Source organism: Roseateles sp. (assembly GCF_047654805.1).
Lineage (GTDB): Bacteria > Pseudomonadota > Gammaproteobacteria > Burkholderiales > Burkholderiaceae_C > Pelomonas.
In genome coordinates this window covers 1708975-2170347 of the sequence record NZ_JASGIV010000001.1, presented here as the reverse complement: position 1 = coordinate 2170347, position 461373 = coordinate 1708975, and the positions used below count along the sequence as shown (strand labels likewise).

General features: G+C 66.2%; 377 protein-coding genes, 6 pseudogenes and 4 riboswitches (2 of these 387 cut by a window edge). Of the genes and pseudogenes, 220 read left to right on the top strand and 163 right to left on the bottom strand.

Going from position 1 to position 461373, the window contains the following annotated elements; translation table 11 throughout:
• The 3 genes in view from QM732_RS09580 to QM732_RS09570 are tightly spaced (at most 37 nt apart) and all read left to right on the top strand, a layout consistent with a single transcriptional unit that may run on beyond the window.
• On the top strand, positions 1-1568 hold the 3' portion of the coding sequence (locus QM732_RS09580) for a GspE/PulE family protein (RefSeq protein WP_415655939.1). The gene continues 67 nt to the left of window position 1, outside the view; the window shows 1568 of its 1635 coding nt (coding positions 68-1635); the start codon falls outside the window, past its left edge; it ends in the stop codon at positions 1566-1568.
• Positions 1569-1605: 37 nt separating this feature from the next.
• A complete protein-coding gene (locus QM732_RS09575) occupies positions 1606-2274 on the top strand; it encodes a hypothetical protein (RefSeq protein WP_415655938.1) in 669 nt (222 codons plus the stop codon).
• Positions 2271-2795 carry a hypothetical protein gene (locus tag QM732_RS09570; protein ID WP_415655937.1) on the top strand — a complete coding sequence of 175 codons (525 nt, stop codon included), beginning with the start codon at positions 2271-2273 and terminating at the stop codon, positions 2793-2795. The genes QM732_RS09575 and QM732_RS09570 overlap by 4 nt, the downstream gene beginning before the upstream one ends.
• A gap of 74 nt (positions 2796-2869) precedes the next feature.
• Here the strand turns inward: QM732_RS09570 and QM732_RS09565 are convergent, their stop codons facing one another.
• Positions 2870-3814 (bottom strand): LysR family transcriptional regulator, encoded by a 945-nt coding sequence (locus tag QM732_RS09565; RefSeq protein WP_415655936.1) that lies wholly within the window; start codon positions 3812-3814, stop codon positions 2870-2872.
• A gap of 107 nt (positions 3815-3921) precedes the next feature.
• Between QM732_RS09565 and QM732_RS09560 the strand changes: the two genes are divergently transcribed.
• The gene (locus QM732_RS09560) at positions 3922-4935 is read left to right on the top strand and encodes a zinc-binding alcohol dehydrogenase family protein (protein WP_415655935.1); all 1014 of its coding nucleotides are present in this window, start codon (positions 3922-3924) and stop codon (positions 4933-4935) included.
• Between the two features lie 3 nt (positions 4936-4938).
• On the opposite strand, the gene QM732_RS09555 is transcribed toward QM732_RS09560, so the two are convergent.
• The 11 genes from QM732_RS09555 to QM732_RS09505 form a co-directional block, all read right to left on the bottom strand.
• Entirely contained in the window at positions 4939-6468 is a 1530-nt protein-coding gene (locus QM732_RS09555) for a hypothetical protein (protein ID WP_415655934.1), read from the bottom strand.
• Positions 6469-6549: 81 nt separating this feature from the next.
• Entirely contained in the window at positions 6550-7356 is an 807-nt protein-coding gene (locus tag QM732_RS09550) for an NRDE family protein (protein WP_415655933.1), read from the bottom strand.
• A 7-nt stretch (positions 7357-7363) separates the two neighbouring features.
• Positions 7364-8752: an L-serine ammonia-lyase gene (locus QM732_RS09545; RefSeq protein ID WP_415655932.1), complete on the bottom strand. Its 1389-nt coding sequence runs from the start codon at positions 8750-8752 to the stop codon at positions 7364-7366.
• Positions 8753-8754: 2 nt separating this feature from the next.
• The gene (gcvP, locus tag QM732_RS09540; protein ID WP_415655931.1) at positions 8755-11643 is read right to left on the bottom strand and encodes an aminomethyl-transferring glycine dehydrogenase; all 2889 of its coding nucleotides are present in this window, start codon (positions 11641-11643) and stop codon (positions 8755-8757) included.
• 32 nt (positions 11644-11675) lie between these two features.
• Positions 11676-12050, bottom strand: a complete 375-nt coding sequence (gcvH, locus tag QM732_RS09535; protein ID WP_415655930.1) for a glycine cleavage system protein GcvH — start codon at positions 12048-12050, stop codon at positions 11676-11678.
• Between the two features lie 27 nt (positions 12051-12077).
• Positions 12078-12719, bottom strand: a complete 642-nt coding sequence (locus QM732_RS09530) for an FMN-binding negative transcriptional regulator (protein WP_415655929.1) — start codon at positions 12717-12719, stop codon at positions 12078-12080.
• 6 nt (positions 12720-12725) lie between these two features.
• Positions 12726-13838, bottom strand: coding sequence for a glycine cleavage system aminomethyltransferase GcvT (gene gcvT, locus QM732_RS09525; RefSeq protein ID WP_415655928.1), 1113 nt, complete (start codon positions 13836-13838; stop codon positions 12726-12728).
• Between the two features lie 27 nt (positions 13839-13865).
• Positions 13866-13975: riboswitch (glycine riboswitch) on the bottom strand.
• A 20-nt stretch (positions 13976-13995) separates the two neighbouring features.
• Positions 13996-14080, bottom strand: a riboswitch (glycine riboswitch).
• A 9-nt stretch (positions 14081-14089) separates the two neighbouring features.
• Entirely contained in the window at positions 14090-15352 is a 1263-nt protein-coding gene (locus QM732_RS09520) for an MFS transporter (protein ID WP_415655927.1), read from the bottom strand.
• A gap of 87 nt (positions 15353-15439) precedes the next feature.
• Positions 15440-18697 carry an amidohydrolase family protein gene (locus QM732_RS09515; RefSeq protein WP_415655926.1) on the bottom strand — a complete coding sequence of 1086 codons (3258 nt, stop codon included), beginning with the start codon at positions 18695-18697 and terminating at the stop codon, positions 15440-15442.
• Positions 18698-18806: 109 nt separating this feature from the next.
• Entirely contained in the window at positions 18807-19706 is a 900-nt protein-coding gene (locus tag QM732_RS09510) for an aspartyl/asparaginyl beta-hydroxylase domain-containing protein (protein WP_415659358.1), read from the bottom strand.
• 25 nt (positions 19707-19731) lie between these two features.
• Positions 19732-20667 carry a lysophospholipid acyltransferase family protein gene (locus QM732_RS09505; protein WP_415655925.1) on the bottom strand — a complete coding sequence of 312 codons (936 nt, stop codon included), beginning with the start codon at positions 20665-20667 and terminating at the stop codon, positions 19732-19734.
• 86 nt (positions 20668-20753) lie between these two features.
• On the opposite strand from QM732_RS09505, the gene QM732_RS09500 reads away from it, so the two are divergent.
• Complete coding sequence (locus QM732_RS09500; protein ID WP_415655924.1) at positions 20754-21335, top strand: NAD(P)H-dependent oxidoreductase; 582 nt, start codon at positions 20754-20756, stop codon at positions 21333-21335.
• Positions 21336-21340: 5 nt separating this feature from the next.
• On the opposite strand, the gene QM732_RS09495 is transcribed toward QM732_RS09500, so the two are convergent.
• Positions 21341-23728 (bottom strand): GNAT family N-acetyltransferase, encoded by a 2388-nt coding sequence (locus tag QM732_RS09495; RefSeq protein ID WP_415655923.1) that lies wholly within the window; start codon positions 23726-23728, stop codon positions 21341-21343.
• A 129-nt stretch (positions 23729-23857) separates the two neighbouring features.
• Between QM732_RS09495 and QM732_RS09490 the strand changes: the two genes are divergently transcribed.
• Positions 23858-24280, top strand: a complete 423-nt coding sequence (locus tag QM732_RS09490) for a universal stress protein (RefSeq protein ID WP_415655922.1) — start codon at positions 23858-23860, stop codon at positions 24278-24280.
• A 4-nt stretch (positions 24281-24284) separates the two neighbouring features.
• Here the strand turns inward: QM732_RS09490 and QM732_RS09485 are convergent, their stop codons facing one another.
• From QM732_RS09485 to QM732_RS09475, 3 genes are all read right to left on the bottom strand, one after another.
• On the bottom strand, positions 24285-25277 hold the full coding sequence (locus QM732_RS09485) for a S1C family serine protease (RefSeq protein WP_415655921.1): 993 nt from the start codon (positions 25275-25277) through the stop codon (positions 24285-24287).
• A 106-nt stretch (positions 25278-25383) separates the two neighbouring features.
• Entirely contained in the window at positions 25384-26406 is a 1023-nt protein-coding gene (gene adhP / locus QM732_RS09480; protein ID WP_415655920.1) for an alcohol dehydrogenase AdhP, read from the bottom strand.
• A 238-nt stretch (positions 26407-26644) separates the two neighbouring features.
• Positions 26645-27619, bottom strand: coding sequence for a DUF1028 domain-containing protein (locus QM732_RS09475; protein WP_415655919.1), 975 nt, complete (start codon positions 27617-27619; stop codon positions 26645-26647).
• 392 nt (positions 27620-28011) lie between these two features.
• Here QM732_RS09475 and QM732_RS09470 point away from each other — a divergent pair, with 392 nt between their 5' ends.
• From QM732_RS09470 to QM732_RS09455, 4 genes are all read left to right on the top strand, one after another.
• Positions 28012-29184 carry a polysaccharide deacetylase family protein gene (locus QM732_RS09470; protein WP_415655918.1) on the top strand — a complete coding sequence of 391 codons (1173 nt, stop codon included), beginning with the start codon at positions 28012-28014 and terminating at the stop codon, positions 29182-29184.
• Between the two features lie 143 nt (positions 29185-29327).
• Positions 29328-29615: an IS66 family insertion sequence element accessory protein TnpB gene (tnpB, locus tag QM732_RS09465; protein ID WP_415655917.1), complete on the top strand. Its 288-nt coding sequence runs from the start codon at positions 29328-29330 to the stop codon at positions 29613-29615.
• 144 nt (positions 29616-29759) lie between these two features.
• Positions 29760-30050, top strand: coding sequence for a hypothetical protein (locus QM732_RS09460; RefSeq protein WP_415655916.1), 291 nt, complete (start codon positions 29760-29762; stop codon positions 30048-30050).
• 63 nt (positions 30051-30113) lie between these two features.
• The gene (locus QM732_RS09455) at positions 30114-30278 is read left to right on the top strand and encodes a poly-gamma-glutamate hydrolase family protein (RefSeq protein WP_415659357.1); all 165 of its coding nucleotides are present in this window, start codon (positions 30114-30116) and stop codon (positions 30276-30278) included.
• Between the two features lie 295 nt (positions 30279-30573).
• On the opposite strand, the gene QM732_RS09450 is transcribed toward QM732_RS09455, so the two are convergent.
• Both QM732_RS09450 and QM732_RS09445 read right to left on the bottom strand, forming a co-directional pair.
• Positions 30574-32826 (bottom strand): ThiF family adenylyltransferase, encoded by a 2253-nt coding sequence (locus tag QM732_RS09450; RefSeq protein WP_415655915.1) that lies wholly within the window; start codon positions 32824-32826, stop codon positions 30574-30576.
• Complete coding sequence (locus QM732_RS09445) at positions 32823-34016, bottom strand: metallohydrolase (RefSeq protein WP_415655914.1); 1194 nt, start codon at positions 34014-34016, stop codon at positions 32823-32825. The genes QM732_RS09450 and QM732_RS09445 overlap by 4 nt, the downstream gene beginning before the upstream one ends.
• Positions 34017-34106: 90 nt before the next feature.
• Here QM732_RS09445 and QM732_RS09440 point away from each other — a divergent pair, with 90 nt between their 5' ends.
• The 6 genes from QM732_RS09440 (at position 34107) to QM732_RS09415 (ending at position 40501) form a co-directional block, all read left to right on the top strand.
• Positions 34107-35012: a helix-turn-helix transcriptional regulator gene (locus tag QM732_RS09440; RefSeq protein ID WP_415655913.1), complete on the top strand. Its 906-nt coding sequence runs from the start codon at positions 34107-34109 to the stop codon at positions 35010-35012.
• 96 nt (positions 35013-35108) lie between these two features.
• The gene (locus QM732_RS09435; RefSeq protein ID WP_415659356.1) at positions 35109-35804 is read left to right on the top strand and encodes a hypothetical protein; all 696 of its coding nucleotides are present in this window, start codon (positions 35109-35111) and stop codon (positions 35802-35804) included.
• A 179-nt stretch (positions 35805-35983) separates the two neighbouring features.
• Positions 35984-36628, top strand: a complete 645-nt coding sequence (locus QM732_RS09430; protein WP_415655912.1) for a hydrolase — start codon at positions 35984-35986, stop codon at positions 36626-36628.
• Between the two features lie 172 nt (positions 36629-36800).
• On the top strand, positions 36801-37379 hold the full coding sequence (locus QM732_RS09425; RefSeq protein ID WP_415655911.1) for a GAF domain-containing protein: 579 nt from the start codon (positions 36801-36803) through the stop codon (positions 37377-37379).
• A 203-nt stretch (positions 37380-37582) separates the two neighbouring features.
• Positions 37583-40195 carry an AAA family ATPase gene (locus QM732_RS09420; RefSeq protein ID WP_415655910.1) on the top strand — a complete coding sequence of 871 codons (2613 nt, stop codon included), beginning with the start codon at positions 37583-37585 and terminating at the stop codon, positions 40193-40195.
• A gap of 108 nt (positions 40196-40303) precedes the next feature.
• Positions 40304-40501 (top strand): hypothetical protein, encoded by a 198-nt coding sequence (locus tag QM732_RS09415; RefSeq protein WP_415655909.1) that lies wholly within the window; start codon positions 40304-40306, stop codon positions 40499-40501.
• Positions 40502-40570: 69 nt separating this feature from the next.
• Here QM732_RS09415 and QM732_RS09410 read toward each other — a convergent pair whose 3' ends face one another.
• Both QM732_RS09410 and QM732_RS09405 read right to left on the bottom strand, forming a co-directional pair.
• On the bottom strand, positions 40571-42118 hold the full coding sequence (locus QM732_RS09410; protein ID WP_415655908.1) for an LA2681 family HEPN domain-containing protein: 1548 nt from the start codon (positions 42116-42118) through the stop codon (positions 40571-40573).
• 274 nt (positions 42119-42392) lie between these two features.
• On the bottom strand, positions 42393-42770 hold the full coding sequence (locus tag QM732_RS09405) for a hypothetical protein (RefSeq protein WP_415655907.1): 378 nt from the start codon (positions 42768-42770) through the stop codon (positions 42393-42395).
• Positions 42771-42869: 99 nt separating this feature from the next.
• Between QM732_RS09405 and QM732_RS09400 the strand changes: the two genes are divergently transcribed.
• The 5 genes from QM732_RS09400 (at position 42870) to QM732_RS09380 (ending at position 54220) form a co-directional block, all read left to right on the top strand.
• Positions 42870-46784 carry a DEAD/DEAH box helicase gene (locus QM732_RS09400; protein WP_415655906.1) on the top strand — a complete coding sequence of 1305 codons (3915 nt, stop codon included), beginning with the start codon at positions 42870-42872 and terminating at the stop codon, positions 46782-46784.
• Between the two features lie 312 nt (positions 46785-47096).
• Complete coding sequence (locus tag QM732_RS09395) at positions 47097-48290, top strand: efflux RND transporter periplasmic adaptor subunit (RefSeq protein ID WP_415655905.1); 1194 nt, start codon at positions 47097-47099, stop codon at positions 48288-48290.
• Between the two features lie 10 nt (positions 48291-48300).
• Positions 48301-51480: an efflux RND transporter permease subunit gene (locus QM732_RS09390; protein ID WP_415655904.1), complete on the top strand. Its 3180-nt coding sequence runs from the start codon at positions 48301-48303 to the stop codon at positions 51478-51480.
• A 1-nt stretch (position 51481) separates the two neighbouring features.
• Positions 51482-52858, top strand: coding sequence for an efflux transporter outer membrane subunit (locus tag QM732_RS09385; protein ID WP_415655903.1), 1377 nt, complete (start codon positions 51482-51484; stop codon positions 52856-52858).
• 9 nt (positions 52859-52867) lie between these two features.
• The gene (locus tag QM732_RS09380) at positions 52868-54220 is read left to right on the top strand and encodes a patatin-like phospholipase family protein (RefSeq protein WP_415655902.1); all 1353 of its coding nucleotides are present in this window, start codon (positions 52868-52870) and stop codon (positions 54218-54220) included.
• Positions 54221-54236: 16 nt separating this feature from the next.
• Here the strand turns inward: QM732_RS09380 and QM732_RS09375 are convergent, their stop codons facing one another.
• Positions 54237-54539: a hypothetical protein gene (locus QM732_RS09375; protein ID WP_415655901.1), complete on the bottom strand. Its 303-nt coding sequence runs from the start codon at positions 54537-54539 to the stop codon at positions 54237-54239.
• Between the two features lie 260 nt (positions 54540-54799).
• On the opposite strand from QM732_RS09375, the gene QM732_RS09370 reads away from it, so the two are divergent.
• The 3 genes from QM732_RS09370 (at position 54800) to QM732_RS09360 (ending at position 56278) form a co-directional block, all read left to right on the top strand.
• Positions 54800-55255, top strand: coding sequence for a DoxX family protein (locus QM732_RS09370; protein ID WP_415655900.1), 456 nt, complete (start codon positions 54800-54802; stop codon positions 55253-55255).
• A gap of 176 nt (positions 55256-55431) precedes the next feature.
• On the top strand, positions 55432-55653 hold the full coding sequence (locus QM732_RS09365; RefSeq protein ID WP_415655899.1) for a hypothetical protein: 222 nt from the start codon (positions 55432-55434) through the stop codon (positions 55651-55653).
• 145 nt (positions 55654-55798) lie between these two features.
• Positions 55799-56278: a YybH family protein gene (locus tag QM732_RS09360; RefSeq protein WP_415655898.1), complete on the top strand. Its 480-nt coding sequence runs from the start codon at positions 55799-55801 to the stop codon at positions 56276-56278.
• 150 nt (positions 56279-56428) lie between these two features.
• Here the strand turns inward: QM732_RS09360 and QM732_RS09355 are convergent, their stop codons facing one another.
• From QM732_RS09355 to QM732_RS09335, 5 genes and pseudogenes are all read right to left on the bottom strand, one after another.
• Positions 56429-56629 (bottom strand): hypothetical protein, encoded by a 201-nt coding sequence (locus QM732_RS09355; RefSeq protein WP_415655897.1) that lies wholly within the window; start codon positions 56627-56629, stop codon positions 56429-56431.
• On the bottom strand, positions 56630-57406 hold the full coding sequence (locus tag QM732_RS09350) for a hypothetical protein (RefSeq protein ID WP_415655896.1): 777 nt from the start codon (positions 57404-57406) through the stop codon (positions 56630-56632).
• 240 nt (positions 57407-57646) lie between these two features.
• Positions 57647-58867 carry an MFS transporter gene (locus QM732_RS09345; protein WP_415655895.1) on the bottom strand — a complete coding sequence of 407 codons (1221 nt, stop codon included), beginning with the start codon at positions 58865-58867 and terminating at the stop codon, positions 57647-57649.
• Positions 58868-58924: 57 nt separating this feature from the next.
• A pseudogene (locus tag QM732_RS09340) lies at positions 58925-59545 on the bottom strand (NADPH-dependent F420 reductase); the annotation flags it as partial.
• Positions 59546-59556: 11 nt separating this feature from the next.
• Positions 59557-60318, bottom strand: a complete 762-nt coding sequence (locus tag QM732_RS09335; RefSeq protein ID WP_415655894.1) for an SDR family oxidoreductase — start codon at positions 60316-60318, stop codon at positions 59557-59559.
• 332 nt (positions 60319-60650) lie between these two features.
• Between QM732_RS09335 and QM732_RS09330 the strand changes: the two genes are divergently transcribed.
• Positions 60651-61553, top strand: coding sequence for a hypothetical protein (locus QM732_RS09330; protein ID WP_415655893.1), 903 nt, complete (start codon positions 60651-60653; stop codon positions 61551-61553).
• A gap of 97 nt (positions 61554-61650) precedes the next feature.
• On the opposite strand, the gene QM732_RS09325 is transcribed toward QM732_RS09330, so the two are convergent.
• The 4 genes from QM732_RS09325 to QM732_RS09310 form a co-directional block, all read right to left on the bottom strand.
• The gene (locus tag QM732_RS09325; RefSeq protein ID WP_415655892.1) at positions 61651-62436 is read right to left on the bottom strand and encodes an alpha/beta fold hydrolase; all 786 of its coding nucleotides are present in this window, start codon (positions 62434-62436) and stop codon (positions 61651-61653) included.
• A gap of 33 nt (positions 62437-62469) precedes the next feature.
• Complete coding sequence (locus QM732_RS09320) at positions 62470-63720, bottom strand: epoxide hydrolase family protein (RefSeq protein WP_415655891.1); 1251 nt, start codon at positions 63718-63720, stop codon at positions 62470-62472.
• A 117-nt stretch (positions 63721-63837) separates the two neighbouring features.
• Positions 63838-65148, bottom strand: coding sequence for an MFS transporter (locus QM732_RS09315; protein ID WP_415655890.1), 1311 nt, complete (start codon positions 65146-65148; stop codon positions 63838-63840).
• Between the two features lie 60 nt (positions 65149-65208).
• Positions 65209-65568, bottom strand: coding sequence for a hypothetical protein (locus QM732_RS09310; RefSeq protein WP_415655889.1), 360 nt, complete (start codon positions 65566-65568; stop codon positions 65209-65211).
• 256 nt (positions 65569-65824) lie between these two features.
• Between QM732_RS09310 and QM732_RS09305 the strand changes: the two genes are divergently transcribed.
• The 10 genes from QM732_RS09305 (at position 65825) to QM732_RS09260 (ending at position 77041) form a co-directional block, all read left to right on the top strand.
• Entirely contained in the window at positions 65825-66445 is a 621-nt protein-coding gene (locus QM732_RS09305) for a response regulator transcription factor (RefSeq protein WP_415655888.1), read from the top strand.
• Positions 66446-66474: 29 nt separating this feature from the next.
• On the top strand, positions 66475-67359 hold the full coding sequence (locus tag QM732_RS09300; protein WP_415655887.1) for a LysR substrate-binding domain-containing protein: 885 nt from the start codon (positions 66475-66477) through the stop codon (positions 67357-67359).
• Between the two features lie 96 nt (positions 67360-67455).
• Positions 67456-69825 carry an ATP-binding protein gene (locus tag QM732_RS09295; protein WP_415655886.1) on the top strand — a complete coding sequence of 790 codons (2370 nt, stop codon included), beginning with the start codon at positions 67456-67458 and terminating at the stop codon, positions 69823-69825.
• 205 nt (positions 69826-70030) lie between these two features.
• Positions 70031-70543 (top strand): hypothetical protein, encoded by a 513-nt coding sequence (locus QM732_RS09290; protein WP_415655885.1) that lies wholly within the window; start codon positions 70031-70033, stop codon positions 70541-70543.
• Between the two features lie 221 nt (positions 70544-70764).
• On the top strand, positions 70765-71928 hold the full coding sequence (locus QM732_RS09285; RefSeq protein ID WP_415655884.1) for an endonuclease/exonuclease/phosphatase family protein: 1164 nt from the start codon (positions 70765-70767) through the stop codon (positions 71926-71928).
• Between the two features lie 63 nt (positions 71929-71991).
• Positions 71992-73173, top strand: a complete 1182-nt coding sequence (locus QM732_RS09280) for an LOG family protein (RefSeq protein WP_415655883.1) — start codon at positions 71992-71994, stop codon at positions 73171-73173.
• A 73-nt stretch (positions 73174-73246) separates the two neighbouring features.
• Positions 73247-74389, top strand: a complete 1143-nt coding sequence (locus QM732_RS09275) for a hypothetical protein (protein ID WP_415655882.1) — start codon at positions 73247-73249, stop codon at positions 74387-74389.
• Positions 74390-74393: 4 nt separating this feature from the next.
• Positions 74394-75341 carry a patatin-like phospholipase family protein gene (locus tag QM732_RS09270; RefSeq protein ID WP_415655881.1) on the top strand — a complete coding sequence of 316 codons (948 nt, stop codon included), beginning with the start codon at positions 74394-74396 and terminating at the stop codon, positions 75339-75341.
• A gap of 14 nt (positions 75342-75355) precedes the next feature.
• Positions 75356-76249, top strand: coding sequence for a nucleotidyltransferase (locus QM732_RS09265; protein WP_415655880.1), 894 nt, complete (start codon positions 75356-75358; stop codon positions 76247-76249).
• 213 nt (positions 76250-76462) lie between these two features.
• Positions 76463-77041 (top strand): acyloxyacyl hydrolase, encoded by a 579-nt coding sequence (locus QM732_RS09260; protein WP_415655879.1) that lies wholly within the window; start codon positions 76463-76465, stop codon positions 77039-77041.
• A gap of 6 nt (positions 77042-77047) precedes the next feature.
• Here QM732_RS09260 and QM732_RS09255 read toward each other — a convergent pair whose 3' ends face one another.
• Positions 77048-79246: a PAS domain-containing protein gene (locus tag QM732_RS09255; protein ID WP_415655878.1), complete on the bottom strand. Its 2199-nt coding sequence runs from the start codon at positions 79244-79246 to the stop codon at positions 77048-77050.
• A gap of 229 nt (positions 79247-79475) precedes the next feature.
• Between QM732_RS09255 and QM732_RS09250 the strand changes: the two genes are divergently transcribed.
• The 11 genes from QM732_RS09250 (at position 79476) to QM732_RS09200 (ending at position 94158) form a co-directional block, all read left to right on the top strand.
• On the top strand, positions 79476-80240 hold the full coding sequence (locus tag QM732_RS09250; protein ID WP_415655877.1) for a response regulator: 765 nt from the start codon (positions 79476-79478) through the stop codon (positions 80238-80240).
• A complete protein-coding gene (locus QM732_RS09245) occupies positions 80240-80722 on the top strand; it encodes a TRAP transporter small permease (protein WP_415655876.1) in 483 nt (160 codons plus the stop codon). Before QM732_RS09250 ends, QM732_RS09245 begins: the two co-directional genes overlap by 1 nt.
• Positions 80719-82005 (top strand): TRAP transporter large permease, encoded by a 1287-nt coding sequence (locus QM732_RS09240; protein ID WP_415655875.1) that lies wholly within the window; start codon positions 80719-80721, stop codon positions 82003-82005. The genes QM732_RS09245 and QM732_RS09240 overlap by 4 nt, the downstream gene beginning before the upstream one ends.
• Positions 82006-82008: 3 nt before the next feature.
• Positions 82009-83019: a TRAP transporter substrate-binding protein gene (locus QM732_RS09235; RefSeq protein ID WP_415655874.1), complete on the top strand. Its 1011-nt coding sequence runs from the start codon at positions 82009-82011 to the stop codon at positions 83017-83019.
• Between the two features lie 29 nt (positions 83020-83048).
• Positions 83049-83474 carry a hypothetical protein gene (locus QM732_RS09230; RefSeq protein WP_415655873.1) on the top strand — a complete coding sequence of 142 codons (426 nt, stop codon included), beginning with the start codon at positions 83049-83051 and terminating at the stop codon, positions 83472-83474.
• Positions 83475-83477: 3 nt separating this feature from the next.
• Entirely contained in the window at positions 83478-86267 is a 2790-nt protein-coding gene (locus QM732_RS09225) for an ATP-binding protein (RefSeq protein WP_415655872.1), read from the top strand.
• 86 nt (positions 86268-86353) lie between these two features.
• Positions 86354-87202, top strand: a complete 849-nt coding sequence (locus QM732_RS09220) for a hypothetical protein (protein ID WP_415655871.1) — start codon at positions 86354-86356, stop codon at positions 87200-87202.
• A 148-nt stretch (positions 87203-87350) separates the two neighbouring features.
• Positions 87351-90164, top strand: coding sequence for an ATP-binding protein (locus QM732_RS09215; protein WP_415655870.1), 2814 nt, complete (start codon positions 87351-87353; stop codon positions 90162-90164).
• 168 nt (positions 90165-90332) lie between these two features.
• Positions 90333-92384: a TonB-dependent receptor gene (locus QM732_RS09210; RefSeq protein ID WP_415655869.1), complete on the top strand. Its 2052-nt coding sequence runs from the start codon at positions 90333-90335 to the stop codon at positions 92382-92384.
• Positions 92385-92491: 107 nt separating this feature from the next.
• A complete protein-coding gene (locus QM732_RS09205) occupies positions 92492-92995 on the top strand; it encodes an OsmC family protein (protein WP_415655868.1) in 504 nt (167 codons plus the stop codon).
• 146 nt (positions 92996-93141) lie between these two features.
• Complete coding sequence (locus QM732_RS09200; RefSeq protein WP_415655867.1) at positions 93142-94158, top strand: hypothetical protein; 1017 nt, start codon at positions 93142-93144, stop codon at positions 94156-94158.
• A 75-nt stretch (positions 94159-94233) separates the two neighbouring features.
• Here the strand turns inward: QM732_RS09200 and QM732_RS09195 are convergent, their stop codons facing one another.
• Positions 94234-94728: a hypothetical protein gene (locus QM732_RS09195; RefSeq protein WP_415655866.1), complete on the bottom strand. Its 495-nt coding sequence runs from the start codon at positions 94726-94728 to the stop codon at positions 94234-94236.
• A gap of 242 nt (positions 94729-94970) precedes the next feature.
• On the opposite strand from QM732_RS09195, the gene QM732_RS09190 reads away from it, so the two are divergent.
• Together QM732_RS09190 and QM732_RS09185 are read left to right on the top strand one after the other, a co-directional pair.
• Positions 94971-95894, top strand: a complete 924-nt coding sequence (locus QM732_RS09190; protein WP_415655865.1) for a LysR family transcriptional regulator — start codon at positions 94971-94973, stop codon at positions 95892-95894.
• A 112-nt stretch (positions 95895-96006) separates the two neighbouring features.
• On the top strand, positions 96007-96738 hold the full coding sequence (locus QM732_RS09185) for an MbcA/ParS/Xre antitoxin family protein (RefSeq protein ID WP_415655864.1): 732 nt from the start codon (positions 96007-96009) through the stop codon (positions 96736-96738).
• Between the two features lie 75 nt (positions 96739-96813).
• Here the strand turns inward: QM732_RS09185 and QM732_RS09180 are convergent, their stop codons facing one another.
• Positions 96814-97134 carry a helix-turn-helix domain-containing protein gene (locus tag QM732_RS09180; protein ID WP_415655863.1) on the bottom strand — a complete coding sequence of 107 codons (321 nt, stop codon included), beginning with the start codon at positions 97132-97134 and terminating at the stop codon, positions 96814-96816.
• Between the two features lie 92 nt (positions 97135-97226).
• Here QM732_RS09180 and QM732_RS09175 point away from each other — a divergent pair, with 92 nt between their 5' ends.
• A complete protein-coding gene (locus tag QM732_RS09175) occupies positions 97227-97490 on the top strand; it encodes a hypothetical protein (RefSeq protein WP_415655862.1) in 264 nt (87 codons plus the stop codon).
• A gap of 79 nt (positions 97491-97569) precedes the next feature.
• On the opposite strand, the gene QM732_RS09170 is transcribed toward QM732_RS09175, so the two are convergent.
• Positions 97570-98664, bottom strand: a complete 1095-nt coding sequence (locus QM732_RS09170; RefSeq protein ID WP_415655861.1) for a site-specific integrase — start codon at positions 98662-98664, stop codon at positions 97570-97572.
• Between the two features lie 108 nt (positions 98665-98772).
• Here QM732_RS09170 and QM732_RS09165 point away from each other — a divergent pair, with 108 nt between their 5' ends.
• The 5 genes from QM732_RS09165 (at position 98773) to QM732_RS09145 (ending at position 106456) form a co-directional block, all read left to right on the top strand.
• Entirely contained in the window at positions 98773-99753 is a 981-nt protein-coding gene (locus QM732_RS09165) for a DNA-binding protein (RefSeq protein ID WP_415655860.1), read from the top strand.
• Positions 99754-99948: 195 nt separating this feature from the next.
• Positions 99949-100983, top strand: coding sequence for a glycosaminoglycan attachment site (locus tag QM732_RS09160; protein ID WP_415655859.1), 1035 nt, complete (start codon positions 99949-99951; stop codon positions 100981-100983).
• A gap of 404 nt (positions 100984-101387) precedes the next feature.
• Positions 101388-102440, top strand: coding sequence for an alpha/beta fold hydrolase (locus QM732_RS09155; protein WP_415655858.1), 1053 nt, complete (start codon positions 101388-101390; stop codon positions 102438-102440).
• A gap of 128 nt (positions 102441-102568) precedes the next feature.
• On the top strand, positions 102569-103333 hold the full coding sequence (locus tag QM732_RS09150) for a 3-oxoacyl-ACP reductase family protein (RefSeq protein WP_415655857.1): 765 nt from the start codon (positions 102569-102571) through the stop codon (positions 103331-103333).
• Positions 103334-103741: 408 nt separating this feature from the next.
• A complete protein-coding gene (locus tag QM732_RS09145) occupies positions 103742-106456 on the top strand; it encodes an ATP-binding protein (RefSeq protein ID WP_415655856.1) in 2715 nt (904 codons plus the stop codon).
• A gap of 35 nt (positions 106457-106491) precedes the next feature.
• On the opposite strand, the gene QM732_RS09140 is transcribed toward QM732_RS09145, so the two are convergent.
• The 9 genes from QM732_RS09140 to QM732_RS09100 all read right to left on the bottom strand — a co-directional run bounded on the left by QM732_RS09140 (position 106492) and on the right by QM732_RS09100 (position 116577).
• Entirely contained in the window at positions 106492-107505 is a 1014-nt protein-coding gene (locus QM732_RS09140) for a hypothetical protein (RefSeq protein WP_415655855.1), read from the bottom strand.
• Positions 107506-107576: 71 nt separating this feature from the next.
• A complete protein-coding gene (locus QM732_RS09135) occupies positions 107577-108764 on the bottom strand; it encodes a Wadjet anti-phage system protein JetD domain-containing protein (protein WP_415655854.1) in 1188 nt (395 codons plus the stop codon).
• Positions 108761-112204 (bottom strand): SbcC/MukB-like Walker B domain-containing protein, encoded by a 3444-nt coding sequence (locus tag QM732_RS09130; protein WP_415655853.1) that lies wholly within the window; start codon positions 112202-112204, stop codon positions 108761-108763. The genes QM732_RS09135 and QM732_RS09130 overlap by 4 nt, the downstream gene beginning before the upstream one ends.
• Positions 112201-112863 carry a DUF4194 domain-containing protein gene (locus tag QM732_RS09125; protein ID WP_415655852.1) on the bottom strand — a complete coding sequence of 221 codons (663 nt, stop codon included), beginning with the start codon at positions 112861-112863 and terminating at the stop codon, positions 112201-112203. The genes QM732_RS09130 and QM732_RS09125 overlap by 4 nt, the downstream gene beginning before the upstream one ends.
• Positions 112860-114353: a Wadjet anti-phage system protein JetA family protein gene (locus QM732_RS09120; protein ID WP_415655851.1), complete on the bottom strand. Its 1494-nt coding sequence runs from the start codon at positions 114351-114353 to the stop codon at positions 112860-112862. Before QM732_RS09120 ends, QM732_RS09125 begins: the two co-directional genes overlap by 4 nt.
• The gene (locus QM732_RS09115; RefSeq protein WP_415655850.1) at positions 114335-115168 is read right to left on the bottom strand and encodes a helix-turn-helix transcriptional regulator; all 834 of its coding nucleotides are present in this window, start codon (positions 115166-115168) and stop codon (positions 114335-114337) included. The genes QM732_RS09120 and QM732_RS09115 overlap by 19 nt, the downstream gene beginning before the upstream one ends.
• A gap of 173 nt (positions 115169-115341) precedes the next feature.
• Positions 115342-115659: a type II toxin-antitoxin system RelE/ParE family toxin gene (locus QM732_RS09110; RefSeq protein WP_415655849.1), complete on the bottom strand. Its 318-nt coding sequence runs from the start codon at positions 115657-115659 to the stop codon at positions 115342-115344.
• Positions 115656-115937 (bottom strand): YlcI/YnfO family protein, encoded by a 282-nt coding sequence (locus QM732_RS09105; protein ID WP_415655848.1) that lies wholly within the window; start codon positions 115935-115937, stop codon positions 115656-115658. The genes QM732_RS09110 and QM732_RS09105 overlap by 4 nt, the downstream gene beginning before the upstream one ends.
• A gap of 415 nt (positions 115938-116352) precedes the next feature.
• On the bottom strand, positions 116353-116577 hold the full coding sequence (locus QM732_RS09100; RefSeq protein WP_415655847.1) for a hypothetical protein: 225 nt from the start codon (positions 116575-116577) through the stop codon (positions 116353-116355).
• 823 nt (positions 116578-117400) lie between these two features.
• Between QM732_RS09100 and QM732_RS09095 the strand changes: the two genes are divergently transcribed.
• Complete coding sequence (locus QM732_RS09095) at positions 117401-118084, top strand: hypothetical protein (RefSeq protein ID WP_415655846.1); 684 nt, start codon at positions 117401-117403, stop codon at positions 118082-118084.
• Positions 118081-120018, top strand: coding sequence for a hypothetical protein (locus tag QM732_RS09090; RefSeq protein ID WP_415655845.1), 1938 nt, complete (start codon positions 118081-118083; stop codon positions 120016-120018). Before QM732_RS09095 ends, QM732_RS09090 begins: the two co-directional genes overlap by 4 nt.
• Here QM732_RS09090 and istB (QM732_RS09085) read toward each other — a convergent pair.
• Both istB (QM732_RS09085) and istA (QM732_RS09080) read right to left on the bottom strand, forming a co-directional pair.
• On the bottom strand, positions 119916-120704 hold the full coding sequence (gene istB / locus QM732_RS09085; RefSeq protein WP_415654867.1) for an IS21-like element helper ATPase IstB: 789 nt from the start codon (positions 120702-120704) through the stop codon (positions 119916-119918). The two genes, QM732_RS09090 and istB (QM732_RS09085), sit on opposite strands and share 103 nt — an antisense overlap.
• Positions 120705-120722: 18 nt before the next feature.
• Positions 120723-122273, bottom strand: a complete 1551-nt coding sequence (istA, locus tag QM732_RS09080; protein WP_415654866.1) for an IS21 family transposase — start codon at positions 122271-122273, stop codon at positions 120723-120725.
• Positions 122274-122755: 482 nt separating this feature from the next.
• Here istA (QM732_RS09080) and QM732_RS09075 point away from each other — a divergent pair, with 482 nt between their 5' ends.
• The 4 genes from QM732_RS09075 to QM732_RS09060 all read left to right on the top strand — a co-directional run bounded on the left by QM732_RS09075 (position 122756) and on the right by QM732_RS09060 (position 127102).
• Positions 122756-123775, top strand: a complete 1020-nt coding sequence (locus QM732_RS09075) for a hypothetical protein (RefSeq protein WP_415655844.1) — start codon at positions 122756-122758, stop codon at positions 123773-123775.
• Positions 123775-125187, top strand: coding sequence for a hypothetical protein (locus QM732_RS09070; RefSeq protein ID WP_415655843.1), 1413 nt, complete (start codon positions 123775-123777; stop codon positions 125185-125187). The genes QM732_RS09075 and QM732_RS09070 overlap by 1 nt, the downstream gene beginning before the upstream one ends.
• Positions 125177-126409, top strand: coding sequence for a hypothetical protein (locus QM732_RS09065; protein WP_415655842.1), 1233 nt, complete (start codon positions 125177-125179; stop codon positions 126407-126409). Before QM732_RS09070 ends, QM732_RS09065 begins: the two co-directional genes overlap by 11 nt.
• 207 nt (positions 126410-126616) lie before the next feature.
• Positions 126617-127102, top strand: coding sequence for a glyoxalase superfamily protein (locus tag QM732_RS09060; RefSeq protein WP_415655841.1), 486 nt, complete (start codon positions 126617-126619; stop codon positions 127100-127102).
• Positions 127103-127451: 349 nt separating this feature from the next.
• Here QM732_RS09060 and QM732_RS09055 read toward each other — a convergent pair whose 3' ends face one another.
• Complete coding sequence (locus tag QM732_RS09055; RefSeq protein WP_415655840.1) at positions 127452-128603, bottom strand: Fic family protein; 1152 nt, start codon at positions 128601-128603, stop codon at positions 127452-127454.
• Positions 128604-129380: 777 nt separating this feature from the next.
• On the opposite strand from QM732_RS09055, the gene QM732_RS09050 reads away from it, so the two are divergent.
• Positions 129381-130484, top strand: a complete 1104-nt coding sequence (locus QM732_RS09050; RefSeq protein WP_415655839.1) for a lipase family protein — start codon at positions 129381-129383, stop codon at positions 130482-130484.
• A gap of 66 nt (positions 130485-130550) precedes the next feature.
• On the opposite strand, the gene QM732_RS09045 is transcribed toward QM732_RS09050, so the two are convergent.
• The 4 genes from QM732_RS09045 to QM732_RS09030 form a co-directional block, all read right to left on the bottom strand.
• Entirely contained in the window at positions 130551-130892 is a 342-nt protein-coding gene (locus tag QM732_RS09045) for a hypothetical protein (RefSeq protein WP_415655838.1), read from the bottom strand.
• Between the two features lie 191 nt (positions 130893-131083).
• Positions 131084-131599 carry a nucleotidyl transferase AbiEii/AbiGii toxin family protein gene (locus QM732_RS09040; protein ID WP_415655837.1) on the bottom strand — a complete coding sequence of 172 codons (516 nt, stop codon included), beginning with the start codon at positions 131597-131599 and terminating at the stop codon, positions 131084-131086.
• 23 nt (positions 131600-131622) lie between these two features.
• Positions 131623-131967, bottom strand: coding sequence for a nucleotidyl transferase AbiEii/AbiGii toxin family protein (locus QM732_RS09035; RefSeq protein WP_415655836.1), 345 nt, complete (start codon positions 131965-131967; stop codon positions 131623-131625).
• Positions 131960-132469: a helix-turn-helix domain-containing protein gene (locus tag QM732_RS09030; RefSeq protein ID WP_415655835.1), complete on the bottom strand. Its 510-nt coding sequence runs from the start codon at positions 132467-132469 to the stop codon at positions 131960-131962. The genes QM732_RS09035 and QM732_RS09030 overlap by 8 nt, the downstream gene beginning before the upstream one ends.
• Before the next feature lie 682 nt (positions 132470-133151).
• Here QM732_RS09030 and dgoD point away from each other — a divergent pair.
• The 15 genes from dgoD (at position 133152) to QM732_RS08955 (ending at position 148667) form a co-directional block, all read left to right on the top strand.
• Entirely contained in the window at positions 133152-134300 is a 1149-nt protein-coding gene (gene dgoD / locus QM732_RS09025; protein WP_415655834.1) for a galactonate dehydratase, read from the top strand.
• Entirely contained in the window at positions 134294-135211 is a 918-nt protein-coding gene (locus QM732_RS09020) for a 2-dehydro-3-deoxygalactonokinase (protein WP_415655833.1), read from the top strand. Before dgoD ends, QM732_RS09020 begins: the two co-directional genes overlap by 7 nt.
• A gap of 1 nt (position 135212) precedes the next feature.
• Complete coding sequence (locus QM732_RS09015; protein WP_415655832.1) at positions 135213-135830, top strand: 2-dehydro-3-deoxy-6-phosphogalactonate aldolase; 618 nt, start codon at positions 135213-135215, stop codon at positions 135828-135830.
• 40 nt (positions 135831-135870) lie between these two features.
• Entirely contained in the window at positions 135871-138267 is a 2397-nt protein-coding gene (locus QM732_RS09010; RefSeq protein WP_415655831.1) for a beta-galactosidase, read from the top strand.
• A gap of 8 nt (positions 138268-138275) precedes the next feature.
• Positions 138276-139172, top strand: a complete 897-nt coding sequence (locus QM732_RS09005) for an SMP-30/gluconolactonase/LRE family protein (RefSeq protein ID WP_415655830.1) — start codon at positions 138276-138278, stop codon at positions 139170-139172.
• Between the two features lie 15 nt (positions 139173-139187).
• A complete protein-coding gene (locus tag QM732_RS09000; protein ID WP_415659355.1) occupies positions 139188-140162 on the top strand; it encodes an arabinose ABC transporter substrate-binding protein in 975 nt (324 codons plus the stop codon).
• On the top strand, positions 140159-141682 hold the full coding sequence (araG, locus tag QM732_RS08995) for an L-arabinose ABC transporter ATP-binding protein AraG (protein WP_415655829.1): 1524 nt from the start codon (positions 140159-140161) through the stop codon (positions 141680-141682). Before QM732_RS09000 ends, araG begins: the two co-directional genes overlap by 4 nt.
• 44 nt (positions 141683-141726) lie before the next feature.
• A complete protein-coding gene (araH, locus tag QM732_RS08990) occupies positions 141727-142674 on the top strand; it encodes an L-arabinose ABC transporter permease AraH (RefSeq protein WP_415659354.1) in 948 nt (315 codons plus the stop codon).
• A complete protein-coding gene (locus QM732_RS08985) occupies positions 142667-143839 on the top strand; it encodes a glycosyl hydrolase 53 family protein (protein WP_415655828.1) in 1173 nt (390 codons plus the stop codon). Before araH ends, QM732_RS08985 begins: the two co-directional genes overlap by 8 nt.
• Positions 143836-144600, top strand: a complete 765-nt coding sequence (locus QM732_RS08980; RefSeq protein WP_415655827.1) for an SDR family oxidoreductase — start codon at positions 143836-143838, stop codon at positions 144598-144600. Before QM732_RS08985 ends, QM732_RS08980 begins: the two co-directional genes overlap by 4 nt.
• 15 nt (positions 144601-144615) lie before the next feature.
• Positions 144616-145563 (top strand): LysR substrate-binding domain-containing protein, encoded by a 948-nt coding sequence (locus tag QM732_RS08975; protein WP_415655826.1) that lies wholly within the window; start codon positions 144616-144618, stop codon positions 145561-145563.
• A gap of 17 nt (positions 145564-145580) precedes the next feature.
• Positions 145581-145979: a GFA family protein gene (locus QM732_RS08970; protein WP_415655825.1), complete on the top strand. Its 399-nt coding sequence runs from the start codon at positions 145581-145583 to the stop codon at positions 145977-145979.
• Positions 145980-146063: 84 nt separating this feature from the next.
• Positions 146064-147485, top strand: coding sequence for a dihydrolipoyl dehydrogenase (locus tag QM732_RS08965; RefSeq protein ID WP_415655824.1), 1422 nt, complete (start codon positions 146064-146066; stop codon positions 147483-147485).
• 598 nt (positions 147486-148083) lie between these two features.
• Positions 148084-148356 carry a YlcI/YnfO family protein gene (locus QM732_RS08960; protein WP_331174198.1) on the top strand — a complete coding sequence of 91 codons (273 nt, stop codon included), beginning with the start codon at positions 148084-148086 and terminating at the stop codon, positions 148354-148356.
• Positions 148353-148667 carry a type II toxin-antitoxin system RelE/ParE family toxin gene (locus tag QM732_RS08955; protein WP_415655823.1) on the top strand — a complete coding sequence of 105 codons (315 nt, stop codon included), beginning with the start codon at positions 148353-148355 and terminating at the stop codon, positions 148665-148667. The genes QM732_RS08960 and QM732_RS08955 overlap by 4 nt, the downstream gene beginning before the upstream one ends.
• Positions 148668-148765: 98 nt before the next feature.
• Here QM732_RS08955 and QM732_RS08950 read toward each other — a convergent pair whose 3' ends face one another.
• Positions 148766-149764 carry a LysR family transcriptional regulator gene (locus QM732_RS08950; RefSeq protein WP_415655822.1) on the bottom strand — a complete coding sequence of 333 codons (999 nt, stop codon included), beginning with the start codon at positions 149762-149764 and terminating at the stop codon, positions 148766-148768.
• A gap of 118 nt (positions 149765-149882) precedes the next feature.
• On the opposite strand from QM732_RS08950, the gene QM732_RS08945 reads away from it, so the two are divergent.
• The 5 genes and pseudogenes from QM732_RS08945 to QM732_RS08925 form a co-directional block, all read left to right on the top strand.
• Complete coding sequence (locus QM732_RS08945; RefSeq protein WP_415655821.1) at positions 149883-150233, top strand: hypothetical protein; 351 nt, start codon at positions 149883-149885, stop codon at positions 150231-150233.
• Positions 150234-150249: 16 nt separating this feature from the next.
• Positions 150250-151224, top strand: a complete 975-nt coding sequence (locus QM732_RS08940) for a Bug family tripartite tricarboxylate transporter substrate binding protein (RefSeq protein ID WP_415655820.1) — start codon at positions 150250-150252, stop codon at positions 151222-151224.
• Positions 151225-151246: 22 nt separating this feature from the next.
• Positions 151247-152446 carry a glycosyltransferase gene (locus tag QM732_RS08935; RefSeq protein ID WP_415655819.1) on the top strand — a complete coding sequence of 400 codons (1200 nt, stop codon included), beginning with the start codon at positions 151247-151249 and terminating at the stop codon, positions 152444-152446.
• A gap of 182 nt (positions 152447-152628) precedes the next feature.
• Positions 152629-153252, top strand: a complete 624-nt coding sequence (locus tag QM732_RS08930) for a GNAT family N-acetyltransferase (RefSeq protein ID WP_415655818.1) — start codon at positions 152629-152631, stop codon at positions 153250-153252.
• A 661-nt stretch (positions 153253-153913) separates the two neighbouring features.
• A pseudogene (locus QM732_RS08925) lies at positions 153914-154888 on the top strand (IS1182 family transposase); the annotation flags it as partial.
• A gap of 46 nt (positions 154889-154934) precedes the next feature.
• Here QM732_RS08925 and istB (QM732_RS08920) read toward each other — a convergent pair.
• Positions 154935-155723 (bottom strand): IS21-like element helper ATPase IstB, encoded by a 789-nt coding sequence (gene istB / locus QM732_RS08920; RefSeq protein WP_415654705.1) that lies wholly within the window; start codon positions 155721-155723, stop codon positions 154935-154937.
• A complete protein-coding gene (istA, locus tag QM732_RS08915; RefSeq protein ID WP_415655817.1) occupies positions 155720-157213 on the bottom strand; it encodes an IS21 family transposase in 1494 nt (497 codons plus the stop codon). Before istA (QM732_RS08915) ends, istB (QM732_RS08920) begins: the two co-directional genes overlap by 4 nt.
• A 128-nt stretch (positions 157214-157341) precedes the next feature.
• Here istA (QM732_RS08915) and QM732_RS08910 point away from each other — a divergent pair.
• Positions 157342-157836 (top strand): annotated as a pseudogene (locus QM732_RS08910) (transposase); the annotation flags it as partial.
• A 240-nt stretch (positions 157837-158076) separates the two neighbouring features.
• Here QM732_RS08910 and QM732_RS08905 read toward each other — a convergent pair.
• The 5 genes and pseudogenes from QM732_RS08905 to QM732_RS08885 all read right to left on the bottom strand — a co-directional run.
• A complete protein-coding gene (locus tag QM732_RS08905) occupies positions 158077-159003 on the bottom strand; it encodes a hypothetical protein (RefSeq protein ID WP_415655816.1) in 927 nt (308 codons plus the stop codon).
• Positions 159000-159257 (bottom strand): hypothetical protein, encoded by a 258-nt coding sequence (locus tag QM732_RS08900; RefSeq protein WP_415655815.1) that lies wholly within the window; start codon positions 159255-159257, stop codon positions 159000-159002. The genes QM732_RS08905 and QM732_RS08900 overlap by 4 nt, the downstream gene beginning before the upstream one ends.
• A gap of 26 nt (positions 159258-159283) precedes the next feature.
• The gene (locus QM732_RS08895) at positions 159284-160063 is read right to left on the bottom strand and encodes a hypothetical protein (RefSeq protein ID WP_415655814.1); all 780 of its coding nucleotides are present in this window, start codon (positions 160061-160063) and stop codon (positions 159284-159286) included.
• Between the two features lie 218 nt (positions 160064-160281).
• A complete protein-coding gene (locus QM732_RS08890; RefSeq protein WP_415655813.1) occupies positions 160282-160686 on the bottom strand; it encodes a PIN domain-containing protein in 405 nt (134 codons plus the stop codon).
• Positions 160687-161064: 378 nt separating this feature from the next.
• Positions 161065-161235 (bottom strand): annotated as a pseudogene (locus tag QM732_RS08885) (transposase domain-containing protein); the annotation flags it as partial.
• Between the two features lie 287 nt (positions 161236-161522).
• Between QM732_RS08885 and xth the strand changes: the two are divergent.
• Positions 161523-162293: an exodeoxyribonuclease III gene (xth, locus tag QM732_RS08880; RefSeq protein WP_415655812.1), complete on the top strand. Its 771-nt coding sequence runs from the start codon at positions 161523-161525 to the stop codon at positions 162291-162293.
• Here xth and QM732_RS08875 read toward each other — a convergent pair.
• The 4 genes from QM732_RS08875 to QM732_RS08860 form a co-directional block, all read right to left on the bottom strand.
• A complete protein-coding gene (locus QM732_RS08875) occupies positions 162260-163981 on the bottom strand; it encodes a T6SS phospholipase effector Tle1-like catalytic domain-containing protein (RefSeq protein WP_415655811.1) in 1722 nt (573 codons plus the stop codon). The genes xth and QM732_RS08875 overlap by 34 nt on opposite strands.
• Before the next feature lie 105 nt (positions 163982-164086).
• Entirely contained in the window at positions 164087-164734 is a 648-nt protein-coding gene (locus tag QM732_RS08870) for a CatA-like O-acetyltransferase (RefSeq protein WP_415655810.1), read from the bottom strand.
• Between the two features lie 93 nt (positions 164735-164827).
• A complete protein-coding gene (locus tag QM732_RS08865) occupies positions 164828-165208 on the bottom strand; it encodes a hypothetical protein (protein ID WP_415655809.1) in 381 nt (126 codons plus the stop codon).
• Positions 165209-165377: 169 nt separating this feature from the next.
• A complete protein-coding gene (locus QM732_RS08860) occupies positions 165378-166106 on the bottom strand; it encodes a helix-turn-helix transcriptional regulator (RefSeq protein ID WP_415655808.1) in 729 nt (242 codons plus the stop codon).
• 88 nt (positions 166107-166194) lie between these two features.
• Here QM732_RS08860 and QM732_RS08855 point away from each other — a divergent pair, with 88 nt between their 5' ends.
• Positions 166195-166611, top strand: a complete 417-nt coding sequence (locus QM732_RS08855; RefSeq protein WP_415655807.1) for a DUF4902 domain-containing protein — start codon at positions 166195-166197, stop codon at positions 166609-166611.
• Between the two features lie 67 nt (positions 166612-166678).
• Positions 166679-167224 carry a PaaI family thioesterase gene (locus QM732_RS08850; protein ID WP_415655806.1) on the top strand — a complete coding sequence of 182 codons (546 nt, stop codon included), beginning with the start codon at positions 166679-166681 and terminating at the stop codon, positions 167222-167224.
• Here QM732_RS08850 and QM732_RS08845 read toward each other — a convergent pair.
• Genes QM732_RS08845 through edd form a run of 3 tightly spaced genes read right to left on the bottom strand, consistent with a single transcriptional unit; the run spans position 167221 to position 170269 of the window.
• Positions 167221-167766 (bottom strand): MOSC domain-containing protein, encoded by a 546-nt coding sequence (locus tag QM732_RS08845; RefSeq protein WP_415655805.1) that lies wholly within the window; start codon positions 167764-167766, stop codon positions 167221-167223. The genes QM732_RS08850 and QM732_RS08845 overlap by 4 nt on opposite strands.
• A complete protein-coding gene (gene eda, locus QM732_RS08840) occupies positions 167763-168386 on the bottom strand; it encodes a bifunctional 4-hydroxy-2-oxoglutarate aldolase/2-dehydro-3-deoxy-phosphogluconate aldolase (protein ID WP_415655804.1) in 624 nt (207 codons plus the stop codon). Before eda ends, QM732_RS08845 begins: the two co-directional genes overlap by 4 nt.
• 53 nt (positions 168387-168439) lie before the next feature.
• Complete coding sequence (gene edd, locus QM732_RS08835; RefSeq protein WP_415655803.1) at positions 168440-170269, bottom strand: phosphogluconate dehydratase; 1830 nt, start codon at positions 170267-170269, stop codon at positions 168440-168442.
• Between the two features lie 215 nt (positions 170270-170484).
• Between edd and QM732_RS08830 the strand changes: the two genes are divergently transcribed.
• Positions 170485-171108 carry a gamma-glutamylcyclotransferase gene (locus QM732_RS08830; protein WP_415655802.1) on the top strand — a complete coding sequence of 208 codons (624 nt, stop codon included), beginning with the start codon at positions 170485-170487 and terminating at the stop codon, positions 171106-171108.
• 7 nt (positions 171109-171115) lie between these two features.
• Here the strand turns inward: QM732_RS08830 and QM732_RS08825 are convergent, their stop codons facing one another.
• A complete protein-coding gene (locus tag QM732_RS08825; protein ID WP_415655801.1) occupies positions 171116-171724 on the bottom strand; it encodes a nucleotidyltransferase family protein in 609 nt (202 codons plus the stop codon).
• Positions 171725-171858: 134 nt separating this feature from the next.
• Between QM732_RS08825 and pdxH the strand changes: the two genes are divergently transcribed.
• Complete coding sequence (gene pdxH / locus QM732_RS08820) at positions 171859-172494, top strand: pyridoxamine 5'-phosphate oxidase (RefSeq protein ID WP_415655800.1); 636 nt, start codon at positions 171859-171861, stop codon at positions 172492-172494.
• Between the two features lie 24 nt (positions 172495-172518).
• Here pdxH and QM732_RS08815 read toward each other — a convergent pair whose 3' ends face one another.
• Genes QM732_RS08815 through QM732_RS08795 form a run of 5 tightly spaced genes read right to left on the bottom strand, consistent with a single transcriptional unit; the run spans position 172519 to position 179014 of the window.
• On the bottom strand, positions 172519-173004 hold the full coding sequence (locus QM732_RS08815) for a DUF3299 domain-containing protein (RefSeq protein ID WP_415655799.1): 486 nt from the start codon (positions 173002-173004) through the stop codon (positions 172519-172521).
• A 20-nt stretch (positions 173005-173024) separates the two neighbouring features.
• Positions 173025-174218 (bottom strand): ABC transporter permease, encoded by a 1194-nt coding sequence (locus QM732_RS08810; RefSeq protein WP_415655798.1) that lies wholly within the window; start codon positions 174216-174218, stop codon positions 173025-173027.
• Entirely contained in the window at positions 174215-174949 is a 735-nt protein-coding gene (locus QM732_RS08805; protein ID WP_415655797.1) for an ABC transporter ATP-binding protein, read from the bottom strand. Before QM732_RS08805 ends, QM732_RS08810 begins: the two co-directional genes overlap by 4 nt.
• On the bottom strand, positions 174949-175485 hold the full coding sequence (gene msrA, locus QM732_RS08800; RefSeq protein WP_415655796.1) for a peptide-methionine (S)-S-oxide reductase MsrA: 537 nt from the start codon (positions 175483-175485) through the stop codon (positions 174949-174951). Before msrA ends, QM732_RS08805 begins: the two co-directional genes overlap by 1 nt.
• Positions 175486-175495: 10 nt before the next feature.
• Positions 175496-179014: a DUF748 domain-containing protein gene (locus QM732_RS08795; protein WP_415655795.1), complete on the bottom strand. Its 3519-nt coding sequence runs from the start codon at positions 179012-179014 to the stop codon at positions 175496-175498.
• 39 nt (positions 179015-179053) lie between these two features.
• Between QM732_RS08795 and QM732_RS08790 the strand changes: the two genes are divergently transcribed.
• Positions 179054-179845: a YdcF family protein gene (locus QM732_RS08790; RefSeq protein WP_415655794.1), complete on the top strand. Its 792-nt coding sequence runs from the start codon at positions 179054-179056 to the stop codon at positions 179843-179845.
• Between the two features lie 138 nt (positions 179846-179983).
• Here the strand turns inward: QM732_RS08790 and ubiD are convergent, their stop codons facing one another.
• On the bottom strand, positions 179984-181543 hold the full coding sequence (ubiD, locus tag QM732_RS08785; RefSeq protein WP_415655793.1) for a 4-hydroxy-3-polyprenylbenzoate decarboxylase: 1560 nt from the start codon (positions 181541-181543) through the stop codon (positions 179984-179986).
• Between the two features lie 217 nt (positions 181544-181760).
• Here ubiD and QM732_RS08780 point away from each other — a divergent pair, with 217 nt between their 5' ends.
• The 3 genes from QM732_RS08780 (at position 181761) to nrdR (ending at position 184530) form a co-directional block, all read left to right on the top strand.
• The gene (locus QM732_RS08780; RefSeq protein WP_415655792.1) at positions 181761-182606 is read left to right on the top strand and encodes a transglycosylase SLT domain-containing protein; all 846 of its coding nucleotides are present in this window, start codon (positions 181761-181763) and stop codon (positions 182604-182606) included.
• Positions 182607-182652: 46 nt separating this feature from the next.
• Positions 182653-182766, top strand: a riboswitch (ZMP/ZTP riboswitch).
• A gap of 57 nt (positions 182767-182823) precedes the next feature.
• Entirely contained in the window at positions 182824-184077 is a 1254-nt protein-coding gene (gene glyA / locus QM732_RS08775; protein ID WP_415655791.1) for a serine hydroxymethyltransferase, read from the top strand.
• Between the two features lie 9 nt (positions 184078-184086).
• Complete coding sequence (gene nrdR / locus QM732_RS08770; RefSeq protein ID WP_415655790.1) at positions 184087-184530, top strand: transcriptional regulator NrdR; 444 nt, start codon at positions 184087-184089, stop codon at positions 184528-184530.
• Positions 184531-184993: 463 nt separating this feature from the next.
• Here nrdR and QM732_RS08765 read toward each other — a convergent pair whose 3' ends face one another.
• Positions 184994-185248, bottom strand: coding sequence for a hypothetical protein (locus QM732_RS08765; RefSeq protein ID WP_415655789.1), 255 nt, complete (start codon positions 185246-185248; stop codon positions 184994-184996).
• Between the two features lie 522 nt (positions 185249-185770).
• Between QM732_RS08765 and QM732_RS08760 the strand changes: the two genes are divergently transcribed.
• Both QM732_RS08760 and QM732_RS08755 read left to right on the top strand, forming a co-directional pair.
• Complete coding sequence (locus QM732_RS08760) at positions 185771-186196, top strand: hypothetical protein (protein ID WP_415655788.1); 426 nt, start codon at positions 185771-185773, stop codon at positions 186194-186196.
• A gap of 95 nt (positions 186197-186291) precedes the next feature.
• Positions 186292-187551 carry a hypothetical protein gene (locus tag QM732_RS08755; RefSeq protein ID WP_415655787.1) on the top strand — a complete coding sequence of 420 codons (1260 nt, stop codon included), beginning with the start codon at positions 186292-186294 and terminating at the stop codon, positions 187549-187551.
• Between the two features lie 322 nt (positions 187552-187873).
• On the opposite strand, the gene QM732_RS08750 is transcribed toward QM732_RS08755, so the two are convergent.
• Together QM732_RS08750 and QM732_RS08745 are read right to left on the bottom strand one after the other, a co-directional pair.
• A complete protein-coding gene (locus QM732_RS08750) occupies positions 187874-188365 on the bottom strand; it encodes an HAD domain-containing protein (RefSeq protein ID WP_415655786.1) in 492 nt (163 codons plus the stop codon).
• Positions 188366-189453: 1088 nt separating this feature from the next.
• The gene (locus QM732_RS08745) at positions 189454-190734 is read right to left on the bottom strand and encodes a hypothetical protein (RefSeq protein ID WP_415655785.1); all 1281 of its coding nucleotides are present in this window, start codon (positions 190732-190734) and stop codon (positions 189454-189456) included.
• Positions 190735-190940: 206 nt separating this feature from the next.
• Here QM732_RS08745 and QM732_RS08740 point away from each other — a divergent pair, with 206 nt between their 5' ends.
• Together QM732_RS08740 and QM732_RS08735 are read left to right on the top strand one after the other, a co-directional pair.
• The gene (locus QM732_RS08740; RefSeq protein WP_415655784.1) at positions 190941-191231 is read left to right on the top strand and encodes a hypothetical protein; all 291 of its coding nucleotides are present in this window, start codon (positions 190941-190943) and stop codon (positions 191229-191231) included.
• A gap of 825 nt (positions 191232-192056) precedes the next feature.
• Positions 192057-194120: a hypothetical protein gene (locus tag QM732_RS08735; RefSeq protein ID WP_415655783.1), complete on the top strand. Its 2064-nt coding sequence runs from the start codon at positions 192057-192059 to the stop codon at positions 194118-194120.
• Positions 194121-194197: 77 nt separating this feature from the next.
• Here QM732_RS08735 and QM732_RS08730 read toward each other — a convergent pair whose 3' ends face one another.
• From QM732_RS08730 to QM732_RS08705, 6 genes are all read right to left on the bottom strand, one after another.
• Positions 194198-194713: an H-NS family nucleoid-associated regulatory protein gene (locus tag QM732_RS08730; protein WP_415655782.1), complete on the bottom strand. Its 516-nt coding sequence runs from the start codon at positions 194711-194713 to the stop codon at positions 194198-194200.
• Between the two features lie 370 nt (positions 194714-195083).
• Positions 195084-198953: an SNF2-related protein gene (locus QM732_RS08725; RefSeq protein ID WP_415655781.1), complete on the bottom strand. Its 3870-nt coding sequence runs from the start codon at positions 198951-198953 to the stop codon at positions 195084-195086.
• Positions 198953-200671: an EH signature domain-containing protein gene (locus QM732_RS08720; protein ID WP_415655780.1), complete on the bottom strand. Its 1719-nt coding sequence runs from the start codon at positions 200669-200671 to the stop codon at positions 198953-198955. The genes QM732_RS08725 and QM732_RS08720 overlap by 1 nt, the downstream gene beginning before the upstream one ends.
• Positions 200665-201369 carry an OmpA family protein gene (locus tag QM732_RS08715; protein ID WP_415655779.1) on the bottom strand — a complete coding sequence of 235 codons (705 nt, stop codon included), beginning with the start codon at positions 201367-201369 and terminating at the stop codon, positions 200665-200667. The genes QM732_RS08720 and QM732_RS08715 overlap by 7 nt, the downstream gene beginning before the upstream one ends.
• Position 201370: 1 nt before the next feature.
• Positions 201371-203380 (bottom strand): anti-phage ZorAB system protein ZorA, encoded by a 2010-nt coding sequence (zorA, locus tag QM732_RS08710; protein ID WP_415655778.1) that lies wholly within the window; start codon positions 203378-203380, stop codon positions 201371-201373.
• A 271-nt stretch (positions 203381-203651) separates the two neighbouring features.
• Positions 203652-204440 (bottom strand): WYL domain-containing protein, encoded by a 789-nt coding sequence (locus QM732_RS08705; protein WP_415655777.1) that lies wholly within the window; start codon positions 204438-204440, stop codon positions 203652-203654.
• Between the two features lie 124 nt (positions 204441-204564).
• Here QM732_RS08705 and QM732_RS08700 point away from each other — a divergent pair, with 124 nt between their 5' ends.
• Genes QM732_RS08700 through QM732_RS08680 form a run of 5 tightly spaced genes read left to right on the top strand, consistent with a single transcriptional unit; the run spans position 204565 to position 211597 of the window.
• Complete coding sequence (locus tag QM732_RS08700; protein WP_415655776.1) at positions 204565-205983, top strand: Wadjet anti-phage system protein JetA family protein; 1419 nt, start codon at positions 204565-204567, stop codon at positions 205981-205983.
• Between the two features lies 1 nt (position 205984).
• Complete coding sequence (locus tag QM732_RS08695; protein WP_415655775.1) at positions 205985-206635, top strand: DUF4194 domain-containing protein; 651 nt, start codon at positions 205985-205987, stop codon at positions 206633-206635.
• Positions 206632-210027: an SbcC/MukB-like Walker B domain-containing protein gene (locus QM732_RS08690; protein ID WP_415655774.1), complete on the top strand. Its 3396-nt coding sequence runs from the start codon at positions 206632-206634 to the stop codon at positions 210025-210027. Before QM732_RS08695 ends, QM732_RS08690 begins: the two co-directional genes overlap by 4 nt.
• Before the next feature lie 20 nt (positions 210028-210047).
• Positions 210048-211265: a Wadjet anti-phage system protein JetD domain-containing protein gene (locus QM732_RS08685; protein WP_415655773.1), complete on the top strand. Its 1218-nt coding sequence runs from the start codon at positions 210048-210050 to the stop codon at positions 211263-211265.
• Between the two features lie 26 nt (positions 211266-211291).
• Entirely contained in the window at positions 211292-211597 is a 306-nt protein-coding gene (locus QM732_RS08680) for a helix-turn-helix transcriptional regulator (protein WP_415655772.1), read from the top strand.
• 54 nt (positions 211598-211651) lie between these two features.
• Here QM732_RS08680 and QM732_RS08675 read toward each other — a convergent pair whose 3' ends face one another.
• From QM732_RS08675 to QM732_RS08665, 3 genes are all read right to left on the bottom strand, one after another.
• Positions 211652-213118 carry a hypothetical protein gene (locus tag QM732_RS08675; RefSeq protein ID WP_415655771.1) on the bottom strand — a complete coding sequence of 489 codons (1467 nt, stop codon included), beginning with the start codon at positions 213116-213118 and terminating at the stop codon, positions 211652-211654.
• A gap of 182 nt (positions 213119-213300) precedes the next feature.
• A complete protein-coding gene (locus QM732_RS08670; protein WP_415655770.1) occupies positions 213301-215775 on the bottom strand; it encodes a hypothetical protein in 2475 nt (824 codons plus the stop codon).
• Positions 215772-217373, bottom strand: coding sequence for a hypothetical protein (locus QM732_RS08665; protein ID WP_415655769.1), 1602 nt, complete (start codon positions 217371-217373; stop codon positions 215772-215774). The genes QM732_RS08670 and QM732_RS08665 overlap by 4 nt, the downstream gene beginning before the upstream one ends.
• A gap of 417 nt (positions 217374-217790) precedes the next feature.
• Between QM732_RS08665 and QM732_RS08660 the strand changes: the two genes are divergently transcribed.
• From QM732_RS08660 to QM732_RS08640, 5 genes are all read left to right on the top strand, one after another.
• A complete protein-coding gene (locus QM732_RS08660; protein ID WP_415655768.1) occupies positions 217791-218888 on the top strand; it encodes a hypothetical protein in 1098 nt (365 codons plus the stop codon).
• Positions 218889-219112: 224 nt separating this feature from the next.
• A complete protein-coding gene (locus tag QM732_RS08655) occupies positions 219113-219226 on the top strand; it encodes an SEC-C metal-binding domain-containing protein (protein WP_415655767.1) in 114 nt (37 codons plus the stop codon).
• 67 nt (positions 219227-219293) lie between these two features.
• Positions 219294-219635 carry a hypothetical protein gene (locus tag QM732_RS08650; RefSeq protein WP_415655766.1) on the top strand — a complete coding sequence of 114 codons (342 nt, stop codon included), beginning with the start codon at positions 219294-219296 and terminating at the stop codon, positions 219633-219635.
• Between the two features lie 11 nt (positions 219636-219646).
• Complete coding sequence (locus QM732_RS08645) at positions 219647-220627, top strand: hypothetical protein (protein WP_415655765.1); 981 nt, start codon at positions 219647-219649, stop codon at positions 220625-220627.
• Positions 220624-221025, top strand: coding sequence for a hypothetical protein (locus QM732_RS08640; RefSeq protein ID WP_415655764.1), 402 nt, complete (start codon positions 220624-220626; stop codon positions 221023-221025). The genes QM732_RS08645 and QM732_RS08640 overlap by 4 nt, the downstream gene beginning before the upstream one ends.
• Positions 221026-221082: 57 nt before the next feature.
• Here QM732_RS08640 and QM732_RS08635 read toward each other — a convergent pair whose 3' ends face one another.
• Positions 221083-222006: a hypothetical protein gene (locus tag QM732_RS08635; protein WP_415655763.1), complete on the bottom strand. Its 924-nt coding sequence runs from the start codon at positions 222004-222006 to the stop codon at positions 221083-221085.
• Positions 222007-222582: 576 nt separating this feature from the next.
• Between QM732_RS08635 and QM732_RS08630 the strand changes: the two genes are divergently transcribed.
• From QM732_RS08630 to QM732_RS08595, 8 genes are all read left to right on the top strand, one after another.
• Positions 222583-222888, top strand: a complete 306-nt coding sequence (locus QM732_RS08630; RefSeq protein WP_415655762.1) for a helix-turn-helix transcriptional regulator — start codon at positions 222583-222585, stop codon at positions 222886-222888.
• 93 nt (positions 222889-222981) lie between these two features.
• Positions 222982-223539 carry a hypothetical protein gene (locus tag QM732_RS08625; protein ID WP_415655761.1) on the top strand — a complete coding sequence of 186 codons (558 nt, stop codon included), beginning with the start codon at positions 222982-222984 and terminating at the stop codon, positions 223537-223539.
• A 384-nt stretch (positions 223540-223923) separates the two neighbouring features.
• The gene (locus QM732_RS08620; RefSeq protein ID WP_415655760.1) at positions 223924-224916 is read left to right on the top strand and encodes a helix-turn-helix transcriptional regulator; all 993 of its coding nucleotides are present in this window, start codon (positions 223924-223926) and stop codon (positions 224914-224916) included.
• A 72-nt stretch (positions 224917-224988) separates the two neighbouring features.
• Positions 224989-225267 (top strand): hypothetical protein, encoded by a 279-nt coding sequence (locus tag QM732_RS08615; RefSeq protein WP_415655759.1) that lies wholly within the window; start codon positions 224989-224991, stop codon positions 225265-225267.
• Positions 225268-225285: 18 nt separating this feature from the next.
• Positions 225286-225465: a hypothetical protein gene (locus tag QM732_RS08610; RefSeq protein WP_415655758.1), complete on the top strand. Its 180-nt coding sequence runs from the start codon at positions 225286-225288 to the stop codon at positions 225463-225465.
• Complete coding sequence (locus QM732_RS08605) at positions 225462-225824, top strand: metal-dependent hydrolase (protein WP_415655757.1); 363 nt, start codon at positions 225462-225464, stop codon at positions 225822-225824. Before QM732_RS08610 ends, QM732_RS08605 begins: the two co-directional genes overlap by 4 nt.
• Positions 225825-226004: 180 nt before the next feature.
• Positions 226005-228626 (top strand): PD-(D/E)XK nuclease family protein, encoded by a 2622-nt coding sequence (locus tag QM732_RS08600; RefSeq protein WP_415655756.1) that lies wholly within the window; start codon positions 226005-226007, stop codon positions 228624-228626.
• Positions 228623-231799, top strand: a complete 3177-nt coding sequence (locus QM732_RS08595; RefSeq protein ID WP_415655755.1) for a UvrD-helicase domain-containing protein — start codon at positions 228623-228625, stop codon at positions 231797-231799. Before QM732_RS08600 ends, QM732_RS08595 begins: the two co-directional genes overlap by 4 nt.
• Positions 231800-232132: 333 nt before the next feature.
• Here the strand turns inward: QM732_RS08595 and QM732_RS08590 are convergent, their stop codons facing one another.
• A complete protein-coding gene (locus QM732_RS08590) occupies positions 232133-232426 on the bottom strand; it encodes a DUF6471 domain-containing protein (RefSeq protein ID WP_415655754.1) in 294 nt (97 codons plus the stop codon).
• Between the two features lie 244 nt (positions 232427-232670).
• Here QM732_RS08590 and QM732_RS08585 point away from each other — a divergent pair, with 244 nt between their 5' ends.
• Genes QM732_RS08585 through QM732_RS08560 form a run of 6 tightly spaced genes read left to right on the top strand, consistent with a single transcriptional unit; the run spans position 232671 to position 240217 of the window.
• Positions 232671-233201 (top strand): TnsA endonuclease N-terminal domain-containing protein, encoded by a 531-nt coding sequence (locus tag QM732_RS08585; RefSeq protein ID WP_415655753.1) that lies wholly within the window; start codon positions 232671-232673, stop codon positions 233199-233201.
• Complete coding sequence (locus QM732_RS08580; protein WP_415655752.1) at positions 233201-234055, top strand: TnsA endonuclease N-terminal domain-containing protein; 855 nt, start codon at positions 233201-233203, stop codon at positions 234053-234055. The genes QM732_RS08585 and QM732_RS08580 overlap by 1 nt, the downstream gene beginning before the upstream one ends.
• Positions 234055-236268 (top strand): hypothetical protein, encoded by a 2214-nt coding sequence (locus tag QM732_RS08575; RefSeq protein WP_415655751.1) that lies wholly within the window; start codon positions 234055-234057, stop codon positions 236266-236268. The genes QM732_RS08580 and QM732_RS08575 overlap by 1 nt, the downstream gene beginning before the upstream one ends.
• A gap of 2 nt (positions 236269-236270) precedes the next feature.
• Positions 236271-237950 (top strand): AAA family ATPase, encoded by a 1680-nt coding sequence (locus tag QM732_RS08570; protein ID WP_415655750.1) that lies wholly within the window; start codon positions 236271-236273, stop codon positions 237948-237950.
• Positions 237947-239185 carry a TnsD family Tn7-like transposition protein gene (locus tag QM732_RS08565; RefSeq protein ID WP_415655749.1) on the top strand — a complete coding sequence of 413 codons (1239 nt, stop codon included), beginning with the start codon at positions 237947-237949 and terminating at the stop codon, positions 239183-239185. The genes QM732_RS08570 and QM732_RS08565 overlap by 4 nt, the downstream gene beginning before the upstream one ends.
• A 51-nt stretch (positions 239186-239236) precedes the next feature.
• Complete coding sequence (locus QM732_RS08560) at positions 239237-240217, top strand: hypothetical protein (RefSeq protein ID WP_415655748.1); 981 nt, start codon at positions 239237-239239, stop codon at positions 240215-240217.
• 143 nt (positions 240218-240360) lie between these two features.
• Here QM732_RS08560 and QM732_RS08555 read toward each other — a convergent pair whose 3' ends face one another.
• From QM732_RS08555 to QM732_RS08545, 3 genes are all read right to left on the bottom strand, one after another.
• Positions 240361-242130, bottom strand: coding sequence for a UvrD-helicase domain-containing protein (locus tag QM732_RS08555; RefSeq protein ID WP_415655747.1), 1770 nt, complete (start codon positions 242128-242130; stop codon positions 240361-240363).
• Complete coding sequence (locus QM732_RS08550; RefSeq protein WP_415655746.1) at positions 242123-243877, bottom strand: ATP-dependent nuclease; 1755 nt, start codon at positions 243875-243877, stop codon at positions 242123-242125. The genes QM732_RS08555 and QM732_RS08550 overlap by 8 nt, the downstream gene beginning before the upstream one ends.
• A gap of 69 nt (positions 243878-243946) precedes the next feature.
• Positions 243947-244729: a hypothetical protein gene (locus QM732_RS08545; protein WP_415655745.1), complete on the bottom strand. Its 783-nt coding sequence runs from the start codon at positions 244727-244729 to the stop codon at positions 243947-243949.
• Positions 244730-245208: 479 nt separating this feature from the next.
• Here QM732_RS08545 and QM732_RS08540 point away from each other — a divergent pair, with 479 nt between their 5' ends.
• Genes QM732_RS08540 through QM732_RS08530 form a run of 3 tightly spaced genes read left to right on the top strand, consistent with a single transcriptional unit; the run spans position 245209 to position 247335 of the window.
• On the top strand, positions 245209-245793 hold the full coding sequence (locus QM732_RS08540) for a hypothetical protein (RefSeq protein ID WP_415655744.1): 585 nt from the start codon (positions 245209-245211) through the stop codon (positions 245791-245793).
• A complete protein-coding gene (locus tag QM732_RS08535) occupies positions 245783-246130 on the top strand; it encodes a hypothetical protein (protein ID WP_415655743.1) in 348 nt (115 codons plus the stop codon). Before QM732_RS08540 ends, QM732_RS08535 begins: the two co-directional genes overlap by 11 nt.
• A 2-nt stretch (positions 246131-246132) precedes the next feature.
• Positions 246133-247335, top strand: coding sequence for a hypothetical protein (locus QM732_RS08530; protein ID WP_415655742.1), 1203 nt, complete (start codon positions 246133-246135; stop codon positions 247333-247335).
• 17 nt (positions 247336-247352) lie between these two features.
• Here the strand turns inward: QM732_RS08530 and QM732_RS08525 are convergent, their stop codons facing one another.
• Complete coding sequence (locus QM732_RS08525) at positions 247353-248150, bottom strand: ATP-binding protein (protein WP_415655741.1); 798 nt, start codon at positions 248148-248150, stop codon at positions 247353-247355.
• 565 nt (positions 248151-248715) lie between these two features.
• Between QM732_RS08525 and QM732_RS08520 the strand changes: the two genes are divergently transcribed.
• From QM732_RS08520 to tolA, 14 genes are read left to right on the top strand one after another with little or no spacing between them, the layout of a single operon-like run.
• Positions 248716-249198 (top strand): type IV pilin protein, encoded by a 483-nt coding sequence (locus QM732_RS08520; protein WP_415655740.1) that lies wholly within the window; start codon positions 248716-248718, stop codon positions 249196-249198.
• Positions 249183-249812, top strand: a complete 630-nt coding sequence (locus QM732_RS08515; RefSeq protein WP_415655739.1) for a Tfp pilus assembly protein FimT/FimU — start codon at positions 249183-249185, stop codon at positions 249810-249812. The genes QM732_RS08520 and QM732_RS08515 overlap by 16 nt, the downstream gene beginning before the upstream one ends.
• Positions 249803-250522 carry a PilW family protein gene (locus tag QM732_RS08510; protein WP_415655738.1) on the top strand — a complete coding sequence of 240 codons (720 nt, stop codon included), beginning with the start codon at positions 249803-249805 and terminating at the stop codon, positions 250520-250522. Before QM732_RS08515 ends, QM732_RS08510 begins: the two co-directional genes overlap by 10 nt.
• Before the next feature lie 11 nt (positions 250523-250533).
• Positions 250534-251841 carry a PilX N-terminal domain-containing pilus assembly protein gene (locus tag QM732_RS08505; protein WP_415655737.1) on the top strand — a complete coding sequence of 436 codons (1308 nt, stop codon included), beginning with the start codon at positions 250534-250536 and terminating at the stop codon, positions 251839-251841.
• 11 nt (positions 251842-251852) lie between these two features.
• Positions 251853-253208, top strand: coding sequence for a type IV pilus modification PilV family protein (locus QM732_RS08500; RefSeq protein ID WP_415655736.1), 1356 nt, complete (start codon positions 251853-251855; stop codon positions 253206-253208).
• A gap of 27 nt (positions 253209-253235) precedes the next feature.
• Positions 253236-254261, top strand: a complete 1026-nt coding sequence (gene ribD, locus QM732_RS08495) for a bifunctional diaminohydroxyphosphoribosylaminopyrimidine deaminase/5-amino-6-(5-phosphoribosylamino)uracil reductase RibD (protein WP_415655735.1) — start codon at positions 253236-253238, stop codon at positions 254259-254261.
• A gap of 24 nt (positions 254262-254285) precedes the next feature.
• On the top strand, positions 254286-255383 hold the full coding sequence (ribBA, locus tag QM732_RS08490; RefSeq protein WP_415655734.1) for a bifunctional 3,4-dihydroxy-2-butanone-4-phosphate synthase/GTP cyclohydrolase II: 1098 nt from the start codon (positions 254286-254288) through the stop codon (positions 255381-255383).
• An 18-nt stretch (positions 255384-255401) separates the two neighbouring features.
• A complete protein-coding gene (ribH, locus tag QM732_RS08485; protein ID WP_415655733.1) occupies positions 255402-255875 on the top strand; it encodes a 6,7-dimethyl-8-ribityllumazine synthase in 474 nt (157 codons plus the stop codon).
• Complete coding sequence (nusB, locus tag QM732_RS08480) at positions 255872-256354, top strand: transcription antitermination factor NusB (protein WP_415655732.1); 483 nt, start codon at positions 255872-255874, stop codon at positions 256352-256354. The genes ribH and nusB overlap by 4 nt, the downstream gene beginning before the upstream one ends.
• A complete protein-coding gene (locus QM732_RS08475; RefSeq protein ID WP_415655731.1) occupies positions 256351-257529 on the top strand; it encodes a pyridoxal phosphate-dependent aminotransferase in 1179 nt (392 codons plus the stop codon). Before nusB ends, QM732_RS08475 begins: the two co-directional genes overlap by 4 nt.
• On the top strand, positions 257526-257924 hold the full coding sequence (gene ybgC, locus QM732_RS08470) for a tol-pal system-associated acyl-CoA thioesterase (RefSeq protein WP_415655730.1): 399 nt from the start codon (positions 257526-257528) through the stop codon (positions 257922-257924). The genes QM732_RS08475 and ybgC overlap by 4 nt, the downstream gene beginning before the upstream one ends.
• The gene (gene tolQ / locus QM732_RS08465) at positions 257921-258595 is read left to right on the top strand and encodes a protein TolQ (protein ID WP_331174905.1); all 675 of its coding nucleotides are present in this window, start codon (positions 257921-257923) and stop codon (positions 258593-258595) included. Before ybgC ends, tolQ begins: the two co-directional genes overlap by 4 nt.
• The gene (gene tolR / locus QM732_RS08460; RefSeq protein ID WP_415655729.1) at positions 258595-259029 is read left to right on the top strand and encodes a protein TolR; all 435 of its coding nucleotides are present in this window, start codon (positions 258595-258597) and stop codon (positions 259027-259029) included. Before tolQ ends, tolR begins: the two co-directional genes overlap by 1 nt.
• Before the next feature lie 7 nt (positions 259030-259036).
• Positions 259037-259894, top strand: coding sequence for a cell envelope integrity protein TolA (tolA, locus tag QM732_RS08455; protein ID WP_415655728.1), 858 nt, complete (start codon positions 259037-259039; stop codon positions 259892-259894).
• Here tolA and QM732_RS08450 read toward each other — a convergent pair.
• Genes QM732_RS08450 through QM732_RS08435 form a run of 4 tightly spaced genes read right to left on the bottom strand, consistent with a single transcriptional unit; the run spans position 259872 to position 262174 of the window.
• Positions 259872-260360 (bottom strand): DoxX family protein, encoded by a 489-nt coding sequence (locus QM732_RS08450; RefSeq protein WP_415655727.1) that lies wholly within the window; start codon positions 260358-260360, stop codon positions 259872-259874. The two genes, tolA and QM732_RS08450, sit on opposite strands and share 23 nt — an antisense overlap.
• Positions 260357-261055 carry a putative DNA-binding domain-containing protein gene (locus QM732_RS08445; RefSeq protein ID WP_415655726.1) on the bottom strand — a complete coding sequence of 233 codons (699 nt, stop codon included), beginning with the start codon at positions 261053-261055 and terminating at the stop codon, positions 260357-260359. Before QM732_RS08445 ends, QM732_RS08450 begins: the two co-directional genes overlap by 4 nt.
• Complete coding sequence (locus tag QM732_RS08440; protein WP_415655725.1) at positions 261052-261912, bottom strand: DUF692 domain-containing protein; 861 nt, start codon at positions 261910-261912, stop codon at positions 261052-261054. Before QM732_RS08440 ends, QM732_RS08445 begins: the two co-directional genes overlap by 4 nt.
• Before the next feature lie 4 nt (positions 261913-261916).
• Positions 261917-262174 carry a DUF2282 domain-containing protein gene (locus QM732_RS08435; RefSeq protein WP_415655724.1) on the bottom strand — a complete coding sequence of 86 codons (258 nt, stop codon included), beginning with the start codon at positions 262172-262174 and terminating at the stop codon, positions 261917-261919.
• Between the two features lie 104 nt (positions 262175-262278).
• On the opposite strand from QM732_RS08435, the gene QM732_RS08430 reads away from it, so the two are divergent.
• Together QM732_RS08430 and QM732_RS08425 are read left to right on the top strand one after the other, a co-directional pair.
• Positions 262279-262860, top strand: coding sequence for a sigma-70 family RNA polymerase sigma factor (locus tag QM732_RS08430; RefSeq protein WP_415655723.1), 582 nt, complete (start codon positions 262279-262281; stop codon positions 262858-262860).
• The gene (locus QM732_RS08425; RefSeq protein ID WP_415655722.1) at positions 262857-263051 is read left to right on the top strand and encodes a zf-HC2 domain-containing protein; all 195 of its coding nucleotides are present in this window, start codon (positions 262857-262859) and stop codon (positions 263049-263051) included. The genes QM732_RS08430 and QM732_RS08425 overlap by 4 nt, the downstream gene beginning before the upstream one ends.
• On the opposite strand, the gene pcp is transcribed toward QM732_RS08425, so the two are convergent.
• Positions 263052-263714 carry a pyroglutamyl-peptidase I gene (pcp, locus tag QM732_RS08420; protein WP_415655721.1) on the bottom strand — a complete coding sequence of 221 codons (663 nt, stop codon included), beginning with the start codon at positions 263712-263714 and terminating at the stop codon, positions 263052-263054.
• 118 nt (positions 263715-263832) lie between these two features.
• Here pcp and QM732_RS08415 point away from each other — a divergent pair, with 118 nt between their 5' ends.
• The 14 genes from QM732_RS08415 (at position 263833) to QM732_RS08350 (ending at position 279803) form a co-directional block, all read left to right on the top strand.
• The gene (locus tag QM732_RS08415; RefSeq protein ID WP_415655720.1) at positions 263833-266367 is read left to right on the top strand and encodes an ATPase, T2SS/T4P/T4SS family; all 2535 of its coding nucleotides are present in this window, start codon (positions 263833-263835) and stop codon (positions 266365-266367) included.
• Positions 266368-266369: 2 nt separating this feature from the next.
• Positions 266370-268097: a GspE/PulE family protein gene (locus QM732_RS08410; protein WP_415655719.1), complete on the top strand. Its 1728-nt coding sequence runs from the start codon at positions 266370-266372 to the stop codon at positions 268095-268097.
• Positions 268094-269326: a type II secretion system F family protein gene (locus QM732_RS08405; RefSeq protein ID WP_415655718.1), complete on the top strand. Its 1233-nt coding sequence runs from the start codon at positions 268094-268096 to the stop codon at positions 269324-269326. Before QM732_RS08410 ends, QM732_RS08405 begins: the two co-directional genes overlap by 4 nt.
• Positions 269327-269470: 144 nt before the next feature.
• Positions 269471-269863 (top strand): type II secretion system protein, encoded by a 393-nt coding sequence (locus tag QM732_RS08400; RefSeq protein WP_415655717.1) that lies wholly within the window; start codon positions 269471-269473, stop codon positions 269861-269863.
• A 4-nt stretch (positions 269864-269867) separates the two neighbouring features.
• Complete coding sequence (locus tag QM732_RS08395; RefSeq protein WP_415655716.1) at positions 269868-270314, top strand: Tfp pilus assembly protein FimT/FimU; 447 nt, start codon at positions 269868-269870, stop codon at positions 270312-270314.
• A gap of 36 nt (positions 270315-270350) precedes the next feature.
• A complete protein-coding gene (locus QM732_RS08390) occupies positions 270351-270911 on the top strand; it encodes a type IV pilus modification PilV family protein (RefSeq protein ID WP_415655715.1) in 561 nt (186 codons plus the stop codon).
• On the top strand, positions 270889-271686 hold the full coding sequence (locus QM732_RS08385; RefSeq protein ID WP_415655714.1) for a type II secretion system protein J: 798 nt from the start codon (positions 270889-270891) through the stop codon (positions 271684-271686). The genes QM732_RS08390 and QM732_RS08385 overlap by 23 nt, the downstream gene beginning before the upstream one ends.
• 26 nt (positions 271687-271712) lie before the next feature.
• Positions 271713-272123, top strand: a complete 411-nt coding sequence (locus QM732_RS08380) for an agglutinin biogenesis protein MshP (RefSeq protein WP_415655713.1) — start codon at positions 271713-271715, stop codon at positions 272121-272123.
• Entirely contained in the window at positions 272120-275284 is a 3165-nt protein-coding gene (locus tag QM732_RS08375) for a DUF6701 domain-containing protein (RefSeq protein ID WP_415655712.1), read from the top strand. Before QM732_RS08380 ends, QM732_RS08375 begins: the two co-directional genes overlap by 4 nt.
• Positions 275284-276279, top strand: coding sequence for a hypothetical protein (locus QM732_RS08370; RefSeq protein WP_415655711.1), 996 nt, complete (start codon positions 275284-275286; stop codon positions 276277-276279). Before QM732_RS08375 ends, QM732_RS08370 begins: the two co-directional genes overlap by 1 nt.
• Entirely contained in the window at positions 276279-276971 is a 693-nt protein-coding gene (locus QM732_RS08365) for a hypothetical protein (RefSeq protein WP_415655710.1), read from the top strand. The genes QM732_RS08370 and QM732_RS08365 overlap by 1 nt, the downstream gene beginning before the upstream one ends.
• Positions 276968-277651 carry a hypothetical protein gene (locus QM732_RS08360; RefSeq protein ID WP_415655709.1) on the top strand — a complete coding sequence of 228 codons (684 nt, stop codon included), beginning with the start codon at positions 276968-276970 and terminating at the stop codon, positions 277649-277651. The genes QM732_RS08365 and QM732_RS08360 overlap by 4 nt, the downstream gene beginning before the upstream one ends.
• Positions 277648-278031, top strand: coding sequence for a hypothetical protein (locus QM732_RS08355; protein WP_415655708.1), 384 nt, complete (start codon positions 277648-277650; stop codon positions 278029-278031). The genes QM732_RS08360 and QM732_RS08355 overlap by 4 nt, the downstream gene beginning before the upstream one ends.
• Positions 278028-279803 carry a secretin N-terminal domain-containing protein gene (locus QM732_RS08350; RefSeq protein WP_415655707.1) on the top strand — a complete coding sequence of 592 codons (1776 nt, stop codon included), beginning with the start codon at positions 278028-278030 and terminating at the stop codon, positions 279801-279803. Before QM732_RS08355 ends, QM732_RS08350 begins: the two co-directional genes overlap by 4 nt.
• On the opposite strand, the gene selD is transcribed toward QM732_RS08350, so the two are convergent.
• Positions 279804-280877 carry a selenide, water dikinase SelD gene (gene selD / locus QM732_RS08345; protein ID WP_415655706.1) on the bottom strand — a complete coding sequence of 358 codons (1074 nt, stop codon included), beginning with the start codon at positions 280875-280877 and terminating at the stop codon, positions 279804-279806.
• Positions 280878-280906: 29 nt separating this feature from the next.
• Between selD and QM732_RS08340 the strand changes: the two genes are divergently transcribed.
• From QM732_RS08340 to phnE, 3 genes are read left to right on the top strand one after another with little or no spacing between them, the layout of a single operon-like run.
• Positions 280907-281734 (top strand): phosphonate ABC transporter ATP-binding protein, encoded by an 828-nt coding sequence (locus QM732_RS08340; RefSeq protein ID WP_415655705.1) that lies wholly within the window; start codon positions 280907-280909, stop codon positions 281732-281734.
• Complete coding sequence (locus QM732_RS08335; protein ID WP_415655704.1) at positions 281725-282549, top strand: PhnE/PtxC family ABC transporter permease; 825 nt, start codon at positions 281725-281727, stop codon at positions 282547-282549. Before QM732_RS08340 ends, QM732_RS08335 begins: the two co-directional genes overlap by 10 nt.
• Before the next feature lie 5 nt (positions 282550-282554).
• The gene (gene phnE / locus QM732_RS08330) at positions 282555-283367 is read left to right on the top strand and encodes a phosphonate ABC transporter, permease protein PhnE (protein ID WP_415655703.1); all 813 of its coding nucleotides are present in this window, start codon (positions 282555-282557) and stop codon (positions 283365-283367) included.
• Positions 283368-283383: 16 nt separating this feature from the next.
• On the opposite strand, the gene QM732_RS08325 is transcribed toward phnE, so the two are convergent.
• The 6 genes from QM732_RS08325 to QM732_RS08300 all read right to left on the bottom strand — a co-directional run bounded on the left by QM732_RS08325 (position 283384) and on the right by QM732_RS08300 (position 290153).
• Positions 283384-285222: a right-handed parallel beta-helix repeat-containing protein gene (locus tag QM732_RS08325; RefSeq protein ID WP_415655702.1), complete on the bottom strand. Its 1839-nt coding sequence runs from the start codon at positions 285220-285222 to the stop codon at positions 283384-283386.
• 116 nt (positions 285223-285338) lie between these two features.
• Positions 285339-286247 (bottom strand): DMT family transporter, encoded by a 909-nt coding sequence (locus QM732_RS08320; RefSeq protein WP_415655701.1) that lies wholly within the window; start codon positions 286245-286247, stop codon positions 285339-285341.
• Positions 286244-286738, bottom strand: a complete 495-nt coding sequence (locus QM732_RS08315) for a methylated-DNA--[protein]-cysteine S-methyltransferase (protein ID WP_415655700.1) — start codon at positions 286736-286738, stop codon at positions 286244-286246. Before QM732_RS08315 ends, QM732_RS08320 begins: the two co-directional genes overlap by 4 nt.
• Entirely contained in the window at positions 286735-288198 is a 1464-nt protein-coding gene (locus QM732_RS08310; RefSeq protein WP_415655699.1) for an Ada metal-binding domain-containing protein, read from the bottom strand. The genes QM732_RS08315 and QM732_RS08310 overlap by 4 nt, the downstream gene beginning before the upstream one ends.
• 75 nt (positions 288199-288273) lie before the next feature.
• On the bottom strand, positions 288274-289023 hold the full coding sequence (locus QM732_RS08305) for a LytR/AlgR family response regulator transcription factor (protein WP_415655698.1): 750 nt from the start codon (positions 289021-289023) through the stop codon (positions 288274-288276).
• The gene (locus tag QM732_RS08300; RefSeq protein WP_415655697.1) at positions 289020-290153 is read right to left on the bottom strand and encodes a sensor histidine kinase; all 1134 of its coding nucleotides are present in this window, start codon (positions 290151-290153) and stop codon (positions 289020-289022) included. Before QM732_RS08300 ends, QM732_RS08305 begins: the two co-directional genes overlap by 4 nt.
• A gap of 135 nt (positions 290154-290288) precedes the next feature.
• On the opposite strand from QM732_RS08300, the gene QM732_RS08295 reads away from it, so the two are divergent.
• Genes QM732_RS08295 through QM732_RS08285 form a run of 3 tightly spaced genes read left to right on the top strand, consistent with a single transcriptional unit; the run spans position 290289 to position 293772 of the window.
• On the top strand, positions 290289-291686 hold the full coding sequence (locus tag QM732_RS08295; RefSeq protein ID WP_415655696.1) for a phosphomannomutase/phosphoglucomutase: 1398 nt from the start codon (positions 290289-290291) through the stop codon (positions 291684-291686).
• A 47-nt stretch (positions 291687-291733) separates the two neighbouring features.
• On the top strand, positions 291734-292489 hold the full coding sequence (locus tag QM732_RS08290) for a tetratricopeptide repeat protein (RefSeq protein WP_415655695.1): 756 nt from the start codon (positions 291734-291736) through the stop codon (positions 292487-292489).
• Positions 292489-293772 carry a 3-deoxy-D-manno-octulosonic acid transferase gene (locus QM732_RS08285; protein ID WP_415655694.1) on the top strand — a complete coding sequence of 428 codons (1284 nt, stop codon included), beginning with the start codon at positions 292489-292491 and terminating at the stop codon, positions 293770-293772. The genes QM732_RS08290 and QM732_RS08285 overlap by 1 nt, the downstream gene beginning before the upstream one ends.
• On the opposite strand, the gene QM732_RS08280 is transcribed toward QM732_RS08285, so the two are convergent.
• From QM732_RS08280 to QM732_RS08260, 5 genes are read right to left on the bottom strand one after another with little or no spacing between them, the layout of a single operon-like run.
• Complete coding sequence (locus QM732_RS08280) at positions 293769-294098, bottom strand: cupin domain-containing protein (protein WP_415655693.1); 330 nt, start codon at positions 294096-294098, stop codon at positions 293769-293771. The two genes, QM732_RS08285 and QM732_RS08280, sit on opposite strands and share 4 nt — an antisense overlap.
• A gap of 23 nt (positions 294099-294121) precedes the next feature.
• Positions 294122-295558, bottom strand: coding sequence for an efflux transporter outer membrane subunit (locus QM732_RS08275; RefSeq protein WP_415655692.1), 1437 nt, complete (start codon positions 295556-295558; stop codon positions 294122-294124).
• 14 nt (positions 295559-295572) lie between these two features.
• On the bottom strand, positions 295573-297156 hold the full coding sequence (locus QM732_RS08270; RefSeq protein ID WP_415655691.1) for a DHA2 family efflux MFS transporter permease subunit: 1584 nt from the start codon (positions 297154-297156) through the stop codon (positions 295573-295575).
• A gap of 21 nt (positions 297157-297177) precedes the next feature.
• On the bottom strand, positions 297178-298278 hold the full coding sequence (locus QM732_RS08265) for an HlyD family secretion protein (protein WP_415655690.1): 1101 nt from the start codon (positions 298276-298278) through the stop codon (positions 297178-297180).
• Positions 298279-298294: 16 nt separating this feature from the next.
• Positions 298295-299128, bottom strand: coding sequence for a pirin family protein (locus tag QM732_RS08260; protein ID WP_415655689.1), 834 nt, complete (start codon positions 299126-299128; stop codon positions 298295-298297).
• Between the two features lie 101 nt (positions 299129-299229).
• Between QM732_RS08260 and QM732_RS08255 the strand changes: the two genes are divergently transcribed.
• Together QM732_RS08255 and QM732_RS08250 are read left to right on the top strand one after the other, a co-directional pair.
• Positions 299230-300171 carry a LysR family transcriptional regulator gene (locus QM732_RS08255; RefSeq protein WP_415655688.1) on the top strand — a complete coding sequence of 314 codons (942 nt, stop codon included), beginning with the start codon at positions 299230-299232 and terminating at the stop codon, positions 300169-300171.
• A gap of 112 nt (positions 300172-300283) precedes the next feature.
• Entirely contained in the window at positions 300284-301261 is a 978-nt protein-coding gene (locus tag QM732_RS08250; protein ID WP_415655687.1) for an SGNH/GDSL hydrolase family protein, read from the top strand.
• Positions 301262-301466: 205 nt separating this feature from the next.
• Here the strand turns inward: QM732_RS08250 and QM732_RS08245 are convergent.
• The 3 genes and pseudogenes from QM732_RS08245 to ligA form a co-directional block, all read right to left on the bottom strand.
• Positions 301467-306569 (bottom strand): annotated as a pseudogene (locus QM732_RS08245) (putative Ig domain-containing protein); the annotation flags it as partial.
• Positions 306570-307341: 772 nt separating this feature from the next.
• Complete coding sequence (locus tag QM732_RS08240) at positions 307342-308166, bottom strand: substrate-binding periplasmic protein (RefSeq protein ID WP_415655686.1); 825 nt, start codon at positions 308164-308166, stop codon at positions 307342-307344.
• 25 nt (positions 308167-308191) lie between these two features.
• Entirely contained in the window at positions 308192-310234 is a 2043-nt protein-coding gene (gene ligA, locus QM732_RS08235) for an NAD-dependent DNA ligase LigA (RefSeq protein WP_415655685.1), read from the bottom strand.
• A gap of 42 nt (positions 310235-310276) precedes the next feature.
• On the opposite strand from ligA, the gene QM732_RS08230 reads away from it, so the two are divergent.
• On the top strand, positions 310277-310792 hold the full coding sequence (locus tag QM732_RS08230) for a hemerythrin domain-containing protein (protein WP_415655684.1): 516 nt from the start codon (positions 310277-310279) through the stop codon (positions 310790-310792).
• A gap of 1 nt (position 310793) precedes the next feature.
• On the opposite strand, the gene QM732_RS08225 is transcribed toward QM732_RS08230, so the two are convergent.
• Positions 310794-312740, bottom strand: a complete 1947-nt coding sequence (locus QM732_RS08225) for a TonB-dependent receptor plug domain-containing protein (protein WP_415655683.1) — start codon at positions 312738-312740, stop codon at positions 310794-310796.
• A gap of 184 nt (positions 312741-312924) precedes the next feature.
• Here QM732_RS08225 and QM732_RS08220 point away from each other — a divergent pair, with 184 nt between their 5' ends.
• Both QM732_RS08220 and QM732_RS08215 read left to right on the top strand, forming a co-directional pair.
• Entirely contained in the window at positions 312925-314664 is a 1740-nt protein-coding gene (locus tag QM732_RS08220; RefSeq protein WP_415655682.1) for a cytochrome D1 domain-containing protein, read from the top strand.
• Positions 314665-314750: 86 nt separating this feature from the next.
• Complete coding sequence (locus tag QM732_RS08215; RefSeq protein WP_415655681.1) at positions 314751-315056, top strand: c-type cytochrome; 306 nt, start codon at positions 314751-314753, stop codon at positions 315054-315056.
• A gap of 31 nt (positions 315057-315087) precedes the next feature.
• On the opposite strand, the gene QM732_RS08210 is transcribed toward QM732_RS08215, so the two are convergent.
• The 4 genes from QM732_RS08210 to smc all read right to left on the bottom strand — a co-directional run bounded on the left by QM732_RS08210 (position 315088) and on the right by smc (position 321760).
• Positions 315088-315780, bottom strand: a complete 693-nt coding sequence (locus tag QM732_RS08210) for a Crp/Fnr family transcriptional regulator (RefSeq protein ID WP_415655680.1) — start codon at positions 315778-315780, stop codon at positions 315088-315090.
• A gap of 79 nt (positions 315781-315859) precedes the next feature.
• Complete coding sequence (locus QM732_RS08205) at positions 315860-317161, bottom strand: hemolysin family protein (protein WP_415655679.1); 1302 nt, start codon at positions 317159-317161, stop codon at positions 315860-315862.
• Positions 317161-318201, bottom strand: a complete 1041-nt coding sequence (locus tag QM732_RS08200; RefSeq protein ID WP_415655678.1) for a cell division protein FtsZ — start codon at positions 318199-318201, stop codon at positions 317161-317163. The genes QM732_RS08205 and QM732_RS08200 overlap by 1 nt, the downstream gene beginning before the upstream one ends.
• A gap of 46 nt (positions 318202-318247) precedes the next feature.
• A complete protein-coding gene (gene smc / locus QM732_RS08195; protein WP_415655677.1) occupies positions 318248-321760 on the bottom strand; it encodes a chromosome segregation protein SMC in 3513 nt (1170 codons plus the stop codon).
• A 164-nt stretch (positions 321761-321924) separates the two neighbouring features.
• Between smc and queF the strand changes: the two genes are divergently transcribed.
• Together queF and QM732_RS08185 are read left to right on the top strand one after the other, a co-directional pair.
• Entirely contained in the window at positions 321925-322365 is a 441-nt protein-coding gene (queF, locus tag QM732_RS08190) for a preQ(1) synthase (RefSeq protein ID WP_415659353.1), read from the top strand.
• Positions 322366-322689: a YkgJ family cysteine cluster protein gene (locus tag QM732_RS08185; RefSeq protein ID WP_415655676.1), complete on the top strand. Its 324-nt coding sequence runs from the start codon at positions 322366-322368 to the stop codon at positions 322687-322689.
• A 7-nt stretch (positions 322690-322696) separates the two neighbouring features.
• Here QM732_RS08185 and QM732_RS08180 read toward each other — a convergent pair whose 3' ends face one another.
• Positions 322697-323917 (bottom strand): tetratricopeptide repeat protein, encoded by a 1221-nt coding sequence (locus QM732_RS08180; protein WP_415655675.1) that lies wholly within the window; start codon positions 323915-323917, stop codon positions 322697-322699.
• A 75-nt stretch (positions 323918-323992) separates the two neighbouring features.
• Positions 323993-326683 carry an alpha-1,6-glucosidase domain-containing protein gene (locus tag QM732_RS08175; RefSeq protein ID WP_415655674.1) on the bottom strand — a complete coding sequence of 897 codons (2691 nt, stop codon included), beginning with the start codon at positions 326681-326683 and terminating at the stop codon, positions 323993-323995.
• Positions 326684-326840: 157 nt separating this feature from the next.
• On the opposite strand from QM732_RS08175, the gene QM732_RS08170 reads away from it, so the two are divergent.
• The 3 genes from QM732_RS08170 (at position 326841) to QM732_RS08160 (ending at position 331393) form a co-directional block, all read left to right on the top strand.
• Positions 326841-328475: an alpha-amylase family glycosyl hydrolase gene (locus tag QM732_RS08170; RefSeq protein WP_415655673.1), complete on the top strand. Its 1635-nt coding sequence runs from the start codon at positions 326841-326843 to the stop codon at positions 328473-328475.
• The gene (locus QM732_RS08165) at positions 328472-330313 is read left to right on the top strand and encodes a glycoside hydrolase family 13 protein (protein ID WP_415655672.1); all 1842 of its coding nucleotides are present in this window, start codon (positions 328472-328474) and stop codon (positions 330311-330313) included. The genes QM732_RS08170 and QM732_RS08165 overlap by 4 nt, the downstream gene beginning before the upstream one ends.
• A gap of 174 nt (positions 330314-330487) precedes the next feature.
• Positions 330488-331393 carry a GNAT family N-acetyltransferase gene (locus QM732_RS08160; protein ID WP_415655671.1) on the top strand — a complete coding sequence of 302 codons (906 nt, stop codon included), beginning with the start codon at positions 330488-330490 and terminating at the stop codon, positions 331391-331393.
• Positions 331394-331411: 18 nt separating this feature from the next.
• Here QM732_RS08160 and QM732_RS08155 read toward each other — a convergent pair whose 3' ends face one another.
• From QM732_RS08155 to QM732_RS08135, 5 genes are all read right to left on the bottom strand, one after another.
• On the bottom strand, positions 331412-333010 hold the full coding sequence (locus QM732_RS08155; protein ID WP_415655670.1) for a hypothetical protein: 1599 nt from the start codon (positions 333008-333010) through the stop codon (positions 331412-331414).
• Between the two features lie 97 nt (positions 333011-333107).
• Positions 333108-334619: a 4-alpha-glucanotransferase gene (malQ, locus tag QM732_RS08150; RefSeq protein ID WP_415655669.1), complete on the bottom strand. Its 1512-nt coding sequence runs from the start codon at positions 334617-334619 to the stop codon at positions 333108-333110.
• A complete protein-coding gene (gene glgX, locus QM732_RS08145; RefSeq protein WP_415655668.1) occupies positions 334616-336700 on the bottom strand; it encodes a glycogen debranching protein GlgX in 2085 nt (694 codons plus the stop codon). Before glgX ends, malQ begins: the two co-directional genes overlap by 4 nt.
• Positions 336701-338878, bottom strand: a complete 2178-nt coding sequence (gene glgB, locus QM732_RS08140) for a 1,4-alpha-glucan branching protein GlgB (RefSeq protein WP_415655667.1) — start codon at positions 338876-338878, stop codon at positions 336701-336703.
• Positions 338878-341409, bottom strand: a complete 2532-nt coding sequence (locus tag QM732_RS08135; protein WP_415655666.1) for a glycogen/starch/alpha-glucan phosphorylase — start codon at positions 341407-341409, stop codon at positions 338878-338880. The genes glgB and QM732_RS08135 overlap by 1 nt, the downstream gene beginning before the upstream one ends.
• Before the next feature lie 291 nt (positions 341410-341700).
• On the opposite strand from QM732_RS08135, the gene QM732_RS08130 reads away from it, so the two are divergent.
• The 5 genes from QM732_RS08130 to QM732_RS08110 are packed head-to-tail and all read left to right on the top strand — an operon-like array spanning position 341701 to position 348861.
• Entirely contained in the window at positions 341701-342822 is a 1122-nt protein-coding gene (locus QM732_RS08130) for an ABC transporter ATP-binding protein (protein ID WP_415655665.1), read from the top strand.
• Positions 342819-343994 carry a maltose/maltodextrin ABC transporter substrate-binding protein MalE gene (malE, locus tag QM732_RS08125; RefSeq protein WP_415655664.1) on the top strand — a complete coding sequence of 392 codons (1176 nt, stop codon included), beginning with the start codon at positions 342819-342821 and terminating at the stop codon, positions 343992-343994. Before QM732_RS08130 ends, malE begins: the two co-directional genes overlap by 4 nt.
• Positions 343991-345571 carry a maltose ABC transporter permease MalF gene (gene malF / locus QM732_RS08120; protein WP_415655663.1) on the top strand — a complete coding sequence of 527 codons (1581 nt, stop codon included), beginning with the start codon at positions 343991-343993 and terminating at the stop codon, positions 345569-345571. The genes malE and malF overlap by 4 nt, the downstream gene beginning before the upstream one ends.
• A gap of 5 nt (positions 345572-345576) precedes the next feature.
• The gene (gene malG, locus QM732_RS08115; protein WP_415655662.1) at positions 345577-346467 is read left to right on the top strand and encodes a maltose ABC transporter permease MalG; all 891 of its coding nucleotides are present in this window, start codon (positions 345577-345579) and stop codon (positions 346465-346467) included.
• Between the two features lie 3 nt (positions 346468-346470).
• Positions 346471-348861 (top strand): alpha-amylase family glycosyl hydrolase, encoded by a 2391-nt coding sequence (locus QM732_RS08110; protein ID WP_415655661.1) that lies wholly within the window; start codon positions 346471-346473, stop codon positions 348859-348861.
• A gap of 122 nt (positions 348862-348983) precedes the next feature.
• On the opposite strand, the gene QM732_RS08105 is transcribed toward QM732_RS08110, so the two are convergent.
• Positions 348984-350900 (bottom strand): response regulator, encoded by a 1917-nt coding sequence (locus QM732_RS08105; protein ID WP_415655660.1) that lies wholly within the window; start codon positions 350898-350900, stop codon positions 348984-348986.
• A gap of 272 nt (positions 350901-351172) precedes the next feature.
• Here QM732_RS08105 and QM732_RS08100 point away from each other — a divergent pair, with 272 nt between their 5' ends.
• Positions 351173-356710, top strand: coding sequence for a CHASE domain-containing protein (locus QM732_RS08100; protein ID WP_415655659.1), 5538 nt, complete (start codon positions 351173-351175; stop codon positions 356708-356710).
• A gap of 141 nt (positions 356711-356851) precedes the next feature.
• Here QM732_RS08100 and QM732_RS08095 read toward each other — a convergent pair whose 3' ends face one another.
• The 4 genes from QM732_RS08095 to glk form a co-directional block, all read right to left on the bottom strand.
• Positions 356852-358372: a tryptophan halogenase family protein gene (locus QM732_RS08095; RefSeq protein WP_415655658.1), complete on the bottom strand. Its 1521-nt coding sequence runs from the start codon at positions 358370-358372 to the stop codon at positions 356852-356854.
• Positions 358373-358446: 74 nt separating this feature from the next.
• A complete protein-coding gene (locus QM732_RS08090; protein ID WP_415655657.1) occupies positions 358447-360720 on the bottom strand; it encodes an alpha-amylase family glycosyl hydrolase in 2274 nt (757 codons plus the stop codon).
• Positions 360721-360849: 129 nt separating this feature from the next.
• Complete coding sequence (locus QM732_RS08085) at positions 360850-363657, bottom strand: TonB-dependent receptor (protein WP_415655656.1); 2808 nt, start codon at positions 363655-363657, stop codon at positions 360850-360852.
• A 385-nt stretch (positions 363658-364042) separates the two neighbouring features.
• Positions 364043-365035, bottom strand: coding sequence for a glucokinase (gene glk / locus QM732_RS08080; RefSeq protein ID WP_415655655.1), 993 nt, complete (start codon positions 365033-365035; stop codon positions 364043-364045).
• 335 nt (positions 365036-365370) lie between these two features.
• On the opposite strand from glk, the gene QM732_RS08075 reads away from it, so the two are divergent.
• The 5 genes from QM732_RS08075 to QM732_RS08055 all read left to right on the top strand — a co-directional run bounded on the left by QM732_RS08075 (position 365371) and on the right by QM732_RS08055 (position 372822).
• A complete protein-coding gene (locus tag QM732_RS08075; RefSeq protein WP_415655654.1) occupies positions 365371-367278 on the top strand; it encodes a glucokinase in 1908 nt (635 codons plus the stop codon).
• A gap of 165 nt (positions 367279-367443) precedes the next feature.
• Complete coding sequence (locus QM732_RS08070; protein ID WP_415655653.1) at positions 367444-368595, top strand: efflux RND transporter periplasmic adaptor subunit; 1152 nt, start codon at positions 367444-367446, stop codon at positions 368593-368595.
• Between the two features lie 2 nt (positions 368596-368597).
• A complete protein-coding gene (locus QM732_RS08065) occupies positions 368598-370607 on the top strand; it encodes an ABC transporter permease (RefSeq protein ID WP_415655652.1) in 2010 nt (669 codons plus the stop codon).
• A gap of 8 nt (positions 370608-370615) precedes the next feature.
• The gene (locus QM732_RS08060) at positions 370616-372004 is read left to right on the top strand and encodes a TolC family protein (RefSeq protein WP_415655651.1); all 1389 of its coding nucleotides are present in this window, start codon (positions 370616-370618) and stop codon (positions 372002-372004) included.
• A 35-nt stretch (positions 372005-372039) separates the two neighbouring features.
• The gene (locus QM732_RS08055) at positions 372040-372822 is read left to right on the top strand and encodes a glutaminyl-peptide cyclotransferase (protein WP_415655650.1); all 783 of its coding nucleotides are present in this window, start codon (positions 372040-372042) and stop codon (positions 372820-372822) included.
• A 17-nt stretch (positions 372823-372839) separates the two neighbouring features.
• Here QM732_RS08055 and QM732_RS08050 read toward each other — a convergent pair whose 3' ends face one another.
• Together QM732_RS08050 and QM732_RS08045 are read right to left on the bottom strand one after the other, a co-directional pair.
• Positions 372840-373301, bottom strand: coding sequence for a YybH family protein (locus QM732_RS08050; RefSeq protein WP_415655649.1), 462 nt, complete (start codon positions 373299-373301; stop codon positions 372840-372842).
• A gap of 89 nt (positions 373302-373390) precedes the next feature.
• Entirely contained in the window at positions 373391-374569 is a 1179-nt protein-coding gene (locus QM732_RS08045) for an acyl-CoA dehydrogenase (protein WP_415655648.1), read from the bottom strand.
• A gap of 148 nt (positions 374570-374717) precedes the next feature.
• Here QM732_RS08045 and QM732_RS08040 point away from each other — a divergent pair, with 148 nt between their 5' ends.
• The 11 genes from QM732_RS08040 to QM732_RS07990 all read left to right on the top strand — a co-directional run bounded on the left by QM732_RS08040 (position 374718) and on the right by QM732_RS07990 (position 387859).
• The gene (locus tag QM732_RS08040) at positions 374718-375593 is read left to right on the top strand and encodes a LysR family transcriptional regulator (RefSeq protein WP_415659352.1); all 876 of its coding nucleotides are present in this window, start codon (positions 374718-374720) and stop codon (positions 375591-375593) included.
• A gap of 242 nt (positions 375594-375835) precedes the next feature.
• A complete protein-coding gene (gene kynB / locus QM732_RS08035) occupies positions 375836-376477 on the top strand; it encodes an arylformamidase (RefSeq protein WP_415655647.1) in 642 nt (213 codons plus the stop codon).
• Positions 376474-377730: a kynureninase gene (kynU, locus tag QM732_RS08030; RefSeq protein WP_415655646.1), complete on the top strand. Its 1257-nt coding sequence runs from the start codon at positions 376474-376476 to the stop codon at positions 377728-377730. Before kynB ends, kynU begins: the two co-directional genes overlap by 4 nt.
• A complete protein-coding gene (gene kynA / locus QM732_RS08025) occupies positions 377727-378557 on the top strand; it encodes a tryptophan 2,3-dioxygenase (protein WP_415655645.1) in 831 nt (276 codons plus the stop codon). Before kynU ends, kynA begins: the two co-directional genes overlap by 4 nt.
• A 167-nt stretch (positions 378558-378724) precedes the next feature.
• Positions 378725-379042 carry an NTF2 fold immunity protein gene (locus QM732_RS08020; protein ID WP_415655644.1) on the top strand — a complete coding sequence of 106 codons (318 nt, stop codon included), beginning with the start codon at positions 378725-378727 and terminating at the stop codon, positions 379040-379042.
• 385 nt (positions 379043-379427) lie between these two features.
• Complete coding sequence (locus QM732_RS08015) at positions 379428-380738, top strand: hypothetical protein (RefSeq protein ID WP_415655643.1); 1311 nt, start codon at positions 379428-379430, stop codon at positions 380736-380738.
• 191 nt (positions 380739-380929) lie between these two features.
• The gene (locus QM732_RS08010; RefSeq protein WP_415655642.1) at positions 380930-381208 is read left to right on the top strand and encodes a YbbC/YhhH family protein; all 279 of its coding nucleotides are present in this window, start codon (positions 380930-380932) and stop codon (positions 381206-381208) included.
• Positions 381209-381499: 291 nt separating this feature from the next.
• Complete coding sequence (locus tag QM732_RS08005) at positions 381500-382063, top strand: hypothetical protein (RefSeq protein WP_415655641.1); 564 nt, start codon at positions 381500-381502, stop codon at positions 382061-382063.
• Positions 382064-383378: 1315 nt separating this feature from the next.
• A complete protein-coding gene (locus QM732_RS08000; protein ID WP_415655640.1) occupies positions 383379-383588 on the top strand; it encodes a hypothetical protein in 210 nt (69 codons plus the stop codon).
• A 1533-nt stretch (positions 383589-385121) separates the two neighbouring features.
• Positions 385122-386939, top strand: a complete 1818-nt coding sequence (locus tag QM732_RS07995) for an aminopeptidase P family protein (RefSeq protein ID WP_415655639.1) — start codon at positions 385122-385124, stop codon at positions 386937-386939.
• Positions 386936-387859 (top strand): DUF3616 domain-containing protein, encoded by a 924-nt coding sequence (locus QM732_RS07990; RefSeq protein WP_415655638.1) that lies wholly within the window; start codon positions 386936-386938, stop codon positions 387857-387859. Before QM732_RS07995 ends, QM732_RS07990 begins: the two co-directional genes overlap by 4 nt.
• Here QM732_RS07990 and QM732_RS07985 read toward each other — a convergent pair.
• A complete protein-coding gene (locus tag QM732_RS07985) occupies positions 387856-389040 on the bottom strand; it encodes an MFS transporter (RefSeq protein ID WP_415655637.1) in 1185 nt (394 codons plus the stop codon). The two genes, QM732_RS07990 and QM732_RS07985, sit on opposite strands and share 4 nt — an antisense overlap.
• A 13-nt stretch (positions 389041-389053) precedes the next feature.
• Positions 389054-389134: riboswitch (S-adenosyl-L-homocysteine riboswitch) on the bottom strand.
• 58 nt (positions 389135-389192) lie between these two features.
• On the opposite strand from QM732_RS07985, the gene QM732_RS07980 reads away from it, so the two are divergent.
• Positions 389193-390284 (top strand): NAD(P)/FAD-dependent oxidoreductase, encoded by a 1092-nt coding sequence (locus QM732_RS07980; protein WP_415655636.1) that lies wholly within the window; start codon positions 389193-389195, stop codon positions 390282-390284.
• Between the two features lies 1 nt (position 390285).
• Here QM732_RS07980 and xopAW read toward each other — a convergent pair whose 3' ends face one another.
• The 6 genes from xopAW to QM732_RS07950 all read right to left on the bottom strand — a co-directional run bounded on the left by xopAW (position 390286) and on the right by QM732_RS07950 (position 398227).
• Complete coding sequence (xopAW, locus tag QM732_RS07975; protein WP_415655635.1) at positions 390286-391002, bottom strand: XopAW family type III secretion system calcium-binding effector; 717 nt, start codon at positions 391000-391002, stop codon at positions 390286-390288.
• Between the two features lie 198 nt (positions 391003-391200).
• Positions 391201-392367, bottom strand: a complete 1167-nt coding sequence (locus QM732_RS07970) for an HlyD family efflux transporter periplasmic adaptor subunit (RefSeq protein WP_415655634.1) — start codon at positions 392365-392367, stop codon at positions 391201-391203.
• Positions 392368-392370: 3 nt separating this feature from the next.
• Positions 392371-393873 (bottom strand): efflux transporter outer membrane subunit, encoded by a 1503-nt coding sequence (locus QM732_RS07965; RefSeq protein ID WP_415655633.1) that lies wholly within the window; start codon positions 393871-393873, stop codon positions 392371-392373.
• Between the two features lie 2 nt (positions 393874-393875).
• Positions 393876-395423, bottom strand: a complete 1548-nt coding sequence (locus tag QM732_RS07960; RefSeq protein ID WP_415659351.1) for a DHA2 family efflux MFS transporter permease subunit — start codon at positions 395421-395423, stop codon at positions 393876-393878.
• 11 nt (positions 395424-395434) lie between these two features.
• Positions 395435-395869 carry a MarR family winged helix-turn-helix transcriptional regulator gene (locus QM732_RS07955; protein ID WP_415655632.1) on the bottom strand — a complete coding sequence of 145 codons (435 nt, stop codon included), beginning with the start codon at positions 395867-395869 and terminating at the stop codon, positions 395435-395437.
• 117 nt (positions 395870-395986) lie between these two features.
• Positions 395987-398227, bottom strand: a complete 2241-nt coding sequence (locus tag QM732_RS07950) for an aminotransferase class V-fold PLP-dependent enzyme (RefSeq protein WP_415655631.1) — start codon at positions 398225-398227, stop codon at positions 395987-395989.
• A gap of 127 nt (positions 398228-398354) precedes the next feature.
• Between QM732_RS07950 and QM732_RS07945 the strand changes: the two genes are divergently transcribed.
• The 3 genes from QM732_RS07945 to QM732_RS07935 all read left to right on the top strand — a co-directional run bounded on the left by QM732_RS07945 (position 398355) and on the right by QM732_RS07935 (position 400369).
• A complete protein-coding gene (locus tag QM732_RS07945) occupies positions 398355-398822 on the top strand; it encodes an Lrp/AsnC family transcriptional regulator (protein WP_415655630.1) in 468 nt (155 codons plus the stop codon).
• 163 nt (positions 398823-398985) lie between these two features.
• Positions 398986-399246: a hypothetical protein gene (locus QM732_RS07940; RefSeq protein WP_415655629.1), complete on the top strand. Its 261-nt coding sequence runs from the start codon at positions 398986-398988 to the stop codon at positions 399244-399246.
• Positions 399247-399268: 22 nt separating this feature from the next.
• Entirely contained in the window at positions 399269-400369 is a 1101-nt protein-coding gene (locus QM732_RS07935; RefSeq protein ID WP_415655628.1) for a DUF5694 domain-containing protein, read from the top strand.
• Between the two features lie 171 nt (positions 400370-400540).
• Here QM732_RS07935 and QM732_RS07930 read toward each other — a convergent pair whose 3' ends face one another.
• Positions 400541-401233 (bottom strand): UPF0149 family protein, encoded by a 693-nt coding sequence (locus tag QM732_RS07930; RefSeq protein WP_415655627.1) that lies wholly within the window; start codon positions 401231-401233, stop codon positions 400541-400543.
• A gap of 201 nt (positions 401234-401434) precedes the next feature.
• Positions 401435-402235, bottom strand: coding sequence for a S1/P1 nuclease (locus QM732_RS07925; RefSeq protein ID WP_415655626.1), 801 nt, complete (start codon positions 402233-402235; stop codon positions 401435-401437).
• Positions 402236-402333: 98 nt separating this feature from the next.
• Between QM732_RS07925 and QM732_RS07920 the strand changes: the two genes are divergently transcribed.
• The gene (locus tag QM732_RS07920; protein ID WP_415655625.1) at positions 402334-402873 is read left to right on the top strand and encodes an H-NS family nucleoid-associated regulatory protein; all 540 of its coding nucleotides are present in this window, start codon (positions 402334-402336) and stop codon (positions 402871-402873) included.
• A 148-nt stretch (positions 402874-403021) separates the two neighbouring features.
• Here the strand turns inward: QM732_RS07920 and QM732_RS07915 are convergent, their stop codons facing one another.
• On the bottom strand, positions 403022-403297 hold the full coding sequence (locus tag QM732_RS07915; protein ID WP_415655624.1) for a hypothetical protein: 276 nt from the start codon (positions 403295-403297) through the stop codon (positions 403022-403024).
• A 149-nt stretch (positions 403298-403446) separates the two neighbouring features.
• Entirely contained in the window at positions 403447-403701 is a 255-nt protein-coding gene (locus tag QM732_RS07910) for a hypothetical protein (protein ID WP_415655623.1), read from the bottom strand.
• 214 nt (positions 403702-403915) lie between these two features.
• On the opposite strand from QM732_RS07910, the pseudogene QM732_RS07905 reads away from it, so the two are divergent.
• Positions 403916-404343 (top strand): annotated as a pseudogene (locus QM732_RS07905) (IS30 family transposase); the annotation flags it as partial.
• A gap of 75 nt (positions 404344-404418) precedes the next feature.
• Here QM732_RS07905 and QM732_RS07900 read toward each other — a convergent pair.
• The gene (locus QM732_RS07900; protein WP_415655622.1) at positions 404419-404856 is read right to left on the bottom strand and encodes a hypothetical protein; all 438 of its coding nucleotides are present in this window, start codon (positions 404854-404856) and stop codon (positions 404419-404421) included.
• On the opposite strand from QM732_RS07900, the gene QM732_RS07895 reads away from it, so the two are divergent.
• Entirely contained in the window at positions 404855-405478 is a 624-nt protein-coding gene (locus tag QM732_RS07895; RefSeq protein ID WP_415655621.1) for a tyrosine-type recombinase/integrase, read from the top strand. The two genes, QM732_RS07900 and QM732_RS07895, sit on opposite strands and share 2 nt — an antisense overlap.
• 188 nt (positions 405479-405666) lie before the next feature.
• On the opposite strand, the gene QM732_RS07890 is transcribed toward QM732_RS07895, so the two are convergent.
• Positions 405667-407391, bottom strand: coding sequence for a phospholipase D-like domain-containing protein (locus QM732_RS07890; protein WP_415655620.1), 1725 nt, complete (start codon positions 407389-407391; stop codon positions 405667-405669).
• A gap of 488 nt (positions 407392-407879) precedes the next feature.
• Here QM732_RS07890 and QM732_RS07885 point away from each other — a divergent pair.
• Positions 407880-408643, top strand: a protein-coding gene (locus QM732_RS07885; protein WP_415654614.1) for an IS5 family transposase whose coding sequence is annotated in 2 segments (ribosomal slippage) — positions 407880-408195 and positions 408195-408643 — 765 coding nt in all. Because the reading frame shifts where the segments join, the coding sequence is not laid out codon by codon here.
• 144 nt (positions 408644-408787) lie between these two features.
• Here QM732_RS07885 and QM732_RS07880 read toward each other — a convergent pair.
• The 9 genes from QM732_RS07880 to QM732_RS07840 form a co-directional block, all read right to left on the bottom strand.
• Entirely contained in the window at positions 408788-409363 is a 576-nt protein-coding gene (locus tag QM732_RS07880) for a hypothetical protein (protein WP_415655619.1), read from the bottom strand.
• The gene (locus tag QM732_RS07875) at positions 409356-412187 is read right to left on the bottom strand and encodes a 2Fe-2S iron-sulfur cluster-binding protein (protein ID WP_415655618.1); all 2832 of its coding nucleotides are present in this window, start codon (positions 412185-412187) and stop codon (positions 409356-409358) included. Before QM732_RS07875 ends, QM732_RS07880 begins: the two co-directional genes overlap by 8 nt.
• Positions 412187-412462: a sarcosine oxidase subunit delta gene (locus QM732_RS07870; RefSeq protein WP_415655617.1), complete on the bottom strand. Its 276-nt coding sequence runs from the start codon at positions 412460-412462 to the stop codon at positions 412187-412189. The genes QM732_RS07875 and QM732_RS07870 overlap by 1 nt, the downstream gene beginning before the upstream one ends.
• 4 nt (positions 412463-412466) lie before the next feature.
• Complete coding sequence (locus QM732_RS07865; RefSeq protein WP_415655616.1) at positions 412467-413720, bottom strand: sarcosine oxidase subunit beta family protein; 1254 nt, start codon at positions 413718-413720, stop codon at positions 412467-412469.
• Positions 413721-413785: 65 nt separating this feature from the next.
• Entirely contained in the window at positions 413786-415840 is a 2055-nt protein-coding gene (locus QM732_RS07860; RefSeq protein WP_415655615.1) for a M3 family metallopeptidase, read from the bottom strand.
• Positions 415840-416973 (bottom strand): alpha/beta fold hydrolase, encoded by a 1134-nt coding sequence (locus tag QM732_RS07855; protein ID WP_415655614.1) that lies wholly within the window; start codon positions 416971-416973, stop codon positions 415840-415842. The genes QM732_RS07860 and QM732_RS07855 overlap by 1 nt, the downstream gene beginning before the upstream one ends.
• Positions 416970-418235, bottom strand: a complete 1266-nt coding sequence (locus QM732_RS07850) for an MFS transporter (protein ID WP_415655613.1) — start codon at positions 418233-418235, stop codon at positions 416970-416972. Before QM732_RS07850 ends, QM732_RS07855 begins: the two co-directional genes overlap by 4 nt.
• Positions 418236-418245: 10 nt before the next feature.
• On the bottom strand, positions 418246-420420 hold the full coding sequence (locus QM732_RS07845) for a TonB-dependent receptor (RefSeq protein ID WP_415655612.1): 2175 nt from the start codon (positions 420418-420420) through the stop codon (positions 418246-418248).
• Between the two features lie 178 nt (positions 420421-420598).
• On the bottom strand, positions 420599-421630 hold the full coding sequence (locus tag QM732_RS07840; RefSeq protein WP_415655611.1) for a helix-turn-helix transcriptional regulator: 1032 nt from the start codon (positions 421628-421630) through the stop codon (positions 420599-420601).
• A gap of 96 nt (positions 421631-421726) precedes the next feature.
• On the opposite strand from QM732_RS07840, the gene QM732_RS07835 reads away from it, so the two are divergent.
• From QM732_RS07835 to QM732_RS07825, 3 genes are read left to right on the top strand one after another with little or no spacing between them, the layout of a single operon-like run.
• Entirely contained in the window at positions 421727-422743 is a 1017-nt protein-coding gene (locus QM732_RS07835; RefSeq protein WP_415655610.1) for a dipeptidase, read from the top strand.
• A complete protein-coding gene (locus tag QM732_RS07830) occupies positions 422740-424416 on the top strand; it encodes a DUF885 domain-containing protein (RefSeq protein ID WP_415655609.1) in 1677 nt (558 codons plus the stop codon). The genes QM732_RS07835 and QM732_RS07830 overlap by 4 nt, the downstream gene beginning before the upstream one ends.
• Positions 424413-425201 (top strand): alpha/beta fold hydrolase, encoded by a 789-nt coding sequence (locus tag QM732_RS07825; protein ID WP_415655608.1) that lies wholly within the window; start codon positions 424413-424415, stop codon positions 425199-425201. Before QM732_RS07830 ends, QM732_RS07825 begins: the two co-directional genes overlap by 4 nt.
• Here the strand turns inward: QM732_RS07825 and QM732_RS07820 are convergent.
• The 4 genes from QM732_RS07820 to QM732_RS07805 all read right to left on the bottom strand — a co-directional run bounded on the left by QM732_RS07820 (position 425188) and on the right by QM732_RS07805 (position 431935).
• Positions 425188-426039, bottom strand: coding sequence for an alpha/beta fold hydrolase (locus tag QM732_RS07820; protein WP_415655607.1), 852 nt, complete (start codon positions 426037-426039; stop codon positions 425188-425190). The two genes, QM732_RS07825 and QM732_RS07820, sit on opposite strands and share 14 nt — an antisense overlap.
• 13 nt (positions 426040-426052) lie before the next feature.
• Positions 426053-427237, bottom strand: a complete 1185-nt coding sequence (locus QM732_RS07815) for an erythromycin esterase family protein (RefSeq protein ID WP_415655606.1) — start codon at positions 427235-427237, stop codon at positions 426053-426055.
• A 179-nt stretch (positions 427238-427416) separates the two neighbouring features.
• Positions 427417-427671 carry a thiamine pyrophosphate-dependent enzyme gene (locus tag QM732_RS07810; protein ID WP_415659350.1) on the bottom strand — a complete coding sequence of 85 codons (255 nt, stop codon included), beginning with the start codon at positions 427669-427671 and terminating at the stop codon, positions 427417-427419.
• A gap of 520 nt (positions 427672-428191) precedes the next feature.
• Positions 428192-431935 carry a hypothetical protein gene (locus tag QM732_RS07805; protein ID WP_415655605.1) on the bottom strand — a complete coding sequence of 1248 codons (3744 nt, stop codon included), beginning with the start codon at positions 431933-431935 and terminating at the stop codon, positions 428192-428194.
• A 584-nt stretch (positions 431936-432519) separates the two neighbouring features.
• Between QM732_RS07805 and QM732_RS07800 the strand changes: the two genes are divergently transcribed.
• Positions 432520-433068, top strand: a complete 549-nt coding sequence (locus tag QM732_RS07800) for a DUF6933 domain-containing protein (protein WP_415655604.1) — start codon at positions 432520-432522, stop codon at positions 433066-433068.
• Positions 433069-433219: 151 nt separating this feature from the next.
• On the opposite strand, the gene QM732_RS07795 is transcribed toward QM732_RS07800, so the two are convergent.
• Complete coding sequence (locus QM732_RS07795) at positions 433220-434329, bottom strand: PepSY-associated TM helix domain-containing protein (RefSeq protein WP_415655603.1); 1110 nt, start codon at positions 434327-434329, stop codon at positions 433220-433222.
• Positions 434329-436464, bottom strand: coding sequence for a TonB-dependent receptor (locus tag QM732_RS07790; RefSeq protein WP_415655602.1), 2136 nt, complete (start codon positions 436462-436464; stop codon positions 434329-434331). Before QM732_RS07790 ends, QM732_RS07795 begins: the two co-directional genes overlap by 1 nt.
• A 180-nt stretch (positions 436465-436644) precedes the next feature.
• On the opposite strand from QM732_RS07790, the gene QM732_RS07785 reads away from it, so the two are divergent.
• Both QM732_RS07785 and QM732_RS07780 read left to right on the top strand, forming a co-directional pair.
• A complete protein-coding gene (locus tag QM732_RS07785) occupies positions 436645-437139 on the top strand; it encodes a MarR family winged helix-turn-helix transcriptional regulator (RefSeq protein ID WP_415655601.1) in 495 nt (164 codons plus the stop codon).
• Entirely contained in the window at positions 437136-437921 is a 786-nt protein-coding gene (locus QM732_RS07780; RefSeq protein ID WP_415655600.1) for a DNA alkylation repair protein, read from the top strand. Before QM732_RS07785 ends, QM732_RS07780 begins: the two co-directional genes overlap by 4 nt.
• A gap of 471 nt (positions 437922-438392) precedes the next feature.
• Here the strand turns inward: QM732_RS07780 and QM732_RS07775 are convergent, their stop codons facing one another.
• The gene (locus QM732_RS07775; RefSeq protein ID WP_415655599.1) at positions 438393-439385 is read right to left on the bottom strand and encodes a hypothetical protein; all 993 of its coding nucleotides are present in this window, start codon (positions 439383-439385) and stop codon (positions 438393-438395) included.
• A gap of 410 nt (positions 439386-439795) precedes the next feature.
• Between QM732_RS07775 and QM732_RS07770 the strand changes: the two genes are divergently transcribed.
• The 4 genes from QM732_RS07770 (at position 439796) to QM732_RS07755 (ending at position 444332) form a co-directional block, all read left to right on the top strand.
• On the top strand, positions 439796-439915 hold the full coding sequence (locus QM732_RS07770) for a benenodin family lasso peptide (RefSeq protein ID WP_415655598.1): 120 nt from the start codon (positions 439796-439798) through the stop codon (positions 439913-439915).
• A 130-nt stretch (positions 439916-440045) separates the two neighbouring features.
• Positions 440046-440702, top strand: a complete 657-nt coding sequence (locus QM732_RS07765) for a lasso peptide biosynthesis B2 protein (RefSeq protein WP_415655597.1) — start codon at positions 440046-440048, stop codon at positions 440700-440702.
• Between the two features lie 5 nt (positions 440703-440707).
• Entirely contained in the window at positions 440708-442528 is a 1821-nt protein-coding gene (locus tag QM732_RS07760; RefSeq protein ID WP_415655596.1) for an asparagine synthase-related protein, read from the top strand.
• Positions 442529-442541: 13 nt separating this feature from the next.
• Positions 442542-444332: an ABC transporter ATP-binding protein gene (locus tag QM732_RS07755; protein WP_415655595.1), complete on the top strand. Its 1791-nt coding sequence runs from the start codon at positions 442542-442544 to the stop codon at positions 444330-444332.
• 7 nt (positions 444333-444339) lie between these two features.
• On the opposite strand, the gene QM732_RS07750 is transcribed toward QM732_RS07755, so the two are convergent.
• From QM732_RS07750 to QM732_RS07730, 5 genes are all read right to left on the bottom strand, one after another.
• Positions 444340-446661: a hypothetical protein gene (locus QM732_RS07750; protein WP_415655594.1), complete on the bottom strand. Its 2322-nt coding sequence runs from the start codon at positions 446659-446661 to the stop codon at positions 444340-444342.
• Between the two features lie 100 nt (positions 446662-446761).
• The gene (locus QM732_RS07745; protein WP_415655593.1) at positions 446762-449281 is read right to left on the bottom strand and encodes a TonB-dependent receptor plug domain-containing protein; all 2520 of its coding nucleotides are present in this window, start codon (positions 449279-449281) and stop codon (positions 446762-446764) included.
• Positions 449282-449844: 563 nt separating this feature from the next.
• Positions 449845-450906, bottom strand: a complete 1062-nt coding sequence (locus tag QM732_RS07740) for a FecR family protein (RefSeq protein WP_415655592.1) — start codon at positions 450904-450906, stop codon at positions 449845-449847.
• A 2-nt stretch (positions 450907-450908) separates the two neighbouring features.
• Complete coding sequence (locus QM732_RS07735) at positions 450909-451388, bottom strand: RNA polymerase sigma factor (RefSeq protein ID WP_415655591.1); 480 nt, start codon at positions 451386-451388, stop codon at positions 450909-450911.
• Positions 451389-451399: 11 nt separating this feature from the next.
• Positions 451400-452218 (bottom strand): transposase, encoded by an 819-nt coding sequence (locus QM732_RS07730; RefSeq protein WP_415655590.1) that lies wholly within the window; start codon positions 452216-452218, stop codon positions 451400-451402.
• A 185-nt stretch (positions 452219-452403) separates the two neighbouring features.
• Here QM732_RS07730 and QM732_RS07725 point away from each other — a divergent pair, with 185 nt between their 5' ends.
• The 12 genes from QM732_RS07725 to QM732_RS07670 all read left to right on the top strand — a co-directional run.
• Positions 452404-452658, top strand: a complete 255-nt coding sequence (locus tag QM732_RS07725) for a helix-turn-helix domain-containing protein (protein WP_415655589.1) — start codon at positions 452404-452406, stop codon at positions 452656-452658.
• A gap of 96 nt (positions 452659-452754) precedes the next feature.
• Positions 452755-452997 carry a helix-turn-helix domain-containing protein gene (locus QM732_RS07720; protein WP_415655588.1) on the top strand — a complete coding sequence of 81 codons (243 nt, stop codon included), beginning with the start codon at positions 452755-452757 and terminating at the stop codon, positions 452995-452997.
• Positions 452998-453409: 412 nt separating this feature from the next.
• Positions 453410-453640: a helix-turn-helix transcriptional regulator gene (locus QM732_RS07715; protein ID WP_415655587.1), complete on the top strand. Its 231-nt coding sequence runs from the start codon at positions 453410-453412 to the stop codon at positions 453638-453640.
• Positions 453641-454685: 1045 nt separating this feature from the next.
• Positions 454686-454811, top strand: a complete 126-nt coding sequence (locus tag QM732_RS07710; protein ID WP_415655586.1) for a hypothetical protein — start codon at positions 454686-454688, stop codon at positions 454809-454811.
• Positions 454786-455565 (top strand): autoinducer binding domain-containing protein, encoded by a 780-nt coding sequence (locus QM732_RS07705; protein ID WP_415655585.1) that lies wholly within the window; start codon positions 454786-454788, stop codon positions 455563-455565. The genes QM732_RS07710 and QM732_RS07705 overlap by 26 nt, the downstream gene beginning before the upstream one ends.
• Positions 455566-455960: 395 nt before the next feature.
• On the top strand, positions 455961-456461 hold the full coding sequence (locus QM732_RS07700; RefSeq protein ID WP_415655584.1) for a lytic transglycosylase domain-containing protein: 501 nt from the start codon (positions 455961-455963) through the stop codon (positions 456459-456461).
• Positions 456458-456748, top strand: a complete 291-nt coding sequence (locus tag QM732_RS07695; protein ID WP_415655583.1) for a TrbC/VirB2 family protein — start codon at positions 456458-456460, stop codon at positions 456746-456748. The genes QM732_RS07700 and QM732_RS07695 overlap by 4 nt, the downstream gene beginning before the upstream one ends.
• Before the next feature lie 13 nt (positions 456749-456761).
• Entirely contained in the window at positions 456762-457094 is a 333-nt protein-coding gene (locus QM732_RS07690) for a type IV secretion system protein VirB3 (RefSeq protein ID WP_415655582.1), read from the top strand.
• Positions 457078-459564, top strand: coding sequence for a VirB4 family type IV secretion/conjugal transfer ATPase (locus QM732_RS07685; protein WP_415655581.1), 2487 nt, complete (start codon positions 457078-457080; stop codon positions 459562-459564). Before QM732_RS07690 ends, QM732_RS07685 begins: the two co-directional genes overlap by 17 nt.
• On the top strand, positions 459561-459971 hold the full coding sequence (locus QM732_RS07680; protein WP_415655580.1) for a hypothetical protein: 411 nt from the start codon (positions 459561-459563) through the stop codon (positions 459969-459971). Before QM732_RS07685 ends, QM732_RS07680 begins: the two co-directional genes overlap by 4 nt.
• A 15-nt stretch (positions 459972-459986) precedes the next feature.
• On the top strand, positions 459987-461060 hold the full coding sequence (locus QM732_RS07675; protein ID WP_415655579.1) for a type IV secretion system protein: 1074 nt from the start codon (positions 459987-459989) through the stop codon (positions 461058-461060).
• Between the two features lie 25 nt (positions 461061-461085).
• A protein-coding gene (locus tag QM732_RS07670) for a type IV secretion system protein (protein WP_415655578.1) crosses the window boundary here: on the top strand, positions 461086-461373 show its 5' end (the start). 411 nt of this gene lie beyond the right edge of the window; the window shows 288 of its 699 coding nt (coding positions 1-288); it begins with the start codon at positions 461086-461088; its stop codon lies beyond the right edge, outside the window.

Genomic DNA, 461373 nt, shown 5'->3' with positions numbered 1-461373 from the left:
GCACCACGACGGTACTGGATGAGTTGAGCCGTGATCTTGGAATTGAGCGTGCTACGGAACTCCTGAGGTCCTGCGGGGTCGAGAGCGTCCTTGAGGGCCCGAACGAGCTCGAAAACCTGGAGGTGTCTATCTCCTTGACGGCGCAGTTGCCAGCGATCAAGGTGCGCCTGCGCGATGGCCGTCAAGGATGGCTGATGGCCGATCCCCTGGACGATGCGGCTTTCCGCAAGCTGAGCAGGAATGTGCGGGAGTTCCTGGAACCGTTTGCGGCGTTCTCGGCAGCGCTGCGCGAGTTTGCAGCCGCAGAACCGGTGGGCAGTGGTGTCAGGGAAGCGTTGCCGGAGCCGGCACCTGTTGCGCCGAACACGACTGCTGAGGCAGCCTTTGTCGGCAGTGCCGTCGAATTTGTCGGTCGCGCTGTCGCGACGGCGCTTGCGGAGGGCGCAAGTGATGTCCATTTCGAATGCGATCGTCAAGGCATCTCCGCCAAGCTGCGTTTGGATGGCGTAATGAGTCCGCTGTTTCGGCAAGAAGGCGTTCAGCGCGCCGAAGAAGTGATTTCCCGGATCAAGGTGCTGGCGCAACTGGACATTACCGAGCGGCGTTTGCCGCAAGACGGGCGCTTCAGGCATGAAGTGAGTGGGCGTGGTGTGGATCTTCGCGTCTCCATCATGCCCAGTGTGTTTGGTGAAGATGCGGTGCTTCGGCTGCTCGACAAGTCGCACCTCAAGTCCACTCAGAACGCCATCACGCTCGAAGGGCTGGGCTTTGTCGGGTCCAAGGCTGATGACTTGAGGTTGCTGGCGCATCAGCCTAACGGCATGGTGCTGGTAACAGGCCCTACCGGCAGCGGCAAGACCACCACGGTCTATGCGGCCCTTTCCGAGATCAACACTGGCCTCGAGAAGATCATCACGATCGAGGACCCAGTGGAGTACGAGTTGCCCGGGGTTCTGCAGATTCCCGTCAACGAGCGCAAAGGTCTGACTTTCGCCGTCGGCCTGCGCTCAATCTTGCGGCACGACCCGGATCGGATCCTGGTCGGCGAGATTCGCGACAGTGAAACTGCTGAGATCGCTGTGCAGTCGGCGCTGACGGGGCATCTGGTGTTCACGACGGTGCACGCGAATTCTCTGTTTGACGTTGTCGGGCGATTTCGGCATTTTGGGATCGACATGTTCGGTTTTGTCTCGGCACTCAACGGTGTGGTGGTGCAGCGCCTGCTGCGTCGCCTGTGCCCAGCGTGCAAGAGCAGCCGCAGCCTGAAGCCCAATGAGGAAGCATGGTTCGCGGCGCATGCTGGAGAGGCTCCCCGGTCTTTGCTGGCCGCTGTGGGTTGTTCGGAGTGCCATGGCTCGGGCTATAGGGGGCGTTTCGTGGTGGCAGAGGTCCATACACTGACCGACGGCTTCCGTGACCTGATCGTCGGGCAAGCCGACGTCACGGAACTCAAGCGGCATGCGTTTGACCACGGGCGTGTTCAGGTGCTGTTGCAAGCTGCGCTCGAGCATGTGCAAGCGGGTGAGACTAGTTTGGAGGAGGTCTTCCGTGTGGTCGGCCGGAACTAAGCGGCGCCCGGCGGCGTACTGGCTTTCCCAGCATCGCGTGGCGCGCCGGTTGGGTGATGGCCCGGTTGAACTGCTCGCTACAGAATCGGTCGATCAAGGGCTGGCGCAGCTCAAGGATTGGTTGGCTGAAGGCACTCACCGAAATGGGCGGCTTTGGCTGGGAGGCACGTTGTGCCAACTGGTGGCCGCGCCTGCGGTGAAGGGCGTCGGTACGCTCAAGGAAGCGGAAGCAGCAGTCAAGCTGGAGTACCAGAGTACGCTGGACTTTGATTTCAAACTGCATGAATGCGAGCCCGGCGCTGCGCAATGGCGGGCGACGCTGACAGACCGGAGATTGATTGGCGCCGAGGCTGAGCTCTGGCAGAGCAAGTTGGCGTCTATGAAACCCTGGTGGAGTTGGGCCTTGACGCAGGCGGCGGCGAGTCGCACCGCTGGTGCTGGACATCAAACCCTGTTGGCCTTCGATGGTGAGACCCTGGTTGAGCTGAGCAAGAACAGTGAAGGCCAAGTGACGCAAGCGCGGACACAGCCGGCCGCAGGTGGTCGGGAGGCTCTGCAGCGCCAGTTGCTAAGGCAGCGGACAATCACTGGCGATGCAGTGGTGGTTGGCGTTGCCCTCGGTTTCGAGGCCGAGAAGCATGCCGATAGCTTGACCGGATTCGCTGGAGACTTTGCATTTGAGCCATGGACGGAGGTGCTTTCGTGACAGCTCCGCGTGATCCGAGCTTCGAACTGTTGGCTAGGTCAGAGCGTCGGATGCACTGGCTTTGGTGGGTTCTGGGACTTCTGGTGATGGCCAATGTCGGTATGGGCGGGTGGCAATATCAGCTGCGTCAGGAGCTTGCCGCAGCGCGGTTGCGGCAGTCGCAGTTGCCTCAGCCTGCGACACAGCCACCTGCATCGATGTCGGAAGATCAAGTCCAGGCCTTGGAGCTGCTTCGCACGCCGGTTGGCGCTTGGTTTCGGGAGATTGAGCATTGCATCCCCGAGGAAGCCTTAGCTGAGCAGCTTCTGATGGATGCACTGAACCGGAAGGTGGTGTTGACCGCCGTCGCAAATCCAAAAGTCGATGTCGGCGCGTGGGTTGCTTGTCTGAATGAGCAGAGTGGCCAGTTGACCTGGGGGTTGAGGCAGGCCACAAGAGAGGCTGGAAGCGCCTCGAGCCTCAAAGACGGCGATTTACGGCTTGTTCTGGAGGGCAATGTGCGGGCGACACAGGCCCGCTAGTGCTGTGAAGGTGGCGGCTGAGCGCCGCCCAACGGTTCAGGCTGCAGTCCATTGCCTTGGCGGTGGCTGAGCCATTAGGCACCTTTGGCCGGCTCCTGCTCGCCTGCGATTGGCGTCAGGTGGTCGCAGCGGACCCTGAGGTTTTCGGCCAGCCTGCGCAGAGCTGGGGTCAGCTGGTGCCGGCCGACTGACATCCAATGCAGTGGTGCGGGCTCGCCGATCCAGCCGGGAAGCAGGGCCACCAGCCGTCCGGCGGCCAGGTCGGTGGCCACGTCCAGCCGGCTCTTGTAGGCGACGCCCAGGCCCGCCAGGGCCCATTCGCGCACCAGGCCACCGTCGTCGGCAACGCGGCTGCCGCTGACCTCGACCGCACTCGCGCCGCCCTGTACCGACTCGAAGCGCCAGCGGCCATGCACGCTCTCGCCAAGCACGAAGCGCAGGCAGTCGTGCTCGCGCAGATCGGCCGGCGTCCGCGGGCGACCGCGGCGGGCGAGATAGGCGGGGCTGGCACAAAGCACGCGGCGGTTGCCGGGTGCCAGGGGCAGGGCGATGAGGCTGGAGTCGGGTGGCTCGCCGTAGCGCACCGCATAGTCCACGGGCTCCTGGACCAGGTCGGCGAGGCGGTCGCTCAGGCGCAGCTCCAGCCGCAGCTCCCCCGGGCTCTCGGCGGTGGCGAACTCTTCTATCCAGCGCCAGAGGTGCTGGCGTCCGATGTCGCTGGGCAGGCTGACGCGCAAGTGGCCGCTCAGGGGGCGGTCGGCCCCCTCGCTCAACGCGGCCCGGCCGTCCGCCCACGCGGCCACGAGCTGGCGGGCGTGAGGCAGCCAGCGCTCGCCTGCCTCGGTCAGGCGCAGGCGCCGTGTGGAGCGTTCGAACAGGCGCACACCGAGTTCGCGCTCCAGCCGCGCAATGGTGGCGCTGGCCTGTACCGGGCCCAGGTTCAGGCGGCGGGCTGCGGCAGAAAAGCTGCCCGCCTCGGCAGCGGCCAGGAATAGCTGCAGCGGGGAAAGCCTGTCCATCTTCATCTTGTTGGTGAAACTGATTCGGCAATCCTAGGCTTTTTCTGTCAAATTTTGGACGGCAGCATGACGTCCATCGCGGTCTACCCCTTCCAGAAGGACACGTCATGAAAGCCATCGGCTACCTCCAATCCCTGCCCATCAGCCATCCCGAGTCCCTGATCGAGCTGCAACTCCCCGAACCCGAGCCCGGGCCTCGTGACCTGCTGGTCCGGGTGTCGGCGGTTTCCGTGAACCCGGTCGACACCAAGGTACGCCGCAGCCGTGCACCGCAACCCGGCCGCCCCGAAGTCCTGGGCTGGGACGCAGTGGGTGTCGTCGAGGCGCTAGGCCCCGCTGTCGAGGGCTTTGCCATCGGGGATCGTGTCTATTACGCCGGGGCGATCAACCGCCCGGGATCCAATGCCGAGCTGCAACTGGTCGACCACCGCATCGCCGCGCACGCGCCGCAAAGCCTGCCGGATGCCGAGGCAGCGGCGCTGCCGCTGACGGCCATCACGGCCTGGGAGCTGCTGTTCGACCGCCTGGGCGTGGCCGAGGGCGGCGGCGACGGCGACAGCCTGCTGGTCGTCGGCGCGGCAGGTGGCGTCGGGTCCATCCTGGTGCAACTGGCCCGCCAGTTGACGCGGCTGCGCATCATCGGCACGGCCAGCCGCCCCGAGACCCGGACCTGGGTACAGGCGCTCGGTGCACATGCCGTCGTCGATCACAGCCAGCCGTTGCGACCCCAGCTCGTGGCAGCCGGGGTGGCCGAGGTCGGGTATGTCGCGAGCCTGACGCACACCGACCAGCACTGGGCCGCCCTTGTCGACGCCGCCGCGCCGCAGGGGCGCATCGGCCTGATCGACGATCCGGCCGGCCCGCTGGACGTGACGATGCTCAAGCGCAAGGCCCTCTCCCTGCACTGGGAAATGATGTTCACCCGGCCGTTGTTCGGCACGGCCGATATCGCCGAGCAGGGCCGGCTGCTGGCGCGCGTGGCGAATCTGGTGGACGAGGGCCGGTTGCGCAGCACCGTCAGCGAACGGCTGAGTCCCATCAACGCAGCCAACCTGCGGCGCGCGCATGAGCTGGTCGAGTCGGGCCGCATGCGCGGCAAGCTGGTGCTCAGCGGCTTCTGAGCCTTACCACTTGCAGCCCTTGCCGCGCGCGGCATCCAGGGCCAGCGGCAGCGCGGCCAGGATGCCGGCGTTGGCGTAGGCCTTGCGGCAATCCTGGTTGGCGGCGTTCTCGATGGACTGCTCAAGCCTGGATTTGCGCTCGGGCGGCTGGGGGAGCAGTTCGACCAGGCCGGGGCCACGGCGAGCGGCGATGTCACCACTGCGCGGCAGCGACAGGTTGAGCGGGGCGCGCGGCGCACTGGCCGAGGCAGAAGGCGGCATGGCCAGGTCGGGCCCAAGGCGTGAACCGGCGTCGGGAGAGCCGGCCGAGGCCTTGGGGGCGGCGAAGGGATCGGCGCCAGGGTTTGCGCTGGGGTCGCCCCTGGCGACACCGGTTGGCCCAGCCGGTGCCCTCACCTGGCCGGGCAGGGCGCCTGACAGCTCCGACAGGACTGCTCCGTCAGGCGCCGCGGGCAGCGCACGCGCAGCGGTTGCCGGCTGCAGCGGCGCAACGCCGGCGGCACTGTCGGCTGTTTCAAGCCGTCGCACTGGGTTGGGCAGGTCCTGGCCGGTGGGCATCGAGGGCGCGGCCGTGCCGGCTGGCATGCGCAACTCGTCGGGCCGCCTCAGTGGCGTGACGCCCGCACTCTCGGCCGCGGGTGCTTCCAGGCGCTGCACCGCCGAGGGGAGCGATGCGCCGGTGGGCAGCGGCTGGGTGGTCCTGCCAGGGGCTGCACGCAACTCCGCCGGTCGGGGCAGAGCCGTGGGAGTGCGGGCCTCTCCCGTGGCCTCCAGGCGGCGCACCGGAGACGGCAGCTCGACGCTGGTGGCGGGCATGGCCGCTGGCGCGGGGGCAGCCCGCAGCTCGGCTGGACGAGGCAGCGTGGCGGTCCGGGCGGGCACGGGAGAGTCATCCAGGCGGCCCACCGCTGACGGCAGCTCGGCGGGCAACGCGGGCAGCTCTGCGGGACGGGGCTGCGCGCGCACGCGGGCAGGCGGGGACAGGGCGTGGACGGCAGCGTCCGGCCGCGCGTCAAGCCGCCCGACGGTGGCCGGCAGCTCTGCGGCGGGCGTGGGGATGCCGCGCGGCACGGGTGTCTCAAGGTTCTCGCGCGCGATGGGTTTGAAGGCCTCAGGCAGCTCCAGCGTTGCCGTGCTGGGCGGCGCGCTGGAGGTCTCGTCGGTCCGGGCGGCCTGCGGCGCCACCTCGCGCGGATTCCATCGACCAAGTTCGGCCGCGCCGGGGTCGGTGGCCGCTGGCGTGGCCGGGCGGACCTGGCCACCATGACGAGGCTGAGCACCGCTGCCGAGCGCACCGTTGTCGCGCTGTAGCGGGGCCGGGTCGCCGGGTGGTGCGTCGGGAGCACCGCCACTGCGGCCGATCAGCTTGACCGTGAGGCTGCCCCACACACCCTGCCCGGGTGTGGCCGTACCGGTGGCGTTGCCGAAGACCAGCACCAGCCATACATGCAGCAGCATTGCCAGCAGCAGGCAGCGCTGCAGCAGGCGCGGGTCGGGTGGTGAGCGGCGGGGGAGGGCAAGTGCGGCGGACACGACGGCCGGATTGTGTCGTGGCCACATGGCCGCCTGTCAGCACTTGAAACCCGTGCTCGGGCAGGTGGGGACGTTCAGGGTTCAGCGGCCGGGCCAGGCCGCCAGGGTGGTCATGACCGGCGCCAGCCATTGCCCTTGCGCTGTCACGCTGCGCTCGACGACGAGCGTGCGGCCGTCCGCTTCACGAACCAGCACGGTCGAGCAGCGCGTGCCGTAGCGCGCCAGCGCGGGTTGGTCGGGATCGGGCATGCGCACGAAGCGCGGCGACAGCAGGCGTTCGCGGACCAGGCCGACACCTGTGTCGGGCAGCGACGCATCCGCAGCCGGCGCGGCATCGGCCAGCGCCTCCATGAGCCGTGTGACGAGCTGCTGTGCATCGGCCGCATCGTCGAGCGCCCGGGCAAGGTCCGCCTTGAGGCCGATCGTCTTGGGCCAGGGCGTGTCGAGCGCTGCGTTGGACAGCCCGTGCAGGCCGGGCCCGAGGGCCACCGGTGCTGGCGCGCGGTTGCTGATCCAGTGCCAGGCGCCGCGGGCCAGGTCGGCGGTGACGAGGTTGAAGCCGTTGTAGCCGGGCTTCAGGCGCGCGGCGAAGTCGGCCCCGTCGTCCCGGCTGGCCAGCCAGTCGACGACGAGCTCGCCGCGCGATGGCGCGCCGTCCACCTGTCGGCCCGGCTCGCGGACATTGGTCAGCAGGGCCAGCCTGCCGGAGCGCGTCAGGCCCAGCCAGGTGCCGCCGGCCTCCAGGTCACGTCCGGCCAGCAACTCGACGCCGCTGGCCGGCCACCAGGCCATGGGCGCTGCAGGCCGGGCGAAGAACTCGTCGCGATTGGCGGCGATGACCAGGGGGAAGCGCGGATGGGCGTTCAGCGCGAACGCGGCGAGACACATGGGCGCGTCAACACTCGACGATGTTCACGGCCAGCCCGCCTCGGGCCGTTTCCTTGTACTTCGTCATCATGTCGGCGCCGGTGTCGCGCATGGTCTTGATGACCTTGTCCAGGCTGACGAAGTGCGTGCCGTCGCCGCGCAGCGCCATGCGCGCCGCGTTGATGGCCTTGACCGAGGCGATGGCATTGCGCTCGATGCACGGGATCTGCACCAGGCCGCCTACGGGGTCGCAGGTCAGGCCCAGGTGGTGCTCCATGCCGATCTCCGCCGCGTTCTCCACCTGCTCCGGCGTGCCACCCATGACGGCGCACAGCGCGCCTGCGGCCATCGAGCAGGCCACGCCGACCTCGCCCTGGCAGCCCACCTCGGCGCCGCTGATGGAGGCGTTCTCCTTGTAGAGGATGCCAATGGCTGCGGCGGTCAGCAAGAAGTCGATGACGCCGTCGTCGCTCGCGCCGTGCACGAAGCGGTGGTAGTAGTGCAGTACCGCCGGGATGATGCCGGCGGCGCCGTTGGTGGGTGCCGTGACGACGCGCCCGCCGGCCGCGTTCTCCTCGTTGACGGCCAGCGCATAGAGATTCACCCAGTCCATCACCTGCAGCGGGTCGCGCAGTGCCTGCTCGGGGTTGGACGTCAGGCTGGCATGCAGGCTGGGCGCGCGGCGCTTGACCTTGAAGCCGCCTGGCAGGATCCCCTCCGTGCGGCAGCCGCGCTGCACGCACGACTGCATGACGCCCCAGATCTTCAGCAGGCCGGCGCGTGTGTCGGCGTCTGGCCGCCAGTGGCCCTCGTTGCGGCGCATCACCTCGGCGATGGACAGGTCGTACTTCTTGGTCAGCGCCAGCAGCTCGTCACCGGTCTTGAACGGGTAGGGCAGCACGGTCACATCGGGTGCGATGACCTTTTGCTTGCTGCCGTCGGCGGCGACCTCGTCGCTGACGATGAACCCACCGCCGACCGAGTAGTACACGCGGTTGGCGACCTCGTTGCCGTCGGCGTCGAAGGCAATGCAGCGCATGCCGTTGGCATGAAATGGCAGCGTCTCGCGGCGCTTGAAGACCAGGTCCTTGGATTCGTCAAAGGCGATCTTGTGCTGGCCAACGAGGTTCAGGTCGCCGCTGCGGATGACGTCGAGCAGCGCCGGGATGGCTTCGACATCCACCGTGTCCGGCTCGTGCCCAGCAAGGCCCAGCAGCACGGCCTTGTCGCTGCCGTGGCCCTTGCCGGTGGCGCCCAAGGACCCGTACAGGATGACCTGCACGCGGGCCACCTTGTCGAGCAGGCCATCATGTTGCAGGCGCAGCCCGAACAGCCGCGCGGCCCGCATCGGGCCGACCGTGTGCGAGCTGCTCGGGCCGATGCCGATCTTGAAGAGGTCGAAGACCGACACCGCCATGGTCAGGCTTCCTCGTAGTCGGACAGCGGCACGCAGCTGCAGAACAGGTTGCGGTCCCCGTAGACGTTGTCCACGCGGCCTACCGGCGACCAGTACTTCTGCCGGCGCAAGGACGGTAGCGGGAACGCGGCGACCTCGCGGCTGTAGCCGTGGGTCCACTGCGTCGCGCTGACGACCATGGACGTGTGCGGCGCGTTGACCAGCGGGTTGTCCTCGCGGCTGAGCCTGCCGGCCTCGACGTCGGCAATCTCGTGGCGGATCTGGATCATGGCATCGATGAAGCGGTCCAGCTCGGCGCGCGATTCGCTCTCGGTCGGCTCGACCATCAGCGTGCCGGCGACCGGGAAGCTCAGCGTCGGTGCGTGGAAACCATAGTCGATCAGTCGCTTGGCGACATCCTCGGCGCTGACGCCTGAGGTCTCCTTCAGCGGGCGCAGGTCCAGGATGCACTCGTGGGCAACGCCGCCACCCTTGACGCCGTCAATGCCACCGGAGAAGTGGATGTCGTAGTGGTCCGACAGCCGCGCGGCGACGTAGTTGGCCGACAGGATGGCGACCTCGGTGGCCTTCTTCAGGCCCTCGGCGCCCATCATGCGGATGTACATCCACGAGATGGGCAGCACGGCCGCATTGCCCAGCGGGGCCGCGGACACGGCGCCGATGTTGGTGTCCTTGCCCAGGCCCGCCGTGCGGTGCGCCGGCAGGAAGGGAACGAGGTCGTCCACCACGCAGACCGGGCCGACGCCCGGGCCGCCGCCGCCGTGCGGGATGCAGAAGGTCTTGTGCAGGTTCAGGTGGGAAACATCGCCGCCGAACTCGCCGGGGGCTGCCACGCCGACCAGCGCGTTCATGTTGGCGCCGTCGACGTAGACGCGGCCGCCGTGGGCCTTCACCATCGCGCAGATCTCCTTCACGTGCGTGTCGAACACGCCATACGTGGAGGGGTAAGTGATCATGATGGCGGCCAGCTTGTCGGCATGTTGCTCGCATTTGGCCTTCAGGTCGGCCAGGTCGATATTGCCTTCCTTGTCGCACTTGGTGACGACGACCTGCATGCCCACCATCTGCGCGGACGCGGGGTTGGTCCCATGGGCCGACTCAGGAATCAGGCAGACCGTGCGCTGGGCGTCGCCGCGGGACTCGTGCCAGGCTTTGATGGCCAGCAGGCCGGCGTATTCGCCCTGCGAGCCGGCGTTGGGCTGCAGGCTGATGCCGGCATATCCGGTGCACTCGGTCAGCCAGTTCTGCAGCAGCTGGTCCAGCTCGGTGTAGCCGGCCAGCTGGTCCTGTGGCGCGAACGGGTGCACGCCCGCGAACTCCGGCCACGTGATCGGGATCATCTCGGCCGTCGCGTTCAGCTTCATCGTGCACGAGCCCAGCGGGATCATGCTTCGGTCCAGCGCCAGGTCCTTGTCCGACAGGCTGCGGATATAGCGCAGCATCTCCGTCTCGCTGTGGTGCGTGTTGAAGACCGGGTGGCTGAGGAAGGCGCTGGTGCGGCGCAGGTGAGTGGGGATCAGGCTGTCGACGCCGGCTGCGAACTCCGCAACCGTGGGCAACGCGGCGCCTGCCGGCGCGAACCAGCTCCACAGCGCTTCGATGTCGGCGCGCGAAGTCGTCTCGTCCAGGGCTATGCCGACATGCTTGTCGCCATGCTTGCGCAGGTTGGCCTGCGCGGCGACCGCCTTGGCCATCACCAGCGCGGCGTCGCACTCGACCAGCAGGGTGTCGAAGACGTGCGGCGTGACAACCTTCAATCCAAGGCGCGTCAGGCCGGCGTGCAGGATGGACGTGTAGCTGGCGACGCGCTCTGCGATGCGCTTCAGGCCTTGCGGGCCATGGTAGACGGCGTACATGCTGGCGACGACGGCCGGCAGAACCTGCGCCGTGCAGATGTTGGAGGTGGCCTTCTCGCGGCGGATGTGCTGCTCGCGGGTCTGCAGCGCCAGGCGCATCGCCGGGTGGCCTTGCGCGTCCTTGCTGACGCCGACCAGGCGGCCCGGCATGGAGCGCTTGAACTCGTCCTTGCAGGCCAGGAAGGCGGCGTGCGGGCCGCCGGCGCCCATGGGCATGCCAAGGCGCTGGCTGTTGCCGACGACGATGTCGGCACCGAACTCGCCGGGCGAGACCAGCAGCGTCAGCGCCAGCAGGTCGGTGCAGACGATGAAGGCGGCCTGCTTGGCGTGGGCCTGTTCGGTAAAGGCCTTCAGGTCGTGGATCAGGCCTGCCGTGCTTGGGTACTGGCAGACGACGGCGAAATAGTCGTTCTCGGCCATCAGCGTCGGCGCCATGCCGACCTTGACCTCGATGCCAAGCGGCGCGCAGCGCGTGCGGATGACCTCGATGGTCTGCGGGTGCACGTCGCCAGCGACGATCAGCGTGTTGCTCTTGCTCTTCACGCCGCGCTTGGCCAGGGTGACGGCCTCGGCGGCCGAGGTGGCCTCGTCCAGCATGGAGCCGTTGGCGATGTCCATGCCGGTGAGGTCCGTCACCAGGGTCTGGAAGTTCAGGATCGCTTCCATGCGGCCCTGCGAGATCTCCGCCTGGTAGGGCGTATAGGCCGTGTACCAGGCGGGGTTCTCGAGGATGTTGCGCAGGATGACGCCTGGCGTATGCGTGCCGTAGTAGCCCTGGCCGATGAAGCTCTTGTAGACCTTGTTCTTGCCGGCGATCGCCTTCAGCTCGGCCAGCGCGCCAGCCTCGGTGATGGGGTCAGGCAGCTTCATGCCCTGCGCACGGCGGATGGACTTGGGCACGACCGCGTCGATCAACGCGGTACGGCTGGCCACGCCGACGGCGGCGCACATCAGGGATTCATCGACGGCATCCGGCCCGATGTGGCGGGCGTGGAATTCGGAGGCGTCTTCGAGTTGGGAGAGCGGCGTCGGCATGGCGGTCTACTTCGGGTATTTCGGGGCGAGGATCAGAGCGTCTTCAGCAGCGCGTCGTAGGCAGTGGCGTCCATCAGGGCGTCGAGCTGGCCGGGGTTGCTCAGCTTGACCTTGAAGAACCAGCCGGCCTTCAGCGGGTCGGTGTTGGCCAGCGCCGGGTCGTCGCGCAGCGCCTCATTGACCTCCGTGACTTCGCCGTCGACGGGCATGTAGACGTCGGCCGCAGCCTTCACGGACTCGACGACGCCGGCAACGTCCTTCTCCGCGTAGGTCTTGCCGACTTCGGGCAGGTCCACGAAGACCACGTCGCCCAGCGCGTCCTGCGCGTGCACGGTGATGCCGACCGTGGCCGTGCCGTCGCCGTGGACTTCAAGCCATTCGTGGTCGGGGGTGTACTTGATGCTCATGGATTGCTCCTTGGGTGGAATTCCGGGTCAGGGGAGGGTGGATTGAATCAGGTCGCCCATGGCCTGGGCGCGCGGGTCGCCCAGGGTTCGCAGGCCGCTGACGGCGCCATGGCGGTCCTGCAGCGCTTCGTCCTGGGCGAGCTTCCAGCGGCCGTCAAGGCCGGTGATCTCGATCTCGAAGCCGACGATGGCCTTGAGCATGGGTTTGAGGTAGCCAGCCGGCGCGTCCGAGGCCTTCCAGTGGTCGCTGCCGTGCAGCGGGCCTTCGTTGGCGGCGATGAGGCGCTCCAGCATGGGCAGCAGCCGTTCGGCGTCCTGCACGACGCGCGTCGTACCGCGGGCATGCACGGCGAGGTAGTTCCAGGTGGGCACGACCTTCCCGGTGTCCAGCTTGGTCGGATACCAGGCCGGCGACAGGTAGTGGGCCGGCCCCTGGAACACGACGGTCACGGGCGCGCCGGCCTCGAGGTGCTGCCAGACGGGGTTGGCGCGTGCGACATGGGCCTGCAGCGTGCCCAGCGGGCCGCGGCTGCGATCCAGCACGAAGGGCAGGTGGTCGATGACAGCCGAGCCTTCCACGACGGTGACCATCATCGCCAGCCCGGGGGCAGCGACGAGGTCCAGCATGGCCTCGGGGCCAGGTGCCGCGTGATAGCTGGGCTGGTACATCGCGACTCAGCCGCGGTAGTAGCGGTTGGGGGTGAAGGGCGTTGCCGACACGATCATGGGCGTGCGCTTGTCGCGTACGACGGCGAAGACCTCGGTGCCGACTGCGGCATGTTCTTTGGCCACGTAGGCAAGGGCGACGGGTTGGTTGACCGTGGGGGCCAGCGTGCCGCTGGTGACGACGCCGATCTCGGTGCCGTCGGCGGCGACGATCCTTGCACCCTCTCGCACCGGCATGCGCTCCTTGCCGACCAGCCCCACGCGCTTGCGCGCGGTGCCGCTGGCGAGCTGAGCGTCGATGACGGCAGCACCCGGGTAGCCGCCGGCACGCGCGCCGCCGGCGCGGCGCACTTTCTGGATGGCCCAGGTGATGGAGGCCTCGACCGGCGTGGTCTTCTCGTCGATGTCGTGACCGTACAGGCACAGGCCGGCTTCCAGTCGCAGCGAATCGCGCGCGCCCAGGCCGATGGGCTTGACCTCGGCATAGCTCAGCAGCTTGCGGGCCAGCGCGACGGCATCGTCCTGGTGAACGGAGATCTCGTAGCCGTCCTCGCCGGTGTAGCCCGAGCGGGTCAGGAAGGTGTCAATGCCGTCGAGCGAGAAGAACCCGCCGGTCATGAAGGTCAGCTGGGCGACCCCGGGGTTCAGGCGGCTCAGCACGTCCACGGCCTGCGGGCCTTGCAGCGCCAGCAGCGCGCGCTCGGGCACGGGGATGACCTCGCAGCGGCCGCCGATGTGCTTCTCCATGTGGGCCAGGTCCTGGACCTTGCAGCCGGCGTTCACCACGACGAACAGGTCGTCCGGACGCTTGCAGACCATCAGGTCGTCCAGCAATCCGCCCTGGTCGTTCGTGAACAAGGCATAGCGCTGCTTGAAGACGCCCAGGTCGACGATGTCCACCGGCACCAGCGTTTCCAGCGCAGCGGCGGCATCGGCGCCGACCAGGCGCACCTGGCCCATGTGCGACACGTCGAACAGCCCAGCTGCCGCGCGTGTGTGCTTGTGCTCGGCCATCACGCCGGTGGGGTATTGCACCGGCATGTCGTAGCCGGCGAAGGGCACCATCTTGGCGCCGAGTTCGACGTGGAGGGCGTGAAGAGGCGTTTGCAGCAAAGAGGACATCGAGAGCTCCGACGGAATTCGGGTGTGGATGTCCTCGCCGTCCGGGGTACCTGAGAGATTGACCCTTGGCGGATGGCCACGGGCTTGCCCCTTCGGTGGGCCGGCTCAGGGGCCGGCCTCTCTCCAGTGAGGAACGCGTCGAGTGTCTGTCACCCGCCGCGTCTTGTCAGTCCTTCTGCCTGAGCGTTGTTGCGCCTTCGGCGGCCCCCAACTTCTCCGGGGCGCTCTCCTGACGGCCGGCATTCTAGCGATCAGTTTGGGCTCGCTTGCTCGAAGCGGTCGACTTGCCGTATGGGTTTGAACATCCAGCTCCACAGTCCCACCACACCCAGCGTGCACAGCGCGCCGCTGACGGCGGCTGGCACCGCGCCCATCCAGTGGGCGGCGCTGCCTGCGCGGAACTCGCCAAGTTCGTTGGACGAGCCGATGAACAGCATGTTCACTGCGTTGACGCGGCCGCGCATGTCGTCCGGTGTCGAGAACTGCACCAGCGCGCCGCGGATGTACATGCTGACCATGTCGGCCGCGCCCGCCACGGCCAGTGCCAGCAGCGACAGCCAGAACCAGTGCGACAGCGCGAACACCAGGTTGGCTGCGCCGAACACGGCCACGGCCCAGAACATGCGCCGACCGACATGCCGGTCGAAGGGGCGCGCGGCCAGGTAGAAGCCCGTAGCCACCTCGCCGATGGCCATCGCGCTGCGCAGCGCACCCAGGCCGGCGGGGCCGACCTGAAGCACCTCGTGCGCATAGACCGGCAGCAGCGCCACCACGCCGCCCAGCAGCACGGCGAACAGGTCCAGCGAGATGGTGCCCAGGATGATGGGGCGGGTGCGGATGAAGTGGATGCCGGCGCCGAAGCGCTGCCAGATCGTGCCGCCAGCGGCGACGGCCACCGCACGCGCCACCGGCACGCGCAGCAGCAGCGCCGTGCCCAGGCCCAGGCTGGCGAAGCACACGGCGTAAGTCAGCGCCCCGCCGCCAGCTGCGTAGAGCAGGCCGCCCAGGAAGGGGCCGCCGATGCTGGCCACTCGCAGCAGCATGCTGTTGGCGGCCAGCGCCTGGGCCAGCTGTTCGCGGGCCACGATCTGCGGGATCAGGCTCTGCAGCGCCGGCGCGGAGAAGGCCCGCGCGCAGCCGAACAGCACCAGCACCGCATAGATGCCCTGGACGCTCGCCGAACCGTGGCCCGACAGCCACCACAGGGCAGCCGCGCACACCGTGCTGACCGCCCAGCTCGCCGCCAGGATGGGTTTGCGGCTGAAGCGGTCGATCAGGTCGCCCGCCGGCAGCAGCAGCACCAGCATGGGGATGAACTGCGCCAGGCCAACATAGGCCAGCGCGATGGGCTCGCGCGTCAGGTCATAGACCTGCCAGGCCACGACGACCGCCTGGATCTGCGTGGCCAGCACGGCCAGCAGCCGCGCAACGAGGAAGTGGGTGAAGCCGGTGTTGCGATAGACGCTGGCGGCTGGAGCGGCGGGTGAGGTCGTGGACAAGGCGGGCAACGGCAAGGGGCGGCGCGGCGAGTGTAAGAAGGCAACGTTGCGGGCTTGTATCCCGTCGCCCCCCACCCGCCGCGCCCCAGGCGCGGCGCGGCGTCAATCGCCGTGGCCGTGCGCGGTCTCCAGCGCGTGGCTGTCGATGGGCATGGTCTGGCCGTCGGCACCCTCGAAGAACAGTGGCTTGCGGACCTTGGCCACCGGCGCGACCTGGTTCATCGTCATCGCATCGAACAGCCGGCCGTTTTGCATCACCTGGGCGATGCGGTCGCTCTGGCGGATGTCGGCCAGCGGATTGCCGGCGATGACGACGAGGTCGGCCAGCTTGCCGGGCTCGATGGAGCCGAGGTCCTTGTCAAAGCCGAAGTTGCGCGCCGGATTGATGGTCGCGGTGCGCAGCGCCTCCATCGGCGTCATGCCGCCCATGACGAACATCCACATCTCCCAGTGCGTGCCGAGGCCTTCGCGCTGGCCGTGCGCACCAATGGAGGTGTTGACGCCGGCGCGCGACAGCGCCGTCGCCGTGCGGGCCACGCGGATGATGTTGAAGTCTTCCTCAGGCGCGGTCTCGCGGCGCACGGAGCGCGGCTCCAGCACCGTGCGCGGCACGTAGCGGCTCAGCAGCGGGTGCTTCCAGACCTCGGTGCGGGCATACCAGTAGTGCTCGCCGTCCAGGCCGCCGTAGCCGACATTCAACGTGGGCGTGTAGCCCACGGCTGTCTGGCTCCACAGCTGCTTGACGTCGTCCCACACGTCGGCCAGCGGCAGCGAATGCTCCACGGTCGTGTGACCGTCGACGACCATGCTCATGTTGTTCTGGAACAGCGAGCCGCCCTCGGGCACCACCATCATGCTCGTCTGGCGCGCGGCCTCCAGCACCTGCTGGCGCTGGTCGCGGCGCGGCTGCTGGTAGCTCTTGACGCTGATGGCACCTTCCGACTTCTGCCGGTTCAGGTGGGTCAACGCATCGTCCAGGCTGTTGACGTTGGAGTAGAAGGGCGTGCGGGCACCGTAGAGGATGGTGCCGGTCGAGTAGATGCGCGGGCCGAGCACGAGGCCGGCTCGCTGCATCTCGCTTTGCGTGAAGATGGCGGCGTTGTTGTTGGACGGGTCGTGCAGCGTCGTCACGCCGAAGGCCAGCGAGGCCAGGTTGACCCAGCTCTGCTGCGGGATGATGCCGGAGTCCATCATCGCGCCGTGCCAGTGCGCATCGATGAAGCCCGGCACGATGGTCTTGCCGCTGGCGTCGACACGCTTGGCGTCGGCCGGCACGGGAATGTCCTTGCCGACGGCGACGATGCGGTTGCCGTCGACGACGATGGTGCCGCCCTCGATGACTCCTTCATCGCCCTGGCCCTTCATCGTGACGATGCGAGCGCCCGTCAGCGCGATCTTGCCGCTGGGCTTGTCGCTGACCTGCTCGAAGCCGATCTTGCGCGACGTCGCCTTGTCCTTGCCCTGGGCGTTGGCCGTGAACAGCTCGTCGCCCAGTGTGAAATGCAGTTGCTGGCTGTCGCCGCTCCAGTGCAGCGCCGAGCCGGCGTTGACGTCGAGCTGGCGTACCGGCAGAGCGTCCATCTTGGCGCCGACGGTGATGGCCTTGCCGGCCTGGCCCTGCACGCTGGGCAGCGGCATGACGTAGGCGTGGAAGCGCTCGACGAAGCCCAGCCACTGGCCGTCGGGCGAGACAGCGTACTCGGAGGCCGCGTCGCTGCGGGCCACCTCGGTCTCGCTGCGGTCGCGCAGGTTCAGCCTCATGAGCGCAAAGCGCTGCTCGACCTCGCTGGTGCTGCTGGTCTTCGTGAAGAACAGATCATCGCCCGAGGCGCCGAACTGCGGCGCGCTGCCGTCCTTGCTGATGCGCTCCGCCTTGCCGGAGCCGTCGGCAGCGGCGAGGTAAAGCCCCGTGTCCAGGCTGTGCCAGGGACTCGTCAGGGCTCCGCCCTTGACCTTGCGGTAGACCAGTTGCCGGCCGTCCGGCGACAGGCGTGGCTCCAGGTATTTCCCGGGCTGCTTGATGAGCACCGTCTCCTTGCCCGAGGCCAACTCCAGGCGGCGGATGCTGCCCTGGACATCGTCGCGCCAGGTGGCGTAGACCAGGCTCCTGCCGTCGCGCGACCAACTGGGCGCGAACTCGAAGGCGTCGTTCTGCTTCGTGAGGCGGCTCGGCGTGCCGCTCGGCAGGTCCTTGATGTAGAGCGACCCGAGCGCGGAATAGACGACGCGCTTGCCGTCCGGCGACACCTGGGCGCCGCGCAACTGGTGCACGGCGAACTTGTCGGGCGCCACCACCTGGGCATAGCGCATGGGCTCGCGCAGCTCGCGCGTGTCCTTCACGTGGAAGGGGATCTCGGCGGCAGAGCCCTTGAAGGGGTCCACGCGCCAGATCTTGCCCTCGGCCCAGACGACGATCTCCTTGCTGCCTGGCATCCACGCGAAGCTGGGGTAGACGCCCCACATGGCCCAGATCTCCTGCAGGTCGCGCGACAGACCGCTCCAGGCCGGGAACTCGCGGCCGGTCTGCAAGTCCTTCAGGAACAGGGTGCTCTGGTTGCGCACGCGGCGCACGAAGGCGAGGTAACGCCCATCGGGCGAGGGCGTGGGCCGCACGGCGCCGCCGGGGCCGGTCACGAAGGCCTCGACGGAGCCGTCCTGCAGGTCCTGGCGGAAGATCTTGTAGATCTCGCCGTTGCTGTCCTTGTTGTATTCGAAGACGCGGCCGGGCGTGGTGTCCTGCGAGTAGTACAGGTACTTGCCATCCGGCGACATGGCGGGCTCGCCCAGGTCCTTCTGCCAGTTGGGCTTCTCGTTGAGCTGCACGCCCTTGTTCTTGGCCGCGTCAGCGTCCACCGCGTACAGCCAGATCTCGCCGGAGCCCGCGCTGCGCGTGCCGGTGTAGTGTTTGCGCGCCAGCAGGTAGCGCCCGTTGGGATGCCAGACGGGATTGTTCAGCAGGCGGAAGTCTTCCTTGGTGACGGCGCGTGCATTGCTGCCGTCCACGTTCATGACCCAGAGGTTGTCTCCGCCGCCGGCGTCGCTCAGAAAGGCGATCTGCTTGCCATCGGGCGAGAAGCGGGCCTGCTGCTCCCAGGCGATGGAATGGGTCAGCGCCTTGGCCTCGCCACCGGCGACGGGCAGCGTGTAGAGATCGCCCAGCAGGTCGAAGACCAGGGTCTTGCCGTCAGGGCTGACATCCACGCTCATCCAGGTGCCGGTCTTCACGTCGATGGTCGCCGTCTTGGCCACGCCCGGCGGCGCATTGACACTCCAGGCCGGCGGCTTGGTGGCGGCATCCTGGGCCTGGGCCGACAGCGTGGCGGCCAGCAGGAGGGCGGGGAGGGCTTTCAGGCGGTGCATGGGTGGGTGTGCGGATGAAACGGGACAGGTTAGCGCCCACGGCGGGGCGTCACCTTCGTCATTCAGGGGTGCCACCAGGTCGTGGCGCGGGCGGAGGGTGAGGGAGCGCTCAGCCCAGCAGCCACCACAGCAGCAGGCCGCCGAAGATCAGCCACTGCAGGCCGTAGTAGGCAAAGCGGCTCCTGGCCTTGATGCGCTTGCCGAACAGGCGCACCTGCTGCACATAGGCGAAGGCCTTGTTGATGCCGCCGGTCTTGTCGGTATCGGAGTTGGGCGCTGCGGCGGCACGGATCAGCGTGTGGCTGATGAAATGGTTGAACCAGCGGGCCACGGGGTTGTTCAGCGGTCGCTCGACGTCGCAGAACAGGATGATGCGCATCTGGTCGGACTGGTTCTCGGCGTAGTGCAGGTAGGTCTCGTCGAAGATGACGCCCTCGCCGTCGCGCCACGAGTAGCGCTCGCCATCCACCGAGATGTAGCAGCGGTCGTCGTTGGGCGTGACCAGGCCCAGGTGGTAGCGCACGGACCCTGCGAAGGGATCTCGGTGCGTGACCAGGCGCCCGCCCGGCGGCAGGGCCGCGAACATGGCCGCCTTCACGGTCGGGATGCGCTGCAGCAGCTCGGTCGTCACGGGGCAGAGTTCCCGCGCGGACGGATGCGCGTCGCCGTACCACTTCAGGTGAAAGCGCGTCCAGCCGGTCTTGAAGAAGCTGTTGAAGCCTGCGTCGTTGTACTTGTCGCTCTTCTTGATCTCGCCGGCTTCGGCCAGCTTGTAGGCTTCCGCGCGGATGTCCTGCCAGTGGTCTTCCAGCAGCTTGAGCTCCGGGAAGCCCGCAACCGGCAGATAGGGCTTGGCCGGCAGTCTGGAGAACATGTACATCAGGCAGTTGATGGGCGCCATGAAGGTGGAGTGGTCCATCAACTGGCGGAAGAAGCGCAGGCGCACGCGGCCGCGGAAATGCACGTAGACCGTGCTCGCCACGAAGACCGCCACGATGGCGAGCTTGATATAGGGAATGTCGTGGGTCATGGATTCAGGGCCGGGCGTAGAAGTCAGTCTCGCCCGGCGGGCGCGACTTGAAGCGCTTGTGCAGCCAGAAGTACTGGTGCAATTGTCGGCGCGCCTGGGCTTCGATGACGGCGTTCATGCGCGTGGCGTCCGCCACGATGTCGTTGGAGGGGAAATTGTCCATCGCCGGCTCGATGACCAGCGTGTAGCCGTCGGCCTCGCGGCGCGGGTAGCAGGGCAGCACGGCGGCCTGGGTGACGGCCGCCATGCGCGACAGCCCGCCTATGGTGGCCGCCGGCACGCCGAAGAAGGGGACGAAGACCGAGTCGCGGTGGCCGAAGTCCTGATCGGGAAGGTAGTAGAGGCGGTAGCCGTCTTTCAGCGCCCGCAGCGTGGGCCGAGTGCCCTGCTGGCGGGAGAAGATGATGCCAGTGCCGAAGCGCAGGCGCCGGGCGCGGAAGAATGCGTCCAGCCACGGATCCTTTTGCACCGAGTAGATGCTGACCAGCGGCGTCTCCAGCGACACGCGCAGGCCTGCCAGGTCCAGGCCCGTGAAGTGGGGCATCATCAGGATGACGTTGCGTCCCTCCAGCGCCTGAAGGTGCTCCAGCCCCTGGATGCGTACCAGGCGCTTGAGCCGCTCGCGCGAGGCGAACCATCCGTAGCCATACTCCAGCAGCATCTGCACCATGGCGACGAAGTGCCGGCGCAGCAGGCGGCGGCGCTGCGCCTCGCTCAGCTCAGGCAGGCACAGGCGCAGGTTGACCTCGCCGATGTGGCGCCGCGAGGTCGGCAAGGCCGAAATCAGGCTGCCGAGCACCCAGCCCAACGCCGAGATGGCGCGAAAAGGCAGCCAGCTCAGCAGCCAGACCAGGCCGACCAGCAGCTTCACGCCCACGCGCCCCCCTCGGCCAAATCCATGCACGACATCCAGTACCCCAACGCTGTCCAGGGGCGGCATCGTAGTGGCTGCAAGCCGCTCCCGCCTGAGCATGGTGCTTGATCCATCGCAAGGGTGTCACCGATGCGGCTCGCTAGGGTGGCGGCATGAACATCCTGCTCATCCTCGGTCACCCCGACGGCACACGCCGCCACCTCTGCCATGCGCTGGCCGACGCCTACGCCGCCGGCGCCCGCCAAGGTGGCCACGAGGTGCGGGTCGTGGACGTCGCCAGGCTGGAATTCCCGCTGCTGCGCAGCCAGCAGGACTGGGAGCAGGGCACGGTGCCCGCAGCGTTGGCGCCGGTGCAGCGGGACCTCGAATGGGCCGGCCACGTCGTGCTGTTCTTCCCGCTGTGGCTGGGCGACATGCCGGCATTGCTCAAGGCCTTCCTGGAGCAGGTCGCCCGTCCTGGCTTTGCCATCGGCAAGGACCACGGCAACCCGTTGACGGCCAAGCTGCTCAAGGGGCGCTCGGCACGCGTGGTCGTCACCATGGGCATGCCGGCGCTGGTCTACCGCTGGTACTTCCGCGCCCACAGCGTGAAGTCGCTGGAACGCAACATCCTGGGCTTCGTCGGCTTCGCTCCCGTGCACGAGACGCTGGTCGGCAGCGTGGAGCAGCTGGGCGAGAGCGGCGTGGCGAAGTGGCTCATGCGCCTGCGCCGGGCCGGCGAAAAGGCGGCCTGAGCTCTTCAGCTGCCCGGCTGCAGGTCGCGGCTGACGTGGACGATCTCCGACGGTTCGTACTCGTCGGGCTTCATGTGAAAGCCCTGCGCCCTGAGCAGGCCGAGCATGGCGTGGTTGACCCGCAGCACGTGGCCGACGATGCGCTGCGTGCCGCGCGCAGTGGCGTAGTCCAGCAGCACCTGCATCAGCAGGCGGCCCAGGCCCCGATGCTTGAGGTCGCTGCGCACCATGAGGGCGAATTCGGCCTCGACGTTGTCGGGGTCTCGCACGAGACGGGCCACACCCAGCGTGCGGGCCCCGCCGGGAGCATGCTCGTCAACGGCGATGAACGCCATCTCGCGCTCGTAGTCGATCTGCGTCAGGCGCGCCAGTTCATCGTGCGACAGCCGGTGTGGCGCCTGGAAGAAGCGCATGCGCAGGTCCTCGGGGCTCATGGCCTCGAGAAAGGCGCGGTGCTGGGCCTCGTCCTCCGGCCGGATGGGACGCAGCAGCAATTCGCGCCCCTGCCAAGGCAGCGCGCGCACGAGCCCGGCAGGGTAGGGGCTGATGGCGAAGCGGGCTACGCCCGACGGTGAAGCGGCCGACAGGCGCACGCGGCCACCCATGGCCAGTACCCCATGTTCGCTGATCCACAGCGGGTCGATCTCGAGCTCCGCCATCTCGGGCAGGTCGGCCAGCATCTGCGCGACAGCGATCAGCGCGTCGCACAGCGCATCGATCCGCGCTGGCAGCCGGACGGGGCAGGCGCGGGCTACCAGCTCTCGCGCCAGCACGCGGTTCAGCGGCGGCAGCGCGACGGCGCCACCGTCGGGCATGCCTCCCGCCATACCACCCCGGCCCAGCCGCAGCACGGGGCCGAAGACGGGGTCGACATGGGCACCGACGCTGAACTCTTCGGCCCGGGCCAGCGCCGGCGCGTTGCATGGGGCGGCGGCGACCGGAATACCGCAAGCCCCGAGCAAATCCCTGGCCTCCTGCGCATCCAGCGATTCGCGACCGGCGGCCAGCGCCCTACCTACGATCCGGCGTGCGCGATCGAGGTCGGGATCGGCGTTGGCGCAGGCGGCCGGTGTCTCGCGCAACGCAATCTGGTTGCGGCGGTAGGTCTGCATCAGTGCGAAGGCGCGCACGGCCTCCTCGGGCGTGTCGTAGCCGGCGATGCCGGCGGCCTCGAACGCACGCCGTGCCGGTGCCACGCTCTCGCCGCCCAGCCAGCAACTCAGCACCCGCCCGCGGTTGGCCGCGATCAGCGGCGCGCAGGCTTCGGCGATGGCGAGGCTCGGTGCGATGGCCGTGGGTGCGTGCACGAAGAGCAGGGCGCCAGCCTCCGGCGCGTCGAACAGCGCCTTGAGCGTATCCACATAGCGCTGCGCAGGCGCGTCGCCGATGATGTCTATGGGGTTTGCGTGCGACCAGTCGGGTGGCAGGAGGGCGTCCAGCCGCTGCAGCAACCGCTCGCCCGGCCGGGCCAGCGCCACGCCCAGGGCCCTGGCTGCGTCGGCCACCATGACGCCGGCGCCGCCGCCATTGGTCATGACCATGAGCTCCCGACTCGGGTTGTCGCGAAAGCGCGCCAGCGTCTGCGCGGCGATGAAGAGCTCCTTCAGGGTGTCCACCCGCAGCATGCCCGCGCGGCGTATGGCCGCGTCGAAGACCCTGTCCTCGCGGGCCGGCGTGCGGCCGGCCTTGACGACGATGACCGGCTTGACGCGGGCCGCGGCCCGGGCCGCCGACATGAACTTGCGCGGCGCGGTGATCGACTCGATGTAGAGCAGGACTGCCCGCGTGTGCCGATCCAGGACGAGATGGTCCAGCAGGTCGCCGAAGTCGACGTCCATGTGCTCGCCCAGCGAGATCATGTGCGAGAAACCGATGCGTTCGCCGTTTGCCCAGTCCAGCAGGGCTGTCAGAAGCGCGCCGGATTGCGAAACCAGTGCAAGCTCTCCGGGCAGGGCGTTGGCCTGCGTGAAGCTGGCATTGAGTCCGATGCGCGGACTGAGCAGGCCGATGCAGTGCGGCCCCAGCAGGCGCAGCGTGTGTGGCCGGGCTGCGTCCAGGGTCGCCTGCTTCTGTTGGGGCGTGAGGCCGGCCGTCACGATGGCCACGGCGCGCGTGCCGCGCTCGCCCAGCCGTGCCACCAGTGGTGCGACGGTGTCGGGCGGCGTGCACAGCACGGCCAGATCGGGCACGAAGGGCAGGGCGTCGGCGCTGCCGAAGCAAGGCTGGCCGTCCAGGATCCGCAGCCGCGGATTGACCGCCGCCAGCTGCCCCTTGAAGCCACCGGCCAGGAGGTTGCGCCAGACGGTGGTGCCGACGCGGGCAGGCTTGTCCGAGGCGCCGAAGACGGCCACGGACTGGGGCGAGAGCAGGCTGTCGAGGTGGCGCTGGGTCATGGGCGGCATCGTCATGCGACGCTGCCGTGCCGGCCTTGCGCCGCGTCAAGCTTGACCCAGCGCAAGCGCCGGGGCGAGCGAAGCGCGCAGCATCCGGGCATCGCCCGCCGCGGGCGAAAGGAGTGGTCCATGAAGATCGTTCTTGCCGTGGACGGCAGCCCGTACACCAAGCGCATGCTGAGCTACATCGCTGCGCACGAAGAGCTGGTGGCGCCTGACAACGAATTCATCGCCCTGTACGTGACGCCCGAGTTGCCGCCGCACGCGGCGCGTTTCCTGCCGCACGAGGCCCTGCGGCAGTACTACGCCGACGAGGGCGAGAAGGTGCTCAAGCCGGTGCGGGAGTTCGCCCAGATGCAGGGCTGGCCCTGGCGTGAGCGCCATGCGGTGGGCCGTCCGGGCGAGACGCTGGCGGAGATCGTGGACGCGGAAAAGCCGGACCTCCTCGTCATGGGCTCGCACGGCCATGGCAGCTTCACGAGCGCACTGCTTGGCTCGGTTGCCGGGCGGCTGCTGGCGCAGACCCGGGTGCCTGTGTTGCTGATCCGCTGACGCGCTATTCCAGCGCCAGCACCAGCTCCTTGCCGGCGCGCAGCACGACGAAGCGCGTTTCCGCCACCGAGCGCCAGGCGAGCAGCGCGTTGACGAGGTCGGCGCTGCCGCCGATGGCTCGGCCGTTCATCGTGGTGATGATGTCGCCAGCGCGCAGCTGCAGACGTTCCGCGAGGCTGCCGCGTGGCACCGACAGGATGAGTACGCCGGTGGTCTCGCGACGCCCTGCGGCCCAGGCAGTCAGCGGCGGCACGTCGTCGAACTGCGCACCAAGGCGGGGGCGTGCAGGGGCGCGGTTGTCCTGGCGCAGCTCGCCGACGATCTGCAGCACGATGTCGATGGGGATGGCCAGGCTGGCGCCGGGCGTGCCGGCGGGGCCGACGATGGTGCGTGCGTTCATGCCCGCGATGGCGCCGCTGGCGTCCAGCAGCGGACCGCCGGAGTTGCCCGGGTTCAGCGCCACGTCGCTCTGGATGAACATCAGCTCGCCGTCATCGCCGAAATGGCGGTCCTTGCCGCTGACGATGCCGGCCGACACCGAATGCTCCAGGCCGAAGGGCTCGCCGATGGCCATCACCCAGTCACCCACTCGCAGGCTGCCGGAGCGCGCGAACACGGGCCGCACGGATGGCGGTGATTCGATGCGCAGCAACGCAATGTCCGTCGTCTCGTCCTGGCCTTCCACCTCGGCGGCGATCAACCGCTTGTCGGGCAGGGCCACGAGGATCTGCGGCGATTCCCCGAGCAGGTGGGCGGCGGTCGCAATGCGGCCCTTGTCATCGACGAAGAAGCCGGCACCGACACGAGGATCCTCCTCCCCGGCCACGAACATGTAGACCCCCACGCTCCAGGCAGAGCCGCGCTGGAATGCCTCGGCGAAGCTGGTGGGCTGGGTCTTGGCAAGCGCGCGGCCCGCGCCGGCCGCCTGGGCCTCAGGCGCGAGGGCGAGCAGGGCGGCGCACGCGAGGAGCAGGGCGGAAACGGGGCGTCGGGGCATGGCCGCCACCCTAGCGCGTTGGCGGTCCCGGCCTCTTGATGGTTGTCAAGCCGTTGGGCGGCCGCCACGGACGGTCAGGTCCGGGCCAGCTCGGGGGACGGCAGGGTCAGGTGAAGCTCAGCACGGCGCGGCCGTCGATGCGGCCATGCCGCAGGCCATCGAAGATGCGGTTGATGTCGTCCAGCCGGTGCGTGGTTGTGCTGGCGTGCACGACACCTTCGGCTGCGAACTGCAAGGCCTCGTTCAAGTCCTGGCGCGAACCGACGATGGAGCCGCGCACGGTCTTGGCGTTGAGGACGACGTCGAAGATGGGCAAGGCGAAGTCGCCCGGCGGCAGACCCACCATGGACATGGTGCCGCGCTTGTGGAGCATGCCCAGCGACTGGCCGAACGACTCGCGCGACACGGCCGTCACGAGGGCGCCATGGGCGCCTCCCAGCTCCTTTTGCAGAGCGGCCACCGGATCCTGCTCGGCGGAGTTCACGCAGAGTTCGGCCCCGAGGCGTTGCGCCATTTGCAGACGGGCGTTGTCGATATCGACCGCCACGACGTGAAGGCCCATGGCCCGCGCGTACTGCACGGCCAGGTGACCCAGGCCGCCCACGCCGACGACGGCCACCCACTGGCCTGGCCGCGCGTCCAGCACCTTCAGGCCTTTGTAGACCGTGACCCCAGCGCAAAGGATGGGTGCCAGGGACTCGAACGAGAGGTTGGATGGCAGGTGGCCCACATAGGCGGGGTCCGCCAGCACGTATTCCGCGAAGCCGCCGTTGACGGTGTAGCCCGTCATCTGCTGGTGATCGCACAAGGTCTCCCAGCCCGTCAGGCAATGCTCGCAATGGCCGCAGGCGGTGTGCAGCCAGGGTACGCACACACGGTCGCCCTCGCGAATGCCCTTGACGCCGGCCCCCACGGCGGCGACGTGCCCCACGCCTTCGTGGCCCGGAATGAAGGGCAGGGGGGGCTTGACCGGCCAGTCGCCGTCGGCGGCATGCAGGTCGGTGTGGCAGACCCCGCACGCGGCCACCTTGACGAGGATCTGCCCTGCCGGCACCTCGGGAACGGGGACTTCCTCCAGGCTCAGAGGCTCACGGTAGGCACGGACAACGGCGGCTTTCATGCTGGGCATGGCAACTCCTCATGTTGAAGGCGCCAGAAGCCGGGCATGGACAGCAGGGCGTTCAGGCAGGCTCAGAGTAGGCAGCTACGAGCCATCTCGCATTGATCCGGCTCAATGGCAGACGACTCGGAACTCGCAGCCGAGCTTCATTGCGCAAGGGGGACCGCGCCCTTGGGTTGGGGAATTCCAGTACGGTCGCCCTTGCGATCCCTTCGTGCCGTGGCCACATGGGCCACTGGTGTGGGAATCAGTGCTGGTCGGTTGAGTTGATTGACAGAGACTGGAATGCTGGAAGTAGCGCCAGCGGTCGATAGATGTCGTCGCGAACCTCTGTCGATGCCCAGGCAGGATTGAGCCGGGCAAACGAAGCCAACGCCCGAAGCGCCAACTCCTGGTCACCCATCGTCATGCTGAGCCTGGCGATGCGACGCCAGATCCGGTCCCAATCCTTGCCGAGTCGCATCGCCTCAGCGATAGCCGTTCTGGCTTCCGGGAGCTTGTGATTGCGCTGTTGGCGCTCAGCAAACAACACGGCGCTATGCGCCTGGCGTAGGTTCAGGAGATTGCGAAGCGCGGGCACCGGGTCTGGCGCGGCGTCGACGCGGAGGTCCACGTCATTCCAGTTCCCTTGGGGCGTTCGTACCAGCAGCGCTGCAGACATCGTGCCGATCTTCTGACCTCCGGCGTCTCTGCCGGCTTCGAGCGCGGCCATGAGGCGCTCCGGGAGCGCTCCGCGCGTGCGCATGAACGCATCCCGCATTGCAGTGGTGACTTCTGCGCCAACCAAGCCATTGCCTTGCGCGCTGAAGCCTGGTCCGCTGGTAGAGCCTGCCCAGTACGAAGCTGCGGCATGCCGCCCCGTGAAGGCAGCACCATCGCCGCTTGCCCCAACGACGCCTAGCTGGCGCCACTGCGGATCTTGTCCATCGAAATTTCCATCCTCGGACAGCAGAACCTCGATGGCAGCGGGTGCCGAGCGACCGAGCGCGAGCAGCGCCAATCCACGCGTTCCGTGGCGCGGATGGGTCTCGAACTGGGATGCGATGGCGCCTACACGGGCCTGTGCGTGAATGACCGTGGCCCCCACCGCGAGGTTGTGCGTCGCCACGGCGGCGCCGCAACTACCCCCCGCGTCGCAGGCGACGATCGAGAACGTCGCCGACGCAGACCCGGGTAGTGATGCACATCCGACGAGCACCATGGCGCCGATCCATGTCTTCATTGAATCCCCTTCGCCTCAGTGGCGATGCGGCGCGGATTGGCGCATTCGTCAGGGAGCGGGGCTGAAAGTCACGGCAAAGTCAGCTGCAAGACCTCACGGTGTCCCAAGCCACTCAACCTCGTCACTGGGCGCGCGTCTTTAGGGTAGGGCGGGTGATCCTGTACAGGGCGGCGGATCTTGCTGCGTTCAGGCGATGGGGCCGAGTTTGCGAGCCATCTTGGTCTGAAAGCACTACTCCGCTCCACATTGCGAAGCTCAGGCCGCTGCCATCAGCCCACCAGCCCCAGCGGGTGGGATTTTGCAGACTACCATCCGGCGAGAACTTGCCCTCAATGGTCGAGTTATTACTGTGAGAGCATCGCGCGTTAGCTAGATGTTGGCAGGGACGGTCGTTGCCGATTCTGCAAGTCTTGCCCAATGTTATTTTGACCAGAATTGTATTTATGCCGCCATTTGAAATGAGATTTGCACAGCTGCTCGTATCGGCCTTGGCTTCTTCTTCGCTCTGGCTGAAGAATTGTGCGACCGATTGCAGAAGGCGGCACATGATGCGTCGTGAGTGGCCAAGGCTTGGCCTGCAAACGATTCCGCTAATCCGACGCCTTGGACTAGTTTGCGTGGTAGCGATCGCGCCGTCGGTTTCCAGTGCGGAGGGGGATGTGAAGCCCGGACGGAAGGTTGCGATAACGTTCGATGATCTTCCATATGCGGGTGCGATTGGCCAAGGCGAGGGGGCCTTGCCTCCCAACGAGGTTGTTGCACTCAACACCCGAATTCAAAAGGTTTTGAAGCGCTATGCTGCGCCAGCCATCGGCTTTGTCGTCGAACAGTCGGCCGAGAAGATGGGGGCGCAATCACGCCCCCTGCTCAAACTATGGACTGTCGACGACTTCACGCTGGGTAACCACAGCTACTCGCACGCAGATACCAACAAGATCGATCTTGCATCTATAGAAGATGAGATCGTTCGCGGCGAGGTATCTATCCGCCCGCTTATGTACGACGCTGGCAGGCCGCTTCGCTTTATGCGCTTCCCTATGAATCACACGGGGGACAGCGTCGCCAAGCGCAGCGGCATTCAAGCCATATTGGAGCGCTTGGGCTACATATCCGCGGCATCGACCATAGATACATCTGACTATGTCTTTGAGCGTGCCTATGGTGTTGCACTGGTTCGCAAGGATGGCCATTGCGCGGAACGGATAAGGCGCGGCTACATTGAGTATTCATCAATGCAGATTGACTACTACACGAAGTTGAGCCAAGAGGTTCTCGGCTACGCTCCGCCTGAGATAGCACTGCTCCATTTGAATCGCATTAATGCAGATTCAATGGAGGATATATTGAAGTTGTATGTCGATCGCGGCTTCCAATTTGTATCATTGGAGGAGGCCCAGAAGGATCAGGCCTATCTTGGAGAGCTGGGGTTTATCTCTCGGTTCGGCCCGATGTGGGGGTACAGGTGGGCGCGGGAGCGTGGCATCAAGGTCAATGGGAAGCTTGAGCCCGAACCACCGCAATGGTTGAGTGATTACGTCGCCAATGAAGTGGGCCGCTGCCAATAGGGCAAGGGCAAGGTTGGCGAGGTCAAGGCTATGTGAGGGCGCCGCTGACGTGGCGATCAATATCAACCAAAAATTCCAACGCGGAAGAGTTCAACTGCTGGACATGGTAGGTTGATTTAAACAGCGCAACGCCAGATAAATGCATGGGGTTCTGGATGATTGCGCAGCCCAAGAAATATCCTCATGGCGATATCTTTGTGCATATTCATGTGCCCTCCTGCGTCCAGCAGCGATGCCTTCTACATAAACGTTGCAGATTGCAGAAAGTCAAAAGAGCCACCGCGCAACAGCGTAGGCGCCTGCACCAGGGCCGCTTCGTGTGGCCTCGCGATGTCACGTTGGAGCACATGCCGCTGACGCAGCCGCAGTTGCAGGCCCTGGTGCTGGGCCTGCCGTGGCAGCGCGTGGAAGACGACGGCACGATGACATAGCAGAGCTGTTGCCCTATCGGCGGCTACGGAAGCCTCTCGATGACGCCATACTGCCGCTGAGCGCATGCCGGTGAGGTGCTAACTCGCGCCCGAGGTTGCATTCCCATTCCGGCCGCGAGCGCCATGTTGGCGAAAGAGAGAACGATGAGACGCATCTACACCGCATGGAGCAATACCGACGGCGGCGAAATCACCGGCTTCTCGAGCGGCGAAGATCGGCCGAAAGCAAACAACGGCGAGCCGATTTGGGACTGTGTTTTTCCGGTCTGGCGGGTAGAAGCTGGGAGTCATGAAGAGGCGATGGCGATCTACAACATACGGCGCGGCTTCGGGCCCTACAAGCCACTGGGGGAATCGGCACCGTGCCCAGAGTGCGGTGCCCCGTACTACCCCGAAGGCAGCGCGCAGTGCTGGAACTGCGACCACGAGGGCTGACGTCGTGGACCCATACTGCAGCCATCGTCAAGCTGACATCGCTGGCCGCTTACCTTGAATCGTATGGTTTTCGGGTCGAGCGGCACACCTCTCCATGGCTGCAAGGCACGGACCCCCGACAACATTTGTAATCGGTGCGCCAGCGGTTCGGGTATCCAGTTGGAACTCAGCACTTGGCTGAGGAGGAAATTCTTCGATGGCAGCTTTGGGTCGCCCGCCGGCCGTTAGCCGCGTCAGTTTGCCGCCGTTGGCAGCCTAAGCAAGGCGCGTTGGCAGGCCAGAGCAGTCACGACAGCGCTGACCAGAACTGTCCGACACGATTGCCTCCCCTGATCGCTCACTTTGATCCCTTCAAAAACAATGGCCTCGGGCATGCGATCAGGCCCTTGTTGTCGCAGCTCGGCGTCACGACAGTCCTAGCAGAACAGTGCGCGTCACGCTAATCCTAGCGAACCAGCCGAGGTCTCTGGGCTCAGGCATGAGCCGGCTGCACCTTTGCGGTGCATTTTCGATCAATGGCCGGCTACCAGCGATCGACCGCGCAGATGAGGCCTTGTGGCGTCCACACCAGGGACACCGCGGGCAACCCTCGGCCGTCAGTGGCGATCTTCTTCAGCGTGTCTTTGTCGATCCCTGAGTGATTGCCGCCCATGGGGTGGCTGTGCCAGGTGCCCACAAACATCAGGTGCCCCACACTCGCCGCATGCGCTTCCGTCAGGGTCTGGGCCAGGCCTTGGGTGCCCAGGATGAAGGCCGATTCGCTACGAACGCTATCGGGTGGCGCCGCAACCATGCCGGCGATAGTGATCGTGCGCGCCTCATAGGACACGCGTCCCACCAACGCGCCGCCGGTTTCAAGACGACCCCAATGACGCGCGTCTTCGTCGATGGCGTGCGCGACGTGGGCCAGCACACGGATCTGCCAGCCGCCATCGTCAGGGATATCAAGAACGGTCGTCTCGCCTGCTTCGAACACGTTCCAACTGCTGCCGATGTTTGACGGGTCACCGACGCCCACGCAAAGCTGGCCGCTTGATGGCTTGCCCTCCGAAATCCATTGCTGGGCCTGCATCGCCACCATGGAAGCCGACCGAGAGATCAGCGCGTCGGCCATGGGCGTCGTGAGGGATCTGCAGTTGTCGCCGACGAAGATCCTCCTGGGGTCAGAGGAGGTGCCCGCCACCCCCGCATGTAGATCGGGGAACCAACGGCACAACTCGAAGAGGAAGGCGGTGATGTCGTCCACGCGGGCCTTCCGACCCTGCGCTTCCAGTATCAGCACGGCGCATCGCCCTTGCCCGAACAGCGCAGCCCGCGCAAGCCGAACCGGGCTCGCGGTCAGTGCAGCGGAAACGGATGCGGCAATGAGAACCTGCAGCGACGCCGTGGTCTCGATGATCAGTGCCGCATCGCCAGGCACGACCTCTGCAAATTTCTCATCGTTCCTGAAGAGGTCGACGGCGTCGAGGTCATACGCCTTGGCGTCGAGGTGAGAGAGGCGTCCAAGCGCGAGCCTCATTTGCTCGGCCTTGTACGGAACCAGCGTGGGTTCGTCTTCCAGCAAGGCGTGCCGGGCAAAGTTGTGCGGGGACATGACGTCGTTGTCCACGAACGTTTGCTGTCCGATGCCGGCGCGCGCCAGGTGCATGCCAATCTTGGAGCCCAGGCTGCCGCAGCCGATCAGCACAGTCTTCGCCTGCGTCACGGCCTGTGGCAATCCTGACGTGCGCGCGAGCAGCTCAGGCGATACGGCGTGCGAGTGGAACGCGGCGTGCACGCTGCTCGTGAATTTGAAGGCCGACGTCGGGTCGATGTCGTACCTGATCACATAGGGCAGGACCTCCACGTCCCGGCCGTCCGAACCCACGAGCCGGGCAGGTCGCTTCACCACCAGCACGACGAGGGCCAGCAAGCCCTTCTTCCAGTCCCTGTAGTTCTGCAGGCCGATGACTGATGCACGGTAGTAGTCAGACAGCGCCGTTTCCAGGGCCGTCCGGTCGATGCCCAACGCGCCCGCCAGATCGAGGAGAGAGGGCAGGTCAACGACCGTGTCGGGCTGGTACTTGCCGATTACCGGGAACTGACCGTCGGTGGCAGCGGCTCGGGCGATGAAGGCGGGGAACACGCCCGACCCAAACTGCCTTTCTGGCTTGCCACGCAGCACTTGCGTGAAGGCGACATTCGGCTGGGGCGCCAGTTCAGGCAGCACACGACAGTACACGCCGTCGCCGACCGTCATGTAGCTTGCGTTGGCCGTGAGGACCGCGCCGTCGGCCGGTGTTGCAGCGATGAGGCGCTCGGCACTGAACTCGACCGTGGAAGGACAGGAATCGCGGCGTGTGGGCTCCCAACCTTGGCTCAGGTCGATGAGCGTGCCGCTGGCAGCCTTGCCCAGCCAGTCGATGATCTGATCGATGACCGCATCCAGGCCGAGACGGTGAAGCAACTCGTCCAGCGACCCTTCGAATACGCAGGGCGGCACAGGGCTGCCCTCGCGGTGGGGGTTGATGTGCGGCAGATCCCGCGGGAAATCGGGCCGCAGGTAAGGCCTGGGCGCCCGCAGCGGCCAGCGGTTGAAGGCCAGCGTGCAGGTCTCGACGGCCTTGACGCCGGTGGCAGAAATCCCGGCAGCGCGCGCTCGGCTGGGCAGCTCCACCGGGAAATCGATCTCCACGAGCCAATCGCCATCGCCGCCTTCGACGATCTCCGGGTCGCCGACCCGCGCGATCCCGCGGTGCCGACGCAACTGATCGATGGCGTCGTCGAGCGCGGTCATGCCGCGCCGTGGGGCAGGGGCGTGAGCGTCGTCGAGGTGAAGGCGGCCGCTTTGGAGCCGGCCTCGCGGCGCTGCGCCAGGGCCACGCCCTGGGACGTAACGGTGAAGACCATGGGCTCCTCCTCACCGGCCTTGGGGTACTCGCCGGTGCAATAGAACTTGCCCTCGGCATCGTCCACGATCGCCACGTACTCGCGCTTGGCCCGGATGCATGGCGGGTCGCTGTCGTCGTCCTTGATGGGCTTGCAACTGGCCACGATGACGGCGCCGCTGCGGGTCCGGGACAGCGCCTTGCGCGCGTCCGCATCCAGTTTCGCGTCCTCACCCTTGTCCGACCAGCTGTCGTACGACAGCGAGTGCCAAGAGCAGTGGTGGGGTGTCTGCATCAGGTCGTACTCGAGGACCGACGGGTCCTTCTTGTGGCGGTCCCACTGGCGGTTCCAGATGAAGACTTCCGCATCACCGCCACTGAGGAACTTGGCACCGTCCGGCGTGTTGTCGTCGGCGGCCAGCGTGAAGTTGATGATGACGCTCGACTGGTTCTTCACGAGGCACTCCTCGACCTCCTCGTCAGTGCTGGCATCGATGGGCGCCAACAGGAAAGCGCTGAAGAACTTCGAGGTGCGGCCGCAGATGGTGTTGAACGCCTCGTCCACCGGGCGAACGATGGGCACCAGGTCGTCCGTCTTGCCGTCGATGTCCTTGCCCATGAGCTGGATGCGATCGCCGTCCGATACGGCGAAATAGTGGTCCTTGTTCACCTGGACGCGGCGGCGGGCCTCCTTGCTGAAGGCCTTGGCGTCGGCGCACAGCGTGTGGTTCTTGCTGGCGCGGCGGAACACGATCGGGGACGACCACAGCTCGCGGATGACGATCTTCTTGTCCTTGTAGTCCTTGTCGTCGTCAGGGTAGTCCGACAGGGGGCCCAGGTGGAAGTGGCGGGTCAGGCCGCGGCAGTGGTCTTGGTCAGGGTGGCTCAGCAAGAACGCATCCACATACGGGCGACCGTTGGCGTCCTTCTTCAACTGCCCGCGCAGATCCTTCGCGACGTCCCGGACCTTGCTGTTCGGGTCGTCCGCATCGACGCGAATGTTCACGTCGATCAGGATGGTCGTGGCGTCGACGTCGCCCAAGCGAATCAGCGTCATGTCGCCGTTGTCGACGGGAAAAAAGGTAACGGTGGTCGGCATCTCGAGCTCCTTGACATGCCCGAAATTGCTGGACACGTATAGAAATGATACGCCTATATTTTATGCGCGTCTATAAAGTAGACTCTAGCCATGGATGATCAGACACCTTCACCTGACGTCGGCGCGACCGGCGCACCCGGCGTGAGCTGGGGGCTGGATCGCCGTCTTCAATTCATAGATTTCCGGTTGCGATGGGAAGGGCGATTGAACCGAACCGATCTCATCGAGCACTTCAGTATCTCGACGCCGCAGGCGTCCCTGGACATCGCCCGGTACCTGGAGTTGGCCCCAGGCAACCTTGAGTACGACCGGAGTTCACGGACCTATGTGGCGGGTGCAAGCTTCAGGCCGCTGTTCCCCCGAAGCTCGGCCAGGCGGTATCTGGCGGAGCTTCACGCAAAGACCACCGGCCTGCTGGAGCACGGCGCCAGCTTCATCGGCCACGCACCCGTCATGGATACCGCCCCGTCTCCTTGGCGTGCAGTTAGCGACGAGATCGTGCACGCAGTGGTTCGCGCAATCCAAGACAAGGCCGCTGTCGCGGTCCTCTACCAGTCGATGACGTCGGTCGATGCGAGCAGCCGCACGATCTCGCCCCATGCGCTTGGATTCGACGGGTTTCGCTGGCATGTGCGGGCGTACTGCCACAAGCGGGAGCGCTTCAGCGACTTCGTGCTGGCACGCATCCTGGACCTGCAAGGTGCGGGGCCCAGCAGCGTTGACCCTGGCACCGACACCTTCTGGAACACCATCCTCACCTTGGTTCTTGTGCCTCATCCGGACCTTTCTGCCGCGAAGAAGCGCGTGATCGAGCTGGACTACAGCATGGAGAACGGGCAGGTCGCTCTGGAGTGCCGACAAGCCTTCCTGTACTACACCATGCGTCGCCTCGGACTCCACACGGAGACGCCGAACGACCCCGCCGCTCAGCAGATCAGCCTCAGCAATCGCACCGAGTTGCAACCCTACATCGACGCGCTCACCGCATCCAACTAAGGACTCCGAATGCTCGCTTTGGTCGAACTTGCCAAGGATCCCTATGAACGCAAGGCGCGGCTCGCGCCGGGCCTCCTTGCCACGCTGCCGTTGCTGGTGCCGCTGGTGTGTGTCTACGGCGCGCGGCATCCGATCTTGACCGCGTTGGTGGGCTTGCTGGCGGGTTGCGGTGCCATGTACACGCTGGCAAGCGTCGCGCGCGTGCGCGGCAAGAAGCTGGAAGACAGGCTGGTCCAAGGGTGGGGCGGCATGCCCACCACCCTGGCGCTGCGCCATCGTGACAAGACGCTGGACAGCGTCAGCAAGCGTCGCTATCACGATGCCATCGTCTCCAAGCTCGGCATCGCGATGCCGACGGCCGAAGAAGAGGCGGCGGACCCGGCGAAGGCCGACGACACCTACATCGGGGCAACCAAGCGCCTGCGGGAGTTGACGCGGAGCAACAAGAGCCTGCTGCTGAAGGAGAACATCGCTTATGGCTTTCACCGCAACATGCTGGCCATGAAGCCCATCGGCATCGTGACCTGCTTGCTCGGACTGCTCTACGGCCTGGTGCTGGCGGGCGTGCTTGAACTCGATCCACTCGCTGTGAATTTGGTCAACCTTGCGCGCCCCGGGTTGGCTGCTGCGATGACATTGGTGATCTCCGTGGCGCTGCTGGCGAGTTGGCTGTTCTATTTCGATGCCGACGCCGTGAAGCGCATCGGTTTCGCGTACGCTGAGCGTCTCTTCGAGTGCTTGCCGTCGCTGCCCTCGGTGGTCAAAAAGAAGAAGGCCGTGGCGGCGCCATAGTCTGCTGCGCGGAACCGCGGCTGCTCGGCGGCCTGCGTCACGGAAAGGACCTCGACGGTCCGTGACCTCACCCAAACGGTGTAGGGCACGCTAGCCCCATCTCCATGCGCCGCGAGTCCGGTTGCTGGAGACAGTGAAGGCACGTCGCAGCCAGCGACGGTGCCTTCCAGGAGCTTTTCATGACCACCGCCCCTCGCATCGGGATCGACGCACTGCTGACGCCCGACAATTGCGCGCTGATCCTCATCGACCATCAGCCGTTCCAGTTCGCCGGCATGCAAAGCCATGATCCCGGCGTCATCCTGAACAACGTCATTGGCCTGGCGAAAACCGCGCGCCTCTTCGCGGTACCGACCATCCTGACGACGGTGGTGCAGGATCGAGGTGGTTTCCTGCCGCCGGCACTCCAAGCGGTGTTCCCCGAACAGGCCCCCATCGATCGCACGACCATCAACACCTGGGAGGATCCCAAGGTGGTCGATGCGGTCGCAACCCTGGGTCGCAAGAAACTCGTGATCGCCGCGCTGTGGACCGAGATCTGCCTGGCCATGCCCGTGATCCACGCCCTCGGCGAGGGCTACGAGGTCTACATCGTGACCGACGCGTCCGGTGGTGTCAGCGTCGAGGCCCACGAGCGCGCGGTGCAGCGGATGGTGCAAGCGGGCGCGGTGCCGATGACCTGGATGGCTGTGATGTCGGAGCTGCAGCGGGACTGGGCGCGCGAAGCGACCCTCCCTGGCGTCGCCGGCATCATCACCGAGCATGGTGGAGCCACCGGCATCAATTTCGGCTGGGAAATGCAGTTGCTCGGCCAGAAGGCCTGAGCGCCCTCCGGCGCAGCCCAGACCACTAGGGAAGGGCGCCCAAGCATCTCGCCCGCAGGGCGTGCGCGACGCAGGACTCCGAGGAGGCCTGCGTCGCCGCTCTCATCCGCCTCGATCGACAGCAAAGGGTGCACGCCGATCCGAGGACGCGTGTTTCGTCCAGAGCAACGTCATGAATGCACCGCTCCTATTGCCGGCGCCCATGCAAGGCGTCGACGCCGATGTCGAGGCCATGCGGCTGCTGGCAAGCCTGCTGGCCTACGGTCTGCTGCGCAGTCCCGGATTCCGAGCGGGCGTGACGGAGCTCATGCAGCAGCGTTTCGGCTGCGATCAGATTGTGGTTTGGCGCGTCGGACTGGGCGCGGCCCGGCACGAACTGCACTGCTTGGTCGAACGATTCGGCGCCCATGTCGCCATCGACCCAGGCAACGTGGTGCAAGTCCATGACATGGCTGCCTACTTCGCGAGGTTGCGAGCGGGGGCCTTCTACGCCGACGATGGCTTTGCACCGCGGCCGGCAGCGGCCGATGCCCAAGCGCGGCTCTTGCATCCCACGCCGGTCGCGTCCGTGCTGCATGCAGCGGCCTATTGCAACGGGCACTTGTTCGGAATCGTCTGCTGCGGGCGCATCAGCGCCGATCGCTCTTGGGACACCGCGGACCGCATCGCGCTCAAGCGGCTGGCCAATCGGTTGACGCTCTATGCCGCGCCGCGCCATCAGTTGGACGATCCCCACGCATGCACCTCTTAGACGCCGTTGACGTGGCACGTCATCTGCGTGGGCCGCTGGTCGCTGCGTGTCTTCCATTGCGCCGCGCCTTGGCCGCGAACCCTCCACTTTCACGGTGGGGCGGAGCTGCTGCCTAACTCCCCTACAGTTGGTGATTCAAGTTCGTGCCGAAGACCATAAGTCAATCCCATCTTCGGTTCTGCCCGCTGACAAGGAGGTAGCTGGTGACAATCCTGCAAGAAATTCATGCGTGGTCCAAAGACCTCGCTGCTTGGCAACAAGACGCCATCGCGAGGCTCTACGCCGACCGAACCCTCAGCGCGGCCGATCTCGACGATCTGTACGCGTTGGCCAAGGCCGCAGCCGGGATCCCGGACCCCGAGAATCGCGAGCCCAAGAAGCTGCAGGATGCCCAGGTCGCGCCGCGTGCGAACCCCGCTCGCGTCGTTGTGCTGACCGCCGTGAAAGAACTGGCCAACGTCAACGCGCTGGCAACGGGCGCGCACCTGCCCATTGCGGGCGCGGGCATCACGGTCATCTACGGCGAGAACGGCGTCGGAAAATCGGGCTATTCACGCGTGTTCAAGCACGCCTGCCGGGCGCGTGACCGCCGTGAACCAATCTTGCCCAATGCGAACCTGCCGCCAGGCAAGCGTGGGCCGGCCGAGGCAGTGTTCGTGGCCGATGTCGACGGCGTCGCGACCGATCTCCGCTGGACAGCCGGCGCCGAGCCTCCCGAACCCCTCTCGGACATCTCCATCTTCGACTCCCATTGCGCCCGCGCCTACATCGACAACCAGGGCGACTTCGCCTATGCCCCCTATGGGCTGGACATCTTGGAAGGCCTGGTCGGGGCGTGCAACAAGCTCAAGGCTCGGGCCAGCGCGGAGAAACTGGCCAGCGCTCCGAGCGATGCCGCCTATCAAGCGCTTTCTCGCGAGCAGACCGAGGTCGCCAAGAAGCTGCTCGGCATTCCAGCAAGGACCAAGGCCGCTGACATCGAAGCGCTTGCCGCGCTCAGCGAAGCCGAACTCGAGCGGCTCGCCCTTCTGAACAAGACGCTGGCCGAAGCTGATCCGAAGCAGAAGGCCTTGGCGGTGCGGCAGAAAGCCAGCCGCCTGAGCTCGTTGAAGGACCGCGTCGCGGCAGCGATCGACGTGGTCAATGACGAAAAGGTCGGCGCGCTCCAGGTGCTGGTCAGCAAGTCGAATGCGGCCAAGGCGGCAGCCGAGCTTGCTGCGACCGCCTTCAAGGCTACGCCGGGTCAACTGGCCGGCACCGGCGGCGAGGAGTGGAAGGCCCTCTTCGAGGTGGCCCGGACGTTTGCCGGGGTCAGTCATCCAGGACACGAGTTCCCGGGACTTCCCGCCGAGGCGGCGTGCCCCCTCTGCCAGAACACGCTAGGGCAAGAAGGCGCGGCGCGCCTGCTGCGCTTTGATGCCTTCATCAAGGCGGCTGCCGAGAAGGCTGCGAAAGATGCCCGCGAAGCCGCGGCTGTCCCGTTCCGGGCGATCCACCAGGCCAGCTTGGAGCTGATGTTCCGCGATGTGTTGGTCGAGGAGACGACCGAGGTGGCGCCGGCAGCGGCCGCTGCCTGCACCGCCATCCAGGAGGCCCTCAAGATGCGGCAGCAGGCAGTGCTGCAGGCCGCGGCGGGGAAGCTGCCCTGGGATGAGATCCCCAAGCTTTCGGACGATCCGCAGCCCGGGCTGCTCGACGTCGTCAACAGACTGCTGGAACAGGCCAAAGCTCTGGAGGCCACCGCCGACGAGAAGCTCCGGGCCGCCATGGTGGCAGAGCGGACGGAACTTGATGCGAGGCGCAGGCTTGCCGAGGTCAAGACCGCGGTACTCGAGGCGATGACCAAGCACGAGCTCTGCCGCAAGCTGCAAGCCTGCATAGACGGCATGGAGACCCGAGGAATCTCCAGGAAATCAACCGAGCTCTCCCGGACGACGGCCAGCCAAGAGTTGGCCGACGCGCTCAACGAGGAGCTCAAGCTGCTGAAGGTTCATCACCTGCAGGTCGTGATGAAGCCGGAGTCGCCGGGCGGCAAGACCCAGTTCAAGCTCACCCTTCAGTTGCCGGGCGGCGGAGCGCCCGCGGCCATCCTCAGTGAGGGTGAGCAGCGCGCGATTGCCATTGCGTCCTTCATGGCGGAGATCCGACTTGGCAAGGGCCGCGGCGGCATCGTGCTCGACGACCCTGTCTCTTCACTGGACCACCGGCGCCGCTGGGAGGTGGCCGAACGTCTGGCGAAGGAGTCATTGACGCGGCAGGTGATCGTCTTCACCCACGACATCTACTTCCTTCTGATCCTGGAGCAGAAGGCGGAGGAGGTGCGCACGACGATGACCAAGAACTACATCCGCAAGACTGCCGATGGTTACGGCGTCCACTCCGAGGATTTGCCGTTCGACGTGCTGGGCACAAAGGATCGGTTAGGGCGTCTGAGGCAGATGTTGGTCGAGGTGCGCAAGGCGCAGAAGGAGGGCGATGAAGATCGGCATCGCTACCTGACGGCCAAGTGCTATGGCCAGTTGCGACTCGCATGGGAGCGCTGCACCGAGGAAGTCTTGCTCAACGGCGCTGTACAGCGCTTTGGGGAGGGCGTTTTGACGCTGCGCCTTAAGGGCGTCACGGTCACGGACGACGACTATCGCGAGCTCGATGCAGGCATGTCCAAGTGCTCCAAGTTCGAGCACGACGCTGCGATGGCGGTGGGCCGACTCCCCGTGCCGGACCCCGATGACCTCAGCAACGACATCGAGCGCCTGGCGAAGTGGCGAGAGACCGTGGACAAACGCGTGAGGGAAATCGCCAAGACGCGGGCATGACGGGGCGGCTGGGTCCGGACGCTCCTGAACGAGATCCTAAGCAGCCATTCCGCCGCCAACATCGAGCACACCCGCACGGCTACAGTTGATGCCTATGAAGGTTCAGGCATGAAGCGAGTTCGAGTCGCCCCCGGCAAGTTCGTCGTTATTTCAGCTCAGCTGGCTGAGAAGGCGGCGCGCGTGTTCGGCACCGGTCTGACGCGCGACCAGGTCAACAGCCTCAAGGCCTCCGAGCCTCGGCAGGCCACCGGCTTGATCATCGGTTCGTCCAAGCCGCTGGTCCTTGCCCGGCGCAAGACCGGCTGAAACGTCGGCTTTAGAGAGGGCGAATGACAAGAAGGTCGAAACAGGCGGGTTGTACGTGCCGGCGGTTTCCTACCAGCGCCGCTTCCATCCGTCGTCCCACGGATCCAGCATCATCGGCATGATCAGCCTGCCGGGGGGCGCGCTGTCTCTCCGCCGCTCTTCTTCGCGATGCATGCCGAGGGACAGGTAGATCAGTGAGGAGCGCGCCAGCTGAAGCAGTCGCAGGGTTCGAGCTTCAAGATCTGGCAACGAGACGGTGTGGGCCAGCGTGTCGACGAAGGGCCCGGTCGCTGGCCCGCTCGTCAAGCTACCCATGGTCGAAAGCACCTTCACGTACTTGTGCTCCAGGTGGTTGCGAAGTTCGTGAAGGGCCCGCGCATCGGGTTCCATCACGTCCTTGAAGTCGCTCTCGAACAGGTCCTTGCTCAGCCAATACAAGCCACGCAGCGGCCAGTTCTCGGACGACAAGAACTCCGAGCGCACAGGGCCCGAATCCTTGTCTCGCCAGACGTGCCTGAAGCTGATGCGCTTCTCCGGGATACCCAGCTTCATGTAATGGTTCAGGAAGTAGGCGATCTTGTCGAGCAGCGAGTAGCTCATTCGAAAAGCCATCTTCACCTGCTCGACGCCGAGGTTCACTGCGGCGTAGTCGAGCGTGTTGTAGAGCAGGACACCGCGATCGGACGCATGCACGCGGTCAGCGCTGATCCCTTCGAAGCAGAGCCAGCGTGCCGACACGAACTCCTGCTTCAGCTGATTGAAGAAGCCCACGAGGACTGGCGGCTCGTGAATGTCGGTCACCATGTCCGGCAGCGTGAGCACGTCGTGGGCCGCGATTGAATCTGGCCCGAGATCGTTCAACGGATTGAGGAAGAGGCCTTGGTCCAGGCACCAGCGCCTGTAGGCCTGCTCCACCTTGCTTCGTCCGAGCGAGTAGGCGTCAGTCGCGTAGTCGGCGCTGATCGCGGCCAGGTCGAAATGTCGATCGATGGCGGCCGCCTTCGCCGCGAAGGCCGAACGGAGTCGCGCGTCGCCAAGTTCAGGGAACTCATCGATGTGGGACAGCGCGGCGTCCAGATCACGGTGTGCCGCAACGGCAAAAACGGCCGTGTGGCCAGGGTCGTACAACGCCTGGGCGTAATGCATCAGGCTGTTGCCGCGATTGGCCCGGGCCATCCAGAACACGGGCAGCAATGACAGCGCCCGGGTCCAGAGCTGCCTGGCCTCGATGAAGCGTCCCGCGGTGTCGAGCTGGTTGGCCAGGTTGGTCAAGATCTGGCACTGGCGAACCAGGTCCAGGTCGGCGAAGGCGGGACTGCCGAGAGCTCGACGGAGCAGAAAAATCTGTCGCTGTAGTTCTTCCTGATCCCAAGCCCACACGGCCACAGCGTCGCCGCGTTTGGCGACCATGCGATTGGCCCAGGCGTTGGCCTGGAAATAGTCGAGCAATACCCGCTGCACATCTGACTCAAGGCGCGGTTCTAGCCGCTCGCACCAGGCCAACGCCTGCGCGTTCAGCGCCGCGTCGCCGTGGTCTGCGGCGTCGTCAATGGCCTGCGCGATGGCCTCCAGGGCTTGCTCAGGTGAAAATGCGTCCCACTCCTCGGAACTTGCCATGCTCGCTGGCCCTCCCATATTGATTTCTCCAGGCGGCAACACCCTGGGCGTGGGCAAGCATAGCCATGGTGGCCGTGGAATGGAGCCAGTCAGCCAGGCCGCAGTTGACCGCCTGTCAGCACGTAACGCCGGCGCTCGCCCAGGCCCGCTCGCGCGACCTCTGGGTCAGGGCCTCAAGACAGAACTTGTCCCTGCGGAGCGTGGGCAACTCTGTTGATAAGTGCTGAGCCGCTGCGCTAAGTCGTTGTCCGCCCCTGTCCCAGCTCGTCCTGCCTCAAAAGCGGGCATATCGTCGGGCCTGCAAGCTGGCGGCGATCCTATGGCCGAGGCTGAACGCCAGCTGCACAGCGGTCTTGGTGCCCATGTCCACCCGTCCACCGCCAACGTACAGGTTCGCGGCACGCAGGGTCACCTGCAGCTGGTCCGCGGCTTCCTCGATCTCGTGCCGGTCCTTACCGAGCGCGATCGTCATGCGCAGGATCTGGAGCTTGCGGTCGGCCTCCGCCAGATACGCCAGCAGCTGGCGCTGCCAAGGTTTGGAGGGTGGCAAGACAGTCAAGAGCGCCCGCACGATCGAATCCAGGTCACCGATCGCCTTGGCGGTCTCGGACGGATGGGGCTGGGCTTCAGGCGAGGGCGCTGGCAATTCCATGGAGGGCAGGGGGCAATACCTCAACCCTAGCAGAGGCAAAACGCGACAGCCCCGGCCGACGGGGTGTCGCGGCCTCTACCGTTCAGTCCATGCGCAACCGTGCTGACGCAGCGCAGCCCGATCTGCTCAGGCGTGCGAACTGCGCATCTGCGCGCAGCGCGAGGAGGAGGGGCCACCAAACTGCACAAAAATCCGGCCCAGGGAGAACCAACAATGGCAGAAGCCGGACGCCGTACAGGCGCAAACAGTCCATCCACGCCCAGCGCACGCGGCGAAGCGCTCGCTGCACTGCAGCTGTGGCAAACCTTCGAGTACCTCAGCCCGCAGAACCCGCCCAAGCCAAAACTTGAGAAGGACACCTGCGTGTGGGCCTTGGACCCCCATGCCGAGGGCGACCATCAGATGCCCTGGGTGGCACCGGACAAGATGGAGGCCCTGGACAAGCTCTTTAAGCGCAAGCGCCGTTTCATGCTGTTTGCCGGCCTCATCAGCGGCAAGGAGCTCGTAGAGACCGCGCGAGAGCTCCTGGAAGCACCGTCCTTGGATTTCAGCGAGCAGCGTGCGCCCGAGAGCGCCGCGTCCTTCGTGATCCCGATCGATGAGCGTGGCCATGTCTGCGGCGAGGTGTTTGTCAGTACCGTTCCCTGGGCGATTGCGTGTATTGCAGCTGCCAAAGGCCGGAGCGCTCGTTTCGACTTCTCGGGATTCTTCGGTGACGACGGCGTCCAGCAGCGGGTCAAGGCGGCGGTCAACGACCTGTTGAAGCAGCGCCAGCTCATTGACGACGATCCTCTGGACAAGGCAGACAAGTCCGCCGTCGGGGACAAGGCACGCGGTGATGCGCAAGAGGGCGCTTCGCCCGTCGATGACCCCTTTGCCGAGGGCGCCGATGCGTCCGGCGGGCCTGTCGGACTCCGGGCGCTCGATGCGGCGGATGTACGGGCCATCGCCGCCGTGGTGTTCTCGACCTGCGGTTGGAAACCTTCGATCACGCCACCTTGGATCATCCAGACGCAACGTGCACCAACCAAGGATCAGGACAAGGCGCCTGATGACCCGCTCAACAGCTTTTTCGCTGAGGAGCTCGAGAACGTCCAGCGCGAATACCTCGGTGGCCGCTGTGGCGCGACGCTGACGCAGTTTCTGGAAACGCCCATTCACCCTGATCGGTGCGATCTGGAGGGCTCACGCCAGCAACTGGTACGCGGTGTGCACCCCAGCCTCACGCCCACGGCTTGCTGGCCCGGCGAGTTCCCGCTGGTCACGGCCCAGCAGTTCGCCGTCAACACCATCATGCGTGAGCTGAGCGACGGCGGGCTGTTCTCGGTCAACGGTCCGCCCGGCACCGGCAAGACCACGATGCTCAAGGACCTTCTGGCGGGCATCGTCACGGAGCGCGCTAACGTGCTGGAGTCCTTTGCTGATCCGCTGGACGCCTTCCCCACCCGACTGAAGATCGAGCGCCACGAGTACCCGGTCTGGAAGCTTCACGACCGGCTGCGCGGGTTCGGCATCGTGGTCGCCTGTGCCAACAACGGTGCCGCCGAGAACATCAGCAAGGACCTGCCGGGCCTGGCGGCGATCGACAAGCGGATGGACATCGACTACTTCTCGGAGGTCGCTGATTCCCTCGGGCTGCCCAAGGGGACCACGCAACGTCCACTGAAGCGCTGGGGGCTGGTGTCCGCCGCGTTGGGGCGTCAGGACAACAAGTTCGCGTTCGCCGCCGACTTCTGGGAGGGGCGCAAGGACGACAGCAAAACCAAGGGCCGCGGAAAGCGCCAGGAACAGGCGTCCGAGCAGCCCGAGGAACCTCCGGATCCGCTGCGCCCATTCACACTGCAGGAATGGGTTGCCGAGTTCAGCGGCACGGTTCCTTCCTGGAACGAGGCCCGCGCGCACTATGCACAGGCCAGAGAACGCGCCAACGCGGAGTTGGAGCGCGTCGGCACGCTGGCGAACTACCTGAGGGTCAACGAGCAGCTGGCGCCCAGGCTCCGGGACTTGCAGGCTCGACGCGCGGATCTCGCCGGCGCGTTGGCCGATCTGACGCGCAGGGAGGTGGACACCAAGTCCGCATTGACCGCCTCTGGCGACCAGGTGCAACGCCTCAACACGGTGGTCTCGGCCTTGCAGCAGCAGGCACAGAAGGAATCGAACCTCCAAGCATCCGAGCGGTTGCTGGCCAGCGTGCGCCAACGCCGGCCGGAGGGATCCATTGACGAACTGGTGGACAACGTCGATCGGGCGGAGCGCAGCCGCAGCCGGGTCAAGGACGATCTGGACGCCCATGGGCGCACCGAGCCCGGCGCCATCTCCGCGTTCCTCAGGAAGAACAACCTGAAGCGATGGGAGGACCGCCGCGATGTTCTGACGGCAGAGCTGGACACCAAGCGCCGGCTGCTGGAGACCGCCGAACAGGCCAGGGACGGGCTGGTTCGCTGGCAGCGCGAGCTGACCGCAGCGCAAGCGCAGCTCGAGACCGCACAGACCCAGGCGCGGGGAGCGCGATCTGCGGTGCAGGCCTTGAGGATCGACACCACCGCGTCGCTCGCTGACGCGACAGCGCAGCTCCGCGCCGCTGAAGACGGCCTGAGGAGGCGCAACGAGGAACTGCTGGCCATCCAGCGCGATGCCTCCCTGGTGTCGAGGGAAGCCCGCAACGTCGTTGCCGATCTTCAAGAGAAGAGCGCAGTCTTCGCTGCCAACGAGGCGGTGCTCAGCAAGGCCGGGCTTGTCGGCGAGCCGCGGGCCGCCTGGCATCTGTTCGATGTGCCCCGCGACGACTTTCACAAGGCCTCGCCGTATCACGACGAGTCAGAGATATTCGAAGCTCGCAGGGACCTCTTTTCCGCAGCGCTGGATCTGCACAAGGCTTTCATCGTCCATGCCTGGCGTCGGCTCAAGCCGACGCTGTTCGGCTCGATCGGGCTGCTCAACGGCAAGATCAATGCGAACCAGATCCATGGTGGCCCGATGCCGCTCTGGGACACGCTCTTCCTGGTGGTGCCGCTGGTCTCGACGACCTTCGCCTCCTTCCCCCGGCTCTTCCGTGGCGTGGGCAAGGAAGAACTGGCCTGGGTGCTGATCGACGAGGCCGGCCAGGCGGCGCCGCAGTACTGCGCTGGCGCCTTGTGGCGGGCCAGGCGCGCTGTGATCGTGGGAGATCCTCTCCAGCTGGAGCCTGTGGTGGGCACGCCCGCGGAGCTGGCCGACCCGCTGCGAGAGCGTTGCGGCGCCCCGGAACGCTATGTGCCGCCGCAGGCGTCCGCGCAAACGATGGCCGATTTGTCCAACCGGTACGGGATGTATCTGAACGAAGACGATCCCGAGCACCGCATCTGGCTGGGCTCACCGCTGATCGTGCATCGACGCTGCATCGATCCGATGTTCGAGATCGCCAATGCCATCGCCTACGAAGACAAGATGGTCTACGGCGCGGGCACCGACCGACCTGGGCACGCGGCACCCTGGAGCCGCTGGCTGGATGCGCCCTCCGATGGCAACGAGGACCATTGGATTCCGGCTCAAGGGCAACGCGCGCTCGATGCGATGCTGAAGTTGGTCGGCGACGAGCCGCGCAACGAAGAGGGCAAGCTGCGCGCGTTCGTGATCACGCCGTTCTCCGAAGTGGCCCGGAAGATGAGGGAACTGCTGGCGACCCGGTATGCCTGGAGGGACGTGAACGAGATGTGCGGCACGGTCCACACCTTCCAGGGGAAGGAAGCGGACTACGTCGTTTTCCTACTGGGAGGCGACCCCAGAAAACCGGGTGTGATCTCCGGCTTCGCCGGCCGCAGCCCGAACCTGGTCAATGTGGCCGTCACCCGAGCGAAGAAGCGCCTGTACGTGCTGGGCAATCGGGCGTACTGGACGGGCAGCGGTGACATCCATGGGTACTTCGGACGCATGGCGCGGAGCTTGGACAGGCATCACACCGCCGCGAAGGCCAGGAGTGCGGCCCTCGCCAACGACGCGCCGCCAGCTCAGGTCGCCGCTGACGCGAAGGCGTAGCCCGCGGTGGCTTCCACCGCGGGCTACTGTTCTGACCACCCCCTGGGCGGTCAGTCTGATGTCGGCGTGGGCTACGGCGACGAAGTGACTGTGCCGGCAGCCCAGTCGACGGGCGTGCCTACTTCGGGAGAGGCTGGCATCTCCCAGTGAGCCGGCCTGTACGCAGGCAGCGGCCCACATCACGTTCCTCTCTCAACTGGGGTAGTTCGCTGCCGCTCCGTCGGCGGGCGTTGGGACCTGGGTTGCTCGCGAGCATCGGTGCAACGGCAGCGCAGCCATGCGTCGCCGGCCACCACTGCCTGGAGGGCCACTATGAACCACCACTTCCCAACACTTGTGCGAGTCGTTGCCGGCTTGCTGGCCGCATGCGGCTTGCTCGTCCTGGAGGGTTGCTCGCCTTCCCAAGCGACGGCCCCCGCGGCAGCGCCGCCCTCGGTCTCCGTGGCGCGTCCTGTCATGCGCAACATCGTCGACTTTGACGAGTTCACCGGGCGCGTGTCGGCCGTCGACAGCGTCGAGATCCGTCCGCGCGTCTCCGGCCATCTCAAGAAGGTGCACTTCAAGGAAGGTCAGCTGGTCCGTCCTGGTGATGTGCTGTTCACCATCGATCCGGACCCCTATGCCGTCGAGGTCGCGCGCCGTGCCGCCGAGCTTAAGCGAGCCGAGTCAGCGCTGGAGCTGTCACGCGCCAATGAAACGCGCGGTGAGCGGCTGGTGCGCACGTCGGCCATCTCGCGCGAGGAATACGAGACGCTCGCGAAAACAAAGGACGAAGCGGAGGCCACGACGGCGGCAGCGCGTGCGCAGCTCGAGGCGGCGACGCTGGACCTGGCCTACACGACCGTGCGTGCGCCTGTCGGCGGGCGTACGGGCAGGGCGCTCGTCACCGTTGGCAACCTCATCAGCGGCAGCGGGGCCAGTGCGACGTTGTTGACCACCGTGGTATCGCAGGACCCCATGTACGTGCTCTTCGACGCCGACGAGCGCGCCTATCTCCGCTACCAGCAGCCCCAGGAAACGCGTGTCAACGGTGGTGCTCGCCATGACCCCAAGCCCGTCCACCTGGCGCTGGCTGACGAGAAGAGCTTCGACAGGGTGGGCAAGATGGACTTCGTCGACAACCAGCTCGACACCACCACGGGAACCATTCGCGTCCGAGCGGTGTTCTCGAACAAGACGGGCCGCGAGCTCACGCCGGGCATGTTCGCCCGGGTGCGGGTCGAACGTGACAAGTCCTACGACGCCATCCTCGTGCAGGACCAGGCCGTCGCGACCGATTTGGGGCGTCGAGTCGTGATGACCGTCGACGACAAGGGCGTGGTCAAGCCCAAGGCCGTCGAACTGGGCCCGCTGCACGACGGCCTACGCGTCGTGAGATCGGGGCTCGGCAAGGACGACTGGGTCATCGTCGACGGCCTGCAGCGCGTCCAGCCCAACACTCGCGTGACGCCGCAGCAGGTGGCCATGCAGCCGGCGGCGCGAACGAACGCCGCACCGAGCCGCTGAGGAGATCGCCATGGACATCCGTCACTTCTTTGTCGTCCGTCCCGTCTTCTCCTGCGTGCTGGCGGTGTTGACCGTTCTCGTCGGCCTGGTGGCCATGTTCAGGTTGCCGATCACGCAGTACCCGGACATCGCGCCACCGACCATCACCATCAGCGCCGTCTACCCGGGCGCCAGTGCCGAGGTGGTTGCAAGTACCGTGGCTCAGCCCATCGAGGAACAGGTCAACGGTGTGCAGGACATGCTGTACATGCAGTCCACCGCGACCAACAGCGGCACGCTGGCCATCAACGTGGTGTTCAAGACGGGCACCGATGTGGACCGTGCACAGGTGCTGGTGCAGAACCGCGTGGCACTCGCCCAGCCCAAGCTCCCGACCGAGGTCATCCGCCAAGGCCTGGATGTGCGCAAGCGTTCGCCCGATCTGGCGACGGTTTTCTTCCTCTACTCGCCCAAGGGCACCTACGACGTCGCCTACCTCAGCAACTACGCCCTGTCTCATGTCCGCGATGAGCTGGCTCGCATCGAAGGCGTGGGCGACGTCCAGCTCTTCGGCGCCCGCGAGTCGTCCATCCGCGTGTGGCTGGATCCGGCGCTGGTCGCCTCCCGTGGACTGACCGCGACCGATGTGGCCAAGGCCATCCGCGAGCAGAACGTCCAGGTCGCAGCCGGCAAGCTGGGCCAGGCACCGTCCGAACGCAACGGGGGCGCCTTCGAGCTGACGCTGGTTGCGCAGGGCCGGCTCAACCAGGCAGAAGACTTCGCGGCGATCGTCTTGAAGACCGGGGCCGACGGGCAGCCGGTGCGCCTGCGTGACGTCGCCCGGGTCGAGCTGGGCGCGCGGGACTATGGCCGCTTCTCCGAGTTCTCCGGCAAGTCGTCCGTGGCGGTGCCGACCTACCTGACGCCGGGTGCGAATGCACTCGAGACGCACCGGCAGATGCTGGCGAAGATGAAGGAGATCTCCGCGTCCTTCCCCGAAGACCTCACCTACGGGATCTACGACACCATCCCCTTCATTGGCGAGTCCATCGACGCCGTGAAGCACACCTTGCTCGAGGCTGTAGTCCTGGTGGTCCTGGTGGTCATCGTCTTCCTGCAGTCCTGGCGCGCCTCGCTCATCCCGCTGCTGGCCATCCCTGTCTCGCTTGTGGGCACCTTCGCCGTGCTGCAGGTACTGGGCTTCGGCATCAACAGCCTGACGCTCTTCGGACTGGTGCTGGCCATCGGCATCGTGGTCGACGACTCCATCGTTGTCGTGGAGAACATGGAGCGGCACATCCACCACGGCATGGCACCGCTGGAGGCGGCCAAGCTGACGGTCTCGGAGGTTGGTTCAGCGGTCATCGGCATCGCCGCCGTTCTCACGGCAGTGTTCGTGCCCGCCGCATTCATCACCGGCATCAGCGGCGAGTTCTATCGCCAGTTCGCGGTGACCATCGCCGCCGCGGCGCTGATCTCCACCTTCAACTCGCTGACGATGGCGCCCGCCATGGGCGCGCTGCTGCTGCGCGGCAAGGACGCGCCCAAGGATCGACTGCAGCGGATCATCGATGCCGCTCTCGGCTGGTTCTTCGTCCGTTTCAACCGGCTCTTCGACAAGTCCGGTGATGGCTACGGCCGGCTGGCCGGGAAGATCGCCGTGCGCGGATGGCTGGTGGGCTGTGTCTATGTCGGCCTGATCGCGTTGACCTGGCTGGGCTTCCGCGCGGTACCGACCGGCTTCGTGCCGGTCCAGGACAAGGGCTACTTCGTGATCGCCGTGAAGCTGCCCGACGGCGCGTCCCTGGACCGCACGTCGACCATCATCAAGCAGGTGGCCGCCGTGGTGCGCGAGACCAAGGGCGTGCGCGACTTTCCGATGTTCGCCGGCATCGACGTGTTCAACGGCTTCGCGGAGTCGAGCAGCGCGGGCGCGGTGTTTCCGATCCTGGAGGACTTCGACAAGCGCGGCGACCCGTCATTGAGCGCAGACGCCATCCGCGCCGACATCCAGCGCCGCCTGGCGCCCATCCAAGGCGCCTTCATCGCCGCGTTCCCACCGCCCCCCGTCAATGGCATCGGCAACGTTGGCGGCCTCAAGCTGCAGTTGCAGGATCGCAGCTCGGCCGGCCTGGCCGCGCTGGAGCAGGCGACGGCCAAGATGATGCAGACGACCTCGTCGGTGCCGGGCGTGGCGAGCGCCTTCACGACCTTCCGCAACAGCGTGCCCATGCTGAAGGTCGAGGTGGATCGTGACAAGGTCAAGACCCAGGCCGTGCCGCTGGACAACGTCTACGACACCTTGCAGGCCTACCTGGGCTCCCTGTACGTCAATGACTTCACCCAGTTCGGCCGCAACTTCCGTGTCTACCTGCAGGCCGATGCCAGCTACCGCATGGAACCGGAGCAGGTGGGCCAGCTTCAGACCCGTGCGTCCGATGGCCGGCTGTTCCCCATCGCATCCGTGCTGAGCGTCTCGGAAAGCACCGGCCCGGAGGTAGTGAATCGGTACAACATGTACACCGCCGCCGACATCAACGTCGGTCTGGCACCTGGCGTGGCCACCGGCCCCGCGATGGCGGCCATCGAGGACGCCGCGTCCAAGGCCCTGCCGCCGGGCATGGGGTTCGAGTGGACCGAGCTGTCGCTGCAGGAGAAGTTGGCAGGCAACAGTGCCGTGCTGGTCTTCCCGCTGAGCGTCCTGCTCGTGTTCCTCGCGCTGGCCGCGCTCTACGAGAGCTGGACGCTGCCCCTGTCCATCATCATCGTCGCCCCACTGAGCCTGCTGTGCTCCATCGGCGCGGTCTGGCTGGCCAATGGCGACAACAACATCTTCACGCAGATCGGCTTCCTGGTGCTCCTTGCACTGGGGGCGAAGAACGCCATCCTCATCGTGGAGTTCGCCCGGCAGCAAGAAGACGCGGGGATGACCCCACTGGAGGCTGTCGCCTCCGCGGCGCGGATCCGGCTGCGTCCCATCCTCATGACGTCGCTGGCCTTCATCTTCGGCGTGCTGCCGCTCGTGTATTCAAGCGGCGCCGGTGCCGAGATGCGGCGTTCCCTGGGGCTCGGCGTGTTCGGCGGCATGTTGGGCGTCACCGTGTTCAGCCTGCTGCTGACGCCGGCGGCCTACATCGCCGTGCGCAAGCTCGCCATGGCCCGCAATCGCCAGCCCAAGCAGGCGTCACTCACCCCGGTCGAGGAGCTCTGAAATGGCACGCTCTACGCTCACTGTGCTGGCCGTGGCCAGCCTGCTCGCGGCCTGCGCCGTCGGCCCTGACTACGTCGCGCCGAAGATCGATCTGCCAGCGGCCTTCGTCAGCCCAGCCCCAGCCGCCACGGCGGCCGTCAATCCGGACTGGTGGCGCGGATTCGATGACCCCGTCCTGAACGGTCTCATCGAGGATGCGCTGACGAACAGCCATTCCCTCGCCGCGGCGCGTGCGCGCTTCGAGGCGGCCCAGGCGGCGGCAGGACTGGCCTGGCGCGGCTACCTGCTAACCGGCGGCGCGCAGCTGCAGGGCGAATACGGCCGCCGCAGCAGCAGCGATGTGCCTGCCGGCGGCGGACGGGAGGTTCGATCGGCCGTGGCCGGCGTCAATGCGGCCTGGGAGGCCGACGTGGTCGGCCGAGTCGGTCGCACGGTCGAGGCCGCGCGGGCAGACGAACAGGCCGAGGAATCCCTGCTGAGGGACGCCCGACGCGTGCTGACCGCCGAGGTTGCCAGGACCTATGTGGCATTGCGGGGAACGCAGGAAAGGCTGGCCATCGCGCAAGCGTCACTGGCGGCGCAGCAGGGCACGTATTCCATCGTGCAGACCAAGCTCGACGTGGGCCGCGGCACGGCCTTCGACGTCGCTCGAGCGGCCGCGCAGGTGGCCAGCACGTCGGCGCAGGTGCCGACGCTGACCGCCGAAGTCCGGTCCCACATGTACCGCCTGGCGGCCTTGTGCGGCAAGCCGCCCGGCACCTATGTCGAGCAGCTCGCCGTCACGCGCCATCTGGCCACGCCAGAGCTGGGCGGCATCGGCGAGCCCTTGGAGCTGCTGCGCAGGCGGCCTGACCTCCGCGCGGCCGAACGTCGAGTGGCCGCTGCCACGGCACGCATCGGGATCGCCACCGCCGATCTCTATCCCAGGATCGCCGTCGAGGGTGCGGCCGGCTGGTCGGCACCGCGGGGCTCCGGTCTTGGCGATTCGGCCTTTGGCTTCGCCTCGGTCCTGCCGCGCATTTCCTGGGCGTTCCTGGACATCCCCCGGGTGAAGGCGAGGATCCAGGTCGCCGGCGCACAGGCCGAAGAGGCGGCGGCCGTGTTCCGTCAGCAGGTTGTCGAAGCCCTCGAGGAGACTGACCGGGCGCTGACCAGCTATGCCCAGTACCGGGAGCGGCTGGTCCATCTGACGCGCCAGGTGCAGCATGCCGAGCAGGCAGTGGCCCTGGCCAACCAGCGCTACCGGGATGGCGTCTCCAGCTTCCTCGACGTGCTGGAAGCCGAAAGGACCAGTCTCGATGCCCGTGACAAGCTGGTCACGACGCAGTTGGACGCATCGGCGACCTATGTTGCGGTTTACGCGGCGCTGGGAGGCTAGGGGAGCGCCATGCACGCGGCGCTGCGCCTGGGCGTGCTGTGCGCGGCCCTGTTGCTGACCGCGTGCTCGAGCCAGCACTACTTGGTCAACCCGCCGCTCTCCGCGGACAGCAATGGGCCGAGGTACTCGATCTCTGACGTGCCGCCCCAACCGAACAACAGCGACAGCCTGCACATCGTGGTCACGCTCTCGGGCGGCGGCTACCGAGCGGCGGCGCTGGCCTATGCCGTGCTGGACGCCTTGAACGACACCGTCATCCAGTGGGAGGGCACGCCTCGGTCGCTGCTGAACGAAGTCGACATCATCTCCAGCGTGTCGGGCGGCAGCTTGGCCGCCGCTGACTTCCTGGTCCATCGCGACGAATACTTTCCCGGCTTCGAGCGACGGGTGCTGGGGCTGGACCTCCAGTCAAAAGCGGTATCAAAGTTCCTGTCGCCCAGCGGCTTGTTCGCGCAGACCTCCAGCCGCTATGGTCGCGGCGATCTGCTGCAGGAGGTGCTGGACGCGCAGCTCTTTCATGGCGCGACCTACGGGGCGTTGCCGCGCCAGCGTCCGGTGGTCATCCTCAACGCCACCGACATCCACTCGGGCGAACGCTTCGGCTTCACCCAGGAAGAATTCGACCACCTCTGCTCAGACCTGTCTCTGGTTCCCGTGGCCCGTGCGGTCGCGGCGTCGATGGCTGTCCCTGTGGTCGCCTCGCCGATCACGCTGTGGAACCACAGCCTGAGCTGCCCGGTCCGGCCTCGAACTCAGCGCAGCATCCCGTTCATCGACGAGGCGCGGTATCTCCACTTGGCCGATGGCGGGCTGGCAGACAACACCGGCGCGAGGATGCCCCTCGAGTACGTTGCCGCGGCCGGAGGTCTTCTGCAGTCGACCCGGCTGGGTGGCTACAGGGGCATCAAGAGAGGCGTGTTCATCATCGTCAACGCCATGAGAACGCCTCGTGACGATGAGGACGACACACCGGACACACCGGGCATCCTGCGCCAGTTTCAGTCGGTGCATGCGGTGCCCATCAAGCGCTCGTCCGTCGACGGCATCGGCTTGCTCGGCGCAGCCATCGAGCGTTGGGCTCAGCAGATCCGGGAGGCAAATCCCCAAGTCCTCGACGGCCTGCTGGACAGCGATCTGCGATTCCATGTGATCGAGATCGGCCTGAAGGAGTTGCCGGGAAGGGCGGAGTTCCTGCCGCTGCGGAGCCTTCCGACCGAACTGCGGATCAGCCAGGCTGAAGTCCAAAGCATCAAGCAGTTTGTGCGCGCAAAGCTGGACGGGGATCCGGCGTGGCACGCGCTGCTGGACGACCTCAATTCGAGCGCCCGGCCCCCTGAACCTTCGGTCGTGGCAGCGAAGTAGGGCCGACGGCCGCAGCCTACAGGCCGACGTTGTAGATGGTCTTCGGCGCGAGCGGGTTCCGCACCTGCTGCTTGGGGCGGTGGTCGGCCCCCGGTTCGGCTTGCGGCTCGGCAGGGCGCAATGTGGGCTGGGTCGTCGGGCTGGGGCGGCGTGGCTCCAACTTGGCAAACAAGGCCTTGAGCGGCGCCTTCTGGGCTTCGGCCGGTTCTTCCTTCGGCTGCGGCGGCTGCTCCTGCGCGAACGCTGACGGCACGCCAGCGAACGCGATGAGCGCAAGCGCGGCCATCGTGCAGATCAGGTGCGTCGAAGTTCTACTCATGGTGTTCTCCCAGCGTTCGTCTGCAGTATTGATCGCTTGCGCGCCGCTGCAAATGAGGCTGCGTTGAACTCAGCGTTGCCATGCTTTGAACAGTAGCCAGGGGGCCTCGCGGCTTCGTCGCCGAGCTGCCTCTTTCGGGATAGAGCCTGCTGTCTTCACTGGGTGAAGTGTTGGGGTGGGCCAGATTCAACACTGGCATCGCACTCTTTCAACCCATCTGCTCGGTCCATGTGCCGAGCGCCCTTCAGGAGGACCTTGTCATGGCTCACGCCCACACTCTCAGTACCGCCTCGGACAGCAAGTCTTCGGCACCTCTCTTGACCACCCTCACGGTGGTCGGTCGCGTGCTGCTCGCGCTGATGTTCATCCTGTCCGGTGCCAGCAAGCTGGGCAACATCTCCGGAACCGCCGCCTTCATCGCGTCAGCGGGGCTGCCGATGCCTTCCGTGGTCGCCGTGGTCGTGGGCGCCTTCGAGCTGGTCGCCGGGCTGGCCCTGGCCGTCGGCTGGCATGCGCGGCTGGCGGCTGGCCTGCTGGGCCTGTTCACCATCGCTGCGAGCGTGACCTTCCATGCCTACTGGAAGCTGCCGGCCGATCAGCAAATGATCCAGCAGCTGATGTTCATGAAGAACCTGTCCGTGGCCGGCGCCATGTTCTTTGTCGCCGCGGTCGGGGCGGGGCGCGCGAGCCTCGACGGGCGCAAGGCCGATCGCTGAGCTCGGCTCCCTGAGATCTGAACTGATGGTGCCCCATGCCCGCCACCTCACCCAGCCCGGAAGCAGGGCCGTTCCATTTGGCCGATGGCCTGCCGGTCCTCGAGCTTTGCCGAATCCGGCGGTACGTCGGCGCGGTGGAGCGCGTGATTCGGGCCGGGGCGCATCGGGTGCTCCAGATGAAGGCCAGGTCAGCCGATGGGCGCGGGCTCTTCGTCTGGGTCTCCTCGGCAGCACTTGAGGACGCCAGGTGCAAGCGCCTGGCACACAAGATCGACGAGGCCTATCCCGACGCGGAGCTCATGGTGTGCTTCCATGGTCGCTTCGGGGACGTCCACAACCCCACCGGCCTCACGACCGACATCCACTACTCGGACAGCATCTGGGTGCACGAAGAGTAGCGGTGGGTGAGGGCGCCTGTCGGTGATGACAGGTCTTCACCAGCAGCTAGGAAGCGACCGTCCGGTTGTCCTATTCGCTCATCGGCGCCAGCCGCTCGCACGCGTCACCCAAGGGCGGCCCAGTCCACATTTCAAGGTGATATTCATGAGCTCCCTCTTTGATCGCACCCGGCGCGTCACGCTTGCCGCGCTGACCCTTGCCTGCGGGCCATTGCAAGCGACCCCCGCGGGTCCAAGCGACCGCGCGGCGATTGAGCTGGTCATCCGCCACTACGAACGCGCCCTGACCAATGCGCAGGTCGATGCGGTCATGCAGCTGTACAGCCACGACCCGGTGTTCATGCCCGAGTTCGCTCCGGCTGCCGTTGGGCGCAAGGCTGTCGAGGAGGCCTACGTCTGGGTGTTCGACACGCTGAAGCTGAATGGTCTGTTCCACATCCACGAGGTGGATGTCACCGGAGATCTGGCCTGGGCGAGAACGACCTCGACCGGCAAGTTCACCGTGCGCGCGACGGGGGTGGAAGCCGAGGTCGGCAACAACGAGTTCTTCGTCTTCCGGCGTGAACATGGGAGCTGGAAGATCCATCGGTACATGTTCAATGCGAACAAGCCCCCTGGCCGGTAGACGGCCAGGGGTTGGAGCCCCTCAGCCCTTAGCTTGGCGGCCAACGGCAGCGTCGCGTTGACCAGGCGCGCTTCGTTGGCATCTGTCGGCCTGAACCGTGCCGTCAATTCACCGCGCGACCGGCTGATCGCCGGTTGTATGCAAGGTGGATCAGCCCAGCCCGGCCTGAACCTTCATGCGGTCGATCACGCCACGCTTTCTTCCTTCCGCATAAACCCAATCCTCAGGGTCCAAGGTACCGGTCGGGATGGTCGGCATGGGTGGAATCGCCGGTTGAGGGGGCGTCCTGGTGCTCTGTTCATTCCAGCCATCGCGATATCCATTCGCCCAAAGCTCTTGATAATCTGCCATTTATATATCTCCTGGGTGATGCGAAGTTGAACTACGAGAAGCTGCCGGCGTTGGATACGAGAAGGGACTTGCCAGCAGTGCGATTTCAGACTGATCAAGATAGTCGGAAGTCAATGCGCCAAAAGCCTCGATGTTATTGATATTCGAGAAGCTTCCGAATCGATTGCGTACGACCGCCAAAACCTGATCTGGAATCTTCACCGTTGCCAAATAGGCTGGAAAATATCGCTTATCAGGCATGGTGAGAGGGGAGGTTTGGGGGCGGTGACTGGTATAGCCGGAGATAAATTCGCGATAAGTGTTTTCGGCGAACTTGACGGCAACACCTTCATCAAGCGTGGCAACCTTCCTCTCGTGCGCGCTCGCCACCGGGTTCAAGAAGTGGACCATTTCATGGGCAAGCTCGTAGAACACGTCTTCCCATGTCATGGCAAAGCTTCCAATGGCTACGCCAAAGGTGTCGTGATCGCCGTGCATAGGACCAACTCGGGAGCTTGGGTGGTCCCAAAAGATGGGATGGAAATGGAGCTCTGCGGGTCCAGCAGACCCATACAAGCTTTCTACCCGAACGAACAACAGGAACGCCATACACACGAGCAGTTGCGCGTTGGGTTCGGTTTTGTCGCGCGGGTTGTCGGTGATGTTGGGTACCGCCTGCATCACCTGTTCGCGAATGACTTTGCGGTCTTCTTCACTCATTCCTTGGGTTTCAACCAGACTGAGGATCGCGGACACGAAGTGGGTGGTCATGCTGTTTTGTTGCATGTTCTCTGCCATTTATCAAAGTCAGCCAATTTTTCCAGGGTGGATTGAACTCGAATTCGCGACTTCGGGGGTGAGGCGAAGTTACTATACAGAATGGCAAGTTGTATAGTAACTCCCGGCCTTTCCCGGATTTCTTGCACGAGTGAGCAAAATTCCCAGAGTTTCTGGACTATTTGTGAAATGACCTGGGAGCCCCGCGAGGCGCCCCGTGGTACCCCATGCCAATAGCGCTGCCGCCAATCGGAGAGTGCTTCAGGCCGGCTGGGTCGGTGTGAAGGTGTTGCCACCTTGAGCGCGTGTGCCGACGGCGACCACGAGCGCGGTTGCCAGCGCAGCTGATGCTCCGAGCCAAAGTGCGCTCGACACTCCGAAGTGATCGACGACCTGGCCGCCCAGCAGCGCGCCGCTGCCAATCGCCGCCTGTGCAACGGACACGAAGACGGCCTGGACGGCCTCCAGCTTGTTCGGTGCCGCGCCGAACATCCAGCTCTGCATGGCGATGGGAAGCATGCCGAAGCCCAGGCCCCAGATGATGGTCAGCGGCACCGCCCACCAAGCGCTCGACCCCAGGAGCACCAGGAGCAACACCGACAGCCCGAGCACCATGCCTGTGGCCACCAGCGCGCCGCGCAGGCTGCGGCTGGCCAGCCAGCCACCCACGATATTGCCGAGGAAGCCCGCAACGCCGTAGCCGAGCAGAACCCCGCCCAGCGCCACCGGCGCGATGCCGGTCACCTGGATCAGGAAGGGGCTGATGTAGGTGTACGACGCGAACTGGCCCACGAACACCAAAACGATGGCGATCAGGCCCAGACGCACCTTGGGCTCCTTCAGCAGGTCGGGAATGTCCCGCAGGCCCTTGCTGGACTCAGAGGCCGGCAACGGCGGCAAGACAGCCAGCAGCAGGACCAGCACCGACACCGAAACTGCGCTCGCCACGCCGAAGGCCCAGCGCCATCCCATCAACTCGCCAAGCAGTGCGCCCGCAGGGACACCGGCGACCGTGCCGATGGAGACACCGGACAGGATGAGGGCGCTGGCCTTGGCGGCATCGGAACCTGGCTTCAGCCGTGGCCCGAGGGAGCCGCCGATGGTCCAGAAACCACCGACTGCCAGACCCAGCAGCACCCGTCCCAGCAGGATGAAGGCGAAGCTGCCCGAGAAGGCGACGGCCACATTGGAAAGCACCAGCAGCCCAAGCAGGCCACCGAGCAGCCAGCGGCGGTCGATGTTGCCGGCGAAGGCGATGGTCATGGGGGCAGCGAACGCGGCAAGCAGGCCCGGCAGCGTCACCATCAACCCGGCCTGACCTTCTGTGATCCCGAGCTCGCGCGCGATCTGGGGCAGCAGGCCCACCGGCAGGAACTCGGTGCTCACCAGCGCGAACGCAGCAACAGCCAGCGCAATGATCGCGGTCCAGGAGCTTGTCGCCGCTCCGTCGGGCGCCGCATCCGTTGCGGTGGGGGTGTTCATGCTCACGATGAGCCTCTCTGGAAGTTTGAAGGCCCCTCGCGGGGCCTTCGTTCTGGTTCAGCCGAACTTGACGAGGTTCAACGCCGGCAAGGGGCCGCCGGGGAACTGCGTCAGGCGACCGCCTTCGGCCAGCGAGCCGAGGTCGATGGCATGGAAGCCGAGCTTGGTCATCAGCTGCGCGACCTTGCCCTTGGAGGCGCCGTCGTCACCAGCCAGGAACATCACGCGCTGGCCACCTTCAGCACGCGGGTTGCCCGAGAGCAAATGCGGCTGCAGATGGTTGAAGGCCTTGACGACCTTGGCGCCGGGCACGAACTCCGAGAAGACCTCGGACGAGCTGCGGCCACCCAGATCGAAGGGACGGAAGGTCGGTGCTTCGATGGGGTTGTTGGTGTCGACCACGATGCGGCCGCCCCAGTCGCCCAGGCCAGACAGCGCCGAGGGAATCTTGGACCAGTTGACCGACACGAAGACGATGTCCGCCTTTGCGGCTTCCGCCACGGTGCCGGCCTTGGCCTTCGCGCCCAGTTCGTAGACCAGGGCTTCCAGCGATGCCGGGCCGCGGCTGTTCGCAAGGGTCACATCCTGACCGATGCGAACCATTGCGCGGGCGATGGCACTGCCGATGTTGCCGGTGCCGATGATGCCGATGCTCATGATGTGCTCCTTGCGTGGTGGTTCAGGTTGCCTTAGGCGGAGTAGCCGCCATCGACGGGCACGTTGGCGCCCGTGATGAAACCGGCGCCGGGGCTGGCCAGGTAGGCGACCGCGTCGGCGATCTCGGCCGGCTGGGCGTAGCGCTGGACCGCGATGTAGGTCTTGGCCAGAGCGGCGAAGTCGCTGGTCTCCGGGTTCATGTCCGTGTTGGTCGGGCCGGGCATCACGTTGTTGATGGTGATGCCGCGCGGGCCGAGGTCACGGGCCGCGGCTTGGGTCCAGCCAGCGACCGCAGCCTTGGTCAGGACGTACAGGCCGCCGCCGCCGTAGGGCACGTACTCGCTGTTGATGCTGCCGATGTTGATGATGCGGCCGCCGGTGCCCATGTACTTGAGGGCTTCCTGCGTGGCGACGACGACGCCCTTGACGTTGACGTCGACGATGCGGTCGAAGTCTTCCAGCGTGAAGTCGCCGGTGGGCTTGACGATGGCGATGCCGGCGTTGTTGACCAGGATGTCGACCTTGCCGCCGAACGTGGAGGCAGTCTTCTCGACGGCGGCCTTCACGGCGGCCGGGTCGCCAGCGTCGGCAAAGATGGCCAGGGCGGTGCCGCCAGCGGCTTCAATTTCCTTGACCAGCGCGATGGCGGGCTCTGCGGAGGCGACGTAGGTGAAGGCGACAGCGGCGCCATCGGCGGCCAGGCGGCGCACGACAGCGGCGCCGATGCTGCGGGAGCCGCCGGTGACGAGGGCGACCTTGCCGGAGAAGGGCTTGTGGGTGGAAGTGGTGCTCATGACAGTCCTTTCAGGTGGGAAGTGAGGTAACGGTGGCTCTACTTTGGTTGCTCGGCTCAATCTCCGGTAGTGGTTAATCGCGCAAATCGTTTTCAAGCATTGCTTGAAGACTCCGGCGCGAAACTGGGTCAGGAGCCGCGGCGTACCTCGCGAATCGCCTTGGTCAGCTTCAGGTCTGCGCGACGACGTCGCCTGCCCCGATTGAGATAGCTGGGCCGAAACAAGGTGGGGTAGGTAGAGCCCCCGCTGCGACGCGGGCTACATTGCAGCGAGGCGGATGACTCGAGCTCTGCCACGACGTGCCCAAGACAACACGCGAGGGAGGACATCGAGTGAGCGACTCAACGGCGCCAATGGCGCCAGCCAGGACACCTGCCACCGATGAGGTGCTGCGGCGCATCGGTCGCAACCTGGTTATCTACCAACAGGTCGAGCAGGTGCTGAAGGTCTTGATGACGCACGCCCGCTTCCACGCGCCGGTCAGCAAGTTTGCGGAGCGCTTCGACAGGCATGCGGCGTTGATCGACCGGCGGTCGATGGGCGACCTTGCCGGTAGGCTTGTGGACGAAGTGCTGCAGCCGGCCTCAGACGAAACAGCACCCGATGCGATCGAGGAGGCCTGGTTTGGCTTTCGCTTCTCCGTGGAGACCGATGCGCAGACCGCAGCACGTCATGCAGCCGAGCTGAAGGAGCTGGTTGATCGCCGCAACGAGCTGGTGCACCACTTCCTCCCGCGCTGGCAGGCTGCGGTCGCCGGCGACGCCGAGCTCGCGACGACCTGGCTTGACGTGCAGCGCGAGGCAGCCGTTGCGATGCTCGAGCGCCTAAGAGGTTGGGCCAAAACCATGGAGACCGCGTGCAAAGAGCAGGCGGCTCTTCTTGCCTCCGAGGAGGGGCAACGCCAGATGGAGCTGCTGTTCCTGCGCAGCAGCCGGCTGGTCGTCATGCTTGGTCAGGTCGCCATGGCGACGCCACGCGCCGACGGGTGGACGCTGCTGTCCACTGCCGGCCACCTGATCAAGCGGCAGGCGCCTGATGAACTGGAGGATCTCCGCGGGCGCTTCGGACTCCCCAACCTGAAAGCCGTCCTGTCGGCGACGGAGCTGTTTGACCTGGCGGAAGAGCAGACGCCCGGTGGCGGCGTGCGGACGATGTTTCGCATCAATCCCCATTGGCGTCTTGAGACCCCTCAGGCCGATCGGCCGTCAGGTGACGATGCGCCGAGCCGCCAGTGAAGTTCAAAGCGCGTCCTTGATGCAGCTGCAATGCACGCCGCTGAAACGACATCGCGCGGCCTCCCGTGCAGGAGCCGCGCGATGAGCCCGAAGGGATTCAGCGCTTCGCTGCAGATTCCGCGGCGGCCAGCACGGCCTGCGTGACCTCGGCGGACTTCGACAGCATCGGTACGTGGCTGGCAGCGACACGGGTGGTCGTCGCGCCCATCCGCTTGGCAAACAGCTCCTGGGCAGGGGGCGGGATCATCCGGTCCTCGGTGGCCACGACGTACCAGCTCGGCTTGCTCTTCCAGCCGACGTTGGCGACCTTCTCGTCGAACGCCTTGGAGAAGATGGGGACCTGCGACACGCCGAGGAACCAGGATTTCGCGGCCGGCACATCCTGCGCGAAGTCGCGCTGGATGCCATCCATGGTCAGCCACAGGTAGCCGGTCGAATCCGCCCGGATGTTGGCCAGGCCGGGAGGTTGCGGCGCGCCCTTGGCGGCGAGCAGCGAGGACACCGACTCGCCCGCGTCAGGACCGAAGGCCGCGACGTAGACCAGTGCGGAAACCTGATCGTGCGTGCCAGCCTCAGTGATGACGACGCCTCCCCACGAATGCCCGACCAGCACGACAGGTCCCGGATGGTTCACGATGGCGCGGCGCGTCGCCTCCACGTCTGCACCGAGGGAGCTCAGCGGGTTCTGGACGACGACCACCTTGTAGCCCTTGCTGGCCACTGCGGAAGCCACCGGCTCCCACCCAGAGCCGTCGGCCCACGCGCCGTGCACGAACACAACGGTCGGCTTGGTGGCGTCGGCCGCCTGCGAGTTGCTGCCCCAGGCGAGGGCAAGGCATCCGATGGTGGCGATGGCGAGAGTGCGCAGAAAATTCGAGAACATGGGAGTGCTCCTTCGGGGCGTTGGATGGGGGGCTCATGAGCGCAGCGTGGCGAAAGCCGCGCGCACTTCCTTGCTGAACAACTCGGGCTGCTCGAAGGCCGCGAAGTGGCCGCCCTTGTCGGTCTCGTTCCAGTAGACGAGCTTGCGGTAGCAGCGTTCGGCCCAACTGCGCGGCGCTCGGTAGATCTCGCCGGGGAAGACGGTGACGCCCACCGGGATGTCGATGTCGACGGCGAAGAACGCGAGGTCGGCGTTTTCCCAGTAGAAGCGGGCCGAGGAGGTGGCGGTGTTGGTCAGCCAGTACAGCGTGATGTCGTCCAGCATGTCGTCGCGCGTCAGCACGGACTCGGGGTTGCCGCCGCTGTCCGTCCAGGCCACGAACTTGTCGTAGATCCACGCAGCCTGGCCGGTCGGCGAATCGGCCAGCGCGTAGCCCAGGGTCTGGGGCCGCGTCGCCTGGATCTGCGCATAGCCGACCCCCTTGGTGAAGAACGCGTTCAGGGAGTCCATCGCGGCCTGCTCCTTGGCGCTGAGCTTCTCCGGCATGTTCTTGGGCACGACCGCGGGCATGTTGATGTGGATGCCCATCAGCCCAGCGGGCGCCTGCGCCCCCATGGCTTGCGTGATGACGGCACCCCAGTCGCCGCCCTGGGCGACGTAGCGCGGATAGCCGACGCGCAGCATGAGCTGATGCCAGACCTCGGCGACCTTGTGACGCCCCCATCCGGTCGTGCGCGGGGCACCGGAGAAACCGTAACCGGGCAGGGAGGGCAGGACCAGGTGAAAAGCATCTTCCGCACGGCCGCCATAGGCAGTCGGGTCCGTCAGCGGGCCCACGACTTTCAGCAGTTCCACCACCGAGCCCGGCCAGCCATGGGTCATCAGCAGCGGCAACGCGTTCGCGTGCTTGGACTTGATGTGGAGGAAGTGGATGTCGACGCCGTCGATGGCCGTCTTGAACTGGGGCAGGGCGTTCAGTCGCGCTTCAACCTTGCGCCAGTCGTACTTGGTGTGCCAGTAGTCCACCAGCGCACGCAGGCGCGCCTGCTGCAAGCCCTGAGAACCGTCAGCGACGACCTCCGGATCGGGCCAGCGGGTCGCCGCCAGCCGCCGACGCAGGTCGTCGAGCGCCTTTTGCGGGACGCTGATGCGGAAGGGGCGGATGGCATCGGCGCCTGCCGCAGCGGTGGCGAAGCCGAGCGGCGCATAGCTGACGAAGGCGCCACCCAGCAGGGAAGCGACGACGCTGCGACGGTTCAGTTCGAGACTGGAAGTGGGGTTCATGGCTGTCCTTTCGTTGACGTCGAAAGGTTAGGCAGCCATGTTTCTCTCGACCTGCCTACATTGAGAGAGGTGCGCCTGGCTCGATGCCAGGAGGCCCCGGGGGCTAGCCTTGCGGCTTCAACTGATGGGCCGTTTCGCGGCGCCAACCGGCGCGACCCAAAGCAAGCCCAGGCTCACCAGCAACGACACGGTGACGACGGCCATCAGGGCCATCGCACCGGCCGCGTGCAGCAGTGGCAGCAGCAGTAGCGGGGCCAATGCAGCACCCGCGCGGTTGAAGGTCCATGCGCCGCCAAACGCAGCGGCTCTTGAGCGGGTGGGGAAGAGCTCGGCGCCGTAGACGCTGAGGCTGGGCACGTAGAGCGCCGCGGCCAGCATGAATGCCGTGGAGCAGAGCATGAGCACGGTCGGCGAGTCGGCGAGAACAAAGCCGACGCCAGCCGCCAGCATGGCCATCGCACACACCGCCAAGGTGAGGCGGCGCTCCAAACGATCCACGCCCAGGGCACCGAGCATCACACCCAGCGCGGGTCCGAAGTTCGAAATGGCCACGTAGAGCAAGGTGTCGGAGAGCCGAAATCCTCGACTGACCAACAGGGCGCCTGCGAGTAGCGGGAATGCCACGGTGGACCAGGGGCTGGCAAAGAACAGCAAGGCCACGCTCACCCAGGCCCTCTTGCGCGGTGCCAGGTCTTGTGCCGGGGGCGCGGCCTCTGATGCAGCCAGAGATGGCATGCCTGGCGCGAGGCGAAGGCATGCAGCCAGGGCCTCGGCATCACGCCCGCGCGTGGCGAGCCACCGCGGAGACTCGGGGAGTACTTGGAGCAGGGCCGTCACAGCCGCAGCGCCTGCGGCGCCCGCGTAGAAGCCCCAGCGCCAGGCCTCCACCCCAAACGGTGTGATCGGTGTGAGGCTGCGGACCAGGAAGACCCCCGCGGGCGCGCCCAGCGATGCGATGCCTACGACCAGGAAGATCAACGGGCCACGCTTGCGCGCGGGCAGCAGATCCGTCAGGTACGAGATCATCAGTGCGGGGTAGGCGCCAAGAGCCAGCCCAGAAAGCCCGCGCCAGATGCCAAGCTCCGCGCTGTTGCTGCTCGCGCCGGCGAGCGCCGACGTCACCGCCAGGACAGCCATGAGGAACGTCATCAACCTCTTGCGGCCGAAGCGGTCGGCCAGCCACCCGAACAGCGGTGCGCCGACGATCGCACCCACATACACGGACGCGAGCAGCCAGGACAGCTGCTCGGTTGGCAGCTTGTGAGGCGGCGCGGAGAACACGGCGGCGAGCGCGCTGCCAAGTGCCATTTCGAACAGATCGAAGGCAAAGGCGAGGGCGCACACCACCATCGTGACGATGTGCATCCTCCCGACCGGGGCGCGGTCGAGGGAAGCTGCGATGTCGATGGGTGGGGCAGTCTTGCTCAAGGCTCAAGCGTAGACCAGCAACCCGCCCGCGGAGCAGGCAACAACAAGCTTTAACGGCAACTAACGCTGGCCGACTCTGCTGGCGCCCCACACTGCGACCAGGGCCTCGAGAACCTGATCGCGGCAGGGGTGCGTCAGTCGAGGCGACTCCACCAATGCCACGCCGTCGAAGCCGGCGTCGCTCGCACCTTCGGCGGCTACCCGGAATGCATCGACCAGCGCCTCCTGTGCGTCGGCATCCAGTGCCTCTGCCGCGAACGGGTGCCACAACTGAGCCACGATGGGTTGGCTGCGCGCATGGGCCTCGTCGACGTGCAGGCGCCAGCTGTTGACGCCCTCTGCGTCGTACAGACCCGGCCCGGCCAGGCCGCAGCCCGGCGCGACGGCGATTGGCTCGGTGATGATGCGATTCCCTGACACCGGGATCCCTTTCTAGACCAGTACGGCTCCGCGCAATGATGGGTGGCGGGAGCGTCCGCGGCCAATAAATCCTTGTAAAGGCTGCGGGGGTAGTGGTGCCGTGTAGTGAGGTTGTTAAAGCCTCAACGGGGCCCACCACACGAGGGCCCATCGACGGGCACAACGTTTCACAGACGTTCACTGGCCGGTTTGACTTCTGCCAACGAACATTCCTTCAGCGCCGCAAAGTCTGCGGCCTTCGATAGAGGAGCGTGATATGAAGTCCTTCGACCTGACCCGCATCCAGATTCAACATGAGGATCCCGTACTGGCCATGGGACTGGCTGCCGTGCTGCGCCGCCGCTCTGACCGGGACGTCAACATCAGCGGCATCGACCCTGAGCCCAACGAACCGCCCCAGATCGTGATCGCCGACCACCGGCGCGCGGTCCAACTGGCGATGGTCTGCTCGGACCGCCGCGAGCGCCCCTCGCTGATGGCCGTGGGCACCCAGGACCGTGAACGCGACATCCGACTGGCCCTGGAGGCAGGTGTGTCGGGCGTGTTGCTCGCGGGCTGCCGCCTGGACGAACTCGAGGACGCCGTGAACACGCTGAAGATGGGCTCGCGCTATGTGTGCCGCTCGGCTGCCCAGAAGCTGGCCGAAAGCCTGGGGCACGAGTCCTTGACGACCCGGGAGACGGATGTCCTGCGCCTGCTGGCCAAGGGGCTCGGGAACAAGGCCATCGCCAGGGAGCTCTGCATCGCGGTCGGCACGGTCAAGACGCATGTCAAGGCCATCCTCGACAAGTTGGACGCGTGCACACGGACCCAGGCCGCCGACGTCGCCGCCAAGCGCGGCCTGGTCGATGCGCCCGCGCTGCAGGCCGCTGCCTGAACCTTTGGTCAGGAACCTGGGGAGGCACCATGGACAGGCTCAAGGCGCTCGAAATCTTCAGCTCGGTCGCGATCCACGGCAGCTTCGTCCGTGGCGGCGAGGCGCTGAACCTGTCGAAGCCCGCGACAACGAAGGCTATCCAGGATCTCGAGGCACTTCTCGGCGTCCGTCTGCTCCAACGGACAACCCGGAGCCTTTCCCTGACCGCAGTCGGCAGAGATGTCCTCGAACGGGCGTCCGGGCTGCTGGCCTCCTTTGAAGAGTTGGCGGCCATCAGCAGCCTCAGCGCGAGGGAAGTGAGCGGCACCGTGCGGCTGGCGGCGCCCACAGCGTATGGAGCGCGGCGAATGACAGGTCCGCTGGCCTCGTTCGCGGCCAAGTACCCCAAGGTGCGCATCGAGCTGCACACCACGGAAGACGAAGTCGATCTCATCGAGGACCGCGTGGACCTCGGCGTCTGGGTCGGCGGCGAGCTGCCGCTGGGCTCGATCCCTCGTTGCATCGGACTTGAGGCCGTTGGCCTGTTTGCCGCGCCTGCCTACCTTGAGCGGTGCGGTACGCCGCTGGACCCGCTGGGTCTGGCGGGCCATGACGAGCTCCACTATGTGGGCAGCACGCCGTTGGGGCCATGGCGCTTCACGAGGGACGATGTGGTGGTGGACGCCCCACCTCCCAGGCCCTGGTTGAGTTCCAACAACGAAGAGACGCTGGTGGCGGCGGCCGTTCATGGCGCAGGATTGCTTCGCCTGCCCGAATGCCTGGTTGCCCCGGAACTGTCGTCCGGTCGCCTCGTGAAGATCCTGGCGGACTGGCAACTTGAGCCCCTGTCCGTTCAGCTCGCCTACAGCTCCCGGCGTGGCCAGCCGTTGGCGGTACGGAAGCTGATTGAGCATCTGGCGACCTCGCTGCAGTAGCGCACTGCCGCCGACGACATTTAACGTGAATTAACTCGTCTCTTCCCAGGCGCGCGGGGATGATCCTCGCAAACGACTCCCAGCGTCCCACCGCGCATGTCCGAGGGCTACTCCTTCGCCGGCTACCGACTTCTTCCCGCACAGCGGTTGCTCCTGGACCAAGAGCAGCCGGTTCGCTTGGGAAGCCGGGCGCTCGACCTGCTTGTCGCCTTGGTCGAGCGAGCCGGCGAGGTCATTCCCTCGGCAACCTTGATCGAGAGGGTCTGGCCCAAGACCGTTGTCGCAGAGGACAACCTGCGCGTGCACATCGCCTCCTTGCGCAAGCGGCTGGCGGAGGGGCGTGGCGACGTGCGCTTCATCGGCAATGTGCCACTTCGAGGCTACTGCTTCGTGGCACCCGTGCAGTCCTTGGGTGCCGAGGAGCCGGTTCGGCCCGTCGTCAGCGCCGCAGCTTCAGTCCCCGCGCAGAGCATGGGTGGCCGCATCATCGGCCGCGATGGTGTCGTGTCCAGCCTCGAGGCGCGGCTCCACGAGAAGGGTTTCGTGACCCTGGTGGGTCCCGGCGGGATGGGCAAGACCACGGTGGCCCTGGCTGTCGCGGAAGCCAGTTCTGAGCAATACACGGAGCCGCCGTGCTTTGTGGACCTTGCGCCGCTGTCCGATGGACGCCTGGTGCCGGCCGCGCTGGCCGCCGCGCTCGGCCTGACGCTGCCCTCCGAGCAGCCACTGCCAGCGCTCTATGCGGCGATGCGTGACCGCCGGCTGCTGGTGGTTCTGGACAACTGCGAGCACGTCATCGGCGAGGCTGCAGCCCTGGCGATGGGCCTACATCGTCACGTTCCTTCCGTACGAATCCTGGCGACCAGCCGGGAACCACTCAGGGTGCCGGGGGAGTGGGTGCAGAGGCTGCTGCCGTTGGAACTGCCGCCACTGGCCATGCCACCGACGGCAGCCGAGGCGCTGCGCTACACCGCGGTCCAGCTGCTTGTCGAGCGTGCCACGGCCAGTCTGGACAGTTTCAGCCTGAGCGATGGTGATGCGCAGACGGCCGCCGAGGTCTGCCGGCGCCTGGACGGCATCCCACTGGCCATCGAGCTGGCCGCGGCCCGGATTCCCATGTTCGGTATCCAGGGCGTGGCTACGCGCCTCAACGACCGGTTTGCGCTCCTGACGCGCGGCCCGCGTACCGCCTTGCCGCGCCATCAGACGTTGCGCGCCACGCTCGATTGGAGCCACGACTGTCTGGAGGTCGATGAGCAGCGGCTGCTGCGGCAGCTATCCGTGTTCAAGGGTGCGTTCACCCTTGAGGGCGCGGAGGCTGTGGCCGAAGCCGATGTCGTCGAAGTGATGTCGCACCTGGTGGACAAATCCCTCGTGGTCGCCGTGGACGGGCATTGCTACCGGCTCCTGGACAGCACGCGCGCCTACGCGGCGGAGAAGCTCGCGCTGAGCGGTGACCGCGAGGCGACCCGCTGGCGCCATGCTCGGTACTGCCTGGAGCAGTTGCGGCTGGACATTGCCGAGGACGTCGAGGCTCGGCTGCGTCGTCTTGAAGAGGTGAGGGCGGCACTCGACTGGGCGATCGGCACGGACGATGACGTGGAGTTGGGCATCACCTTGACCGCCGCGGCCGCGCCACTCGCCATCGGCCTGTCGCAGATGACGGACTTCAAAGGACGAGTTCAACTGGCCCTTTCTCGTGTGGTGTCCAGTGGGCTGGAATACAGCGTCGAGGAGGCCTTGCTGCAGCGCGCGCTGGGCGACCTCCTGCTGCACACCGAGGGCGCCGGCGAGGCAATGCAGGAAGCGTTTCGACGCTGCCATGAGGTGGCGGGCCGGCTTGATGACCCGGAGTTGTACGTCATGGCCGTCGGGGGACTTTGGGTCGCCGCGATGGCGCGCGGCGACTATGAGGCCGCCGCCGCGCACTGCGGTCAGCTGGCCGCGATGGTGAGCTCTGACGATGCGCGTCAGCGACTGGCCCGCATGCAGGCGCAGACGGCCTGCTTCGCTGGCGATTTCGAGGCCGCTGTGCCGCTGGCCCAGCAGGTGCTGCGCGACACGGTCGGGTGCCCCGACGAACCCGGTGTCGTCTTCGTCGATGCCCGGGTGTCGATGCGCATCGTCTTGGCTCGCGTCGCCATGGCCCGAGGCCAGACCGCCGAGGCCGCCTCATGGGCCGAGGAGGCGGTCCAGGTCGCGAATGAACTGGACCATGCGATGGCCGTCTGCTACGCGCTGGCCTTCGCCGCGTGTCCCGCTGCATACCGGCGCGGCGACCTTTCCAGCGCCGAGGTGTACCGCCAGCAGCTCGCTGCGATGTCCTCGCGGCATGGCCTGGGGTACTACAGCCGCTGGGCCGAGGGCTACGGACGGCTGAGCTGTGCCGATCTGGTGGTGCACGACATCGCTGATCCCCGCCTCCGGGTAGAGCTGACGACCTTGCGGGCGGACGCGCTGGCTTGAACGCGTCTCGCAGGGCCGCGGGGCTCTCCCGATCGGGGTAGTGCGGGTTGGACCGCTTGGGGCGATTGCAGGGCAAGTGCTGTCAACAGAATGACTTCCAGCCCGCGACAAGCGGCTCGCAAACCCCGCCGATCCCGCAAGCGTGGACACATGGCGGAAGACCACAGCGCCGGACCCGACGGCCCGGCATCACCAGGAGATTCGCATGGCCTCGCTTTCCACCCTCGGGCTCATCCATACCGCCATCAGCGTCGTGGCGTTGGTCTCCGGCTTCATCGCGGTCGCGAAACCGCGCGGGATCTCGTGGAGCGACGGCGCGGGTCGCACGTACATCATCGCCACGCTGCTGACCTGCCTGACCGCGTTCGGCATCTTTCAGCATGGCGGCCTCAACAAGGCCCATGCCCTCGGCGTCGTGACGCTGCTGGTGCTCGCAGGCTCCTACATCGCCGACCGTCGAGTCCCGTCCAGCGCATGGGCCCACTACGTGGCGCCACTCGGCTACACGACCACGCTGTTCCTGCACATGATCCCGGGCGTCACTGAGACGTTCACCCGCATCCCCGTGGGTTCGCCCGTTTTCAACGGGCCCGAGGACCCGGCACTGCAGCAGCTGATCGGCGGCCTCTTCGGCGCCTACCTGGTGGGCGTTGCGCTGCAGGTGCGGCAGCTTCGCCGCAACAAGCCGGTGGCGAAGCAGGGGGTCTCCATCGCCTGAGCCTGCCCCGACAGCCCTCGACGTCTCTCAGCAGACGGCTCGGAAGGGTAAACACGGGTGCCGCGCGTCGCGCGGGCCCGGCTTGACCAGCAGTTGCCCCCTGGATGCGATAGCGACGCGCTCCTATCATGGTCGTCCACTGACCAATCAATCAGCATCCCTGGGGAGGGCTTATGCGGAGATGGCAAGTTGCGCTGGGAGCGGTGCTCGCCGGCTGGAGTTTGAACGCCCATGCCGCGGAACTGGGCATCGCGGCGTTCAACATCGCGTGGGCCGGATCTGAGGCCGATTTCAATGAACACATCCGGGTCTGTACCAGTCCGAAGGTGAACTGGTGCGACACGCGCGCCAAGATCGCCAAGGGCGAGACGACCCCCACGCCCGAAGAAGACGCCCGCGCGAAGCAGTGCCAGGCGGACTTCGACACCGCCGCCGGCAGCGCCGGCAAGGGCATGCTCGTTGCACCGTGCAACGCGTACAAGCTCACCGCATCGAAGTGGAAGAAGGCGGCGCCCGAGATCTATGCCGAGAAGCTTGATGGGCTGCGTCAGACCGTCGATGGCCTCATCCGGGCACGGCGCGTGGACGTGATCGCTTTCCAAGAGGTTCGCTCCGCCGGCGTCATCAAGGAGATCCTTGGCAGCCACGCGGCCGACTTCGAGGCCTGCGTTGCGGACCACACGGCGTTCCAGACGGTCGGATTCGCGTGGCGGCGCTCGGTGACGTCCAAGCCCGGGAAGTGCGCCCCGGAGGCCGGGCTCGCCATCAAGGAGAACCCCCAGGATCCGGCGTCTCTGCGGTACCTGCGGCCGGGCGTGGCCTTGTCGCTCACCATCGGCAAGGATCCCGTCACGCTGATGAACGTGCACCTCAAATCAAGCTGCGCCAACCTCATCACCAGCCCTGCCTTCAAGGGCCATGAACTGACCGACCCCGACTCGGCCTGTCAGGTCCTGAACCGGCAGGTTGCGCCGCTGGAAGCCTGGATAGACGGCGTGGCCAAGACGTCGCCCTTGTTCGTCGTGCTCGGGGACTTCAACCGCAGGCTGGATGAGGAAGCCGCGAAGGTTGTGGCCCCCAAGGACGTGCGCAAGGACCACACGGATCCGGCGACACCGAACAAGACGGGGGCCAACGGCGAGGTCAGCTCCAGGTTCCTCTGGCAGGAGCTGTCTGATGGAGACCCGACGTTGGTCCAGGTTCCGCCGCCGATGACGACGGACTGCAAGGGCTTTGAAGGGCTGGATCACATCCTGATCAGCGCCGCGCTGAACAAGCGGCAGACCGGCCCGCTCTCGTCGGAGAAGGTCAAGGTCGAGCAGAAGGACAAGCAGGTCATCATGACCAGCGACCACTGTCCCCGGATCACCAGACTCACCCTCTGACCTCGCGCTGTCCGGCGAGCCCGTCTACCGGCCAGGCACTGGCCTCACGTCCCTTCAAAAACCATGAAAACTGAAGTCCGCAATGCTGCCGAGCTGGCGGCCTGGTTGACGCTCCCCGGACCTGCGGTCATCCAGGATCTCGACCTCACCGCCGCGTCAGCGGAGATTGCCAAGCGCGACCTGACCGGCTGTTCCTTCCTGGGCTGCGTCATGCCCCCCGACCTGGCGAAGGCGGCGGGGGAAGCGCACTGCCTGGTGCTTCCGCCCATTGAGCCGTCGGACGAGGCCCCCTTCAATCCGTACTCGGTCAGCATGTACACGCCGCGCGAGCTCTACGAGGGCTATGACCCGGAGGATCCCGCCACCTACGACAGGTATGTCGACCGCAAGGTGTACCTCTCGTACATGTCCCTCGGCCCACCGGCCGAGCTCAAGCCGGTGGCGGCCGATGTCCTGCTGCTGCGCCGGATGCATGACGCCACGATTGCCACCGCGCTGGACGGCTTCGTCAAGAACGCGCAGGGGCGCATCGTCGCCATCATGGGTGGCCATGATCGTGCCCGCAGCGACGAGCGCTACCTCCAGGTGGCCATGCTGGCGCTGGAGTTGACACGCAAGAACTACATCATCGCGACCGGCGGTGGCCCAGGCCTCATGGAGGCCGCGAACCTCGGCGCCTACGCCGCCGGCTTTGCCGACCCGGAAGCCGTGGTGAAGGCGTCCGTCGAGCAGTTGAAGGCGGCGCCGACGTACAAGGACGCGAACTGGCTGAAGGTCGGCTACAAGGTCTGGAAGGGACTGGGCGATCCGGTCGATTTCCAGAAGAGCCGCAACCTCGGCATCCCCACCTGGTTCTACGGGCACGAGCCGCCCAACCTGTTCGCCACCGACATCGCCAAGTACTTCGAGAACAGCGTCCGCGAGGAGGGCCTGCTGGCCATCGCCCATTCAGGCGTGCTCTTCGCCGAGGGCAATGGCGGCACCGTGCAGGAAATATTCCAGGACGCTTGCCAGAACTACTACCGCACCTACGGACAGCTGAAGAGCCCGATGGTGCTGCTGGGAACCGAGTACTGGAACTGGACCGAGCCTGACTACGGAAATCCTGCGGACAAGCGGCGCCCGGTGTACCCGGTATTGAAGAAGCTGGCTTCCGAAAAGGGCTTCGCCGACTACGTGCACATCACCGACAGCACAGCCGACGCCATCGATTTCATCGTCAGGCACCCGCCGGTAAAGGCCTAGGCCGGCTGGCCGTTCACCCTTGGACGGTGATCGCGGCAAACAAAACACAACTCAAACAGGGAAGAGGGACGGCATGGCCGATATCGGAAAGCGCTTGATCCAGCTGCGCGCGCGGCGGGTAGGAGACGACCGCCCGCAACGCACGGCGTTGAGTGCCGCCCAGACGCTCGACGTCATGGCGAAGTCGCTGTATCAGTCGGACGAGAAGTGGGAACGGAACCGGCATGCGCGCCCCTTCACCGCCTATGCACTGGGCGCGATGCAGGAAGTCGGCGAGACCTACACCAGGGTCAGCGTGGAGGAAGCCGAGCGTGTGGGCAAGCAGCTTGTCCCACGGCTGGCCCGCCGCGGCATTCCTGCGGAGTACCGCCTGCAGGGATCCGTGCCGCTGAACGTGCACATCCGCCGGGTGAGTGACGTGGACTTGCTGATGCTGGACACCAGCCATCGGACCTACGACAGACACGGTGCCATGGCGGCGAGCGGCGCCTACCTCTATCAACCTGCCAGGAACTCAGTGGGCGTGCTCGGCTCGCTCCGCGCGGGGGTCATATCAAGCTTGAGGGAGGCCTACACGGCCGCGACCGTCGATGCCTCGGGCGCAAAGGCCGTCACCGTTTCCGGTGGATCGCTGCAGCGCGTGGTCGACGTCGTCCCTTCGCACTGGCATGACACCATCCAGTACCAGAGTTCTCGCATGGAGCGGGATCGCGGCGTCACGATCCTCGACTCCAAGAAGGCTACGACGATCGACAACCTGCCGTTCCTTCACATCCATCGGGTTGGCGAGCGCTGCGACAGCATCCTTGGGGGACTGCGCAAGTCGATCCGCCTATGCAAGCAGGTCAAGGCCGACATGGAGAAGGAAGGCAAGACGGTCTCGTTGCCGAGCTTCGACATCGCCGCGGCGATGTATCACGCCGACATGGCTCAGCTCCGGATCGGCGTGGTGTACGAACTGGCCGTCCTCGCCGAGACGCAGCGCTTCCTAGACTATTTGCACCACAACAAGGACTACGCCAGGACGCTGGTGACGCCGGACGGTCTGCGGCGCATCTTCGACGATCCGAAGAAACTGGACGGCCTCACCCAACTCTCGGTTGAGATGGACGATCTGCTCAAGCAGGTTGCGCGGGAGCATGGCTACGGCGTTTCCACGCATCTCTCGACGGAAGACCTTCGCACCAGGCTCAAGCTCACCAACGTCGAGGCATGACCCCATGACGGACATCCAGGAATCTGCAGCGCCCGACCGGCCGCTGCGCGTCTTGACGCTCGATGGCGGTGGCGCCAAGGGCTTCTACACGCTCGGTGTGCTCACCGAGATCGAGGCCATGATCGGCGGGCCACTGCACGAGAAGTTCGATCTGATATTCGGCACGAGCACCGGATCCATCATTGCATCGCTGATCGCGCTGGGCCGATCCGTCGACGAGATCCTGGCGTTGTATCGCGAACATGTGCCGACGGTGATGTCCGAAAAGACGCGATCCGGCCGAACGCAGGCGCTGACCGAGTTGGCCAAGACGGTCTTCGGCGACGCCGGATTCACGGAAGTCAAGACCGGCATCGGCGTTGTGACTGCGAGGTGGTTGACCGAGCGGCCCATGATCTTCAAGGCCAGCGTGGCCCAGGCGCACGGCCGAGCCGGCAGCTTCGTGCCAGGATTCGGCGTGTCGATCGCGGACGCCGTCCGGGCATCTTGCTCGGCCTACCCATTCTTCGAGCGCACCATCGTCAAGACGTCCAAGGGCGAAAGCATCGAGCTCATCGACGGCGGCTATTGCGCGAACAACCCGACGCTGTATGCCATCGCGGATGCGGTGCACGCGCTCAAGCGAGACCGTCAGGACATTCGCATCGTCAGCGTCGGCGTGGGCGTGTATCCCGAGCCGAAGCCGCCGTTCTGGATGCGCTTGGCCAAGAGGTACGTGGTCAGCGTCGAGCTGCTGCAGAAGACGCTGGAGATCAACACGCAGTCCATGGATCAACTGCGCCAACTGCTGTTCCACGACGTGCCCACCATCCGCATCAGCGACACCTTCGCCCAGCCGGAGATGGCCACCGACCTGCTGGAACATGACCTGGTCAAGCTGGACGTGCTGTTCCAGCGCGGTAGAGAGTCCTTCGCGTCGCGCGAGAAGCAGCTGCGCGAGTACCTGATGTAGGAGCAGAGGTCGCCATGGCCATTCCCGAGTCTCAGTTGGTGACCTGGTCACACCAGGGATCCATCGCCCAGTCGTCCACCACCTACAACAGCATCAAGGGTGTCCTCGAAGGTAACGGCACACCGTACGCGGGCAAGAACTACAAGGTCTTCCTGCAGGGCTCTTACGGCAACGACACCAACATCTGGGCAGAGAGCGACGTCGACATCGTCATCTGCCTGAACGATTGCTGGCAGCGGGATATCGAGGCCTTGTCACCAGAGGACACGGCCGCCTACCAGGGCGCGTTCGTCGATGCCACCTATGGGCATGTCGAGTTCAAGAACGACGTGGTTGCCGCGTTGACGGCCCGTTACGGGACAGACGTCAAGGTCGGCGACAAAGCCATCGCCCTCGCGGCCAACGGTACCCGGCGCAAGGCGGATGTCATTGCTGCGATCCAGTTCCGGCGCTACTACACGTTCAAGTCCGCCTCCAATTCGACCTACGACGAAGGCATCTGCTTCTACAACGCGGCCGGCGAGCGCATCGCAAACTATCCGCGCCAGCACTCAGCCAATCTCACGCAGAAGCACAAGGACACCTCGCAATGGTTCAAGCCCGTGGCTCGGGTTTTCAAGAACATGCGCAGCCGCCTCGTCGACGACGGCCTCATCAAACCGGGCGTGGCGCCGTCCTATTACATCGAAGGGCTGCTCCACAACGTGCCGAGCGGGCTGTTCGGAACGAACTACCAGAGCTCTGTCGCCAATGCCATCGACTGGTATCGCAACGAGGCTGACAAGACGCAGCTTGTTTGCGCCAACCAGCAGTACTACCTGCTGCGCGACGGCGCGAACACCTGCTGGAACCAGGCCAACTGCGATGCGTTCATCGACGCTGCCGCGGAACTTTGGCATAGCTGGTGAGGGGAAGAACCAGATAGCCCCCTTTGGGCAACCCGATGCGTCTACCGCGGTCCGCGACGATGGGAGCTCGTTTGGCAGAGTCGGTGGCCTAGCCCCAACGAGGTAGCGGACGCCCCATCGGTTGGGTTGTTGGTGGCCATGTCAGCGTAGCGAGGTCCGGGAGCGCCGGGTCATCGACGCTCGATGTCAACACAAGTTGTTGGCAGGCGAGCAATGAACATCACCCTTTCGAAGCATTTCCGCGCGATCGCGGCCAGCGCGATGCTGATTGCGGGCTGTGGCCTGGCCCACGGGGACGAGACCCCGACATGGTGGCGCCCCAACCAGTACTTCGTCCAGGCCGGCGCGGCAGAGGACGCCAATGCGCTCACCATGGGCGCCATCTGGTACTCCGATTGGGCCAGCCTGTACTCGGGCGGCCTCTTGCGCCTGTACTGGGAGGCGTCCTTCGGGCGTTGGTCTGCCGATCAACCGGACGGCTCCACGCGATCGGCCTGGGTGACGCAGGTCGGCATCACGCCAGTGCTGCGCTGGTACCTTGGTGCCGAGTCGACGCGCTGGTTCGTGGAGGCCGGCATCGGCGGCAACCTGCTGTTGCCCATCTATCGCAGCCGAGACAAGCGCTTCAGCACGACTTTCAATTTCGGCGACCACATTGGCATCGGCATGCCGTTCGGGGAAGGAGACAGGCAGGAGATCGCCTTGCGGATCCAGCACTTCTCCAATGCGGGCATCCGGCACCCGAACCCTGGCGAGAACTTTGTGCAGCTTCGCTACACGGCCCGGTTCTAGGCGTGCTCAGTCGCTGCTCAGCACGAGCGCGACACCGTCAGCCAGTGCCCGCGCCGACACGGGTTTGCGCAGCGTCGCGTTGGGGGCCGCGGCGGGGTCATCTTCAACAGTCGGAAATCCGCTGACCAGCAGGATGGGCACCTCCGGCCGAACCTGACGGAACTCGCGGATGAGATCCGTGCCCGAGAGCCCTGGCATGCGCTCGTCGGTGACGACGGCGTCGAACAGCCGCGGAGCCCTGCGGAAGGCCTCGAGCGCGGCTCGGCTCGAGCCGTAGCCGTGCGCGTCGTATCCAAGGTCGGTCAGCATCCGCAGGACCAACTCCAGCAAGGGCGCTTCATCGTCGATGACCATGACGGCTTCCCCGCGTCCCTTGGGCAGCGCCGGAGCTGGCACGCTCGGCGAGACGTCGACCTCTCCGCCGGCGGGCAGCCACACGGTGAACGTGCTGCCGGCGCCGACGGCCGTGGTCACGTCGACAGCGCCGCCAAGCTCTCCCACGATGCCGTGGACCAAGGACAGGCCCAAGCCATTGCCCACCGCGGCCTCCTTGGTGGTGAAAAACGGATCGAAGATGCGCTCCATGGTCTCCGTGGTGATGCCGATGCCGGTGTCACGAACCTGCAGCACCAGGTAGGCGCCGGCCGCGAGCGTGCCGGTGGTCACGACGAAGCCGGCATGTGGGTGCCGGCGCTCGACCTGGATGGTCAGCTCGCCGCCGTCGGGCATGGCCTGCAGCGCGTTGGTGGCCAGGTTCATGATGACCTGGTGCACCTGGGTCGCATCGCCCAGGACTGCACCTCGCCCACCGTGCAGGTGGAGATTCATGGCCACGCCCGCGGGCAGGCCGGCTTGAAGGAGGTCAGCCGCTTCCCGAACGACGCTTTCCAGGTGAACCAGCACGCGCTCGCCGATACCGCTGCGGCTGAAGGCCAGCACACGGTCCACAAGTGCGCGGCCGCGCTCTCCTGCAATCAGGATCTGCTGGATATCGCGCTGCTGACGACTGCCGTCGGCGGAACCTTGGATGGCCATCTCGCCGTAGCCGAGGATGATGCCGAGGATGTTGTTGAAGTCGTGAGCGATGCCGCCCGCCATGGCACCCATGGCCTCCAGGCGCTGCGACTGCCGGCGTGCGGCATCGGTGCGCTTTTGCCGGTCGATGTCGCCCACGGAGCCCGCAAACCGCGTCGCCTCACCCGTCTCGGTGCGAAGGCATAGCCCTCGAATCCGGACCCATCGCCAGCCGCCATCATCAGTCGCGACCCGAAACTCCCTGTCGAACAGCTCTGCCTGGCCTGCGATGTACTGGTCCGCGCTGGCCCTGAGCCCCAACACATCGTCCGGATGGACCTTCAGCGCTGCTCGCCATTCGGCGCGGGTTTTGGTGGGGGTTCCGGGGGACAGGCCGAGGATGGCCTGGGCCCGTTCGGACAGGAACATGGCGTCGGCCGGAATGTCCCAGTCCCAGATGCCATCGGTCGACGCTGCCGCCGCGAGCTGGAAGCGCTCCTCGGAACGGCGCAGCGCCTGTTCGCTCCTCTTTCGTTCGGTGATGTCGGTGATCGAACCCGTCCAGCGCACCATGACCCCGTGCGGGTCGCGCGTGGCCACGCCGGTCAGGTGGACCCAACGCTCCTCGCCACGGATGAGCATGCGCATCTCGGTCTCCAGCCGAGGCGCGGTGCTGGCGTAGAAGGTCGACATGCTTCGGACGACCTCCTGCTGGTCATCCGGGTGATAGGGAAAGTGCCGAATGAAGCCTGCGCGATCACCGAAGACCGTGTCTGGTGGCAGGCCGCAGACCTCCAGAAAGCGTGGTGACCCATAGAACTCGTCCTCCGACACGAGCCAATCGGTGTGGCCGTCGCCGGCAGAGTCCGCGACGGCGTACCGCTCTTGGGCCCGGCGCAGTTCAGTGGCCAGCTGATGCTCTACGTCGCAGGCCGTGATGGTCCCGAGCAAGCGGATCGGTTCTCCGTCAGCATCCTGTTCGATCAGGCCATGGCAACGCACCCAGCGCCAGCCGGCCGGCGTGCGGACTCGCCAATCGACGCAAAGGTTGTCAGCTTCGCCTCGTGCGGTGGTCTGCAGCTGAATGCGGCGGGGCGAAGCATCTTCTGGATGCACGTTGTCCGGCGTCAGCCACCACTCCACGGAGACGACGAACTCGTCGGCGCTGAGCCCGCAGAGCTGTCTGGCCATTTGGTCCAGTTCGACAGTCGAACTTCTCAGGTCCCATGTCCAGACGCCTGCTCCCAGGGCTCCCAGCGCCTTGGCAAGAAGTGTCGGGCTGTCGATTGGCGTCATCCTGTGTCCTCGCTGCCTTCATTGCACGCTGCGTTCTGCTCAAGATTGTGATGGTCCGGCGTCACTGGATGACAACCGTCACAAACGGCGAGTCAGCGCTGTCTTTCCATGAGATGCTTGATCGATGATGGCCGCGCCTTCAACCCCAGAAACGTCCCTTGGAGCTGCGGCGACTCCACGGCATGTCGTGGTTATTGATGATGACCCGCAGATTCGTCAGATGGTCGCGGACTACCTGGGTGACCGCGACGTTCGGGTGACGGCACTGGCCGGCAGCCGAGGCCTGGAGGACTTGCTGGCCCGTGAGGCCATCGAGCTGCTGCTGCTCGACTTGAAGCTCCCCGGCGAAGACGGCATCGAGATTGCCCGGCGCGTTCGCCAGACCAGCGAACTGCCCATCATCGTCCTCACCGGGCGGCAGGATGAGGCGGACCGCGTGATGGCGCTCGAGCTCGGCGCCGACGACTACCTCACCAAGCCGTTTTCGCTCAGAGAGCTGCTGGCGCGAATGCGCGCAGTGCTCAGGCGGTCGCGTGGGCGCGAGAGCATCCCCGAGCTGTTGTCCAAGGTGCGGCTGTATCGGTTCGCGGGCTGGGAACTGAACGTCCGACTGCGGCAGCTGCGAGCGCCGGACGATGCGCTGATCGGGCTGACCAACAACGACTTCAACCTGCTTGTCGCCTTCCTGGCCGCGCCCCAGCAGGTGCTGCCGCGTGACCGGCTGATTGACCTGTCCCGGCTGCACAACGACGAGGTCTACGACCGCACCATCGACGTTCAGGTCGGTCGTCTGCGCCGGAAGCTGGAAGCGCATGGGGGAGGGGAGTTGATCGCCACCGAGCGCGGCGCTGGCTATGTGTTCAGGTCCTCGGTCGAGGTCTTGCGCTGATGGCGGAGCTTGCCACCGGCCGCTCCCGCCTCGAGAGCTGGCTGGAAGCAGGGCTGACGGCCGTCTTCCTGGCAGCACTGCTCATCAACCTGGGCAACAGCCTGGCCAGGAGCGCGCTGGATGCTGCGGCGATCTGGGCTGACGAGGCGCAGCAGTTCGCGCTGGTCTGGTTGGCCTTCCTCGGCGCGGCATTGGCGACCGTCCAGGACAACCACTTGCGGATGGACGTCCTGCGCGGCCGTCTACCTAGGGGCGTCAAGCGGATCGTGACCGCCGTGGAGGCGTTCCTCGTACCGGCGATCTGTGCCTTCGCGACATTGCAGTCGCTCAAGTACCTGCAGCAGATCGCCTCGCTCGGAGCGCGCAGCGACATGGCGGGGCTCCCGATGTGGATTCCGCATGCTGCCGTCACGCTGGGCTTTGCCCTGATGACGGTGCTGGAGGGTGTCCGGCTTCCCCGCCGGTTCAAGGGGGTCCAGTGAGCGCCGCCCTGACCGTCATCCCCTTCGCATTGCTGCTTCTCGGCTTCCCGATCTACGTGGTGCTGCTGGCCGGGAGCTGTGTCGCCCTGGCCATCTCGCCGGACCTGCCGCTGCTCGCCCTGCACCAGAACCTGTTCGCGGGCGTGAACTCGTTGGCACTGCTGGCTATCCCGTTTTTCATCTACGCAGGCGAACTGATGGGGCGGGGCAGCCTGGCCAACCGCCTCATCGACGTCGTCGACGGCGTGGCTCGGCCCTTGCCCGGCAGCCTGGCGCTGACGACCGTCGGCAGCGCGACGCTGTTCGGCGCGATTTCCGGGGCCAGTGCCGCGACCGTGGCCACCATCGGCCGCGTCATGCATCCCGCGCTGCTGGGCGCCGGCTACTCGCCGAGGTTCGCAGCAGGCTTGGTGACCACGGTGGGGGCGATCGACATCGTCATCCCGCCGAGCATTCCGTTGATCGTTTATGCCATCGCAGCCAATGAGTCGGTCCCGCGTCTCTATGCGGCGGGAGTGCTTCCCGGATTGGTGCTGGCCGCGCTGCTCGCAGCCTATGTGGTGATCGAAGCCCGGCGTAGCGGCGTAGGGCATGTCCGGCGCTTCGATTGGGCAACCTTGCGTCGCGCGGCTGTCCGGTCGCTGTGGGCCCTGGGGGCGCCCTTCGTGGTGCTCGGCGGTATCTATGGCGGCTGGGCTTCGCCGACGGAGTCCGCGGCCTATGGCTGCGCCTATGCAGCCCTTGTCACGCGATTCATCTACCGAGAACTGGGCTGGCGCGAGGTCGCCGCGGCTGCGGCCAGCACCATCCGCTTCTGTGGGCAGGTCCTCATCATCGTGGCCTGCGCCAACGTGTTCGGCTGGCTGCTGACGGTGCAGCAAGTGCCGGCGACGGTCGTGGCTTGGGTGAACCACTGGGAGCTGCCTGCGTGGGCCCTGCTGCTGGCAATGAATGTCCTGCTGCTCATCGCCGGCTGCCTCATCGACCCCATCTCGGCCATCCTGATGTTCGCGCCCCTGCTGGTGCCGGTGGCGCAGTCCGCCGGCATCGACTTGATTCATCTCGGCATCGTGATGACGGTGAACCTGGCCATCGGGCTTTTCACGCCCCCGTTTGGCATCAATCTCTTCGTCGCGCAGTCAACGTTGAAGCTGCCGCTGCCCCTGCTGTACCGAAGCATCCTCCCGTTCCTTTTCGTGTATCTCATCGGCCTGGCCGTGGTGACCTACGTGCCATCTCTGTCGCTGCTCGGTACGCAGCTGTTCCTGGCCGTGCCGGAGTAACGAGTGAACTTGAACCGACGCCACGTTTCTGCCCTGTTGCTCGGCAACGCCCTGGGCGCGCCTGCATTCGCCGCCGCGCCTGAGCTCACGATGAAGATTGCCAGCCCCGTTGCGGGCGACGCGTCCAACGAGTGGATGCGCCGCTTCAAACAGGGCGTCGAGCAGCGTCTGCCAGGACAGGTGCGAGTCGAGCTCTATCCGTCAAACCAGCTCGGCCCGATTCCAGCCACCGTCGAGGGGGTGGCGCTCGGCACGATCCAGATGACGATTCCCGCAGCCGGCTTCGTGACCGGGCTGGAGCCACGTTTTCAGGTGCTGGACGTGCCAGGCCTCTTCGACAGCGTCCAGCACACGCAGCGGGTGTTTGCGGACCCCGCCGCGCGCCAACTGGTGGCTGGGTTCGGAAGCGGAAAAGGGGTCGAAGCGCTGTTCGTCTACGCGGCAAGCCCCTTGATGCTGCTGACGCGACGGCCTGTGACCAGCCTGGCCGACCTGAAGGGCATGAAGATCCGGTCAACCGGTGGTGCGGCTTTCCAGATCGAGCCGCTGCGCAAGCTTGGCGCCATCCCGGTCTCGATGCCCCTGGGCGACACGATGTCGGCTCTGCAGAACCGCGCCCTCGATGGGGTGGTCTCCGGCATCGCCGTCTTCACCGCCTTGAAGTACCACGACGTGGCCCGCTGCCTCACGCTGCTTCCTGGGTCGATGCTCATGATCGTCGGCTTGGCCAGCAGGACGTTCCTGTCCAAGCTTGGCAGGCCGGCCGAAGCGGTTGTGCGCGACGAGTCCCAGCGCGCTGAGACCGTGCTGGCCCAACTCGGCGCCGACGACATGGAACGCATGCAGGCCCAGTGGCGGGAGCGTGGCGGCAGCATCGCGACGCTGCCCGCGCCCGAGGCCAGGCGCTACCTGGAGATCGTTGACGGGGTGCTCAAGCCCATGCTGAGCAGCAACCCCACGCTGCAGGCCGACTACTTGGCCTTGCGCGCGGCGGCCCAGCGCGTCCGGAGCTAACCGCCAATGCGACGGTTGACACACACACCATGCTCGCCGTCACACTGATGCGCCATCTTGCCGTTGAAATGAGCGAACCGACTTTGCCTTCGCGGTCGCGCGCCCGCATGAACCAGATTCTCATCATCGAGTCCGATTTCCAAATTCGACGTCTGCTGGAGCACTGGGTAGAGGAGGCTGGGTACGCGGTGATGGGCGATCAGACCGAGGCAGGCGCAGGCGGGCCCGATCTCGTAATCGCCGGCTTGGGATCGTCATCGACAAGGGTTGCCGAGCGCATCGACGCGCTCCGACGGGCGCATAGCGCCCCGCTGTTGCTGGTCTCGTCCAGGTTTCGGCGCGGGCTGGCGGAGTCGCACACCGCGGCGCGTCACCTCGGTGTCCAGGCGGTCTTGCCAACGCCGTTCAACCAGGCTGAGCTGATGTCAGCCATTGCGTCCGCGCAAGGCGCCTGAGGCATGAGTCCGCGTCTTCAAGTCATCGCGGGCCAGGCCGTCCGAGGTGAGCCGACGGTGTTTGATGCGCCAGCTTTGCGGTTCGGCCCGTTCGTTCTGCATCGAGCCAGGAAGCTTCTGCTGGAAGGCGACAGGCCTGTGCGGCTTAGCAGCCGCGCGTTCGAGGTGCTGTCCGCGCTCGTTGAGGCCGCCGGCGTGCTGGTGTCCAAGGACACGCTGATGGAGCGGGCTTGGCCAGGTACGGTTGTCGAGGAAATCAACCTGCGGGTTCAGATCGCTTCAATCCGCAAGCTGTTGGGCGACTCCCAGGACACCCGGTACATCAGCAACGTGCCTGGACGCGGCTATTGCTTCGTCGCGCCGGTCACACAGGTCGAGGCCCGGCTGCCCACGCCGCCCGCCCTGGCCACCGTCAGGCGCGGCGGGCCGGGGCGGGCGATTTGGCCAATGCTGGGCAGGGAAGCCGAACTGGCTCTCCTCGTCCGCCAGCTGGCAGATCGCCGGCTGGTGACCGTTGTCGGGCCTGGGGGCATCGGCAAGACGACCTTGGCCATCTCCGCCGTCCATGCATTGGAGCCGCAGCAAGCCGACGGCGCATTCTTCGCAGATCTGGCGTCGGCCCAGGACACCTCGGACATCGCAGCGTCGATCGCGACCGCATTCGGGGCCACCGTTCAGGGGGCAGACCCTGCAGCCAGCCTGGCCGCGTTCATTCGATCGCGCCAGTTGCTGCTGTGCTTGGACAACTGTGAGCACGTCGTCGACAGCGTTGCAGAGCTGGTCGAGTCGTTGCTGGCACAGTGCCCATCGTTGCGAGTTCTGGCCACGAGCCGAGAGGCGCTGCGCGTCGACGGCGAGCAGCGCCATCACCTGGGCGCTCTCGCTTTGCCTCCGCTTGTGGGATTCGAGACTGCGGCTGTCGCCATGGCCTTCGCGTCAGTCCAGCTCTTCGTGGACCGTGCAACCGCCAGCCTCGGGGACTTCCAGCTTCTGGACGCGGATGCCGACGCAGTTGCTCGGCTGTGTCACCGCCTGGGGGGCGTGCCGTTGGCGATCGAGCTGGCCGCTGCGCGCATCGACCAGTTCGGAGTTCAGGGCCTGGCCGACCGTCTTGACGACCAGTTGCTGCTGCAGGCGCCCGGCCGGCGAACGGCACTTCCGCGTCAGCGAACGCTCAAGGGCATGCTGGATTGGAGCCACGATCTGCTGGAACCGGTCCAGCAGACGGTGTTGCACCGCCTCTCGGTCTTCAAGGGCAGCTTTGGCCTTGAAGACGCTATTGCGATGGTTACCGCGGATGACGTCGACGCCAGCGGCGCGGGGGCAGCCCTCGTTGCGCTGGCGGAGAAGTCACTTCTGCTCACCGAACGTCTGGATCGCGCCACGCGCTACCGCATGTTGGAGGTCACACGAGCCTACGCCTCAGAGCATCTGGCCCTCGACGGTGCCCAGGAAACCTGGTTTCGCCGGCATGCGGAGTACCAGCTGGACCGGATGGCGCGAGCCGACGCCCGCTGGTCGGAGCTGGGCCGAGAGCGCTGGCTGTTGACCCACGCCAATGCCATTGATGACCTGCGGGCAGCGCTGCGGTGGGCGCAGGAGTGTCGCGACGATCGGTTGTCTTCGAAGCTCGCCGCCGCGGCACTGCCCCTGGCGTTTCAACTGGGCCTTCTTGGCGAGTGCCGTGGGTGGGCCGAGCAGGCGCTGGCCCTGGGCGGCGGCGCCAGCGAGCCCACGGTGGCAATGCGGCTGCTCACGGCGCTGGGGCACATCGAGGTGCAGACGTCGGCGGATTCAGAGGCGGCGCGACAGTGGTTCGAGAGGGCGTATCAGCTCACGCTGCAGCAATTGCCCGAGTTGCGGCGGGATGGCATCGCCGGCCTGTTCGTTGCGGCCTACGGTGCGGCCAACTATCCGGAAGCCGCCGGACACGCCCAGACGCTGCTCGACACCGCGCCCACAGCGGCGAGCAGCAGCGCGGAGCTTCATGCCCGGCGCATGCTCTCCCAGTCGATTCATCACCTTGGTCAACATTCCAAGGCCTATGCGCTGGCCGAGTCCCTGCTGGCTGCACAGGTGCCGGGGCTGCCCTTGACGAACAACAGCGCGCTGCAGATCGACCGACGGGTATCGATGCTCATCGTCGTGTCGCGCGTGGACTGGCTGCACGGCAAGAGCGAAGACGCCCAAGCGCAGGTTGAGGTCCTGCTTTCCATTGCGAGGGCCGACTCACCGTTCGCGCTGTGTCAGGCCCTGGCCATGGCGGCCATCCCCATCGCTTGGTGGTCAGGCGAATTGGATGTGGTCGAGGAGCGGATCGCGCTGCTTGACGAGCAGGCCATGCGCTTCGGGTCACTGCAATGGCAGAGTTGGGCCGCCCACTACGCTGCCACGCTCGCCGCTTTGCGGGGCGAGAAGCCCGCGAAGCTTCCGCAGCGGCCGGCGACCACCAAGCAGAAGGACATCTTGGCAACGCTGATGCCGGAGCTCGCGGATGCTTCCGTGCTTCAGCGAGTGCTCGCGGGCATGGTGGGATGGAACGCCGCGGAGGTGTTCCGTGCTCAGGCGGTCATGAAGCATGCCACGGGAGATCTGGAAGGCGCCCGAGGCGCGGCGTTCGCGGCCCTGTCGAAGGCGAGGGCGCAAGGGGAGCTGGCCTGGGAGCTGCGAGCCGCAAGGACCGCTGTGCTGCTCGGCATGGAGGGTAGCCAGGATGCCTTGGAAACCGCTCTTGCTCGGTGTGCCGTTCTCGGCACGCGAGGGCCCGATGTTCGTGAAGCCGAGGTGCAGTAGCCTGATGTCGCGCCGCTGATGCCGACCTGATACCTGTGCCTCGCCTCTGGCAGTGAGACCACTGCTTGGGGTCTTATCCTGCTCGCATGGTCAAGCCCACCGTCCTGCTCGACAAGAGTTACCTCCAAAGTGCAGCAAGCTCCGCAATCCGCGAGCTGGCGGCGACACACACGCTGCTGATGCCCTGCGTGCTGTTCTATGAGATGGTGTCGGCGGACGAGCCCAAACGATCAAGCCTGCTCAACAAGTTTCTCGCTCTTGACGTCGCCGTCGTTCCGCTGAAATCGCTGAACGTCTTGCTGCAAATCGAGATGCGTTCGCACAGATGCTGCGGCCGTCCCTCAGACCATGTCGAGGCGGTCCATCAGCACACGCTGCTCGCCGCGCTGGCGCCGGAATCCAATCAAGAGGCGTGGGCAGCCGAGATGCTTGCGGAGCAGGCCGAATACCTGAAGTCGGAGGTCCTGCGCTATCGCGGCATCGTCGACGCCGTGCGCAGGCTGTTTCCGCAACTCACGAGAGGATCTGATGACGCACGCCGGAACTCTCACGAGATCGCGGAAGAGATCGTCGCCACCCCTGCCCAAATGAAGACCTTCTACGACAGCATGGCCAGCGCCCCTGGACAAGGCGGTCTACAGGCGCCGCCGGCCGAGATCGTCGATGAGAACTGGGTCAGCTTCAGGCTGATGCAGGTGAAACTGCTGTTCGCCATGGAACTCACGCACAGGCTGGGTGCCCACGATATGCCCCCCGAACTTGGCAGGAAGGCCTTCACGGAGCTCGAGCATGACGTGCTCGACCAGCAGTACCTCATCCAGGGTGTGCTGGAAGGATCATTGGCGACCGAGGAAAAGAAGCTGCAGCGCTGGTTTCGGTTGCTGCGCCCCGATGGGCAACTGCACTGTCGCCCGCCGGTGGGGTTGCCTGCCTGAGGTTTACCCCGCTGCGTGGTGCAGGGCAGGCCGGCAGCGCTGCTTGGGATAGCGTGGCGCCACATGACAGCTGACACAAAACTGGCCTCATCTGTCACAAGCGTGGGGTTGGAAGCATTTCCAATGCCTGCATGGCTCTTTCCCGCCGATGAAGGTATCCGACACGCATTCACCACCGGGCTTGCATAACCCTCCAGTCGCCCGCCTGGCCGCCGACGTGGTCTACCAGTTCGGCAACTTTCGGCTGTACCCGTCTCGTCAGCGACTGCTGGACGGCGACAACGCGATCCGTCTCGGCAGTCGAGCGTTGGAACTGTTGACGATGCTCGTCGAGCAGGCCGGCACCCTCGTCGACAAGGGCGCGCTCATGGAGCGGGGGTGGCCCGATACGGTGGTCGAGGAGATCAACCTGCGCGTGCAAATCGCGGCCCTGCGCAAGGCTCTTGGGGACGTCGAGGGCATTGGCCGGCTCATCGCCACAGCTCCTGGCCGGGGCTATACGTTCACGGCCCCCGTCACCGTCATCGACGACGCACCGGCCCAGATACCGACGGCGGCGCCTGAGTTGCCACCGCATCACATTCCCCGCCGAACCGGGCGCATCTTCGGTCGCGAGCAGGCCATTGCGGCCATCGTGGATCAGTTGCCTCAGCGAGGCTTCATCACGATCGTCGGCCCGGGAGGCATGGGCAAAACCACATTGGCGGTGGCCGTGGCGGAGCAACTCTTGCCACACCTGCCGGACGGTGCCTTCTTCGTGGACCTTGCGCCGATCTCGGAGGCAGATGCGGTCCCGTCCGCGATCGTGTCCGCCATGCAGCTCACGCTGAGCGGCCCGATGCAGTTGGAGCGCCTGGCCGCGCAGTTGACCGGGCGAGCGATGCTGGTGGTGCTGGACAACTGCGAGCATCTGGCGGACAGCGCAGCGGCCGCAGCGGAGACGCTCTTGCGCGCCTCCCCAGACCTGTGGGTGCTCGCCACGAGCCGGGAGCCACTGCGGGCGGAGGGCGAGTGGCTACACCGAGTGCAACCGCTAGGACTGCCTGGCTCGGACGTGAGCCTGCTGCTTGCCACGGCTGCGGAAGCCATGCGTTGGCCGGCGGTCCAGCTATTTGTCGAGCGGGCGACCGCCTGCCTCGATTCGTTCACCCTGACCGACACCGACGCTCCCTTGGCCCTGGCCCTCTGCCGGGAGCTCGACGGAATGCCCTTGGCGATCGAGCTTGCCGCGGCCCGGGTCGACACGCTGGGGCTGCACGGGATCTACGACAACCTCAAGGAGCGGCTGCACCTCCTGGCGAGCGGTTTGCGCACTGTGCAGCCCAGGCAACGCACGCTGCGGGCCCTGTTGGACTGGAGCTACACGTTGCTCCCCGAGGACACCCGGTGTGTCATGCGGCGATTGGGCGTGTTCCAGAGCTCCTTCAGTCTTGAGGAGGCGGCCAGCGTCGTGGCCGACGAGGAGCTAAGCGCCGTGGCGGTGAAGCAGCGGGTGGTCGCACTCGCTGACCGCTCGCTGCTCTCGATCGACGCCAGCGGGGACGTCGCGCGCTATCGCATGTTGGAGGTCACCCGCGCCTACGCAGGCGAGTTGCTGGTTGAGAGCGAAGAGCACAGCATGCTTGGCATGCGACACGCGCTGATGCTGCTCGACCACTACGAGCGCAGCGCCTCGGACTGGGATGTGCTGTCGCGGTCGGCCTGGCTGGCTCAGCACGCCAGGTTCACCGACGACCTTCGATCCGCACTGGACTGGGCGTTCGGACCTGACGGGGACGACGAAATCGGCGTCAAGCTGGTTGTCGCGGTGGCTCCGCTGGCCTTCGAGTTGGTGGTCCTGCATGACCTTCGATCGCGCGTTCAGCAGGCGATCTCGGTGCTGGAACAGCTGCCTGGAGACCATCGGGAGACGGCTGCACGCCTGTACACGGCGCTGGGCAGCCTGTTCAACCAGCTTCTGGGACCGAGCCCGGAGATGGCGATCGCGTACCAGCGTGCCTTTGACCTGGTGCCCGATCGGGAGGATGCCAAAGCGATGACACCCTCCGTGGTGGGCCTGTGGGCGAAAGACTATGCCTCGGGCGAGTACGCGAAGTCCGCGGAATGGGCCCAACGGTTGGAGACGCTGGCCAAAGCACGGGACGACGCCATTGCCTTGTTGATTGCCAAGCGGATGCTCGCCCAGGCCAACCACATGATGGGCAATCACGAGACGGCGAGAGCGTTTGCGACCAGGGTGATGCAGTACCCGCAGGGGCGCTTTCCCCTCGTGTACGGCCCGTCCCAGACCAGTGTGCATGTGACGATGCGCATCGTGCTCGCGCGCACGGACTGGCTTGAAGGGCGGGCGGACGATGCGGCCGAGCGGATCGGCGAGGCCGTCGACCTGGCGGCGGGAGAGCACGTCATCGCCGAATATTTGGTTCTTGCCATGGCCGCGGTCCCAATTGCCCTGTGGCGGGGTGACCTGGAACTGGCCCGTGCCCGCATCGATCGGTTGCACACGTTGATGCAGCGGTATCCCTCCCCGTACTGGCAGGCCTGGGCTGATGGCTTCGACTACGCGTTGCGGCCGCAAGGGCGGTCGCCACCTCCCTATGACCCGCTCCGGTTCGAGAATTTCGTGACGTTGCATCGCGACCTTTGGCACCCCAGGGCACTGGCGCGCGTCGAGGCCGGCACGAGCAACTGGTGCGCACCGGAGGTCTTGCGCGTGCACGCGCTGCGGTTGGCTGGGGAAGAACCGGCCAAGGCGGAGGCGACGTTGATCCGGGCGCTGGACCTTGCGCGGGAGCAGGGAGCCTTGGCGTGGGAGCTGCGCTGCGCGACTTCGCTGGCCGAGCTGTGGATGCCGAACCGGCCAGGAAAGGCGCGGACCCTTCTTCGCCCCGTGGTGCGCCGTCTCAGGCAAGGCCTGGACACCCGCGATGTGCTGGCGGCGCTGGCCCTTGCTGAGGCCTGACCGACACAGGCGACGAGATTTAACGGCCTTTAACTCGTCAGCCTGACGGTCTGGGGCAATCATGTCCTCATGTCCCATAGGCCACGCTCGGTTTCACTGTTCATGTCGCATCGCCGTCAAGTTCTGCCAGGCCTCCTTCTCGCCACCAGCACGGCAGGCGCCCAGACGGTGCTGCCCGATGTCGTCGTCAGCGCCGAGCGCGCGGAAACCATGCTCCGGCGCACGCCGGTCTCCGCGGTCGTTGTCGATCCGCGCGACATCGAGGCTCAGGGGCTGACGCAGCTCAGCGATCTGACAGGAAGGGTGGCCGGTGTCGTCGTCCCAAACGGCTTCAGCAACCAACCGCAGGCGGTCGCGATCCGTGGGATCGGTGCGTCGCAGCCCGCGATGTCGCAGGCCGTCGGCATCTATCTGGACGACGTGCCGCTGGTACGTGGCTACGGTACCGCGCTGTGGGATCTGCCTGACATCGCACGCATTGAAGTGCTGCGTGGTCCACAGGGAACGCTGCACGGCCAGAACAGCACCGCCGGTGCAGTCAAACTGGTCTCGTTGGAGCCTGGTTTCCATCCTGAACTGTGGGGTGCGGTCATGGCCGGCAACCTGGGCTCAAGAGGTGTCCGTGGTTATGCGGCGGGACGGCTGGGGGAGGGCCCGCTGGCCGGTAGCTTTGCGTTTTCCAGGCGTGTGAACGACGGCTTTGGCTACAACGCCGCGACCGGCGAGCGGGTGAACCAGCTCGACACGCTGCAGTGGCGCGCGAAGCTGCGCTGGGGGCAGGGGGAGGGTCCCGTCGTTGTGCTGGCCATCGACGGGTTGCAGGATCGCTCGGACACAAGCACCCAAAACTTCCCGCTGAATCATCCCGATGCTGCGCCGCGGCGCAGCTTCACCTCGGTGCCCAACGGAGACTTCGAGCGCGATGCGCTCGGGGCGACGCTCACCGTCCGCTGGCAGCTCGGCGAGGGTCTGACTGCAAAGAGCATCACGGCCTGGCGTGGTTTTGATGACGATCCAACACTGGTGGATGTGGGTGGGCTTGAGGTCCAGCGCTTCGGGCTACGCCAACGGGTGACGCAGAGGGCCGCCTCCCAGGAGTTCCAACTGCGTGGCGTTCGCGGCAGCGCGACCTGGACCGTAGGCGCCATTGCCCAGCACGACAACTTCGACTTCCACCGGTTCACGCAGACCTATCCGCTGGCCGCGCCGGCCCCCAGCCGCTCGGAGGCCTGGTCCAAGCTCAGAACGACGGACGTCGGCGTCTACGGCCAAGCACGCTTCGCGCTTGACGCAAGGAACTCCGTGACGGTGGGGCTCCGCGGCTGGCGGACAAAGCAGGAGGGCTCGAACGCGTTCTGGCGCCTGAACAGCGCTGGCGAGCGGAGCGCACAGGTCTACACCGCTCCGGACTTGTCCACGCAGGACAGTGGTGTCACCCCGAGGTTGCTCGTGGAATCCCAGTGGAGCCCGACGGCCTTCGTCTACGCCAGCGCCACCCAGGGCGCGAAGTTCGGCGGTTTCAACCGCGCGGCCGAGTCGGAGAGGGCGGCGCGGGTCGCCACGAAGCCCGAGAAAGTGACGACGCTGGAGCTCGGCAGCAAGAGCCGACATGCCGAGGGCAGGCTCGATCTCAACGTCGCCGCGTTCTACAACCGATATCGCGACCTTCTGGCTTCGCTCAACAACACGACCATCGACGGAGTTTTGGTCCCCGAACCTGTGCTGATCAACGCCGGCCGTGCGCACAGCTGGGGGCTTGACGTCGAGCTGGCGGCTCAGCTTGGCGTTCGCACGAGCCTGGAGCTGTCGATGGAGCTGCTACGCTCGCGCATCGACGAGTTCCAGACAGCGTTGGCCGGGTCCGTCGTCGGACGGCGGCTCCCCAACGCACCCGCTGGCAGCGCGGGCTTGACGCTCCGGCACCAGTCCCCACTGTCAGCAGTCGGCGTCTTGGAGTGGACGTCGACGCTTCGGCATGTGCGATCGAGCTTCTCAGACCTGGCCAACACGCCAGACCTCAAGACGCCGGAGCAGACCCTCTGGGATGCGGGCGTTACCTTCCGCGATTCATCGGGGCACTGGTCTGCATCGTTGATGGTCAAGAACCTGGCGGGCCGAGACATCGCTTCGTTGCGCACGCGCATTCCACCGCTCGGCGTCGATTCGGTCTACTGGAACGCCCCCAGGACGGCGTTGGTGTCGGTGCGCTGGGATCTTTGAGGCTCGGTTGGCAAAGCGCCTCTCCCAATCGGGTGAGTGCGAGGTGTACTGGTCTCGACAGTTCCTCAAACCCCGGTCTAGCGATGCGTGCGAGATGGCATCGAGAGATGCTGAAGGCTCAACATGACCCCCACTGGCCGATGATGAAAAACCGGCGGGACCTACCCCCTGCGCCGAGGCTCGCCCCTTCAGCGAGGGCTGCCGCGCCCGTTGGCGTGACCGCGTGCTGGTCGGCCATCGAGGCCGGCCAGGCGGGCGAGATCCAGATCCCCTACGGCGAGACCTTCGTCCAGGTTCCTGCGACTCGACCCCATGACTTGCTCGACGCCGCACTGGCCGCGTCGACCCTGGATCTGCTGCTGGTCGCCCGGCAGGAGCATTTGCTGCCCATCTCCGCCATCCGCGTCGATGTATCGCACGAGTTCGCCGGCGCGCGATGCCGCATGACCCGCACCATCGACGTCACAGGCTCGCTTACAGCACGAGAGCTCAACCGGATGTTGGCACTCGTCGACCAGACACCGATCCAGCTGCTGCTGGCGGACCAGGTGGATGTCCTCACCTTCGCACAGCAGCGCCAGGAGCCGGTGGCGGGCGTCGGTGACAACTGAGGGCCATCCCGCAGGCTGCTCCAGGGACGGCATGCGCTCCCGAGAGGCGCCCCAGTCCCACCGTACGAATTGCCGAAAATGGTCAGCTAGGCCGCGAGCAGCCCCAGTGAGGCCGGCGCGCCTTGAACCGTACCCCAGGGACTTTCATGCAGACAACAACACCAAGAATCAGTCAGTACGCCCTCTGGCGCGACGACGCCAGTGCCCACAACGAAGCCCTGGTGCGCGGAAAGACCACCAAGCACTCGCCGGACTTCAAGTTCCAGATCCAGCAGCCGCTGTTGCGCGCGCTGATTCAGCGCGACCAGGACCCCTCTGAAGTCGGCGGCGTGCTGATCAAGCCCTGGCCCCACTCGAAGGCCCTGGGCGCCATGGTCCTCACCTGGCTGGTTCAACAGGCGTTGAACGTTCACCGGCTTCCGTTCATGGAAGACCGACTACTCGCGGGGCACGGAGACAACGTGCTCCGCGATGAGGTTCTCGCCATGAAATCTCTGCTCACACCAGAGGTCGTTGCCGAGTCCGTGCGGGAATTGCAGCGGCTCTACGCGCATGTGCAGACCCAGTTGAAGGCGAAGAACGTGAGCAGGGTAGCGCTGCGACGCGGCGTCCAGGATCAAAGCGGAGCGGCCATCCGAGGCATCGATTCCGACTCGGGTACCAGGGGATACGCCGGCGAGTTGGTCGACCGGCGAGCGAAGGCCGCTGCGCGCGGAGCGCAGGAGATCGCCGTCGAAATGGATACCCTCAACAGCTGGTCAGACGATGGTGGCTACAGCCACCACCCGGTGCAGCTGCACAAGGTCTTCGACATCGAGGACGTGTTGTTCTGCAGCGCCCTGATCGCCGGCCGTGACACGGATGTCGAGTCAGGCGAATGGGTGATGATCAATCGCAGCCCGACCGGGATCGTGAGGTTCAGGCTCGAGGACGTCAAGGTCGATGAAGGCAAGGTGGACCTGAGGGCTTTGCGGCGGATGAGCCCGCATACACCTCGCCTGAACGCGCTCGATCCCGAACCCATCGTGATGCGCGGAGGGCTGAACATTGGCAAGCCGATCATCTTTCAGGATGTCATGCCGGTTCCCTTGCGGGCAAGCTACCGCCTCAAACGGCACATCGCAGGCATGCTGATCGCCTTGGCCAAGTTCACGCTCCGATAGCACACGCTTTGGCGCCCGGAGGATGGGTCCGGCACCGGCGGCGCCAACTGCACGAGACGGGGCCAACGCCGAGCGTCACGGCGGGTTCAGCACGAACCGATCCAGTCGCGCAACCTGCCTGACCTCCTCAGGGTGAGCCAGCAGTACCTCCGCCGGTGCATGGCCGCCCAAGCTGATGTTGGGAGAGGCAAACCAGCAGGCCAGCTCGATGTCGTCAAGGACCTGAGACAACTCGTCGATCGTTTCCGAGACGCCGGGGCGCAACTGGCACCGGCAGGGTGTGAACTGAAAGGCTGGGAGCCACAGCACGGTCGGTTGTGCGATCTGGACCAGCTGCCTCCCGGCCAACCACCGGGCAAGGCGGGAGATGGGTTGGGACATCCGCTCGCGCATCAGCATGAGAACGTGCTCGGAGCTGAGAAGCCCGCCGCTGGCGCGATACCGACGATCGAGGTCGGCCATTCCATGCTGCCGCGTTCGGTTGGACAGGCCGAAGAGAGCGTCGTCCGCATCGTCGAGGGTCCAGTTGCGCGGAGGGGCACTGGTTGAATTGGCGCTGGTCGTGTCCATGCGACCACTTTGGTCTCGCCTCCGACTTCGAACGCCGCCAGGCTGGTGTAGCCATCGCTGCTGCCGGGAGATGAGCTGCGCCTCTCCCAATTGAGAGGGGGCCAGGCCGTTGCGACTTGCTCTAGTGGCGCAGATCTCTTGGCGTGCACGCTGAATCAGGCTGGATTGGAATAGCGGGGCAACAAGCAATCGTTGAAAATCACGGTGCAGCGCCCGAGTCAGCGTCACAGGATATCCACCACATGGAAACGTTAGCCAACCTCGAGTCCTTCGTCCGCAGTGCGGAGGCCGGCAGCTTCTCCGCCGCGGCGCGCCGCCTGGCCCTGACCCCGGCCGCGGTGAGCCGCAACGTCGCTCGGCTCGAGGCGAACCTGGGCGTGAGGCTCTTTCAGCGCAGCACACGCAACCTGAAGCTCACTGAAGCAGGGGAGCGCTTCTTGAACTCGGTGTCCACGGGACTCGAGAGCGTTCAAAGCGCCATCGCCGCAGCAGCGACCAAGTCAGGCCAGCCCGCGGGAACGCTCAAAGTGAGCATGGCACCTGGTTTCGGCGCGGACTACGTCCTGCCACTGCTGCCTGCTTTCCTTGCCCGGTACCCGGAGGTGCAGGCGGACTGGCATCTGGACAACCGGCGCGTGGATCTCGTTACGGAGGGGTTCGATGCGGCAATTGCGGGTGGCTTCGATCTGGCGCCGGGGGTGGTCGCCCGTGAACTGGCTCGCGTTCATATGATTGCCGTGGCGGCGCCCGAGTATGTCGCCACGCGCAAGGAGGCTCGATCTCCGGCGGACCTCGAAGACTGGGACTGGATTGCCATGCGGTCGGTCCAGCATGGTCGCCTGCGTCAGAGGGTGCTCCGCCACAAGTCGGGCAAGGAAGTGGCGCTCGATTTCCCAGCCAAGGTCGTCTTCAACGACCCGCACGGCGCGACGCAGGCGGCGGTTCTGGGGCTGGGCGTGACGCTGCTCCCGATGCCTCATGCGCTGCCGCACCTGGATTCGGGGCGGCTCAAACGCGTGCTCCCCCAGTGGCACTGGGACGATGGCCCGATTTCGCTCTACTACTCGGGACAGAAGCTGTTGCCCGGGAAGACGAGGGCCTTTGTCGACCATGTGGTCACGCAGTTCCGTGAGATGAAGCTGGCTGAACGGCTAAAGGCCATCTGAGGATGCGCTTTCGGGCGACCTACAGGGCCTACAGTTGGATAATCTCCTTGTAAATCAATGGCTTAAACAACATCCGCAAATACGCCGCCTGTATTGGCGTCAGGGGACCACCGTGGACGACGAGATCAAGGGCTGGAGCATCGGACGCCAGGGCCAGAGGTGGACTGGGCCCGAAGGCTTGGCCAAGCTCGAACGACTGCCCGGCCGTCTTGAACTCGTGAACGGCAAACTCTGCTTCAGCGAGGCTGAGCGGCGGACTTTGCTGGCCGGCTTGCTGGAAAACATGGGGCTCGACGAGGTGGTCCAGCTCGGCAGCGTCGAGGACTGGCTGCAGGCCATTGCGGCGCGAGCAGCGACCACGGGCCAGCCGTCGGCTCCAGAGACCACCGAGGCGCCAGCCAAGCACTGGAACTGCCGCGTGATCGAGTTCCCTTCCGGCGAGGAGACTTGGTACGCGATTCACGAGGTCTACTACGAGCACGGAACGCCAATCGCCTACAGCGAATCTCCTGCAGTTCCCGGATGGACGAACGAAGACGGGCCGCAGGCAGGGCTTAATCGGCTGGAGAAGTTCAAAGAAGCTCTCTCCAAGCCCATTTTGAAGACATCCGACTTCGACAACGCTGGCGCCAAAGCAGCGCTTCTGGACAAGTTGGGGCGGATGATCGAGGACAGCGGCGGTGTTCAGGACCGGGCGGCCCTCTCGGCTTGGCTGGAGGCTTGGCTTGCTGAGCCCCTGCCAGCACTCAACGGCGCCACGCCGGCCCAGCTGCTAGGCAGCGAGGAAGGCCGATGCCAAGTGGAGACCCTTCTTGAGCGAATGCGCGGCGGGCTGCCGGGTTGAATCGCTCCGTGCCAGCCAGCGATCGCACGCAGCGCCTACCCTGCATCGCCTTCCTATGAATGGACGCCGGCCGTTCTACTTTTGCCCGCCATGCCTGAGCCGCTGCTCGATGGCTGATGCCTGCTCAAGGGCCAGGTCCAGGCGTTTCGTGAAGGTCCGGAAAGACAGCCCCATTGCACCAGTCCAGTCGCGGAGTTCAATGATGTCCAGGCGCCGGACGCCCAACTCGCACTTGCTGACATACGACTGATCCTCTCCCAGGGCCTCGGCCAACTGCCGCTGCGTGATGCCCGCTTCCTCGCGAGCCGCTCGCAAGAGTTCCAGCAGCTTCATGTACTGCGCGTTGTGTAACGGCTTCGGCATCGACCCATCCCTTGGAAAGGAGATCAGGTTCAATGCGAAAATGGAATATGCGAAAATCGCTTCTCTATGAACTAGAAGGCGCAAACAGCATGGCTCATAGACGAGGTCGATACCTTGGTGTGGCGTTGGACGGCGATGTCGACACCACCTCTGCCCGGCTGCAGGCCCTGGGATTCGCGGACAACCGTGCCACCGAGGTTGCCACTGCGGCAACACGGTATGCGCGGGATGAAACGGACCACCTGGAGCGGCTGATGACGCCGAAGGAGTTGTGGCCGGGTCACGTCTGCCTGAGACGGCACATCGTGCAGCCCCGCGACGAGACTTGGCTCATGCTCCGCTATGACGAGAGGAGCTTCTGGGCGCTCGACGCGGTGTTCGTGATCTAGACGGGCCGCACATCTTTCTGAGGGGCGTTCGGGTGCGTGGACGCATCCCTGGGCTGGGCGTCTCGCCGGGGAGAGTCTCCTACTGATCGAGCAGCCTCGCCGCCCTGGCCGCGGCCTGGTCGTGCCTGAAATACCCCGTCACGCTAGCCGTTGAACGATGCCCCGTCATGGCCATCGTCTCGCCGAGCGGTACACCGCTGCGCCCAGCCTCGGTGACGAAGCCGGAGCGCAGCGAGTGCGCCGAGAAGCTGGCCTCGACGCCAGCCAGTTGGCAACGCTTCTTGACGATGTCCCGCACCGCGGCCGCTGACAGCGGCTCAGCCACGACGTTTCCGCGTCGCACGCGTCGGAAGAGGGGGCCCGCGGTGATCTTGGCGGCGCTGAGCCAGGCCTGCAGGGCTCGGGCGGCACGGCCGGCGATGGGTTTGTCGTTGTCCCCCTGCTCGGTGCCGGTCTGGTTGGTCTTGGAATGCTGCAGCGTGAAGACGAAGTCGTCGCCTTCGCGCCGCGTGTTCTCCATGCTGGCTGCGGCGACCTCGGAACGGCGTCGGCCGCCGCTGGAAAAGGCGAACAACAGGATCGCGCGATCGCGCAGGCCAGTCAGGGAGTCGTCACAGGTCGCGAGTAGCGCCTCAAGCGGCTCGCGGGTCAGTGCCGGTTTCTTGCGGGGCAGGGCACCGCGCTTGGCGTAGCCGCGCCGAGTCTTGGACAGCAGCTCCCGCACGCGCGGCTGTTCGCACGGGTTGGCGACTTCCTCCAGTTGGTGGACTTTGGACAACACCGCGATGCGGTGGACCACGGTCGAGAGGGCCGGGCTCCCCGGCTTGCCCTTGAAGCCCTCGGCGACAAGCGCCTGGTCGACCGCCGCCGGCAGCTCGTTCACAGGGCGGCCATCGGCATTCAGGCGCTGGGCGTGGTCGACGATGAACTGGATCACGACGGTCTCCGGGACGGGCAGGGCGATCGGCTGGCCATAACGCAGCGCGAACCAGGCCGCCCAGTAGCGCAGTGCCGAGCGATAGCTTCGCAATGTGTTCTCGCTCTCGCCCTGGCGCAGCAAGGCGGCTTCTGCGGCCTGGGCCATCTCCCCGAGCCGGGCCGGGTCCAGCCGAGGCACTCCAGCGGCCAGCGGCGCCAGAACCAGGGCCGGCAACGCGTTTTTTGCTGATTTCATATGTGCTATGTAAGATGTATTACACAGTTTCAGAACTACTCTCGATAATCTTCCCTTATCGCGAGTAATTCAACCAGAACCTCGATCACCGATCAAGGAGAGCGCCCCATGGCACGCGGAATCACGGAAAGCGACGTTTTCAAGGCCTGCGACGCGCTGCTGCTGGAAGGGGCCCGGCCGACGATCGAACGGGTGCGCCAGGCGCTGGGTCGTGGCTCGCCGAACACCATCAGCCCGATGCTGGAGACCTGGTTCAAACACCTTGGCGCCCGCATCAAGGACCCCGGCGCCTTCTCGGCGCCGGCGGCAATACCCGACCCCGTTCTCCAGGCGGCCCAGCACTTCTGGGAGGTCGCCCAGGCCGATGCCAGGCGCGACGTCGACGAACGCGTGAGGGATGGCTTGGCCGCCGCTGTGGCCAATGTTGAGGCGGAGAAGGAGAGGGCGGCCATCGCGGAAGCGGCGGCGTTCTCCGCCAACACCCGGGCCAACCACCTGCAGGCCCAACTCGACGAACTGCAGGCGGCACTTGAGAGCGAGCGCATCCACCACGCCAGCACCGCCGCCAAGGCCAGTGCTGCGAGCGAGCGCTGCGACGCTTTGCAGACCGAGGTGCTGGCCGCCCAGCAGGCTGCTGCCGAGGAACGCGCGCGCGCTGACAAGGCGATCGCGCTGGCCGACGAGCGCGCCGCGGGCGCCGAGCGTCGCGCCGCTCTGGAAATTGACCGCGAGCGCGTCCTCCGGACGAAGGCAGAGAAAGCAACAGAGTCGGTCGCCAAGCGCTTCGAGGCTGCACTCAAGGCCGAAGTTACCGCTATGGGCCAGCTGACCGCCGTGGAAGACCGCTTAACTCAGCACCGGCTTGAGTCGAGCCGGCGTGAGGAGGAACTGCTGGCCGTCACGGGGCGACTCGAAACCCGGGCGCGCGCGCTCGAAGCCGCCTTGTCCGAGGCCAACCAACTGCTGTCGCGCTCGACGGCGTCCGAAGTTCTGGCCGAGCAGATCGTGGCCAAGTTGGTCGCCGTCGACGAGAAGCGCAAAGAGCCTGCGGTGCCAAGCCGCTCCAGGAAGAAGAAGGCCGCCGCCTGACGCGCAAAAAGAAGCCCCGGACACAGCCGGGGCGGGAAAGCCTTATCGCTGTCATCACGATCAGGCTCCTGCTCAGGGAGGAAAAGCAGGGAGGCGTGGCCGAGCCACACCTCAAAATTCACTATAGCAGTCGCCCCGGCATCGCCTGCCGAGGCATGCGCTTTGAAGACCCAAGCTGATCGCAGCCATCAACAGATGAACCTGTTCACCCCTGTCATCCCGGAGGCCCGTTGGCATCCTTTGTTCAAGATGATCCTTGAGGGGGACTACGCGCCTGAGCGCGACGTGTTCGCGCGCTGGGCCCAAGGCTTCGAGGATCGCGACGGCAAGTTCGTCAAGGAGTTTCAGCTGAGCTTCGAGTCCTGCCTGTGGGAGCTGTACCTGCATGCGTCGCTCAAAGAACTGTCGCTGCCCGTCGACTTCTCTCACCACGCGCCCGACTTCGTGATCGGTGGTCCTCGCCCGTTCAACCTGGAGGCCACCGTCGCAGCGCCGGCTGCAGGTGGCAAGCCAGCCTATGGATGGACGAAGGACGACATTCCGGAGGATCTGAACCAGTTCAACGTCGAAGCGGCGCTGCGCATCTGCAATAGCTTTTCCTACAAGTTGAAGCGGTACAAGGAGCACTACGCCACGCTTCCGCACGTCGCCGGGAAACCCTTCGTTGTCGGCATCGGGGCATTTGACCGCCCACTCGCGCACTTCGCTGGACTGCGGCCGGTCGTTGCCGCGTTCTATGGGCTGTACCACGACGAGGAAGCGACCGCTCGTGATGCTTCCGAGGTCGTCAGCTACAACGTCACCTCGGCGCCCAAGAACGAGAACGTCAACATCGATGTCGGCCTGTTCTGCGACGACACCTACCGCGAAGTTTCGGCGGTGGTCTACAGTGCCTTGGCCACCTGGGGAAAGGTGCGTGCGGTCGCGGACAACCCCAACGCGGCGACCCTCTACACGACGATCCATCCTCAGGCAGGCACGATCTATCCGAAGGTGCTGCAGCGGCTCAAGCGCGACTACTCCGAGCACCTGCTCGATGGCCTGGTCGTCCTTCACAACCCCTTTGCCGACCACCCGTTGCCCGACGAAGTCTTCGATCACCCTCGAGTGGCTCAGTTCCGGCCCGATGCGACGGGCGAGCTGATCGAGAGGGCGCCGGACGACTTCCTGCAGGTGCGGATGCTGCAGTCCATCGTGGAGCGTGACGATCAGTCGGAGCAATCCGCATAGCGTCAGCAAGCGAGCCGCGGTGCATCGCTACACATGGCGGCGCGACAGCGCGCGCGCAAGCTATGCTGGATCTCCCATGTGACCCGGCAGCATCGGGAGGTGGACCATGCTCAGTTTTCCAGTCGTCTATCTTGCCCTTGTGTCATTCGCGATCTTCATGATGGTGGTGTTCTTCTGCCGCCCCTACTTGGACCGGGCGATTCGTTGGCTGGAGAGTTTTGGCGCTGACGAATAAGGGCTCGCTGGCAGCAGCCGGGGGCTAAGGCTGACTGCCTCAATATGGGTAGGTCCTGACCGCTCCCAATAGGCTCTTGCGCGGTAGGCCTCAGCACGATCCTTTCAATCACTGATCCAACAGCAACGCCATGTCGGCGGGGCCTTGGATCGAGATGAGAGGACCGCTCATGAACTCGCAGACCGACTTTCTCGCACCCAAAGACCAAGCCCGCTCGCGCACCGTCAAGACGGCGATGCGCCTGTTCCTGGCGATCTCCATGACGGCCATGATGGCCGCCGGTGCCATCTCCACCGCGGAGGCCCAGACCCCCAAACCCGTTGCGGCGCGCTCCGACGCGGTGCTCGTGAAGAGCCTGCCCGGCTTCGAGAACGGCTACGCGGATGTCAACGGCACGCGCCTGCACTACGTCATCGGCGGCGAGGGCGCGCCGCTCGTGCTGCTGCCGGGCTGGCCGCAGACCTGGTGGCAGTTCCACAAGATCATGCCGACGCTGGCTAAGTCCTATCGCGTGATCGCCGTCGACTTGCGCGGCATGGGTGGCTCGTCCAAGCCGCCGGCCGGCTACGACAAGAAGAACATGGCCAAGGACATCCGCGAGCTCGTGCAGAAGCTGGGCTACGACAAGGTGCACATGGCTGGCCATGACATCGGTGCAATGGTGGCCTTCAGCTACGCCGCCAACTACCCCGAGGCGACCACGAAGCTCGCCCTGCTGGATGTGCCGCACCCGGACGACTTCTTCAGCCAGCTGACGATGCTGCCCGGGATCGACAAGTTCGGCGAAAAGGTCGACGAGGCGCATCCGCCCTATGCCTGGTGGTTCGCGTTCAACCAGGTCAAGGGCCTGCCCGAGAAACTGCTGGCCGGCCGGTTCAACATCTATCAGGACTGGATGCTGAACTACCTCTCGCTCGATCCCGCATCGATCCCCGCGAGCGACCGCGCCGTCTATGCCGCGGCCTACGCCAGCCCCGATGCCATGCGGGCCGGCAATGGCTGGTACCAGACCTTCATGCAGGACGTCATCGACGTGAAGACCTACCCGAAGCTGGCGATGCCGGTCCTCGGCCTGGGCTCGACGGGCTACTACTGGCTGCAGGCCTCGGTCACGCCCAAGGTCAATGACTTCCAACTGGTGAAGGTCGAGAACAGCGGGCACTTCATGGCGGAGGAGCAGCCGGCCTTCGTGGCCGAGGCGCTGCGCAAGTTCTTCAAGTAGCCAGGCGCGCTGCGCACGGCGATTTCGACCGTTTGCTTGAAGCTCATTCAAACGGTCGCGGACTACCGAACAAGGGTGGCGGCAGACACATTAGCGCCGTACACCCACCCACTTCCAAGGAACCCATCATGTCTACCCCGACCACCTCCGCCTCTGGCCCCCTGACCGGCAAGGTCGCGATCGTCACCGGCGCCTCGCGCGGCATCGGCGCGGCCATCGCCTTGCGCCTGGCCCGCGACGGCGCCAAGGTCGCCATCACCTTCGCCAGCTCGCCGGCCAAGGCCGATGCCGTCGTCTCTGAGATCGCTGCGTTCGGCGGCACTGCCATCGCCCTGAAGGCCGATGCCGGCGACACCGCCGCCGTCGCGCAGGCCGTGGCCGACACGGTTGCCAAGTTCGGCGGCGTCGACATCCTCGTCAACAACGCCGGCATGAGCATCGGTGGCGCGATCCAGGACGTGAAGATCGAAGACTTCGAGCGCGTGCTGGCCGTCAACGTCAAGGGCGTGTTCGTCGCCACCCAGGAGTCGCTTCGCCACATGAAGGACGGCGGCCGCATCATCAACATCGGCAGCACGATGACCGAGTACGCGGCGTTCCCGACGGCGTCGGTCTACACGCTGACGAAGGGCGCCGTGGCTGGCTTCACCCGCGGCCTCGTGCGTGACCTGGGCCCGCGCGGCATCACGGTGAACAACGTGCTGCCCGGCCCCACCGACACCGACATGAACCCGGCTGATGGCCCGGTCGCCGACATCGTTCGTCCCGGCATCGCCGTGCAGCGCTATGGCAAGGGCCAGGACATCGCCGGCATGGTCGCTTACCTGGCCAGCCCTGAAGCGTCGTTCGTGACCGGCGCCCACATCGTCGTCGACGGCGGTTTCACGGCCTGATGCTCAGCACCGCCCCTCAATGGAGGGGCGGAAACCAGGTCGGCTACCTCAAGCTTGCTGCCGGCCTGGCCCGCGGGGTGAAGCGTGAGGTATGACCGAGCCATCGCCCAAGCTGCCTAAGCTAACCCCATGTCGCCGTGTCAAATATCATTGATGCACAGGAGTTGCTGAAGGGCGCGGCCGTCAACCGCGAGGCTGTGAAAGCCATCTCCAAAACACCAGGAAAATCGTAGCCTGCGCGCTTGGTGCAGGGCGCGGGGAGAAGAATGAAGCACGACATTCGACAGGAGCGTCGACAGGGTGACGCGGCAAGGGAGACCGGGGCAGCCTGTACCGGCGGCCGCTCGGGGATAAGCGCTAAGTGCCGGCAGCTAGCCTGCATAGCCTCAACCCTTGATGGTGCCTGCGATGGTTGCTGAGAGCACGGTTGTCGAAGTGCTTGACCCCCGGCAGCTCGCCCGCATCGAGGCGGTTCATCGAGGATTCTTGTATCAGCATCTCTACGCGGTAGCCTGCTTGCTGCTAGCGGGGGAAAGCGGCGTCGCTCGTGTGACGGTGGAGCGCGACGAGGACGTCGAGCTCGAGCTGCGCGATGGAACGCATTGCTACTTGCAGGTCAAGGACCGCACCGCTGCGCTGACGTTCAGCATCGTCGAGGGCGCGCTGCAGCGCTTCGACGCGATCCGGGAGGAGCATCGACTCGGCAAGCGTAAAGGCGCCGCGGTATTCGCCATCGTTTCCAGTTCAGCTCCGGGGCCCGATCTCGAGTCACGCATCAGCAACGGCACGCTGGCCCCCGACGTCACGTTCGTCTGGCCAGATGCCAAGGGCACTCGGCCACCGAGCATGCCACCGGCATGGACAGACATCAGTGCTGCCGCCGCCTGGTGTGTCGAGAGGGCCGAGCGGCTTCCCATGCTGACTGTCTCGCCACAGACCTTGGTTTGGAAGCTGGCCGGACTCCTTCAAGCAGCAAGTGCGGGCGAAGTCGCTGCCCATGCGTTCGAGGTTTCGACGCTGTCGACCTTGTTCGAGCAGTTGGTGCTGCAGCTGCAGCAGTTTCCAGAGCCGCCTGCCGTGTACCGCCCGATCGCGGACGAACCGGAGCTGATCAGTGACGTGCGGGTCCGCATCGTGACCGGGTTCTCTGGCGCGGGAAAAACCGCCTGGGCGGCACAGGCGGCGACACACAGCCCCAACGAGACGGCCTACTACGATGTGGGCGACGTGCCCGCTCGGTCGATCGCAGCTCAGCTGACGAGGGAACTCGCCGCGCGTTGGGCGGCGTCATCGGCTGAGGGGTTGAGACGGGTGTTGTTGCCTGCGCCCAGTGGCCTCGACGGCTTGCGCGCACTGGACGCGTTTCTTGAAGACACGGGGGCGCAGGCGCTGGTGGTGCTCGACAACGCACACCGAGTTCCGGTCGCCGACCTCCGAATGCTGATCGACGCGACGAGGCATCTGCGCATCGTCCTGCTTGCTCATCCGACGGCCTCCATTGGCGAGCTTGAAGCCCAGACGGGATTGAAGCAGGAGCTTCTGCAGGGATGGGGGCTCGACCAGGCGGCGGCCGAGGTGCACGAGCAAGGCGCCAGGGCGTCGGCAAAGAACCTGGCCAGGTTGTTGCGCGTGACCGGCGGGTTGCCGCTGTATGTGCGGACAGCGGTTCAGCTGAGCGTCAGCCAGTACGACGGCGACGTCAGCGCCTTGTGCGACGCCCTCGAGGCAAGCACCAACCTGGTGGCCACCCAGCAGGAGATCATCCTCACTGGCATCTTCGATGCGCAAGAGGAAGCAGCTCGCGACTGTGTCGCGGTCCTCAGCATCAGCGACGTACCGCTGAATCAACCGGAGGCGCTCAGGTTGATTCGGGGAACGGTGGCTATCACCCCAGCCAAGTTCGCGGCGATTGTGAGGCGGCTCGCGCCGCTGGGCATCGTCCGGATTTTCAGCGGTCAACGCCTGCAGATCCACGACGCGCTCCGCGTCCTCGGTCGCCGGAGATTCGATGAGATGTCCGAGGAGCAAATCGAGGCAGCGCTGGGCGCGCTGCGCGACCTGCTCGCGGACTCGCTTGAAGTGGAACGGAACACGGCTCGATTCCCGCTCTTTGTCCGGACCCTGGTCGAGCTGCGCGACCTGGACGCCCTCACCGACCTCGCGACGGAAGAATGGTTCCACGAGCTGAACGCAGGCGAAGATGTCTGGCATGTGCTGCAACGAGCTGCAGACAATGTGGAAGTTGCACCGCAAATCCGGTTTGATGCATTGGATGCGCTGGCCTACGCCAGCGCCAGGTCGAACGATGACGACAGTACTCGTCGCCATCTGGCCGACATGAAGCGACTGCTATCCGAGCATGACCTCGGCCGGCGTTCCAGCTTGGTCTACCTGAACAAGCAGGCAGCGCAGGCAGCCGAGGATGGCGATCTCGCGGAAACGCTCCAGGCCATCGACCAACTGCGGCAGCTGACCCCGGCCAGACCCGACTACCAGCGCATCCTGGAATACAGCATTGCCTTGCTGCTCTTCAAGTTGGAGCGCCACCACGAGATGGTTGAGATTATCGAGCCCCTGGTCCAACAGTACTGCGAGCTCCTGCAGTTTGGTCGCCTGCCGCTGCTCAGAACGGACGCCCCGCGATTCGAGGCCAGGGTGACGGCGACGGAAACCAGTTCCTACGACATCAGGCACTTGGCGGATTCGCTTGACCTGCTAGCCAGGGGATGGGAGAAGACCGGGCGGGATCCGGGTCGAGCCCGAGCCTTCGCCATCTTCTTTTACAAGCGGGTCAACGCGCTGTCCTCCTTTGTCAAGGTGGGGCAGGACCTTGTTGATGAACACATCGGACGGCGCGACCACGACAGTGCACGCGCGCTCATCGAGCAGGAGTTGCTCCCGACGGTGATCGAGCACGACATGCACGACTACCTCGTCTCCGTGCGAAGCCAATATGCGGTGGTCCTCGCCTTTTGCCTCGATTTCGGCGGTGCGTTCGCCGAGTTTGAGCAGCTGGAAAATTACGCCCCCGGGCTTTCAGAGGATCAGCGCAAGGAGATCCGTCAGCAACGCCGCCAAGTCGAACGGATGCAACGCCAAGCGGCGGAGCACGGTCTCATCTGACCGAAGGGGCGGGTGTGCCCCCTGGCACCCGAGAATCAACGGCGCCTTCGCCCCTCGTTTCCTTTCGGTCGCAATGAGGGGAGGCGTTGGCGGGCCAGAGCGATGTAGGCCAGCGGTCGACGCTTGGCCGCATCTTCCGCTGCCTGGATTTGCTTGGCTTGATATCCGGCCAGGCCCACCGAAAGTCCGGCCCCTAAGAAGGTTGCAACCTGAGTCGCGGGATTCGCATCCAGAAGCGGAATCAGCGGCGCGAGCACGGGTGCCACCTTGCCCAGAACAACCCTCTGCCACCGGCCTCGCATGGCCTCGGTGATCTCATCCACCTCGCTTTGCAGCTTGCGGGCAAGCGCGTCCAGCCGTAATTGCCGCTCCTCGTTGCTGGTGCCGTCTGCGAGCAGGATGCATTCGTCCTGCAGCCGCTCCCGAAAACGCGCAGCCAGGGCCTGATGCTTGGCCTTGAACTTGACGATGTCGTCGAGCGTCAGCTTCTCGGATCCGTGGGGCACCGGGAACAAGACCTCCAGCAGTGCGTCGCGCTTGGCCGCGAGGCTTGCTTCCCGGAGCGACTGGCCCAGCATGGTGCTGTTCGTGACCGGCGCCGCATCGATCGCTGGCACCCGACCGAGTGCACTGGCCAGGTAGGCCATGAAGCGGTCAGCAAGCGGTGACGGCATCTCAAACCAGGGACCGTCGGCCCTTCGCGCGATGCCCATCTCGACCAACGGCTCAAGAAGCCGGTCCAGCTTCTCCATGTGGATTTGCGTCTGCGGCCACTCGCGTCGGTTCCATGGCGGGCGGTGCCAGCGCTCAGCGAACTGCAGGAATGGTGCGGCGAAGCCATCGAGTTGGCGCAGGTGCATGCCCGGCGCGATGGGTTTCACCAGTCCGGCCGCGACCATGTCGCGCATCTTGGAGTCGAGCTGGCCAGGCCCATGGTGGTACTCGATCGGCACGATGGAGCTCAGCTGGTCCCAGTACAACAACATCCGCAGCAGCCACGGATCTGGTGGCACATTGATGGACGGGAAATAGATTGCGTTGGCTGCCACTGTCGCTCCCTGCTCGGTCTGACCCTGATGTACTGTCGAAGAGGCTGGCTGGTGTTGTCTTTGCGGGGCGCTCAGCCCTCTTGCTCGGCGACGAACTTGGCCTCGGCCAGTTCCTGTGCGATCTGGTCCCAGCCGGCGTCGCCCGCGAACCGAACCATCCGGTCCACCGTGCGCGCAGACGCCTCGCGGCGGAAAGGCTCCGGCACATCCGCCGGACGCATCTTCCACGGCAGCAGAACGTGGCCGGCCTCGGCCGCGCACCGGCTCAGGAAGGCCGCGATCCGGAAGCCGCCCTCGTCAACGTCACCCCAGTGGAGTACCGGCGTGCTGATCGGCAGCTCGGAGAGCAGCCGCAGATACATCGCTCGCCAAGCAGGGGAGGGCATCCCGCCCGTGTAGAGACAAAGCACGTCGGAGTCGCAGTGTTGGCGTGCCCAGACATTGAAGGTGGTCTGGTTCTCGATGGTCAGCACCTGGTTGGGCGCGCCCCCGAGGCCCAGCACCGTGGATGGGGGCAGTGCCGTATAGGGTCGATCCAGTGGGAAGGCGCCTCGCTCGCGACGGACCACGATGTTGCCGGCCAGGCGTGCCGGCTGCTGCTCGCGGTAGAGGCCGAGCTCTTGCAGAACCTCGGCGTCGGAGCGGGCGTCGTCTTCGACATTGCCCGCCAGCAGCACGTCGAGGCGGGGCACCAAGGACTCGATGCGCTTGCTGTCCTTGAAGAACCGCGCGCTGGCATCCCGGACCGGTGTCTCCATGTCGCCAAGCGCCACCTGTTCCAGGCAGTAGGCGATGACATCGCAGGCCGACGCCCAGCCGGCGGCGTCATCGGGGGCGGTGCCCCGGACCTTCTTGAGCTTCTCCCAGCTGGACAGGACGTCAGCCAAGACAGGGTGGGCGGCCAGGTGCGCGGAGAGGGTTTGCTTTGCCATCTCCACCCGTACCGCATGGGGCACTTCGCCGAGAAGCGCGGCCAGCTTGTCGACGTCGACCAACTCAACGCGCTCGATCAGCCCCTGGGGGTCGTACCGCGGGCGCTGGATCTTGATCGCGCCCTCCGACTGCCCGTACGCCATCACGGCTTCGAACGCTTCCTTGTCCTTCAGGCTGCGCAACGCGTGGTAGCTGGCCAGTGCGGAACCGGTGAGGGCAGGGCGCCGGGTCGCGACACCGGCTTCGTGCTTGTCTGCGGACTTCAGCAAACGCTCCAGCGCCTTCCTCGCCAAGGGGTACATCTCCGCCTGATCACGACCGCTCATGCCGCGACGCCCTCCGCTGCGCCGGCGCGCGGCTGGTACTGTCTCCGAATCTCCGCCTCAACCAGCTCCGGGTTGAACTCGGGCAGGTCGGCGCGGAACATCTCGCGCGTCTCCACGGTCACGTCGTGACCCTCGAGCACCACCACGTTGCTCTCGGCGTCGCGCATGATGTCGTAGTACCGATCAAGGAAGGCGGTCAGGCTACCCAATGCGTCGCCCGTGCTGGCCATGAAGACCTGCAGGCCGAGCTCTTCGAAGTAGCGCATCGTGGCCACGATGTTCCGCGGGTCCATCTTGATGAACGCCTCGTCGATGACCAACAGCCGGAGGCCAGTGTCGTCGCCGCGCTCCAGGCGGTAGGCCGAGGACAGGGCGGCGCCGGCGATCACATACAGCGGCGCACGGTGCTCGCCGCCGGAGCCCGACCCGACGCGCTTGCTGAGCCAGCCGATGTGCTTGGTCGCACCGGTGGCGGCTTCCTCTCGCAGCACTTCGATGTCGAAGTCGAAGAACTCGCGGTAGTCGTCCAGCGGGGATTTCACGGCGGCCGCGCCAGCGACCGTCTTCTCGCGCATCAGGTCTTCAAACTCCTTGGGCAGCTCACCAGCACCACCAAGCAGGTCCTCGGTCGGCCCGTACTGGGCCACGTCCTTGATGAACTTCAGCAGGACGGCATAGGCCGGGCGGATGTGCGTGCGGAACTGGTAACGCTCGTTGTTGGTGAACATAGGCGCTAGTCGCAGAGCCTCGTTCATCCGGTTCATCGTGTCGCTCAGCCACTCCAGATGCTCATGCAGCGCCACCGCGACGTCGTTGCGGAACGTACTCTTGGCGGCGCTGAGCGCATCCTCCATCCGGGCCCTGTTCTCACGCAGGCCGGTCTCATTCAGGATCACGACACGCGCATCCAACCAAGCGCGGGCGCTCCGCCAGTCGTCCTGCGTGCCGGCGGGCATGAACTCGTTGTGCCTGACAAGGAAGGCCGACAGCTTCTGCATCGCATTGGATGCCTTCTGGCGCGAGTCTTCCTCGGCTCGGCTGCTGCGTCGCTTGCAGTCGGCGGCGATTTCCGGGAATGACAGAGACTGCCGCGTCAGCAGCTTCTCCCACTGATCCGACACATAGTCGGCGTCATAGCCGGGAACCGAGCGGGCCGCTTCCGCGATCCCTTTCTGGGTGACTGCCCAGGCCTGCCGCTTCTTGGTCTCCTCGACCTTTTGCTGGCAGGCGGTCTCCGCTGCACCAACGGCCTGCACCGCCGCCAGCAGTTGCTGACGCGCAGTGTTCACAGCAGTCTGTGCATCGTCGGCTGCCTTCACAAGCTGACGGTATTCCTCCGTGTCCAGGGCTTGCAGACGCCGTGTCAGGTCCGCCTCGTCTTCGGCCTCTTTGGCCACTCGGTCGAACGCCTCGAGGATCTCGTGAACCTTGTCCTGCTCCCCACCCACGAAGGGTCCGAGGTTGTTCAGCAGCACCTTCAACTTCGCGTAGCGATCCTTGAGCGCATCCACCTGATCCTGGAGCTTGCGGGCTCGATCGGCGATCGAGCTGCGTGTGGCGGTGGACGTCGGTCCGATCTTGAAGAGCGCGGGATCCGTCGGCTTCTTGCGCACCATCTCCCCGTCGGCCATCAGCATGCCGTCCTTGGTCATGGCAAACCGGTGAGAAAAGCACTCGTCCTCGGTCTCCGCGCGCTGGGTGTCGCCGAACTTGGATCGCAGGTAGTTGACCGCGGCGGCGCTGTTGCCGCTGATCAGTTCCGCCACGGTCCCGCGTCTGGGGCTGCTGCGGTTGGAGAACTTGCTCGGCATCACGACCTTGGCCTCATAGACCCCGGCCTGACGCGACACCCGAAACGCCTGGCGTTCGTCAGCCTGGTCGACCAACAGGGCCTGCATGTTCGACACGCCCAGGTAGGACTCGATGGCAGGCTGCCAGTCCGGATCGTCGACGCGCACCAGGTCGCACACCGGGGTGGCATCCACGCCAGCATGAGCCAGAACACGCTTGAGCGCCGCGGCCGGCCCATCCAGGGCCGGCTTGCCCTTGGCGATGCGCTCCTGGTTCTCGCGCACTTCGGCAAGCTCGGCCTCGGCTGCATTCTGGTCGCGGCCGACGCCCTGCATTTCCTCGAAGACCTCGTTACTCAGTAGCTTGGCCGCACGCAAGGCCTTGCGGACCGTGGACTCCACTGCATCCCGACTACCGCCCTTGTTGCCCTCCAGCAAGGCGTGGATGTCCTTGAACGCCAGCCCTGTGGTCTCGGCGCTGTCAGCAACGAGCTTTCCGGGAATCTGTACGTCGATGGCCCTGCCGATGGCGCTGATGCTGCGATGCAGCCCAGTCCTCTGCTCGGTCAGCCGTTTCTGCGCCCCGGTGAGGCTTTCGCGCAATAGCGCCGCGTCCGCGTGGGAGGCGTGCTTGTCCCGCTCCGAGGCGCTGTCGCGAGCATGTTGCTCGGCCGCCAGGACCTGGCCGCTGATCGTGTCGCGCCGAGTGTTCGCGGCGTCCAGTGCTTGTGTTGCACGTCCCTCGGCCTCCTCGGCGGCGGTCACCGCCTCATTGGCGACCTCGAGCTCGGCTGTCTGGGCCAGCGCGGCGAGCGAGACCGAGTGGCTGTGGCGTCGATGTGCGTCGGCAAAGTCCGTCTCGATCAGCTCGGCCTCGTCGAGCTTGGCCTGCACGCTGCGCACCAGGGCCGCCATCTCCTGGAAGGTGTGCAGCACCTCCTTGAAGCGTTTGATATTGGTAGGACGGGTCTCCAGCACCTGGTGGCGGACGATGTCGTCGACGCTCTTGTCGAACTTCATGCGCAGCCCGAATCGGAAGGCTTGGCGATAGGCATCCAGGCGCGGCGCGCCCCGTGCCCCTCTCAACCGGAACAGCATTGCGTTGACGAAGCGCTCCGAGTCGTGGAAGAGCACCTCTTCCCCATGAGCTCGCTGCGACAGCATTTGCCTGAAGCTCGACCAGGGCCGCGGCCGGTACTCGCCGTCGACGAGCTCGAGGTGGTCGTCGAGAGTGAGGTCAGCAGGTATGACGTAGCGCCCTTGCACGTCGGACTTCTCGCGGTCGGCGCTCACGTAGATGCACACGCCCGTGGAGACGATCTCCTGGGTTGCCGTGTCCTGCCACACCAACGTGATGTAGGTGTTGGCGCTGTCACGCACCCTCGCGTCCGGGGAATCGCCATACTGGCCCAGACAGTAGCTGCGGATGTTGCGGCTGTTGTGGTTCGATTCATCGGCCTGGGCGTTGAAGGCGACGCCGGCGCTGCCACGGCTCTCATTGGCCCCCAGCATCACGATCTGCACGGCGTCCAGCAACGAGGACTTGCCGCTGCCATTGGCACCGAAGATGCCGCAGTTCATGCCGACGTCCACGTCGCGCATCTCGTACAGGAAGAACTGGACCACCCGGATACGGATCAGCTTCTTCATGCCACACCGCCTTCCTCGGCGGCGGCGGCGGCCACGCCATCCACGCCCTCGGCCTTGTCCTCAGGACTGGAGAACAACGCGATGCGCGCCAAGGCCGCTTCTCCCAGGACCTCGGCGATACCGGGGCGGATGATGACCACATAGGGCTGATCCGCATCGAGCCCCGGCTGGTCGCCTTCCTCATCCGCGATCCTGGCAAGGCCCCAGCGCCGCATCCATTGCATCAGCGCGGCAAGCTTCCCGCCCGTGGCCAGCTCGCGGCCACCGGTGAGCTGCTTGTACTTCACCTCCAGCGTGACCAGGTCGCAGGCCACCTCGCCGTTCTCGTCGTGGTGGCCGCTGCGGGTCTCCTCGTCGAAGATCTTGCGCAGCACCAGGGCGAGCAGGGTCTGATCGACGCTCACGGGCGACGTTTTCGAGTGCTTGGGAACCGCGCAGGCATAGCGCAACTGGCTGTTGACCCGCACGACATAGCCCAGCGGTTCGAGGGCGCGTTTGAACTCACGCTCGAACTCGCGGATCAGTCCGTAGGCCACCTTACTGCCCCGGTCGGCGGCATACAACACCTGCTCGGTGATCAGCCGGTTCGCGGCCGCCTCGAACTCGTCCTCCGTGACCACGTTCTTGGTGGCCTCAACCGCATTCGCCCAGAAACTCATTGGCTTCCTCCCTTGGCTGTCTTGGTTGTCCTCGCAATCGTGAAGGGCAGGTGAGAGATGCCCTTGCTCTGGTCTTCTTCGCCTTCCATTCGGACCGTGGTGAACCCGCTGGCCATCGCGCGCGCATTGGCGCGAAGGAGCTTGCTGGGCGTCGCGTTCGCCGCGGAGATCGTGCATAGCACCTGAAGTGCCCGCACCGACTCGATGGTGTCCACCTGTAGTGCGGCGCTGGGCAGCGAATCGCCGTCGCCGAGCTGCTGGCGGACGAATGCCGCGAGCTTCGGTAACGACATGGTGCGCCGGTCTCGAGCCATCAGCGCCAAGCGAGCCCGCGCCTCCTGCTCTGCCGACATGACCTGCTTGCGCAACCCACTGGGCGGCGGCCGCTTGCTCTCGGCGCGGGGCGAGGCAAGCCGCTCGCCACCGATGCAATCCCCCGGCGCGAACGGGGCCAGGGCGGCAGCCTGGCTGCCGTGATTGACGACGGCGTCGATGGCTTGGCCGATCAGCTCGTCGAGGGGGCGCGTGGCCCGCAGTCGGTAGTCCAGATAGGCCAGCGCCAGCTTGTTGGCCTTTCGGATCTCATCATCCAGGCGATCCAGGTACTCGTCGATCCGGCGCAGATCCTCGACTTTGTGGATGTCGCGCTCGAACATGGCTTCGGCACGGGCGGGATCGCGTCCGGCCTGCTTTTCGAGGTACCACTGGATCAGCCTGGCGCGCACCGATGGCGTCTGCTGTACATGGGCTGCCAAGCGCAGGATCTCCTGCCGCCGTGCCAGAGGGTGCTCGCGCGTGCGCAGTTCCTTGTAGTCGCCGATGAACATACGCTCGACGTAGTCATCGAAGAAGCGCCGCACGAACTCGCCGGTGGCATCGACTCGGCCGATCTCCAGCATCAAGTCGCGCACGTTGGTGCCGGCGATGCGGACATGCTCGAGCAAAGCGCGCGACTGTCGGGCCGCTTCGTTCAGCGATGCACCGTCCGTGCTTTCATCGAGAAGCAGCTTCAGATTGGCCTCGATGCTGCGGATCTTGCCGGACACGAATTCCGGACCGGTGTGGGCGAACTCGACCAAGCGGTTCATGAAATGAGCCACGGCCGGCGCCATGGTCACCATCTCGCGCACACCCACACGGTCCACGCGGATCCATCCAGCATCCTTGAGCCGGTTAAAGACCATGATGGCCCGGATCGCCAAGGGTGTCGCTGGCGTCACGTCGTCGCCGTCCGGGGCCCAGTCCTGGTACTGCAGCTCCTCGGCGATGTCGGACGTGATCTCGCGCATGAGGAAGCCGACGCTGGGGGGCAGCGGGGCCTCAGGGCCGAACCGCTTGGCGTGCAGCACGCACAACAAGGTCCAGTACTGGAAGCGGTTGGCCGAGGCCAGCGGCGTGAACAGCCGGTCTGGCAGCCGCTTGAAAAGAGGAGGGTAGCGCTCGGCCACCTTCTCCTGGCGAATCTGGTCGGTCAGATCATGAACAGCCATTGCCGGCACTCCTCCGTGTTCTCAACCGCCAACTGGTAGTCGGGAGGCACTTGCCGCTTCACATCCGTCGCCGCCATGAGCTCCTGCACCATGTAGTTCAGGAGGGCGGCCCTGCAGCTTTCGACACGCGCCGAGGCCCCGTTGAAGTATTCGTTTCTAACGACCAGTTGCTGTGCAGGGCTGAGTCTAGGGTGTGCGACCAGCCTGACTTTGAGAACCGTCGACCAACCGATGTCGGCCGAAGCATCGGCCGAGCAGGAGTCCGCCAACAGTTGGGCTTTGCTCATGCGGCCCAAGACGAAGTCCCGGAAGTCCTGCCGCAGCAGGCAGAAGCCGCGGACGTGCCACCGGCGGCCGGCCCGCACCAGAGTGTGGGGCTCGATGGTCCGTTCGTGCAGCTCCGGGTTGTTCATGGAGCAGTAGAGGAACTTCACCCGCTGGCGGTCGGTGATAGCCAGGTTGAGACGGGAGAAGGTGCGGGGCGAGGTGTGGACGAAGTCCCAGGAGACGGACAGCGGCCGGCCCGGCGCATCCGGAGCGTAGGGCACCAGCATCTCGTCGATTGGGCTGGGCTGAGAGGACTTCGCCGCGCGCTCAGCGTCGGTGTAAGCCTTCGAGGTGGCCAAGTCAGCCTTGAGCTTGCTGTCCCACGCCACCCACTCGGGAAAGGATTCCCTGAAATCCCGCAGCCACTCGCTGGCCCGGATGGGGCTCAGGCCGTACTCGGCAATGAGCCGACTGCGGCTGATCCGTCCTTCCCAGAGAAGGATTCGGCCTACCTTCGCATCCCTTGCCTGACGGCCCTCGATGGACATGGTGACGTCGCCTCGTAGTGGTCATCTACATGATATGGAAGACCATACGATATGTAAAACCATATCTTTGAGGATGCCGCCCGAGCCAAGCGGCAGCGTCCGCAGCCCACGAAGAAAAGAAGCCCGCCGCTGGCCAATAGGTCAGGGCGGGCTTGTGGGTTGGATGCGCGAACTCAGTGGTAGTCGCTTTCGCGCTGGTGACGAATGGCGCCGATGTGGACTCGTTGCTCGGCCTTGATCTCGAAGAACACGACGTAGCCGCTCGCCCCGAAGGGGATGATCAGCTCACGGGTAAACGGGCTGGTACCGGCCTTGCGGCAGCTGAACGGGCTGATCGACAGGAAACGACATCCCTGCCTGATCACCTCAACCGCTCGCGCGGGAATTTCGAGATCGCCTGAAGGGCTGTTCAACTCGCGCTCGAAGGCGTGCTCAAACAACCTGACGAGATCCTCTTCGGCCTCACGGCTGAAGACGACCTGGTAGATCATGCAGAGGACTTCTTCTGACGCTGACGCGCGGCAGCCACCTTGGCTTCCAGCTTGGCGATGACAGCATCCGCAGGAATCCAGTCACCCGCTGCTTCGGAGCGCGCGATTGACTGCAAGCCGCGTCGCACGAACTCTGCCTGATCCCGGCGACGGATCACCTCGGTTCGCACAGCCTGTTCGACGAGCGAGGCCAAGGTCTCGCCTTCTTCCAGCGCCTGCTCGATCTCTTCGCGGAACTGCGGTTCGATCCTCACGGGTGGGATGGTGGTGGTCTTCATATGGGCACTGTATCGCGATTGCGATACATGCGCAACATGCATGGGGACACTCATAGGGTTGGCGGCCGAGCCGCGGTTGATGATGTCCACGGCAATGCCACACACGCGACCGTAAGAACCCGGGTCAGGGCGCTACGAAGGTCGGGCGGCCGAGGCGTCACGAGGCCTGCGGTAGGCAGAAACAATGAACCTGATGGCGCGCATCTCTGCGGGAGATGCTTGACGCCAAGGCCGTCCCGTCGCGGTCAGCGCTTGAGGCAAGTCTGTTTGGCGCTTGAACGGCACATGGCTGTGCCGGCCGCGACGCTCGCAGTTCCAAGCCTGCGATGCACGGACGAGTCGCGCCTTCGAGCCGGGTAGGGTGAACCAGCGTACCCGTCCGCCAAGTTCATCTGGAAGAGCCCGTGGAGCGGACTTAACCCTTAGTGAGAGCACTTGCGAACACAGGATCGAAGACGCCCCGTCCTGCGCGAAAGTCTTCTTCCATCAGGCGATCGAAATCCGGGCTTCCGAACTCGCGTCCGACAGCGGGCATCCGATCCCACGTCTGGTCTTCCAGCGAGCTCTCCAAGCGCCGCATGAGCAACATTTCGGTGAGCCGGTTGATCCGGGCGCGGCGCTTTCGTTGCGACGTCATCATGCCTAGATCGTCTTGCCGGCTAGGAAAGGGCGGCTGCACTGCCATTGCACCTCAGGCAAGGCTGCACAGATCGAGGGGAAAGCTGACATGGCTTCGCTCCTGAAACGGTATGCCTGAGATCTCTGCTTGGGCCGACGGCGGCGACGCCCTCAAGGGCAGGCCAGTTCCAGCGGATGCGCGCCAAATCCTGTATCGACGCAATACAAGGACCGTATCGCCAAATGTTGCCCTAACTCATTGATTTACAAAGCATTTGTGCAGTTATACGCTTAAGGGCGTCTGCATCGGAGCGATCTGTAGTCCGGCGCATTGGAAGGCGCTGGAGCAGCGAAGTAGGGCGGTGACATCCAGACGGGACGGGTTGGCGCGGACTTCCATGCCAGCCGGGTACGTCCGGCGCGACCACGCCCCTCATTGAGCTGTTTGCCCCTGGTCGTGCCCCTTCGTCAGCCAACTGGGCCGGCATTGCCGACAGCGTCGCGCCCCGCGCCCTATTGAAGTGTCCTAGCCAGATCAGTCTGTTCCGCAACTAACGGAAAGGAGCACTAACGACAAAAGCCAAGTCCTGCTGGAACAGAACTTGGCCTCGATCCTTCTTACCTGTCGACTTGGCCCACTTGCAATGGCTTTGTCTGTGCTGAACGGTAGTCCTGGTTGGGATTGCTGTCAAGCACGGGCGGGGAGGGCTTTTGCCCAAAAAAGTTCGACAGGTTCCGCCTGCACCGCAGGCAACGCACTCCATCACCAAGTAGGAGCAGCGATGAAGAACCGGTCAAACCTTCCATCGAACAAGGCCAGTACGGGCGCCAGGCCCGGCGTGCGCTTGCGCGGCCAACTCGCAGACGTCTACGACGCGCGAGGCCACTCCACGGGCAAGCTGTGGTTTCAGTACAGCGCCAAGGCCCGCCGTGACGTGGCGTTCGGGGCAGAAATCGAGTACCTGCATTTCCTCTATCTCGAGTCGTCGTTCGACGTCTGCGGTGTCGACTACAGCCCAGCGCTCAAGGTGCAGCGCGCCGTCGGCGGTAGCTTCGTTGAGCATGTCGATGCTGAGATCGTCATGGCCAACGGCGACGTGGTCTGGCGCCATGTGTGTGCTGCCGACCAGGCGGCCGCAGTTCAAGGAACGCAGAGCCAATTGCAGTTGCTGCTGCAAGCCGGCTGCATGCCCGATGGCGCGCCGACTCCGCGCCTGGAGACGCTCACCCACGAAGACATGCTTGTTGCACCACAGCGAATCCGCAACTGGCATGCCGTTGCAGCCTGGCTAGCGGCCGGCCGCGATTGGGCGCTGACCGAGGAGCAGTTGCAAGTGGCCGCCTTGATTCGTTCGAAAGGACGGGTGGAGTTCCAGGAGGTGCTGGCGCTGGGCGAGGGAACGGAGCGCGCCGATCTCTACGGCGTCGCGCTCTTCCGGTCCATGCAGGCCGGCGCGTACCGCAGCAACCTCTTCGATGCGCCGTTCTCGATGCGCACGTTCTTCGCCGAAAAGCCGGAGGTCGTATGAGTCGCCAGCGCTTCACATACAAGACCCTCTCGGCCGAACTGCGTGACACCTCGAAGTGGCAGGTAGTGGACACCAGCGGCATGGAGTCAGCCGCAGTCGAACGCTTCGAGCGTCTCATGCCCGCCGTCAAAGACTACCTGAGCACCGGCAAGCTTCGCGCCGCGGCGAAGACAGCTCAGGTGTCGGCGGACGCGCTGCTGGATCAAGTCAACCGATGCCTGCAACCTCACACCGATGGCGGTGTCGTGGGTTGGGCGGGACTGATCTACGGCCTACGACTGTCCGACTACGAGCGCACGAGCGAGCTTCCCGCCGGGCCAAACGCGAGTCGCAAGGGAGCCAGCGGCGCCTTCCAGCGATTTCTGGACGAGAACCTGTACATCAAGAAGGCCTTGAACGAGGTCATCCGCAAGGGAACCGGGCAGGGAAAGGCGCGGGCAGCCTTTACGCCGGCCAAAGCGGTCTGGCGGACGTTCGTCCAACTGGTGGAGAAGCGCTTCACGCCTGACCAGTACCCCCGCAACCAGAAAAACTGCGCCCGGCGGTCGGTTGAGCGCTATGTCAAAGACATGATCGCCAGCGACGCCAAGGCCCGCTCCAGAGCCGTAGGGGAGGCAGCAAAAAGGGCAGGCCAAGTGGGGAACGGTCTGTGGTCATTCGATCTGACCACATCACCGCTGGATCTGGTGTGTATAGATGCCCACCACGTCGATTGCATTGGAACGATTGAGGTCGAGGGGCCTGCAGGCCCACAGCTGATCCCTATTGAGCGTCTGTGGATCTACGTCGTCGCGGACTCAGAGTCACGCGCAATCTATGGGTACGCCGCGTCCTTTCGGACGGAGCCTACGGCGTCGCAGATCGAGTTGGCCCTGGACATGGCCACGAAGCCCTGGACACCGCGCGAGCTGAAGATGGGCGACGTCAGCTACAAGGAAGGGGCCGGCTTCCCAATGGGCTGCGTTGATGGCTTTGTGTTCGCCCCTGCAGCCTTGCGGATGGACAGCGCCATGCAGAGCTTTGCCAATCGCATCGTCCATCGGGTGCGGCGGCGGTTTGGCTGCGCGTTGAGCTGGAGCGCCGTCGGTGCCTGGTATCACAACGACACCATCGAACGGTTCTTCGGATTGCTGGAGCGTTTCGGCTTGCATCGGTTGCCGACGTCGGTCGGTTCTGGCCCAGCAGACCCGAAGAAGACCGATGGCGCCGCCGCGGCCAGCAAGCTCAAAGTTACGTGGCAAGAGCTGCTTGATCTCCTGGACGTCGCGATCGCCGAATACAACGCGAAAGGCCAACCCGGGCTGGGTTACCGCTCACCGCTTGAAGTGCTGCGAGATCACTTCGACCGAGACCGTCAGCGGTTCGTGCCCCGTCCACAAATTCCTCCAACGCTGCTGACACCACGCCTCGGCGTGGAGATCGAAACGCACACGGTGCGCGGGTCCTGCGCGGCCGGAAAGTTGAAGCGCCCCTACGTTCAAGTCGACAAGGGGACCTACACGAGTCCTGAACTCGCGTCGCAGTTCGCGTTGATCGGCAAGCCGCTCGTTCTCCATGTGCACGAAGAAGACATGCGAACGGTCGAGGCGTTCCTGGAAGACGGCACCCGCCTCGGATGGCTGACCGTTCGGGAGAAGGGCTGGCGTCGTACCAAGCACTCACGGGACATCCGCAAGCAGATCAACCGCATGCGCGACGCGCGGGAACTCGCCGACATCCGCGGCGGCGACTACGTCGAGGCATTCCTTGTCACCGACCGCCGTAATGGAGCCACCGATGTTCGGCATATTGGAGCCAGGAACAGGTGGGTAGAACGGGCGTCCCGAGGGGGTTACGCCGGGGTGGATTTTGAAGGCTTTTGCGATGCCGGTTTTGCGCCGGCTGCGATCTGCTTCGGAGCCCGGTACGACTGCCCGTCCAGCACCAGGCAATAGGCGTTGTGACGCAGCCTGTCTAGGCTCGCGCTGGCCAGCAGCCGGTTGGCCGGGAAGGCCTGGTCCCACTCGGTGAAGTCCAGGTTGCTGGTGACGATGGTGGCGGCCTGCTCGTAGCGTTCGGCGATCAGATCGTGCAAGTCCTCGTCGGCCGGCGCGCGCAGCGGCTTGAGGCCGAAGTCGTCGATGATGAGCAGCGGCACCCGGGCTAGGCTGGCGAGTTTGCGTTCGTAGCTGCCGGTGGCGCGGGCCGCGTTCAGGCTTTGCGTGAGGCTGGCGCAGGTGGTGAAGACCACGTCCACGCCCTGGCGCACGGCGCAGTGCCCCAAGGCCTGCGCGAGGTGGCTCTTGCCCGTGCCGCAGGGCCCGACGATTAGTACCGGAGCCTTCTCCCCCAGGTAGCGCCCGGTCGCCAGGTCATGCACCAGGGCTCGGTTGAGCTGGGGCAGCCGCTCGAAGTCGAACTGTTCCAGCGTCTTGGTGGTGCGGAACTGCGCGCGGCGCAGCCGGGTGGAGAACTTCTTCTGCTCTCGCCGGGCGATCTCGTCGCTGATGAGCAGGGCCAGGAAGTCGGTGTAGGCCATCTTGGCCTCGATGGCCTGGCGGTTGCGGGCTTCGAGAGAGTCGAAGATGCCGGACAGGCGCAACTGCTTGAGCTGCGGTGCCAGTTCGGGGGCGGGGTTCATGGCGCTTCTCCTTCAGGGTCAATGCAGCAGGTCTTGCTGCGGGTTGGTGGATAGGGACGGGATGGCATCGGCGAACAGCTCGGAGGCCGGCCGCGTGAAGCGGGTGCGGCCGTAGCTGGCGGGTGTGGCTGCGGGGACGTCGGCACGCTGGTCGGCGCCGGTGGCCAAGATGGTCTTGACGGTGCGGTAGTGAGGCGAGCCATGCGCCAGCGCGCGGGCGCAGGCGGCTTCCAGCCGGGCGGCGCCATAGGGCTTGAGCAGCGCCAGTACGCCCTGTGCCGCCCGCAACCGCTCCAGGACCTGGTCGCGCAGCAACTGCTCGATCAGCGCCGCGCAGGAGACTCCGATGCGCTCGGCCTGGGTCGCGCACCAGGCACGGTCGCGGCCGAAGAAGGCTTGCGCCTCGGGCGGCAGGTGCTCGCGCACGCTCACACGCTGCCCCGGGCGCCGGCCGCGCGGATGGGTGGCGACGTGGCGGTAGTCCTCGAACAGCGCCACGGCCGCGTCGGTGGCGCGCAGCCACAGGGTCTTGCCCACCAGCGTGAACGGCGCCGAGTACAGCACCCGCTCGAACTGCACATGGCAGTCGCGGTGCACGCTCACGCGGTGCCAACTGCCCAGGTCGGGTGCCTGGCTGGGGAGCGCCTGCAGTAGCGGCGCCTCCAGCGCGAACAAGGCCAGCGGCGTGCGCCGGGTGGTGCCGTGGCAGCGCACACCGGCCTCCTCGAGAACCCAGGCCCGGGCCTGCGCGTTGAGATCGGCCAGGTCGCGGAACGTGCGCAGCGGCAGGAAGTTGCCCTTGAGGTACTTCACGCCCGACTCGACGATGCCCTTCTTCTGCGGGTCGTGCGGCGGGCAGGGGTCGATCTTGAAGCCGTAGCCTTCTGCGCACTCGGCGTAGGCGCGCTGTACGGTCGGGTCCTGGGCGCAGGCGCGGGTGATGGCGCACTTGGCGTTGTCGATGATGACGCGCGCGGGGACGCCTGCGAACCACTCGAAGGCGCGGCGGTGGCAGCCCAGCCAGGTGGGCACGGTCTGGTCCCAGACGAACTCGACGTACTGGTGGCGGCTGTGCGCCAGCGTCATCACGAAGGCCCAGGTGCGCCGGGGTTGGCCATCGGGGTGGAGGAGCGTGGGGCCGGCGCCGAAGTCGACCTGAACTGCGTCGCCTGGCTCGAAGTCGAGCCGGCAGGTGGTCTCGGGCGGGAGTTGCTGGCGGATGTCGGCCACCAGGCGGCGCACGGCCGAGTAGCTGCCGGCCCAGCCGTGCCGGCGCTTCAACGCGGCGTGGATGGCCGTGCCCGAGACGCTTTGCTCGACCCAGGCCGCGATCTCGCTGCGATGCGCCTCCAACGTGGAGATGGTGGTGCTGGCCTTGCGCGGGCTGCCCAGCGCGGCGGCTATGGCTTCGTCGTCGGGCAGGGGCTGGGTGGTGTCCAGCCAACCGCGCTCGGTGGCGATGCGTCGCCACTGCGCTGCCTTGGGCCGACCCATGACACGGGCCGCGGCGATGTCGCGGTCGGAGTCGCCCTGGCGCATGCGCAGCAGGGCCTGTCGGTAGTGATGCATCTCGAATCTCCTGCGCGCCATCCCTGGCCCTCCGGGCAAATGACCCGAAGGGTAGAGATGGCCTCGCGGTGTTCGAGACACCCGTCAACCCGGTGCCGACTGGCTCCTATATGCCGATCCGGCCCTGGCTCCATTACGCCGATCACGCAGTGGCTCCAATACGCCGGTCAGCCGCTGGCTCCTACATGCCGATCACGGACTGGCTCCTATACGGCGGTCGGTGACATTCCTTGAGCACCTGGCGCGCAAGGCGCTGGAGTCCGCTCGGGCGCGGCCAGACCGAGTCTCTGAGGACGCCACCCAACTCGCAGAGGCAATCCGCACGACAGGCGCGCCGGTGCCCCGCGTTGGCGCGCCCAAACCTGAGGTCGCTGACGTGATTCCGATCCGGCCAGTCCCGATCCTGTTGAACCTGCCAAAGCCCTCGTGGGGCTGAAAACGGCTAACCATTCATCCAAACGGACAAAACCAGGAGCTTCAGCATGAACGCAACCATCACCCCCATCGACGATGTCGGCCAGCGCCGCGCTCTTCGTCAACAGGCACTGTGCGATGCCGCTATGCGCCAGGAGTACTACCTCTCTCATCCGCTGGTCACGGATTCCCTGCAGTTGGCGACCCAAGCCGTCAAAGAAGTATTCGAGATCGTCCAGCATCTGATCATCCACCGCTTCCCTGGATCTCCATTCGTCGGCGCCTTCCGAATGGGCAAGACACAGACCATCCAGATCCTTTGCGAGGAACTGCGGCGGATCTTTCCGAAGCTGGCCATCGGAACTCTCATTGCCAAGAAGCACGACAAACCTACGGAAAAGGCTTTCTGGGGCGACGCGCTGGACGACTACGAGCATGGTGCATCGCTGTACGGATCAGCCGCCGAACGGCGCCGACGGTTCATGTCGATGATCGTTGCCGCCGTCCGGTCCCTGAGCGGAGACCACTACGTCTTCTTCATCGACGAGGGCCAGTGCTGGAGCTTGCTCGAGTGGGTCTGGATGCGCGACCTCACCAACGACTTGAAGAAGCGGGGCATCCGGACCACCACCATCGTTTTCGCGCACGAAGAGCTTCACGTCTTGCGCGACATGCTGATGAGCGTAGGTCGTACTGACCTCCTGGGACGGTTCTTCCTGAAGCCTCACGTCTTCCGCGGTCTGCGCGATCGCGAAGAACTGCACGCCATGATGCAGGCCCTTGACGACCCGTCGAAACACGAGCATCCCCTTGGCAGCGGAGTCTGCATGTCAGAGTTCTTTCTGCCCACGGCGTACTGCGCGGGCTGGCGTTTGGCCGAAGAGGCACCACTGCTTTGGGCTGCCTTTGAGCGGGTGGCGGCCCGCCAAGGTCGCAGCGCCGGTGATATTGGCATGCAGTGGGTCATGTCTTCGATTCGGGCTTGGCTGTTCCTCGTGGCGCAGCACGACAGCGCAGGCTTCGCACCCACGCCGGAGTTGTGGACCGATGCCGTCGACGCAAGTGCCTACCAGAGCAGTTTGCAGTGATGTCGCGCGGCAACCTCGGAGCACTTCACCTGGCCGACGGCCTCGTCGTTTCCGACAGCTGGTTCTCGCCAGGGGAGGGGCCCTTTACCGTCTTGGCCAAATTGGCCATTGCCAACGTGCTGGATGCCAAGCGGATCTGTCGGGTCTTTGGCGTACGACCATCCCAGCGCCCCGAGGCAACTCCGCACGGTCGCAGCTTGCTGCACCTGGAATGGCTAGCTCGTAGCCGATCCGCGCCACAGCTCGCCGCGAGTCTATGGAAGAGAGGACTGCTGAGCCAATCCGAACGCTGGGGCCGGGCGGTCGCGAGCGACAGGGCGCTGCGCTACTGCCCGACCTGCTTGTCGATGGGCTACCAGTCTGTGATCTGCCAGGTGGAGGGGCTGGCTCGGTGCCCACAGCACAACGACTGGCTCCTCGATCATTGCAGCGCATGCAACGCGCCGACACCCCGCTATGCGGTGACAGCCGAGGCCTTCGATGAGCCGCTGATTTGCGGGCACTGCCGGACTGCATACGCGCCGATCTGGGGGCCCGCCGGCGGGGGGCAGTTCCGGACGCGCATGGGAGATGAGGGCGCCTATCTCCGTCTCGGCCGATGGTTCGCGCGTGCTGATGCTCTGGACGTCCAATGGCCCGATCAAGTCGGATGGTTGGCCGATCCACGCGCCCCAGCCCAAGCCGTCGAGGCGAACAAGCGCGTGCACATGCTGGGCACCCTCACCAGCGTGGCGCCGCTGTCGGAGCAGGCTGCGTGTTGCCATTCGGACCTTTGGACTGGGACCTGGGCATTGAGCTCGAGTTCACCTCAGGCTTACTCCGCCAGCGGCGCAACCCGGGATGAGCTCACCCAGGCGCGGGTTGCCATCTACAAATCGATCCGCCGACATCACGCGAGACGTTTTGGCGTGAAGGTCGAAGCGCACATCGCAGGCGGCAGCCAGCAGATGGTCCTGAGCAGCCACGGAATGGTGATGCCTTGCAACGAGCACGTCGATCCCGCTCGTCACGGGTTCCTCGCATGGCGGCTCAGATTCGAGAGCAGTGCAAGCGGGCAGGGGAGCAGCAGTCGTCTCAGCCTCTTTCAAGTGCTGCTGCTCTGGCCGGTGGACTGGTCGGCGTCCGACGCCGCGTGGGGGCAATTTGCATACCGATGCCTTCTGTTGGATATCGACGCCGCGCGGGAATTGAACAAAGCGTTGAAGGGGCTGGACTACGACCGGCCGGAGGACTTCCCAGCTTGGCTCGAAGTCGTAGGCCTCTGGTGCCACAGGTTCGGCTCCCAGACACGTCCATGGCCGGACGGCCTTAGCGCTCTACGCCTGCCAGGTGCCGCGGGCAAACCTGGCGACCTCTACCTCATCGCGGCTCGTTCGGCCGCATTCGACCAAGGAACGACCCATGAATGCTGAACTGCAACCCAGAATTCCGTCGATCACCACGTTGGAACGCTTCATCGCGCCGCCGGGGTTGAATGGAAGTCACGGGAGCAATCGCCTGGACCGTGGCCGCAAGTCCACAGAAGCAGACAACGACGTCGACGCCGTGATCGCATGGCTGTCCAGCTTGACCGACGCATCCGATGCCACCATCAGCAGCTACCGCAGCGCGGCCGAGAAGCTTCTGAACTGGTCATGCTTCTCGCGCGGAAAGGCGCTGTCTTCGCTGGACGACGCTGACCTCCAAGCGTTCGTGGAGTTTCTAGCCGCGCCGCGCCCTGCGTTGGACTGGATATGCAAGAGTGGCGAGTCGCGCGACTCCCAGGATTGGCGCCCTTTTACAGGTCCGCTGTCCATGGCATCCGTCCGGCTGGTGGTTGCTGCGGCGGCGGTGCTGTTCAAATGGATGGGCGTCACGGGCTATGCCTCGATGCCGCCCATTGCCGACAGTCGACTTGTGCGCAGTGGCCTCGCTACACAGGGACTGGCAGCGAACATCTCGGCACGCGGCACGCCGCGGACTCTCAGTCGTGAGGCTTGGACTTGGGTCATGGAGGTTCTGATAGCTGGCGTCGAGCCTACTTCTCGACTCGCGATTGAACTGATGTACTTCGCCAACCTCAAGGTGGAGGAGATTCGCCAATTGCGGCTCGCTGATTGCGTCGCGCCGTCGAGCGACAGCGTGGCCTGGCGGCTGCAGCTCGAGTCAATGACCAATTGCCTGCAATGCGTCTATGTGCTGCCACCCCTTGGCAAGTCTCTGTCAGAGCTCTTCGCGGCGCACTCGGCGCAGCCCAGTACGACGTTGTCGGCGCTGGAGATGAGGCAAGGGTCGGAGTTGCTGTTCGGCGGTGGCGGTCGCGACCGGATAGCGGGGGCCGTCAGAAGCGTGCTGCGACGCGCTGCAGACCTGGCAGAAGCTGACGGCGACGCCCAGAGCGCGGAAGAACTGCGCGGTGCGACCTTGACCTACTTCCGGGGTGCCCTTGAGAGCCATTCGGGCGGCGATCGCGCGTTCATTTTGGGGTTCATCGCCAACGCCAAGGGCTGCCGGAGTGTCACGGCCGAGTACTTCCGACGGATCGTCTTGGACAACGAAGCGACTGCTGCTGGGTGGGCACGGCTCGCCGAGCATTGGCAACCCTATAGCGAGCGGCTCGCGCTGGCCTCGAAAACGACGGGCACCACAGGCTGAGCACGAGAGCCTGCGAGCACTTGGCTCAGATGTCGGACTCCCGCTGCTCATGCGCCCGTGGGCAGCAGTATTGAAGCAATACAAGTGGCGTTCCCATGGGTGTGACAGGCCCATTCGCAGAAACAGCTTGGCTCATCGATACGCTGCCATCGGGCTAGCTCAGCTTTAGAGCTCTGGCGTCAATAGCTGGCGAAAGGAAGGGCGTGCATGTCGCAAGAGGACGATCAGGTTGTTCTGGCGCAAATCGGACAGTACATGGTGCTGCCAGCCGGGCCGACGCCACGCATCTTGACGGCGAACGCCCCAAGCCGCACGTTGCACGATCACTTCCTTGCCTTCCTCGCCAGCAACAACGAGTCTGGCTTTGACGAGAGCGCGGTTGCACAACTCCCGGGCGGCTCAATCGGTGACCTCATGTTGCTGGTGGCGCAGAGAGAGTCATTGTCAGTTCGCTCTTTCAAAGACGAGGCTAAAAAGCTGAGGAAGGCATCAGGGGGAGCACTCCGCCATGTGCAGTGCCTGGAGCTGTTGTCACGACTTTTTGGATACAAAGACTGGAACCATGCGTGCGCCCGTGTAAGTTGCGATCGCCTGGCCAATAGGCGCAACCGCGACCACATCAACATGAAGATCTTCAACGTGATGTTCAAGTCTGAACCGGGTGGTCGCCAGCGCGCAAAGCTGGTTCGCTAGGTCGATGCTGTCGCGGAACAGCGCGTCGTAAAGGTCCTAGCGGAATGGAATTTCGCCTCGCTAGGACAGTGTTGACGCGAAACGGCCCATCGGAGGGGGTGTTTCTTGTCGGACAGCTACCAGCAAGGCCATTTCGCGAGCGTTTTTGATTTTACATAATGCACATTGTCGCTTTTTTGAATGGTTCTTTTGGTGTTGCATTGGAGTGCGCTGCCCTCTGAGATTCGCAGCAGGAAGTTCTTGAGCTTCATGCAGGACCTGGGTAAAACCGTTCGCGAACTTCGTGTCGTCGTTGCAGGCACACCTGAATCGAACGATTCAGTATTTGCACTTCGGCTGCGGCAGGCCTCTAACGTGCGACCGCGCGGCGCGCTGCTGAAGTCTTTGGCTTTCCTGTCGCAGAGCCAGAAGCAGCGTTAGGTGGCGCGCCAAGCATGGCGGCGACAGCCGGGTCTTTCGGGCGATTTCCAGAGTTGATGAAATCGCATAGCTGCTTTGCCGCACCCTCCGGGTCGGCACCAACGCCACGTAGCGCTGGGGGCAAATTGCTGCTGCGCATGACGGAGCGCACGTACCCATCAATGAAGGCCTGCTCGATGACGAGCATCGAGCCCAACTCGTAGAACGCAGCCATGCCGCGGATATACCGTGCTTTTGTGATGTCAACGAACGACGACGGCACCAAGCCCGCCGCCAGCAGCGGCAGGTTGGCGGCAATACGCGACGTGCGCTTGTTGCCGTTGGCAAAGGACTGGACGTAGGCGATGCGCGTCAACAGGTACACGGCTGCCTCGACTGGCTCCAGAGTCTTGGCGGTATCGACGATGCGGACCAGTACATCGCGGGCGTGGCTTGTGCCAGGTCGGTGGGGCGGCAGGTATGCCGAGTTGGCTAGGTTCACGTCTTCGTAGACCCGTGTCACCCCACGCTGCTCCTTGGGAAGGAAATGATCGGACGTGGCTAGGTCAGCCTTGCCGTGGTCGTCGGTCAGCAGCGCATGCATGGCGCAGATGTTCTCCACGGTCAGCTCACGGTGCGTCCACAGATGTTCACCAGCTCGCTTGTGGTTTAGCGCGAGAACTGCGTCCTCCATCGGCTTATCCGCCTCGCGCTCCCCATACATCACGAGGGCCTCAGTGTCGATCTCGGTGTAGGTGCTTCCCTCAAGGACCCCAGAGGCCCACGAGTAATCCACCAGGAACCGCGAGAGGTACTTGCGATCCATGGGGGTGGCCAGCCTCTGGATCTGCGTGCAACGCTTCGCCCGCTCGGGGTCAATATTGGGCGTTGGACCCAGCAACTCCTCGCGAAACGGCGTGAGTGGCCGCATGCTGGCTGGACGCTGGAAGAATGCCTCGACGTCCGCAAGGCTGAAAGGACTCAACGTAACGTAGCGCCTGGCGGGACCACGGCCTATGGGTGTCACGGAACCCTGGCCCACCAGGCTAGACAAAGTCCTGTTGAGCGTAGAACGGCTCATCGAGTCACCGATCAGCTCCATGAGGCGCTCCGGTGCTATGCCGGTAGGCCCAGAGTCACGGATCAGCTGCTCGACTGACTTTTGCATGACAAGATTTTATCAACACTAAATATTTGATGCAAAAGAAGAATTTACATTCTGGTCAAGAACATCTGTCTTCGAACTTATCTTGTCACGGCGGTTCACAGGCCGGGCCGTCCGCAGTACCTTGGAGCGTGCTTCCACCAGGCTCAACGTGGCGCTGAGTACGGCTTCGCGCTGACCGGTTTCAAGGTGGACATGGCACGCGTCAGGGCACGCAAGGACGCCATCGTCTCGAACTCGCGCAACAACCTGGAGCTTCGTGAACGTAGGCGGTCGGGCCCTTCGGCCCGACATCCCGGGAATCGACGACGTACCCAACGGCTGGTGAAACGTTTCAGGATCGCCGCGCTGTACACGGCCGAGGCATCCCGATGCCGGTCAGCGCCTGGCAATCCAAGTTCCTTCGAAGGATGCATGCCACCTGCTCCCCTGCCCTCTGGTGCCCGCACCGCAAGCTCTATGGGCGCCCTGCCCTGCGAGCAGGCATCCAGAGCGTCGTCCTTTGGTAACGACCCCTCGCGTCGCAGCGCCTGCGGATCTGGCGTGCCTGCCGTGGGCAAAGTTCCAGGTTGGCATCAGCATCATTGAGGAGGTGTTCTTCGCCTGGGGTTCCGCGCGATGACCCGGCGCTGCTCCGGCCTGCGTAGACTCGCCATCGCCGACAGGCCTTGCCAAGGGCGAGAGGGTTCTGACCGACGGGCGCAGGGAGATGCGATGACACCCTACAGCAGCACTGCCGCGGATCTGTTCTTCCCGGAGCAGCGTGCCCCGGTATTTACCAGCCAGGTCACCAACAAGGACCGGGCCGTGGCCATCGAGGCGGCACGGCTGTCCTACTACCGGTTTGAGGATGCTCTGCACGGGCAGCAAAACCGACTGGCGCTAGAAGCTGGCCTTGCCCATGCCGGCTTTCGCCAGTTCGAGTATTTCGAGGCCACCGTGCCGGGCATGGAAGTCCTCATGCTGCCCGACCAGCCCTTCCATCTGCCGGAGTCGATCGCTTCCACGCTCCCGCGTATCGACGCGCTGGACGACTTGCTCCAGCCGTTCGGTCATTCATTGAAGTCATTGGCTGAGCAGGCGGCCACGACAGCGCTCAACCTGCCGGGGACGGCGTCCAGCGTGCTCCATCGCACCCTCGACCGTGTGGTCCCTGGGCTGCGCCTGTTCAGGAATCCCACCGGCACGCAAGCCTTCGCGGCACTGCGTGACGACAACCTGGGGATACTGGTCTTCCGAGGTTCGCAGGCTGACACACTGGTGGACGCGCTGATCGATGGCCAGTTCCTTCAGGTCCGAGCCGATGGCTGGACCGGCGATCTGCATCATGGCTTTGCGCGCGCCGCCACGGCCATCTGGCCGAAGGTGGACGCCTGGCTGCGAAGAAACCCCGACGCTGACCTGCTCCTATGCGGCCACAGCCTGGGCGCCGCGGTGGCGACGCTGGTGGCCGTACGTGCCGGCCGTCCGGGCAGGACGCAGTTGGTGACGATCGGATCTCCGCGGGTGGGCAACATGGCGTTCGCGGAGGCATTCGCCGGCGCGGGTATCGATGCGGTCCGGATCGTCGACAACAGCGACGTCGTAGCGACAGTGCCACCCAAAGGCGTTCCCCATCTGGACTATGTGCATGTGGGTCAGGTTGTCGAGTTCATTGATTCACAGGGGGTGCAGGGCGGCGCCAGCCCTGCGGCCGACCGGAACACGCCGTCGCCGACGCTGCTGCAGCTCGCTACGCAGTTGCGCGCAGGCGTTTTCCTGCCGCTGATGCTGACGGACCACGCCTGCGTCAACTACCTGCGCGCCTATTGGCCCTGAGCTGCCGGTGGCGCCACCCAAGCCAGCCAGTTCGCTCGAGCATGTTCAGTGAACGCGGTGGCCCGCCTAGGTTTGGTGCCACCATGCGTACGCGACGTAGGCCGTGCCGAAGATGTAGAGCGGCGTGAAGATGCGCTTGTTGTGCTTGGCGAGCCACAGCGGCAGATAGATGTCGAAGTTCGCTTCGCGTCGATCGGTGTAGCGGGCAGCGAGCCCCGTCAGCGGACAAGACCATCTGTTGAACAGCAGCACGCAGACCTCAATGGCGACACAGCCAACGAGCACCAAGGCGAGCGTGAAGTTGCCGCGCCAGGCCGCAAATGGCGCACCGAGGATGCAGGCCACAAAGAAAACCCAGATGACGGTGTGTGCAGCCTTGAGGATTCCAAGGGAAGTCTCGGTGTTCATGCGCCTGATGCCGAAAACCGCTCGCCTCTGTACTGGTGGCGGCCCAGCGCCGAGCCCGATCAAGGGCTTACGGGCATCGCGCTCACCGAGTTCTGAACCGAACCGAATGTTCATTCAACTCTGAACTTTCACGCATTCGCAGCCGGGTCATTGACGGCCTGGCCGTATGCCGCCGCGACCAAACTTCGCAACTACCTACCCTGCCCAATCTCGCGCTGCGTGCCATCCGCAAGGACAACCCCGACGCCAGACTGATAGCGAATCTCCACAAGGTCTCCCAGCGTCACTGGCGCAGTCAGTAGCGCGAGGCGGTGTCGATGAAGATCGCCTTGGCGGTTGATTCGCTGGACAACCTCGCCTTCGCCGATGTCAACGATTGGTCCGACGAAGAGCTGTGTTTGCTCGGCCCCAGTTGCAGGGGCCTCCAGTGCCACGCCGATGATGCTCTTGGCCATCTCGGCGCAATCGTCGAACGACCGGTTGAAGGCCAGTGCATCGATGCACTCGAATTGGTCCCGCATGGCATCGTCCCGCTCACCCATGCGTTGCAAGAACGTGCGTCCGTGCCTGGCCATGAAGGGCGCGACTACGGTTATCGACGCCGGATCGGCGACTGCGACGGCGCAAAGGTCGAACAGGTCGCGCGCCTTGGGTCGGTCGCCTCGATGCCAGAACTTCTTGGCAATGATCTCGGCGTTGGTCTCCACGCGGATCTCCATGCCGGCGTGAGTCACCAACTCGAAGGGCGAAGGGGCAACGGCGTGCCGACCACGATGTCGATCTCCCCTTCCGGCAGGTTGAGCTTGATGAACTCCGCGTTTTCCTCGTAGTCATCGGACACGTCCAAAGCGGCATCGCTCAGCCGCGGATTGACATAGCCAAGGTACTGGGGATCCGGCACGAAGAGGTCGATGTCTTTGCTCTGCCGATGGTTGATGCGAAGCATCAGCACCGTGCCCCCACCGAAGGACCATTGCGGGTTGTGGGTCTCCCTCTCCAAATGGGCCATCAGCCCCAGTGCCTTGGGGAAGAGATCCGTCCAGATCCCGGGGCGGGTAAGGTCGGCTTTAAGCATTCCAGATCCCCCGGATGACCTTCAGATTGCTGGCAAGGCTGCGCATGTTCTTCCAGACCAGCTCGCGCGGAACCGAAAGGTCTGCATGGATCTGCTCGACGGCCTTGGCCAACATCGAGACAGGGGCCTCTTCTAGCAGCGTGCCGACGTGCGGGGCGTAGCTGGCCGGGACTTGGCCTGACCGCAAGGTCTCACCGAGGACGGTGGCAGGCATCGCCTGCGAGTAGCTCACGCTGGCAGTGCGTGCGGCCGTTTCCAGCGGCGGCGTGCTGACGGCGCGCTGCTTCAGGCGGGGATGAGCCGGCGCGATAGTGAGCCCGAGACCAAGCACGTCCAAGAGCGCGGCCGTGCGCGAGAGGCTCAGATCCTTGATCTTGCCCGACTCGACCTCGTTGACCGTCGAACGCGACAGCCCGGCGAGGTCAGCCAGCGCTTTCTGCGTCAGCCCCATCTCCGTCCGACGAGTGCGGACGGCTTGGCTCAGTTCGTGTGATGCGTACATGCATCCAGCCTATCAGGGCCAACAGAAAATGTCCAAAATATCAGACATCCATTTCCGCTCGCTCATTCCTTTTGCAGCAAAACGCCACGCGGCCCAGTGAAGGATCTTGGCGACGTCATGCCGCGAGCCGCAAACGGCCCTGCAGGCGACTTGCCGAAAACTGCCCAGCTCTGTACTTCGCACGGCCCGACATCGAGCCCAATCAAGGGCTTGCGGACTTCGTGCTCACCGAGTCCTGAATCAAACCACATCGTGTCTTCAGGACACCGGTTGGCCGATCAAGGCAAACAGGCCGTTCTAGAGGTACCGCATCGTTCCATGCATGCAATGCATAGGGTTAACCCTTGCATTGACTGGTAATAACCCTAAGATGACGACCACATCAACAAAGGAAGGAAAAACAAATGGAACTGCTGATCGTGACCCTGACGCTTGCAACGCTCGCCATCGTCGGCCAACTGCGGGATGCCGTTGGCGGCGAGGGCAATAGCCTGCGCGGCTGAGCTTGCTTGCGGGCCCGAGCCCGCTTTTCGTCTCTCAAGGGCTGCTTTGCAGCCCTTTTGTTTTGCTCGTTCGAGGTCTGACTTATATTGAGACCATATAGAAACGATCAAATAATCGATATTTTGGAACTGGCAGCCACGCCTAAGCTCGCGGGCGTTCCCTGTCTCTGCCATGTTCCATGCGAATCACCAAGCTGACGACCTACCGCCTCGCGCCGCGGTGGATGTTCCTGAAGATCGACACCGACGCCGGCATCAGCGGCTGGGGTGAACCCGTCATCGAGGGCAAGGCGCGCAGCGTCGAGGCGGCCGTCCATGAGTTCGAGCCGTACCTGGTCGGCCAGGATCCGTCGCGCATCAACGATCTCTGGCAGGTCATGTATCGCGGCGGCTTCTACCGCGGCGGCGCGATCCTGATGAGCGCGATCGCCGGCATCGACCAGGCGCTGTGGGACATCAAGGGCAAGGTGCTGGGGGCGCCCGTGCACGAGCTGCTGGGTGGCCTGGTGCGGGACAAGATGAAGGTCTATTCCTGGGTCGGTGGCGACCGCCCGGCGGATGTCATCCGTGACATCAAGCGCCTGCGCGAAGGCGGGTTCGACACCTTCAAGATGAATGGCTCGGAGGAGATGGGCCTCATCGATAGCGCACGCAAGGTGGACGAGGCCGTGTCCCGCATCGCCGAGATCCGCGAGGCCTTCGGCCACGACATCGAGTTCGGCATCGACTTCCACGGCCGCATCGGCGCGCCGATGGCCAAGGTCATGCTGAAGGCGTTGGAGCCCTACCGCCCGCTGTTCGTCGAGGAGCCCGTGCTGGCCGAGCAGGACGAGACCTATGCCCGCCTGGCCGAGCACACGGCCATCCCGCTGGCAGCCGGCGAACGCATGTACTCGCGCTTCGAGTTCAAGCGCGTCTTCCAGGCCGGCGGCCTGTCCATCGTTCAGCCAGACCTCTCGCACGCCGGCGGCATCACCGAGTGCATGAAGATCGCCTCCATGGCCGAGGCCTACGACGTGGCCCTGGCGCCGCATTGCCCGCTGGGGCCTATTGCGCTGGCGGCCTGCCTGCATGTCGACTTCGTCTCGCACAACGCCGTGCTGCAGGAGCAGAGCATGGGCATCCACTACAACCAGGGTGGCGAGCTGCTCGACTATGTGCTGAACAAGGAAGACTTCCACGTCGAGAACGGCTACATGAAGCCACTGACCAAGCCCGGCCTGGGCGTGGTGGTGGATGAAGAGAAGGTCATCGAGGCCAGCAAGACGGCGCCGGACTGGCGCAATCCGTTGTGGCGCCACGAGGACGGGAGCGTCGCCGAATGGTGAACGCGGCCCGCCTCATCGCGCTGGACTGGGGCAGCACACGGCTGCGCGCCTACTTGCTGGGCGCGGACGGCTCCGTGCTGGCCTCGCGCGAATCCGGCAATGGCGCCTCGACGCTGTCGGGCGAGGCCGCCTTCGCGCAGGCCTTCGCGGCCATCCGGGGTGACTGGCCTGCACTGCCCGTGCTGGCCTGCGGCATGGTCGGCAGCCAGCACGGCTGGCGCGAGGCGCCCTATGCGCCCTGCCCGGCCGACGCCTCCGCACTGGCCCAGCACGCACTGAGGCTTGACGAGCGCTTCTGGATCCTGCCGGGCCTGATGCACAACGAGGCCAGGCCGGACGTCATGCGCGGCGAGGAGACGCAGATCGTCGGTGCCCTGGCCTTGCATCCCGAGCTGGCCGAGCAGTCCTGCCTGGTGCTGCCTGGTACGCATTCCAAGTGGGCCCGTGTCGAGGCCGGGCGGGTGACGGGTTTTGCCACTCACATGACCGGCGAGCTCTACGCGCTGCTGCGCCAGCACTCGGTGTTGGCCCGGTTGATGCCGGCCGAGGGGGCGTCTGCGCCCTCTTCCGGCGCTTCCCCCGCCTTCCTGGCCGGCGTTGACGCTGGCCGTGAGGACGGGGCCCTGAGCCACCAGCTCTTTGCGGTCCGCACGCTGGGCCTCTTCAAACGCCTGACGCCCGAGCAACTGCCCGACTACCTCTCCGGCCTGCTGATCGGTCATGAGATCGCACACGAACTGGCCGCTGGTGCGCCCGCGCGCCTGGCCTTGGTCGGCGCCCCCGCCTTGTGCGAGCGCTACGTGCAGGCGCTGGGCCGCTTCGGCCTGGATTCCGGACAGCGCGCGCCGCTGCAACTTGACAACACCGCGCCCGCCGGCCTCTGGCAGCTCGCGCAAACCATGGGGCTCTGACATGCTCGAGCAGGCACTGCAACAACTTCCCCTCGTCGCCATCCTGCGCGGGATCAAGCCAGACGAGGTCGAGGCCATCGCCGACGCTCTCTACACCGAGGGCTTTCGTGTCATCGAAGTGCCGCTGAACTCGCCCCAGGCGCTGGACTCCATCGGCCGCCTGGCGCGCCGCATGCCCGAGGACGCGCTGGTCGGTGCCGGCACGGTGCTCAGTGCCGACGCGGTACGCGACGTGCAGATTGCCGGGGGGCGCGTCATCGTCATGCCACATGCCGACGTGGCCGTGATCCGCGTGGCCAAGGCCCGTGGCCTCGCCTGCGTGCCGGGCGTGGCCACGCCGACCGAAGCCTTCGCGGCCCTGCATGCCGGCGCCGACGCGCTCAAGCTCTTCCCTGCCGAGCTGGTCACGCCAGCCGTCGTCAAGGCGGTGCGCGCCGTGCTGCCGCGCGAGTTGCGGCTGTTGCCGGTGGGTGGCATCACGCCCGACACGATGGCGCCCTACCGCAAGGCCGGCGCGGCCGGCTTTGGCCTGGGGTCGGCGTTGTACGCCCCGGGGATGAGCGCCGGCGACGTGGCTGCACGGGCGCGTGCCTTCGTGCAGGCGTGGCGCGCGTACTGACGACGCGCGACCCCACACAACAACAACACCGGAGACAGCCATGAATCGCATCCGCACGCTGGGCGTGGCGCTGTTGCTGGGCGCGCTCGGCGCCGGGACCGCCGCTGAGACCCTGCTCAAGCTCGATGCCAGTGCCCAGGCCGCCGCGCCGCAGGCAGGGTATCTGAAGCTGGGCACGGCGCGCTCCCCCCAGGGGCACACGCTGGCGGCCAACAGCCAGTACCTGCTGCGTGATGGACAACCCTGGCTGCCGGTGATGGGCGAGTACCACTACAGCCGCGCGCCGGCCTCGCAGTGGGCGACGCAACTGCGGCTGATGAAGGCTTCGGGCATCGACATCGTCGCGAGCTATGTGTTCTGGAACCACCACCAGGAGCAACCCGGCACGTTCAACTGGAAGGACAACCGCGACTTGCGCCGCTTCGTGAAGCTGGCCCAGGCTGCGGGCCTGCAGGTCGTGGTGCGCCTGGGGCCTTGGGCGCATGGCGAGTCGCGCTACGGCGGCATCCCCGACTGGGTGGTCGACAAGATGCCCACGCGCAGCAACGATGCCGAGTACCTCGGCCATGTCGAGCGCCTCTATGCCGAGATCGGTGCACAGATCAAGGGCCTGCTGTGGAAGGACGGCGGCCCGGTCATCGGCGTGCAGCTGGAGAACGAATACAACATCCGCGGCGCCGGCCGTGGCGAGGAACACATTGCCGCGCTGAAGGCGCTCGCACTGAAGGCCGGCATGGACGTGCCGCTCTATACCGTCACCGGCTGGGACGGCACGGTCTATCCGTCCGGCGAGGTCATGCCGGTCTTCGGGGGGTATCCGGACGAGCCCTGGGCGACGAGCACGAAGGAGCTGCCGCCCAAGGAGACACACGCCTTCCGCTTTGACACCCGTGTCAGCGGCGACCTCGGCGCGCAGACCCGCTCCCATGCACCAGGCACCGCCGAGACCGACAAGGACAAGGTGCCCTTCCTCGGCGCGGAGTACGGTCCCGGCCTGCCGGCCATGTACCGCCGACGCACGCTGGTGTCGCCGGACGACATCGCGGCCATGCTGCCCGTGCAACTGGGCTCGGGCGTCAACCTGTTCGGCTACTACATGTTCCATGGCGGCCGCAACCCGGTGGGCGCCGGCGGCACGGGGCTCGAGGAAAGCACGCTGAGCGGCGGCTACAACGACACGCCCCGCATCAGCTACGACTTCCAGGCGCCACTGGGGCCTGACGGCCAGCAGCGTCCGGTGCTGGCCAAGCTGCGTCCGTTCCACTACTTTCTACGCGACTACGGGGCCCGGCTTGCCATCATGACGGTGCGCCAGCCCGAGCGCGTGCCGGCCACGCCCGCCGACCTGCAGACGCCGCGCTGGTCCGTCCGCGCGGCAGGTGACAGTGGCTTCCTGTTCTTCAACAACCACGTGCGCCAGTACGCCATGCCGACCCAGGCGGGCGTGCGTTTCGAAGTGAGGCTGCCGGGCGGCACGGTGACGCTGCCCAGCGTTCCGGTCGACATCCCCAACGGGGCCTACTTCGTCTGGCCCATCAACCTGGACCTGGACGGCGTTGCGCTGCGCCATGCGACGGCCCAGCCGGTCACGCGCATTGACGCAGGTGCACAAGGCATCGTCCATGTCTTCGCCGCGACGGCCGGTATCCCCGCCGAGTTCGCACTGACTGAGGGCGTGAGGACACTGAAGGCCGATACCAGCCTGCAGCGCATCGGCAGCACCAGCAGCGGCCGTCCTGTCAGCCTGCTGCTGCTGGCGCCCGAGCAGCTCGAACAGCTGAGCGTGCTGGATCTGGCCGGCCAGCGCCGCCTCGTTTTCAGCGAACAGCAGGCCTGGGTGGCAGACGGCAAGCTGCAGCTGCGCGGCATCGGCCCGCTGCCGCTGCGTGCCGCCGTCTTCCCGGCGCTGCCCAAGCCGCGCGCGGCTGGCCTGCAGGTCAGGCTCGATGGTGTGCTGCAGCGCCTGGAGCTGGCTGGCGACGACACCCAGCCCATGCTGCAGATCAGCCCCTTGCGTCCCGCCCGCAACGCCCCCAAGGTGCTCAAGGGCGGCCTGGCCGGCGCTGCCGTGCAGCCCATACCCGAGGCTTTTGCCAGCGCCGCGACCTGGGCGCTGAAGCTGCCCGCGCAACTGGCTCCGCAGGCCGAGGACGTGCTGCTGGAGCTGGACTTCGTTGGCGACATCGGCCGTGTCTTTGCCGGTACCCGCATGCTGGACGACTGGTACTACAACGGCCAGCGCTGGCAGATCGGCCTGCGCCAGTTCGCGCTCCAGCCCGGCCAGCAGCTCGAGCTGAGCGTGCTGCCGTTGCGTGCCGATGCGCCCGTCTATATCGATGCCGCGCATCGCCCGACCTTCGCCGACGGCCAGTCCCAGGTCGCCGAGCTGCGGGGGGCGCGACTGCTGGCGGTCCGGCGCCTGGCCATCGCGCCCTGAGCATCGCCATGCCGACGAACAACGAACTCGACCTCGCGCTGCCACAGGGCGCCCTCCTCGGCGAGGGCCTGCTGTGGCGGGACGGCCGCTGGTGGTGGACCGACATCGAGGCCGCCACGCTGCAGGCCTGGCGCCCAGGCGAGCCGGAGCCGCGCTCCTGCCGCCTGCCGGATCGGCTCGGCAGCTTCGCGCACTGCCGCTCCGGCCGCGTGCTGCTGGGCCTGGCCAAGCGCCTGGCGCTGGCGACCTTCAGCGACGAGCTCGAACTGGGGCAACTGCAGACCCTGGCCCCTGTTGACGCCGCCGAGTCGCGTACCCGCATCAATGACGGCCGCACCGACCGGCGTGGCTATTTCGTCTTCGGCACGCTGAACGAAGCCAGGGAGCGCCGTGCCATTGGCAGCTTCTACCAGTACTCCATGGCTCACGGCCTGCGCCGACTCGCCCTGCCGGCGGTGGCCATCGCCAATAGCATCTGCTTCAGCCTCGATGGCCGCACCATGTACTTCTGCGACTCGCTGACCCAGCGCATCCAGCAGTGCGACTACGACGCTGCAGACGCCCAGGTCGACAACGTGCGCCCGTTCGCGCACATGGACCGCGCCGATGCCTGGCCCGACGGCTCGGTCATCGACGCCGAGGGCTGCCTGTGGAACGCCCAGTGGGGCGTCGGCCGCGTGGCACGCTACGACCCTGAAGGCCGTCTGATGGGCGTGTGGACCGCCCCGGCCGCCCACACGAGCTGTCCCGCCATCGGCGGCGACGGCCTGGACCAGTTGATGCTCACCACCGCGCGCACCGAACTGAGCCGCGAGGCCCTGGCCGCGCAGCCGCTGTCCGGCAGCCTGTTCGGCCTGCGCCTGACCCCGGGCCTGGGTGTGCCCGATACCCTGTTCGACGATTAAGGAGACGACATGAAGATGCAACGACGCGCCGCCCTGGCCTTGGCCCTGCTGGCCACCCCCTTCGCGCTGCAGGCGGCGGAACCCGTCAAGATTGGCTTCCTCGTCAAGCAGGCCGAGGAGCCCTGGTTCCAGGATGAATGGCGCTTTGCCGAACAGGCCGCCAAGGACAAGGGCTTCACGCTCGTGAAGATCGGCATCCCCAACGGCGAGAAGATGATGGCCGCCATCGACAACCTGGCCGCTCAGAAGGCCGTGGGCTTTGTCATCTGCGCGCCCGACGTGAAGCTGGGCGTGGCCGTGAATCGCGCCGCCAAGCGTCACAAGCTCAAGGTCATGTCGGTGGACGACCAGCTCGTCGACGGCGCCGGCAAGCCCATCGCCGACATCCCCCACATGGGCATCTCGGGCTACGAGATTGGCAAGCAGGTCGGCCAGGGGCTGCTGGCCGAGATCAAGGCACGCGGCTGGAAGCTCGACGAGGTCGGCGTGCTGCGCGTGGCCTTTGACCAGCTGCCCACTGCCCGCGACCGCACCATGGGCGCGGTGGATGCGCTCAAGGCCGCCGGCGTGCCCGTGGCCAACATCGTCGATGCCCCCCAGGCCAAGACCGACACCGAGAGCGCCTTCAACGCCGCCAACATCGCCTTCACGAAGAACGCCAAGTTCAAGCGCTGGGTCGCCTTCGGCCTGAACGACGAGGCGGCGCTGGGTGCCGTGCGTGCTGCTGAAGGCCGTGGCATCAAGCAAGACGCCATGATGGCCATCGGTATCGGCGGCAGCCAGACGGCGCTCAACGAGTTCACCAAGCCGACGCCGACCGCCTTCTACGGTACCGTGCTGATCAGCCCCAAGCGTCACGGCTACGAGACGGCCACGGCCGTGTACGAGTGGGCCACGCAAGGCAAGCAGCCCCCGGCCGTCACGCTGACCAGCGGCATCCTGATGACGCGCCAGAACCAGGCGGAGATCCGCAAGCAGATGGGTCTGTGATGGCAGCCCTGCAGTTCGACAACATCAGCAAGGTCTTCCCTGGCGTCAAGGCGCTGAACGGGGTGAGCTTCGAGGCGCGCGCCGGCCAGGTCATGGGCCTGCTGGGCGAGAACGGCGCGGGAAAAAGCACGCTGCTGAAGATCCTTGGCGGCCAGTACAGGCCCGACGGCGGCCGACTGCTGCTCGATGGCCAGGAGCGCCGCTTCACCTCGGCCGGCGATGCGATCCAGGCCGGTGTGGCCATCATCCACCAGGAGCTGCAGTACGTGGCCGAGCTGACCGTGGCCGAGAACGTGCTGCTGGGCCGGCTGCCGACCCGCCTCGGCTTCGTCGACCACAAGGCCGCCCGCCGGCTGGTGGCCGAGCAGCTTGCGGCCATCGGCGTGGACCTGGACCCTGCGGCGCGCCTGTCGCAGCTGTCCATCGCCCAGCGCCAGATGGTGGAGATCTGCAAGGCCGTCATGCAGGACGCCAAGGTCATCGCCTTCGACGAGCCCACCAGCAGCCTGTCGCACCGCGAGACCGAGATCCTGTTCCGCCTCGTCAAGCGGCTGCGCGCCGAAGGGCGCACGCTGATCTACATCTCGCATCGCCTGGAGGAGCTGTACGAGCTGTGCGACGCCTGCACCATCTTCCGCGACGGCCGCAAGATCGTCACGCACGAGGTGATGGCGGAGGTGCCGCGCGAGCGCCTCATCGCCGACATGGTGGGCCGCGAGCTGCAGGACATCTACGACTACCGCACCCGCGAGCAAGGCCCCGTGCGGCTGGAGGCCCGCGGCCTGCACAGCGCCCGCCTGCCCGAGCCGTTGAGCTTCTCGATGCGGGGCGGCGAGGTACTGGGCTTCTTCGGCCTCGTGGGCGCGGGCCGTAGCGAGCTGATGCGCCTGCTCTATGGCGCCGATCCCCGCCGCGGCGGCGAGGTGCTTCTGGACGGTGAACGCGTGGCCGCGCGCAATCCGGCCGACGCGATCGCGGCCGGCATCGTGCTTTGCCCGGAGGACCGAAAGGAGCAAGGCATCCTGGCGCATTCGTCGGTGGCCGAGAACATCAACATCAGCTGCCGCCGCCACGGCCTGGCGGGCGGTGTCTTCCTGCGCCACGCACAGGAGGCCCGGCGCGCCGACGACTTCATCCAGAAGCTGCGCATCAAGACGCCCAGCCGCGAGCAGGAGATCCGCCTGCTGTCCGGCGGCAACCAGCAGAAGGTCATCCTGGCGCGCTGGCTTGCGGAGCCGGGACTGAAGGTGCTCATCCTCGACGAGCCCACCCGTGGCATCGACGTGGGCGCCAAGAACGAGATCTACCGCATCATCCACGACGTGGCCGCCTCGGGCTGCTGCGTCATCGTCATCTCCAGCGAACTGCCCGAGGTCCTCGGCATCGCCGACCGCCTCATCGTCATGCGCGACGGCCGCATCAGCGGCGAGCTCTCGCGCGAACAGGCCAGCGAGACCACCGCGCTCGCGCTGGCCCTGCCCGACGGCATCACGGGAGCGCCTGCCGCGCCCCTGCATTGACCATGAACACGACCACCCTGCCCCAACCCGACCCGCGTCCCGCCATGACCTCTCCCGCCCGTGCCCTGCTCAAGGAGCACAGCATGACGCTGGGCTACGCCCTGCTCTTCGTCGTGCTGGCCTTCTCGGTCGAGAACTTCTTTTCCTCGGCCAACATCGTGGGCCTGCTGCTCTCGGTGGCGCAGATCGGCATGGTGGCTTGCACCATGATGTTCTGCTTGGCCTCGCGCGACTTCGACCTCAGCGTGGGCTCCACCATCGCTTTCGCCGGAGTGCTTGGCGCCATGGTGCTGGAGCGCACCGGCAGCGTCGCCGCGGCCATCGGTGGCGGCCTGCTCGCCGGCGCGCTGATCGGCGCGGGCAACGGCGTGCTGATCGCCTACCTGCGCGTCAACGCGCTGATCGCCACGCTGGCCACCATGCTGATGGTGCGCGGCCTGGCCTTCATCGCCTCCCAGGGGCAGGCGGTGGGCATCGCCGACGAGGGCTTCATCTCCTTTGGCGACACGACCTTCTTCGGGCTGCCGCTGCCGATCTGGATGACGGCACTGTGTTTCGTCGTCTTTGGCGTGCTGCTCAACCACACCGTTTTCGGCCGCAATACGTTGGCCATCGGTGGCAATCCCGAGGCAGCACGCCTGGCTGGCGTGCGCGTGGAACGGCTGCGGGTCTGGATCTTCCTGCTGCAGGGCGTCGTCACGGCGCTGGCCGGGCTGATCCTGTCGGCCCGCATCACGAGCGGCCAGCCCAACGCTGCCACCGGCTTCGAGCTGGACGTCATCTCGGCTTGCGTGCTGGGGGGTGTGTCGCTTCAGGGCGGCAAGGCGCGCATCTTCGGCGTCGTGATCGGCGTGCTCATCATGGGTACGGTCGAGAACGTCATGAACCTGCTCAACGTCGACGCGTTCTACCAGTACCTGGTGCGTGGCCTCATCCTGCTTGCCGCCGTGCTGCTGGACCAGCTGAAATCCCGGGGCGAGCGCCGTGCCTGACAGGGCGATCCAGCGCCGCGCGCTGCTGGCCGCGTCGCTTGCGAGCGCGCTGCCGGCGCATGCCGCCATGCCGCTCCTGGCCGGTGGCGACATCTCCGCGCTGAGCTGGATGGAGCGCGCCGGCGCCGTCTACCAGGACCGCGACGGCAAGCCAGGCGACTGCCTGGCCATCCTGAGGCGCTATGGCCACAACATTGCCCGTATCCGGCTCTACGACCACACCGGTCCGGGCACCGGCGAGGACGGCTGGTACTGGCCCGAGGGATCGATGGACCTGCCCGACGCACTGGCGTTGGCGCGCCGCGCCAAGGCGCAGGGCATGCAGATCCAGTTCACGCTGCACTACAGCGACTTCTGGACCAACTCCAGGACCCAGTCGCCGCCACACGCCTGGCGCCGCGAGCTGAGCGAGCTGCCCGATGACGCTGCCCGTTTCGAGAGGCTTGTGGCGCTCGTCGAGCAGCGCACGCGCGAGGTCGTGCAGGCACTCGTGGCCCAGGGCACCGCGCCCGAGTTCGTCTCGCTGGGCAACGAGATCGAGATGGGCCTGCTCTATCCCTGGGGCCGAAGTGCCAACTGGCAGCGGCTGGGTGCTCTGCTGAAGGCCGGCCATGCCGCGGTGAAGGCTGCAAGCCCGTCGTCCCGCGTCGTGCTGCACCTGGATGACGGGGGCAACGAAGCCAAGTACCGCGACTGGTTCGACCATGCGCGCGAGCAGGGCGTGCGCTGGGACGTCATCGGCCCGTCCTACTACCCGTTCTGGACGAAGCGGACCGTGTCGCAGCTTGTCGGCTTCTGCGAGGCCGTCTCCAGACGCTACGACAGTGACATCCTCGTCATGGAGGCCGGCTTCAACTTCGCGCCGAAACGCCACGACGGCTGGCCCGGGCAGCTGGAGCACAACGGCCCCTACCCGGCCAGCATGAGCAGTCCCGAGGGCCAGCGCGACTTCATGGCCGAGCTGCTGGGTGCCTGCAGGGCCACGCCGCGCGTGCTTGGCGTCCTCTACTGGGACCCCGTCATGATCGCCAACCGCAACGTCGGGTGGGCGCTGAAGGAAGGTACCGGCGAGCCGGGCCCCAACGTCGTCTCCAACACGACCCTCTTCGACTTCAAGGGCCGGGCGCTGCCCGTGCTCGACATCTGGAAGCAGTACACCCAATGAGCTCACGCCTCCAAGGCAAGGTCGCGCTGGTGACGGGTGCCAGCCAGGGCATCGGCAAGGCCATCGCCCGGCTCTTCGCTGCCGAGGGTGCCAGGCTCATCCTCAACGGCCTGGAGGCCGACGCCGCCAGCGACGCGCTGATCGCCGAACTCGGCGAGGACAAGGCGATGTATGTCGCTGCGGACATCGCCGACGAGGCCGCAGTGCAGGCCATGGCCGCGCAGGGGGCCGAGCGCTTCGGCCCCATCAACGTCCTTGTCAACAACGCAGGCATGAACGTCTTCGCCGAACCGCTGGCGATGACGTCGGCGCAGTGGCAGCGCTGCTTGGCCGTCGACCTCGAAGGCGCGCTGCACTGCAGCCGTGCCGTGTTGCCCGGCATGCTGGCGGGCGGTGGCGGCAGCATCGTCAACATCGCGTCGGTGCACGGGCACCGCATCATTCCCAATGCGTTCCCCTACCCGGTTGCCAAGCATGCGCTGATCGGCATGACCAAGGCGCTGGGGTTGCAATACGCCGCGCAGAACGTGCGCGTGAACTCCATCTCGCCCGGCCTCATCCTCTCCGAGCGCATCGTCGAGTGGCTCGCCAGCGAGCCCGAGGAAGCCAGGCGCCAGGTTGATCTGCTGCCGTCGAAGCGCATCGGCGAGCCCATCGAGGTTGCCTACACTGCACTGTTCCTGGCCAGCGACGAAGCCCGCTTCATCAACGCCACGGACATCCTGATCGATGGCGGCCGTTCCCAGCTCTACCATGAGTAGCCCCGCGCTTTTCGCATGACCGACCCGCGCTCGGATCGCTTCGTCCGGTCCCACCTCAAGACCCGCCAGCTCGTGCTGCTGGTGGAGCTGGGGCGGCACGGCTCCATCCTGCATGCCGCCCAGGCCGCCAACCTGACCCAGCCGGCCGCGTCCAAGCTGCTGTCCGACCTGGAGCATGCGCTTGGCGTCAAGCTCTTCGAACGCCTGCCGCGAGGCGTGGCACCGACCTGGTACGGTGAAGTGATGATCCGTCGCGCCGGTGCGGCGCTGGCCGAGCTGGATGCCGGCCACCAGGAGGTGATGGAGCTGTTGTCGGGCCTGTCGGGCCGCGTCGCCGTCGGTGCCGTGCTGACGCCATCGACCACGCTGCTGCCTGCCGCCATCACGCTGCTCAAGGCGCGCCAGCCGCGAGTGCACGTCGCCGTGTCGGTGGACACGAGCAAGCTGCTCATCCAGCACCTGCAAAGTGGTGAGCTGGACATCGTCGTCGGCCGCGTGCTGGACAGCGAGTCTGCGGCCCAGCTCAGCTTTGAGCCGCTGACCGACGAGCCCCACTGCCTGGTCGTGCGCGCCGGCCATCCGCTGGCCGGCCGCGATGACCTCAGCCTGCCCGAACTCGCCAGCCAGAGCTGGATACTGCCGCCCAGCGGCAGCATCCTGCGCGACCGCCTGACCGCCCTCTTCCTGTCCGCCGGACTGGGCCAGCCCCAGCAGACGGTCGAAACGCTGTCACTGCCCGTCATCACCAGCCTGCTGGGCCAGTCCGACATGGTCTCCGCCCTACCAGACGAGCTGGTGAGGCCGTACCTGGCCACGGGCCTGCTGGAAGTGCTGGACTTCGATCTTGGCCTGCGCATGGATGTCTACGGCATCGTCACCCGGCGCGGCCACCAGCTGTCGCCGGGCGCCGAGTTGATGCTGCAATGCCTGCGCGAGGAAGCCGCACGCCACCCACCACGCTGACCGAAGGGGAGCACCGCATGGAACGATTTACCGGCGGCTGCCTCTGCGGTGACGTCCGCTTCATCGCGACAGGTCGCCCCTACCGGGTGGGCCTGTGCCACTGCCTGGATTGCCGCAAGCACCACGGCGCACTGTTCCATGCCTCGGCGATCTTTGCGCAGCATGCCGTGGCGGTCGAAGGCGAGACGCGCGACTACGCCGGACGCCACTTCTGCCCCCGCTGCGGCTCGTCCGTCTTTGGTCGCAGTGCGGACGAGATCGAGCTCAACCTCGGCTCTTTGGACGCGCCTGACCAGCTCACTCCTACCTACGAGCTATGGACCGTACGCCGCGAATCCTGGTTGCCGCCGTTTACGCTCGCCAGGCACTACGAGCGTGATCGCGAGTCCAAGAGGCGCAGCGAAGACCTGGGCTAGCCGGCTGGCCGATGCGGCGGCCGAAAGCAGCGCCGGCTGCGACACTCCGGCGACTTGCCCTCGCAGCCTCCCGGAAGGACGCCCATGACACTCTCCTGCGACGTCGCCATCATCGGCGCCGGCACCGCCGGCATGGCGGCCTACCGCGCCGCGCGCGTGCACACCGACCAGGTGCTACTCATCGAGGCCGCGCATTACGGCACCACCTGCGCCCGCGTCGGCTGCATGCCCAGCAAGCTGCTGATTGCGGCTGCGGAGGCCGCCGAGGCCGTGCGCGAGTCGCATCGATTCGGCGTGCAGGCTGAGCCGCCGCGCATCGATGGTCGCGCCGTCATGCAGCGCGTGCGCAGCGAGCGCGACCGCTTCGTCGGCTTCGTGCTGGAAACCGTCCATGGCTGGCCCGAGGCCACCCGCGTCTTCGGCCGCGCCCGCTTCACCGGCCCGGGGGTGCTGGAAGTGGACGGCCAGCGCATCCAGGCAAGATCCGTCGTCATCGCCACCGGCTCGCACCCGGCTGTGCCGGCAGGCTGGCGCGAGCGCCTGGGCGCCAGGCTGCTGGTCAACGACGACGTCTTCGACTGGGTCGACCTGCCGAGATCGCTGGCAGTGGTCGGCGCCGGTGTCATCGGGCTGGAGCTGGCCCTGGCCCTGCACAAGCTTGGTGTGCGCGTGCGCCTGTTCGCCCGCGGCGAGCGCGTCGGACCGCTGACCGACCCGGAACTGCAGGCCTTGAGCCGGCAGCTGTTTGCCGACGAGCTGCCGCTGACGCTGCGCGCTGCCGATCTGGATCCTGTGCTGGACGGCGACGAAGTCGTCATTGGCGGCGAGCGCTTCGATGTCCTGCTCTGCGCGGCTGGCCGCCAGCCCAACCTCGACGGCCTGGGGCTGGAGGCCCTGGCGCTGCCGCACGACGCTCGAGGCCACCCGCTGATCGATCGCCACACGGGGCAGTGGGGTGGTGGGCCGGTCTTCATTGCCGGCGATGTCGCCAGCGACAGGCCGCTGCTGCACGAGGCCGCGGATGCCGGCCGCATCGCAGGCGACAACGCGGCGCGATGGCCCGACGTGCACCGCCGGCCACGTCGTGCGCCGTTGGCCATCGTCTTCAGCGAGCCGCAGATCGCCATTGCCGGGGCCACTCATGCCGAACTCGTCGCGGCGGGCCAAGCCTTCGACACAGGGCGGGTCAGCTTCGCCGACCAGGGGCGCAGCCGCGTCATGCTCGTCAATCGCGGCGGGTTGCATGTCTATGCCGAACGTAGCAGCGGCCGGCTGCTGGGCGCCGAGATGATCGGCCCTGCCGCTGAGCACCTGGGCCATCTGCTGGCTTGGAGCGTGCAGCGCGGCGACACGGTGCAGCAGATGCTGGACTGCCCCTTCTACCACCCCGTCATCGAGGAGGGCTTGCGCACGGCGCTGCGCCAGCTCAGCAGCGACCTGCATCTGCCACAGCCGCCCATCGAGACCTGCCTGGACTGCGACACCGCGGCCGAGGTGGGCAACTGAAATCGGATGCCGCGATGGAGAAATTTGCCACCTGCGAAATCGTTTTGACGCTCGCGGGAGGTATTGATGGGCCAGTAGATTCACCGTCTGGATGACGTCCAGATCAAGCATTGGATCTCCAAGCCAAGGGCGAGGTGGTCGCGCCGTCCGATGGAGGCGGTGGATATTCCGATGTGACCTGAGCATCAGGTCCAGCGTCTTCTGAGCACGGAACCCGGCGCCTGATCAGCACCTTGTCCGGATGGGTCACGCAGGGCAGCGTGTCCGGCGACCGGACCACATGTTCTGGCGCCGAGTGCGGAGATGCTGGCCGCTTCAGGCTGGTCAGAGACATTCGCGGCTGGCAGTCTGAGCGGCTGCTTCGATCGGTAGCCGCCATTCGACGGGCGGCGGCGCATACGGCTGCTGTGCTTCCGAGACCGGCCGCTCGGCTGGTGGCGGCCACGACCCAGCGGCCGGTTCGGCGCCGGCCGACAGGTCGAAACCGGCCATAACCTGCCGGTCGCGAGCGGCAGCTTCGGAGCGTTTCGAACCGGCCGGACCGGCAAGTTTTGCAGAGGCGGTTGATCTTGTAGTGCGGTTGCACTACGATTTGGCCATGAAAGACGCTGTCATTCCCCAAGTCCGTGTTGAGAGCGAGCTACGTGCAAACCTCGATGCGGTACTGCGTCCTGGCGAAACCCTGACTGAATTCGTCGAGGGCGCGGTGCGCAACGCCGTTGAATACCGGCGCGTTCAGACCGACTTCGCATCGCGGTGTGAGGCATCTCTGGCCGAGTATGAACGCACAGGAGTGTCCATCCCAGCCGCCCAGGTCATTGCAAAGCTCGAATCCAAGCTGGCTAAGCGCCGCAAGCAACTTGGCGGATGAGCTACGCCGTCGAATTCACGCAAGGCGCTGAGGACGATCTGGTACGGCTCTACGACTTTCTGCTCAATTGCGCCGAAACGCTCGAAGAACTTGAAGTGGCCGATGAAGCGATCAAAGTCATCAGACAAGTTGCATTGAGCCACCTGTCGAAAACGCCGTACAGCTACCGCAAGGTAGGTGCCCGGTCGACGCTGCGCGAACTCATCATCCCGTTCGGCAAGACCGGCTACATCCTGCGCTTCGACATCCGCTCGCCCGAATTGGTGCTCGTGATCGGCGCGCGCCACCAGCGCGAGGAAGACTTCCATTGACCTCCTCCAGGCCGCGCTCAGGCAGCGCTGTGCACGGATCTATGTATACCGGCTTTCGGCCATGACCAGTCGCCGAACTTCGCACGGCAACCGGACCCTCACTGAGCCGACTTCGAGGCACGTCCCGGCCGACTGGCGTACCAGCGCGGGCGTACGACCGACGGCCGGGCGCCGAAGGCTTCGCTACACGTTACCTCGACCGGACGCAGCAGGTCGTACAGAAAGCCGACAAAGTCCTGGACGACGGCGTCCCGCTTGGCTTCCGGCCGGATGAGCGCACTGAAGGGTGGCGAGTCACTGCTCTCCCAGTCAAGCAGCACAGGCTGCAGCAGACCATCGCGGACGAAGGGCCAGACCGACAGGTCGGCGAAGCGCCCGACGCCCTGGCCCAGCAGCACGGCCTGCAATGCATCGTCGCGGCTGGCGCAGGTGAGCCAGCCGCCGACGGCCACTTCGTCGACCACGTCTTCGCGGGTGTGGCGCCACAGGTCTAGCACGGTGCCTTCCGGGCTGCGCACCAGCGTGCAGGCGTGGCCCGTCAAGTCCGAAGGCCTGGCCGGGATGCCGTGGCGTCGCCAGTAGGCGGGGCTCGCACAGATGATCAATCGGCTCTGTGCCAGGGGCCGCTGCACGAGGTCCACGCTGCCGGGCCAGCCCAGAGCGACCAGCACGTCGACGCCGCGTGTCACAGTGTCCTTGAGGTTGAGGAAGTCCATCGTGCGCAAGTCGATGTGCACGTGCGGGTGCCGTTCGTGCCAGTCGGACAGAGCTGGCACCAGCAGGCCACGCGACAGCAGTGGCGGTGCGCCGACGACCAGGCTGCGGGCACGTCGCGCGCCGGGCGTCGCCAGCGCGCGATCTGCATCTGCCAGTTGCGCCAGCAGTGGCGTACAGCACTCCAGGTACTGCGCGCCCCGTGCCGTCAGCGCCAGCCCCTGCGTGCTGCGGTCGAGCAGCTTTACGCCCAGTTCCCGCTCCAGGGCCGAGACCAGCTTGGTCACAGCCGGCACGCTGACGTCAAAGCGCCGCGCCGCCGCCGAGAAGCTGCCTTCTTCGGCAGCGGCCACGAAGTAGTGCAAGGCGCGCAGCTTGTCCATCGCGGGTCAATTCATCGAGCGTCTTAACTTTGGGTTCAAACGCATTGTGCCCGTGCAGTGCTTTCGCGCCTGAAGGCGGGCTCCTACAGTGAACCCATCGACACACCGGAGCACGCCCATGAACACCTGCACGCGCTCTGTCGCCAGCACAGCAACCCTGCCACCCAGCCTGCCTTTGCTGTCAGGCGCGTTTGCGCTCTTCAACGGTCTGCGGATCGTCGCCTACCTGCCCACCCTGGTCGCCATCCAGGGCAGCGGCCATACCGACCAGCACTCGCTGTTCACCTGGCTGACCTTCCTGGGCGCCAACCTGACGATGGCGCTGTGGCTGCACGAACAGAACGGGCGACGCATGAACCGCGCCGTGGTGGTCAATGCCTTCAATGCCCTGATGTGCGGCGCCATCGCTGCCTCGATCGTGTGGTTGCGCTGGTTGCAGCCGACCACCAGCCTTTTGACCTTCTCCTGACTCTGCGGAGGATCACATGCGTCGCTTCCTGTTCTGCATCGCCACTGCGGCGACCCTGGCCAGCCCCGTCGTATCGACGGCGCAAACCGCCAACCCGGCGAGCTTTCCGACGCGACCCTTGCGCATGCTGGTGCCGGTGCCGGCCGGCGGCCCCAGCGACTTCATCGCGCGGCAGGTGGCGCAGCAGCTGGGCACGTCGCTGGGCCATGTGGTGACGGTGGAAAACAAGCCGGGGGCGAACGGCCTGCTCGCCGCCCGCGAGGCATTGGCCGCGACCGCCGACGGTCACACGTTGCTCTACGCACCGGGCTCGATGATCGCCACGCCGCTGCTCACGAAAGGCTCGGGCTTGGACTGGTCCCAGGACTTCGCGCCACTGGGCAAGGTCGGGCGCGTGCCCTTTGCGCTGGCCGTACACCCGAGCGTGTCGGCACGCACGGTGGCAGAGCTGGTGAAACACGGGGGGCAGCAGCCGGGTACGCTCAACGTCGCCACCAGCACGCCGAGCGAGGTGCTGGCCGCCGCGCAGTTCATGAAGGCAGCCGGCATCCAGCTCACGCGGGTGCCCTACAAGGGCGGCACGCAGGCGCTGCCGGACCTGCTGGCGGGCCGCGTGCAGATGATGTTCGGGCCGTTGTCGCTGCTGCAGCCGCAGGCCAAGTCGGGTGCGCTGCGCATCCTGGCCGTGCTGGCGCCCGAGCGCAGCGCCGCGCTGCCCGACGTGCCTACCATGGCCGAGGCCGGCATGGCCGACGTCGACGTACCGACGTGGCAGGGCCTGTACACCGTGGCGAAGGTGCCTGCGGCACTGCGCGCCCGCCTTGCTGCCGACATCGATGCGGTGATGGCCAAGCCGGACATGCGCGTCGAGTTCGAACGTCGCATGCTGGCCGTCGAGCGCGCGTCACCGCAGGAACTGACTGCGACCATCACCCGTGAACTGGCCGTCTGGTCTGCCCTGGTGGACGAATACAAGCTGAGCGCCGACTGAAGGCCAGGACCACCAGGACACGATGCGCGTTCTCTTCTGCACCACGGGCGGGCTGGGCCACATGCTGCCTTTGCGGCCCCTGGCCAGGGCACTCCATCATCGGGGACACGAGGTGGCCTGGGCAACCGCACCCGACGCGCTGCCAGTGCTGGAGGGCGAGGGTTTCGATCTCTTCGCTGCCGGTTTGACCTTCGAGGCCAGCCGGCGCCAATTCCGCGCAGCGTTTGCCGAAGCCGCGCGGTTCGCCGGCGAGACCTTGTCGGCATACACCTTTCCCAGGCTGTTCGGCGCTGTGCTTGGGCCAGCGATGCTGAAGGACGTGGAACGGACCGGCCGTCATTGGCGCCCCGACTTCGTGGTGCATGAACCCGCAGCGCTGGTCGCACCCCTGGTCTGCCGGCGACTCGGATTGCGCAACGTGGTGCATGGCTACGGGCTGCGACCGCCGCGCGAGTATCTTGAGGATGCAATGAGCTTTTTCGGCCCGTATTGGCAGGCGTGCGGCCTGGAGCCCTCCGCCGATGGGGGCCTGTACAGGCACCTCTCATTGGACATCGCGCCCAGGAGCCTCCAGCCGTTGCCTGTGCCCGAGGAGAAGGGCGTGTTCCGCTTCAATGCCTACCGCGCGGCGGGCACGGCGCCGCCTGCACCGCCCGCCGATCTGGGGGCGGCGCTGCAGGGGCCGGCGGCACCGCGACCGAGGATCTACGTCACCTTCGGTACCGTGTTCAACCGCAGCCCGGCACTGGTAGCCGCCGCCCGGGCTGCCGCCCGGGTCGGTGGGTCCGTGGTCGTCACGATCGGTGCAGACGGTGACACCAAATGTCTGGCCGACCTTGGCGCCCAGGTGCATGTGCGTCGCTTCGTCGACCAAGCGGCACTGCTGCCGCACTGCGACGTGGTGGTGTCGCATGGTGGTGCGGGCACCATGCTCGGGGCTGCGGCACATGGCGTTCCGCACCTGGTGCTGCCGCAGGCGGCAGATCACTTCCGCAACGCACGTGCCATTGAGTCGGCCCATGCCGGCAGCAGCATGGACCCGGAGCGTCAGACCGCGGCACTCGTGGCGTCGGCGCTGGCGGCCCTGCTGGAGAGCGGCGCGCTCGCGATCGGCGCTGCAGCCGTCGCTCAGGAAATGGCCGCCCTGCCGGATCCGGTTGCGGCGGCAGCCAAGTTGGAGACCTGGCAGGCTGCTGCGCCGGCAACACCAGGATGCGGCTGACCGCTATTCCCGCCTCGGGATGTCCCCAATGGGTCGGGCCGAGTCCGTCGCGCATGCGAGGACCGGTCACTCACTGTGCAAGACCGCGCTGTGGCGGGCCTTGTGTCAGCTGACCCCCCGCATTGCTGCCACCCGTGGCGGTGCTGGTCGCGAGACTGGGTGTCGGCTGAATGGCGCTTACCGTGAGTACACCCGCCGACGGCGACCGGCTCCTAACGCTGCAAAGCCGGCGTCGCTTTCAGGCTGAAAGCGGCCAGTTGAAGGCCCCCCGGCCATGCGCTAATCCGGCCATGCCTGCTTCGATCACCCTCGCTCCTATCTCGGCCGCAGACGCTCAGTTGCTGGACAACCTCTGGCAGTTTTACGAGCTCGAATCATCGGCTTGGTCACAAGAGGACATTGACTCGCAAGGTCGGTTCAATTCGTTGTCGGCGTTCCTGGCCCGCCTGCGCGATCCCCATGCCGTCGCTGAGGGCTACGTCATCCACCATGGCGTCAACATCGTCGGATTCCTACTCGTCGGACTTCAGTGGTTGCACGAGCGAGAGATCAAAGAGCTGGCTGATCTCTATGTCCTGCCCAAGTACCGCGGGTTGGGCATCGCCAGCAACGTGGTTCATCAGATGATTACGTCCTCGGACAGCCCTTGGCTCATTTGCGTGTTTAGCGCGGACGTGCATGCGCAGAGGTTCTGGGAACGCGCATTCCAGAGGTTGCCGTTCTCTTCGGTGCGGGAGTTGCTGCCGCCGGAGTTCCCGGAACTGCGCGAGTTCGTCGTAAACGATGGTGCTCCGAAGGTCGACTGATGACATCAAGCCGGGCCAAACACCAGAAGCTGCTCCAGCGTCGATGACCGCTTCCGCTGGAGGCTGTGTGAAAACGCCCCCTTGATCGGGCCCAGGTCATTTGTGCGTGACAAGCCAAAGTACGAGCGCAAGCAGTGCCAGTGGCGGGCCAAGCCAACGCAGCGCATCAAGAACTAGCCGGCGCTTGGTGATTGCCTTTGCGTCTTCGTGCTGTGCCATGACTCTTGCGAGCATGACGGGATCGAATTCATAGCCGTGGCCTTCTCGGATCCGTCTGGCGGCGGCTCGAAGCTCAGGGGGCGTTAGCCCGAGGACTTGCTCTGCCACATCGAAGGGCCTCGAAAGGATCAAGGAGCGTGCCGAGTCCTCCGGGGTGGCAGGCTCGAACAGGCAGTTGCCGCACCGGGTGAGCGCGCGAGCCTTGAAGTGCCCACATCGGATGCAAATTGCTTGGGGGTTGCGAACCACGATTCTGTTGGCGTCTGAGCAGCGGCATCACACTCTACGCGGCACTGAATCTACTGCGTACGGCAACCTGCCGGCTGCCGTTGCCAGCGTAGACACGCGAGTGACGCCTTCCGTTGAACGTCATGTGAAAACCCTCCTTGGATAGCGCGCGCCACTGCCTAGATTGTGGGAACGCCACAGCCCGGGCCGCTTCATGAAGCGATTTATCGAGGGAGAGGATCGGCACCAGGTCACGCTGCTGCCAGAGTGCCTGGACGACTTCATTGCAGAAGACAACACCGTTCGCATCGTCGACGTCTTCATCGATGAGTTGGATCTGGTGTCGTTGGGCTTCGACGGCGCGAGCCCAGCCGCAACGGGGCGCCCTTCGTATCACCCGTCGGTGCTGTTGAAGCTGTACCTGTACGGCTACCTCAACCGCATCCAGTCCAGCCGCCGCCTGGAGCGCGAGTGCCAGCGCAACGTGGAGCTGATGTGGCTGACCGGCCGGCTCGCCCCCGACTTCAAGACCATCGCAGACTTCCGTCGCCACAACGGCAAAGGCATTCGCAATGTCTGCCGTCGCTTCGTGCTGCTGTGCCGCGAGCTGAGGCTGTTCACCCAAGCTGTCGTGGCCATCGACGGCAGCAAGTTCAAGGCGCTCAACAACCGCGAGCGCAACTACACGCCGGGCAAGATCGAGCGTCGCGAACGGGGGCTGGAAGAGAGTATCCAGCGCTACCTCGATGCACTGGAGACAGCAGATCGGACCCAGCCCACGGAGATGCAGGCCAAGACCGAGCGCCTGCAAGGCAAGATCCAGAAGATGCGCCAGCGCATGCAAGAGCTGCAAGCCATCAAGGCGCAACTGGAGACCCTGCCGGATCGGCAACTCTCCCGGACGGACCCCGATGCACGGGCCATGACCACCTACAGCGCCAAGGGTACGGCCATGGTGGGCTACAACGTACAAACGGCGGTGGACACCAAGAACCATCTGATCGTTGCCCACGAGGTCACGAACAACGGCAGCGACAGGGCGCAGCTCAGTGCAATCGCTCTGGCTGCACGCGACGCGATGGGCAAGCACCTGCTCAAGGCCATTGCCGACCGCGGCTACTACAGCGGTCCAGGCCTTAAGGCTTGCGAGGATGCCGGGGTGGCCGTGCTTGCCCGGCGTCAACTATCCTGAGCTGCCAGCGTCAACTATCTTGAGCGGTGCGGATGGGTGTTGATCACGGTGTTGGAGGTGCGCTGCGTTGCCGGCGCGCCGGCAACGCAGCGCGGCGTCGGTAGCTGTCCACGTTCATCTCCAGGATGGTCGAGTGATGCACCAGGCGGTCGACCGCAGCCACCGTCATGGCTTTGTCCGGGAAGACCTCATCCCACGCCGAGAACGGTGCGTTGGCCGTGATGGCCAGGCTCTTGCGCTCGTACCGCTCGGCGATCAGCTCGAACAGCACCGAGGTCTCGGCCTGGTCGCGCCGTGCATAGCTGAGGTCGTCCAAGATGATCAAGTCGAACCGGTCGAGCTTGGACAACTCCGCCGGCAGGCGCAGGTCGCGCCGGGCTGCCTGCAGGCGCTGCACCAGCTCGCTGGTGCGCACGAACAGCACCTTCAGCCCACGGTCGATCAGCGCGTGGCCGATGGCCGCCACGAGATGCGTCTTGCCGGTGCCCGGCGGGCCGAAGGCCAGCAAGTTGTGGCCCTGCGCAATCCAGCTGTCGGCCTCGGCCAGCGCCATCACATGGGCCTTGGAGACGGCCGGCACCGCAGCGAAGTCGAAGTCGGCCAGGCTCTTGCCCGGCGGCAGCTGGCTGTCGACCCGTGCACGGGCCAGGCGCCGCGTCTCGCGCTCGGCCATCTCATGGCCCAGCAGCGTGTGCAGCAGCCGCTCGGCCGGCCAGCCCTCGCGGTTGGACTGCGCGGCCACATCGGCCCACAAGCGCTTGATGGTCGGCAGGCGCAGCTCGGTGAGCATCAGTGGCACCGCTGCCCCCGATGCATTGGTGTCGGCACTCATGCGGCCTCCAGCAGTTCGTCGTAGACCGCCGCTGACGGCAGCACCACGACCACCTGAGGCATCGCAGCCGGTCGTGGCGCGAACCTGTCCCTGAGCACATCGATGTCGGGGAGCTCGGCGCCATCCAGCAAGCGAGCGAGTTCGATGGCCAGCTCTGCCACCACGTTGGCTCGGTCGGCCAGGTCCAGCAGGTCCACCATCAAGCGGCAGGCCGCCCGCTCGGGCAACGCCTGGCTAATGTGCTCCCAGGCCAGGGCGTACTCGCTGCGCGGGAACATCGCATCGCGCAACACCCAACGCGCGAAGGCGCCGGGCTTGCGCTTCAAGTTGGGCAGCATGTGACGCCAGTCAATGCGCTTGGGGTGGCGATCGGCCGTGCTGGCATGCAGCCGCTCGCACTCGAAGACCTTCACTCCGCCCAGCCAGGCGTCCAGATAGGTGCTGTGCAGCCTCACCTTCAACCGTTGACCGGCCAGGCGCGACGGCACGCTGTAGAGCACGCTCTTGGCGCTGAACACGCCGAACTTGCTAACGCGCGCATCCATCTCCTCGAAGTCGGACGTGCGCCGAGTCGGCAGCGGTTGAAGGCTGGTGCGCTCGACTTCCCATGCGCGCGCGCAGCGCGCGTTGAGCCGGCGCACGGTCTCCGCCACGAACTGCTCATAGGCCGGCAGGTCATCGAACTCGCGGCTGCCACGCAGCAGCAGAGCCTGGTCCAGTCCGCGCTTGAGGCTGCCTTGGCGCGCTTCAATGGAGCCGTTCTCGTGGCTCACGCCGGTGTTATTGCGCGTGGGCCGCATGCCATAGTGCTTGCACAGGGCCTGGTAACGCCGCGTCAGCTCTTCGCGCTCGGCCAGGTTGTTGAAGGCCGCCGACAGGCTGTCGGTGCGGTGTTCCTGCGGGACGCCACCGGCCATCCATAGCGCGTCTTGTAGCCCTGCAGCCAGGCTCTGGAAGCTCTCACCGCCCAGGACCACCCTCGCATGGCGCCAGCCGCTGTGGGCCAGCGCGAACTGGTACAGCCGGTGTGGGAAGGCCAGCCCCCCCAGACTGACGTCCAGATCGTCGGCCACAGTGAAGTCCGACAGCCCCAGCCGGCCCGGCGGATGCTCCTGCGCGAAGAACAACTCGCGCTCGCCGCCGTGCTCGGCGCGCCACTGGCTCACGCGCCGCTGCAGCGTGCGCAGCACTCCATCGGCGAACCGCTCGGGGTGGCGGCGCTGCAACTCCTCCAGCACGGTGACGGCCATCAACGACGGTGCGCCTTCCAGCATGGGCACCACCTCACTGGCCCACACCTCGGCCAGCGGGTCGGCGCGGGTGCGCCAGTGTCGCGGTGGGCGTTGTGATGGCAATGTCGTCGCCGATTCCAGCCGCCGCGCGCTGGCCACGCTGATGCCCGTCTTGGCTGCAGCAGCCTCCTGGCTGTGCTTGCCCCTCAGTTCCTTGTACTTGCTCACTTGCAGGTCCGTTATGCGTTTGCCGGGCACCGTGGCTGCCTCCCTCTGGAAGCCAACCACTGTAGGAACCCACCCGCAAAACGCTCCCCGGCGGCCTGCGTCAACCGCTCACGATAGTTGTCGCTGAGCGCTCAAGATAATTGTCCGCCGCCACCGTGCTGGTTCCCAAGCCCATGACGTCCAATGCCAGAGCTGAAGGTCGGTTCGACAAGACAGACTTCATCTACATCGCTCGCGCCGACGAGTACCAATGCCCGGCCGGGCAGCGTGCGATTCATCGCTTCAGCCGCGAAGAGGCCAGCCTGCAGATCCGCATCTACTGGTCAAGCGCCTGTCCTGCTTGCCCGATGAAGGCACGGTTCACGACAAGCGATTACCGACGCATCAGGCGGTGGGAGCACGAGGAGGTCATGGACAAGGTGCAGCAACGGCTGGACCGGATGCCCAGCGCCATGACGGTACGCAAGAGCACCATCGAGCACGTCTTCGGCACCCTCAAGCATTGGATGGGCTGGACACACCTCCTGATGCGAGGAATGAAGAACGTGGCGACCGAGATGAGTTTGAGCGTGCTGGCGTACAACTTCAAACGCGTCCTCAGCATCCTCGGCTTCGGGCGGACCAAGAAGGCGATGCGACTGCTGGGGGCGTAGACGCCCCTTTACAGATCCGTAGCCCGGACCTACGGCCTCGAAGATGCACCATGGCGCTCGCAACGCCGATGAGCACGATCAGTCCGGATGAGAGGCCAAGCACTCAGGATCAAGGGCGCCTTCTGATCGCGAACGAGCATCCGGTGCGTTCTCACACAGCCTCGCTGCGAAGAGGTCAGCCGTTTGAGGTCATGGTCAGCAGCTTGGTCGACAAACGAAACCTTGCGCGGCCGGCTTCACTCATTGAGCCAGCTTTTCTAAATCGTCGATCACTTCGGACAAGAAACGCCGGCCCGTTGCGCTGAATGCTTCCACCGACACGTCCATCGACGCCAGCAGGCCCAGGTTGGTAATACGCAGCGCCTGTTTGAGATCCGTCTGGCTGGCCAGCAGCGCGCGCAGGCCGGCACCGGCCCGGTTCGCCAGACCAGCAGCCTGGCTCCCGAACTTGTCTTGCAACGCGCGCCACATCCGGCCGGCCCAGGCTTCCAACTCTTCGGTGCCGTCGCGGCGGTCGCGCTCGGTGGTGAGGTAGGCCAGAGCAAGCACAAGCCCGAGATCCTTGTTCGAGCGCTTGTAATCGGTGCCCGCGATCAGGGTGTCTGCGATCTCCGGGTGATGAAGCAGGTTGGCCAGCGCCATCATCTCTGGCCGCGCAATGCGCAGGCCGCACACCGTTTCCAGTGGCTCCCATTCCGCCAGCGCAAGAAAGTCGAAGCTGCAGATCGCAAAGTGGCCGATGCTGGTTTCCACACGACGCAGTTTCTTGCCCTGCGCATCCGGATTGAACGCCGGCGGAGCCGACAGCAGTTCCAGGAACCAGGGGCTTGCGGTCTCACCAGGCGGGCGAAGCCGTACCATCGGCAGGCCGTCTTCTGGATCATCCTTTGTGCCCGGTCGGCTCCAGCTCTGGCTCTCGCGCAGCTTCCAGTCCGCCCGGATGAGCTGGTCGGTCACTTCCGTCACCGCAGCCACCGCCTTCGAGTGCGGGGAAAACAGGCAGTCCACATCCTTCGTGCGGATTGCGCGGGCACCGTCGCCGGCGAAAAAGTGGTACCCGGCCGCGAGGCTGCCGATGATGATGACGTCGGCCCGAACATCAGCTGGAAGCGCTTGGGCCACCTGGGCCAGAACCTCCGCCGGTGAGAGCGTTGCATCCAATTTCATGGTGCTTTCCTTCTTGCGGCTTCACACAGCTGGTGCGCGAACTCCTCAGCCTCTGCCTGTAGACCGAGTTGTTCCAGGTCGGCCAGGCAGTCCAGCCGTGCGGCCAGTTCGGGCTCACGTGCAACGCTCTCTGGCGGCCGACAGTCACGCTGCAGATGCAGCACGAGCAGAGGCTGGCGTTTGGCGGCGTCCGCATCCACCAGGCCCGCATCCAGCTTGGGTACGAACCGGAAGTCACCGTCATAGACGCTCAAGTCCAGCCGCGGCGCAGCCGTGACGTTCAGGTCGGGGAAAAGCGCAGCGCACCCAGCACTCCGGAGATGGCCGTCTTCCCCGCGACGCCCTTGCTTCGCAGTGACAGGAGGCGGTCGGCCATAGCGCTGGGCACGCGTGCGAGACCTGATGGGTCAACGTAGCGAAGCTCCTTGCGGGCAGCCGCGTGCTCGTCGGCCAGCTTGAGCAATACCCTCGGTTGTAGCCACAAGTCGATCGGACCGTCGCGCTCGCCGGCGACGATGTTGAGTTGGTGCAGCTCGGTCAGTGCGGCCGAGGCCGTCTGGTAGCTGGCACCTGTGTGCCGGCGCAGTTCTGCAAGCGTTATCGGCGGCAAGCCGCACAAAGCGCGCTCGACGAGAGTCGCCTTGACCTGCTGGCGGGTGACGCGGGTGGACGCGTTGCCCATGCCCTCATCCTGCACGGCCCTGTCGAGCGCGCGCAAGAACGGCTGCGGGAACTCGGGGGCGTTGCCGCTCAGGTGGAAGATCTGGCCCGTCTTGGCGGCGACCAGATGGATGCGATGGGCAACCTCGGGGCGCACAATGGTGCGGAAGCGGTTCAGCTCAGCCTCCAGGCGAGGCGTGGACAGGCGGCTGTCCACGACCACGCATAGGCCAGTTGCCGGCCGGGCAGCGCTGTCGAGCGCATAGGCGAGAGCAAGCAGCCCCTCGCGGACGTCCCGTGCTGTGCTTGTGCGCCGGATCTCAGCAAGGACATCCGGGCCGGCCGGGTTCTCCCAATGCAGTGAAACCAATCCGTCGTCAGTGAAGTTGCGACCTGCCATTGCGTTGCAACTTTATCGATTCAGTCGCAACCTATCAAGAGGTGGGTTGATGATTGGCACAAACGTGGCAACGAGATGTGAATCCAGGGTCTGCACCAAGTTTGAAGCGTCAGTTTTGGCTTCGAAACCAAGATCACCCCGAACTCGGCCATAACCGGTCCGACGCGAGCGTCAGCACGGGCGCTGGGGGTACTGTGGTTTCGCTCGTTCGACAGAGTTCATGCTTTCGCCAGCAACTGTGCACCGCTCACCTTGGCGGCGCCTTTGTCGAAGGTCCACAGCGGCTGCTCGCCTGCCTGGGTGGCCAAGGCGACGTGCAGACAGTCAGCGAAGTCGGCCGAGCCCTCGCGGAAAAGCTGCAGCGCGACCTCGAGCGCACGCTCCGACTCGAAAGTGAGCTCGGCTGCCGAGAAAAGACTGGACAGCGTCAGGAGTACGTCGTCCTTCACAAAGCCGAAGTTGGACCGCAAGACCCACTCGAGCTCAAGGACTACGGTGACGGGCACGAACAGCGTCACGCCTTCGCCCACACAGCGCCTGATGAGCCGCCTCGCCGCCGCGAGCTGGGCCGCGTTATCCCCGACGAGATACCGCACCAGGACGTTGGTGTCGAGCGCCGGCATCGCTCAACGCCAGGGGTTCATGTCTTCGACGCTGACGTGCTTGCCCTTCGGGGCCTTGAACATCCTTGACCAACAAGTAGCCAATGCGCTGGAGCGGATCCATCGGCCATACTGTCTCGCTATGGGAGAAGTGCCTTGTCCGGTGGGCTGAAGGCTTCGGCGCTGCAACGGTGGTTGCTGGCAGCCTTGGTTGTTGCCTTTGCCGTGCTCATGATCGCCCTGAGACCTTCCGACGAGGCACAACAAGCTGCATGCGTGCAGCAATGCTTGCCGCGGCAAGGTTCATGGAAGCCCGACCCGGACCTAGCCGCCCGTGATACTTCCGGAAGGGGCGTCCAGAGGGTTTGTGTCTGTCAATAGGCTGGCTGCTACCGGATCTCAGGGCAATGGTGGCCAGCGATGCGGCAGCAGCTCGTCGATGCGGCTGGCCGGGTGGGTGGGCAGCCGATCCAGCGCATCCTTGAAGTAGGCGTAGGGATCGTGCCCGTTGATGCGTGTCGAGTGCAGCAGGCTCATGATGGCCGCGGCGCGCTTGCCTGCCCGCAATGCTCAAGGCGCTAAATCCTTGATTCCGAGTGCGCACATGGCGCTGGCCGTGCTTGCGGTCGGCGCATCACGAGCTGTCAACTCCGCCTTGTCACGCACCTTGACGCTACCCACGAATTGCCGTGGCTGACAGGGCTGAGCCAATGAATGGATACGATGGGAAGTCAAGAGCTAGCTACCAGGGAAGTCACCGTTCCAGCGCCCAGAATGCTGGAAGGCAGACAGGTAGCTACGAGAGAATCAGAAGAAATTGACGTCAAATTTGTCAATTAAATCAATGGGTTAGAAGAATGAAGAAATTCGCCACCTGGAACGTCAATTCCCTGTCCATCCGTCTACCCCAGGTGCTGGACTGGCTGGCCGCCCATCCCGTCGACGCACTGGTGCTGCAGGAGACCAAGCTCACCGACGACAAGTTCCCCACTGCAGAGATCGGTGCCGCCGGCTGGCAGGTGCAGTGGTTCGGCCAGAAGACCTATAACGGCGTCGCGTTGATCAGCCGCGAACCGGCAACGGACATCGTCAAGAACATCACCGGCTTTGCCGACGAGCAGGCCCGCGTCATCGCCGGCACGGTGGGCGGCGTGCGCGTCATCGGCGGCTACTTCCCCAATGGCCAGGCACCGGACAGCGAGAAGTTCGTCTACAAGATGAACTGGCTCAACGGCCTGCGCGGCTGGCTGGCCGAGGAGATGAAGCAACACCAGGAACTGGTGCTGATGGGCGACTTCAACATTGCTCCCGAAGACAGGGATGTCTACGACCCCGTTGCCTGGGCCGGCCAGATCCATTGCACGCCCGAGGAGCGCGAGCATTTCCAGCAGCTCATCCAGTTGGGCCTGACTGACGCCTTCCGCCTTTTCGAGCAGCCGCCCAAGAGCTGGAGCTGGTGGGACTACCGCAACCTGGCCTTCCGCAAGAACCAGGGCTTGCGCATCGACCACATCCTCGTCAGTGCGGCATTGAAGGGCCGCGTGACGGCCTGCGAGATCGACAAGCTGCCGCGCAAGAACGAGCGCCCCAGCGATCACGCGCCCGTGATCGTTACCATCGACGGCTGAAGCCGCCGGCGCAGGAACGACGACAGGATCAGGCCCGCCACGCTCGCCAGCGCGCCCCATTTGACGGCACTGGCGCAGAACAGCGCCACACGCGGCCCCCAGGCCCACCATTCGGCGTTGCCCCCGTCAATGGCCATGAGCGCCACCCACGAGGCGGCGTTCTCGACCAGGTCGGCACCGACCGCGATGGGTAGGGCCCAGCCGGCGCGGTTGAGCCAGCCCGGCGGGGTCATGCCGACGTCGATCAGGTTGGCATGGCGCGCGAAGGCGCGGCAGACCCAGAAGGACAGCACCCAGGCATACGCCGCGATCAGCACCGTGTCCAGGAACAGCGCATGGCCTGGCCGCGCAAAGCGCGTCGCCTGCAGCGCCCATTCGCCCATGGATGCCAGGCTCAACTGCCAGGACTGGAAGCTCCGGTTGGCGTCCAGGATCTCGCGCACCCGCTCCGTCGACGGCAGCAGCCCGCGAGGTTCGAGCAGTGCCCAGCCCATCAGCAGCACCAGTGCGGCCATCGTCGCCAGCGCCAGCAGCAGCTTGGCCCAGGCACCCGGGCCGCGGCGTTCCGACCAGGCCGTGGCTTCGGGGAAGGCGTGCTTCCACAGCGCGACTGTTGGGTGTGCCTGCATCCTCACCGGCACCGCCTGCTCGCCGTCGACCACTGCGTGGGCGGTGTCTCGCACCTTGAGGCCGGTCAGTGCCCAAAGCGGCGTGACGTAGGTTTCGCTGTTGATGCGGGCGGCCAGGCGCGCCGGCGTCGGCGGGTCCAGCTGCGGCATCACATGGAAGACGTCGGCCTCGCTGACGATCGGCGGCTGTCCTGCCGGTGCCGGCATGCTCAGCCCGCACTGCAGGGCCTCTGCCACCAGCCAGGCGAACGGCGCACGGGACATCTCGCTGTAGGGGTAGACGTTGCCGCCACCGACATCGCAATGCGAGCCCCGGAACCAGCATTGCTTGATGTCGCCGGGTTGGTGGTTCGCCATCGAGAACGAGCCGTCGTTCTGCGCGTAGGCGCGTGGCAGGAACTGCGCCCGTTGCTCGTCCAGCGCAAGGGCCTGGCGCACGTGCCGGAAGTGCTTCCCCGCGAGGTCCGGCTTGGCCGTGATCTTCAGGCCGAAGGGTGGCAGGCCGACGCTGGCCACCGTATCCCAGACTCCGACGAAGTGCACCACCGGCCACTCGGCCGGCCGGCTGCCCTGGCCGAACAGGCGCGCGGCCTGTTCGGCGATGGCCTTGCGTTCCGGCGACTGCCGCGAGAAGTACGTGGCGACGAGGCTGGATACCAGCGTGTCCTGCTGGCTCTCAATGATGCCGAAGGCGTTGACGAGGCCGGCGATGGAGCGCGCCGTGAAGGCGCCGCGCGAGAAGCCGAACACGAAGATCTCGTCGCCTGGCTCCCAATGCGTCATCAGGAACTGGTAGCCCTCGGCGACGTTGTCGTACAGGCCGCGTCCGAAGGCCAGCCCGTCGACACGGTCAAGTGCACGGCGCGCCTTGTCCGCGAAGGTCGTGCCCGGCAACTGGCCCGGGTTGCCGACGCCCGGGTCGTAGTAGACGAGCCGGTTGGGGGCCGGATAGAGCCGCAGCAGCTCCGCCAGCAGCACCACGTGGGTGTCTGAATGGCGGCCGCTGAGGTTGTTGTTGGTGCCGTCGCACAGCAGCACCAGCTGACGCGGTGGGTTCATGAGGGGCGCCTTCCGGGAAGGGGCTGGGATGCGGGCAGTCTTGCATCGGCCGGCCCGCCCGCCATCCCCAGAAGGACGGAGGATGGCGACTCCCGGGTTCCGCGGCTAGATGGCGTCCAGCCGTGCCTGCAGCCGTTCGAAGAAGCGTCCCACGTGCACGCCGTCGCAAAGCGCGTGGTGAACGTCGACGGCGACCGGCATCAGCAGCCTGCCGCCCTGCTCGGTGAAGCGGCCGAACGCCACCTTGGGGCGGTCGTCGCCCAGGCCGCGCGCATGCGTGAAGGCCGTGAAGGCCAGCCATGGCAAGGCCGTCATGTGGACCAGCGTCTCCTCGCGCACATCCCCCGGGTCGTCGGCAGCGAAAAGGTCGCCGCTGGCGCGGCGCACGCGCTCGACGTTCGGCTTGGCGCGCGCGGCGAACTCGGCCAGCGAGGGCTCGCGCGGCAATGTGACGAAGCCGAAGCTGCCGTCATCGCGCAGTACCGTCGTGCTGGCGTGGATGACGGCGAACTCCCGCACGCCGCCACCGTCGGCAGCGAGGGTCTGGTGCATGGCCTCGATGCCGTTGGCCGCTTCCAGCGCCGCGTGGTGGTAGGCCAGCCAGGGAGTGGCCCCATGGCGGGCGGCCCGCTCGCGCAGGCCACTCACGTCCACCGGCACGGTGACACTGAAAGCCGGTTGGGCCATGCGGCGGAAATGCTCCAGCGCGGCGCGGCGCGGCCAGGCGTCCAGGGGAATGTCGCGATCTTGCATGGAGCGCATGCTCGCACGGCTGTGCGTCCGGAAAAAAGCCCGGGCCGCTAGTGCGACCCGGGCTTGCGGAAATGAAAGCGTTGACTCAGGACATCAATCGATGCCGGGCTGCTGGCGCATGCCGAAGTCGTAGAGAGCTCGCTTGAGCTCGTCCGCACGTTCCTCGCCCAGGTCGGCCAGCAGCCGGTTCGTCGGCGTGCCGCGGATCTGGCCGATCCGGTTGTAGCCCAGCGTCTTCGCTCGCGCGAGCGTGCGCGGCGTCAACGTCAGGCATTCGAGCGGCGCCTGATCGGCGAGGCTCAACAGTCGGGCGTAGGTTTCAGCGGAAATGGACACGATGCCTGCGCTGATGAGCACTGCAGTCGGGGTCGGGGCCGAAGCGTGGGGCTTTGAGTGATGGAGCGTCGGTGCGGAGCTCGTGATCTGGAGCTGGTCACCTTCGCAATCCGTCATCGCCGCGTACATCTCGGCCAATGAGGCTGTCTTGCTGGTCAGCCGCCGAGACGGGGCAGGCCGAGGACTTCGCAGATCAGGTCGATGAGGTACATGAAGGCTCCTGTGGGATGGGCAAGAAATTCGCTTACCCGGACTGTCCCTGTTTTCACCCCCCTAGAAACCTAGCAAGTCTTCCAGGTTTCTGCGCCTACAGCACGCCCGCTGCCACACATTTGAGCACCGCCTGGTGTTTGGACGTGACTTCCAGCTTGCGCATCGCATTGCCTAGATGGAAGTTCACGGTCTTCTCGCTCATGCTCAGGATGACGCTGACCTCCCAGGCCGTCTTGCCTTGGGCTGTCCAGCTCAGCACGTCCAGTTCTCGCTTGGTCAGCTTCGGCAGATCGTCCTTGTTGAGCTTGGGGCTCAGCAGCCGGTCTGCTGCAGTGAGTGCATGGGCTGCGAGCAGTTGCAGCCCGCCAACCATCTGCATCAACTGTGCGCCAGGGTCGGGCAAGGCTTCTTCACGATCCACGCCGAGCAAGAAATGCTTGTCGCCAGGCAGATGCAGCTTGACCGCGATGCCGGTCTTGTATCCATACGGGGCCTGCATCTCCCACAGCTCGCCCACACCAGCAGCGACGTAAGTCTGCTGGTTGTAAAGAACGGGGACTGACTGCGTCATCAGACTCGTCATGACGGGATCCCGGCGCGTGTCGCTGAGGTCCTTGGCAGCCTGTACATAGGCGTCCGGCGTATTGCCCAACGACGTGATCTGCACGTTCGTGTCCTGCAGCAGACCGCGCATCAGTACGCCCGAGATGATCGGAAAGCCCATGGCCTGGGCCGTCGCGACGAGACGGCGCTCGAAGCTCTCGAAGTCTTCGCTCAGCCCGACATCGATGAGTTGCTGGTAGTTCATTTCGGGCTTGCCCATACCTGCCAAGTCTGCCAGCTTGTTCCGCCCCCCGCGCTGACCAGAGACTGCACTCCCGTTCGAAACACACGCCAGAGAGGAGTTGTCCATGTCCACCTTGATCCAGTTGCCGGAAGGCAGCGTTTGCTGGCCCGCGGCCGCCCTGTCCAGCGCGGCCCGGGACGTGCAGCACGCCCGGACTCATACGCACCGTCCGCACGGCGGCGAACGCCGCGTGGGCGGATCGACGCGCTGGGAGCGCTGCTACGCCGACGCTTGTGCGTGGGTGGAGTGGGACTGGGTCGAGATGGCCGAAGGCACCGTCGTGCAGGCCGATCCCCTCAATGTGCGCTCCAACGTGCTGCTGCTGGATGAGAGCGGCCGGCCGCTGCTGTCATCGCGCCGGCGCGCCGCGCTGGCGACGCTGGTCTATTTGCTGCCGTGGCAGGGGCCGGTGCTGGATGCACTCAGGAGCACCGCGCGCACCCGTCGAGCCGACACCATGGAGCAGCGTCTGGCCGCGTGAACACGCGCGACAGCGCTGGGTACTGCGTTTGCGCAGAATCCGCGGCTTCCCCGCTTGAAGCCGCATCATGAGTTCCTCCTCTCCCGACGACATCCTCGCGCAGTGGCTGGCCGACGAGGCCGCGCTGCGCTCGCGTCAGCAACTCGAAACCGGTCTGGCCTCGCGCGCCATGCTGGCGGGCAAGACGGGCCTGCAGCAGATGCAGGCCATGTTGGACGGACTCGCGCCGCGGCCGCCGATCAGCGAGACGCTGGACTTCCTGCTGATCTCGGTTGAAGACGGCATGGCGACCTTCCAGGGCCGGCCGCAGTTCAAGCACTACAACCCGCTCGGCGGCGTGCATGGGGGCTGGTTCGCGACGCTGCTGGACTCGGCCCTGGGCTGCTCGGTGCATACGACGTTGCCCGTGGGCCGCGGCTACACGACGCTGGAGTTCAAGGTCAACCTCGTGCGGGGCCTCAACGACAAGGTGCCGCTGGTGCGCGCTATTGGCCACGTCGTGCATCGCGGTCGCCAAGTGACGACTGCAGAGGCCGAGCTGGTCGGTCACGACGGCAAGCTCTACGCGCACGCGTCGACGACTTGCCTGCTGTTCGACCTGCCGCCGGCCTAGACGCGCTCCAGCCTGGCGTGCGGGAGCGGGGGCAAGGCCACCGCCACGCCGTCGCCCGGCTTCACGGTGCCTCCGGCCAGCACGATGCTCATGACGCCGGCCTTGCGTACGACCTCGCCACTCGCGTCCTTGCCGACGACGGCCTTCAGCAGTCCCGTTTCGAAATTCTCGATCTGCGGGCAGGGATTGCGCAGCCCGGTCAGGCGCAGCACGACGTCGGTGCCGATGCGCAGCTCCGTGTCGCACGGCAGGGCCAGCAGGTCAATGCCGCGGGTCGTGATGTTCTCGCCCAACTGGCCGGGCCCGACGCCGAAGCCCTGTGCCGCAAGCTCGTCGAAGAGCTCGCTCTGGATCAGGTGCACCTGGCGCAGGTTGGGCTGCGTCGGGTCCTTGGCGACGCGCGAGCGGTGCTTGACCGTCACGCCGCAGTGGGCGTCGCCGGCAACACCCTGCCCTGCGATGACGGCGAGCTCAGCCTGCGGGAACTTGGAGAAGCTGTGCGTCGCGCTGGCCCATACGGCGGCGACGACAGCCGTTTTCATGCGCGCAGCGCCGCGGCTTCTGAAGCCAGCTGGGTGATTCGCGCCCAGTCCTTGGCGTCGACCGCGTCCTGCGGCGTCAGCCAGGAGCCGCCGCAGACCTTGACGTTGGGCAGCTTCAGGAACTGCGGTGCGGTCTCCAGCGAGATGCCGCCGGTCGGGCAGAAGGCCACGTCCGGGAAGGGGCCGGCCAGCGACTTCAGCAGGTTCACGCCACCCACTGCGACGGCCGGGAACAGCTTCAGGAAGCCGAAGCCCGCCGCGTTGGCCTGCATGACCTCGGAGGCCGTCGACACGCCGGGCAGCAGCGGCAGACCCTCGGCCTTGCAGGCGGCGGCGAGCGCGTCCGTGTAGCCGGGGCTGACGCCGAACTGGCAGCCGGCGTTCTTGGCGTTGGTGACGTCCAGCGGGCTGCGCAGCGTGCCGGCGCCGACGATGGCGCCGGGCACCTTGGCCATGGCTTCCATGGCCTGCAGGGCGACGGGCGTGCGCAGCGTCACCTCGAGCACCTTGATGCCGCCGGCGACCAGCGCTTCGGCCAGCGGCACGGCGTCTTCCAGGCGCTGGATGACGATGACGGGAATGACGGGGCCGTGGCTGGCCAGGCTGAGGGTGTCGATCATCTTCTTGTTCCTTGATCAGCAGATGCCGGCGCGGCGGCCCGGCACAGAGTTCTTCAGAGCCAGGTGCAGGCGCCTTCCTCGGCGCTCAGCACATTGCGGCGCAGGCCGGCAAAGAGTTCGCGCCCCAGGCCGTGGGCATTGACGTCGGCCTCGGCCGTGGCGAGCTTTGCGATGTCGCGCGCCGCCCATTCGGCGTCGCCGACCAGGGCCTGCAGGCTGCCGGTGAGCGCGCACACGCGCACGACATCGCCGTCGCGCAGCCTGGCCAGAGGGCCGCCGGCCAGCGCTTCGGGGCTGACATGGATGGCCGCGGGCACCTTGCCCGAGGCGCCGCTCATGCGGCCGTCGGTGACCAGGGCAACCTTGAAGCCCTTGCCCTGCAGCACCGCCAGCGGCGGCGTCAGCTTGTGCAGCTCCGGCATGCCGTTGGCGTGCGGGCCCTGGAAGCGAACGACCACGATGACATCGCGCTCCAGCTCACCGTTCTTGAACGCGGCGAGCATGGCTTCCTGGGTCGTGAAGATGCGGCAAGGTGCCTCGACCGTGTGGCGGTCTTCGGGCACGGCCGAGACCTTGATGACGGCGCGGCCGAGGTTGCCGTCCAGCAGCTTGAGGCCGCCGGTGACGCTGAAGGGGGCTGCAGCGGTGCGCACGACTGCGTCGTCGCCGCTGGCGGCCGGCATGGGTTCGCGCACGACCTCGCCGCCCTGCCCCACGGCATGCGGAACGAAGGTGTAGGGGCGCAGGCTGTCGCCGGCGATGCTGAGCACGTCCTCATGCATCAGGCCGGCGTCCAGCAGTTCGCGGATGACGAAGCCGGGGCCGCCTGCGGCCTGGAACTGGTTCACGTCGGCGCTGCCGTTGGGGTAGACGCGGGCCAGCAGCGGCACGACGGCGGAGAGGTCGGAGAAGTCCGTCCAGTTGATGAGGATGCCTGCCGAGCGGGCGACCGCGACCCAGTGGATCAGGTGGTTGGTGGAGCCGCCCGTGGCCAGCAGCGCCACCATGGCGTTGACGATACAGCGCTCATCGACGAGTTGGCCGATGGGCTTGGCGGGCTTGCCCTGCAGCCGGCCGCTGATGTCCAGCGCGGTGCCGACGGCCTCGCGCGTCAGCGCGGCGCGCAGGTCGTCGTGCGGGTGCACGAAGGCCGCGCCCGGCACGTGCAGCCCCATGGCCTCCAGCAGCATCTGGTTGCTGTTGGCCGTGCCGTAGAAAGTACAGGTGCCTGCGCCGTGGTACGCGGCGGACTCGCTCTTGAGCAGCTCGTCGCGGCCGACCTTGCCCTGGGCGTAGAGCTCGCGCACCTTGGCCTTGTCGCTGTTGGAGATGCCGGAGCTCATCGGCCCGGCCGGCACGAACACGCAGGGCAGATGGCCGAAGTGCAGCGCGCCGATCAACAGGCCCGGCACGATCTTGTCGCAGATGCCCAGCAGCAGCGCGGCGTCAAAGACGTCGTGCGTCAGCGCGATGGCGGTGCTCATCGCGATGGTGTCGCGCGAAAACAGGCTCAGCTCCATGCCGGGCAGGCCTTGCGTGACGCCGTCGCACATCGCCGGCACGCCGCCGGCCACCTGGACGGTGGCGCCGCGCCTATGAGCCTCGGCGCGGATCTGGGCGGGATAGTCCTCGTAGGGCTGGTGGGCCGACAGCATGTCGTTGTAGGCCGTGACGACGCCCAGGTGCGGCGCTTTCTCGGCAACGATGCGCAGCTTGTCGTTGGACGGCAGGGCCGCGACCGCATGGGCGACGTTGGCGCAGCCCATGCGCTCGAAGCCGCGCTGGCGGTTGTTGAGCTGGGCAATGCGAGCCAGATAGTCGCCGCGCAACCCGGCGCTGCGCTCCCGGATGCGTTGAGTGACTTCGATGAGCGTGGAATTCATTCGGTGTCTCCTTGGGCTGCGTTCACGTAACCAGCCCTTGGGAATTTAGGTAACCATATTACTTCGCCCAGGGAGCTTGCGGGTTACGGCCTGGGTACCAGAGCAACACCGAACGCCCAGTCGGTGGCCGTGCATCCTGCAACGGATGCCTCCCGGCGTTACAAATGCGCGTCCTGACGGCGGCTGGCTTGGTTCTCCGTGACAAGATGGCATCGATGGCTTCACAGGCAATCCAGATTCCCCATGGCCCGGCCCGCAGTGCGCACCTGTTGCAGCGTACGACGGCTGAATGGCGCGCCAGTGGCGACGATCTGCTGCTGTTCGCTTACGGATCGCTGATCTGGCGCCCTGAATTCGAGTATGCCCAGGCCCTGCCCGCGCGCGTGCTGGGCTTTCACCGCGTGCTGCGCATGCGCTCGCGCGTGAACCGCGGCTCGCCGCAGGAGCCGGGGCTGGTACTGGCGCTGATCTCGGGCGGCAGCTGCCGCGGCCTGGTCTACCGCGTGCCGCGCGAGGTCGGCGAGGAGGTGCTGCCGCGGCTGTGGGTGCGCGAGATGCCCAACGGCGTCTACGAGCCACGCTGGCTGAACTGCGACACGCCCAGCGGCCGCTTGCGCGCACTGGCCTTCACGCTGTCGCGTCAGAGCCCGAACTGGACCGGCCCCCTGCACGAGCCCGAGTTGCTGCACATCTTCCAGCATGCCAGCGGCCGCTACGGCACGACGCTGGACTATCTGCTGCGCACCGTTCAGGGTTTGCGAGAGCATGGCATCCGCGACATGGAACTCGAGCGCCAGGCCCACCTGGCCGCCAGGCACGGCCTGTGCGCGCCGCTTTGAACCAGCCTTAGCCCTGCAGCCGCGCGAGGTCTTCCACGGTGTCCACGTCGATGTGCACGCCGGGGTCGTCGATCGCGATGGGCTGCGCCGCATAGCGCGCCACGATGCGCCGGGCGCCCTCATCGCCCTGCAAGGCCGTCAGCTCGGAATAGAGCTCGGTGCAGAAGCCGACCGGATGGCCCTGGATACCGCGGTACTGGGCGTAGCACACGGGATAGTGCTCCAGACCTTCCGCGACGGCCAAGATGGTGGCGGGCTGCACCAGCGGCATGTCGGCCGGCAGGATGAGCCAGCCATCGGCATCGCCCGTGGCGCTGACGCCGGCGGCGATGGAGTGGCCCATGCCAATGGGCTGGGGCCGTCCCTGGGCATCTCGATCGGGAAGGGTCACGATATCGCGCGCCGCAACCAGCCTGTGGACGGCGGGCGCCAGGGCCGTCGTCGTCACCACGACGACCGGGAGTTGCGTCGCGATGGCATGACGAAGGCTGCGTGCCAGCACAGTGTCCTCGCTGGGTGAACCACCCAGATGCTGCTCGAGCTTGTGGCCCGAGCCTCTGAACCGCGAACCGCGACCTGCGGCCAGCACAACGACGGCGGGGCGTCGCTTTGTCATTTTCAATAGGTCCTTCCAAGCCCTCTGCCTAGTGACGGTCTGCGCCGTTTGCTGCAGTGCCACCAGCATGCCGAGTGGCACTGCGCTTGAAACTGGTACGTTCACTTAAGGGAAGGTCTGCATACTTCGGCCCCATGAGCAAGCTGAGCGAATTTCGAAAGAGCTACGAACTAGGGGAGCTGGACGAGACCCAGGCCACGGATGGCCCGCTGGCCCTGTTCCAGCGCTGGATGGACGAGGCCATCGCCCATGATGTGTCCGAGCCGACCGCGATGACGGTGGCGACCGTCGGCGAGAACGGCCGGCCATCGACCCGCGTCGTGCTTCTCAAGGGCTGCGACGCGCGCGGCATGGTCTGGTTCACGAACTACGAAAGCCGCAAAGGTGGAGAGTTAGCACTCAACCCCTTCGCGGCCCTGCAGTTCCATTGGGTGGAGATGGAGCGGGTCGTGCGCATCGAGGGCCGTGTCGAGAAGACCTCGGCCCAGGAGTCCGACGACTACTTCAAGAGCCGCCCGCTGGATTCGCGCCTGGGTGCCTGGGCCTCGCCGCAGAGCCGCGTCATCAGCACTCGCGCGGTGCTGGTGGCCAATGCGGCCAAGGCTGCCGTCCAGCATGGACTCAACCCCGAGCGGCCACCGCACTGGGGGGGCTACCGCCTCGTGCCGGATACCTTCGAGTTCTGGCAAGGCCGCCGCTCGCGGTTGCATGACCGCCTGCGGTTCCGGCTGCAGGGCAGCGACTGGCTGCGCGAGAGGCTGGCGCCTTAGTGTCGGGGCCTTGGCGCGGGAGGCTTAGTTGACGGCGTTGCCGTCCTCGACGCGGTAGTACAGGCCGTAGGGGTCGTCCGTCAACACGGCCAGCTGCCCTTCGACGACCACGGGCTCGAGCGTGTAGCGCACCGGCTTCTTGGTGCGTACCTCGACGAGGCCTTCGGGACCGGCCGGCACGCAGAAGGAGCAGGTCGTCGGGACCGACGACAGCAGGAAGTGCTGCTGCTTGTCGCCCGCCTCCAGCGGCATCATGAAGCCCTGCACCTTGACGGTCTTGCGATCCAGCGCCTGCACGGCGGCCGGGAAGGTGGGGATGATCTTCTTCTTCTCGGCCTTGGCCGTGACCTGGGACAGCAGCTTCCACGACAGGATGTCGGCGCGTTCCTCCAGCGGCTTGAAGGGGCTGCGCGGGTCGTGGTAGCCCGGGCCCTGGCCGATGGAGGGCGCGGTTTGCGCGAACGCAGCCGAGGCGGCCAGGCAGAGGATGAGCAGAGGCTTGAACTTCATGATGGGCGGATTGTCGGTGTTCAGCGTGGAGCTTGCAGCAGGCTTGTGACATCCAGGCGATACGCCCGCCAGGCCGGCCAGGCCGCGGCCAGCAACGCCAGGCCGCCAGCGAGCAACGGCACCAGCCATTCGGCCTCGCTCATGCCCAGCTGCCCCAGGCGCAGGGACTGGCGTTCGGCCAGCAGTCTTTCCAGCACCGCGACGAGCCCATGCCCCGCCGCCAGGCCCAGCACGGCCGCCAGGCCGGCCAGCAGCAGTGCTTCCAGCGCGATCAGCGCCGCGATGCGCGAGGCCGGCGCCCCCAGCATGCGCAGCATGGCCAGGTCGCCCTGGCGTGCGCGCACGGCATGCAGCAACGCTACCCACACCGACAGCCCTGCTGCGACCAGCAGCACGATGCCGAAGCCGCGCAGCACCTCGGTGCCTGCGCCGACGAGGCGCATCAGCCTGGCCGTCTCGAGCGCCGGCGCGGCCGACTGCAGGCCGTCCTGGGCGTTGACCCAGCGCGGCAGCATGACGGCCGCCAGCGGGCTGCGGTAGCGCACCAGGACCAGGGTGGTCTCGCGCCGCTCTTCCGCCTCGTCATGCGCCTCGCCGGCATGGTGTTCCTCGTGCACTTCCCATACCGACGCCAGGTCGGTCAGCACGAGGCGGTCCAGCACGCTGCCCGACTCGGCCAGCACGCCCACGACCTCGAACTGATGCTCGCCGTGCGCGCCGCCGCCTTCGGCCAGCCCGTGGCTGCCGGCAAAGCGGTCGCCGACCTTGAGCCCGTTCGCCCGCGCGACCTGCGCGCCCAGCACGGCCTGCATCGGCCGGGTCCAGAGGGCGCCCTGCTCCAGCTTCGCGCCGTACAGCTCGATGTACTCAGGCGTCGTGCCCACGATGCGGTAGCCGCGCAAGGAGTCCCCGAGTGACAGCGGCACCGCCTGTGCCACCAGCGGTTGCTGCTTCAGCAGATCCAGCGTGGACAGCGGGATGTTGCCGGTGGGCGCGTCGAGATGGAAGACGCCGGCCAGCATGATCTGCATCGGGCTGCCCTTGGCTCCGACGACGAGGTCGATGCCGGCCAGGTCGCGCTTGAGCCCGGCCTCGACCTGGCCGCTGGCCCGCAGCACTAAGGTCACGGCCGCCAGCCCCAGCGTCAGCAGCAGCAGGTTGAGCGCCGTCGTCAGTGGGCTGGACCAGAGGTATTTCCAGGCCAGCCGGATCATGTCGCTCCCCCGTCCGACGGATACCTCGTCCGATCTCCTGGCGCGCCGGCTCGCCGGCTCGAGAGAGGCACGGCGCTCGGGCCGCCTTGCAGCACCACCTCCGCCACGTCATCACGGGCGTTCAGCGCGTCGACGACCCGCGCATCGTGGCTGGCGATGACGAGCGTGCAGCCTTCCCTCTCGGCAGCGTCCAGCAGCAGTGCCAGCATGTGCAAGGTGTGCTCGTCATCGAGGTTGGCGCTGGGCTCGTCGGCCAGCACCAGGCGCGGCCGGCGCATCAGCGCCCGGGCCAGGGCCACGCGCTGGGCCTGGCCCACGCTGAGCTGGTGCGGCCGGCGGCCCGCCAGCTCGGCGACGTCCAGCGCCTCCAGCAGCTCGGCCGCGCGCTCCGGGTCGGCACCCTGCCCCGCCGCGAGGGCCGGCAGCGCGAGGTTCTCCGCCACCGTCAGGGACTCGCTCAGGTGCAGGCGCTGCGGAACGACACCCAGGGTGGCGCCACGCCAGGCATCCAGCGCCCGCGGGCTCAGGGATGCCAGCTCGGTGCCTGCGACGGTGAGTTCGCCCTGCTGCACGCGCAGCAGCCCCGCCAGCAATGCCAGTAGCGTGGACTTTCCGGAGCCCGAGGCGCCGCGCAGCAGCAGATGCCGCCCCGCGCCGAGGGCGAAGTCGGTGTAGCGGATGGGCTTCTCGGCGCCCGCGTAGCGATGGGCCAGCCCCTGCCAGGCCAGCATCACTTGACCAGCCGCTTGAAGCTGGCGAGGAACTTGTCGACCTTGCCTGCGACGACGAAGGCGCAATAGCCCTGGTCCGGGTTGCGGGCGTAGTAGTGCTGGTGATAGGCCTCTGCCGGGTGGTAGTTGGCCTCGGGCTGCAGTTCGGTGACGACGCGGCCGGCGTAGTGCTCGTTCGCCTGCTTGAGCACCTCCGCCGCAAGCTCGCGCTGCGCCTCGGTGTGCCAGTAGATGCCTGAACGGTACTGGGTGCCGACATCGGCGCCCTGGCGGTTCAAGGTGGTCGGGTCGTGGATGGTGAAGAAGACTTCCAGCAGCTCTTGCAGCGACACCTCGGCGGGGTCGAAAGTGATGCGCACGACCTCGGCGTGGCCCGTGTTGCCACTGCAGACCTGCTCATAGTTCGGGTTGGGCGCCTGGCCGTTGCTGTAGCCGTTCTCCACGCCGTGCACGCCGCGCACACGCTCGTAGACGGCCTCCAGACACCAGAAACAGCCGCCGGCCAGGGTGATGCATTCGAGGTGGGGTGCAGACATGGACGTGCTTTCAATGAGCGCCGAGGGACATCTCGACATGGGGGCGCCAGGTTTCGTCGCAACCCTCGTCGCAGAGCTTGGGCGCGGCAACGAAGACGCGGGCATTGGGCGCGCCGCGGGCCAGCAGCGCATCGCGTACGGCGGTGGCGCGGGCGACGGCCAGCTGGCGCAGCGCCTCTTCGTCGACGGCGTAGCTGCCCATCAGCAGGCCGCGCATCTGCTCGGGTGGCAGCTCCTTGGGCAGGCCGATGAGGTTCTTGGGCTTGTTGGGCAGCTTGCTGGCCTGGTAGAGGCGCTTGAGCGCGGCATCCGGCGCCGGGTTGGTGAGCAGCGCGTTCTCGGCCTTGAGTGCCTGGTTCAGGCGCTGCTCGCGGATAGCCTGGCTCTCCGCGGCGATGCCGGCCCAGCCGGTCAGCGTGAGCTGTACGCCGGGCTTGTCGACCAGCAGCTTGGCGACGCGGTCGAGCTGGTCGATGGCTGACAGCTCCACACCTCCGGGCTGGAAGGCGACCTGCGCCTCCTCGGGGTTGTCGCTGCCGCTGAACAGTGCGAAGGGCGAGGTCAGTGCCTTGCCGATGAGATTGAGGATGAGCTTCCAGACCAGGCCGCCGACGCTGAACTCGGGGTCGTTCAGCGAGCCGCTGACCGGCAGGTTCACGTCGATGACGCCATCGCGGTCCTTGAGCAGCGCGACGGCGAAGCGCACCGGCAGCGTGGTCGCGTCGGGGCTGTCGACCTTGTCGCCGAAGGTCAGCTGGTTGAGGATGATCTGATTGCTGGCGACGAGCTGGCCGCCGGGCTCGACCTTGTAGCGCAGCTTGGTGGACAGCTTGCCGCGCTCGATGGCGTAGCCGGCGTACTTGCCGGCATAGGGCGACAGCGGCGCGAGTTCGATGTCGGTGGCGTTGGCGGCCACGTCCATGGCCACGGGGGCTCCAGGCTTGAGCTGGCCGTCGATCTCCAGCAGCCCGGTGCCGGCTACCTTGCCGCGCAGGGTCAGCGGCGCCATCTGCGGGCTGGTGGACGAGAAGGCGCCCAGCGAGCCTTGCAGCTCGGTCAGGCGGGCGCTGTAGCTGGGACGTACGAAACGGTCGTTGAAGTCGACGATGCCTCGGTTGACGCGGATGCGCTCGGCGGCGAACTCCAGTGCGGGGGGGGATGCGGCAGCAGCTGAAGCCGCAGCTGAAGCGGCAGCGACAGGCGCCGAGGCGGCAGCCTCGGCCGGGCCGATGTCGCGCAGGTTGAAACGCCCCTGATCGTTGACGATGAGGCGGGCATAGGCATCGTCGAGCTGCGCCTCCTTCACGGCCAGCCGCGGCGCCGCACCCGGCGCCAGTGCGAACTTGAGACCGTCGAGCTGCAGCATCTGCCAGCTCAACAGGTCCTCGCCCACGACGCGCGCGCCGTCCACCGCGCGAGCCTGAAGCACGGCCAGCGGGCCGACACGCACGTCGCCATCAGCGCTGGCCGCCCAGTCGCCACCAGCCTGCTGGCTGGCGCTGACCGCGGCCTTGAGCCCCAGTTCCGCCCGCTGCAGGTGCAGGCCCCAGGCCGGATCCAGGTAGGCATTGAGCAACTGCAGCGGCAGCGCCTTGGCGTGCAGGCTGCCGTTGGCCGACAGCGGCGCCAGACCGACGCGGCCGCTCCACTGCAGGCTGCCGCCGCTGGCCACCACCGGCTGGTCGTTGGCTCCCAGCGGCGCGAGCTGGCCGGAGAGCTGGGCCTGCACCGCGGCCTTGGCCGGCCAGCTTAGCGCACCCAGCTGCAGCCGCAGCGGTTCGATGGCCAGCGCCACGGGCGTCACGCCGGCTGGCACGGCGGCGTCGTGCCAGCGCACCGCGCCACGCTCGACGCTCAGGCCGGCGAGCTGCAGCTTCCAGTCCGGGCCTGTGCCAGGCCCCGATGCCGAGCCATGGGCAGGCAGCAGTGCAGCGGCGTTGAGGCGGCCGTCGGGCTCGCGGGCCAGTTGGGCGCGCGGCGCGTCCAGGGCGAGTGTGCCCAGGCTGACGCTGCGCGTGGCGGGCTCGATGCTGGCCTTGTCGAGCCGGGCCGAGGCCAGCGTCAGCAGCCGCGGGGTGCCGGGCAGGCTCAGGCGCACGTCGGCGACGTGCACTTCGGCCAGGGTCAACTGTGCGCGGTCGGCGGCGCCGTCGGCCAGCGGGTCCTTGACGCGCAGGCCGGCCTGGGTCGACACGCCCGCCGTCAGCCGGGCACCACCGGGCAGCGGCAGCCAGGCGGCCAGGCGCTCCAGGGCCAGGCCGTTCAGCTCGGCATCGGCCTCCAGCAGCTCGGGCGACAGCCGCGCCTTGGCGCTCAGCGTGGCCTGGTCCAGATGCAGGCTGGCATCAAGCTGGGTCGGCGTCTTCAGCGGCCAGGCGGCGGGGCCGAGCTTGAGCTGGATGGCATCCAGCACGAGGTCCTTGGCAGCACTGAAGCGGCCATCCCTGATGTCCACCCCGGCGACGCTGACCTGCCAGGGCGGTGCCGCCGATGCCGTCGTCCCGCCCTGCCCCGCCGGCAGGGGCACCCAGCGGGCTTCGGGCGATTCCAGCAGGATCTGGCCAAAGCCGAGCCGGCGCCGCAGGGGCTGCACGTCGGCCAGCGGCAGGTCCAGGCGCTTGAAACCGAGCAGCGGCTGGCCGCTGGGCTGGGTCAGCGCGAGATCGTGCAGTTGCACGACGCCGCTGAGCTTGACGCCGGGCGGCTGCTTGGGGCGTTCGGCGAAGTCCACGGCCAGGTCGACGTCGAGTCGGCCGCTGCCCAGGCGCACGGGGGCGCTTGCGGGCACGTAGGCGGCCAGCGGGGCGAGATCGAGGCCGGCGAACTTGAAGGACAGCCTGGCGCTGGCATCGTCGGCGAAGGGCAACGCCTCGGCGCGGCTGTCGAAGGCGACGCCGTCGAGCTGGCCACTCAGGTGCGGCTGGACCTTGGCCTTGACGTCGGCCGGCAGCGTGGACAGGAACGGCAGGGCCAGGCGCAGCTCGGCGAGTTCGTGCTGGCGCTGCACGGGCCGGTCGTCGAAGAGGATGCGGCCCTCGCTGAGCTCGATGTTGTAGACGGCGAACTCGGGATCTGCCTCTTCGGGCGCGCCGGGGGGCGCGGGCTTGGCGGCCAGGCGCTGGATCAGGTCGTCGATGTCGTAACGGCCCTCGGCCAGGCGCGCGACGCGCAGTTCGGGCCGGGTCAGTGTCAATGACTCGACGACCGCACGGCCGCGCAGCAAGGAGCGCAGCGACAGCGCCGCGTCCAGCTTGGCCAGCGTGAACAGCGGCGGGGCGCCGGCCGCTGGTCCGTCGATGCTCAGGCCTTCCACGACCAGCGCCAGGCGCCAGGGCTGGAAATGTGCCTCCTCGATGCGGACTGGCCGGCCCAGGGCCTCGGTGGCGAGTTCGGCGCCGCGGCCGGTGACCCAGCCCGGCAGGGCCAGCGTCACGATGAGCAGCAGCAGCGTGCCGAGCGCCGACAGTGCGGCGAGAGTCCAGAGGGCGATGCGGACCGCTGGGCGGAATTGGAAACGGGAAGATGTCATCACGGCGGACGCATTATTGATGTCGGCGATGATGCCGGCGTGAGCCTTGCCCTCGACTATTCCGGTTTCAAGACCCTGCTGCTGGCGGCCGCTCTGCCGCCAGCCCCCCTGCTCCTGCTGGCCGCCTGGGGTGGCTGGCGCCTGCGGCGGGGGCGGCGCTTCGGTGGGGCCATGCTGGTCCTGGCGCTCGCCGGGGTGTGGCTGTCGGGCACCGAAGCGGTGGGCGAACTGCTGAGCCGTGCCGCCGGCCAGCCAGCACTGCTGCGACCAGCCCAGGTCGACGCCCTGCGCGGCCACCAGGACGGCGCCGTGCTGGTGCTCGGTGGCGGGGTGCGTCGGCTGGCGCCCGAGTACGGCGCGGGCGCCCCCACCCGCATCACGGCCGAACGGCTGGCCTATGGCGTCTGGCTGGCCCGGCACAGCGGCTGGCCCCTGGGCTTCACGGGGGGCATCGGCTGGACGGCAGGCGAGCTGAAGCAACCCGAGGCACTGACGGTCGCCCGCGTCGCCGCCCAGGACTACGGCCTGCCGCTGCGCTGGGCAGAGGCCAGTTCCCGGGACACGCGCGAGAACGCCGCCCGCACGCTGCCCCTGCTGGCCGCGGCGGGTGTGAAGCAGGTCATGCTGGTCACGCACGAGGCGCACATGCGGCGGGCGCTGCGTGCCTTCGAGGCCGAGGCGGCGCCGCTGGGGCTGCGCGTGCTGCCGGCGCCCGTGGGGCTGCGCGAGGATGCCCTCGGCAGCTTCGACGACTGGTGCCCTTCCGTCGACGGCTTCGCGCGGGTGCGTTACATCGTCTACGAAACGCTGGCCTGGTGGGCCGGGCGCTGAGGCGCAGTAAATAGAAACCCCGCCGGGCTTTCAGGCCGGGCGGGGTGGGTGGCGATGCCACCTCGGGGCTCCACGGCAATCTGCCGAGGGGCTCCTGGCGCGCAAAGATTGCGCCAGAGGGTTTGCCTCAAAAGGCATTCAAACAGTAGGCGAGCCCCCCGGCTCCTTCAAGAAGAGTTGCCCGAATAGCGCTTCGGCCATGGCGGTGATCTCGGCCGGAAGGCTGATGCCGCGCCCCCATTCCCGCGAGGTCTCGCCGGGCCATTTGTTCGTGGCGTCCAGCCCCATCTTGCCGCCCAGGCCGCTGATGGGCGAGGCGAAGTCGAGATAGTCGATGGGCGTGTTGTCCACCAGCGTGGTGTCCCGAACCGGGTCCATGCGGGTCGTGATGGCCCAGATCACCTCCTGCCAGTTGCGCGTGTCGATGTCGTCGTCCACGACGACGATGAACTTGGTGTACATGAACTGGCGCAAGAAGCTCCAGATACCGAACAGCAGCCGCTTGGCATGGCCGGGATAGGCCTTCTTGATGGACACGATGGCCATGCGGTAGCTGCAACCCTCGGGTGGCAGGTAGAAGTCCACGATTTCGGGGAACTGCTTTTGCAGTATGGGCACGAAGACTTCGTTGAGCGCCACGCCCAGGATGGCTGGCTCGTCCGGCGGCTTGCCGGTATAGGTCGAGTGGTAGATCGGGTTCTTGCGCTGGGTCTGGCGCGTGACCTCGAAGACCGGGAACCAGTCCTGCTCGTTGTAGTAGCCGGTGTGGTCGCCGAACGGGCCTTCCAGCGCATGCAGATAGCCATCCTTCTCCTTCAGCGGCACGCCGTGCGCGCTGACGCCGGTGAAGCCCGGTGCGGCGGGCGGGATGTGGCCTTCCAGCACGATCTCGGCCGAAGCCGGCGCCTGCAGCGGTTGTTCGTGGCCCACCCCGGTATTGACCAGCTCGGTGCGCGAGCCGCGCAACAGCCCGGCGAACTGGTACTCGGACAGGGAGTCTGGCACCGGCGTGACGGCGCCGAGGATGGTCGCGGGGTCGGCACCCAGCGCGACGGCGATGGGAAAGGGCTCGCCCGGGTGGGCCAGCGCAAAGTCGCGGAAATCGAGTGCACCACCGCGGTGCGCCAGCCAGCGCATGATGACCTGGCGGGGCGAAATGAGCTGCTGGCGGTAGATGCCGAGGTTCTGGCGGGGCCTTGCCGGGCCGCGGGTGATGACGAGACCCCACGTGATCAGGGGGGCTGCGTCGTCCGGCCAGCACTTCTGGATGGGCAGCCGGCCGAGGTCGATGTCCGAGCCTTCCAGCACTTCTTCCTGGCAGGGCGCGCGGCGCTGCACGGCGGGCTTCATGTCCCACAGCGCCTTGGCCATCTGCAGCAGTTTTCCGGCGTCCTTCAGGCCCTTGGGCGGATCCGGCTCCTTGAGGCTGGCGAGCACCCGGCCCACGTCCCTCAAATCGGCCAGGGACTCAGCGCCCATGCCGAGTGCGACGCGGCGCGTTGTCCCGAAAAGATTGGTCAAGGCGGGGGTGGAGAACCCCGTCGGCGCCTCGAACAGCAGGGCCGGCCCGCCGGCCCGCAGCACCCGGTCGCTGAGGGCCGTCATCTCCAGGACTGGCGAGACTTTTTCACGCACGCGCTTGAGCTCGCCAAGCCCCTCCAGGCCGGCGATGAAGTCCCTCAGGTCGCTGTATTTCATAACTAAAAGTAGTTTCGAAGAGTTAAAACAACCTTGACGGGTTATCTTCGACTCGTAAAATTCGTCGCTTCGGGTTTCTACTGAAGCCCAATTGGTCGGGTCCACCGGGCACGCAGATGCCACAGGCCAGCAATCGACCGGGAAATTATCACCGTCGCCCCACCCGGATCACCTCGCATCGAGGACAAGCTGAGGTAGGCGCGGCACAAGGAGTCGCATGACGACACGTCAAGACCTGTTCAGCCTGGCTCGCCACACGCGGGATTCGGCGTCGCTGTTCGTGAAGGACATCGGCAACGGCCTGCTCGTGGTCAGCCACAACACGCTGGCCCTTCTCGGGCTGGCCGTGGTGGCGGTGCTGCTGGTGTTCACGAGCCAGGCGGGCCTGCGCGAGAAGGTGGAGTCCGCCACGCTGGGCTGGCTGCACGCCCGCCAGGAAGCGCGCGCGGAAGCCGACGGCAGCGCGATGCTGGTCCCCGCCGAGCCGGAAGCCATCGCGCGCGCTACCGCCACGGACCCGCGCGGGCTCAGCCACCAGCAAGCCGCGGTGGCCCATTGGCTGGCACGCCGCTACCGGGTCGCGCCCGAGCCGGTCAGCCGGCTGGTGCAGGAGGCCTGGGCCGTGGGACAGCGCGCCAAGGTGGAGCCGACGCTGATCCTGTCCATCATGGCCATCGAATCGGGATTCAATCCCTTCGCCCAGAGTTCCGTGGGCGCGCAGGGCCTGATGCAGGTCATGACGCGGGTGCACGACGACAAGTACGAAGCCTTCGGCGGCACGCTGGCGGCATTCGATCCGGTGACCAACCTGCGCGTGGGCGTGCAGGTGCTCAAGGAATGCATCCAGCGCGCCGGAAGCCTGGACGAGGGGCTGCGCTACTACGTCGGCGCGGCCAATCTGGCCGACGACACGGGCTACACGGCCCGCGTGATGGCCGAGCACGACCTGCTCAAGGCCGTGGCTGCCGGCCGCTCGGTCCCGGCGAACGCCAGTGCGCGTCCGCTGCGGGAGGCAGCCTCCGCGCCCAGCGGCGAATCCGCTCAGGTGGCCATGCTGCGCTGAGGCGCGTGGTGTTCTCGCGCTCGACAGGGCGCCACTGACTTACACTGCTGGCTCACGCGACTGGCGATCAGGGTCACGAGCTGACCTGAGGTGGGCCACCACCGGGGAGCGTGAGGCGGTTCTCAGGAGCCGCTGTCAGCCGTTCGCCTGGGCAGCCTTGGACGTCGCGCGTGCCGCGATCGCCGGGGATTCACCGCCTGACCTTCGGAACACCAGCATGTTTGACCGCACCACCTCCACCCTCGCCCTGGTCGACCCTGAGCTCTGGACCGCCGTCCAGAACGAGACCCGCCGCCAGGAAGAACACATCGAGCTGATCGCCAGCGAGAACTACACCTCGCCGGCGGTGATGCAAGCCCAGGGCAGCCAGCTCACCAACAAGTACGCCGAGGGCTACCCCGGCAAGCGCTACTACGGCGGCTGCGAGTACGTCGACGTCGCCGAGCAACTGGCCATCGACCGCCTGAAGCAGCTCTTCGGCGCCGAGTTCGCCAACGTGCAGCCCAACTCGGGCTCGCAGGCCAACCAGGGCGTGTTCTTCGCGCTGCTGCAGCCCGGCGACACCATCATGGGCATGAGCCTGGCCGAAGGCGGCCACCTGACCCACGGCATGGCGCTGAACATGAGCGGCAAGTGGTTCAACGTCATCTCCTACGGCCTGAACGCCAAGGAAGAGATCGACTACGACGCGATGGAGGCCCTGGCCCGCGAGAAGAAGCCCAAGCTCATCATCGCCGGCGCGTCCGCCTACTCCCTGCGCATCGACTTCGAGCGCTTCGGCAAGATCGCCAAGGAGATCGGCGCCTACTTCATGGTCGACATGGCCCACTACGCCGGCCTCATTGCAGCGGGCGTCTACCCGAACCCGCTGCCGCACGCCGACGTTGTCACGTCCACCACGCACAAGAGCCTGCGCGGCCCGCGCGGCGGCATCATCCTGACCAACAAGGAAGACATCGCCAAGAAGATCAACTCGGCCATCTTCCCCGGCATCCAGGGTGGCCCGCTGATGCACGTCATCGCCGGCAAGGCCGTGGCCTTCAAGGAAGCCCTGAGCCCCGAGTTCAAGGCCTACCAGCAGCAGGTCGTCAAGAACGCCAAGGTGCTGGCAGAGACGCTCATCGAGCGCGGCCTGCGCATCGTCTCGGGCGGCACGGAAAGCCACGTCATGCTGGTTGACCTGCGCCCCAAGAACCTGACCGGCAAGGAGGCCGAGGCCATCCTGGGTGCCGCCCACATGACCTGCAACAAGAACGGCATCCCCAACGACCCGCAAAAGCCCATGGTCACCAGCGGCATCCGCCTGGGCACGCCGGCGATGACCACCCGCGGCTTCAAGGAAGAACAGGTGCGCCAGACGGCACACCTGATCGCCGACGTGCTGGACAAGCCGCACGACGAGGCCAACCTGGCCGCCGTGCGTGCCAAGGTCGCTGCGCTGACGGCCGCCTTCCCCGTCTACCGCGGTTGATCCAGAGTCGTGCGCTGCCCGTTCTGCTCTCACCCCGAGACCCAGGTCGCCGAGACCCGGGAATCGGATGAGGGCGACGTCGTCCGCCGCAGGCGTCGCTGCTTGTTCTGCGACAAGCGCTTCACGACCTACGAGCGGGCCGACATCACCCTGCCCTCCGTCGTCAAGAAGGACGGGCGGCGTGCCGACTTTGACGACAGCAAGCTGCGCGCCTCCATGCAGCTGGCCCTGCGCAAGCGGCCGGTCAGCGTCGAGCAGATCGACGCGGCCATCAACCGCATCGAGGAGAAGCTGCTCGCCAGCGGTGCGCGCGAGATCGCGTCGACGCGCCTGGGCGAACTGGTCATGCGCGAATTGAAGCGCATCGACAAGGTGGCCTACGTACGTTTCGCTTCGGTCTACCGCAGTTTCGAGGACGTCGACGAGTTCCGGCAGTTGATCCGGGAAATCTGACCCGGGTAGATCCGATCCACCGGAACGGTATCTGATCGGCTGGTTTTTTCCAAACAAGTTGTACCCTCTGCCAATAGGTTGTACTCCAGGACCTTTTTGACAAAGGGTTCTACGCTGGAAGGCCTAAAACCGGCGAGTTTTTGACAAACAAGTTGTACGCCACCCAGGGAAGTGAGTTCCTATAGGTGCATCGACCGATTCAGCGACGGGACGTCGCGAAAACTCGGAACGCGCAGCTTTTTGCGCTTTGGGCTCCTCAGCCCTCAAAAAGGCTCTTTTTTTCCAATAGGTTGTACGCCAAAACGCCCGTTTGCCAATAGGTTGTACGCCAGAACGTAGTTTGCCAATCGGCTCTGTGCCGGCCACGTTTGCCAATAGGTTTTACGCTGGCGAGCCGGGGCGGCTTGAGAAGTACAGATGGCCTTCCCGGTGTAGCGATTCAGGGGCCGTTTCGGTCCGCTAGTCAGCCCTCTTCAAGGCGTGTCGCTTGGAGCAGCGCCGCCATGATTCGCAGCTCGGGCCCTTCGCCGAGGTCAACGCCGTCCGGCTGCATGTAGACCTCAGCAGCATCGGCTTGGGCCACCAGGATTTCGTGGGTTGAGTCCACGAGGCGGTTGTACTCATCAACGGACGTCGGGTTGACGTCCCTGCCTGCTGCGACCGATACGAACTCCCGCTCGGACGCCGTCAGCCGCAACTTGTCGCCGCACCTCAGCATGCTTCCCTCTCTCCCTGCTGCCTAGCGCAGCCACGGCGCATGTTGCCAGCGCCCGCGGAAGCGGCGGGCCAAGCTGGCGGTCCAACCGCGACCTATTCACGCGCAAAGGCAGCTTGAGAATATTCATTCTTTCAATACCCCTTGAAAGAAACAATTTCTTTATATCAGGGAAACCCAGCAAATCGAGTAATGTCGACAAATCTGGTTATAAGCTTTAAAATGGCCTCACTGAGTCCCAGAGCCTAAAGGCCAAATTCAGTGTTAAACGACTTCTGCTACCGCTGAGCCCCGGGTCACCACAAGTGAAGAGGCAAAGAAGCAGCGTCCCGGAAGTTTGGGTTCCGACTCCCCTCTGAGCCGGACGGCGGCTAAGTACACGCCACCGTTGATACACCAGGACTTTAAATCCTGCTCTACCGCGGTCTGACGTCAACCGCCAGAGAACCAACAAAACCAACCGATTCAATTGCCGCTTATCTGCGGCAGGGAATCGCTTTGCCTAGAAAGTACCCACCATCGCTCATGACAGAAAAAACGCCCAAGACTCGCAAGCGCAAAACAAAGACGCCTCTGGCCAAGCAAATTTGTCACGTTTCCCTTAAAACGGACTACCGTGTCATCCGGGGCAAGCAAGTTCCGTTCGTATCCGCGACCCTCAGCATGCGCGGCAGTCGCTGGTCCCTGACTCTCGACAACCCGTCGCACCTCGGCATGGTGGCCAAGGCCATGCAGTTCCGGCAGCTGCGACGTGAGAACAACGCCGTGCTCTCCGTACGCGGTGACGGGCCGCGACTGGGCGAAGCACGATGGCGCGCGCTCGGCCTTGACGACGCGGAGTGCCGCTTCATGTACCTCCTGGACCTGTCGTTCCATAACGAGCCGGTGGTCGTCATTCGGCCCAGCAAGCTGAGGCCCGCTGGCACCGCGACGCCGCACAAGCCGGCCTGACGCGCTCAGCCCGAGCGCCTCCCCTCCCCGCCTCTCATCCACGTCCGCACAGCCTCTTCGGCGCGGACGGCCCAGACACGCCTGTAGACAGCCACATGCCCACCTCCAAGTCCCCCAGCACCACCCCGACCCCCAGCCGCCCCTCGACCGAACTGACCGCCGTCGGCAACGTCGTTTCATTCCCGGTCTCCCCCGCCGCCAACGAGCAAGCCGCCAAGCCGAAGAGGAAGGCCTCAAAGAAGCGCACCCTCAAGGAAGACCTGGCACACGCCAACGAGGTCCTGGCGCGAGGAGACGCGCTGCTAAAGACCCTTGCTGAGAAGCATCGAGCCACTCCGAAGGTGAGCTATCTCCACACCCCTCAGCAGACCATCCCTGTTTACTTGAGCCAGGTTCAGCGACCGATGACCAAGGAGCGGACTCAAGCGGCCGGGCTCCTGAAAAAGCGCGGTTTCACAGAGGAAAAGTTCAAGGACACCGCGACCTTTGAGGAGGCAGTTTCACTTGCGGAGCGCGTGCTCTTCCTACGCGGCAAGAAGAACCGCTACAGGGTCAGCGGCGAGCCCATCTTCCATGACCTGCACCACACCATTCACGCCCCGACCCAGCTCGCTGCCGAACGCCTGCAGGCCGATATCTGCGTCTATAGCCCCGACCTCGCCCACGGCTTGCGCATCTACCAGCCCGCCGAGACTCTCGATATGCGCATCGTGCTGGTCCGGCGCTACGTGAGGATGACCGCCGAAATCGTCCTCTCGGACTCTGTCGACCTGCTCCGCCGTGCAACCGAGTTCGGGTGCCAGTACGAGGGCTGGAGCCCTTACGATGACGCGCCGCCGGACCATCGCGCCCCGGCAGAGCTGTCGGCGGCCGAACGGCGCAAGTTGGCGTTCCGTGCTGAGTACCTGAACGACGTCCTGCTGGCGCGCGCCATCCTCGCTCCGTACATCTGGAGTTGGACCGAGACTGACATGGAGGCGGCAGACAGCGAGCCGCTTGGCAAGCCCTACCCACGTGGCATGGACCATGAAATCCACGTGCAGCTCGTCAAGTGGGCACCTTGCCTTGACGACCTGCGCTGGCTTCTCTCGCAGTCGGACGACATGCACATCGCCGCCGAATCGCTGGACTACAGCGTGTTCTATACGGGCGCGCGCCTCAGTTACACCATCATCGACCAGCTGAACCCGACCGAGGCCGTGAAGGGGGAGATGCGCGATGCCATGAGGGACACCCTGCGCATGAGCAATGGCGCGAACGAGCGTCTTGCGGACCTCGGTGAGAAGTTCGGCATCGGCCGGTTCGACGACCTCGACGCGGACAACGAGGCTCCCTACAGCGAGAACGACGACTGACGAGTTACGGACTGGTCGAACCAAGGGCCGTCCCGTGGGCAACCGTCTGCGGGACGGCTCTTGGCCTTGGCAGTGAAGTAAATCTTGCCGGCAGACACGAAGCTAGCCCGTGGGTGCCTATACGCAGTAGGACATCGTCTACAGCCACGTCGTGAGACGTTGCCGTGTGGGTTGTCGGAGGCCCTTCTTTCCTCCAAACAGGCAGCTTGCGCTAGTGTTCTGTTCCATGAGGAACTGACGTACTTTTTGGTTTGGCTCTCAAGGCGTTGTCTTGAGAGCTTCTTTTTTCTGTCTGTCGTTTATACCTTCACCCCATTCAGGCCTAGGAGGTCGACTTTTCCAGCCACTCCACCAGCCGCTCCAGCACCCCAGGCGTCGTCAGCCCCAGGCTTGGCTCGCACAGCAGCAACTCCTCGGGATGTGGCTCGTCGAACTCCTTGCCGTCGTCGTCGAGCACCCGATACGACGTCACAGTCGGGTGCATGTGCAGCCACCATCTGATGGCTTCCTGCCGCGGCCCGCGCGGAGCCACGTCAATCAAGCGACTGCCCAGCGGGCTCAACAGCTCGCGCAGCTCGGAGGGGTGGTACTGATACCGCCACGTGGAGTGAACCACCACAGGCAGGTCAGGCGCGAGTTCCAGCGCCTTCGCCAGCAACGGCAGCCAGACCCAATGCGGCCCAACGTCTTCTATACCGTCGCCCGCACGATGAAGGACGCCGTCGAAGTCGATGAAAAGCGCGCGATGAAACGTCATCGGCAGCGCAGCAACATGCCATTGCGGCAGCCGCAAAAAGCTCGAATGCTCATGCACCCTCCCCCACCATAGGACCCACGCTAGGGTACGGAATACCGGAGGAGAAAGATATGGGGCTGGCTGTTGATGCTGACGCCACTACCAGCTGATGCATCTACAGCTTGGCTGGTTCGATGCAAGCCACGTTCAGCGATTGATGCCCGCGCAGTCGTACCCGGCCATGAACAGGCACGCTTCCAAGCTGCGCATTCCGTCCGGGCTTGGTTCCACCAAGAGCTCAGACAACAGCCAGCCCAGGCGCACCTTCGCTGACGCCCAAGCTCTGGCGTTCCTCAGGACGGCTTCCGTCGACTGGCTCCTGCCGCCGTAGTAGAGCGCCGGCGGGGCGATGCAGCCGGGGAAGCGCGACCGAACGCCTCGTCTGTCCCCTCCCCCACCGACCTCTGGGAACGATAGGGCCGAAGGCAGTCGTTGCCCCTCGGTGCCACGGGCTCGTCTCCAACTTTCAACAACCGTAGCCACTGCGCCGGCTACGCGCGAGTCGTAGATGGGAAGTCCGTCCTCTGAGTTGAACGCATGGACCTTGGTCAACATCGAGTTCATGCCGAGTACGCCGCGCAGCCCGTCTGGGGTAGCAACTGCCTGCTCGAGATTCAGCGCATTTTTGACTTGGTCGAGGTAGCCCACAAGGTCGGGGCGGGCCAACAGGAATGGCAGCGCGCCAACGGCTGCATTTCTATCCCCACCCCACCGCAGAATTCTCTCAATCGCAGCAACTGCAGACTCCCGCGTTCTGGCGCCTCTGATGGCTTGCGCCAACCCGGCGACTGTCGCTCGGGTCTCTGCGAAGTCACCCGTGGACATGCCATTTGCTCGCCAGCTATACCCGCGAGTCAGCTCCCCAAATGGTGAGCGTCGCCGAACTGCAACTGGAACTTTGGTGGACTTCGGAATGTCCAGCGCTACGGTAAGCGTCGAAAGCGCGCCGCCGCTTGCGGGCGCTAGGTGTCCGTCCCCATCGCACTCGAAGGTGCCCGCCCAGGCGACGAAGTCGCGCACCTGAGCGTTTGAAGAAAAGTCCTGTCGGTTCATGACTCAATCTCCGCGTCCAGCGAGGAACGGCCATGCATAGCGCAACATACTTTCTACGCTGCGACTAACTCGCGCTGTCGAATCTGGGTAACCCTGCCATCCATGAGCTCAACAAAGAGCTGGGTGGGGCTGTCACGCTCAAGCAGCATCGTTTGCGATGTCTCCAACTGAGAAATGGTGCCTGCGCGAGCCCCCTCGAGCATCTCTTGGACCGACATAGCTTCGCCTAGCACCTCAGCCTTTCGGACGTCCAGGGTCTTGTCACGATTCCACATGGACTTGAAGCGCTCGCCGTCGATGCTGCCTTGAGATTCAACCAAGGATTGCACGTCCTTGAACTCGGCGAGCCCCTGCTTGATGCTCTCGCACCTGGCGCCTTTCAGCGCTTGCTCGCCCGGGTAGAGGCTCAACACGTACCAGGCCAACGCACGAGTCCTCAAGCAAACCTTCAGGTCTTCAACGACCTGCCCAATCTCGCGGTACTTCTCGATGCTGTTCTTGTGCAGGCTCTCGGTTCCGAAGGTGTCGTCATCTCTCGGCGCGACCTGAACCCGACGCTTGATATCAGCCACGAGGTGGTGCTGCACCGCCAGCAAATCGCGCTCGCAGGACTCAAGCTCGCCGCGAATGGCGGGCGTCAGCTCCCCTTGAGTGAGCGCCTCATAGCCTTGCTGCAGGTACTGGTACGTTCCGTGGATGACCGCACGCCGACCGCTGTCAAGGAAGTCGCTGATGCTGTTCACAGCGTCTTTGATTTCACCAAGCTTCTGGCTGATGTCAGCCATGTGCTTTTGCGCAACGACGACCGATGCCAGTTGCCAGACCGCAGCGGCGTTGACCAGGTTTGTGAGGTCCTTGGTTTCAAAGAGCCGAGCGTGCTCCTTGATGCCATCCTTGCCCATCGCCATCGCCCGGAATCCATTTCCGTCTGCAGCCCGTGTGAGCTTTCCGTCGATGACTACTTCCATCAACTGGCGGCCGCGGTGAGCTTCGGCCACGAGCAATGACGGCGCAGCCTGCATCAGCGAAGAAATCCGGCTGGCCACCCCCAAGGAAGGCTCCACCGGCTGAGTCTTGGCCACCGAAGCCAGGTCAGACAAAGGAAGCGGCCGCAGGGTGACGGCAGGATTGGAAACGTCCGTCCCAAAGTGGATAGCGGCAGGCATCGGCTCAGGAGCTTCCTGCTCGATGACAGCAAGGCTGCTCCCTGCGGGCGAAAGCGCCTCGCCCTTGCTCTGCTCTTGTGGGCTCGGTGCGCCTTTCTTGCGCAGGAAGAACACTGCAGCCAAGACGGCCGCGGCGAGGACGACTAACGCAATAGTTGTGAAATTCATGGGTCTCCCTTCAGGACGACCCCAGTTTCCATCTGGTGCCGGAACCACGTCCCGAAAACGCGGCTACCTCTGTGACCGATTTCCGCAGCACCGGAGAAATTTCTAACTGCAGCGTAGTTGACACTCTGCTCACCCTGGATTCGGTACATCCTTCCGATGAAGGCCAGCAACTTGCGTAGTTCGACTGGTCCTGCAGGGGGAAGGTTATGCAGTTTGTCGTCGCGTTGGTGCTGTTCGCGATATTTTGGGCTGTCTCGCCACGAATCTTTAAGTGGCTCTTCAAGCTCAACTTTGTTCTTAGCGTCGGCGGGTTCATCCTGCTTCGAATCGTGGCTTTCTTCTTCGGCGCGACCCGGGGCGGAAGAAATGCCGGCATGTTTGAAGATGAAGCCCTTGTCATCGGCCTTTCCTTCTTCGGGATGGCTGCAATCGTCGTGCTCGGCATCGTTTCGGGTGCGCTCATGGCCTGGTTCAGGAGCCGCGGCTCTCGTGCCTAGGTCCGTGTCGTGATTGCAGGTCAGTGCGGCGGAGTGCATCATTGCGGCCTCCCGCCAGCGAGGCCATCATGCACAACCTCTTCACGACAGACGGTGCGACAGCGTTCGCATCTACGAGGTCTCACCCGTTGGGCGTCGTCGGGGTCGTGAGCTTCGTCCAAGGCTCCCCCGCGGTGCAGGTTGTGCACGAATGCTTGCGCATCCACGGCGATAAAGCGAGCGCGCTGCGAGACGCCCGACGCGACGCTCGGAAATTGCTCGTCATGTGGGGCGAGCGTGTGAGGCTGGGGGAAGACTAAGCTTCGCCGTCCTAGCCGTCGCCGTCCTTGTCGGAAACCACATCTCCGCCCACTCAGGATTGGCCCTCTTCCAGGCCTCAAGGTCGCGTACCTTCAGCCACCATCGCCGGGCCTCGTATCGAGCAGCCTTGAGCCTGATTGCTCAGCCCTAGGCTGCTTCGCAAGGAACTTCGCACGCTGGCGCTCGGGCAAGTTCGGGCGCACCCACATCTGACGCCTTGGAGCCCAGAGGGCGACGCAGCACTCCACGAGCTTCAGCTCATCTTGCAGGCCGGCCGTCGATTCTTGCACTTCGAAGCAGGCCTGTAGGTCGAGCCGCCCCATCCACCAAACCGTCGCCGAATCGGCTACTGCTTCATCTGCCTTGATGAAAAGCCTGACGGCATCTCAGTCGCAGTGCTCAATACACCTTGGGCGGCTCAGCGCGTCGTAGTACACCGGCTGCATCGGGTCTTGACGAAAGTACGACGTGCAACTTATCCAACCTCACCGGGCCTGGCCCAGGTTTCGAACCGGCTCCCGGCTCATGTACATGCTGTACGTGTGCCGAATCCCAGTGCTCGCGGCGCTTCTTCTGTTTGCGGCGGGGGCACTAAGCGACCAGGTCCAGGAGATTGCGCGTGTCTATTTCCTGAATGCCGCGGACCCGCATGACAGCGAGCCGTCCGGCTTTACGCTGATGGCAATCTACGTCCTGCTATTCATTTTGACTTGGACGCAGCTCTTTTGGACGCACTACGCGCTTGTGCACCGGTACGCCAAGCCGCTTACTTCCAATTCGACGCTTCGTGTCGCGAGAGCCCTGTTCCCAGGTTTGCTTGCGTTACTCCCATGGGTCGGAAGCATTGTTGCCACGTTCAAGGCGAAGGCCGGCCTATCCGGGGACGCGCTCTCTATAGCGTCCGCCTTCACCTGGGCGCTGGCGATTCTCGGCGCAGGGTCTGTCATGACCTACTACTCCAAGCGCAGGAAACTCTCCATCGGCTTCTCGCGGTTGCAGGACGGTGCCGCGGCTCAGCACCGGTTCGGCCAGGGCTCATGGATACTGGTTTCCCTTGGGTTGGGCCTCGCAATATTTATTTGCGCCGCAGCGTCTCCTCAAGAGCTCGGACGGCTGCTCGGTGCCATCGGAGTTCTCCTTGCGGCTTGCGTGGCGCTTGTTCCGCTGCTGACTTGGCTCACGTCGTCCCCCCGCATACCTCGTTGGCACTGGCTGACGTTGTTGTTCGTAGTCGCAGCGCTGTGGAGCGCGCTAGACCTCAACGACAACCACGAGTTGCGACAGCTGAGGAAGAAAGAGCCTGCAACGGCCAAGCTGACATCCTTCGACGAGGCATTGCGCGACTGGCTGGTCGCACGGGCTCCGCCAAACAGCAAGGAGCCCTACCCTGTAGTGTTCGTGGCCGCCGAGGGCGGTGGGATACGAGCCGCCTACTTCACCGCACAAGTCCTAGCGGCAATTCAGGACCAGTGCCCGGCATTCGCGCGTCACCTCTTTGTGATTTCAGGCGTCTCGGGCGGCAGCATCGGTGCCGCCACCTTCGCAGGACTGCTGGACGCAACGCCGATGTCGGATGTGCACGCAGACCTCAAGTGTGAAGCCCAGACGACTGCCGAGCAAGGAGACATCGCCGAAGGCGCAGAGGCCGTTCTCAGGGCTGACTACCTTGGGCCGCTGGTAGCAACCATGCTCTTTCCCGACGCACTGCAGCGCCTCGTACCCTATCCCGTTCCCTCATGGGACAGAGCCAAGACGCTGGAAGAGACCTTGGAGCAGCGGTTCAAGAAGGAGCTACAGACGGATTTCATGGAACGCGGCCTGTACTCCTACTGGAAGGCAGACAAGAACGTCCCAATACTGATGTTCAACGCGACGAGCGTAGAGACTGGTAGCCGAGTTGTAGCGTCACCGGCCTACCCTCTGGAAGAGCGCTTCCATCGACTGACGTCCTTTCAGGACTTCGCGCCGTTCACGGAGCATCGCATCAGCACAATGGCAGTCACCAGCGCGCGGTTCCCCCTGGTAACCCCAGCTGCGACGCTCACAAACGGTGATAGCCGCCTCCGCTTCGTCGACGGCGGCTATTTCGAGAATTCGGGGGCAACCACACTATCCGAGGTCGTCGACTTCGCAATGCAGATGGCGCCGGCCTATGGGTTCAAGATTCGCCCCGTCGTCATCCGCATCGGGAACTCGCCGAGCATGCTGGCCGCTACCGTCAAAGTGCCCACCACCGCCCAGGCCGAAGAGCAACCTCCACGCTGGCTTGGCGAGTTGCTCTCGCCTGTTCGTACGATGGTAAACACACGCGGGGCGCGCGGTGTTCTGGCTGCCGAAACGCTCAAGACCGACATCACCACGATGCAAGACAACGGGGTACCGTCCGACTACATCGAGTTCCAGATTGGCGTGGACTCTGTGCCCATTCCGCTGGGCTGGCAGCTTGCCGCGTCTACGCGCAGGGCGCTGATTTCGCAGCTGAAGCCGCCGGCAGACTGCGGGACCAGGACAGGCATTGTGAACGGCTGCAGCTTGAAGGACGTCATCGACGTCATCCGAGAGGCCGAACAAGCCGCAAAGAGTCGCTGAGAACCCGCGGTAGGCGGGTGCGCTGCAACTTGACGCGGCCCAAGCCTCATAGAGGCTGGAGGGCAATCGAAGGGGCGTTAGCTAGCTTCAGCCGGCGTCGCCGCTGGAGCGGTCCGCTTCCGAGGCGCAGACCCCGCATTTGCTTTCGGCTGTTTTTTTGCGGTCCTCTTAGTTGGCACCACATTCTTCGCGGGTACCGCCTTCCTCGCCTTCTTCACCACTGGCGCCGGTGCGGCCTTGCGCAGCTTAGCGACCGGTTTATCAGCCTGCGGCCCCGCCAACAGAAAGTCTGCCAGTGAGGCGCCAGCCTCCAACGCATCCTTGAGCCAGGACGGACGCTTGCCCATACCGCCCCATGTGTTGCCGGCGCTGTCGCCATACTTCGGCGCCTTTGATGCGGGCTTTGCGTCGGTGCGCCGCTGTGCCTTCGCTCTGTTGCCCACGATGAAGCCTCCGCCAAACAGGTCTTCCGAAGTCAATCCATGCAACTGAATCTCCTTCTGCACGCGCAACACAGCCGCCTTCTTCAGGCTGTCTGCTTTCTGTTGCAGTTTCGCGATTTGCGCATGGAGCCTAGAGACGCTGGTTGCCATGAGTTTTCTCTGGAAGTCTTAACGCGCGGAGTCTACGTCTACTGTTTGCCGAGTTCCACCAGTCGAAGCGACAGTTCTTCACTCGGCCCGAAGCATCGTTGACCGCGAGTGACGGTCGACTTCGAACGCGTCTTGGAACAACTAGGAAGAGACAAAACTCAGGACGCTGCGGAAGACCTAGCCAACAGCTGAACACCGCGCGGCCGGGCAGAACTCAGGGCACTTCCGTAGACAGAATTACGCGCTCGCGTGGTTCAGTCGTCTCCAAGCAGATGGTTCAGGGTAATACTTTGAAGCGTCGGGCGAACGTCAAGGCCTACTCGCAGACTCACTCTGGTCCTTGCGACGGCAGTTTCTGAAGGCTGGTGTTCTACGCTGCGACCTCGTCGTACAGCGTTTGTTCTTGCAGCGCCGTATCAAACTCGTAGTTCGTGATGGGGTGAGCGCCCAACATCTCCTCAAGGTTTGACCGGACTATCAGCTCTACATGGTTGGCAGCAGCTTGTTCTCGCGCTCCGGTAGTGAAGCTTTGATTTGTCACGGCCAGCCGGCGAAAACGCGTGCCTCTGAACGTTGCCTGGTACCTCGCCGCGCCCGCCGTGACCTCCTTGATGGCATCCCATCCCACCTCGGAGGCCTTGGAGCTCTTGCACTGCAGCAACTCCCCTTCCCGCCCCTTCAGCGCAACAACGTCAATGCCCCCGTCGCCGCCACGTTTCGGTGTGACCGTTGCCTGGAACCCAAGCCTTCCCCACAGCATGCAACAGAACACCTCGAAGCCGTCGCCGTCCATTCGGTCGACGTCGTCCATGGTGAGATAGCGCTTGGGCACAGCTTCGCCACGTCCGCTGTCTCCAACGAGTTCCTTGAAGGTCGCGTCTTTGCCTGTGCCATTGAGCATCGCCGCAAGGCCACCATCGTCGAGCGTGGCCCCGGCCAGCCCAGCTTTTCGCTTCAGGAGTTGGTCGAGTCGAACCTCAAAGGTGTGGAAGTCATTCGCCACCACCGTTGGGCAGTACACGAAGACATCGCGCACTTGGCCGATGCGATATGCCCGGTCTGTTGCCTGAGCCTCCTTCGAGGGGTTCCATGCGCGAGTGAAGTGAAAGACATGGTTGGCTGCGGTCACGTTCAAGCCAGCACCGGCGGCAAGGGTCGATAAAATGATTACGTCGAAGCCAGGCTTCGCCGAGAACTTGTCGATGTAGCCCTGCCGCCCCTGTGACTCACCGTTGATGATGAACGGGCGCAGTCCGAAGGACTCCTTCAGGAAGTAATAGAGAGCGGCTTGAGCCTCGCGCAGCTCAGTGAAGACGATTGCCTTCTCTCCGGCACGCTGAATTTCGGCCAACTGTGTCAACAGCCAGCTCAGCTTGGGCGAGTTCCCGAGGTGCTGCTCGCGGCCCGCCTTGTCCAAGATGAACTTCGTTCCCGGCAAGCAATACGGCTCGGCACAGACTGCCTTCATGAGATGCAGCGCCCCGAACGAGAGCTGGGCGCGCTTGCGGCCGTTCGACTCATTGGCTGCGTCCTGAAGCTTCTTCAGTCCACCCTTGTAGAGAATGCTCTGGTGCTCGGTGATTGCTATTTCGAGCAGTTCCTCTTCCTCCAGCGCCGGCTTGAACTCCAGCGCCGCAGACTCCGCCTTCTTCATGGCGAAGAACTTCTTTGGCAAGTCGGCGGCGATGTCAGCCTTGGTTCGCCGTAGCGTCTGCGGCGCAATCGCTGCCTGAAGCCGCTTCATCGCCGCCACCTGCTCGTCGGTCTCGCACTCAATGGGGCGGCGGTACGTCTTGCCGAATTCTTCTAGCGCGCCAAGCAAGCCCGGTTGGACAAGGTCAAACAAGCACCAAAGGTCGGCCAAGGAGTTTTCTACCGGGGTGCCCGTGCATGCGATGCGGAAGTCCGCCTTCAGCTTCTTGGCGGCCAGAGTCACCAGCGTGCCGGGTGTCTTGATGCGTTGGGCCTCATCGCCAATCAAGAAGGCGAACGGCTGTTTGGCCAACGAGAACTCGTAGGACGTCAGTACCTCGTAGGTTGTGACGATGACCTTGGCGCTTCCGGACCAGTTCGGCTTCAACAGTTCGACGATTCCCTTGTCCTGCAACTGACTGTCGATGAGCCCCAGCGGCTGTTTGCGGTCTTTCAGCTCGTCGCCATAGAGCACCAGTACCTCAGGAAAGGAATCGTCGAAGAACTTGCAAGCCTCGTTCGCCCAGTTTTCCAGCAGGCTCTTTGGAGCAAAGATGATGGAGGGCGCCGCATTGGGGTTGCTCTCGTAGTACCAGCCCAAAACGGACAGGAGCTGCAAAGTCTTCCCCAATCCCATATCGTCAGCCAGCAGCGCGCCTCGACATTCCGAGGGTGCCTTGGACACAAGGTGCTGGAACCAGGCCACGCCGTACAGCTGATGTTTCTTCAGCTCGATGGCCGGACGCAGGCTTCGAGGCAACTGTGCCACCCACCCCTCCGGCAAGGCCAGCGACGCTCGACGCTCCTCAAGGTAGTCCACGCCGTGGAAGTTCGTCTTCACCAGCAGCGTCTCCCTTGGCCCTTTCTTCTGCTTCGGCTTGGACTCGTCCTCCGTTTTCAACTTTTCTTGGCCGCCGAGCATGGCTTCAAAGCCATCTGCCAGGGTCCGAGCCTGAGGCGTTGCAATGGCGGTTGGCAAGCTGTCGTTCTTCACCTCCGCCGTGCCGGCCTTTTCAGCCTCCTCAACCTGCTGGCTGAACTCCTTCACCCATTCCTTCGTGAGAGGGATGAGCACCTGCCCGTCGTGCCCCTGCAGCGTCACCTTCACCATGGGAGTAAGGTCAGAGGGAAGCCAACCGTTTTCCTCGTCCCCCTCCTTCTTGTCTCGCTGGAACACAGGGACATAGATGGGCTTGGCCACGCCGATGCCCTCGATGCGACCGCTGTATCCGTCCAGCTGATAGACGTCGTCGAAGTTGATGCGTTCAGCGGGCTGTGTACGCCAGAGGTGGGCCAACTGCATGCCTCGCTCCAGCTGAGCTGTTGACTCCGCATCGAGGGTCAGGTCGTACTCCTCCCAAGGAAACTGTTCCCGCTCTTGCTCCAGCGCGGACTTCAGCGCATGCAGGAACTCATCGAGCATCTCAGGGCTCTTGAGCGTTCCGCTGTTCGTCCGAGCAGCTCCATCGCCGAAATGCTCTGTCACCAGGAGGTCGACCGTGTTGACCCTGCCATGCTCGGTTCGAGCGACGAGACTGAATACCGCAGCAACTGGACCAGCCTTCGCACGGTCCTGCTGGAACTCCTTTTCGTTCAGCACTTGGTGAGCGCTCTCTCCAAGGAAAGCGAAGGGGTTGTGGATGAACTTCTCCGCCTTGCTTCCAGAGACCTTCCGGTTCGGCATCTCGCGCTTGATGACCGCCAAGACCTTGCGAACGGGCTCCGAGATGACAACACGCACGCGGCCGGCACCGCGGGTAAGGTCGTAGTGTGGTTGAACGGAATTGAAGCCATCGAAGGCCGTGAGCCAGCCGTCAGGCGCGCCCTCGAACGTAGGCGACACGGTCAACACCCGCCCAAAAGGCGTCTCTTCCTTTGACAGCGGCAGCCTCAGGCTGTCTGGCGTGAGAACCAACGTGGTCTCAAGGTAGGGGTTCGCATAGAGCGCCCCAGCCCGGTCTGCAACGCTTCGAATCCGCCCCCAAGCCAGTTCCTGGGCCTGCTGGTTGCGTTCGCCTTGAGGACGAGTGCGAAGAGCGGCAACCTCAGCTACCGTGGCCCAAGCCCACGGCGAAAGCATTTGTACTCTTCCGCCGACCGTTGCGACAGCCCCGTCCAGGCGCTCGACCCGTATCTGCTGGCTGCCATCCGTCCAGCCCGAAATCTCCAGGTCGAAGTCGTCTGATGACAATGTTCCCGAGCCATCAAGTACTGGCCTCAGCGGCCCTTGCGGCGGCAATCCAAGAAGGTTCAAGGCGCCCACATGCTCTGCGGATGCCTGCAATGCGTAGACGTCCGCCCAAGGAATGGTTGCGCTACTCGCATCCAACCTGCACCGCCCCTCGGTAGCCAACTGGGCCAAGTACGCCCCGAGCACGGTGTCTTCCGCGCCGGCGTCGTGAATGGCTTCAAGTAGCCCTTCAGCCGTCGGCTCGGCGAGATTCTTCGCAAACTCTATGCAAACACCCTCACCAGTCCAGGTTGTCTTAAGAGCGGGCTCGGAGACCTTGGCTGTCGTCGAACGCTTGAGGAAGTCAAACAAGCCCATCAGGCCTCCGGAAAGTACCAAGCCTGGCGGCTGTTGGCCCACGTGAATCCAAGCGCCTTCAGTTCAGAGCCGAGCTGCACGCGTTGAAGCGGGTCTTCGACCCACAGGCGCCCGCCACTCGCGTTTTTCCGCCGGTCGTCGATGGTGGCACCGCGAAAACGACTGAGGAGCGTGTTGAGAGCTGCCATGTCCGGCCCTGCGAGAGCCGCAGCTTGCGCGGCCGAGTTGGCACGCTCGGCAGGCCGACCTCCAGTGGCCGCGCCCGTTGCTCCTGCGGCGGGAACGCGTCGAGGCGCAGGTTCATCAGGAAGGATTCCGAGCTGGCGAAGGTCCTGCTCCGCGCGCCATCCCCAGCCTTCACGGTGGACGATTCTCAGCGCGCAACCAACACGGAAGCCGGCGGCCAAGTCAGATGTTCCGCCGTCATAGTGGCGGTCGTACGGTTCGAAGGGGAGCTGGTCCGCCTGATAGACGTAGCAAGCGTTGGGCTTCTTGCTAAATTCGATGATGAGGTACGAGCCTAGTTGCATCATGAATGCGTCGACCTCGGGCTTTCCGGTGAACTGGGCGTAGGCCCCCTCCTCGCTCGCAATAAGCTCGCGGACAGCGGTGTTGGTTCGCTTCAGAGCCATCGTGTCGGCGCCAAAGACCAAGCGTGTCCAGGTAATCTGCTTGAGGTATTTGGACCAGAAAGCCAGGCGCCCCTCGTCCGCTTTGTTCCGTGCCGCGAGGATGTCGAAGAAGTCCTTGAGGTTTCGCTCGTTGACCCAGCCCAGCACCATCCGCCACACAGGGTCTGGCACCCTGTTCCAAGCGGTCGCAATGCCGGCGGCCTTGAGCTTGGGGTTCTTCCAAACGGTCGGCTGACACACGAAGTCACGCAACCGTTCGTCCGGAGGGGCTCCTTTGCATGCGTGATATCGGATGAGGATGACCTCAAGCGCCTCGTCGCGGAAGCCAGGCTTGCTTTGGATGAGTTTGATGAGCTGAGGGACCAGCCTTCGAAACTCCGCATCGACCTCGGCCGTTGCCCGCCGAACGGCCGCAAGAACCAGGGCATGCCAGAACCAACTCGAAGGCGGAATGCCAAGGTCCGTTGCGAGACGGTCAGTGGGTTCCGCGTCTCCGCGGAGATAGTCCCTCGCATACTTCTCGACAGGCTTCGTCGTCAGAACCTCTGCGTCTTGCCGCAGGACTCCCACCCACTCAGGCACAAGCTCCGTCCCCGCCTGCGCATCTACCAGATGCCATGTACGTTCGAGGAAGGAACGCAGCGCCTCCCATCCCGACCGCGACGCAGCATCCTTCCCAGTCTCCGGGTCGAAGTTGAAGTAGGAGTACAGCAGTCCATGCCACGTCAGCCGCCACAGGTCGCCCTGCTGCGCCTCGTCTTCATAGGACGCCAGAAGGGATGGGAAGTTCTTGGACGCGAGCGCCAACAGCCCAGACTGTTCGCGGATAGGTTCTGAGACCGCTGAGGCGACGAGGTCGCGCTGCCATGCGTCGAGAGCCTGCCCTCGAACGAAGGCGCGAGCGGCCGCGTATGCGTCCTCCTTGCTCGGCTTAGCCTTCGCAAACCCCTGGAACAGCTGTTCGGCTTCGCGAGTCGGCTTCTCAACGAGTTCCGGTCGCCCGAACTCGCCCGCATGCAGACCCATCGAGGCAAGGGAGGCCTGAAGGTCCCTCGCCAGTTGCTGAAGCGCGGATGAGGCTAGCACCGGCCGAACTCCTTGCCCTTGAGGACATCGCTTTCCTCCGGCGCCTTCTCATCCAAACCTCTGAAGTCAATCTTGAACTCGACGCGACGGCTTTCGGCCTTGTCCTTCTTGATGGAGTTGAACGAGTAGCCACCAACCAGGAAGAGTTCTTGAACCTTCCGTAGTTGCTCGGGCGTCAACGCGTCACCGGCCCCGTTGCTTTGGAAAAGGGAGCAGACGACGCTTCGACTGCGGTCAAGGCTCAACTGCAAGTTGTAAAGGTAGGTTCCGTCCTCGTCGGTAAAGCCCTCCACGACGACGCTGCGCATCCACTCCTTGCCCTCCTTGGAGTCCTTGGCGCGAAGAAGCACCGGGATGTAGCTACGAAGGAACTGCCCGGCTGTCGTGCTGATGGTGAAACTTCCGCTCTCAAACCGGACCTCCTTGCCGAGGTCGATTCGAAAGTTCTGCCCGTCCACACCGACCCCAGCACTTTTCGGGTCCTGCGCAATCATGGTCATGACGCGGTTGATTGCAGCGCTGCGCTCGATAGTCGCTCGAGTGGCCGCGTCGATGCTCTGTGTCACCGAAACCAGCGTCACTGCCATCACGACGAGGAACAGCACCATCAGCGCGGACATCAGGTCCGAGAACGATATCCAAAACGGACTCTCACCCTCGTGCTTGGCACCGCGCTTGAGAACAAGTCGTGAGAGCACGTCAGGCCCTCTTCATGCGTTGAACCGCGTTGGCAAGTTCCTGGACCACCCCGTTGAGATGACCTGTGCCTTGGGCAAGATGGCGGTCCGTCTCTGCAATGGTCGACTTGACCTGGCTGACCAGAGAGTTGCCGAAGTCTGTGAACGCCTTCACCAGGGCCGCGTTGACTTGGTCGAGGTGAGACCGCGCCTCTGCCTCCGACTGGCGCATCGACTCAGCGCTGGATTTGATGCTGTTGACCAGCTCTTGCGAGACCCCCGCCTCCTTCTTGACGGATTCAATAAGCCCCATGAGCGCTGCAACCTGCGTGTCAACCGTCTTGCGCGTCGAGTCGTACTGCTCGAACCCGCGCTGTACGGCCGTGGAAGCCGCTTGCAAAGAAGCTGCAGTCGAAGAAAGTGTGTCGGCCACCTTGGTCGACCGGTCGAAGGCACCCGTCACAGCACTACCTGCTGTCTCAAATCGCTGAGCGGCGGAGCCCATCGTCAAGGCGCCTTGATTCATGCCGTCGATGGCCCGCAACGAAACATCTCCCAGCGCTTCGATGTTGCGCTGAGTCTTGGCGACCTGGTCGGAAACGGCGCTCAGCAACGATTCCACTTGAGTCGACAGACCGCCGACGAGTTGGTTGGTCTGCGTGGCCAGCCTATCGTTTCGTCCTGACTCCTCGGCCGCAGAGGCCTTGCGTACGTTCTCCAGTCCCTCCATGGCCATGGCGACCTCACCAAGGACCTTCATTACCGCCTCGTCCATGGCGTGCTTGGACTTGTTCTGCTCCTCGGTGACCAGGCGGCGGAAGTCCTGGACGAACTCGCGCATCTGGTCGGTGAGCAACTGCTGGTTGTCCGCAGCCTTCTTCATGGCGTCTTCCAGCGTTCCGCTCATCTGGGTCGCGGCCTGTTCGTTGGTGCGCTTGATGTCGACCAGCAGGCCTTGCAGAGAGGCCTGAACGGCGGCCATCGAATCCATGGACCGCTGCATCTGCTCGTTAATGCCACGCATCTGCCCGCCGAAAGTGTCTTCCAGCTTCGCCATGAATCCGGTCAGCAGTGTCTCGAGCATCGAGTTCACCTGCTCGCCGTTGCCACGCGCGGTGACTTCCATGGCCTCCCCTACCCGCTTCATGGGCTCAGCGATGGCGGAGGAGATGGACTCGCCGATGTGCTTGCCAAGCGCAAGCGACGACGCCTCCTGAGCCGCAATCTGGCGGTCAACCAGATTGGTCATCATCTTGTGGAGGTCCTCCACGAGAGCGTCCTTGAGCTGCGCAGTACTCGCGGCGCTCTGCTCAGACGACTTGACCAGCCGTGCCAGGTATTCCTCGCCGGCCCCGGTGGTGTACAGGCTATCCACCGCATGCGTCAGGTGCTCGACCAGGCGGTATAGGTAGGCAAGCGTGAGCCGACTGATGAAGACCACCAGCATGGCACATGCGATGGCTGCGCCCGAAGCCAGGAATGCGTGCTGAACCCCCACCAGCAGGGGGCCGAGCCCGTTGACCGTGTTCTGAATCTTCTCCGGGTCGACCTTGAATTTCTCCAATCCGTCCAGCAGGCCAGCGAAGGTGCCGATGATGCCCAGACCAGTCAGAACCCCGGGCAGATGCCGCGTGAACTCGTCGAACAGCCGCCCGTCCACCAGGACTTCCCTGGTAAACATCGATTCCGCCGGCACGGTGGCTCGAAACTCCGTGAGTACCGCGTCCCCGGACCCAGCTTTGCGAAGCTCGTGAAGCGTGTCGGCGTACTCTTCCCATAGATGCTTGAGCGGCTCCCATCGGAAGACCGCGCCAACTTCCTTCGGGTTTGGCGCCGCGCCTACCTTACGGAGCGCCCTCACTGCATTGAGCGAGGTCCTCAACTGGAGCCAGACCTGCGTTCCTTTGACCGCGTACCCAGCCAGGAAGATGAGGGTCAGTACCGCAACCAGCAAAAAGACGAAAAGCGGCAAACCATGGAGGTTCTCAAGCGACGGATGAACCGCCCCCAGTAATTTTGCGACTGCATTCACTGTGTGTTTCCTCCCTGCCTCGCCCGCTTCGTTGCAGGACTGGTGGCTGTCTCGGCGATGCCGTTGCGTGAGCAGAATTCTTCGACCAGGACCTCGAGCATGTTCGTGAGGCTACGTCGTTCATGAGCAGAAACCTCCGCCAAAAGCAACTTGGTCCTAGGGCTAACCCTGAACGACATTCCGGCGGCTTTCTCGGCGCCCATGCGTCGGTGTATTGCGTTATGCAACACACTGTAAGGCCTGCCATGCACGGCAGCCAAGGACAGGCAGGCTAGGGTCCCGTGAAGAGCGGCGGCAAACCTGCAGTGTTGTTCACCAGGAGTTGGTACTCCGGCGGAAGCTGCTTCCGCTCATCTGTAGACAAGCGGAGGTCCTGGATGATGTAGGCGGCCAAGGATTGCCGGACCTTGAGGCGAAGCGACTTCGCGCCGCTGAAATACTCCCCCGCAATCATGTCCTGTTGCGCTGGACTCAGCGCAGGATGGGCAACCAACTCGAGCTCCAGCTGCGAGTTCCACTCCTCATCGTCCTTGCGGCCGCGGGGAGCCGCCTCATCGACGTTTTGAACGCTCGCTACCCGACCGAGCGTGAAGTCGCGGAAGTCCTGCCTCTCTGAACACCAGGCCCGCATATGCCAGCGCCTGGGCGCCCTCACCAGAGCGTGTGGAAAGACCAAGCGAGTCGTACCTTCAGGCGTCGACATCGACCTGTAGACAAGACTCAGCCCCGTACCGGCAGAAATGGCTTGGAAGACGGCAGAGAAGACTGCGGGAGACGCTGCGGCCAAGTCCATCCGAGCGTCTTCAACCACTTGCCGGCGCCTCGTGTCTTTCGAGCCGGCAAGGACGCGTAGGTACTCATCCGGCGAGCGATGGCGGCCCGGAAGGGCCGCACGCGACACAAACTTCAGAGGGGCGTAGGCCGTTTCTCGCTTCGCCCGCCGGCCCATCGCCTTCGTTAGCGCACCGAGCAGCCGGCTGGCCCAGACAGCCTTGACGCCCAGCAGCTCGCGAATGCTCTCGTTGTCAAGCTCCCCTTCCCAGACCAGGACGGTCTCCAAGTCCTCTATCCGAGTGGCTGCTGCGGTATCCATCATCCCAATTATTGTGGATGGCGTCTTTCACTGCAAGCTAACTTATCTTGCGGTGCAACTTATCCTTTGATATAACTTGCAACAACACGCCATGAACCTGTTCGACCGCATCCCTCCGAACCTGTTCGGCCCTCTTACGGGCAAGAACAGCCGTCGGACCTGGGACTTGCTGGCGCGGTTCGCGGAACGGTATTTCGGCCCTGACGCCGTCCCCACTTACGCAGACGGATACCTCCACGAGCAAATCACCAAGGAGATTGAGCGGTTCCTGCTCGACAAGGGCTGGGACAGTGAGACGGGCGAAACCAACGCAACGCCGCTGAACATCCAAGCGAACATGTTGCTCAGCCGGTTGGTCGAGACTGGTTGGCTGGTGGAAGACCGAGTGGGCGCTCGACGGTTCATCAGCATGAGGCCGGTGGTTGCTCGGTTCTTCGAGACCCTGCAGCAGTTCGCGGTCGAAGGCCCCCAGCTCATCAGCGGCAACATTCAGCTCGTTTTCAGCCAGCTGCGCGCCGTGGCAGACAACCCGCGCGCGCAAGCTGCGGGATTCGTGAGTGCTGCGCAACTGTGTGTCCGTCTCATCAACTCGCTGAGCGCGACAACCCTACGTGCTCGCGACTTGATGAAGGAGCTGACCCAGGAGCAGGCCACTCCCGTCTTCGTCAAGAGGTTCTTCAGCGAGCACATCTCTGAGCTGTACGTTCGCGACTTCCGGGAACTCCGGACGGAGAACCACCCGCTTCGACTGCGTTACGACATCATCGAGCTGGTCAGTCGCGTGGCACACGAGGAACCAGCACGGTCGGAACTCCTGCAAGGCTACCGCGAGCTTCCAGGCTCTGAGGCCGGGGATGAAGCAGAGCAACTTGAACGTGACGTTGAGCGATTCCGCAAGTTGTTGGACGTCGAGCGGTTCCTAGAGAGGATGGACCGGGTCATGGAAGCGGCAACGCAGCGTGCGATTGCCTACCTTGGTTACAGGCTGAAGGCCTCTGACCGCATCGAAGAAGTGGTTGCGGACACGCTGAACGCGCTGAACCGGGCCGACCTGGCGCACATGCCTATTGAAGGCGGACTGCTCTCCCCGATGCCTATCGTCTCCGAGCACCGGCTGCGGATGCCCACAACTCCACCGCCCAAGCCCGTGCGCAAGCCGATGCTCAAGCGCGAGATGACCGTTCACGAGCGCGCCTTGCACATGCTGCGCAAGGCCATGATTGCTCATCGTGACGCCACGCCCATGGCCATGAAGCGTTATGTCCAGGCAAACCTGCCTGTAGGCGTTGCCGTTAACGCCGCTGACCTCCCGACCAAAAATGTCGAGGACGCAGTCGCATTTGTGGTGCTTATGCGCATGGCCGCCATTGCCAAGAGCAACCCTCAGGCGATGCGGGGAAACCCGCTGATGAAGCAGCTCGGGTTCAAGCCGAGCATGGCAGACGACGGAGCACGCGTCGACACGGAGCTGTTCAACGCGCCCGACTTCACGGTGACCAGGGAGAAATGAGATGCCGCGTACTTGGGAGGGGCTCGCGCAGAGCACAGATGGCGACTACGTCGTGGACGACTTCAAGCAAGCGTTCTATCAACTCGTCACGCAGCAGTGCCTGTACGCGCGGTTTGTTCAGCAGGGCGTTGCCTATCGGCTCATCTCACGGCATCGAACGGAGTTCAAAGAGGCCGCTGACCTATTGGGTCTGCAACTCGCGTTTAACGACCGTCTTGAGTACTGTTATGTCAACCAAGCCGTGGCTCGCCATTCGCCGATGGATTTGCAGGAAACCATGTTCCTGCTCGTTCTGCGGCACACCTACCACCTGCACGCCAGCGCAGGTGACTTGACCCCAGAAGGCGATGCCGTCATCAGCATCCCCGAGCTTCAGGAGACGTTCAAGGGCCTGACGGGTCGAGACCTTGAAACACGCACTCAGGTGCTGAAGGCCCAGGTAAAGACTGCCCAAAGGAACGGACTGGCACGCTTGGCTGATGCCGAGGACGGCGATGGCCAGCCGTTCGCCATTGCCATCCTTCCTGGCATCGCAGACGTGCTGAGCGAACACGCTGTCAACCGCTTCGGCGCACATCTGAAGGCCAGTCTCATTGCCCCCCCTGCTGCCGCAGCTGCAGTCGACCAAGCTGTGAAGGAGCAAGAACAATGAAAGCACTGGATTGCGTGCACCTGGTGCAGTTTTCTTTCTGGGAATACGAGACGTTATCTGTCGGCTCCGGCGGCAGCGCGTTCATTGGCCCCAACGGCGCCGGCAAGACCAGCCTTGTTGACGCCATCCAGATTGCAATGCTCGGCGGTCATGGCCAGCACCTTCACTTCAACGCGCAGTCTGTCCAGAAGGACTCGCGGTCACTGTGCGATTACGCGTTGGGCACAATGCGTTCCGGCGAGGGTGACAAAGGCGTGATGACGCGCAAGCGCGATGAAGCGCTTTCATACATCAGTCTGGTTTTCCGGGGCGAAGAAGAAGCCGACGTGGTGACCGCCGGCCTGTGTGTCTTCTCCACCGCAACAGACCATAGCCACCGGCTACTCGGGCTGTACGTTCTACCCGGTGTCGCCCTAAGCCTTGCCGACCACCTGGAAGACCTTGGCGAACGCGGCAAAGCTCCGCTTGACTGGCCGGTTTTCGAAGCCAAGGCACGCGACCTCTCCAAGCAGGTCGGGCGCACTCCGACAATCACTTCGAAACCCGAGACGTACATCGCCGAGCTTTTGCACAGCATCCAAGACTCGGACCTGCACATCAACGCACGCCGGTACATCAGAGCTCTCAGCCACAGCATCAACCTGAAGCACGTCAGCAGCGTTGGTGACTTCCTGCGAGGCTACCTCGTCGAAGCCACGCCTATCGACAAGCAAGGGACGCTGCGGCATATCAAGACGCTGCGGCGGTTGGTCGCCCAGATTGAAGATGTCAAGAACCAGATTGTCCGTCTTGGGGAGATTGACAAGCGGTTCACCACGGTGACCACCTACCATCGAGTGAAAGCCGTCGCCGCGGCCGTGCGCCTGCAGTTTCAGGTGGAATCCGCTGATGGGCAGGTCGGAACACTCACGGCTGCCATCGAGGACATGGGCGGTCAGATTGAAGCCGCAAAGACAGCGCACGAGCAGCGCAAGCAAGCCTACGAAGCCAAACTTGCAGCGTATGAAACGCTGCGTGACTCACTTGCCAAAGACCCAGAGCGCCCAGACCCAGCGGCTGCTCAGCAGCTTCGAAAGGCACTTGGCGAGACGGAAACTGAATACCGGCGGGCCGTCGAGGCCGTTGCCTTGCAGATGCGCAGCGCCCTCTCCTCCTTGGCTGACGCATTCCGCAAACCCCAGCCTGACCAGGCAGTGGCGGTCTCAAAGCTTGCCGAGTCCTGGGATTCCAAAGCCCGCCGTGGGCAGTTGCCCACCGTCGCAGACGTCAAAGCGGCTCTCGAATTGCTAAAGAACGCGAGCGCCGCAATCGCCGAGCGCGCGGCGCAGGATGCCAAGGAGCAAGGGGCAGCCAAGCGCCGGCTCGATGCGGCGCTTGAAAAGTCCCGTGCCGGCGACAAAGGTATCCGCCTGCTTGACGAAGACACAGCGGAGGCCCTATCTCTGTTCAGCAGAGAAGGCATCGACTGCCACACAGTCTCCAGCGTCGTCACCGTCCGAGACGTCCAGTGGCAGGGGGCCATTGAGTCCGTCCTGAGAGGCAATCGGTACGCCATCATCGTAAAAAGCGGCCGGGAGCGCGATGCCGTCAAGCTCATTCGCAATGCCTCCATTCCCGAGGTCACCGTCGTCCAGCCCGTCCACCTGACCGACGTCATGAATCGCCGCGATGAGCCACATTCCGTGGCGGCGTTGCTTCAAAGCCAGAGCGACCTAGCGCTCGCCTACCTCCGGCGCATCCTCGGCAACATGCGACAGGTAGAGACGGAGGCCGAACTCGAGGTCCACAGTCGCGCACTGACGCGGGACTACATGCTCAGCGCAAACGGCGGGACTAAGCGAATTCGCGCGTTGCAGACATCAGAATGGGTGCTCGGCGTCCAGCTTTCGATGGATGACAAAGCCGAGTTGCGCAAAGAAGTCCAGCGTGCCAACGAGGCGGAGCAACAAGCCAAGCGCCAGGCTGGCTTGTCGCGCGATGCCGACGAGCGCGTGCGAGCCGCTCTTCGTGATGTGCAGGTTGATGCCTTCGCGCTCTCCCTTGCCAAGTTCGATGGAGCAGCAGCCAACTCCGAGGCCGCCAAGGCTACTGGCCAGGTTCCTCTATCTGAGCGCCTTCAAAAACTGGAGCAACAGGTCCAAGAAGCGCGCAACGAGATGGTGGACGCCGGTGATGAAGTGACGAACGCTCACAGCCGCATCCGAACCCTTGAGGCGGAGCGCGAGAATAAGCAAGCGGCCCTGAAGACCGCCCAAGACAGCTTCGGAAGGCTCTCGCTTGAGCACGAACAAGCAGTGAACGACCTCGACTACGACACCGAACTGGCTGCCATCCAGTACGAAAAGTGTTTGACGCTGTCTGGCGGTGAGGTCGAAGTACTGGCATACCTCAAGCGTGACTATGACAACGCCACGTCAAGGCTTCCCAATGCCTTATCGACCGCACAGCAGGAGTTCGTGCTCTTCATCAACGAGCATTCCATAGGGCTGGTCGATGAACGAAGCGACTGGCGAAAGGCTGCCGGGTGGGTCAAGGCTCACATGGAGAAGCTGAAGACTTCGACGTTGGCTGACTACGAGAAAGAGGCAACCGAAGCAAGGGTCGCAGCCGAGGAGGCGTTCCGGTCGGACGTCAAGTACAAGCTTCGAGAAGCCATCCAGCGCGTCGCCCAAGAAATCCAGGACCTCAACAAAATCCTCAATAACTGTCCAGCTTTCACAGGAGGCGAGCGCTACAAGTTCGTCGCCGATGTGTCGCCAACACACCGCGCTCTGTATGACCTGGTGGTACGCCAGCCCGACGACGGTGCCTCAGCGCAGCTATTTGAAAGTCCGGAAATCCAAGGCAAGCTCTTGACTTTGATGGAGGCTTGTGAAGCAGGCAAGGACAAGGGCAACAACCCCCTTGAGGACTACCGCCTGTTCTTCAACTTCGACCTTGAAATCCATGTGAACGGGCTGAAGGCGGACCTGTTGAGCAAGCGCATGGGCGTTGCGTCCAACGGTGAGCACAGGGTGCCCTTTTACGTCATCGCTGGTGCAGCACTTGCTACGGCGTATCGCATCAAACAAGGCGCGAAGCATCGCGGAGCCGGTGTGATGATTCTTGATGAGGCGTTTTACGGGATGGACGCACAGAACACCTTTGTCACCGCGGAGTTCCTGAAGAGCCTTGGCCTCCAGCTGGTCATGGCGGGACCAGACTCGGATGTCGGCAAGTTGCTCCCGGTGCTTGATTCTTACTATGACCTCACCCGCCACGGGCCCGACGTTTTCGTGGAACAAGTGCTTGTCAAAGAGCCGGCGAAGGCCCTGCTGCAGAGTGACATTCCCGAACGGAATCCCGCTCTGGTCCAGCGAGCGGTCGAGCAGTTGTCTTTGGCGCCAGCGTGAGTGCGGTCGCTACAAAAGCGTTGACGCGCCTGCTGTCGCTGGCTGAGAACGCTGCCGCGCGCGAGTCTTCCGGGAAGACCATCACCCTGCGCCTATCTGCGGCGTCGTTCCCGGACTACCTGCAGCTTCAGTCAGCGTCAGTGAAGGCCGAATGCAATGCCGCATTCTTGCTGGCAGAGCACCGAGGAGCCATATCCATCCAGTGGGATGCACGGGCAGGCGACCGGGCTCACGCCGAGCGCCTGGACTTGGTTGACGGGCAGGTTCTCGCTAAGCATCTTGGAGTGACGCCACGCTGGGACGCTGTTGGAGTAGCACGCAAAGCTCTGGAACCTCACGTAGTGAGGTATCCCGCATTGGACGGCGTAGTGGACTGCTGGCGCCGCGGCGCAACAGCCCGAGGCACGAGACCGAGCGACGTGTCGCACTGGCTGGATGCCATTCGCATCATCGAGTATTGCGAGACGCTCAAAGGCCAGGATATCCCTGTTCGGCGGGCTAGCGCGAAGCTGTTTGGTGACAGCAAGCGCATTCAGGGCTTGTCGACACTTGTCGATGTGCTGACCCAAGGCAGCGTGGGCACGCCCCTTCGCGACGAGGAAGAGGTGCTGCAGGAACTCGGGCTCGTGCGATTCCCGCCCACATGGATGCTGGCGGCAGAGGCCGATGTCTTGTGCGCGGAGGGTACTGTGAAGGTGGTCGCGCCGTATGTGGGTCTCGCGCCGACGGCCATCCAGGCATTCCGAGTCTCGGAAGGCACACGGGGCCTGATGACGGTCGAGAACCTCACGACATTCCACGAAGCCGCGCAGAGACGCTCTGACCGCCCAGATATCGCGGTCGTCTACACGGGCGGCATGCCTAGTCCGTCGTGGTGTCGGGTGTACGTTCTGCTTCTGCAGGCGCTTCCCGCGTCAGCCCGCGTGTCGCACTGGGGCGATGTCGACGCAGGTGGCTTCCGCATTGCCGGACACCTGGCAGCCCTGTGCGAGGCAGCGGGTCGTCAGCTCACACTGCACTCAATGTCTGGAGCCGCCTCTCATCCAGAAGACGGTTTGGCACACGGCACTCTCGGGGCCGGCGAGCTGTCGCAGGTTCGGCGCATCTGCGAACGATGGGGCTGGCAGCACGCAGCGGCGGAGGTGGAAGCTCATGGGCTTGCGGTTGAGCAGGAGTCGATGTCCTTTACCTGGCCTGAAATTTCGCCAAATTCTGCACTCCCAGAGTGTGAAGCATGATTCACACTTGCGGATGGATGTGAATCATGACGCACATCAAAAATGACTTGGCGGCCATGCGCAAGGCACTTGACTTGACGCAGGGTCAGTTGGCTGAGAGAGCGGGCGTCTCCCGCGAGACCGTCAGCAAGGTCGAGACGGGCGCGGTTGACCCGCAGTTATCGACGCTCATCGAGCTCGCGCGGGCAATGGACCTCGAGTTCATGGTCGTCCCTCGCGCCTTACGCATCGAGCTTGAGGCTTTTGTTCGCGCCGGCGGTCGGTGGCTGGCGCAGCCACCCGGTGTCGATGCTCCGCCCTCGGTCGTTGACCTGTTACTCAGTGGCAAGTGAGCGCCCCAAGGGGGTGGGCGGCAGCATCGCGGCGCAATACGAAGGCGGATAGCTTCAGGCCACTCGCATCACACAAGCGTCGACCAGCCGGTGCCAACCATCCAAGGCCCCAAGCGTTTGGATTCCGGGTTGTCGGCGGCCAGCCCTGAACTCGTACCAGGTCTTCCGCAACTCCTGCTCGCATTGCCGTACTTCAGGCTCGGCGAGAAAAGCCTGACAAGCCACCATCAGCCCTGGCACTGAATGGTATGTTGGCCAAGCGAACTCTGAAAAAGTGCTCATGTCAGGCTGCACACCGCGGTAGCCGGTATCGTCGGCAGGCAGCGCTCGTGGGTCGTTGAGTAAGAACATTCGCAGCGCGGGCAGGGTAAACAACGCCCTGGCCAAGTTCACCCGGAAAGCCTCGGCATCTCCCGCGGCGAACTGCACAAACGCCCGAAGCGCTGAAGGCACAAGGTCGGGCTCGGCCCGCAATGCACTCAGTGAGCGGTTTGCCGCAGCGACGTCTTCCTGCTGAAGCAACAGTAACGGCAGCACATATCGAACACCCAAGTTGTCGTTTGGGTTGAGCCTCAGGAGCTTCCGCGCTGTCTTGGTGGCAGTGGTCAAGTCGCCGTACCAATGGCTCACCGACAAGCGCAGCCAGTGCAAGCGATGGAACGTCCGATTCTCGAGGTGTCCCCAGAGGATGCGGCCCTTAAACGACTTCGGAATCAGCGACTCGGCCATGAGCACATACCGGTCCGCAGTGACGCGCGCCTCAGGCTCCTTTGCGTCCCACTGCATCCAGCCCAGGGCGAGCCCTCCGTCCAAGAATCCCGGCTGGGCCACCAACGCTGCTTCGACCCAGGCCCGGACCCTCTTCTTCTGCGATGCCGTGAAGTCCCCGTATCCGTCCTGAAGCTCTGTGAGTTGGTCAGCCAGTTGCTGACAGGCTGGGCTCGTGCCGAACCAGCCGCCGATGGAACGTGCATCGTCAACACCTGGAACACGGAAGTGGTACAGCGGCTCTGTCGCCTTCAGCGGACTGCGCTCTCGAACCTCGCTCCAGCTACGGCCGCCGCACATGGCTGCCGACACACCGTCGAGAACTCGCGCTGCTGGCGTATCGGTCAGCATCGAAAGCGTACGACCGAAGCTCTCGAACCCGTCGAGTACCGGCCCAGGCAAAGCGACATCGTCTTCGGCCTCGATGGTCAGCAAAGCCGCTGCGCTCAGCGCGTCGAGCCAACCGGCGGGCAAGGGCTCCTGCTCTGCCAAGCCCTCGACCCGGGCCAGATGCTTGGACAGGTGGTGCCACGACTGGAACCGCAAAGCCTGCGACATCGTGTCAAGCGCCTTGCTTCGCGGAAGGTTCGCAACCTTCGCGAGCAGCTTTGTCGCCATCTTGATGCGACTTTCAAGCCTCGCTGCGCGTGCAAATGGCTGAGTGTTGAACCAGAACGCCTCAACGGCGATATCGAGTTCCTGTGCTGCCCGGTCGTAAGAAGGACTCGGGGTGTATTTGGCGGGTGCGCTCACGCTCTCTCCTGGCAGGCATCTAAGCAGGCGGTCCGCTCGCCCAGCGCCTGCGAGAGGGTGGCTGGGTCAGAAAATCAATGCGAGAAAGTGTCGCTGGGGCTACTTCTCCGATGCGGACGGAAGGCGTGCGACAAACACCTGACCGAAGCGTACCCGACGACTGCCTTTCGGACAAGGAACGCTCAGCTGGCCGCAGAGGCGACAGGCGACGCCGCCCTGGCCAGCCACGCACGATGCTCCTTCCAAACGGCTGAGGCATCTGCGCCCAATCGTGCGCCGTAGCGGCCGCTCATCCCCTCAAAAACGGAAGCCACGGTCTCACTTGTCGCTTGACCCGCATTTAGCCGGGTAAGGCGATACACGCATTGCGCCAGCAGGTCTTCACCCAAAATTGGCCGGTTGCTCTGGGCGCGCTCATCCACGGCGGTTCGCGCTGCGCACAGCGCGTAAAAGCACGTAGCCCAGCATTCCAGAACGTCTTCCGGAAACCCAAACTCCTCCGTCATGCCTTCAAGGTGGACGTAGCCAATTAGGGCTTTGCGCATGGAGCTTTGGTCCCGGAAGAACTCGTACAGGAGCCGGTATACGAGTCCGTGCCAGCCGTCTGCACCGAAAGGAAGAACTTGGTGCCGGAGCAACGGCTGAGCCGAGTCCTTCGAGAGCAAGTTTGCCTTGTTGCTGCCGGCCCTGAGCACGACCATCAGGAGCAAGCGTAGACGGAGCAGGTCACGGGCGGTCAACGGCTGAGTCGAGGCCTTCTCCCGCAGACCTGCGGCAAAGCTCTCGATGGCCTTTCGGATGTCGCGACCGGAGCTGAGGATGTAGCGTTGGTACCTGCGCACCTGTTCGGAGGGGCCCTCCTTGGCATCCAGTGGAGGATGGGGTTCGGGGTCCGGCTCTTCTCCGTCCGGGTCGTTGTTGTTGGCTGGCGCGGTGTTGCTGCCACCCGGCTCGTCGCCTGTACTCAAGTCCGGCTTCGGCGCTTCAGGCTCCTCGACGACCAAATAGCTGGCCAGCTTGTTGATACGAGAGTTCAGGAAGGAGCGCATCGCCTCGTGAGGGCCGCCAGCTAAAAGGCTGCGACCAGCGACATCCGAGTTCTCGAGGATATTGCGCCCTGCGACAAACGCTTCATAGGGCAGGACCTCGGAATCTGGCGGTGGAACGTCCACCTCTTCCACCTCCGTCCGACGAGAAGTCCGGAGTTCGGCAGCCGCTTCGGCAAGGTCGTCGTCGATTCGAAGGAGCCATAGCGTTTCGTCTGACTCGTCGTCATCAAGGAATGCCAGGGCGTCAACCGTCTTGCGACCGTACACTCGTCGCTGGGCTTGCTGGATGGCTTGCTCAACCAACACTACCGCGAGTGCGGATTGCACCCCGGACGAGTGGACCCTCGCGAAGTGTGGCGGGGCAGCGCCTGAGAATCGGTAGACGCACGGCTGGATGGCTGTCCCGATGCGGCGGAGGTCGCCCACGAGGGGTATCCCGTCCCGGTCGAGGAGTTCCACCCTACTTTCGCTAGGCACGAAGTTGGTGGACGGCCACCACTTGAGCACGTCCGAGGTGAGCTCGAAGCGACCGGGGAGCTGTTCGTGCAGTTCGGCCAACGGCAGGTCGTCCGACTTTTCATAGGCAGCTATTTTTTCAAGGTCCAGCTGGTTGCCGTCCTCAAGCGCTTCATCCAGACCAAGCATCTCTAGTGCAGTCCCGGCCGGAAGCTCTCGGAACAGCGCAGCTTCCTCGTTTCGCTTAGGCCCCGAGCCCAGGGCTGCATCGGTGCAATTTGGGCTGCCAAAAAGGATGCAGTCTCCTTGGTCGCTCTCAGCGATGAAGACCTTCGCATGAGCGAATCGCCCTTCCCTGGCGCGCGGGACGCCGCCGATGTCGTAGGCCTGCGCGCCGCTGGATTGCAGAGCGTCTTTCGGGAAGAGCCCTGAACTGGGCTGGATGGCCACGGCGAGGTCTTTCGCATCCATCCGGCTTGCCAGCTTCTTGAGCGTGTAGAGGTGGTCATCCCAGTACGGGCTGACCACAGTGAGGCGCTTGACAGAGCGGCGTCCTACCAGGCCGGCAAATCGGTCGCCGATGGACGCGCTTGCGTCGCTGCAAAGCAGGGCAACACGCTCTCCATTCGCCAGCTCGACGACCGCATCACCGGGGGCGGAGCGTGGAAGCCAGCTCGCTCGGTTCAGCGCCCACTGCACCTGGCGGCGGGCAAGTGAGCCGACTTCCAAGAAGCGAAGGAGGTAGTCAAGAGCGGCGCGCAGGACTGGCGCGCATCTCGGGTCATCGGCGGTCACCGAAACGATGCCGGCGACCTCGAAGTTGCCGGCCATCCCAGCCGCAGTCATGTTGGCGGAGGCAACGATGAGTCTGCCCGATGCTTTGCCGAGCTGCAGGATGACCTTCGGGTGGAAAACGCCTGAGGCCTGCGCGCCTACGACCGAGTACTGCCGCCCTGCAACAGTCGGATGGCAAGCGGGGTCGTTCAGAGCTTGGACGAGCATGCGCGAGTCAGCCACCAACACGTTGTTGACGCAGCCTGCTGCACGCAGCTTGCTGAGCGCAATCAGCTCATAGGCGGGGAACGAAACACCGAACGTGGTGGTGATACTGGTGTGGTACCCAGACGAGGAGAAGCAGTCAAACAGCTTCATGCTGCTTCTCCCAGGATGGCCAGGCCGGCGGCCGTCGGTCCGGCGGACCCGAGCAACTGCAGGTCGGTGAGGAATGCAATTCCCTGAGCCAGTCGTGGGTTGGTGAGGATGGGACCATCGGCAGCTCGGAAGCGAACGTGCCCATCGTCCGGTTCGAACAGGAACGTGTAGTCGCGGGTGGTGCCTCGAAACTTCTGAGTTGCAACCCAAAGATGTCGGTCAAGCACCCGCTGCTTGACAATACGGGCAAGCAAGTCGCGGAGGGGCTCGTCCGCATGTGCCTCAAGGAAAGGAAGCTCGGTCACGAGGGAGCGGATATGACCGGCACTGGCAAGCACACTGCACGTGGATGCGATTTGTTCAACCAGACCGCCCAACCGCCGGTGCAGGACGGCCAGCAGCGTCAACGCGCCCCGGAGGGCGTACTCCGAAGCGGAAGCTCCGGGTCTGCCGGCCTGGAGCGCTGAGTTTGCTAAGCCGCAGTCACTGGCAGTGTCGGCAGAGTTCGATGGGTTCTGCGCTGGCCCGATGCCGTCACAGAACTCCCGCCAGGTGGCAGGCGCTTGTTCTGACAACGAGTCCTGAAGCCACTCAACGGCTCGGTTGACCAGACGGTCCAGTGGCAAGCGCTGGTTCGGAGCTGCAGACAGGATGTCCAAGCAAAGCTTGAGGACGGTCTCATAGCAGACGTGCAGCAGGTCGTTCGCGTGGTACGCGGCCCACTTGAAGCGATGCGCCTGCTCGCGTTCCGAGAGCGCAGGAACAGCACCGGTTTCGAAGCCGAACTGCTCTGCGTATAGCTGCCAACGCACGGTGTCCACCTTGACTAGCGCCGGACGTCGGCTGGCGACGTGGAGTGTCAAGCGAAGGCTGAGATTCCGAGCTTCCGCGCGAGAGCCTTGCGGTGCGTTGGGCGTGAAGAGAAGCTCGATGTAGGCTTGCCACTCGGAGCTATCCACCTGGATGGCGGAGGGGCGCATGCTTTTCCAGGCGTCGAGCTGGGCTTTACTGACTTCACCAACGCCAACTGCGACTAGAAACTCCGGGCCGGCGGCACCAATTGCGGACGTGAAGGCGGATGCGAGGTTCTCTCCCAGGACTTTGGTCGGGACAGGAACTTTGTGGACTTTGCCGCCGACGAACAGCACGCCAACCTCGATGAGCTGGCTACCGTACGCTTGGCCGTACGAGCCAAACTTCCCCTGCAGGTACTGGGGATGGCCCTCCTCCCGGTCCGTGGCGTCATGGAAAATGACAAAGTCGTCTGGGGTAGCCAACGCTCGCTCAGCCCACTCGATGCCGCCTATCCCGCTCTCACCTCCGGCCCGTGCGGCGACCAATGCATAGAGGGCCTCAGCACGCCGAAGAAAAATGAGCCAGCGTTCCAGGCCTGTGTCGCCAACCTGCTGTGCGTATGAACGCGCGAGCCATGCGTAGAAACCGTAGTACCGCATCCGCAAGGTGACGTTGCTGATGCCGGGCACCAGCTCTTGGTAGAGCGCGATGCCCGAGGTCTGCATCCCCAAGGGGTCGAGACCGGACTTCTTTGCCTTCTCTGTCCACTCGGGCTCACCGAGATTCGACAAGGTGACTGCCATTTTCTACCTCCCTATTTGGGCGGGAGCGTAGCGTGTCTTGCAGACCAGTTTGATAGGCGCTTTTGACGTCAGGCTGCTACGCCATCAAGGTACCGATTCAGCTGCCCGAGGTCCGCTCTCCGGACGCTGCGGCTAGATGACGGCAACGTGTTCATGGCAGCTCCTTCCCTCGGCTCACCCATCCAGATGCACATCCGCTCGGCCCTCGTGATGGCGACGTAGGCCAGGCACATGTCTGATGGTGCAAAGACTACGCAATCCGTCTTACACTGAAGCTAGGCGTGCGTCGGCGCCTGCTGCCCACCTTGGCTTACTCGGTCCGCCGGGACGACGTGTAGAAGATTTTTTGCGTGAACTTCCACCATCGCGGCAGTTCGGCAGTGGGCACCGGGCGAACCCGCAAAGATGGAGTTACGCATGCCTCACATCCGGACCACCGCTACGGCGGTTGAGAAGCTCAAGGCCGAGGCCAAGCGCTTGAGCAAGACTTCCAAGACGCTGCTTGCTTCGGCGCGTGAGCTAGTAGCCCGGCAGGCCGGCTACGACAACTGGAAGCACGTCACCGTCTGTGCTGCCGAGACCGCGCGAGCGCCGAGGGAGTTTGACCTTCCACGAGCAATCGAAGCAGTCTTAGCGGAACACTTGGCCGACAGGCCACCCTCCCCCGCTACCGCTTCGGCGCTGGCGTCGGGGCTCGTCTTTGCGCTGGATGTGAAGGACGCGGAAGGTCTACGCCATCCCGCGGGCGTCCACGAATGCGAAGACGCGATGCCCGCCGTTGCCTTTGACGTTGCGAAGCATTGCTACGCAGCAAACGTCGGTTTCGGCGGCTCACGCGAGGAAGATGCGCTGGCGTTCTGCACTGACGAGCTGAGCAACTACCGCTTCTTCCGGTACGCAGGCCCCCGCTCGGGGCCGAGCTTGAACGATGCGTTCGCCGACGTGCTCGCGGCCTACTTCTTCCCACCGGAGTTCGCATGGCTGGATGGGAAGTTCATCGCGATGTCGGACATTGATGAGGTGAAGGTCGGGGAGAGGATTGTTCTCAAGGCCCACCGCTCGACGGGCGGAGCGCCCGCCCGCAGTTATGCGCACGTCGAACCGGTGCGGGCTGCGCGCGCAGTGGCGCGAGACGCCGTTGAGGCTGAACAGCTTGCGCGGGCGCTGTTCCAAGACCCGGTTCTGCTGGGTCTCGTTGATGGGCGGTATGTGGCGGCGGACAACTCGGCCAGCGGGGGGTGCTATGCGAAGACTTCGGCCGGGGACCGAGTGTGCGTTGATGCGACCGAGGCGACGAGCGGCGCAGTCCTGCCGGTGTTGTATGAACTTCTCAAGCAGGTCGACCTACAGCCGGCGCCTGGTGCCATGCAGGCGGACATGAGCATCAACGGTGTGGAGCTGAGCCTGTCGGTAGTGCTACCGCCGGGTTCTGAGACGGCATCTTGGTCGGCCATCCACCGGGGCGCAGTCAAGGACTCGGTTCGGCGCCCTATCAGCTTGGCACTGAGGCTCTAACGAGCCAAATAGGTCAAGGGTCAAGCAATGTGATGACAGCAATCCTTGCCCTTGCCGCGATAAGAGCAAGGATTGTTTCCACGGCGCGGTGCCTTCAGGCCGTACCTCCGGCTGAAGCACGCTGCGCTACGCAGCAGACCAGTACCCTTTTGGGCCACGCGTCAGCGCGACGTACAAGTTGCATGCGCCCATCTGCTCGGGCTGCAGGATGACGGCGACAAGAGTTGGCTCGATGCCACGAGTTCGCGAGGGATGCTCGCCAGGTCAAGGTTGGTCGCAACTCGCCGTGCACCTGTGGAAGCGGCAAGAAATACAAGAAGTGCTGCCTGGCGGCCTAGCGAGGCCGATTCGCGTCCGGCCTTCTCTCGCTTGCAATGCTGTCATTTTATACAGTAGCATCAAGCCATGCCGCAACGGTCCCGCTCGGCTGGTGCCGCCAACGCGCTTCGTTGGCTGAAGGAGTGCTTGATGCAGCTGAACCTCAACGACCCGCACAGCATCGTTGCTTGGTGGAAGGTATGTCCTGAACGGCACGATGGGCACTTGGAGGCGCTACTCACGATGCGTCCGCAGTTCAGCGCAGCCATTCGTCGTGCGCAGCGCTGCATCGCGACGATGCCGGAGTTGCAGGCCCAACTGGCCCGGTCGGTCGGAGAACGAGAGGCCTGGGTCGCCGAGCAGGCCGAGCGTGATGGCCATGTGCCGGCACAAGTGGCGCGGTGGCGAGAATTCGCAGCTGCTGCTTGAGGACCGTCGCCGTGGACCATCACGCGTATTCGTTGTGGTTCGAGAACAGCCCCTTCGACGCGGAACAGGAAGAACTCGCGCGTCGAGCAGCGCGCTCAGTTCTAGACAAGCACTTCGGAGAATGGAACGTGCTGGCAGCGCATGATGCAGCGCTGGCGGCGGGTCTGCCGGATGGAGTAGCACCTGAGCGGCCCCCAAAGCCTGTCAGCCTTTGGTTGGATGCCATCGGCGCGGCGTACCGTGCTGCTTGGTCAGCCGCCGGCCTGCCGCCGTTGACCGCTGAGCTTCAACGCGACAACCCACAGCTCCACGATTCGTGCGTGATGGTTGGTCGCACTCTCCCCGACTGCGCCAACCGTGTCGGTGGGCTCACCTTTCGCCTGTTCGACGTCTGGTTCTGCTGGAGCGTGTTCGAGCCGTTTGACGACCCCACCATCGCGCACCAGGCACACGACGAACTATGGGCGCGCTTCGGTAGCCAGGAAGCTGTGCTCGAAGCCCGGCTTGCCTGCGAAGTCGCAGGAGGCCTCTTTGCACCCGAGCCGCAGGCAGCCGCCGTTGTCGCATGGCGTCGGCAAATCAAGCTGGTCTTGGAAAGCATGATTCAGAACGTGGTCGAGCTCGACGTGCAAGCCGCGGACCGAATCCGGTCGCATCCTGACCGTGAACGCTGCATCCTGGAGGTGGGGCGGTGCAGGCCGCAGGAATTTGGCGGTCCGGCAAAGCAAGATGACTCGAACTGGCGGCCATGGTGGGTCGTTGAGGACGCGAATCCGCTTCGCGTTCGGCACGCCTGCGGGATGTCGTTTGAGGTCGACCCATCCATATCGGCGCTCTGTGTGAGGCAAATCGACGATGCGGAGGTCAACGAACGGCTTGAAGGCGGCTGGCAGGTCCAGCAGATGAGCGAGGTGGTCAAGCGCTTGGCCGCAGAAGCGCTGCAGCTGCTACTCGAGCATCGTGTGCGTTCGCACGCACGTGTGTCGCCATGACAAACGCCGTTGCCCGGTTGCTGGCTGCGGGAGAACTGCTCGACGCGGCGCAGTTCTGCCAGCGAGCGGGATGGTCGCCCGACCAGGTCGACACAGCTGTCGCGGAGAAACGCCTTTTCTACGTCGAAAAGGGAAGGCTGCGCGGCTACCCCGCGTTCTTCCTCGACGCCTCGCTTGACCGCGCGCAGCTTGAGGCAGTGTCCCAACTTCTTGGTCAGGCAAGCGGCGGCACGAAGTGGCAGTTTTTCGTGACGCCGCGCGGCTCGCTTGCGTTGCCAGGGAAGACCATCGACGGTGTTCTCACAGAGGACGGGCGGCCACGTACCCCGCTGCAGGCACTGCGCGACAGTGACGGTGAGCTTGTGATGCGAGCGGCGCGGCCCGGGGTTGACCGATAGCTGCCGGCAGCGGAGCTGGGCACTGCGCAGTCAGTGCATGACGGATGCATGCCGGCGCTACCCCCTCTCGCTCGGCCCCCGCCAGCGAAGAAGAAGGTCCAGCGGCTCGTTTCGGCCCAGTAGGTCCTTCGCGACCGCAATGCGTTCAAGCAGCATTGGTCGCGCTGCGGAGTCAAGACGGTCCACCGCTGCCGCGGCTTCTGCAAAGTAGGCATCTACACGCCGCGCTTCGTCCCACGCTGCAATAGCGACCAGCAGTTCTTTGCGGGACTCCTGACGCAACTTCTCTTGTCGCGCGCGCTCCTCGGCTTCGCGGCGAAGGCGTGCCTCCTCCTCCCATTTACGTCGTTCTTCGTCAGCCTTTATCTTGGCGGCCTCTATCTGCCTTGCTAGGTCCGGGCCGGCCGTCTCGAGCTCTTGCACAATGTTGGACAACAACGTGCTCAGTTGACCGGGCTTGCTCTCCGTCCACTGCTTCACCCAGCCTACTTGCCAAGACAAGCAATACGCCTGCAATCGGAGACGTCCCGACGCTTTGTCTTGAGTGTGCGTCCAGTACCTTGACTGTTGATAGCGGTGACGCTGCGCCTGCGTGAGCGTACTCACGGGGACATAGGTACTGTTCCCGACGTATTGCATCTCCGTCGCCACGGTCATCTCGAACAAAGTCAGACCGATGGGTACATCGCCGATGTACACCACAGTTGGTCGGTCCGGGGACCACGTAGAACCTTGATAGTCGTTCTTCCGAGGAACCTCCCGCAGGTCAACCGCCGCCCGTCTGAAGCGCTCACTGTTTGGCGCAATGGTCACTCGATGACCGCGAGAGCCTAGTGCCTGAAAGAGCCTGTCAGCGGCGGCCAGAGCGGCATCAAGCGCCTCCTTGGAAGCCATGACATCCACCATCAACCGCTTGAACGGCCGCAGAATTCCGGTGTCAGAGGGGCGCGTCTTCTCGAAGAATGGCTTGATACCAGCCAAAAGCGGATGAGACTTCTCAACTCTCTCCGTAGTACGAGCACCTCGCTGCTGGACCGCCCTCGGCGAGACGGTCTCTTCACTACCGGTCTGAGAACCGGACACCCTTGCCTGCTTTCTTACCGACCTTTCGCTAGTACCGACGGAAACCCCGGGGGTCCATTCGAGGGCATCCCCTGGACGCGCCTTCGGCAAAGGTGGTTTGGCTGGACTTTTGCCAAATTCAACTTGTGCCCAGTAACCCTGCGGTGGGCGAGGCACGCGAAGCTCGGTACAGACGCGGGCCATGTAGCTTGACGAGACCCCGAGGCGTTCGCCGATACGAAGCATGGGCTCTTTCCAGACGAGTTCGTAAAGCTGCTCTCGAGTAAATGGCGTCCCGCCCCCACTTGCCCGAAGGTTGGATTTTTCCTCAGTCATAGGGCATCTCAGTAGTAACCGTTGAACGCAATGTCCCGCTGCCGTTCCTCGTTGGCTTGAGCGGTTGTGCACACGAGTTCTCAAAGGCTTGCACCATACGCTGGGTGGCGTCCGCCCCGCATGTGAAACATGATTCACATACATGCCAAAATGTGAGTCATGACGCACATCGAAAAGGACTTGGCCGCGCTACGAAGGGCCCTTGGCCTCACGCAGGGCGAGCTGGCCCACAAAGCCGGCGTGACTCGCGAAACCGTCAGCAAAGTCGAGACTGGCGCGGTGGACCCGCAGTTGTCGACACTCGTTGAACTCGCGCGAGCGATGGACCTTGAGTTCATGGTCGTTCCGCGAGCTTTGCGAACCGAGCTTGAGGCGTTTGTTCGTGCCGGCGGTCGATGGCTTGGGCAGCCACCAGGCGTCGATGCACCTCCTTCGGTCGTCGACTTGATACTCAACAACAAGTAGCCGCCTGTCTGGGACGTGCGGCCGCGCACCGGGATGACTGCAGGCTCATCAGCCTGTTCGTGCTCTCAACGTCACTGCCACTAAGCTCCGCTCATGAGAATTGCTTGCATTGGTTGGGGCTCGCTGGTCTGGAATCCGAAAGGTCTGCATCTCGCCGGCCCCTGGCAGCAAGGCGGACCGAACCTCCCCCTTGAGTTCGCCCGACAGTCTCAAGATGGCCGGCTGACGCTGGTCCTTGTCGACGGTGCGGTCGAGGTCCCGACACAGTTCGTGGAGCTCGCGTACAACTCCGCCGAACAAGCTCAGGAGTGTTTGGCTGGCCGTGAAGGCAGTGGCGTAGAAGCCATCGGCGTCTGGCCAGGTCCTGCGCCGCGATACCCCGTAGGTGCGTCGGCCATCGCAGATTGGGCGAAGGACAACGGCTTCGACGCAGTGGTTTGGACGGCGCTCCGGCCGAAGTTCCGAGGTGTCTACGGCCAAGTTGCCAAGGACGCGAACGATGTCCTGGACTACCTGCGCGGACTTGACGACGAAACCTCTGCGCGGGCCCAGGAGTATGTGACCAAGGCACCGGCCGAGGTGCGCACGCCATACCGCATTGCCATCGAGGAAGCGCTCGGTTGGGTAGCCCTGGCGCCCGAGGTCGCCTGACGCCTGCGAGGCGCCGTTAGACGCCATTAGACGAGTTTGTCTAACGGGCGAAGCCCTCGTGGGGACTGCATGCCCAGCACTTACTACCGGCGGACAGCGTGGCCGGCCTCCTCTAGGATGACCTCAGAGACACGCACGTGCGCAGTCAGCAGCATCGTCTCCTTGAAGGCCTAGGCCTTGGAATCAATCGTCGCCTGCACAAAGTCCAAGTTCTAGACGCGGGGCTTCGGATTGACAATTGCTGCTACCGCGTGTCGGCGGTCTGACAATGTGTTTTGCGGCGGAGGCATTCCGGCTCTCTCGAGCTGACTAGCCGCCGCGCTTGGTATATCCACCGAACGAGAGCCGGCCCCAACGAGGCGGCCCGCAAAAGGGAGGCGTCGCGTGTCCAAGGTCAGCATCGAGCGCATCACCAAAATCGTGCGGCTCATCCGAAAGCGTCGAGCAGCGCCAATGGCGTTCCTCGTGGACGAACTGGAGGTCTCCGAAGCGTCGGTCAAGCGGGACCTTGTATTCCTTAGAGACCGCCTGGGATGCCCACTAGAGTGGGACCGCAAGAAGCGCGGCTGGGTCATCCGGGACGACCTTGCCGAGGGCGGCCGGTTCGAGCTGCCGGGTGTTTGGTTTGACTCATCTGAAGTGTTCGCGCTGCTCACCATGCTTCACCTGGTGGAGGGCGTCCAGCCTGGCCTCCTCGAAGAGCATGTGGGCCCGCTGAAGACGCGCCTTCGCAGCATGCTCGCGGAAGGCACCAAGTCCGCTCGGCCCATCGAGCGCAAGCTCAGACTGATTCACTTCGCGCCCCGAAAGGTCGAGCCAAAGCACTTTCAGACGATTGCTGGAGCGCTTTTGTCAGGCAAGCGCCTCCGTCTGCGGTACTGGAACCGCGACCGGAAAGAGTCGTCGGACCGGGAGATTTCTCCCCAGCAGCTCGTGCACTACCGGGAGAACTGGATTCTCGATGCCTGGTGCCACGAGAAAAATGCGTTGCGCTCCTTCGCGCTGGAATCAATCCAGTCAGTGCAGGTTCTGGCTGAGCCGGCGGTTGAGGTCAGCCAGCAGGAGATGCAAGAGCATTTCCGCGGCGGCTACGGCATCTTTGCCGGCGCCGCCAAGCACCGCGCGCGTCTGAAATTCACTCCAGAACGGGCCCAATGGGTCGACAAGGAGACATGGCATCACGGCCAGACCAGCGAGCGACTTAGCGACGGCAGCTACGTCTTGGAGGTGCCCTACTCCAACGACCAAGAACTGGTCATGGACCTGCTGCGCCACAGCCCCGAGGTTGAAGTGCTCAGCCCGCCCTCGCTACGGGAGCGGCTGCACATTGCCTTGTGCGCCGCAGCATCAAAAAACCGCCCGCCGGCAGTTCAGTAGGTCACTCTTTGAGCTAGTGCCCTCGCAAGAATGCCTTCCAGGCTTGGGATAGGTCCAAGTAAGGAGTGCACGATGCGAATCAATCTTGCCCACCTGCGCGAGCGCGCAGCCAACGGCGGCTGGGTCAACTTTGCGGTCTTCGACGCCCGCTCGTCGTCCGGCTCGCAAGGCGATAACGCCCGCCTGCTTGCCCAGCTGACCGCCCGGGCACGCGCCTCGAACCTGCGGGTCGAGCAGTCCGCCCTCGCCTTCACCTCCGGTGGACGCACTCAGTTCTTCGGTAGCCCGCCGCTGGTGGACTACCTCTCCCAGAACGGCCTCCCCGGCTGGACTCACACCATCGACGCCTGAAGCGAAAGGAACCTGAACATGGCCAAGAACGCCCCCATCGGTGACAACGCCCGCCGCGGCGCCGTCCGTGACCGCTCGCAGGTCTTCAACCCGACCACCCAGACCTGGACCAAGCGCGACGCCGGCAACGGCCAGTTCATGGACCAGAAAAAGGACGGCGAACCGTTCAAAGGCGTGCGCAAGGAGCACAAGAAGTGAACGGGCCGACCCATCAGGTTGTTGCCGGCTTCGCCACCGGCGTGTTCCTGGCCGAGCGAGAGCGGCAGGCCGGCGTCCGAACGGCCCAACCGCTGCTACGGGGCACAGCCGCCGCCTTCCTGACCAAGTTGCCGGACATCCTGGAGCCTGCAACCTCGCCGAACCACCGCCAGTTTTTTCACAGCCTCGCATTCGCCGCGCTTCTCGGCGTAGCGCTGCATGAGCTCAACAAATGGCAGCCCGAATCCGCAGGCGGCGAGCTGTTCAAGGCCCTCGGCCAAGCTGCGATTCCGGCCTACTTGATTCATCTCTTTCTCGATTCGTTGACGGCAAAGTCGCTCCCGCTGGTTGGTCGGTAACGAACAGCTGCCCGCGCCGCACGAGCAGTCCACAAGATTGATGAGGCCCAGCAGCTCCTAATTTTCTAAGCCGTTATGGGTTGTGGCGAAAGCTGACGCTAACCTTGTCGAATTCGAGCAGGTGGCCAAGAAGCAATAGAACGCCTGCACTCGATTGCCTTCAGGGGAGTCAACTTCAGCATGCATGTCACCTTCGGCCTGTTCCTGGATGCCCGCCAGGGTCCATCACCGACGAATTTCTTCAACAGCCCCCTTGTCGGTCGGCTGGGCTTCCTTTCCCTACTGGAAACCTACCTTGGCTTGGCGGCGCCCGAGGCATCGTCGGCAAAGCGAGTAGCCATCTACTCTGGCCTCCTTCGAGCTCACGACAACGGCTCCCGCTTCTACAGCGACTCGCTTCAGGCCGACAGCATCGGCACCGCCGCGCGCCTCCTGGACTGGCGAGACGAGTGGCGCCTCGGCGGCTGGGATGGCAGCGCACAGCCGACGCACCCTTCGCGACTTCAGGAGCTTTCCGCCATCGAGACGGCCGCCGCAGGCAAGCTCCCGCCCGGGGAGGCCGAGCGTTTGCACTTGGTTGTGCAAGCCCTGCGCGAATCCGGCCCTGGCCCCATCAAATCGGTTCACCTCGTCGACCCGCCCGAGGACTTCCCTCTACTCTGGCGTCAAGTGCTCGACCTCCTGCCCGCCGTTGGGGTCCGTCTCCCCGGGCCGCAGGGCACAGGGCAGCTCCGCGCGGTGCAAGAACAGGCGCTGGCCGTTCTGGCTGGTCAGCCGGTGGGCGACTTGGGCGCGCCGCCCGACGGTAGCGTCCTGTTGGTGCATGCCCTCACGGCCACGACCGCCGAGCACTGGCTTAGCGCCCTCAACTCGCACGAGCCGGGAGACCGGCTGGTCCTGGCTGAGGACTCAGGCGATGGCCTCGACGTGTCCCTGTCCGCAACTGGCGGGGTCAACTGTGGGTTCGAACGCCCGAGCCAGCTCCGTCCTGCCCTTCAGGCGCTGCCCCTTGCTCTGGAGTTGTGCTGGGCGCCGCTCGACATCAACAGGCTGCTGGACTTTCTCACCCACCCGGTCGGCCCGTTCAGCCGCCGCGCTAGAAGGACACTCGCCCGCGCTGTCGCCAAGCAGCCCGGACTTGGCGGCGAGGCCTGGACTGCGGCCAAGGCCAAGCTGGTCACGGGGGAGGATGCCCAGGAAGTCGTTGACGAAATCGCCTTCTGGCTGGAATCCGAGCGCTGGACACGCAACAACGGAGTGCCCGTCGACGCACTCATCGCTCGGGTTGACCGACTGAAAGAAGCGATGCGGCGGCGCCTTACGGGTGAGTCTGACGAAGTGGCGAGTTTCCTGGCGGCGCACCGCCAGTGCGCAGCCGTCCATGAGGCGCTGGCCGAGCTCGCCGGTCAAGGCCTGGCGACGGTGCTGCCTCGGCAAATCGAGCAGTTAGTCGCCCACGCCACGCCCGCAGGGGCAACCAACCCTGCCTCGGTTTCGCATGTTGGTTGCATGCGCTCCGCTAGCACTCCGGCCGCCTGTATTGAGGCTGCGGACGAAGTGGTCTGGTGGATGCCTTCCACCCCCTCCCTGCCCTCGCCGCTTCCTTGGTCGCCGTCCGAAGTGGAAGCTCTCGACCAGCTGGGGGTCCAACTGCGAGACCCGGCACGGGAGCTGAAGTCGCTGGCCTCCCAATGGCTTCGCCCGCTGCTTACTGCGCGCAAGCGTTTTGTCCTAGCCTGCCCACCTCCTGGCACCGAGGTGCATCCGATTCGCCAGTTGCTCAAAAAGCTGCTGCCCGCAATCGAGAGCACCGCTATCGACCTTGATTCAGCACTAGGCTCCACGCTCATCGGGACCACCGCCGCAGCACTGGCACCGCAACCGTTGCCGACGCCACCTCGACTCGTCCAACTCCCGCATCCCGTGCAACTTGGTGACTCTGCGCAGTCGTTCACCTCGCTCAACGAGCTCTTCAACGACCCTGCGCTGTTCGTCCTGAAGCGAGTGGCGGACCTGGAGCCCACCTCTGTCCTGGCGGTGGAGGAGGACAACCGCCTGCTCGGCACCCTTGCGCACCGCGTATTCGAGAAGCTGTTCGCGCACGCCGATGCGCTGACTTGGTCGAACCCCGATGCCGTCGCTTGGTTCCGCACTGAGGCCGACACGCTACTGCAGACCGAAGGCGCCTTGCTGCTGATGCAGGGCGCTGGCGTCAGTCAACAGCACTTCCGCAAGGTCTGCGAAGGTGCAATCTGCAGTCTCCTCGAACACCTGAGGTCCGCCGGCGTCACTCAAGTTCAAACCGAGGTCGAGTTCTCCGGAACCCTGGGTGCAATACCGCTGGTCGGCAAGATTGACCTGCTGGTCACGCTCGGTGACAAGCGAACCGTCGCCCTCGACATGAAGTGGCGGAGCGACAACTACTACGCCGGGCTGCTTCGCTCCGGCGAGCACCTGCAGTTGGCACTCTACTCCAGTCTCGTCGAGCAAACGAACGGTGCCGCTCCAGCCGCGCTCGGCTACTTCATCTTGGAAAGCGGCGCGCTCTACATGACTGCCGCCGACATCTTCCCGAAAGCTCAGGTAAGACGGCCGCCAGACGGGGTAACCGTCGCCACACTGCTCGACCGGGCGCGTGCAACTTGGAACTGGCGTAAGCAGCAGCTGGATGCCGGGGCCATCGACGTAGTTCCGGAAGAGCCGGAAGGCGATTTCCAGGGCCCCGATGGCACTCTTCCAGTCAAAGGGCCGAATGGACAGTTCGAACGCGACCACCTCGTCTTGCTGGGAGGTTGGGAATGACGAACAACATCGAGTTCATCAGCGCCGGCGCGGGCAGCGGCAAGACCTACAAGCTGACCGAGACCCTCGCCCAAGCGCTCGAGTCCGGTGCAGCACGGCCTCACGCCATCCTGGCCACGACCTTCACGGTAAAGGCCGCCACCGAACTGCGAGAGCGCGCCCGTTCCTGGCTTCTTGAGAAGGGACGCATCGACCTGGCAACCGCCGTCGGCCAAGCCCGCCTGGGCACCGTCAACAGCGTCTGCGGCCAGATGCTCAAGCGGTTCTGCTTCGAGCTGGGCCTGTCGCCCGACCAGACCGTCCTGGGTGAAGGCCAATCCAAGCGGCTGCTCAAAGCCACCCTGGCCGAGTCCATGGATGCCGCCGCGCAAGCGGAACTGGTTTGGCTTACCGAGCGGTTCGGAATCGAGCAAGCGGACTGGTCCAAGACCGTCGAGGCGGTCGTCAAGGCCGCACTCGACAATGACATCGCACCAACGGAGCTGCGCGCGATGGGTGTCCAGAACGCGGATGCGATGCTCGCGAACTGGCCTGCTCCGACGGCTGGGCCAGACCCGACCGACGCGCTGGTGGCCGCTCTGGCCAAGGCGCACCAGGAGGTGGCCGCCTACGTCGAACAGCAACTGGCTGCCGGCGCAAAGGTCGCAAAGAACCTCACCGATGGGCTCGAGGACATCCAAAAGCTGGACCGCCGCTTCCAGAGCAACCGTTGGAGCTGGCCGGACTGGATTGGCGCTGCCGGGTTGAACGCTGGCGCCAAGGTCAAGGACCTCGTGGAGCCAGTCAAGGCCGCCGCTCAGGCCCACGAGTCTCACCCCGCCTTTCATGCCGAGGTGCGCCGGTATCTGGACTTGGTGTTCAACCTGGCCGCCGACGTAGTTGATGCTTACGAGCAGGCCAAGAAGGCCCTGGGCGCCGTGGACTTCAGCGACCAGGAGGTTCTGCTGCTCCGGGCGTTGAGGACCAAGCCAAGCGTCCACGAAGCCCTGGCGGCCGAGCTGGACCTCATCGTGGTCGACGAGTTCCAGGACACCAGCCCCCTTCAGTTGGCGCTCTTCGTGGAGTTAGCCAAGCTCGCCAAGCGGTCAGTCTGGGTCGGCGACCCCAAGCAGGCCATCTACGGGTTCCGCGGCACGGACGCGAGCCTCATCGCTGGCGTCCTGGGCGCCATCAAGGATTGGGGCGGAACCATTGGGAAGGCCCTCGATACTTCCAGGCGTTCCGTCGAGGGGCTCGTTGCGCTCACCAACGGCGTGTTCGGGTCTGCGTTCGAGCCCGACCTGACGCCAGCGCAGGTTCAGCTGCAGCCGCTGCGAAAGGACATCCCGGACCAGGCAGCACTCCTGAACTGGAGCTTCGAGAGCAGCCGAAACGACTCGGACTACCTGGGGCTTGGTCAAGCCGTCAGGGAACTGCTGGACTCAGGCGTCAAGGTCGAGGACAAGGAATCCAAGCAGCTGCGACCTATTCAAGCCGGCGATGTCGGGGTGCTGTGCCGCTACAACGACCAGGTCGAGTTTGCCGTCACGTCGCTCACCCGCTGGGGCATCCCTTCAGCCAGCCCACGCGCTGGCCTGCTGGGGACTGCCGAGGCCATCTACGTGATGGCATGCCTGCGGCGCATGAACGACCCGACCGACACGGTCGCCACGGCGCTGGTTCTCACCCTGGCCGAAGGCATGCCGGTCGAGACATGGCTCGAAGACCGACTGCGGCACCTTGCCACCGATGGCGCCAAGTCCCACGACTGGAAGACGACCGGCGACAACGCCCATCCGCTGCTGGCCCGATTGGAAGAGCTGCGCCCAACGCTCAACGCCCTGACACCGCAGGAGGCCCTGCGACTTGCCGCTGCCGAGTCTCAGGTGGCGCGTCTGGTCGGCCAATGGTCGACCTCTCCTCACGAGAGCCGCAACCGCCTGGCCAATGTCGAAGCACTGGTCGAGTTCGGCAAGACTTTCGAGGACGAGTGCGTTGCCGCGAAGCGGCCGGCAACCGTCAGCGGCATGCTTCGCTGGCTGGACGAACTCGCCAGCGCTGAGGACGACAACCGTGCGACCTCTGCAGACAACTCGGTCACAGTCCTGACCTATCACGGGGCAAAGGGTCTGGAATGGCCAGTCGTCGTGCTGACAAGCCTCGATGCGACGGCACGCAGCTCGCTATGGGGCGTCCGCGCCAGGACCGTCGGCGCCTTCGACCCGCAGCAACCGCTGGCCAACCGCTTCGTCCACTGCTGGCTAAAGACTTGGGGCAAGCGGTCCCAACCCCAGGCCGCGCTCAACGCCGAGGCCAGCGCAACTGGTCAAGCCATGCAGGCAGAAGCCCTGGCGGAGAACAAGCGGCTGCTCTATGTGGGCCTGACTCGCGCACGTGACATGAACGTGGCAGTGTCCTTCGTTCGGTCGCGAGGACCTGGGCGTGCATGGGTTGGCGAGATTCGAGGCGCAACTGAGCTGTTGTTCGGCGACTCGGGAGCCGTGGCGCTTCCTTGCGGCCGGCAGCTCTCACGCCTGACAACGTTATGGAGCAAGGACAACTGCGCCGTCGAGCCGCCGGCCAAGGCGCCCGAGACGTGCTACTGGTTCAACGCGCGGCCCCGGATGCAAGCCGAGCCCCTGTGGCATCGCCCAAGCTCTGCCTCGGGCGGAGCCTTCAAGGTCGCCGAGACAGACACCATCGGTATGCGGCTGAGCCTGGCGGGCAAACCGGACATGGCATCGCTGGGCACGGCGCTCCACCTGTGCATCGCACGCGCAGGAGTGCTTGGCGGCGTGTCAGCGCCGGAAGTCGAACGCATCTTGAAGACCTGGGCCGTCGCTCACTGCGTGGACAAGGATGCCGTATGCGCCCAGGTCGCGGCGTTCCAGGCCTGGTTGGCCAAGCGCTGGCCAGGCTGCCCTATTCATGTCGAGGTGCCAGTGGAAGCGGACGGTCCGAACGGGACCCGCATCCGTGGCCGCATCGACCTGGTGGTTGAAGAGAACGACGGATGGGTTCTTCTGGACCACAAATCGAACCCAGGGGGTGCCACCAGAGACGAGGACCTGGTGGCCGCACACGGCCCTCAGCTCGAGTCCTATGGCCACGCTCTCCTCGCCGCGACCGGCAAGCCTGTGAGCCAGCGGTGGCTGTACCTGCCCGTTGCAGCACGAGCAGTTCGACTGTCCTAAGGTTCCGCTCCCCGCGTAGCGGCGCGGGGAGCCCACAACTTCAGTGAGGCCTGAACCAAGCTGCCTAGGTCAAAAGTCGCCGCGCCTAAATGGCCATGTCCACCAGGCTCCTCAGGCGGCTAGCCGAAAAATCAGAAGCAGCGGCGCCACTGGGAGTGCCTCGGCGTCTCTGAAATCGGCGTTCTCCCCGTGCGCCCCCCGTCGGTCGAGATTGACGGATAGGCACCCTGCTTCTCGCCGTTGCGCGGGCATCGCGGCTTCGAAGTGACAGACATCATCGACGACGACGACGACTTCCCTCGCTGACCAGGCTAACAACTCCGCCGGCGGACTCTACGGCAGCCGGCGGCGTTCAGCTAAGTCAACCGACTCCGTGCCCAGCGCGCGCATGCACTGCAGGAAAAACGTGAAAGCGAACTTCCCGCGGCTGACGCGCGTTCCTATCGCCTTGTCATTGTCGGCAACGCCGATTGCCTCGAGCCGAAGCGCGAGCTCCTTGTAGCTGACACCGGCACGCGCCAGCTCGGCCTTAAGGATTGCCTTCGCCTCGGCCTCCCACTCCTGTCCCGGGTTGACCTTCGGCTTCGAGCGGAGGTGATTTACAGCTGGGACGCTTTTGTCTCTCATAGGAGACATTTATAACGTATACGAGTCAAGCCATCCCGAATGCGTCGTATACGACGCATTGGCGTCGTATAAAATGCTTTTACCTTGAATCAGTTGGCCGTTTAAAACCGGAGCCGGTGCAACTTCTAGACGAGCAGCAGTCGAACAACTCTTCCGCTGCCTTCCCCTAGAAGACCCACCTCCAACGACTCACATGCTCAACAAGCCAACTTCCTTTATCGCTCCCGCACACCGAGGCTCGCCCATGAGTCGCGGCGTCAAGAAATGGTCGGAAGACGACATCCTCAAGCTACAGCACGCGGGGCGGGGACAAGGCAGGTTGGCTTCGTACATCCCGTGGTTGGATTCGGACTTCTATTCGCAATGCCGGACGCACAAGGTCTGGGGTCGGAAGACCGGACGCGCACACCAACTGCTCTCCGACGGCGAGCACGCTGCCTTTCTCCTACTGCAGCGGGACCCCAAAGTGGTCGACATCCGCGAGCAGTACCCACTGGACCGCGACCTCACCCGAAAGATTGCGAAGGGCCTGGGCATCCGCCACCCCGTCTACCCTGGGACGCACGTGCCGCTGGTCATGACGCTTGACTTCCTGGTCACGAAGAAGGTCAACGGGCGTGAAGAGTTCGAGGCGCTCAGCATCAAGGCCTGCGAGGACCTGAAGAGCAGCACCACAGTTGCGAGGCTTGAAATCGAACGCTGCTCCTGCGAGGCGCTTGGCATACCGTTTCGCGTGCTGGTCAAAGAGCAATTGCCAGTGCAAAAGGCTTGTTAATGAGCCGCGGTGTCAAGAAATGGTCGGAGGACCACATTCTCAAGCTGCAGCGGGAGGGGCGCGGACAAGGCAGGTTGGCCTCGTACATACCGTGGGTTTGGATTACGGACTTCTATTCGCAGGGCCGGACGCACGAGGCCTGGAGTCGGAAGACGGGACGAACGCATCAACTGCTCTCGGACGGCGAGCACCAAGCCTTTCTCCTGCTGCAGTGGGCGCACGACGTGGTGGACATCCGCGAGCAGTACCCCTTGGACCGCGACATCACCCGAGAGATTGCAAGCAGCCTGGGAATCCGACACCCTTCCTACCCGCGAACTCACGTGCCGGTAGTGATGACGCTGGACTTCTTGGTCACGAAGGTGGTCAACGGAAGCGAAGCGTTTGAGGCCTTCAGCGTCAAAACTAGCGAGGACCTGGAAGACGTGGCCACCGTTGAGAAGCTTGAGATTGAACGCAGCTCGTGCGAGGCGTTGGGCATCCCGTTTCGTCTGCTCGTCAAAGAGCTGTTGCCAGGTCAAAAGGCCCGCACGCTGGAATGGATTGAGGACGGCGAACTGAAGGAACTCGAGGCCGAACCTTGGGAGGACTTCTACGCCGACCACATGACGCGGATGCTGCAAGACATCCCTATGCGCAGGTATGACGGCCCCTTGAGCGAGTACTGCATCGATTACGACAGGCGCAACGGTCTCGAGGCAGGCACGGGCCTGCGCATTGCGCGCATGCTCCTGTCCCAACGCGCTCTGAGCATCGACCTGAACAACCCGGCGCCGTGGCAGACACCGATGAGTTGTGTCCATGCCAGCGCCCTGCCAAGCCGGCTGCGTTTGGCCAACGTAGGTGGCAATTGATGCACTACCCAAATGACATCGTCGTCGAAGCTGGCGCAGAAGACCGCTACCGACTCCTTCGGTTTAGCGCCGCAGACACTGAGCGGCCAGAAGGTGTCTGGCTCATCGAGCTTTCAAGCCCCCTCGCCTTACCTTGCTGGGTGTCCCTCGTGCAGTTGGAGGAGCACTATCGGCCGCAGCAGGCACAGGGCGCGGTCGCGCTGGCCACGGACACCATATCCAGTGCGCCATCTCTCGCGAGCATCCGGATTGCTGACGAGACCTTCTCGCGCATCCAGCCTCTCATCGACGAGCCCGGCATCATGGAGCCGAGCTCGCGCCACGCACTATTGAAACTGCGCGCCGCGGAGCCAGGCGGTGGAACAGAAAAGACGCTTCTGAAGGCGTTGCGGCGCTGGTGGCAAGGCGGTCAAACCCTGAACGCCCTGCTCGGGCACTATGCAAACAGTGGCGCGCCCAACAAGCCTGGAACGCAAGGGCGCGGACGTCACAAAGAGAGCAAGTACACGGAGCAGCCCCTCGAGGTACGCCGCCCGTACCAACTAACTGAAGATGACTTGGCCAAGATGCGCGAGGTCATCGAAGCCTACTACTTCGACAAGGAAGCGCGGCGAACTTTGCGGGCCGCACTTGAACACCTCCACAACACCCACTACACGTTTCTGGACGGAAACGGGGCTACTTGCCTGAAGCACGAGAGCGAGTGTCCAAGCTACAAACAGCTGCGGCACTTCTTGTTGACGACCTACCCACGCGAGACGATTCTGGTGAGTCGCAAGGGCGAGAAAGCGTTTGCCAAGGAAGACCGCTCGACACACGGGTCCATCCAGATTGAGTGTCTTGGTCCGGGTCACATCTATGAGTTCGATGCCACCATCGTTGATGTCAAGTTGGTATCGGAAAAGGACCGAAGAAAAATCGTCGGCAAGCCGACGCTCTACCTTCTCATCGACAGGTTCTCTCGCCTAATCGTCGGCTTCTACCTGGGCTTCGAACACGCCTGCTACACGGCAGCGATGCAGGCAATTGTGAGCCTCGGGGAGGACAAGCAGGAGCTCTGCAGAAAGCTAGGCCTGCCATACGACCCCTACGACTGGCCCGCTCAGGGTGTAGTGCCGATGAAATTCCTCGCGGACCAGGGCGAGCTAACAAGCAAGACGGCGCGCCGTATTGCTCGGTCGCTTCGCAGCACGCTGAGCAACGTGCCGGGCCTACGCCCCGACTGGAAGCCTTTGGTCGAATGCGGCTTCAAGATGCTGCACCAAATCATCGCCCCTGATACCCCGGCGTACACACCGGATGCCGACGCGCGGCAACGCCGAGCTGTGAATCGTGACAACGAGGCTTGCCAGACTCTCCACGAATTCACGGCGGTCGTCGTTGCGGCCATCATCGCGCACAACAAGCGCATGCAAGTGGGTTATCCGCTGTCCATTGAACAGGCAGACGACGGCACGCGGCCCATCCCGCGGGAGCTGTGGGACCACGGCGTTCGCACACGGTCGGGCTACCTCGCGCGCGCTGACTTTGCCAAAGTTCGTGAAGAACTCCTTCCACGTGCCCAGGCCACCATCACCGGTGACGCCATCATGTTCGAGAAACTTGCCTACCTCTGTCCAGAAGCACTGGAGCGCGGTTGGCTCATCCAGGGGCGTAAAGCGCGCAACAGCGTCGAGATTGCTCACGACTTCCGGCTCGTCAACGAAATCATCATCTACTCGCCGAACGGCTCCGGTGAGTCGTTTGTTGCACAGCTGTCAAAGGACTCGGTGCAGTTCAAAGACCACTCCTTGAAGGAAGTTCGCCAGCATTTCCACAACGTGGGCAGAGTGACGGCAGATGCCAACGAGGTCCGCCGCCAAGCTATGTTCGAGTACAGCAACAACACCAAGCCGGCGACTGCCAGAGCGAAGGCCGCCATGAAGGCGGTCGTTGGAGGAAAGTCCCGTTCTGGTCGTCTAAAGGACACGGCTGAAGCCCGCCAAGGTGAACTTAAGTCCGAACAGCTTGCCAATGGCGGCGTGCGCGCTCCGGCGCCGGCGCATGCGCCCGCACCCGTCGCGCAGCCAGCGCCAACCACAAGCGCCATCGTCGTGCCCATCCGCGCAGCCGAGCCTACGGCTTCCGCTTCCCCCGCTCCAGCCACATCAAGCGCTCCGCCGACGCTGCAGGAACGTCTGGCGCAGCAGCGCCGGCAAATGCGCGGAATCTAACGATGAACTCACCCACCTCCCCCGTTTCCATCACCGTGGCCTCTTACAAGCCACAGAAGCAGGCTCGTTACAGCGGCAATCGGCTCATTGAGGCCCTGCCACTGCCACTTGAGGAAGACGAGTTGTTTGAGGCGCTGAAGTTCGTTCCCCCGCTTGAAGAGGGAGTTCGAGACTGGTCTCGAGCCGAGCGTCTGCAGGAAGTTCTGAGCCTGACCAACATCATGATTCCCCTGTCTTCGCACATCGAGCTAGGGCTCGGGCTGGACTCGATGATGCGGGAGGGCTGCGTCGGTCGCCAGCCGTTCTCTGCGAAACATATCGCGACGTACCAGGAGATTGAGGACGAGGAGCGGTCTCAAAAACGCTTTCGCCAAACCTACAACACAGTGCCGCCCAAACTGTCGAAGGCGCTTATCGCTGTGCCGGGTATGGGCAAGACGACGACCATTCAGCGCTGCCTCGCGAGGTATCCCAGGGTCATCTATCACCCCGAGCTCGACCTCTACCAGATTCCATGGCTGCACTTCGAGATGCCGAGCGACGGTAAGGGCGTGAAGTCTCTCCTCACCAGCATCATCGAGGCCATCTCGGAGCTTATTCCGGACAACACGTACTACGAGGACTATGTCTTGAAGGGACGCCCGTCCGAGTCAAGCCTGCAGTCGTCGGTGCGACGACTCATGAATAAGCACTTTGTGGGTCTGCTCGTGCCTGACGAGGTCCAGAACGCGGCCAATAGCCGCAAGGAAGACCAGGTTGTGATGACAGAGCTGACGACCCTCGCCAACAAGTCAAACACACCGGTCCTCTTCGTCGGCACGCCCAAGGCACGGAAGGTTCTTGGCCTAGACCTCCGAATGGCGCGTCGAAGCACGGCCGGTCTGGGTGACTGGAACCCTTTGCCCCGATACAACCGTACGGTCAATGAAGAAGGCAAGCTCACCGAGTCACCCGGCGAGTGGGTCGATTTCATGTTCGTCCTCTGGCAGTACATGTGGGTTCGCAATCCGGTACCGCTGAGCGAGGGCCTGCTCGACGTCATCTATGACTGCACGCAAGGCATCATCGACCTGGCCATCAAGCTGCTAATACTTGCCCAGACTCGAGCAATCCTGGATGGCAGCGAGACGCTCAGCGAGCAGCTGTTCTATTCGGTCTATGAGCAGCAGTTCAAGCTGGTCCACCCGATGGTCAGCGCGCTTCGCAGCGGCGACGACAGGGCGATGGCCGAATTCGATGACTTGAAGCTTTTCAAGGTGAAGGAGACGGTGGAGGACCTGTCACGCGCATCTCGTGTCAAGCGCGGGCTGAAGGCACTAGCAAGGCCAGGCACGCCAGGCTTCGAGGCGCAACTGGCTCAGGTTGCAGAAACCATGGGTATCGAGCCGGCAGACGCAGAGGCACTTGCCAGTCAAGTAGCCACGGACGGAAATGCAAAAGACCTCCTTGACGCTGTCAAGCAGCTCACAAAGAAGGCGACCCCGCCCAAGGCCGTCGGCAAAAAGACAGCGCGTAGCAAGGCTGCGGGCGATGCCGCGCCGGCCTACGCAGGACTGGAAGAGCGTCCCGAGGATTTCCGCCGGGCGCTGGTGCGTTCGGCCGTGGAAGGCACAACCGTCTTCGAGCAGTTCAACAAGCTGAAATTTCTCCCCAACATCGAGGACGTGATTTGCCTGGCATGAGACTTCCCACGCCCTACAAGGACGAACTCATCGGCAGCTTGCTGATGCGCGCTCGCCTACACAGCGGCCTGCCGCCCTCTCGGCTTTTGATGCGGCTGGACATCGCTGAAGAACGACAGTCCACGGTGTTTCTGCCGAACGGGCTGGCCGAACTTGCCAGGCACAGTCGGCTGGATGCTGAGGAGCTGTTATGGGGGCACACGGTGTTTCCGTTCTCGGTGGCCTACATGACCTCGCACAACGCGCGGAAGTACCAGGCGACCCTGTTGAGGGAGGGCGCCGCCGGCGCAACCGCTGGGGCTCTAGTGGCCCACACGGCACCGCAGTTGCGGTTCTGCCCAGACTGCGCCATCGAGGATTACAGGCAGCTCGGTGAGAGCTATTGGCGACGAAGCCACTGCCTGCCCGCTTCAATCGTCTGCCGAGAGCACAACAAGATTCTCAGCAAGCCCGCCTACACCTCAAAGTCGCTCGCGAAGCTGATGCTTGCCCCGCTGCCGCATCGCCAGCTCGCCGATGAACGATTTGAGGAAGCCTTCTTCCCAAGGTGGATAGTCGAGGCTGGGGCTAACGCTACCACCGTCGGGGCGGGTTGGGACTTCAAGGATGACTGGCACGCGGTCTACCGGCGGAGCGCCCTCGAACGTGGATTCGATGGTGCTGGCCACATCGTGGCCAGCGCGAAGCTCGCTCATGAACTGCGCGTCGCGGCGGGGCCATCCTGCTTGGCAGAGTTGGGACTTGATTTCGAACAGCCGGCTGGCTCGTGGCCAACGCTGATGGTGCGAGCCAAAGTGCAGCCTCGGTTCGCGCCATTGAAGCATCTGGTGCTCGGGGCCTTTCTTGACCAGCACCAGCCTGGCGAGACGACGTTCACCTACAAGCCAGCGGGCGGCAAGGCCGCTGACTACGCAGCGTTGGACAAACGCCTGTCGGAGTTCGTGCGTCGCAGGACTATCGAGCTGATTTGCAAAGGTCGGACAGCGACTTTGGAGCTCCTGATGGCCGAATCCGGCGCATGGCAAACCTTCAGGTGCCGCAAGGCCCTGCTGCCGTTGACCTGCGCCACGGTGGAAGCGTTCAAGAAGTCGGCAGCATCCAAACGCCGAACCGGCGGTAGCGAGGTCTACCAACGACGCCTCGAGGAGATTGCGGCCGGAAGGCAGAAGCCGATGAAGTCGTACCGCGAGCGCCTCGAGGCCAGGGACCGCACCGAGTCGACGCCTCTCCAGTAGCTCGCAGATAAGTTCCGGCACTACAACTCCAAGTTGCGCTTGGAGAGCCCTTTGGAACTGGTCACAGGAATAACGATGGCGGATGGCCGCGTCACTGCGGACGCCATCGACACACAAGGCAGGTCGAGCGCCGTTGTGCCCACGGAATTCGCTTCGAAGGGGCTGCCAAACCTGCCCGCGAGCCTGAACGGCGTCGTGCGCACCAACTTCAAGGAGTGGAGGCCCGGCTCGCTCGAAGAGTACGCGTGCGCTCTGGACTTTCCTCCGCCGGCCGTCGACAACCACACCGTCTGGGTCTTCCACAACGCCGGCCGGCGGTATGTTGTTCCGGCCCTCGCCCTGATTCGCACCTTCGCCCGGCGGCGAACCCTTATCTACCCTCACCTCTTCAAGCCGCAGTCTCTCGAAGACATCTGTGCCTGGGACGACAAGGTAGCGCAGGTTATGGTTCAGGGCATACCAGACTACCTCCCGCGGCAGGCCAATCTGGTGGGCCTACTTCACAAGGACACGCTGGGTTGGATGTTCTGCTTTCCGAGCGCGCGAAGGGCCTGGGCAAGCGTTTATCTGGCGGCGAAGGTGGGGCGCCTCCATCTGGAACTTCCGGACGCGACGGTGACGATGCAGCTTGGGGTCCGGTCGTGCGGACGCACGGACTACGTCCACACCATCAGGCTGATGGGCGTGGAGCCTGAAGAAGAGCCGTTTGAGTTCGCCAGCCGCCATGCTCGATTCTTTGAGCCCCCGCCTCGACCAGAGGTTGAGGGTGTCGCGCCCTACGTCCCCTTGACCGACGCAGAGTGGAATGCAGTGGCCGACATCGTCGTCAATGTGGAGCGCCCAGCCGCTCAACCGCGAGAGTCGCTGGACACCATGCGTCTCAAGGCGCACGAGGGGAGGTCGTGGGCCAAGGCGGCGGCGGTGTTCGGCACGAGCTCAACCCGGGTGGCCACCTTGCATGTGAACTGGGAGCGCAGCGGGAAGCTGCAACGGGTGAACGAACGTCTTGCCGAGGGTTGCTCTTCTGTCTGAGCCGCGACTTTGGGCAGGACGAGGAAGTCTGACGCCAAAAGAATCCAGCGCTAGGTTCTCAGAAATCAGCGCCGTGTTCCTCCCAGTTCAGCCGACCACCAATCCAATGCGAGAAGCTGGGCTTGGCACGGGTGCGGCTTCCTCTATGCGGTCGGAACGCTCACTGAGCTCGAACCAGTGCCAGGGTTCCAGTCTGCGAACCCATGGCTGACCAATGCAGAGATGACCGCTGGAGCAGTGTTCTTGGGAATACCCACCACCAGCAGGTCGCGCGCCCGCGTCACGGCAACGAATCCGATGCGGCCCTCTTCGTCCTTCGTGCCTGCAACCATTGCGTCAAGGTCCTTCTTTGTCGTCAAGTAGAGAACCGCCGGTATGCCTTCACCTTTTGCAGAGTGAACGGTGCCGCAGCGCATCCCAGACCAAGAGTTCTGGCCGAAGTCGACGGCAAGAAGTGGTCCTGTGTCGGGGAGAGCTGTCGACTTGACACGCGCGTCCCAGGTCGGCTCGCGCGCATAAGAGGTCTGCGCTTCGACTGCACAGAGCCAATCGTTGAGGTTCTTCTTCAACGCTGGCAGCCATGCGCTCTTCGCGGCAAGCGTCGCCAGCGGAATTCCGGCCGTCGGCGTCCGAATCAGACGCCATACAAGTCGTCGCATCTTGACGGACTGCTCGTCCCCGCGTGAGCCCTTGAGGTCTTCAATGAACGAGCTGGGCAGGCCGCGGACGACACTCAGTACGCCCTTCGCGCAGTGCTCCATCACCTCGAAAATGTCTGCACCCTGCTCTCGCTCAAGAGCCGCAGCCGCGAAGTGCTTCACCGCGGACTTCCCCATGTCGCCTGACTCGGAGGCGAGTTTTGCCAGGAGTGCGGCCCCCCGACAAAGCACTGCCGCTTCATCAAGACCATAGCCGGATGCGCCAAGTGCCGTCGACCAGGCCGACATCATCTGCGGCAGCTGCTCGCCGTCGTACCGCCAATAGTGGGCACCAAAGGGGCGCGACACAGTCGACCTGAAGGGCTGCGACACAGTTCCGGCTAGGGCATTGGCGACCGACACGATGCTCGGCACAGAGCGCCTGTTCTGGGTCAGCGGCAAGGACAGCACGTCGGCGCGCTTCGAAAACTCTCGCAGATACTCCCCCGACGCGAAGTTGAAGCCGTAGATGCTTTGGTGGAAGTCCCCGACAAGCGAGATGGTGCTTCCAGCGGCACTCAAGAGGTCTAGAATTTCGCCCTCGAAGCTCCCGATATCCTGAGCCTCGTCAACGAGAATCTGCGGGAACCGGCGCGCCAACGCAGCCGTCAGGCGCGGCTCGTTTTGCAGAAGCCGAAGCGCCCAGGCTCGTCCAGCGGCGTAGGTGTACCCCCCAACCTTGGCCAGCTTGACCAAGCTCTTCCTCGCGAGCTCAACGTGCGCGTCGTCCAGTTGGGATGCTCCACCGCCTCTGTGCCGACGGAAGAAGACCGTCTTGCCGCCTTGCCGGCTGAGCGAAAGGTCTTCCAGGCTAATCTGGTTCTTGTTGTCAGTGCCGAAGCGATAGTTGGACAGGAAGTGCTCCCCGCCAAGGACAAGGAACGGCGTTCGGTCACATCGCATCACACGGCTACCGTGAGGTCGCAGGACAAACGTCGTGATGAACGAATCGACCGTCTGGATGACGACCCTGTCCGAGCTCCCATCCCGGCCTCTAAGCATTCGGTATTCGTCCCGGAAGGTATCGACTGCGATGTTGGAATAGGACAAGAGCGCGACGTGAGACCGCGTGCCCTCAAGCCTCCTTCGCACCTCTGCAACCCTCCGGACAGCTGTCGCCGTTTTCCCGCTACCCGGACATGCGACCACTGCGATGGACTTCAGGTCGGCATCAATGATGGCCTGCTGCTCAGGCGTCGCGTTGAACTCAAGCACTGCCGGTCCCGGTCGCCAGCGTAGTCACGAACTTGAGGGCATCATTGAGGTACTTAGGGATTGGAACCGCGTCCTTGGACGATGCGATGTTGAAGGCAAGCACCTGCGAAAAGCGCCCCTTCTGAACGTTCTCTAGATTGCCCGGGCGCTGGAACATGCCGCAGTACAACACCCGCGCCTTCTCCTGGTCGTTGGCTGCGGCATCGACGTCCGACTTCAGCGAGGCGCCAATCAAGGGGTGCATTTCCGAGAGTGAATCAACCATCAGGGCACGCCGACCAGCGTCCAAGGCGAGGTCGTACTCAAGGGTCTTGTGGGCAAAGAAACACTTCACGACCTCGTCCTCGCAGTCCTTGAGGGTCTGCGCTGTAGCCGACAACGCGGGTGGCGTGCCTGCGTCGGGGAACACGTCGGCGGGAGGGTCGGCATCGGTGATGACAGCGACCGGAATTTCCATCGCACCCTTACCGAAGAGGGGAAGGAACGCGTCGAAATTGAGGCCGTCGGTGCTGATGATGCTGACCGAGTTCTTCCGAAGGTCGTAGCCCGCCTTGGTAGCGAGTGCATCGAGCAAGAACAGCTCGGCTGTGCCTTCCACCAGCACCAAACGACGCGCAAAGAAGAGCTCGGCACGTGTGACGTTGAGGTACCGCTGAAGCTTCTCCTTCTTTCCCTTCCCGAAGGTGATGTCCCGAGGCGCAAACGCCACGGGGCCGGCAGGACTCTGGTAGACGCAGCAGATGGAATCGATGTCGGCAAGTGCTGCAAAGTTCGGCGAGTGGCTGGTCACGAAAACCTGCACAGGGCGTTCACCGGGCTGAGGCTTCTCCACGGCCTTGAGGTAGTCAAGTAGTACCGCTTGGAGTTGCGGATGAAGGTGTGCTTCCGGCTCCTCGACTAGAAGCCCGCAGTAAGAAGCGGTCTTGTTGAACGCCAGTTCGCTCAACACCACGGCCATGTAGATGAGGTTGTTGAAGCCAAGACCGTTCTGCTCCACCTCCATGCCACCGATGGCCAAACCGACCCGAGCGGCAAACCTGTTGAAGTCACTTGAAGCCAAGTCAAGCTGGAGTAGTTGAGCAAGCTCGGCACCCAGCATGCTCTCGTGCTTTGCCGATATGGCAGCGCCTGTCGAGGAAATTGGGGGCTTCGTCTTGAGGTCATGGTCGATGACCTTCAGGGTCTTCACCACCTCCTCTCGCTGGGCCTTGTCCGTCATGTTCTGGATGAGCTTGCTTATCTGGCTCATGCGACCGGGCTTCAAGCCTTGTGCAGGGTCCCGCAGCGGTTGGAGGTAGATGCCGCGGAGCTCCTCGAGCATCTCTGTCGTCATCATGTTTTCTTCGTGCTGGCCGACCCACCGCCGCAGCCGGAGGCGACCGCCAGGCTCTGCCTGGGTGTACTGCACGGTGAACTGGGCGTCGTAGCTAACGATTGCGCCGACGTCGTTCTTGACGGGAACAAGCGCCGTCATGAAGTCGGCCTCGTTCTGCTCAGAAAGCCCGCTGAAAACGAAGTTGAAAGTTGCCGCCGCGCTGCGCTCCCCGCCTTCCTTCTGGTGGAGGTCGAGCTCCGTAAGCCTCAGGTTTCCTTCATCACTGGCGGCCAGAAGAACCCTTAGCGCGTCGACGACCGCGGTTTTGCCCGCGTTGTTAGGCCCGACGATGACGTTGAGTCCGTCCTTGAACCGAAGTTCGAGGTTGTTGAAGCGACGGAATCCAGAGATGCGTAAATTCTGCAGGTACATGTTTGTGTCTTTTCTTCCCGTTCCTCTCGGGGCGCGACCACTTCCGGGACCCTCAGGTTCAGCGGCAAGTCATCCGTTGGTCAGCAATTTGTAGACCGCAGTGCCCAGGCTCAACGCGCCCTGCCCCGCCTTGCTGAACTTCTCTACGTCACCCGCCACTACCACCGCCTTGTCCCAGGCCTTCCGTAGAGTCAAGCCGGCCTCCGCTACGGCCTTGGGGTCGCCAGCTTGGGAAGCTTGACGAATCTCGTCTTCATCGAGGTGGATGTCTGCGGCCATCGCCCTCGTGGCCCGCTTCAAAGCGACCGGCCCACCGATGGGGTACTGCCTCAAGGCGTCGCGGATGGCCGCGATTTGCTTGCGAACAAACACGGCCAGAGACTCTGGTATTCCTTCGACTGCCACTTTCCCTTCGACCTCTGCCAGGAGCTGCTCAAGTTCGGCAAGGTCGTCGGCAGTCGCCACAATCGTCTCTTCGGGAAGCGTGTGCTTGAACCAGCGCAGCGACAGCCGGACGTCAGAGCCAAAATGATTCGACCTGATGTTGTGGAAGTTGTTGGCCAGGTTGCCGATTGACGCGGACTGGGCCAGTTGGTGCGTTGTCGGCAAGAGCAAATCATCGGGAACGCCGGCTTCCTTCAGTTGACGCTCCATCATTCGAATTTCTTCCGTCAGCGCGGAGAGCAGCTTCGCCACCGCATGGTGACGGTCAACGCCGGCGACGTCCTCACTGATGCCAAAGACCTCGGCCCACCCATCCGGCCCACCAAGGTTGGCGACACCATCGCTTCGGAGAACCAGTACTTCGATACGCCCGGCGCTGTTTTGCCGGCTCGGCGGGTCGAATGACATAGACATATTGACTCCCTTAGTCTCTGTTCTGGACATGAAGCTGAAGAGACGGGCGTCGCGACCTGCAAATGACGTGTGCGTGAGCGGGTCGAGCGGTCGACCGCTGATTCACCGAGCGTCCGACCGGACAGGCGGCGCATTGAAATGACTCGCGCACACCCGCGCCTGCAACGTGATTGCCGCGGGAGCGGATGGACCGGACTGCGTCCGTCTCTTCTTCTCCCTTTGCTAGGACTTGCCCTAACCCGGCGGAGATGCTAGCCGAGAGCTACCAGAATGTTTCGCATCGAAGGCTACAGACGGCTCACGTGCGTTCATCCCACGAAGTTCGTCCGCCCGGCTTCCCCCCGGCTGGACCCCAGATATTTCACAACGCGCCCTCTTACAGCGGCCGGCACCTGGGGGTAGTGAGGAGTTCATCTGCACTTGCGCGGTCGGCCGACTAGGCCTATATTTCGCTCATTCATGGAAATGAGTGAATGAAGAGCTTGCCCGTCATCGATGTCCTCGCCGCAACCGGCATTGCCCTTCTGGTCGGCGCCGGCGCCGGGCAACGCGCCGTTCCCGCCCTTCTCGCTGCGGCTGAACGCGTAAACGCTGGGCCGCTGAACTGGATGGCCCTGGACTTCACTGCAGTCGAGATGGTTTCTGCCAGCGCGGCACGTGAGGCGCTGTTTGGCCCCTTCCAGGACGCGATGGCAGAGCGCGGGCTGCTCGTCATCTGCGTAGGACTTAATGCCGAGGCGTTGGACGAGGTCAATCTCGCCGCCCAAGCCCTATCCCGTCCTTTCGTTGTCGCGGACTCCATTACCACTGAAGCGCCCGTCGGCCTGAGCGTACGCGGGAGCCTCGAGCCGAAGCAGTTGCTGACGTTGAAGACGGTGGCACAGCTTGGGGAAACCGATGCGAAAACCGCCCACGAGCAGTCCAACGACGGCACGGGCGTCACGGCCTGGAATAACAGGCTGTCGAGTCTCGAAGCAATGCGCCTCTTGGTCGCGCGCAAATCTGGAAAGACCAAGTACTACTCGCTGCCAGTGAAGGGGCTTGTCGATGGGAACTGAGTTCATTCGGAATCAAAAGGCGCAATTCACCAGGGGGTGGCGCAAGGGCATCTCGCATATCCAGGACGACTGGATTTCTGGTTCGACGCGCGTGACGCGCCTGTTCCGCGCCAAGGTTGACGGCCCCATGAGCCTGCGTGCCGACCAATCTGTCCTCCTCCGCTTGGTGTCAGACACGCAGGTGGTGGCCACGGTCGGCGTCCACCAGATGGCATCCCTTGTGAAGCCGTCCCTGGCCTTGGTAGAGCGCCTGAAGTCCTCGCTGGGCGTAGGCATCGCCAAGGTGCACCGCGTATCGGAAGCGACACGTCGCGTCGACCTGCTCGTAGAGGGCTGAAGATGCTGCCGGCCGGAAAGAGTATTCCCCTCTGGCCGCTGCGAGACCAAAGCGACGGCACGTTGATGCTCGGCTGCGGTGAGTGCCTGGAGCGGCAGCACTGCGGGGGGCTACAAGTCGCTGCAGGCGGCGCCGACGCGATGGATTGCATGAGCATGTGTCGCTGCGAAAACCCCGACGATTGCGACGTGATGTGCCCCAAGGCGCCCGAGCGCTACTACCGTCGCTGGGCCGAAGTCGGCGGGTTTGACCTCACGGACGTGCCCGTGGCGAAGCCCCTGCCTTTTCCCGTCTTGCCTGACGAAGCGCTATTGATAGAGGGCAAGGCAAACCGCGCAGGACGGCCATCGCGGGCCCTGCCCTACGTCGCGGTGCCGTTGTCGAAGACTGTGACGAAGAGAGGACAGCAGACGCGGCCAAAGAGCCGCCGGGAGCTGGAATCCACTTTTGGTCTGGCTCCGAAGTTCGGTTGGATTGCGTCCGGCGTCGAACAAGACGTGAAGGTGGAGCGGATGTGGAAGCTGCCCTCCCCCAAGCGCACCTACCGGGACCTGAGGGACGCTGGTGTCATCCTCGCCACTACCCCCGACTACAGCACCATCGCGGACGTGCCGCGCCACGACAACCTGCATGCGATGAAGCGAATCGCATGGACTTGGTACGAGATGATGGACGCAGGCCTTCAGGCTGCGCTGCACATCAATGGCCGCACCGACTTCGACTACATCCGCTGGGGTGAATTCGCACGACGCCAGCCTGCACTGCAGGCCGTTGCCTTCGAGTTCTTGACCGGCGCTGAGCCGAAGGAGAGTGGCCTCCGGTTCGTGGCGCGGATTCAGCGCTTCGTGGAGGTCAGCGGCCGCAAGGACCTGGTTCTGGTGCTTCGCGGAGGCGCCCAATGGGTCGACCGGCTCGAACCGTACTTCCGCCAGGTGGTGCTGCTGGATTCCGGCGTGTACATGAAGACGGTCAAGCGCCAGCGCATGGAACTCGATAGCGACGGGAACCCTCGCTATCGGTCCAACAAGACTTCGTCGGACGCTGAGTTGAACGACTTGTTCCTGCACAACGTCAGGACGAGGCTGGTCATGAAAAGCCGCAGGTCGCGGCCAGCCCCGGCACCAGTCAATCCGCCAAGTGCTCCTGCTCCTCGGACTCCGCGCGTCCGAGAGGTGGACCCAAACCAGCTGGAGCTGGCAGTCTGAAGGGTGCCGGCCTGTGCTCAGGCCCAAGTGAGACGGAGGCTGACGACGAACCCGTTGAGCATCGACTGGTCTTTGACCAGCCACGGCGCTTCGCCGGCCTGACCTTCGGTCTCAAGACTACCCTCGTCGCTGCGGACGCGAAGTGACGCGTCCATCGTCCGCATAGCTTTGAGAACGCTCTGGAAACCTGTGCCGTGGCCTGGCTCAGTGAAGCGTGAGCGATGCCGACGGACCGCCCACTCCAGGGCATCGGTGGCGCCCAGTCCTTGCAGTTCAGGCTGCTTCTCGAGGTAGCCACGGACGATTCCTTGGCCGGTGTCGGCTACCACCAAGGAAATGGCCTTGAGGCCAGCCTCAAAGGCAGCGATGCCGCGCGCCCCCTCCCCCGCATGCTTGGAGATGTTGTCGATGAGCTCGCCGAAAGCGCCCTGCATCAAGCGGGCGGCGTCGGCGGGCATACCGCCCTCTCTTGCCAGCCGACCAGCGGTAGCGATGAAGAGGAAGGTGTCGTCCTGGCCAGGCGCATCCCCGCCAAAAACGCTTCGGGCGCCAACTGTGGCGTTGAGCGCGGTAGCAGCAGCCGGCTGCTTGACGACCTGGGAGATGACAGCATGCCGGGCGTCGCCTCCACCCTTCAGCTGGAGGTCAAAACCAGCTTTCCGCCAGTCACGGCGAAGAACTAGTAGCTCGGCCAAGGCGCCGAGACCAAGCGACGGCGTGTCCACGACGGCGCGCTTGATGGCGCCGTCTTCAAACTGATTGGTCAGCTCGTCGACGGGGTCGAAGAGGGTCAGCAATGAACTGTCGTTGAACACGACTTGTTGTTTCCTCCCTGCTGCCTGGGAGTGAAACGTTAGGCTGCGGACTTGTCAATCGAGCGCGTTGTTTGCCACGAACATCTCTATATCTGGAGGGGCCGCAATCAGCCGCTGACCAGGGTTGAGGGTAAACCCTTGATGCAAGGGCGCTGGTCGTAACAAAGACATTCCACGCCAAGAAAGACGTGGCCGGGCCGGAGTAGAACCTATTGGAAAAAATCGAGGCCAAGCTGCCAGCGTAGAACTTGATTGGAAAAACGGAAGTCGGCTGCTGCGCGCTCAGCGTAGAACTTGTTTGGCAAGAGCGGTCGCATTTGTCGCGCGCTCATAGGGAGGGCTGGAGTACAACTTGTTTGGAAATCTCCACGGCTGGCCGGCGATCCGTCAGGTCGCGGCCATCGAGGACCGGGTGCGCGGCCGCGTGGCCGGCACGAGGATAGGCAGTATCCCGGGGTGCACCCGATCCCCTCATTCATGGTGGTCGCCGACCGGCGGCGCGGCCCGCCCGACGAGCGGTAGGAGAACGTCCGGATCGTCCCGGGCGCCTCCCGAGAATCGTGAAATGCGCACGCCCTGCCGCCCGCGACACCATGGTTTCAGCCTCATTGAGCTGATGGTCGTGCTCGTCATCGCCGGCATCATCGCGGCGATTGCCTACCCGGCCTATACCTCCCAGCTGCAGCGCGGCCGGCGGGCAGATGCCATCGCCGCGCTGACAGCCGTCATGCAGGCCCAGGAGCGCTATCGCGGCAACGTCACTACGTATGCCGACGAATTGTCGAAGCTGAACCTCAACATCGCCAACATCACGCCGCATTACACGGTCGCGCTGACGCCAGTCACGCCCGTCGGGGCCACCAGCGCCAGCTTCGAGTTCGGCTACGCGGCGACCGCCAGTCAGGTCAGCGCCGCAAGCGGCGGCAAGCAAAGCGGCGACGCCGCCTGCCGGACCTTCACCGTGACCTTGGTGGGGGCCATCCCGAAGTACACGGCCACGGGCGACCCCAACAACACCGACACGTCGACCACGTGCTGGCCGAAGTGACCATGGCAACGATCTTGCGTTCACGCCACCTGCCGCTAGGCTTGACGCTGGTCGAGGTCATGATCAGCGTGGCCGTGCTGGCGATACTGATTGCCGTGGCGGTTCCGTCGATGCTGGACCTGCTGGAGCGGCGCCGGGTGATCGCGACGGCCAACGAAGTGATGGGCGTGCTGAACTACGCCAAGGCGGAGACCAATGCGACCAACACGTTGCTGACTGTCCGCTTCGATCCTGACCCAGAGACGGACCCGAGCAAGGCCTTGAGCTGCGTCGCGGTGACCACCACAGTGGCGGCAAACGCTGCGTGCAAGTGCTATCTGCCCGAGGCGACCCTCTGCCAGGGGTTGTTCGCTCCCCGCTTGTTGCGCCTTTTCAGGTTGCCGAGGAGCAGTGTCAAGTTCGATGCAAGCGCTCCTGGGGGCTGGGGCGGCAGCAACATGGATTACCAGATCAAGTTCGCACGCGCCCAGGGCGGCATCGACGCCCAGGGCTTCCAAGTCGACGTTGTCGGCGTCAAGAGGGGCCACGCACTGCGCGTCGCGGTCAATACAGCGGGGCGGGTCGTCGTGTGCGCGCCCAACGGTGATTTCAGCGGGTACGCCAAATGCAGTTGAACCCGAAAGCCAGCCAGCGAGGTATCGGCCTGGTCGAGCTGATGGTGGGCATCACCGTGGGCCTGATCGTCGCTGCGGGGGCCTCCATGGTGGCGGTGCGTCAGATCACCGAGCACCGGCGACTGATGCTGGAGATCCAGATCCAGCAGGACCTGCGGGTGGCCGCCGACCTGCTGCAGCAGGACCTGCGCCGCGCGGGCTTTCGCGGCCTGCCGGCCAATGGCGTCTGGCAACCTGCGCGCGGCACCGGAACCAGTAGCGCGACGGCGGCCCAGAGTGCACTCACCAGTCCCTACACCCCCATCACCCAGACAGAGACTGGCGGCAGCGACATCTTCTACCAGTACGCTCGTGCCCCGGCCGGGGCGATGGACCCCAACGGGACCAATATCCTCGAGGACTACGAGCAGTTTGGTTTTCGCCTGTCCAGCAACAAGAGCCTGGAAATCCAGCTAGGCCTGGACAACTGGCAGCCGATCACGGATCCGGAGTCGGTGCTGATCGAGGATTTCAAGGCCGAGATCCACACCCAGCAGATCCCGCTCGACGACCTGTGCGACTGCGCGCCCGGCACCTGCCCGACGCAGACCGTGCGCCTCGTGCAGTTCACCTTGACCGGCGTCGCCAAGTCAGACAGCAACGTCAGGCGCACCGTGAGCGTCAGCGAGAAGATCCGTGCGGACGACGTGAGTGGAGCGTGTCCGTCATGAGGTCGTTGCGCATGTCCACCCGCTTGGCGCCCCAGCGCGGCGCAGCCACGCTCATCATCGTCATGGTGTTGTTCCTCGTCATGGCCTTGCTGGCGGCCTATGCCAACCGCAGCCTGGTGTTCGAGCAGCGCATTTCCGGCAGCTACTACCGCGCCAGCATGGCCCAGGAACTGGCCGAGGGTGGCGTTGAATGGGCGCTCGCCATGTCGAACAGCACCGGGATCGATGCCAACTGCCAGCCGGTGGCGACGGGCGGGGAGCGGTTCATCGACCGCTACATCACCGTCTCTGCTGCCGACCGGAACATGAAGGCCCGCAATGCCACCGTCAACCAGCGCAGAGACGTGGTGGCCGACTGCGCCCAGACGCCCTCGGGACTGGCCTGCCGCTGTCCGGCGCGCGGCACTCGCACCACTCAACCCGTCACGGCGGAAGCCGGCGCCCTCGTCCCCAGCGTCGGCATCTCCATGGGCATCAACGACCCGTCTTTTTTTGGCAGCTTCGGCGTGCGCAGCCTGGGCTGCTCCTTCAGCAGCGTCGACCAATGCAAGACCACCACTACGTTGAGCCAGCGGGCCGCCGCCACGTCCGTGCAGACCACGGCGCTGGCCATCGTCGCTGCCGTCCCCTCGTCGCCAGCCAGTCCACTGACGGTCAGGGGCTCGTTGACCACCACCGGCAGCGGCGGGCTCGGCCTGCACAACACCGACGCACGTTCCGGCGGGCTGCTGGTCCTGTCGGGCGGCCCGATGCCGGCGCTTGACGACGGCCGCATGGACAGCCTGCCCGGCACGCCGTCCAGCCAGATGTACGTCTTCGACGACACGACGTTGAAGGCAGTCAGCAGCCAGCAGGACCGGGATCGGCTGTTCCAGACCTTCCTGGGCATCAAGCCCGCGGGCTACAGGCGCCATCCTGCTTTGCGCGTCGTGGAGTGCACCGCGGGTGACTGCGGAGCCGACCTGAAAGCGGCCTATGACGCCGGCAAGCGCATCGTCTGGATCGAGGGCGACATGACGATCGCCTCCAATATCGACGTCGGCACCGTGACCGACCCGATGCTGGTCATCGTCAATGGCAATGCGAGGCTGGATGGCGCGATGAAGTTCACCGGCATGCTGGTCGTGCAGGGAGATCTGGCATGGAACAACGGCAGCAGCTTGTCGCTGATCACCGGCAGCGTGCTGGTCACCGGGGACATGGCCGCCGACGGCCGGATGGACATCCGCTACATGAGTGCCGTTGCCGACCAGTTGCGCAACCGCATCGGCAGCTATGCCCGCGTGCCGGGTGGCTGGATAGACACGGACATGCAATGACCGGAATGCCGATGGTCACGCCCTCCTCCATTCGCTGCGCCGCAGGCCGCCAGCGCGGCGTCACCCTCATCGAGGCCCTGGTGGCCCTGCTGGTGATGTCCTTTGGCATGCTGGCCCTGGTCGGCCTGATGAGCAACCTGCGCCTGAGTGCGGACATCGCCAAGCAGCGCACCGAGGCCATGCGGATCGCGCGTGCCGACCTGGCCGTCATGAGGTCCTTCTCCATGCTCGACCGGCCCGCCGGGGTTGTCGGCGGGCCGAACGCCTACTTCACCGACATCGTCGACGACACGACGTCCATCCTGCCCCCCGACCCAAGCGTCAACACGACCTACGCGAAGGTGCGCACCGTCACCGATTTGCGAGACGATGCTTCGCTGACGGCTCCGCCGATCGCCAAGCAGGTTCATGTCAGGGTGGACTGGATGGATCGCGCGGGCGAAGCCCAGTTCGTCACCCTGGACACGATCATCGCGCGCGTCGACCCCATCTTCAGCGCTGCCGTGGGTTTCGCGCCCCGCAACAGCCCCATCACCCAGCCGTCCGGCCGCAATCCGGTCATCCCGGCCACCGCGACGAAGATCGACAAGAACGTCAGCGCCTTCCGCCCCAGCAGCCTGGGTCAGACCGTCTGGGTGTTCAACAACGTCACCGGCTTCGTCACGAGCGTCTGCAGCATCGAGACCGGCACGACAACGTTCGCCGCGGACGTGTCCAGCTGCATCACCAACACCACGGGCACCACCAGCTATCTGCTCAGTGGCATCGTGCGCTACTCCAACACCTCTCCGGCCAATCCCAGTTCGCCCGAGGCGGCGGCCCTGCCCATCAGCCTGAGCATCGCCAGCGGCAGCTTTTCCGTACCGCAGCTGGACGGGAGCGGCCTCACCAAAAGCGGCACTTCGCCGATTGTTGTCAGCGCCGCAGCAATGACCCAGGCCAACTCGCTCGCACCGAGTACCTACTACTGCTTCGACGACTACGCCGTCAGCACGCCGGCACAGGGCTTCGTCAACTACTACTGCCTGGTCACGCCGGCCGCCAGCGTGGGCAGCGCACCGCGCGCCTGGTCCGGCCAGTTGCAGGTGCAGCTGACGAGCCAGAGCATCGGAACGGCCGCCACGCAATATCGCGTATGCCGCTACAGCGCCGACTACAACGGCAACGACAGCAACCTGCTGTCCGACGGCAAGACCATCGACAACTCGGAGCATCCGCTGGCCTATGCCAGCGTGATGGGCTCGCTGACCCGGCAGAATTTCCTCGTCATCCGCGGCAACGCCACCTGCCCCACGGCACCGAACGTGGATGTGAACGCCGGCATCTTTGCCGACTACAAGACCGTCCAGCTGCTGCCCACGCCCTGAGCGGTGCCCGGTGGCTAGACTGGCCGGATGCCAGACATTCCCGCAGCGCTCAGACAAGCCATCGCCCTTGCCGAACAAGCCGTCGGCCTGAGCGACCCCAACCCCCGCGTCGGCTGCGTCATCCTTGCACCCGACGGCCGCGAACTGGGGGCCGGCCACACCCAGGCCGCGGGCCAGGCCCATGCCGAGGTCATGGCGCTGCGTGACGCAGCAGCGCGCGGCCATGACGTCCGTGGCGCGACGGCCGTCGTCACGCTGGAACCCTGCTCCCACCATGGCCGTACGCCGCCTTGCTGCGATGCGCTGATCGCAGCGGGCATCGCGCGCGTCGTCTGCGCCATCGAGGATCCCAACCCCCAGGTCGCTGGCCAGGGCCTGGCGCGGCTGCAGGCTGCCGGCATCCGTGTCGAGCTGGCCGAGCCCGCTGTCGCCATGGCGGCCCGCGAGCTCAACATCGGCTTCTTCTCGCGGATGCAGCGTGGCCGACCCTTCGTGCGCCTGAAGTCGGCCATCTCGCTGGACGGGCGTACCGCCTTGCCCGACGGGCGCAGCCAATGGATCACGGGCGAGGCCGCGCGTGCCGATGGCCACGCCTGGCGCAAGCGCGCCGCAGCGGTGCTGACCGGCATCGGTACCGTGCTGGCGGACGACCCACGCCTGGACGTCCGCCTGGTACCCACGGACAGGCAGCCGCTGCGCATCGTGCTGGACCCGCAGGGGCGAATGCCGCCGGATGCCCGCCTGCTGCAGCCGCCCGGCGAGACGCGCGTCGTCGGCCCCGGCCGCGCCGTGCTGCCCACGCTGCTTGCCGAACTGGGCAGCCAGGGCATCAACGAGCTGCACGTCGAGGCCGGCCCGACGCTGTCCGGCGCCTTCCTCGACGCCGGCCTCGTCGACGAGCTGCTGGTCTACCAGGCGCCCATGCTGATCGGCGAGGGACGCCCGCTCGCGGCACTGGCGCCGTTGCCGGGGCTGGACCAGGCTCGCCGCTGGCAGTTGGTGGAGGCCACGCCGGTCGGTCAGGATCTGCGCCTGCGGCTGCGGCCGACCTAGGGTCGCCACCTACAATCGGTGGCTATGCCCATCTCCCCCATCCCCGAGCTGGTCGCCGAGCTGGCCGCCGGCCGCATGGTCATCCTGGTCGACGAGGAAGACCGCGAAAACGAGGGCGATCTCGTCCTCGCCGCCGACCTCGTCACGCCCGAGGCCATCAACTTCATGGCCAAGCATGGCCGTGGCCTGATCTGCCTGACGCTGCCGCGCGAGCATTGCGAGCGCCTGCAGCTGCCGCCCATGACGCGGCGCAACGGCACCCAGCATGGCACCGCCTTCACGGTGTCCATCGAGGCTGCCACCGGCGTCACCACCGGCATCTCTGCAGCAGACCGGGCCCGCACCGTGCAGGCCGCCGTCGCGCAGGGCGCCCAGGCCAGCGATCTGGTCCAGCCCGGCCACATCTTCCCGCTGCAGGCCCAGGACGGCGGCGTGCTGATGCGCGCCGGCCATACCGAGGCCGGCTGCGACCTGGCTCGCATGGCCGGCCTGTCGGCGACCTCCGTCATCTGCGAGATCATGAAGGACGACGGCAGCATGGCCCGGCTGCCCGACCTGGAGGTCTTCGCCAAGGAACACGGCCTGAAGATCGGCACCATCGCCGACCTGATCGAGTACCGCAGCCGCCACGAGAGCCTGATCACCCGCGTCGCCCAGCGCCGCCTGAACACGGCCCAGGGCGAGTTCGACTGCCAGGTCTTCACCGACCGCACGGGGGGCACCCACCTGGCGTTGAGCCATGGCGCCTGGCAGCCCGGCGACGAGGTGCTGGTGCGGGTGCATGAGCCGCTGTCCGTCATGGACCTGATCGAAGCCGGTTCCTGCGGTCACTCCTGGGGGCTGCCCGCCGCGCTGGCGGCACTCAAGGCCAGCCCGGCCGGCGTTGCCGTGCTGATGAACTGCGGCGAGGATGCCGCCGGCGTGCTCGCCCGCGTGCAGTCCCGCGAGCCCGTGGCGGCGCCCAAGGGCGTCATGGACCTGCGCATCTACGGCGTGGGTGCGCAGATCCTGAAGGCGCTGGGCGTGCACCGCATGAAGCTGCTGGGCAGCCCGCGCCGCATGCCCAGCATGACTGGCTATGGCCTCGAAGTGACGGGCTTCGTCGCTCCCCCTTCCTGCTGAAACCTCCGGAGGCACGCGATGCAAGATTCCGAACAAGGCCGGCCCGGCTTCGAGGGCGCCCTCGACGGCAGCGAGCTGACCATCGCCATCGTCCAGGCACGCTTCAACGACGCCATCACCTCGGCCCTGGCAAGCGCCTGCCTGGCCGAGCTGTCGGTGCTGGGCGTGCCGGCCGAGGCCATCCGCCACGTGACGGTGCCTGGTGCGCTGGAGGTGCCGCTGGTCCTGCAGGCGCTGGCCGAGGGCAATGACTACGACGCACTGATCGCGTTGGGCTGCATCATTCGTGGCGAGACCTATCACTTCGAGCTGGTGGCCAACGAGAGTGGCGCCGCCGTCACCCGCGTCGGGCTGGACCATGGCCTTCCCATCGCCAACGCCATCCTGACCGTCGAGAACGAAGCCCAGGCCTGGGCCCGCGCCGAGCCCAAGGGACGCGACGCTGCCCGCGTCGCCGTCGAGATGGCCAATCTGCTGAAAGAGATCGAGTGAACGCCACCGCTGCAAAGACCACGGCCAAGACCGTCGCCAAACGCGCCCCCGCCAAGTCCGCCCGCCGCCGCTCGCGCGAGGCGGCAGTGCAAGGCCTGTACCAGTGGCTGCTGACCGGCGAGGACATCGGTGCCATCACCGCGCTCGGCCGCGAGCAGGAGGGCTATGCCAAGCTCGACGTCAAGCACTACGACGCGTTGCTGACCGGCTGCGTGAACGAGGCGGCCGACCTGGATGCCATCCTGTCCCGCCACGTGGACCGCAAGACCACCGAGCTGTCGCCCATCGAGCACGCCATCCTGCTGATCGGCTCCTACGAGCTCAAGCACTGCCTCGACATTCCCTACAAGGTCGCCATCAACGAGGCGGTCGAGCTGGCCAAGTCCTTTGGCGGCACCGACGGCCACAAGTACGTCAACGGTGTGCTGGACCGCGCGGCCGTCGACCTGCGCCCGCTCGAGGTGACTGCGCGTCGATGAAGCTTGCCGCGCGGCTGGACCGCATCGAGCCCTTCTATGTGATGGAGCTGGCCAAGGCCGCGGCCCGGGTCGCGGCGGGGCCGCTGTGCGACCCGGCCCGGGGCGGCCGGCGCATGATCCGGCTCAACATCGGCGAGCCTGACTTCGGTGCTGCGCCTGCGGTGCGCGAAGCAGCCGGCCGCGTGGCTCAAGGGGCGACGCCCTACACCGACGCGCTGGGCCTGCCGGCGCTGCGCGAGGCGATATCGCGCTGGTACCTCGAGCGTTTCGGGCTGGTCGTCGCACCCGAGCGCATCGCCATCACGGCCGGCGCCTCGGCCGGCCTGCAGCTCGCCTGCCTTGCCCTCTTCGAGCGCGGCGACGAGGTGCTGATGCCGGACCCGTGCTATCCGTGCAACCGCCACTTCGTGACCGCGGCCGACGCCACGCCGCGCCTGCTGCGCACGGGTGCCGCCGAGCGCTTCCAGCTTGGCGCCGGCCAGGTGCGCGAGGCCTGGTCGCCCGCCACGCGCGGCGTGCTGCTGGCTTCGCCCAGCAACCCCACCGGCACGTCCATCGCGCCCGAGGTGCTGGCCGATATCGCCGGTTTTGTCCGCGGGCGCGGCGGCGTGACGGTCGTCGACGAGATCTATCTGCCGCTGAGCTTCGAATCGCATTTCGGCCAGAGTGCCCTGGCCCTGGGCGATGACATCGTCTCGGTCAACAGCTTCTCCAAGTACTTCGGCATGACCGGCTGGCGGCTGGGTTGGCTGGTCCTGCCCCCTGCCCTGGTGCCGGCCATCGAACGGCTGGCGCAGAACCTCTACATCTGCCCGTCCACGCTGTCTCAGCTGGCCGCGCTGGCCTGTTTCGAGCCGGCATCCATTGCCGAGTTCGAGCGCCGCCGCGCGGTGCTGAAGCAGCGCCGCGACTTCATCGTGCCCGCGCTCAATGCGCTGGGCCTGACCGTGCCTGTGCCCCCGGATGGCGCCTTCTACGCCTGGATGGACATCTCGCGCTTTCACGCCGACAGCTGGGTGTTTGCGCATGAGCTGCTGGAGCGCGCCCAGGTCGCGCTGACGCCAGGCCGTGACTTCGGCGTCGCCGATCCACAGCGCTGGATGCGCCTGTCCTTCGCCTCGTCCATGGAAGATCTCGAGGAAGCCGTCACCCGCCTGCGCGAGGTGCTGGCATGAGCGGCTTCGAGTTCCCGGTGCGCGTCTACTGGGAGGACACGGATGCTGGCGGCATCGTCTTCTACGCCAACTACCTGAAGTTCTTCGAGCGTGCGCGCACCGAGTGGTTGCGTGCGGCCGGGGTCGAACAGCACCAGCTGCGCGAAGACACCGGCATCATCTTCGTCGTGGCCGGCACCAGCCTGCGCTATCTCGCGCCGGCCCGGCTCGACGACTTGCTGACCGTCACGGTCGAACCCCTGCCCGCCGGCCGAGCCAGCCTCGTCGTGCGCCAGCGCGCGCTGCGCGGCGACACGTTGCTGTGCGAGGGCGAGATCCGCATCGGCTGCGTGCGCGCCGACGACCTGAAACCCCAACGCCTGCCCGACAGCGTCGTGGCAGCGATCACCGCATGAACCAAGACCTCTCCATCGTCTCCCTGATCCTGCACGCCAGCTTTGCGGTGCAGCTCGTCATCGCAGGCCTGCTGCTCGTGTCGCTCGCGAGCTGGAGCGTCATCTTCGGCAAGCTCATCGGCCTGGGCCAGATCAAGCGCCGCAACGATGCCTTCGAGGCCGAGTTCTGGAGCGGCAAGAACCTCAACGACCTCTACCAGTCGGTCGGCAACCGCCAGGACGGCGCGCCGCTGGAGCGCATCTTCGCGTCCGGCATGCGCGAGTTCCTGAAGCTGCGCGAGAAGCGCGTGACGGACGCCGGCGCCCTGCTGGACGCCGCGCGCCGCGCCATGCGGGCCAGCTTCCACCGCGAACTCGACGCGATGGAGAGCAACCTCTCCTTCCTCGCCTCGGTCGGTTCGGTGTCGCCCTACGTGGGCCTGTTCGGCACCATCTGGGGGATCATGCACGCCTTCGTGGGCCTGTCCAACCTGACGCAGGTGACGCTGGCCACCGTCGCGCCCGGCATCGCGGAGGCACTGGTCGCCACCGCCATCGGCCTGTTCGCCGCCATCCCGGCCGTGCTGGCCTACAACCGCTTCGCGCGCCAGATCGACCGCAGCGCGATCACGCTGGAGACCTTCATCGAGGAGTTCTCCAACATCCTGCAACGCAACGCGACGCAACACTGATGGCTTCCGTCTCCGCCCGCGGCGGCCGCCGGCGCCGCACGATGAACGAGATCAACATGGTTCCGTTCATTGACGTGATGCTGGTGCTGCTCATCATCTTCATGGTCAGCGCACCGCTGATCACGACGGGCCTGGTGGACCTGCCCAGCGTGGGCAAGAGCCGCCAGCAGCCCGAGCACGTCATCCAGGTCATCGTCGGCACCGACGAGAAGCTCAAGATCAAGGTCGACCAGCTGGAGCCCGAGTCCATCCCGGCCAACCGGCTGGCCGAGCGCGTCAAGAAGGCCCAGGGGCGCGACGCGAACAACCCCGTCGTCATCTCCGCCGACAAGAACGTCAAGTACGAGGCCGTCGTGCAGGTCATGGATACGCTGCAGCGCGCTGGCATCCAGCGTGTGGGCCTGGCCGTGAAGAGCGGTGCATCGAGCCAGTGATCCATCGATGAGCATCGCGACCCTGCGTCCCCCTGAAGCCGCCGGCCTGGGCCGCGGCCTCGTGTTCGCGCTGATCGCGCACGGCCTGCTCATCCTTGCGCTGAGCTACGGCCTGCACTGGCGCAGCGATTCGTCAGCCGCCTTCGAGGCGGAGCTGTGGTCGGCCGTACCCCAGGTTGCAGCCCCCCGTGAGGAAGCGCCTCCCGAACCCGAACCCGAGGCACCGCCCAAGCCCGACCTGAAGGCCCAGCAGCGCGCGGCGGAGGAAGCCGCCGCCGAGCAGCGCGAAGCCGAGATCGCGATCGCCAAGGCCCGCAAGATCAAGGAAGAAAAGGCGCGCGAGGAGGCCGCCAGGCTCGAACGCGAGAAGGCGGCCAAGGAAAAGCAAGCCAAGGAAGCCAAGGACAAGGCCGCGAAGGAGAAGGCGGCCAAGGAAGAGCAGGACCGCAAGAAGGCCCAGGACGCCAAGGCCGCGAAGGAGGCCAGGGAAGCCGACGCCCGCCGCGAGGCGCTGCGCCAGGAGAACCTGCGCCGCATCCAGGGCATGGCCGGCGGTACGCCGGGCTCCACGGGCACCGCGGCGCAGAACTCCGCGCCGTCAGCCGGCTACGCGGGCCGCATCAAGGGCAAGATCCGCCCGCTCATCATCTACTCGGACGATGGCGCGGCCAATCCGCTGGCCGAGGTCCAGGTGACGCTAGGCCCGGATGGCCGCATCTTGGGAACCAAGGTGCTCAAGGCCAGCGGCGACGGCGACTGGGACCGCGCCGTGCTGCGTGCCATCGAGAAGGCCGAGACGCTGCCGCGCGACGTCGACGGCCGCGTGCCGCCGGTGCTGATCCTCAGCTTCCGTCCGCGCGAATAAATCGGTCGACGGACCAGCGGCCGGCGCCGAACAAGGCGATGGCCAGTGCCAGCACACCCCACAACGTGTGCTGGGCCTGGGCCACCGGCGTGAAGTCGTCGGCCATCAACGACAGCGCCGCCATCCCATTCACGACGAACAGGCCCGCGCCGGCGAAGCGCCCGGCCAGCCCCAGCACCAGCAGCACCGGCAGCACCAGTTCGCCGGCCGTGCCCATGTAGGCAGCCAGCGTGGGCGGCAGCAGCGGTACCTGGTAGACGTCGTTGAACAGGGCCAGCGTGGACGACCAGTCGCGCAGCTTGGTCAGGCCCGACATGAAGAAGATCCTGGCCAGGTACAGCCGCGCCGCCAGCAGCGCGAGTGACTGCAACTCCCTCACCAGCACTTGCAGCGGTGCGGGCAGCCGCGTGGGTGTCAGGCCCGGGTCCGTGAAGGTGCGCAGCGTGTGGGAGATCAGGGTGTTCATGGCGGCGTGCTCGGTTGCGGTGGCGTCGGCGTGGCAGCTCGCAGCCAGGCCTTGTGCAGCGCCGCTTGCAGCCAGGCGCCGAAGTCGAAGTCGGCTGTAGCGCCGGAACCTTTCACTTCCGCGGCCGCCAGCGCTTCGGCCAGGCTGGTGCCATCGAGCAGGCACCGCGTGAAGTCCGCCTCGGCGGCTGACAGGGCCTGCCACTGCCCCCGCCAGCCCTGCCGCCAGACAAGGACCGGTCCCGCGGACTGCGCGAGCAACGCGACGCCTGGGCGCAGGCGCAACCAAAGCGCTTCGGGCGGCATGTGGCCCAGCAGCGCGAGCGAGTCGGCGTCCAGCGCGACGTCCTCGGCCCGTTCGGCCTGATGCAGGGCCCAGTCAAGCCGGGCGAGGTCCGGCAGCCCCGAGGACTCTCCGGCATGCTCGACGAGGAAGCCCGCCAGCGCGCCGCCCCATTGCCCGAGGTCGCCGCATTCGGGCGGATGAGCGCGCCAGAAGGTCCAGGCCAGTGACGCGAACTCGGCTTCGCCCAGGGCGTCGCGCAGTCGCCCGAAGGGCGTGGCCAGCGCACGCTCTGACAGTGCCACCAGGTTGCCACGGTAGGCCGCCAGGCCGCGCTCCCCGCCGGTCATCCCCGCGGGCGCGTCGCCGCGGCCCAGCAGCGCATCGACCAGAGCCTGCTGCCGTGCCTTCATCGCTGCAGCGCCCTCGCCCGCCCGGCCTGCGCGAGCAGCACGTCCAGTTCGGGCACTTCCGTGTCCCACTCGATCAGCGTGGGCGTCGGCCCGAAGCGTTCGATGGCATGCGAGTAGACGTGCCAGACCTCGTCGCGCACGCGGCTGCCGTGGTCATCGATGACGAGGCCGTCCTCGCGCTCGCGATGGCCGGCCAGGTGGATCTCGCCGACGCTGCCCGGGCGGATCGCGTCGACCCAGCGCATCGCCTCGCGAGCGGCGGCCTCCGGGGCAAGGCCCGCGTTGCGTGCATTGACGACCAGGTTGTTGACATCCAGCAGCAGGCCGCAGCCGGTGCGCCGCGTCAGCTCGTTGAAGAATTCTGGCTCGGCCAGCGTGTCGCCAGCCCAGCCGACATAGGCGCTGATGTTCTCGACGAGCATGCAGCGGCCCAGGCGCCGCTGCACCGCGTCCACATGGCGGGCGAGCAGCGCGAGCGACTCGTCGTTGAAAGGGATGGGCAGCAGGTCGGCAGCGTGCAGGCCGGAGCTGCGCCCCGCGACGCGGGCAAAACAGGCGTGGTCGGACACCCAGCCCGGCTGCACTCGCTCGACGAGGCGGGCAAGGCGCTCCAGATGCCAGCCGTCCAGCCCGGCCGCAGACCCCAGGCCCAGTCCGACACCGTGCAGGCTGACTGGGTAGGCCTCGCGGCCGGCATCCAGCACGGCCAGCGCGATGCCGCCGTCGGCGAAGAAGTTCTCGGCATGGACTTCGATGAAGCCCAGCGCGGGCCTCTCGGCCAGCAAGGCGTCGTAGTGGGGCTGGCGCCAGCCGATGCCCACGCAGGGCGTGGCCGGCGCCTCGGTGTTCGCGGTCAAGCCGTCACTTCTTGGCCGCAGGCTTGGTCGAGCCGCCATCCTTCTCGCAGCTGCCCTTGGCGACGTACTTCCACTCGGCGGGATCCTTGTCAGCCTTGGCCAGGCCGGCGCAGGAGTGGCTGCCGGTGGCGCAGTCGTTCTGGCCGGCCTTGGCGATGCCGTAACACTTCTCCTTGGCGGCGTCGGCGGCCTGCGCCTGGGCGACGAGGCCCAGGGACAGTGCGGTGGCAAGGGCAGAGGACACGAGGGCTTGGGTCTTCATGGACGGGTCTCCGAAAGCTTGGGGAAGGTTAAAAAAGCGGCCGATCATGCGGCGGCGATGATGAAGTCGCAAGATGCGGCCAACTCCTTACACTGCGCGCCGCCATGGCTGCCTCACCCGACTTCTGCCGCCAGATCGAGGCCTTGCGCCCCACCCTGCTGAAATACGCCCGGCTGCAACTGCGCAACCCGGCCTGGGCCGAGGACGCGGTCTCCGAGACGCTGCTGGCGGCGCTCGAGAAACCCCAGGCCTTCGCCGGCGCCAGCCAGCTCAAGACCTGGCTCATCGGCATCCTCAAGCACAAGCTCGTCGACCAGATCCGCAGGAACTGCCGCGAGCTGTCGACGACGGCCGGCAGCGACGACGGCGAGGACCTGGACGAGCTGCTGTTCGCTGCCGACGGCCACTGGCGCGAGGCCCAGCTCGACTGGGGTAATCCGGAGGATGCGTTGCGCCAGCTGGACTTCATGAAGGTGCTCGAAGCCTGCGTCGAGAAGCTGCCCGGCCAGCAGGGGCGGCTTTTCATGATGCGCGAGTGGCTGGAGCTGGAGTCCGACGAGATCTGTAAGGAACTGGGCATCACGCCGACCAATCTCTGGGTCATGCTGCACCGGGCCCGGCTGCGGCTGCGGGAATGCCTGCAGGCCGGATGGTTCGACGCCGCGCACACGAGGGGAGCGTCTTGATCAAGCTGAAGATCACCTGCCGGGCGGCCACGCAGATCATCCTGCAGGCCGAGGACAGGCGCATGCCGCTGGCCGAGCGGCTGTCGCTGCGCCTGCACCACCGCGTCTGCGCCAACTGCCGCCGCTTTGCCCGCCAGGTCCAGCTGATGCGCCTTGCCAGCGCGCGCTGGCGGCAGCACCCGGACGAGTGATCAACTCGTCGGTGCCCCCTCGTCCGGGCCGGCTGACGCCAGCATCTCGTCGCCGTCCAGCGCGATCGCGATTGCCAGCCTGATGGCGTCGATCTGTGCTGCCAGGCCCATGCTGGCCACCGACGGCTGGGCACGCGCGGCCTGCTCGGGCAGCGCCGGCACATGGATGAAGCCACTCCTGGCGCCGCAGCCGGCCAGCCGGTGCTGCAACTCGAAGAAGACCTGGTTGCAGACGAATGCCCCTGCCGTCAGCGACAACCCCGCCGGATGGCCGGCTGCGCGAAGTCCGTTGCGGATGGCCTTGACGGGCAGTGTCGAGAAATAGGCCAATGGCGCGTCGGCACGCACCGGCACGTCCTGCGGGCGCTCGCCGGCGTTGTCGGGGATGCGGGCGTCGATCAGGTTGACGGCCACGCGCTCGATGGAGATCTCCGTGCGCCCGCTGGCCTGGCCCAGGGCGATGACGAGTTCGGGCTTGAAGATGGCCAGCGCCGCCTCCAGCGCCGCGGGCGCGCCGCCGAAGCTGGTGGGCAGGCAGCGTGCATGCACCGTCGCGCCGCCGATGACCTGGCCCTGCAGCGAGCGCGCCACTTCCCAGGACGGATTGATGGCGTCGCCACCGAAGGGCTCGAAGCCGGTGAGCAGGATGTTCATGGCCGCCATTGTCTCGAACCGGCGCGTGCTCCGCCTGCCCGATCTTTGCGGCGAGTGCAGGTGTTTTTCCAGGCAGACGGGTGACGGCGGCCCTCCATAATCGCCGGCAATCCCTCTGCACTTGCCCATGACCGACCCGTCCCAGCCCCTGCCCTGGCCCCACGGCGATGCCGAAGCCTCCTCCGCCGGCTCCGGCGCTCCGGCATCGGGCTTTCTGTGGCCCTGCCCACCCTATGCCGCCTACCCCCAGCCAGAGGTCCAGCGCGGCCAGGAAGCCTGCGAAATCCTCGGCCTGAACAACAGCCGCAGCACCGGCCAGTTGCTGAAGCTGGAGGCCGCAGATCGCATCGTGCAGATCAACGTGCCGCCGGCGCGCAACAGCATGCCGCTGAAGTTCAGCCAGTTCCGCGCCCTCAAGCTGCAGCGCCCCTTGAGCGTGCCGCCACGCGACGCCAGCGACCTGAATTCGCCCCTCAGCGTGGACCAGCGCCCGCGCTCGGACTTCCGCATCGTCTTCAATGGCGGCGACGAGCTCAAGGGCGTGACCATCGGTCACCACCACGACGACCTGGGCCTGTTCCTGTTCCCGCCGCTGTCAGGCGACGACGATTCGGTGCGCCGCGTCTTCGTCCCGCGCGAGGTGCTGGCGCACTTCGAGATTGGCGAGCGCATCGGCGACATGCTGCTCAAGGAGGAGCTCGTCACGCCCGAGCAGTTGCACGCCGCCGCCGTCGAGCAGACCAGCCTGCGCCAGCGCCGCGTCGGCGACATCCTCGTCGAACAGCACATCGTCACGCCCGAGCAGTTGCTGCAGGCCATCGAGCAGCAGGCCAGGATGCCCATGGTGCGCATCGGCGAGGCGCTGCTGGCGCTGGACCTGGTCACGCCCGAGCAGCTGGACCAGGCCTTGATGCAGCAGCGCGAGGACCGCTCCGTGCCGCTGGGCGAGCTGCTGGTGCGCAAGGGCATCATCAGCCGGGCCCAGCTGCAGTCGGCCCTCGCCCGGAAGATGGGCTATCCCGTCGTCGACGTCGAGAAGTTCGCCATCGAGCCGGATGCCGTGCGCAAGCTGCCCCATGCGGTGGCCAAACGGCTGGAGGTGCTGCCCCTGGTGCTGCGCGACGGCCGCCTCATCGTCGCGATGGAGGACCCGACGCGCCGTGACGCGCTGGACGAGGTCGAGTTCATCACCCAGCTCAAGGTCGTTCCGACGCTGACCAAGCTCGGCACGCTGCAGTTCGCCATCCCGTCCGCCTTCGACCGCTATGGCGCCGAGGCGCTGCCGCGCGGCAACACCGACCCGCTGCCAGACTTCCAGCCCGACTTCACGCTGGAGACGCCCAACAAGCTCATCGAGAGCCTGGAGCGCGACAGCAGCGAGCGCGCGACCCGGGAAGAAGAGTCGACCATCGAGCAAAGCGACAACTCGCTCGTTCGCCTCATCAACTCCATGATCATCGAGGCGCATGGCCAGGGTGTGTCCGACATCCACATCGAGACCTACCCCGGCAAGGAAAAGCTCAAGATCCGCTTCCGCCGCGACGGCGTGCTGCAGCCCTACCTGGAGTTGCCTCACACCTACCGCAACGCGATGATCGCGCGCATCAAGATCATGTGCGACCTCGACATCTCAGAGCGCCGCAAGCCGCAGGACGGCAAGATCAACTTCGCGCGTTTCTCCCCCCAGCACAGGCTGGAGCTTCGGGTAGCGACCATCCCGACCAACAACGGGCTGGAGGACGTCGTCATGCGCCTGCTGGCCAGCAGCAAGCCCATGCCGCTGGACCGCATCGGCCTGACCCCCGCCAACCTCGCGGCCCTGCAGACGGCCGTGGCCAGGCCCTACGGCATGGTGCTGTGCGTCGGCCCCACCGGTTCGGGCAAGACGACCACGCTGCACTCCGCACTGAGCCACATCAACACGCCCGAGCGCAAGATCTGGACTGCCGAGGATCCGGTCGAGATCACGCAGGCCGGCCTGCGCCAGGTGCAGGTGAACCCCAAGATCGAATGGACCTTCGCCAAGGCGCTGCGTTCCTTCCTGCGTGCCGACCCCGACGTCATCATGGTGGGCGAGATCCGCGACCAGGAGACGGCCGAGATTGCGGTCGAGGCCTCGCTGACCGGTCACCTGGTGCTGTCCACGCTGCACACCAACAGCGCCCCCGAGACCATCACGCGGCTGCTGGACATGGGCATGGACCCGTTCAACTTCGCCGACTCGCTGCTGGCCGTGCTGGCCCAGCGCCTGGTGCGGCGCGCCTGCGCGTCCTGCCAGACAGCCGAGCCCATGACCGAGGCCGAGCTTGGCGAGCTGCTGGACGATTACGTGCACGTCTTCCCCGCCGATGCGCGGCCCGACCGCGTCGCGCTGGCCACCGAATGGACCCGGCTCCACGGCCGGGACGGCCGGCTGATGAAGTTCACCAGCCGCGGCTGCCCGGCCTGCGGCAACAGCGGCTACAAGGGCCGCGCCGGCCTGCACGAGCTGCTGACCGTGTCCAAGAACCTGCGCCGCATGATCCAGACCGGCGCCCGCGCCGAGGAGCTGCAGCAGACCGCGCTGGCCGAGGGCATGCGCTCGCTGCGCCAGGACGGCATCGTCAAGGTGCTGCAGGGCATCACCACCATCGCCGAAGTCCACGCCACCAGCAACACTTAGCCATGACAGAAGCCGACGCCGCAGCAGCCCCCCGCCCCAAACTGCGTCTCGGCGACGTCCTCGTCGAGCAGCAGCTGATCTCGGCCGAGCAGCTCGGCCAGGCGCTGGAGCTGCAGCGTGCTACCGGCAAGAAGCTCGGTCGTATCCTCATCGAGGCCAACCTCATCACGGAGGAGGCCCTGGCCCACGTGCTGGCCCGCCAGCTGCGTGCGCCCTTCGTCAACCTCAAGACCTTCCCGCTCAAGACCGAGCTGGTGCGCCTGTTGCCCGAGACGCCGGCGCGGCGCTTCCGCGCACTGGTGCTGGAGGAGCGCGGCGACACCCTGCTCGTCGCCATGGCCGACCCGCTGGATCTGTTCGGCTTCGACGAGCTCGCCAGGATACTCAAGCGCCGCCTGGCCATGGCCGTGGTGGCCGACAGCCAGCTCGCGGCCGTCTACGACAGGCACTACCGCCGCAGCGACGAGATCTCCGGCCTGGCCAAGGCGCTGGAGAAGGACATTGGCGACGCGGTCGACTTCGGCACGCTTCAGGCCAGCGTCGGCCAGGAGGGCGCGCCCGTCGTGCGGCTGCTGCAGTCGGTGTTCGAGGATGCGACCCGGGCCGGCGCCTCCGACGTGCACATCGAGCCCCAGGAGGGCGAGCTGGTCATCCGCAACCGCGTCGACGGCGTCCTGCAGACGCTCACGCAGGCCGACAAGCGCATCGCCCCGGCCCTGGCCCAGCGGCTGAAGCTGATGGCCGGCCTGGACATCTCCGAGAAGCGCCTGCCGCAGGACGGCCGATTCACGCTGCGGCTGTCGGACCGAACGCTGGACGTGCGCCTGTCGACCATGCCCAGCCAGTACGGGGAATCCGTCGTGATGCGCCTGCTGGGCCAGGGTTCGGCGCTGCGGCGGCTGAACGACATCGGCATGCCTGAGGAGATGCTCAAGCGCTTTCGCGAGCTGCTGGCGCGCGACGCCGGCATGATCCTGGTCACCGGCCCGACCGGCTCCGGCAAGACCTCCACGCTGTACGCCGCACTGGCCGAGCTGGACTCGGAGAAGCTCAAGATCGTGACGGCCGAGGATCCCATCGAGTACCGGCTGCCCGGGCTGACCCAGGTGCAGGTCAACGACAAGATAGAGCTGGACTTCGCCAAGGTGCTGCGTGCCGCGCTGCGCCAGGACCCGGACGTCATCCTCGTCGGCGAGATGCGCGACGCCGAGACCGTCGAGATCGGATTGCGCGCGGCCATCACCGGTCACCTGCTGCTTTCCACGCTGCACACCAAGGACACCATCTCCACGCCCTTCCGGCTGCTGGACATGGGCGCACCTCCCTTCATGGTGGCCACCTCGCTGCAGGCCGTGCTGGCCCAGCGCCTGCTGCGTGGCGTCTGCAAGCACTGCGCCGAGCCTCATCTGGCCACGCCGCAGGAGCAGGCCTGGATCCACGAGGTGCAGACGCTCAACGGCGAGGCCCCCGGTCCCGTGGCCAGTGTCAGGGGGCGCGGCTGTTCCGAGTGCAACGGCACCGGCACGCAGGGCCGGCGTGGCATCTACGAGATGCTGGAGATCGATCCCGACATGGCCCTGGCCATCCAGAGGAGTGACGCCGGCGCCTTCCTCGCCGCGGCGCGCCGCGCACTCCGGGGCCGCACGCTGGCCGACCGCAGCCTGGCCCTGGTGCGCGAGGGCAAGACGTCGCTGGCCGAAGCCGTGCGCATCAGCGTCGACGCCGAATGAGCAATTTCTCGTTCAAGGGGCGCAACGCCCGCGGCGAACTGGTTGAAGGCATCGTCGACGCCGCCAGCAGCGACGCCGTGGCCGCCCAGCTGATGGCCGGTGGCGTCGTGCCCGTCAGCATCGAGGCGACGCTGGACACCGTCGACACGGCTGGCGGCGGCAACTGGCTGCAGGCCCTGCTCGCCAAGCCCATCACGCGGGAAGACGCCCTGGTCCTGACCCGTCAGCTCTATACGCTGCAAAAGGCCGGTGTACCCATCCTGCGCTCGCTCGCCGGCCTGCAGGCCTCCACCAGCCACGCCGGCATCGTGCAACTGCTGCAGGACGTCCACGCGAGCCTGGACCAGGGCCGCGAGCTGGCCACTGCCTTCGCCCGCCACCCCCATGTCTTCAGCAGCTTCTACGTCGCCATGACCCGCGTCGGCGAGCTGAGCGGCCGGCTGACCGAGGTCTTCCAGCGCCTGTCGGAGCACCTGGAGTTCGAGCTGGACATCCGCGCGCGCATCAAGCAGGCGCTGCGCTATCCCATCATGGTGGTCGTCGCGATGGCCATCGCGCTGGTCGTCATCAATCTCGTCGTGCTGCCGAAGTTCGCCGACGTCTTCGCGCACTTCAAGAGCGAGCTGCCGCTGATGACGCGCGTCCTGCTCGGCTTCTCGGGCTGGACGGTGAAGTGGTGGCCGCTGATCCTTGCCGGCGGCATTGGGCTGGCGCTGGCCTGGCGAAACTGGATCGCAACCACCGGCGGACGCTACGCCTGGGACCGCTTCAAGCTGCGCCTGCCCATCGCCGGAGGCATCGTGCTCAAGGCCACGCTGGCCCGCTTCGCGCGCAGCTTCGCGTTGGCGAGCAGCTCCGGCGTGCCCATCAGCCAGGCCCTGACCGTTGTCGCCCAGACCGTGGACAACGCCTACATCGGCGCGCGCATCGAGCAGATGCGCGACGGCGTGGAGCGCGGCGAGAGCATCTCGCGCTGCGCGACCGCCACGGGTGTGTTCACGCCCATCGTGTTGCAGATGATCGCGGTCGGCGAGGAAACAGGCGAGCTCGACACGCTGATGACGGAGATCGCGCAGATGTACGAGCGCGAGACAGACTACGCCATCAAGGGCTTGTCTGCCGCCATCGAGCCCGTCTTGCTGGCCATCATCGGCGCGCTGGTGCTGGTGCTCGCGCTGGGCGTGTTCCTGCCGCTGTGGAACCTGGGACAGGCCGCGATGGGCCGTTGAGCCCGGCGTGTGAAGCCTGCAACGGTTTCCCGTCCCGCAGCTGTCGCTCATAAAGTATGTGCGCTATTCACTTCTCATCGCTGGCCGGGTGATCGATATTTCCGTCACCCCGCACCACAGCGCAGCAAGCGCAGGAAGGCATCCATGAACAAGTCCAGCCAGGCCGGCTTCACCCTGATCGAGCTGGTGATGGTCATCGTCATCCTCGGCGTGTTGGCGGCCGTGGCGCTGCCCAAGTTCATCAACGTCGACGACGATGCCAAGCAGGCCGCCGTCAATGGCATCGCCGGCTCGCTGAGCTCTGCCTCGGCCATCAACTACGCCAGCCGCAAGGCCAAGGGCGAAACAGGTACTTCCGCGGGCAACAAGACGGTCCAGGTCGCCAACTGCACCGACGTCGCCGGCGCGCTGCAGGGCGGACTGCCGAGCGGCTACACGATCACCTCGCTCGCCATCACCGCCGAGAACACCGTCAGCTGCACCTTGACCGGTCAGAGCAGCAAGACCGCCAGCTTCACCGCCACTGGCATCTCCTGATGCCATGCCACGCACCTCGCGTGGCTTCACGCTGATCGAGCTGATCCTCGTCATCGTGATCACGGCCGCCCTGGCGGTGTTCGCCCTGCCCAGGGTTCTGGACACGACGCTGTGGCGGCTGCGTTCGTTTGGCGACGACCTGATGGCCCGCCACCAGGCCATGCTGAGGCTGGCCCTGCAGCAGCGCCGCCCCATCGTGGCCACCATCACCGCCACGGGCGTCAGTTGGGCCTATGCGGGCGGCGGCGCCATTGGCACGCTGACATGCCCCGCCACCGAGAGCCCCTGCATCGCCGAGGGTGGCAGCCGCTCGGTGACCTTCAACAGCGGCAACAGCGGCGCCACGGCCACGAGCACCGGTGCGGCGATGACCGCCACTGTCGCCTACGGCAGCTACAGCCAGGGCTACCGCATCGAGGCTGACACGGGGCTGATCTACCCCACGCCCTGAGGTCGCACCATGCACTGCTCGGCTAGCATTTCGCGCATGCCGGCCATGCACCCCGGGCGACGCGCGCGCGGCCTGACCCTGATCGAACTGCTGCTCTTCGTCGTCGTGGTCGGCATCGCCCTGGCTGCGATGCTGCAGGTCTTTGTCTCCGCGACCCGGGCGAGCGCCGACCCCATGATCCGCCGCCAGCAGCTCGCCATCGCCGAGTCCATGCTGCGCGAGGTGCAGCTGATGCCCGTCACATGGTGTGATCCGGATGACGCCAACGTCGCAGTGGCCAACACCACGTCCGACTGCGCGACGACGGCCGAAGCCATCGGCCCCGAAGCTGGCGAAACACGCTACGGTCCGACCTACTTCGACAACGTCAACGACTACCAGGGCTTCTCGATGGCGGGCATCCGCGGCATCGACAACAACCTCGTCAGCGGCCTGGCCGGCTATTCCGCCAGCGTGGCTGTCGCCCCCGCGGCGCTGGACTCGCTGAGCGCCAGCGGTGAAGCCCTCAAGATCACCGTCACCATCACCGGCCCCGACGCCAGCACGCTGGTGCTGCAGGGCTGGCGGACCCGCTATGCACCGCAGTCGCCATACTGAGTCGGGCTTCACGCTGATTGAGGCCGTGATGGTGATCGCCGTCACCGGCGTCGTCGTCGCGATGGTGGCCGTCTTCATTGCGCCGGCGACCAGCGCCTACTTCGCCAGCGCCGCCCGTGCCCAGCTGAGCGACGAGGCCGACACCGCGCTGCGCCGAATCGCCCGCGACCTCGCTGCGGCACTGCCCAACAGCGCCCGCATCAACGGCCAGAGCCTGGAGCTGATCCCGGTCAGCGGCGCGGCACGCTACGCGGTGGCCACCGCCGACCCGCTGCTCTTTGGCACGCCGGATACCAGCTTCGACATCGTCGGGCCGTCCCTCAAGCTCTCCGCCGCAGGCCAGCGCCTGGCCTGGTACAACCTCGGCCCCGCCGTGCCCGATGCCGACGCCTATACGCTGGCCAACGTGCGCGTCGCGGCGACCGCGGCCGGCAACGCCGCCAACGTGGCGATCAGCGGCGCAGCCCTGCCCAATGCGCTGCAGGCGCCACCCTACCGCGTCTATGCGATCGAGCAGCCTGTCAGCTACCGCTGCGACCTCGCCGCCGGCACGCTGACGCGCTACAGCGGCTACGGTTTCTCCGCCGCCCAGCCCGACCCGCCCAGCGGGGGCAGCGCGGCGGTGCTCGCCCGCCACGTGAAGAGTTGCAGCTTCAGCTACGACACACCGCCCATCGCCATCCGCTATGCACTGGTGACGATGCGCCTGGAACTCAGCTCCAACAACGAGACCGTGGCGCTGTACCACACGGTCCACCTGGACAACCTGCCCTGACCATGCGCGGCTTCACGATGATGTCCATGCTCTTCATCCTGGTCGTGCTGGCGGCCTTGGGAACGGCCCTGGCGTCCCTGAGCCAGCGCCAGCAGCTCGGATCGGCCGGCGAGCTCGCCGCCGCCAAGGCCTACCAGGCGGCATTCGCCGGCCTGGAGTGGGGCAGCTACCAGATCCTGCGCGCCACCGGCCAGCCGGGGTGCTTCGCCACGCGCAGCTTCGCGCTGCCCGACCGCTTGTCCGACTTCACCGTCACCGTCAGCTGCACGCGCACGCCCGCCAGTGGCGCGGTGTCCGACGGCGACGAGAGCCTGGCCTTCTACACGTTGCTGGCGACGGCCTGCAACCTCCCCGGCGCGGGTGGCTGCCCCAATGGGGGAACGACCGAGCCAACCTATGCCGAACGACAGCTGAGCCGCAGCCTGAGCAAGAAATGAAGCGCTGGCTGCCCCCGCTACTGGTCTCGCTGCTGAGCCTGGTCCTGCCGACGCCGGCCGCCGCGACTGCCTACACCCTGCCCGGCAACATGCCGCCCGGCTGCACGGGCAGCAATGGCAGCTACAGCTGCCCGGCCCTCAGTCTGGGCTATGCCGACACCATCGCCCTCGCCGCCCCAAAGCCGGCCACGTTGACCATCAACGGCAACTTCAGCACCAACAACGCCCAGATCAACCAGGCCGGCAGCAGCAGCGACCTGAGCCTCATCGTCAACGGCACGCTGACGCTCGGCTACCAGGCCAGGATCAAGGCCAACATCGCGGCTGGCAGCGTCAACGATGCCGGCGGCGGCAACGTCGTCATCACCGGTGACCTGACGGCCAACGGCGGCAACATCTCGCTGGCCTATCAGACCTCCGTTAGCGGCAACCTCGCTGCCAGCGGCAGTGGCACCATCAGCACGGCCCAGAACGGCAGCATCGGCGGCAGCGTCACAGGCGGCAGTGGCAGCATCAGCATCGCCGAATCCAGCACGGTGGCCGGCGACGTGAGCGGCAGCGGCGCGATCACCGTGGTCCAGTCCGCGACAGTCAGCGGCGACATCGTCGGCGCCGCCGGCACGGTCAGCGTTGGCTACCAGGCCAGGATCAACGGCAACATCAGCGCCACGGGCGTGATCAACCTCGCCCAGGGCTCGCGCGTGGGCGGCACCGTCACCGGCGGCACGGGCAACGTGTCCGTCGGCTACGCCGCCACTGTCGTCGGTGCCCTCACGACCAGCAGCGGCACCATAGGCTTCGCCCAGAACGCCGTCGCCTCGTCCTGCGTCACGTCCACCGCCGGTGCCAGCATCACGCTGGGCTACCAGAGCAGCATCAACAGCGTGTGCTGCGGCGCGAGCTGTACCCGAAGCTGTGTCGTCAACAACTCGACCTATGCGGTGCCACCTGCCTGCACCGGCTCGGCCGTGGGCAGCTTCGCCATCGCCGGCACGGGCAGTGCATCCACCTGCACGCCGCAGACGCTGACCATCATCGCCAGGGACGCTTCCGGCAACACGCTGACGGGCTACACCGGCACTGTCAACATCAGCACCAGCACCGGCTCGGGCATCTGGACGGCGGGTGCCGGGCCCGCCCCCTCGGGCACCCTTCTGGCGCCGGCCAACAACGGTCAGGCCAGCTATACCTTCGTGGCGGCTGACGCAGGCATCGTCCGGTTGCGGCTCGCGCACAGCCTGGCGCAGAACCTCACCGTCACCGTCGTCGATGGCGCGGTCAGCGGCAGCAGCAGCACCTCTGGCGTGCTCAGCTACCGCGACAACGCCTTTGTCTGGACCGAGGACCAGAACAACCGGATCAATGGCAGCTTCGTTGCCGTGGCCGGTCGCAACCACGACATGCAGGTGAGCCTCTACAAGAAGGATCCCGTCACCGGCAACTGCAGCATCGCCACCGACTACAACGGCAGTCGCAACCTGAAGCTCTGGCGCACCGACAACGGCGGCCCCTGGGTGGCGCCCGGCGTCGTCAGCCCCGCACTGACGGTGCCCGCCGCGCGCCCGGCGGCCAACAACCTGACGCTGAGCTTCACGGCTGGCGTCGCCGGCTTCAATCTCGCGACGAGCAACGTCGGCAAATACGCCTTCAGCGTCGACGACGATTCGTTGAGCGCCGCTGCCACGACGGTCAGCGGCACGAGCGCCGACCTCACCGTGCGCCCCCTCACGCTGGCGGTGACTGGCCTTGCGATGGGCGGCACCGGCAACCCCGGCGGCAGTGCGGCGGCGGATGCCGTCTTCGGCAGGGCCGGTGCCGCCTTCTCGGCCACGGTGACGGCCTACCGCTGGAGCTCGGCGGCCGATGCCAATGACGACGGCGTCCCCGACGCCGGCGTGACGCTTGCCCAGGCTTCGGCGGGCGGCGTCGCCACGGGTTTTGCTGCCAGCGTCGCGCTGACGCCCCTGGCCGGCTCGCAAACCCCGCTCGCGACCGCAGGCGGCGTGCTCGGAACCCTCGGCAACAACGTCGTCAGCTCCTTCGCCGCCGGCACCGCGACGGCCAGCAACCTGGTGTACAGCGAGGTCGGCAGCTTCGTGCTCAACACCAGCGGCGTCGTCGGCGGCTACCTTGGCACCGCCGGACTAAACCTGGACGCCCTCGCCTTCAACGCTTCCGGCGCCCAACAGCCACGCGTCGGCCGCTTCATCCCGGCCGGCTTCAGCCTCGGCAGCGCCAGCGTCATGCACCGCGCCGACCGCGGCTGCACGTCAGCCTCCACCTTCACCTACCTGGGCGAGAACTTCCAGCTCGGCTTCACGCTGACGGCGCAGAACGCAGCCGGCGCGACGACGCGCAACTACATCGGCGACTTCGCCCGCCTGGACCTCGGAACGGCCACCAACCTCAAGCTTGCAGGCATCGCTGGCAGCACGATGTTCAAGACCGCCAACGGCAGGCTTGCACTGGGCAGCAGCAGCGGCAACTGGGACTTGGGCGTCGCCAGCGTCACGCTGACGGCCAGTGCCACGCGCACGACGACCCCTGACGGGCCTTTCGACACCGCCAGCTTCGGCATCGCGCCGGTGGACCTGGACGGAGCCGCCATGTTGTCGCTGGATCTCGACACCGACAGCCCGGCGAACGGTGCCGACAGCGTCCGGGTGGGCACAATCCCTTTGCGCTTCGGGCGCCTTCGCCTCCAGAATGGGACGGCACCGGCGAACCGGACGCTCACCTTGCCCCTGGCCGCGCAGTATTGGAACGGCAGCGCCTACAACACCAACACCTTGGATTCCTGCACCCGTATCAGCGCCAGCCAACTGAGCTTTGGCAACCTGCGCAATGTGGCGGCCGCCAATGCGGGCACGACCGGTGCTGTCAGCACCATCACCTCCGGGCTTGGCGCCATCGTGCTTGCCGCTCCCGGCAGCACCGGCCTTGCTGCCTACGATGTCGCCATCGCGCTGGACGCCGCCACACCGCCGGCGGACGCTTCCTGCCTGGCATGGACGCCGGCCAAGGCCGCCACCACCGGCGCCGCGTTGACCGCGTTGCGCGGCAACTGGTGCGGCAGCAGCTTCAAGGACCCCAGTGCCCGTGCAGTCTGGGGGATCTACCGCGGCAGCGACGGTGTGCTCTACCAGCGGGAGAACTACTGATGCGCTGGCCTTGGTCCCCGCGCCGAAGCGGCCAGCGCCTGCTGTTGCGCCGCCTCGGTGCCCAGCATGCCTTCGTGCTGACCGATGGCGCGCCGGGCCTGCACGGTGCGGGCCAGCCCGTCCGGCTGCTGCGCTGGGGCCTGCTGACGCAGGCCAGCCCCCTCGCTGCCGGCGATGTCATCGCACTGCTGGATCCGGCCGAGTACCAGATCCTCAAGGTGGACACCCCCAACGTACCGCAGGAAGAACTCAAGGCCGCGGCGCGCTGGCAGATCAAGGAGATGGTGGACGTGGACGTCGCCGAGCTGACGCTGGACGTCATGCATGTCGGCGGCGACGTGGAGCGGGCGCATCGCCAGCTTTTCGTCGTCGCGGCGCGCAACCGCGCCATCAAGGCCTTGACCGACGGCGCCGCCGGTCTGAGCGACCAGGTCTCCATCGTCGACATCTGGGAGACATCGCTGCGCAACCTGCTGGCCCACCAGGCGCGCGCCGATGGCCTCGACGCGCGCGCCTGCGCGGCCGTCCTCATTGACGCGGGCCAATGCCTGCTGGTCGTTGGCACCGGCGACGAGCTCTTCTACACCCGGCGCATCGAGGCCGACCCCGGCCTGCTGGCGCGCGCCAGTGGCGAGCAGCCCGAAGGCCCGGCGACCGAGCTGCCGCTGGGTTTCGAGTACCAGCCCGGCGGCACTTTCGACGCCGGCGCTCCCCAGGAGTCGCCGCTGGTCGTCGAGTTGCAGCGTTCCATCGACGTCTGGGAGCGCAGCTGGCCCGAGCTGCCGCTGGCGCGCCTGTACGTCATCTCTGCCGGCCACGGCCCCGAGGTCGCGACGCTGATCCAGCGCGAGCTGGGCCTGCGCACCCTGGCCCTGGACCCGTTCGCGGCCTTCGCCGCCGGGCGGCCCGAGCCCGAAGGCGACGCCGCTGGGGCTCTGGCTGCCTGCATCCCCCTGCTGGGCGCGGCCCTGCGCACCGAGAGCAGGCAGTTCTGATGGCCCAGCAAGTCAACCTGCTGACCCCCATCCTGCTCGCCCCCAGGCGGCATTTCTCGGCGCTGACGCTGCTGCAGGCCACCGGGCTGCTGGTGGCCGCCGGTGTCGCAGCCGCGCTGTGGATGCGGCACCGCGACCACCAAGCCGAAGCCGATCATCAAGCCCTGCTGGCCCGGTACGCCACCGAGCGCCAGCAACTGGCCGTGGCGCAAGCCGGCCTGCCACCGCCCCAGGACGTCGGCAGCCTGCAGCAGCAGCTCCAGCCGCTGGAGGCCGGCAATGCGCAGCGCGGCGCCTTGCTCGCCAGCCTGGGCGACGCAGGCGGCCAGCGCCACTCCGAGCTGCTCGCACTCCTCGGCCGCAGCCTGCCCGAGTCGGCCTGGCTCAGCGAGCTGCGCTATGCACCGGGCCGGGTCGAACTCGTCGGCGGCACGCTGGACACCGGCGTGCTGCGGCCTTGGCTGGGCCGGCTCGGCGCCCACCCGCTGCTCGCCGGACAGGAGCTGTCGGCCCTGCGCGTCGAGCGCCTGGGGACGCCGGCTGATGGGACTGGTGGCCGCCCGCTGCTGGAACGCGGTGACGCCCTGGCCCGCAGCCCGTTGCCGGTCTGGGCCTTTCGCGTCGTCAGCGCGCCGGCAGGAGCTGCCAGCGCTGCCAGCGCGACCAGCGCGCCCCCCGGAGCCGCACCATGAAGGCTCAGACCACCATCGACCGTGCCCTGCTGCGTCGGCGCCTGGCGCCGCTGCAGGCTGCTTGGGAGCGCCAGGCCCAGCGCATCGATGCGCTCAGCCTGCGTGAGCGTGTCATCCTCTTCCTGAGCATCGTCGCCGTGCTGGCGGCCCTGTTCGACACGCTGGTGCTGTCGCCGCACGCCGAGCGCGGCAGGCAGCGCAGCGAGGTGGCCGCCCAGCAGGCGGCTGAGCTCGCTCAGCTGCGCCAGCAGCTCGTCGCCGCGAGCCAGGGCGGCAGCGATCCTGCCGGCCAGCTGCGCCGGCGGCTTGACACCGCCCGTGCCGAGCGCGTCCGGCTCGACGATGCGCTGCGCGGCGCCGGCTCGGCCAGTGCCGGCGAAGCGCTGTCCGCGGTGCTGCAGCGGCTGCTGGCCAGGCAGCCAGGCCTGGTGCTGGAGCGTCTGCGGCTGCTGGACGGTGCGACCGGCGCCGTCCAGCAGATGCCGGCACTTGCCGGCGTGAGCTGGCAGGGCGTGGAGCTCCAGGTGCAGGGCAACTGGCGAGACCTGCAGGCCTATCTGCAGGCGCTGGAGCGCGAGCTGCCTGGCCTGCGCTGGGGCGAGATGCGGCTGAGCGCGAGCAGCGGCAACGAAGCACCGCGCCTGCAGGCTGAGGTCTTCCTGCTGAAGGTGCAGCGATGAGAAGGTCCTGCCGGCTGTTCCTGCTGCTTGTGCTGGTGTCGGCGCTGGCGCGTGCCGACGAGCCCGCCCGCGACCCCACTGCCTTGCCGCCCGCGCTGCGCAACGCGCTGGCGCCCGTCCCGGCGGCCTCCGGCGCCGCAACTGCGGAGCCGGCCATCCGCCAGGTCGTCTTCGTCGATGGCCGCGGCTATGTCGTGCAACGCGGCCGGCGCTATGGCATCGGCGAGCAGCTCGACGGCGCGCGCATCGAACGCATCACAGAGCAGGCCGTCTGGCTGCGCGAGGCCGGCCAGGTCCGCCGCGAGCCACTGTATGGCGGTGTCGAGAAGCGCCCGCCGCCGGCCGCGCCAGACGCCAAGAAATCCAAGGAGAAGCCATGAAGGCCCACGCCCCCCGTCTCTTGCTGCTCAGCGCCGCCATGCTGCTGGCGGGCTGCGCGGACAAGCCGCTGCGCGTGGCCCAGCCCAGCCAGGCGCTGCGCGAGGAACTGCAGGCCCAGCGCGGCGCGCCGCCCGCGCCAGCAGCCTCAGAGCCGGCTGCCCTGCAGCAGCTCCCGCCCGTGCCGGCCCCGGCGCCCGCCCTGCCCCCCGAGCCGCGCTTCGACCTCATCGTCAACGGAGCACCCGCCCGTGACGTCTTCCTGTCCCTGGTCAGCGACACGCGCTACAGCATGCTGGTGCACCCGGCCGTGTCGGGGCAGCTGTCGGTCACGCTCAAGGGCGTCACGCTGCGCGAGTCGCTGGACGCCATCCGCGAGGTCTACGGCTTCGACTACGCCATCGACGGCCGCCGCATCACCGTCTTCCCGCCGACGCTGCAGACCCGCGTCTTCACCATCAATGCGCTGGCCCATCAACGCAGCGGCCGCAGCGAGGTGCGTGTCAGCTCCGGCGCGGCGCCGGCCAGCACCGCGAGCCCCGGTGCGGGCGGCACGACGCCTGCCGGCAACGGCACGACCAACACGGTGCTGCAGCAGGAGAGCAGCCAGCTCAGCACCAAGGTGTCCAGCGACTTCTGGACGGAAACGTCGGCGGCGTTGCGCGCCCTGGTCGGCACCGGCGAGGGCCGCACCGTCATCACCAGCCCGCAGACCGGCACGGTAGCCGTGCGCGCCATGCCCGAGGAACTGCGCCACGTCGAAGCCTGGCTGAAGGCGACGCGCATCTCGGTCGAGCGCCAGGTCATGCTGGAGGCCAAGATCGTCGAGGTCGAACTGCGCGAGGGCTACCAGAGCGGCATCGACTGGTCGCGCATAGGCGATCGCGGCGCCATCGGCCAGACCAGCGTGAACCCTTCCATCCCCAGCGGCGTCAACACCATCATCAACCCGCTGGTGAGCAACAGCCGCGGGCTGCCGGTGCTGTCCACCGGCACGCAAAGCCCGGCCTGGCCCGACCTCATCCCGCTGCCCTCGGCGGGCGGCGGCAGCTTCGGCCTGGCGCTGAGCCGCGGCGGCTTCCAGGCGCTCCTGAGCTTCATCGAGAGCCACGGCGACACGCAGATCCTCTCCAGCCCGCGCATCGCCACGCTGAACAACCAGAAGGCCGTCCTCAAGGTCGGCACCGACGACTACTTCATCACCGGCATCAGCGGCAGCAACAGCAGCACCACGACGGGCACCACCGGCAACAACGGCATTGCGAACCAGATCCCGACGCTGACGCTGACGCCCTTCTTCAGCGGTATCGCGCTGGACGTGACGCCGCAGATCGACGCGGCCGACATGATCACGCTGCACGTCCATCCCTCGGTGTCCAACGTGACCGAAAAGGTCAAGCAGGTCAACCTCGGCTCGGTGGGCAACTTCCAGCTGCCGCTGGCCAGCGCCAGCGTCAACGAGAGCGACACCGTGGTGCGCATCCCCGATGGTCACATCGTCGCCATCGGCGGCCTGATGCAGATGGAGGCCACGCGCCGCGGCTCGGGCCTGCCCGGCGCCGACAGCAACCCGCTGACGTCCATGCTGTTCGGCAACCGCGCCAACAACGGCCGCAAGCGCGAGCTGGTGGTCCTCATCAAGCCCAGCATCATCCGCAGCGCGGAGGACTGGGAGCAGCACAACCGCCTCGTCAGCGAATCGCTGGACGACACCGAGAGCCGGTCGCGACGCGTGATCCGGCTCGACGGGACGCCGGAATCCCGGCCGAAGTGATCAGGCCACGACCTGCAGCGGCCTGTCCTGGGCCGGTGTGACGCGTCCCACCACCGCCGCCGCGTCGAAGCCGTGGTTCGCGAAGACGGCCAGCACGGCATCCACCGCACCAGGTTCGCAGGACACCAGCAGTCCGCCACTGGTCTGGGGGTCGGTCAGCAAGGCCTGATCCTCGGCGGCGAACGCCGCCGGCAGCAGCACGTCGCCGCCATAGCCGGCCCAGTTGCGCCCCGACGCGCCGGTGACGAAGCCGCGCGCGGCCAGCTCGCGCACGCCCGCCAGCAGCGGCACGGCACGCCAGTCCAGCTCCACCGTGCAGCCCGCACCGCGCGCCAGCTCCAGCGCATGGCCGGCCAGCCCGAAGCCGGTCACGTCGGTCAGCGCATGCACGCCCGCCAGCGCCGCCAGGTCGGGGCCGGGCGTGTTGAGCCGGGTGGTCGTCTCGATCATGCGGGCATAGCCGCCCGCATCGAGCTGGGCCTTCTTCAGGGCCGCGCTCATGACGCCTACGCCCAGCGGCTTGCCCAGCACCAGCACGTCACCCGCTCGCGCATCGGCATTGCGCTTGACACGCCGGGGGTGCACCAGGCCCAACGCGACCAGTCCGTAGATGGCCTCCACCGAATCGATGGTGTGGCCGCCCGCGATGGGGATGCCCGCCGCACGGCAGACCGAAGCGCCGCCCTCCAGCACGCGGCCTATGGTCCGCGTGGACAACACGTTGATGGGCATGCCCACCAGGGCCAGCGCCAGGATCGGCCGCCCGCCCATCGCGTAGACGTCGCTGATGGCATTCGTCGCGGCGATGCGGCCGAAGTCGAAGGGATCGTCGACGATGGGCATGAAGAAGTCCGTCGTCGCGATCAGGGCCTGCTCGTCGTTGAGCTGGTAGACGGCGGCATCGTCGGACGTCTCGATGCCCACCAGCAGTTCCTTGGGGATGGGCAGGGCCGCGGTGCCCTTCAGGATCTCGGACAGCACGCCCGGGGCGATCTTGCAGCCGCAGCCGCCGCCGTGGGACAGCGAGGTCAGGCGGGGTTCGGCGGCTGGGGCAGGACAGGTTTCTGAGCTCATGACCCGACTCTACCGATAGAGTCGGCCCCGTGAAGATCGTCCTGCAAGACCTTTGCGCACGCCACGCCACCGCCCGGCGCGGCGTGCCCGATGCCCTGGCCGGCCTGAGCCTGGACGTTGCCGAAGGCGAGCAAGTGGCCGTCATCGGCCCGTCGGGTGCCGGCAAGACAACGCTGCTGGAGGTGCTGGCCTGCGCCAGACCGCCATCGCAGGGCCGGCTGGCGCTGGACGGCAGCGATCCATGGGCCCTGCCGCGCCGCGCGCTGCAGGCCCTGCGCGGCCGGCTCATCCTCGTGCCGCAGGTGCCGCCGCTGCCGCCGCGCCAGCGCGTCGTCACGGCCGTACTGGCCGGCCGGCTGCCGGGCTGGAGCCTGTGGACGGCGCTGCGTTCGCTGTTCTATCCGGTGGACATCCCGGCGGCCGATGCAGCCCTGGATGCCTTCGAGCTCAGCGACAAGCTCTTCGAGCGCGTGGATCGCCTGTCGGGCGGTGAGCGCCAGCGTGTGGGATTGGCCCGCGCCCTCGTCGCGCCGGCGCGGCTGTGGCTGGTGGACGAGCCGCTGTCGGCGCTGGACCCGGCGCGCGCCCAGCGCGCCATCTCGGCACTGGCGCGCGAGGCCTCGGCGCGCGGCGTGACGCTCGTGGCCACGCTGCACCAGGTGGACGTGGCCCTGGCTCACTTTCCGCGCATTCTCGGCCTGCGCGACGGGCGGCTGATGTTCGACCTGCCGGCGCGCGAGGTCACGCCCGAGCTGCTGGCGCGGCTGTACGCCGCCCACGAGCATGAGTTGCACGGTGCCCTGCCTGCCGACGAGCCACCCGCGCCGTCGCCGCCGGTGGTGATGCAATGCCGCTGAACCCCGCCCGGCGCGACCCGGCTTGGCTCGCCCGGCTTGGCCTGACGGCCGCGGCCCTTGCGCTGCTGTGGCCGCTGCTGGTGGCCACCGAGTTCCGGCCCTGGCTGCTGCTGGAGCCGGATTCGCTGCGCGTGACCGGCCGCTTCCTCGGCAGCTTCCTGCCGCCGGCGTTCAGCGGCGAGTTCCTGCTGATGCTGGCCCGCGAGACCTGGCGTACCGTGGCCATCGCCACGGCCGGCATCACCCTGGGCCTCGTCATCGCGGTGCCGCTGACGCTGGTCGCCACGCGCACGCTGTCGGTGTCGGCGCTGAACGGGCGCATGGCTGCACTGCCCTGGGCCGTGCGCCAGGCCGTGCGACTGCTGCTGATCCTGCTGCGCAGCATGCCGGAGCTCGTGTGGGCCCTGGTCTTCGTGCGCGTCGTGGGCCTGGGACCCGCGGCGGGCGTGCTGGCCATCGCGCTGACCTATGGCGGCATGCTGGGCAAGGTCTATGCCGAGATCCTGGAGAGCGGCGACGCCCAGGTCACCCAGACGCTGTTGCGCAACGGCGCCTCGCGGCTGCAGGCCTTCGCCTATGGCCTGCTGCCTCAGAACGCTGCCGAGCTGACCAGCTACACCGTCTACCGCTGGGAATGCGCCATCCGCAGCTCGGTGGTGCTGGGCTTCGTCGGCGCCGGCGGGCTGGGCCAGCAGATGGACAGCTCGATGAAGATGTTTGCCGGCGGCGAGGTGATGACGATGCTGCTGGTCTTCGTGGCCCTGGTCGCCCTGGCCGACCGGCTCAGCGCCGCGTTGCGGCGCTCACTGGGATGAGGTCCATGCGAAGCAAAGCAGCCAACCAGCCCTACCGCCTGCCGCCGCCGCTGTTCGATGCCCGCAGCCGTGCGGCGTGGCTCGTGGCCGGCCTGCTGGGGCTGGTCGTCGCGAGCTTCCTGTCGCTGGACCTGAAGCTGGGTAGCTTCCTTTCGGGCGAGGCGCTGGCCAGCATGGGCCGCTTCCTGGGCGAGTTCCTGCCACCTGACCTGAGTGCGGCCTTCGTTGCCCGCGTGGCCGCGGGCGCATGGGAGACGCTGGCCATGTCGGCCCTGGGCACGGTGCTGGCGGCACTGGCCGGCGTGCTGATGGCGCTGCCGGCCAGCCGGCTGAGCGGCCCGTCACGCGGTGCGATGCGGCTGCTGCTCAATGCACTGCGCTCGGTGCCAGAGCTGGTGTGGGCGGCGCTGCTGCTGATCAGCGCCGGCCTGGGGCCGTTCGCCGGCACGCTGGCTCTCGCCATCCACACCAGCGGTGTGCTGGGCCGGCTGTTTGCCGAGGCGATCGAGAACGCGCCGCCCGGGCCCGGCGCCGCGCTGCGCGCCCAGGGGGCCGGCCCGCTGCGCGTCTTCCTGTATGCGACGCTGCCGCAGGTGCTGCCGCAGCTGATGAGCTACACGCTGTACCGCTGGGAGAACAACATCCGCGCAGCGGCCGTGCTGGGCGTCGTCGGTGCGGGTGGCCTGGGCCAGCTGCTGATGTTCCACATGGGCCTGTTCCAGATGGACAAGACGGCCACCGTGCTGATGGCCATGCTGGTGCTGGTCGTGCTGGTGGACGGCGCCAGCTTCGCGCTGCGGCGCTGGATGACGCGCTGACGCGCTGAGGCTTGGCCTAGTAGGCGCCCGGCAAGTGGTTGGCAGCCGTCCAGCCCAGCAGTCGGCGCAGCTCTGGCGGCACTGGCAGGGGCTGCACGCCTTGCGGCACGCGGGCCAGCTCGAAGCGGCGCAGATCCGGGCTGCGGAACACGGCAGCACCTTGTGACGCGAACGCCCTGCCCCGGCTCTCCACGCCCGGCACGGCCTGGCGGAATTCGTCCAGGCTTGCGAAGGTGGTCTGGCAGGGCGTGCCCGGCACGGGCGCCCAGCTGAGCAGCGGCTGGCCCGCGCGGCCCGCTTCGGCGCGGATGTAGACGTTGCCATCGATGCGCTCTGCCATCGGCGCCGTGACCCGGCCGCAGGTGGCCGGCGACTGCTCGATGCGCAGCAACGCCCCCTTCAGCGCCGCGTCGGCCACCAGCAGGTTGCCCTCGAAGACATGGCCCACGCGCTCGTTCACGTCGGGCCCCGTCTGCGGATGCCAGCCGAAGTGGTCGCCCTGGGCGCTGCGTTCGTTGCGGTCGATGAGCACCGGCGAGTTGACGAAGGTGTTGTGCTGCACCTTGGCGCCGGCGCTGTTGAGCACGCGCACGCCCTGCTGGTTGTTCACGAACACGTTGCCGGCGACCGTGATGCCCTTGGAGATCTCGAAGAACAGGCCGGCCTGCGTGCCCTCCACGTGGTTGTTGACGAAGACGCCATCGCGGTTGCCGACGTCCCACCAGACGCCGTTGGAGTGCGGCTGCTCGACGACGAGGTTGTCGCGCACCGTGACGCGGTGGGACTGGTTGAAGATCTTCACTGCGGCCGGGTAGTAGCCGGTCAACTGGCGCACGTTGTTGCGCCGGATCAGGTTGCGCTCCAACAGCACGTCCGACGAGCCGATGACGTAGATGCCCTCGGTGCCGGTGTCGCTGATCAGCGAGTTGCGGATGACGAGCCCGTCACCGCGGAAATAGCCGGCCACGCGCGAGCAGTGCGTGATGGTGACGTTCTCCAGCAGCGTGCCGACGACTTCCTTGCCATGCTGGCCTTCGGGCGAGGGGCCGACCGGGTCGTCTGTCGGTTCCTCGGACACCGGCGTCGACGGCTTCTTGCCCTCGATGTCGATGGCGCGGTAGGCGTACTGGGTGAAGGTGAGTCCGCGCAGTGCCGGGCCCTTGCGGTCCGGGGTCTTGCCGTGCACCGGCCGCGAGGGGCGGTGCAGCGCGATGTCATGGGCCGTGATCTCCACCGTGCGGCCGGCGGGATCGGTGCCGATGTAGACGTAGCCTTTGTCGTAGTCCACGTAGAAGCTGCGCGCGCTGAGCTCGCCCTCCCATCCGGCGGTCTGCAGCGCCTCGCCGTCGATGAAGACCATGTCGTTGTTGAAGCGGTGCAGTGGCGTGAGCATGCCCTCGCGGTCACGTTGCCACCAGCCCAGTGGCCGGGCGGGGAACAGCGTGGCCCACTTGGTGCGCCAGACGTTGCGGCCCAGGCTCTGCCATTCGGCGGCCACGCGCGAGCCCTTGAGCACCGGCACTTCGTCAAGGTAGGGCTGGATCGTGACGCCCTGGTTGAGCTGCAGCCCGCCGGTGCGGTAGGTGCCGCCGCGCATGACGATGGCGTCGCCGGTGACCACGCGGGCCATCGCAAACTCGATGGACGTCGGCTCGCCGGTCGAGGCGCCCGATGCCTGGGCCAGGCCGTCCGGCGCGACGAAGTAGACATGGGCCGCCTTGGGCACGTCGTAGCGCTGGGGCACGGGACCATAGGGGCCGCCCGAAGGCTGGGCGACGGCGGCTGCGGCCAGCAGTTGCGCCGCGAGCAAGCCGGCGGCGCAGGCCTGTCGGCCTGAGGGGAACGGGAATCTCATGCGGCCTCCACGGCACCAAGGTAGCGCTACCAATTATTGTGGCCCGCACCCTACCACTGTTTGCGATGCCCGCGGCAGCACCATGCAAAACCGCGGGGTCGCTTCTCCCGTCAGCGTCAGCGCGCCCGGGGGGCTGCGGGCGCACCCGCCGCCCGGGAGCCGACCAACCCCAGCGCCAGCGCGATGCCCACCAGCACGATGGCGCCGCCTGCCACCATCTGCGCCGTGACGGCCTCGCGCAGGAAGATCGCGCCCCAGAGGATGGCGAACAGCGGGATCAGGAACGTGACGGACACGGCGTTGGTGGGCCCCACCCGGCTCATCAGCCGGAAGTACAGGATGTAGGCCAGCGCGGTGCAAAGCGCGGCCAGGGCCACCGCGGCGCCCCAGGCCACGCTGCCGGGCATGGTGGCGGGCCACAGCCAGGCCGCCGGAAGCGCGAGCAGCAGCGCCGCAGTGAACTGGCTGCCGGTGGCCACGGCCAGCGGCGACACGCCGGCGAGGTAGCGCTTGGTTGCGTTCGCAGCCAGTCCGTAGCAGAGCGTGGCTGCTGCGCAGGCACCCAGGGCCAGCAGGCCACTGTGGTCCGCACCGGGCTTGAAGCTGGCCTTGTCCCAGGCGAGGAAGGCCACGCCAGCGAAGCCGATGACCAGACCCAGCACGCGCGTGGCTGTGAGGCCCTGGCGCAGCCAGACGAAAGCGACGATGGCTGTCCACAGCGGTGTCGTGGCATTGACGATGCTCGACAAGCCCGCCGTGATGGACAGCGCTGCGTACGAGAACAGCGCGAAGGGGATGGCGCTGTTCAGTGCGCCGACCAGCAGCAGCCCCTTCCAGTGCGTGCGCAGTGCCGACAGCTGCCCCCGCGACGCCAGCAGCGGAATCAGCATGACGCTGGCCAAGCCCACGCGCACGGCTGCCAGCACGACAGGGCCGAACTCGTGGGCGCCCAGGCGCATGAACAGGAAGGACGCGCCCCAGAGCGCCGCGAGCAGGACGAGCTCGCCGATGTCGAAAGCCTTCATGCCGTGGTGCCCTCCAGGCTCAGCAAGGCCTGCTTGCGCTGCAGGCCGCCGGCATAGCCGGTGAGCGAGCCATCGGCGCCGACGACGCGGTGGCAGGGAATGAGGATGGAGATGGGGTTGCGCCCAACGGCTGCCCCCAGCGCGCGTGCGGCCTGAGCGCGGCCCAGGCGTTGGGCCAGGTGCCCATAGGTGTCGGACGCGCCCGGCGCGATGGCGAGCAGGGCCTGCCAGACCTCGCGCTGGAAGGCCGTGCCGGCCGGGTCCAGCGGCGGCATCGTGAATGACTGCCCCCCGAAGTAGGCGTTGAGCGCGACCTCGGCCGCCGCAAGCACGGCATCGCTGCCGTCATCCTCGGGCACGTCCAGCGCGCCGGGGTGGTGCTTCTGGCCGTCGAACCACAGGCCCGACAGGCCCGCGGCGCTGCGTGCAGCCGTCAGCGGGCCCAGGGGCGTGGCGATGCGGCGCTGCAGTATGTGATGCTGGGTGTTCATGCGTGTCTCCAGAGATGCAGGACGGCGTAGCTGCGAAAGGGCCGGAAGCGCTCCGCGGCGGCGAGATAGGCCTTGGGCGGCAGCAGCGGGCCGTCGCGGCTCAAGGCCTTGCGCAGCACGACATCGCCGGGCGGAAAGCTGTCGGGCCAGCTCCAGCCGCGCATCAGCATGTAGCCCGCCGTCCAGGGGCCTATGCCGGGAATCTGCGTCAGCTCGTCCGCAGCCGCCTCGGGCGTGCCCTCGCGTCGGGCAAAGGCGAGCGCCGGCCAGGCCTGGGCCAGCGCGACAAGGCTGTCGGCGCGGCGACCGATGATGCCCAGCGACGCGATGTCGTCGCGCGTCGCCGCGGCGATGCGTTCGGGGGTGGGAAAGAGCCGGTCGCAACCAGGGGGCGCATCGGCCAGGGGCTCGCCGAAGCGTTCGACGAAACGGCCCGCCAGCGTCCGTGCGGCAGCAACCGTCACCTGCTGGCCCAGCACGGCGCGCACGGCCAGCTCGAAGCGGTCCAGGCAGCCGGGCAGCCGCTGCCCCGGCACGGCGCTCCCGTCCTGCAAATTCGCCAGCGCGGCGGCAATGGCCTGCGGATCGGCATCCAGGTCCAGCCAGCCGCGCAGCAGCGGCAGCAGCGTGCCGGCGGCCGGCCACAGCGCGGGCGACAGTTCAACGCCCACCTCGCGGGCCTTGTCGAAGCTCACGCGCAGCCAGCCTGCATGGCGCCGTCCGGCGTGCGTCAGGGCCAGCGTGCGCGTGACGCCGGCGTCGTCCACGGCCTCGACACCGGCCACGGCGCGCGGTGCGAGAAAGGCCAGCACGCCTGCGACGTCGTAGGGCTCTCGATAGGCCAGCCGCAAGCGTGGTGCGGGCCCCGCACCCCTGCCCTCGCGCCCGACGCGGCGAAGGGCCGTCGGTTGCAGCCGGTAATGCTCGACGAAGGCGGCGTTGAAGCGGCGCAGGCCGGCAAAGCCGGCCGCATAGGCGACCTCCTGCACGGGCAGCGTGCTGTCCGTCAGCAGGGCCTTGGCCAGCAGCAGCCGGCGCGTCTGCAGGTACTGCAGCGGCGACACGCCATGCTCGGCCTGGAAGATGCGGCGCAGGTGGCGGCTCGTGATGCCCAGATGGGCGGCGAGCTGCTCGACGCTGGCCTCGGCGTCGTCGCAGGCATCCAGCCATGCGGCCGCCTGGGCCGCCAGAGTGCGCGAGGCGTCCGTCGTCGTCCACGGCAGCGGGCGCGGCGCCAGCTCGGGCCGGCACTTCATACAGGGACGAAAACGCTCGGCCTCGGCCTGGGCGGCCGTCGAGAAGAAGCGGCAGTTCTCGCGCCGAGGCAGCCGCACGCGGCAGACGGGACGGCAATAGATGCCGGTGGACGTGACGCCCACGTAGAGCTGCCCGTCAAAGCGCGCATCGCGCGCTTGAAGGGCGGCGTAGGCCGCGTCGGGGGGCAGGATCTCGGACGACATGCAGCCAGTCTAGGACCCGCCGCCGCCAGATCATGGCAGTTTCCGGACATGCCCCTGCAAGGCCCGGCCCGCTTCCTACATGGCCTTGAAAAGATGGACGTAGGCGCGGCTGACGGGAAGCTCGCGCTCATGCCCGCGCACGCGGACGAAGAGCCGGCTCGCCTCGTCGCGGCGCGTGCCGGCGAGATGGTCGAGGTTGATGATGGTGGAGCGGTGGACCTGCCAGAACAAGTCGGGGTCGAGCTGGCTGGACAGCTCGAAGATCGGCGTGCGGATGAGGTGCTCGGCCGTGGCCGTCTGCACGACGGTGTACTTGTCGTCGGCATGGAAGAAGAGCACGTCGCCGACGGGAATCTGGTGCATCAACTCACCCTGGGCGGCCCGCACGTAGCGCAGCCTGGCCGGTGCCGCGGCGCCGGCGGCGGGCAGCAGGCGCTTCAGCGTCTCGGCCAGTGCCCCGTCTTCGCTGGGCGGCGTCTGGCGCAGCCGTGTCACGCAGGCGGCCAGCCGCTCGGCCTTCAGCGGCTTGAGCAGGTAGTCGACGGCGCGGGCCTCAAAGGCCTCGACGGCGTATTGGTCATAGGCCGTCACGAAAACGACGCGCGTCGCGCCCTCGATGCCCTGGGCGACCTCCAGTCCGGTCAGGCCGGGCATCTGGATGTCCAGGAACGCCAGGTCGGGTTCCAGCTCGGCGATGGCCGCGGCGGCCTCGACGCCGTTGGCGGCGGTCGTGACGATCTCCAGCTCGGGCCAGGCCTGAGCAAGCTGGGCCTTCAGGTATTGGACGAGATGAGGCTCGTCGTCGGCGATCAGGGCAGTGGTCATGGGGTGTCGTTGGGGAGGGGAATCTGGATGCAGGCACGTGTGCCGCCACCTTCGCGCGGCAGCAGCTCGAGACTGGCGCCCGGGCCGAAGCGGGCCTGCAGCCGGGCACGGATGTTGTCGAGCGCCACGCCGTTGCCGGCGCGGCGGCGCGGGCCGTCCAGCCCTTGGCCGTCGTCCGCGACTTCGATGTGCAGCAGGCGGCCTTCGCGTCTGGCGCTGACGGTCACGGTGCCGCCGGCGATCTGGGGCTCCAGCCCGTGGTGGATGGCGTTCTCGACCAGGGGCTGCGCCAAGAGCGGCGGCAACTCGATGCCCCGCAGCTCGGCGGGCAGCGCCAGCTCGACCTTGAGCCGCTCGCCCATGCGCAGCTGCATCAGCCCGAGGTAGGCCTCAAGCATCGCGAACTCCTGGGCCAGTGTCGTGGACTCGCCGCGCAGCTGCCCGAGGCTGGCGCGCAAGTAGTCCGTGAAGCGCTCCAGCATCAGCTTGGCCCGCTGGGGGGCGAAGTCGATGAGGCTTTGCACGTTGGCCAGCGTGTTGAAGAGGAAGTGCGGCTCGATCTGGCCCTGCAGCAGCTTGAGCTGCGCCTCGGTGATGCGGGCCTGCATGGCCTCTTGTTTCCAGCGCGAGCGGTAGCGCAGGCCCATGACGAGGGTGACGATGATGGAGATCAGCAGGAACTGGGCCCAGAAGCCGGGCTTGCCGACCAGCTTGCCCAGCAGGTCCTGGCGGCTCCAGATGCCGGCCACGGCGGCGAAGCCCAGCAGCAGCCCCACCAGCGAGCAGAGGATGGAAAGCGTCGAGAAGAACACGCCCGAGCGCCAGTCGCGCCAGCCGGAGATGGTGTCCAGCCAGCGCTGCGGTGCCAGCGTCTCGAAGCCGCGGAAGCCGAAGAAGAAGCACAGCGTCACGCTCAGGCTGACCAGCATGTGGCCCGGCAGGTCGTTGCGCCACCAGGCGACCGACCCCAGGCGGCCGCTTTGCACGCCATTGACGGTGGCGAACAGCAGGCCGAAGCCGATGAACCACACCAGGTAGACCAGCACGCGCATGCGCAGCCGGTCCGGGCGCTTCTTCATCAGCATGCGCTGGTTGCGCAGTGCCTGGGTGAATTCCTCGGTGAATGTCATGGGGTGCGAGTGTAGGAAGCCCGCCGGCGCTCCCCCCGGGACGGGCGACGATTCGACGGCAGGGGCGACGAATGGCAAGGCGGCCCCTGCCTACAATCCGGCGCGCTTTTTCAAACCCGATCTTCCGAGGCATCCATGCAGGTTCACGCATCCATCTTCAAGGCCTACGACATCCGTGGCGTCGTCGGCCAGACCTTGAACGAGGAGCTCGCCGAGCATCTGGGGCGTGCCTTCGGTACCGAGGCCAAGGCCCTGGGCGAGAAGGCCGTGGCCGTGGGCCGCGACGGCCGCCTGTCCGGTCCCGGCCTCGTCGCCGCACTGATCCGTGGCATCGCCAGCACCGGCCTGGACGTCGTGGACATCGGTGCCGTGACGACGCCCATGCTCTATTACGTGGCTGCCACGCGCGCCAAGCATGGCTGCACGTCCGGCATCATGGTCACGGGCAGCCACAACCCCAAGGACTACAACGGCTTCAAGATGGTGCTGCAGGGGGCCGCCGTCTATGGCGAGCAGATCCAGGGCCTGAAGCGCCGCATCGAGGCCGAGGACTACGCCAAAGGCAGCGGTCGCGTCGGCCAGATGGACGTGGTGGCCGAGTACACGGCCCGCATCGTCAAGGACTGCAAGCTGGCCCGGCCGATGAAGGTCGTCGTCGACAGCGGTAACGGCATTCCCGGTGCCTCGGCCCCGGCCATCCTGCGCGCGCTGGGCTGCGAGGTCATCGACATCTACTCCAAGGTGGACGGCGACTTCCCCAACCACCATCCCGATCCCTCGCGCCCCGAGAACCTGGAAGACCTCAAGCGCATCGTCCACGCGACCGACGCCGAACTGGGCCTGGCCTTCGACGGCGACGGCGACCGCCTGGGCATCGTCACGAAGGACGGCCAGATGATCATGCCGGACCGCCAGATCATGCTGCTGGCCGCCGACATCCTCAAGCGCAACAAGGGCGCGGAAATCATCTTCGACGTCAAGTGCACGCAGCGCCTGGCGCCCTGGATCAAGGAACACGGCGGCAAGCCGCTGATGTGGCTGACGGGCCATTCGCTGGCCAAGGCCAAGCTCAAGGAGACGGGCGCTCCCATGGCCGGCGAGCTCTCCGGCCACATCTTCTTCAACGAACGCTGGTACGGCTTTGACGACGCCATGTACACGGCCGGCCGCATGCTGGAGATCCTCTCCCGCGACGCCGATCCCAGCGCCACGCTGAACGGCCTGCCCAACAGCTTCAACACGCCCGAGATCAACGTGCCCTGCGCCGAGGGCGAGCACCACGAGGTGGTCCGCAAGCTCAAGGAGCTCGTCACGCTGGCCGACTTCCCCGGCGCCAGCGAGCTGGTCACCATCGACGGCCTGCGCATCGAGTTCCCTGACGGCTTCGGCCTGATCCGCCCGTCCAACACGACGCCGGTGCTGGTGCTGCGCTTCGAGGGCCACACGCCCGAGGCGCTGGAGCGCATCCAGCACGACGTGCTGGCCCAGCTCAAGCGCGTGAAGCCGGACGCGACCTTCGCTGCGGGCCACTGACGCCGCACGGCCGCAGAGCCGTCGTACGCCAACACCAGGGAGATGACATGCCATTGATCGGAGGACTGCACATCCTGATCGCGCTGCTCTGCGCGGTTCACGTTGTGCGAAGTGGCCAGCAGCTGTACTGGCTGTTCATACTTTTCGCCTTCCCGCTGCTGGGCAGCGCCGTGTACTTCTTCGCCGTCTACATGCCCAATTCAAGGCTGGATCACGGCGCTCGCAAGGCCGTCACGGCCGCCGCGCGTGCGATGGACCCGGGCCGCGATGTGCGCGAGGCGCGTGCGGCCTTCGACGTGTCGCCGTCGGCTCAGAACCAGATGCGTCTGGCCGAAGCGCTACTGGAGGCCGGTGAGGCGACAGAAGCCGCCCAGGCCTACGAGGCGGCGCTCAAAGGGCCGTTCGCCAGCGACCCTGACATCCGCTTCGGCGCTGCGCGCGCCCATGTCGAATGCCAGCGCTTCGACGCAGCCCTGCCGCATCTGGAAGCCCTCAAGGCTGAGCGCCCCAGCTTCCGTGCCGACCAAGTCCTGCTGCTGCTGGCCCGCGCCTACGCCAGCACGGGGCGCGTGGCCGAGGCACGGGAGAGCTTCGAGGCCGGTGTAGGCCGGTACGCGAGCTTTGAAGCGAACGCCGAGTACATGATGTGGGCCTTGGCGATCAACGACCAGGCAACGGCCGCCCGATTGCAGTCTGAGATTGACCGCCAGGTCCGCCTCTGGAGCCCTGCCAGTCGCCAGCTGAACGAACCTGTCCTGCGCCGCCTGCGGGCTGCGCAGGACCTAGCTCGGAAGAACGGCTGATGCCCGAGGGCCTGGCGCTGGCCCTGTACACGGCCGTCCTGCGGCTGCTGACACCCCTCTACCTGTTGCGCCTGTGGCGGCGCGGCGCAAAGGAGCCGCTCTACCGCGATGCCCTGCGCGAGCGGCTGGGCCTGTACTCGGCTACCCAGCCCGTGCCCGGGCGCCTGTGGATCCACGCCGTCTCCCTGGGTGAGACCCGGGCCGCCAGCGCGCTGATCGCCGCACTGCGCGAGCGCGAGCCGGGCCTGCGCATCCTGCTGACGCAGTCGACCGCCACCGGCCGCGAGGCCGCCCAGGGCCTCCTGCGAGACGGCGACGCCATCGCCTGGCTGCCCTATGACACGCCGGGTGCCGTACGGCGCTTCCTGCGCCACTGGCGGCCGCGACTGGGCGTGCTGATGGAGACCGAGGTCTGGCCCACGCTGCAGCATGAGGCTGCACGTGCCGGCCTGCCCATGGTGCTGGCCAATGCACGGCTGTCGGAAAAGAGCCTGCGCCAGGGCCGGCGCCTGGGTGCGTTGATGCGGCCGGCGGCGGCACGCATGACGCTGGCCCTGGCCCAGACGGAAGCGGACGCGCAACGCATCCTTGCGATGGGCATGGATCGCGTCGAGGTGGCCGGCAACCTGAAGTACGACATCGCCGTGGACGCTGCGCTGATCGCACGCGGGCAGTCATGGTCGACACAGCTCGGCCGGCCCGTGCTGATGCTGGCTGTCAGCCGCGAAGGTGAGGAAAAGGCGCTGCTCAACGAGTGGGTCAGGCAGCCGGCTCCTCGCCCGCTGCTGGCCATCGTGCCGCGCCATCCGCAGCGCTTCGACGAAGTGGCCGGCCTGGTCGAAGCCGCCGGCCTGACACTGGCGCGCCGTAGCAGCTGGACCGATCAGCCGCCGATGCACGCCGCGGCCGCCGACGTCTGGCTGGGCGACTCGATGCGCGAGATGCCGCTGTACTACGGCCTGGCCGGCGTGGCCCTGCTGGGCGGCAGCTTCGAGCCCCTCGGGGGACAGAACCTCATCGAGGCCGCGGCCTGCGGCTGTCCGGTGCTCGCAGGACCGCACACCTTCAATTTCGCGGAGGCGACGGAGCTGGCACTGGCGGCTGGCGCTGCGCAACGCTGCGCGACGCTGGCCGAAGCGGTCTCGCGGGGCCAGGCGCTGTGCACGGACGCGCAGGCGCGTGCATCGATGAGCCGCAGCGCCCTCGCCTTCTCGGCCGCCCATCGCGGTGCGGCGGCGCGCATGGCGGCCGCGATCCTGTCGCTGGCCGAATCAGGCGCCTAGCGGCGCAGCGCAATGGTCACGAGGGCGCTGGCGTCCTCGACGGCCGTGACGCCATGCATCACGCCACCCGAGAGATAGAGCAACTGCCCCGCGCCCAGCGCATGCGACCTGCCCTCGGCCGTGACCACCATGGATCCTTCGATGCACTGCACCGTGATCTCCCCGGGCACGCTGTGCGGCGGCAGGGACTTGCCCGCCATCAGCACCAGGCGCATGACCTCCAGGTCCGCCGACTTGAACAGCGCGCTGGTCTTCTCCTGGGCGAGGCCGGTGCCGAGCGGCCGAACGTCGACAGCCTGGCCGGGAAGCGCATGGGGGATAGCCATGCTCCTAAGTATGCGCTCCTGGCTCAGCCGCCGTTGGCGGGGGCCTTGTGGTCGCTCCAGCCGCCGCCCAGCGCCTTGACGAGCTGTGCCGTCGCAGCCCACTGCGCACCCCGCAGCTGGGCCAGCGCGCGCTCGGTGGCCAGCGGCGTGCGCTCCGCCTCGGTCACGTCGAGGTAGCTGACAGCGCCCTTGTCGTAGCGGCTCCTGGCCACGGCCAGTGCCTGGCCCGACGATGCCAGCGTGCGGTTCTGCGCGTCCACGACGGCGGCGCGGCCTTGCAGCTCGGCCAGCGCATCGTCCACCTCGCGCAGCGCCTGCAGCATGCGGCCGCGGAAGGCGGCCAGGGATTCGTCGACCTGGGCCTTGGCCCCCGCCAGGTTGGCCTTGTTCTTGCCGCCTTCGAAGATCGGCAGCGAGATGCTGGGGCCGAAGTTGTACAGGCGCGCCGGCGCCGAGACCAGATCGCTCAGGTCCTTGCTCTGGTAGCCGAAGCTGCCGGTCAGGCGGATGGACGGGTAGAAGGCGGCTTCGGCTATGCCGACCTGGGCGGTTGCTGCGTGCAACTGCGCCAGGCTCTGGGCCAGGTCGGGGCGACGCTGCAGCAGCTCGGACGGCAGGCCGGCGCGGATCTGCGGCGGCGTCGTCAGTGCCGACTGTGCGGAGGCCTGCAGCTTCAGCTCGGCAGCGGCCTGGCCGGTCAGTGCCGCGATCTGGTTCACCACCAGCGCCTGACGACGCGGCAAGTCGGCGACGTCGGCATCGGCCGAGGCCAGCTCGGCGCGCACGCGCTCCAGGTCCTGCTGAGTGGACGAACCCGCGTCAAAGCGGGTCTGCGCGACCTGGAAAGCCTTGGCCCGACTGTCGCGCAGGCGCTGCAGCGCAAGGCCCTCGTCGGCCAGCGCACGCCACTGCCAGTAGGCGGCGGCAACGTCGGCCGTCAGCGCGACACGGGCAGCAGCGGCATCCAGCGTGGATGCGTCGAGCTGGGCCTGGGCGGCCTCGGCCTGGCGCTTCACGCGGCCCCAGAGGTCGATCTCCCAGCCGAGGTTGGCCTGCACCGTGCTCTGCCAGCCCTCGAAGGTGATGGCCTGCCCACCCAGGACGGGAGTCGTGACGGACTTGGCCGAGGTGCGCAGGCCGGTCTCGTTGGCGCCGATGTCCAGGCGCGGCAGCTCGTCGGCCCGGGTCGCGCCATAGACGGCGCGGGCCTTCTCGATGCGTGCGGCGGCTGCGGCCAGCGTGGGGCTGGCCTGCAGGGCTTGCGTCTGGAGCGCATTGAGCTGGGCGTCCCCGAACATCAGCCACCAGTCGCGCTGAAGCTCGGCGCCTGCGGCCGGCGCGACAGCACGGTAGGCGGCGGGTGCGTTGGCGCCAGGCGCCTGGTAGTTGGGGCCCAGCGTCGTGCAGGCGGCCAGCGCGGCCGTGGCGACGAGGGTGAGGACGGTCTTGAGTTGGATCATCTCGATCTCCCGAATCAGTGGGCGGCTTCCGCGCTCGCGGCGCCGCCGAGGACCTTCTTGCTGAGCCAGACGATGGCCACGCAGGCGACCAGCGCGATGCCGAGGATCAGGAAGGCATCGTTGTAGGCCATGACGTAGCTGTCGCGGCGGACGACGTTGTCCAGCGCCTTGAGGGCCATGTCCTGGGCCGCGGCGGCGTCGAAGCCCTTGGAGGCGAAGTTCTGCGCCAGAGCATCCAGCCGCGCCTGTGTGGCCGGGTCGTAGAGGCTGACGGCCTCCCCGACGCGGGCGCTGTGCAGGTGCTCGCGGTTCGTCAGCAGCGTGGCCAGTACGGCGATGCCGACCGAACCACCGAGGTTGCGCATCATGTTGAACATGCCCGAGGCGCTGGGCAGCAGGTTGGGCGGAATGCCGTTCACCGCGAAGTTGGTCAGCGTGATCATGATCAGCGGCTGACCCAGCGCGCGCACGACCTGCGCGGCCAGCAGTTCGGGGCCGGCCGTGTCGGCGCTCATGTGCGTGTTCATGAAGCAGGACACAGCGAACAGCGTCAGGCCCAGGCTCATCATCACGCGGTTGTCCAGCTTGGTGGACAGCTTGGCCGCGAAGGGCATGATGAAGAGCTGCGGCAGACCCATCCACATGATCACGAGGCCGATCTGCATGGGCGTGTAGTTCGCGATCTGGCCCAGGTACAGCGGCAGGATGAAGGCCGAGCCGTAGAGGCCCATGCCCGTCGTGAACGCGATGACCCCGGCAATCAGGAAGCTCGGGCGGCCGAGGATGTGCAGGTCGATGAACGTGTTCTTGCGCGTCAGGCCGCGCCAGGCCCAGCCGTAGATGCCGGCGATGGCCAGCACGGCGGCCGTGATGATGAAGGGGCTCTGGAACCAGTCCTTGGCATTGCCCTCCTCCAGCATCGCGGTCAGCGAGCCCAGGCCCACGGCCATGAACAGGATCCCCCACCAGTCCACGTCGCGCAGCAGCTTCAGGTTCATCGGCTCCTTGTCCAGGCCGAAGCTGACGCCCAGCATCAGCAGGATGCCTGGCACCCAGTTGATGTAGAAGATGCTGGGCCAGCCGTAGAGCTCGGTCAGGTAGCCGCCCACCGTGGGGCCCAGCGTCGGCGCGAGCGTGGCGGTCATGCCGAACAGGGCCAGCCCGATGGGGCGCTTCTTCAGCGGCAGCTTGCGCGTGACCAGCGTCATCGCCATCGGGATCATGACCCCGCCGGTGAAGCCCTGGGCCGCCCGGAAGGCGATCATGCTCTCCAGGCTCCAGGCCATGCCGCATAGCGTGCTGAAGACGAGGAACAACGCGACGTTGACGACGAGGTAGCGGCGCGTGGAGAACACCATCGCCAGAAAGCCCGCCAGCGGAATGACGACGATCTCGGCGACGAGGTAGGCGCTCGAGATCCAGGAGCCCTCCTCCTGCGTGGCCGACAGCGCGCCGAGGATGTCCTTCAGCGAGGAGTTGGTGATGGCGATGTCCAGCACCGCCATGAAGGCGCCCAGCAGGCTGGCCAGCACGGCCAGCCAGGTGCGGCCGCTGACCTTCTGGTCGGGCGGTGGCGGGAGGTAGTTTTCGTTGCCCATGTCAGTGGCATCCGGCGGGGATCAACCGGCGATCTCGACTTCCACCTGCACCGACAGCCCCGGCACGATGCGCGCGGCCTGCTCACCCAGCGCCTTCAGGCTCTCGGGCTCGAAGACCAGCTTGACCGGCAGGCGCTGCACGATCTTCGTGAAGTTGCCGGTCGCGTTGTCCGGCGGCAGCAGCGCGAAGCTGGCGCCCGAGGCCGGCGCGAAGCTGTCGACCTTGGCGATCAGGTCCTGCCCCGGGAAGGCGTCCACCTTCACGTGCACCTTCTGGCCCGGCTTCATCCTGGCGAGCTGGGTCTCCTTGAAGTTGGCGACGATCCAGGTCTCGGGCTCGACGATGGCCGCGAGCTGCTGGCCGGGCTGCACGCGCTGGCCCACTTCCACGGTGCGCTTGCCGATGCGGCCGTCGGCCGAGGCGCGCACCTCGACATAGCCGAGCTGGTTCTGTGCATCCTTCAGCTGGGCCTGGGTGGCGCTCTTTTGCGCATTGGCGGACTGGCGCGCGCTCTCGGCGGCGGCAACGGCCTCCTTGGCGGCATTGGCGCCGGCCTTGCGGGCGGCCAGGTCGGCACGGGCCACGTCGCGGGCAGCCAGGGCCGCGTCCAGCTCCTGCTTGCTGGTGGCGCGCAGCTCCGCGCCGAACAGCGCCTGGCTGCGCTTGGCATCCAGCTCGGTGCGGGCCAGCACGGCCTCGGCCTGCGAGACCTGGGAGGTGGTGACGGCGGCCTGGGCCCGGGCCTGGGCGATCTGAGCAGCGCTCGTCGCGATGGCCGCGTCGGCCTGGGCGATCTGGGCCTTCAGCCGCTCGATCTGCACGGCCGCGTCGGCCGGGTCCAGGCGCAGCAGCACGTCGCCGGCCTTGACGACCGCGTTGTCCTGCATGTGCATTTCGGTGACGACGCCGGCCACGCGCGTGGCGATCGGGTGGATGCGGCCGGCGATGAACGCGTTGTCGGTCTCTACCAGGTGCTGGCTGCGCCACCACATGCGCCCGCCCAGGCCGATGCCGCCGACCAGCAGCAGCGCGCCGATGATCAGCAGCGGCACCGGCGGGCCGCTCTTCTTGCCGTTCTCGGCGGGCTTGGGCGCGGCGGCGTTGTCCTGAGCTGCGTTCATTTGGAGTTCCTTGTTGTCAGACGTTCGGGGTTGTTCTGGGGGTGGATAGGGCGCAGAGGCGGCCCATGCCGCCGGTCTGGAAGCGCTGCAGCGCGCTAACGACCTGGCCCTCGTCGCTCATCGCGAAGGGACCGTGGCGCACCAGCGGCTCGCGCAGCGGCCGGCCACTGAAGCAAGCCAGGCGCAGCGTCTCGCCGGCCTGGATGTGCACGCTGCCCGGCCCGGCCAGCGACAGCGCCTGGCCGGCCGACAGCGTCAGCCCTGCGGCTTGTCCGCTGCCGTGGACGACGATGGCGAGGCCCTGCTCGCCTTGCGGCAGCACCGGTTCATAGGCCGCGCCGGCATCGATGTCGACGATGACCAGCGCCGTGGGCCAGGGCAGCGCCAGCTCGGCGCTGCCGCCGAAGACCTGCACGGCGCGCCAGCCCTCGCCCACGCGGCGCGGCATCTGCGCAGCAGCCAGGCGCATGACGCACGGATCGCGCAGCTTCTGCTCCGCGGGCAGGTTGACGAAGATCTGCAGGCCGTGGGCCTCGTGGCCGGCCTCGATGGGGAACTCGTCATGCATGACGCCGCGCCCGGCCAGCGTCCAGTGCAGGCCGCCGGGCAGGATCTCGTACTCCCCGCCCAGCGAATCACGGCTGACCAGCCCGGTGGCCGAGTCGTCGAAGAGATAGGTCACTGCCGAGAAGCCCGCGTGCGGGTGGGGTGCGAACACCGCCTCGCTCATGCGGAAGCGGTCCACCATGATGAAGGGGTCCAGCAGGGCCGCAGGCTCGCGCCAGCCCTCGGCCTGGAAGCCGGTGCCGATGCGGTGTCCTTTGGACGGAAGCAACTGGACCGTTGACATGATGGCCGGGACTGTAGAGAGTTCCATTTCCGGTGAATAGCTGCAAAAATCAAACGCACCGTTCCGGAAACGAAACGAAATATAACGAGACGAACGACACCATGAAGATCGACGACCTGCTGCTGCTGGCCCAGGTGCACAAGGCCGGCTCGCTGTCGGCGGCCGCCCGCGTGCTGGAGCTGCCCAAGGCGACGTTGAGCCGGCGCCTGACCGCGCTGGAAACCTCGGTCGGCGCGCGGCTCTTCGTGCCCGGTGCGGCGCGCATGACGCTGACGGAGCTGGGTGAGCAGCTTGCCGAGCGCGCGGCGCGGCACGACGACGACATTGCCGAGACGCGCCAGTGGCTGGCCTCGCGCGAGGCCACGCCGCAGGGGCGGCTGCGCGTGTCCGTGCCTGCCGAGTTCGCGATGCTGGTGCTGGCCGAGAGCTTTGCGCGTTTCGTGCGCCGCTACCCCAAGGTGGCGCTGGAGGTCGACACGACGCCGCGCCGCGTCGACCTGTTCAACGAGCCCTATGACGTGGCCGTGCGCATGGGGCCGGTGGATGAGCCCGACCTCGTTGCCCGGCAGTACATGCTGCTGGAGCGTGGCCTGTATGCCAGCCCGGTCTACCTGCAGGCCCGCCCCGCGCCGCAGACGCCGGCGGATCTGGCGGAGCACGATTTCGTCGTGCTGAGCCAGGGCAAGGGCCTGCATCGCACGCTGCAAAACGGCCGGCAGACGGCGGAGGTGGAGGCGCGCGGGCCGCTGGAGGCCAACTCCATCGGGCTGGTGCTGTCGCTGACGCGCGCTGGTGGCGGCATCGGCAGCTTTCCCTTCGGCATGGTGGCGCCCGACGTCGCCGCCGGCACGCTGGTGCCCGTGCTGCCCGACTGGCGCTACGAACCGCTGCCCGTGCACCTGCTGACGGCCAGCCGCCGGCTGATGCCCGCCAAGACGCGCGCCTTCATCGACCACCTCTTCGAGACCAAGCCCGACTGGGCCAAGTCCGCCTTGCTCAACCTGCCGGCGAAGGCCACGGCGCACAGCCGTCCCGCTGGCTAGGCCGGACTCGTCTCGCCACCCCGCGTTCGAGGGGTGGGAGTTCTCCGCTGCCCCGCCGCTTGCCGTCACGTTAGCTTGCAGGTCCACTCGAACGAGACAACGAGGCAAGACGATGAAGAACTTCCTGCGTCGCTGCGCCGGCGCCCTGGTCCTGGGCGCCGCAACCTTCGGCAGCCTGCCTGCGCTGGCCTACTCCAGCCTCACGGTCTTCGGCGACAGCCTGTCCGACACCGGCAACATCTTCCTCGCCACGAGCGGCGCGACGCCGACGGCGCCCTACTTCAGCGGCCGCTTCTCCGACGGCCCGATCTGGATCGACGTGCTGGCCAGCGGCCTCGCCCTGCCGAACGGGGCGGTGCCCTCGCTGATCGGCGGCAACAACTACGCCTTTGGCGGCGCCCGCACCGGCACCGCCTCGAACCCGCCGGGGCTGCTGGCGCAGGTCGGCGGACTGTGGGCGCCCTCGCATGCACTGGCCGACCCGACCGGGCTGTACGTCGTTGTCGGCGGCGGGAACGACCTGCGCGATGCCCGTGGCGCTGCCAGCACGGCCGAATCGCGCCAGGCCGCCGCGCAGGCCGCCGCGGCCAACGTCGCCAGCGCGGTGGGCCTGCTCGCCAGCCGCGGTGCGCAGCACGTGCTGATCTCCAACGTTCCCGACCTCGGCGCGACGCCGGAAGCCGCCGGGCTGAACCTGGTGGCGAACTCAAGCGACGTGACGCTGCGCTACAACCTGCTGATCGCCGGCCTGGTGCCGCTCTTGGAGGCGCAGTTCAGCGGCCTTCAGGTCAGCTTCCTCGACATGGCCGGGCTCGCCGCCGACATCCGCAGCGACGCGCTGACCAACGGCGGTGCGCTGTACGGCATCACCAACGTCACGACGCCCTGCGGAACCTTTCCCGGCTCGGTCGGCATCTCCTGCAGCGTCTCGGCCTTTTCCGACGCGCTGCACCCTTCGGCTGCCGCACATGCGTTGATCGGCCAGGCGGCACTCGCGGCGGTGGCCGCCGTGCCCGAACCCGGCACATGGCTGCTGATGGCGCTGGGCGTCGCGGTCATCGCGCTCAGGCGTCGCAACGTGGCGCGCTGAGCGCCCAGGCCGGCGAGGCCTTGCGTCCTCGCCCCGCGGTTCCCCCCGCCTTCAAGCGGCTTCGTCCCGTATCCGGTATCGCCGCTCGCCTGCCCGACAGGAGCCGCGCGCGGCGCGGGAGGGGGCCTGCAGCGCGCCAGGCCCCTGATCATCCTGCCGGCCCGGCGCGCCCGGCGATGTCAGGAAGCGCGTCGGCGCTTGGCGCCTAGAACCTGCCCTCTGCCCCCAACCTGATCGTGTGGACCGTGCCGCTGCCACCCGCAACCGAGCTGCCGTAGTCCAGCGAGAGTGCAAAGCCGCTGCGCAGCACCCACTTTCCGCCGACCTCGGCCATCCACTGGCCGCGTCGCGCGCCCTGCGGGTGCGCCGTGTAGACGGGGGCGTTGCTGCCCAGGTCGGTGTAGCTCATCGTGGCCAGGTCGGCTCCCTCGAAGTGGTGCTGGTACTCGATGCGCGCGCGCGGCTGCAGTTCGCTGCCGCTGAGCGCGTAGACGGTCTCGGCACGCAGGCCCAGCTTGCCGGTGGTCATGCGCACGGCCTGGTCGCCGTAGGTCAGGCTGTTCACGTCGGCCGCGCTTTCGACGTAGCCGTTCAGCGTCGCCCGCATCAGGTCCAGCCGAGCATAGGCCGAGACCAGCAGGCCCTGGCGCTCACGGTACTCGTAGCCGCCCGCCAGCGAGCCGAACCACTGGCGGCCACGACGCTGGCCGGTCGCGAAACCGCCTTCGTCGGTGATGAAGCGATTGACGTCGAAGCTCAGCGTGCTGTGGCCCAGTACGGCATCCACGAAGGTATTGGGCGCGGGCCGCAGCGCGGCGTAGACGGCCAGGACGCTGCTGTCGCTGGTGCTCTTCGAGCCCTTGCTGCCCACGTCGCTGCGGTCGCTGCTGAAGCCTCCGCCGAGCCCGATGGACCAGAGCTGGCTGACGCGATAGTCCACTCCAAGGCTGACGCCGTCCGTGTGGAAGCGAAAGCGCGAGGTGCCAGTCAACTGGTCGCGATGGCCGAAATCGACGCTGCCGCCGATCCACCAGGACAGCTCGCTGCGCGCAGCCTGCTGCGTGTTCCGGCCTGCGGCGTTGGGCGCATCGTTTGGTGCCGCGCTCTGCGACGCGTTCTGGGCATCGCCCTGCGCCAGGTTGGCGCCGGGGCCGCGCCGCGCCGCGCCGACCACGCCTGCAGGCCTGGCGGCTTCACCATTGCGCATCGCTGCGCTGGCGTTCAGCTGAGCGATGGGGTCGGTGGGCAGCACGGAATCCACGCCGTAGGAGCTCAGGCTCAGCCCGAAGCTGGACCTGGCCCAGCCGTCGCCGTGCAGGGATTCGAGCCGGCGGCTGAAGTTGTTCAGCTGCGAGCTCGCGAAGCGCCGGGTCGCATCGGCCTGCGCCGCCAGCAGGCCGTTGACCTCCGCGTCCTTGGATGGGTCGAGTCGCCCTGCCACGGTGATCGTGGCCGTCCCTTGCGTGCTGCCGTGAGCATTGCTTAGCGAATACACGACGGTGTCGGTGCCGGCGAAGGTGGCCAGCGACGTATAGACGATGGCCATGCCCTGCACCACGGCCTTGCCATGGCTCGGCGGGGTCACGATGGACAGCTCGGTGAACGGGCCTCCGACGGCATTGGTCGTCACCGCAAGCGTCACTGGCTGGCCCGACTTGGTGGTGGCGCTGACGATGGCCAGCGTGGGCGGCGGTGCGCTGACGATGATGGTGACCGTGGCCGCAACCGATGTGCCGGCCGCGTTGGATGCCGTGTAGCTGAAGCTGTCGGTGCCGTAGTAGCCCGGGTTCGGGGTGTAGATGACGGCGGGGGCGGTCGTGGCGGTGTCGGCGCGTCCTGCTGCCAGTGCCTTCGCACGCGCAACGTTGCTGGCGTCCAGCCCCACGATGCTCAGGGTGCCGTGCTGGGGCGGCGTGATGATCGTGATGCTCGACACCGGTCCGCCCGAGATGAGAAGCGGGATCACCGTCGAACTGCTGCCGCCCCCGGCGCTGCCGCTGGGCACCGTCACCGTCACCGGCTCGGGCACCGGTGGGGGCGGATTGATCGTGATGGTCACTGCGGCGGATGACGAGCCCGAGACATTGCCCGCCGTGTAACTGAAGCTGTCGTTGCCGTAGTAGCCCGTGGTCGGCGTGTACGTCACCGTGTTGCCATTGAGCGTGGCCGTGCCGTGGCTGGGGGGCACGGTGATGGTGAGGGTTGCCGCCGCTCCGCCTGTGACGGCACCGGAAAGGTCGATCTGGGTGGCGATGTTGAACGGGACGGTCACGCTCTTGGTCCCGGCGACCGGCAGAGCCGGGTTGATCGCCAGCGCATAGACCCGCGTGCCCGATGCCGCCATGCCGCTGGTGGCGTCGGTCGCACGGATCGTGAAGCTGAACGCCCCTGCTGCGGTCGGCGTCCCGGCAATCACGCCCGTGCTGCCGTCCAGGCTCAGTCCACTGGGCAAGCTGCCCGTGCTGACGCTGTAGCTGTAGGGTGCCGTTCCGCCCGAGGTGCTGATGGCCTGGCTGAAGGCCACCCCGACCTGCCCGTTCGGCAGGTTGGGCAGGCTGGGCAGCAGCGTGAGGTCAGGCGCACTGACCGTCACCGTCACCGGCGCTGCCGCCGATGTGCCGCCGGCATTGGTGGCGGTGTAGGTGAAGCTGTCGGTGCCGGCGTATCCCGCAACGGGCGTATAGGTCACGGTCAGGCCTGCCACCGTGGCCGTGCCGTGCGACGGTGGCGTCGCCACCGCAATGCTCACCGCCGTGCCGCCCGTGATCGCCGGAGCGAGGTTGATTTGCACGGGGTTGTTGTACGGCGTGCTCGCAGAGCTGGCGTTTGCGACCGGGGCCTGCACGGCGATGACCATCGTATAGGCCTTGGCGACCGTGAATGGCGCGCCCGTGCCCGTGGTGCTGTCAGTGGCGGTCACGGTGAAGTTGTAGGTGTTAGCCGTCGTCGGCGTGCCGGTGATCGTGCCGGTCGCGCCGTTGAGCGACAGGCCCGCCGGCAGCGCGCCGGCCGTCACGGCAAAGCTGTAGGGCGCCGTGCCGCCGCTGGCGGACACGGCCTGGTTGTAGGCCACGCCGACATTGCCGTTGGCCAGGCTTGCCGTCCCGATCGTGAGCGTCGGACCCCCGATGGTCACGTTGTAGGCTCTCGTGCCGGCAAAGTTGTTGGCGTCCGTCGCCTGCACTGTGAAGTTGAACGCGCCCGCCGCCGTCGGCGTGCCCGTCAGCACGCCTGCCGCGGACAGCGTCAGCCCCGCAGGCAGCGCACCAGCGCTGACGACATAGCCATAGGGGGAGACGCCTCCGCTGGCGGTGAAAGCCTGGCTGTAGGCCGTCCCGATCGCCGGGTTCGCGATGCCCCCCACGGGCGACACCGTGACGGTGGGCGCACCAATGGTCAGGTTATAGGTGCCGGAAACCGAGAACGGCGAGCCAGCGCCGGTCGTGGCAGCCGTCGCCGTCACCGTGAAGGTGACGGTGCCGCCTGCAGTCGGCGTGCCCGACAGCACGCCTGTGCTGGTCGAGAAGCTCAGTCCGGCCGGCATGGAGCCGGAATTGATCACGATGGCAAAGGTGTAGGGCGCGGTGCCGCCGCTGGGCGTGAACGCCTGGCTATAGGCGGACAGTGCCGAGCCGGACAGATTGCTGCCGCTCGCCGGGCTGATGGTCAGCACGGGTGCTGTGACCGTCCAGGCGTAGGGGCGGTTGCCCGTGAACGGGCCGGTGCCGGTGGAGCTGTCCGTGGCCGTGACAGTGAAGTTGTACGTGCCGGTGGCCGTGGCTGCGCCGCTCAGGACGCCGGCACTGCTCAGGGAGACGCCCGCGGGCAGCGAACCTGCCGTCACCGCGTAGGTGTAGGCGCTGGTGCCGCCGGTGGCGGTGAAGGTGCCATTGACCGTGGCACCTGCTGCAATCGAAGAGAGCGACGCGGGGGCAACGGTGACGGTCGGCGCGTTCACGGTCAGCGTATAGGCGCGGTTGCCCGTGAAGGGAGCGCCGGTACCCGTCGAGCTGTCGGTGGCCGTCACGGTGAAGTTGAACGAACCGCCTGCAGTGGGCGTACCGGAAATGACGCCACCGGAAGACAGAGACAAGCCCGCGGGCAGCGAACCCGCCGTCACCGCGTAGGTGTAGGGACCGACACCACCACTGGCGGTCACGGTCTGGTTGGTCGAGGCGCCAACCGTGGCAGCCGTCAGTGACACCGGGGCCACGGTGACCGTGGGCGCATCAACGGTCAGCGAGTAGGGCCTGCTGCCGGTGTAGGGGCCAGTGCCGGTGGAGCTGTCGGTGGCCGTGACGGTGAAGTTGAACGTGCCGCTTGCCGTGGGGGTGCCCGACAGGGTGCCGTTGCTGGCCAGCGTGAGGCCGGCCGGCAGGCCGCCCGCCGTCACCGCGAAGGTGTAGGCGGCTGTGCCGCCGCTGCCCGTGACCGAAGCGCTATAGGCCGAGCCGGTGCTCGCGTTGCTCAACGATGCCGGGTTGACGGCAATGGTGGGGACCGCGACCGTCAGCGTGAGCGTGCCACTTGTTGCTGAGAACGGACCGGTACCCGTACTGGAATCGGTCGCTGTCACGATGATGTTGAAGCTGCCTCCAGCGGTAGGCGTGCCAGAAATGGTGCCGTTGCTGGCCAGCGTGAGGCCGGCCGGCAACGAGCCACTGGCCAGGGCATAGCTGTAGGGCGCCGTGGCGCCGGAGGCACTGGCTATTGACTGGCTATAGGCCGATCCGACGCCGCCGGCGGAGGGGCTGCTTGGAGAATAGGTGACCGTGGCATTCGACACCGTGATCGACACCGTCGCCGGCGCCGAGGTCCCGCCGCCATTGGTAGCGGTATAGGTAAAGGTGTCGGTGCCGGAATAGCTTGCAGCCGGGGTGTAGGTGATCGTCGTGCCACTGGCCGTCGCCGTGCCATGAGTGGCTTGGGTGCCGACCGCGACGCTGGTCGCCGCCATCCCTGTGATGTTGAGCGGGATGAGGTTGGCACTGCTGCCATGGGCCACCGTGGCGCTGACCGCATTGGCGACGGGTGGAATGACATAGGTGAATTGATCTGCTGCGGTTACAGCAGACGTGCCAGCAGCATTCGTGACGGTAATATCGACCGTGCCTGAGCCAGATGGCGCAGCGGCGGTGATCTTTGTTGCGCTGTCCACAGTGAAGGACGACGCATTGGTGCCACCAAACTTGACGCTGGTCACGCCGATGAGATTCACCCCCGTGATCGTGACGCTCGTGCCTGAATTACCGGTTGAAGGACTGATCGACGTGATCGAAGGTTGTTTGACTACTGTCAAATTGAGCGTAACAACCTGATTGTTCATGTCGTGCAGCTGGGAGCTGGTCACCTGGCCGACATAAATTGCAGAAGACGGCGTATAGACAATGATGTCGGCTGGATACTGAGTGTTATCCGCTTCTATCGTCCCGGCGCCATCCGGGAGCGCAACTGCCCAGTCCATGGGGTAGGCGCCTGTATATAAGCCGTTGTCAGTCGGGTCGCATGCAACCCTCTCCGCCGTGGACAACGTATAGGACTTTTGCGAGCCGTCATTTACAACGGTCCAGTTCAGCGTACATGCTGCCCAAACCTGCACGGGCAAGCCGAGCAATGCCACCAGCATGCAGATTTTGCTCAACAGCGCGCCGAATGAAGACCTGCCATTGCGCCCGCCGGAAAGATTTTCAGCAAACAAGCGAAAAACCTCCGACATACTCACAAGACCATCCCTTGAAATACCCCTCATTTCGTCCCTGCTCCCCGGCTCCGGGCATAACCCGTATTGTCTAGATTGGCCATGTTCAGACTGGCTTCAATCGGCAAGAAGCAGCCATGAGGATTCCTCGCTGATGCCTACGGCGAAGCCATCAAGGTCCAACCAACGCACGTGGCGCCTGCGCACAGTGGGTGGCCGCAAACGCGAAAGGCGCCCCTGCGATTGGCGTTGGTGCCAACCTACGCAGTGACGGCGGCGTCATGTTCTGGTATTCACCCCGAGAAATTTGGCGCGAATATAACTACCAGGTTGAGCGCATCTGCCCCTGAGGGGGCTCATCGCAAAAAAGCGGCAAATCTGCTCAGTTGCCTTGTTTTTTCCAGAGCTGGATGCTCTTGTCGATCCAGCCGTTCATCAGCGCGGGCTGGCGCGACAGCTTGTACATCGCACGGGCGATGCGACCGCGCAGTTCCGGCGTGTTGCAGGGCGAGCGGTGCGACAGCGTCAGATAGAGCGACTCGCTCGCCACCGCGGGCAGCAGCGGCTTGAGTCCATCGATGTTCAGCCGTGCCTGGTAGGCCGCAGCCGGTGCGTCCTCGTAGACGAGATAGTCCACGCGCGATCGATGCAGCATCTGCAGCGCCTGCTCCAGCGTCGCGACCTGCGAGATGCTCAGGTGTTCGCGCGCATACCGGTCGAACTCCTCGCCCAGGCTGTTGCCGATGACCGTGACTCCCTGCAGTGGCGCGAGGTCCACCCAGCGCTTGAAGTCGAGCCGGCTGCTGTCGCGCACCAGCACCACGGAACGCGTCTCGCGGAATGCCGGGTAGAAATAGTCCATGTACTCGGTGCGTGCCTGGGTGAAGAACGCACCCGCGATCAGGTCGATGCGGCCTGCACGCATTTCCTCCTGCACGCGCCCCCACGGGCCGACGTAGCGTGACTCGATCGCGACACCCAGCTCCTTGGACAGCCACGCCAGCAGGTCGACGTTGGCGCCAACCAGGCGCTCTTCATTGCTCGCACTGCGCCATAGATAGGGCGCGTACTGGGGATTGCCCGAGGCCACGAGTTGCCGGCAATCGGTCGGCGTGACCGAAGGCTGGGCCTTGGCCGCAGCGGACAGCAACCCGACCAGCGCGAGCGCCAGCAACGCGCGCGGGAAGCAGATCGACTGCTGGGTCATCGACGCGGCTCCTGATGATGGAAGATCAGACCGCTCCCTGGAGCAGGGTCTGCAGCCCCGCTTCGTCCAGCACCATAACACCCAGGCTGCGGGCCTTTTCCAACTTGCTGCCTGCTTCCTCACCGGCAATGACGTAGTTCGTCTTTTTTGACACGGAACCACTGACCTTGCCCCCGGCCGCCTCGATCAGTGCCTGTGCCTCGTCGCGGCTCAGCGTGGGCAGCGTGCCGGTCAGCACCAGCGTCTTGCCCAGGAGCGGGCGCGGCCGGTCGTCGGCCTCGCCCGCACTCTCCTTGGGGCTGACGCCGGCCGCGAGCAACTGCTCCACGACCTCGACGTTGTGCGGCTGGGCGAAGAAGGTATGGATGCTCGCCGCGACGATGGGGCCAACGTCGGGCACCTCCAGCAACTGCTCGACGCTGGCACTCATCAACTTGTCCAGCGTACCGAAGTGGCGTGCCAGGTCCTTGGCCGTGGTTTCGCCGACCTGGCGTATGCCCAGGGAGAACAGGAAGCGCGCCAGCGTGGGCACCTTGCTCTTCTCCAGCGCGTCGACGATGTTCTGCGCACTCTTCTCGGCCATGCGGTCCAGTGCCGCGAGCTTGGCGACCCCGAGCTTGTAGAGGCCCGGCAGGCTCAGCACGATGCCGGCGTCGACGAGTTGCTCCACGAGCTTGTCGCCCAGGCCCTCGATGTCCATCGCGCGGCGGCCGGCGAAGTGCAGCAGGGCCTGCTTGCGCTGCGCCGGGCAGAACACGCCGCCGGTGCAGCGGTACTCGATACCGCCCTTGTCTCGCACGGCCTCGCTCTTGCAGACCGGGCATTCTCGCGGCATGTGAAAGTTGGGGACGTAGGCCGGGCGGTCACCCGGCACACGCCCGACCACCTCCGGAATCACGTCGCCGGCACGGCGGATGATGACCTTGTCGCCCACGCGAACGCCCTTGCGGCGCATCTCGAAGACGTTGTGCAGCGTCGCGTTGCTGACCGTGGTGCCGCCCACGAACACCGGCTCCAGCCGTGCCACGGGCGTCAGCTTGCCGGTGCGCCCCACCTGGATGTCGATGGACAGCAGCGTCGTCACCTGTTCCTGGGCGGGGTACTTGTGCGCCACCGCCCAGCGCGGCTCGCGGGTCTTGAAGCCCAGCCTGGCCTGCAGTTCGCGCGAATTGACCTTGTAGACGATGCCGTCGATGTCAAAGGGCAGCGCGTCGCGCCGGGCGGCCATCGCGCGGTGGAACTCGACCAGACCGGCCGGACCCTGCACGACGACGCGGTCGGCGTTGACCGGCAGACCGAAGGCCGCCAGCGCGTCCAGCAGGCCGGCATGCGTGGCCGGCAGCTCCCAGCCCTGTACCTCGCCCAGGCCGTAGGCGTAGAAGCACAGCGGCCGCTGGCGCACCAGCGCAGGGTCGAGCTGGCGGATGGCGCCGGCCGCGGTGTTGCGCGGATTCACGAAGGTCTTCTCGCCGCGCTCGCGCTGGCGTTCGTTGAGCTTCTCGAAGTCGTCGCGCCGCATGTAGACCTCGCCGCGCACCTCCAGCACGCCCGGCGCTGCACCCTGCAGCCGCAGCGGGATCTGGCCGATGGTGCGCACGTTCTGCGTGACGTCCTCGCCGGTCTCGCCATCGCCCCGCGTTGCGGCCTGCACCAGCACGCCGTGCTCGTAGCGCAGGCTCATCGCGAGGCCGTCGAACTTCAGTTCGGCTGCGTACTCAACCGCGGGCTCGCCCTCGGCCAACCCCAGCTCGCGGCGCACACGGGCATCGAAGGCGATGGCGCCGCCTTCGGTCGTGTCGGTCTCCGTCGTGATGGAGAGCATGGGCACGACGTGGCGCACCGGCATCAGCCCGTCCAGCACGGCGCCGATGACGCGCTGCGTGGGCGAATCGGCCGTCAGCAGCTCGGGATGGGCCGCCTCCAGGGCCTGCAGTTCCTGGAACAGCTTGTCGTACTCGGCGTCGGGCAGCTCCGGCGCGTCGAGCACGTAGTAGAGGTGAGCGTGGCGATTGAGCTGGGTGCGCAGCTCGGCGGCGCGCGCTGCGGGCGTGGCGGGGTCGGCGGTCATATGCCGGCATTGTCGCGGGGCGGCGGGACGAGAATAGGCAGCATGGTGACCTCTGCCCTGCTCCACGCTGGTCCTGCGGTCGGCTTCGACCAGCCCTTCGAGATGCTGCTCGCCTGCCACGAGCGCGTTCAGCGCAGCCTCGAGCTGCTGCTGCGCCTGCAGGCCCATGCGGCGACGCATGGCGCGGACGAACAAGCCCGCGACGCGGCCCGGGACGTGCTGCGCTACTTCGACCTGGCCGGCCCCAAGCACCACGAGGACGAGGAGCGCCATGTGCTGCCCCGGCTGCGCGCCACGGGCCTGGGCGCCCTCGCCGACCGGCTGGCAGCGGACCATGCCGAGATGGGCCGCCAGTGGGCGGCACTGCGTACGGCGCTGGAGGCCTTGCGAGACGGCAGCGGCCAGGGGCCGGACGCCGCGGCCTGCCAGGCCTACGCTGCCCTGTACGCCGGCCACATGGCAGCCGAGGAAGGCGAGGCCTTCCCGGCTGCGGCATGGCAACTGGACGCCGCCACGCTGGCCGCCATGGGCACCGAGATGGCCGCGCGGCGGCGCTGACTCACCAGCGTCCCTCCAGGCCGACGCGCAGGCTGCGTGGCAGTTCCTCGTAGCTGAACAGCGGCGACTTGGCCGCCAGGCGCAGGTTGGTTGCGTTGTCGACGCCGGCACGCAGAGTCAGCCCATGTCCCAGCGCCAGGCTGGCATGCAGGTTGACCAGAGTCAGTGCAGGCACAGCCTGCGGTGGCTGGCCGGCAACGGTGGAAGCAAGGCGCAGGCCGCTTTGCACCGTCACGTCGGCGCCGGCGCGCCAGGCGCCCTGCTGCCAGTCGGCCCGCAGGCCCCAGCTGCGGCGGGCACGTTTTTCCAGCGGCACGCCGTGGTCGTCGTGGGCGCTGAGCAGGCCGGCCTGGGCCTGCAGCGTCCAGCCGCCGCCGCGCCAGCCGGCCACGGCCTCGATGCCCTGCAGTACGGCCGAGTCGATGTTGCGGAACTGGTAGACGCCGCTGACCGGCGTTCCGCTGAGCAGCACCGGCACGATCAGCTGGCGCACGCGGTTGCGGTAGGCCGTCAGCGAAGCGCCCGTGCTCGTGTGGTCCCAGGTCAGCGTGGCCTCGACGTTGTCGTTGGTCTCGGGCTTGAGGCCGGCCTGGCCGACGTAGGTGTTGGGGCCTTCGTCCTCGCGGTAGTCGGGATTGATCTGCTTGAGCGTCGGTGCTTTGAAGCCCCGGCCCAAGCCGCCCTTGAGGATCCAGCCGGCTGCCGGCTTCCAGACTGCGTAGATGCGCGGGCTGAGCTCCGTGCCGAAGCGGCTGGCCCGGTCGGCCCGGGCACCGGCGGTCAGGCTCAGCGTGGGGGCCAACCGCACCTCGTCCTGCACGTAGACGCCCGTGTGCGTGGCGCTTGCCTGGCCGCCGGGCAGGCCAGCATTGTCCAGATGCTCGTCGCGCAGCTCAAAGCCGGCCGTCCACAGCTGAGCGGCGCTGGCGGGCACGATGGCCTGCCCTTCCAGCACGCGGTCGGTCAGCGTGTTGGGCCGCAGCGAGGCAACGCCTCCGGTCTTGACGTTGCTGACGGCGAGGCGGTTCTGGTAGATGCGCAGCAGCGTCTCGCGGCCCTCGCCCCAGTCGCCATCCCATTGCAGCGCATGGTGGTCGCGCACGAGGTGGTGCAGGCTCTGGTGGTAGCGCTTGAGTCCGGAACGCTCGCGGGCGTCCAGCCAGCGCTGTTCGTCGCCGTGGCGGCTGTCGACGCCCAGGCTCTGTCCCGGCGCAGCGCGCCAGCGCAGCTTGAACGCAGCCTCGCGCGGCTGGCGCCCCTCGACGGCGGTGATGCGCGGGTCGGCGGCCGTGGGCGTCGACTCGCGGCGCGCATCGCTGAGCGCCATGCCGAAGTCCAGCTCCGGCCCGAAGCCGCCGCGCAGCGCCGCGGCGACGCGGTGTCCGTCGCCCCCGTCCTGGCCGCTGCGGCCCTCCGCAAAGGCACGCGCCTGCAGCTCGCCGTCCAGCGGCGCAGTGATGACGTTGATGACGCCGCCCAGCGCCTCGGCACCGTAGAGCACCGACATCGGACCGCGCACGACCTCGATGCGCGCGATGTCGACGGCGCCGGTCCAGTCGAGCTGGAAGTCGGAGGCGCCCACCAGGCCGTCGCTGGCGGAGATGCGCTGGCCGTCCACCAGCACCAGCACGTGGCGTGGATCCATGCCGCGCAGCGACAGCGCCTTGCGACCGCCGGTGGGCCGGCCGAAGGCGCCGACGCCAGGCTCCACGCGCAAGGCTTGAAGCAGGTTGTCGGTGCCGCGCTCGGCGATGGTCTCGGCGTCGACGACGGTGATGGCCGCGGGCGCATCGGCCAGCGGCACGGCATGCCGGGTGGCGCTGACGACGATGCGCGGCAACTGGTCCGGCGCATCAGCGCCGCGGACGGGGCCTGCCAGGGCCAGCAGCCCGGCTGCGGCCAGGGCCGACAAGCGGAGGACGGGGTTGGGAGCTTTGTTGTGGTTCATGCCCGCCAGCGTCGTCACGGCGGCCTGGCCGCGCCTTGACCGAGTTCAAGTCCGGACCGCGAAAGCGCGGCCGCATTGATCAGCATCAAGACCCACCCATCCGCCGGGAAAACCTTGATCCGGTTCAAGGAAGCCGTGGGGCGGCCCTTCGAGCATGGCGGCATCACCATAGCAAGGAGAAACGATGAGAACCACCCTCCCCCGCGTTGCCGCGCTGGCCGCCAGCCTGTTGTTCGCATGGCCCCTGGCCGCGAGCGCTCAGGCGGCTGCCGACGCCGTGGCCAAGGACGTGCTGCCCGCCGACGTGAAGTACCACTCGGGCCCGTCGCCCCTGGCTGGTGTGCCCATGGTGGAGAGCCGCAACCCCAAGGCGCCGCCGATGACGCAGGCCGAGTTCGACGTGGCGCGCCGCATCTACTTCGAGCGCTGCGCCGGCTGCCACGGGGTGCTGCGCAAGGGCGCCACGGGCAAGCCGCTGACGCCCGACATCACGCTGGGCAAGGGCACCGACTACCTCAAGGTCTTCATCGCCTACGGCAGCCCCGCGGGCATGCCCAACTGGCAGACCAGCGGCGAGATGAGCGAGCAGGAGGTGGACATGATGGCCCGCTACATCCAGCACGAGCCACCGACGCCGCCCGAGTTCTCCATGGCCGACACCAAGGCCACCTGGAAGGTCATCGTCCCGCCCGAGGCACGGCCGAAGAAGAAGGAGAACGCCTACAACATCGACAACATCTTCAGCACCACGCTGCGCGACACCGGCGAGGTGGCCCTGATCGACGGTGACACGAAACAGATCATCAACATCGTCAAGACCGGCTATGCGGTGCACATCTCGCGCACCTCGGCCTCGGGACGCTACCTCTACGTGATCGGGCGCGACGCCAAGATCAACATGATCGATCTGTGGATGGCCAAGCCCGACAACGTCGCCGAGATCCGCGTCGGCCTGGAGGCGCGGTCGGTGGACACGAGCAAGTTCAAGGGCTTCGAGGACAAGCTGGCCATCGCCGGCAGCTACTGGCCGCCGCAGTACACCATCATGAAGGGCGACACGCTGGAGCCGCTGAAGATCGTCTCGACCCGCGGCAACACCGTCGACCAGCAGGAGTACCACCCCGAGCCGCGCGTGGCCTCCATCGTCGCCAGCCACTTCAAACCCGAGTTCGTCGTCAACGTGAAGGAGACCGGGCAGACCCTGCTGGTGGACTACAGCAACGTCGACGCGCTGAAGGTCACCACCATCGGCACGGCGCGCTTCCTGCACGACGGCGGCCTGGACTCGACGCACCGCTACTTCATGGTGGCCGCCAACCAGAGCAACAAGATCGCCGCGGTGGACCTGAAGGAGGGCAAGCTGGTCAAGTTGATTGACGTGGGCAAGATCCCCCACCCGGGCCGCGGCGCCAACTTCGTGCACCCGCAGTTCGGCCCCGTGTGGAGCACGGGCCACCTCGGCGACGACACCATCTCGCTGATCGGCACCGACCCGGCCAAGCATCCCGCCCAGGCCTTCAAGGTGGTGGCGACTCTCAAGGGCCAGGGCGGCGGTTCGCTGTTCTTGAAGAGCCACCCCAGGAGCCAGCATCTCTACGTCGATACGCCTCTCAACCCGGACCCGGCCGTCGCCCAGTCAGTCATCGTCTACGACGTGAAGGCGCTGGACAAGGGCTACAAGGTGCTGCCCATCGCGCAGTGGGCCGGCATCTCGGACGACGGCGCCAAGCGCGTCGTGCAGCCGGAGTTCAACAAGGCCGGCGATGAGGTGTGGTTCTCGGTCTGGTCGGCCAAGGACAAGCAGTCGGCCCTGGTGGTCGTGGACGACAAGACGCTCAAGCTCAAGGCCGTCATCAAGGATCCGCGCCTGATCACGCCGACGGGCCACTTCAACGTCAACAACACCCAGCACGACATCTACTGAGTCCGGGACGAGGGCGGCCCCTGCGGGTCGCCCGACCCCGCACGAAGACCATGCCGCCCGCTGGCGGCATGGCATGAGGAGCAACCATGTACAGGACTGTTTTTCTGCTCGCCGGCCTGTTGGCCGCCACCGCCGCGCCAGCCAGCCCCGAAGCCATGGGCAAGGCGGGCTGCGTCGCCTGCCATGCGCAGGACAAGAAGCTCGTCGGCCCGGCCTTCAAGGACATCGCTGCCAAGTACCGCGGCCAGAAGGAGGCGCCCGCGCAGCTGGCCGAGAAGGTCCGCAAGGGTGGCAAGGGCGTCTGGGGGCCCATCCCCATGCCGCCCAGCGGTGCGGACAAGATCAGTGACGCCGAGCTGAAGGCGGCTCTGGACTGGGTGCTCGCCCAGTAGACGCCAGGCTCAGTCTGATCCCTGCCCGATCTCAGCGCGGGTTCGCCGCGTGGCGGGCCAGCGCGGCCGGCTCGCGCAGGCGGATATCGCGCTTGTCGATCTCCAGCAGCCCGGCCGCCTCCAGCTCGTGCAGCACGCGCGAGAAATACTCCGGCGTCAGCGACAGCAAAGACGCCACTGTTGCCTTGGCGGCCGGCAGGCTGACGACGGCCGGCCCGGGCTTGCCGGGATCCACGTCGCGCAGCAGATAGCCCACCACCCGTTGCAGGCCCGACTGCAGCGAGCCGGCCTGCAGGTCCTGCACCAGACCGTGCAGCCGGCGTGACATGCCCGACAGCATGCGCAGCGCGAAGCCCGCGTCCAGCTGCAACTCGGACATCACCGCCTGGCGAGGCACCTGCAGCAGCACCGTATCGCTCAGCGCCTGGGCGTTGATGGGACAGGGGCGCTCGAGGAAGACCAGCGCCTCAGCGAAGCTCTGGCCCGGCCCTACGAGCTCGATGACTTTCTCATTGCCATTGGGCGCGGCCATGTACAGCCTCACCTGGCCTTCGACGACGATGAAGAAAGCGTCACAGGCCCGCCCGGCCCATAGCACGGGCTGGGCGCGCGTCACGTGCATCAGCCTGCAGGCAGCGGCGAGCCGGCACAGCGCGGCCTCGTCGACGTCGGCGAACAGCGCCTGCGTGCGCAGGAAGCTGGGAATGTTGAACGGAGCAAGCATGGTGGCGCCCATGCTGAGGGCAGCCGCCGCCCGCATCTTTGATGCGCGTCAACCGAGCGCGACTTGCGGCGCTGCGCTGTCAGGTCTTTGCAGCCGGCTGGGCCGCCGTGATCATCACCTGGTCCACGCGGTGGCTGTCCACGTCCACCACCTCGAAGCGCCAGCCCTCCCATTCGACGACGTCGGTGCGGCGCGGGATGCGACGCAGCATCACCATCAGGAAGCCGGCCAGCGTGTCGTAGGTACCGGCATGCGGCCAGCCCTCGATGCCCAGCGAGCGTTCCACGTCGGGGATGGGCGTGATGCCGTCGGCGAGGAAGGAGCCGTCCTCGCGGCGCACGATCTGCTCCTCGTCGTGGGGCGCTACCAGCGCCCCCATCACCGTGCTCATCACGTCGTTCAGCGTGACGACGCCGACGACACGGCTGTACTCGTTGACGACGACGGCGAAGTCCTCGTGGGCCTCGCGGAACTGGGTCAGCATCTCCGACAGCGTGAGCCGGTCGGGCACGATGAGGACCTTCTTGACCAGCACGCCGGCGTCGCCCTGCAGGGACAGGCTCTCGTCGCGCAGCACGCGCTGGAACAGGTCGGTCGCGTCCACGTAGCCGACCACCTGGTCGACGTCGCCGTCGCAGATCAGATAGGTGGAATGCGGTGTGTCGGCGATGCGGTTGCGGATCAGCGCGTCATCGTCACCGCGCGAGAAGAAGACGATGCGCTCGCGGTTGGTCATCACCGTCTCGACGGTGCGCGTGTCCAGCTCGAACACGTTGGCGATGACTTGCTGCTCCTCGTCGGCGACGACGCCGGCCTGGTAGCCCGCCTCGGTCAGCGCCAAGATGTCGCGGTGGCTGATGGTCTCGTCGCGCTTGGCCGGCAGGCCCAGCAGTCGGATCAGGCCCTCGGTGATGCCACTGAAGGCCCAGGCCAGCGGCCGCAGCAGCTTGCACAGCATCAGCATGGGCCCGACCAACGCCATCGCGACGCGTTCGGGCTCATTCATGGACAGCCGCTTGGGCACCAGGTCGGCGAGCACGATGAACAGCGACGTGATGCTGATGAAGGACGCCGCGAAGCCGAGCGTGGCCGCCACCTCGGGCGCCACCGCCAATTGCAGCGCGGCCTCGAAATGAGGCGTGAACGCACCTTCGCCGACGATGCCGGCCAGGATGGCCACCGTGTTGACGCCGATCTGCACGACGGTGAAGTAGTCGCCCGGGTGCTCCTGGACGGCCAGCACGCGTGCGGCGCGGGCATCGCCCGCGTCGGCGCGCTGCTGCAGGTTCAGCCGCCGCGAGGCGGCCAGCGACAGCTCCGCCATGGAGAAGAAGGCGCTGCCGAGGATCAGCAGGCTGATCAGCAGCAGCGAGGTCGTCATCAGGAGAACAGCCTGCGTGCCACCGACGAGCCGGCGGCGAGATCGCGCTCGGCCAGCGCCGCATAGAGCTTCTTCAGCTCAACGTCGATGGCCGCGAAGGCGTGCAGGCCCAGCACCTGGCCGCGGTCGTCGCAGACCTCGGCCTCCAGGTCGCGGGCCAGCGCGCGCGCCGATTCCTGCCACAGCGCGAAGGGCTCGGCCTCGGCCGGTGTCTGCGGCACGTCCAGAGCCAGCGTCAGCTCGCGCAGGGACAGGGCCTCGGGCTCCTCGGCCAGCGCGGCCTGGGCGTCGAACTGCAGGGTCAGCACGGGCGGGGCGCCCTCCTCGCCCGCAGGCATCACCAGGCGCCCCGGCAGCGCGCCGGCCACGAAGCCATGGCGCGCGGCGGACTGCTGCACGAAGCCCGGCGTCCAGGCGGCGCCTCGAGCACGCAGCAGCAGCGCGAGCTGGGCGTCGTGGCTGGCGGCGAACTGGTCGAGCTCGCGGGCGCGGGCGACGACGTCCAGCATGTCGGGGAATTGCACGAAGCCGCCGACACCGTCGGCGAAGGCCTGGATCTTCTGCACGAACTCCGAGTACTCGATCTCGTTGAGCGGCCCACTGCGGCTGGCCATCTTCAAGCCGGCCTGGAACTCGCCATAGCGCTGGCCCGGCGCGGGCAGCTCCCAGTCGCCGGTCGCGGTGTTCAGGCCTTCGATCTGCAGCGGCTTGGTGCCGGCGCGGCGGCTGCCGGGCTGGTGCTGCAGGGCCAGGTCCCCCGTTACCGGCTGCTCGACGGTGATGGTCGCAATGGCGTCGATCAGCGCATCGATGCGCGTGGACGGGCGGCGAAGCGGGCGGGCAACGGCGGGCAGCGTCACCTCCAGCGACTCGGCTTCGGCGGCCGACTCCAGCGGTGCGGGCGGCGCGTCAAAATGTGGCTCCTCCATGGGAGGCAGCGCGCGCTTGGGGCCGGCCTTGCGCGCCGTCCAGGCGCCATGGGCCACGATGCCGGCCAGCACCAGGCCGCCGAGGATGGCCAGCAGTGTGGTCAGCGTCATGCATTCCCCCGGCGGGCAATGATCGAAGCGGGCGTGGGGTTCATGGTCATGCCTCCGCCATCGCCAGGGCCTTGTCCATGTCGACCGCGACGATGCGCGACACGCCCTGCTCCTGCATGGTCACGCCAATCAGTTGTTCTGCCATTTCCATCGCGATCTTGTTGTGCGAGATGAAGAGGAATTGCGTGCCGGCGCTCATCTTGGTCACCAGCCGTGCGTAGCGTTCGGTATTTGCATCGTCCAGCGGCGCGTCCACCTCGTCCAGCAGGCAGAACGGCGCGGGATTGAGCTGGAAGATCGCGAACACCAGCGCGATTGCCGTCAGCGCCTTCTCGCCGCCCGACAGCAGGTGGATGGTGCTGTTCTTCTTGCCCGGCGGCTGGGCCAGGACTTGCACGCCGGCGTCCAGGATCTCGTCGCCCGTCATGACCAGCTTGGCCTGGCCGCCACCGAACAGCTCGGGGAACATGCGGCCGAAATGGTCGTTGACCTGATTGAAGGTCGAGCCCAGCAGGTCGCGCGTCTCGAGGTCGATCTTGTGGATCGCGTCCTCCAGCGTCTGGATGGCGGCATTCAGGTCCGTGCACTGCGAATCCAGGAAGGTCTTGCGCTCGCGCGCCGCCGTCAGCTCGTCCAGCGCCGCAAGGTTGACGGCGCCCAGCGCCGCGATCTCGCGGTTGATGCGGTCGATCTCGCCCTGCAGTCCGTAGAGCTTCACGCCGCCGTCCTCGACAGACTTGGCCAGTGCCTCCTGGTCAACCTCGGCAGCCTCGAGCTGCTCCCGGTACTGGGCGCCGCCCAGCTGCGCGGCCTGCTCCTCCAGCTGCAGCTTGGTGATGGCTTCGCGCAGCGGGTCCAGGCTGCGCTCGAAGGTCATGCGCTGCTCGTCGGCCTTGCGCAAGCGCAACGAGAGATCGTCATAGCCCGAGCGCACCGCGGCCAGCGCCTGCTCGCGCTCGAGCTTGACGGCCAGCGCGTCCTGCAAGCCGGCCTGGGCGGCCGCGTCGTTGAGCGTGTCCAGCTCGGCCTGCAGGCTGGCGGCTGAGGTGGCGACGGTCGCGATCTGCGCGTCGGCCGTCTCGATGCCGCGCTGCAGCTCGCCTCGGCGGGCGGCCAGCGTCTGGGTCGCGAAGCGGGCCTCCTGCGAGCGGCGCTCCAAGGTGCGCAGCTGCTCGCGCGCATCGGCCAACTTGCGTTCGGCGGCGATGACACCGTCGTCCAGCTCGGCATGGCGCTGCTGGGCGTCACCCAGCTGGATGTCGAGCTCCTCGAAGCGGGCTTCACCGACGGCGCGGCGTTCCTGCAGGGCCTCCTGCTGGGCGCCGATCTCGGCCAGCTCGGCGTCCAGCGCGCTGCGGCGCTGCTGGCTGGCCTCGGCCTGCTGCGTCAGGCGCAGCAACTCGACATGGATCTGGTGAGCCCGCGTCTGTGCCTCGCTCGCCTCTCGGCGAAGCGTGGCCAGGCGGCCGTTGGCGTCGTTGAACTGGTGCTCCACGCGGCCCAGCAGCAGGCGGGCCTCGTCGGCGATGAGGTTCTGGGCGCGCTGCGCCGTCGTCAGCTGCTCGATCTCCTGGGCCCGCGCCAGCAGGCCGGCCTGCTCCGAGTCGGGCGCGTAGAAGGCCACCGAGAACTGGCCAACGGCATGGCCCTGTGGCGTCAGGATCAATTCGCCGTGCGTCAGCTTGCCACGCGCGGCGAGTGCAGCGTCCAGGTCGGGCGCCGTGTAGACGCCCTCCAGCCAGTCGTTGAGCAGCGCGACCAGGCCGGCATCGTCCAGCTTCAGCAGCGAAGTCAGCTTGGGCAACGTCTCGTGCGTGTTGGAGATGCTGCCCGACGGGGTCGAATAGAAGGCCAGGCGGGCCGGCGGCGCGTCGACCTCGAAGGCGCGCACCATGTCCAGCCTGCCCACGCTGAGCGCGCCCATGCGCTCGCGCAGCGCGGCCTCCAGGGCGTTCTCCCAGCCTTGGCTGATGTGCAGCTTGGTCCAAAGGCCTTGCAGCCCGTCCAGGCCGTGCTTGGCCAGCCACGGCTTGAGCTTGCCCTCGGTCTGCACCTTCTCCTGCAGCGCCTTCAGGGCCTCCAGGCGAGCCGTCAGCTCGGACTGGCGCGCCAGTTGGGCGTTGGCGTCCTGCTGGGCATTGCGGCGCTGCTCTTCCAGCTGGGGCAGTTGCTCGGCCAGCTCGTGCAGCCGGGCCTCGGACAGCTCGCGTGCCTCGTCGGCCGCGGCGGCGCGTTCGCGCAGCTGTTCCAGCGCCTCATGATCGGGTGCGCCAAGGGCGCGGGACTCGGCAGTCAGCCTGTCCTCGCGCTGGCGCAGCGCGCGGGCCTGTTCGTCCACGCTGCGGCTCTCGGCGGCCAGCACCTGGATCTGCTGCTGCACCTGGGCCACCAGCGTGCGCTGCTCGTTGGCGCGCGCCTGCGCGGCTCGCAGCGCGTCCTCGCTCTGCGGCAACTGGGCCTGCTGTTCCTCGGCCTGCGCGGCGAGGATTTCGCTTTGCTCGTCGGCTCCGGCGATCTGCTCGGCAATGCCCTCCAGCTCGGCCTTGGCTTGTTCGATGCGCTCGCGCCACTGACCGTCCTGGGCGTGCAGCTCAGCCAGCCGCTGCTGGGCGCGGTTGCGGCTCTCGACGACGAAGCGGATGCGCTCCTCCAGCCGACTGACCTCGAGTTGGGCCTCGGCATAGCGGCCTTGCGACGCATGCAGCTCGTCGCCCGCGGCGTAATGCTGCTGGCGCACCTCTTCCAGCTCGGCCTCGACGGCGCGCAACTCGGCGGTGCGCGACTCCAGCGCATTCAGCGCTTCGGCATGCGCCGCCTTCACCCGCGTCGCCTCGTTGCCGGCGTCGCGCAGCTTGAGGAACCACAGCTGGTGCAGCTTCAGCGTGCCGGCGTCCTGCAGTTGCCGGTAGCTGGCCGCGACCTCGGCCTGGCGCTCGAGCTTCTCCAGGTTGGTGTTGAGCTCGCGCAGGATGTCGTCGACGCGGGTCAGGTTCTCGCGCGTGTCCTTGAGCCGGTTCTCGGTCTCGCGGCGGCGTTCCTTGTACTTGGACACCCCGGCCGCCTCTTCCAGGAACAGGCGCAACTCCTCGGGCTTGCTCTCGATGATCCGGGAGATGGTGCCCTGGCCGATGATGGCGTAGGCGCGCGGACCCAGACCGGTGCCGAGGAAGACGTCCTGCACGTCACGGCGGCGAACCGGCTGATTGTTGATGAAGTAGGAGCTGGTGCCGTCGCGCGTCAGCACGCGCTTCACCGCGATCTCGCTGAACTGGTTCCAGGGCCCGCCGGCGCGCGCTGAACTGTTGTCGAACACCAGCTCCACACTGGAGCGTCCGGCCGGCTTGCGGTTGCCGGAGCCGTTGAAGATGACGTCCTGCATGGACTCGCCGCGCAACTCGCTGGCCTTGCTCTCGCCCAGCACCCAGCGCACCGCGTCCATGATGTTGGACTTGCCGCAGCCGTTGGGCCCGACGACTCCCACGAGCTGGCCGGGCAGCTGGAAGGTCGTGGGTTCGGCGAAGGACTTGAAGCCGGCGAGCTTGATCGAATTCAGCCGCATGAAGGAGGCGCGTAAGCCGTTGATTTGGCTAAAGAAAAGCGCCTTTCAGGGGCGCTTTGGCGGGGTCGGATGATAGCATTCGCCCCTCTCAGAAAGCCCAGTTGCGAACACTCACCATGGCCACCAAGAAGTCCGCCGCCCCCGCCCCGAAGAAGAAGCCCAAGATGCGCGAGGTGCCCAAGAACCCGCCGAGCAAGCCGAGCAAGGAGATCCTGGTCTTCCCCAACCCCAATCCGGAACGCGACTACGTCATCCAGTTCCAGGTCCCGGAGTTCACCTGCCACTGCCCGCTGACGGGGCAGCCCGACTTTGCCCACTTCACGATCGACATGATCGCGGACGAGCTCTGCGTGGAGCTCAAGAGCCTGAAGATGTACTTCTGGAGCTACCGCAACGAGGGCGCCTTCCACGAGAAGGTCACCAACAAGATCCTGGACGACATCGTCAAGGTCACCGACCCGCGCTTCATCCGCATCACGGCCAAGTGGTACGTGCGCGGTGGCATCTACACCAACGTCGTCGCCGAGCACCGCAAGCCCGGCTGGACGCCCGCGCCGCGCGTGGACCTGCCGGCCCACGGCTTCGAGTCCGGCATGCTGGGCTGAATGTCCAACCCCTGCCTGAGCTGCGGCGCCTGCTGCGCGAGTTTCCGGGTCGATTTCGACCGCAGCGAGCTCGATAGCGAGGGCGGCCGCGTGCCCGACGGGCTGGTGGTGGAGTTGACCGGCCGGCTCGTGCGCATGCGCGGCACTGATCACGCACAGCCACGCTGCGCGGCCTTGCAAGGCCAGGTGGGCGTGAAGGCCGCCTGCGGCATCCACGAATGGCGCCCCTCGCCCTGCCGCGAGTTCGGTGAACGCGCACCCATGGGCCTGGGCGACGATGCCTGCGCCCGAGCCCGGGCCCGCCACGGGCTCGCGCCGCTCTAGCGCGGCTTCAGGACCCCGCCGCCCCGCGCAGTGGCGCTCGCTGGCGCTGCTGCTCGCGCAGCTCGTTGAGCCAGGCCAGCTTGGCGCCGTAGAGCTCGCGGTCCTTGACCGTGGCGCTGTTCTCCATCGCCTTGGCAAGCTCGCCGCGTGCGCCGGCCACGTCACCCAATCCGTAGTTGGCCAGGCCCAGCCAGAAATGGAACTCGGGCACGTAGGCAGCGCGCGCCACCTCCTTGCGGAACAGCTGCCGGGCAGCGGCGAACTCGCCGGCCCGCATGGCCGCCACGCCCTCGTCGAAGAACTTGTAGGGCGGCACGGGCTGGAGCTGCGCCAGCTGGTTGGCGTAGGCCTGGGCCTCCTCGCGCCGGCCCGCGTCCGCCAGCACCAGGATGAGGTTGGACATGGCCTGCGTGTTGGCCGGTTCGCGCTCCAGCACCACGCGCAGCGTGGACTCGGCGCGGTCGAGCAGGCCCTTGCGGCGGTAGAGCACGGCCAGCGTGTTGTAGGCCGACAGCCAGCGCGAATCGGTCAGCACCGCCGCGCGGGCCCACCAGTAGGCGTCGTCGATCTGTCCCACCGTCAGCGCCTCCGCGGCCTTGTTGTTGAGGAACATCGCGAGGATGGTGGACTCGTCGATGACGCGGCTGCGGTTGTGGCGCACCTGCTCGGGCGGCAGGAAGTCGATGGTCAGCAGCTCAGGGTCGCCGTAAACGACACGGGACTGCGTGCTCAGCGGGCGCGCCAGGCTGATGTTGACGTGGCCCGCGACGAAGAAGATGCCGTTGGCGCGCGTCCAGCTTTCCTCCAGATAGACGCTGTTGAAGCGCACCGGCATGCCGAGGTGGCGGGCGAATGCGGCCGTCATCAGCACCAGCGACATGCAGTTGCCGCGCTTGGCGTCGAAGGCCTCGGCGGCGGTGCGGGTGGTCTCGGCGTCGTAGTCGAGCTGCAGCCGCCCCCTCGTGTAGAGGGCATCGATGAGGCCGTCGCGCAGGCCCTTGAGGCGGATCTCGCTGGCCATCTCCGTCTCGGCAAAGCGCTGCATGGCCGGGCTGATCGCCAGCGCCTCCTGCGCGTCGATGCGAACACTCGGCGGCCGGAAGGCCGTGTCGACGAAGACGTCGGTGGAGGGGCGCGGCTCCTTGGGCTCGAGGGCGCAACCCGTCAGGCCGGCTCCCGCGCCCAGAAGCGCCAGCGCAATGACCAGAGCATGGATGTTGGTTCTCATGGCAGTCTCCTGCCACAAGCTTAGTCCTGCCCCGGGCTCCTGTCTTGAGTCACCCCGCACGCTTTCGCGGGGTGCTCAGTCCAGCACGAACACGGCCGCGCTGCGGGCCGGCACCTCGAAGCGGCCGCCCCTGAAACGGGCCTCGTCTCGCACCCGCGCGTCCGCCCCACGGCGTTGCACCGGATGCAGTACCCAGCGCGCTTTGGCCTCGGCGGGAAGTTCCAGCACCTGGGGCGTCGGCGCGACGTTGATGAAGGCCAGCACTGCCCGGTGACCGCCCAGGCCGCGGCCGTCAACGCGCGTGGCGACGAGCACCGGGTTCTGGCTGGCGCCGCTGCCAGGGAAGCTCACGCGCTTGCGGATCTCGGCGGCGCTCGAAAGACGCAGCAGCGGCGTGCCGGCGCGGATCGCAAGCAGGTCGCGGAAGACGTCGCGCGCCCATGCGATCTCGGCGGGGCCGGGCGCAATGGACGGGTCGGCCAGGCGTTCACGGGCCAGCGCCCAGTCGCGGCCATCGCGGCCGTAGTTGTCCTGCCTGGGCGGCAGGCCGGTGCCGAAATGGTTGGTCCGGTAACTCCAGTCCAGCCGGTTGAACCAGTCGCCACTGTCGTAGCTGTTGCGGTCCATGCTCTTGCTGCGCAAGATGTCCTGGCCGGCGTGGAAGTAGGCCACGCCCTGGCTGAAGGCGACCAGCGCGGCGCCGAGCATCTGCACGCGGGCGCGGTCCTCGCGCGACGTGTCCAGCGGCAGCTTGAGCGCGTTGACGTCGAACAACGTCTGGTTGTCGTGGTTTTCAACGTAGTTGACGACTTCGCCCGGCTCGGACGCGAAGCCGGCGGGCTGGTCGCCGTAGGCGATGGCATCGAGACGCTTCCTCTCGCCGCGCCATGTCGTCAGCTCAAAGCTGCGCAGCGAGCCGGCCAGGCCCACGCGGATCATGTCGGCCGCCTCCAGCAGCTCCTCGGGTCGCGCCGCGGCCAGTGCGTTGGGCGCGTAGACGAGGCCGTTGAGCCAGCCCTGGCGGCGCACGCTGTCGTCCCCGCCCTCACCCGCCGAACCGCCGCGGGCCGCATCGCGGGCACGGTCACTGAAGCTGGCTATGCCACTGCCGTTCAGGCTCAGCTGCGAAGCCTGCAGGAAACGCGCCCCGTGGGCCACCTCGCCGAAGTTCCAGCCCTCGCCCAGCAACTGCACCGGCCGGCCAGCCTCGGCGTCCACGCGGGCCTGCAGCCGCTCCATGGCCGCGCGGGGCTGGTGGCCCATCAGGTCGAAGCGCATGGAGTCGACGCGGTACTCGCGCACCCATAGCGCCGCCGAGTCGATCATCAGCTTGGCCATCATGCGGTGCTCGGTGGCGGTGTTGTCGCAGCAGGTCGACCGCTCGATCTCGCCGCGGGCGTCGAGGCGGTGGTAGTAGCCCGGCACGAGGCGGTCCAGCACCGACTTGCGGGCCTGGCCGGCGGCGGCCATGTGGTTGTAGACCATGTCCATGCCCACGCGCAGGCCGGCCCGGTGCAGGGCCATCACCATCTGGCGGAACTCGATGACGCGCCGCAGCGGGTCGGTTGCGTAGCTGCCCTCGGGAGCGTTGAAGTGCCAGGGGTCGTAGCCCCAGTTGAAGCAGTCGCCCGCCGCCTGGGCCATGACGGCGGCCTGCTGGGCTTCGCCATCGGCGGGCGCGTCCGGTATCGCGGGCGTCCTGCAGCCGCGCTCGGGCACGCTGGCGAGGTCGAAGACGGGCAGCAGGTGCACATCGGTGAGGCCTGCCTCGGCGAGTGCCTTCAGGTGCTGCATGCCCCGGGAAGCGGGCTCCGTGAAGGCCAGGTACTTGCCACGCCAGGCCGGGCGCACGCTCGCGTCGTTGATGGAGAAGTCGCGCACGTGCAGCTCGTAGATGACCTGGTCGGTCGCGGCCTTCATGCGCCGCGGGCGCGGCGCGGCATCCCAGCCACGCGGCTTGAGCGCCGGCGAGGCCAGGTCGGCCACGATGCTGAGCCGCGAGTCGGCCGTCAGCGCGACGGAGTAGGGGTCGGTGACGAGGTTGCGCACCAGGCCGTGGGCAGGGGCGACGACGTCGACCAGAAAGCGATAGGCCTGGCCGCTCAGGTCGCCCTCGAGCTCGGCGCGCCAGACGCCGGTGGCAGCATCCAAGCGCATGGCTTCGGCGGCGACGGCGGGTGCGCCCGGGACGGCATGGCGGCACAGCAGCACGCGCCTGGCCGTCGGCGCCCAGACGGCAAAGCGGGTCGCGCCCCGGCCCGGACGGGCTCCCAGGTCGTCCACCCGTTCGGCTGCAGCGTAGAGGTCATCCAGGGCGCCGGCGATCTGCACCCCCGTGGACGCGATCACGCGGCCATCCGCCGTCTCGTGCACGAGCAGCAACTGCTCGCGCAGCAGTGCCGCGACCGGCGCACCTCCCGCGACCGCGAGGCGCAGCCCTTCGCCAATGAAGCGAAAGCCCTCCGGCAGCGGGGCCGCACTGGGTCGCAGCGCCACGGCGCCATCGCTCCCCGTGACCACCTCGCCCACGACGGCGCGCAGGCCGGCCGCCGCCGCGTGATGCAACCGGACCCGCTCGCCGGGCTGCAGCTTCAGCCCCGGCCACTGCAAATGGCGCCCGTCCAGCCAGTAGGCCTCGGCGGCCGGCCTCGCTGCGGCGGCCGGCTCGGGCACCTCGGCATTGCAGTCGTCGAGATCGGCCGCGGATGCGGCATGGGCGACCAGCGCCAGACCCAGCAGCATCGGCAGCAGGCGACGTGAAGGCATCAAGGTCTCCTTTGTTGTTTGTAAATAGTAGCAAAACTACATTCATAGAAATCCCCATGGCGGCACTACCGGGGAAATCGATATGCTCCGCCGCGCGCTGCAAAGTAGTTTGATTACACAATCACCTGCAGAGCAGTATTTTCATGCGCCGAACGCCATGCCCAAGCAAGTGCTGCCCGTCCTAGCCCTCCTCATCGCGCCCCTCGTCGCCGGCCTCGCGCAGGCGCAGTCCCGGATCGACGTCCGTCCGGTCCCCGCCCAGCCCCGCGCAAGCACGCTGCCGCCCGACTGGCAGCACGGCGTCTTCATGGAGATCTTCGTGCGCGGCTACCAGGACAGCGACGGCGACGGCATCGGCGACCTGCGTGGACTGACCCGGCGGCTGGACTACCTGCACAAGCTCGGCATCAGCGGCCTGTGGCTGATGCCCATCACCGCCAGCTCGGACCACGACCATGGCTATGCGACGACAGACTTCCGCGCCATCGAGCCGCAGTACGGCACGCTGGCCGACTTCGACGAACTGATCCGCGAAGCGCACAAGCGAGGCATCGGCGTCGTCATGGACTACGTGATCAACCACGCGTCCTGGCAGTTCCCGCCCTTCCAGCAGGCTGTTGCCGACGCGGCCAGCCCCTGGCGCAGCTGGTTCGTCTGGAATCCGGAACCTGGCCCGGGCTGGGACATCTGGGGCAAATATCCCTGGTACGACGCCGCGCAGAAACCGTGGACGTGGGCCGGCGAATGGAAGGACCTGCCGCCCGTCAAGCCCGGCTCGCCCGATATCTTCTTCGGCACCTTCGGGCCGAACATGCCCGACTTCAACCTGCGCAACCCCGAGGTCGTCCGTTATCACGAGGACTCGCTGCGCTTTTGGCTGAACCGCGGCCTGGACGGTTACCGGCTGGACGCCGTGCCCCACCTCATCGAGAACAGCGCCAAGGACTGGAACGACCAGCCCGAAAGCCGCGTGCTGACCAAGCGCTTCCGGGACCTCATCAAGAGCTATCCCGGCCGCTATGTCGTCTGCGAGGCCACGGCGGAGCCCATCGCCTACGGCGACCCCGAGCTGTGCGGCGGCGCCTTCGCGTTCAACCAGAACTACGAGCTGATGAAGGCGGCCAAGGGAGAGCCCCAGGCGGTGCAGCGCGTGGCCGACTACTACCGGGGCATGTCGCCCACGATGGCGACCTTCCTGCACAACCACGACATCTTCACCGGCCGGCGCGTCTGGGACCAACTGCAAGACGACAAGGACCGGGAGGCTCGATACCGGCTGGCCGCCGCCAGCTATCTGCTGCTGCCGGGCACGCCCTTCGTCTACTACGGCGAGGAGATCGGCCAGGCCGGCACGGACGGCAAGGACGACGCCCCGCTGCGCTCGCCGATGAGCTGGACGCCCGGCACGCCCGCCCCGGACGCGTTCACGACGAGCGCCCGGCCCTTTCGCCCGCTGTCGCCGAACCGCAGCAGCCACAACGCTGCAAGCCAGCAGCGGGATCCGGACTCGCTGTTCAGCTTCTATCGCGAGCTGATCGCGCTGCGCCGCGCCTCGCCCGCGTTGACGCTGGGCCGCTACGAGGCCGACAGCGTCGACGGCCGGTTGTGGCGCTTCGAGCGCGTGCACGGCGACGAGCGCGTCCTTGTCGCCATCAACTACGGCGAGACACCGGCCGCCATCGAGTTGCCGGCCGGCGCGCGAGCGCTCCATCCGATGCACACCGCCGCAGCGCCGGGCCGCACGACGCTGCCACCGCTGTCCCTGCGCATCTACCGACTGGCCGCGCAATGAAAGCCCTGATCACCCTTGCCACTGCCCTGCTGATGACCCTGCCCACGATGGCCGCCGAGACGAACTCCCCTTCCCACCGCATCGAGCCGCCCAACTGGTGGGTCGGCATGCGCGACAGCTCGCTGCAGCTGATGATCCACGGCGCGGACATCGCCGACGTGACACCCCGCCTGGCGCCCTACCCCGGCGTCACGCTGAAGGCCAGCCATCGCGCGACCAGCCCCAACTACCTGTTCGTCGACCTCGATGTCGCGCCCGGCACCAGGCCGGGCGAGCTGGCGCTGACCGTGGGTGGCCAGACGCTGAGCTACCCGCTGCTGGCCCGTGCCCCCGGCTCCGCTGAACGCCAGGGCTTCGGGCCGCGGGACGCGATCTACCTGGTCGTACCCGACCGCTTTGCCAAGGGCGCCGACCTCGGCCGGGCCGGCATGAAGGAAGGCCTTGACCGCAGCGACCCCAACGGCCGCCACGGCGGGGACCTGGCCGGCATGCGCCGCCACCTGGACTACATCGCCGGCCTGGGCTTCACGCAAGTCTGGCCCACGCCCCTGATCGCGAACGACAGCGAGAAATACAGCTATCACGGCTATGCGGCCACCGACTTCTACAAGATCGACCCGCGCTTCGGCAGCAACGCCGACTTCGGCGACTTCGTGGACGAAGCCCGGGCCCGCGGCGTGGGCGTCATCCAGGACATCGTGCTCAACCACATCGGCAGCGGCCACCGGTGGATGGCAGACCTGCCGGCGCCGGACTGGGTCAACCAGTGGCCGCAGGGCTACACGGAGACCCACCACGCGCGCATGACGCTGCAGGACCCCTATGCAGCACCCAGCGACCGTCTGCGCTTCACCGATGGCTGGTTTGTGCCCGGCATGCCCGACCTGAATCAGCGCCGGCCCGAGCTGGCGACGTATCTGACGCAGATGACGCTGTGGTGGATCGAGCGCTTCGGGTTGTCGGGGATTCGCACCGATACCTACTCCTACTCCGACCGCGATTTTCTGAGCCGATGGTCGGCCCGCGTGATGCAGGAGTACCCGAACCTGAACATCGTCGGCGAGGAATGGAGCCCGCACCCGGCCGTCGTCGCCTACTGGCAGCGCGGCAAGCGCAACCACGACGGCTATGTGTCGTCCACGCCCAGCATGATGGACTTCCCGATGAATTCGGGCCTGATCGCCGCGCTGACCGAGGGCGACGGCGCCTTCACCGGACTGACCCGGCTGCACGAGGGCCTGGCGCACGACTTCGTCTATCCCGATCCGTCCAACCTGGTGCTCTTCGACGGCAACCATGACACGCCGCGGCTGTTTTCGCTGCTCAGGCGCGACGTGGGCCTCACGAAGCTGGCACTGGCCTATCTCGCCACGACGCGGCGCATCCCGCAGCTGTTCTATGGCAGCGAGATCCTGATGGAAAGCCCCGTGGAACGCGACGACGGCAAGGTGCGCGCCGACATGCCCGGGGGCTGGCCCGGCGACACCGTCGACGCCTTCACCGGAGCCGGCCTGACGGCCCAGCAGCGTGACATGCAGGACTGGGTGCGGCGGCTCTTCACGTGGCGCAAGGGCGAGCGACTCATCCACGACGGCGCGCTGATGCAGTACGCACCACTGGACGGCGTCTACGTGTTCTTCCGCTACGACGCGCAGCGCACGGTCATGGTGGTGCTTAACAAGACGGACAAGCCGGTGGCGCTGCCCATCGCACGGTTCCCGGAACGCGTGGCCGTCGGTGCGCGGGCGCGCGACGTGCTCAGCGGCGAGGAGCTGGTCCTGGGCGAGCGCCTGAGCGCGCCGGCGCGCCGGCCGTTGATCCTGGACATCGGTCGCTGAGGCCTCGCGCCTGGCGTCCCGAGCACCGAGCATCGGGTAAATAGGCCGGCAGCGCGAGGTGCTGCCAGGCCACGCTCCAGTGCGCACGGCCTAGAATGACTGCGCTCCCGAAAGAACCGTCATCGCCATCGTGGTCATGGAAGGCTTTCATTCTTGCAACCCGATGTGGTGAAGATGAACAAGCCTTTCATATCGCTGTGCCCCGAGATCACCCGCGACCACGCGTTCACGCTGATGGACTGGCTGGAGGACGAGGACGTCACCCGCTACCTGAGCGACTCGCGCCATGTCTCGCGGTTCATCGAGCAGATGGTGGGCCGGGTCCAGTTGCCGATCCTGACGCATCTGTTCAATCAGGGCGGGCGCTTCTTCATGGCCTGCGACCAGCATGACGTGCCGGTGGGCTTTGTCCGCCTCATCAAGACCGGCCCGGACTGCGAGATGGTCCTCGTCATCGGCGACCGTGCCAACTGGGGCCGCCACCTTGGCACCAGCGCCCTTCGCGAGGGCATGAAGCTGGCCTTCTTCGACATGCGCGCCGAGCGGGTCATCGCCAAGATCCACGCGGAGAACACGCGTTCGTTGAAGACCTTTCAGCGCTGCGGCTTCCAGCTTCAGAGCGAGACTCCCGCGCTGAAGACGTTCGCGGCCACGCGGGAGTTCTGCCTGCCCCTGTTGCGCGAGGATCCGGCGACGGACCCGGCCACCATCTACATCACCGAGATCGACCGGATCCGGCTGCGCAGCCTGATCGCGCGCGAGCAAGGTCCCGCCGACCTGGCGCACGAAGTCGAACGGGCCATCGTCGTCGCCCCGCAGCAGGTGGCGCGCGACGTGGTCACGATGAACTCCAGGGCCAGGCTGAGGCTAGACGACGAGGACATGGAAGTGACGCTCGTCTACCCACACGACGCCGACGGCAGCGCCGGCAAGCTGTCGGTCTGCTCCCCCATCGGTACCGCGATCCTGGGCTACCGGGAAGGTGACGTCATCGACTGGCGGGTGCCCGAGCGGACCTGCCGGGTCCACATCGGCAAGCTGCTCTACCAGCCGGAAGCTGCCGGGCACTTCCACCTGTAGGGCTTCGCCGCGACTGGCTCACGGCCGGTCGCCGAAGCTGAACTTCAGCCGACCCTTGTGCTCCTCGACAAGGGTCGACTTCCGGCTCCATACGTACTGCGTGGACCGCTGCTTGACCGGCTCCACCTCCACCCGCCCCTGTGTCGTGACGGTACCCGCTCCCGGCACGTAGGCCGTCCGACCCGGCACGAACATGGGCACGACGGCGTCCTCCACCACGGACTGCGCCTGCGGTTCCCCCAGACGCTGGCTCAGCAGGTGACGCACGCGCTGCACGTCGCCGGCCACGACGAGCTCCATCGAAGCCACCCTGCCGCCCTGGCTGCCGGCCTGGGCCAGCACCATGAGCTGCTGCACCTGCTGGCCGGCCAGCAGGACCTGGGAGTCGGCGCCCAGGTCCATGCGGCAGCGGCGCTGGGCCTGCTCGCTGCTGCGCAGGCGCGTCTGCACCTGCGGGCTGAGGCGGCCGGCGCTGAAGCCGATGGCCGGCCTGGGCGAAGTGTCGCGCTCGTGCTGGCGGTCCGCCTGCGCCTGGGCGACGGCACCCTGCTCGCCGTCGCAGCTCGGGCGGGGCCCGCAGCGCAGCGCGTCGGCGCCGGCCTGGCAACGGTCGGTCGGCATCTGGCTCACGAGCGTGCTCAACGGCGTGCCACCATCCACCCTGTCCAGCACCAGCGTGCGCCCCACCCCCGACTGCCGCTGAGCCCGGGCCCAGGCCTGGTCCGCCTGCGCCTGCTCGCTGGCATGCCGGGCCACGGCCGCGGCAATGCGCTGGCGGGTGTCGGCGACGAGGCTGGGGTCCATCGCGTCAGGCCGCCCGCCCAGGGCCTGCTGCCAAAGCTCCACCTGGAAGCGGAGTTCGGCGCGGCATTCATAGCGCTCGGCCCAGTCGACCATCAGCGGCTGCTCGGCCCACAGCGCAACCCACTGAGGATCCACCTGGCGCTGGGCGGACAGGAACTGCTCGGTCAGCTCGCGGATGCGCTGCACGCGGGCGTTGCCGACCGGCAGCTGCTGCACTTCGGGTGAACTCTCAATGCGCCGGCGCTCCTGCAGCAACTGCCCCATGACTGCGCCGATGCGGGGGTGGCACTGCTGGCGCTGGTCGACCGGGCCGGGCGGCAGCAGGTCGATGGCCCACTGGGGCGCCGCAGCCACCAGGCCCTGCTCCAGCATCCTTGCGGCCCCCGCCTCCGCGTTCAGCGGCGCGTAGAAGCGCTCGCGCTCCTGCAGGACCTGCGGTTCGGCGCGGGTGATGAATTCGTCCATCGCCTTCACGTCCGCCGGCCCCAGCACCCCGGTCACCGGGTTTCGGACGGTTTCCTGCCAACGCGAGACGACGTAGTCGAAATCGGTGCAGCCACCCGCGAACTTGAAATGCAGGTCGCCCCAGAAGCGCAGCAGCGAGCGGTAGCGGCCGATGTTCTCCGGCATGCCCGACGACGCTGCGCGCAGGCCTCCCTTCGTGGCACACGGCCGGGGCACGTCACCGGCCCGGATCTCAGGCGCGGGAAAGTACTTCTCGTACGACGGGATGAAGACCTTGGCCGGCTGGGCCTGGGCCATCGGCCCAAGAGACAGCATCAGTGCCAGTGCCAGGGGCCTCGCCAAGCTCATGTCCCGCCTCCCAGTAGAACTTGACGCCGACTGTATGCGCACCAGTTCATCCAAGCAGGCCGTCCAGGCAGATCACCGAGGACTGCGGGCGGAGAGCTCAGTCCGGCAGCTTCAGCAGCCCGAAGGGCCCCCGCCCTGCCGCCGCCGTAATCAGCCCCAGAACCCGCGTGGGCTCGGCACCCAGCCAGTCCCAGCGGAAGCGCCAGCCCCAGTTGCCGCCCAGCACGCCGGGGATGTTCATGCGGTGCTCCGACCCCAGGCCCAGCACGTCCTGCAGCGGGTAGACGGCCAGGTTGGCCACCGAGTTGGCACAGGCGCGGATCATGGCCCAGTGCACGTCGTGCTCGCCGCAGGCGAGGTAGGAGCCGGCGAAAGCGCGCTCGCGAGGCCTGGCCTGGTTCCACCAGCCACGCACGGTGTCGTTGTCATGGGTGCCGGTGTAGGCCACCGAAGCCCTGGGCCACATGTGGGGCAGGAACTCGTGGTCGGCCTGCGCACCGAAGGCGAACTGCAGGATCTTCATGCCGGGGAAGCCGCAGCCGTCGCGCAGCGCATGCACGTCTTCGGTGATGAAGCCCAGGTCCTCGGCCACGATGGGCAGTTCGCCCAGGGCCGCCTTGATGGCATTGAACAGCGCCATGCCGGGGCCGGTCACCCAACGGCCACGCGTGGCGTCGGGGCTGTCAGCGGGAATCTCGTAGTAACCGGCGAAGCCGCGGAAGTGGTCGATGCGGAAGACGTCGGCCTGGCTCAGTGCGCGCCGGATGCGGGCCGTCCACCAGGCATAGTTCTCGTCGGCCATCCTGTCCCAGCGGTACAGCGGGTTGCCCCAGCGCTGGCCCAGCGGGCCGAGGTCGTCGGGCGGCACGCCAGCGACCACCGTGGTCTGGAAGTCCTCGTCGAGGGAGTAGAGATCGGGGCGCGACCAGCAGTCGGCGCTGTCATGGGCAACGAAGATGGGCAGGTCGCCCATCAGCTGCACCCCGCGCGCATTGGCGTAGGCCTTCAGCGCGCCGGCCTGCTGGTCGAACTGCCACTGCACGAATTGCCAGAAGGCGATCTCGCCGGCGTAATCCGTGCGCGCCTTGGCCAGGGCCTTGGGCTCGCGCTTCCTGAGGCCGTCGCTCCAGGTCCACCAGGGCTGGCCATTGAGCGGCGAGCGGATCGCCATGAAGAGGGCGTAGTCGTCCAGCCAGTCCTGCTGGGCTTCGCACCAGGCCGTGAAGGCCTGGCGATCCGCCGCGCTGGCGTGGGCCAGGAAACCGGTGGCGGCGGCGCGCAGCTGCTGCTCACGCCAGGGCGTGACGCAGCCGTAATCGACCTGCTCGCCGCTGAACTGCGGCACCTGGGGCGCCTTCATCCAGCCTTTGGCGATCAGCGGCTCCAGCGCCACCATCCAGGGGCTGCCGGCGAATGCCGACACGCCCTGGTATGGGCTGTCGCCGGGACCGATGGGCGTGGTGGGCAGCAGCTGCCAGATCGATTGGCCGGCGGCCTGCAGCCAGTCGACGAAACGCAAGGCGTCAGGGCCGAAGTCCCCCATGCCGTGCGGGCCTGGCAGCGAGGTGATGTGCAGCAGCACACCGGAGGAGCGTTGGTTCAGGTTCATGTCGGTGCGTGCCGAAGGACGAGCAGGGAGCGGGCCGGCACGCTCAGCGGCTGGCCGGGAAGGATGAGAGGCGCGGCTGACTCGCCACTGCTGTCCAGCACCAGCCGCCAGGGGCCGTTGCAGAGCAGGAAGGGCAGCGGCGCGGGGTCCGGGTTGAAGACGATCATCAGCCGCGGCCGGGGCGCGTTCGCCTCGCGCAGCTGCGCGCCGAAGGCGCGCTGGCCGGCGTCGTGCCAGTCGTGCGGGCCCATCTCGTGGCCGCTGGGCGCGTACCAGGCGATGCTGGCCTCCGACGGGCCGCTGGCGAACCAGCGCGGATGGCGCAGCAGCGGCTCGGCGGCGCGCAGGGCCAGCGCCTCGCCGACCAGCGCCGTCATGCGGCCATCGGCTTCGGTCCAGTCCAGCCAGGTGGTCGGGTTGTCCTGGCAATAGGCGTTGTTGTTGCCGCCCTGGCTGTTGGCGATCTCGTCGCCGGCGCACAGCATGGGCGTGCCCTGCGCGAGCAGCAGCGTCGCCAGCAGCGCGCGGCGCACGCGCTCGCGGGTGGCGTTGATGCCCGCATCCGTCGTCGGGCCTTCCGCGCCGAAGTTCGCGCACAGCTCGCCGTCGCGGCCGTCGCGGTTGTCCTCGCCGTTGGCGTGGTTGTGCTTGGTGGAGTAGCTGGTCAGGTCGGCCAGCGTGAAACCGTCGTGCACGGCGATGAAGTTGACGGACGCGGTGGGCAGGCGCTGGCCGTGGTGGAAGACGTCGCTGGAGGCCATGAAGCGCCGCGCCAGCTCGCCGCGGCCGACGCCGGGGCCAGCGCCCAGCCAGTAGCCGCGCGCCGTGTCGCGGAACTTGTCGTTCCACTCGAGGAAGCGGCCTGGGAAGCGGCCCAACTGGTAGCCGTCGTAGGCGGCGTCCCAGGGTTCGGCGATCAGGTGCACGCCGGCCAGCACCGGGTCCTGCCGCAGTGCGGTGAAGAAGGCGGCGCCGGGGTCGTACCCCTGGTGGGTGCGGCCAAGTACCGGAGCGAGGTCGAAGCGAAAGCCGTCCACGCCCATCTCGGCCACCCAGTAGCGCAGCGAATCCAGCACGAATTGCGTCACCCGAGGGGCGGCGCAATTGACGGTATTGCCGCAACCGGTCAGGTTCTCGTTGCGGCTGCGGTCCTCGGCCACCAGCCGGTACCAGGTCGCGTTGTCCAGCCCGCGCCAGGACAGCGTCGGCCCGAACTCGTTGCCCTCGGGCGTGTGGTTGTAGACGACGTCCAGCACGACCTCAAGGCCGGCTTCGTGCAACGCGGCCACCATCGCACGGAATTCGGTCGCGACGGCCGTCGGATCTTGGCGGTGCGAGGCGTGCGCCCAGCGCGGGTCCGGGCAGAAGAAGCCCAGCGTGTTGTAGCCCCAGTAGTTGGGCAGGCCGCGCTCGGCGAGGTGGGGCTCGGGGATGCAGTACTGCACCGGCAGCAGGGACAGCGTCGTCACGCCCAGGCGCCTGAAGTGCGCGACCGACACCGGATGGGCCAGGCCCGCATACGTGCCGCGCAAGTCCTCGGGCACGCCGGGCAGTTGCTGGGAAAAGCCCTTCACATGGACCTCGTAGAGCACGACCTCGCCCGCGGCGCGGCGCGGGCGATGCACTCGCTCCTGCGCAACGGGTGGCTGCGCGACGCGTGCCTTCAGCGCCTGCGTGGCGTTGTCGCGCGTGTCGAAGGACCGCGGGCCGTCCGGATGCCCAAGCTCGTAGCCGTGGTGCTCGGCGCGCCAGCCGAACTGGCCCACGATCTCGCGGGCCCAGGGATCCAGCAGCAGCTTGTGCGGGTTGAAGCGGTGGCCCCGCTCCGGGGCATAGGGGCCGTGGACCCGCAGGCCGTAGACCAGGCCGGGGCCTACACCGGGCAGGAAGCCGTGGAAGACCCCTTCAAACGGGCCGCTCAGCGGATAGCGACGCAGCTCCCGCTGGCCTTCGGCGTCGAAGACGCACAGCTCGATGCGTGTGGCGTGGTCGCTCGCCACGGCGAAGTTGACGCCGCCGTCGCGCGCAAGCGCCCCCAGCGGCTCGTGCCAGCCGGGCTGCAGGTCAGGCAGGTGGCCCATTCAGATCGGCACGAAGAACAGCGTGGCCAGCGGCGGCAGGTTGATGGTGATGGACAGGCGCCGGCCATGTGCCGGCTGTGCCTGCACTGGCAGGCCCGCAGCCGCGACGCCGTTGCCCATGTTGCTGCCGCCGTAGTAGGCCGAGTCGGTGTTGAGCGCCTCGCGCCACGCCGTGACGCCATCCGGAACGCCCAGCGAGTAGCCCTCGCGCGGCACCGGGGTCATGTTGCAGACCACCAGCACCATGCGGCCGGTGCCGTCGCGTCGTACCCAGGCGTAGATGGAGTGCTCCGCGTCGTGCGAGCTGATCCACTCGAAGCCACCGCTCTCGCAGTCCAGCCGATGCAGCGCCGTGTGTTCGCGGTAGAGCTTGTTGAGGTCACGCACCAGGCGCTGCACGCCGGCGTGGCGGTCGTCCTCGAGCAGTCCCCACGGCAGCGCCTCGGCATGGTTCCACTCCTGGCGCTGGGCGAACTCCTGCCCCATGAAGAGCAGCTTCTTGCCAGGGTGGCCCCACATGAAGCCGTAGTAGGCGCGCAGGTTGGCGAACTTCTGCCAGTCGTCGCCCGGCATCTTGCTGAGCATCGAGCCCTTGCCGTGCACCACTTCATCGTGAGAGATGGGCAGCATGAAGTTCTCGCTGAACGCGTAGATCAGTCCGAAGGTCATCTTGTCGTGATGCCAGCGGCGGTTGATCGGGTCCTCGGCCATGTAGCACAAGGTGTCGTTCATCCAGCCCATGTTCCACTTGTAGTGGAAACCCAGGCCGCCGGCGTAGGTCGGCGAGGACACGCCGGGGAAGCTCGTGCTTTCCTCGGCCACGGTGATGGCCCCCGCGATCTCGCCGACATGCTCGTTCATCTCGCGCAGCATGGAGATGGCCTCGAGGTTCTCGCGGCCGCCGCGGATGTTGGGGATCCACTGGCCTTCGGGGCGCGAGTAGTCGCGGTAGAGCATGCTGGCCACGGCATCCACGCGCAGCCCGTCCACGCCCCAGCGCTCGATCCAGTACAGCGCGCTGCCGACCAGGAACTCCCGCACCTCGGTGCGGCCGAAGTTGTAGATCAGCGTGTTCCAGTCCCTGTGCAGGCCCTCCTTGGGGTCCGCGTACTCGTAGAGATGGGTGCCGTCGAACTCGGCCAGGCCGTGCGCATCCATCGGGAAATGCGCCGGCACCCAGTCCAGCAGCAGGCCCAGGCCCTGGTCATGGCAGGCCTTGACGAAGCGTGCGAGGCCTTCGGGCGGGCCGAAGCGGGCGCTGGGGGCGTACATGCCCAGCGTCTGGTAGCCCCAGGATCCGTCGAAGGGATGTTCGGTGACGGGCATGAGCTGCACATGCGTGAAGCCCATGTCGGCCGCATAGGCGGGCAACTGCTCGGCGAGCTCGTCCCAGGTCGGGAAGTCGCCGGCCACGCCGCGGCGCCAGGACGCGGCATGCACCTCGTAGACGCTGATGGCGGCATGGCGCTGGTTGGCTCGCTCACGCTGTCGCGGCAGCGGCATCGGCTCAGGCAGCGGCGCGACGATGCTGGCCGTCTCCGGGCGCAGCTGGGCGCGGCGGGCATAGGGGTCGGCCTTCAGCGGCAGTAGCGCGCCATTGCCACCGACGATCTCGAACTTGTACAGGTCGCCCTCGCCCGCGTGCGGCACGAAGATCTCCCACACGCCGGCTGCATGGCGCAGCCGCATTGGATGGCGGCGCCCGTCCCAGTTGTTGAAGCTGCCGACGACGCTGACGCGCCGCGCATTGGGCGCCCAGGTCGCGAAGCGCACACCGCTGACATCACCGTGCCGAACGAGATGCGCACCCAGGCCCAGCCAGGGGCGGGGATTGCGGCCCTCGGCGAATGCCTTCAGGTCCTCGTCGGCCAGTTGTGGATAGAAGGCATAGGGATCGGCGTAGACGCCCTCCCCGCCCCCCAGCCAGCTGACGGCCAGCCGGTAGTCGAAGCGATGCTTGCGTCGCGGCACCTGGGCCTCGAAGAAGCCGGTGCGGCGCTGCACGAGCTCGACGATGCGCTTGCCGCTGCCGGCATCGACCAGCGCCACGTCCGCCGCGCCTGGCAGCAGCGCGCGTACCCAGAGCTTGCCCGCCTCGTCCGCATGCAGCCCCAGCCGGGAGAAGGGATCGGCATGGCGGCCGGCCAGCAGGGCTTCGAGGTCGGTGTCGTTCAGCATCAATTCAGGGACTTGACGGACCAGACACGGTCCACGTACTCGGCGATCGTGCGATCGGATGAGAACGGGCCCATGCCTGCGATGTTGCGCAGCGCGCGCTCGGCCCAGGCGGTGCGGTCGGCAAACAGCGCATCGACCTTGGCCTGGGTGGCGACGTAGTCGGCGAAATCGGCCATCAGCAGGTAGACGTCACGGTGCAGCAGGCTGTCGACGAGGCTGCGATAGCGCTCCGTGTCGCCATTGCTGAAGACACCGGCCGAGATGGCGTCGATGACGCGCTTGAGCTGGCGATTCTCCTCGACGTAAAGCCGTGGGTCGTAGCCCAGCTCCTTGATCTTGGCGACGGCGTCGGCACGCAGCCCGAACACGAACATGTTCTCCACGCCCATGGCCTCGGCCATCTCGATGTTGGCGCCGTCCCAGGTACCTATGGTCAGCGCGCCGTTCATGCCGAACTTCATGTTGCCGGTGCCCGAGGCCTCGGTGCCGGCCGTGGAGATCTGCTCGGACAGGTCGGCCGCCGGGATGATGCTCTCGGCCAGCGAGACGCCGTAGTTGGGCAGGAACACGAGCTTGAGCCTGTCGCCCACGCGCGGGTCGCTGTTGACGACGCGGGCCACGTCATGCGCCAGGCGCACGATGCTCTTGGCCGCCTGGTAGGCCGACGCGGCCTTGCCGGCAATGATGACGGTGCGCGGCACCCAGTTGGCGCCGGGGTTGTCGCGGATGGCCTGGTAGCGGCTGACGACGTGCAGCAGGTTGAGCAGCTGGCGCTTGTACTCGTGGATGCGCTTGATCTGGATGTCGAACAGGCTGTCGACGTTGACCGAAATCCCCAACTCGCGGCGGATGACGGCGGCCAGGCGCTCTTTGTTGGCGCGCTTGACGGCCAGGAACTCCTCGCCCAGCTCGCGGTTGGCGGCCAGCGGCTTGAGCTCGGCCAGCTCGGCCAGCTCGGTGCGCCAACCGTCGCCGATGCGGCCGTCCAGCAGCGTGCAAAGCGCCGGGTTGGCCTGCTGCAGCCAGCGGCGCGGCGTGACGCCGTTGGTGACGTTGTGAAACCGCTCCGGCCAGATGCGGGCGTAGTCGGCAAAGATGGTCTTCACCATCAGCTCAGAGTGCAGCGCGGCAACGCCGTTCACGCGATGCGAGGCCACGAGGGCCAGGGAAGCCATACGCACGCGCCGCTCGCCATGCCCATGCGGGCCGTGGCCGCCCTCGTCGATCAGCGAGACGCGCGAGGCCAGTCCGTGGTCGCCGGGAAAGCGGACCTTGAGCGTTTCGAGGAAGCGGTGGTTGATCTCGTAGATGATCTCCAGATGGCGCGGCAGCAGCTGCTCGAACATGCGCACGGGCCAGGTCTCCAGCGCCTCGGGCATCAGCGTGTGGTTGGTGTAGGCCACCGCCTGGTGGGTAATCTTCCAGGCCTCGTCCCAGCCCAGTCCGTGCTCGTCCAGCAGCAGCCGCATCAGCTCGGCCGGTGCCAGCGCCGGGTGGGTGTCATTGAGGTGGACGGCGTTGGTGCGGCCCAGGTTGTGCAGCGAACCGAACTCGCGCAGGTGCCGAGCGATAAGGTCCTGCAAGGAGGCGCTCACGAGGAAGGCCTCCTGCTTGAGGCGCAGCTCGCGGCCCTGCTCGGTGGAATCGTCGGGATAGAGCACCCAGTTCAGCGCGTCGGCCAGTACCTGATGGCGGGCCGCGCGGGCGTAGTCGCCGTCGCAAAAGGGCTTGAACTCGATGGGCGCCGCCATGGCCTTCCACTGGCGCAGCGTGGATACGCGCTCGCCGTGGTGGGCCGGCACGATGAAGTCGAAGGCCTGGGCCTCGACGCTGTCTGCCGGCAGCCAGCGTCGCACGCCGGAGGCATCGATCTCCACGCGGCCGCCAAAGCCCACCTGGTAGCGAAGGTCGTGGCGCGGCAGCTCCCAGGCAGGCGAGTCGCGCATCCAGTCGTCGGGCTGCTCCAGCTGGCGGCCCTGCTGGATGGCCTGGGCGAACATGCCGTAGCGGTAGCGCAGGCCGTAGCCGAAGGACGGCAGCTCCAACTCGGCAAAGCTGTCCAGGAAGCAGGCCGCCAGGCGCCCCAGGCCGCCGTTGCCCAGCGCCGCGTCGGGCTCGCGCTCCAGCACATCGCCCAGCATCAGGCCCTGTTGCGCCAGCTTCGCCTCCAGCGGCTCGGCCAGCTTCAGCGCGGCCAGTGCGTTGGACAGCGCGCGCCCCATCAAGAACTCCATCGACAGGTAATGCACGCGACGCACGGGCGCCTGGTCGCCGCGGCGGGCATCGGCCGCCTGCGTGGCGGCCCAGCGTCGGGCCAGCGTCTCGCGGCAGGCGAGGGCCGCGGCGTGCAGGGCAGCCTGGGGCGTGGCGCCATGGCTGGACTGGGAGAGCTCGCGCTCGTAGGCGGCCTCGAAGGCCGCACGCAGGGCCTTGTCTTCAGGTGTCAGGGCGGGCGGCTTCTTCATCGCGGAGGCAGCCTTGAGCTTGCGTGGGACGGACAGCGCGGAGCTGAGGCGGGTTGGGGTGTTCATCAGTGCCGACCCCCGGTGACGGGGGCAAGAATGCTACCCGAGCGGCAGCGCAGGCCTAAGTATCGGACAGCTCCGAGCTTTCGTGTAGTTTGACTACATCGGGAAAACCCGGTAGTTTTTGCAAATGATTGATCCATAAGGATTTCATTCAAGAACCGGCGGGCATCTTCTGTTGTTGTACGTCGATCCGGAATGTATATTGTCTACAAAGACGGGCAAAGACAAGAAACTTGAGCCCGATTTGAAGAGACAGGCCGGCCGCGCGGCGCCCGGCGACAGAAAGGCTAGGAAGTGGCAGACGTTCGACTGACCGGCGTGGAAAAAGCCTATGGCGACACCCGCATCCTGCACGGCATCGACCTGGAGGTCCGCGACGGCGAGTTCATGGTGTTTGTCGGGCCGTCGGGCTGCGGCAAGAGCACGCTGCTGCGCTCCATCGCCGGGTTGGAGGAGATCACCGGCGGCGAGCTGACCATCGGAGGGCGCGTCGTCAACGACGTGCCTCCCAGCGAGCGCGGCATCGCCATGGTGTTCCAGTCGTACGCCCTCTACCCGCACATGAACCTGTTCGACAACATGGCGTTCGGGTTGAAGCTGGCCAAGGTGCCCAAGGCCGAGATCGAGGCGGCCGTGCGCAATGCTGCCCGGATCCTGCACATCGAGCACCTGCTGGAGCGCAAGCCCAAGGACCTGTCGGGCGGCCAGCGCCAGCGCGTGGCCATCGGCCGGGCCATCGTGCGCAAGCCCGAGGTGTTCCTGTTCGACGAACCGCTGTCCAACCTCGACGCCGCCTTGCGCGTGCGCATGCGCTACGAGTTCGCCAAGCTGCACGAGGACCTCAGGACCACCATGATCTACGTGACCCACGACCAGGTGGAGGCCATGACGCTGGCCGACCGCATCGTCGTGCTGTCGGCCGGCAAGGTCGAGCAGGTCGGCTCGCCGCTGGAGCTGTACGAGCATCCGTGCAACCTGTTCGTGGCCGGCTTCATCGGCAGCCCCAAGATGAACTTCCTCGAAGGCGAGCTGGTTGCCATCGAGCCCGGCCATGTCGAGGTGAAGTTGACTGGGACCAGCGTCGTGCTGCTGGCGCGCGTGGACGGCAGCGGCTCCGCCGTGGGTGACAAGGTGAGCCTGGGCGTTCGGCCCGAGCACATCCGACAGGATGGCCCCGGCAACCGGCTGCAGAGCACGGTGGCTTTCGTCGAGTCACTGGGCGGCGTCACGTTCGCCTACTGCCCCTACCCAGGCCTCGAGGAGCACCTGACCTGCCAGTTCGAGGGCCGCAACGGCGCGGACCGCCTGCGCAGCGGCCAGGCGCTGGACCTTCACCTGCCCGCCGAGGCGCTGTACGTGTTCGACGCTGGCGGTCGCGCGCTGCGCCGGCTGGCCGCACCGGAGCTGTCGGCATGACGTGGCGGATCCTGTTCGCCGCGGCCGCCCTGGTCGCGGGGCCGGCGCTGGCCGCCCCAGCCAAGCTGCTCGTCTGGATCAATGGCGACAAGGCCTACAACGGCCTGCAACAGGTCGGCAATGCCTTCGAGAAGGCCTCGGGCGTCAAGGTCGTCGTCGAGCACCCGGTGGATGCCCCCGACAAGTTCCAGCAGGCCGCCGGCGCCGGCAAGGGGCCGGACATCTTCTGCTGGCCGCACGACCGCGTCGGCGAATGGGCCAAGGCGGGGCTGCTCACGCCGCTGCGGCCATCGCCCAGGCTCAAGGCCGAGGTGGAAGACCAGGCCTGGGCGGCGATGAGCTACCACGGCCGCATCTGGGGCTACCCGCTGGCGATCGAGACCACCGGCCTCATCTACAACAAGGCGCTGGTGTCGCGGCCGCCCGAGACCTGGGACGAGGTCATCGCGCTCGACAGGCAGCTGCAGGTCCAGGGCAAGCACGCCATCCTCTGGCACTACAACAAGAGCTTCTTCACCTGGCCCATGCTGGCGGGCGCTGGCGGCGTCATCTTCGGCCGCGACGCACAGGGCGATTTCGACGCCCGCCAGGTGGGCGTCAATACGCCCGGGGCGCTGCGCGCCGCGCAGACGCTGGACGGCCTCATCCGCAACGGTCACATGCCCAAGGGCGCCAACTACGCCGAGATGGAGTCCGCCTTCGCCCGCGGCGAGGTCGCGATGATGATCTCCGGCCCGTGGGCCTGGGACAACGCCCGCAAGGCCAGGGTCGACTTCGGCGTCGCCCCCATCCCCGCCGTCATTGCCGGCCAGCCGAGCAAGAGCTTCGTCGGCGTGCTGGGCTGCATGATCTCGGCGCCCAGCAAGAACAAGGACATCGCCAAGGAGTTCATCGAGAACCACCTGATGCGGCCCGAAGCGCTGAAGGTGCTGGATGCCGACGTGCCCATCGGCGTGCCGGCCAACAAGGCCTTCTATGCCGAGCTGTCGGTCAACCCGCTGATCAAGGCGAGCATGACCAACGCCCGCAACGGCGCGCCCATTCCCAATATCCCCGAGGTGGGCCGCTTCTGGACCGCGATGGACGCGGCGCTTGAGGCCATCACCAACGGATTGCAAAGCCCCAAGGACGCGCTCGATGGCGCCGCCGCACGGATGCTGCTGAACAAATGAACGCCTTGTCCCCGACCCTGGGCCAGGGCACCTACTCGACGCTGCCGCCCTCGCCTGCCGAGAGGCTCGGCAGCTGGCTGAAGTGGCCTGTCGTCGCGCTGGCCATCGCCGCGGCCCTCTACCTCGTCTTCGCCATCTACACCACCGGCCAGGCGGCCTGGGCCGCAGGCGCGCTGGTGCTCTTCACGGCGGGCTTCTATGTGTACCTCAGCCGCGGTGGCCTGGCCTGGCGCTACCTCTTTCCCGGCGTGGCCGGCATGCTGGTGTTCATTGCCTTCCCGCTGGTCTACACGGCGCAGATCGGCTTCACGAACTACTCAAGCACCCACCTGCTCAGCGAAAGCCGCGTTCGCGGCTACTTGCTCGAGCAGCACGACGCCGTCGAGGAGCAGGTGCTTGGCTACACCTTGCACGCCAGCGGCGCCGAGTACCGCCTCGTGCTGCGCGCCGATGGCGAGGCTGCGCCACGCTGGGTGTCGCCGCCACTGGCGCTGCGATCGGGCAAGGCGCTGCGCGTGGACGTCGCGGCCTCGGGCGCTGCGATATCGCCCACCGATGCCGCCCTGCCCTTGCCCGAGCTGATCAAGCATCGCGACGCGCTGGCACGGCTGGTCCTGGTGCTGCCGGACAAGACCGAGCTGCACTACCTCGGCCTGCGCGAGTTCGGCCCCGTGAAGCCGCAATGGACGGCGAATGCGGACGACAGCCTGACCCGCACCGCCGATGGCGCCGTCTTCACGCCCAACCGGGACACCGGCTTCTTCCAGACGGCATCCGGCGAAACGCTGCAGCCCGGCTTCAAGGCCTTCATCGGCGCGGCCAACTACACGCGCATGCTGTTCGATGCCGAGTTCCGCGGCCCCTTCCTGTCCATCTTCACGTGGACCGTCGTGTTCTCGGCGCTGACAGTGTTCTTCGCGACAGCCGTCGGCATGCTGTTTGCGGTGCTGCTGAACTGGGAAGGCATGAAGTACCGCACCACCTATCGCACGCTGCTGTTCCTGCCGTATGCGGTACCGGGTTTCATCTCCATCCTGGTCTTCAAGGGCTTGTTCAACCAGAACTTCGGCGAGATCAACGCCATCCTGGATGCGCTGTTCGGCGTCAAGCCGGCCTGGTTCGCGGATCCGCTGCTGGCCAAGACGATGCTGCTCATCGTCAATGTGTGGCTGGGCTATCCCTACATCATGATCCTGTGCTCCGGGCTGCTGAAGGCCATTCCCCAGGACCTGTATGAGGCCTCGGCACTGGCGGGCGCCAGCCCGGCGACCAACTTCTTCAGGATCACGGCGCCACTGATCATCAAGCCGCTGGCGCCGCTGCTGATCAGCGCATTCGCCTACAACTTCAACAACTTCGTGCTCATCGCGCTGCTGACCGACGGCCGGCCGGACTTCCTGTCCACCAAGCTGCCGGCCGGACAGACCGACATCCTCGTGAGCTACACCTACCGCATCGCATTCCGCGACTCGGGCTCGGACTTCGGCCTCGCCGCGGCGATCTCGACGCTGATCTTCTTCCTCGTTGCGGCGCTGTCGCTGATCAACCTGCGCATGAGCGCCAAGGCACAGAGGTAATCCGAATGGCCATCGTCCTCGGCAAACAGGCCCGCTGGCGCATCCTTGCCGCGCATGCGGTGATGTGGGTCTTCATCGCCCTCACCCTCTTCCCGCTGCTGGCTGTCGTGTCCATCTCGCTGCGCCCCGGCAACTTCGCCACCGGCAGCCTGCTCCCGACAGAGATCAGCCTGGAACACTGGAAGCTGGCGCTGGGCATCCCCTACCAGGCCGCGGACGGCAGCCTCGTGCAGCCCCCGTTCCCCGTGCTGACCTGGCTGTGGAACTCGATCAAGATCGCCACCGCCTCGGCCTTGCTCATCGTCGCGATCTCGACGACCGCGGCCTATGCCTTCGCGCGGCTCAAGTTCAGCTTCAGCAAGCCCGTGCTCAACGGCATGCTGCTGCTGCAGATGTTCCCGCCGGTGCTCGCGCTGGTGGCCATCTTTGCCATCTTCGAGACCATCGGCAACTATGTTCCCGCGCTGGGTGTCGAGACCCACGCCGGCCTGGTGCTGGCCTACCTTGGCGGCATCGCCACTCATGTGTGGACGATCAAGGGCTACTTCGAGACCATCCCGGTCGAGATCGAGGAGAACGCCAAGGTCGACGGCGCCACGCACTGGCAGGCCTTCAGCCGCGTGTTGCTGCCCATGGCCGTGCCCATCCTGATGGTGGTGTTCGTGCTCGCCTTCATCGGCGCCATCATCGAATACCCGGTGGCCTCCATCCTCTTGCGCGAGGAGGCCAACCTAACGCTGGCCGTCGGCTCCAAGTACTTCCTGCACGACCAACGCTTCCTGTGGGGCGACTTCGCCGCCGCGGCCGTGCTGTCCGGGCTGCCGATCACGGTGGTCTTCCTGCTCGCCCAGCGCTGGATCGTCTCCGGCCTGACGGCGGGTGGCGTCAAGGGTTGATCCATGTTGAAGACCTGTGCGCTGTTCGCCGCGCTGCTTTGCCTCTCCACCGTGACCCACGCCAGCGCCGACTGCAAACCCGCGCCACTGGGTGACGCCACGATCTATCTGCGTGGCAACCTCAACCAATGGGTGGCCCAGGACGAGCATGCCTTCGAGTACCGCTGCGACGCCTACTACCTGAACCTCAGTGCGCAAGGCCCGCAGGAGTTCAAGCTGGCCGACGAATCCTGGACCGCCCGCCTGAGCGTGGGCGCCGATGCGAACAACCAGCCCAGCCTCGGCGCGAACACCAACCTCAGGCGCGACTTCAGCGGCGAGCACACGCTGCGCCTGAGTTTCGACTCGGCCGGTGCGCCGCAGCTGCAGATCGGCCCGAAGAGCTTCACGCCGACGCCGCCCCAGCCCGTCACCGACCGCGCGGTGCTGACGGCACGCTTTGACTCGCGCAGCAGCACCTACAAGACGCCCTTCGGCGCCCAGCCCAGGGGAAGCGAGTTCACGTTCCGCGTCACAAGCGATATGCCTGGGCTGCAGCGCGCCACGCTGGTCGTGGAGCGCCGCCGCCTGAGCGGCAACCAGGAGCAGATTGCCTACGAGCCTCTTGTGCGCATCGCGATGACGCCGACGTCGCATGGCCGGGGCACGAGCTTCTCGGCGCGCTACCGCTTCGACGACCTGGGCGTCTACGGCTACTGGTTCGAGCTGGTGACGGCAGAAGGCCGCTATGCCCTGCAGAACAACAAGGACACGGTCTACTGGACGCGCGAGAAGGGCTCCATGGGCGCAGGCACCGTCGAGCGCCTGCCCGACAGCCCGGCCCGCGTGCGGCGCTACCGCCAGACCATCCACGCACCCGACTTCAAGGTGCCTGCCTGGGCGCGCGACGTCGTCTACTACTACGTCTTCCCGGAGCGCTTTCGCAACGGCGACAAGAGCAACGACCCGCGCCCCGGTGGCGGGCGGCCACAGGACCGCTACCAGGATCGCGACGTGGAGCGCCATGCGACTTGGAACGAAAAGCCGTTCAAGCCCGGTACGGGCGATGGCTCCGATGCCCTCTACAACAACGATTTCTTCGGCGGCGACCTGGCCGGCCTGATCGAGAAGCTGGGCTACATCAAGAGCCTGGGCGCCAATGCCATCTACCTGACGCCGGTGTTCCGCGCGCCCAGCAACCACAAGTACGACGCGGCCGACTACAAGCAGATCGATCCCGCCTTCGGCACCAACGAGGACTTCGTGCGCCTGTGCGACGAGGCGGCGAAGCTCGGGCTGCGCGTGATCCCCGACACCTCGCTGAACCATGTCGGAAGCGACTCGCCGTATTTCAACCGCTTCAACAACTTCCCGGCCGGCGGCGCCTTCGACGGCGGCAAGATCAATCCCGCCTCGCCCTACGCCTCCTGGTTCAAGTTCAAGCCCGAGGAGCGCAACCCCGACCGCCAGTACCAGGGCTGGGTGGGCGTCGTCGACCTGCCCGAGATCGACAAGGACTCGCCCTCATTCCGCGCGTATGCCTACCGAGACAAGGACTCGGTGACGAACTACTGGCTGGATCGCGGTGCGGCGGGCTGGCGCATGGACGTGGCCCCCTGGGTACCCGACGACTTCTGGCGCGAATGGCGCCAGGCCGTCAAGGCCAAGAAGCCCGATGCGCTGACGGTGGCCGAGACCTGGTTCGATGCGTCCAAGTTCCTGCTGGGCGACATGTTCGACAGCACGATGAACTACATCTTCCGCAACGCCGTGCTGGACTATGCAGCTGGCAAGCCCGCCCGCGAGACCTATGCCAACCTGGAGCTGCTGCGCGAGGCCTACCCGTCGCAGGCGCTGTACGCGTTGATGAACCTGCTGTCCACCCACGACCAGGCCCGCGCGCTGCACCACTTCGGCTACCTGGACGACGGCAATGCCCAAGCGCTCAAGCTCGCCAAGCAGCGCCTGCGCCTAGCCCTGTTCTTCCAGATGACCTACCCTGGCTCACCCACGATCTATTACGGCGACGAGGTGGGGCTGGCTGGTGGCGACGACCCCTACAACCGCGCGCCCTACCCCTGGGCCGACGAGGGAGGGCAGCCGGACGAAGCCTTGCTGGCCGACTTCAGGCGGCTGACCGGGCTGCGCCACGAACTGCCCGTGCTGCGTCACGGCAGCTTGAGCGCTCCGCTGCACCTGGATGATCACGTCGTCGTCCTGGCGCGCCAGGACGGCCAGAGCTGGGCGCTGACCGCGACCAACAACAGTCCCCAGGCCCGCAGCGTCACCGTCACCCTGCCCTTTCGCACGGGCCGGCTGCGCGACGCGCTCGGCGGAGAAACGCTGGTGGTGAAGGACGGACGCGTCCAGCTCAGCCTGCCGCCGCTGTTCGGCCGGGTGCTGCTGCGCCAGTAGGCCCGCCCCCACGGGGCGACACCGCGTCAGCCAAGCCAACCAGTCCCGGGGCATGAGCAGGCGGCTGCGTCGCAGCCATGCCCTGCGTCGTCGGCGTGGTTGGGCCGGCAATCGCGCAGGGATCAGCTCCCGCGCTGAAGGTCGATGTAGAAGCTGCTGCCCTGGCCTGGCTTGCTCTTGACGCTCAGACGCCCGCCCATGGCTTGTACGAGCAGCTTCGTAATCAGCAGGCCGAGACCCGTACCCTGGGCACCCGACTTCTCCCGCCCCAGGCGGTTGAAGGGCTCGAACAGATGCTCGATCTGGTCGGAACTCATGCCAATGCCCTGGTCTCTCACCTCGATGCGCACCCCTGCCTCCTGCGGCAGGACCGAGATGGCGCAGGCTGTGTGCTGCCGCCCGTACTTGACGGCGTTGCTCAGGAGGTTGACGAGGCATTGCTGAAGGCGCCCGACATCTGCAGCAACCTGCACGTGCGGGTCCATGGCGTCCACCACGATCCGCACTCCTGCGGTCTCGGCCTGCGGCAGCACGATCTCGCAGGCCTCCTTGAGTGCCTTGCAGACGTTGACCCCTTGCATCTGCACCTGGAATGCGTTCGCCTCCAGGCGGATCACTTCCATCACATCCCGCATCAGCATCTGCAGGTGGCGCGTGGACGCCATCAGTCGCATCAGCCGCTCGGCCTGAGCCGAAGGCAGCGGGTTGAGGAGGTCCATCTGCATCAGCTCACCAACCCCCGAAATCCCATTGAGCGGGTTGCCGATCTCGTGGGCCAGGTAGGCGCTCATCATGGCCTTGGCCTTTGCGGCGGCCTCGCGCTGTTGGCTCTCTCTTTCGAGGCGCTCCAGTCGATCACGCTGCGTCACGTCCTTGAGCACGAGGGTCGTCACGCGGCCGGAACCGTCGCCCATGCGAAACACGCTGGGCTCCAGGGTCACGGACTCACCCTTGTCCGGATCGATCACGACACGCTGCGCCACCTCGCGCGAGGCATTCAGAGCCGCAGGGACTTCCATGTCAGCGAGCACTTCGGCCAAGCCACGCGCCCCGGGCAAGGCATGCTCCAAAGGCTGCCCCAGCACCCCTTGAGATTCGACCCCGAAGAGCTTGCAGGCGGCCGCGTTGATGAGGACGATGCCGCCGTCGGCGTCCACGCTCAAGATTGCGTCGGACGCGACCGCCAGGATCTCTGCCACCCGCGAGTCGCCCAAGCGCTTCCAATGCTCGTCCATTGCCTGCAGCGCGTCGTCACGATCCTTCTTCAAGCGCAATAGATTGCGTACACGCGCCAGAAGCACGGCCGGCTGGTAAGGCTTGGCGATGAAATCGGTGGCACCCAACTCGAGCGCACGAGCCTCGGTGATGGGATCGGAGACCCGGGTGACCAGGGCAATAGGCACATGTTGCAGCTTGGGATCGGCCCGCATCGCCTCGACAACCGCAAATCCGTCCAGGCCGGGCATCTGGCCGTCCAGCAGGACGAGGTCTGGCGCCTGCTGAGCCATCAGACGCAGTGCGGACGCACCGTCAGTGGCAAAGCGGATCTGTTCCACCAGGGGCGCCAGAACCCACTGCAGCAGTTCGATGGCACTGACGTCGTCATCGACGACCAGCACGCTCATGCGCACTCGGTCAGGCATCAGGCCGGCACCATCCCTTGGCGCGGCCAGGCGCAGATGGGCCTGCACGCGAGGCAGCACCTTGGTTGCTTCGATGGGCTTGGACAGGAAGTCCACGGCACCGGCCTCCAGTGCAGCCGTCTCCCAGTCGCGACCGCGATGGCTCGTGACCACGATGACTGGGAATGGTGGGCGGTCGCTCTTGCCCTTGAGCCTTCGCAGCAGCTCCAGCCCGCCCATGCCCGGCATCTCGGCGTCCAGCAGCATCAGGGCCGGCGCCTGCTCGCTCACCAGCCGCTCGGCATCAGCGGCGGAGCGGGCAAAACGCAGGCGCGCGAATCCACCAAGGATCTGACCCAGCGCCTGAATGATCGTCGGGTCGTCGTCCACCAGCATCAGATCCGGCTTGTCCTGCATCGCGCCCCCCTGGTGAGCACCGTAAGCCACTGTTTGAGCGGAACTTTGCCCGCTTTTCGGATCTTGCCGATGGAGCCCCTTCTTGCAAAGAGGCGTATATCCAGCGAGTTAGGGTCGGCGTAGCATCTGCCGGCTTCTTCTGTCGGTGATTGCCCTGTGAAGGTGGCGCGCGCGAGAAGGAGCAAAGGGAGGCAGGGGTGCAGCGCAGGCGGCTAACGTCAGGCTCGGGGGTGTTGCTTTTCGGCTGCGCCGGCCTTGCACTGAGCTTGCTGTTGTCTGTCTGGGTCCATTCCAGCAATCGCAGGCAGCTCGAAGAGCGCCTATTCAAGCAGAGCGCTGACGTCGCTGCAATCGTGCGCCAGCGTTTCGGGCTGTACGAGTACGGTCTGCGCGGAGCTCGCGGGGCCGTGGTTGCTGCGGGCGGGGCGGCCGTCACCCGGGCCATGTTCGAAGCCTACATGGCCAGCCGCGAAACGGCACGCGAGTTTCCGGGCGCGCGTGGCTTCGGCTTCATTCGAAGGGTGCCACGGCAGGCCGAGACCGAGTTCTTGTCCCGCGCGCGGGCCGAAGGCCCCGCCGATTTCACCCTGCGCACCCTGGGCAATAGCGGCAACGAGCTCTTCGTCATCCAGTACCTCTATCCGCTGGAGGTCAACCGCGCCGCGATGGGGCTGGACATCGCCTCCGAACCGAGCCGCCGCGCCGCCGCCCTGGAATCTGCTCGCGACGGCCTGCCTCACCTGACGCGACCCCTGACCCTTGTCCAGGCCGATGGCATGCCCCGTCGCGGCTTCCTGGCATTGCTGCCAGTCTATGCACCACGTGCTTCGCTACACAGCGCCGAAGCGCGCGAGGCCGCCACCGTAGGCTGGACCTTTGCCCCGCTGCTGGTGGACGATGTCCTGGCAGATCTGGGACCCCTGCTCAACGAGCTGCGAATCACGCTCACCGACTCGGGGGAAGCCAGTCCGTTCTACGAGTCAGGTGCTGCGGCGGACGATGCCCCGATCAGCGGTGTGGCCAACCACGAGATCTCCCTGTTCGGGCGGCGCTGGCAGATGAAGGCGAGTGCACGTCCAGGCCTGCTCGAAGGCGCCCATCTGCTGTCACCCCGCTGGGTGGGCTCAGCGGCAGCACTGGCCTGGGGGCTGCTTACGCTGCTGTTGTGGACATGGCTCAGGACTCGAAAGGCCTGGAGCGCAGGCGCCGCCGCCGGCATGCCGGCGGCGTCCGACACACGCGTCGCCACCTTCTTGGGCAGTCGGCTCGCGCGCAAGGCGGCGCTGGCGTTTCTCGTGTTCCTTGGACTGTTCGCATGGCTGGACTACGAGCAGCAATGGGGCCATCAGGCGACGAACGCGCAGCAGGTGCTGAAGGCCCTGGTCAACGAGCGCGTCGAGCGCATCAAGGTGACGCAGACGGCGCGTCGCAAGACCGTTTTGTTCCTGGCCGAGACGCCGCCGGTGAGGGAACTGGCCCGCTCCGCAGCGCTCGGCCCCGATGGCAAAGCCGGGCTCTCCGCATCGAGATGGGCCCTGCAGCTGCAGCAGATCTTCATCGCGCAGATGAAGTCGTCGCCCGAGGTGACCCAGGCCCGCCTCATTGGCGTCGCTGACGGAGGCCGTGAGCTCGTGCGCGTGGATCGCCGCGACGGGGACCTGGCCATCGCGCCCCCCACGGCCCTGCGTGCAGAAGGCGACGGACCGGACATGCGGCAGACGATCAACATACCGGCTGGCGAGGTGTTGGTGTCGCAGCTTGAACTGGACCGGGAACTCGGGCACCTGGCAGTCCCGCATCGGCCCACGGTGCGCTATTCGACGCCCGTCCACACCGCCAAGGGAGATGTGTTTGGCATCGTCACCCTCACCGTCGACGTGGCGCCCCGCATGGCCGAATCCGCCGCCCTGGTGCCGCCGCGAACGACGCTGTACCTTCTCAATGCCGACGACGACTTCTTGCTGCATCCAGACACCACCAAGACCTTCGGCGCCGAGCGCGGGCAGCCGTATCGCTGGGGTGATGAGTTCCACTTGGCCGACCTGCCCCGCGGGATGGACCCCAGGCAGCTGCAGGCATGGCGCGGCTCGGACGATGCCATGCTGGTCGAGGCGCGCGCCACGGTGGACCCGAATGCTGGCAGCAACACCGGGCGACTGACCTACGTTGCCGCCCAGCCAGTGCTTCCCCTCACGACGGCGGCCTACCTGACGACCGCGGCGCACCTGCTCATGCCCTTCATTGCCGGCCTTGCGGGCGCCACGCTGCTCTACTTCTACTGGGTCGGCATGCAGCGGCAGCTGCAGGCACGGGGCGAGCGACTGCGCCTGGCTTCCATCGTCGACCACTCCCGCGACGCCATCATCAGCTTGGATGAGAGCGGCCGAGTGCTCTCCTGGAACCGCGGCGCCGAGCTGCTGTTCGGCATCGAATCAGGGGTGGCGGCAGGCAACAGCCTGGTGTCCCTCGTGTCCGACCCCACCCGGCCGCTGGTGCTCGCCGGCGGCACCGACACAGCTGCCGAGCAGGAGCATTGGTGCAGGACCTCCGATGGGCGAGCCATCTTGCTGTCCATGAGCGTCTCGAGCCTGGACGGTCCAGACACCGGCGTCAAGGCGGGGACCCTTTCCGTCATCCTGCGTGACATAACCGCGGAGTGGCATGCCAGGCAGGCTCAGGCACAGCTCAACGAGAGCCTTGAGGCCCAGGTCAGGGAGCGCACCGCGGCACTCGCCCAGGAGCGCGAGCGGCTGCAGAACATCCTGCGCGGCACCGACGCTGGCACCTGGGAGTGGAATGTGCAGACCGGCGAGATCCGCCTCAACGAACGCTGGGCCGGCATCATCGGCTACACGCTGGACGAGTTGGCGCCCATGGACATGCCGGCCTGGCACGCGCGCATGCATGACGATGACTGCCGCAAGTCGCAACTGGAGCTGGAGCGCCATTTTTCCGGCGAAACCGAGCTCTACGCTTTCGAGAGCCGTATGCGCCACAAGGATGGGCGCTGGGTCTGGGTGCAGGACCGTGGGCGGGTGACAACGCGAACACCGGATGGCCGTCCGGAATGGATGTTCGGCACTCACAAGGACATCACCGCTGCGAAGACCGCACAGCTGGAACTCACCCGCCTGGCCACGCTGCTGCGGAGCGTGCTGGATGCTGCCACCGAGTTCGCCATCATCGCCACTGACCCTGATGGCCTCATCTCCATCTTCAACGTTGGCGCCGAGCGGCTGCTCGGATACGCCAGCGCCCAGATGGTGGGGCACGAGAAACCGACGCTGCTGCACCTTCCGGCCGAGCTCGATGCCCGCGCTGCCGAGCTGACCGCGCAGTACGGGCACCCCGTGGACGGGTTCAGAGTGCTGACGCAGCAAGCAGAGCTGCAAGGCGCAGAACAGCGCGAATGGACCTATGTGCGCTGCGATGGCAGCCGCCTGTCCGTGCTGCTGGTGGTCACACCCATGCGCTCGGCAGATGACCGCATCGTCGGCTATCTTGGCATCGCCGAAGATGTTTCAGCCCGCAAGCGCGCCGAGGCCGAGCTGCGGCAAGCCAAGGCCGACGCCGACGCAGCCAACGCGGCCAAGAGCGAGTTCCTGGCCAACATGAGCCACGAGATACGCACGCCGATGAACGCAGTCATCGGCATCGCCCACCTGCTGGAGTCAACACCGCTTGACGCTGAGCAGCGGCAACTGCTGAGCAAGCTGCACATCGCTGGGCGATCTCTGCTGGGCATCATCAACGACGTACTCGACCTCTCCAAGATCGAGGCTGGCGAAATGCGCGTTGAGCTGGCACCGCTATCGCCCATGCGCTTGCTGGACGAGCTGGAGCAGGTTTTCGCGCCACAAGCCCATGCCAAGGGCATCACGCTTCGCATCGAAGGCGCAGAGTCCCTGCCCCCGCTGATCGAGAGCGATGAGATGCGGCTGCGCCAGGTTCTCGTCAACCTGCTCAGCAACGCGATCAAGTTCACCGCCACGGGCGGTGTCGTGCTGCGCGTGGCGTCCGAAGTCGACGCGGACGGTGTCGAATGGCTGCGCTGGACGGTCGTGGACAGCGGGATCGGAATTGCACCCGAAGCGCTGGCGCGCCTGTTCGACCCGTTCGTCCAGGCCGACGCTTCCACCACCCGACGCTTCGGCGGCACAGGGCTGGGCCTGGCCATCGTCAGCAACCTCGGCCAGTTGCTGGGCGGCCAGGTTGGTGCGAGCAGTGTGCCAGGACAAGGCAGCGAGTTCTGGCTACGCACGCCCCTGATTTCCGTAGCGCCGGATGAAGCCTGGCCAGCCGATGCTGACGCTGTCATCGAGGTGATGGTGGTCGACGACGTGCCCGATGACCTGCACATACTGGGGCAGCTGTGCCGGGCCCTCGGCTGGCGCACCACCGAGCTTGGCTCAGGCGAAGCCTTGCTTGAGCATATCCAGGCCAGGCTGTCTGCCGGCAGGTCCATGCCCGATGCCCTGCTCGTGGACTGGCAGATGCCGGGCATGGACGGCGTCATGGCGCTCGAGTCGATCGCCCGGCAAGTCGGCGTGGAGCGACTGCCGGCCATGCTGGTGGTATCGGCGCATGAACGGTCTCGCATCGAGGCGCAGGACAACGACGGCCTGGTCGACTCCGTCCTTAGCAAGCCCGTCACCAGTTCGGAGCTTTTCAATGCCGTGAACCACAGCGTGTCCCGCCATACCGGCAGCACCGAGCGCGTGGTTTGCTCCACCCGCATCGGGGCGGTCGATGCGCAGTGGCTGCAAGGGCTGCGTGTGCTGCTGGTGGACGACAGCGAGATCAACCTCGAGGTCGGAAAGCGGCTTTTGGAGCGCGAGGGGGCCCGCGTCCACACCGCACAGGATGGGCAGCAGGCCGTTGACGTCTTGCGCGCCGATGCGCAGCAGTTCGACGCGGTGCTGATGGACGTGCAGATGCCTGTTCTGGATGGCTACGCTGCCACTGCCAGGATACGCGGCGAGCTGGGCCTCACGATATTGCCCGTGTTGGCGCTGACGGCTGGCGCGCTTGACGAGGAAAGGCGCCGGGCCGAAGCCGCCGGCATGACGGACTTCCTGACCAAGCCGTTGGATCCTGCCGCCCTCGTGCGCGCCTTGCGGCGGGCCATCGAGCACGCACGTGGCAAACCACTGCCGCTTGCGCCGCCCTCGCCGCCCCCTGACGTTCAAGCGCCCGTACCCGACTGGCCACATATCCAGGGCATCGACACTGCCGCCGTCGTGCAACGCCTCAACGGAAACCGCGAGCTGTTCCTGCGCATGCTGCAGCGCTTGTTGCGCGATTTCCCCGCGGACAAGCTGGCATCGTCATGGCCCGACGCCCTGCAGACACAGCGCGATGGCCTCGCCGCCCAAATGCACAAGCTCAGGGGCGCGTCAGGCACGCTCGGCGCCAATGACGTGTACGAGCTTTCAGGGTCGGCGGAAGACCTGCTCCGGACCTCTGGGAGCGACGCGTCCCTGCCTGCAGTCATGGAGTCGCTATGCCAGGCGCTCCAACGTCTTGCGCTGGCCTGCGAGCCGCACTTGCGGCCCAGTGACCGCGGCACTGTGCCCACAGGCCACATGCCCATCCCGTCGAAGCTCGATCCGGCAGACATCGAGGTGCTGCTGGACTCGCTGCGGCAACAAGACCTCGCAGCGGTCGAGACCATCCGACGGCTTGCTCCAGCACTGTCTGCCCACTGGGGCGAAGAAACCGTCGCCCGCCTGCAGGAAGCCGTCTCCGAACTGGATTTCGCCAATGCACTCGACATCGCCCGACAGGCATGCACGGACGCCAATCAGTGATGATGCCCCGTGCGTTTGGGATCCGAGTCAGGCCGCCCGCGTTCTAGTGTGCTGAGCTGTAGTTCGCAAACAGAATCGTTCAATGCTGGCGAGAGCATCGCATCGGCCTTCCCTTGGCGTGGCCGGGCTGGCGCCACCGACTCACACGGGCTTGGCTGCGCAGTGCTTGGCGATGTAGTCGGCATGGTCCGGCATCACCGCCACGCACTTGGCGATCACCTCGCGGACACTTTCGAGGTAGGTGGCGGTGGCGTCCTCGGACTTCAACCCGGCCAGCGGGTGGCAGGCGCGCGGCACGAGGTTCTGGCCCTCCATGACCTGCAGCCAGCCGACTTCGCTGAACAGCTCGTTGTTGAAGCGCACGATGCGACCATGGCTCTCGAACAGGCTGATCTTCTGCGCGAGCGACTGCGGCACTTCCATCCGAGCGCACTGCTTCCAGAACTCGGAGTCGTCGCGCTGGTTCAGGTGGTAGTGCAGGATGATGAAGTCGCGCACGCTCTCGTAGTTGAAGCGCGCCTGGCGGTTGAACTCATCCACATCCGCAGCCGCGAAACCACGGTCGGGGAAGAAGTCGATCAGTTGCTGGATGGCGGACTGGATCAAGTGGATGCTGGTGGACTCCAAGGGCTCCAGGAAGCCGCTGGACAGGCCGATGGCGACGACGTTTCGGTTCCAGGCCAGGCGCCGCATGCCGGTGCGGAACTTGATGAGGCGCGGCTCGGCCAGCGGCGCGCCGTCGAGGTTGGCCATCAGGATGGACGCCGCCTCGTCGTCGCTCATGTGAGCACTGCAGAAGACATGGCCGTTGCCGGTGCGGTGCTGCAGCGGGATGCGCCACTGCCAGCCGGCGCGGTGCGCCGTGGAACGCGTGAAGGGCGTGAACGGCCGTGCGGATTCGCAAGGCACTGCCCAGGCGCGGTCGCAGGGCAGCCAGTGCGTCCAGTCCTCATAGCCGGTCTGCAGTGCCTGCTCGATGAGCAGGCCGCGAAATCCCGAGCAATCGACGAACAGCTCGCCCTCGATGCGGCGCCCGCCGTCCAGTACGACGGCTTCGACATGGTCGGCCGCCTCGCCGTCGGTGCGTAGCCTGGTCTCGACGATCTTGCCCTCGACGCGCACGACGCCCAGCTTCTCGCTGCGCCGACGCAGGTAGCGTGCGTACAGGCTGGCGTCGAAGTGGTAGGCGTACGTGATCTCGCGCAGTGGCGAGTCCTCCATGTCCAGCTGCGGCGGCAGGAAGCGATTGGCCTTGCTGGCCATGCGTGCGATCGAGTAGGCCTCCAGTGGTGCTGCGCGGCCCAGCGCGCGCATGCGCAGCCAGTGCTGCTCGAAACCCACTGGCCACAGTTCACGGCCGATGCGGCCGAAACCGTGCATGTAGCGGTCACCGATGCGGCCCCAGTTCACGAACTCAATGCCCAGCTTGAAGCTGCCATAGGTCTCGCGCAGGAACTCGTCCTCGTCGATATCCAGCAGATGGTTGAAGCGCTGGATCATCGGGATGGTCGCCTCGCCGACCCCCACCGTGCCGATCTCGTCGGACTCGACGACGGTGATTCGGCAGCGGTCCTTCAGCACGGTGGCGAGCGCGGCGGCCGACATCCAGCCGGCGGTGCCACCGCCGACGATGACGATGTTCTGCAGAGGAGAGGCTTGCACAGGCGGTCCGACGAGTTGTGGATGAGGCGAACGGCGGGAGCGCCCGAAGGCGGTCCCGCCGTGCTGGCCGGCGATTATTGCCAGTTGTAGACGGTCGTGTCGGCCGTGCCGGTGGAGCTGGACGGTGACGTGAAGACGCGGTTGCTGCCACCCTCCCACACCACGTTGCCGTTGCCGTCCTTCTTGATGAACTTGAACTCGAACTGCGTGCCCTTGGGTACGCTGACCGGCAGGAACCATTGCGGGTAGTTCGGATTCATCATCACCTCGGAGGCCTTGGCCGGATCCCACGAGCCCAGCTCCGGAATGCTGCCGACGACATAGACGTTCTGCCCCACGCTGGTGGAAGCATTGACCTTGAAGATGACCTGCACCTGGTCACCCGACAGCACCTCGTAGCGGAAGGTGTTGCTGGTGTTGGCACCCTTTTGCACGGTGATGTTCAGCACGCCGGCCACGGCGGCAGCAGGAACGGTGGTCTCGATCATCGTGTCGCTGGCCGACACGACGGTCGCCGTGGTGGCACCGAACTTCACGGTGGGAGTGCCGCCAAGGCCGGTGCCGTAGACGTAGACCGTGTTGCCGGCTCGGCCCGAGGTCGAGACGACGTCGCCGATGCGTGGGATGGTGGTGCCCAGCGACGGGTTGTAGGACCAGACGCTGACGGCGCCGCCGCTCAGCACGAAGCTGGCGATCTGGCCGCCGCTGACGATGGCCGTGCCCCCCGACAGCAGCCCGGTCAGCTGGTCGCTATAGCTGCCGCCCGGCAGGCTGGTGGACAGCACCGGCACGGTGTAGCTCGTGCTCGGGTGCCGGTTCACGGCCACGACCACCTGCTTGTCGTAGAACTTGCGCGAGAACACCAGGACATCGTTGTTCGAGTAGAGCACTGCCGTCTCGCCATAGGCCAGCGCGTCGTTGGACGCCCGCAGCGCGGCCAGCTTCTGGATGGTCTGGTAGGCCGTGGTCGTCTGGCTGAAGGCGGGCGCGGCTACCTGCATGAAGCCGCGGCCGGCGATGTCGCTGGCATTGGCCGACGACATGTACTGCTCTGTGCCGTAGTAGATATTGGGCGTGCCGCGTGCCGTCATCAGCGTGGCGATGGCCGCGTGGAAAGGCTTGTCGTTCGGCTGGATGTAGCGAAAGCGCGTGACGTCGTGGTTGTCCAGGAACGTGACCGCCTGGTTCTCGTAGATGTAGTCGGCCGAGGTCTGCAACATCATGTTGCCGAACTGGGTCATGGTCTCGCTGAAGTTGCCGAAGGCGTTGGTGCTGGCGCGGTAGTACTCGAAGTCCAGGTTGTTGACGCCGGTGCGGTCAGGGAAGGTGCGGTACTCGTCGTACTTGGGGTCCGGGCGGCCGATGAAGAACTCGCCGAAGTGCGCGAGCGGGCCGCCCGCCGCGGAGTCGATGGCGTCCTTCAGACCCTTCACGAAGGCCGGGTTCATGTGCAGCGTCGCGTCATGGCGGAAGCCGTCCACGCCCATCGCCTTCCAGAAGGCCGCGGCCTTCTCCAGGTGGGCGACGACGTTGGTGTTCTCCTGCGAGAAGTCGGCCAGCGAGCCCAGCTCCTTGTGCCGGAAGCCGAATCGGCTGCTGTCGCTGCCGCGGTCGCCAAGGCCGTGGAACCAGCCATTGACGTCATTGTTCGGGTCGGCCAGCAGGTTCTCCACCGCAGACGAGCCGGAGCAGTTGTAGGGCTCGCCGGCTGCGTCGAAGCAGTAGTTGCCGCTGCCGTCCTTGTCGGGTTCGTAGAGCTTGCCGTCCTCGGCAACAAAGCCCGCCGTGGGGTTCTGCCAGCGGCTGGTGTGGTTGGTGACGAAGTCGATCACCAGCTTCATGCCCTGGGCATGCAGCGCGTCACGCAGCGCCTTGAACTTCGCGAGGCTGCCGAAGTGCTTGTTGGTCGCGAAGTAGTTGCGGACGTGGTAGCCGTGGAAGCTGGTCCAGCGATCCACGCCGCCGCCAGGCTGGTAGTCCAGGATGGCCGTGTCCCGGTTGGCATACGGCGCGGAGATCCAGACCGCCGTGACGCCCATGTTCTTCAGGTAGGGGATCTTGTTGATGATGCCCTGCCAGTCGCCGCCTTGGTAGAGCTTGAGGTCGACACCCGTCCCGTCATACAGCGTCGGATCGAAGCCGCTGGGCACGTTGTTGCCCGTGTCACCGTCGGAAAAGCGGTCCGTGATGATCTGGTAGACCACGTCCTTGGGCGTCACCGGCCCGAGCGCGCCGCTGGCGGTGAGCGCACCGGCGGGTTGCGCCAGCGCGATCGCGATGCAGGCACCCAGTGCCAGCAGTTTTCGCCGATTGACGGGCACGTTATGTCCGAGGTTGAAGAGACTCATTTCCATATCCAGCTCCATACGGTGATTGACGAGGGAGGACTCGCGCCCCGGGGGGCGTCCATGCAGGAACTTGGGGCGCGATCAGGAAACCGGGGCCTTGCAGCGAAGGCCCCGGAGGTCAGCTCAGCCTCAGAGCTTGTAGCTCAGGCCCAGCAGATAGGACTTGCCGAACTTCTTGCGGTCGGTGGTCTGGCCATTGACCGCGTCGTAGTACGAGAACCACGGGTTGGTCATGTTGCTGCCCTGTGCCAGGATGGACAGGCCCTTGAACATGCCGCTGCCGAACTCGTAGGACGTCTGGAAGTCGACGCCGGTTGAACCCTTGATGTAGACCAACTGGTTGCGGTCCTGGTAGTCGTTGATCGAGCCCAGGAAGTCTGAGCGCTTGCGCGCGGCGATGGCGATCTGGAAACCGTTGGCCTCGTAGTAGGCGCGCAGGTTGACGACCTGCTTGGACAGGCCCGGCAGCGGGATGTTGACGGTGTTGACGTTCTGCGTCGAGAAGGCCGACGCCGGCAACGCCACCGAGCTGCTCGTGTTGGAGTAGTTCACCATCACGCCGAAGCCGTCCAGCCATTTCGCGGCCAGCGACAGCGGCACGTTCACCGCCAGTTCCACACCGCGGATCGAGCCGCCCGAACCGTTGACCGGCTGGGTGAACACGCCCACCGTGCTGCCGCTGGGCGGCAGCGTGGTGCCAGGCGTCACATAGGGCTTGAAGTCGAACGGCTGGCCGACGTTCAGGATGTAGGTCTTCAGGTTCTTGTAGAAGCCGGCGACGCTGACATAGCCCTTGTTGCCGAAGTACTTCTCATAGGACAGGTCCAGAGCATCGGCGCGGAAGGGCTCTAGCTTCGGATTGCCACCGGTGCCGTTCAGGCGCTGGGGGCTGATGTCGGTCTTGAGCGTCATCTCGATCGACGTCTTCATGTCCTCCATGTTCGGTCGGGCCAGCACACGCCCCAGGCCGAAGCGCAGCACGCTGTCATTGCTCAGCTGGGCAGCGAGGTTCAGGTTGGGCAGGAAGTCGTTGAAGCTGTGGCTGTCCGACATGGGCACATAGGTGCAGCTCTTGGTCGCATCCACACAGGTTGCCTGGTCGACGCGGAAGCCCGTGGAGGTCTGCTGCGTGCGCTGCACCTGCAGGCCAATGTTGCCGCGCACGTCCAGGCCGCCGATCTTGCCGTCGATGTCGCCCTTGACGTAGGCCGTGGCCACCTTCTCCTCGACGCCCCAGCTCTTGCTGGCGATGTCCAGCACGGTCCAGGGGATCAGGTCATAGACGGTGCCCAGCGAGCCGGCCGGGTTCCAGTTGAGTGTCGGGATGCCGGTCAGGCCGCCCACGCCGACCGTGGCATTCGGGATCTCGGCATAGGCCAGGCGGTCCTTGAGCGTCCCGTCGGCGTTCAGCGCACCCTTGACGGCCAGCGCGCCCTCGGTGTCCTTGCGGTCCTTGGTACGACGGGTGAAGTTGCCGCCGATGTCCACTGCCGCCACCGGCCCCCAGGACAGGTCGGTCTTGCCGGACAGGCGGATCGCCTTGATCTTGTCCTTGGTGATGGGGTTGGCATAGAAGCCGTCTTGCACGCCGTTGGCGCCGGCCCATCCCTGCACGTCGGTCAGCTTGATCAGCTTGGGATCGGAGTAGTTCAGGCCGCTGGTGTACTTGACGTCGGCCAGGTTGGTGCCGTCAAAGCCGGAGAAGCTGATGGTGTCGGCGTTGTTGATGGTGTTGCCCGGCAGGCCGGCCGTCGTCTCGTAGCGCACTGAATGCTTGTCCACGCCCGAGTACGACAGGTCGGCCTTCAGGATCCAGGCGCCTGCGCTCAGGCGGTTGTTCCAGCCGATGGACTTCAGCTCATCGGTGTAGTCCTCGTTGTGGTTGCGGATCACGCCCTTCCAGTTCGTGAACGTGCCCGAGGTGGCGATGCCGTTGGAGACCGTTGCATTGATCAGCGTGCCGCCCTGGTCGTTGGCGCCGGCGGACAGCCCGCCCAGCGGACCCTCGAGGCCACGCTTCTTGACCGAGAAATTGCCCTTGGAATAGAAGATGTCGGCGACGGACTCGAAGTCCTTGTTCGGGCGGAACTGCAGCACCGCCATCGCACCCTTGCGGTCAAAGTCGGTGGTCTCGATATCCGTCGTGAAGCCGCCCGGCGTCTTGACCGTGCCCCCGTTGTAAGGCACGTCGGCCACCCAGCCGCCCCAGGTGTTGAAGTTGGGGCGCCCGCCGCCGTTGGACTTGTGCTTGGTCACGCCCAGGGCGACGCCGAAGGTGCGATCGGCGAACTGGTCCACGTAGGAGAACGCCGCCCGGTCGCCACTGCCCGTGCCGAAGCCCGGCAGGTTCTCGGCCTTGGTGTTGTGCTCCTTGCGGTAGTTCACGGCCATCGTGCGGCGCGCGAAGTTGAGCGGGCGGACCATCTGCAGGTCGATGGTCGACGACAGACCCTGCCCCACCAGCGAGGCGTCCGGTGTCTTGTAGATCAGGATGCCACCCAGCAGCTCGGCCGGGTACTGGTCGAACTCGACGCCCCGGCCCGTACCGGTCGACGCCTGCTCGCGCCCGTTGAGCAGGCCGCCGTTGAAGTCGGGCGACATGCCGCGCACGCTGACCTGCTGGGCGCGTCCCGTGACCGGGCTCAGCTGGATGGCCACGCCCGGCAGGCGCGACACCGACTCCGCGACGCTGGCATCGGGCAACTTGCCGATGTCCTCGGCGGAGATCGCCTCGACGATGGAGTCGTTGTTCTTCTTGACCGAGATCGCATCCTCGATGCCCTTGCGGATACCGGTGACGGTCACGGTCTCGAGTTGCTGAGCCGGCTGCTGTGCCACCGCGCCCGAAGCGGCGATGAGCAGCGTGCAGCCAAGGGCTACCGGGCTGATGCGGAACGAGTCGCGCGCGGCCGCGCGCCTGTCCTGGGTCATGGTCATGTCTGTCTCCTGTGTTTCGTCTGGATAACGGCCTGCCCTGCGGCCCATGCGCCTGGTTGACGCATGTCCCGTTGGCTAGAACCCAACGTCTCAGGCATGTTTGTATCAAAACTAGATTTGAGACCCACCCTGCGCAAACCCTAGGAATCGCACAAAAACGACCAGTTTTCAGGCAAATACCCAGGGTTAACCATGACTTATCCAGAAAACAGTTCAATCGCCCGCCGCTATCAATCCTCAAAAATACAAAACTTGTAGCTCAACTACATTCTTTGCAAATGAGTGCCCAAGGGCTGCCGAAGGCAGGCAGCAGCGCACCCGCCGCCATCGGCAGCGATGCAAGAAATCAGGGGGAAAGCGGGTGCGGGCGGACGCCCGCGCCCGGTCAGGCCTCGGCCTGCTCCAGCGCCAGCGCGGCGCCGGACAGTGCGGCGAGCGTGTCGGTGATGAGGGCCGTTGGGATGCCCGCAAGGAAGGACTGGAAGCGGCCCTTGGCCTCGAAGCGGCGGCGGAACTCCGACTGGAAGAAGCGCTCGCCCAGGCGCGGCACGATGCCGCCGCCGATGAAGACGCCGCCGCGCGCGCCCAGCGTCAGTGCGACGTTGCCGGCGAAGCCGCCCAGCATGGCGCAGAAGACGTCGAGCGTGCGAACGCAGGCCGGCGACTCGCCCGCCAGGCCCCGGGCCACGATCTGCTCGGTGGACAAGGAGGCGACATCCTCGCCTTCGCCCAGCACGGCGGCCACGGCGCGGCACAGCACGGGCAGGCCGATGCCCGACAGGAAGCGCTCGGCCGACACATGCGGGAACTCGTTGCGCGCCTGGCTCAGCACGGCGCCCTCGAAATCGTCGGCCGGGGCCAGCGTCGCATGCCCACCCTCGCCCGGCAGCGCGAGCCAGCGGCCGGGCGCCCGGACAACACCGCCCACGCCCAGGCCCGTACCCGGGCCGATGACGGCCATCACGGTGCCTGCGGCAACGTCGCCGACGGCCGGCGGCGGCGCACCCCAGGCGCGCAACTGGTGCCCACGCAGCCGCGGCAGCGACAGCGCCTGAGCCTCGAAGTCGTTCAGGCACAGCAGCGTCTGCAGGCCCAGCTCCTCCTGCGTGCCTGCGCGGGAGAAGCTCCAGGCGCCGTTGGTCAGCTCGATGTGGTCACCGTCCAGCGCCGTCGCCAGCGCGAAGGCGGCGCTGCGCGGCCTGGGCAGGCCCGGCGCCTGGCCAGCCAGGTAGGCCCGCACGGCAGCGGCGGGGCCGGCATGGCCCGCCACGGGCAGCACCCGCACATCCTCCACCTGAGCGCCCGGACCGGCCACGGTGCCGAAGCGGGCGTTCGTGCCACCGACGTCGGCCACCAGCCAAGGAAAGGCGGCACTCATGCCCGGGCTCCCGGTGCGCGGACGGCGGAGATGAAGGATGGGAGCTGCGGGAATCGGGCTTGGAAGGACACGGGGCGGAAAGGCGAGATTTCGGTCGCGGCGGACGGTAGCAAAACTACACTTTTTCGGCAATACAGATCCGCCCTGCCCTCATTTTCCTGGGAGGCAAGCGCTTTCATGCCTCGACCATCAAACCTTCTCGCCGGAAAATACGCCACCAGTCATCTGTAGTGCAGCTACAGCACCAAAAGCACCCCAGGCCACGGCAGGCCAGCCGCCGCGAAAGCCTGCTGAATAATCCGCCGCTCGATTCCTTCCAGCCCCTGGCCGCATCCATGCCCCGTTTCGACAGCCCCCGTCTGCTTGCCGACATCGGCGGCACCTATGCCCGCTTCGCGCTGGAGATCGGGCCGGGCGAGTTCACGCAGATGGCCTCGCTGCGCTGCGCCGATCACGCCGACTTCCACGCCGCCGTGCACGCCTATCTGGGCGGCCTGAGCTGGCAGGAGGGCGGCGCGCAGCAGATCGCACACGCAGCCATTGCCATCGCCAACCCGGTCGAGGGCGACCGGGTGCGCATGACCAACTACCACTGGCAGTTCTCCATCGACGAGATGCGCCAGCGCCTGGGGCTGGACACGCTGGTGGTCGTCAACGACTTCACGGCGCTGGCCATGGCCCTGCCGCGCCTGGCCGACGTGGACGTGCGCCAGGTCGGCGCCGGCCAGGCGCGCCGGCCCAGCGTCATCGGCCTGCTGGGTGCGGGCACGGGCCTGGGCGTATCGGGGCTCATCCCGGCCGGCGAAGGCTGGATCGCGCTGGGCACCGAGGGCGGCCATGTCAACTTCGGCCCCCGCGACGAGCGCGAGATGGACATCTTGAAATTCGCCTGGAAGACGCTGGACCATGTCTCCTACGAACGGCTGATCTCCGGCCCCGGCCTGGAACTCATCCACCGCGCACTGGCCGAGCGCAACGGCGTGGACGCCGAACCGCTGCTCGCGCCGGCCATCACCCAGCGCGCGCTGGAGGACGGCGACGCGCTGTGCCTGGAAACGCTGGAGGTCTTCTGCGGCCTGCTGGGCACGGCTGCGGCCAACCTGGCGGTGACGCTGGGCTCGCTGGGTGGCATCTACATCGGTGGCGGCATCGTGCCGCGCCTGGGCGAGTACTTCGACCGCAGCCCGTTTCGCAAGCGCTTCGAGGACAAGGGACGCTTTCACGACTACGTCTCCGCCATCCCGACCTTCGTCATCACGGCCGAGAACGCGACGTTCAAGGGCGCATCGGCCATTCTCGAGAACCAGCTGCGCAACCTGCAGGCCTCGCCCGGGTCGGCCATCCTGGGCCAGATCCGCCGCGCCCGCAGTGAGCTGTCGCCGGCCGAGCTGCGTGTGGCCGACCTCGTGCTGGCCCAGCCACGCTCCGTGCTGAACGACCCCATCGCCGAGATCGCCCGCGCCGCCGGCGTCAGCCAGCCCACCGTGATCCGCTTTTGCCGTTCGCTGGGCTGCGAGGGCCTGTCGGACTTCAAGCTGCGCCTGGCGTCGGGGCTGACCGGCACGGTGCCCGTCACGCACACGCAGGTCAACACCAACGACTCCATGCTGGAGCTGGGTGCCAAGGTGCTGGGCAACACGGCCAGCGCCATCCTGCAGGTGCGCAGCCACCTGAACCGCGACACCATCGACCGTGCCATCGACCTGCTGCTGTCGGCCAGTCGCATCGAGTTCTTCGCGCTGGGCCACTACGGGGTCGTCGCCCAGGACGCGCAGTTCAAGTTCCTGCGCTTCGGCATGCCCTGCGGCGCCTACACCGACCCGCGCCTGCAGCTGCTCGCCGCCGACGTGCTGCGCGAGGGCGACGTGGCGGTCGTCGTCAGCAGCGGCGGGCGGCTGCCGGAGCTGTTGTCCGTCGTCGAGAAGGCCCAGGAGCGCGGTGCCAAGGTCGTGGCCATCACGGCCAGCCAGAGCCCGCTGGCCAAGAAGGCCGATGTCGCGCTGATCGTCGACCACGTCGAGGACATCGCCACCCACCTGCCCATGGTCAGCCGCATCCTGCACCTGCTGGTCATCGACATTCTGGCGGTGGGTGTGGCGATGCGCCGCAACCCCGACAGCATCGCGGCACTGACACATGGCCCGGAGGACGACGAGGCCAAGTCCGGCCGCGGCGCCACCACGGCAGCCCCCGGCGTCAGCATGGCCTCGCCGCTGGCGCGACTGACGTCGCACAGCCGCTAGGCGCAAGGCCTGACCCCACATGACTTTCGCCAAGCCGGACTTCACTCACGACGATGCGTGAATCCGACCCGCGAGACACCATCCGACTGCTACGCTAGGCCGGATATCCATCCATCGAGTTGACGCCGACCGACGGGGCGAAGACCTCGGGGTTCTGGGAGGGACATGAAAGCATCGTTTCTGAAGCGCTGGCGCCTGCGCCTTGTCATCATCGCCCTGCTCGCCGCGGCGGGCGCGACCTGGTGGTTCACCCGCAAGCCCCCTGCGCCACCGGCGCCGCCCAGCGGCGTGGTCGCGCTGGCAGACATCACCCAGACCGTGCAGGCTGCCGGCGTGCTGCAAGCCAAGACCCGCGTCGACGTCGGCGCGCAGGTCAGCGGCCAGATCCAGACCATCCACGTGCAGCTGGGCCAGCAGGTCAAGAAGGGCGAGCTTCTCGTCAGCCTGGACCCCGAGCTGGCCCGCAGCGACGTCGCCCAGGCCGAGGCCTCGGTGGCCCAGGCCAGCGCGGCGCTGGACAGCCGGCGCATCGACGCCGATGCCGCGCGCCGTGAACTCAAGCGCCAGCAGCGCCTGCTGGCCGGCCAGGCCACCTCCGGCAACGAGGCGGAGAAGGCCGAGGTCGAACTGGCCAAGATCGAGGCCGACCTGCGTGGCCAGGCCGCCACCGTCGCGCGGCTCCAGGCCGACCTGGACAAGAGGAAGGTCAACCTCTCATACACCCGCATCACCGCGCCCATGGACGGCACGGTCGTCAACCTGCCGGTGCAGGTCGGCCAGACGGTCATCTCGGTGCAGATCACGCCGGTCATCCTGACGCTGGCCGACCTCGACACCATCACCGTGCGCACCAAGGTGCCCGAGGCCGACGTGCAGGCCATCAAGGTGGGACAGGCGGCGCGCTTCTCGACGCTGTCCGGCGAAGGCAAGCGCTATGAAGGCAAGGTGCGCGTCATCCAGCCGGTGCCGGAGCGCGCCGGCAATGCGGTCTTCTACAACGTGCTCTTCGAGGTGGACAACCGCGATCGCGCGCTGTTCAGCGACATGACGGTTCAGGTGGATATCGAGACCGGCTCGGCCAAGCAGGTGCTGGCCATGCCCATCGTGGCCCTGGGCGAGCGTGGCAAGGACGGGCGCTTCACGGTGACGGTGCTGGACGCCGCCAACAAGCAGACGCCGCGTCAGGTGAAGGTAGGCCTGCAGGACGGCGCCAAGGTGCAGATCGTCGACGGCCTGAAGGCCGGCGAGAAGGTGCTGCTCGCACCGCCGAGCGCCGCCGACGCCGCCTCCGCTCCCACCAGCGCTGCCAGCAACTGACCATGGCTCTCATCGAGCTGAAGGACGTCGCCCGGCACTACCAGCTGGGCGAGATCGACGTCCCGGCGCTGGACGGCGTCAGCCTCTGCATCGAGGCCGGCGAGTTCGTCGCCATCATGGGCCAGTCGGGTTCGGGCAAGAGCACGCTGATGAACGTGCTGGGCTGCCTGGACAACCCCACGCGCGGGCGCTTCCTCATCGGCGGACAGGACGCCAGCACGCTGGGCCCCGACGAGCTCGCCGCGCTGCGCCGCGAGCGCTTCGGCTTCATCTTCCAGCGCTACCACCTGCTGCCCCACCTGGACGCCCGCGCCAACGCCGCCCTGCCGGCCGTGTATTCGGGTGTCGGCAAGGGCCCGCGCGGCGAGCGCGCGCGGGCGCTGCTCGACCGCCTGGGCCTGGGCGGTCGGCTGCACCACCGCCCCAACGAGCTGTCCGGGGGCCAGCAGCAGCGCGTGTCCATCGCCCGGGCGCTGATGAACGGCGGCCAGATCATCCTGGCCGACGAGCCCACCGGCGCACTTGACTCGGCCTCCGGTGCCGAGATGCTGCGCCTGCTCAAGGAGCTCAACGAGCGCGGCCACACCATCATCCTCGTCACGCACGACGCGGCCGTGGCGGCCCATGCGCGCCGGGTCATCGAGCTGAAGGACGGCAAGGTGGTCGCCGACAACGGCACGCCGGCCGGCCACCTGCCGCCAACCGAGCTGCCCAGCGATGCGCCGCCGGTGAAGCAAGGCGGCCATCTGCGTCGCGTCCAGGTGCAGTGGCGCGAGGCCGTCGCCACGGCGCTGCTCGCGCTCAGGGGCAATCGGCTGCGCACGGCACTGTCCATGCTGGGCATCAGCATAGGCATCGCCTCTGTGGTCAGCATCGTGGCACTGACCACCGCCGCGCGCGCCTCCATCGAGACCGATCTCTCCAGCCTGATCTCCGGCCGCATCCCGGTCTGGCGCGGCAACCCTGCCCTGCCGCCCGGCGCCGTGGCCCAGCCCTTCAGGCCCAACGAGATCGACTCGCTGCGTGCGCTGGCCGGCGTCAAGGGCATCACGCTGAACCGCCAGATGCAGCTGACCGCGCGCCACCAGTCGCGCGACGCCATGCTCGAGGCCGTCGGGGGCGATGCCAACACCCTGAAGGCTCGCAAGCTCAAGCTGGCGCAGGGCCGCTACTTCAACGCGATGGATTTCGAGACGCGCAGCCAGGTCGCCGTCATCGACGAGAAGACGCGCGACGCGCTGTTCAAGAAGGGCGAGTCGCCGGTGGGCCGGCTGATCTTCGTCAACCCCGGCATGGCCCCCGCGACCGAGGCCGTGCCCGGTGCCCCGCCGCCCCCGACGGCCGCACTGCCCTTCACGGTCATCGGCGTCGTGGAACCCGAGGGCGGCGCCTTCAGCTTCGGCAGCTGGCTGGGCCAGCTCTACCTGCCGCACACCACCTTCTCCCGCAAGCTGGACGCGCGCGCCGACGTCGACAACTTCGACGTGCTGCTGGACCTGACCGTGCCGCCCCAGCAGGTGCGCGAGCAGCTCATCCACCGCCTCAAGGCCTTGCACGGCCGCGAAGACTTCGGCACCTGGAACGGCGAGGAGGAGTTCCGCAAGTTCCAGAGCGTGACCAGCGCAATGGCGGCGCTGTTCGCCGGCGTGGCGGCCATCTCGCTGCTGGTGGGCGGCGTGGGCGTCATGAACATCATGCTGGTGTCGGTCTCCGAGCGCACCCGTGAGATCGGCATCCGCATGGCCGTCGGCGCACGCCAGGGCGACGTGAGGCTGCAGTTCCTCATCGAGGCCGTCGTGCTGTGCTGCCTTGGCGGCCTCGTCGGCGTTGCGCTGAGCTGGCTGGCCGCGCAAGGCCTCAACGCGGCCCAGCAGCATCTTCACGTGGACATCAGCTGGACGGCGCTCGGCGTGGCCTTTGCGGTATCCAGCGGCGTGGGCCTGGTGTTCGGCACCCTGCCCGCACGGCGGGCAGCGGCGCTGAGCCCGGTCGACGCATTGGCTCGGGAGTGAAAAAAGCAATGAGACTGACCTCGATCACCCTGGCCCTGGTGCTGCTCGCCGGCTGCGCCCACGGCCCGGCCTCCCGCGCGCCCGAGGTTTCGGAAGTGCCTGCGCCCAACGCCTGGGCACTGGACGGCGGCGACGCGACGCCGGACTGGGCCGGGCTGCTTGACCCGACGCTGGCCGCCCTGCAGGCCCGCGCGCTGCAGGCCAACCGAGACATTGCGCTGGCCGCCCAGCGCTGGAAACAGGCCCAGCTTCTCGTCGAGCAGAGCCAGCTGCGCTGGACACCCAGCGCCGGCGTGTCCGCCAACGCCAGCCGACCGATCGAGACGCAAAGCACGACGCGCAACGTCGATGTCGGCGGCGTCACGGTGCCGGTGACCACGTCCACCGGCTGGAGCCGCAGTTACGGCGCCTCGCTGGGCGTCGGCTACGAGCTGGACCTGTGGGACCGCCTGGCCCAGACCACGGCAGTGCAGCGCGCGCAGGCCGAGGCGGCGCGCACCGACGTCGCTGCGGCGCGATTGCTGATCCGCAGCCAGGTGGCCGAGGCCTACTGGACGCTGGCCGCCATCCGCGCCCAGCACCCGCTGGCCCAAGCCCAGCTCGCGCTGACGCGCGAGACGCTGGAGCTGACCCGCGCCCGCGTGCGCGAGGGCAAGCTGCTGCCCATCGAGCTGGACAAGATCGCCGTCAATGTGCAGGCCGCCGAGTCGCGCCTGGCCGACCTCGCGGCCGACGCCGGACTGCAGCGCCACGTGCTGGCGCTGCTGCTGGACGAACCGCTGCCCGGCCCCGCGCCCGAAGCCGCCCTGCCCTCCGGTGAACCGCCCCGCTGGCGCCTGGCCGAACCCGCCGACGTGCTGGCGCAGCGGCCCGATGTGCAGCGTGCCCGCCTGGGGGTGGACGCCGCGCTGGCCCGGCTGCGCGTCAGCGAGGCGGACCGCTATCCGCGCCTGAGCTTCTCCGCCGCCCTGAGCACCGGCGGCACGCGCGCGAGCGACTGGCTGTCACAGCCGCTGGCAGCCTTCGCCGCCAACCTCGCCGTGCCGCTGATCGACTGGCAGCGCCTGAACCTGCAGCGCGACAGCGCCCGCACGGAGCTCGACACCGCCGCGCTGACGTTGCGCGACACGCTGCACAAGGCGCTGGCCGACATCGAGGCCCAGCGCATCGAGGCCGAGCGCACGGCCCAGCAGCTGCAGGCCAATGCCGGCCGGCTGAAGGAAGCCGCCGAGAACGAGCGCCTGGCCGCGCTGCGCTACGAGGTGGGCGCCATCGCGCGCGCCGACTGGCTGCAGACCCGCAGCGCCGTGCTCGATGCCGAGCAGACCCGCATCCGGCTGCGGCTGACGCAGTGGGTCAGGCAGGCGGCGTTGTTCAAGTCGCTGGGGGGCGCCTGACAGCTTCGCGGCGCCGCTTGATTTACGCTGCCGGCATGCACCCGACTCCCCTTTCCTCGCGCCGCGGCCTGCTGGCCGCGTGCGCAGGCTTCGCGCTGGCACCCTCGACCCTGCTGGCCGCCGCCCCGTCCGTGCAGGGCTACAAGGTCGTCAACACCTACCCGCACGATCCCAATGCCTTCACCCAGGGCCTGTTCTTCCACGACGGCTTCCTGTACGAGAGCACCGGCCTGCGCGGCCGCTCCAGCATCCGCCGGGTGGAGCTGGCGACCGGCCGCGTCGTTCAGGCCGTGGAGCTGCCGGCCGAGTTCTTCGGCGAAGGCATCACGATGTGGGGCGACCGCCTCATCGGCATCACCTGGCAGGAGCAGACCGCCTTCGTGCTCGACCTGAAGACCTTCAAGCTCTGGCGCAAGTTCAGCTATGCCGGCGAAGGCTGGGGCATCACCCACGACGGCCGCGAGCTCATCATGAGCGACGGCACGGCCGAGCTGCGTTTCCTGGACCCTCAGACCTTCAAGGAGCTGCGCCGGGTGCGCGTGACGGCCGGCGGGCGGCCCGTCGAGCTGCTCAACGAGCTGGAATGGGTGGAAGGAGAGGTCTACGCCAACGTCTGGCAGACCGATCGCATCGCCCGCATCAACCCCAAGACGGGCAACGTGACCGGCTGGATAGACCTGAGCGGCCTGCTGCCCCAGCGCAGCGGCGCCGACGACGTGCTCAACGGCATTGCCTACGACGCCAAGGCCAGGCGCCTGTTCGTCACCGGCAAGCTCTGGCCCAAACTCTTCGAGATCCAGCTGACCAAGCCGCGCTGAGCGGGGCCGGCGGCCTTTCAGCGGCAGACGTCGCTGCCCTGGTCGAACACGATCTCCCAACCGCCGGCCGGCTTGCGCCGCCAGACGGACTGGAAGCGCGCCACCACCTTGCCTTCGGGGTCGGTCACCGGACCACTGCTCTGCGCCAGGTCTCCGCTCGGCAGCACGACGACGAGTTCAGGCTTCCACGCGAACGGCGCGGCGGCGCCCTCGAAGAACTTCTGCCACACAGCCATCACGCCATCCGGCCCGCGCAAGGGCTGCTTGCCGCTGATGAAGATGACGTCCGGCGCCAAGAGCCGCCTGAAGCCGGCGGCGTCGCGCGCGGCCATGCGTGCGGCAAAGGTGTTCTCGACGGCCGTGACCTCCGAGACGCGGCGGGCGATCTCATCCGGTGCCGGCCACGCGTCGGCCGCGTGGGCGGCGGCCGCGGCAGGCATCGCGGCAGCGGCAAGCAGGGCTTGGCGGCGGTTGGTCAAGGGTGGCTCCTCTTGCGTTGAGCCACCAGCATGCCCGCCGCTGCCCTCCCTGACTCAAGTCACCCGCCAGGTCCCTCGAGGGCAGGCCTTCAGAACGCGGCGATGCCCGTCTGCGCGCGCCCCAGGATCAGCGCGTGGATGTCGTGCGTGCCCTCGTAGGTGTTCACGACTTCGAGGTTGACCAGGTGGCGGGCGATGCCGAACTCGTCGGAGATGCCGTTGCCCCCCAGCATGTCGCGCGCCATGCGGGCGATCTCCAGGCTCTTGCCGCAGGAGTTGCGCTTCATGATGGACGTGATCTCCACGGCCGCCGTGCCCTCGTCCTTCATGCGCCCGAGGCGCAGGCAGCCCTGCAGGCCGAGCGTGATTTCGGTCTGCATGTCGGCCAGCTTCTTCTGGATCAGCTGGTTGGCCGCCAGCGGCTTGCCGAACTGCTTGCGGTCCAGCGTGTACTGGCGGGCGGTGTGCCAGCAGTCCTCCGCCGCGCCCAGCGCGCCCCAGGCGATGCCGTAGCGGGCGCTGTTCAGGCAGGTGAACGGGCCCTTGAGGCCGCGCACCTCGGGGAAGGCGTTCTCTTCCGGAACGAACACCTTGTCCAGCACGATCTCGCCGGTGATGGAGGCGCGCAGGCCCACCTTGCCGTGGATGGCCGGCGCCGACAGGCCCTTCCAGCCCTTCTCCAGCACGAAGCCGCGGATCTGGCCGCCATCGTCCTTGGCCCAGACGACGAAGACGTCGGCGATGGGGCTGTTGGTGATCCACATCTTACTGCCGGTCAGCTCATAGCCCCCGTCCACCTTGCGCGCGCGGGTGATCATGGAGCCCGGGTCGGAGCCGTGGTTGGGCTCCGTGAGGCCGAAGCAGCCGATCCATTCGCCGGTGGCCAGCTTGGGCAGGTACTTCTGCTTGGTCGCCTCGTTGCCGAACTCGTTGATGGGCACCATCACCAGGGAGGACTGCACGCTCATCATCGAGCGGTAGCCCGAGTCCACGCGCTCCACCTCGCGGGCGATCAGGCCGTAGCAGACGTAGTTCAGGCCGGCGCCGCCATACTCGGTCGGGATGGTGGGGCCCAGCAGGCCCAGCTCGCCCATCTCGCGGAAGATGCCCGCATCGGTCTGCTCGTTGCGGAAGGCCTCCAGCACCCGCGGGCGCAGCCGGTCGTTGCAATACGCCGCCGCGGCGTCGCGCACCATGCGTTCGTCGTCGGTGAGCTGCTCGTTGAGCAGCAGCGGGTCGTCCCAGTGGAAGCTTGCCTTGGTGGCCATGGTGTGTCCTCGTTGATCAGGTTCACCCAGGCCATGAGCCGGGGCGCGTATGGCGCCCAGTATTCCTCTCGTCTCGATTCGTGTCCAATTCAAGAAACGACTTCGACGATTCGCAATACCTATGGACATCCACACCGCAGCCCGCTCGATGGAGTTCCGGCACCTGCGCTATTTCATTGCGCTGGCCGAGGAACTGCACTTCGGCCGAGCCGCCGAGCGCCTGGGCTTGACGCAGCCGCCGCTGTCGGTCGCCATCCAGCAGCTGGAGGCCAGCGTGGGCGCCCGGCTGTTCGACCGCGACAGCAAGGGCGTGCGGCTGACGCCGGCGGGCCAGGCCTTTCGTGCGAGCGCCGCCGCGCTGCTGGCACGCGCCGAGGAGGCCTGCGCCCAGGCCCGCGAGGTGCAGGCCGGCGAAGTGGGACGGCTGCGGCTGGGCTTTGTCGGCTCCACGCTGTTCAACGGCCTGTCCGCCTGGCTGCTGGCCTTCCAGGCCGATCACCCCAAGGTCGAAGTCATCGTCGTGGAGCTGAACTCCCAGGACCAGATCGACGCGCTGCTGGGCGAGGAGCTGGACCTGGGCCTGGTCCACACCGACCGCCTGCCGCCGGCGCTGGCCTCGCAGCCCCTGTACAGCGAGCCCTTCCTGGCCTGCCTGCCGGCGGCCCACCCGCTGGCGGCGTTGACGTCCATCCCGCTCAGCGCGCTCAGCGAGCAGCCCTTCATCCTGTTCTCGCGCAAGGGCTCGCCCGACTATCACGCCCGCATCGTCGAGATCTGCCGCCAGCACGGCTTCTACCCGCGGCTGCAGCACGAGGGCCGGCACTGGCTGTCCGTGGTGTCGCTGGTGTCCCAGGGACTGGGCGTGAGCATCGTGCCGGCCGCCTTCCAGCAGGCCGGCATCCAGGGGGCGGTGTTCCGGCCGCTGACCGAGGCCATCGAGCCGTCAGCGGTATTCGCGGCGTGGCGCAACGACGCGACCGGCGTACTGCGCGAGGGCTTTCTCGCGACCCGGCCCCCGGCCTGACGTCGACGCCCCGGCCGGGCAACGTTCCGCCCATGAGCGTGCATGAGCGGCCCTGAGCGCCTCCGAGCGCCGTTAGACACCGGTAAACGCCGATGAACACCCATGAGCCGACGGGGACCCATGGGCCGCGCATTGCCGGAGCCAGCCCCGACCGCTTGTTGCACGCCGACTTCGCTGGTTGACACGCAGTTGGAATTAACCGACACCACGACCGTCAAGGCAAAGCTATGGTGCCGCCCGCCATGCCTTCCAACGCATCCCCTCGCCTCTGGGACATTTCGCCCGTTGTCGCACCAGACGCGCCCATCTTCCCTGGCGACGAGCCCTACAGCCTGCGCTGGACGGCCCGGCTGTCGCCCGGCTGCCCGGTCAACCTCAGCGCCGTCACGATGTCGCCGCATGTGGGCGCGCACGCGGACGCGCCGCTGCACTACGCCAACGACGCGCCCGCGATTGCCGACGTCCCGCTGGACACCTACCTGGGTCGCTGCCGCGTGATCCACGCCATAGGTGCTGCGCCGCTGATCACCGTCGAGCACCTGCGCCACGCCGAGCAGGACCTGCCGCCCCGCGTGCTGGTGCGCTGCTGCGAACAAGCCGACACGGTGTGGAACCCAGCCTTCACCGCCTACGCCCCCGAGGCGATCGCCTGGCTGGCAGCGCGCGGCGTGCGGCTGATCGGCATCGACACGCCCAGCGTGGACCCGGCCGACTCCAAGGTGCTGGACAGCCACCAGCAGCTGCGCCGGCTGGATCTGCGCGTGCTGGAGAACCTGGTGCTGGACGAGGTGGCCGAGGGCGACTACGAACTGATCGCCCTGCCCCTGAAGCTTCAAGGCGCCTGTGCCTCGCCGGTGCGCGCCGTCCTCCGAGAACTTCCATGACCTCAAGAGAGCAAGCCCTCGCGCTCGATGCGCACGACCCGCTGGCGCCCCTGCGCGAGCACTTCACGCTGCCGCCCGGCGTCATCTACCTGGACGGCAACTCCCTGGGCGCCTGCCCCAAGGCCACGCCAGCCCGCGTCGCCCGCGCCGTGGAACAGGAATGGGGCCAGGGCCTGATCGCGAGCTGGAACAGCGCGGGCTGGATCCACCAGCCGCGCAAGCTCGGCGACCGCCTGGCGCCGTGGATAGGCGCGCAGCCTGGCGAGGTGCTGGTGGCCGATTCGACGTCCATCAACCTCTACAAGGTGCTGCACGCAGCGCTGCAAATGCAGCCGGCACAGCGCCGCGTGGTAGTGAGCGAGCGCAGCAACTTCCCCACTGACCTCTACATCGCGCAAAGCCTGGTGCAGGCCCAGGGCGGCGAGCTCGTGCTGGCCGATGCACCCGAGGACATCCCGGCGCTGCTCGACGGTCGCTGCGCGGTGCTGATGCTCACGCACGTGAACTACCGAAGCGGCCGCATGCACGACATGGTCGAGCTGACGCGCCTGGCTCATGAGGCTGGCGCCCTGGCCCTGTGGGACCTGTGCCACAGCGCCGGCGGCGTGCCGGTGGACCTGCGCGGCGCCGACGCCGACTTCGCCATCGGCTGCGGCTACAAGTACCTGAACGGCGGCCCCGGCGCTCCCGCCTTTGTGTGGATGCACCCGCGCCACGCCGGCCGCGCCCGCCAGCCGCTGACAGGCTGGCTGGGCCATGCGGCGCCGTTCGCCTTCACCACCGACTACCGGCCCGCCGAAGGCATACAGCAGTTCCAGTGCGGCACGCCGGCAGTGCTCGCGATGACGGCGCTGGACGCGTCGCTGGACGTGTTCGACGTGGCGCAGCAGCTGGGCGGCATGGCCGCGCTGCGCGCCAAGTCGCTGGCACTTACCGAGGCCTTCATCGCCCAGCTGGACGCCCGCGTGCCGCAGGCCCGCGTCGCGACGCCGCGCGACGCCGCGTTGCGCGGCTCGCAGGTCTCGTTCTCGCTGCCGGCAGAGATCGACGGCTATGCCGTGATGCAGGCGCTGATCGCGCGCGGCGTGATTGGCGACTTCCGCGCTGGCGAGCCCGCGCTGCTGCGCTTCGGCTTCACGCCGCTGTACACGCGCCACATGGATGTGGTGGAAGCAGTGGACGTGCTGGTCGACATCCTCGCCACCGAATCCTGGCGCAGGCCCGAATTCATGCAACGCCACGCAGTGACATGAGCGACAAGATCGAACACCACGGCGCCCAGCTCGACTTCTCCCGGGACATGAGCTATGGCGACTATCTTCAGCTCGACGCCATCCTGAGCGCGCAGCAACCGCTCTCGCCCGACCACAACGAGATGCTCTTCATCGTGCAGCACCAGACCTCGGAGCTGTGGATGAAGCTCATGCTGCACGAGCTGCACGGGGCGCAAGCCAACGTGGCGGCCGACCGGCTGCCCGAGGCCTTCAAGATGCTGGCCCGGGTGTCGCGCATCATGGAGCAGCTGGTGCATGCATGGGACGTGCTGGCGACGATGACGCCGCCCGAATACAGCGCGATCCGCCCCTACCTCGCCAAGAGCAGCGGCTTCCAGAGCGCGCAATACCGGCGCATCGAGTTCATGCTGGGCAACAAGAACCCAGCCATGCTCAAGCCCCATGAGCACAGGCCTGACCTGCTGGCCCAGGTGCGCGAGGCCTACGAGGCCCCGTCGCTGTATGACGAGGTGCTCAAGCTGATGGCGCGCCGCGGCATCCCCGTGCCGGCCGCCAACCTCGACCGCGACTGGACCCAGCCCCATGTCGCCGACGAAGGCGTCAAGGCCGCCTGGCTGACGGTCTATCGCACCCCGCAGGCCCACTGGGACCTCTACCAGATGGGCGAGGAACTGGTGGACCTGGAAGACGCCTTCCGCCTCTGGCGCTTCCGTCACGTGACGACGGTGGAGCGCGTCATCGGCTTCAAGCGAGGCACCGGCGGCACGGGTGGCGTCAGCTATCTGCGCAAGATGCTGGACGTGGTGCTGTTCCCGGAGCTGTGGGCGCTGCGCACGGAGCTTTGAGGCTGGGGCGGTGCGCGGTCCACTGCGCGCGCTGATTCGAGCAGGACCTTTTCTGTCCCTTGCGGGCGCTCCCTGTGGCTGGCAGCGGGGCATTGGCGATGGGTTCCTTCGCGACTGAATGCCGAGCAAAATTGTCCGCGGCAACCCATCTCTTTCCCGGACGCCAGATGCGCTCAATCCTTGCTTTACTCTTGTTGGCTCCGGCCCTCTGCTTGGCAGAGCCGAGGGCCGAAAGTGGCGGCGGCTATGTCCCGCCGAATGGCTTGGTGCCTGATGCCAGAACTGCGATCGCGATCGCCGTAGCCATATGGAAGCCAATCTACGGCGCCAAGCAGGTCGAGTCGCAGCGTCCCTTCAAGGCCACGCTTGTTCAAGGCGTTTGGCATGTGGAAGGTTCCCTGCCGCGTGGCACCGTAGGCGGCGTCGCGGAGGCCCGGATTTCCAAGACAGATGGCAGAGTCGTCTACGTCATGCATGGCATGTGAACGGGAGATCTCACTGCTGGAGCAAGACGTTTCGCGCTGGCGTGCGTCCATGCATCGCGGGCAATGGCAAGGGCAGCAGCCAGAAGCTGTCGCCGGCAATAGGCTGCCTTCGGCTAGGCTGCAGGGGGGCCGCAACGCCACCCCTGTGTGATTTGTCTTCGGCCGACATCTGGTTTGTGGTGGCTCGTCCGCAGCGGCTGCTGCCAGTTGTCGCCGCTTGATCGCTGCCCGGTCTTCGGCCGAAAGCGCCCGAGCATGACTGGCCGTAGGGAAGGCTAGGATTGGCGCGAGAACAATCTCGATCGTTCGTGAAGCGCCGAGAACAAACATGGGGAGCTACATGCCAAGATTCCTGAGGCCCTTAGTGGCAGTCGTGCTTGCGTGCATGCCTGCGATTGCATTGCTGATCGCGACTTCAGCACGAGCGGCCGTGAGTCTTCAACTTGACGTCGGTAGCCACGTTAGGGCCAAGGCCGGTGCGTCGAGAGTTCCGCCGGACAGACAGGCTACTTTTGACGTGACGCTTGGCGAAAATTACTTGATGGTCGAATCGACTGGCGAGACCATCGTCTACGACTTCGCTTCCCGAAAGCGCTCTGTCATCGACAAGCGCACGAAGACTAGAGTCGATTATTCGCTGTACGACACCGTTGGATTTCGGGTCTACGAGTTTCGGAATCGCAGCGTTCTGGGAGGCGCGCTGTCTGCATCCAAGGTGGATGACTCCGCCATGGCCCAAGTCGACAACGAACACAATCTGGCTGTGCAAGACAAGCCGTCCTCGCCGCTTCGGGTCACGACCGAGGGCACGGATGAGGTGTTCTATGCCGGCCCGAAGGTGATGTTTCGCCAGGGCGTCCGCCTGATGCCCGCGTCAACGACCGAAGCGCGAATGTTCGCCCAGTTGATTCGGTACACATTTGGCGGACACCCGCAGATTCTCAGTGCACTCGCTCAGGCGAATTCAATTCCGAAGAACCTCTCCCTGGTCACTTACGACGTCGGCGGAACGACCACGCATACCGTGACCGTTCGGAGTGTTAGTTCCAACAACGGTCGAACAATTGACGCGTCGGCACTCCCAATACGACCAGCGTCCGGATCGGACAACCCGGTGGACCAGGCCCTTGACCGGGCGGTCGCATTCACGCCGCATGACCTATCGAACGCGCGGCAGCGCAGCAAGGACGAGCTTGACACAGCGCTGCGGGAGGGCCGGGGGCTTGACGCATTCCTAGGAATCGTCGAGTGGACTCTCATGACAGGGGAGGCGCCAGCGCCGCTGAACGCCGACCAGCAAAAGCTGGTCAAGGCAAATGATGCGGTGCGCCGATTGACTGTGGCGTTGAGCGCCAAGTCGAAGGATGACCTATCCAAAGCGGTCGTCGACATTGCCGATGTTGCCAAGAGCGCCACGACGAAAGCTTATGTTCTTCGGATATTCGAAGCGAACAATCGGGCGATGCTCGGAGAGCGTGGTGCCGCTCAGAAGCTCTTCCTCGAAGTTCTGAAATCCAATCCCTTCATCGCCGGCGTCTACAAGGACTTGGGCGACAACATGTTTGTCGATTTCGACATGCCGCGTGCGTGGCGCTGCTGGGATATCGGCCGAAAAATAGCGCCTGGATTTGCGAACTTCCGATCGATCAACCAGATGGAGAGTTCACTGGCTGCGCAGCACCCGGAGTTCTTTTAGGCAGATCGCTCACCTGATCGTTCAATAGAAGCGTCTCGGGTCGCGGCCCTTGCAGCAGTGCTCTACAAAGTTCGACGGGTTGCATTGTGGGTTCAGACTGCAACATGACCGTCACATCCAGCGACAGCCCGACCACTGAGAGGGGCGGCTCCAAGGCGCTGCGCTCAGCGCGGTCGTCTTGACGCGGCGCGATGTCACCGCAGGAACTGGTGAGGCGAAATGGCGGCGGCCATGTCCCGCCGAATGGCTTGGTGCCAGATGCCAGAACTGCGATCGCCATCGCCGTAGCCATTTGGAAGCCAATCTACGGTGCCAAGCAGATTGAGTCGCAACGTCCTTTCAAAGCCACGCTTGTTCAAGGCGTTTGGCATGTGGAAGGTTCCCTGCCGCGTGGCACCGTAGGCGGCGTCGCGGAGGCCCGGATTTCCAAGACAGATGGCAGAGTCGTCTATGTCACGCATGGCATGTGAACGGGAAATCTCGCTTCTGGAGCAAGATGTTTCGCGCTGGCGTGCGCTCATGCATCGCGGGCAATGGCCGGCCTTCTGCCGACATCTGCTCACCACGATCTTTGTGACGCACCGTTCTTCGGTCTGGCCCATCGCTGATCGGGTGGTCGAGCTCACCCGAGGACACAGGGACCAGCAGTCGACCCTGTCCCTCGCCGCGGAGGCAGGTGTCCTGTGAGCCGGGAAGTGGGATGGCCTCGCGCGACCGGCGATCTCTGGCGAAGGGAAGCGGTTGCCGGCACTGTTGCGGCCGTGGCCACCCTCTCCCTCATGCGGGTCTTGTTTCTGGCGGAGCATGCGGCGCCTAGCCCGGCGCACCGTCCGGCTGCTATTTCGGTGTCGCTTTATCTGCCGCCGCCCCTGAAGCCGGTCCAACGCGAAAAGCGTCTCGTCATCGCGTCACGCGAATCACCGGCAAAGACCTCAAGGTCTCAGGCGACACCTCCAGCGCCCATCGCTGTTTTGCAACCGACTCCTGTTGCGTCGACGGAAGTGACGGGCTCGCCGATTGACGCTGCCGAGCCGCAGGTACAAGCTCCTCTTCGTTTAGGCGGGCAGACCCTGCGCAATGCGATCGACGCCGGCAGGTCTCCGGCTGAGCGGATGGCGAACGCCGCGGGTAAGTCATTCAGAAGCGAACGGGTGACGCAATCCGAGACTCTCGCTGCGACTATCGCGGATGCTGCCGTTCCGAGCTGCCTGAGATCCGATGCACTGAAGCACGACGAACCGCGTGTCGGCCCGGTCGGTCTGGGAGGCGCGCTGCCAGCCCTCTTTCTGATCCACGCGGCTGCAACCGGGAAGTGCAAGGACTGACTGAAGGCCGGGCGGCGCTGAGCGTCCGCCCAGCACCAAACCCACGCTTCGCTCGGGCGGTCCCGCAGGGGGGCGTGCCGCGCCGACCAGTCGTTGCGGGGTTTGCGCCATCAAATGCAGGCCCCGGCTGATCCAGTTCCTCGACGAACGCATCGATAGCCATGATCGGGCTGCCTGCGCCGAAGAAGTCGTCGAGCGACTCGGGTGGCAATCTCGGCGCCTGGTGTGGCTGCCGACTGGCAAAAGGCTTCTACCGGGCAGGCGACTTCACCACAATGGAGGATGCATACCTGAGCACCGCGTCCCTAGCATGGGCCACCGTGAGACCCCAAGCAGGGCAACGTCATGCTGCAAATGTCATTACCACGCGCGCTCATCGTGGGCGTCTTCTGCATAGCCATCGCACGGCCTGCGGAGCCCGCCGGCACCACTGGAAAGGCGGAACCGCCAGGCAACAGAGGGCGGGAGGTGGATGCCATTCGCGGTGATGTAGCGACATGCTGTGCGAGCCGCCCACCGAGCACGTCCTTGGCCCAGGCGAGATGGGAACTCAAGCGCGCGCTGAACGAAATCGAGCGGCACGGCAAGCAATGGACTGAAGCGGAATACCACGCTCACATGAGTCATACCCAGAACCTCTATGTCGCGGTGTTGAAAGCGACGGCACAGGATGGCCCTTCCGTTTCCGCTTGGTCCAAGTGCTGGAGGCTGAGTTCGGACAGGCTAACAAATTGGACTGGATACGAGCCGCGGATGGTGGAAGTGTTCGCGAGATGTCGGGGCAGTGGCAAGCCCGACGTTGAGGCGCCGGACGAGTTGACGCAGATCTTGCACTACGGGGCAACCCAGCTTCCCGGACGTCACAATCCACAAGCTGATGCTGTTGTCCAGTTGATCAGGGCCAGCGCGATGAAAGCGGGCTGCATTGACCCGAAATTTCGATCCAAGCTCGCACATGAGATGCGATCACACTCGGAGCCGAAAGACGCGCTGGAGGCTGCTGGGAGGCAGATCTATGGCAGCGACGGCTACTCAATCGCGTTGAATCGGATAGAGGCGTGCCACAGGACGCTGAGGAGCTGACAGTTCAAGGTCTGCGCCCGGATGGTGATTCGGCGGGCAGCTAAAACTGCTACGCGTCTGTTGCGGCCCTCACAAGTGCCCAGCTCAATGCAAGGAAGAGGCCGCGCGCCGATTGAATTCAGCGGCTGGCGGAGCCAGGCCGTCGGAATTTGGTGGTCCTTCGCCCTGATTCGGCCAGCGCCTCAAAGCAAAAGCCAAAGGGGAACGATGTCCAGCAGGGGAATACCGGGGGATGCACGTGCCGACCGACCGACTCGTTGCGCCGCTTGCACCCATGCTTGAGTCGCCTGACCTTGGCCTTGAGCAGTTGATCGTGAACGCCATCCAACCCAATGAAACATGCTCGGAAGTCTTCCATGCGCAGGCCGATGTCATGGCGCAAGGGTTGACCCGCTATCTTGAAGCGTTGGTCCGGGCGCGTATGGGTTCCAGCAACGGCTGACGGAAGTAGTCTGACTGACAGGGGCGTCGCCCTTACACCGGATCTAGACCGCCGTCGACACGCTCCCCACGACTGAACCGTTGACCGCGTGCATGACTGCCTATCCCTCGCGCAGCGTCGGACGATCAGCTCACTTCAGGCGCCGCATGAGCGCGAAACGAAAGCCGTCGCTGGCTTCGAGGATCGCCTTAGTCGCTTTTCGCAACCGACTTTTCCGGGGCATCATGTGGCAGGTCGGCTCGATCACCCGGCAGTGGCTGTACGCCGTTTACGCCTGAGCCCAAGGACTACCAGAATGCTGCCACCACCGGCACCAAGAACATACGCAAAAGCCCTCCAGCCGGCCGACTCGGTGGCGTGGAATTTCCGTAGCTCGTCATAGGAAACGACTGACGTCCCATCGATAGAGAGTTGCCACATCGAAAGACGCTCTGGTCCGGCTCCTACGCCGGTGAAGGTCTTCTCCGCAATCAATGCAGAAACGGAAGCGCCCGGCGACAACTTCGCCACCTTTGGCGCCAACTGCCGGGGGATTCGTTGAACCAAGATCGCACCCCCAGCGTGATCCTGGACTCGTACCTCAGCATAGATTCGCCCCTTGGAGCTGGAAATGCGCGAATCAACAACTCTGCCTTCGAATGACTTGAGATCGGAACGAACGGGGGGCGCCCCATTGAACCACTCGACCCCAAGGACGATTGCCATCGCAAGAAGTCCGCCGACTCCAAACCCAAGATGTTTTGCATCAGCGCGGCTTGCTGCATTCATCAACCAACAACCCTCAGAAACCTAAAGTAAATCTGATCCGTGGCAAAGACGGCAGACCAGTCGTTGCACCAGCCCACATAGGCCAGTTCGCCACCCTCGACCCGACGTCAACGTTGAACGGAATCTCGGGCAATGGGTACGGGTGTACTTGCTGCGACTCCTCCTTACCCGAGAGTCCTCGGATTCAGCCTAGCCACTCCAGGCGGATCGGAAGCAGCTTATCGTCAAATTCGGCTGCACTGATAGCTCAGTCTTCATCCGTGGGTGCGTGTACCGTGCGTGCGTGCGGCGATGCGGACCACTTCGCAAACCTTGTGCAGCCGAGCACCGGCCCGCAGGCCGCTTCGATGTTGCGGGCGTGTTTTGGCGATCCTCCAGGCCGATCACTCGTCCTCGCCCTGCATGTTTCTCTGGAAGATCGCCTGCGTTTTGTTTGTCAGCACCAGCAGCGCCGCCGTCTCCACCAAGGCCGCGTCCTTGCGACGCAACTCCCACTCCAGTTCCTGGATGCGTCGCCGATCGACCTTCGTCTGCGACGGACTCGCTCTGGACTCTTCGGGCGCAGCAAGCGACTGGATGGCGATGTCCTTCCACTGCTGCGGTTGATGCGCATGCCGCCCGTTCTCGCAGCATCAGGCGTTGCGCAACACCTCGTCCATCGCCGCCGTCGCGATGACGGCCTGCAATCTCGCCGCCGCCGTCCAGATCTACTGCGGGGGAAACCTAGAATCCAGCCACCGCTTCAGCCGACCAAGGTCCGCCACCATGGACACCCGCACCTCCGAAACCCGCCTGCGCATCGAGCGCCTGCGCGATGCCCTCAACGCCCACGGCGCGCATGCCGTGCTGGTGCCGTCCAGCGACCCGCACCTGTCCGAGTACCTGCCCGACCGCTGGCAGGGCCGGCAATACCTGTCGGGCTTCACCGGCTCCATGGGCAGCCTGGTCGTCACACGCGAGCGCGCTGCGCTGTTTGCCGACAGCCGCTACTGGGCACAGGCCGAGGCACAGCTAGCCGGCAGCGGCATCCAGCTGGAGAAGATCCCCACCGGCGCATCCACGCTCTACATCGACTGGATTGCCAAGGCCCTGCAGCCCGGCCAGGTGCTGGCCGTGGACGGCCAGGTGCTGGGCCTGTCCCTGGCCAACGCGCTGCGCGCGGCCATGCAGCGCGCTGGCGTCACGCTGCGCACCGATCTGGACCTGGTGCAGGACGCCTGGGACGACCGTCCCGGACTGCCCACCGAACCCGTCTACGAGCACCTGCCGCCCCAGGCCGCTGTCAGCCGCGCTGACAAGCTGGCCCGCGTGCGTGCCGCGATGGCGATGGCGCTGACCACGCACCATCTCATCTCCACCGTCGACGATGTGGCCTGGCTGCTGAACCTGCGCGGCTCGGACGTGGAGTGCAACCCCGTCTTCATCGCCCACCTGCTGCTGGCGCCCAACGGCGGCCAACTGTTCATCGGCGCGGGCAAGCTGCCGGCCGATGTCGAGGCCCGCCTCGCGGCCGACGGCATCCAGCTGGCGCCCTACGCCCAGGCCGCCCAGGCCCTGGCCGCCCTGCCCGCGACGGCCAAACTGCTGATCGATCCGCGCCGCGTGACGCTGGGCCTGCGCGAGGCCGTGCCGGCCACCGTCGCCGTCGTCGAGCAGATCAACCCCAGCACGCTGCTCAAGAGCCGCAAGACCGCCGCCGAGGCCGCCTTCATCCGCGAGACCATGGCCGAGGACGGCGCCGCCATGTGCGAGTTCTATGCCGAGTTCGAGGCCTCCCTGGCCCGCGGCGAGCGCTGGAGCGAGCTGGACATCGACACCCGGCTCACGGCCGCGCGCCGCAAGCGCCCGGGCTTCGTGGGCCTGTCCTTCAGCACGATCGCCGGCTGGATGGCCAACGGCGCCCTGCCCCACTACCGCGCCACGCCCGAGTCCTTCGCCCAGATCGAGGGCGACGGACTGCTGCTGATCGACTCCGGCGGCCAGTACCTTGGTGGCACCACCGACATCACCCGCGTCTGGCCCATCGGCACGGTCAGCGCCGAGCACAAGCGCGACTACACGCTGGTGCTCAAGGGCACGCTGGCGCTGTCGCGCACCCGCTTCCCGCGCGGCACCCTCAGCCCCATGCTGGACGCCATCGCCCGCGCACCGCTTTGGGAGCATGGCCTGGACTACGGCCACGGCACCGGCCACGGCGTGGGCTACTTCATGAACGTGCACGAAGGCCCGCAGAGCATCTCCAAGGCCATCGGCGAGCCGGCCATGGCCATGGAGCCCGGCATGATCACGTCCATCGAGCCCGGGCTGTACCGGCCTGGCCTGTGGGGCGTGCGCATCGAGAACCTGGTGCTCAACGTCGCCATCACAACGCCCGAGAACAACGCCTTCGGCGAGATGCTGGAGTTCGAGACGCTGACGCTGTGTCCCATCGACACGCGCTGCATCGACATGAGCCTGCTGCGTGCCGACGAGGTCGAGTGGTTGAACCAGTACCACGCGACGGTGCGCGAGCGCCTGGCCCCCAAGGTCAGCGGCGCAGCCCTGGCCTGGCTGAACGAACGCACCCAGCCGCTGGCGGCATGAGAGCGCTGGCCGCGCTGCTGCTGATCGCGGCGGGCGCGGCCGCGGCGCAGACGCGCTACGAAGGCCTGTGCGACGCCTCGGCCGCAGTGGCGCTGGACGCGCGGCATTTCGTCGTCGCCGATGACGAGCACAACAAGCTCAGCATCTACAGGCGCGGCGAGCCCCGGGCCGTCGGCGAGCTCCGGCTCGACAAGTTCCTCAAGACCGACAAGGAAGCCGACCTCGAAGGCTCGGCCCAGGTCGGCGACCGCATCTACTGGATCGCCTCGCACGCCCGCAACAGCGCCGGCAAGCTGCGCGAGGACCGCCACCGCTTCTTTGCCACTCAGGTGCGCGGCGCGACGGTCGAGCCCGTCGGCAAGCCCTACACGGCGCTGCTGGCCGATCTGCTCGCGGCACCTGCCCTGGCTCAGCTCAAGCTGGCCGACGCGGCCCGGCGCGCAGCGGAGGCGGACGGCGGCTTCAACATCGAAGGCCTGGCCGCGGCGCCCGACGGCAGCCTGCTGATCGGGCTGCGCAATCCCGTCCCGCGAGGCCTGGCCATCGTCATCCCGCTGCTGAACCCCGCCGAACTGGTCGACGGCAAGGGCCCGGCGCGCTTTGGCAGCGCCATCCGCCTGGACCTGGGCGGCCGCGGCGTGCGCTCCATCGAACGCGTGGGCAACGGCTACCTGATCGCCGCCGGCCCGCCGGCCGACGACGGTACGTTCGCGCTGCTGCGCTGGAGCGGCAAGCCGGGCGATGCGCCCGTGGCCTTGAAGGTGGAGCTGGGCACGCTCAGGCCGGAGGCGCTGTTCGCCTGGCCCGATGGCCAGCTCACGCTGCTCAGCGACGATGGCGGCGTGCTGGTGGGCAACAAGGCCTGCAAGGACGCGGACAAAGCCATGCGCTCGTTCCGCGCGCTCGACTTCAAGCCTTAGCGAGCAGCAGGCGGCGCCGGGTAGCGCCACACCAGCGCCGCGCTGGCCAGCAGCTGCACCAGGACGCCGCAGAACACCGGCACGGCGCTGCCCTCCCCGCCCAGGAACGGCGCCACGAGCTGCGTGCCCAGGGCGCCCGCCGCCAGCAGCGCCAGGATCAGCATGGCCGTCGCACGGCCCATCTGCGCGGGCGGCACGGCCAGTGCGTCCACGAACGTGGCCGGCCCGCGGATGGCCAGCGAGCCGCAAAAGCACATCCAGTACGCCACCACCGCCGCATAGGGCAGATGCCCGAGGGATGCACCCAGCAGCGCCAGCGTGCAGGCCAGCACCTGCGCGCTGGCGCCAAGCCGCACCACGCGCGCGTGCCCCAGCCGCTTGGCCAGCCGGCCGGACTGCGACGCGCCCAGCATGAAGCTGCCCACGCCCAGCACCTGCAGCAGCGCGAATGCGCTGGAGCCCAGGCCCAGCGCGTGCTGCAGCAGTTGCGGCGCACTGGCCAGGAAGGTCAGCAGCGCACCGATGCACAGCGCGTGCGACAGCGCCAGCCGCAGGTAGCTGCGGTTGCGCAGGATGGCGGCGTAGCTTGCATCGTGGGCCAGGTTGAGTCCCGGCAGCTGGCGCGGCGCGATCTTGACGACCCAGGGCAGCACCAGCAGCGACAGGCCCGCCAGCACCCAGAAGGTACCGCGCCAGTCCACCACCGTCAGCATCAGCGCACCCAGCACGGGACCGGCGGCCGGCACGATGGCCTCGACCATGGAGATGGCGGCGATGCCGCGCACGACATCGGCGTCGGCCAGCGTGGCGCGCACGACGGAGGGCGCCACGACGGTGGCCGCCGCGGCTGCGACGCCCTGCAGCAGCCTCAGCACCAGCAGCGTCTCGATGTTGGGGGCCAGTGCGCAGCCCAGGCTGGTCAGCGCCAGCAGCGCCAGGCCGACCTCCATGCAGCGGCGCGGACCGAGCCGGTTCAGCAGTTCGCCCCACAGCAGCTGGGCGGCGGCCAGTCCGGCGAGGTAGACGGCGATGGTGGCCTGGGCCAGCGGCACGCTGATGCCCATGCCCAGCTGCAATGCGGGCACGGCCGGAAGGTAGAGATCCATCGCTGCCATGCTCACGCCGGTGACGAGGGCCAGCGGCAGAATGGTGCGTATCGATGCGGACGTTGACGGATGCAAGAGAGCCTCTTCTTCACAGAGGGCGCCCTTGACCTGACGCCACCACCGAGCGTGGCGGAGGCTCCCGGCCTCCGTCGCAGCACCCCTCGGCGGGACGCGCCGCAGGATACGCCGCGGCAGGGTTCGCATTCTAGGCAAGGCACACTGCGGCCATGGATCAGGTGGAAGTCGCCGTCATCGGCGCCGGCGTCGTGGGCCTCGCTGTGGCGCGCGAGCTGGCGCTGCGCGGACGCGAGGTCGTCGTCATCGAGGCGGCGGGCGCCATCGGCACCGGCATCTCCTCGCGCAACAGCGAGGTCGTCCATGCCGGGCTCTACTACCCGGCCGGCAGCCTGAAGGCGCAGCTGTGCGTGCGCGGCCGGCAGTTGCTCTACGACTACTGCGAGGCGCGCGGCATCACGCACCGGCGCTGCGGCAAGCTGGTCGTCGCGACGCGCGAGGCCGACCTGCCGCGGCTGCTGGAGCTGGCCGCCAAGGCAGCGGCCAACGGCGTCGGCGATCTCGAGCTGCTTGACCGCGCGGCGGTGCGGGCGCTGGAGCCGGCGCTGCGGGCCGAGGGCGCGCTGTGGTCGCCGTCCAGCGGCATCGTCGACAGCCACGGGCTGATGACCGCCCTGCTGGGTGACGCGCAACGGGCCGGCGCAACGCTGGCCCTAGCCAGCCCGGTGAGCGGCGGCATGCGCCGCGACGGCGGCTGGCAGCTGCAGGTGGGGAGCTTCGAGCTGGGCGCGCGGCACGTCGTCAACGCCGCCGGACTTTTCGCGGCGCAGGTGTCGGCCTCTCTCGGCGTCGCGGCGCCGACGCTGCGCTTTGCGCGCGGCCACTACTTCTCGCTGGCCGGGCGTGCACCGTTCTCGCGGCTGATCTACCCGCTACCGGTCGACGGCGGCCTGGGTGTGCACCTGACGCTGGACCTGGGCGGCCAGGCCCGCTTCGGGCCGGACGTGCAATGGCTGCCTGACACCGCCCCCGACGCACTGGACTATGCGGTGGATCCGGCGCTGGCCCCTGCCTTCGAGGCCGAAGTTCGCAGCTACTGGCCGGACCTGCCGGCGGGAGCGCTGGCGCCCGCCTACGCCGGCATCCGACCCAAGCTGAGCGGACCGGGTGAGCCGGCGGCGGACTTCCGCATCGACACGAAAGCCGGCCTGGTCAACCTGTTGGGCATCGAGTCGCCGGGGCTGACGGCCTCGCTCGCACTGGCGCAAGCGGTGGCCGAACGGCTGGGTGAGCGGCCAGGCTGAATCAGGCGCTGGTGTCCACGCCCTGGGTCTGTGCGGCCGGCTGCAGCCAGTTCTTGCTGATCTGGTCGTAGAGCTTCTGCGCCAGCACGGCGATGTCGGACGTCGCGCCCTGGCCATCGGCGTCGGCGCCTGCCTTGGCGAGCTCCTTGAGCTGCCCCGCCAGCCTTTCGATCTCGGACACCGTGCCGTCCTGGTTGGTATCCAGCGGGTCGTAGCTGGTAGACGACGAGGCCGACGTCGCCTGCGTGCCGCCGGACTGCGCGGGCGGTGGGCCACCGGCGCCCTGCGGCCCTTGGGGTCCTTGTTGCGGACGTGCAGCCTCGAACTCGGCGCGCGAGAGCTGGCCGTCGCCGTCGGTGTCCAGCGCGGCGAAGGAATCGGCGTCACCATCCTCCTCGTCGCCGGAGCCGGCACGGGCCTGCGCGAAGTCCAGCGTCGAGGCCGGAGGCGGCATCAGGTCGCGCATGCCCTGGCTCAGCTCGTCACTGGACAGGCTGCCGTCGCCATCGCTGTCCATCTGCTTGAGCAGCGCCGCGCTGTCGGCGTCACCGGTCGCGTTGCCTTGCTTCAGCATCTGCGCCAGCTCCGTGGCGTCGACGCCTCCGCTGCCGTCGCTGTCCACCTTGGCGAACATGCGTGCGTCGTGTTCGGCCTTGCGGGTCTGTTGCGCGCTGTCCCAGGACCGGTTGGCACCGCCCAGGCCGCTGATCGTGCTCATTGGCTGCTCCTTCAGAAGGGTTGTGGATCGCCTCGCGGCCCTGTGGCTGCGGGACGATTCATTCTTCTGGGCACGCGTCAACCGTTCGTATGCGCCCTATGTCCGGGCCGACACAAAGCAGCCATCCAAGGCCCGAACTGCGCCCGGATTGCAGCGCTGTTCGGGCGATCCCCGGGCAATCACCGGAAAAGGGGCGCCTCAGCCGTGGGCCGACTGCTTCGCGATGATCGCGTCGGCCGCGTGCTCCGCCTGCTGCAGCGGCTGGCCCAGCGCCTGCGTGGCGTAAGCGGGCGTGGCGGGTGCCGGAGTACCCAGCACCGCGCCTGCGGTGTCGTGCGTGTCGACGCTCACGTCCATGGACAGGCCCACGCGCAGCGGGTGCTCGCGCAGCTCGGCCGGGTCCAGCGCGATGCGCACCGGCACGCGCTGCACGACCTTGATCCAGTTGCCGGTGGCGTTCTGCGCCGGCAGCAGCGAGAAGGCACTGCCGGTGCCGGGCGACAGGCCCAGCACCTTGCCGTGGTACTCCACCTTGCCGCCGTAGGTGTCGGCCGAAAGCAGGGCCGGCTGCCCGACACGGATGTTGCGCAGCTCGGACTCCTTGAAGTTGGCGTCCGCCCAGAGCTGCTCCAGCGGCACGATGGACATCAGTGCAGTGCCAGGAATCACTCGGCTGCCCACCTGAACGCTGCGCTTGCCGACGTAGCCGGATACCGGCGACAAGACCGCGTTGCGGCGCAATGCGAGCCAGGCAGCCACGTAGTCAGCACGAGCGGCCAGCACGCTGGGGTGCTGGGCCAGCGCCACCCCCTGCACACCGGCGCGGGCGGCTTCCACCTGGCGCTGCGCGACCTGGAGCGCAGCCTGCGCGGTCATCACGGCCTGGCGGGCATGGGCGATCTCCTCGGCCGGCAGCGTGTCGTCGGCGGCCAGCGGCTGGCGGCGTGCCAGGTCGTCCTGGGCACGCTTCAAGTCCTGGCGGCGCAGCTCGACGGTGGCTTCGTACTGCGGCACGCCGGCATAGCGCTCGCGCAGCTGGCGCACCGCGCCGCCCAGGCGTGCCTCGGCCTGGGCCAGCGCCACCTCGGCGTCCACCGGATCCAGCTTCACGAGCTCCGCACCGGCCTGCACCAGCTGGGTCTCGTCGGCGCGGATCTCCGCGACGTTGCCGGTGACCTGCGACGACAGCGTGACCATGTTGCCGCCGACGTACGCGTTGTCGGTGGTCTCGCGCTTGGACAGCACCAGCACTGCGTAGACGGCATAGAGCAGGCCGGCCACGACGAACAGCGCCGTGATGCCGGCGAGCGCCCGGCGGCGCTTGCGTTCAAGCGGGGATGGGGTGACGGGTTCGGTGGTGGACATGATTCAGTTCCGCGTGATCTGTGTGGGTGCCTGGGCGCTGGCTTCGGCATGGAAGCCGCCACCCAGGGCTTGCGTGAGGGCCACTTCGGTCTGCAGGCGCTGGCGGGCAAGCTGCAGCTCGGTCTGGCGTGCACGCAGCACGGCAAGGCCGGCCTGCACCGTGGCGGCGCGGTCGGCCAGGCCTTGGCGCTGGCGGGCTGCGCTGCTGCGCTGCTGGGCCTGCGTCAACGCCGTGGCCTCGTGCTGCTGGCCGGCCTGGGCGGCCAGCCCTTGCAGCGCGCTGGCGGCCTGGGCCACGTCACGCACGGCGTCGAGCACGCGCTGGTCGTAATCGGCGACCAGTTCGTCGCGAGCGCTGCGGGCGCCGCCGAGCTGGCCCTTGAGCGTTCCCGTGCTGAACAGCGGCAACGCCAGCGACGGGCCGAGCAAGAAGGTGCGGCTGGCGGTCTTCAGCAGGCCGGGCAGCGTCAATGCGTCCAGCCCCAGCGAGGCACTCAGGTTGACGTCCGGATAGAAGGCCGCTTGAGCCGCTTCGACGCGGCTCATCGAGGCCTCGACGCGCCAGCGCGCGGCCTGCAGGTCCGGGCGGCGGGCCAGCAGCTCATAGCCGAGCCGCGGCGGCAGTGCGGCTTGGCCGGCCGGCAGCGCTCGCTCCTGCAGCGTGGCCACGGCTTCGCCGCCATGGCCCAGCAGCGCGCGCAACGCCTCGCGCTGGCCGACGGCGCTGGCTTGGGCCTCGGCGATGTGCGCGCGCAGCTCGGCCAGCCGCGCCGCTTCGACGCGTGGCTCGTCGGCTGCGGCCAGGCCGTGCGCGACGCGCCGGGCCTTGTCATCGACCAGTTGCTGCTGCGCCGACGCCTGCTCGCGAAAGTTGGCGGCGAGCGCCCACAGGGCCTGCAGCTCGAAGTAGCTGCGTGCCACCGAGCCGGCCAGCGCCTGGCGCACCTGGGCGGCCTCGGCCCGACGCGCGAACTCCTCGCCCGCCGCCGCGGCGACCTGGGCGCGGTTGCGTCCCCACAGGTCGAAGTCGTAGCGGGCCTGCAACCTGACGTTGAAGTCGTTGAACGTGCCGCCGCCTATGGGTTCCGGGAACAGGCCGTTGGACGAGTAGCGCTGGCGGTTGGCATCCGCCGTCACGCCGGCCTCGGCACCGGCGGCGGCGCGGCTGACGGCCAGGGCTGCCTGCGCCGCGCCGACGCGGGCAGCCGCGGCGGCCAGCGTCGGGCTGTCCTGCAATGCGCGGTCGACGAGTGCATCGAGCTGTGCATCGCCGTAGCGTGTCCACCAGCGCTCGCCGGGCCAGGCGTGGTCGCCAGCGAGACGGATGTCGTCGGGCAGCCGGGTATCGCCGACGGCAGGCAGCACGACCGCGTGCGGCTCGGGCGGAATGCTGACGCAGCCGCTCAGCGCCGCAGCCGACAACACGGCGCAAAGCGCGGCAGAAAGCGCGGTCACCAGCCGCGTCGGCGCGGGGGAATGGCGAAGGGGGGAATGACGGGGCAGCATGCTCACTCCATGGCTGCGTGGGCGGCAGACGGATCGGGTTGGGCCTTGGGAGGACGGATCAGCAGCAGCAGCGGGATGATGGCCAGCGTGACGAGAAACATCATCCAGAAGTCGTCGATGTAGGCCAGCATCGAGGCCTGCCGCGTGATCTCGGCGTTCAGCAACGTGGCTCCGGCAGCGCCGCCGGAGCCATAGACCGCGGTGACGGTCGGGTCCTGCAGCATCGGGTTGGCGATGTTGACGTGTTCGGTGATGGACGCATGCGCGACCTGCACGTTGCGCGTCAGGAACGCCTGTACCAGCGCGATGCCGACGCTGCTGCCGATATTGCGCACGAGGCTGTAGATCGCCGTGCCGTCGGCGCGCATCTGCGGTGCCAGCGTGGCGAACGTGGCCGTGCTCAACGGCACGAAGACGAGGCCCAGGCCCACGCCCTGGATGACGCCGGGCCAGACGATGTCGCTTTGCGACAGCACCAGCGTGTACCGGCTCATCTGCCACAGCGAGAGGGCCGTCAGTGCGAAACCCACCGTCAGCAGCAGGCGCACGTCCACCCTGCCGACGAGCTTGCCGACGATGAGCATCGCCACCATGGTTCCCAGCCCGCTGGGCGCCGTCACGAGGCCGGCCAGGGCCGCCGGATAGCCCATCAGGCCCTGCAGCATGGACGGCGTCAGCGCGCGCGTGGCGAACAGCACCATGCCCACGATGGTGACGAAGAGCAGCCCGGTGACGTAGTTGGGGTTCTTCAGCAGCCGGTAGTCGAAGAAGGACTGGCCGGGCGGGCGCAGTGCCGTGTGGGCCGCGAAATAGGCGAAGCTGATGGCCAGCAGGACGGCCTCGACCCAGGTTTCGGTGGAGGCGAACCAGTCGTTTTGCTCGCCACGGTCCAGCAGCATCTGCAGCGCACCGATGGCCAGGCTCAGCGTCGCGAAGCCGAACAGGTCAAAGCGCATGCTGCGCGCCGGCTTGGCGCCGTGGATGTACTTCCAGACCCCGTAGAAGGCCATCGCGCCGACCGGCACGTTGATGAAGAACACCCAGCGCCAGTTGTAGGCGTCGGTCAGCCAGCCGCCCAGCGTGGGGCCGAGGATGGGACCGATCATGACGCCCATGCCCCACACGGCCATGGCCTGGCCGTGCTTCTCGCGCGGATTGATGTCCAGCAGCACCGCCTGGGACAGCGGCACCAGCGCGGCGCCGAACACGCCCTGGATGAAGCGTGCCAGCACGATCTCGGTCAGGTTGCCGGCCATGCCACACAGCACGGAGGCGACGGTGAAGCCGCCGATGGAGGCCAGGAAGATGGTCTTCTGGCCGAAGCGGTCGCACAGCCAGCCGGTCAGCGGCATGGTGATGGCCGAGGCGACGATGAACGACGTCAGCACCCAGGTGATCTGGTCCTGCGAGGCCGACAGATTGCCCTGCATGTGCGGCAGCGCGACGTTGGCAATGGTGCCGTCCAGCGCCTGGATGACGGTGGCCAGCATGATGGACACCGTGATCATGACGCGGTTGCGTTCGGGCTCCGGCACGGCGGCGCCCTGCATGGCGGCCGTCGTCACAGGCTGGCCTCGACCTTGGCCTGCAGCTCTTCCAGCACCCCTGCCGCGGCGAGCAGGCGGTCCTTGTCGATGCCGGCAAGCATCTCCTTGCGGTAGGCATCGGCCACGGCCTTGACCTTGGCGTAGATCGCCTGGCCGGCCTCGGTCAGCACGACGTGCTTGATGCGCCGGTCGGTCTCGGAGGGCACACGCTCGACGAGGCCGGCCTTGACGAGGCGGTCGACGAGGCTGACGACGGTGGGGCCTTCGACGTTCAGCCGGTTGGCCAGCTCGATCTGGGACAGCGCATCCCTGGACTTGGCGATGTTGGCGATGGCCAGCCAGCCGGCCTGGCTGACGCCGAGATCCTTCAGCCGGCGATCCAGTGCCTGGCGCCAGATGCGCGTCGTGTTGTGCAACGCCATCGAGAAGCGCTCTTCCGTCGAAGCCATGATTTGCCCGCCATTCGTTATCTGGCTAATCGTTAGCCATCTATTAAATTCTAGCGAGCGCCGCACCCCGGCGCAAAACCCCGTCGTGGCCGGGGGCTTGATCTCAAGGTCGGGGGCTCAGATCGCGAAGGCGGCGTCCGCCGCCGTCAGGCGCGGCCACAGTGCCAGGCCGCCGCCCAGGCTCCAGGCCTGCTCGTGGCCCAGGCGGCGCAGCGCCTGGGCGGCCTGGGCGCTGCGGTTGCCGCTACGGCAGAAGAACACCACGGGCGTCGTGGCGGGCAGCGCCAGCCAGCGTCCCAGCGCGTCAGGCAGGCCGGACAGCGCCACCGCCTCGTGGCGCACGGAGCCGCCCGGCTCGGGCGCCTGGCCCAGGCGCTGCTCGTAGGGTTCGCGCACGTCGACGAGCAGCAGATCCGGGTGCTCGCCCAGCAGGCCGCGCAAGCCCGCCACGCTCAGCTCGCTGGACGCCAGCGGGCAGCCGCCGTCCACGCGGGCACCGCAGGCGACGGTCTGGTACTCGGTCAAGGCCAGTCCGCGCTCCAGGCTCGCCTTGGCGGCGGCGAAGCCGGCGTCGTCCAGTCGCCCTGCCAGCACGTCGGCCAGCAGCGGCTGGGCCGCGCACTCGACGGCCAGCGTGGTGGCGAAGCGGTCGTCGTAGTCGTGGCCGGGCAGCAGCAGCAGTCCCGGGCCGACGGCCTGCTCCAGACGGCGCAGCGATGCGCCGTAGGCCAGCGGCGCGCTCTGCGCAAAGTCACTGCGCCCCAGCGCGCCGGGCATCACCGCGTCGCCGACGAAGGCCAGGCGCCGGCCGCGCGCGTCACCCAGAAGATAGGCCGTCGAATCCTGCGTATGGCCGGGAACGGCCAGGCGCGTCAGCCGCAAGGCGCCCAGCTCGATGGCATCGGTTCCGCCCGGCCAGCCCAGCGGCTCCACGGCGCCCCGGGGCTGTCCGGCGGCCTGCACCAGCGCCGACGCCGACGAGACGTGGTCGCCATGGCTGTGCGTGTCCAGCACGGCGGCGAGTTCATAGTTCTGACAGCGCAACCACTGGGCCAGCCGATCGGTCAGCTCCGGCAGCGGGTCGATGACGACGGCGCGGCGGCTGGCGGCATCCGCCAGCAGATAGCAGCACGCTCCGTCCACGCTGAAGCGCGTGAGGCCGTCGGCCGGAAGCGCCTGGCCGGAGGCGCTGGGGTCGAGGCAGCTTTCGCGCAGCGACTCGCCACAGACGCGGATGCGCGCGCAGGCCTCGTCGATGAAGGCGCGGTCCGCCACCGGACCGAAGGACAGGCGCACGGCCGAGGCCGTCTGCCAGGCCGGCAGGCCCATGGCTTGCAGCACATAGCTGGGCTGGGCCTTGGAGGCGCTGCAGGCCGAGCCGCCGCTCACGCGCAGCTCGGCCGCGTCGAACAGGTCCAGCAGCAGCTTGGAGCTCACGCCCGGCACGGCGAAGTTCAGCGTCGTGGGCAGGCTCAGCTCGGGTGGCGCATTGAAGACCAGCGTCGGGAAGGCCTCCCTCAGCGCGGCAGCGAGGCGGTCCCGGTGCTCCGACAGCGTCGCATGGTCGTGGAACACGCCGCCCTCCTCCAGCGCAGCCAGCACGGCGCCGAGCGCGGCGATGCCGGACATGTTCTCGGTACCTGAGCGCAACGCCCCCTCCTGGCCGCCACCGGCCAGCAGCGGCGTGAACGGCGCGCCTTCGCGCACATAGAGCAGCCCGATGCCCTTGGGCGCATAGAGCTTGTGGCCGGAGAACGGCGCGTAGTCGATGCGCCGCTCGGCCAGCCGCAGCGGCAGCTTGCCCAGCGCCTGCACGCCATCCACCATCCACAGCGCCCGGCTGCCCTGCAGGGCAGCCGCGATGCCGTCCAGGTCGCTGATGACGCCGGTCTCGTTGTTCGCGGCCATCGTGCAGACGAGGCCCGCACGCGGCGCATGCTCGCGCAGCCAGGCCAGGTCGTGGCGGCCATCGCGTCCCACGGGGATGGCCAGCACCTGCAGCTCCAGCCCCAGCAGCGCGTTCCAGTGCCTGATCGCCTCGGGCACGGCCTTGTGCTCGGTTGCGCCGTAGAGCAGCAGCTCGGGGCGCGCCGGCGCGGCACGCAGGGCACTGAGCGCCGACAGCACGGCCGTCTGGATGCCTTCCGTCGCGCCACTGAGGAACAGCAGCTGGCCGCTGCTTGCGCCCAGGACGCGCCGGGCACGGGCGCGCACGCCGTCCATCAGCGCCCTCGCCTTCAGGCCGGTGCTGTGGATGCTGCTGGGATTGCCGAAGTCGTCGGCCATTGCGGCCATCGCGGCCTCGCGAGCCTGCGGCAGCACGGGCGTGGTGGCATTGGCGTCCAGATAGATTTCCATGGTGCAGTGCCGCGGCGGCAGGGGAAGCAGTGCGCCGAATTCTGGCAAGCAGCGCATGGAATTGATTTGCCAAGACCTGATCCACGCCGCCCAAAAAGAGCATTTCATACCATCCATAATTGGATTCATGAAATTGGATTCCATAGATATCAAGATCCTGGAAATCCTCCAGCAGGACGCGGAACTCCAGGTGGCCGAGGTGGCGCAGCGCGTCGGGCTGTCCACGACACCCTGCTGGCGGCGCATCCAGCGGCTCAAGGAGTCAGGCGTCATCACGCGGCAAGTGGCGCTGCTGGATGCGCACAAGGTCAACGTGGGCGTCACCGTCTTCGTCTCCGTGCGCACGAGCACTCATAGCCAGGAGTGGTTCGACACCTTCAAGGCGACGGTGCAGGCCATTCCCGAGGTCGTCGAGTTCTACCGCATGAGCGGCGACGTGGACTATCTGCTGCGCGTCGTGGTGCCCGACATCGCCGCCTACGACCGCGTCTACAAGCGCCTGATCGCCGGCACGCAGTTGCACGACGTCAGCTCCAGCTTCGCGATGGAAGAACTCAAGCTGACGACCGCATTGCCGCTGAGCTACGTGGCCTGAGACGCGGGCGGGCGGCTCGCTCGGGCCGCGGCCGGCCCCGCGAAACAGCAGCTCGTCCGGTCCCGGCGTCAATTCGTCGCGCGGGGCTCGCGCGACCTGGCGCATCCGGCGACATTGCCACCATCACCACCGCATCCGTCAAACGGAGTCCAACGGAGCCCGCATGAACGCCGTCGTCCAGACCTTCGCCATCGCCCTGGCCTCAGTGGCCGCGGCCGCCGCCATCGGCATCGGCCTGGCCGACAGCACGGCGCAGCCCATGACCCGGAGTGCCCCGCTGCAGCAGCATGCCTTCGCACCAGTAGCACCAATAGCGTCGACAGCGCAGGCGGCCAAGCCGCAGCGGATGGAGGACGAGCTGCATCGGGATGAACGGCCCGAAGTGACGACAGTGGCGCAGAACCGCCCTGCCCGGACGCTCTGAGCCGCGCCAAGGAGACGCCCGCGTGAGCAAGCCGGCAACCTGGATCGCCGCCAACACCACTGCAAGCACCACGGCCCGCATCGCGGCCGGCATCGCGTTGCTTGCGTTCATGCTGGCCGCCCCGGCGCAGGCCCAGGTCAACCTCAAAGGGCTGGACCGCGACATGACCGGCCCGCGGGCTCAGGTACTGGTGCTGGGCACCGTGCACCTGAGCGAGCTGCCGGAGGGTTTCAACCCCGCCGCGCTCGACGGCGTGCTGGACCGGCTCGCGGCATTCAAGCCGGACATCATCACGATCGAGGCGATGTCGGGCGAGGAATGCGACCTCGCCGCACGCCACCCGACGAAGTACGGGCTGGACTTCTGCCCGTCCATCGAGATCGCCAGACAGGCCACCGGACTGGACGTGCCGTCGGCCATGGCCGAGGTCGCAGCGCGGCTCAAGGCCTGGCCGGCGCAACCGACACCTGCGCAGCGCCGCGAACTGGCCGCGCTGCTGCTGGCGGCGAACGACCGTGCTTCGGCCTATGCACAGTGGCTGCAGCTCCCCGAGACGCAACGCAGGCCAGGCGACGGACTCGATGCGGCGCTGGTCGGCCTGCTGGGCCAGATCGCGACGCGCCGCAACGAGAACTACCTGCTGGCTTCACGGCTGGCGGCGCGCCTGGGCCTGCCGCGGGTCCATGCTGCGGACGACCACACCGGCGACAACATCAAGGTTGCCGACGAGGAAGCGTTCGGCAAGGCGGTCAGCGCAGCGTGGGCGACCGGCAGGGCCGAACTGGACGCGCGCGAGAAGACGGTGCGGACCCTCTCGGCCGCATCCGACCTGCTGCCGCTGTACCGCTACGTGAACGAGACCGGCTATCTGCAGGTGCTGGCCGACGTCAACGTCAGCGCTGCGATGCGCGCGCCCTCCCCGCAAGGCTATCCGCGGATCTGGGTGGCCGGCTGGGAGACACGCAACCTGCGCATGGTCGCCAACATCCGTGAGGCGTTTCGGGAAAGACCCGCCGCCCGCGTGCTGTCCATCGTGGGTGCCTCGCACAAGCCGTGGTTCGACGCCTGGCTTGGACAGATGCAGGGCGTTGCCATCGTGGACGCAGCCCAGATCCTGAAGTGATCGGGCAAGCGCCGGCTGCGTTCGGGTCGACGACCGTTGGACTGCCGCGAGGCAAGAGGATCTGGATGCCCTTGCTTCATGACGGCGAGCGATCATGGGCATTGGCCCACATGTTGCGGGGTCCCAGTAGGCCACCAGCCGGTGGCGCCTGGACTCGTGACGATGCTCGACTCAGTGCAGGTTCAGGGCGCAGCAGTGCTTGTACTTGCGACCGCTCCCGCACGGACAGGGTTCGTTTCGCCCCACCTTTGGCCCATGCCGGCGTATCGGCGCCTGAAGCATGACACCCTCGCGCCGAGCTGCCTCGTAGTAGCCGTAGCAGCGGGTCGCGCCGGCGATCATCATCTTGATGACTTCCTCGCGCTTGCCCGCGTCGATGCTCAGCGGTCGCATCTCGGGGTCCGGGTCGTGCTCATGAACGAGCATCATCATCGGCACTAGCGCTCCGCCTTCGTCCTCGCTGTTGAGCAGGTCGATCCAGCTCCCGGGATGCGCCTGCACGCCGCGCATGAAGCCCTTTGCCCAGTTGTTGCCCTGCGTCACGCCGGTATCGTCTTCCAGGAGGATCGGCAGGTAGACATGCGGCTCGGCCAGCGTGCGCCGCAGCTCTGCGGCGATCCAGTTCCAGTGACGCATCATCAGGCCAAGGCAGTCGCTGGCTTGCTCGTTACCCTCGAAGACGAAGTCTTCGCCCAGCACCTGTTGCAGCGCCTGGCTTGGCGAGACGAACACCGGCCCGCAGATCAGCGCCGTGAAGTAGCCGTCCATCGCTTCCAGGTTCATGGCCGCGTTTCCAGCTTCGAGGATGTCGTGCAGGCGGTCGAGTTCGGAATCGGACAGAGCGCCAGAAGCGGGAGTGGTCATGGGCGAAATGCGGAAGATCGAAAGCGTGGCATTGTCGACGCAACCCGCACCTCAGATGTCCAGCACGTGCCGCAGCAACCCGAAGCCCGCACGCCACTTCCCACCGTCACGCGGGCGTCAGCCGGAATGGATGCAGCGCGGGTTGCACCGCCGGTGCGCCAACCGGTCAGCCGCCGCAGGATCCACGCCGCCTCATTCTGGCTACCGACCCAGTGCCTTGTTCAGCACTGCCGCCAGCCGTATGGATGCCTCGGCCAGCCGCTGGACCACTACCGGCGCCATCTGCTGAACGTAGGCATCACCAAGGCCACGCCGCCTCGGGTAGAAACCCGGGGCGCTGACGACCCGGCAGGACTCCTCCGCCCATCGCCCGGGATTGGAAAGGGACGGGGCGTTCGCTCTGCCGGCGACCGTGCGTACGTTCATTTGCAGTGCATCGACACCACCGGGCCATGCGTGCAGCATTCGTGAGTCCCACACCGAATGCAGGTTGCTGCCCCTTCCCAGAAACTGCACCTGGAACTTGTTGCCGCCTTTGTCGGTGGCAAGACCGGCATGCAAGGGTTGATGGACGTCGCCGACGAAATGAACCACGTACTTGAGCGCACGCAGTCGCGCGGCGTCGCTCGCGCTGGATGCCAGGATGGCGGTCTGGCGCTCAATCGCGCCAACGATGCAGGCGCCGCCCGTGCAGTCTCTCCTGGCTTCGTAGACGCATCCGGATTCCTGTGGAAAGTTGACGTAGTGCCACCTGGCGGTCGCTGGTGACCTGGCCTCGTCCGCCCACGTGGAAATCGTCGCCAACGTCGCTCCGGGCTCGAGGGCAAGCAGTTCAGCGACCGCTGAACGAGCAGTCGGCGTCAATAGCCGCTGCGCCTCTTTCGCAATGAGCTGGTGGCCATCAGCCCCCCAGGCACGGGCACTGGACGGAATTGCAAGCAGCCAACCTGCCAAAAGGGCCAAGCCCGCGGTAGTTCCGCGGCGAATCCAAGTCGACCTCATTTCTTCCCTGCAATTCACATCTTTGTCTCAAACTCAACGGAGATCGACCGTCAATTTCCGAAGCGCTGAACTTTCATTGACTTTGGAACCTCGGTGTTATGGTTCGAATCGGCGCGCCCAAGGCGTCGTCAGTTGTCACAACAGGAGCCCATCTAATGGCGAAGTCCCTCTCCAGCATCTTGTCCCAGATCGAACGCTTGCAAAAAGAAGCCTCGGCCATTCAGTCCGAAGTCATTGGTCGAATCCAGAAAGAGATCTCCAAATACGGACTGACTGCGGAACAGCTGTTTGGCAGCGCTTCACCGCGCCGCGTGGCGAAGGTCTCCAAGGCCAAGGGTTCCACGGCCAGGGCTGCGAAGTACGCCGATGAAACCGGCAATGTCTGGGGTGGCATGGGCAAGCGGCCCGAATGGCTGCGTCAGGCACTGGCTGCGGGCAAGGCGATCGAAGAGTTCCTGGTGGCCAAGCCGGCCGCGTCGGCGGCGAAGAAGCGCGTCACTCGCAAGAAGGCCAAGACCGCCGAAGCCAGCGTGACTGCGAAACCCAAGACTGCCGCGAAGAAGCGCGCCGTGGCCAAGAAGGCCCCTGCACGCAAGGCCCGAGCCAAGAAGGCCACGACGGCCGCCGAAGCCACCTGAGCGCGCATGGCTCGAACCGAGCCTGAAAAAAGGCCCGGCGGCGCAACGCCGCCGGGCACAACGCCGCTGTGTGCACCTCACACTTTGGCAACTGCATGGACTTACAACGGCAAACACTTGGCGACGCACGGCGTCGTGCGTCGCGGAGTCAATGAACGGCCGACTCCGTCGATTCGGCCGATGCTGTAGCAGGTTCGTCGTCGTCGGCCGGTGACGACCACGCCGCCTGAACGGCTGCGTCGAAGGCGGCGATCCGTGCCCGGTTGAACAAGGGGTCGGCCTGGATGCGCTGGCGAGCACTTCGGATCGCCATCCGGAACTGCGGCGTGCGTGTTTCAAACACGCTCAGATAGGACCAGTGGCGCTCGGGAAAACAGCGCCACCACGCCACGATGCTCTCGGGATCTGCAAGGTTCAGGTACATGTCGAACTCCCACGGTGCCGATGCCTCGATCGGATTGGGGTGCATGATACTGTACAAAACAACAGTGTCCGATGAGATTGCTGCACAGGGGCGAGATCGGCGCAAAAAAACCCGCCAGCGGCGGGCTTGTGACTGACGGGGCGCTGCGCTCAGGCGATCCAGGCACTCACCTGGGCCTGAGCAAGCACCACGTCACGCGGCACGGCGAGGCGCTGTTCGACAACCACGCGCGGCAGCTTGGCCACCACGGCCGGCTCGGCGCGCTTTCCGACGACGACCACGCGCTCCAGCTTCACGATCTCGGCTGCCGGCGCCGCGGCGCGATTCGCCAGGCCCACACCGATGGCAGCAGCGGCGGCGACGGAAGCGATGGCGACGACGAAGGTTTGTGCAGTGGTGTTCATGGCGGGCTCCGGGGGTTGGCTGTGTCAGTGATTGCAGTTTCGTCGTCGGCACTGAGCACTGCGAGCGCCAGGCGATGGTTTGCAGGCGGAAGGTGACGAGCTGCAGATACCGCTGACGGATGGCAGCGGCCGAAACACACAAGCTTCGGCAAACAAGCACGCTGCCACACGCTGGCGAGCGCGTCGCCAACCCTGGCAGACCAGGCTGCGTGCGCGCGCGCTTCGGCCCAAGCTCTGCAAGTGGCCAAGAACCGCGCGCTGGCTGGCGTCGTGTCGGACATGCTCCGAATGCTGTGGTCGCCCGAGCAGATCGCAGGGTGGCTCTAGCATATTTATCCGAACGACCAGTGCCTTCACGTGTCGCACGAGACGATCTACCGGAGCTTGTTCATTCAAGCGCGTGGCGCCTTGAAGAAGGAATTGCCGGAGCATCTACGGTGCACGCGCGGCATGCGTCGATCCCGCTCGTACACGCAGAAGACTGCGATCCATGGCCAGATCGTCGACGCGGTCTCGATCAGCGAGCGGCCCGCGTCGGCCGAAGACCGCGCAGTGCCAGGGCATTGAGAAAGTGACCTGGTGTTCGGTAGCGGCAACAGCCAGATCGCGACGCTGGTCGAGCGACAGACGAGATACGTGATGCGCGGCTATACGACCAGTTCATATCGGGCCGCGACCTGCCCCAATTGACGTCAAGCCAATCCAGCCAATGTCCTGTCAGGCCAAGAGCTTCAAGCCAATTCCGGCAACGGCACTGACCATGCCGGCCCCAATGCAACTCAGCCAGAGCGTTGGCCGAGGCGGGCCTGAGCGCATCGAGTGAATTCCGCAAGCAAACAGCACAACGAGCGAAAGCAAAGCCAGGAACACGACGGCTAGCAATCCAGTGCCGAGAAGCGGTGGTGATGCGGCACTGATGTTCGTCTTGATCATCCCACCCACCACGAACAACAGCGGCATGGTGAAAAGACCGCCCACCAGCGAAACGACGCCTGAGATGAAACGGATAAGAGTCTCGAAGATTGAACTGCCGGAAGTCTGCCGCTCGTCAATGGCCGCTCGTGGCCGGCTACGCGAGTTCACTTGGCTCCCCAGAAGCTGACCATCGCGGCGGGCGCATTCTTCGCTGTCCTCAACTCGATGGGAGACCATCATGGGTACCGCAAGCAATGCCGTTCATCGCGAGCCGTGGAACAAGGGCAAGCTCGTCGGGCAGAAGGCGCCGTTCAAGCACAAGGACATCTGGGCCTTGCGCGTGCGGCTGCAGATGGAAGGGCGGGTTCGTGAACTTGCTCTCTTCAACCTCGGCATCGACAGCAAGCTGCGCGGATGCGATCTGGTGGGCCTCAAGGTCCGCGATGTTTGCCATGGTGACCAGGTGGCGGCACGCGCCATCGTCGTACAGCACAAGACGCAACGCCCGGTTCAGTTTGAGATCACGCCGGCCGCCCGGGAGGCCGTTCAGGCGTGGATCAAGCTTGCAGGGCTGAAGCCGGAGGACTTCCTGTTTCCCAGCCGGCTCCACGACTCACCTCATCTTGGCACTCGCCAGTACGCCAGGATTCTTGGGCACTGGGTCGACGAGTTGGGGCTGGACCGCGCCGACTACGGGACACACTCGATGCGACGGACGAAGGCGACGCTGATCTACCGGCGCACCAAGAACCTGCGCGCCGTGCAACTGCTCCTCGGGCAATCCAAGCTCGAGTCGACGGTGAGGTACGTTGGCATCGAGGTCGACGACGCGCTCGAGATCTCCGAGCAAACGGAGATCTGAGTCCGTAGCAACGGCCGCGTCGTCCGGTGGTGGCGGCGCGGTCGTCCTTGTGATGTCCGCTACGAGGTGCGGCGCTGAACTGCCAGTCCCAGCCAGGAGCACCCGCTCGACCGAGGCCGCTTCGGGGAAGCGCGCTTCGCGCGCGCCAGGGGTTTGAACGAGTCCGATAGGGCTTTACCGTACGAACGCTAGGCGAAGAGCTTTCGGTCAAGAATCTTGCGCGGGTCCGTGTAGTCCGCGTCCCACCAGGGCCGGCCGCCAGGCTGTGGAGGTCTCTTCAGCTGGATGGGCTTGTTCGACGCACTGGCCTTGCTCTGCAGGACGCGAAAGTAGTAGTGGTCAAAGATGCTCAGCGCTTGGATCATGTAGGACCGCGCGATCCGCTGATCTTTGATGAGCAGAAGATTTTCACCATTCTTGTTGTCTGCAGGCTCGGAGAAGTTGTAGGAGCCCATGTAGACGCGCGCGGTGGGTTTGTCGAAATCGAGCACGACGAACTTGTGGTGCATGCGCGTGCCGCCATTGTTGGAGGTCAGGGCCGTCGGCTCGCTCTTGAACGGTTCCGGGAGGTTGGCACTGAGATTGGCGGCGAAGACCGGTGCCACCTTGCCATCGGGAAGATGAACGTCGAGGCCACCGGTTCGTTTGTCAGACATGCCGTAGACGAAGACGCCCTCTTTCTTCGTGATGGCCTTGACGGCATCCGTCACGGCACCGCCGGTTTGACTCAGGAAGGCCAGGGAGTAGAAGACGGACGACTTGGCACTGCGGATGTCATTGGCGATGTCGTCCAGCACACCCTGGCCTTCGGTGTGCGGTGAAAACGTGACCTGCGCATCGATGCCAGCCAGGCCGAGGCTGTGCCACCCGGTTGAGGCGGTGGGGCCGAAGCCCTTGACAAAGTCGTTCCGCCAGTAGTTCTCGAAGGCATCGAGAAAGGGCTGGATGGCTTTGGCGCCTCGAACAACAATGGCGTTGTTAGATTGGACGAATTGGCCGCGCCATGTGTAGTTCGTCGAACCGCAAATCGCCGCTTTCACCTTGCTGCCGTTAATGACGATCGTCTTGTTGTGCTGCAGGTTGCTCATGTGCTGCCGCTTGACGTTGGCGGCATCGGCGGTGATGGCGAGTCGATCCGCCGCGATCGATTCGGCGTCGTCGGGCTCTTTGTGATCCTTGCTGTCGTCGATGATGATCCGCAACCGCTTCTTGAGCTTCTCGAATCGGGACACGATGGACGGATCGTTCAGGTCGTAGCAAACCACGCAAACCTTCGCCGTGGTGTCCTTGATGGCTGCATCGAGCAACTCGAGAATGGCGCTGCGGGCCTCGAAGCCCATCCATGCCAGGGCCTCTTCGGCCTTCGGATGGGAAGGAACGAAATCAAGGCCGGCCTTTGCGTCGTCGGGGATCAGCGTTTGCACGCCATCGGTGGCTGTGACGTAGCGATCGATGAACGCCTGCGACGATACGAATCCTCGGGTGTAGGCCACGTTGAGCTTGCCCGGGTAGGTCTCGCGTGCAAGGACGATGTCGGCCTGTTGGAACTCCCCGTAGCTGAGCTCGCCTGAGGCGCTCATGAACACGGGTGACACGCGGTAGGTGAATGCGCCTTCCAGGTCGGCATTGACCGGAAAATGAACCCAGCGGAACTTCTGGATCGGCGAGATCCGGGAGGACATGCGCTTCGTGTTCACGCTGCCATCGGGATCGGGAAAGTTGATTCGATTCTTGACCGCCCAAAACCTGTCTCCGCCCGGTTCCCTGTATTCGAGGGCGAAACCCACGAAATCTCGGGGAGGTGTCGCCGCCTTCCAGTTCATGGCCAGAAGCGTCATTCCATCACCTCGGTGAAGCTTCAAGGTGAACGGCGCGTTGGCGTTCGTCGCGGCGATCTCGAAGGCAGTCGACATGCTGGGCTCCTTTCAGAAATCTAGGCATCGGTTGCGCGCACATAGCCCCGGCCCACGGCGCCGGACAAGCGCGGTCACGCCGAGGCGCTGACCGCGGCTGCGACCTGACTACCGATTCACCTTCAATTCCTCCGCTGACGCCGTGCGCGTAGCGTCAGGCGCTCTGGCTTGTTGCCGCTCTTGAAGTTCTTAGGGGCTGCTAACGCTCAGAGCTTCAATGTTGCCGGCCTGGGCCGACGAGCCGCCATCCTGCAAAACCCTGCGTCAGAAACGACCGTCGCCAGAAATAGCCAAATACGACTACCCGATGTTGGCCGGGCGACCGCCGATGGGTCGTCCCCGGCCATGAGCGGGCGCTGACGACAGGCGGCTTCGTGGCGTTTCAATCGGAGTAGATTGAACAGACCGGCAGATTTGACCAGGATTGAGCAGACTAGGGCCTGTTAACACTAATTGCACCAAAGCAATTGGGCTGCGACAGTGAGTGCATGGAGATCACAGCAGCCCAATTCGCGCAGATCGAGCACTGCTTGCCGCTGCAACGCGGCAACGTCAGCCTGTCGAATCTGCAGGTGTTGAATGCCATCCTTTACGTTGCTGAGCACGGCTGCAAATGGCGCGGCTTGCCCAAGCGCTTCGGCAACTGGCATACGATCTACACGCGCATGAGCCGCTGGGCAAAGTCGGGCGTTTTGGACCGGACCTTCGAGCAATTGCAGCAGGCGCAGATCGTGCAGATCAAGATTGAAGCGGTGTCGCTGGACAGCACCAGCGTCAAGGTGCACCCCGATGGCACCGGCGCGCCAAAAAAAACGGTCCGCAAGCTATCGGCAAATCCCGTGGTGGGTGGAACACCAAAATCCATCTCGTCGCGGCGGACGCGCGCACGGCCATAACCTTCTCGCTGTCACCAGGGCAGGCGCACGATGCTCCCGAGGGGCGAGCTCTGCTGAAGCGGCTCGGTGCGCCCAATCGGCCTTTGCATCTGTTGATGGATCGCGCCTACGAGGGCAACGAAACTCGGCAGCTCGCACTCGACCTGGGGTTCATCCCTGTCGTGCCGCCCCTGAGCACGCGCATCGAGCCCTGGGAGTACGACCGCGAGATGTACAAGCGCCGCAATGAAGTCGAGCGCCTGTTCCGCCGCCTCAAGGGCTATCGCCGAATCTTCTCCCGCTTCGAGAAGCTCGACATCATGTTCACCGCCTTCATCAGCTTCGCTCTGATCGCTGACGGATTGCGTTTGTGTTAACAGGCCCTAGCCCCGTCTGCGCCCTCTCGTGCACTCGTCGCCAAATGGGTCACTAGAAGGCATCTAGTCATCCGAAAATGCCAAGCAAGACGTGCTCACGACGGCGCAAGCCGCGAGCCCCCGGATGCAAAGCGGCCACCTTTCTCACGAAGTCGCCGCCTCAGCGGCCTGCCCTTCCTGCGCGTAGGCTAGCCACTGGGAGAGGTAAGGTGACAGCGAACGGTCAGCCAGCAGCAGGATGCGGTCCTCATCAGGCCTCCAAAGCATTACCGGTACGTCGACGAGGCGACAGCGGCTGGCGCGGCCAAGCCTGGGCATCGCATCCTGCCCGACCAGACGCACCAGCCGAGCATCCAGCCCCTGGCGCTGCAACTCCAGCACCGTCATGCCGTGAGACAGGTCGACGCTGAAGGCATCCCCGGCGGACGCCAGTGCTTGCGCCAAAGCCCCGAGCGCCGCCTCATCATCGGAGGCAAGCAGCACCTCCTCCGGTTGCCTGCGCGCGACCAGCATCGTGCCGACCACCTGAAGCTCGTTAGTACGCTCGGGCCAGGGAAGGCCAAGATCATGAAAAGCGGCCCGAGTGTTGACTGAGTCTTCCAAATGCCGCACGCACAGAATCCGCATGGCCTTCAGCCGCCGCACGCCGTCCGGCCAGCCAAACAAGTCCTGGGCGAAGGCATCCTCATGCAAGGTCAGCGGTGTCATTGCTTCAGCCATGCAGCCGTTCTCCTGCGGCATCGAAGAACGGCGTCGTCACGACCTCCGCCTCGATCGCCTGGTTCATGTGGAAGACCCGCACGCGCTCGCCGAGCCGCTGCGCGCCGCGCGTCAGCATGGCCAACGCCACCGGCTGGCCCAGCGCCGGGCTGAAACCGCTGCTGGTGACGAAGCCGTCGATGGCGGCGGGCGGGCGCTGCGTGCAGATATGCGTGCCGACCGGCAGCGGCGTGCGCCTATCCAGCGGCAGCAGGCCGACCAGCTGCTTGCGATCGGCGTCGCGCCCCGCCTCGCTCAGCAGCGAACGGCGGCCGACGAAGTTGGCGGCCTTCTTGTCCAGGCCGCGCAGCATGCCCAGGTCCTGCGGCAAGGTCGTGCCATCGGTGTCGGAGCCGATATGCAGATAGCCCTTCTCCAGCCGCATCAGCATCAGCGCCTCGATGCCGTAGAGGCCCAGGTCTAACCCCGCCGCCTGTCCGACCGCCCACATCCGCTCGAACAGCGCCTGCGTCTGCAGCGCCGGCAGGTTGATCTCGTAGCCGAGCTCGCCGCTGAAGCTGGCGCGCAGCACCCGCATCGTCGTGCCGGCGTATTCGGTCACGCGCAAGCTCATGTGCATCATCGCCGCCGGTGCCAGCGCCGCGTCGAAGCCGGCGGCGGCCAGCAGAGTCCAGGCCTGCGGCCCGGCCAAGGTGACATTGCCCCACTGGCTGGTCACCGGCTGCACCAGCACGCGCAGGTCCACATACTCGCACTGCAGCCATTCCTCGAAGGCCAGCGCAGTTCTCTCGACGCCACCGCTGCTCGTGTTGACCCAGAAATGCTGCGGTCCCAGGCGCGCGACGATGCCGTCGTCGACGACGACGCCGTTCTCGCCCAGCAACAGGCCGTAGCGCGCGGCGCCAACGGCCAGCGTGCTCATCGTGCCGACGTACATCAGGTCCAGGAATGCAGCAGCGTCCGGCCCGAAGACCTCAATCTTGCCCAGCGACGAGGCCTCGAACAGCGCGACGCCGCGGCGCGTCTGCGCGGCCTCGCGCCGCGCTGCAGCCTCCAGCGTCTCGCCCGGCTGCAGGTAGGCGGCCGGGCGCAGCCAGCCGCCGAAGTCCTCGAAGGCCGCGCCGCGCGCCGCGTGGAAGGCATGCGCCGGCAGGCGCCGCAGCGGCCGGTAGCGCTCGCCGGAACGGCCGGCGGCGATGGCGCCCAGCGTGACCGGCTTGAAGGGAGGGCGGAACTTGGTCGTGCCCACCTCGGCCGGCGCCCGGCCGGTCAGGCCGCCGATCATCACCAGCGCGTTGACATTGCTGTTCTTGCCCTGGTCGGTGGCCATGCCAGTGGTCGTGTAGCGCTTCAGGTGCTCGACCGAACGGTAGTTCTCCTGCGCGGCCTGGGCAATGTCGCCGGCGCAGACATCGTTCTGCAGATCGACGAAGACCTTGCCCTTCGGTCGCGCGGAGGCCGGTGTCGCGTTGTCGGCCGGCACCTGCCCGAGGCCGCCGACCGGCGCCGGGGCCGCCTCGCCACGGCCGATGCGCCGCGCATGCTCGCGCGCCGCATCCGTGTCGAACACGCCAGCGCAGGCTCCCACCACGTCCACGCCCGGCGCCAGTCTTGCGGGCACGAACATCGAGCTCTCGTCGTCCCAGCGCAGGCCGCCGCCGGCCTGCGAATGCAGGCTGACATTGGGCGTCAGGCCGCCGGTGTGCAGCAGCGCGTCGCAGGCCAGCTCGCGCAGGCCGGAGCCGTCCGGCCGCGCGACGCGCACCGCGCTGACGCCGCTGCGGCCGCTGACGCCGACGATGCAATCGCCCGCGCGCCGGTCCAACACCGCCTCGACGGCCAGGCCTCGCCCACGCAGGCGCTCGGCCAGTTGCAGGCCGGCGTCGCAGGCGGTGGCCAGCACGATGCGCCGGCCCACGGCCACGCCGTAGTACTGGGCGTAGCGCTCGGCCGCATGGGCGAACATCAGGCCGGGGCGGTCGTTGTCGGGGAACAGCATCGGCCGGTCGAAGGCGCCAGTGGCGAGGATGATGCGCTCGGCGCGTATCTTCAGCGTGCGTTCGCGCACCACGCCCTCGCCGGGCGAAATCGCCACGGCGAGTCCGTGATCGTAGAGGCCGAACACCGTCGTCGACAGCCGGATCTCCACGCCAGCCCGGCGCACCCGCTCCAGCAGCGGCGCCAGTTCCGGCGAGGCCAGGGTCGCCGCCCAGCCGCCGGCCCAGGCATCGGACTCCATGATCAGCACGTGTCGCCCCGCTTCGGCCGCCGTGGCCGCCGCCTCCAGCCCGGCCAAGCCGGCGCCGACGACCAGCAGCTCGGTCCGCAGCGAGATCTCTTCATAACGATCGGGATCGGCGCCATCGGCCGCATGGCCCAGGCCCGCCGCGCGGCGGATCGCCGGCTCGAACAGATGCCAGCTCGGCCACATGAAGGTCTTGTAGTAGAAGCCCGCCGTCAAGGCCTTGCCGAGCAGCGAGTTCAGCGCGGCCAGGTCCCAGCGCAGGCTGGGCCAGGCGTTGCCACTGCGGGCCATCAGGCCGTCGACCAGGGCCGTGTCGGTGGCGCGGGAGTTGGGCGTGCGCCGCGCGCCCTCGCCCACGTCCAGCAGCCCGGTCGGCTCCTCGGCCCCGCAACTGGCGATGCCGCGCGGCCGGTGGTATTTGAAGCTGCGGCCGATGAAGCGCTCGCCGGCGGCCAGCAAGGCCGAGGCCAGCGTGTCGCCGGCGTAGCCGCTGAAGCGGCGGCCGTTGAGCGTGAAGCTCAGCTCGCGCGAGCGGTCCAGCGCCGTGCCGGCCGGCGCGTCCAGACGATAGCCGGCCATCAGTCCTGGGCCTCCGGCCGTGGCGCCGTCATTGCGTAGACGGCCTTGATCTCATGCGTCAGCGTGTGGCGCAGCAGATTGAACCAGCGGCCGCAGCCGAAGGTATGGCGCCAGCGCTCGGCGTGATCGCCGCGCGGGTTGTCGCGGACGTAGAGATAGGCGGCCCAGCCCTCGTCGGAGCAGTCCAGCGGCGGGCGCTGGATATGACTCTGGCCGCCGCAGTGGAACTCGTGCTCGGGCCGGGGGCCGCAGAGCGGGCAGTCGATTTGCATCATGGGATCAGTGGGCGATGCCCGAGGCCGCGGCTTCGTCGATGAGCCGGCCGGCGGCGAAGCGCTGCAGTTGGAAGGGCTCGGCCAGCTCGTGGCTACGCCCGGTGGCCAGCTGGTGGGCCAGGGTCCAGCCGCCGACCGGGATGGCCTTGAAGCCGCCGGTGCCCCAGCCGCAGTTGATGAACAGGCCCGGCACCGGCGTGGCACCGAGGATGGGGCTGGAGTCCGGTGCGATGTCCACGATGCCGGCCCATTGGCGCAGCAGCCGCAGGCGCGAGAACGAGGGAAACATCTCCAGCGTGGCGGCCAGCACCTGCTGGCTCACCGCATAGCTGCCTCGCTGGGCGTAGGACGGGAAGGCGTCGAGTGCGCCGCCGATCACCACCTCGCCCTTGTCGCTCTGGCTCCAGTAGGCGCCGACCGCCGGCGACAGCAGCACCGTGTCCAGCACCGGCTTGACCGGCTCGCTGACCATGGCCTGCAGCGCATGGCTGGCGATCGGTAGCTTCAGGCCGGCCATGCCGGCCAGCACACCGGAATGGCCGGCCACGGCCAGCGCCACCTGGCCCGCGCGGATGTCGCCGCGCGCGGTGCGCACGCCGCTTATGCGGCCGCGCTGCCCTTGCAGAAAGCCGGTGACCGGACAGTTCTGGATGATGTCCACGCCCAGCGCCGAGGCGGCCCGCGCATAGCCCCAGGCCACCGCGTCGTGGCGGGCCGGCCCGCCACGACGCTGGATGATGGCGCCGAGCAGGGGGAAGCGCGCGTCGTGGCCGAAGTTCAGGCGCGGCGCCAGCCGGCGCAGCTCGTCGACGCCGATCTGCTCGGCGTCCACGCCGTTGCAGCGCATCGCATTGGCCCAGCGGCTCTGGATCTCGAGATCGTGGCGGCTGTGCGCCAGGGTCATCACGCCGCGCTGGCTGAACATGATGTTGAAGTTCAGCTCGCGTGACAGGCCTTCGTAGAGCTTCAGCGAAAAATCGTAGAGCCGCGCGCTCTCGGGATAGAGATAGTTGGAGCGGATGATGGTGGTGTTGCGGCCGGTGTTGCCGCCACCGATCCAACCGGCCTCGACGACGGCGACATTGCGAACCCCGTGGTTCTTCGCCAGGTAGTAGGCGGTGGCGAGGCCGTGGCCGCCGCCGCCTATGATGACGACGTCATAGGCGGGCTTGGGCTCAACATCGGTCCAGGCCGGCGCCCAGGGCTTGCCGCTGAAGGCTCGCGCGAGCAGCTGCCAGGCGGAATAGTGATTGCGCATGGTCAGGCACGATAGGCATTCGAAGCGCGTCTGCCTTTGGTACTCGGCATTGATTCTTAGGCCGGCTACAAACCGAAGCGGCGCAGCAAGGCCGCCGGGTCCACCGCGCGGCCGCGGAAGCGCTGCCAGGCTTCGTCCGGCTCGAGGGTCCAGGCGGCGCCCAGCAGGGCCTCGTCCCAGCGGCGGCCGGTCTCGCGGTCATTGAATCCGCCCGGACTTTCCAGAAAGGCCTCGGCCGCGTCGGCGGCCATCACGTCGGCCCACAGATAGCCGTAGACACCGGCCGCGTAACCACCGGGGAAGCTGTGGAAGTTGTTGGTGACCCGCATGATGGTGTCCCAGGCCGGCGGCATGTCCAGCTCGCGCAGAACTTGCGCTTCCAGCGCGGCGACGTCCAACTGGCGGCCCGGCTCGCCGTCGGCCAGCAGGTGCATGCGCAGGTCCATGATGGCCGGGGCCAGATAGTCCAGGTTCAGGCTGAACACGCGGTCGTAGCGCAGCGAGCGCTGGAGCTGGTCGATCAGCGCCTCGGGCACCGGCGCGCCGGTCTCGGCGTGGCGGGCGAAGCAGGCCAAGGTGCCACGGTCCAGCAGCCAACGCTCGTTCAGCAGGGCCGGCACCTCGACGAAATCCCAGGGTACGCCGACGCTGCCCAGCGAGGGATAAGGCGCCCGCGACAGCAGCATGTGCAGCGAATGGCCGAACTCGTGGAAGAACACGTTCGCGTACTCGAAGGGCAGCAGGATCTCGCCGTTCGGGCCCGGCACGGCCTCGAAGGAGGAATGCACAGCCGAGATCGGCAGCACGCGCTGGCCCTGCTCGTCCAGCTCCGCCGTGCGGTACTCGGCCTGGTAGGAGCCGTGCATCTTTCCGGGGCGGTTGAACAGGTCGAAGTACAGCACGCCCTGCGGCTCGCCGTCCTCGCGCCGGACCTCGTAGACGCGCACGCTGGGATGCAGGCGCGGTGCGTCGGGCAGTGCGGCGAATTGCAGACCGTAGGTTCGACTAGCGCTGTCGAACATCGCGGCGAGCACATTGTCCAGAGACAGGTGTTGACGCAGCGCCTCGCCATCGAAGCCGAGGTCGCGGCGACGCAGGCGCTCGGCATAGAACTGGCGGTCCCAGGGCTGCAGCGCCTCGTACAACCCCTCGTCGCGGGCAATGGCCGTGTACTGCTCGATCTGCTTCAGCGCCACCGCGTGGACGACGCGCCAGCTGCGCATCAGCAGATCCATCACCGTCTCGGGGCGGCGGGCCATGCGCTCGGCGATGGCCAGGTGGGCGAAGCTCGAGTGGCCCAGTAGTCTGGCCTTCTCGCCGCGCAGCCGCAGGATCTCTGCGGCGACCGGCTTGTTGTCGGTCGGGCCGGCATGGTCGCCGCGCCCGTTCCACATGCGCCAGACGCGCTCGCGCAGCCCGCGGTCGCGGCCATGGGTCAGCAGCGGCCACACCACGGCGCGGGCGTTCTGTATCACCCAGGCTTCGGGGCGGCCCTTCTGCGCGGCCAGCGCCTTGGCGGCCGCCACCAGCGGCGCGGGCAGGCCCTCGAGCTCGCTCTCGCTTTCGATCCAGACATGCTGGGAGCCGGCGTCGGCGATCAGGTTCTGGTTGTATTGCGCGGCCAGCGTGTCGATGCGGGCATTCAGCTCGGCGAGCCGCCGCTGCTCGGCGGCCGGCAGTCCGACGCCGGCGCGCAGGAAGCGGCCGTGCGTCACCTCGGTGAGGCGCCGCGCGACAGGATTCAGCCCGTCGCGCTGCTGGTGGACGGCGGCAATGCGGGCGAACAGGCGCTGGTCGAACAGGATCTCGTTGTCGAGCCCGGCCAGCAGCGGCGTGACGCGCTGGGTGACGGCCGGCATCTCACCGACCGAGTTGGCGGCGCCCATCAGCCGGAACAGCGCGTTCACGCGCCGCAGTGCGGCGCCGCTGCGCTCCAGAGCCTCGACCGTGTTGGCGAAGCTCGCGGCGTCGGGGTTCGTGGCGATCGCCAGCACCTCGGCGCGCTTGGCCGCGATGGCCTCGCGCATCGCGTCCTCCAGCGCGGCCGGCGTGGCCTGTTGGAAGGGCGGCAGGCCGCCGAGTGAGCCGGTCCAGGCTTGCAGCAGCGCATTCGTCATCATCAAGACTCCTTGGCCGGACCTTCGATCGCCTCGTGCATCACGCCGATGACGAAGTCCGGAATCAGAAAAACGAAGTTGTGGCCCGATCCCGCTGGCGCAATGATGCGCCGCGAGCGCTCGGACGTCGCCAGATAGCGCTCGCGGCTGCGGGCGATGACGCGCATCACGCGCTGGTTCAGGCGCGCATTGGCCGTCTTCGCCTCGGGCAATGTAGCCACATCGAGATCGTCCTTGGGCGCGACCAGCCAGACGCTCGTGCCGTCCAGATCGCCGTCGTAGACCCCGGTGCTCCAGGCCGCACTGGCAGCGCCGCAGGGCGTCAGCTCGGCGTAGATCGAGGCCTGGGCAAAGTCGGCGGCGGCGCGCTCGTCGACGGCTCTTGCGGCGATGATGTCCGGCCCCAGCTCGCGGTCGACCGCGTCGAGCACCGCCGCGTAGGCCGGGTTCTGCCGCTGGGTCGCCGCCTGGCGCTTCATTAGATCGAAGCCGAACAGGCGAGCGATGCCGGCCTTCCACGGCGCCATGCGGAACTCGCGCAGCGCCTGCAGCGGCGGGCCGTAGATGACGGTGTCCAGCGGTGTCGGGTCCAGCAGCACCAGGCGGTGGACCAGATCGGGCCGGCGGCGCGCGATGTTCGCCGCCAGCAGGCCGCCGAAGGAATGGCCGGCAATGACGAAGGGGCCGCGCTCTTCCGCCAACTCCAGCACGCGTATCACCTCCTCGGCTTCGCGGGCGGTCGTGCGCGGGAAGGGGCCGGCGTCGCTCCAGCCGGTGCCCGGCCGGTCGATCAGGATGGAGCGGGTGTGCTCGCGGAAGGCCCGGTGCAGATGGTGGATCGCATGGCCAGCCGCATGGCCGCCGGCGAACCAGAGCACCGGCAGCTTGCCGCCGCGCGCCTCGCCCTCGGCCAGCACATGGATGCGGTAGCTGCCCAGATCGACGAGTCGCCCCGGCGCGGGAAAGCGGCGGCGCACCGCGGCGCGCATTGCCAGATAGCGCAGCGACAGCAGGGCCAGCACGATGCCGACCGCCGCGGCCAGGCCTGCATGCAGCGGCGCGAGCAGCATGGCGGCCAGCAGCGCCAGCAGCAGGCCGGCCGCATCGCGGCTCAGCGTGGCGAGCAGCAGATTCATTTCGCTGCAGCCGGCTTCATGGCCGCCGCCGGCGCATCGGCGGCGGCATCGTCCTCGCTGACGGCCGGCAGCCGCCAGGCCGCGATCGTCGCCAGCACAAAGGCCACGCCGGCCATCATCAGCGCCATGTCGTAGCTGTGCGTGGCGTCATAGACCAGGCCCGAGATCCAGGGCGAGACGCCGCCGCCCAGCGAGGTCGCCATCATCTGCGTGGCGCTGGCGCGGCCATAAGCCTCGGCCGGGAAGTAGCGGCGCGCAAGGAACGCGCCCAGCGCGTGGTCGCCGCTGCTGAACAGGCCGAACATCAGCGCGGCAACGGCGGCCGCGCCGATGCCGTGGCCGAAGTACAGCAGCGCCACCGCGCCCAGCGGCGCCAGCACGAAGCCGCGGGCCAGCCAGGTGGCCGGGAAGCGGTCGATCAGCCAGCCGGCCAGCAGATTGCCGGCGAAGCCGCCGACGCCGATCACGCTGAGCATGGACGCGGCCTCGGCCAGCGAGAGCCCGCGGCCTTGCAGCAGCGCCGCGAAGTGCATCATGATGGCACCGATCGCGAAGCCGAAGAACAGATTCCACCAGGCCAGCGCCCACCAGGTGCGGTCCTTCAGAAAGCCCAGCATCGACGGCCCCGCGGACTGCTTCGACACGACCGCGGCGCGCCGCTCGCCGGGCGTGCGCTCATGGATCAGCAGCAGGGCCGCGGCGCCGCCCAATACCAGGCTCATCAGGCCCATCGCGAAGAAGGCCTGGCGCCAACCCTGGTGGGCCAGCACCCAGCCGACCCAGGGCGGATGGATGACCGCGCCGATCGCGGTGACCGCGAACAGGATGCCCAGGCCCTTGCCCAGCGAGGCGTCGAACCATTGCTGGACGATCTTGGCCAGGGTCAGCAGCGAGGCGCCGGTGGCGGTGAACATCAGCGCCACGCAGAGCAGGTAGTAGACGGTGACGTTGCCGTCCATCAGCCCGAAGGCGGCGAAGTTGACAGATTGCAGCAGCACGCCCCACAGCACCAGTGGGCGCAACGGCAAGTTGTCGATCACCCAGCCGACCAGGGGCATGCTCAGCGGGCCGATGAAGGTCACCAAGGTCATCGAGAAGGCGATCTGCGCACGGCTCCAGCCCAGGTGCTGCTCCATCGGCATCAGGAACAGTCCGAAGGTGGAGCCGTACAGCGCCGTCACGCCGAACAACGCGACTAGGCAGCAGCCCAGCAGCACCCGCCAGCTGGCTCGGGAATCGATGGTGGGCTGGGTCGTGCTCATGGTCGTCGGATCAATAGTCGTAGCGCAAAGAGACCGTGAGCGTCCTCGGCTTCTGCAGGAAGTACTGTGCGAAGCTGCCGACACCGGCCGGCGCGCCGGTGATGCTCTGCACACCCTTGGAGTCGGTCACGTTGGACAGGATGCCCGAGATCGTCCAGTGATCGCTGCTGAAGGAGGTGCCGAGGTCCAGCGTGTCATAGGCATCGGCCGGCTTGTTGCCGCTCAGGTACATGACCCGGTCGCCCACATAGGAATAGGTGCCGAAAGCGCGGCCCGTGCTGTTCATCGGGCCGGCGAAGCGGTAGCCGGCCTGCAGGGCGGCCTGCCACTTGGGCGTGCCTGGCAGGCGCGAGCCGGCCGGCGCGGTCATCGCCCCGCGGCCATTGGGCACCTCGGTGGGCACCTCGGTCTTCGCATCGGTGTAGGCCGCCGACAGCGCGACATCGAAAGCCGACGTGAGCTGGTAGCGCAGCGCCGCTTCCAGGCCCTTGCTCTTGGCATGGCCGACGTTGGCGATGCCGCTTTCCGGCAGGCCGCCATTGGCGGTGGTGAAGTAGGTGAACTGCGCGTCCTTCCAGTCCAGCAGGAAGAGGCTGAGGTCCACCTGCAGGCCCTTGGCCGGATTCAGGCGCAGGCCGGTCTCGTAGTTCCACAGCGAGTCGGACTTGAAGGGCTTGAACGGCGCCGTGCCATTGGTGCCGCCATAGCGGTAGCCCTTGCTGGCACCGGCGTACCACATGCCGCTGTCGCCGAAACGGTATTTGATGCTGGTCTTGGGGGTGAAGCCGCTGTCCGAGGAGTCGGGCGGCGCGATGTCCGCCGGGAAACCGAACTGCGTGCCGGTCTGCACATAGTGGGTGCTGGTGCGGTAGTAGCGGCCGCCGAGGTCGAGGCTCCAACCGCCGCCGAAGGCATATTCGGCATCGGCGAAAAAGGCCGTCTCGCTGCCGCTAGTGTCGGTGCTCAGGTCGACCAGGTCGGTGATGCCGAAGGCAGCCGAAGGATCGATCTGCTTGGCCTGGCTGTTGCCCGAGCTGCGCTGGTAGAACAGGCCGGCGACATAGCTGAGCGGCCCGCCCGGGTTGCTGGCGATGCGCAGTTCCTCCGAGTTGGCCTTGAGCTGGCCTTCGGACGGGCGGGTCACCTGCGGCAGCACCAGGCCGACGCTGGCAAACAGCTCGGTGTCGTCGATCAGGCTCTTGGACTTGCTGCGCCACCAGCCGGTGATCGAGGTCAGCGTGTGCGCGCCCAGGTCCCAGTCGACGGTCAGGCTAGAGAAGTCTGCCGTGACCTTGCGGGCCGAGTTGTTCGGCGAGTTGTGCTCCAGCTTGTTCGGGTCGGGCGAGACGCTGAAGGTGTCGTCCTGCTTGGTTTCCTGCGTGGACACGACCCAGGTGGCGCTGAGCGTGTTCAGCGGCTTCACCGTCGCGAGCACGCGAGCGCCCTTCTGGCGCACCCTGTTGGCATCCTGGGTGTGGGTGCCGAGATTGTCGATGTAGCCCGGGTCCTCGCGGTCCCAGGCGACGACGCGCAGGCCGGCCACATTGGTGGACAGTGGCACATTGATCATGCCGGCGATCGAGGGCGCGCTGCCGCCGCTGGCGACCTTGGCGTAGCTCAGCAGCACGCTGGCGTCGAAGCTGTCGAGCTTGGGTTTGTTGAACAGATAGCGCACCGCGCCGCCCAGCGAGCCGGAGCCGAACAGCGCGCCCTGCGGGCCGCGCAGCACCTCGACTCGGTCGAGGTCGAAGGCATAGGGGTCGGGCACGATGCCCTTGCCCAGCGGCGAGGCCAGGGGCACGTCTTCCATATAGAAGCCGGTCGGCTGCTGCTGCGAGCCACCGCCCTCGTTGCTGGTCTCGGTGCCGATGCCGCGGATCGTGATCGTGTTGCTGGAGATGTCGCCCTTGTTGAACTGCACGCCGGGAGTCAGCTTCAGCGCGTCCTCCTGGTCCTTGGCGCCGATCGCCTCCAGCTGCGCGCCTTGCAGCACGCTGACCGAACCGGCGACATTGCGCTCCGGCTCGACGCGCTTGTTGGCGGTGACGACGACGCGTTCAAGCTGTGCGGCGCCGTCGTCCTTGGCGGCCTGCTGCTGGGCCTGAACGGCCGGGGCGAAAGCCAGGCCCGCGATGGCCAGCGCTTCGACGAGCCGGCTGACGCGCATGGGGGCGAATTTCATCATTCGGTGTGCTCCTGCGAGGGGCCGCCAACGAAGACTGCACGGCGGATGGCTTTCACAATAGATTCACACCTGCGTCCATCCGTGCGGCTTTGGACGGAACATTTAGGAGAAAGGACAAGGCCGGGGAAAGCCCTTAGGCCATCGGCACATCGCGCGGCGCGCTTCGACGAACAGCGCCTCAGCGCTTGGCCGCCAGCTCGACGACAAAGGGCGCACGATGACGCCGGTACTCGCGCGGCGACATGCCGACATGGCGGTGGAAGGCCGCGGTGAAGCTGCTCTGGTGCTCGTAGCCGACCCGCTCGGCCACCTGGGCGATCGTCAGCGCGGCCTCGAGCAGCAGCTGTTGCGCCTCGCGCATGCGGCGGTCCAGGCAGTGGTCGACCATGGTCGTCCCGAAGGCCTCCTTGAACACCGACTTCAGCTTGTTCAGGCTGACGCCGAGGTCCGAGGCCAGATCGCCGAACATCGGCGGGCGCCGGTACTCGCGGTCCAGGCGCTCGCGCGCGGCGCGGGCCACATCCAGATCGCGCTTGCGCGGCAGCAGCACGTTGCGATGGGTCGGGTCCGTCTCGTCCACCTGTATGGCCTCCAGCGCGAAGGCGATCAGCTCGCCCAGCCGGCCGGTCACCTGCATGGTGCGCAGTTCGCCCGGCAAGCGACTGTCCAGCGTGTCGGCGATCAAGGCGGCGATGCGCTGGTCGACCGGGAAGGAGGACAGGCGCACCACATCGCTGGAATGGTGGACCACCTCGCGCACCGCCGGCGGCAACTCGCTCTCCAAGAGGCCGAAGCGCTTGGCAAAGGTCTTGGCGCGGAAATTGGCCACCAGGCCCTGCTGGCGGGAGCCGCCCATCACATCGGCCGTCAGCGTGACGCCCTGCGGCAGGCAGGCCAGCAGCACCTCGGGCCGGTTGAAGACCATGGGCGCAGAGCGGCCGTAGCGGAAGGACACATCGCAGGCCAGCGAGGCGCGCAGCATGATGATGGGCTCCTCGGCCTCGTATGGCCAGCGCACCGGCTGCGGCAGCACGCAATTCAGCACATTGACCATCGCATCGTCGTCCAGCCGGATCAGGTCGGCCGTGCCGCTGCCGGGCTCGGCGAAGATGGTGCGCATGATGTTGCGCGAGATCGACTTGGCCCCGCCGTTGGCGGAGGCGCGCTGCCACTCGGCGTCCCAGTCCAGCGGGTGCGGGGCCGGATTCACCGTATCCCGAGCTCCTGACGCCATGAAGTCCGCCCTCCTAAATTTTGGATTCATGATGCTAATGCAAGGCCGGCGCGAATCACTAAGGTGTGATCCATGGAAAGCACCGAACTCGAATCGCGCGCCCGCTCCCTAATCGACGCCACGCTGGTCTGGGACAACCATGCCTGCATGCCGCTGCGGCCACTGGACCCAGGCTTCCTGCCCCAGCTGGAGCGCCACCGCCGCGCCGGCTTCGACGTGGTGATGCTCAATGTCGGCTTCGGCGATCAGGGCATCGAGGAGCATATGCGCATGGTGGCCGCGCTGCGCCACTGGATCGCCGGGCATCCCGAGCAATATCTGCTGCTGGAGCGCGTGGCCGATGCCGAGGAAGCCCGCCGCAGCGACCGGCTGGCGGTCGGCCTGGACATTGAGGGCGCCAACGCGATCGGCGATCAACTCTCGCTGATCCAGATATACCGGCAGCTCGGCGTCCGCTGGATGGCGATGGCCTACAACCGCAACAACCGCGTCGGCGGCGGCTGCCAGGACGATGAGGATCCGGGCTTGAGCGATTTCGGCCGCGCTGTGGTGCGCGAGATGGAGCGCGTCGGCATGGCCGTCTGCGTCAGCCACACCGGCCACCGCACCGCGCGCGATGTGCTGGGCTACGCCCGCCGCCCGGTGATCTTCTCGCACAGCAACTGCGCGGCGCTGCGCGCGCATCCGCGCAATATCCCGGACGCGCTGATCCGCGACTGCGCTGCCACCGGCGGGCTGGTCGGCATCAACGGCGTGGGCATCTTCCTGGGCGCCAACGACATCGCCAGCGAGACGTATGCGCGGCACATCGACCACGTGGTGCAGCTGGTCGGCCCGCGGCATGTAAACATCGCGCTGGACTATGTGTTCGACCGGCAGGAGCTGGACGAGTACATGGAGAAGATGAAGCACACGTTCCCGGCGGGCCTGGGCTACGAGCTTGGCGGGCGCTTCGTGGCGCCCGAGCAGCTGACGGAGATCGTGGCGACACTGCTGCGCTGGGGTTATGACGAGACCTCGCTGATCGCCATACTCGGCGGCAACATGATGCGGGTGATGAGCGAACTTGAAGAGGGCACGAAGCAATGACTGAAGGACTGGACATCAACACGCTCGCGGAGCGCTTCTGGGACTGGCAGTGCCGCGAGTTCCCGCTGACCGCCTTTATCGCCGGCGTGAAGAACGACGATCCGGCGATGTTCCGTGAGGCGCCCGAGGACCATCGGCGCCGCCATGGCGAGGTGCTGGGCTTCATCGCGCAACTCGATGCGATCGCGCCGCCGGCCACGCCGCGCGAGCGGGCGAATGCCGCCCTGCTGCGCCGCGAGTTGGAGGACTTGCGGGACTTCCATCTGCTCGGTGCGCACCAGCGGCCCTGGCTGCTGCCTGTCGGCCCGGAGTTCAACACGATCTACTTCGCCAATCTGAACAGCCTCGGCGATGCCCGGGCGGCCGCGCTGTATCTGGCCCGGCTGGGCACGTTGGCGCAATTCTTCGAAGACATCGCCCGCAATCTGCGCGATGGCCGGGCGCGCGGCTTCCGCTATCCGAAAGTGGTGCTCACACGGGCCGAGTCGAATATGCGTGCGGTGACGCAGGGGCCGGTCGAGAAGCTGGCGTGGTTCGGCCCCTTCGCACGCAGCGCGGCCGTCTGGCCCCAGGCCGAGGCGGCGAAGACGGTGATCGCCGAGCAGATCGTGCCCGCGCTGAGCCGCTTGGCCGATGTGCTGGGCGACGAGCTGATGCCTGCGGCCCGCGACTCGATCTCCGCCGCCGATGACGTCGACGGCGAGCGCTACTACCGGCGCTGGGTGCAGCATTTCACCAATCTGGACATGGGGCCCGAGGCGCTGCACACGCTGGGTCTCAGCGAGGCCGCGCGAGTCGAGAAACAGATCGAGCAGGTGGCCGCCGATGCCGGCTTCGCCGGTCGGGTCTCCGACTACCGCCGGCATCTGGCCGAGTCGCCGGAGTTCTTCGCCGCCAGCGGCGAGGCGCTGCGCGAGCGCGTGGAGATCACGGCCAAGCGCATCGACCGCCAGATCCCCGGCCATATCGGCCGCGTGCCGCGCATCACCTACGGCGTCGAGAGCATCCCCGAGAGCCTCGCGCCGCGGATGCCACCGGCCTACGCCCAGCCCAGCCCCGGCGACGGCTCGACCGCCGGCATCCTCTGGGTCAGCGGCCTGCCGCAGAAATGCCCGCTCTACATGATTCCCTCGCTGGCCCTGCACGAGGGCTGGCCCGGCCACCTGATGCACCTGGCACTGGTCCAGGAGCTGGACGACGTCCCCGCCTTCTGCCGCTACAACGGCCCGAAGTACGGCGCCAACGTGGAAGGCTGGGCCTTGTATTGCGAAGGCCTGGGCGAGGAGATGGGCCTGTACAAGACGCCGCACGAACATTTCGGGCGGCTGGACATGGAGTTGTGGCGCGCCTTGCGGCTGGTGGTGGATACCGGTATTCACGCCAAGGGCTGGACACGGGAGCAGGCGATCCACGAGCTCGCCACGCGCGTGTCGCTCAGTCTCGACACCATCGAGGCCGAGGTCGATCGCTACATCGCCCTGCCCGCCCAGGCCCTGGCCTATCAGATCGGCAATATTGCTTTCCGCGATTTCCGCGCGCGGGCCGAGGCCCAACTGGGCGAGCGCTTCAGCCTGCGGAACTTTCACGACGAGCTGCTGGGCATAGGCACGGCGACGCTGCCGGTGATCGGCGAGCTGCTGGACGAATGGCTGGCCGAGGAGGCCGCGGCATGAGTGAGATCCAGATCGATCCCGTCTCGGGCGTCGCCTACGCGCTGCACGGCCCGGCCGACGGCGAGCCCTTGATGCTGACGATGCCGCTGATGGCCTCTCAAGAGGCGATCTTCGGCGCCGCGCTGCTGACAATGCTGGATGGCTATCTCTCCCGCCTGACGGACCGCTACCGCGTGCTCCTGGTCGACTACCCGAGCATCGGCGCCAGCCGCGACATCCCGCCCGAGCAGCTGACGGCGGAACGCGTCAGCGCCGACCTGCTGGCCGTGGCCACGGCGGCCGGTTTCGAGCGTTTCAGCTACTGGGGCTATTCCTGGGGCGGCGGCGTCGGCCTGCAGCTGGCCGGCCGCAGCGATCGGCTGAAGGCGCTGGTGATCGGTGGCTGGCCGCCGATCGGTGGCCCTTACAAGGACATCGCCGACGCGGCCGAGCGCAAGCAGCATGATCCTGAAGCCTCATCGATGGTGGTGCTGCGCAGCAAGGCCCAATACACCCAATGGATCCACTACAACCGCAGCGTGCAGCTGCATTGGAACGAGGCCGAGGCGCTCGCCCGCATGCGTGCACTGCCCAAGCTGGTGTTCCACGGCGAGAAAGGCGACCTGGTCGAGGCAGGCATCCCGGTGCCGATCGCCAGCCTGATCCGCAACCACGCGGCCCGGCTGCGCGAACTGGGCTGGGAGCTGCTGGAAGTGCCGGGCGTGGGCCACGAGGCGTGCATCAAGCCCGAGCTGTTCGTGCCCGCGCTGCGGGCCTTCCTAGACCACAGCCTTAAGTCGCAATGAACTCGCGCAACAGCGCCATCGCCTCGGCCGGCTTGTCGCGCCAGATGCCATGGCCGGCGTCGGCGAACTCGGCGAAGCGAACCAGATCTTCCGGCAAGGCGGCGGCGATATCACGCTGGTCCTCGATCGGGGTGATCGGGTCGTCCACACCACCCATCACCAGCACCGGACAGGCAGCGCAGCCCAGGCCCGGCAGCAGGTTCACGCCGGGCAGTTCTTCGCGGTTCCAGTGGTCTAGCAGTTCGGTGTCGAAGGCGGCCGGCGACGGCGCGCTGCGGTCTGGCTGCGGCGTCGTGCTGTACAGCGGCAGGCAGACGCGAAGAAAGGTCTCGAAGCCGGCCGGCGAGGGGTCGGCCCAATAGGCCCGCGCCGCCTCGCGGGCCTCGGCACCGCCACGCCGCTCGAAGGCGGCGAGCTTGCGCTCCAAGCCGAAATTCGGCGAGCAGCTGGACAGGATCACCTTGGCCGGATGGTCTGGATGCCGCGCGATGTAGCGCTGTGCGACCATGCCGCCAAAGCTCTGTCCGAAGACGATGGGCTTGTCTATTTCCAGCGCTTCGCATAGGCGCACGATGTCGTCGGCCCAGGTGTCCAGCGTCCATTCGCTGCTGGGGCGCCGGTCCGAACGGCCATGGCTACGATGGTCGTAGTAGACCAGTTGCGCGTCCTCTGCCAGCGGCGACATGCGCGGCTTCCAGCCACTGTGGTCCATGCCCGGGCCGCCGTGCAGCAGGATGAGCGTGGGGCGCTGGCGCAGGCTGCCGTCGGCAGCGGGGACGAGGCTGGCGCCTTCGATGTCGAAGAACAAGCGCACACCGGGTTCGATCTGGACTCTCATAAGGCCTTTCCGTCTATAGCGCCGGCGTCGCCCGCCGGGTGAAGTAGATGATGTCGATGCCGAGGCCCGGGCTCAGCTGATGGACGGGCAGCTGGCCGTGCAGCGGGTGCGGTGCGACCTGCAGCTCCGCCAGCGCCTCGGGCGGGGCCTGGCGCAGATCCAGCAGAAAGGCCTCATGCCCCAGGGTGGCAAGCCGACCCTCCAGGGAATCGGCCGGCGCGATGCCCACGGCGGGCTGGCATTGGTTGTCGGCCAGCAGATGGCCGATGGTCAGCAGTTCGCCGGAGCCGCAGCGGCGCCGCAGGTGCGCACCCATCATTTCGGGCAGCGCGACGGTGTCCGCGCCAAGCCGTATCGACACCGGCAGCGTGGACGCATGGCCCAGGTGGGAGAACAGCAGCACCCGCTCCTGCTGCCGCAGCAGTTGCTCAACGTTGACGGCCTTGCCGAGATCGCTGGCGGCCACGCTGCCCCAGATGCCCGCCGACCCCTGTGCGGCCGACCAGCCGGGCGGGAACTGGCGCAGGTAGAGCTCGGCCTGGCGCAGGGCGCGGGCCAGCACCGGCGCCGCAGCTTCGACACGCGTGGCCAGCTCGGCAACGCAGGCGCCCAGCGCCTCGCGCTGCGCTCCGTCGAGCGCCGTGTAGCCACGCGGCTCCGGCGACATGCGGTCCACCTCGAACCCGGACCGTAGCGGCTGGACGCGCTCGCGCAGCGCGCCGGCGGCCGGGCCGTCGATGCGGGCCAGGGCCAGCTCCAGCGCATCGGCGAGCGGCGACGTATCGATACCGTGAAAAGACAGTCGATCTCCGGCCGCGCAGCGCTCGTTGAAGGCGCGCATCCAGCGCACGAGCCGGGCCTGCTGCGGAAACACATGCAGGCCCGAGCTGATGCCACGCGCGACCACCTGGTCCGCATCGCCCGGTCCGCCCTGCACGAAGGTATCGATCGCCAGTCCCGAAGACAGGGCCGACTCGAGCGCGATGGCGCGAAAACCGAGCTGCCCGACCAGCCAGGCGAACAGCGCGTTGCGGAACTCGATCGGCTCATGCGCGCCGTGCAGACCCTCGCCCAGCGAGACCAGGCGCGCCGGGCCGATCATGGCCCGCAGCGGGCCGTCTACGGTGTCGAGCGGACCTGCGAGCGGCAGACAGGCGCCAGCCGCCCAGTCGATCAGGTGTCGGTAGGGAGTCGTCATTCAGAGAGCCTCGAAGCGCAGCCGGCTGTCAATGTCGAGATGCATGCCGACAGCGTAGAGGCATACGCCGCCTCGCATTGCGGCAATCGGCACGGCTTCTGAGGCAAGTGGACCGGCGTCGCGCTCCGCCTGCGCGCTTGCTGCCCTGCCCAGCGGGCCGATCGAGGCTTTGCTTGCGGTCAGCGGCCGAGCAGGACCTCGTGATGCCCCGCCCCCGCCGGGATCATCGGAAAACAGCTCTCGGTCGGCGTGACGCGGACATCGAGGAAGAACGGACCATCCGCGTCGAGGCAGCGCGTCAGCGCGGAATCGAGCCCGCGGGGCGCATCGACCCGTTCGGCCCGCCAGCCGAACGCCCGGGCCAGCCGGGCATGCTCTCGTTGTAGGTGGCTGTAGCGCTCTCGGCACCAACGTAGAGATTGACCGTTACGGATAGTTCAGATGCGTCCGGCCAAAGGCCCCACGAACGTCAGCTTTTCGGCGCCTGATCTGAGCTACCCAGCGCCCGCTCCGGGTCGGGAGCGCCAATCCAACGCTTCAAGCAGCAGGCATTCGACAACGACCGCCGCGGGCAGCCCGGCTGAACGACCGCAGCGCCCGCGACACCGGTCGTTGAACCCATGAGCCGGCCAAGTGCGCCGGCGTCCGCTTCTTGCCAGAGAGCGTGAATTCGGTGGCTGATCGTCGATGACGGCATCCGCTGCAAAGCTGCATTCGGTCGGGCTGGGACGGCTTCAGGCTGATCTAAGTCGTTCGCGGCAAGGTGTTCGGATGACAGCGACATCAACAGCTGTCATTGAGCGCGATCGACGCTGACCGGCAGTTCCTCCCTCGGAACCGGTCTCCAGACCGGGGCGCAGGATATGCACACGCCGAACTCATGCTTAGGCGCCGCCGCGGGTGCTACCGCTGTAACGATCATGAGCTGCGATCGGCGGACACTTTGCAAGCAGATCACGAGCCACCTATATAGGCCGGAAGCGCCTCATCCACCACGATGTCCGACGCTGGGATGGGTAGGCTGGAAACGTACTTAAACGGCACAGCCCTATTCACAACCAAGGGGTAGCTGACGCGCATCGCGTCTGGACTCAACTTGCAGAACGCCGCGAGTTTTGCCGGATTGGCTTCAAGCCAGGCCTTTCTGCGCAGATGTTTGTGCAGTAGATCGTCGACGTTGCCTTGGAAGCGTTTGCAGTTCTGAGCGATCTCCGCGATGGTCCTAGAGGCCTTCAGACGCTTGCATTCCATGGCCAAGACCCTGCCGTCTGGGTGCCAAGCTAGGACGTCGACGTCTCCTAGATTCGGGTTCTTGGGGGCACCCAGTTCCGTGAGCTTGCGCTCCGTTCGTGCCTGCCAGCCCAATGCCCTGAGACGCTCCGCGACCGACTCTGAGAAGCGGGCGCCGAGTTCGTCCACACGGCCGCCCAACCATGACCGCATCTCCTTGGATGAAAAGACGTCCTTGTCGAAGGAAGCGCGTTGAATGCTGTCGAGAACGTACGCCAGCGACTCCCGGGCAGTACCTAGGCCGTACGTAAATGTCGAGCCGCGCTCGTCGTGCAGGATGAGAGGTTTCAGGCTGACTGAAAGCCGGCGCTCGAACCTCCAGGGCATCACATCCCTGTAGGCGGATGCGGGAGGGTCCGCCGGCCACGCCTCCCTACGGGGCAAACCGAACGCGGCGAGGAACGCTTGGACATCGGTAATCGAAACGCCACCCTCGCTTGCCGCCTCCTTCAACTCGCTTGGCGTGCAGGTCAGGACAACGCGACCCTCGCGCACGGCGATGTTCTGAAGAGCGCCAGCTATGTATCGGAAGGCGTCAAACGGCAATCCGTACTCAGCCTGCCATGCGGCCAAGAACTTGGCAGACTCGAAGACAAGATCATCCGCCTCCTCTTTGACAGGGGCTTCGGTTCTGACCCAGCGTTCATAGTCGCCCGCCGCGGCGCCGTACGTCTCGCTGAAGGAGTGTGCCATGAACGGGGTGGCGAGCTCCGCCAGCGGCGCAGCCTCCGCCCCGTACGAGCCGTTAGGGGCGATTCGCAGCCCACCGTTGGCGAGTCCAAAGTAGGCGACATCAGAGTTGCGGCCAAGGTCGATGATGTTTGCCATTTGGCCAACCAGGTCATCGACGTCATAGTCGTCAGGCGTACGTTCGACAGTGTCGGGACACTCGCAAGTTGCCGCCTCGATGAGCGCGCGAATCGTTACCTGCAGCTGCGCGCGCTCTTGTTCAGACTCTTGGGCAGTCTGTGTGCCTTCCTCTATGCCGTAGAGAGACAGCACGGCGCGAGCGCTTGTGCGCCATCGCTGCCGCTCTTTGATCAATGACTCGTTGTGGTCTAGGAGTTTCTCGATGGTTCCGACCCGGTTCCACTTCCTGAGCTGGGTTTGGATGACGCTCACGTGGTGTGCGACGCATTCCCCGAATGCTGCGACTGTTCCTGGCATGTCCAGAGCCTTCACCTTGTCCGATGAGGGGCCCCAGGCGAAGGATGTTTGCCGCGCGGCGATGATTCGCTCCGTCGGCGGTGCGTAGGCCGACTTCGGGGCCGTCAGCAGCAACATCTCAACGTCGTGCCAAACCTTGAGCGCGTGAATGACTTTGGCGGATGGCCCGCCGAGGACTTTGAGGGCCAGCTCTTTCCGAGCCTTGTTTGATGAGGGAAGACGTATCTGCACGGCCTCAAACGCTTCCAACACAGCGCTGAGGAACAGGACCTCGCCGTCGTTCTCTGCCCCACCGAAATTTCGAAGAAAACCGGGAGCCGGCTCGACAATCATGACGCTGCTGAACTCGGATGGTCCAGTCTCAATCCCTGTTGGCAGTTCGAGATCTGCCTCCGCGGCCTCCTGGCTGACGACCTCAGCGAAGTCCAGCATGATGCCCGACGGGCTATCTTGCAACGGTGCGATGCCGTTATCCGCCATGAGGCACCTGTGGAGCAGGTACTGGAGCGATTGCCACAGCTCAAAAACCGCATTTCTGGCTGCCTTGTCGTTCGGTGGCCTAGCTGTGATCCAGAGGATGCGATCGCCCACGGGCATGTAGAAGGCAAGCACGTCTTCCTTCATCAGGTCGAGGCTGACGTACGCGGGAATGGATCGTAATGAGGGATAGGACGCGTTGGCGTTGGCCCGGACCACGATCGTCATCTGGCCGCCGGGCAAGGGGACAACGTGCTCATCCTCCGCTTGGCGCCGAGCCTGGCGGTAAGAACGTACGTAGTCGAGTTCGATCTGTGCGTGGCTTGGCTGGTCGTGACGCAGAGGTGGGACGCGCAAGTAGAAATGCTGCTTTACCCAGAAGTGATAGAGATTGAGCAGCCCGTTGAAGTTCATCAGGGAGCTTCCGGTCCGCTCCATTGAGTCCAGCTGGCTCAACAGGGCAAACAGCCGATCCTGCGGTGAGTCCGAGTCGTGCAGCAGGATTGCAATGTCGCCAAGCGACGTTCCCATGGCGGTCCAGCCATCTCGCGCAGGAATCTCTGGCATCCGTGTCATCTCGCCGAGCAGAGCGCCCACGACGATAGTGTGTCCAGCTGAGAACTCATGTTGCGTGTCGGCGTATGCGCGGACCGCGTCAGCGTGCTCCGCCAGTTCCGGCGCTGGAGGCAGAGGAACATTCAGGCCAAACGAATCGACCTCATCTGTGCTGCTGGCAACCAGCATGTAGTGCAGGAAGTGACGTTTGGCGATGCCTAGAACGATGCTGAAGCAACGGCCCTTGATCCCCTGCAGGCTCTTCGGCAGCGGAAGAAACTGAGGGCCATGCCGGCTGCCATGGCGAACCAGCCCGGCCAGTTCAGCGCGCGCCTCTCGGAAAACCGTGCCACTGAGCGTTTCAGACAGGCCATGTTCCTTGGCCAGCCGCAGCATGAAACGACGGATCGCATAAGACACTGCGCTCGGAACGGTGAGGATGTGCTGGTCGCCGATGCAGAGGACGGGATACAGGAGGTGCTGCGTTTCCTCGTCGGTTTCATCGAGAAGCCCTGCGCGGGCTATGTCGTTGAGCAGGAACGGCTGTAGATGCTCGACCGCAATGCCTTCCTCAAGCAAACCGGCCGCTGAGAACGTTACACGTTGCGCCAGGGCAGGCGCCTCCAGACAGCCGCGCAGTTGAACCTCCCGCCTGGATGGCGCATGCTCAAACTCCCACCGCTGGAGTCCTGAACGGCGAACCACGGCGTCGGACAAGCGCAGCAGTGCTATGGCTGGGTCAAGGAACGCGCGGCTGACATCGTCGGGGGCACTTCCCAACGCTCTGAAGAGCAGCTCAAGCGCGTGGTCTTGCTCCTCCCACAGCCCGCGGAAAATTCGGAAGCCGCCGTGGTGGGTCGACACATTCAAGACGAAGACGTCTTCCGGTGGATCCTCCAGATGCTTCACATCTGCTGCGCCGAGCTGGCGGTTCAGCCATGTGTCGAAATTCTTGAGCGTCGGCTTCTTCTTGCCCTTGCAGGCACCGAGAGCCAGCTGGGAGAGAAGTTCCAGCCGCAAGGCGAACGGCTGAAACTTGGGGATGGTCATCAGCCCCGAGGTCGCGGCCACAGTGGACGCCAGGTCGTACTCGACGAGTACCTTCTTGAGCAGCTCTACCGTCTTGCCGCCCATCCGGTTGGGTGCAAGATCTCGAAAGTCCGGGAAATCGCTCGGCGCGTACTTCACCCCTTGAAGTGGCGTGGTCATTCGATATCGAGCAGGTTGCACCAAGTTCGCTTGCCGCCTGCCTTAAGCATGGTGAACACCACTCGCGGTCTGTCTTGCTTGGCGAGATGGCGAACGCGCCAATAACGTTGCCTTTGAGCGTTCCACGTCCATATCCGCACTACGTCGCGCGGCCTCCCTAGCGGTTGCCTCTTTAGTTGCGAACGATGCTATTGGTTCGACTAGACGGTGTCCACCGATGCGGCATCGTCGTTTTCGATAGGCGCGTGGTGGTAACCAAGCGACGGGAGAATTCGGCGAATACGGTACGAACAGACTCACGATGTGGGAGGTCGCCTTGTGACCGAAACCAGACCTTGTATCTACGACATGTCTTCGCGCGAACGACTGCAATGCTGCCGGCGCCGAGATTCAGGCCGCCGGTGCCGACTGACTGAGATCGCTGCAGACGAGCCGGCCAACCGGCAACGGCTCGGCGCTTCAAGGCGGGACTGCCTCGCTCGACGCCGATGTCCCGAGCGACCGCGGTGCTCGGCACTGGCATTCGATGGTTCAGGCAAAGCACGACCGCTCGCCGCCGAAAGGGAACATTGCTCCCTCGATACTTGGCACTTACCTCCTCCCGTCTCGATACCGTGTTTGTACTTCGCTGCACACAGAAGCTGCTCGACAGGCTCAACGTCGCGCCTGCCCCGGAGACAGCTCCACCGGACACGGTCCTCGGCGACTGGTATGCCAATCTGATCCGCGTTGGCCGAATCCAGGTCGTGCTCGCTGTCAGCGAGCGAAGCTTGCTGCCCGTCGTCGTGCAGGCACGGGATGGGCGCGCTCTCGTCCAGCGGCTCAGCGAAGCCATGGAGCCTATGCTCACCGCCATCGGCGTCCCGGCGGACGATGTGATCGCTGAGCGCGCTGCAATGCAACGTTGGACAGTTGGAAAGACGGCGAACCGCCGGGTCCTGGGATCACTCAACGACTTGGCATTCCAGCTTCAAGTCGGGCTGCTCGAATTCCCGGATCGGACGCTACTGGCGCATTCACTCTGGCTGGCCAAGACACCCCTGAAGGTCATCGACTACCGAGCACCCGACCAAGCCACGCTTGCAGCGTTTACTACGCGCCGGGTGCTTCAGGCAGCCAGTCTCTCGTCCTAGGTACGACGTTGCGTCGCTGCGCCGTTGCCCTGTCAGGACGCTCCCGAATGAAATCCTCTCAGAGGGGTCGACTTCCCGGGAAGGCCTGCGGCCCTCTTAAGGAAGACCGCTGCAAAGGGCAAAGGGCAACGCATCCCATGCAGCGCCCCGCCTACACCTTGGCGAGATCCCTGCGCCCGCGCGGCTGGCGCTGCTTCTCCGTGCGCCTTCGCAGCCACCACAACCACAGCCCGGCGACGCCGAGAAGCACCAGGGCCAGCCCCAGCAGCGCATTCACCACCTCGAGCGCAAGGCCACCGAGCTCCCCTGTATGCAGCGGATAGATGACGCTGTTGGCGCGGGCACCCGCGTCCAGTTCATTCCAGCGGTCCACCCGCAGCAGCGCGCCGGTCAGCGGATGCATCCAGACTGAGGTCAGTCCGTTCGGATGCGGGTCGTCAGCCAGGATCAGGCGCACACGCACCGGCTTGGCCCCAACTGCCGGCACGGCGATGTAGCCTGCCGGCGCCCCATCGAACCGGGCCCTGGCGGTCGCAACCAGCATGTCGAGCGGGACAGGTGGTCGAGCGCCGCCATCCGCACTCACCTTGGGCGGGGCCAGCGGCACCTGTCCGGCGATGGACGTCACCGCCTGCGGAATCGGCTTCCAGGCCATGTAGGCGCCGCTGAACACCGGCACGGCGATGAGCAGGCCGAGCACCGCACCGCCGGTGCGATGCAGGTCGAACAGCCCACGCAAAAGCCCGCGGTCCAGCACCAGCGCAAAGGCCTGCCTCCAGCGCTTGGGCCACCAAAGCACCAGGCCGCCAAGCAGCAGTACCGCGTAGGCCAGGGCCAGCACGGCCAGCAGCGGCTTGCCCGTCTCGTTCATCAGCAACGAGCTGTGCAGCTCGAAAACGAAGTTGAACGCCCCCTCGCGCTCGCCTCTGCGGCCCAGTTCCCGGCCATCGCGGGGGTCGAAGTGGACAAAGCCCTCCCACGGAGTGCCCCTTACCGTCGCGCGCAGGCTCTCGCCGGGCTCGCGCGGCGGGCGCAGCACGAAGGACGCGCCAGGCCCGAACTCGGCGCGTAGTGTCTGCCGCGTGCGCTCCAGCAGGTCGGGTGCGGCCGCGCCCGCAGGCACGCTGAACAGCTCGGCATTGAGCCAGCGATCCAGCGGCTTGAGCACGACAAGGCTGCTGCCCAGCAGCGCCACGACGAGCAGCGGCAGGGCCAGCGCCAGCGCCAGCCAGCGGTGCAGCTTCAGCCAGAAGCGGCGCATCAGAAGCTGCGTCGCCAGCTGACGGTCAAGGTGCGCCCCCGTCCGGCGAAGTAGTCGTCGTTGGTGCCAGCCGGATTGGCCTGTGAGTAGTAGCCGACGTACTGCCGGTCGAACAGATTCTCGACCCCGACGCCGAAGTCGCCCCAGGCCGTGCCGTAGGTGGCCGCCAGGTCGGCCAGCGTGTAGCCCTCGAAGTTCTCCTCGAGCTTCGAGGTGCCGACCACGCGGCCGGTGTTGATGTGGCGCGAAGCCAGGCGCGTGGCCTGCAGGCGCACATTGCCCTTGGGCGCGAACTGCCAGGCGGCGGCCAGCACCAGCTTGTCCGGCCCCTGCGAGCGAGCACCCAGGCTCACATCCAGCGGCGCGTCGGGCTGCGCCGCCGTCTTGCCGCGGGTGCGGGCATAGCTCGCGCTGAGCGTCCAATCCGCCAGCGGCTTGACTTCGCCGCTGAACTCGAAGCCCTTCACGTGCACCGGCACGCGCAGCACGCTGCCAACGCCGGTGGCCGCGTCGACGCGGATCTGGGAGCCCAGGTCGGAGCGGGAGTCGTAGATCGACGCAGAGAAGCTGCCCAGGCGCCCGCGCCAGGCCAGACCCACCTCACGGTTGTCCGTGACGACGGGCTCCAGCGAGATCAGCTTGTCCACCGACTGGTTGGCCGTGTTGACCGCGCGCAGCACCAGGCCTGCATCCGGCACGCCGAAGCCCTCGTTGTAGGCCACGAAGGTGGACCAGCCACCGCCCAGGCGCCAGACCGCCCCCAGGCTCTTGACCCACTGGTTGAAGCTGCGCTCGCCGCCCTGCACTGCGGTGTCCTTGTAGTAGGCCAGCGTCCGGTAGCTGTCGACCCTGAGGTTGGCGCTCTCCCGGCGCGCACCGCCACGGATGGTCAGCGCCCCCACCTCGTACTCGAGCTGGGCGAAAGGCGCCGTGCTCGTGAACTTCAGCGGCGGCACCCACGTGCGGTCGGTGAGCGCCAGGCGCTGCTGGGACGTGTCCTTCAGCCAGTCCAGGCCGGTGGTCAGCTCAAGCCCCTCGACGAGCAGGTCGGGACGGGTCCAGCTCAGCTTGACGCCGGCCTTGTCGGCAACGACCTCGGATTGGTCGAAGAGCTGGCCCAGCGGCGCAATGCGCACGTCCTGGAAGGTGGTCGCGGCCGTCGCGCCGTACAGGGCGGCGAAGTCCTGCTTGTAGACCTGGGCGCGCGCCTGACCGCCCGCCAGGTCGTTGTGGCTCCAGTCCAGCGACACGGTGCGCACGTCGTTGCGCGGCGGCTTGCCAGCTGGCGTGCCGGGGGTGGCGCCGGTGAGTTGGCCGGTTGCGCGGTTGCCGGGAACCGGCTTCCAGTCGCCCTCCCCCTCCAGGCGGAACTTGTTGAACGACAGCTGAAGGCGCTGGGCGCCGAAGTCTTGTCCAAGCTTGAAGAAGACGTCGCCCGCCTTCGAGTCCTGGGTATCGCCCTGCACGGCCTCCAGGCCGAGCCGGCGGCCGTCGCCGTCCACGCCCACGCCGCGCAACGTCGCGCCGACATGCAGCAGCGCGTCGAAGCTGCTCTTGTGCTCCAGCGTGTAGCCAGCCTTCCACAGGGCGTCGTCGCTGCGGCCTTGCGTGCCGTACTTCAGCTCGACACGGTGTCGGGTGCCCGCTTCGCGCGGCGTCCGGGAGATGAAGTTGATGATGCCGCCGGTGGCGCCCAGCCCCTGGGCAGCGGACGCCCCGGAGATGACCTCGATGCGCTCGATCAGCGACGGGTCGGCGAAATACCCCTCGCGGGCGCCGTTGCGCAGCGGATTGCTCTGCGGCACGCCGTCGAACAGCAGCAGCGCCGTACGCCCGCGCATGGATTCGCCAAAGGCTGTCATCTTCTGCCGCGACGGCGCGAAAGACGGAGCGAGCACCGACAGAACCGCACTCAGGTCTTCCGCGACCAGGGTCTGGGTCTCGATCTCCTGCGCAGTGATGACTGCGACAGCGCCGGGAATCTTGTCGATGGCCTTGGTGCCGCGGGTGGCGGTGACGACCACACGCTCCAGTTGCGGGTCGGACACCTGCTGGGCCTGGGCGGGGAATGCAGACAGCAGGACCAGGGCGAGCGGGCTGAGGCGGAAGGTGGCGGCCGGGAAAGCGAAGGACATCGAGAACGGATACGGCTGGCGAGCGAATGCTCCATGTAGAGCAATGTTAACCGCAAATGAGAATCAGTCGTATTGGAGGCGTAAAAAGACCTCCCCTCCCCGTCCTCCAGCAGCGCTTCGGAGCCGGATACCCGGCAAACCCCCATATACTTAGCCGCCATATCATATGCCGACACACAAATGGAGCTGGAACAAAAGTACCTGGCGCTGATACGCGAAGCGCAGCGGCGCGAGATGCCTGACCTCGAAGGCATTCGCCTGTGCTTCCAGACGCTGTCGCTCGCCACGGGTATCGACCGAGAGTGCGCGGCACTCCTGGCGCCGCATGGCCTTTCTGAAGGGCGCTTCGTCCTGCTGTTCCTGCTCAATGCCGAGCCGGCCGGACTGGCGCCCTATGCCCTCGCCGAACGGGCGGGCGTCACCCGCGCCACCGTCACGGGACTGCTTGACGGACTGGAGCGCGAAGAGCTCATCGAGCGGCATGCGGATGCCAAGGACCGCCGTGCACTGTGCATCCAGCTCACGCACAAGGGGCGGCATGTCGCCGAGGCCGTGCTCACGCAGCATGGCCGCTGGATCGCGAGCCTCTACGGCAACCTGTCCACACCGGAGAGGACGCAGTTGGCCGCACTGCTGGACAAGGTGGCCGGCAATCTCCGGGGCGCGGCACCATGAGCACAGCCCGCGAAGGTGCAGCCCGCAAAGGCGCAGCCCGAACCACAGACATCCCGGCCGACGTGCTTCAGGCCTTGTCGCGTGGGGAAATCCAGAGCGCAAACCTGGCCGAATGCCTGGCGCTCGACCAAGCCGAGCTGGTGCGAACGGTGTTCCCCGACCTTTGCACCCGGGCACTGAAAGAAGTCGCCACCGCCTGTGGACTCGGCGTCCTCAAGCGCATGGCCCGCATCGCCGCGGTGCTGCTGGACGAGATGGGCGAGGCAGCCGTCGAGCAATGTCAATCGCACGGCGCAGACACGGCGCGCGGCTGGGCGTGCTTCATGATCGGAGCCCGGCCCGGGCTCCATCTGCAGGCACGGCTGGCCGCCATCCGGCCACTGGCTGACGACGCGCACTTTGGCGTTCGCGAATGGGCGTGGTTGGCCATGCGCCCGCATCTGGCGCAGGATCTCGAGACATCCATTGCCCTGCTGGCTCAATGGACGACAGAGCCATCCGAGCGCCTGCGCCGCTATGCGAGCGAAGCCCTGCGTCCTCGAGGCGTCTGGTGCGCCCATATCGCAGCACTCAAGCGCGAGCCTGAGCAGGCGCTACCCATCCTGTCGCCGTTGCGTGCCGATCCCTCCATCTACGTGCAGGACTCCGTGGCCAACTGGCTGAACGACGCTGCGAAGGACCGGCCCGACTGGGTCCGCGACCTTTGTGCCCAATGGCTGCGGGCCTCTCCCGCCGCGAGCACCCATCGGATATCCCAGCGCGCCCAGCGCAATCTCAGGTAGAGGCGAACCAGTCTCCCGCTCGTGGCCAACATCAGCTTGGAGCCTGGACCGCGCTCGACAAGCGCCGTGGAATCGACACCCCGTCCATGTCGTGACCAGGCCCATCAAATCGAAGAAGGCGCATCTATGTTTCCACTTCATCCTCACGACTTGATGGGCACCTACGCGCATGGCGCAAGCAGCACCAGGCCGCTGGCGGCGAGTTCACAGCGCCGGGTTCAAGGCTCAGGCCGTGCAAGCAAACACCGCGCGCGGACGTTGCCGCCCGGGTGAGATTCAGGCGCGGCCAGTTGGCCGCGTACCTTTAAGCACCAGCACCGCCCGATACGCCGGCGTCGCCCCCTCACCGCCGGGCCTGATCGAAGAAGTTCAGCCAGGCCTTGGCCGATCGACCTCGGCGCGACGGCCTGCCTGAGCCTGAGTATGGAATGCATGCCAGAACGCCACTCGATGGCACCGCCCAATTCGCACCTATCTCATAGTCCGCCTCGACAGCTTCTTGACCTCGTCGATGATCAGTCGCACCGGCGTTCCAAGCAGTTGCCGATCCTCCTCCCGCTTTCGGGACGCAATCATCTGCTCGCACAGGGTTGCTCTTGCGCGGTTGAAGTGGCGAGCGACAGCCGCGGCCGGACAAAGGCCTGCCAGCACCGCCAGCCCAGCCACCAAAGCCCGTGCGCGCACGCCAATGGGGCCTGGCGTCGTGGCGAGCCTGGCTTCCGTCGGCATCTCAAGTCGTGTTGCCACCCACCGCTCCAGGAGCGCAAGGGCGCCATCAATGTTCTGGGGGGTGGCGGCGGCGACCAGAGCAGCGGCCGGACCATCCACCTCACGAACCATACCAAAGCTAGGCCCCGCGGATCCAACGGCAACAGCCAAGCCGTGATTCAGCTCCCACTCACGCAACTCGGCGGTCGAGGGCCGTCGCCGAATCGACCTGCGCATTTCGCTTCGGGCCTCAAGGACAGCCCCTTCGAACACGTCCAGCAGCGCACGAGATTCAAAGCCGCGCGCGCGACGTAGCCCCAACGTGATTCGCAGGGACGAGTTCACATAGTGCATAGGCGAGGCGCACAGACCTGAAGCCACCGGTCGCCAGGCCAACATGCGGACCTCGTACTTCAGCTCCGCGTCAGTCCTGACCTCGTGAGCGCGATAGCGCTCCGCGAACGCCGGCCCCCTCACCCCGTCAAGTTCACGCATCCAACGCGCCACGACGGGGGCGACCTCTCGCACGACCTCTCGTGGGCTGTCTCCAACCGGGATGCGCGAGAGCAGGTGAATCTCTTTGGGAGCCAACTGGTAGAACAACAGGATCCGGCCGGGCCGACGATGTGCGTCGGTCAATCGCTCGGTGATCATCTCCAAGAGCTGCGGGTTTGACACGAAGTCGCGCCCCATCGCTGCCTGCCAAAAGAGATGCCAGGTGGTGCGGATCTGCCGGTCTGAAACGGAGTTATCCATAACTTCATGACGACTCAGGCACAAAAAACCTCAGCGCGAATTTTCAGCATCGCACCAATTGTTCGGCGGTGCGCGATGAAAGCAGCACCGCAGCCTTCAAACAGTTTGAATCGGCGCCGGACCTGATGAGCCCACTCCGTACCCGTTTCATGAAGCGGAAAGCGCATCTCGAACTTCACCGTCGGCCGCTCTCAGCTAACCACACTACCGAACGCGCCCGCCGATGAACGGTCGCCGGGCACTCACCCATCGACGCGCAACGACGCCCGGAGAAAGGGTCCGAGATCCGGCCGAACGTCGCACCTCATCGGCAAGCTCGGTTGCTTGAACGATCTGGCGGCCTCATTCTTTTTCTGCCGGATGGCCACATGCCAGCGGCAGTCTCTCAACGCAACTTCAAGGAGAACGTCATGAACGAAGCACCGCAACTCGAGATCGTCGATCTGGGCGACGCGAAGGTGGAAACCAAGGGCGAACCCGATCTGCCGCGGGTTGAAGACAACCAAGTCGGGATCTACAAGGAATTCTGATCCCCCGGCACCACGACGGGCGTGCGGCAACAGCTGCACGCCTAGCAGGACCACCATGTCAACGACAACACCGCTGCAGCCGAGGTATCGCCTTGCCGATCATGTGCGCGCGTGCCACGTCGACGGACAGGTGATCCTGCTCGACCTCCAACGCGGCAAGTACGTTGGCGTGGGCGGCACCTCGCTGCCCACGCTTTCCAGAACGATTGCCGACTGGCCAGCCAACGCAGCAGCAGCGAATGTCGAACTCGCTGACGGGGGCGTCACCCCCTGGATCAGCAAGCTGCAGCAGCAGGGTCTGTTGGTCGCCGCCACGTCGGTGCCAATGCGGCCGGCGGCGCTTGCAACAGCCCGAGAAAGCCTCTCCTATTCAGACCCAATCCCATTGCCGGGAGTGCCGTGGCGACGGTTCGCCAGACTCGCCTGGTCGACGGTCATCACGAGGTCCTGGCTCAAGCGCCACAGCCTGGCCGTGATCGCGGGCAAGATCGGGCAGCTGCGCCGGCTGCAGCCCGCCGAAGTCGCATCCAACCGGCCGACGGACCTCCGCTTGGCGGCCTCCTGGTACCTCAGGATGCGCCCCTTGGTGATTACCTCGCACGACAAGTGCCTGCACGACTCGCTGACGCTGGTGCGCTTCCTGGCCACAGAACGGCTCTACCCGCAATGGGTCGTCGGCGTGCGCACGCGCCCATTTGCTGCCCACTCCTGGGTGCAATCGGACTCCCTCGTGCTCAACGATGCCCATGAGTACGTGCGTGGTTTCACGCCCATCCTGATCGTTTGAACTCGATGTTCCGTTACATCGCATTCAACTGGGAAGACGCGCACGAGGGGCAGCGCGCAATGACGCACAGGCTCGCCGCTGCCTTGGATGCGGCCGGCTGGCATCCGGCATTCCTGTCAGTCGGCTTCAGCGTCTACGTTACGGGACGCAGGTACGGCGTCAATGACATCTATGTGCTGCCTGCGCACGCCGGTGTCGTCCTCGGAAGGCTCTTTCGCCGGAGTGATCCCTCCCCGACTCACGTGGGCGACATCGCACTCTCCGACCTGGAGGCAGACCATATCGTCCAGACGGACGGTCGGGCGCTGGTCGAACAGTTCTGGGGACGATGGATTGCATTCCTGCCGTCTCGCACAGGCCGAGGCCGGGTGCTTCGCGACCCCACCGGCACGCTGCCCTGCTATCGCATGGAGATCGACGGGGTCTCCTTCGTCTACTCCTGGCTGGAGGATCTGTTCAAGTACATGACACTGCCGCCACCGGGTGTGAACTGGGATGCGGTCGCCGCCGTACTGGTGTACGGCCGGTTGGGCGCGCGCGAGACCGGCCTCAAGGGTGTGACCCAGATCCTTCCGGGCGAGCTGACCACTCTGACATCTAGCAGGTCTGCGCCGCTGGCGCAGTGGCGCGCAGTCGATATTGCGCGCTCGCCGGAGGACCTCGGGCCATACGAGGCCGCCCGCATGCTGCGCGAAGCGACGACCCAATGCGCGCGCGCTTGGATGTCTTGCTACGGCGACCTCGTGCTTAGGCTTTCCGGTGGTGTCGACTCCGCCATCCTGCTTGGCAGCATGTTCACCTCGACGCCCACGGCCAACATCACCTGCCTCAACTACTTCTCGGCAGGCTCGGACAGCGACGAGCGCAGCTACGCGCGGCTGGCAGCCAGTCGAGCCAACTGCGTCCTCGTTGAACACCATCGGGATTCCACCTTCCGCCTGGACGAGGTGGTGAACCCAGCACGCACGCCCAATCCAGGCAGTCACATCGGCCGGTTGGGCTCGGACCGAATCGATGCGGAGGTCGTGCGCTCCGTAGGCGCGGACGTCCTCTTCACCGGTGCAGGCGGGGACCAGCTGTTCGAGGAGATCCGCCGCACATGGCCGGCCGCAGACTATCTACAGCTGCGCGGCATCGACCAAGGCTTCATAGGCGCTGTACTCGACGCCGCTCGGCTGGGGCATGTGTCGTTCTGGAGCTCACTTGCGCTGGCCTTCAAGCATCGGTTCACCAAGCGAAGCGCGCTGACGGGCGCGGGACGCTATCTGGCTCTGGTGCAACAGGATGCGGTCGACACAGCACTCCAGCAGTCTTCCCGATTCGTGCATCCAGGCATTCTGGAAGGAACAGACCTGCCTATCGGCAAGCTGATGCAACTTCGCGCGTTGGTCTGCCCCTTTGACTACTACAACCCGTACGCGCCAGAGAGCTCCCCCGAGCTCGTTCATCCGCTGATGTCGCAGCCTCTGTTCGAGGTGAGCTTGAAGCTGCCGACGTATGTCCTGACAAGAGGGGGGCGCCCCCGGGGGCTGGCGAGACGCACCTTCGCAGATCGTCTTCCACCCGAGATCGCCTATCGGCAATCGAAAGGCGGGACGGAAGAGCACATCACGGACGTCCTGCAACGCAGCATGCCCCTGGCTCGAAGCCTCCTTCTGGAGGGACAACTGGTGCGCCATGGTTTGCTCGACCTCGCTCGCGTCGAGGCGGCGCTATCGCGACGCCCGACGCAAAACGACGCCTACGTGTCCGAGGTGCACTCCTGCATCGCGATCGAGGCCTGGATCGGCAGCGTTTCTCGCGAGGGCCGCCGTCTCTTGCCCTGAACTGGCATCCGCAATGCCAAGCAACAGCCTCTGGAACGTCCTGCGCCTGACGGCCCAGCTCATGACACCGAAGCAGCGGCTGCAGATCACCGTCGCGACGCTGCTCGTGGTACTCAGCGGTGCGCTAGCCGCGCTTGCGCCGCTAGCGCTGAAGCGCCTGGTCGATGCGGTGGCTTCTGCTGCCCCGGGGCCTGTCGCTCCAGCAGGCGCTTTGCTGGCTCCGGCCGCGATCTACGTTGCAGCCCTGTGCGGCGGCCGCCTCATCGGCGACTTTCGACCGTTGCTCCTCACGGCCATCGAGCAACATCTGGTTGCAGCACTTCGGCACCGGTTCTTCGCCCATGTCCTGCGCCTGCCTCTGGCCGGATTGTTGAGTCGACGCACCGGCGAGCTGCTGCACACCCTGGACCTTGCATGCGCGGGCACGCAACTGACCCTGACACACTTGATCCAGAGCATCGCGCCCGTCGTCATCGAGCTCACCGTCATGGCAGCCGTTCTTCTCCAACTTGGACAACCAACGCTCTTGGCGCTTTTCGCCGCAACTGCTGCGGCGTACTTCGCGGCGTTCACCTTGGGAGCAAGGCGACTGAACCGAAGGGCAGGCGCCGTCGCCGCGGCCAGCCTCGATGTGAACGGGCAGCTGGCAGAAGGCATGGCCAACGTGGAGACCCTTCGTTGTTTTGGCGGGGAGACCGCGGCCCAGCGGGCATTGGCGGGCGTCTCATCGACGCTGATCAATCGCTGGCTGGACTACTACCGAACCACAACCAGCGTGGCGCTGGCTGCGACCATGGTCTTCGCCTTGTCGCTTGCTGCGTGCCTGTCGATCAGCGCTGAGGGCGTGGCGGCCGGCACGCTCACTATTGGCGGCTTTGTGCTCGGAACCGTCTATCTGATACAGATGGTGCGCCCCATCGAAGCACTGGGGGCAGCGATACGCGACCTCGCACGTGCATCGGGATTTGTGCAGCCAGCCTTGAACGTGCTCAGCGAACCGCAGGAAGCCGTGGAGACTGCGCAACGCAGCCGCGATACCGATCGCAGAAGGACCAACCTGCGCCGGCCCCCAGCTGCGATACGGTTCGAGGCGGTGACGTTCAGGTATGACGCCACGAGGACGGTCATCCAGGATCTGGATCTGGTGGTTCCAGCCGGGACGACAACCGCCGTTGTCGGGCCGAGTGGCTCCGGCAAGTCGACGTTGATTCGCCTGTTGTTGCAGCTGTATTCCCCGCAGAAAGGTCGGATCCTCCTGGACGAGAGACCGATCGACAAGATGCCGCTTCACGAACTTCGATCCCACATCGCCCTGGTGCCACAGGACACCCCTCTGCTTCATTCGTCGATAGCCAGCAACATCTCTCTGGGAATGCCCGAAGTGGATCCCCAGGACATCGTTGCCGCCGCAGGTGCTGCGAGGCTTGATGCAGTCATCGATTCACTGCCTGACGGATACCAGACGCTCGTCGGGGAACGCGGACTGAAGCTGTCTGGAGGCGAGCGCCAGCGCCTGGCCATCGCGCGCGCGGTGCTCCGCCGGCCTTCGGTGTTTCTGCTCGACGAACCGACCTCAATGTTGGACGGCGAGACGCAAGCGCAGGTACTGCTTGCCCTGCGCGAAGCAACGGAAGGCTGCACCACGCTGATCGTCGCGCATCGGCTGTCGACGGTGATCCACGCCGATGAAATTGTCGTGTTGGAGCATGGCCGCATTCGCGCGCGAGGCCGACATCACGATCTCCTGACGCGCGACGACCTGTATGCACAGCTGTGGCGATACCAGGCGGATGGCGCCGTTTGATACGGCATCACCCGACGCTTGCCAAGGGGCACCGCGGGCGCTTGTCGTCAGCCTGCTTCAGGATTGCCATTTGGTCCCATGCCTCGTATTGCGACCGCAAGGAAGCCTCCGTCTCGGTGGCGAGCAGCTCACGACGCTTTTCGCCCTTCAACCAAAAGTTGAACCAGTCCACATTGCCTTGCAGAGAGATCATGCGCTCGCTCGGCGTGGACAGCCCGTGGGAGCCGCCGGGGATGAGGATCATGTCAGCGGGCTTGTACTGACGACGCAGCAATGCGTAGATGTCCCAGTGGTTGTGCACCGCCCCCCCATAGGTCTCGATTCGCAGCGCAGACCTGATGCAGTCGGTGTTCAGCGACGGGTCCGTCCTCACCCATGAATCGAGGTTCGGGCGCGCGGGGATGCCTCGGTTCACGGTCTCCTTGTGCCCCCAGGTGTAGTCCGTGAAGCTGTAGGTCAGAGCGTACGAGAAGAGCGTGTTCGAGTCCCCATCGGCGATCGTGGCGGCGCGGACAGGCAGATTGGAGAACGTGATCAGGTTCAGCACCTTCTCACCGCTCATGCTCCACCCGATGATCCCGACGCGGTCCGGGTCCACGCGCCCTTCCCTGACCAGCGACTCGACGGCGCCACGCACACCTTCGTTGAACAGTCGGTTCTGATCGGCATCGTCCTTGAACGGCGTCTTCTTGGTGTGCACAGGCGTCGCGAGCACGACGAAACCTTCACGCAGCAGCGCGCGGCCAGGGAAGGCACTCGTGGCCGCACGCTTGGCGCCGTTCGAGCCGGCGATGTAGAAGTTCCCAGGGAAATGGTTGTAGGCCTCGATGACCAGGGGGAGCCGCTTGCCGGGCTCCGCAGCAGTCGGCGTCAAGAGGCCGCCATGCCATTGCCGGCCCTTGGCATCGCGCCAGGCGTACGTCGTCATGCTCCCCCAGGTCCTGGTGTCGAAATGCGGGTTCAGGGTTGTCAGTCGAACGGACTGCCCGGTCGGCCCCTCTGCGAAGGCATCGGGCGGCTCGTTCGCACTCTCCCTGACCCGCAGCGTCCAGACCGACTTCGAGGGCAAGACGTCCGGCGCCACTTCTTGCCAGCCGGAGCCATCTGCGCGCTTGAACTGACGCGGTTTCCCGCTGTCGATGATTTGCACCATGCCCTCGACACCAACCGCGCTGTCGAGGCGACCGTTCAGCTTCGCGAGGATGGCCGTGCGACCGCTGTCTGGCCAGTACTCGACGACGTGCGACGCTGAAGAGCCCTGGCTGCCTTTGGCCATGGGCAAGTGCGTGCCAGCGAGGACCACGGACTGACCAGCGGCCTGCCAGACCTTGTCGCGCCGGGACTGCATCCCGCCCGGCAAGGCGTCATCGGGCGCGTCCAGAATGGTTTGCTCACGAGCATCGTCCAGGCGCCATGCAACCATGCGCCTGGCCGTGTACGCCATCGGGCCATTGAAGTAGCCGAGCGGATCTCGTTTCACCGCTGGACCGAACTCGTCCGCAAGCTGCTTCATGATTGGGTACTGACGCGTCCAAGCCTGCGTCCGGTCCCGCTCGAATTTGGGCAGTATGGCCCATCGACCGTCCGGCGAGATGTTGGTGGCAGGCAGTCCGGCGTTCGCTTGAAGAAAGGGCTCGCCGAGCGGACGCGGCGGCCTCGCAGCCCCGACGTCCTGCACATAGAAGCGGTACTTCCGGTTCTGCTGCCTCGGATCCTGTTGCCCGTACAACGCCGCGCGGAACCATTGATTTCCGACAACGATGCTGCGGGCACCGTCCTTCATTGGGGGGTTGGGAGCCTGCGCCAGGTAAACGACGCGCCTCAAGTTTCGCGACGTCGCGAACGACTCGATCGTCGTGGCGGCGTTGGTCAACTGCACGACCTTTCGGGATGGCAAGTCCAGGCTGAAGATCTGAAAGATGCTGTCCTTCATCTTCGCCCGGAACACCAGGGTTCGCTCATCTGCCCACTGAACCTGCGCCAGGGCTGGATACCCCGATTCGTTGTCATGCCTGGCGTCGAACGTGAACACGATCTCCGGCGCCGCTGGGCGCCGCTCGTCCAGGCGCGCAGGCGACAGGTCGAGCATCAGGATCTCATAGCGGTTGACGTCGGCCTTGACGTTGGCTCGGCGGGTCACGATGAAGCCGCGGCTACCATCCGGCGAGGTCTGCTGTCGCATCCCCTCGGCATCGTGAGCGATGGGCCAGACGATGGTCCTGAACTCGACCACATCGCGAACCGTGGGCCCCACCGCGGTGTTTGCGGTGACGGGGGAAAACGCCGCCATGACGAGAACGGTCAGGACGGCGAGGAAGTACAAACGCATGGTGAAACTACTTCTGGGCAAAAGCGCAGCCCACCTCCCCGCGTTTGGGCAGGGTGGCCGCAGAGGAAGGGGAGAAAGCTAGAAGGCGCTGCCTGGCGGACTACCAGTCCAGGGACAGACGCACACTCGCATAGCGCCCGCGCCAGTCGGTCTGGGTGACGTCGTAGAACGGTGCACCCTGAGCGAACTGGGGTTCACGGTCCGCGAGGTTTGTGATGCTTGCGCCCAGCGAAGCGGTTCTGAATCCGCTCAGCAAGTCAGGCCACAGCTTTTTCACATCAACACGACCGGCCAGGTCGTGCGTCCAGAACTTCCCCAAGCGCCGTTCGCTGGTGCCGATATCCTTGTAGCCGCCCAGGTAGCGGCTCGTCAGACCCAAACTCCAGGTGCCCTGATCCAGGCCTAGTGACAGGCGCCCCTTCCAGCTCGGCGCCCAGAAGTCCCGGAACCTGCGGTCCAGCCGGTCCACCAACGGTGCACCTGGCGCCAGCATCACGCGGTATTCGTTGGTGCGACTCGCACCACCCGAGGCCGTCAGCCGGCCTACCGACGTCTTCCAGACATAGGCGACGTCAAGGTCCGTTCCGGAGGTATCGACGCGGCCAAAGTTGACCTCGGTCGACTTCACACTGGTGACCTGCCCAGGTTGCCCGTTGGCCCCGGGAGCCCGAGTCACCAGCCCGGGGAAGAGCTTCTCGTTGTCCAGCGCAGACTGGGTGGCAAGCACTGCGATCATGTCCCGGATGCGCATCTGCCAATGCGTCATGCTGACACGTGTGCCATGCCCTCCTTCGGGCTCCCACACCGCCCCGATGCCCCGGGCTTGCCCATGCTCAGGTGTCAGGTCCGGGTTTGCCGTGCGCACCACGGTACCCGAGGTGATCGCCTCGCCACCACGAGCCGGGTCTACAAGGCGATAGGTGGCAGCCTGGTAGACAACGTCATTGACGTGAGTCTGCAGGATCGTTGGGGGCTTGAAGGAGTTCGCGGCGGAAGCTCGAATCAGCAGGCTTCGGGCGGGCCTCCACTCCAGGCCACCCTGAAAGGTGTTGGCGGAACCAAAGTCGCTGTAGTGGTCGCGCCGCGCCGCAAGAGTCAGGGCGGCAAGGCTCCAACCATCAGCGCCTTCACCACCGCCGCGCACCAGAGGTGCGCGAAGCTCGCCATACGCTGCCGCGCTGCGTCGCGAGCCGTGGGTTTCCGAGGTGCTGGACACGTCGTAGGAATCACGAGACGCCTCCGCACCGATGACCGAATCCACCGCACCGGCTGGCAGGCGCAGCAGCGTGCCTCTGACCTGACCCGTGAGCTGATCCTTGCGGCCCACACTGCGCCGGCGGTTGTCGGACCAGATGCCGCGCAGCACCTCGTCGCTCGCCATACGGCCTGATGCGAATGGATTGAGCGCGGTGGCCGGGTTGGTCGAGGCAAGCGCCGCGTTCAATGCCGACGAGTTGACGGCCTCGTTCCAGGACTGGGAGCCTCCCCGGTCACTCGTGGTCGATGCCGTCAGCTCGGCGTCCCAGCTGCCGGCCAGGCTGCCCCTGACACCCACAAGCGCACGTGTGAAGTTCGTCTGCCGGGCCAGGCCTTCTGTCCCGTTCTCGGGTCCCAGTGCGGCCGTTACTCTGACATCTGCGCCGAACGGGTTGAAGGGGTTGCCGGCCGGCACCAACACGTTGCCCAGCCGCAGGCCCAGATCTCGCGCGTGCATCCGGTCTCGCGTGTACGTAAGTTCGGTGAACGCCGACCAGCTCCCGCCGAGCTGGTGTTCCGCGAGCGCATGGAGTGCCAGCGTCTCGTAGCCATGGAAGAGCGCCACGCCGCCACCGGTCGTCCACACGTTGCACAGGTTACGCGTACCGGCGCTCGCCTGGAAGTCTGAGATCTTCAAGGGCTGACCCGACACCCCTTGCGGAATCCCCGCGACGTTGGAGTTCAGGCCAGGAAGGTTTCCCGACGGACTGCTGACAGTACCGGGCGCACAGTAGTTCAAGCGTTCATCCGCACCGCCAAAGCGACGGTAGTCGGCATCCAGGAAGAACGCCCGCTGCTGCATGCTCAGAGGCGACGAGCGGCTGTACGAACCCATCAGGAGGTACTCGCCCTCGGCGCTGCGCCCGCCCGTTGCCAGAGACACGCTGCCATCGCTGTACCCCTGGCCCGATCCGAGGCGCGCCGTGACGGACTGGCCGTTGATGGCCTGCTTCAAGATCACGTTGACTACACCGGCCAGCGCATCGCCTCCGTAGACCGCCGACGATCCCAGCGGCACCACTTCGACGCGTTCGATGGCCGCCATCGGGATGAGGTTGAGGTTGAACACGTTGCCGGTGAACGACCCGACACCCTGCACCTTTCGTCCGTTGATGAGGACCAGCGTCGATCCCAACGGGAGACCACGAAGCTGAACAGTACCCTGCCCTAGCGTCGTCCCAAAGCCGCCCTCGCCCGTCGATGCGGAAACCTCGGTGAGCGAGGCAAGAAACCGTTGCAAGTTCGGTTGCCCACTCTTGTCGATGTCATCCCGGGTGTAGACATTCACGGGCGCCGGCCCCTCGGCTTCGAGCCGCTTCAGCCGAGAGCCCGTGACCTCGACTCTGATCAGCTCGTTCAGCACCTTTGCGCCAGGGGGGAGTACATCTTCAACCCGATCGGCAGGAGCCTCCGCTGATGGCTGATCGACACCGCCAGGCCGAACCTTGTGGTTGGACGGTGACGTCTGTGCGGGTGCGCTTCCCGCAGGCGCTGCCGGCACAGGCGCCACCGGCTTCACGACGACGGCGCCATCGTCCATGAGGTCGGCTGTTAGCCCACTTCCCTGCAGCGCAGCTCTGACGGCCTCGATCGCCGACAACCTCCCTGACACGGCTCGCGCGACGCGCCCGGCAGCGGTCTCGGGCGCAAAGAGAACAGGGGTTCTGGTCTGCCGGGCGATGGAGTCGAGTGCCTGAGGCATCCCTTGGGAGGGCTGCTCAATCGCGTGGCGTACAGCCTGGGGCGGCTCAGCCGCCACTGGTGCCCCGCAACAAAGAAGGATGGTGAAGAAAGTGCACAGAGGCAGAGCGCCTCGGTGTGCAAAGAGCCTGCTGCTGAAGGTACGTCTCATCGAATGTCCTTGTTGTTTGACGGCTAACAACAAGATGACGTTTCAGTCGAGGGCCGTGCGGCCAGTGCATCTCCCTAATGAGCCTTTCCAAGCTCCAGTCGTCCTGCCTCAAAGGTGATTCGCAGGCCATGCAAGTGCGCGACAGCACGAGCAAAACCGACGTTGTCGCCGGTGCGGTACCGACCGCTGACTCGCAAGGACGCGCCGGCCAGCCCATCGACCAACACAATCGGCGTTCGGCTGTACCGATTCATTTCCGTCACGGCATCGCGCAGGCTGGTGGCATCGAAGACGGCTTCGCTGCGCTTCCAGGCAATCACTTCGTCGACGTTCGGACGATCCACCTTCGGAGGCTGCGCGCCTACGGAGGACGACAACTGATCCAGTCGCAGCCGATCACCGGCCTTCATGGAAATCGGCCTTGGCGGCGCGACACCGTCGGCGTCGACTCCTGCCGCAGGTCGGACACTCACCTGACCCTCGATCAACGTGACGGTCAACGCGCCGTGCTCGCTGGCGGCCGGAGAGCCATATCGAACCGCAAAGGCGGTACCAATCGCCACCACCTCGCTGCTGGAGACCCGCACGACAAACGGCCTGGCCGAGTCCTTGGCAACCTCGAACAGTGCTTCGCCGCCCTGAACGTCGACTGTGCGCTGCTTGGCACTGAAGGACACTCGCACGCGGGTGTCCGTGTTGAGCAGCATGCGCGAACCATCGTCGAGCATCACCGTGCGCTGCTCGCCGACATCCGTGCTGAAGGTGCCCAGCTGCCACCACTGCAGGCCGACCAACACCGCGATCGTCAGCACGCCGGTTGAGGCCGCCCCGGCAGCCCACCAGCGCACGCCCCCGCGCCCTGCCCCCCAGCGAGTCTGGCTTCGGGCAACCACGCTCTCGTAGACCGTCGAAACCTTGATCTTCCCTACATTGATCCAGGCATCCGTGCACCTCTCGAAAGCCTCGCGATGAACCGGCGACAGGGCCTGCCAGGCACGAAAGTCCCGCTCCATCTGAGGTGACCGATCAGGGCCATGCAGCCGGGTGACCCACACCGCTGCTTCCGCGAGGATCTCTCGCGGCACCTTCGATCTGGCCCCCGGCCCCTGACGTGTGCCGGAATCGGGCCGGGCCATGGCTAGGAATCCTCCATCCAAAGGGCAGTCAACATCACGCCCTTGGCAATGTGCTTTTCAACCGCGCTCTTGGTGATGCCGTACTTTTCCGAAAGCTCCTTGTAGGACAAGCCTTCCACCCGGTTGTCCATGAAGATCGATCTCGTTCGCTCGTTCATGCGCGAGAGGCACTCATTGACCTGAGCAAGCTCTTCCCGCGCCTGCACCACGTCCTCAGCACTGGGGCGACCGTCCATGAGAACCACGTCTTCCAGCAGAACTTGCTCCCCACGGACCGTGGACGCCCGATGCGCATCGATCGACAGGTTCAGTGCTACCTTCATGAGGAAAGCCTCCGGCTTTTCAATGGTCTGCTCTTTTGCAGACTGAGCGTACTTGACGTAGGCGTCGTGCACCAGGTCTTGAGCATCATGCTCAGTACGCCCACGCCGCATCAGTGCGGACATGACGTTGGAGAATACGCTCGGCCAGTCAGTATTCATTGCAATACCCGCTATGCCAGCGCCGGTACGCTTACCGCACCGGCAATCGGTGGATGCCGACGCAAGGTCGTCGAACCAGCTTCGCGCGCAGCCACCGCAACTGCGCGTTCACGATCCAGCCGTTGCTCTGCTCGATCAAGCGTCGTAGCGACGAATTCGAGTGCAGCGGTTGAATCAACAAAAGGTCCATGCCGAAGAATCGCTCGTGTCAGGCGCCCACGCACCTCCGCAGCCGTCCGGTCTGCCGAACGAACAAGACCGCGTAATTGTGCGCTTAGCTTATAGATCGGCTCGAATCCTGCCAGTGCCCTCGCCCAGCGCTCGGCGACTTCTGGGTACCTTTCACCAAGGCAGGATGCTTGAAATTTCTCCAGTCCAGCCCGTCGAGCATCGGCTTCCTTGGCCTCGGCAACGGCGCGAAGCTGCCCAGCCACGGTGGCGCGATGACGTAGCGCCACCAGAGCAAGTACGGCTTCGAGCTCTTGCTCCATAGACGGCACGAATTCGCTATGCCGGTAGATCTGCTTGAACGCGTTGTCTACGCCCTCAAGGTTTCCAACGCCGAGCCGAATGAACTCGGCACCCCGCGATCGCAGGTCACCGAACATCGAAGCGGGTGCTGGGGTGCCCATTTCGCGAGACAGCCATGCGCCCACAACATCCACTTCCCCAGTGGCCAGTCTTCCCAGCCCCCAGAAGATGACGGCTGATTCTCGACGACCGTTTGCGACCGATGAAGTTGGAGTTGAGCAGAACACTGCTCCTACGTAACGACGACAAAGAGGCCGCGTCAACCAGCGATCGATCGAGCTCTGAACATCCGTTCTCATTGAGCACCTCGCACTTTTCGCGTTGAATGTTTTGCGATCTACGCAGAGACCATTCCCGAGGAAGCGCACCACAGGATGTGATCCCAGCCAGCTCGGCCGGCATCAAATATTCCAACCATAGTTGGCAGACAGAATGATAGTCGCACGGCCAAATTTCTCCAACGATAGTTGGAAAAAAAATGGACTTGGCGTACACCTTCGGACGTGTCTTGCGCAGGCTGCGCAAGCAGGCCGGACTGACGCAAGAGCAACTCGGATTTGAGGCCGAGGTGGAACGAAACTACATCAGCATGCTCGAACGAGGTAAACGCCAGCCCACCTTAACAACGCTTGTAATGCTGTCCCGTCCGCTGAAGTGCAAAGCGTCTCACCTTGTCGCACTTGTGGAAGCGGCCATTGAACCGGGCTCCCTGCCCCGCGCTTCCGAGACCGAACATTGAGAGGCGGTGTACGTCGCCAATGAAATTCCAACGATAGTTGGCGGACAGAATTTTTGACGCGAGGCCAAATTTCTCCAACGATAGTTGGAGAATATATTGGACCTTGCGATCATTTTTGGGCGAGCATTGCGCGACCTGCGCAAGAAGGCTCGGCTGACGCAAGAGCAGCTTGGATTCGAGGCAGAGCTCGAGAGGAACTTCATCAGCATGCTTGAGCGAGGTGAACGTCAGCCGACGTTGACGACGTTGGTGAAGCTCGCCCGCCCCCTTCAATGCAGCGCCTCTTACCTGGTTGCGCTAGTTGAGTCCGCCGCCGCAGCCGATTCGACCACCGAATAGACTGGCTGGATCCTTTCCAGATTTCATTGACGATTCGGGGCACGCGCAGCACCACCCGCTCGAGCTTCAGGCGCTGATTGCCGTGATGCTTGCGTACCGACAGGTCGTCAACTGTCATGCCCGCGGGAGAGTGACCCGCTGCGCCTGGTAGCGGCCGCCCCACCGCTCGGCCGGTCGCTGGCGGTGATCGAGCGGCTCCGCGCGCGATGCCTATGCCGGGTACGCCTTGCCATGCGTCTCCCCATGAGCAACGACCGCGCTTTCACTGCGAAGACCCACTCAGCGCTCACGACCAAGCTCGGCGCGCAACATCGCTGAACTGCACACGTTGCTGGATTCGCACGTGAATCAAGCAAGCCAACATGCGCGCAGCCGGCTTAGATTCATTGGACCTGTAGCCGGGAGCCGCCCCATGCATGCGCCTTCGATCGCGTCGGACACCAACCAGTTCGAAGCAAACCCCGCCGACACCTTGAGACTCCCGACGGTCTGTCGGCGTACAGGGCTCGGTCGCACCACGATCTACCGCCTGATGGCCCATGGGCTCTTTCCTAGCTCAGTGCGATTGGCGCCACGGGCCATCGGCTGGCACAGGGCAGACATTGATGCCTGGCTCGCTGCAAGATCGAGGGCATCCCATTGACGTGGCATCCGAAGCGGTCTACTCGCTGGTTGGCTGGAACTTGAGCACTGCCCAGATCAGCATCAAAAGCGCCGCGCATCGGGCCGGTCGCCATGTCGTGAAGCGGTGTCGGTGGTCAACGAGCAGCGCACTCGAAAACCAGTGCCCGGCACAGCGACGGCCGCCCCGGGATGGGCCTAACCGCCGCTGCGGGAAACTGACGGGCCAGCCAGCAAAGGACCTCGGGTCAAGCCACCTCATCAATGGCGGCTGGCAGATGTCACCGACCAGGTCAATTGGCTGCCAAGGCTTCAGCTCTCGAGCGACCAAGACGAACAGAACTCGCTCCTTGGGCCTCAGGCGCCATGCGCGATCTCTTTGAATGCACGCGTTGCCAAGTTAGCTTCCAGACCGAAACAAATCGTAAAAGTGCATTTGTTCGGCCGTTCGGGGAGAGCCGTGGACGGACGAGACGGCCGAAATCTCCTTCGCCGAACACCCTAACGAGTTGCGTCCTCTCGTGAAACTTGGTTGAGCATCGTCGCCTTTGTTCGGCGACCCGAACGCCAAGAGCCATGACCTTGTGCGGCAGACGCTACAGAAGATCCGTAACAGGACGCAAGCGCGCCTGTAGACAGGCCAAAGGCAACGGTCTGCAATGCGTTCGGGTTTGCAGCTTACACGGGACCGCCGTGTGCTCCGGGCAAGCCCATCGGGACTCAACAGCCCGCGGGAGTAAGGGATGAAGTCAAGAAGCCCGAATGGCAATGCCAGCGACGAAATCCAGCCGCACGACACACAGCCATCGGTACCCAACAAGCAGCTTGACCCGTTGGACAAGCCAGCCAGGCCACTTGGGGCCAAGCGCAGCGCACTGCAGATGCAGCGGCTTCGCCATTCCATGGCGGCCTGGCATGCCGGCTTGGCAAGCGGCGAAGAGAGCAGCAAGTCCTGTGTACTTTCTTCCGCTGATGGAACACTGGCATTCGCTGTCATACGAACCGCGAGAGGCCTGCTGATAGAACGAAGACATTGGCCTGCTATGGGGCCAAGGTTCGCACAGACCATGTCGTTCTACGACGCTTCGGACTTCGACCGCTGGTGCGAGTCCGAACCGGTCAGGTTCGACGACCCGAGGCTGTACGCGCTGCTCTGCCGCCTGGGCCATGAAGTGCTCGACAACCAGTGCTGACCTCTTCAGCATTTCCGAGCTGACACGGGAGCCGGGCTACAGCTCGAAGATCCTGGAAGCGCTGCCCAGGTTGGGCGATGCGCAAGATGCCGAAGAGGCTGTCGAGCAGTTCCGCAAAACGCTGCATCTCATGGGCGCAGATGCAGGGGTGTTCCTCAGTGTGATTCGAGATGACGCGACTCGCACTTCGTATCGGTCACTTCTAGCTTGCGACGCCCAGTGGGCCACCGAGTACACCAAAGGCGGCTGGTACGCGCACGATCCCTGGCTGCGCCACGCTCTCCACAACACCGAGCCGGTTCGGGGAACTGAACTGGATGTCCGTCCCGAGGAGGAGGCCTTCGTGAACGTCTCTTCAAGGCTCGGATTCGCTTCATCACTGATAGTTCCGGCTCCGAGTGCCGCAGGCATGTCGCGCGTTGCCGTCATGACCATGGGCTCTCACAACCTCCGCTTCTTCGATGACGCCGGTGTCGTCGCCACGCGAGTCGTCGCTCGCGCGCTTGCCATGGAACTCAACAGGTGGCTTCATCGAACGATCCGTCAAGAGCTTCTGGCGCGGTCTGGCATCACACCCGATGATCTTGTCTTGCTGCGACACGAGGAAGCAGGCCATACCAGCAAGAGAATCGGTACGGTGTTGAACATCGAGCCCACGACCGTGGACTGCAGGTTCCAGCGCGTGAGTGCCAAGCTCGATGCCCCAGACCGGCGCAGTGCCGCCCGCGTGGCCCGGCTCTACGGACTGCTCTGACTCCTCAGTCAACTCATCTGGAATGCGGCGAGCGCACAGGACCGCCTCGCGCTCATCACCGAACTCGCGGTGTGCTGGATAACGGACCGAATCCAGCGCCCTACCACCCGCCCCTGCTTCCTAAATTGACCTCATGGCTCTCGACGAGCCCCGATGCGGCGATGCAAGTCGCTCCTCAGAAGAGGTTGATCATGGTGACGTTGAAGAAATGGAATGCATGTACCGCTGTGTACGTGCTCGAGTCGATCCGTCACTCGAGGCGCAGCTTCGATCCCCGGCCACTCCGTGCCATCGTCCAGGCCGCTGGCGGCAACCAGGACACGTGCTTCGACAACGGCCAGGCGGCAGGGCAGGCTGTTCAGCCTGCGCCGGCAGGCACGGACTGAGCGCGGGCCATGGACATGTCCAGCTTCCTGGCCCTTGCAATGGCCTGCGCCCCCGATGTGCACATCGGCACGACGCGCGCCTTGGTCCAGGTCGAGAGCGGCTTCAACCCATGGGCCATCGGCGTCGTCGGAGGTCACCTGCAGCGCCAGCCTGCCACGCGGGCCGAAGGACTTGCCACGGCCCGGGCGCTGCACGCGCAGGGCTGGGACTTCAGCGTGGGGCTGGGCCAGGTCAACGTGCGCAACTTCACCCGGCTCGGGCTGACGCTGGAGACGGCGTTCGATCCCTGCACCAATCTCACCGCACTCCAGACCATCCTCGCCGACTGCTTCGAGCGAGCCGCAGCAGCGCCATCGGCGCCCCAGGCAGTCCAGGCCGCGCTGCGCCAGGCGCTGTCCTGCTACTACAGCGGCAACTTCACCACCGGCTTCGTGCACGGCTACGTGCGCAAGGTAGTACTCAGCGCCCGACGCACACCACCAGCTTCCACCCCCAAGGAGAAGACATGAACCACAGTGCTCAACGCGGGCGCCTCGCTTTGGCACTCGCCCCGGTGCTCGCCGGCATGCTCTGCCAGGCCGCCATGGCGCAGGGTTTCGACAAGATCAACACGACGACGAACAACGTGGTGTCGATCCTGGTGACGATCGCGGTCGCCGTCGTCACGGCGGCCATCATGTGGGCCGGCTTCAAGATGATCTTCCAGGCAGCCCGCCTCACCGATGTCGCCAACATCCTGTTCGGGGGCACGCTCATCGGTGGCGCAAGTGCCTTCGCGGCCTACATCGTGTCCTGAGCCGGAGCGTCAGATGCAAGCCGAAACCGTCTACAAGGGCGCCACGCGCCCGGCCATGAAGCTGGGCATCCCGCTCGTGCCACTGGTGGTGCTGTTCGGCGCCGGCATGCTGGCTGTCATGTGGTGCGGCGTCCTGGCGAGCTGGTGGCTCTCGCTCGGCGTTGCCATGGCCATTGCGCCCACCCTCATCTGGATGCGCTTCGTGACGGCCAGGGACGACCAGCGCCTGCGCCAGCTGTTCGTCGCGCTGAAGCTGCGGCTGCATGACCGCAACCGCCGGCTCTGGCGCGCGCGCAGCTACTCGCCCACCCTCTATCGTGGAGCCCGCGATGCTTGGCATGCCTGAGAGCCGCAACGGCAGCGCGCGCTGGACGGGCCGCCGCAACGCCATGCCCCGCCTGTGGGCGCGGGCCCGGCTTGAGAACCCAGTGGGAGCCTTCGTGCCGTTCTCGTCCCTGGTCAGCGAGACCGATGTCGTCACGCGGGGCGGGGACTACCTTCGGGTGTGGCGACTCGACGGCGTGCCGTTCGAGTGCGCGGACGAGCAGCTGGTGGCCGAGCGCCACGAGGCCCTGTGCGGCCTGCTGCGCAATCTCGCGGGCGGGCAATGGGCGGTCTGGACGCACCGTCTGCACCGCGCCGTGACCGACCGGCTGCAGGATCCGGTCGCGCCCGGGTTCGCCCAGGATCTGTCGCGCGCCTACCAGGACGGGCTCGGGAAGCTCCCCATGATGAGCAGCGAGCTGTACCTGACGCTGCTCTACCGCCCTCACGCCACCCGCATGAGCCGCGCCCTGGGGGCGAGGCAGCGCACGCGCGCTGCGCTTGCCCAGGCGCAGGCTGATGCGCTGCGCATGATGGAAGAACGCACTGCCCTGGTCGAGCGCGTCATGCGCGGCTTCACGCCCAGGCTCCTCGGGATCCGCGAGGCGCGCGGCCGCCGGTACTCCGAGCTGGCCGAGTTTCTTGGTTTCCTTGTCAATGGCCGGTGGCGCGCCATCCCGATGGCAGCCGGTGCGCTGTACCGCACGCTGCCCACCACCCGGCTGAGCTTCGGCGGCGACAAGCTTGAACTGCGCCACGGAGATGAGCTCCGCTATGCAGCTCTCGCCGACATCAAGGAGTACGCCGATGGCGTGGAGCCCGGCGTGCTCGACGCCCTGCTCTACGAGGGCAGCGAGTTCATCGAGACGCAGAGCTTCTCCATCCTGCCGCGGCGCGAGGCCATGCGCGCGCTGGAGCTCCAGCGCGACCAGCTGATCGCGAGCGACGACGTCGTCGCCACCCAGATCGACGAGATGGACGTGGCGCTGAACGAGCTCGGAGACGGGCAGTTCTGCATGGGCGAGTACCACTACTCGCTGGTTGTCTTCGGCGACAGCGTCGCCGACGCAGGACGCAGGGCCGCCAATGCCATGGGCGCCATCAGCGAATCCTCCAGCCTCCAGATGTCCCCTGTCGACCTGGTCGCCGACGCGGCATGGTTCGCCCAGTTGCCGGGCAACTGGCAATGGCGGCCCAGAGACGCCAAGCTGTCGTCCCGCGCCTTCGCTGCACTGTCCAGCGCCCACAACTTCGCCAGTGGCAAGCGCGACGGCAATCCCTGGGGCGAAGCCCTCGCGCTGATGCGCACACCCTCTGGCCAGCCCTTCTACCTGAACCTGCACAGCAGCCCGGCCGACGAGGACTCGCAGGACAGGAAGCTGCCCGGAAACACGCTCATCATCGGCTCGACCGGCGTCGGCAAGACGACGCTGGAGATGTTCTTGCTCACGCTGACGCGCAAGTGGAACCCGGCGCCGCGCCTTGTGCTGTTCGACCTGGACCGAGGCTGCGAGATCGCCATGCGCGCGCTGGGCGGCCGCTATTTCAGCCTGGAAGCCGGCAAGCCTACCGGCTGCAATCCGCTCCAATGGGAAGCAACGCCCGCTCGAATCCAGTTCTGGGAGCAGCTGATCAGGACCTGCCTGGCGACGCCGGCGCTGCCGCTGCTGCCCGCGGATGAACGCGCCATCGCCCAGGCGGTCCGGGCAGTGGCGCTGATGCCCGCGCCGTTGCGGCGCCTCTCCACCGTCCGCCAGAACCTTCCCAAGGCCGGCGAGAACAGCCTCTACGAGCGGCTCGGCCGCTGGTGCGACGGCGGGCCGCTCGGCTGGGTGTTCGACCAGGCCGACGACCGGCTGCTGGACCTCAAGGCTGCCTCCGCGATCGCCTTCGACACGACCGAGTTCCTGGACCTTCCGGAAGTCCGCACGCCGGTCATGATGTACCTGCTTCAGGTCATGCAGGAGCTGGTCAACGGCGAGCGCCTGATCTACGTGATCTCGGAGTTCTGGAAGGCCCTGGACCACGAGATCTTCAGCGAGTTCGCCAAGCACAAGCAGAAGACCATCCGCAAGCAAAACGGCCTGGGCATCTTCGACACCCAGAGTCCCTCTGACGTGCTGCGCCACCCCATCGGCCGCACCATGGTCGAGCAGAGCGTGACCAAGATCTTCCTGGCCAATCCGGAAGCCGTACGCGAGGAGTACATGGACGGTTTCGGCCTCAGCGAGGCCGAGTTCGACATCGTCCGCAGCCTGGGCGCCCAGGGCGGCCGGCGCTTCCTGGTCAAGCAAGGTCATGCCAGCGCGCTTTGCGAACTCGACCTTGCCGGGCTGGACGACTTCGTCACCGTCCTTTCCGCCACCACCGACAACGTCGCCCTCCTCGACGCCATCCGCGCCGAGCATGGCAACGATCCGTTCCAGTGGCTTCCCTTGCTGCTGCGCGAGGTTCAGCATCGACGACTTCGCAACCTTCGGAGATCCGAATGAACGCCATCACCAGGATTCTTGTGCTGATGCCGGCGGTCTTCCTGGCGGCCCCGGGCCACGCGCAGTTCGTCAAGGGCAACGAGGCCATCACCATCAGGGCCGATGGAAGCCGGGAGGTCGCCACCCCGCCGCTCCCCAACTTCAAGCTCGCCCCCCCGTGCCAGGCAGCCAACCCCGGCTGCGCATCAAGGGGCTGGTTGATGCTTGAGACCCGCGATGGGCTTCGCGAGTGCACTGAGTACTACGCACGGCCCGGCACCTGCCGGGCTTCGACGTATGGGTCAGTGAAGCGCCCTCGACTGTGGGTGATTCGCATCCAAGGCAAGTGGCTGCAATGCCCTCGCCCGGACGCGAGCAGCGGCTGCGTAAGCACCAAGACGCTGCCGCCGGTAAGCCACCCCCATTGAATCGAGGACACCGCAATGTTTTCCTGGGTTGGATCACAGCTCGACGGCGTGTTGACCACGTATGTCATCGGCGTGGTGTCGGCACTGATGGTGGCCATCGCGCCTGTTGCCCTGACCGCCATGACGTTGTGGATCGCGCTCTATGGCTGGGCCATCCTCAGGAACGAGGTGTCGGAGACGCTGCCCGCCTTCATGTGGAGGGTCTTCAAGATCGGCCTGGTGTTTGCCTTCGCGCTTCAGTCCGGGGTCTACATCAGCCACGTGGCGGACACCGCGAACGCCCTCGGCACCGGGGTGGCAACGACGTTCCTGCCGGCCTCCGCCAACCCGGCCGCCATCAGCAGTCCCTACGCCCTGCTCGATGCCTTCAACGATGGCGCCAGCCAACTGGTGCTGGACCTGCTGAAGGAAGCGGGAATCATGCGCCCGGACCTGCTGTTCGCGGCCGTCGTGACTGCATTCGGCAACGTGGTCTTCCTTTGCATTGCCCTGTTCATCGTCGTCCTCGCCAAGGTGTTCATGACATTCACCATTGCCGTGGGGCCGCTGTTCATCCTCTGCCTTGCCTGGCGGCCGACCGCGAGGTTCTTCGACAGCTGGTTGTCCATGCTGCTGAACTCCGTGGTTCTGGCTTGGTTTTCCTTCTTCGCTCTGGGATTGAGTGCATCCATGGGTGATGCCTTGGTACAAGCCATACAAGATGAAGGCGGCTTCCTGGGCCCGACGTTCAACGTCGTGGCCGAGTCCCTGAAGTACTGCGTCGTCATGGTGCTGCTGGCCATCGTCTGCTTCCAGGCACCGGGGCTCGCATCGGCACTGACGGGCGGCGTCGCCGTTCAGCAGGGTGTCCAGATGATCCAGAACGTCCTGATGGTGTCAGGCCTGCGGTCCAGGGGTGCTGGCGGAGCCGGCGGCGCTGGCCGCATCGCATCCCAAGGCGGCACCGTTCGGCCCGGTGCTGGCCTGCCCTTCATGGCGGGCCGGGCGGCCGCCACCGCCGCGATCGCATCCACACGAACGGCCCGCCAGGGCTATGGGGCCGCAAGGACCGCGGCCTACCGGCTCGCCGCGCTGCGCGGCAGGTCATGACCCGCATTCGACAAGGAGCTTCACCATGAATGCCTTGATCCCGAAACTCGTCGCCACCATCGCCCTTGCCGCGTCCACCGCGTCGGCCATCGCGCAGGGCATGCCGGTCATCGACGTGGCGAACCTCCTGCAGACGGTGCAGCAGGTGATCAACGACATCACCAAGATCAACAACCAGGTGCAGCAGATCTCGCAGCTGCAGGCCCAGTTGAGCAGCATCAACGGCGCCCGCAACCTCGGCAACGTCTTCAACAACCCGATGCTGATGGATTACGTGCCTGCCCGGGCCTACACGCAGCTCAATGCGGTGGAC

Bases quoted from the DNA above. Each gene is read 5' to 3' on its own strand.
- QM732_RS07950 (WP_415655631.1), bottom strand. From the start codon at position 398,227: ATGGAAATCTATCTGGACGCCAATGCCACCACGCCCGTGCTGCCGCAG.
- QM732_RS09015 (WP_415655832.1), top strand. From the start codon at position 135,213: ATGCTCGAGCAGGCACTGCAACAACTTCCCCTCGTCGCCATCCTGCGC.
- QM732_RS07740 (WP_415655592.1), bottom strand. From the start codon at position 450,906: ATGGCCCGGCCCGATTCCGGCACACGTCAGGGGCCGGGGGCCAGATCG.
- QM732_RS08650 (WP_415655766.1), top strand. From the start codon at position 219,294: ATGCCGCAACGGTCCCGCTCGGCTGGTGCCGCCAACGCGCTTCGTTGG.
- QM732_RS08200 (WP_415655678.1), bottom strand. From the start codon at position 318,201: ATGACGCTGACCACACTGCTGGCCATCCTCGGCGGCCTGGTGCTGGCC.
- QM732_RS09000 (WP_415659355.1), top strand. From the start codon at position 139,188: ATGCAACGACGCGCCGCCCTGGCCTTGGCCCTGCTGGCCACCCCCTTC.
- QM732_RS08300 (WP_415655697.1), bottom strand. From the start codon at position 290,153: ATGACATTCACCGAGGAATTCACCCAGGCACTGCGCAACCAGCGCATG.
- QM732_RS08585 (WP_415655753.1), top strand. From the start codon at position 232,671: ATGAGTCGCGGCGTCAAGAAATGGTCGGAAGACGACATCCTCAAGCTA.
- smc (WP_415655677.1), bottom strand. From the start codon at position 321,760: ATGCGGCTGAATTCGATCAAGCTCGCCGGCTTCAAGTCCTTCGCCGAA.
- QM732_RS09565 (WP_415655936.1), bottom strand. From the start codon at position 3,814: ATGGACAGGCTTTCCCCGCTGCAGCTATTCCTGGCCGCTGCCGAGGCG.
- QM732_RS08060 (WP_415655651.1), top strand. From the start codon at position 370,616: ATGAGACTGACCTCGATCACCCTGGCCCTGGTGCTGCTCGCCGGCTGC.
- QM732_RS07790 (WP_415655602.1), bottom strand. From the start codon at position 436,464: ATGTCCTTCGCTTTCCCGGCCGCCACCTTCCGCCTCAGCCCGCTCGCC.
- dgoD (WP_415655834.1), top strand. From the start codon at position 133,152: ATGCGAATCACCAAGCTGACGACCTACCGCCTCGCGCCGCGGTGGATG.
- QM732_RS08000 (WP_415655640.1), top strand. From the start codon at position 383,379: ATGCACGTGCCGACCGACCGACTCGTTGCGCCGCTTGCACCCATGCTT.
- QM732_RS09375 (WP_415655901.1), bottom strand. From the start codon at position 54,539: ATGAGTAGAACTTCGACGCACCTGATCTGCACGATGGCCGCGCTTGCG.
- QM732_RS07690 (WP_415655582.1), top strand. From the start codon at position 456,762: ATGCAAGCCGAAACCGTCTACAAGGGCGCCACGCGCCCGGCCATGAAG.
- QM732_RS08015 (WP_415655643.1), top strand. From the start codon at position 379,428: ATGCCTGCGATTGCATTGCTGATCGCGACTTCAGCACGAGCGGCCGTG.
- QM732_RS08860 (WP_415655808.1), bottom strand. From the start codon at position 166,106: ATGGGCAAGCCCGAAATGAACTACCAGCAACTCATCGATGTCGGGCTG.
- ribD (WP_415655735.1), top strand. From the start codon at position 253,236: ATGCCAGACATTCCCGCAGCGCTCAGACAAGCCATCGCCCTTGCCGAA.
- QM732_RS08230 (WP_415655684.1), top strand. From the start codon at position 310,277: ATGGTGACCTCTGCCCTGCTCCACGCTGGTCCTGCGGTCGGCTTCGAC.
- QM732_RS07715 (WP_415655587.1), top strand. From the start codon at position 453,410: ATGCATGCGCCTTCGATCGCGTCGGACACCAACCAGTTCGAAGCAAAC.
- QM732_RS07980 (WP_415655636.1), top strand. From the start codon at position 389,193: ATGGATCAGGTGGAAGTCGCCGTCATCGGCGCCGGCGTCGTGGGCCTC.
- QM732_RS08970 (WP_415655825.1), top strand. From the start codon at position 145,581: ATGGAACGATTTACCGGCGGCTGCCTCTGCGGTGACGTCCGCTTCATC.
- QM732_RS08755 (WP_415655787.1), top strand. From the start codon at position 186,292: ATGCCCACCTCCAAGTCCCCCAGCACCACCCCGACCCCCAGCCGCCCC.
- QM732_RS07815 (WP_415655606.1), bottom strand. From the start codon at position 427,237: ATGACGACTCCCTACCGACACCTGATCGACTGGGCGGCTGGCGCCTGT.
- QM732_RS08570 (WP_415655750.1), top strand. From the start codon at position 236,271: ATGAACTCACCCACCTCCCCCGTTTCCATCACCGTGGCCTCTTACAAG.
- QM732_RS08805 (WP_415655797.1), bottom strand. From the start codon at position 174,949: ATGCTGGCCTGGCAGGGGCTGGCCCATCGCTACGCGGGCGCCGAGAAG.
- QM732_RS08825 (WP_415655801.1), bottom strand. From the start codon at position 171,724: ATGACAAAGCGACGCCCCGCCGTCGTTGTGCTGGCCGCAGGTCGCGGT.
- QM732_RS09475 (WP_415655919.1), bottom strand. From the start codon at position 27,619: ATGAAGACATGGATCGGCGCCATGGTGCTCGTCGGATGTGCATCACTA.
- QM732_RS08110 (WP_415655661.1), top strand. From the start codon at position 346,471: ATGTTGAAGACCTGTGCGCTGTTCGCCGCGCTGCTTTGCCTCTCCACC.
- QM732_RS09365 (WP_415655899.1), top strand. From the start codon at position 55,432: ATGAAGGCCAGGTCAGCCGATGGGCGCGGGCTCTTCGTCTGGGTCTCC.
- QM732_RS08545 (WP_415655745.1), bottom strand. From the start codon at position 244,729: ATGTCATTCGACCCGCCGAGCCGGCAAAACAGCGCCGGGCGTATCGAA.
- QM732_RS07775 (WP_415655599.1), bottom strand. From the start codon at position 439,385: ATGGATAACTCCGTTTCAGACCGGCAGATCCGCACCACCTGGCATCTC.
- QM732_RS08290 (WP_415655695.1), top strand. From the start codon at position 291,734: ATGCCATTGATCGGAGGACTGCACATCCTGATCGCGCTGCTCTGCGCG.
- QM732_RS09260 (WP_415655879.1), top strand. From the start codon at position 76,463: ATGAACATCACCCTTTCGAAGCATTTCCGCGCGATCGCGGCCAGCGCG.
- QM732_RS09190 (WP_415655865.1), top strand. From the start codon at position 94,971: ATGGAAACGTTAGCCAACCTCGAGTCCTTCGTCCGCAGTGCGGAGGCC.
- QM732_RS08665 (WP_415655769.1), bottom strand. From the start codon at position 217,373: ATGGCAGTCACCTTGTCGAATCTCGGTGAGCCCGAGTGGACAGAGAAG.
- QM732_RS08360 (WP_415655709.1), top strand. From the start codon at position 276,968: ATGAAGGCTCAGACCACCATCGACCGTGCCCTGCTGCGTCGGCGCCTG.
- QM732_RS09515 (WP_415655926.1), bottom strand. From the start codon at position 18,697: ATGCACCGCCTGAAAGCCCTCCCCGCCCTCCTGCTGGCCGCCACGCTG.
- QM732_RS08085 (WP_415655656.1), bottom strand. From the start codon at position 363,657: ATGACCATGACCCAGGACAGGCGCGCGGCCGCGCGCGACTCGTTCCGC.
- QM732_RS08780 (WP_415655792.1), top strand. From the start codon at position 181,761: ATGACGACACGTCAAGACCTGTTCAGCCTGGCTCGCCACACGCGGGAT.
- xopAW (WP_415655635.1), bottom strand. From the start codon at position 391,002: ATGAGCACGATCAGCGGCCTGGGCGGTGCCAACCGGTCCTGGGACAGC.
- QM732_RS09060 (WP_415655841.1), top strand. From the start codon at position 126,617: ATGTCGCAAGAGGACGATCAGGTTGTTCTGGCGCAAATCGGACAGTAC.
- QM732_RS07805 (WP_415655605.1), bottom strand. From the start codon at position 431,935: ATGACCACGCCACTTCAAGGGGTGAAGTACGCGCCGAGCGATTTCCCG.
- QM732_RS08170 (WP_415655673.1), top strand. From the start codon at position 326,841: ATGCCCAAGCAAGTGCTGCCCGTCCTAGCCCTCCTCATCGCGCCCCTC.
- QM732_RS08845 (WP_415655805.1), bottom strand. From the start codon at position 167,766: ATGAAAACGGCTGTCGTCGCCGCCGTATGGGCCAGCGCGACGCACAGC.
- QM732_RS08850 (WP_415655806.1), top strand. From the start codon at position 166,679: ATGAGTTCCTCCTCTCCCGACGACATCCTCGCGCAGTGGCTGGCCGAC.
- tolR (WP_415655729.1), top strand. From the start codon at position 258,595: ATGGCTTCCGTCTCCGCCCGCGGCGGCCGCCGGCGCCGCACGATGAAC.
- QM732_RS07680 (WP_415655580.1), top strand. From the start codon at position 459,561: ATGAACGCCATCACCAGGATTCTTGTGCTGATGCCGGCGGTCTTCCTG.
- QM732_RS09045 (WP_415655838.1), bottom strand. From the start codon at position 130,892: ATGAACACCGAGACTTCCCTTGGAATCCTCAAGGCTGCACACACCGTC.
- QM732_RS09385 (WP_415655903.1), top strand. From the start codon at position 51,482: ATGGCACGCTCTACGCTCACTGTGCTGGCCGTGGCCAGCCTGCTCGCG.
- QM732_RS08945 (WP_415655821.1), top strand. From the start codon at position 149,883: ATGAACACCTGCACGCGCTCTGTCGCCAGCACAGCAACCCTGCCACCC.
- QM732_RS08225 (WP_415655683.1), bottom strand. From the start codon at position 312,740: ATGAACCACAACAAAGCTCCCAACCCCGTCCTCCGCTTGTCGGCCCTG.
- glgX (WP_415655668.1), bottom strand. From the start codon at position 336,700: ATGGGCCACCTGCCTGACCTGCAGCCCGGCTGGCACGAGCCGCTGGGG.
- QM732_RS09440 (WP_415655913.1), top strand. From the start codon at position 34,107: ATGGATGATCAGACACCTTCACCTGACGTCGGCGCGACCGGCGCACCC.
- QM732_RS08520 (WP_415655740.1), top strand. From the start codon at position 248,716: ATGCGCACGCCCTGCCGCCCGCGACACCATGGTTTCAGCCTCATTGAG.
- QM732_RS09035 (WP_415655836.1), bottom strand. From the start codon at position 131,967: ATGCTTAAAGCCGACCTTACCCGCCCCGGGATCTGGACGGATCTCTTC.
- QM732_RS08265 (WP_415655690.1), bottom strand. From the start codon at position 298,278: ATGAACGCAGCTCAGGACAACGCCGCCGCGCCCAAGCCCGCCGAGAAC.
- QM732_RS08400 (WP_415655717.1), top strand. From the start codon at position 269,471: ATGAACAAGTCCAGCCAGGCCGGCTTCACCCTGATCGAGCTGGTGATG.
- QM732_RS08815 (WP_415655799.1), bottom strand. From the start codon at position 173,004: ATGAAGTTCAAGCCTCTGCTCATCCTCTGCCTGGCCGCCTCGGCTGCG.
- QM732_RS08740 (WP_415655784.1), top strand. From the start codon at position 190,941: ATGCAGTTTGTCGTCGCGTTGGTGCTGTTCGCGATATTTTGGGCTGTC.
- QM732_RS08175 (WP_415655674.1), bottom strand. From the start codon at position 326,683: ATGCCTTCACGTCGCCTGCTGCCGATGCTGCTGGGTCTGGCGCTGGTC.
- malQ (WP_415655669.1), bottom strand. From the start codon at position 334,619: ATGAACCTGAACCAACGCTCCTCCGGTGTGCTGCTGCACATCACCTCG.
- QM732_RS09100 (WP_415655847.1), bottom strand. From the start codon at position 116,577: ATGATGACGTCGCAACGAAAGCGCCGCGCCCGGATCAACCGGCTCACC.
- QM732_RS08450 (WP_415655727.1), bottom strand. From the start codon at position 260,360: ATGAACACCCTGATCTCCCACACGCTGCGCACCTTCACGGACCCGGGC.
- ribBA (WP_415655734.1), top strand. From the start codon at position 254,286: ATGCCCATCTCCCCCATCCCCGAGCTGGTCGCCGAGCTGGCCGCCGGC.
- QM732_RS08965 (WP_415655824.1), top strand. From the start codon at position 146,064: ATGACACTCTCCTGCGACGTCGCCATCATCGGCGCCGGCACCGCCGGC.
- QM732_RS09450 (WP_415655915.1), bottom strand. From the start codon at position 32,826: ATGACCGCGCTCGACGACGCCATCGATCAGTTGCGTCGGCACCGCGGG.
- QM732_RS08390 (WP_415655715.1), top strand. From the start codon at position 270,351: ATGCCGGCCATGCACCCCGGGCGACGCGCGCGCGGCCTGACCCTGATC.
- QM732_RS08410 (WP_415655719.1), top strand. From the start codon at position 266,370: ATGACAGAAGCCGACGCCGCAGCAGCCCCCCGCCCCAAACTGCGTCTC.
- QM732_RS09250 (WP_415655877.1), top strand. From the start codon at position 79,476: ATGATGGCCGCGCCTTCAACCCCAGAAACGTCCCTTGGAGCTGCGGCG.
- kynA (WP_415655645.1), top strand. From the start codon at position 377,727: ATGAGCGACAAGATCGAACACCACGGCGCCCAGCTCGACTTCTCCCGG.
- QM732_RS09155 (WP_415655858.1), top strand. From the start codon at position 101,388: ATGAACTCGCAGACCGACTTTCTCGCACCCAAAGACCAAGCCCGCTCG.
- QM732_RS07730 (WP_415655590.1), bottom strand. From the start codon at position 452,218: ATGAGAACGGATGTTCAGAGCTCGATCGATCGCTGGTTGACGCGGCCT.
- QM732_RS09160 (WP_415655859.1), top strand. From the start codon at position 99,949: ATGAACCTGTTCACCCCTGTCATCCCGGAGGCCCGTTGGCATCCTTTG.
- QM732_RS08370 (WP_415655711.1), top strand. From the start codon at position 275,284: ATGCGCTGGCCTTGGTCCCCGCGCCGAAGCGGCCAGCGCCTGCTGTTG.
- QM732_RS09120 (WP_415655851.1), bottom strand. From the start codon at position 114,353: ATGGCTGTTCATGATCTGACCGACCAGATTCGCCAGGAGAAGGTGGCC.
- QM732_RS07735 (WP_415655591.1), bottom strand. From the start codon at position 451,388: ATGAATACTGACTGGCCGAGCGTATTCTCCAACGTCATGTCCGCACTG.
- QM732_RS07965 (WP_415655633.1), bottom strand. From the start codon at position 393,873: ATGCTGCCCCGTCATTCCCCCCTTCGCCATTCCCCCGCGCCGACGCGG.
- QM732_RS08475 (WP_415655731.1), top strand. From the start codon at position 256,351: ATGAAGCTTGCCGCGCGGCTGGACCGCATCGAGCCCTTCTATGTGATG.
- QM732_RS08020 (WP_415655644.1), top strand. From the start codon at position 378,725: ATGCGCTCAATCCTTGCTTTACTCTTGTTGGCTCCGGCCCTCTGCTTG.
- QM732_RS08875 (WP_415655811.1), bottom strand. From the start codon at position 163,981: ATGAACCCACCGCGTCAGCTGGTGCTGCTGTGCGACGGCACCAACAAC.
- QM732_RS08320 (WP_415655701.1), bottom strand. From the start codon at position 286,247: ATGAAGGCTTTCGACATCGGCGAGCTCGTCCTGCTCGCGGCGCTCTGG.
- QM732_RS09225 (WP_415655872.1), top strand. From the start codon at position 83,478: ATGAGTCCGCGTCTTCAAGTCATCGCGGGCCAGGCCGTCCGAGGTGAG.
- gcvH (WP_415655930.1), bottom strand. From the start codon at position 12,050: ATGAGCATCAAGTACACCCCCGACCACGAATGGCTTGAAGTCCACGGC.
- QM732_RS08305 (WP_415655698.1), bottom strand. From the start codon at position 289,023: ATGACCACTGCCCTGATCGCCGACGACGAGCCTCATCTCGTCCAATAC.
- QM732_RS09125 (WP_415655852.1), bottom strand. From the start codon at position 112,863: ATGAGTTTCTGGGCGAATGCGGTTGAGGCCACCAAGAACGTGGTCACG.
- QM732_RS07960 (WP_415659351.1), bottom strand. From the start codon at position 395,423: ATGCAGGGCGCCGCCGTGCCGGAGCCCGAACGCAACCGCGTCATGATC.
- QM732_RS09355 (WP_415655897.1), bottom strand. From the start codon at position 56,629: ATGGCAGATTATCAAGAGCTTTGGGCGAATGGATATCGCGATGGCTGG.
- QM732_RS09220 (WP_415655871.1), top strand. From the start codon at position 86,354: ATGGTCAAGCCCACCGTCCTGCTCGACAAGAGTTACCTCCAAAGTGCA.
- QM732_RS09065 (WP_415655842.1), top strand. From the start codon at position 125,177: ATGAATGCTGAACTGCAACCCAGAATTCCGTCGATCACCACGTTGGAA.
- QM732_RS09010 (WP_415655831.1), top strand. From the start codon at position 135,871: ATGAATCGCATCCGCACGCTGGGCGTGGCGCTGTTGCTGGGCGCGCTC.
- QM732_RS08745 (WP_415655785.1), bottom strand. From the start codon at position 190,734: ATGAATTTCACAACTATTGCGTTAGTCGTCCTCGCCGCGGCCGTCTTG.
- QM732_RS09320 (WP_415655891.1), bottom strand. From the start codon at position 63,720: ATGAACCCCACTTCCAGTCTCGAACTGAACCGTCGCAGCGTCGTCGCT.
- QM732_RS09135 (WP_415655854.1), bottom strand. From the start codon at position 108,764: ATGAGCGGTCGTGATCAGGCGGAGATGTACCCCTTGGCGAGGAAGGCG.
- QM732_RS09005 (WP_415655830.1), top strand. From the start codon at position 138,276: ATGCCGACGAACAACGAACTCGACCTCGCGCTGCCACAGGGCGCCCTC.
- QM732_RS08510 (WP_415655738.1), top strand. From the start codon at position 249,803: ATGCAGTTGAACCCGAAAGCCAGCCAGCGAGGTATCGGCCTGGTCGAG.
- QM732_RS07955 (WP_415655632.1), bottom strand. From the start codon at position 395,869: ATGGCTTCGACGGAAGAGCGCTTCTCGATGGCGTTGCACAACACGACG.
- QM732_RS08135 (WP_415655666.1), bottom strand. From the start codon at position 341,409: ATGAACACCCCAACCCGCCTCAGCTCCGCGCTGTCCGTCCCACGCAAG.
- QM732_RS08155 (WP_415655670.1), bottom strand. From the start codon at position 333,010: ATGAGCTTGGCGAGGCCCCTGGCACTGGCACTGATGCTGTCTCTTGGG.
- QM732_RS08725 (WP_415655781.1), bottom strand. From the start codon at position 198,953: ATGGGCTTGTTTGACTTCCTCAAGCGTTCGACGACAGCCAAGGTCTCC.
- QM732_RS09255 (WP_415655878.1), bottom strand. From the start codon at position 79,246: ATGGCCAGACAGCTCTGCGGGCTCAGCGCCGACGAGTTCGTCGTCTCC.
- pdxH (WP_415655800.1), top strand. From the start codon at position 171,859: ATGAGCAAGCTGAGCGAATTTCGAAAGAGCTACGAACTAGGGGAGCTG.
- glk (WP_415655655.1), bottom strand. From the start codon at position 365,035: ATGAGTGCCGCCTTTCCTTGGCTGGTGGCCGACGTCGGTGGCACGAAC.
- ligA (WP_415655685.1), bottom strand. From the start codon at position 310,234: ATGACCGCCGACCCCGCCACGCCCGCAGCGCGCGCCGCCGAGCTGCGC.
- tnpB (WP_415655917.1), top strand. From the start codon at position 29,328: ATGGGGTTCTGGATGATTGCGCAGCCCAAGAAATATCCTCATGGCGAT.
- QM732_RS07705 (WP_415655585.1), top strand. From the start codon at position 454,786: ATGAAGTGCTCGACAACCAGTGCTGACCTCTTCAGCATTTCCGAGCTG.
- QM732_RS08105 (WP_415655660.1), bottom strand. From the start codon at position 350,900: ATGCAGGACAAGCCGGATCTGATGCTGGTGGACGACGACCCGACGATC.
- QM732_RS08730 (WP_415655782.1), bottom strand. From the start codon at position 194,713: ATGGCAACCAGCGTCTCTAGGCTCCATGCGCAAATCGCGAAACTGCAA.
- QM732_RS07925 (WP_415655626.1), bottom strand. From the start codon at position 402,235: ATGAGGTCGACTTGGATTCGCCGCGGAACTACCGCGGGCTTGGCCCTT.
- istB (WP_415654867.1), bottom strand. From the start codon at position 120,704: ATGAACCCCGCCCCCGAACTGGCACCGCAGCTCAAGCAGTTGCGCCTG.
- QM732_RS09445 (WP_415655914.1), bottom strand. From the start codon at position 34,016: ATGCCGACCACCGTTACCTTTTTTCCCGTCGACAACGGCGACATGACG.
- QM732_RS07700 (WP_415655584.1), top strand. From the start codon at position 455,961: ATGGACATGTCCAGCTTCCTGGCCCTTGCAATGGCCTGCGCCCCCGAT.
- QM732_RS09130 (WP_415655853.1), bottom strand. From the start codon at position 112,204: ATGAAGAAGCTGATCCGTATCCGGGTGGTCCAGTTCTTCCTGTACGAG.
- QM732_RS07945 (WP_415655630.1), top strand. From the start codon at position 398,355: ATGAAATTGGATTCCATAGATATCAAGATCCTGGAAATCCTCCAGCAG.
- QM732_RS08955 (WP_415655823.1), top strand. From the start codon at position 148,353: ATGAGCTACGCCGTCGAATTCACGCAAGGCGCTGAGGACGATCTGGTA.
- QM732_RS07685 (WP_415655581.1), top strand. From the start codon at position 457,078: ATGCTTGGCATGCCTGAGAGCCGCAACGGCAGCGCGCGCTGGACGGGC.
- QM732_RS08350 (WP_415655707.1), top strand. From the start codon at position 278,028: ATGAAGGCCCACGCCCCCCGTCTCTTGCTGCTCAGCGCCGCCATGCTG.
- QM732_RS07855 (WP_415655614.1), bottom strand. From the start codon at position 416,973: ATGAATCTGCTGCTCGCCACGCTGAGCCGCGATGCGGCCGGCCTGCTG.
- QM732_RS08855 (WP_415655807.1), top strand. From the start codon at position 166,195: ATGTCCACCTTGATCCAGTTGCCGGAAGGCAGCGTTTGCTGGCCCGCG.
- QM732_RS07860 (WP_415655615.1), bottom strand. From the start codon at position 415,840: ATGATGACGAATGCGCTGCTGCAAGCCTGGACCGGCTCACTCGGCGGC.
- QM732_RS08795 (WP_415655795.1), bottom strand. From the start codon at position 179,014: ATGACATCTTCCCGTTTCCAATTCCGCCCAGCGGTCCGCATCGCCCTC.
- QM732_RS08625 (WP_415655761.1), top strand. From the start codon at position 222,982: ATGAGAATTGCTTGCATTGGTTGGGGCTCGCTGGTCTGGAATCCGAAA.
- gcvP (WP_415655931.1), bottom strand. From the start codon at position 11,643: ATGCCGACGCCGCTCTCCCAACTCGAAGACGCCTCCGAATTCCACGCC.
- QM732_RS09545 (WP_415655932.1), bottom strand. From the start codon at position 8,752: ATGGCGGTGTCGGTCTTCGACCTCTTCAAGATCGGCATCGGCCCGAGC.
- QM732_RS08615 (WP_415655759.1), top strand. From the start codon at position 224,989: ATGCGAATCAATCTTGCCCACCTGCGCGAGCGCGCAGCCAACGGCGGC.
- QM732_RS09360 (WP_415655898.1), top strand. From the start codon at position 55,799: ATGAGCTCCCTCTTTGATCGCACCCGGCGCGTCACGCTTGCCGCGCTG.
- selD (WP_415655706.1), bottom strand. From the start codon at position 280,877: ATGAGCTCAGAAACCTGTCCTGCCCCAGCCGCCGAACCCCGCCTGACC.
- QM732_RS09415 (WP_415655909.1), top strand. From the start codon at position 40,304: ATGAAGCGAGTTCGAGTCGCCCCCGGCAAGTTCGTCGTTATTTCAGCT.
- QM732_RS09020 (WP_415655833.1), top strand. From the start codon at position 134,294: ATGGTGAACGCGGCCCGCCTCATCGCGCTGGACTGGGGCAGCACACGG.
- msrA (WP_415655796.1), bottom strand. From the start codon at position 175,485: ATGTCTGCACCCCACCTCGAATGCATCACCCTGGCCGGCGGCTGTTTC.
- QM732_RS09395 (WP_415655905.1), top strand. From the start codon at position 47,097: ATGAACCACCACTTCCCAACACTTGTGCGAGTCGTTGCCGGCTTGCTG.
- QM732_RS09215 (WP_415655870.1), top strand. From the start codon at position 87,351: ATGAAGGTATCCGACACGCATTCACCACCGGGCTTGCATAACCCTCCA.
- QM732_RS09290 (WP_415655885.1), top strand. From the start codon at position 70,031: ATGGCCTCGCTTTCCACCCTCGGGCTCATCCATACCGCCATCAGCGTC.
- QM732_RS07895 (WP_415655621.1), top strand. From the start codon at position 404,855: ATGGGTACCGCAAGCAATGCCGTTCATCGCGAGCCGTGGAACAAGGGC.
- QM732_RS08240 (WP_415655686.1), bottom strand. From the start codon at position 308,166: ATGACCCAGCAGTCGATCTGCTTCCCGCGCGCGTTGCTGGCGCTCGCG.
- QM732_RS08890 (WP_415655813.1), bottom strand. From the start codon at position 160,686: ATGCCGGCGCTCGACACCAACGTCCTGGTGCGGTATCTCGTCGGGGAT.
- QM732_RS08950 (WP_415655822.1), bottom strand. From the start codon at position 149,764: ATGGACAAGCTGCGCGCCTTGCACTACTTCGTGGCCGCTGCCGAAGAA.
- QM732_RS07940 (WP_415655629.1), top strand. From the start codon at position 398,986: ATGAACGCCGTCGTCCAGACCTTCGCCATCGCCCTGGCCTCAGTGGCC.
- kynB (WP_415655647.1), top strand. From the start codon at position 375,836: ATGCCTTCCAACGCATCCCCTCGCCTCTGGGACATTTCGCCCGTTGTC.
- QM732_RS07755 (WP_415655595.1), top strand. From the start codon at position 442,542: ATGCCAAGCAACAGCCTCTGGAACGTCCTGCGCCTGACGGCCCAGCTC.
- QM732_RS07865 (WP_415655616.1), bottom strand. From the start codon at position 413,720: ATGCGCAATCACTATTCCGCCTGGCAGCTGCTCGCGCGAGCCTTCAGC.
- QM732_RS07850 (WP_415655613.1), bottom strand. From the start codon at position 418,235: ATGAGCACGACCCAGCCCACCATCGATTCCCGAGCCAGCTGGCGGGTG.
- QM732_RS08445 (WP_415655726.1), bottom strand. From the start codon at position 261,055: ATGAAGGCACGGCAGCAGGCTCTGGTCGATGCGCTGCTGGGCCGCGGC.
- QM732_RS07780 (WP_415655600.1), top strand. From the start codon at position 437,136: ATGAGCACAGCCCGCGAAGGTGCAGCCCGCAAAGGCGCAGCCCGAACC.
- QM732_RS09530 (WP_415655929.1), bottom strand. From the start codon at position 12,719: ATGTACCAGCCCAGCTATCACGCGGCACCTGGCCCCGAGGCCATGCTG.
- QM732_RS07675 (WP_415655579.1), top strand. From the start codon at position 459,987: ATGTTTTCCTGGGTTGGATCACAGCTCGACGGCGTGTTGACCACGTAT.
- QM732_RS08405 (WP_415655718.1), top strand. From the start codon at position 268,094: ATGAGCAATTTCTCGTTCAAGGGGCGCAACGCCCGCGGCGAACTGGTT.
- gcvT (WP_415655928.1), bottom strand. From the start codon at position 13,838: ATGTCCTCTTTGCTGCAAACGCCTCTTCACGCCCTCCACGTCGAACTC.
- QM732_RS09145 (WP_415655856.1), top strand. From the start codon at position 103,742: ATGGTTGCTGAGAGCACGGTTGTCGAAGTGCTTGACCCCCGGCAGCTC.
- ribH (WP_415655733.1), top strand. From the start codon at position 255,402: ATGCAAGATTCCGAACAAGGCCGGCCCGGCTTCGAGGGCGCCCTCGAC.
- QM732_RS09075 (WP_415655844.1), top strand. From the start codon at position 122,756: ATGAACGCAACCATCACCCCCATCGACGATGTCGGCCAGCGCCGCGCT.
- QM732_RS08975 (WP_415655826.1), top strand. From the start codon at position 144,616: ATGACCGACCCGCGCTCGGATCGCTTCGTCCGGTCCCACCTCAAGACC.
- QM732_RS07870 (WP_415655617.1), bottom strand. From the start codon at position 412,462: ATGATGCAAATCGACTGCCCGCTCTGCGGCCCCCGGCCCGAGCACGAG.
- QM732_RS08430 (WP_415655723.1), top strand. From the start codon at position 262,279: ATGGCTGCCTCACCCGACTTCTGCCGCCAGATCGAGGCCTTGCGCCCC.
- QM732_RS08075 (WP_415655654.1), top strand. From the start codon at position 365,371: ATGCCCCGTTTCGACAGCCCCCGTCTGCTTGCCGACATCGGCGGCACC.
- QM732_RS09115 (WP_415655850.1), bottom strand. From the start codon at position 115,168: ATGTCCATCGAGGGCCGTCAGGCAAGGGATGCGAAGGTAGGCCGAATC.
- QM732_RS08895 (WP_415655814.1), bottom strand. From the start codon at position 160,063: ATGGCAGGTCGCAACTTCACTGACGACGGATTGGTTTCACTGCATTGG.
- QM732_RS09300 (WP_415655887.1), top strand. From the start codon at position 66,475: ATGGACAGGCTCAAGGCGCTCGAAATCTTCAGCTCGGTCGCGATCCAC.
- QM732_RS09500 (WP_415655924.1), top strand. From the start codon at position 20,754: ATGAACATCCTGCTCATCCTCGGTCACCCCGACGGCACACGCCGCCAC.
- QM732_RS07990 (WP_415655638.1), top strand. From the start codon at position 386,936: ATGAGAGCGCTGGCCGCGCTGCTGCTGATCGCGGCGGGCGCGGCCGCG.
- istA (WP_415654866.1), bottom strand. From the start codon at position 122,273: ATGCATCACTACCGACAGGCCCTGCTGCGCATGCGCCAGGGCGACTCC.
- QM732_RS07890 (WP_415655620.1), bottom strand. From the start codon at position 407,391: ATGTCGACTGCCTTCGAGATCGCCGCGACGAACGCCAACGCGCCGTTC.
- QM732_RS08160 (WP_415655671.1), top strand. From the start codon at position 330,488: ATGAACAAGCCTTTCATATCGCTGTGCCCCGAGATCACCCGCGACCAC.
- QM732_RS08255 (WP_415655688.1), top strand. From the start codon at position 299,230: ATGAAGATCGACGACCTGCTGCTGCTGGCCCAGGTGCACAAGGCCGGC.
- QM732_RS08830 (WP_415655802.1), top strand. From the start codon at position 170,485: ATGGCTTCACAGGCAATCCAGATTCCCCATGGCCCGGCCCGCAGTGCG.
- QM732_RS08980 (WP_415655827.1), top strand. From the start codon at position 143,836: ATGAGCTCACGCCTCCAAGGCAAGGTCGCGCTGGTGACGGGTGCCAGC.
- xth (WP_415655812.1), top strand. From the start codon at position 161,523: ATGAAGAAATTCGCCACCTGGAACGTCAATTCCCTGTCCATCCGTCTA.
- QM732_RS08220 (WP_415655682.1), top strand. From the start codon at position 312,925: ATGAGAACCACCCTCCCCCGCGTTGCCGCGCTGGCCGCCAGCCTGTTG.
- QM732_RS08275 (WP_415655692.1), bottom strand. From the start codon at position 295,558: ATGATCCAACTCAAGACCGTCCTCACCCTCGTCGCCACGGCCGCGCTG.
- QM732_RS08180 (WP_415655675.1), bottom strand. From the start codon at position 323,917: ATGAGAACCAACATCCATGCTCTGGTCATTGCGCTGGCGCTTCTGGGC.
- QM732_RS07930 (WP_415655627.1), bottom strand. From the start codon at position 401,233: ATGACCACTCCCGCTTCTGGCGCTCTGTCCGATTCCGAACTCGACCGC.
- ubiD (WP_415655793.1), bottom strand. From the start codon at position 181,543: ATGAAATACAGCGACCTGAGGGACTTCATCGCCGGCCTGGAGGGGCTT.
- QM732_RS09245 (WP_415655876.1), top strand. From the start codon at position 80,240: ATGGCGGAGCTTGCCACCGGCCGCTCCCGCCTCGAGAGCTGGCTGGAA.
- QM732_RS08540 (WP_415655744.1), top strand. From the start codon at position 245,209: ATGAAGAGCTTGCCCGTCATCGATGTCCTCGCCGCAACCGGCATTGCC.
- QM732_RS08385 (WP_415655714.1), top strand. From the start codon at position 270,889: ATGCACCGCAGTCGCCATACTGAGTCGGGCTTCACGCTGATTGAGGCC.
- QM732_RS09560 (WP_415655935.1), top strand. From the start codon at position 3,922: ATGAAAGCCATCGGCTACCTCCAATCCCTGCCCATCAGCCATCCCGAG.
- QM732_RS09205 (WP_415655868.1), top strand. From the start codon at position 92,492: ATGCTGAAGGCTCAACATGACCCCCACTGGCCGATGATGAAAAACCGG.
- QM732_RS07915 (WP_415655624.1), bottom strand. From the start codon at position 403,297: ATGTACCTGAACCTTGCAGATCCCGAGAGCATCGTGGCGTGGTGGCGC.
- QM732_RS08270 (WP_415655691.1), bottom strand. From the start codon at position 297,156: ATGGGCAACGAAAACTACCTCCCGCCACCGCCCGACCAGAAGGTCAGC.
- QM732_RS09460 (WP_415655916.1), top strand. From the start codon at position 29,760: ATGAGACGCATCTACACCGCATGGAGCAATACCGACGGCGGCGAAATC.
- QM732_RS08375 (WP_415655712.1), top strand. From the start codon at position 272,120: ATGAAGCGCTGGCTGCCCCCGCTACTGGTCTCGCTGCTGAGCCTGGTC.
- QM732_RS09345 (WP_415655895.1), bottom strand. From the start codon at position 58,867: ATGAACACCCCCACCGCAACGGATGCGGCGCCCGACGGAGCGGCGACA.
- QM732_RS08295 (WP_415655696.1), top strand. From the start codon at position 290,289: ATGCAGGTTCACGCATCCATCTTCAAGGCCTACGACATCCGTGGCGTC.
- QM732_RS08590 (WP_415655754.1), bottom strand. From the start codon at position 232,426: ATGAGAGACAAAAGCGTCCCAGCTGTAAATCACCTCCGCTCGAAGCCG.
- QM732_RS07820 (WP_415655607.1), bottom strand. From the start codon at position 426,039: ATGAGAGTCCAGATCGAACCCGGTGTGCGCTTGTTCTTCGACATCGAA.
- pcp (WP_415655721.1), bottom strand. From the start codon at position 263,714: ATGGCGGCCATGAACATCCTGCTCACCGGCTTCGAGCCCTTCGGTGGC.
- QM732_RS09105 (WP_415655848.1), bottom strand. From the start codon at position 115,937: ATGAAGACCACCACCATCCCACCCGTGAGGATCGAACCGCAGTTCCGC.
- adhP (WP_415655920.1), bottom strand. From the start codon at position 26,406: ATGCCCAGCATGAAAGCCGCCGTTGTCCGTGCCTACCGTGAGCCTCTG.
- glgB (WP_415655667.1), bottom strand. From the start codon at position 338,878: ATGCTGAACGACACCGACCTCGAAGCCCTGCTGGCCGGCCGCCATGCC.
- QM732_RS08280 (WP_415655693.1), bottom strand. From the start codon at position 294,098: ATGGCTATCCCCCATGCGCTTCCCGGCCAGGCTGTCGACGTTCGGCCG.
- QM732_RS09410 (WP_415655908.1), bottom strand. From the start codon at position 42,118: ATGGCAAGTTCCGAGGAGTGGGACGCATTTTCACCTGAGCAAGCCCTG.
- QM732_RS08690 (WP_415655774.1), top strand. From the start codon at position 206,632: ATGAAAGCACTGGATTGCGTGCACCTGGTGCAGTTTTCTTTCTGGGAA.
- phnE (WP_415655703.1), top strand. From the start codon at position 282,555: ATGCGAAGCAAAGCAGCCAACCAGCCCTACCGCCTGCCGCCGCCGCTG.
- QM732_RS09110 (WP_415655849.1), bottom strand. From the start codon at position 115,659: ATGATCTACCAGGTCGTCTTCAGCCGTGAGGCCGAAGAGGATCTCGTC.
- QM732_RS09070 (WP_415655843.1), top strand. From the start codon at position 123,775: ATGTCGCGCGGCAACCTCGGAGCACTTCACCTGGCCGACGGCCTCGTC.
- QM732_RS09350 (WP_415655896.1), bottom strand. From the start codon at position 57,406: ATGGCAGAGAACATGCAACAAAACAGCATGACCACCCACTTCGTGTCC.
- istB (WP_415654705.1), bottom strand. From the start codon at position 155,723: ATGAGTGCCGACACCAATGCATCGGGGGCAGCGGTGCCACTGATGCTC.
- queF (WP_415659353.1), top strand. From the start codon at position 321,925: ATGCGCGAGGTGCCCAAGAACCCGCCGAGCAAGCCGAGCAAGGAGATC.
- QM732_RS08040 (WP_415659352.1), top strand. From the start codon at position 374,718: ATGGAGTTCCGGCACCTGCGCTATTTCATTGCGCTGGCCGAGGAACTG.
- QM732_RS08045 (WP_415655648.1), bottom strand. From the start codon at position 374,569: ATGGCCACCAAGGCAAGCTTCCACTGGGACGACCCGCTGCTGCTCAAC.
- QM732_RS08580 (WP_415655752.1), top strand. From the start codon at position 233,201: ATGAGCCGCGGTGTCAAGAAATGGTCGGAGGACCACATTCTCAAGCTG.
- QM732_RS09455 (WP_415659357.1), top strand. From the start codon at position 30,114: ATGGTTTTCGGGTCGAGCGGCACACCTCTCCATGGCTGCAAGGCACGG.
- edd (WP_415655803.1), bottom strand. From the start codon at position 170,269: ATGAATTCCACGCTCATCGAAGTCACTCAACGCATCCGGGAGCGCAGC.
- QM732_RS07880 (WP_415655619.1), bottom strand. From the start codon at position 409,363: ATGGCTGAAGCAATGACACCGCTGACCTTGCATGAGGATGCCTTCGCC.
- QM732_RS08315 (WP_415655700.1), bottom strand. From the start codon at position 286,738: ATGAACACCCAGCATCACATACTGCAGCGCCGCATCGCCACGCCCCTG.
- QM732_RS09370 (WP_415655900.1), top strand. From the start codon at position 54,800: ATGGCTCACGCCCACACTCTCAGTACCGCCTCGGACAGCAAGTCTTCG.
- QM732_RS08395 (WP_415655716.1), top strand. From the start codon at position 269,868: ATGCCACGCACCTCGCGTGGCTTCACGCTGATCGAGCTGATCCTCGTC.
- QM732_RS08365 (WP_415655710.1), top strand. From the start codon at position 276,279: ATGGCCCAGCAAGTCAACCTGCTGACCCCCATCCTGCTCGCCCCCAGG.
- QM732_RS09230 (WP_415655873.1), top strand. From the start codon at position 83,049: ATGCTCGCCGTCACACTGATGCGCCATCTTGCCGTTGAAATGAGCGAA.
- QM732_RS08600 (WP_415655756.1), top strand. From the start codon at position 226,005: ATGCATGTCACCTTCGGCCTGTTCCTGGATGCCCGCCAGGGTCCATCA.
- QM732_RS09380 (WP_415655902.1), top strand. From the start codon at position 52,868: ATGCACGCGGCGCTGCGCCTGGGCGTGCTGTGCGCGGCCCTGTTGCTG.
- QM732_RS08090 (WP_415655657.1), bottom strand. From the start codon at position 360,720: ATGAGTCTCTTCAACCTCGGACATAACGTGCCCGTCAATCGGCGAAAA.
- QM732_RS09090 (WP_415655845.1), top strand. From the start codon at position 118,081: ATGAGTCGCCAGCGCTTCACATACAAGACCCTCTCGGCCGAACTGCGT.
- QM732_RS08595 (WP_415655755.1), top strand. From the start codon at position 228,623: ATGACGAACAACATCGAGTTCATCAGCGCCGGCGCGGGCAGCGGCAAG.
- QM732_RS08530 (WP_415655742.1), top strand. From the start codon at position 246,133: ATGCTGCCGGCCGGAAAGAGTATTCCCCTCTGGCCGCTGCGAGACCAA.
- QM732_RS08735 (WP_415655783.1), top strand. From the start codon at position 192,057: ATGTACATGCTGTACGTGTGCCGAATCCCAGTGCTCGCGGCGCTTCTT.
- malG (WP_415655662.1), top strand. From the start codon at position 345,577: ATGGCCATCGTCCTCGGCAAACAGGCCCGCTGGCGCATCCTTGCCGCG.
- QM732_RS09280 (WP_415655883.1), top strand. From the start codon at position 71,992: ATGAAAACTGAAGTCCGCAATGCTGCCGAGCTGGCGGCCTGGTTGACG.
- QM732_RS09295 (WP_415655886.1), top strand. From the start codon at position 67,456: ATGTCCGAGGGCTACTCCTTCGCCGGCTACCGACTTCTTCCCGCACAG.
- QM732_RS09495 (WP_415655923.1), bottom strand. From the start codon at position 23,728: ATGACCCAGCGCCACCTCGACAGCCTGCTCTCGCCCCAGTCCGTGGCC.
- QM732_RS09195 (WP_415655866.1), bottom strand. From the start codon at position 94,728: ATGGACACGACCAGCGCCAATTCAACCAGTGCCCCTCCGCGCAACTGG.
- QM732_RS08185 (WP_415655676.1), top strand. From the start codon at position 322,366: ATGTCCAACCCCTGCCTGAGCTGCGGCGCCTGCTGCGCGAGTTTCCGG.
- eda (WP_415655804.1), bottom strand. From the start codon at position 168,386: ATGATCGACACCCTCAGCCTGGCCAGCCACGGCCCCGTCATTCCCGTC.
- QM732_RS07710 (WP_415655586.1), top strand. From the start codon at position 454,686: ATGTCGTTCTACGACGCTTCGGACTTCGACCGCTGGTGCGAGTCCGAA.
- QM732_RS09405 (WP_415655907.1), bottom strand. From the start codon at position 42,770: ATGGAATTGCCAGCGCCCTCGCCTGAAGCCCAGCCCCATCCGTCCGAG.
- QM732_RS08810 (WP_415655798.1), bottom strand. From the start codon at position 174,218: ATGATCCGGCTGGCCTGGAAATACCTCTGGTCCAGCCCACTGACGACG.
- QM732_RS07830 (WP_415655609.1), top strand. From the start codon at position 422,740: ATGACTGAAGGACTGGACATCAACACGCTCGCGGAGCGCTTCTGGGAC.
- QM732_RS08660 (WP_415655768.1), top strand. From the start codon at position 217,791: ATGCCTCACATCCGGACCACCGCTACGGCGGTTGAGAAGCTCAAGGCC.
- QM732_RS09505 (WP_415655925.1), bottom strand. From the start codon at position 20,667: ATGCCGCCCCTGGACAGCGTTGGGGTACTGGATGTCGTGCATGGATTT.
- QM732_RS07835 (WP_415655610.1), top strand. From the start codon at position 421,727: ATGGAAAGCACCGAACTCGAATCGCGCGCCCGCTCCCTAATCGACGCC.
- QM732_RS08695 (WP_415655775.1), top strand. From the start codon at position 205,985: ATGCCGCGTACTTGGGAGGGGCTCGCGCAGAGCACAGATGGCGACTAC.
- QM732_RS09490 (WP_415655922.1), top strand. From the start codon at position 23,858: ATGAAGATCGTTCTTGCCGTGGACGGCAGCCCGTACACCAAGCGCATG.
- QM732_RS07900 (WP_415655622.1), bottom strand. From the start codon at position 404,856: ATGATGGTCTCCCATCGAGTTGAGGACAGCGAAGAATGCGCCCGCCGC.
- QM732_RS08065 (WP_415655652.1), top strand. From the start codon at position 368,598: ATGGCTCTCATCGAGCTGAAGGACGTCGCCCGGCACTACCAGCTGGGC.
- QM732_RS09390 (WP_415655904.1), top strand. From the start codon at position 48,301: ATGGACATCCGTCACTTCTTTGTCGTCCGTCCCGTCTTCTCCTGCGTG.
- QM732_RS08205 (WP_415655679.1), bottom strand. From the start codon at position 317,161: ATGACGACCTCGCTGCTGCTGATCAGCCTGCTGATCCTCGGCAGCGCC.
- QM732_RS07825 (WP_415655608.1), top strand. From the start codon at position 424,413: ATGAGTGAGATCCAGATCGATCCCGTCTCGGGCGTCGCCTACGCGCTG.
- QM732_RS09055 (WP_415655840.1), bottom strand. From the start codon at position 128,603: ATGGAGCTGATCGGTGACTCGATGAGCCGTTCTACGCTCAACAGGACT.
- QM732_RS08670 (WP_415655770.1), bottom strand. From the start codon at position 215,775: ATGAAGCTGTTTGACTGCTTCTCCTCGTCTGGGTACCACACCAGTATC.
- QM732_RS07845 (WP_415655612.1), bottom strand. From the start codon at position 420,420: ATGATGAAATTCGCCCCCATGCGCGTCAGCCGGCTCGTCGAAGCGCTG.
- QM732_RS08070 (WP_415655653.1), top strand. From the start codon at position 367,444: ATGAAAGCATCGTTTCTGAAGCGCTGGCGCCTGCGCCTTGTCATCATC.
- QM732_RS09165 (WP_415655860.1), top strand. From the start codon at position 98,773: ATGGCACGCGGAATCACGGAAAGCGACGTTTTCAAGGCCTGCGACGCG.
- QM732_RS08505 (WP_415655737.1), top strand. From the start codon at position 250,534: ATGTCCACCCGCTTGGCGCCCCAGCGCGGCGCAGCCACGCTCATCATC.
- QM732_RS08165 (WP_415655672.1), top strand. From the start codon at position 328,472: ATGAAAGCCCTGATCACCCTTGCCACTGCCCTGCTGATGACCCTGCCC.
- QM732_RS09170 (WP_415655861.1), bottom strand. From the start codon at position 98,664: ATGAAATCAGCAAAAAACGCGTTGCCGGCCCTGGTTCTGGCGCCGCTG.
- kynU (WP_415655646.1), top strand. From the start codon at position 376,474: ATGACCTCAAGAGAGCAAGCCCTCGCGCTCGATGCGCACGACCCGCTG.
- QM732_RS08960 (WP_331174198.1), top strand. From the start codon at position 148,084: ATGAAAGACGCTGTCATTCCCCAAGTCCGTGTTGAGAGCGAGCTACGT.
- QM732_RS08380 (WP_415655713.1), top strand. From the start codon at position 271,713: ATGCTCTTCATCCTGGTCGTGCTGGCGGCCTTGGGAACGGCCCTGGCG.
- QM732_RS08905 (WP_415655816.1), bottom strand. From the start codon at position 159,003: ATGAAATTGGATGCAACGCTCTCACCGGCGGAGGTTCTGGCCCAGGTG.
- QM732_RS08575 (WP_415655751.1), top strand. From the start codon at position 234,055: ATGCACTACCCAAATGACATCGTCGTCGAAGCTGGCGCAGAAGACCGC.
- QM732_RS07910 (WP_415655623.1), bottom strand. From the start codon at position 403,701: ATGAACACCACTGCACAAACCTTCGTCGTCGCCATCGCTTCCGTCGCC.
- QM732_RS09030 (WP_415655835.1), bottom strand. From the start codon at position 132,469: ATGTACGCATCACACGAACTGAGCCAAGCCGTCCGCACTCGTCGGACG.
- malE (WP_415655664.1), top strand. From the start codon at position 342,819: ATGACGTGGCGGATCCTGTTCGCCGCGGCCGCCCTGGTCGCGGGGCCG.
- QM732_RS08760 (WP_415655788.1), top strand. From the start codon at position 185,771: ATGACAGAAAAAACGCCCAAGACTCGCAAGCGCAAAACAAAGACGCCT.
- QM732_RS08325 (WP_415655702.1), bottom strand. From the start codon at position 285,222: ATGAGATTCCCGTTCCCCTCAGGCCGACAGGCCTGCGCCGCCGGCTTG.
- QM732_RS08550 (WP_415655746.1), bottom strand. From the start codon at position 243,877: ATGTACCTGCAGAATTTACGCATCTCTGGATTCCGTCGCTTCAACAAC.
- QM732_RS08940 (WP_415655820.1), top strand. From the start codon at position 150,250: ATGCGTCGCTTCCTGTTCTGCATCGCCACTGCGGCGACCCTGGCCAGC.
- ybgC (WP_415655730.1), top strand. From the start codon at position 257,526: ATGAGCGGCTTCGAGTTCCCGGTGCGCGTCTACTGGGAGGACACGGAT.
- QM732_RS08250 (WP_415655687.1), top strand. From the start codon at position 300,284: ATGAAGAACTTCCTGCGTCGCTGCGCCGGCGCCCTGGTCCTGGGCGCC.
- tolQ (WP_331174905.1), top strand. From the start codon at position 257,921: ATGAACCAAGACCTCTCCATCGTCTCCCTGATCCTGCACGCCAGCTTT.
- QM732_RS09550 (WP_415655933.1), bottom strand. From the start codon at position 7,356: ATGTGTCTCGCCGCGTTCGCGCTGAACGCCCATCCGCGCTTCCCCCTG.
- QM732_RS09200 (WP_415655867.1), top strand. From the start codon at position 93,142: ATGCAGACAACAACACCAAGAATCAGTCAGTACGCCCTCTGGCGCGAC.
- QM732_RS09430 (WP_415655912.1), top strand. From the start codon at position 35,984: ATGACCACCGCCCCTCGCATCGGGATCGACGCACTGCTGACGCCCGAC.
- QM732_RS08935 (WP_415655819.1), top strand. From the start codon at position 151,247: ATGCGCGTTCTCTTCTGCACCACGGGCGGGCTGGGCCACATGCTGCCT.
- QM732_RS08355 (WP_415655708.1), top strand. From the start codon at position 277,648: ATGAGAAGGTCCTGCCGGCTGTTCCTGCTGCTTGTGCTGGTGTCGGCG.
- QM732_RS08610 (WP_415655758.1), top strand. From the start codon at position 225,286: ATGGCCAAGAACGCCCCCATCGGTGACAACGCCCGCCGCGGCGCCGTC.
- QM732_RS09050 (WP_415655839.1), top strand. From the start codon at position 129,381: ATGACACCCTACAGCAGCACTGCCGCGGATCTGTTCTTCCCGGAGCAG.
- QM732_RS09305 (WP_415655888.1), top strand. From the start codon at position 65,825: ATGAAGTCCTTCGACCTGACCCGCATCCAGATTCAACATGAGGATCCC.
- QM732_RS07970 (WP_415655634.1), bottom strand. From the start codon at position 392,367: ATGTCCACCACCGAACCCGTCACCCCATCCCCGCTTGAACGCAAGCGC.
- QM732_RS08210 (WP_415655680.1), bottom strand. From the start codon at position 315,780: ATGCTTGCTCCGTTCAACATTCCCAGCTTCCTGCGCACGCAGGCGCTG.
- QM732_RS09325 (WP_415655892.1), bottom strand. From the start codon at position 62,436: ATGTTCTCGAATTTTCTGCGCACTCTCGCCATCGCCACCATCGGATGC.
- QM732_RS08435 (WP_415655724.1), bottom strand. From the start codon at position 262,174: ATGAAGACCCAAGCCCTCGTGTCCTCTGCCCTTGCCACCGCACTGTCC.
- QM732_RS08055 (WP_415655650.1), top strand. From the start codon at position 372,040: ATGCACCCGACTCCCCTTTCCTCGCGCCGCGGCCTGCTGGCCGCGTGC.
- QM732_RS09275 (WP_415655882.1), top strand. From the start codon at position 73,247: ATGGCCGATATCGGAAAGCGCTTGATCCAGCTGCGCGCGCGGCGGGTA.
- tolA (WP_415655728.1), top strand. From the start codon at position 259,037: ATGAGCATCGCGACCCTGCGTCCCCCTGAAGCCGCCGGCCTGGGCCGC.
- QM732_RS08870 (WP_415655810.1), bottom strand. From the start codon at position 164,734: ATGCAAGATCGCGACATTCCCCTGGACGCCTGGCCGCGCCGCGCCGCG.
- QM732_RS08680 (WP_415655772.1), top strand. From the start codon at position 211,292: ATGACGCACATCAAAAATGACTTGGCGGCCATGCGCAAGGCACTTGAC.
- QM732_RS09270 (WP_415655881.1), top strand. From the start codon at position 74,394: ATGACGGACATCCAGGAATCTGCAGCGCCCGACCGGCCGCTGCGCGTC.
- QM732_RS08285 (WP_415655694.1), top strand. From the start codon at position 292,489: ATGCCCGAGGGCCTGGCGCTGGCCCTGTACACGGCCGTCCTGCGGCTG.
- QM732_RS09335 (WP_415655894.1), bottom strand. From the start codon at position 60,318: ATGAGCACCACTTCCACCCACAAGCCCTTCTCCGGCAAGGTCGCCCTC.
- QM732_RS09425 (WP_415655911.1), top strand. From the start codon at position 36,801: ATGAATGCACCGCTCCTATTGCCGGCGCCCATGCAAGGCGTCGACGCC.
- QM732_RS08010 (WP_415655642.1), top strand. From the start codon at position 380,930: ATGTCACCGCAGGAACTGGTGAGGCGAAATGGCGGCGGCCATGTCCCG.
- QM732_RS07695 (WP_415655583.1), top strand. From the start codon at position 456,458: ATGAACCACAGTGCTCAACGCGGGCGCCTCGCTTTGGCACTCGCCCCG.
- QM732_RS08640 (WP_415655764.1), top strand. From the start codon at position 220,624: ATGACAAACGCCGTTGCCCGGTTGCTGGCTGCGGGAGAACTGCTCGAC.
- QM732_RS08310 (WP_415655699.1), bottom strand. From the start codon at position 288,198: ATGTCGTCCGAGATCCTGCCCCCCGACGCGGCCTACGCCGCCCTTCAA.
- QM732_RS08215 (WP_415655681.1), top strand. From the start codon at position 314,751: ATGTACAGGACTGTTTTTCTGCTCGCCGGCCTGTTGGCCGCCACCGCC.
- QM732_RS08565 (WP_415655749.1), top strand. From the start codon at position 237,947: ATGAGACTTCCCACGCCCTACAAGGACGAACTCATCGGCAGCTTGCTG.
- QM732_RS07995 (WP_415655639.1), top strand. From the start codon at position 385,122: ATGGACACCCGCACCTCCGAAACCCGCCTGCGCATCGAGCGCCTGCGC.
- QM732_RS08535 (WP_415655743.1), top strand. From the start codon at position 245,783: ATGGGAACTGAGTTCATTCGGAATCAAAAGGCGCAATTCACCAGGGGG.
- araH (WP_415659354.1), top strand. From the start codon at position 141,727: ATGACCTCTCCCGCCCGTGCCCTGCTCAAGGAGCACAGCATGACGCTG.
- QM732_RS09265 (WP_415655880.1), top strand. From the start codon at position 75,356: ATGGCCATTCCCGAGTCTCAGTTGGTGACCTGGTCACACCAGGGATCC.
- QM732_RS07770 (WP_415655598.1), top strand. From the start codon at position 439,796: ATGAACGAAGCACCGCAACTCGAGATCGTCGATCTGGGCGACGCGAAG.
- malF (WP_415655663.1), top strand. From the start codon at position 343,991: ATGAACGCCTTGTCCCCGACCCTGGGCCAGGGCACCTACTCGACGCTG.
- QM732_RS08630 (WP_415655762.1), top strand. From the start codon at position 222,583: ATGACGCACATCGAAAAGGACTTGGCCGCGCTACGAAGGGCCCTTGGC.
- QM732_RS08335 (WP_415655704.1), top strand. From the start codon at position 281,725: ATGCCGCTGAACCCCGCCCGGCGCGACCCGGCTTGGCTCGCCCGGCTT.
- QM732_RS08500 (WP_415655736.1), top strand. From the start codon at position 251,853: ATGGTCACGCCCTCCTCCATTCGCTGCGCCGCAGGCCGCCAGCGCGGC.
- QM732_RS08765 (WP_415655789.1), bottom strand. From the start codon at position 185,248: ATGCTGAGGTGCGGCGACAAGTTGCGGCTGACGGCGTCCGAGCGGGAG.
- QM732_RS09150 (WP_415655857.1), top strand. From the start codon at position 102,569: ATGTCTACCCCGACCACCTCCGCCTCTGGCCCCCTGACCGGCAAGGTC.
- QM732_RS07795 (WP_415655603.1), bottom strand. From the start codon at position 434,329: ATGCGCCGCTTCTGGCTGAAGCTGCACCGCTGGCTGGCGCTGGCGCTG.
- glyA (WP_415655791.1), top strand. From the start codon at position 182,824: ATGTTTGACCGCACCACCTCCACCCTCGCCCTGGTCGACCCTGAGCTC.
- QM732_RS07875 (WP_415655618.1), bottom strand. From the start codon at position 412,187: ATGGCCGGCTATCGTCTGGACGCGCCGGCCGGCACGGCGCTGGACCGC.
- QM732_RS08700 (WP_415655776.1), top strand. From the start codon at position 204,565: ATGAACCTGTTCGACCGCATCCCTCCGAACCTGTTCGGCCCTCTTACG.
- QM732_RS07785 (WP_415655601.1), top strand. From the start codon at position 436,645: ATGGAGCTGGAACAAAAGTACCTGGCGCTGATACGCGAAGCGCAGCGG.
- QM732_RS09485 (WP_415655921.1), bottom strand. From the start codon at position 25,277: ATGCCCCGACGCCCCGTTTCCGCCCTGCTCCTCGCGTGCGCCGCCCTG.
- QM732_RS07920 (WP_415655625.1), top strand. From the start codon at position 402,334: ATGGTTCGAATCGGCGCGCCCAAGGCGTCGTCAGTTGTCACAACAGGA.
- QM732_RS08260 (WP_415655689.1), bottom strand. From the start codon at position 299,128: ATGTCAACGGTCCAGTTGCTTCCGTCCAAAGGACACCGCATCGGCACC.
- QM732_RS08415 (WP_415655720.1), top strand. From the start codon at position 263,833: ATGACCGACCCGTCCCAGCCCCTGCCCTGGCCCCACGGCGATGCCGAA.
- QM732_RS07750 (WP_415655594.1), bottom strand. From the start codon at position 446,661: ATGCGTTTGTACTTCCTCGCCGTCCTGACCGTTCTCGTCATGGCGGCG.
- QM732_RS07760 (WP_415655596.1), top strand. From the start codon at position 440,708: ATGTTCCGTTACATCGCATTCAACTGGGAAGACGCGCACGAGGGGCAG.